We start from the raw sequence: 364,157 nt of genomic DNA on the forward strand, positions 1-364,157 counted from the left end.
TTCCGCCGGACGGCCGCGACCAGGATCTTGGTGGTGGCCAGGAACGGCAGGAACCGCTCCAGCTCCCGGTTGATCACCGCCGGGTACGCGCCGAACTCGTCGAGCACGGTGAGGAACGTCTGGAACAGCCCGTCTGCGGCGAAGAAGGCGTCCGGCAGGGCTACCCGGCGTACGACCGAGCAGGAGACGTCACCCTCGTTCCACTGGTCGCCGGCCAGTTCTCCGACCATCGACAGGTAGCCCCGGATGATCACCGCGAAACCGTTCACCCGCTCCGACGAGCGCGTGTTCATCTTGTGCGGCATCGCGCTGGAGCCGACCTGGCCGGGCTTGAAGCCCTCGGTCACCAACTCCTGGCCGACCATCAGCCGGATCGTGGTCGCCAGGGACGAGGGCGCAGCGGCCACCTGCGCGAGTGCGGAGATCACCGCCAGGTCGATCGAACGCGGATAGACCTGCCCCACGCTGTCCAGCACCCGGCTGAACCCCAGGTGCTCGGCGACCCGCCGCTCCAACTCGGCGACCTTGTCGGCGTCGCCGTCGAAGAGGTCGAGCTGGTCGGCGGCGGTACCCACCGGCCCCTTGATCCCGCGCAGCGGATACCAGGAGATCAGGTCCTCCAGCCGCTCGTACGCGATCAGCAGTTCCTCGGCAGCCGACGCGAAGCGCTTGCCGAGCGTGGTCGCCTGCGCCGCGACGTTGTGCGACCGTGCGGCCATCACCACGTCCGAGTACTCGTGGGCGTGCCGGGCGAGCCGCGCCAACGTCGCCACCACCCGGTCCCGGATCAGCTCCAGTGAGCGGCGCACCTGGAGCTGTTCGACGTTCTCGGTCAGGTCCCGGGAAGTCATCCCCTTGTGCACGTGCTCGTGCCCGGCGAGTGCGCTGAACTCCTCGATCCGGGCCTTCACGTCGTGCCGGGTGATCCGCTCCCGTGCCGCGATCGAGGCCAGGTCGACGTCGTGCAGCACCCGCTGGTACGCCTCGACCACCCCGTCCGGCACCGGCACACCCAGGTCTCGCTGCGCCCGGAGCACGGCGAGCCAAAGCTGTCGTTCCAGGCGGATCTTCTCCTCTGGCGACCAGAGGTTGACCAGCTCGGGCGAGGCGTAACGGTTGGCGAGCACGTTCGGGATCGTCGTCACCCGGCCATTCTCCGGCACCAGGGTCCAGCCCTCCGATCGGGTAGGGCCGACCGATGCGGCATGTTCTCTCACCGGTCGGGCCGTCCGTTTGCACCTCTTGGCCGCCCGACTCATGCGGATATAGCCATCTTTGCGCTGATTGTCATGACATATGTTGATCGCCCGCGGCCCGACGGACAAGTAGCGACATGTACAGCCAACGGGTAATCGAGGCCGGACAATCTTGACCGGGCGGCCATATTCAAAGAACCGTTCGGACCGGCGGAGCCAGTTGAACGCGCGACAGACGAACGGCCAGGCAAGTCGCTAGCGTTGCAGGAACGGAGATGAAGATCATCAACGGTCTGGCGAAAACACGGAGGCCGCATTGTGTTTTGTATCGAACAAGCCGACTGACCGATCTGACAACATCTACCGCCGCCAGAACGGTAGCAGTAGCGGGCAACAGCAGCGACAGCTACGTTGATGAGCCTTCGATGGATTCACCTCACTATGTGCGACGAGTCGCCCGGAATCCACAAAGGCCACCCTGCCTCACACTGAGCGGGATGCACTTAGATCGCAGCATCCAGCCCCGCCGCCACTCGCAGGAATTCGTCGACCCTCTGCCTATTCCGCCCCGGCCGAGCCAGCGCCGTCTGCGCAGGCCGAGAGGTGCACCACTGTTCGTCCCAGGGTCCTACCCGTCGCCTGCACGGACAGCGGTCTCGTTTCCAGTTCCGAGCTGACCACATGTCTGGACGGTGAACGAAAAGATGACTATGGCCAGCACGAGGTCCACCACGAACATCCTCGACGACGTGCTCGTTCCACGAGAGTCAGAGCTCTCTTCTCGCCTGATGAGGGGCCTCAGGTCCACGCTCTACGCACGGGCCGTCCCGATCCGCCGGGTCGAACTCACCGACGGCGAGACACTGCATCAGCCGGGCACTGTAGACGGCCGCGTCTATCTTATAGAAAGCGGAGCCATCTGCCTGGAGAACTATTCCCCTAATGGTCGGCGAACTATCCTCGACGTGCTGCCCAAGAACGATTACTTCGGCGAAGATTCGCTTCCTGGAATGCCGAGTCAGTACACTCCCTCCGCCATCACCCCAACCCGGCTGATAGTGATAGAGAATGCCGTTCTACACAGCCTCCTGTGCAACGGGAGCATCTTTGACGCATGGCAGTACAGCCAGGTGTTGAAAGCCCGCCGCCACCGGTCGCTCTTGCTGCAGCACGCCACCTCCGATAGTGAGGCCCGACTGGCGATGCGACTACTCGACCTGACCCAGACCTTCGGCACGGGAATCGGCCGTGCCGTTCGTATCGACCTGAAACTTCGCCACGAGGACTACGCCGCGATGATCGGCACCACCCGTTCCCGGGTAGGCATTTTTCTGCAACGCTTCACCGATCGTAAGATGATTCGAAAAGGGCCGTGCGGGGCGATCGTCGCCGATCCGCGCCGCGTCGTCGAATACATCATGGAACGTATGGGCCTACGCCCGACCGGGTGACGGGACCCTGGCCGCAGCCTCCTCGATCCCCGCCTGTGACCATGACCAGACCGGCCACAGACGGGGTCGACGAGGATCACTGCTGTCCGCTCGGCTCCACCACCGGTGCCGTGCTGCCCACGGTGGTCGCCGGTGCTGCGGGCTCTGCCGCTCGGGCCGTGGCTCGGGCCGACAGGATGGCCCGCCGACGACGCCGTTCCTGCGCGCCCCGGTAGAGGCTGCGACCCCACAGCAGTAGACCGCCACCGTCCAGGAGTACACCGATGATCGCGATGGTGGCGAAATCGACGGAGCCCATCAGGGAGTCCTGGCCGGAGGCGAACAGGATGAACTGGTACAGAAAGCCCCACAGGAGTGGGATACCGACGAAGACCAGCATCATCAGCGCTATGAAACGCCCACCGAGCCACGCCAGGGAGTACAAGCGGACGATCCGCATCTCCCGCTTCGGCACCCCCGACTGGTCCACCCGGTTTCCTCTCCGCAGCACCCGCGCCAGCACGTTGCGGAGAAAGTTCTCGGTGTCTGCCATCAGATTCCGGCAGCCGAGTGCCGTGGCGACGATGTAGTAGCCGTCGGTGCGCATGAACAGGAACGACTGCCAGATGATCCGGACCAGGTACGTGAACAACAACGCTGTCAGCAGCAGCGCCACCCACTCCGGCAGCCCGACGATTCCTTGTCGATCAGCCCACAGGGCGAGGACGAAGGACGAGGCGAGCACCCCGTCGATGAGCGTGCCGGCGATGAACGCCACGAAACGCTGCCGCTTCGGGGCCAACCAGATACCGCTCATGTCGGTCTGCACCACCAACACGTACAACTGGTTGCCGATGACGAGCCGCGACGGTACGCCGGCCGCGCGTGCCGCGACCATGTGCGCGGTTTCGTGAATCGCGACCCCGGCCAGCGTCAGAATGAACGTCGCCCAGGTCAGGGCGGCGAAGTGGATGGGGAAGAGCAGTGTCTCGCCGGGCGTCGGCAGCACGTTCGGATCGTCCACGGCCAGGTAGACACCTGCCGCGATGATCAGGACGCAGACTATGAGCACCGGGAGGCTGACCAGCCGGCGGGCCACGGTCGGACTGACCCAGTTCAGGCTGTAGCTACGCCGAGGTCGGCGAACCGGGTCGGCGGCGGCGATCGGACCGCCGACGGCAGCCGCGATGTTCTCGTCGATCTCGATGAAGCCCTCGTCACCGAGGGCATCCAGGAAGTCGGTGATGTCGGGTGTCTCGGCGTACTTCTCCTCGTACAGGCGGACCGCCTCGCCCACCGTGCTGCCGGCAGCCAGCGCCTGGAGCAGATCCAGCCCTTCGGCGGGGATCGACAGGAACACCTGCCGTTCGAGGTCGCCGATGATGACGGTATCGCCCTCCGGCCGATGGTCGAAGGGGCGTACTCGGACAAGCGTTTCTGACGGGTAGCCGGCCATGGGTCGTCCTTCTCGCTCGTTTCGCAGGCGGGTCGATGAAGGCCGGCACCCGTCCTTGTCGTCCGGGTGCCGGCCTTCAGGTTGGTCGCGTCACCGTCAGGAGACGACACACGCAGCAGCGACAGCGCTGGTCTTCACCGACTCCAGCCGGCGCACCGTGAGCTTCTTCATGAACATCACCTCCTCGCGACATCTGACAGGACAAGCATGTCTGCCACGCGAGTGATCGTCTGCTCACTTATGCGCACCGGGCGAGGGACAGGTTGGTCGTCGGCCATCACCGCCGTTCGCGGCGGCACCAGTGTCGGCGGGCTGCCGACCAACGGCGACCTGAGGGGCCAGGCCGGAGTTTCAGCGCTCCAGGATCGCGGTCACACCCTGGCCACCGGCCGCGCAGATGGAGATGAGTCCGCGCCCGCTGCCCTTGGTCGCGAGCAGCTTGGCCAGGGTGGCGACGATCCGTCCGCCGGTCGCGGCGAACGGGTGGCCGGCGGCCAGCGAGGAGCCGTTGACGTTCAGCTTGTCGGTGTCGATGGTGCCGAGCGGGGCGTCCAGGCCGAGTCGGTCCTTGCAGAACTCCGGTGACTCCCAGGCTGCCAGCGTCGCCAGCACCTGCGAGGCAAAGGCCTCGTGGATCTCGTAGTAGTCGAAGTCCTGCAGGGTGAGCCCGGTCCGGGCCAGCAGTCGGGGCACGGCGTACGCGGGCGCCATCAGCAGCCCCTCCTCGCCGTACACGAAGTCCACCGCGCCGGTCTCCGACTGCGCGAACCAGGCCAGCACCGGCAGGTTGTGCTCGCGCGCCCATTCCTCGCTGGCCAGCAGCACGGTGGAGGCACCGTCGGTGAGCGGTGACGAGTTGCCGGCGGTCATGGTGGCCCTTTCGGCGTCCGGCCCCCTAGTGCCGAAGACCGGTCGCAGCGCACCGAGCTTCTCCAGGCTGGCGTCGGGGCGCAGGTTCGCGTCGCGGGTCAGCCCCAGGTAGGGGGTCATCAGGTCGTCGAAGAACCCCGCGTTGTACGCGGCGGCGAGCCGCTGGTGCGACCGCAGCGCCAACTCGTCCTGGGCCTGCCGGTCGACGTTCCACCGCAGGGCGGTCTGCGCGGCGTGCTCACCCATGGACAGGCCGGTACGCGGCTCGGCGTTACGGGGGATCTCCGGCTTGAACGGCTGGGCCGGGCGCAACTTCGCGGCGATCCGGAGCCGTTCGCCGAGGGTCCGGGCGGAGTTGAGTTTGAGCAGCGTACGGCGCATGTCATCGTTGACGGCGAGCGGCGCGTCGGAGGTCGTGTCGACGCCACCGGCGATGCCCACGTCGAGCTGACCAAGAGCGATCTTGTTAGCGACCAGGATGGCGGCTTCCAGGCCGGTCCCGCAGGCCTGCTGGATGTCGTACGCCGGGGTGCGCGGGTCGAGCTTCGAGCCCAGCACCACTTCACGGGTGAGGTTGTAGTCCTTCGCGTGCTTGAGCACCGCACCGGCGACGACCTCGCCGACCCTGTGCCCGGCCAGACCGAACCGGGCGATCAACCCGTCCAGCGCGGCTCCGAGCATGTCGGAGTTGGCGGCGCTGGCATAGCGCGAGTTGGAGCGGGCGAAGGGGATCCGGTTACCGCCGATGACCGCGACCCGTCGAACGTTCTGCACGATCCGCCTCCTCGAAAGTGTTGCCCGCACCCTACTCGCCAGTAGGCTACGCCTATGACCGACAGGTATGCGAGCTTCGTCCAATCGGGCGCCGGGCGGGCGCTGGTCAAGCGCCTCGGGTTGCCCGATCCGCCGCGACTACGCCGGCACGTTCCCGGTGAGCCAATTCTGCCCGGGCTGGTGCTGCTCGGTGCCGCCAGCGGCGGACGGCTCACCGAACCGGTCAGCAGTGCCCTGGCCGCCGCCGGGCTCGCGCTGCGCGATCAGGCCACCGCCGTGCCCGATCCGGCGACCGGTCGTACGCCGGAGAGCGCCGCTCTCGTCTTCGACGCCACCGGCATCAGCGAGTCGTCCCACCTGCGCCAGCTCTACGACTTCTTTCATCCGCAGGCCCGGGCGGTGCAGCCCAGCGGCCGGGTGATCGTGCTGGGCACGCCCCCGGACGAGTGCGGCACGCCACGCGAGGCGACCGCCCAGCGGGCACTGGAAGGATTGACCCGCAGCATCGGCAAGGAGTTCGGCCGCGGTATCACCGCGCAGCTGGTGTACGTCACCCGGAACGCCGACGCGGGCACCTGGACCAGCCTGGAGGCGACCCTACGGTTCCTGTTGTCGGGCCGCTCCGCGTACGTCTCGGGGCAGGTGATCCGGGTCGGCGCCGGCCAGGCCACCGCACCGGCCGACTGGGACCATCCACTCGACGGACAGGTGGTGCTGGTCACCGGCGCGGCCCGAGGTATCGGCGCGGCACTGGCCCGGACACTCGCCCGCGACGGCGCGACAGTGGTGGCACTGGACATCCCCGCCGCCGGGGACGAACTGGCCGTGGTCGCCAACGAGATCGGCGGCAGTGCCGTGCAGCTCGACCTGACCGCCGCCGACGCGCCGACCCGGCTCGCCGAACACCTGGCCAGCCGGCACCGGCGGGTGGACGTGGTGGTGCACAACGCCGGCATCACCCGGGACAGGACCCTCGGTCGGATGGACGCCGACCGGTGGGCTCAGGTCATCGACGTCAACCTGTCCAGTCAGGAGCGGATCAACGACGCGCTGCTGGAACGCGAGCTGATCCCCGCCGGAGGACGGATCATCGGTGTCTCCTCGATCGCCGGGATCGCCGGTAACCGGGGCCAGACCAACTACGCCACCAGCAAGGCCGGGGTCGTCGGGTTGGTCGAATCGCTCGCTCCGACGCTGAGGAAGCGTCAGATCAGTGTCAATGCGGTCGCGCCCGGCTTCATCGAGACCCGGCTCACCGCCCGGATCCCGCTGGTGCTGCGGGAGGCGGGGCGCCGGATGAACAGCCTTTCGCAGGGTGGTTTGCCGGTGGACGTCGCGGAGACCATCGGCTGGCTGGCCTGGCCGGCGTCCGGTGCGCTGACCGGCAACGTCGTGCGGGTCTGCGGCCAGAGTCTGCTGGGGGCGTGATGGCCCGGCGCCGACGCGACGACGAGCCGGCCGACGACCTGTCGGTGGACGAGCTGATCGACGGGCCGACCGAGAACCTGACCCCCGAGATCCAGGCCGCCGTGCTCGCCGGACCGACCGGCGACGGGGACCTGGAGGCGACCCGCGACCTGTCCGGCCACGCCCCGGCCGACCCACCGGCTGTGGATTCGGTGACGCCAGCGTCCGCCGACGCGCAACGAACCGGCACCAGCGGCGGCGTTCCGCCCGTACCGACGGCACGGGCCCGGGTGGAGTTGCCCCGGCTACCGGCGGCCGGGCCGTCGTATCGGCGGGCGCTGCTGGGCGCGGTGGCGGATCTGGGTGGTCGGCGCGGTGCAACGGTGCCGGCGGTGCAGCTGGCGGTGGGTGGCGTGCCGGTGGACCAGGAGCGGCTGGCTGACTACGACCGGGTCTGCGGGTTCCGGCTCGCCGACCGGTTACCCGCGACCTTCCCGCACGTCATGGGCTTTCCACTGACGCTACGTCTGATCAGCGCCCCGGAGTTTCCGATCCCGCTGACCGGGGTGGTGCACGTGGGCAACCAGATCACGGTACGTAGGCCGGTCACCGTCACCGACCGGCTGGACTTCACCACCTGGGCAGAGAATCTGCGCCCGCACGAGCGGGGGCGGCAGGTGGATGTCGTACTCGTCGGGTCGGTCGACGGCGAGGAGGTGTGGCGCGGCGTCTCGACCTACCTCGGCCGGCAGCGCGCCCCGGACGGTGGTCAGCGGCGCGGCCACGGCGACCGACCACCGCCGCCGGCCGTCACCGCGCGCTGGTCGGTCACGCCCCGGGTGGGTACGGACTACGCGCGGGTCTCCGGCGACCACAACCCGATCCACACCTCGCGGGTGGGGGCGCGGCTGCTCGGGTTTCCCCGTCCCATTGCGCACGGGATGTGGAGCGCCGCACGGTGTCTCGCGGCGCTGGAGAGTCGGCTGCCGGAGACGTACACGGCGGACGTGGCGTTCAAGCTGCCGGTGCCGCTGCCCGGCACGGTGACCTTCAGCGCCACGGCGCTCGGCTCGGGCTGGGATTTCAGCCTGCACGACCGACGCGGCCGGCCACATCTCGTAGGCACCATTCGATGAGTGGGCCGGGCACTTGCCCGGCAGGTCGCGGAAGGGCACCCCGTTTACGCCTCGTGTGGAGGAAGGGCCCCCTCCGCACAGCTGGTGGCCTGAGCATGGACCCATGGAGGCCGCCTTCGACCTGCTCCGACACACGCTCACCTCGCCGTGGGTGTACCTGCTGCTGCTCGGGCTCACCGCGGTTGACGCGATCTTCCCGCTGGTGCCGGCCGAGGCGGCGGTCATCACGGTCACGGTGCTGGCCACCGGAGGTGAGCCGAACGTGATGCTGGTGGTCGTGGCCGCCATGTTCGGCGCCGTCATCGGCGACCACGTCTCGTACGCGATCGGGCGCGGCGGCGGGGCAGGACGGCTGGACCGGTCTCCGAGAGACAGTCGACGGCGGGCCGGCTCACAGTGGGCCCGTCGGGCGGTGGAGCGGCGGGGCGGCCTGATCCTCACCGCTGCCCGTTACGTCCCCGGTGGGCGGACGGCGGTGACCTTGGCGATGGGAGCGGTCCGCTATCCGCTACGGGCGTTCCTGCTCTACGACCTGATCGGTGCCGCCTCCTGGTCGTTGTACTGCGTGCTGTTGGGTGCCGTCGGCGGGCTGTCCTACGAAAGCGATCCGCTGCGCGGGATCCTGACCGGGATCGGCCTGTCGCTGGCAGTCACGGCGTCACTGGAGGTGGCCCGCCGGATGCGGCGCCGCGCTCGGCGCCGGGCCCCGGTGTCGTCCGATGCCGACGGGTAGCGGGCATCCCGGCCGGGCGCCAGGTCACGCCGTGCAGCAGTTGGCCGGCGCCGAGCCAGGCGACGTTCATCATCTGCGTGGCGGTCTTCTCCGGGTCGGCTTCCGGATGGTCGGCGAGCCAGTCGGCAAGTGACTCGCTCGCGCCGACGAGCGCGTACGCGACGACCTCCAGTTCGGTGTCCGCCACTTGGCGCCCTTCGGCGCGCAGCGCGTGGTTGAGCATCCCGGCGACCACCTCCACCAGCCGGGCGCGCATCACCGTCAGCTCACGTGCCAGTGACTGTTCGGCCCGGGCTTGACGGTAGAGCACTGCCCAGCCGTCCCGGTGCGCGCCGACGAAGCCGAGGAAGGCTCGCAATCCGCGCCAGAGTCGTTCGTCGGCGGGCAGGTCGGGGGCGGCGGCCCCGGCGATCGCCTCCATCATCCGGGTGCCCTCGCGGTGCAGGCAGGCGACGAATAGTTCTTCTTTGGTGCCGAGGTACGCGTACACCATGGGTTTGGATATGCCGGCCGCCTCGGCGATCTCGTCCATGCTGGCGCTGTGGTAGCCGCGTCGGGAGAAGATCCGCACTGCGGAGTCGAGCATCTGCTGCTGCCGTACGGCGCGTGGAAGGCGCTTGAAGGCGGGACCGGTGGACACCTTGCGAGCATACCTACTCGTGCGTAATGTTACGCATGAGTAGCCATTGTCCGAGAGGTGTTTTTCCATGACTGACTTCGATCCGGCCAACTTCGCCAACGTCGGCCCGAAGGAGTTCGCCCAGCTCGTCAAGAACACTCCGGAGAGCAAGCTGTCCGAGGTGATGTCGGGTGATCTGCGCGGCAAGATCCTCGACGAGGTCTTCGGGCGGATGCCGCAGCTGTTCCGTGCCGACCGGGCCGGCTCCACGAACGCGGTCATCCACTGGAACATCACCGGCGCTCCGGACGGCGGCACCGACACCTACGAGGTTGTCATCGCCGACGGCACCTGCACGGTCAACGGGACCCCGCAGCACGAGCCCCGGCTGAGCCTGACCCTGCCCCCGGTCGAGTTCCTCAAGGTCATCTCCGGCGGCACGAACCCGGTCATGATGTTCATGACCGGCAAGCTCAAGGCCAAGGGTGACCTGGGCCTGGCCGCCAACATCGCGAACCTCTTCGACATCCCCAAGGCCTGAGATGGCGAAGTTCTCGCTCGACCTGAACGAGGAACAGCGGGATCTACGCGACTGGGTGCACGGCTTCGCCCGCGAGGTCGTGCGCCCAGCCGCCGCCGAATGGGTACGGTGACGGTCGATGGCCAAGCTCAAGGCCGGCGAGGTGACCGAAACGGCGGTCCAGTCGCTCGGTGGCGCCGGTTTCCTGCGCGACCACCCGGTCGAGCACTGGAACCGCGATACCAAGATTCTCACCATCTTCGAGGGCCCCCCGGAGATGCAGCGGCTGGTCATCTCCCGGGCGGTCGCCGGGATGCAGATCCGCTGACCGCCAGGAGGTACGCGGGCATGGACCTGCCGTTCATCGTCACCACGCTGACCCGGCGTGGGCTACTCGCCCCGGGCCGCCCGATACGGGTCGCATCCCAGCTCAGCGCGCTACGCAGGTGGGGTTGGAGCATCGCCGGAGAGCTACGCCAGGCGGCGGCCAGAGACCCGGGCCGGGCCGCGATCATCGACGACCAGGGCACCGAGCTGACGTACGCCGAACTGCTCGACCGGTCCATGCGACTGGCTCGTGCGCTGCGCGCCGCGCTCGGCGTCCAGGCCGGCGACCGGGTCGCCGTACTCGGCCGAAACCACCCGGGGTTGATCGAGACCATAGTCGCCGCCACGCTGCTGGGCGCCGACGCCGTGCTCGTGAACACCGGGCTCTCCCCGGCGCAACTGGCCACGGTGGCTCAGGAGCAGCGGCTGCGGGTCCTGGTGCACGACGACGAATTCACCGAACAGACCATCGGGTTGCCGGCGGACCTGCACCGCCTCGGTGAGCAGGCCCGCAACGAACTGATCGACAACGCCCTCCCCGGCGAACTGCACCCGCCCGGGCGGGACGGCCGGATCATCGTGCTCACCTCCGGCACCACCGGTACGCCCAAGGGCGCCCGACGGCCCACACCGAACGGTTTCGGCCCGCTGGTGTCCATCATCGACCGGATTCCGCTGCACGTACGGGACCGGGTGCTGATCGCCGCCCCGATCTTCCACACCTGGGGGTTCGCCGCCCTACAGGTCTGCTTCGCCCTCCGGGCCACGATCGTGCTGCACCGACGCTTCGACCCGAGCGCCACCCTGGAAGCCCTCACCCGGCACCGGTGTCAGGCGTTGTTCGCGGTGCCGGTGATGCTGCAACGCCTGACGGAGGAGCCGGTGCCGGAGCACCGACCGCCGCTGAAGGTGGTCGCGGTGAGTGGCTCGGCGCTGCCCGGCGGCTTGCCGGCGACGTTCATGGACGCCTACGGAGACGTCCTCTACAACCTGTACGGCTCGACCGAGACGTCCTGGGCCTCCATCGCCACCCCGGCCGACCTGCGCCGGGCACCCACCACAGCGGGCAGACCACCGCACGGCACCCGGCTGGAGATCGTCGACGACGACGGTCGGCCGGTGCCCGGTGGTCGCGTCGGGCGCATCATGGTCGGCAACGAGATGCTGTTCGAGGGCTACACCTCCGGCCCTGACCGGCACGGCGACCTGCTCGACACCGGCGACCTGGGTCGGATAAACCCCGACGGGCTGCTCTTCGTGGACGGCCGCGCCGACGACATGATCGTCTCCGGTGGTGAGAACGTCTTCCCCGCCGAGGTGGAACAGTTGCTCACCCAGCTCCCCCAGGTACGCGAAGCCGCCGTCATCGGCGTACCCGATCCCGACTACGGCCAGCGGCTCGCCGCCTTCATCGCCCTGTGTCCCGGCGAGACCCTCGACGCCGAGGCGGTCCGTGAGTACGTCCGGCACTACCTGGCCCGCTTCTCGGTGCCCCGCTACGTCGTGTTCGTCAAGTACCTGCCCCGTAACGCCACCGGCAAGGTCCTCGCCCGCGAACTACGCCGCTACTACGGCTGACGCGTCATCGAGTGCCACGGCTTGCGGCTAACCGCGACGTCCCATCGGCGGGAAGGGCCTACTTGCCGCAAGCCGTGCGTCTGACCAGGGGGAATCGGCCTGGCGTACGTCCGGCCGGGCGGCGTCGCCCAGGACGGTGGCTCAGTCGAGGTTGGATCGGTGAGGGGCGTTCCGCCGGGCTCCGGTCAGACCGGGAGGGTGATCCGGCCGTCGACCGCGGCAGCGGCGATGTCCCGGCGATGGTGCGAGCCGGGCAGCGTGATGCCGCGTACCACCTGGTATGCGGCATCACGGGCGGCGGCGAGGTCCGGGCCGGTGGCCGTACCACAAAGGACCCGACCGCCCGCGGAGAGCAGGGCACCGTCGGTGGGCCGACGGACGGTACCCGCGTGGATCACGCCAGGCTGCTCCCCCCCGCTGATCACGCCGCCGGTACGCGGCCCCGCAGGGTAACCCTCGGCCGCGACCACCACCGTCACCGCGGCACCGTCACGCCACCGCAGCGGTGGATGGTTGGCAAGCGAACCGGTGGCAGCGGCGTGCAGGAGCCCACCCAGCGGAGTCTCCAGCAGCGCGAGCACCACCTGGGTTTCGGGGTCGCCGAAGCGGGCGTTGAACTCGATGACCCGGGGACCGTCGGCGGTGATCGCCAGACCGACGTAGAGCAGACCGGAGAAGGGCGTGCCCCGGCGCCGCATCTCGCTGAGCGTGGGATGCACCACGTCCCGCACGACGTCGTCCACCAGACCGGTCGGTGCCCACGGCAGCGGCGCGTACGCCCCCATGCCACCGGTGTTGGGGCCGCTGTCGCCGTCACCGACCCGCTTGAAGTCCTGCGCCGGCAGGAGCGGCACAGCCGTCTCACCGTCGGTCACCACGAACAGCGACACCTCGGGACCAGCGAGGTATTCCTCGATCACCACCCGGCCACAGTCGCGCGCGTGCGCCTCGGCGGCGGTGCGGTCGTCGGTGACCACCACCCCCTTGCCGGCGGCGAGCCCGTCGTTCTTCACCACGTACGGTGGGTCGAACAGGTCCAGTGCGGCGGCCGTGCCCGCCTCGTCGGTGCAGGTGTACGCCCGTGCGGTGGGAACACCGGCGGCAGTCATGACCTCCTTGGCGAAGGTCTTGGATCCCTCCAGCCGGGCCGCCGCGGCCGACGGCCCGAAGACCGCTATGCCCTTGGCTCGTACCGCGTCGGCCACCCCGGCGACAAGTGGCGCCTCCGGGCCGATCACGACCAGGTCGGCGGTCACCTCGACGGCGAGCCCCGCCACCGCCGCCGGATCGACCAGATCGACCGACCGCAGCTCCGCCACCCCCGCGATTCCCGGGTTACCGGGTGCCGCGATCAGCGCCTCGACCGAAGGATCATCGGCCAACCTCAGCGCGAGCGCATGCTCCCGCCCTCCACCACCAAGCAAAAGTACCCGCACGCCGAGTCATCCTACCGACCCCGCCGCGAACCTCGTTGATCATGAAGCCGTCGCGTCACGACAGGCGGCACCGCTGCCTGAACCGATCCTCTCTCGATGGGTCAGGGGAGCAGAGGCTGACGGGTCACGTTCTCCTCCCGGCCGGGGCCCACACCGACGACGCTGACGCGGGTTCCGCAGAGTTGCTCGATGCGGGCGATGTAGCGCCTGGCGTTCTCGGGTAGATCGTCCTCGGTCCTCGCCTTGGTGATGTCCTCCCACCAGCCGTCGTGCTCCTCGTAGACCGGGACGGCATGGTGGAAGTCGGTCTGGGACATCGGCATGTCGTCGACCCGCTTGCCGTTGATCTCGTAGCCGACGCAGATCGGGACGGTCGGCAGGCCAGTGAGCACGTCCAGCTTGGTGATCACCAGGTCCGTGACGCCGTTCAGGCGGCAGGCGTACCGGGCGACGACCGCGTCGAACCAGCCGCACCGGCGTTCCCGACCGGTGGTGGTGCCGTACTCGTGGCCGACCTTTCGCAGGTGCTGACCGTTGTCGTCGAACAGTTCGGTGGGGAACGGCCCAGACCCAACCCGCGTGGTGTACGCCTTACTCACCGCGATCACCCTCGTGATCGCGGTCGGCGGGATGCCGGCACCCACACACGCCCCGCCGGCCGTCGGGTTGGACGAGGTGACGAAGGGATAGGTGCCGTGGTCCATGTCGAGCATGGTCGCCTGGGCGCCCTCCAGCAGCACGGTGTCGCCGCGGTCCAGTGCGTCCCACAGCATCGCCCGGGTCTCGGCGATGTACGGCCGTAGCCGCTCGGCGTACTCGAGATACTCCTCGATCGTGGCATCGACGTCGATCGCCTTGCGGTTGTAGACCTTGAACAGCACCTGGTTCTTCTCGCGCAACGCGAGTTCCAGCTTTTTGCGTAGAATGCCCGGGTCGAGCAGATCCTGCACGCGGATGCCCATCCGGGCCACCTTGTCGCCGTAGGCGGGACCGATACCCCGGCCGGTGGTGCCGATCCGCGAGCTACCCAGGTACCGCTCGACCACCCGGTCCAGCGCCCGGTGGTGCGGCATGATCAGGTGCGCGTCGCCGGAGATCCGTAGCCGGGACACGTCGACACCCCGCTCGGCCAGGCCGTCGATCTCGGTGAGCAGTACCTTCGGGTCGACCACCACACCGTTGCCGATCACGATCACGGCGTTCGGGGAGAGCGCACCCGACGGCATCAGGTGCAGCGCGTACTTCTGGCCGTCCGGGGTGATCACCGTGTGACCGGCGTTGTTGCCGCCCGAGTAGCGGACGACGTAGTCGACCCGCTCACCCAGCTGGTCGGTAACCTTGCCCTTGCCCTCGTCGCCCCACTGAGCGCCGATGAGCACGATCGCTGGCATCTTCTCGCCTCCATAAGGCTCGGGTGCCAGGTGGCGACCGGTCAGCGAGCCCGGGGTGTCAGGCTAACAAGTAGTGACGGCACGGCCGGCAGGGGTCGCGTCGAGAACAGCAGGAGGAGCTACCCGTGTACGACGTGGTGCTGCTCACCCTCGACTCGGAGCGGGACGCACCGGGTGCCGGGTGTGGCAGCGGCGGAGCCTGCTGCGGTGGTCGCACCGAAGCCGCCAAGGATCGGAAGGAACGCTGCGAGACACCGCGCGTACCGGTGCTGGCCTGCTCTGACGCATTGACTGCCAGGGGTGCGCGAGTCGAGACGGTCACCGCCCGGTCGGACGCGGAGATCGACGAGGTGCTGGCACGACTGGACGGCCCACCACGCCCTGACGGCCTCACCTGGCCGGACCCGGACACCAAGACCCGGCTCGTGGTCGCCGTGACTGGTGACGCGCAGTTGCGCGCCGTACTCCGCCGCATGGTCCGGCGGTACGCGCCACCGCCCAGTCGTCGCCCGACGGACCTCGCCGGCAACCGCACGGTACCGGACCTGCCACCGGTCGGCGTACTGCCACTCGACCCCTCCCGGGGCCCGACGCACCGCGACCTCGCCGCGCAGCTCGGGTTGGCCCGCGATCCGGCGGCGGTGGCCGCCGTGGTGCTCGACGGCTCGCCACGCCGGCTCGATCTACTGCGCCACGACGGTGGATCGGTGACCCTAGACGGTGCGCTGATCGGTGCCGCCGACGACGACGGCATCCCGCTGCCGTGGCGCGGTCGGGTGGAGGTCGACGACATCGTGCTGTGCAACGGCGACGAACCGCTTCTCGCCTGCGCGATCGGGAATGCGGGCGGTTACGCCCGGCTCGACGACGTGACGCTGCTGGCCGGGCCCGACCCGACCGACGGGCTGGTCGAGGTGGCGGTGGCCGTACCGGTGGTCACCCGGTCGCGGCTCGGTCGGCACCGGGTCCGCCTGGAGGTCCGGCGGGCCCGAGGCCGGGCCGCGTCGGTGCTACCCCGGGACGACAGCGCGCTGCCGTACCTGGACGACGGCGTGACGGGACGGTTGACGCGTAAGCGGTCCTGGTGGACCGAGCCGGGCGCCTGGGCGGTCTGGGCGGACTGACCTGCGCCGGCCGGTGCATCGCAGGCCAGTACCGGCCGGTGGGCCTATCCTCGTCGGGAGGAATGGGGAGGACACCGTGGTGGACGACAACGCCGACCGGGTGCACGTGCCCGGCCAGCATGGCTTGCCCGAACGGGACATCGAACCACTCTGGCCACCGGAACAGATCGACGGCCTCGGTGCGCCCACCTGGGGTGCACCGCCGTCACCCGCGGACTATCCGTCGTTGACCAACGGTGCGCCGACCGCCACCGGCTGGGAGCCGCCGCCCCCGCCCGAGCCCAGCCAGGTCGACCTTGATCTGCCCTTCAGCCGGGACAATTCCACCGCACCCGCACCCACCCGTGCCGCCGGGCCGGCCGACCCGGGTCCCCAGGGTCCTGCGGACGATTCGGTGCGCCGCGCCGACACCCGTGCAGACGACGATGCGGCTTCGGCAGCAGGCCCACCACGGACGGCGCCGGTGGCCCGGTCGCAGCCGGAATCGCCGTGGGCGCACCCGCCGCAGCGGCACGGATCCGATCCGGCCCCGGCAGCCGGGACCTCGACCGGCGTGCCCCGCCGGACCTGGTCCGAACCCGCCCAACCGCTACCACCGATTCCGCAGCCGCCGACGCCCCTGCGGTCCGGCCCGCCCCCCTTCGGCGCGCCGCTGACGCCGCAGCACGGCAGCGCCCCCGTACCGCAACCTGGTAGTGCCCGGCCGGGACGGCCACCCGCTTCCGGTATGCCGCCCGCACCACCGGTGTCGTCGGCCTACCCGGAGCCGGCCTGGGACCCACGCGCCGGTGCCGCGCCCACCGCCGAGGATTTCGCCCGCCGACGACAGGTGCGCCCCGCCGACCCGGTCGCGACGACCGGGCTCCGAGCCGTGGTCAACAAGACGGGCTTGGTGAAGCTCCCTCCCGGGCGGCACGAGCTGGAACGCAAACGGGAAATCGAGATGGTGCGCCGCAACTTCGGTGGGCTGCGGCAGGTGACCGTGGTCAACCCGAAGGGTGGCGCGGGTAAGACCGTCGCCATCCTGCTGCTCGCGATGACCTTCGGCCAGAATCGCGGCGGATACGTACTGGCCTGGGACAACAACGAGACCCAGGGCACCCTCGGCATGCGGGCCCAGCAGGACTTCCATTCACGTACGGTGCGGGACCTGCTGCGGGATCTCAGCCAGTTCCAGGGAGCGCAGGGTCGGGTCGGTGACCTGTCCCAGTACGTCCGCTCGCAGGGCGAGGGGATGTTCGACGTGCTCGCCTCCGACGAGTCGGCCACCGGTGGTGAGATGCTCACCGCCGCCGCCTTCGGCGAGATCCGCGAGGTGGTCAGCCGGTTCTACAAGTTGATCTTCGTGGACACCGGGAACAACGTCCGGGCACAGAACTGGCAGGCAGCCATGGACGCCACCGACCAACTGGTGGTCACCATGTCCGCCCGCAACGACTCGGCGGAGACGGCCGCCCGGATGCTCGATCATCTTGAGCAGAGCGGACGGCACCGGCTGGTCCGGCAGGCGGTCACCGTCGTCTCCATGCCGCCGTCACGCAAGGAGATCGACCTACCTGCGATCCAGGAACACTTCGCCGCCCGTACCAGGGGTGTGCTGCTGGCGCCCTACGAGCGGCTCATCGACACCGGCGAGCCGCTGCGCTACGCGCATCTGTCGTCGGCCACCCGGGACGCGTGGCTCAGGATCGCCGCAGCGGTAGCCGAGGGCCTGTAGCGACGAAGGATCGCGGTGCCGCCGGCCCGGGCGTACCCGGGCCGGCGGCAGCACACCACATCAGTTGCTGGCCAGCGCGTCGGCGGCGGCCGGATCGCAGTCACGGAGAAACTGGGCGCAGCGAGCCGCCTCGTCCGCCTCGGCGATCGCGTCCGCTGCCCGGGACAGCACGTAGAGACAGCGCAGGAAGCCACGGTTCGGCTCGTGCGACCACGGCACCGGGCCGTGCCCCTTCCAACCGCTGCGCCTCAGCTGGTCCAGGCCCCGGTGATAGCCGGTCCGGGCGAACGCGTACGCCGACACGACCTGGCCCTGCGCGAACGCCCGGGCGGCAAGTGCCGCCCATGCCGCGCTGTGGGTCGGGAACCGGGCCGCCACCTCGGCGAACGCCTCGTCGCTGCCGGCCTGGTCGGCTGCGGCCAACGCGGAGTCGGCCTCGGTGTGCGCGGGCAGGAGCGTGGCGGGCGGCTCAGGTAGGAGGTTCTGCATCGCCTCATTCAACCCGCTTCGTGTGGTCGTTCGCGAGCGGGTCCGGCGTGCCGCTCGGCTGAACAGCCGAGAAGCCGGTCACGCCCGCGGCCCGTTGGCGTCGTCGGGGGTCGAGGTGAAAAGTGGCGGCCGGCCCCGGAGCGGGGCCGGCCGCCGTCCACACGACGTCAGAACGTCACTTGGTCATCGTGGTGCCGGTGGAGCGCAGGTGCTCGCACGCCTCGGTGACGCGGGTGGCCATGCCGGCCTCGGCGGCCTTGCCCCACACCCGAGGGTCGTACATCTTCTTGTTGCCGACCTCGCCGTCGACCTTCAGTACGCCGTCGTAGTTGCGGAGCATGTGGTCCGCCGCCGGGCGGGTGAAGGCGTACTGGGTGTCGGTGTCGATGTTCATCTTCACCACGCCGTAGTCCAGCGCCTCGCGAATCTCCGACAGCAGCGAGCCGGAACCGCCGTGGAAGACCAGGCTGAGGGGCTTCTCCTTGCCGTGCTTGGCGCCCACCGCCTCCTGGATCTGGTTGAGGATCTCCGGGCGGAGCTTGACGTTGCCCGGCTTGTAGACGCCGTGCACGTTGCCGAAGGTCAGCGCCGCCATGTAGCGGCCCTTCTCACCAAGACCGAGCGCCTCGACCATCGCCAGTCCATCCTCGACGGTGGTGTAGAGCTTGTCGTTGATGGCGTTCTCGACGCCGTCCTCCTCTCCACCGACGACACCGACCTCGATCTCCAGGACGATCTTGCCCTTGGCCGCCTCGTCGAGCAGCTGGGCCGCGATCTCCAGGTTCTCCGCCACCGGCACCGCCGAGCCGTCCCACATGTGCGACTGGTACAGCGGCTCCTGACCGGCCTTGACCCGTTCCTGAGAGATGGCCATCAGCGGCCGGACGAACTTGTCCAGCTTGTCCTTCGGGCAGTGGTCGGTGTGCAGGGCGATGTTGACCGGGTACTTCTTGGCCACCTCGTGCGCGTACGCGGCGAACGCCACCGCGCCGGTGACCATGTCCTTGACCGAGGGGCCGGAGAGGTACTCCGCACCGCCCGTGGAGACCTGGATGATGCCGTCGCTCTCCGCGTCGGCGAAGCCTTTGAGCGCCGCGTTGAGCGTCTGCGAGGACGTCACGTTGATTGCCGGGTACGCATACCGGCCGGCCTTGGCGCGGTCCAGCATCTCGGCGTAAGCCTCGGGGGAAGCGATGGGCATTCGAACGCTCCTTACTTGCCGCTGTCGGCCGTACGGCCGCTGTTCTCCGTAGGGGCCCGGCCGTGCGGCCGCCTCTTCTACCTTGGTGCGCCGGACCGCGCTGTCCTCCGCGGGCAGTATCCCGTAGCGGCACCGGACCGGCGCAACCGGGCCGGCTCACCGCCGGTCCGTCGGATCCGGTACCGCGACGCTGATCAGCCAGGTGACCACCGCCATCACGATGGCCCCCCAGAAGGCCGCCCAGAACCCGTCCACCTGGAACGGCAGTTCGAGCGCTTGGGCGATCCGGTCGGTCAACAGGAACAACAGGGCGTTGACCACGAGGGCGAACAGGCCGAGGGTGAGCAGGTAGAAGACACAACCCACGACCCTGATGACCGGTTTGAGTACCGCGTTGATCAATCCGAAGATCAACGCGACTATGAGCAGTGTGAACGCCGTGTCGTACCCGGTGCGACCGGTCACCTCGACTCCCGGCACGACCAGCGTGGTGATCCACAGCGCGATGGCGGTCGCCGCCAGCCGGATGAGGAAACCCACGGCACCATCCTGACACCGGCGACAGTCCCCGGTGGGTCGATTCGGCCGACTCGGCCGCGGCGGCGGCGTACCCTCGACGGCTCGGCGAACGGCGGTTGCCAGCATGCCGGCGGTCCAGCCCGTACGGTGGATGGGTACCCGACCGCCGACGACCCGGAGGCATCGAATGAGCCAACCCGGCGAAGACTTCGCCCCCGGCGACCACCTCAGCCCGGAGGAACGCGACCCGGAAGCCGAGCCGGCCGACGCCGTCGAGCAGGCGACCGTGGTCGATCCGAGCCAGCTGGATGTCGAGCCGCACCGCGGCCTGGAGGTCGACGACTGGGACGCCATGGAGCAGGCCCGCGTGGTCGGTGCCGACGAGGACGACTACCGCTGATCGACCTCCCGGTCGGATTCAGCCCCGGTACGGCCGGCATGTCGTCCACGCAGCCGAACGGCAGCACAGGTGCCCCGCCGACCACCGTCGGCGGGGCACCTGCCTCCGGCACGGATTGGTGTTCGTGATCCTGACCTGCGAATCGGAGGTGGCCGATGCATGGCACCGACCTGGCCGGGCCGACGACGGCGGCCCCGGTAGCCTGATCCACCGTGGCGAACGCCACAGGGGCCTGCGATCGATCGAGCGCTTCACGGAACGGAATCTTCATGGCATTGGGTGAACGGGTAGGCCATGTCCTGCGCGGCGCGGCCATCGGCGTGGCCGAGGCCGTGCCCGGGGTCAGCGGCGGGACGATCGCGCTGGTGACCGGCGTCTACGAGCGGGTCATTGCGTCCGCCGGGCATCTGGTGAACACGGTGCGGTACGCGGTGGCCGATGTCCCGCGCGGGCGCGGTTGGACGCGGGCGGGGCACCAGTTGCGGCAGGTGCACTGGGAGGTGGTGATTCCGCTGCTGGTCGGCATGCTGCCCGGCCTGCTGATCGCGGCGAAGTTGCTCGAACCGTTGCTGGCCGACCATCCGGAGCAGACCAGAGGGCTCTTCCTCGGGCTGGTCCTCGCCTCGGTGCTGGTGCCGATCTCGATGGTCGGCAAGCCGTGGCGGGGGCCGGAGGTGGTCGCCCTGGTCGTCGCCGCGGTGGCCGCGTTCGTGTTGACCGGTCTGCCCCAGGCCACCATCGAGCCACATCCACTTGTCGTGCTTGTCGCCGCGGCGGTCGCGGTCTGCGCTCTGGTGCTACCCGGGGTCTCCGGGTCGTTTCTGCTACTCACGGTCGGCCTGTACGAGCCGACGATCAGCGCCGTGAACGACCGCGACTTCGGCTACCTGGCGGTTTTCGCGACCGGCATGGTCATCGGCCTGGCGCTCTTCGTCAAGCTGCTTCAGTGGCTGCTTGAGCAGCACCGTCGGATGACTCTGGCGGTGATGGCCGGCGTCATCCTGGGCAGCCTGCGCGCCCTGTGGCCGTGGCAGTCCGACGACCGCAGCCTGCACGCGCCGGGAGACCACGTGCCGTCCATTGTGGCGCTTTTCCTGATCGGCGTCGCCGTAGTCGCGGCAATGATCATCGCCGAGCGTCGCCGGCTACGCAGGGCAGCCCGGGACCTCACCGAGGAGGCGTACGAGACGCCGCCCGTCCGCTGACAGTCAACCGCTTGGTGGCTGCCCGGCTGGCCGCCACCAAGCGGCTTGGCTCAGCGAGCCTTCTTGGTGGCCCGCTTACGCGGCGGGGTGAGCAGGTCGGCGATCGTGGCGATCGCGCTCGGGACCAACCGGTAGTAGGCCCAAACGCCACGCTTCTCCCGCTCCAGCAGACCGGCCTCGGTGAGGATCCGGAGGTGATGGCTGACGGTCGGCTGGGAGAGGCCGAGTGGCGCGGTGAGGTCACACACGCACGCTTCGCCCTCGGGGGCCGACTGGATCAGGCTGAGCAGCCGCAGCCGAGCGGGGTCGGCAAGGGCCTTGAGGACCCCCGCCAGCCGCTCAGCGTCGGCACGTTCGATCGGCTCGCCGGCAAGCGGCGAGATCTGAGGCATAGTCATTTCGGCCAACGCAGTTCCCACGTAATCCATCCTTCCACCAGCAGCATCGATCCGCCTGCATATCAGCAGATCCGAATCGGCAGACTTTTACGCCACAAGGCCGAGGTCAGCCAACGTATAGGCCGCCCGATAGGGCAATCCGGCGGCTCGCACCGCGTCGCCGGCACCACGATCAACAATAACCGCCACCCCCACGACCTCAGCCCCGGCCTCGCGAAGCGCTTCGACAGCGGTCAACACGCTTCCTCCGGTGGTGGAGGTGTCCTCCACCGCCAGCACCCGACGACCCGCCACATCGGGGCCTTCGATCCGGCGTTGCATCCCGTGCGCCTTACCCGCCTTACGGACCACGAACGCGTCCAACGGACGCCCGGCGGCGTGCAGCATCGCGAGGGCGATCGGATCGGCCCCCAGGGTCAGACCACCCACCGCGTCGTACGACCAGTCGGCGGTCAGTTCGCGCATCACCCGTCCCACGACCGGTGCCGCCCGGTGATGCAGCGTGACGCGACGCAGATCCACATACCAGTCGGCCTCCCGCCCGGAGGAGAGCACCACCCGGCCATGGACTACAGCCAGGTCGGAGATGAATTTACGCAGGTCGTCGAGGTCCCCCATGGCGATAGAGGGTACTGCGCAAGTCTGTGTGCCGCGTGTGGGGGCCACCGCGGCCAACCCTTCCGGGGGACCGACGAGCAGCGATGGACGGTCACGCTACGTCAACCATCGAGAGATATCGAGTGACATCACCCTGTTCGGCTGCCGCAGGCTCGTCCGCCAGCCGGTCAACGGTGACCGCGACGGGCACGCCGCCGGGTGTCCCGGGAGGCCACGCCCAGCAACCGACGCGGGGCGTACCGCAAGCCCGCCACGGCCAGCTTGTACCTCCACGAAGGAACACTCACCGACTTACCTTTGCGCAGGTCACGCAGGGCTTCATCGACGACATCGGTGGCTTCGAGCCAGATCCATCCCGGGGATTTCGAGATGTCGATGCCTGCCCGGTCGTGAAATTCGGTACGGGTGTAGCCCGGGCAGAGCGCCATCACGCGTACGCCGAAGGGGCGTGCCGACTGACCGACCGACTCACTGAAGTTGGTGACCCACGCCTTGCTCGCCGAGTAGGTGGATCCGGGCATCACCGCACCGAAACCCGCCACGGAAGAGACATTAATCACTGCCCCGGTGCGCCGCTCGGTCATCTCGGCCAGCGCGGCGAGGGTCAGCCGCAGCACCGCGTGCACGTTCAGCCGCAGCAGCCTGGTCTCGTCCTGGACCGACGACCGGAGGAACGGCTTGTTCAGGCTGATGCCGGCGTTGTTGACCAGCAAATCGACGGGCGGCCCGTCAGTCAGCCGTCGCTCCACCACCGCGCAGCCGTCGTCAGTGGACAGATCGGCGGTGACGGCCTCGGTCTCCACGCCGTGCTTGCCGGTCAACTCGGCGGCCTGCGCCGCCAGCCGGGTCGCGTCGCGGGCGACCAGCACCAGGTGCCATCCGTCGGAGGCGAGTCGGGTGGCGAACGCCGACCCGATGCCGGCAGTCGCCCCGGTGATCAACGCCCATCTTTCGGTCGTCCGGTCGGGCGTCACGGGCGTCGTCACCTCGGCGGGTACGGGGGCGACGGCGGCGCCCCTGGCGGCGGGAAGGGCTGGTATGGCGGCGGCGGTGGGGTCGGTGGCTGGACTGGATACACCTCCCGCCGGGGCGGCCGGCGCCGGAACCAGGCGTTGGCCGCCGGCAGCGCCAGCAACACGGCTACCACAAGGTAACCGAGCACCTGAGCGATCGAAAGGGTGGCCGTGAGCGGAATCCACCAGGACGGGTAGGCAGCCGGTACCAGGGCCAGCAACTCGGCGGTCGCCCGGTCGTCGCCGAATTCCAGCGGCGCCGCACGCTGCACGATCATGGCCGCGATCCCACCACAACCGCAGCACGTACCCAGACCGGCGACCACCCACGTCACCGTCCGGGCCGCCGGCCGGCGGGCGACCAGCCCCAACGCCAGGCCGACGAGGAGCAGACCGGCGAGAATGCCGAGCATCCCCGACCCGACGACCGAGACCCGCAGCAGAGCCACCACCGCGTCGATCTGACCTGGGTCGGCGTCGGCTGCGGCCGTCGCGCGGAACCGATCCACCGTGCCGCCGACCGACGCGAACCCCGCTACCGCTGAGGCGAGCGCGCCCAGCGCCATCACCGCAAGCGTCACCACAGCAAGCACGACTGCCGCCGGCCGGCGGACCGATGCCTGTTCGGGATGCGACACGACGAGTCCCTCCGGTAGGCGTTGCAAGCAACCTACTCGGAGGGACCATCGCAATCGGGCCTTGAGCCCGTGTCGAAATCCTGGGCGAGCCTACGAAGTCAGCGATGGCTCGCCCGGACGATCGATCACCGCACCGATCCGCGCGGAAAGTCAGCCGGGGCGATCGGTGGGCGGCTGGGTGCCGGGCTGCTCCGGGCCGTCCGAGGGCGGGGGCTGGCTGCCCGGTCCACCGGCCGGTGGTTGGCCACCGGTGACGGGATAGCCGGGCTCGGCCGGCTGCTGCGGGGTGGCCGGGTAGCCGGGAGACAGCGGGTAGCCGGGTTGGCTCGGGTAGCCGGGTTGGCTCGGGTAAGCACCGCCGGGCGTGGGGGGCTCCCACTGCTGGGTCGGCTTACGGAAGAACTCGTTGGCCTTGGGCAGTGCCAGCAGGATGAGCGCCGCCAGCAGCGAGATCAAGCTGATCACGCCGAGCAGGATGCTCACCGGGGTGGCCCACCCCGGCAGCGCCTCCTCCAGCCGACGCTGGATCTCCTCCCCACTGGGCATGTCGCCACTGGCCTCGCCGGGAGCGCTGAAGTTACCGACGAATCCGCTCAGGAGGTTGAAGCCGGAGCAGCAGAAGAGGATGCCACCCACGATCCAGGTGGCGATCCGGGAGCCGTTCCTGCCGCGCAGGTTCAGCAGCCCCAGACCGACAAGTGCGAAGGCCACCACCAGCAGGAAGATGGCGATGCCGACGCCGACGACGACGGTGATGTCGGCGATGTTCTGCGCCCCCTCGACCGTCGAGTCACGGTAGGCGTCCTCCATGACCTCACGGACGGTGCCGATGGTAGCCAGCGTGACGACCACGCTTGTCAACTGGCAGATCGCGAACAGCAACAGTAGGTAGGTGGATATCGTCACCACCCCCGGCCGCGACCGGGCCGGGGTGTTCTGAGGGTCGACCATCATTCTCCCTTCCGAAACGCGCTTACCGTATCGGCAACAGGCCACGACGGCACGGCATGACGTCGAACGGCGGTCGCGTCACAGACCGCCGACCGCCCGGATCGTTACGGTTCAGGTTCCCCGCTGCGGATGAACTGTCACCCCGTCGCTGTCCAGCCGTTCGCCACGGGCCATCTCCCAGCCCGCTTCCCCGTACGCCTCGAAGGTGAGCCTCGCCCCGCCCGGTGCCCGGTAGTCGTGGTAGCGCATGGTGCCGCTCGGGGGCAGCCCAGAGGATCCGGAAGCGGTGTACCGGGCCTGGCCCGACTCGTGCCAGTGGTAACTGCGACCGCCGGACTCCACCACCGGCGCGCCCGGCGTGACGGTGGCGTCGTGTGGTGCCGACTCCCACAACACGAGTTCGAACCCGGGACTCTCCGCCACCGAGAGTCGGCGCCGTCCACCGCGCTCGTCGAGGAGGTGCTCTGCCCACCTCCACTCGCCTTCCACCAAACGGATCGACCCCTGCACGGCGTAGGCGGCGTCACCGATCTCGACGATGTCACCGACCTCGATCCGGCGTGGGTCGCGTGGCCCGCCACCGTTTCGCCGCTGCCGCCGACCTGCTGCTGACCTGCTGCGCCACCAGCGCAACCCGCAACCGGCGCCGATCAACCCGACCAGGCGCACGGCCGCCAGGTACGCCGTCGTCCCGTCCACCCGGTCACCTCCCGAGACAGTTCGGCGGAGACGTCGACCACGATCCGGACAGGCGTCTCCTTCCGCCAACCGGACTACCGGCCACCGGTCGGCTGATCCGCTCCGCCGGAGGCGGCACCGCCCTGCTCACCGCCACCGGCCACGGGGCCACCGCCCGGGGTTGCCGGCCGGTCAGGTGGCTGCGGGACGGTCGGTGCGGCAGCCTGGTCCGGGGCGGAGCCGGCCGGGGCCGGACCGGCCACCACGTCGGGCGCGGGATAACCGGGCACCGCATACCCCGCACCCGGCACACCATGCCCGAACAGTGGTGGACAACCCGGTGCGTATCCAGGCTGCGGTGGATGGCCGGCAATGGGCTGTTCTCCGAACGGCAGTGGGTGACCCTGCGGGACGGGATAGCCGGGCCCGATCGAGGGCACCGGATAGGCCGCGAAATAGGGGTTCGGTACCCCAGGCCCCGACAACCAGGCCGATGCCGGTTCGGAGCGGGGCACGAACCAACGGTGGGCCGGCGGCAACGCCAGCAGCAGCGCCACCGCCGCCATGAGCAGGAACACCAGCAGTACGCCGAGACCCGCCAACGGAAGGAACACGTCGGAGATCATCGGCTGGTCGTACAACGCCTCGATGAAATCCGACTCCTGCCAGAACTCGTCGCCCGGCGGCGGAACCTCTTCCGGGAACGGCTCGTCGCCGTACGGTCCGTCGGACACCGCGTACGCGAGACCGAGCGGGATCAGCAACCCGCCGGCACAACCCTGGACGACACAGAGCAGCAGCTGAAGGCCACCGGCGACGAAAACGAGGACTCTGGCGGTGTTGCTGCCCCGGAGAACCCAGCGCGACGTGAGCCCCAACCAGAGCGCCAGCAGCAGCGCGGGCACACCGAACACCGTCGCCATCACGACGCTGCTGAAACGCTCGGCGCGTACCTCGTCCGGGTCAGCGTCGGGAACCTGCCGAAGTGCCTGGTCGATCGCGTCGTTCCAGTCGATCGCGGCAAACCCCAGCAGCGCTACCAGGCCGAGCAGGATCAGCGCGGTGGCCAGCTGCAACCAGAAGGCGGCAGTGACGGTGCCGGGACGCGGCGGACGTGACGGGGGCACGGCTGCCGGCGGTTCGGCGGTCTCAGTCATGCCGCGCACGGTACGTATCGATCGCAAACTCTGGCAGCGCCGTTCGGGTGGAGTCGGTCGGCTCGACAGCTCACGATCCGCCGAGCCGCTCGGCGGCGTACGCCCCGACGGTGGTGCTGCCCATGACGCAGCCGGTCATCGTGCTGATCCTGGCCGTATCACCTCGCAGCGCCACCCAGGCCGCTCTCCCGACCGCCGGGTCGAGCCGTTCCAGCAGGGTGGCGGCGTACACGCGACCTGCGGGCGTGCCTCCGGTGAGCAGCCGATCGAGCAGGTCGCGTACCTCCTCCGGGTCATCGGTCACGACCGCCGCGACGCGCTGGTACGCCTCGGTCTCGGGCAGCAGCGTGCCTGCGATCCCGACCCCACCGAACGCCAACGTGCTGGCGCGCCCGAGTTCCGCGACGGCCCTGGCCAACTCCGACGCCTTCTTGCGCCGCATCCCGAACATGTCTCCATCCTCGCCCCGGGAGCCCGCCTCCGCCCGTCGGAGGCGGGCCCGGTGCGACGGGTTCAGCTTGACGCGACCGAGAGCCCGTCCCCGCTGTCCCGCAGACCGACCCGCACCGTGTCGCCGTCCCTGACGTCGCCAGCGAGCAGTGCCCTGGCCAGTTGGTCGCCGATCGCCGCCTGGATCAGGCGACGCAGCGGACGGGCACCGTAGATCGGGTCGTACCCGTGCTCGGCGAGCCAGGCACGGGCGTCCTCGGCGACCTCCAACGTCAACCGGCGGTCCGCGAGACGCCGCCCCAGCCGCGTCAGTTGGATGTCCACGATGGCCCGCAGGTCGTCACCGTGCAGGGCGGCGAAGACCACGATGTCGTCCAGACGGTTGAGGAACTCCGGCTTGAAATGCGACCGGACCGTGGCCAGGACACCCTCACGACGCTGCTCATCGGCGAGCGTCAGGTCGCTGATCACCGCCGAACCGAGGTTCGAGGTGAGAATCAGGATGGCGTTGCGGAAGTCGACCGTACGCCCCTGACCGTCGGTGAGTCGGCCGTCGTCGAGCACCTGGAGCAGGATGTCGAAGAGGTCCGGGTGTGCCTTCTCCACCTCGTCGAGCAGGATGACCGAGTACGGCCGGCGGCGCACCGCCTCGGTGAGCTGGCCGCCCTCCTCGTAACCGACGTAGCCCGGCGGTGCTCCGACCAGGCGGGCCACCGAGTGTTTCTCGCCGTACTCGCTCATGTCTATTCGCACCATGGCCCGCTCGTCGTCGAAGAGGAACTCGGCGAGCGCCTTGGCCAGCTCGGTCTTACCGACACCGGTCGGGCCGAGGAAGAGGAAGCTGCCGGTCGGGCGGTCCGGATCGGCGACCCCGGCACGGGCCCGGCGTACCGCGTCGGAGACCGCGGCGACAGCCTCACGCTGGCCGACCACGCGCCCACGCAGCGTCTCCTCCATGCGCAGCAGTTTGGCGGTTTCCCCCTCCAACAGCCGACCTGCGGGAATACCGGTCCAGGAGGCGACGACGGCGGCGATGTCGTCCGCGCCGACCTCCTCTTTGAGCATCGCCCCGGCGGACTGCAGCCGGGCCAGTTCCTCCTCGGCGGTGGCCAACTCCGCTTTGAGCGCGGGGATCTTGCCGTAGCGCAGCTCGGCGGCACGTTCCAGCTCGCCGTCGCGCTCGGCCCGCTCGGCCTCTCCGCCGAGCCGTTCCAACTCCTCCTTGGCGGTGGAGAGCTTGGTGATGTGACTCTTCTCCAGCTGCCACCGCTCGGACAGCGCGGTGAGCTGCTCGCGCTTGTCTGCCAGCTCCTTGCGCAGTCGTTCCAGACGTTCGGCGGACGCCGCGTCCGGCTCCTTGGCCAGCGCCATCTCCTCGATCTCCAGCCGGCGTACCGCGCGCTCGATTTCGTCCACCTCGACCGGACGGGAGTCGATCTCCATCCGGAGTCGGGACGCGGACTCGTCGACCAGGTCGATCGCCTTGTCCGGCAGGAAACGGTCGGTGATGTACCGGTCGGACAGGGCGGCGGCGGCGACCAGCGCGGCGTCGGTGATGCGTACGCCGTGGTGCACCTCGTAGCGCTCCTTGAGCCCACGCAGGATGCCGATGGTGTCCTCGACGGTCGGCTCACCGACCAGCACCGGCTGGAAGCGCCGCTCCAGCGCCGGATCCTTCTCGATGTGTTCGCGGTACTCGTCGAGCGTGGTCGCGCCGACCATGCGCAGCTCGCCACGGGCCAGCATCGGCTTGAGCATGTTGCCGGCGTCCATCGAGCCCTCGCCCTTGCCGGCACCCACGACGGTGTGCAGCTCGTCGAGGAAGGTGATGACCTGCCCGTCGGAGTTCTTGATCTCCTCCAGGACGGACTTCAGGCGCTCCTCGAACTGGCCCCGGTACTGGGCACCCGCCACCATCGCACCGAGGTCCAGCGAGACCAGCTTCTTGTCGCGTAACGACTCGGGCACGTCCCCTGCCACGATCCGCTGGGCCAGTCCCTCGACGATCGCGGTCTTGCCGACGCCGGGCTCGCCGATCAGCACCGGGTTGTTCTTGGTACGCCGGGACAGCACCTGGATCACCCGGCGAATCTCGGAGTCCCGGCCGATCACCGGGTCGATCTTGCCGTCCCGGGCGCTCGCGGTCAGGTCGACGCCGTACTTCGCGAGGGCCTGGTAGGTCTGCTCGGGGTCGGCGGTGGTGACCCGTCGGTCCCCGCCGCGTACGGTCGGGAAGGCCGCGACCAGGCTCTCCTCGGTTGCCCCGGCGGCCTTGAGCGCGGTCGACACCGCGCTGCCAACCCGGGCGAGCCCGGCGAGCAGGTGCTCGGTGGAGGTGTACTCGTCGCCGAGCGGACGGGCGATCTGCTCGGCCGCGCCGATGGCGTTGACGAACTCGCGGGCCAGGGTCGGCTCGGCGATGCTGGAGCCACGGGCGGCGGGCAGCGCGTCGACGGCCCGTACGGCGACCCGGCGCAGCTCGCCGGGGTCGGCTCCGGCGGCCCGGAGCAGGCCGGCGGCGGTGGAGCCCTCGGTGTCCAGCAGGGACAGCAGCAGGTGCCAGGGCTCGACGGTGGCGTGACCGCGCTGGTTGGCCAGGGCGACGGCGCCGGTGATGGTCTCGCGGCTCTTGGTGGTGAGTCGTTCCGTGTTCATGGGCTCCCCCGGATCGGCGTGTCCACTAGGACAGACACAACCAGAGTTGAGTCTATTCCACTCAACCCTAGAGGTATGAGCTGCATCACTTTCCGCCGGATACCGACCACCAACCGTCGCCGCGCAACGGTTTCTCCGCGCCTGACGAGCGGACGCTCCGGGTCGAACTCGCCCCGGAGCGCGACTGCCTGGACACGGTGACCGTGAGCCGGGCCGGCCGCCCCTCCACCGACCTGTCGCCTCATCCAGCTCGCCTGAGTCGTGCATCAGCCGCCACGACGGCGTCACACAGGGTGGACGTGCTGCGCCAGCTCCATCCGCCCGGCACCGTGCCGGTAGCGTTACCCGGGTGCGCGTACGTATCGAACAGACCGCCTTACCAGGGATCGGTGTCCGCCACGAACTGGTGACGGAATCCGGCCGTCGGCTGGGCGTGGTCTCCCATCGCAGCGGTCGCCGAGACCTCGTTCTTTACGACCCGGACGACCCGGACGCCTGCGCTGCGGACATTCCGCTCACCGACGACGAGGCCGAGGCGCTGGCCGACATTCTCGGCGCGTCGCTCATGCTCGGCCAGCTCTCCGGGCTACGTGAGCAGGCCGCCGGGCTGCTCACCGAGCAGATCGCGATTCCGGCCTCCTCGCCGTACGTCAACCGGCCGTTGGGGGACACCAAGGCCCGGACCCGCACCGGCGCCTCGATCGTGGCCGTACTACGCGACGGCGAGGTGAACGTCTCACCGGCCCCTTCGTTCCGGTTCGCGGCCGGCGACGTGGTGGTCGTCGTCGGGACCCGACCCGGCCTCGACGGTGTGACGGCCATCCTCGCCGACGGCGACCCGGCCGGCTGAGTCGCGGATGCACGAGACCACGACCCTGCTTGTCGAAGTCGGGGCGCTGCTGTTCCTGCTCGGCCTGCTCGGGCGGCTCAGCCGCCGGATCGGCCTGTCACCGATCCCGCTGTACCTGCTCGCCGGACTCGCCTTCGGCCATGGCGGCATCGTGGAACTCAACGCCAGCGAGGAGTTCTTCGCTGTTGGCGCGGAGATCGGCGTGATCCTCCTACTGGTGATGCTCGGCCTGGAGTACTCGGCCACGGAACTGGTCGGCAACCTACGGGCTGCCGCGCCCGCCGGGCTGATCGACGCGCTGCTCAACGCGCTGCCGGGGGCGGCCTTCGCGCTGCTGCTCGGCTGGGGTTGGGTCTCCGCGGTGGTGCTCGCCGGAATCACCTGGATCTCCTCCAGCGGGGTGATCGCCAAGATCCTCGCCGACCTGGGCCGGCTCGGTAACCGCGAGACGCCCGTGATCCTCTCGGTGCTGGTGATCGAGGATCTGGCGATGGCGTTCTACCTGCCCCTGGTGACCGCCCTGCTGGCCGGCGTAGGTCTGGCCAAGGGTGGCGTCGGCCTGGGTGTCGCCGTGGTGAGCGTCATCGCGGTGCTCGTGGTCGCCGTCCGGTACGGCAAGCAGATCTCCAGGCTCATGTCGGCGAACGACCCCGAGGCGCTGCTGCTGGGTGTGCTGGGTCTGACCCTGCTGGTGGCCGGGATCGCGGCGAAGCTCCAGGTCTCGGCGGCGGTCGGCGCGTTCCTGGTCGGCATCGCGCTGTCCGGCCCCGTCGCGCACCACGCCACCGAGCTGCTGACGCCGCTGCGGGACCTGTTCGCCGCCGTGTTCTTCGTCTTCTTCGGTCTGGTCACCGACCCGCGTGGCATCCCACCGGTACTGCTGCCGGCGCTGCTGCTCGCCGTCGTGACGATGGGCACGAAGACGTTGACCGGCTACCTGGCCGCCCGACGGGCCGGGATCGCCGAGCCGGGACGCTGGCGGGCCGGGCTGACCCTCGTACCCCGGGGGGAGTTCTCCATCGTCATCGCCGGACTGGCGGTGGCTGCCGGCGGTGTCGAGCCGCGGTTGGCGGCGCTCGCCACCGCCTACGTACTGATCACGGTGGTGACCGGGCCGATGCTGGCCCGGCTGCCGGACCTGCAATGGTTCAAGCAGTGGCTACGCGCGCGGGCCAAGACCCAACGGGCGCGACCGGCACCTGTGGTCGACCAACTGTGACCGGTAACCGCCCGGTCGGGGCGTCCGGACGGCCTCCGGTGACCGACCGATGCCGAATTGCTTCCCGTAGGGGCTACCGATACTCACCGGTACCGCGTTAACGTGTCGCCCCAGCAGCCAGGGTTCGCGGCGGGCGGACGCCCCCGCGGGCGAGAGCGGAAGGTCGGCCGGTGAGCGTGCAGAAGTCACCGTTCCACGGCTTCGCCAACCCCGTCGACCCGACCCCGGCGGAGTTGCGGGCGTGGGCCTACCAACCCGATTCTGTCCCGTTGACGTCGATGCCGCCCGACTGGGACCTGCTGGTCTCCGGTGACCGGTTGGTGACGACGCTGTTCGAACTCGCCATGGACACCGACTGCCCGGCTCGCCGGTTCGCGCTGCACTGTCTCTACATCTACGCCGCCGACGGGATCCGGACGAACTTCCGGGCACACCCGAAGCGTCGCTTCCGGAAGCTCGTCGACCAGGCGGAGCGCAACGGCGACGAGTTGATGCGAACCTGGGCGCACAACAGTCGGGTGCTGCTGACCCGGCCAGAGTTGTTCGTGTACCGGGAGTGGTGCGAGGGCGGTCTGGTTCGGGAAGATCGTCGGCTCTGAGCCGGGCGTGCCGAACGGGCCGGGACCCCCCGTGGCTCCCGGCCCGCACGTCGGCGGACGGTCAGCGTGACCCGCCCCGCCCGCGACGGTGCTGGTCGCCGCGCACCTCGCCGGCACCTCGGCCGGCCCGGCCGTCCTGCGGAGCGACCCGATCGCCTCGGCCGCTTGACCTGCCGTCCCTGACCTGGTCGGAGAGGCGTCCCCTGGTGATCCGGTCGAACCGGCGCCGGACGTCCTCAGCCAGGTCGTCGAGGCGTCGCTCCGTCTCCTCGGCTACCTTTCTCGCCGCTTCCGTCACGGCTCCCCCCGCCAGATCGGAGTCCGGATTGAGATGGTTCCGCCCTTGTCTCGAAGGCTAGTCGGCGTGAGCTGCCCAGCGCACGGATTCGCCGGAACAGACACCGGTGTGCAGCCGGTCGACAACCGAAAGGGGGGTGTGGCCCGTCCAGCGGACGGGCCGCACCCCCCTTTCGGTGACAGGCGAACTCAGTGACCGGGGCTCCGACGGGGACGCCACACCACCAGGGCGGTCGAGGTCTGATTGGTGGGGACGAGGTCCCGACCAGGAAAACGGGCCAACGACTCCAGCTCGGCTATCCGCCGGTACGCGGCGTCGAGTTCGGCCTCCAGGTGAGCTACCCGCTGCTGCGCCTGCTCCAGCAGCTGCTCCAGCCCGATGATCCGCTTGATCCCGGCGAGGTTGACGCCGTCGTCCTGGCTGAGCCGCTGCACCTCGCGCAACAGCACCACGTCCCGGACGCTGTACCGCCGGCCGCCGCCGGCCGCCCGACCGGCCTGCACCAGACCGAGCCGGTCGTACTGGCGCAGCGTCTGCGGGTGCATCCCCGCCATCCGCGCCGCGACCGAAATCATCAGCACCTTGGCCTCGTACGCCGGGTCATCCGATCCGACGAACCCGTCCATCCCGCTCACCTCCGCACCGCTTCACCGATCAACCGAACCGACGCACCCGCGCGTCGAGGTGTTCCCGCGCCGCCGGCGGGGTCTGCTCGGCGAAGGTCTCCAAAGCAGCTCGGGCCTGGTCCGAGATCCGCGCCGGCACCACCACGTCGAGGGTGACCAACAGGTCACCGGTCTGTCCATCCCGGCGACTGACGCCCTTGCCCCGGGCCCGCAGGATCCGGCCGCTCGGCGTACCCGGCGGCACCCGAAGGGTCACCGGACCGTCAAGCGTCGGCACCCGCAGATCGGTGCCGAGGACCGCCTCCGCGAAGGTGATCGGCACGGTCAGGGTGAGATCGTCGCCGGTGCGTCCGAACACTTCGTCCGGGCGGACCTTCACGTGTACGAACAGGTCACCTGCCGAACCGCCGCGCTCACCCGGCTCACCCCGGCCGGCCAGCCGGATCCGCTGGCCGTCGGCCACCCCGGCGGGAAAACGGACGTTGAGCGTACGGGTCTTCGTGACCCCGCCGGTGCCGTGGCACTCCGGGCACTTCTCGTCCACCACCGTGCCCACGCCCTGACAGTTGCGGCAGGGCTCGGAGAAACTGAACGCACCCTGGTTCCGGTTGGTGGCCCCGGCACCGTGGCAGACCGGACAGGTTCGCGGCACCGTGCCGGGCTTGGCGCCGTCGCCGTGACAGGTGTCGCAGACACCGGGTGCCCGCAGCGACAGCGGCAGGGTGACGCCGTGTACCGCGTCGTCGAAGTCCAGCGCAACCTCGGTCTCGATGTCCCGGCCCCGGGCCGGACCCGGTGCGCCCCCTCCGCCACCGGAGAAGACCGAGCTGAACAGATCGGAGATGTTGCCACCGCCGAACCGGCCACCGGCCGCCTGCGCACCGCCGAACAGGTCGGAGACGTCGAACGGCACCCCGCCAGGCTGGCCGCTCTGGCGGGTGCCGCGCCGGAAGGCGCCCGAGCTGAACAGCGAGCGCATCTCGTCGTACTCGCGGCGTTTGGCATCGTCGCCGAGCACCGCGTACGCCTCGGACACCGCTTTGAAACGTTCCTCTGCCCTGGCGTCGCCGGGATTGTGGTCCGGGTGCGACTCGCGGGCCAACCTGCGGTACGCCTTCTTGATCTCGTCAGCCGGAGCGGCCTTGGGCACGCCCAGCGCCGCGTAGTAGTCCTTCTCGATCCAGTCCTTCGAACTCACCCGTACACCTCCTCCCCACCGCCGGGCCCGGTCCGCCCCGCCCGCCGGGTCTCGACGAGCGGGGCGGCCGGGTCACCGTCGCGCACTATTCCGGGTCGGCCACCGCGACCAGCGCGGGCCGCAGCAGTCGCTCACCGACCTGGTAGCCCCGACGCATCACCTGCACGCAGGTCGGCTCGGTGACGTCTGCCGACGTCTGGTGGGCCACCGCCTCGTGTCGCGTCGGGTCGAACGGATCGCCCTGCTCCCCGAACGGGGTCAGCCCGAACTTGCCGAGCGCGGCATTGAGCTGCTCGGCCACCGAACCGAACGGGCCGACCAGATCGCCGTGCTCCCGGGCCCGGTCGAGATCGTCCAGGATCGGCAGCAGCGCGGCGAGAACGGATCCGGTCGCCTGCTCGGTGACCAGGCCACGGTCACGCTCGACCCGCTTGCGGTAGTTGGCGTACTCAGCCGATACCCGCTGCACGTCGCGGGTACGCTCGTCCAACTCGGCGCGGACAGCCTCCAACTCGGCACCCGCCCCGTCGGCGGCAGGCTCGGCCGGCTCGCCGACCGGCTGCGCCGGAGCGTCCACGACCGGCGGCCCCTCGGTGGACGCGTCGCTGAGGGCGCTCGCCTCGACCTCTATCGAGTCGACCACCACCTCGGCTTCCTCGACCAGGCCCTCCGCCGGCACGTCCGGCCCGGCGTCGGCCGCGGTACCGTCGGGCTCACGGGTCTGACCGATCTTGCGGTTGTTGCGGATGACGACCCGCGGCGTGTCGCCGGTGGCCGGCTCGGACGCCGAGCCACCCGGCGCCGACCCGGTGTCATCCGGGTCGGCGGCTCGTGGCTTCTCCGTCATACGACTCCCTCATCCCTCTGCCCGAGCGCTCGGGTGGCCCGGACCCTCACTTCTTGTCCTCGTCCACGATCTCCGCGTCGACCACGTCGTCCGCACCGGGCCGTGCGCCGCCGGCCTGCGTGCCACCGGGCGCACCGGCCGTGCCGGCCCCGGTGGCACCGCCTGCCTGGGTCTGCTCGGCCTGCTGGGCGTAGAGCAGCGAGCCCGCCTCCTGGGAAACCTGCGCGAGCTGCTCGTGCGCTGACTTGATCTTATCGAGGTCGCTGCCACCGAGAGCACCGCGAAGCTCACCGAGAGCCTCGTTGAGCTTCTCGCGGTTCTCGGCCGGAAGCTTCTCGCCGTTCTCGGCGAGGAACTTCTCGGTCTGCCACTGCAGAGCCTCGGCCACGTTGCGGGTCTCGGCCTCCTCGCGACGGCGCTTGTCCTCGTCCGCGTGCTCCTCGGCGTCCCGGCGCATCCGCTCGATGTCGTCCTTGGGCAGCGAGGAGCCGCCCGTGATCGTCATCTTCTGTTCCTTGCCGGTGCCCAGGTCCTTGGCGTGCACGTTGACGATGCCATTGGCGTCGATGTCGAAGGTGACCTCGATCTGCGGTACGCCACGCGGAGCCGGCGGGAGACCGGTCAGCTCGAAGGTGCCGAGCTTCTTGTTGTACGCGGCGATCTCACGCTCGCCCTGGAAGACCTGGATCAGCACCGACGGCTGGTTGTCGTCGGCGGTGGTGAACACCTCGGAACGCTTGGTCGGGATGGTGGTGTTGCGCTCGATGAGCTTGGTGAAGATGCCGCCCTTGGTCTCGATGCCGAGGCTCAGCGGCGTCACGTCGAGCAGCAGGACGTCCTTGACCTCACCCTTGAGCACACCGGCCTGCAGGGCGGCACCCACCGCGACGACCTCGTCCGGGTTGACGCCCTTGTTGGGCTCCTTGCCGGTGAGCTGCTTGACCAGATCGGTCACAGCCGGCATCCGGGTCGAGCCACCGACGAGGATCACGTGTTCGACGTCGGAGACCTTGATCCCGGCGTCCTTCACTGCCTGCTCGAACGGGCCCTTGCAGCGGTCGAGCAGATCCTGCGTCATGCGCTGGAACTCGGCCCGGCTGAGGGTCACGTCCAGGTGCAGCGGACCGGCCGCACCGGCGGTGATGTACGGCAGGTTGATGTTGCTGGTGGTGGCGGCGGACAGCTCGATCTTCGCCTTTTCGGCGGCCTCCTTGAGCCGCTGCATCGCCATCTTGTCCTGCGACAGGTCGATGCCGTGCTCACCCCGGAAGGTCTTCACCAGGTGATCCATGATCCGCTGGTCCCAGTCGTCTCCGCCGAGGAGGTTGTCACCGCTGGTCGACTTGACCTCGATGACGCCCTCCGCCAACTCCAGCAGCGACACGTCGAAGGTGCCGCCACCGAGGTCGAAGACCAGGACGGTCTGCTCCTTGGAACCCTTGTCCAGCCCGTACGCCAGAGCCGCCGCGGTCGGCTCGTTCACGATCCGCAGCACGTTGAAGCCGGCGATCTCGCCAGCCTCCTTGGTGGCCTGACGCTGGCCGTCGTTGAAGTAGGCCGGGACGGTGATCACCGCGTCGGAGATCTGCTCGCCCAGGTAGGCCTCGGCGTCCCGCTTGAGCTTCATCAGCGTCCGGGCCGAGATCTCCTGCGGGGTGTACTTCTTGCCGTCGATGTCGACGGACCAGCTGGTGCCGATCTCCCGCTTGACCGAGCGGATGGTCCGATCCGGGTTCGTCACCGCCTGACGCTTGGCGACCTCGCCGACGAGCACCTCGCCGTTACGGGCGAACGCGACGATCGAAGGGGTCGTCCGCGAGCCCTCAGCGTTGGCGATGACGGTGGGCTCACCGCCCTCCAGAACGCTGACGCAGGAGTTCGTCGTGCCGAGGTCGATACCGACCGCACGTGCCATCTTCGCTTCCTCGCTTCGTTACGTTGAGCAGGTGACGGGACCTCCCGTCTCGCTGTGCGACGTATGCCGTCCGCAGCGACCCACCTCAAGTTGAGTGACCTTGACTCAATAGTGCCACGCTTCCGCCGATCGTCAAGTCGGGGTTGAGTCAGATCGGCGCAACTCGCCAGTCTTGTCGACCGGTTGTCTTACCTTGTGTCGGTCGGGCACGCTTTAGCGGTGACGACGCACGGCGATTCCGCCTCACCGTCCGGCGCGCCCGCCGTCGCAGCCCGCACCGGGTCCACCGGCGTCGGCGAGGACCGGCCCGCAGCCACCGGGGACGACACCCTTACGGACGCCCTGACCAACCTGCGCGCCGCGATCGGGGCGACCCGGTTTCCGCTCGCCCTGCCCTCGGCCGAAATGGCCACGCGTACCGTCGCTGCCCTCGCCGACCAACTCGACGACTACCTACTGCCCCGACTGGCCCGCCTCGACGCACCGTTGCTCGTGGTCGTCGGCGGTTCGACAGGCGCCGGCAAGTCGACACTGGTCAACAGCCTGGTGCAGGCCCGGGTCAGCGCCGCCGGGGTACTGCGACCCACCACCCGGTCCCCGGTGCTGGTCTGCAATCCGGCCGACTCGGCCTGGTTCCGCCGGGGCGAGTTGCTGCCCGGGCTCACCCGCACCAACCAGCCTGGCGACGATCCCCGCACCCTGCACCTGGTCACCGCGCCGGCACTTCCGCCGGGTCTGGCGTTCCTCGACGCCCCCGACATCGACTCCGTGGTGGACGCCAACCGGGCGCTGGCCAGCCAGCTGCTCGCCGCTGCCGACCTCTGGCTCTTCGTCACCACCGCCGCCCGGTACGCCGACGCCGTCCCGTGGGAGCTGCTGCACGGTGCCCGGGCCAGAGGTGCGGTACTCGCCCTGGTGCTCAACCGGGTGCCCGCGGAGGCGACCGACGAGGTGGCCGCCCACCTCGCCGAGATGCTGGCCGGGCAGGGCCTCGACGCCGCACCGCTGTTCGTGCTCCCGGAAACCTGGATCGACGGGCAGGGGCTGCTACCGGGCCGCAGTACCGCGCCGCTTGCCGACTGGTTCGCCCGGCTCGCCGCCGACGCGGAGGCCCGCGCGTCGGTGGTCCGGCAGACGCTGGGCGGCGCCCTGGCCCTGCTGCAACCCACCGTCGAAGGCCTGGTCCTCGCCGTCGACGAGCAGGTCACCACCGCCGACGCGCTCGACGACCGGGTACAGGCGGTGTACCGGGCAGCGAACCGGACGGTCGACCAGGGCCTGCGGGACGGCCGGCTGCTCCGGGGCGAGGTGCTCGCCCGCTGGCAGGAGTTCATCGGCACCAGCGACTTCTTCCGCACCCTCGAAGCACGTATCGGCCGACTACGGGACCGCGTCATGGCCACCCTCTCCGGCCGCCCGGCCCCGGCCGTGGAGCTACGGGACGCGATCGAGTCGCAGCTGGTCACCCTCCTGCGAGGGGTGGCCGCAGAGGCGGCCGAGCACGCGTACACCGCCTGGAAGGCACACCCCGCCGGTGCGGCGCTACTCGAACCCGACCTCGGCCGACACTCCGGCGACCTGCCGCAGCGCGCCGAGCGGCTGGTCCGCGACTGGCAGCGCGGCGTACTGGAACTGGTCCGGGCCGAAGGTGGCGACCGACGATTCGTGGCACGGACAGCGGCATACGCGGTCAACGCCACCGGGCTGGCCGTAATGATCGCGGTCTTCGCCTCCACCGCCTTCGTCCCGACCGGAATCGAGGTCGCCACCGGAGCCGGAACCACCCTCGCCGGCCAGGCGGTACTGCAAGCGATCTTCGGCGACCAGGCGGTGCGGACGCTCGCCAGAAGGGCCCGGGAGGATCTGCTGGAGCGGGTGACGGTGCTGCTCGACGACGAGGCGACCCGCTACCTCGCGCGGACCCGGCAGGCCCGACCGGCAGCCCGGACCGCGACGGCGTTGCGCCGATCAGCCGAACGGGTGGAAGCTGCCCGGCTGCGCAGTGGCTTCGCCGGCGCCGCACCGGTGCTCGACGTACCGACGACGGGCGTCGGCGCCCCAGTGACCGAGGGGGAACGGCCGTGACCGGCATGGGCGGACGCCTCCGCGAGGCGTTGCGAATCGCCGACGGGCGGGTGGACGCCGACCAGCTGATCGCCCGGCTGGAGGCGATACGGCGGTTCCTCGGCCTCGTCGACGGTCACCTGCCGGACACCCCGCTGGTGCCGGCCCGCACCCTGGTCGAACGCGCCGGGACCCGACTGACGCTCTCCCGCGACCACACCGTGGTGGCGCTGGCCGGAGCCACCGGCAGCGGCAAGTCGAGCCTGTTCAACGCGATGGCCCGGATGGAGCTGTCACCGGTCGGGGTACGCCGGCCCACCACCGGTGTCACCCACGCCTGCGTCTGGGGGCCACTCGACGGGGGTACCCGACTGCTCGACTGGCTCGGCGTGCTGCCCCGTCACCGGTTCGTCCGGGAGAGCCTGCTCGACGGCGACGACGAGTCCACGCTGCACGGGCTGATCCTGCTCGACCTGCCGGACTTCGACTCGGTCGAACACGCCCACCGGCTGGAGGTGGACCGGCTGCTCGGCCTGGTGGACCTGGTGGTCTGGGTGGTCGACCCGCAGAAGTACGCCGACCGGGTGATGCACCGCAGCTACCTCCGCGAGTTCCGCAGACACCGCGACGTGACGGTGGTCGTGCTCAACCAGAGCGACCGGCTACCTCCGGCCGAGGTGCCCCGGGTACTGGCGGACCTGCGTCGCCTGCTCGACGCGGACGGGCTGGACGGGGTACCGCTGCTGACCACCACGGTCGCCGATTCGGGGGGCCTGGAGCCGCTGCGGGCGGCATTGGAGCGCACCGTCGCCGAACGGCAGGCCGCACTGCGTCGTCTCTCCGGCGACGTCGACGCCGTCGTCGACACCCTGGACGACATGGTCGGCGAGCCCCGTACCGTGCTCGCCGCCGACGATCCCGCAGTGACGGCGTTGGACCGGGCCCTGTGCAGAGCGGCGGGAGTGCCGACCGTCGTGGCAGCGGTCGAACAGGCGTACCGGCATCGCGCCGCGGCGGCCACGGGCTGGCCGTTGCTGCGGCTGTGGCGGCGACTGCGGGCCGACCCGCTGCGTCGGCTACACCTGCCCGACCGGCGGACCGGTGACGACCCGGACGCCCTGGTCGCCGCCACCTCGGTACCCGAGCCCAGTGCGGCCGACAAGTCCGCACTGGCACTGGCCCTGCGGACAGTGGCTGATCGGGCCGGCGCCGGGCTGCCGAACGCGTGGCCGGAGGCGATGGCCACGGCGGCCCGGTCCCGCCTCGGCGACCTGCCGGACGCCCTGGATCGCGCGCTCGGCAACACCGATCTCGGCGTCGACCGTCCCCGTCTCTGGTGGCGGCTGGTCGGCGGGCTGCAGTGGCTGCTGACGCTTGCCTCGGTGGCCGGGCTGGGCTGGTTGGCCCTCGGCTACGTGGTGCAGGCACTCGGACTGCCGCAGTTGCGGCACCCGACCGTCGGTGAGGTGCCGGTACCGACCCTGCTGCTGCTCGGGGGACCACTGGTCGGGCTGGTCGTCGCGGCCGCGACCCGCCCGCTGGTGCGGTGGGCCGCCCGGCAGGCCCGTCGGCGGGCGGAGGCTCAGCTCACCCTGGCCGTGGCCGGTGTCAGTGAACAGCAGGTACTGGCCCCGGTCCGGGCCGTGATCGCCGCGCACGCCGACGCACGTACGGTCCTCGAGGTCGCCCGCCACCGCTGACCGGACGCTGAACGTTCCTGGATACCACCGATCGGCGTAGGGTCGAGTCATGGCCACGCCACAGACCCCTTACGACGCGGTGCTACACGCCGCACGCGACGTGACCAAGCTCGACTCGGCCCTCGATGCGGAAATGCTCGGTGCGGCCCTACTCGGCAGCGTCTACGAGGTCGCCGAGACGGACCGGGAGGCGGCGGTACGCGACTTCGTCGGCGGGTTCCTCGCCGCCACATCGAGACGACGGGCGGCTGCCGCGACGACGGTCCGGGCCGTCTTCGCGGCCCTCGTCCCGGACGCGGCCGGCGCGGACCGGGTACGGCCCGGCGCGACCGCACCGGCCTGGTGCGGGCAACTCGGGAAGGTGCACGTCACCGGCACCTGGGCTTACGGCGACGTGTACGGAGACCAGACCTCCTACCTGGCGACATTCGCCTACGACGACGCCACGGGAGGGCCGGAACACGCCCTGGTCGCCCTGGTCGACCACAACATCGGCATCACCAAGGACGTGTTCGTCGGCGGTCCCGCTGGGCGGATCCTGGATCAGGTGCGGCAGTTGTGCGCCGATGACGAGCTGACCTGGTTCCGGGAAGAGAGTCCGACCCGGATGCGCGATCAGGTGAGCCGTCACCTGGCCGTGACCGACCACCTGGGGCAGCTGCCGGGCGCCGCCTCACTGGCAACCGATCGGGCGCTCGTCGGGGCGCGGCTGGCGGTACTGCCGACCGCGACCGCACCGCCGCCCCGGCAGGCCGACGAACCACTACCCGACGCCGAACGAGCTGCCGAGATCCGCCGGTTCCTGAGTTCACCGGACGCCGCCCGGACCGGACTGGACTCGGTCGACGACGCCGAGCTGGCCTCACTGCACTTCTGTCTGGGGCTGCTGCTCGACCATGCGGCCACCTTCCCCGACGCCGACCCGCTGCGGTGGAGCCCCACCGTCGCCGGTCTGTTCCTGCTCGACTGGGTGCACCGCCGGGCCGTCCTCGACATGGACGACGCGGCGATGCTGCCCCGGGTGCTGCGCGCCTGGGCCGGGTACGCGGCCCACCGGCGTGGTCTGCCCGAGTCGGCGGCCATCGCCACGGACGCCGCTATCGAGGAGATGGTGCCGGAGTTCGTCCGGCTCTACGCGACAGGTGAGCGGCGCAGCCCGGCCACCGCTGCGGTGGCCCAGTTGATGGCCGACGGTATCGATCCGGACGACCCGGCGGCTCTGGACGCCTGGATCGACGCCAACCGACACCGCCTCGCCGACGACAGCTGACGTACGCCCGCACTCACCGCAGCTCCGTCCCCCCGGCAACCGGCCGGCACCGCTCCCGGAGGCGGATCCGTGCCCGCGCGCGGGCGCTGCGATTGCGCTCGGGTACGCCCGGTGGTGAGGATTCGGTGACGAGATCGGCCGGCGGAGGCGTCGGCGCGGAACCACCTCCGCTGGGGGAGACCGACGGACCTCCCGGCGCGGTGGGCTCGACACACGTCGGGGGGCCGCTCGACGCACTCGGGCCGGTCGTCGGCGTCGGCGTTGTCGGTCCGGCGGAGGCCGAAGGGGCATCCGAGGGACCCGGGTCGGCGGACGCTGACGGATCACCGGTCGGTTCGGCGGAGGCGGGTGGCGGGTCCGGGCCGGCGCTCGGCGTCGGTGAACCGCTCGTCGGGGCCGGTGACGGCGCGGGGGCCCGGGTCGGCTCGGGTGCCGGGCGAGGGGCGGGGGTGCTGGTGGGCGGCGGGATCGCCGGTGCGGCCGGCGGTGCGTCGGGGCGGCGGGCCGGCGTGTGCTCGACCGGGGTACCGACCGTCGTCAGCCGTGGCGTCGGCATCGTGGGGTCGACCGGTGCAGCCGCCGGCTCGACCGAGGGCACGGCGGTCACGGTGGACGTCGGAGCACCGGTGGGTGCCGCCGGGACCACCACCGGACCGGCCGAGGGCGTCGGGATGAACGGTGTGCCGTCATCCGGCAGTGCCGTGCTGCCGATCGTCGCGGAGCCGGTGCTGATCGCTGCGAGCAGCGGCATCGAAGCCGTGCCGACGAGCAGTGCCACCGTCAGTAGGTAACCGCGGGCGGGCCCGGTGGTTCGGACAGCGCGATGGGCACCCACCACCCGGCGATAGCCGGGTGCGCGGTGCCGGCCGAGGATCGGCGTCCCGGGGCCTTCACCTGGTTCGGACACCACGCACTCCTCGTCGTCACCTCTGGTCGAGGCCGCCCACCGGCGTCCCCGGCGGGCCTCGGAAGCTGCTCGACCCGCCGGATCAGCCTGAGACAGTGACTCTGTGTCAGCCAACCCCACACCGCGTGTCGACACGCGTATCTGGCTGAACGGTGACGAACCACCACCGGAACGGTCGTGCGTCGCTCGACCCGGCTCTCCGGTGTTTCGGGTAACGAAGCGGGCCAGACGTCGGATGCGAGGCAGGCGGGGTGTGGGGCGACTCACCTCTGATGCGAAACTGGAGTCACGGCGGCAGCGCAGCCGCGACCTCCGCGCACCCACGCGGTAGGCGCGACTGGGCACCGGCGCTCCCGAACCGGGTTCGGCCAGAATCCGGCTCATGCCGCGCGGCAACCTCTACCGGGGTCAGGCGCGGCCGCCAGGAACCGGTCCGGCACCAGCCGGGACGGGCGCACGAGTCGCGCGGCCGGGTGACCCCCCGGTGCCGACGCAGACACGACAGGGAGAGACGGATGGCAAAGGGCGACCCTGGGGCTCCGGCCCGCGGCCGGCGAGCCGCACCCCGATCCAGAAAGGCCACGACCGGCGATCCCGAGCTGGTGCAGCTGCTCACCCCTGCGGGGGAGCGGATCGAGAGCGTGACCGGCCCGGACGGCATCGAGTACCGCGTCGACTTCACCGACGAGGAGTACCGCGGCCTCTACCGCGACCTGGTGCTCGTTCGGAAGCTGGACGCCGAGGCGACGGCCCTGCAACGGCAGGGCGAGCTGGGCATCTGGGCGAGCCTGCTCGGCCAGGAGGCGGCTCAGGTCGGTTCCGGCCGGGCGCTGCGTACGCAGGACATGGCGTTCCCCACCTACCGCGAACACGGCGTCCTCTACTGCCGTGGCATCGACCCGATCATGCCTTTGGGCCTGTTCCGCGGAGTCGACCAGGGCGGCTGGGATCCGAACGAGTTCAAGTTCAACATGTACACCATCGTGATCGGGGCGCAGACCCTGCACGCGACCGGCTACGCCATGGGTGTCGCAATGGACGGCAAGACCGGTAGCGACGACGGTGAGGCGGTGATCGCCTACTTCGGCGACGGTGCCACCAGCCAGGGCGACGTCAACGAGGCGTTCGTCTGGGCCGGCGTGTTCAACTCCCCGCTGGTGTTCTTCTGCCAGAACAACCAGTACGCCATCTCCGAGCCGCTGGACCGGCAGACACGCATCCCCCTCTACCGGCGGGCCGCCGGCTTCGGCTTCCCGGGCATCCGGGTCGACGGCAACGACGTGCTGGCCACGTACGCGGTGACCCGACACGCGCTGGACAACGCCCGGCTCGGGCAGGGCCCGAGCCTGATCGAGGCGTACACGTACCGGATGGGCGCGCACACCACCTCCGACGACCCTACGCGCTACCGCATCGCCAGCGAGGTCGAGGCGTGGCAGGCGAAGGACCCGATCGCCCGGATGAAAACCTTCCTGGAACGGGAGAAGATCGCCGACGCGGCGTTCTTCACCGAGGTCGACGAGCAGGCCCGCCGCGAGGCGGTGGATCTGCGTGAGCGGGTGCTCGCGATGCCGGACCCGGAGCCCACCACCATGTTCGACCACGTCTACCCCGGAGGATCGCCGCTACTCGACAAGCAGCGTGCGCAGTTCAGCCGGTACCTGGAGTCGTTCGAGGGGAGCGTGCACTGATGGCCACGGAGACGCTCACCCTCGGTAAAGCCCTCAACGTGGGCCTGCGCAGGGCACTCGAGGACGACCCGAAGGTCGTCATCATGGGCGAGGACGTCGGCAAACTCGGCGGGGTCTTCCGGATCACCGACGGCCTGCAGAAGGACTTCGGCGACCAGCGGGTGATCGACACGCCACTTGCCGAGTCCGGCATCATCGGCACCGCGGTCGGCTTGGCCATCCGGGGCTACCGTCCGGTCTGCGAGATCCAGTTCGACGGTTTCGTCTACCCCGCCTACGACCAGATCGTGTCGCAGGTGGCGAAGATGCACTACCGCTCGCGGGGCAAGCTCAACATTCCGATGGTGATCCGGATCCCGTTCGGCGGCGGCATCGGCGCGGTCGAGCACCACTCCGAGTCGCCCGAGGCGTACTTCTCGCACACCGCCGGGTTGAAGGTGGTTTCCTGCGCCAACCCGCAGGACGCCTACGTGATGATCCAGCAGGCCGTCGCCTCGGACGACCCGATCGTGTTCCTCGAGCCGAAACGGCGTTACTGGGAGAAGGGTGCCGTCGATCTGGACGGCCCGTTGTCCGAGGCGTACCCGCTGCACGCGTCCCGGGTGGCGCGGGCCGGCACCGACGCCACGCTGCTCGCCTACGGTCCGATGGTGCGTACCTGCCTCGACGCGGCGACCGCCGCTGCTGAGGACGGCCGGGACCTGGAGGTCGTCGATCTGCGTACGCTCTCCCCGCTGGACCTCGGCGTGGTGTACGAGTCGGTGCGTCGTACCGGTCGTGCGGTGGTGGTGCACGAGGCACCGTCGAACGTCGGTCTCGGTGCGGAGATCGCGGCCCGGATCACCGAGGAGTGTTTCTACTCGCTCGAGGCGCCGGTGCTGCGGGTGGCGGGCTTCGACACGCCCTACCCGGCGGCCCGGGTGGAGGAGGAGTACCTTCCCGACCTCGACCGGGTACTCGACGCCGTCGACCGTACCTTCGGCTGGTGAGCAGCATGTCGCGGATCAAGGAGTTCAATCTGCCCGACCTGGGCGAGGGCCTGACCGAGGGTGAGATCCTCGCCTGGTTGGTCAAGGTGGGCGACACGATCGAGCTGAACCAACCCATCGTCGAGGTGGAGACGGCCAAGGCGGCCGTGGAGATCCCGGCGAAGTGGGCCGGCCAGGTCCAGGCGATCTTCCACCCGGAGGGTTCGACCGTCGAGGTCGGCAGCCCGATCATCGCGATCGACACCGACCCGGACGCTGGCCCGGTGCAGGGGTCCACCACCGGTGCGCCGGCCAGCGACCGGCCTGTCCCGTCGGCGGCGTCGTTGGCCGCTGTCGAGGTCGCGCCGGCCGAGGGTGCGGTCGAGCCGGGGCTCATCGGCGGCCCCGCTCCGGGTGGCCGTACCGCGGTTCTCGTCGGCTACGGCCCGCGCACCACCGCGGCGAAGCGTCGTCCCCGCAAAGACACGGCCCAGGTCACGTCCGTACCGGTCCAGAGCCCCCCGGCGCAGGTCGTTTCGGCACCTGTCCCGCCCACCGCCACGCCGGCCAACGGCAACGGTCGGCACAGCGGGCCGGTACTGGCCAAGCCGCCGGTACGTAAGCTCGCCCGGGACCTCGGGGTCGATCTGGGCGCGCTGACCGGAACCGGACCGTCCGGTTCGATCACCCGGGACGACGTACAGCGGGCGGCGGCCCCGGCGGTCGAGCCGTCGACGGTCACCACCTCGGTCAGCTCGGCGGCGAGCTTCGGCACGGATCGCGAACAGCGCATTCCGGTCAAGGGCGTACGCCGGCTCACCGCCGAGAACACGTCCCGTTCGGCCTTCACCGCCCCGCACGTCACCGAGTTCCTGACCGTGGACGTGACCCGGGCCATGAAGGCCCTCAACCGGCTGCGTGAGCGGCGGGAGTGGCGCGACGTGCGCGTCTCTCCGCTGCTGCTGGTCGCGAAGGCGGTGCTGCTGGCGGTCCGGCGGCATCCGATGGTCAACTCCAGTTGGGCCGGCGACGAGATCGTCGTGAAGGAGTACGTGAACCTCGGCATCGCGGCGGCCACCGAGCGCGGCCTGATCGTGCCGAACATCAAGGATGCCGGCCGGTTGACGCTGCGCGAGCTCGCCGATGCGATGACCGGCCTGGTGCAGACCGCCAAGGCGGGCCGGACCTCGCCGGCCGACATGTCGGGCGGCACTTTGACGATCACCAACGTCGGGGTGTTCGGGGTGGACACCGGTACCCCTATCCTGCCTCCGGGCGAGTCGGCGATCCTGGCCTTCGGGGCGGTACGCGAGCAGCCCTGGGTCCACAAGGGCAAGGTCAAGCCGCGTCTTGTCACCACGCTCGGCCTTTCCTTCGACCACCGGATCGTCGACGGTGAGCTGGGGTCGAAGTTCCTGCGGGACGTTGGCGATTTCCTCGCGGATCCGGAGGCGACGCTGCTCGCCTGGACCTGATACCTCGCGCGACGGCTACGGCCGGTGTGTCACGGGTTACCGCCCGGCACACCGGCCGTTGCCATTCGGTGAAGAAAGCACCGTAGGCAGCAGCCCGTGACCTAAGAATCTTAGGCTGGTGTCTCAGCTCACCTAATAATCGCTGGATAACCGAGGCGCTCTGCGCTTCAATGGAGGAGACGACGGGACGACAACCGAATAGCCAGGAGGAGAGACACCATGAGCATGATCGAGCGAATCCGCAACCGCCGCGACGCCAACCGCCGCGCCCGCGCCATCGAGCGGGCCCTGCGCTCCGCCAGTTCGCCTGCGGTCCGCGACGAGATCCTCGCCATTGCCCAGCGTCACATGCACTGACGCCACACGGCCTTATCGGCCTCCTCCAGATCGACGACCCGCCCGGGCTGACCGGGCGGGTCGTCGGCGTTACGACCGGCCACTGACACCGGGATACCGCCCCGACGCAGCGCCCGGTACGGTGGGGCTCGGTCGTCGTCCACGCTCGGGGACAGGCCGAGGTGATAGAAGCATCTCGACACCGTCTGACGACGGACAGTGACGATAGACGCTCCCCGGAAGTCCACCAGCGGGTACCGGGATACGGTGCGGGGAGCCGGCACTGCCGGTACGTCGGCACCGCCGGCTGCCCTGCCGAGATTATCGGCGACGGCGGCCGACATGTGATGGAGGAGGCGCACGCATGACGTCCGAGGGCCCGCACCGCCCCGGCCAGGAGCCGGACGAGGTGCCGCCGGGCGGCGGCGGACCGGCGCCGTACGGCGACCGACCGGCTCAACAGGACAACGGGTACGGCGCATCCGCCCCCGATCTCGGTTGGGCTCCGCCACCACCCGCCCGCCCGGACACACCCCCACCAGCCTGGGCGAACCAGCAGGGCAACGCCTGGGGTAGCGCCCAGGCGACCCGGCAGGCGGAAACCGTGCCGGGCAACTGGGAACAGGCTGCCGGCAACCAGCCGACCTGGGCACCGCAGGGGGACCAGCCACAGCAGCCGAGCCCGGGTTGGTCGCCAGCCGGACCACCACCCACATCAGACGGACCCGCCTGGGCGAACGGCGGCCAGTCCGGGCCGGCCTGGGCCGCCCAGCCCGCTACGGCGGACACCGCACAGCCGGCAGAATGGACACCGGACAAACCAGCCGCGAACCAACCCGAACGGCCTACCGGTCAGGCACCGGGGAACCAGCCGGACTGGGCCAACTCCCCCCACGTCGACGACCAGGCTCCCGGGTGGGCCTCGACCGCAGGTCAGTCCGAGTCGGCCCAACCAGCCTGGGCGCAGACCGACCAGCCCACACCCCCCCGCGAGCCGGCAGCCCGGGCCAGCGCCCAGGTGCCGGTCCCCGACGCGGGTCAGCAACAGCGACCCACCGACGGATCGTCCGGGGCCGAGACATGGCCCGCCGAGCAGCCGGAACAGCCCGGCTGGGCAGCCGGCCAACGACGAGAGCCAGGCGGCTGGGCGGCCGAGCAACCAGCGGAGGCCCGGAACCCGGGCGGTGACCGACCGGCACAGCCCGAATGGGTTACCCCCGCCCGGGAAGAGCTGACCGGCTGGACCGGAGGAAACCCCAACCCTGGACCGCAGCCGACGTGGAGCCCGTCCGCCGAGCCCCTCCCCTCCCGTACCGCCGCCGACCGGTCCGCCGTGCCGGACGTCGAGCCGTGGGCGCCCGGGGAGGCGTGGGGTCAGGCGACCGCCGCGCCCCAGACCAACGCCGAGCCCGACGTGAACCGGCCTGACGACGCGGTCTACCGGCCCGCGCCCGCCCCGGGCATCTCACCCGCCAACATGGTGCCGTTGCCGCCGCAGGAACAACGGGTGCCCGGTGCCAGCCTGGCCGCCACCCCACCCGCCGACTTCGCCCAGCCCGCACCGTTCACCGACGACCCGGCCGGATCGGCCGGCGGAACGGCATGGGGTCAGCCCGAGCCCCGACACGACGAATCACAACCCCCGGCCATCCCGTCCCCCCGGACCTCTCCGGAAGCCGAAGGCCGGTCCGGACCGCCGGCCGGTGGTGGTGTCGCGGCGAGTGCGTCCGTCCCGCTGTCCAGCCGGGTCATGCCGCCGACCGACCACCCGGTGCGCCCGGCCGGTTCACCCGCGCCCCAACCGAGGGTGTACGGCCGGCCGGCGCGCACCGAGCACACCGAGCACACCGAGGAGCCCGCCCAGGCGCACGGCGATCAGCCACCCGTACCCCGCTTCGACCAGGGGCCGGGTCGATTCGACGTCGACCCGGCCGCAGCCCGAGGCGATCAGGGGCTGGAGCGCTTCGAGCAGGTACCGCAATCCCGCTCCGCCGACCGGGAACCGCCGATGGGTGGGCTCAACGCCTTCGCCGGTCCGGTCGCTCCGGCTTCGCCGGCTGCCCCACCGGCGATGCCGTCCTTCGTCGATGCACCACCAGCCAACCGGCAGGTCAACGGCGTACGTCCGCACGCCGAGCCGGAACGGCCGGCCGACCCGTTCGGCGGCACGCCGCGTGACCAGTTCGGTGGCCCCGGCCACAACCCGTACGGCGGGCCGACCGAACGCCAGGGTGGCGCCTACGGCTCTCCCGTCCGGTCCGAGCCGGGCAGCGAACACACGACTGCGTTCCCACCGCCACCCCAGTCCGCGCCACCATGGAGCCCTGGTCCGGGCAGTGCGTCAGGCGAGGTGGAGCAGGGCCGATTCGACGCGTTCAAGCCCGTCGCCGAACCGGACGCGGAATCCCCGCCACCGAAGGTACGCAACGGACGGGTGCTCGCCGCAGTGCTTGTCGCCGCAGTGCTCATCCTGGCCGTTCCGCTCGGCCTGCTGATGCTCCTCGGCATGATCGGTGGGTCGGACGACGCGAACGCCTTCGATCCGCCGGTCGGCTCCTGCGTCAAGCGTTCCGGCACCACCGCCGTGGCTGCCGACTGCACCGAGCCGGATTCCTTCAGCGTGGTGTCGAAGGTCGAGTCGAAGGACAACTGCCCCGACCCGGCCATGCCGCATGTGGACCTCCGCAGCGCCACCGCCAACCCGGTGCTCTGCCTCAAGGCGGCGGCCGGCGGCTGAGCCCGCGTACGCGACGGCGGGGTCACGGTTCGCCCGTGGCCCCGCCGGGCAACGCTCGCACTCCGCGACAGGTCCCGCTCCCGCGGCCGTCGGGAGGGCAGGGGTGGCCGCAGACCGTGTCCGCCGCGCGGTGCCTTTTCCCGGCCTGCCGCCCCCGTCGGCCCGCCTTGCCCGGCCTGCCCCTTAGCGTCAGCCCGCCTACGTCGGTAGGGCACGATGAGGTCATGAGTGCACGTGTGCGGGCTCCCGAGCTTCGAGGTCGGGCCTGGCTGAACACCGGCGGGCGGGAGCTGACGCTCGCCGACCTGCGAGGCAAGATCGTGATTGCGGATTTCTGGACTTTCTGTTGCATCAACTGCCTGCACGTACTTGACGAGTTACGTCCCCTGGAACAGAAGTACGCCGACGTCCTCGTGGTGATCGGTGTGCACTCACCGAAGTTCGAACACGAGAAGGACGCCGACGCCTTGGCCGCCGCCGTCGAGCGGTACGGCGTGCATCACCCCGTCCTCGACGATCCTGAGCTGGACATGTGGCAGCAGTACGCGGCCCGCGCCTGGCCGACCCTCGCGGTGATCGATCCGGAGGGGTACGTGGTGGCCACCATGGCGGGCGAGGGTCATGCCGACGGGCTGACCCGGCTGGTCGACGAACTGATCGCCAGCCACGAGGCGAAGGGCACGCTGCACCGGGGCGATGGCCCGTACGTCCCGGTCGCCGAACCGGAGAGCACCCTGCGGTTTCCGGGCAAGGCGGTCGCCCTGCCCTCCGGAGGTCTGCTGGTTTCCGACTCCGCGCGGCACCGACTGGTCGAGTTGGCAGCCGACGGTGACACAGTCGTTCGTGCCATCGGCGCCGGTGAGCGGGGTCGCACCGACGGTTCCGCCGCTGCCGCGACCTTTTCCGAGCCGCAGGGGCTGTGTCTGCTGCCCCCGCAGGTGGCCGAGGTCGCCGGCTACGACCTGGTGGTCGCCGACACCGTCAACCATCTGCTGCGGGGCGTCCGGCTGGCTACCGGAGAGGTGGTGACTGTGGCCGGCACCGGCCGGCAGTGGCGGTCGACGGTCGACGACCACGCGCACGACGCCCGGTCAGTCGATCTCTCCTCACCCTGGGATCTCGCCTGGTACCAGGACAAGCTCATCGTCGCTATGGCCGGCATCCACCAGCTCTGGTGGTTCGACCCGGTCAAGCGCACCGCCGGCATGTACGCCGGTACGACCGTGGAGGCACTGCGGGACGGGCCGCTGGCGGAGGCGTGGCTAGCGCAGCCGTCCGGGCTCGCCGTCTCCACCGACGGCAGCCGGCTCTGGATCGCCGACAGCGAGACCAGCGCCGTCCGGTACGTCGAGAACGGTGTCCTGGGTACCGCTGTGGGTCAGGGTCTGTTCGACTTCGGCCACGTGGACGGGCCCGCGGCGCAGGCTCTGCTTCAGCACCCGCTTGGCGTTTGCGCCCTGCCTGACGGCTCCGTCCTCGTCGCCGACACCTACAACGGCGCGGTCCGCCGGTACGACCCGACCGCCGATCGGGTCGCCACCGTCGCGACCGGCCTGGCCGAACCGAGTGACCTGGTGCTGACCGCCGACGGTGCGGTGCTGGTGGTGGAGTCGGCGGCACACCGCATCACCCGGTTGGCGCCGGGTGCGCTCTCGGCGGCGGGTGCGGAGACCATCGACGGGCCCCGGCACCGCACCGAGCGCCGACCGACCGACCTGGCGGCGGGCGAGGTGGTGTTGGACGTCGTCTTCACCCCCGCACCCGGGCAGAAGCTGGACGACACCTTCGGTCCGTCCACCCGGCTCGTCGTCTCGGCGTCGCCGCCGGAGCTGCTGGTCGAGGGAGCGGGGGCCGGCACGGAACTGTCCCGGCGACTGGTGATCGACGGTGCCGTACCTCACGGGGTGCTTCAGGTCACCGCCCAGGCGGCCACCTGTGACGCCGACGTGGAGCACGCAGCCTGCCATCTGACCCGGCAGGACTGGGGCGTACCGGTGCGGGTGGTCGACGGCGGCGCCGGCCGGCTGCCGCTGGTCCTGCGTGGCATGGACACCGACTGACCTCCTCCGGCCGCTCCGTCAGGAGGGCACCTCAGGTGAACGGTGCGGGGGTGACCCCGGCATCGAGGAGGGCGGCACGGACGAGTTCCGCTGCCGCCACCGCGCCGGGGCTGTCGCCGTGCAGGCAGACTGACTCGACCGGGCACGGGACGGTGCCGCCGTCGACGGTCACCACGACCTGCTCGGTGGCCATCCGCACCGCCCGGCGGGCCACCTCCTGCGGGTCGGTGACCAACGCGTCCGGTGAGGTGCGCGGTACCAGGCAACCGTTCGGCAGGTAGTTGCGGTCAGCGAAACCTTCGGCCACCACCCGGACGCCGGCTCCCTGGGCGAGTTGGGCGAGAACCGACCCGGGCGGGCAGAGCACCGGCAGTTCCGGGTCGTGGTCTTCGAGTGCGGCCAGCAGAGCTGCCGCCGGCAGTTCCTCGCTCGCCGCCGCATGGTAGAGCGCCCCGTGTGGCTTGAGGTAGCGGACCCGGGTTCGGTACGCCCGACAGAACGCGTGTAACGCGCCGATCTGGTAGAGCACCTCGTCGCGCAGTGCCGCGAACTCGTACTCGATGTGGCGGCGGCCGAAGCCGGCGAGGTCCCGGTACCCCACCTGCGCTCCGATGGCGACTCCCCGTTCAGCGGCGGCGGCGCACACCCGGCGCATCGTGGCCGGGTCGCCGGCGTGGAAGCCGCAGGCGACGTTGGCGGAGGTGACCAGATCCAGTAGGGCCTGGTCGTCGCCGAGACGCCAGACGCCGAAGCCCTCGCCGAGATCAGCGTTGAGGTCCATGGAATCTCACCGTAGTGCCTGGACGGGCCTGCGCGAGCGGGGTCACGTCGTCCACCACCGCGACGACCGGGTATCCGCCGGTGGTGGGATGGTCGGCGAGGAAGACGAGTGGTTGACCGTCCGCCGGCACCTGCACCGCGCCGAGTACCAGTCCTTCGCTGGGCAGTTCCCCGGCTGCCGCGCGGGGTAGCGGCGCGCCGCTCAGACGCGCACCGACTCTGTTGCTCAACGGGCTCACCTGGTACGCCGTGCCGAGCAGCCGGTCCAGTGCTGCCGGGGTGAACCAGTCGTGCCGGGGGCCGAGCCGCACGGTGAGCCGCAGTTCCGTCGGCAATGCCATCGGCACTGTGAATTCGACGGGTGCGGGCGGTCCGGTGGGGGTGCCCAGTGGCAGCCGGTCGCCGTCGCGTAGCGGGGCCGGTCCGAGCCCGGCGAGGGTGTCGGTGGACCGGCTGCCGAGCACCGGTGCGACGGCGATACCACCGGCCATCGCGAGCCAGCAGCGCAGCCCTCGTCGGGCGGGACCTATGTGCAACACCGTCCCGCCTGGTACGGCCAGCGGGCAGCCGACGTCGCCGGGGCGTGGTCCGACCCGCACGTCAGCCTCGGCACCGACCACCGCCACGGAGGTGGCCCGGGTGGGGCGCAGGGCGCAACCGGTCAGGGTGATTTCCAGTCCGGCCGCGTGTTCCGGGTTGCCGACCAGCCGGTTGGCCAGGCGCAGGGCCATCGGGTCGAGGGCACCGGAGCGGGGTACGCCGAGATGCGCCCAGCCTGGCCGTCCGAGGTCCTGCACGGTGGTCATCGCACCGGCCCGGAGCACCTCGACGATGCCGTTCACCGGTCCACCAGTCGGACCCGAAGGCCGGGGCTGAGCAGGGCTGGCGGGTCAGCTGTCACGTCGAAGAGGGTCACCTCGGTCGTTCCGACCAGTAACCATCCGCCGGGGGAAGCGGTGGGGTAGATGCCCGCGTACCGCCCGGCCAGGGCGACCGAGCCGGCCGGTACCCGTTGCCGAGGTGTCGCCAGCCGGGGTACGGCCAGTTCGGCGGGGAGGCCGGTGAGGTACCCGAAGCCGGGGGAGAAGCCGCAGAAGGCCACCTGGAACTCGGTGCCCCGCAGGCGGCGGGTCACGCCGGGTATGTCCGTCCGCCAGAGTTCGGCGACCCTGGCGAGGTCCTGCCCGTCGTAGGACACGGGCACCTCGACGAGGCGGGCGGGCGCGACGGCGGATTCGTCCGTCCTTCCGGTGGGAGGTGCGACGGCGGTCCAGGTGGCGATCTGGGCGGCGGTGGCGGGCGGGTCCGGTACGCCGTCGAGCAGTACGGTGGCGGCGGCCGGCACGATCTCGGCGGCGACCAGTTCCCCCAGTTCGCGACGGCGCCACAGTTCTGCCCGCCATGCCTCGACGGTGGCGGCGTCGTCGGTTTCCCTTCCGTGCGCGGCGGCATCCTGCGGTGTGGCGAGGTCGAGCAGGAGGGCGTGTGTGCCGACCGGTCTGATCCGCATTCCGCCATCTTTCCGTAGTCCGGTCGCCTACGTGTCGGACGGCGTGACCAGTGGCACTACCTGAAAGTAACCTACGCTGTCGTAACCTATGGGCGTGACCACCTCAGCACGCCCCCGGCTCAAGCCGGTCGACATCGGGAAACCCCGGATGCGCGGCTGGCTGCACACGTACGCCTTCTTCGTCGCCCTGGTCTGCGGGATCGTGCTCTGTTCGATCGCCGCCGCCCGTCCGGGCTGGACCCCCCTGGTCAGCTCCGCCGTCTACAGCCTCACCGTCTGCGGTCTCTTCGGCACCAGCGCGCTGTACCACCGTCGGGTGTGGTCGGCGCGCGGCTACGCGGTCATGCGCCGGATGGACCATTCGATGATCTTCCTGTTCATCGCCGGCACGTACACACCGTTCTGTGTACTGCTGCTGGAGACCCGAGCCGCCGTCATCATGCTGTCGATCGTCTGGGGCGGCGCCCTGGGCGGCGTGGCACTGAAGTTGGTCTGGCCGCACGCCAGCCGGTGGGTCTCCGCTCCGCTGTACCTTGCCCTCGGCTGGGTGTCCGTGGCGATGCTGCCCGACATCCTCCGTCAGGGCGGCGTCACCGCACTTGTGCTGCTCGCCGTCGGCGGTGGGATCTACACGGTGGGCGCGGTCTTCTACGCGCTGCGTCGCCCCAACCCGTGGCCCACCGTCTTCGGCCACCACGAGTTCTTCCATGCCTGCACCCTGGTCGCCGCGATCTGCCACCACATCGCCATCTACTTCGCCCTGTTCGCCTGAGCTACCAGCCGAACCGGGTGTCGACGCGAGTTCCAGAAGTAGAGGGTCACGATCAGCCCGGCGACGCCGGCGAGCATCAGCGGCCACGGATGAGGTTGCGGCATCGACCGACCTACCCCGGCACGGAGATCACGTGCGGGCGGCGGGTCGCTCAGCTCGGTGGCGCGGTCGGTGGTGGCGGGTCCGGCGGCGGCGGCATCATCGCTGTCGGGTGCGAGAGGCGGTTCTCCTCCACGATCAGGGTCCGGGCCCGCTTGCGGCGGTCCTGCCAGAACCAGAGCGTGGTGAGCAGCACGGCCAGCCCGGCCAGGATGAAGACCCAACCGACCGCCCGCAGGTCGACCCACCAGACGTTGGCCCGGATGGCGAAGGTCAGGATCGCGCCGATCGCGATCAGGAAGATCCCACTACCAATGCCCATGTGCGCGGCACTCCCCCGTGCGGTTGCTCTGGGCGTACTCGAACTGGCCCGCGACGGTTACCCGTCCGCCACGGGATTACCCGTACCACGGGTTCGCTGATCGCGTCGGCTCAGGCACGGCAACAGCCGGCGGGCCTGGGGCCGCCGGCTGTTGCGTTGACACGGGCCGGGCCGGGTGCCACCACGCGTCGCGATCGGGTGCCGCCGTGGCTCAGAATGCCTCCTCCGGGAGGTCCATGATTTCCAGGTCGGCACCTTCGATGATCCGGCGGTCGGCGCCGATTCGGGGCAGGACCTCGCGGGCGAAGAACCGGGCAGCAGCCACCTTTCCGGTGTAGAACGCCTGGTCGGTCGCCGTCACCTCGCCGGCCAGAGCCGTCAACGCCACGTCGGCCTGCTTCTGCAGCAGCCAGCCGACGACCAGGTCCCCGATGGCCAGCAGGAAGCGCCTGCTGCCGAGCCCGACCTTGTACAGCGCCCGCGTGTCCCCGCCCTGCGCCTCGCCCAGCCAGCCGGTCATCACGCCAAGGATGTTCTGGATCTCGGCGAGTGCCCTGCCGAGCGCCTGACGCTCTTCCTTCAGCTGGCCGTTGCCCGCCTCGGTGGAGATGAACTCCTGAATCTCGCCGGCCACGGCCATCAGCGCCTTGCCGTTGTCCCGGACGATCTTGCGGAAGATCAGGTCGAGGCTCTGGATCGCCGTGGTGCCCTCGTACAGAGTATCGATCTTGGCATCCCGGACGTACTGCTCCAGCGGGTAGTCCTGCAGGAAGCCGGAGCCGCCGAAAGTTTGCAGCGACTCGTGCCCGAGCAGCTCGTACGCCCGCTCCGAGCCGACGCCCTTGACCAGCGGAAGGAGCAGATCGTTGACCCTCTTGGCCAGTTCGATGGCCTTCTCGTCACCGGCCGCCTCCGCCATGGCGACCTTGTCCTGCCAGGTGGCGGTGTAGAGAACCAACGCACGCAGGCCCTCGGCGTACGACTTCTGCAGCAGCAGCGAGCGACGCACGTCGGGATGGGCGGTGATGGCCACCCGCGGCGCGGTCTTGTCCGCCATCTGCGTCAGGTCGGCACCCTGTACCCGGTTCTTGGCGTACTCCAGCGCATTGAGGTAACCGGTGGAGAGGGTGGCGATGGCCTTCGTACCGACCATCATCCGAGCGTACTCGATGATCATGAACATCTGTCGGATGCCGTCGTGCTTCTCGCCCAGCAACCAGCCCTTGGCCGCCACACCGTGCTCACCGAAGGTGAGCTCGCAGGTGTTGGAGACCTTCAGACCCATCTTGTGCTCGACGTTCGTGGCGAAGACGCCATTGCGCTCGCCCAACTCGCCGGTGTTCTCGTCGAAGTGGTACTTCGGCACGACGAACAGCGACAGGCCCTTGGTGCCCGGGCCGCCCACCCCCTCGACGCCGACGGGGCGGGCGAGTACGTAGTGGACGATGTTGTCGCTCAGGTCGTGCTCACCCGAGGTGATGAAACGCTTGACGCCCTCGATGTGCCATGAGCCGTCCGGCTGCGGGATCGCCCGCGCCCGACCGGCGCCCACGTCCGAGCCGGCGTCCGGCTCGGTGAGCACCATCGTGGAGCCCCACTGACGGTCGATGAAGAGCTTGGCCCACTTCTTCTGCCGCTCGGTGCCCTCGACGTGCAGCACGTGCGCGAAGGACGGGCCGGAGGCGTACATCCAGACCGGCGCGTTGGCGCCGAGCACCAGCTCGGCGAGCGCCCACCACAGCGCCCGGGGGGCGTTGGTGCCGTCGAGTTCCGACGGCAGGTCCAGACGCCAGAACTCGGACTCCATGAAGGCCTGGTACGACCGCTTGAACGATTCCGGCAGCGGGGCGGTGTGCGTGGCCGGATCGAAGACCGGCGGGTTGCGGTCGCTGTCCTGGTAACTGGCGGCCAGGTCCTGCCGAGCCAGCCGGTCGACTTCGGCGAGGAAGCTCCGCGCGGTGTCGACGTCGAGGTCGGAGTACGGCTCCTGGCCGAACGCCCGGTCCGCTCCGAACACCTCGAACAGGTTGAACTCAAGGTCCCGAAGATTGCTCTTGTAGTGGGTCATGTGGCTGGCCCCGCTTCCGGACAGGTGTTACCGATCAGTAACCCCGACTCTATTACTCACGGGTAAGAAGCGACAACCCGTCTTCGGTAGTGACAGGAATTACACACCTGCGGTTCGGGTTCGCAGCCGCCCTCCGGTGATCACCCTTCGGCGTCACCGACCTCCCAACTCGGTACCGCGACCGTCGCCCTGCCAGGAGAGCCCGTGTACTCCATCAGAACGAGTGCGATGTCGTCGTCGAGCCGACCGTGCACCCACTCGACGAGAGCCGTCTCCAGCGAAGCGAGGCCGTCACCGACCGTTCCGTGACCGAGCAGCCGCCAGGCCCGGTCCGCAGTGGGAAAGAACTCGCCGTCCCGCCGCGCCTCGCCGAGCCCGTCGGTGAACAGCAACAACCTGTCGCCCGGCTCCAGCCGCTCGACCCTCGGCCGGACCACCGGCATGAAGCCCAGCGGAGGTGCCGGTGCCGGCGGCTCAAGAGAAAGCACCGCCCCGCGACGGAGCAGCAACGGCGCCGGATGCCCACAGTTGACGATGGTCAGCGTACCGCCACGCTCTTCCACCAGGGCAGCCGTCACGAAGTCCTCGTCGCCCACGTTGCGCGCCACAGCCCGGTCCAGATCCGTCACCACGGCCCGCAGATCGGCGCGCTCGTACGCCACGTGCCGGTACGAGCCGAGGACGATGCTCGCCAACCGGACCGCCTCCAGGCCCTTGCCGCGCACGTCGCCGATGATCATTCGAACGCCGTACGGAGTCTCGATCGCCTCGTAGAGGTCACCGCCGATCTCGGCCGTGGCGGTCGACGATATGTACCGGCCGGCCACCGAAAGAGCGCCCAGGCGAGGGCCCAGCGGACGTAGCACCGCCTGCTGGGCCACCATGGCGAGCTTCGACAGTTCGGCGATCTGCTCCGCCTGCCGCTGCCGAACCGCCGCCACCGCCACCGCGACTCCCGTACCCAGTGCGATGCCCGCCACCGCGACAGCGGTGGAGAGCGACATCGTCGGCTCGGCCAAGGCGAAGACCGCCCCCAGCACGGCGGCCGCGGCACCGACCCCGAGCACGACCCGCCAGGAAGCGAGCGCGGCGGCCATGAACGGCGCGGAGACCATCAACGCGATGTAGCTCGCCGTGGGCCCGTCCGCCACCTCGACCACCGAGACGATTGCGAGCAGCACGAGGGCCGCGCCGAGGCCGGCGCGGGATCCGGGGCTCAGCGGGCTACGGCCCGACTGGAGCAGATGCGTGCGTACATCCGACAGCATGCCCGATGTGCCTGGGGGAAAGAATGAGCCTGGCCCCTCGTACGAGACGGTTCTGGCCGCGAGGAGCCGGGGCCGGAACCGATCGCGGCGCTCCACCGGCTCAGCCGAGCACCTCGTAGCGGACCTCGATGTGACCGAGGTCGAGCGATGCGATCTCGGCGAACGCGGCCTGCGCCAGGTCCAGGCACCGCCCCTCGATGAACGGACCGCGATCGTTGATCCGCACGGTCACCGATTCACCGCTGGCCGGGTTGGTCACCCGCACCCTCGTGTCGAAGGGCAGTGTCTTGTGCGCGGCGGTCATCCCCTCCGGGTCGAACGTCTCCCCGTTGGCGGTCATCTGTCCCTGCCAGTAGAAAGAGGCGCCGCAGGATCCGGTCTCGACCACCGGACTGGCGGTGGTCTTCTTGACCGTCGGCTTCGGCGTCGGACCTACCGTGCGCTGCCTGCTACGTGACGGCGCCTGTGTGGTGCGGCTCGGCTGCGGGCTCGCCGTCGGGCTCGGCGACACACCGACGCTGGCGGTCGGCGAGGCGCTGGGCGGGTTGGTCACCGGAGCGCTCGTCCCGATGGTGGGAGTCGGGTCGATCACGACCGGTCGCACCGGCTCAGGCTCGGCGGTCAGCCGGACAGCGCCGACGGTGCTTCCGACAGCGAGCGCGACCACCACCACGGCGCTGGCCGAGAGAGCGGCCGGCGAGGTGAGTCTGCGGCTACGGGAGTGCTTACCAGCCACCTGTCGGGTCCTTTCTCGGCGGGTCGAACCGGGTCGGACCATAACGAGAAAGGCACTTCCGATGTCAACGTGATCATGTTGATTTGCCCGCAATTAGGAGGATACGTGAAGCCGATCATCCGAGACATGGTCGGCCGGGTGGGCCGCCGCTCGACCGGTGCCTGACGCAGGATGGTCACATGCCCACTGAGCTGACAAGACGCCTGGTCGAGCTGTTCGACTGGGTGGACCCCGGTCCGGGCGCGAGCCACCTGGTCAGCGACACCTCCGGATGGTGGCGGGACGCGGCGACGCTCGCCGCACTCGGACCCGCGCTGGTTGCACCGTTCCGGGCCACCCGACCCACAGTGATCCTGTCTCCCGCGGTCACCGGGCTTCTACTCGGACCGTTGGCAGCCACCGCCCTCGGAGTGGGTTTCGTGGTAGCACACAAGCCGGGTGACGGACGGCTGCCCACCGGACCCCTGACCTGGGCGAGAAGCTCCCCCGACTTTCGCGGCCGACGTGTGGACCTCGCGGTGCGGGACCGGTCTCTGGGCCCCGGCGACCGGGTGCTGGTGGTGGACGACTGGGTGGACACCGCTGCCCAGGTCCGCGCCAGCTACGAGATCTGTTCGGCCCGGGGAGCGGAACCGGTCGGCACGGCCGCCGTGGTGGCCACCTGCCCGCCGGCAGTGGCAGCCGATCTACGGATCACCGCCCTCCTGACCTCATCCGATCTCCCCTCCTGACGCCCGCCCCACCGTCCGACACCTCGCCCCGTGGAACGCGACCACCGATCAGCGGACGAAGTCCTCGACCACCGTGCAGACCCGGCCGAGCGCCTCGGCGGAGTGGGCAAGCGGACCGGGCACCATCAGCGCATGGTCGGCACCAGGAATCTCCAACACGTGCGGGGTGAGCCGCCGGGCGACCCCGCCATCCCAGGACGGGTCGGCGGTGCCGCCCACCAGAACGAACGGCGCGGTAGCCCGGCGCAGCGCGTCGACCACCTCGCCCCGGTGCAGCAACGGGGTGAGCCAGACGGCGGGCAGCCGCCGGCCGACCGCGAGCGGAGCGGCAAGGGTACCGAGCGACTTGCCGACCAGCAGATCCGTGCCCTCATCCAGGGTCGGGGAGACCTGATCGCACACCCACCTGCCGATCGTGTCGACATCGAAGTCCTCCGGCACCTGCCAGGAGATGCCGTGCAGCCCGAAACCGACCCGGCGAAGCGCCTCACCCAGGTAGAGGAAGAGAGGGTACCGGGTGTCGTACCCGCGTCCCGGGATGAGCACCGCACGTTTGTCCGTCATGGACAGCTCCTTGTCGTCGGCCACCGACCGTACCCGCATTCGCGCCCTCTCGTGACGACTCATGCAAGCTGTAGGACGGGTAGCCTCGACAGGGTGTGGCCACGCATCGGCGGTCTGTGCACACTGGCCCTCGGCGCCCCCGGTGAACTACGGTCCCGCCTCAACACGCTCGTGCTCGAAGGCGTCAAGACCGCCACCGCCGGCCTGCTCGACGACTACACCGACGAAGGCGAAGCACTCGAACACGTCGGAGAGCGGCTGGTCCTGGTGGACGACGACGATGCCTTCGTGGCCGTCGTCCAGGTGACCGGCGTCAAGGTGACCCGGTTCGCCGAGGTGCCGTCGGATTTCGGCCGTCGTCCCGGGCACCTCAGTCGACTGGCGCCGCTCAGGCTCAGCGGCGCAGCTCCGGCAGGAGGCGGGTGGCAACCTCCACCAGGACCGCCTCGTCACCGGCAAACCAGCTGCTCTCCCGTGGCCAGTGCGTGATCACATCGGTGAAGCCCAGCTTCGCCGCCCGCTCCACCTGGTCGGCGAAGAACTGGGCGCTGCGCAGCGAGAAGACCGGTGCCGAGTCCAGCGAAAGGTAGCGATCCAGGCTGGCCGGATCCCGCCCCTGCGCTGCCAGCGTCGCGTCGAGCCTGACGGTCAGCTCCGCCACTGCGGCCCACCAGTCGTCCAGCTCGTCGACGGCCGGCCCGGTGGTCACCCAACCCTGCCCGAATCGGGCCGCGATCCGCATCGACCGGGGCCCGTTGGCGGCCACCACGAACGGTGACCGAGGTTCCTGAACGCAGCCCGGACTGCTCCGCGCGTCGACCGCCGCGTACCAGTCGCCCCGCCAGGTGGTGCCGTCCCGCCGCAGAACCGTGTCGAGCAGCTCGGTGAACTCCGCGAACCGGTTCACCCGCTGCCGGGGAGTCAGCCTCTCACCGCCGAGGACCTCGGCATCGAACCCGACACCGCCCGCACCGAGGCCAAGCAGCGTCCGCCCATCGGAGACGTCGTCCAGCGCGGTAACCTGCCGGGCGAAAGCCGCCGGATGCCGGAAGTTCGGTGAGGCGACGAGCGTGCCGAGACGGATCCGGGCGGTCACCGTCGCGGCGGCGGTCAACGTGACCATCGAATCGAACCACGGCCCGTCCACCAGGTCACGCCAACCCAGGTGATCGTATGTCCAGGCGTGGTCGAAGCCCCACTCTTCGGCCCGCCGCCACCGGTGCCGAGCCACCGACCAGCGCTGGTCGGGCAGGATCACGATGCCAACCCTCATGATCACAATGGTACGGTGCGCAGCGGTCGAGGTGCGGGAAGCCGGAGAAGCGGCTCGGGACATGCACCTGCAAACGGCGGTGGAGTTGGAGCGGGTGACGGGAATCGAACCCGCACTGTCAGCTTGGGAACAACGCGACAACCGTCCCTCCTGATCTCACCCAGTCCCGGATCGTGCCGCTGACCTGCCCATAGGTCTCAGCCACATCCCAGCGCATCTCCTGCCCGGACAGCCCATCCCGGGTGGTTCCCCAACAACATCCCCAGCGCGGACACGCCCTGTGTCGTGCTGTTCCGGGGTATTTCGCACGCAACCGGGCGCCTTTTCAGCCGGCCGCCAGGCGCGTTCCGCGCCCGCCGCAAAGCGCGCATGGCAGAGGGCCGGGAACCGCATAGATACACGTGAAGCACCTACCGGATCCGGAATCGAACCGACCACCTACGCTTACCGAATCTGACGGTTCCTGACTTGTCAACGTTCACTACGAACTGCCACTGAGCTGCACAGACGCGATCGTGGAGTGGGCATCGATTGTCACCGGCAGCCGATGATCAGCAGGGGTTTTCGGGGGGTAGAACGGGGGTACAGTTGGCTGCTGCCGTGACGTCTGGCGCGGTCCTGGCTGCCTACGCAAACCGCTAACGGCAAGCACGGAGAGCGCCGAGGTAGCCGACGGCCCGGTCGGCGAACCGCCAGTTCACCACGTTGACCGCCGCGGCGGCGATGTCGCCGCCGATGGCCTGCCAGTCGCCGCGGGCCACGAAGATCCGGACCGCCACCGCGGTCGCCGCGAGCACCGCGGTCGCCGCGAGCACCGCGGTCGCCGCGAGCACCGCGGTCGCCGCGAGCACCGCGGTCGCCGCGAGCACCACCGTCGCTGCGGGCAGGATCCGCTCGGCCCGACGCGCGTAGAAATTGATCAGGGAGACGCGCCCGGTGCGCTCGATCTCGGCCACGATCTGCCCGGTGATGCGAAGCCGGAGATCACGAAGAAGACGTCGACCCCGACGAAACCGCCGGGCAGGAACGACAGCCCGGCGTGGTAGAGCAGCACCACCCGACGGCCACGGCTCGCAGCCGGGGCGACATCGCCCGGAACCGGCTCGGGCCGCGCCCGCTCGCCTCCTCGACGCGGGGAACCGTCCCGGGCAACCTGGTTCGTCAACTCCGGGGAGGTCACCGCGATCCTCGGACTCTGGGCCCGTCTGGCCAGGGAACGCTAGCGGCTCTCACAAAAGCCGGCAACGGCCGCTGTCACGCCCCTGGCAGTCGAGTCGTCTCCCTGGTAACCCTCACCGCACCGGGCCGGCCGGGTGTCCCGTGCCCGGATAGCGTTGCGAAGGAGAGTCGTGAGCGGATACAGAGCTGGCCCCCTGGTCGGTTACGAGCTGCCCGCCGGCACGGAACCGGTCGCGACGGCCCGGGCGGCCGAGGCAGCCGGGGTGGACTTCCTGGTGCTGCCCGACCGGCCCGCCGCGCCCGATGACCGGCCGGGACCGCCGGCCGCGCTGATCACCGCTTCCTGGCTGGCTACCCGAACCGAACGGATCGGGCTGGTGATCGAGATGCCGCCCGCGTACACCGAGCCGTACAACCTGGCCCGGATGCTCGCCTCGCTGGACCACGTGAGCGGGGGGCGGTCCGGGTGGCTGGCGTCGAGCGCGCCGGACCCGGCCGCCGACGCTAACCACCGTCGTGCGGGTGTCGACCCGGCGGTGAACCGGGCGGCGCGCACCGCGGAATACCTGCCGCTGCTGCGCGACCTCTGGGACACCTGGGAGGACGGCGCGTTCACCCACGACAAGGCGACCATGCAGTTCGTAGACGGCGACCGGGTGCACACGCTGAACCACGAGGGACCGCTGCTGCGGGTGGCCGGGCCGCTGAACGTGATCCGACCGCCGCAGGGGCATCCGCTCGTGCTGGCCGACGCCGGCGACCGGGGCGCGGCGGCCGACGCGGACGTGCTGATCGGCCGGTCGCCAGGCGACGACGACCGGCCGTGGTTATGGGCCGCGCGGCCGGACGACGTCCGGCGGTCGGGGCCGGACGACGCGGACGGCGCCATCGGCTGGCTAGTGCGGTTCGACAGCGCCGAGGAGTGCGTCGCGTTCACCGAGGCCGGGTTGCCGACGTGGACCGCCGACTGGCCCGCGGAACAGCCGTTCCTGCTGCGCGAACGCTTCGGTCTGAGCCGACCCGCGAACCGCCTCGCCCACTGCGTCGGCGCCCGGACCGGCCGGACGCGCTGACGCCCGCGCGAGAGCGCCGCCTCCGCGACAACGCGCCGCACCCCACGAGCGCCGACCGACAGGAGCCGACCGACGTGACCGCACGCATGATGCACCTCGGGCTGATGTTCTGGGCCACCGGCACCCACCCGGCCGGCTGGCGCCACCCGTCCGCCCGCGCCGACGCCGCCTACGACATCGCATTGATCCAGCAGGTCAGCCAGGCCGCCGAGCGGGCCCGGCTCGACTTCATCTTCCTCGGCGACCGCCTGGCCAGCGACCCGACCCTCCAGCACAGCAATCCGGCGCAGATCTCCCGGCTGGAACCTTTCGTCGCCGCCACCGCGATCGCCGCCGCCACCGAGCGGATCGGCATCGTGGTGACCGCCAACCCGACCTACTCCGACCCGTACGGCATTGCCCGGCTGCTCGCCTCCCTGGACCATGTCAGCGGCGGCCGGGCCGCCTGGAACCTGGTGACCGGCGCGGACCCGGCCGCGGCCGGCAACTTCGGCCGCACCGAGCACTGGCCGACCGATCGGCGCTACGACTGGGCGGAGGAGACCCTGGTCGTGGTCCGGGCGCTCTGGGACAGCGAACCGGGACGGCCGGTGCGGCATCGGGGCACGTATTTCTCGGTGGACGGGCCGCTCGACGTGGGCCGCCCGCCGCAGGGTCAGGTGGTGCTGCTGAACGCGGGCACCTCGGACCGCGCCCGGGAGCTCAGCGCGAGCGCGGCGGACGTGGTGTTCGCCGGCCCGCAACCGGATCTGGAGGCGCGTGCGGAGTTCTACGCGGACATCAAGGCGCGGGCTGCCCGCCACGGTCGTGCCGACGACGTGACCATCCTGCCCGGCCTGATCGTCGTGGTCGCGCCGACCACCCGGGAGGCGGTGGCCCGCTACGACGCGCTGAACGCGCTGCTGCCGCTCGATCCCGAGCGGGAACCCGGCACCCAGGTGCGGGCCGGCGGCCTCGGCGAGGGGCTACGGCACAATCGCGGTTCGGCGGCGCGGCTGTTCGGGATCGGCATACCCGACGACCTGTCCGCAGCCGTGCCCGCCGCGGAGCTGGCGGCGGTGGCACCGGAGGCCCGGCAGCGGCTGGCCGACATCACCCGGCTGACCCGACGTACCGCCACCGGACCGGACCGGATCACCTACGCGGATCTGGTGCACGCCTGCCCGACGCAGCCCGCGCACACCGTGGTCGGGAGTCCGACCGAGGTGGCGGACATGATGCAGGACTGGTTCGAGCGGGGCCTCGCGGACGGTTTCAACGTCTACCCGAGCACGGTGCCCGGTTCGGTCACCGATTTTACCGAGCTGGTGGTGCCCGAGTTGCAGCGGCGCGGCCTGTTCCGCACCGAGTACGCCGGCACCATGCTGCGTGACCACCTCGGCCTGCCGGTGCCCGCGCGCCGGCAGATCGCGGCCTGACGACACGGAAGAGGGCAGCCGATGTACGAGCAGACCGCCGAGCTGGTGCCGGTTCGGCCCGGATCCGGCACGTTCCGGCAAGCGATGTCCGCAGTGGTCGGCCCGGTCACCGTCATCACGGCGCGTGACGAGCAGGGTGAGGCGTACGGGTTCACCGCCAGTTCGGTGGTGTCGCTCTCGGAGGACCCGCCGCTGCTGCTGGTCTGTGTGGACCGCAGCGGGCGTTCGCACGACCGGCTGGTCGCCGCGCAGACGTTCTGCGTCAATGTGATCGGCGCCGACGGTCGCGATCTGGCGCTGCGGTTCGGCTCCAGGCGCGTCGACAGGTTCGCCGGGGTCGAGGTCGAGAACCTCGACTCCGGTACGCCGTCGCTGCCGGTCGCGATGGCGCGGATCCTCTGCCGGGCGTACGGGCTGCGCGACGGCGGCGACCACACGATCGTCCTGGGCCGGGTGACCGGATACGTGCGCCGCGACACCGACCCACTGGCCTGCTGGAACCACGATCTCGTGGCCGTACGGCGGGTGTGACCACTAGGCCGCCGCAGTCGTCAACACCATCGCCGGAGACAGGCCGAGGAAGCGGGTGGTGAGCCGCTCGAACGGCGCGACGTCGCCGGTGGCGAGGAATCGGTGCCGGGCCGGTTCGTCGCCGGCCGCGCGTGCCACCCGACCCTCGGCGAGCATCCGGTAGACCGTCTTGGCCGTCTCGTCGGCGCTGGACACCAGCGTGACCCCGTTGCCCATCACCAGGCTGAGCAGCCCGGCCAGGAGCGGATAGTGCGTGCAGCCGAGCACCAGCGTGTCCACGCCGCCCGCCTGCAACGGCGACAGGTAGCGCTCCGCGACGCTGCGCAACGCCGGGCCGGACGTGATGCCCCGCTCGACGAACTCGACGAACCGGGGACAGGCCACGCTGGTGACCGACAGGTCCGGGGCGGCGGCGAACGCGTCCTCGTAGGCGCCACTGGCCACGGTGGCGTGGGTGCCGATCACACCGACGTGGCCGTTGCGGGTGGCCGCCACCGCCCGCCGCACCGCCGGTCGGATCACCTCGACGACCGGCACCGCGTAGCGTTCCCGGGCGTCGTGCAGGCAGGCCGCGGCGGCGCTGTTGCAAGCGATGACGAGCAGCTTGACGCCCTCGTCGATCAGCCGGTCCAGGCAGGCCAACGAGTAGCGGCGCACGTCGGCCATCGACTTCGACCCGTACGGGACATTCACGGTGTCGCCCAGGTAGAGCAGGCTCTCGGCGGGCAGCTGATCGGCGAGGGCGCGGGCGACGGTGAGCCCGCCGACGCCGGAATCGAAAATTCCTATCGGCCTGTCGGGCACCACGCCTCCCGGTCTCAGAAGTGGTCGAGCAGCTCGGGGAACCGGGTAAGGGTGAGCACGCCCGGATCGGGGTCCAGCTCCTGGTGCTCCAGCACCCAGGTGTTCTCGTTCGGGATCAGCACCGCGCCCATGCCCACCTGGCGCGCCGGGTGGATGTCCGACTTCGGGGAGTTGCCGATCATCCAGGTGGTGGCCGGGTCGAGGCCGAGTCGGCCGAGCAACGCGCGATAGTCGGCGGTGCGCTTGTCGTCTACGATGTGCACACCGGAGAAGAACCGGGCCAGACCGGACGCATCGTATTTCTGCTGCTGCTCCGCCAGGTTTCCCTTTGTGAACACGTGGAGGTCGTGCCGGCCGACCAGCTCGCCGAGCGTGTCGGCGACCCCAGGGATGAGCTCGACCTCGCGGTCCACTAGGGCGCGTGCCAGCTCCTCGATCTGCCGCCGCTCCTCGGGGGTGCCGGGCCGTTCGCGCAGCCGCTCGAAGCAGGCGTGCAGGCTGCGCAGGAACATCGCGCTGCCGAAGCCGTGCGTGACCGCGTTGGCGCGCTCGATCTCGTCCAGCAGGGCACGGACCTCGACCCGGTCCAACGTCGGGTGGGAGAGCCATTCTATGAACACGTCGATGACATTCTCGAAGAGAACGTTGTTTTCCCACAACGTGTCGTCCGCGTCGAAGACCAGGGTCAGGCCTGGAGACCTTCTCATAACTTCCGGCTTGCCTCTCGAATGAACGTTCGCCGATTCTATCATCGCCGGACGAACACCGTGTCCCCGACCGGAAGCGTTCGGCGAGGCAGTCGGCGAGATTCCGCAGCCGGACCGAACCGGCCCGGTGCGGCACGGCCACCAGCACCGATTCGGGAACGATCAGTGGAGCGCCGACCGCGCGCAGTCCGTGCGCGGCGAGGGTCCGGCCGGAATTTACCACGTCGGCCACCGCGTCGGCGATCCCGGCGTGCACGGCGACCTCGACGGCGCCACTCATCGGCACCACCCCGGCCCGCACGCCCAGCTTGGCCAGATGCCGCCTGGTCAGGGTGGTCAGTGCAGTGACTATCCGCTTGCCGTGCCACGTCCGCGGGTCCTCGTCGGTACCGGGCGGCACGGCGAACCGGACCACCGAACGGCCGAAGCCGAGCGGCAGCAGCTCGCGCAGCTCGTGGCCGGAGTCGGCGACCAGGTCGCGGCCGGTGATGCCCGCGTCGACGTACCCTCCGGCGATCATGGCGGGAATGTCCCGGGCCCGCAGGTAGAGAATCTCGGCGGACCTGATCGGGTCGGCGCTGAACAGCCGCTCCCGGGCTGGCGCGAACGAGAACCCGGCGGCGGCGAGCAGACGGGCACTGTTCGCGGCGAGGGTGCCTTTGTTCGGCACCGCGATGCGCAATAGGGGGGTCGTTCCCGGTGCCACTCCTGCGGTTCTGCTCATGACAATTCCGCTCCGTTTCCCGGTAGGAGAAATCCGAATGCAGAGCCGTACAGGTCGAGTTCGGCGCGCAGACACTCGGCGACCACTCCGGGGTCGCGGAATCCGTGCCCCTCGTGCCGGAAACGCAGATAGCGCACGGGCACCGACGAACGGCACAGGCGTTCCACGAACCGGTCGGCGTCCCGGGGCAGGCAGATCGCGTCGCGGGCACCCTGCACGAGCAGCACCGAACCGCGGATACGGTCCGCGCAGGCCATCGGCGACCGGTCGGTGACCGCGTCGCCGATCAGCCAGTCGGCGTACCGGGACTCGAAGTCGTGGGTGGCCGCCGCCCAGGACGCCGCGTCCAGCACCGGGAAGGAGACCGCGGCGGCGCGGAACAGGCCGGGTTCGTCCACCAGCGCGCGCAGCGCGGTCCAGCCGCCGGCGCTGGTGCCGCGGAGGGCGAGCCGGTGCGGGTCGGCCCGGCCCTCGGCGATCAGCGCGCGGGCGACGGTGGCGCAGTCCCGGGCGTCGGCGATGCCCCAGCGGTGCCGCAACCGGTCCCGATACCCGCGGCCGAAGCCGGTGGAACCGCTGTACTGGACGTCGGCCACGCCGATGCCCCGGCTGGTGAAGAACGCGATGGCAGCCTCCACCCCACCGGGACGACTCCGGCTGGTCGGGCCGCCGTGCGCCTGGATCAGGTAGGGCGGGTTCTCGCCGGGTGGGCCGGTGACCCGGGGATGGCACGGCTCGTAGACGTAGGCGTGCACGCCGGCGTAGGTGCGATGCACCGGCGGCGGCAGGTGGCCGGCGGGGACGCCGGGCGTGGTCCACAACACGTCGGTGCGGCCGCCGCCGGTCAGCACGACGGCCGGCGGGCGGCCCGGTCCGGCGGCCACCGCGGCGATCCGGTTGCCCGACGCCGTCACGGACTGCCAGTCGGTCCAGCCGTTCAGATCCGGTCCCGCGGCGGTCAGGCCACCGTCGGCGCCGAGCACGCTGAGCCGGCGGGCGCCGGTGCCGTGCGCAGCGGCGAGGGTGCCGCCGGGCAGCGCGGCGACCGTGCTCGCGCCGATCCGCCACAGCGCCTCGCCGAACTCCTCGGGGCGCGGACAGATCGAGTGCCAGCGGTCGTCGTCGTCCACCCGGTACGGGTTCCACCAGCCGTTGCGGTCGCTGACCACCACGAGCGAGCGGCCGTCGACACTCCACTCGACCTGGGTCACCGACTCGTCCGGACCGGTGGCGAGGCGCCGGACGCCGGTGAGGCGGCCGTCCGTGGCGATCCCGGCGACCATCACGTCGGTGCGTACCCACGGCATGTCCGGGTGGTTCCAGCCGGTCCAGGCGACCCGGGCGCCGTCCGGGCTGACCCGGGGGCCGGTGAGGAAATCGTGGGTGCCGGCCAGGACGCGTTCCGACCGGCTGCCGTCCAGCGGCACGGCCACCAGATGGCGGCGCACGCCGCCGCTCTCGCGCAGACACCACACCTCGTCGCCGCGGATCACCGGGTCGGCGTAGCGTCGGTCGCCGCTCGCCGGTCCGAGGGCGACGACGGTGCCGTCCGGGACGTGCCGGTGCAGGCGCTGGTCGTCCCAGTGCACGAAGACCGTCTCGCCACGCGGGCCGGCGGTCCACGGGCGCCCGCCGTACTCCTGGTAGGCGGTACGGACGTCCCAGCCGGGCGGCAGCACGTCGGTGACCCGTCCCGGTGCGCTGGCGGTGAGCAGGTGGTTGCGGCCGTCCGCAGGATCGGCGGCCACCCAGCGGACCCAGCCACCGGCGAAGCCGGTCCAGTCCACGGTGCGGGGTGCCTGCGCCGCGTCCTCGGCCCGCCATCCGGACGGCCAGGAGCCGTACGGGACACGCAGGGACATGGGACTCCTCTCAGTCGACGGCGGCCCCGGCCCCGAGCAGCAGGGTGACGAACGCCGCGACGGCGTCCTCGTCGTTGCCGGGCAGCAGGTGCGCGGCTACCGCGCGTACCGCGGGTTCCGCGTTGGCGGGTGCCGCGGACACGTCGGCCGCGGCCAGCATCGGGATGTCGTTGAGCCCGTCACCGGCGGCGGCGACGAAGGTGGCACCCAGCGTCCGGGCGAGCCGGCACATCGCCGCCGCCTTGCCGGCGTGGGGCGGGTTGACCTCCACGTACCGGCCGCCGGACGCGGTGACCTCGGCACGGTCGCCGAGCACCCGCTGCACCCGGGCCACCTCGGCCGGTCCCGCCCGTTCCCCGGTTCGGACCAGGATCTTGGAGGCGGTCTCCCGGCCGGTGAAGGTGGTGACCCGGCGGACGTCGTTCCAGTGCACGGCCGCCTCGGGCGGAAAAGGGTCGCGCAGCACGGTGGCGTCCGCCAGGTCCAGCGCGTACGTCCAGGACGGGCAGTGGGCGGACAGGTCCCGCACGAGGTCGCCGACCAGGTCCGACGCGAGCCCGGCCAGCCGGACCGGCGCCTCGCCGGGCAGTTGCACGAGCGCACCGTTGCTGTACCCCCAGCACGTGGTCGCCGGGATCGCCGCCCGGACGGCGGCGGGCACGTCCCGGGCCGGCCGGGCGGTCAGGACCGCCACGGCCAGCCCGGCCGCGCACGCCTGGCGCAGCGCCGCCGCCACTCCCGGCGCCACGGTCCCGGCCGGATCGAGCAGGGTGCCGTCCAGGTCGAGGCAGAGGAGGCGGCGGCCGGCCATCAGGACACCGTGACCTTGACCCGAGACGTGTGCGCAATCCAGAAGACGGCGATCACGGCGACGCCGAGGAAGGCGAGGCCGCCGACAGTGAGCGCGGCGGCCCGGGTGCCCGCGGTGTCGCGGACCGCGCCCGCCACCGCGGCGCCGATGCCGGAGCCGACCGCGAACAGGGTGACCAACCAGGCGAAGGCCTCGACGATGGTGCCGGTCGGTGCGAGTTCGTCGGTCAGGGTGAACGCGATCACCAGTAGCGGCGGCAGGAAGAACCCGGCGACGAAGACGATGACGGCCATCATCCAGACCGGGGCGAGCGTGCCGACCAGCAGATAGGCGGTGCCGAGGCAGGCGCTGATCACGACGATCCGGGTGGCAGCCGGTGTCTTCCACGCGATCCGCCCGTTGATCAGCGCGCCGATGAACGCGCCGAACGCGGAGATGCCGAGCAGCACGCTGGCACCACCCCACACCTCGGTCTGCTCGGCGTAGGACACCAGGATGATGCTCACCGCGCCGATCGGGATGACGGTGGCGGCGATCCCGACGAGCATCAGCACGAGCAGGGGGCTGCGCAGCGGGCCGAGCAGCCCGGCGTTGGACGCCGCGCCGCGCCACTGCCGTGACGGCGGCGAGCTGGCGAACACGGCGGTGCCGGCCAGGCACAGCACTCCGGTGAGGACCAGCGCGACGACGGGCGAGGCGACCGCGACGGTCAGCGCGATCAGCAACGGCCCGGTCACGAAGATGACCTCCTGGCCGACCGAGTCCAGCGAGTACGCGCGTTGCAGGTTCTTCTCCCCCACCAGGCCCGGCCAGAGCGCGCGCAGGCAGGGTTCCAGCGGCGGGGTGGCCAGGCCGCAGAGGGCAACCCCGATCAGGACCACGGCACGGTTGTCGGGTGCCGCGGCGACCGCGATGATCGACAGCGACGACACCGGCGCCGAGACCGAGAGCACCGTGGTCTGGCCGCGCCGGTCGATCAGCCGGCTGAGCGCCGGGCCGCCGACCGCCTGCGACACGGTCAGCACGGCCAGGGCCAACCCGATAAACCGGTAGCCGATCCCGCTCTCCCGCAGGGTGAGGGTGAGTGCGAGGGCCACCATCGAGGTGGGGAGCCGGCCCACAACGGCCGCGCAGAGCAGCCGGGTCACCGCGGGCAGGCGGAGCATCGCGAGGTAGGTCAAGTGGCTTTCCGTTCGGAGAAGTGCACCGTCAGGGCGGCGAGGCCGGTGGTGTCCAGGGTGAACCGGACGTCGGCCGAACCGCTCCGGCGCCGGTGCGTGGAGTTGTCGGACAGGGGGATCCAGAGCCAGCCGTCGTCGAGCAGCGTGCGGCCGATGATGTCGACTCCGGTGAAATGCGGGATAGCGCGGGTCACGTCGGGCGAGACGTCGTGCACGTCCACGCCGCAGACCGCGCCGGCGGCATCGAAATTTACCCAACAGAGCAGGCTACGCCGGACCGACCGGGGCGGCGAGGCGTCGGTCGCCTCGTGGAGCACCACGTGCAGGGTCCGGGTCTCCTCGTCCCAGGCCACGAGCGGCGTCCGGACCGTCATGCCACTGCCTCCCCGGCTCTCATACGTACTGCAGGCGGTTTAGGCCGGTGACCGGCGGCGGGTCCAGTAGGGCGGGCCGCAGCTCGATCTCGCCGAGCACCATGTCCGGCGGGGTCGCGGCGGCCCAGGACACCACCGAGGCGACCGACTCGACGCTCATCTTGGTGTCGGCGAAGTCGTCGTCGAAGTTGCGGATGGCGCCCGGGTTCAGCAGCGTGGTGCGGACCCCGTGCGGGCGTTCCTCCATCAGTAGCACCTCGGCCACCGCACGCAGCGCCGCCTTGGTCGCGCAGTAGGCAACACCCTCCTCGAACGGGCGGACGCCCGCGTGCGAACCCATGATGACGATGTGCCCGCCGGCCGCGCGCAGCTTGGGCAGGGCCACCTGGACCACGCGTACCACCGAGGTCAGGTTGACCGCGACGGCCTCGTCCCAGTCCTTCGGGTCGAGGTCGGCGAGCCGGCCGAAGCCGCGGGTCACCGCGTTGAGGACCAGCAGGTCCAGCCGGTCGGTGTCGGACAGGACCTCGGCGGCGGCCCGGCTGACCGCCGGGCCGTCGGCCAGGTCGGCGAGGACGGGGTCGTCGTGGTCGGCGCAGGAGTTGCGGTTCAGGCAGCGGACGAGGTAGCCGTCGGCGAGCAGCCGGGTACGGATGGCCCGGCCGGTGCCGCGGTTCGTCCCGGTCACCAGTGCGATCCGCTCAGCCACGACGCACCAGCTCCATCAGCTCGCGCCAACGGGCGATGATCTCAGCGGCCGGCGCGCCGCGCCGGAACAGGTCCTTGTCGTAGGGCGTGCCGTCCGGTGCCCGCAGCCGCATGCAGTCCGGTGAGATCTCCGAGTTGATGACCAGACCGTGGTCGTCGTCCGCCGCGACCACGAGGCAGAAGTCCCACAGTTCCAGGGGTTCCAGCCGGTCGCACAGCAGGCGGTTGCAGCTCAGCGCGATCTGCCGGTACGCGGCCACGTCCACGCCGAGGTCGCGCAGGTAGTCCTCGCCGATCGGCTGGTCCTCCGGGTCGGTGCGGTAGTCGAACTTGACCACCGGCGGGTCGAACCGGTGCCCCTCCGCGTACAGGCCGGGGTACTTGCGGATGGTGGAACCGGTGGCCCGGTTCTTGACGATCACCTCGAACGGTACGGAGGGCCGATAGTCGGCCAGGTAGGTGACCGGGCCGAGCCGTTGGTGGAACACCGTGTGAACGCCGTCGGCGGCGAGCAGGCCGGACACGTGCTCGAAGAAGTCCAGCCGCAGTTCGGCCGTGCCGTCGACGAGTTCGTCGCGGTCGTACGTGAAGCTGCGCAGCGACGGGATCATCTCCACCACGCAGCGGCCAGGTTCGACGAGCCAGATCTTCTTGCTGCACCCGACGATGTCGGGGTCGCCGGTCGGCAGGGCGAGGTCGGTCACGGCGTTGCACTCCTTCAGGTTTCAGCGTTCCTGGTCGAACAACTCCCCCACCCGGGTCAGGAACTCGGTCAGGTTCGGCTCGGTCACCAGGTCGAACGCCTCGGGCAGGGTGAGCCAGCGCAGTTCGGCGGTCGGTTTCTCCGGGCGGGCCGCCTCGGGTGTGGCCGTGGCCAGGACGAAGCGCAGGTCGGCATGCTCGTGCGCGGGTTCGGTAGCGCTGGCGGGCACCGGCAGCACGGCGACCTGCCGCACCGCGCTGTCCGGCCAGGGCGTCACGTCGTCCAAGCCGGTCTCCTCGCGGGCCTCCCGCAGCACCACGTCGAGGGGGTCGCGCTCGCCCGGGTCGCCGTGCCCGCCGACCTGCAACCACGCCTGCATCCGGGCGTGCCAGCGCAGCAGGACCCGGCGGGTCGGCGGGTGGACGATCAGGGCGGACGCGGTCAGGTGCACGGGCAGGTCCCGCGACCACGGATCGCTCTGGTCGAGCAGGGCGAGCGTCCGTTCCTTGTCGGTGGTCTCGGCGGTGGTCGCGGGGTGGTAGGCGGTCAGCAACCGGACCGTCTCGTGCTGCATGGAACTCCTTATTGGAGGAGGCCTTCGTCCGCATACGGTAACCACCTGGTTACTACCCCTCACAGCAGGGCGGCGGGGCGGTATCCGGCGGCGTCCGGGTCGGCGGTCACCTCCCGGTCGATCCGTTTCACGATCCCGGCGATCTGGTCGGCCGCCGCGCCGGTGAACAGCAACCGGTTCGCCAGCAGGGCGTCCAGCTCCGTCCGGCCCAGCGGGAAGCGTTCGTCGGCGGCCAGCGCGTCCAGCAGACCGTTCTCGCCGCCGCGCGCACGCAGCAGGCCGGCGTGCCGCACGGCGTGCTCCTTGATGATCTCGTGCGCGGTTTCCCGGCCCTGCCCGGCGCGCACCGCGGCGAGCAGCATCCGGGTGCTGGCGAGAAACGGCAGGTAGCGCTGGAGTTCCAGGTCGATGACGGCCGGGAACGCCTGGAACTCGTCGAGCACCACGAGAACGGTCTCCAGCATCCCGTCCAGGGCGAAGAACGCGCTGGGCAGCGCGGTGCGGCGGACGACCGAGTCGGAGACGTCACCCTCGTTCCACTGGCCGCCGGCCAGTTGCCCGGTCATGTCGGCGAGACCACGCAGCACGACCATCAGGCCGTTGATGCGCTCGCAGGAGCGCATGTTCATCTTGTGTGGCATCGCGGACGAGCCGACCTGCCCCTCGGCGAACCCCTCGGAGGCCAGCTCGTGCCCGGCCATCAGCCGCAGCGAGGTGGCCAGCGACGACGGCCCGGCGGCCACCTGCACCAGCAGGCTGAGCACCTCCCAGTCGAGCGACCGCGGATAGACCTGGCCGACGCTGACCATCGCCCGGGTCACCCCGAGGTGGGCGGCCACCCGGTCGTTCAGCCGGCCCAGCCGATCCCGGTCGCCCCCCAGCAGGTCGAGCATGTCCTGCGCGGTGCCCACCGGCCCCTTCACCCCCCGGATCGGGTACGCGTCCAGCAGGTCGTCCAGGCGCCGCACCGCCAGCAGGATCTCCTCGGCCACCCCGGCGAACCGCTTGCCGAGGGTCGTCGGCTGGGCGGGCACGTTGTGGGTACGGGCGGCCATCACCGTGTCGGCGTACTCCGCAGCGAGCCGCCCGAGCCGCGCCAGCACCGCCACGCAGCGGCGGCGGACCAGGGTCAGGCTGTCCCGGATCTGGAGCTGCTCGACGTTCTCGGTGAGGTCACGCGAGGTCATGCCCTTGTGGATGTGCTCGTACCCGGCGAGCCGGTTGAACTCCTCGATCCGGGCCTTCACGTCGTGCCGGGTGACGCGCTCGCGCGCCTCGATGGCGGCCAGGTCCACCTGGTCGAGCACCACGCGGTAGGCCGCGACGGCCTCGGCCGGCACGTCCACGCCCAGGTCGGACTGGGCCTCCAGCACGGCGATCCAGAGGCGGCGCTCCTGCACCACCTTGCGCTCGTCGGTCCAGAGTTCCACCATCTCCGGCGACGCGTAGCGCGCGGCCAGCACGTTGGGCACGATCGGCTTCTCAGGCATGTTTCCTCATCGCTGTGGCACATGGTCGAGCGTGAGACCACGGTTGTCGGCATGGGTGACCCAGTAGTCGCGCAGCAGGCCCTTGCGAAGCAGGGACTCCGCCCACGCCTCGGCCGCCCGCGGGTCACGGGCGAACGCGAAGCAGGCGGGCCCGGTCACGCTGAGCGCGACGGCGTCGACGGCGGGCGAGGCGCGACCGGCGGCCAGCACGTCCTCGACGGGCCGGCCCTGGAACATGATCTGTTCCCGTTTGAAGTGGCTGGTGAAGGTGATCTCGTTGACCGCGTCGCAGAATCCGTCGAAGTCGTGCTCCGCGACGGCCGGGGCCAGCCCGAGGAACACCAGCTGCGCGGTGCGCCGCGCCTCCTCGGACGGGATCGGGGTGACCCGCTTGAACCAGTCCAGCTCCTGCTGGCCGCCGAGGTGCCGCCCGTGGGTGATCAGGATCAGCACCGGCCACGGCGGGAACGGCAGGCTCACCACCGGCCGGGGCACCGGTGCGGGCGGCGCGTAGCGGCTGGGCCGCAGGAACGCGGCCGGATCGGCGGCCATCTCCGGCGGGTTGCGGTGGCCGCCGTCGACCAGGAAGCCGCCGGTGGCCGCCAGCCCGGTGCTCGCACCCGAGGTGCGACCCCGGCCCAGCAGGCGGGAGAGCTCCGGCAACTCGACACTCCGGCCACAGATCTCGGCGTACGCGCGACCGACCGCGAGCAGCGTGGCCGTCTTGGACCCGAACCCGGTGTGCTGCGGCAGCGGCCTGGTCAGGCGCACGTCGACGGGCGGGCCCTCCCAGCGCTTCTCCAGCGTGGCCAGGGCGGCGAGCAGGCCGGCCGCGGTCTCCTCGGCCGCGCCGCTCACCCGGGACGCGCCGGGGACCGGCTGCACCTCGGCGATCAGGCCGGGCCGGCGGACCGCCATCGCCGCGATGCCGTTGCGGCGCAGCGACCCGGCGTCCAGGTTGATCAGGGTGAAGCTGAGGCGGGACGGCCCGGACACCCGGACCGCTCGCGGGGTCACCGTCCGCTCCCGGCACCGGCGGCGACGGCGTCGTCGTAGCGCCGGGCGGCGGCGGTGAGCCGGTTCCGGGCGGCGGCCGTCCCGGTCGTCCACAGCTCGGCGAGGGTGGCGTAGACGTCGGCGACCGCGCCGATCGTCTCCGGGTCGAGCGGCGCGGGAGGCGCCCACTCGGCGCGCGGCACCCCGTCCCGGACGTACGCCTGGACGCGGTCGCGCAGCCCGGGGTGGATCGCGCGCAGCAGCTCCTTGCAGACCGGCGTGTCGCCGAGGTAAAAGCGGTTCTCGTCCGGGGTGCCCGCGTGGTCCACGATCATCAGGCGGCGGTCGTCGTCGTACCCGAACTCGGCCTTGCCGTCGACCAGGGTGAGCCCGATCTGCTCGCAGCGTTCGCCGACGGTGGCGCAGACCCGGCGGGCGGCCGCGGTCAGCGCGGTCAAGTCGTCGGGGCCGACGCCACCGATCCGGGCCGCCTCGGCGCGGGTGAGGAACCGGTCGGTCTCCTCGAACTTGCTGGTGAACTCGACCATGTCGGCGGCGAGCCGCCCGGTCACCGGGTCGGGCGCGGGCACGTCGGCGGGGTCCAGCGCTCCGGCCGCGATCCGCCGGTGCACGGACGACTCGGGGCGCAGCTCGCGCCGGTAGACCACCTGGAGCGGGATCAGCCGGGCGGGCCCGGTCGGCCGGGTGCCGCTCAGGTCGCGGCCGAGCAGCCTGATGCGGATGGTGTCCGCGGCGACCTGCTCGACGAAGTGCGTGGCGAGCCCGGCGTCGTGCAGCAGGCCGAACGAGTGCACCGCCATCGCGCAGGAGGCGCGCCCCTTGCCCGGGATCCGGTCCGGCATCACACCGTGGTCGAACACCGAGTATCGGTCGGAGAAGGTCATCAGGGCGTCACCGGCCCGCCCCTCGGCGGGCGGCACCAGCACCCGAAGGTCCTTTGTCGACCACTGCTTCACAAGCGCCTCCGCGAGCGTCGTCACGACTACCGACAGGGGGACGGTTCACGGACGCCGGGCGTGACAGAGTGGACGGAACTTTCGCCGTCCCGGACAAGGATTCCGACGTGAGCACACTTGCCGTCGTCAACGCCGCCGCCGTCTTCTCGGGCGATCTGGCCGCACCGATGCTGACCGGTGCGGACACCGTGCTGTGCGCGGACGGCACAGTGGTCGCCGCCGGCCCGGCCGACACGCTGGCCGACGGGGTGGCGGACGCGGACGCGGTCCTGGACGCCGCGGGCGGCACGGTGGCGCCCGGCCTGATCGATTCACACGGCCACGTGACTTTCGGCGACTGGACCCCCCGACAGCAGACGGTCGGCTTCCTGGAGAGCTACGTCCACGGCGGGGTGACGCGAATGATCTCCGCGGGCGAGGTGCACGTCCCGGGCCGCCCCCGCGACCGCGAAGGCGTGAAGGCCCTGGCGGTGGCCGCGCGAGCGTCGTTCGACGCGATCCGCCCCGGTGGCATGCGGGTGCACGCCGGCAACGTCCTGCTCGAACCCACGCTGGACGAGAGCGACTTCCGGCACCTGGTGCGGTGCGGTGTCTGGCTGGCCAAGTTCGGCTTCGGCGCGTACACCGACCCGCTGGACGCGGTGCCGCAGCTGCGGGTGGCGAAGAGCTGTGGTCTGCTCGTGATGTGCCACGCGGGGGGCGTCAGCGCGGCCGGCTCGGGCGCCCTGCGCGCCGACGCGTTGCTGCGGCTGGACCCGCACGTCTGCGGGCACGCCAACGGCGGCCCGACCGCGATGCCGGACGCCGACGTGGACCTGCTGATCGCGGAGAGCGCGATGGCCCTCCAGGTGGTGCAGGCGGGCAATTTGCGGTCCACGCTGCGGCTGGTGCGGCGAGCCGCCGAGCAGGACGCGCTCGCACGGGTGGTGGTCGGCTCGGACACGCCGTCGGGGTTCGGGGTGATGCCGCTGGCCGTCCTCAAGACCGTGGTCGAACTGACCTGCCTCGTACCGCTCGACCCCGCCGTCGCGTGGGCCCTGGCGACCGGCAACGTGGGGCGGGTCTGGGGGTTGCCGGCCGGGCGGATCGCGGCGGGCGCGGCGGCGGACCTCGTCGTGTTGTCAGCGCCGCGGGGCGGGATGGCCGACGACGCGGCGGGGGCGATGCGCAACGGGGACGTCCCGGCGATCACGGCGGTGGTCACCGACGGGCAGGTCCGGGTGCTGACCAGCCGGAACACTCCCGCGCCCGCACGCCCCGCGGCGCTGACGCAGCCGGGCACGAGGCCACGCTGAACCACCACCACCTCCCGGCCAGACCGGGACGGACCCGCCCGGTCAGGCCGAAGCGAACCGACCCGGCCGGAACGCCCCGGCCAACTCGTGCTCACCACCCCCGGTGACCTCGCGCGCCGCGATCTCCCCGAGCAACGGCCCGAGCGTGAGCCCGCTGTGCGTGACGATCACGTAGAGCTTGTCCTGCCCCGGCACCGGCCCGACGATGCTGCGCCCGTCGCGCGGCATCGGGCGGACCCCTGCGAAGGCAGCCTCGACCGTGACTCCCGCCGCCGCGGGCAGGACCTCCGGCAACCGGGCCAGCACGGCCGCCGCGGCCACCCCGGTGTCCTGCGGCAGCCGCACGTCGACCTGTTGGCAACGCAGCACCAGTCGTCGTCCGTGGTGCGGCCGGATGCTCAGACCCGGCGCGTGCACCACCCGCCCCAGGCTCACCCCGGGCGGCATCGGCGACGTCTGGACCAGCAGCCCGCGGGTCAGGACGCCGGGATCGTCCGGGCCGGCCAGGGGCAGTCCGTAGCCGCGCCCGGCCAGCAGACCGGCGGTGGTCCGACCCGCGCAGCAGACCACCGCGTCGGCGGTGATCCGGTCCCCCGACACCAGCCGTACGCCGTCGCCGCCGAGCTCGGCGACGGGTGCGTCCAGGCGGACCCGCAGGCCGTGCCGCCGCCCGGCCGCACGCAGCCGTTTCAGGAAAAGGTCCGCGACGACGTAGCCGTCGTCCGGGTAGTGGACCACCGGGCCGGCGTCGTCCGGGATGCGCAGCGCCGGCTCGAGGCGGCGGGCCGCACGGGGGGTGTACTGCTCGGCGGCCCAGCCCTTGGCCCGGTACGACGCGGTGGCCTCCAGCAGCGTCTTGGCGGCCTCCGGGCTGTCGGTCCAGTGCAGGTTGCCGGCCGGATGGAAGCCGTTGCCGGGTATGTCGGCCGCGAGGCGCCGGTGCGCGGCCTGTGCCTCGTGGGTGAGAGCCCAGTAGTCCGCGTTGCCGTCGTCCACCGGGTTGACCCAGGCGAAGCTGTGCGCGGACAGGGTCCGCTCCGGCGGATCGGCACCGAGCAGCGTGACCGAGGCTCCGGTACGGGCCAGCCGGTACGCCACGCAGGTGCCGACCGCCCCCGCACCGACCACGACGATCCTCATCGGTCGCCCCGCGCGTTGTGCCGCGGGTCGGACGAGCCCGGCGTGCCGCCGGAACCGGGCGGGCCGAACGCGCGCCCGCACCGATAGCCGCCGGTCAGCGCGGCGGCCAGCGTCGCGCCGGAGCCGGGATAGCCGGGTCCCATCGGGCCGGCCGCGACATTGCCGCACGCGTACAGGCCGGGGATCGCACTGCCGTCCGCCCGCAGCACGGCACCGGTCGGGCCGGTCCGGACGCCGCCCTTGGTGCCGATCATGCCGGAGCGCACCTCGACCGCGTGGTACGGCGGCTCCTCGATCGGGCCCAGGCACGGGTTGCCGGGTTGCCGGTCGTCGCCGTAGTAGCGGTCGTGCTCGGTCTCGCCGCGCCCGAACTCCGGGTCGTGGCCGTCCCGGGCGTGGGTGTTGAACCCGGCCACCGTCCGGACCAGACCGTTCTCGTCCACGCCGCAGTTCTTGGCGAGTTCGGCGAGCGACGTGCCGTGTCGCCACCAGCCGGGCGGTGGGGCGCCGGCCGGCGTGCCGCCCACCGCGTAGCGGCGTCGGAACGCGTCGTCGAACACCAGGTAGGCGGGACTGTGCCGAAGCCGGTGCAGGGTCGGGTCGAACGCGTGCAGCGCGCGGGTGATGTCGTTGTAGTTGACCGCCTCGTTGACGAACCGGCGGCCGGTCCGGTCCACCAGGATCGAGCCGGGCAGGCAGCGTTCGGCGACCAGGTGGCGGGTCAACGGTTCACCGTCGTACGTCTCGCCCGGGTCCTGGACGATCGGCGCCCACCAGGCGTCCGACATCGCGTCCAGCGCGGCGCCGGCCGCCATCGCCATGACCAGGCCGGCGCCGCGGTTGCCGGGCGGGCTGACCGGCGCGCTGGCGGGCTCACGCAGGAACGCCCGCCGCAACACCGTGTTCCACTCGAAACCGCCGCTGGCCAGCACCACGCCGAGCGCGGCGGGCAGGTCGCCGGCGTCCGTGCGTACCCCGGTTATCCGGTTGCCGTCACTCAGCAGGCCGCGCGCCGGGGTGCCGGTGCGGAACCGGACGCCGCGGTCGTCGGCAGCGGCGACCAGGCCGGCGACCAGGCCGGCGCCGACGGCCACCACGCCGTCGCGTTCGCGGCGGGCCACCTCGGTCTCGTCGCGGGTGCCGGGCCAGCGGCTGCGCTGCCGCTCGTCGTACGTGAGGGCGGCGGTGAAGTGCGGGCCGACCCGGATCCGGTCGAGCAGGCCGGGACGGCCGGCAGTGGCGTAGGGCAGCACGTCCAGGCAGCGACCGCCGCCGGGCAACGCGCCGGGCCAGTCACTATGGTAGTCGGGCCGGTCGATGGCGGCGACCCGGACCGGCGTGTGGGACAGCAGGTAGTCGACCATCGGGCCGACGGTGTCGAGGAACAGGTCGATGTCGGCGTCGGGCACCGCGCCCTCGGTGACCCGCTTCAGATAGCGACGGGCCGCGTCGCCCGAGTCGGTGAGACCGAGGGCGCCCAGCATCGGGTTCTCCGGCGCCCAGATCATGCCACCGGAGACCGCGGTGGTGCCGCCGAGGCGGTCGGTGCTCTCCAGCACGGTGACCCGCCGCCCGGCGTCGGCCGCCAGGCAGGCGGCCAGCAGCCCGGCGCCGCCGGATCCGACCACCACGACGTCGGTGGCGTCGGAGACATTCATCGGGTACGCCAGTCGCAGCCGGCGGGTACGGTCAGCGCGGCCGAGCGAACCTGCCCGTAGTCGGCGTCGACGCCGGGGGCACGCTGTCCGAGCGCGTGTTGTTTCAGCGCCTTGAGCAGGTAGCGACGGGTGGCGATGATGCCGGTGTCGCTGCGGCCCGGGTTCTCCCGAGTGCGGTCGACGATTGGGCCCATGCTCTCCTGCACGGCGATGTCCTGCATGACCAGGCCGCGGATGCCGGAGAAGCTGCGGCCGTCACGCATCTCGCCGCGGTCCTGACCCCAGGCGTTCTCCCTGCTCCAGCCCGCGCGGATGTTGTCCGGGTCGAGGGTGGCCAGGTCGAGGCCGAACTGGCTGGCGAACACCGTCGGGTCGACGGGTCGCTCCTCGTTGTACCAGAGGTACCACATGATCGTGCGGTGGTCGTCGACCGGCACCCAGGCGTGCCAGAGCCGGTCGCCGGACGGCAGTTCGGGAACCACCGTGTAGAACGGCATGGCGAACGGCTTGACCCGGACGAGCTGCTCGCCGGTGGACAGGTGCCGGACGGCGGCGAAACGCAGCCCGTACGGCTGTTCGTCGATGTCGTCACGCGGGGCCACGTCGTCCAGCAGTTCGCGCAGGGCGCCGGCCCGGGCCTCGGTCTCGTGCAGCAGGGCGACGTGCGCGGAGTCCACGTCGGCCTCCAGGCCCTGCAACCAGTTGCACTCGACCGGGGCGATGAGGCCGAACACCTGCTCGGGCGGCAGCTTGTGGAAAGCGAAGCCGGGCAGCGGCGGCGCCTCACAGGTCGGGTTACCGGGCCAGATCCAGATGATGCCGCCGGCCTCGGCGACTGGGTAGGTGCGCATCTTGACGCGAGAGGCGAACTTGGTCAGCTCCGGCGGCTCGGACGGGGTCTCCAGCACCTCGCCGGTGACTGAGAACTTCCAGCCGTGGTAGATGCAGCGCAGCGCGCAGTCCTCGTTGCGGGCCAGGACGAGCGAGGCGCCCCGGTGCGGGCACGCCTCGGCGAAGCAGCCCAGGGTCCCGTCGGCGGCCCGGAACAGCACGAGCTTCTCGCCGAGCAGCTCGACCGGGACCGGTGCGCCGCCAGGTTCCGCGACCCGGGCCGAGCGCATGACGGGCATCCAGTACTCCCGCAGCAGGTCGCCCATCGGTGTACCGGCCCCCACCCGGGTGAGCTGGTCATTGACTGTCCTGGTGGTCATCGACGTTCTCCGTCCGTCCCGCGGGTCGGTCACTCCTCTGGTGGACGAACGGACGGGACGATGCGTGACAGCGCGATGACGTTCGGCTATGAAGTCCCTTGACGCTGACGTACTTCTATGTTGAGATTGCTTTACCCAGCCGCCGCATTCGCGAGCTGCCCAGGCTTTCCGGATAAGCCGCGCGACTCCTTCAGTGCAACCAGGAGCAGATGCTTCACGACTGCAGCCAATCGACCTTCAGCTGCCCATAGAGTGAGGCTCGATGAAAATCCGTCAGGTCCTGTTCGTCAACCTTCGGCGCATCGAAAGGGAAGGAATGGAGTCCCTGCTGGCTGCGCGCCGGCTGGGCTACGAGGTCGTGCTACTGGGCCGCTCACTGCCGGACTTCGCCGCGCCGCTGGTGACCGATTTCCACCAGGTGGACACCTACGACACCGAGTTGGCCCTGGCCGCCGCCAACGAGCTGGCCAGCAAGCACGACATCGCAGGGGTGCCCAGCTTCACCGAGATCGACGTTCAGCTCGCGGCCGCGATCGCGGCGCAGCTCGGGTTGCCGGGGATGAGCGCCACCTCCGCGCTGCGCGCCCGAAACAAATTCGAGATGAAGAATGCGTTACGAGATCTCGACGGTGTCCTGCCGGAATTTCGCCGGGTGCGGACGCTGGCCGAGCTTCGGCGGGCGGTCGAAGAAATAGGGTTTCCTGCAATCATTAAGCCGACCGGCGCCTCCGGCTCCAAGGGAGTTTTCGAACTGCGCCGGCCGGAGGACGTGGAACCGGCGCTGGAGCAGCTCGAACGAATCGCCAGCCCGCAATTCGACGCGGTGTTCCGGCAGTTCGGGGCGGAATTCATCGTCGAGGAATACCTGGACGGCACCGAGTTCAGCGTGGAGGGCATGGTCGCCGCCGGGCAGGTGCACGTGGTCGCCGTGACCGACAAGATCACCTCGGTGCCGTACCACCTGGAGGTCGACCACCGGATGCCGGCCGCGATGGGCGCCGAGACCCTCGCCGGCGTCACCGCTACCACTGGCCGCATCGTCACCGCGCTGGGCTTCGACAACTGCGCCTTCCACCTGGAGGCGAAGTGGGGCCCGAAGGGGATGCGGTTCATCGAGGTGGCCGCGCGGCCGGCCGGTGACTACATCGCCTCGCACCTGATCCCGCTCGCCACCGGCGTCGACTACTTCGCCGACCTGATCCGGATCGCGGTCGGCGAGGCACCGGTCCTCCAGCCGGACCGCGCCCTCCACGCCGGGCTTCGGTTCGTGCTGGCCGACGGGCCGGGTCGCTTCGACGGCGTGGACGGGGTGGCAGCGGTGGCCGGCGATCCGGGCTACCCGCACCTGTTCTTCGAGCACCCGCCGGGCACCGCGATCGCGTTGCCGCCGGAGAACTTCGGCCAGCAGCGGGTCGCCGCAGTCGTCGCCCGGCACGCCACCCGCGCCGGCCTGGACGCGCTGCTGGACGCGGTGCCCGGCAAGGTCACCGCCCGGATGGACGCTCCGCCGCCGCGCCGCTCCGCACCAGCACCAGCACCAGCACCAGCACCAGCACCAGCACCAGCGACGCTTCGAACCCCGACCCTGGACGGGATGTCGAATCGATGAGAGTCACCCTATTCGGGTGCGGCCGGATGGGTCTGGGCTGCGCACACTCGCTGGCCACCGATCCCGCCGTCACCCGGCTCACCCTGTTCGACACCGACCCGGACCGGGCCCACGACACGGCCCACCGGATCACGCCGTACGCGACCGGCACAGTCACCGTGGCCACCGACCCGGATGCCGCCCGGGCCGGTCAAGACGTGCTGGCCACCGCGCTGCCGTGGGCCGCCTGCCGGGACCTGATCGGCACGGCGGCCCGCACCGGCGTGCCGATCGCCGGAATCGCCCGGCCGCACCAGGACGACCTGGCCATGCTGGGCGACCTGGACCGGCCGGGCACGTCCACCGTGCTGCTGCCCATCGGCCTGGAACCGGGGCTCACCGAGCTGCTCGCCGCGGAACTCGCCGAACGCCTGGACCACACCAGGTCGGTGGAGATCTTCTGCGGTGGCATCCCGGGCACGCCGCGCGAACCGATCGGGCACGTCTCGTTCTTTGGCGGTGAGAGCGCCCACCACCTGCCGATCGCCCAGCGGGACTCGCTGGCCACCCGGCACGGCCGGCTGGTCACCGTCCCGCGCTTCTCCGGCCTGGAGGAGCGCCACTTCGACGGGATCGGCACGTTGCAGGCGTACCACGACGGGATGGTGCCCTGGCTGCGGACACACCCGGCGCTGAGCGAGGCGGACTGCACGCAGAAGACGGTGCGCTGGCCCGGGTTCGGCGAGGCGGTCACCCGGCTGGCCCAGCTCGGGCTGCTCGGCGAGGAACCGGTCGACGTGGACGGCGCCCGGGTGGTCCCGCGCCGCCTGGTGGAACGGGTGCTCGCCCCGCGCGTGATGGCCCGCCCGGCGGACACCGACCTGGTGGTGCTGGAGGTGATCGCCCACGGCACCCTCGGCGGCCGGCCGCACGGGCTGCGCGTCCGGCTCACCGACACGCACGATCCAGCGACCGGGCTGGCCGCGATGACCCGGTGCACCGGCTTCGCCCTGGCCGCCGCGAGCCTGCTGCTGGCCGGCGGCGAGGTGGGCGGCGCGGGCTGGCAGATGCCGCATCTCGCGATCCACGGCGCCGCCCGCGGGCGGCTGCTGGACACGCTACGCCGGCACGGCATCCGGATCGCCGAACTGATTCCCGCCGCGTAGGAGGCACACGATGAGCGGACCCTCGCCGACGCTCGACCTCGTCGGGATCGGGATCGGGCCTGCCAACCTGAGCCTGGCCGCACTGTTGGCCGACCGCGGCGGGCTGCGCAAGGTCTTCCTGGAACGCAAGAAGTCGTTCGAGTGGCACAGCGGGATCATGGTGCCGAACGCCCGGATGCAGGTGCACTTCCTCAAGGACCTGGTGACGCCGGTCGACCCGACCAGTCCGTACACGTTCCTGTCGTTCGCGGTCGAGGAGAAGCGGTTATACCGGCTGCTGGTCAGCGGCCGGACGCACATCCCACGCCGGGAGTTCGAGCAGTACTGCCGCTGGGCCGCGGACCGCATCGACGACCTGCGGTTCGGGGTGGCGGTCGACACGGTGGAGTTCGACGGCGACGCGTTCCTGCTGCGCAGCAACCACGGCACGATGCGGGCGAGGAACATCGTCATTGCCACCGGCTTGCAACCGTGGCTGCCGCCGTGCGCGGCCGGGCATGCCCCGGACCGGGTGCTGCACGCGGCGAACCTCCTGGACGTGCCGCGCGACCTGGCCGGCCGTCGTGTGGCCGTGGTGGGTGGCGGGCAGAGCGGTGCCGAGGTGGTGCTGCATCTGCTGCGTGCCGGCGAGCAGCGCCCGAGCCGCCTGCTCTGGGGCACCCGCCGCGGCAACCTGTTCCCGCTGGACGACAGCCCGTTCGTCGAGGAGCACTACCTGCCGAACTACAGCCGCTACTTCCATGCCCAGCCGCCGGAGCGGCGGGCTCTGCTCAACGAGCAGCAGCGGATGTCCAGCGACGGTGTCTCCGCCGGCCTGCTGCGCGAGATCTACCAGCAGCTGTACGACCTGGAGCTGGTCGAGGGCGTCGCCCGGCCGTGCGACGTGATGGTCGGCCACCAACTGCTCGGCATCGACCAGCAGCGCCACGGTCTGCTCACCACGTGGCGCTCGGCGGACGGCGAGCTGGTGCGGCGGCACGTGGACGTGGTGATCTGCGCGACCGGCTACCGGCACGGGCTGCCGCCGGTGCTGCGCGGGCTGCGCGACCGGATGCCGGACGAGCTCCCGCCGGTCCGCGCCGACTTCAGCCTCGAATGGGACGGCCCGGCGGACAACCTCATCTTCGTGCAGAACGCGGCCCGGCGCGACTTCGGCGTGGCCGACCCCAACCTGAGCCTGCTCGCCTGGCGCAGCGCGACCATCGCGAACAGCCTGCTCGGCGAGAAGCGCTTCGACACCGGCCAGGTCAGCGGCGCGGTCGACTGGGTGCACGCGGACGACCAGCTGATGACCGGCACCCGCGGCGACTGAGCCGCACACCAGGCGCGGAAAGGAAATCTCGATGATCGTCACCGGCATCCCGCGTTCGGTCGCGGACCTGAACGCCCCGGACTTCGTGCGCAGTGCCCCGCCCGGCTGGACCACGGACGCACCGCCGCCGTTCGCGGTCACCCGGGTCACGCTACGCCCCGGCGAGATCACCGCCGCGCACAGCCACCACGACACCGAGGTGTGGATCATGCTGGCCGGTCACGGCGAGGTGCGGTCGGACGGCCGGGTCGCGGCGGTGACGGCCGGGGACACCGTTACGCTGCCCCCGCTGGAACGGCACACGCTGCGCAACCTGGCGGACGACGAGCCGCTCACCTTCCTCAGCGTCTACTGGGAGGACATGCCGCGGCTGGCCGCCGCCTACGCCCCGCGCCGGGCCGCGTCGGTGGCGCGCGACGAGCGGCCCGTGCTGCTACTGCCGTCGTTCCCCACTCCGAACGGCGAACTGCATCTCGGACACATGGCCGGGCCCTACCTGGGCGCGGACTTCGCGCGGCGGGCGCTGCTCGCCGCCGGCACCCCCGCGCACCTGCTGCTGGGCACGGTCGGCCACCAGAGCCAGGTGGCCGCCGCGGCGCGCGCTGCCGGCGTGTCGTTCCACACCCTGGCGGAACGCAACACCGACGGCATCATGGCCGGGCTACGGGCGGCGGGCATCGAGTGGGACGTGTTCGTCCGACCCCGCGACGAGGTCTACCCGGCGCTGGCCCGTCAGGTGTTCGAGCGGTTGCGCGACACCGGCGTGGTCGTCCGGCGGACCGTGCCTACGAACTTCTGCCCGGCGTGCGAGGTGTTCCTGTTCGAGGCGTTCGTGGCCGGCGCCTGCCCGCACTGCGGGTCGCGGGACACCGCGGGCATCGAGTGCGAGAAGTGCGCACTGCCGTTCGCGGACGCCGACCTGGTCGACGCGTCCTGCGGCACGTGCGGCACGGCCGCCGAACACCGGCCGCTGGAGCGCTGGCTGATGCCGCTGGAACCGCTGCGGGACCGGCTCACGGCCTATCTCGCGTCGGTGCGGACCGGGCCGCGGATCGCCGCGTACGTCAGCCGCATCCTTGCCGGGCCGCTGCCGGACCTGCCGGTGAGCGTGGTCGCCGCCGACGGCATCGAACTGCCGGACAGCGGCGGGCAGCGGATGTACTCGGCGTTCGAGCTGGCCGCCCGGTTCCTCACCGCGGTCGACAGGCTGGCCCGCGATTCCGGCGCGGACGGCTGGCAGTCCTACCTGGATGAGCATCGGCCACGGACCGCGCTGTTCTTCGGCTTCGACAACGCGTACCTGCGCGCGGTGGTGTTCCCGGCGGTGCTGGGCGCGTTCACCGACCGGATCGACCTGCCGGACACGCTGATCGGCAACGAGTTCTATCTGCTCAACGGCGCAAAGTTCTCCACCGGCCGCGGGCACGTGATCTGGGGCCGGGACGCCTTCGACGACAAGACCCAGGACCGGCTGCGGCTGTTCCTGGCGGCCACCCGGCCGGAGCACCGGCGCCGCAACTTCTCCACCGTCGACCACGACGCGTTCGTGCAGCGCGAACTGGTCGGCCGGCTGGACGACTGGCTGGCCGGGGTCGGCAAGCGGGTGGCCGGGCGGTTCGCCGGTCGCGCGCCCACCGCCGGCACCTTCTTCCCGGCCGCCGAGGAGTTCGCCGGCCGGATCGCCACCCTGCACACCGAGATCACCGCCGCACTGGCCCTCGACCGGTTCTCGCCGGCCGGCGCGGTCGCCGCCCTGCTGGCCTTCCTGGAGCCGGCGCGGCGGTTCGCCGAGGACGCCGAGGACCTGCTCACCGCGCCCGCGTTGGACGGCCCGGCGCGGACCTGTGTCGCCCTCGAACTGATGGCCGTACGCAGCCTGGCCCAGGTGCTGCGACCGCTGGTGCCGGCCACCGCGGACCGACTCGCCGAGCAGATCGGCACCGTCGAGCCCACCGCCGAGCCGCGCTGGGTCACGCCCGGCACCCCCGTCCGTGTCAGCCCCCTGTTCGCCTGAGGAAGGACCCAGATGACCATCTCCGCGTACGATCTGCCCGGCGTCGCCACCGCCAGCACCGTCGCCTCGGCCGAGCTGAACCGGCGGGCCCGCGAGGTGATGCCGGGCGGGAACAGCCGCACCGCGGTCTACAGCAGCCCCTATCCGATCTACGTGCGGTACGGGCACGGCGCCCGGGTCGTCGACGTCGACGGCACCGAGCGGCTGGACTTCCTTAACAACAGCACCGCGCTGATTCACGGGCACGCGCACCCGACGATCGTGCGGGCGGTAGCCGAGGCGGCGGCCCGGGGCACGTCGTTCGGGATGCCGACCGAGACCGAGGTTGCGTTCGCCGAGGCGCTGACCGCCCGCAACGAGACGTTCGAGCACGTGCGGTTCACCAGCACCGGCACCGAGGCGGTGATGATGGCGGTGCAGGCGGCCCGCGCGCACACGCTACGGCCGAAGCTGGCGAAGATCGCCGGGGCGTACCACGGCGCGTACGACGCGACGGCCATCAACAACGACGGCTCGGGATCGCTGATCACGCACGCCACCCTGGGCATCCCAGCCGGGGTCTCCGACAACACCGTGATCATCCCGTTCAACGATCCGGAGGGCGCGCTGGAGGTCCTCGGCCGGCACGCCGGTGAGCTGGCCGCGATCCTGATCGACCCGCTGCCGTGGCGGATCGGCCTGGTGCCCGCGTCTGCGGAGTACCTGGCCGCGCTGCGCGGGTTCTGCGACGAGCACGACGTGGTGCTGATCTCCGACGAGGTCGGCTCGTTCCGGATCGGGATGGGCGGCGCGATCGCCGAGTTCGGGTACGCCGCGGACCTCACCGTGCTGGGCAAGGTGATCGCCGGTGGCATGCCGATCGGCGCGGTCACCGGCCGCCGCGACGTGATGGCCGTGTTCGACCCGAGCGCCGGATCGCCGCCACTGCCGCACTCCGGCTCGTACAACGCGAACCCGGTAAGCATGAGCGCCGGCCTCGCGTCGCTGGCGCTGCTGACGAGCGACGAGATGGACCGGATCAACGGCCTCGGCGCGGACGTGCGGGACCGGATGCGGCAGATCCTGGCCGACCACACGCCGGGCGGCTGGACGGTCAACGGCAACGGATCACTGTTCCGGGTGCTCGGCCCGAACGCGACCGGTGCCGACGGCCGCCCGGTGAACGCGGTGAACCTGTTGTCCCGCGCGCTCCTGCGGCACGGCGTGCACATCGGTGACTCGGGGCTCGGCTGCGTGTCGACGGCGATGGAGCCGGACGACGTCGACGCGTTCGCGCGGGCGTTCACCGCCGCCGCCGACGACGTCAGGGCCGGCCTCGCGCAGTAGCTGAAGTCCCGTTGGTGTTCGTCCGGCCCGGGACCGGGCGGTCGATTCCCCGAGGAGGAACAAGCCCCATGGGTGGGACAGTGCGGGAATTCGAGAGCCATCGCCGCCGGCTCCTGGCGATCGCGTATCGCTGGGTGGGTTCCACGGTCGAGGCCGAGGACATCGTGTCGGAGGCGTGGATCCGGTGGCACCGGGTCTGCGACGTACGCGATCACGGCGCGGTGCTGTCCACCATCGTCACCCGGCTGTGCAGCGACCACCTCAAGTCGGCCCGGATCCGTCGGGAGAAGTGCAGCGGCACGACCCTGCCGGAGCCGGCCGGTCCGACCCCGGCCAGCCCGCAGCACAAGCTGGAACGCGACGAGGAGATCGCCCTGGTCGCCCGGCAACTGCTGGAACGGCTGAACCCGGCGGAACGGGCGGTCGTGGTGTTGCGGCACGGCTTCGAGTACACCTATCGGGACGTCTCGGCGATCACCGGCATCCGCGAGGCGTCCTGCCGCAAGCTCTACAGCCGCGGGCGGGCCCGGCTCGCGGGTGACCGCCGGTTCCGGATCGAACCGGAGAAGCAGGCCGAGCTGGCCCACCGGCTGGTCGCGGCGAGCCGGTCCGGTGAACTGCACGCCCTGGAGCGGTTGCTGGCCGCGGACATCAAGAACTGACTTCCGAAGGGTTCTGTCGATGCGTTTGAACGTCCTGATCGTCGGTGCCATGTACCACCCCGAGGCCGAGGAGCTGCTGGAGCGGCACTTCGCGGTGACCTGGGTCGAGCCGGAGGAGCTGGCCGCGTCGCCCGCCCTGCGCACCGCGCACGGGCTGGCGGTGCGCTACCCCACGCAGATCACCGCGGAGATCTTCGACGCGGCGCCGGAGCTGGTCGCGGTACTCTCCAGCGGGCGCGGCGTCGACAACATCGACATCGCGACCGCGAGCAAGGCCGGGGTGGTGGTGGCCAACAATCCCGGCTTGGGTGGCCGACCGGTCTCCGAACACGCGCTGGGGCTGCTGCTGTCGGTCACCCGGGACCTGGGCGCGGTGGCCCGCGACGGAATGCCCGGCGCGTGGGAGAAGCGGCTCAGCACCCGGCGCGTGGAGCTCGGCGGCAAGACGCTGGGCATCGTCGGCTGCGGCAACGTGGGCGGCTGGATGGCCCGGCGCGCGTCGGCCGGTTTCCTGATGAACGTGCTCGCCTACGACCCGTACGTGTCCGCCGAGACCATCGCCGGGCACGGCGCGACCAAGGTGGACGACCTGCACGAGATGCTGGCTGAGTCCGATGTGGTCAGCTGTCATCCCGAGCTGAACGACGAGACCGAGAACATGTTCGACGACGACATGTTCGCCCGGATGAAGCGCGGCGCCTACTTCCTCAACACTTCGCGTGGTGCGGTGGTGGACACCGCCGCGCTGGTGCGGGCGCTCCGATCCGGACATCTCGCGGGCGCCGCGCTCGACGTCTACGACCAGGAGCCACCGCCGTCGGACAGCCCGTTGCTCGGCATCGACAGACTGGTCCTCAGCGCACACGTCGCCGACTTCACCGTGGAGACGAAGCACGCGCTGGCGATGTCGGCGGCCGCGCAGCTCGTCACCGCCCTGAGCGGCGAAGCCCCGCCGCACGCCCTGAACCCGGAGATCTGGGGGTCCGCTTCGGCCCGCCTTACCGGAATAATGGCATCGACATCCGCACATGCACATCGGGAGGACTCACGTTGATCTCCACGGTCGTCGGTCTCAACTGGGGTGACGAGGGCAAGGGGAGGATGGTCGACTATCTGGCCGCTGACGCGGACATCGTCGGCCGATACCACGGCGGCAGCAACGCCGGGCACACCATTCAGCTCGACGAAGGCAGGTTCACCCTGCACAGCCTGCCCAGCAGCGTCTTCCGCCCCGGGGTGCGCAACGTGCTGGGCCCCGGCATGACCGTCGATCTGGACGGGCTGCTGGCCGAGATCGACCTGGTCACCCGGCACGGTGTGGACCCGTCCGGCATCCTGCTGTCCGGCAACGCCTCGATCTGCTTCCCGTTCCACCGCGATCTGGACGCGCACGAGGAGACCCGGCTGGGCCGCAACCAGTACGGCTCCACCAAGATGGGCATCTCGCCCGCCTACGGCGACCGGGTGATGAAGAAGACCCTGTTGGTGCGGGAACTCTTCGAGACCCGCCAGCTCGCGAGCCGGCTCTCGGCGGTGGTCGAGTGGGCGAACGTCCGGCTCGAGAAGATCTACGGCGAGCCCGGTTGGGACCTCAGGGACGCCGAGCGGTGGGCGGCGGACGTGCGGGAGCGGATCGAGCCCTACCTGAGCGACACCACCGCCGTGCTGACCCAGGCCGAGCAGGCCGACGCCAGCGTGCTCGCCGAGGGGCAGTTGGGCGCGCTACGCGACATCTACTTCGGCATCTACCCGCTCTCCACGTCGTCCATCTGCCTGGCCGCGCACGCGCCGGTCGGCCTCGGGGTGCCGTGGGCCCGGGTGCGGCACACCGTCGGCGTCACCAAGGCGTTCTCCAGCTGCGTCGGCGCCGGGCCGTTCGTCACCGAGTTCGACGACGAGCGGGCCGCGTTCCTCCGCGACCGGTGGGGGGAGTTCGGCGCCACCACGAACCGGCCCCGGCGACTGGGCCACTTCGACGCGGTGGCGACCTGTTACGGCGTCGTCATGCAGGGCGCCGACGAGGTGGCGGTCACCAACCTCGACCAGTTGAGCGGCACCGGCGAGCTGAAGATCTGCACCGGCTACCGGATCGACGGCCGGGTCACGCCGGACTTCACCCCGTCGGTGGCGGCGCTGTCCGAGGCGGAACCGTGTTACGAGACCTTCGCCGGCTGGGACGCCGACATCACCGGGATCCGCACATACGACAACCTGCCGAAGCAGGCCCGCGCATATCTGGAGGCGATCGAGGCGCTGCTGCGCGTACCGGTCACCTACGTGTCGGTCGGCGCGCACCGCGACGCGCTCGTCATCCGCTGAACCCCCGCACGGAAGGAATTCGATGCTCGCAGTTCTGGCAGTAAGCGACAAACGTGACGTCGACCGGCTGGCCACGGGTCTGCTCGGGCTGGGCTGGGACGTGGTGGCCACCGAGGGCACCCGGCGGCTGCTGGCCGAACACGGCGTCGAGGTGGGGGCGGTGGCCGACCTGGCCGGCGTGCCCACGTTACTCGGCGGCCGGGTCAAGACGCTGACCGTGTCGCTGATGGGCGGCATCCTGGCCCGCGACGACCCCGCCGACCTGGCCGAGGTGGCCCAGCACGGCATCAGCCGGGTCGACCTGGTCGCCTGCAACTACTACCTCCTCCCGGCACGGGCACCCCGGATGTCGTTCGAGGAGTTCCGGGAGAAGATCGACGTGGGCGGCCCGGCGATGCTGCGGGCCGCCGCGAAGAACTGCGCGCACGTGGTGCCGCTGAGCGACCCGGACGACTATCCGGTGGTGCTGAAGGAGCTGGCGGAGGGTGGGGTGAGCCCGGAACGCCGGATCGCGCTGGCGCGTAAGGCCTTCGACATCAGCGCCGCGTACGACGCGTCGATCAGCCGCCTGTTCGCCGCGGCGGGCACGTGACCCGCCACCCGGTCCTGGTCGGCACGGTCACCCTGGACGTGCTGCACGAGGGCCAGATCGGCTCCGGCCGTGCCCCGGTCACGCTGCGCTGGGGCGGCGTGATGAACAACATGGCGTGCGCGATGGGTGCCCGGGGCGCCGGTCCCGCGCTGGTGACCGCCGACTACACGGGCGAGCTGGCGTCTGCGGTCGCCACCCATCTGGCCGGCAACGGGGTGCGGTGGACGCCACTGCCCTTCGCGGCGCCGCTGCCGCTGTTCCACGCCGAGCTGGCCGACGGCTCGGTGCGGGAGAAGTGGTTCATCGGCGGGGCGGCGATCGACGGGCTGGACCCGACCGTGCTGGCCGCCGGTCGGTCCCTGTTCGACACCGCGAGCGTGCTGATCGGCGGCACCGACGCCACGGCGCCCGCGCTGGACTGGTTGGCCGCCGAGGCAGCGAAGCGGGGCGTACCGTTCTGGCTGCTGTCCGCCGACCCGACCGAGACCGGCAAACTGCGGCCCGCCCGCCGCGACAGCGACCTGACCGCGCTGAACCTGCTCGAGCTCGGCCGCTGGGCCGGCCGTCCGCTGGACTCGATGGTCGACGTGACCGCAGCCGCCACCGAGCTCGCCGGTGCCGGGCACTGCCTGGTGACGCTGGGCGGTCAGGGCGCGCTGCTGACCGGCCCGGACGGCACGTTCCGGCAGGCGCCGCCGTCGATCGACGACCCGGCGCTCACCGTGGGAGCCGGTGACGTGCTCCTCGGCTGCCTGCTGACGGCCCACCTCGGCGGGCAGGACTGGCCAGCCGCGTTGCAGGAGGCGACCAAGCTCACCGGGGCGTTCCTGGCCGGGCCGGCATCGGCGGAACGGCCCTACCGGGTGCTGCGCGACGACGCGGGCCGGCGACCGCGCTTCACCCGCCCACGGGAGGTGCGGACCATCTGCGGACCGGCACCTCCGGCGGCGGCGCGATCGACCTCCGAAAATGGTGAAGCCCAGGTCGATGACCTGGGCTTCTGCACCGAGCCGCCTGACGGAATCGAACCGTCGACCTACGCTCCTCGACCATTGCCCTCCCCCGGCTTGTCATCAGTCGTCACGAATGATCGCTGACCTGCGAAGACGCGGCTGCCCACTGATCAACCTTTGTCGCCAATCGTCAGCCGTCGGCATGAGTTTCCGGGGGTAAACGGGGGGCAGGCGGAACGACCGGGCCACCGCCTCCCGCAACGAAACGTCAGCCCGGCCAGAATGGTGTCTACGGCGTTTGGCGGTCGGACCCGGCCGCACGGGTCGCCTGCGGCCCGGAAGGCGTCAGGGTGGGCGCCGGATGCTCAGCCTTCCGGCTCTGCCGCACGAAGGCCGCGAACGCTTGTGCCTCAACTTTGCGCAGGTCGATGGCTGCGGCTAGTACTCCAGCCCGGGATCGTTATGTAGACGGGTGTTGATGGAGTCGTCGGTGTTGACGGTGGTAGTGGCTGGTCTTGGCTCGGTACTGGTGGCGTCGTCGCCATTGACCAGGCCAGGTAGTCGTTGATCGTGGGCACAGGGTTGGCGATGAGCTTGGCGAACAGGCGGCGGACCTCCGCGACGGTCAGTGGGATCAGATCCGGCTCGTCGGATGGTGTGGCCCGCTCGCGGGCGGCGATCACGGTCAGGATCGCGTGGGCGAGCATGCCAGGGTGATGTAGCGGTACCAGGAGCCCCATCGGCGGACCTGGGGTTGGTCGAGACCAACGGTGGCCTTCGACGACTGGAAGGTTTCCTCGATCGCCCACCTGGTGGCCGCGACACGTACCAAAACCGGCAGCGGTACCGGCTTCGGCGCCCAGCAGCGGTAGAAAAGCCAGCTCACCATCGCGGATGCGTCGGCGGACCAGCAGCCAACGATGACCCGCGGTCTCGTCGTCGGGCGGGATGATCGGCAGCAACGCCCAGTCGTAGAACCGTTCGCCCTTGGCGCCGGTTCCGCCGGAGCGGCGGTTCCATGACCGTGAGGGCAGCCGATCGACGATCTGGTCGGCGCGTTGCGGGCCGATCGCCGCGACGGCCCGGATGCTCGCGCAAGGCTTCCCAGGCTCGGTGTGGCTGATCGGCCAGCAGCCCTTCCGGGAACTACGCAAGGGCCGCTACACCCCCGAGTCGATCACCCACCCAGGCAAGATGCTGCCCACCATCGCCCGATACGCCATCAACACCTACACCGACCCCGGCGATGTGGTGCTCGACCCGATGGCCGGTATCGGCACCACCGTGGTCGAGGCCATGCACCTCGGCCGTCACGGCGTCGGCGTCGGCGTCGGCGTCGGCGTCGGCGTCGAATACGAGCACCGGTGGGCGGCCCTCGCGGCGGTCAACATCGCCCTCGCTGCGAAGCAGGGCGCCACCGGACCAGGGGAGGTCTACACCGGCGACTCCCGCCGCCTCCCATCGCTACTGCCACATTCGGTGCGCGGCCGGGTTGCCCTCGTCGTCACCTCACCGCCGTACAAATCATCCACCCACGGACACGTCCGCACCCCCGGACCACGACGCGGCAAAGTCCGCAAGATCCACCACCGGTACGGGAACAGCGACAACCTCGCCTACCGAGACCACGACACCCTCGCCACCGGATTCACCGACATCCTCACCGGCTGCCGAACCGTCCTACGCCCCGGCGGACACATCGTCATCACCGCCCGCCCCTACCGACGCCACGGCGAACTCATCGACATCCCCGGCATGGCCGTCACCGACGGACAGGCCGCCAGACTGGAACTCGTCGAGGAATGCGTCGCCCTCATGGCCGGCGTCCGCGACGGCGTACTCGTGCCCCGGGCCTCGTTCTTCCAGATCAAGAACGTTGGCGACGCCATCGCCACCGGCGACCCGCAATGGATCCACCAGCACGAGGACGTGATCATCCTGCGGCTCCCGTCCGAGCCCTTGGGGATGGGCAGGTGACCGGCACCGGCAGGCTTGACGACCACGACGAGGCGGGCCGTCCATGGACGCCGCGCATGTCGATCAATCCGGCTGACCATGACGGCGGTGGGATGACGCCCGCGACCCTACGGTCCCTACCGGTCACGTTCCCGTTCGACCCGGTGGTACCCCGGGCGTTCGGGATCAGCCGCAGTGCGGCGTACCGGGCGTGGAAAGCGGGCCAGCTTCCCATCACCCCGTTGCGGATCGGGCGGAAGTTGATCGTGCGGCGCGCTGACCTGCTCGCCGCGCTCGGCATCGATGACCACGAGCCCGACGACGGCGAGTAGGCGCCCGCAGGCGACCACTGGTTGCCCCGTCGATGGAGGAACAGTGAACCGACCTTATGTACATAGGGGCCGTCCGATCCCCGGCGTGTTCCAGCGATGCGCCAAGGACTGCCCCCCGATCGGCTGCAAGAGGGGCCACAAGTGGGCGTACGACATCGAGCTTCCCGCCGACGCCACCGGCAAGCGGAAGCGAAGGACCAAGGGCGGATACCCGACCGGCAAGGACGCCCTCGACGCCCGGGACGCCGTGCTCACCGAGTACCGCAACGGCCTTCTACCGCAGGACGGCAAGATCACGGTAGCCACCTGGCTCCGTGACTGGCTCGTCAACCAGGAAGAGGTACGCGGTCTCCGAGACGGCACGGTCGTCGACTACCGCCGGCACGTCGAGAGCTACTGGATCCCGGCGATCGGTCACCTGAAGCTTACCGACCTGCACCCTCAGCACGTCACCAACACGCTGCGCACCATCCGGGCCGATCGCGACAAGGCGATCAAGGCCGCGAAGGAACTCAGGGCCCGGTACGCCGAAGAGGCGGCCATCGCCGACGAGAAGCGCAAGGCGGCAGGCAGGAAGCGGCCCGTCAAGCCGAAGAAAGTCGTCTCCTCCGGCCGTTCAGCGCGTCCACCGCCCTACGGGTTCACTCGACCTTGCGATCGGCGCTCAACGCGGCGGTGCGAGCGCAGGAAGTCTCACGCAACGTCGCCACCCTCGCCGAGCTGCCCCGGGAAACCCGTCGCCGGGTGAAGCCATGGAGCCCTGAACAGCTCGGCGCCTGGCTCGACGCGATTGGGGGTGAGCGGCTATACCCGCTGTTTCACCTCGCCGCGTTCACGGGGATGCGTCGAGGGGAGCTGTGCGGACTCAGTTGGGACGATGTTGACCTTGACGCTGGGCTGGTAACGATCGCCTGGCAGATCACGGACCTCAACTACCGCAAGGCACGAGCGGCCGAGAAGCAGAGCAAGCCGCTCCCCTACCGCGTCCGGCCCAAGACTGTGGACGGCGAGGACCGCACCATCGATGTCGATGTGGCCACCATCGCCGTCCTGCGAGCGTGGCGACGACAGCAGGTGAAGGAGAGGCTCGCGCTCGGACGCGCCTACCGCGACACCGATAACCTGGCCTTCACGAGGGAAGACGGCTCGCCCCTCGATCCGCAACTGGCGTACACCACCTTCAAACGGCTTACTCGCCGCATGGGGCTGCCCGAGGTGCCGCTCCATCACCTCCGGCACGGAGCGGCGTCGCTGCACATCGAAGCTGGTGTCGACATCGCCGTGATCTCGAAACGGCTGGGCACTCCCGGATAGGTCTGACCAGCGACACCTACGGACACCTGATCGGGACGGTGGGCAAGACGGCGGCGGAAGCGGCGGCGGCGGTCGTTCCACGCCGCCACCTTGGGTAAGCAGCCCGTTACCCAACAATCCGCCAGCAAAAACGGTCCGCCCATCGAAGGCGTTCGATGGGCGGACCGTTTCGCAGGGCTGTGAACTGCTGCGATGCACTGGAGCGGGTGACGGGAATCGAACCCGCACTGTCAGCTTGGGAAGCTGATGTTCTGCCATTGAACTACACCCGCAAGCGGGATCACTCTACCCGAGCCACCCGCGGTGACGCATCCAGGGTCCATCCGGTCGCGGGTGCGACAAGTTTCGTCGCCGCTACATATGGCCATGTTCAAATCTGTCTATATGTTGTAACGTCTGCCCCACGTTTTCCGCACGACGCGACACAACCCCGGTCGCGTCGCCAGAAAGAGGTGGGCATATGGGACTGCGTCCCGTCCTGCTGAACCGGCGCGTGGCCGGCATGGCATCGACGTCGCTCGCGCTGGCGCTCGGCGTGGCCACGATCGGCCTGCTGCCGGCCGCCACCACGACCGCTGCCCCGTCGGCGGCCGTCACCGCCGACGAGGTGTGTGACGACCAGACGGGCACCCTGGCCCGGGCCAAGGGCGGCGGCGCCGCCACACACGATCCGAACCAGTTGACCATCGCCCAGGTGCACCAGCGCGAGGCCGAGTTCGCTGACATCCTGCAGGAACGAGCCAAGCGAGTCGGCCAACGCATGCTGAACACCCAGGCTGCGGTGGCCACGGTCACCATCCCGGTGGTGGTACACGTGATCCGACGGGACACGACCCGAGCCGGCGGAAACATCCCCGACTCGATGATCCAGTCCCAGATCAGCGTGCTGAACCAGTCGTTCAGCGGTGCGACGGGTGGCGCCGCCACCGCCTTCGCGTTCCAACTGCAGAGCATCAACCGGGTGACCAACTCGTCGTGGTATCCGATCCGGCAGGGCTCGACGGCCGAGCGGCAGATGAAGACCCAGCTGCGCCAGGGCACGAAGTCGACGCTCAACGTCTACCTCGGTGCGCTCAGCAACGGCCTGCTCGGCTGGGCAACCTTCCCGCAGAGAAGCCTCAACGTGATGGACGGCGTGGTCGTGCTCAGCGAATCGCTGCCCGGCGGAACCGCCACCAACTATAACCAGGGCGACACGGGCACCCACGAGGTCGGCCACTGGCTGAACCTCTACCACACCTTCCAGGGCGGCTGCTCAGGCAGCGGTGACCAGGTCGCGGACACCCCTGCTGAGGCTTCGCCGGCCAGCGGCTGCCCCACCGGCCGGGACACCTGCTCCAGCTCCGGCCTGGACCCGATCACCAACTTCATGGACTACTCGTACGACTCCTGCATGTACCAGTTCACCTCCGGCCAGGCCACCCGCATGATCAATGCGTGGAACGCCTATCGTGCGGCGTAACTCTGCCGCAGTGCACGTACCCGCAGGTGCCAGCTCCGTGGGATGGGTGCTGGCACCTGCGACGGTCGGTCAGGCGGCGCGGCTGTGGCGCCTTCCCAGACGGGTCGGCACCGGGCGGGCGGCCTGCGGTGTGGCGCCGGCCGGGTCGAGCCACACCTGGACGGCGGGACCGGACACCAGCTCGCTCGGGCCACCCACGGACTGCTCACGGTGGGCCAGCATCGCCACGTCGACCGTGAACTCGAAAAGGCTCCAGTCGGCGTGCGGCGCGGCCCGCGCGGCCAGGGCCAGCCGCGCGACAGTGGCGTCATCCGTGACGGGCCGGGCCCGCCCGGCGACGTACGCCTCGTCGTCGCTCTCCTCCGGCGGAAACGAATGCAGTGCGTACCGGCCGTCGCGTTCGAGGTCGCGCCGCTTCGGTGAGTCGATGACGAAACAGTAGAGACCGTCATCGGTGATGACCGGGGAGACCGGGTGCACCCGGGGCCCGCCGTCGGCGCGGACCGTGGCCAGGTAACCGAAGCCCGGGCCGTACTGCTGCATGAGAAGGCGGATCCCGTCGGCGAGTCGGGGCTCGTCAGCGGCGAATTCGGACCAGGAAGCCATGTCGACATCCTATCGAACACGCGTTCGAACCGGGTAGTCCGACACGCGTGTCGCACACCGGCAGCTATGGTGTGGCGATGCTGCTCTCCGACCGCGACCTGGTCTCCGAGATCAAAGCGGGCACCCTGGCGCTCGAACCCTTCGAGCCCACCCTGGTGCAGCCCTCCAGCATCGACGTGCGTCTGGACAAGTTGTTCCGGGTCTTCAACAACCACCTCTACACCCACATCGACCCGGCCACGCGTCAGGACGACCTGACCTCCGCCGTCGAGGTCCCCGACGGTCAGGCGTTCGTGCTGCACCCGGGGGAGTTCGTGCTCGCTTCGACGCTGGAAGTCATCTCGCTCGGCGACCAGCTCGCCGGCCGCCTCGAAGGCAAGTCCAGCCTGGGACGACTCGGCCTGCTCACCCACTCCACGGCCGGCTTCATCGACCCCGGCTTCTCCGGCCACGTCACCCTGGAACTTTCCAACGTGGCCAACCTGCCGATCACCCTCTGGCCCGGCATGAAGATCGGGCAGCTCTGCATCTTCCGACTCTCCTCACCAGCCGAGCACCCGTACGGATCGGCTGTCTACGGCTCCCGCTACCAGGGTCAGCGCGGCCCGACACCGAGTCGTGCCTGGCAGAGCTGGCGCACCTGGCCCATCCGCTGAACGCCCCCGGGGTCAGCCAGGCCGGCCGAAGCTGTGCACGGGGCTGCTGTCCAGCTGCTTCATCCTGACCGGCTGACCAGCCCGGGAGGCGTGCACCACCCAGCCACCGCCGACGTACATGCCGACATGGTGCAGGTCCCGGTAGTAGAAGACCAGATCACCGGGGCGCAGCGCGCCGCGACCGACCGCCGTGGTGGCTCGACGCTGCCTCGCCGCATTGTGCGGCAGTACGACCCCGGCCCGCGACCAGGCGGCGAGCGTCAGCCCGGAACAGTCGTACGCGTTGGGCCCTTCGGCGCCCCAGGAGTAGGGCTTTCCTATCTGGGCGCAGGCGAAACTGACCGCCTCGCCGGCCGGTCCGCCCGGATAACTGGCTGGGCAGGGCGCTGGCCGCAGAGGGCCACCACCTCCCTTTCCGTACGCCCGCAGCCGGAGCCGCTGCAACCGGTCGATCTCGGCGTCGATCCGTCGCCGCTGATCCGCGAGATCGGCTTCGGTGCCGGTCAGCTGAGCGATGGCACGGTCCACCCTCACCTTGGCGGCGGCGAGTTCGTCACGTAGTTCGCTCGCGTGCCGGACATCCTGCTGCTGGACGCGGGCGTACCGGTCGAGCAGGACGAGCTGCTCGACGGCCCTGCTCGGCGACCCGCTGCCGAGCAACGTGTTGACGGCCCGCACCTGTTCGCCCTTGTAGGCGCGGACGGCCAGCTTGCCGACCCGGTCCATGGCCTCGTCCACCTGGCTCTGCAGGGGCGCGATCCGGGCGGCCAGTGCGTCCGCCTCCCGCCGCTTGCCGGCCAGATCCTGCCGGGTGGCGTTGTGCTGTTCGATGACGGGTTCGAGCCGGTTCCAGTCCTCGTCGATCTGCCGCTCGACGTCGGCGACCGTAGGGTCGGCCCGGACCGCCGTCACGCCGCCGGCAAGCAGCACGGCGGTCGCGGAGAGGGCGGCAAGGATGCAGCGGTACCAGCTGGGAGGCGGCGCAACCGTCGGTCGGCGGGGTCTACCCGACCGCGGTGACGGAGGCCGCAGGGCATGGTCTGCCACCGGACTGAGCACTCCTTCTACGGGTACCGTGCACCGGTCAGCTGACGGGTTCGGCGCGCCCTGTCGTGACCGGCACGAACTCAACCGGACCTGTTCTCCGGCTCGTCCACGAGCGATGCGGCGGTGTCGGACCGTTACCGCCCGGGCTGGGCGGAGCTGCCAGCGGTCGACGATTGCCCAGCGTAGGGACGATCGAAGTCGATACGCAACAGAGCCACGCCGTGACTGTGTGTGTCGAGATCCGACAGCAGCGAGGGCCCCCGTCGACTTGACCGGGGGCCCTCGGGTGTTCCTGCGCGACCGCTCAGCGGCGCGAGACGGATCAGCCGGGTCGGCGGAAGCCCGCTACCGGCATCGTCGTGATGGGCGAGACGTTCACCGGCTTACCGGCTCTCGGCGCATGGACCATCTGGTTGTTGCCCAAGTAGAGCCCGACGTGACTCACGTCGCTGCGGAAGAAGACGAGATCACCGGGACGCGCATCGGTGCGGGAGACCGCCTTGCCCTCGTTCCACTGGGCACCCGTGAAATGGGTGAGGTAGATGCCGGCCGCCCGGTACGCGTACTGGGTCAGACCGGAGCAGTCGAACGAGTTCGGGCCGGTGGCTCCCCACACGTAGGGCTTGCCGACCTGGGCGCAGGCCGTGCGGATGGCCGTGCGCGCGGCGTCGCTGACCACGCCGTTGATGGTCGGGCAGTTGGTGGTCCTCACCGTGGTCACCGGAAGCGACTGCTCCAGCCGCTTGATCTCCGCGTCGATCTGCTTTTTCTTCGCCGCCAGCTGCTTCTCCTTCGTCTCCTGGTCGGCGATCAGGGCGTCCAGCTTGGTCTTCTCGTCGTCGTACTTCTTGCGGATCTTCATCACGCCCTCGAGCTCGCGACGCTCCTGCGAGGCGAGCCGGTCGAGGAAGACCATCTGCTCGCCGAGTTCGTTCGGCTTCGAGTTGAGCAGTACGACACCGACCTCCTTGGACGGGCCGGTGATGTAGTACCGGGAGGCGAGATCTGCCACTCGGTTCATCGCCAGCTCGGTCTCGAGGGCCAGCGGCTGGATCTTCTTCTCCAGGGTCTTCGACTTCTCACGATTGACCCGCAGCTGGGAACGCACCTTGTTGTACTGCTCGATGGTGGGTTCCAGCTTCTGCCACTGCTTGTCGATCTGAGCTTCGATCTCGTCGACCGAGGGCTCGGCGTACGCGGGGGCGGCGAGCAGGCCGGCACCGACCGCGGCGGCGGCGACGAGGACGACCAGCCCACGGGTAGCCCTACGCAGACCACCCGGACGGGATCGTCCCGGCGCGCGACGATGGAGGGGCATGGTAGCCACCGGCAGCGTCTCCTTTGCGACCGACCGCCAGGCGTCCCGCGAGCGGAAAGGGGCGGGGACAGACGACCCATGGCGGTCGGTGCCCAACATTAGGGAACGGTAGGTGAGGAATCAAGGCGACCAACGGCTCATTCACGTCTGCGCGACGGCACGCACACAAAGGGTGTCCGCCGATTCGTTACAGTTATCTACGCCAATACAAGAGCGGACGGAGCGACACCTTTGGGGTGCCGCACCGTCCGATGCGTACGAGCTGGTCAGCCGGCGACCGGCGCACTCTCCTCGGCGCCGCCGACCCCTGCGGGTTTGACCGACCGGAGCAGGACACTTGCCACGTCGACGACCTCGACCTGCTCGCCGGCGCCCTTGCCGTTCACTCCGTCGGTGAGCATCGTCGAACAGAACGGACAGCCGACGGCGACGGTCCTCGCCCCGGTGGACATGGCCTCCTCGACCCGGTCCACGTTGATTCGCTTGCCGATGCGCTCTTCCATCCACATGCGGGCCCCACCGGCGCCACAGCAGAAAGAACGTTCGCTGTTACGTGGCATCTCGGTCAACCCGCCCTCGATCGCGCTGCCGAGCACCTCACGCGGCGGGGTGAAGACCCGGTTGTGCCGGCCCAGGTAACACGGATCGTGGTAGGTCACCCCGCCGTCGACCGGCTGGACCGGGGTGAGCCTGCCGGCGGAGACCAGGTGGGCCAGCAGTTGGGTGTGGTGCACCACCTCGAACTCACCGCCCAGTTGCCCGTACTCGTTGCCCAGGGTGTTGAAGCAGTGCGGACAGGTCGCGACGATCTTGCGTTTGGCCTTCTCCCGACCCTCGAACGCCTCGTTGAGGGTTTCGACGTTCTGCTGGGCGAGCATCTGGAACACGAACTCGTTGCCGATCCGTCGGGCCGGGTCGCCGGAGCAGGTCTCCCCCTCACCGAGGATCGCGAAGGAGACACCTGCCTCGTTGAGCAGGGTCGCGACGGCCCTAGTGGTCTTCTTTGCCCGGTCCTCGAACGCGCCCGCGCAGCCCACCCAGAAGAGGTACTCGAAGTCGGAGACCTCACCGACGCGGGGGACCTCGAATTCGAGCCCCTTGGTCCAGTCCTCGCGGGTGTTCTGCGGCGCGCCCCACGGGTTGCCCTTGTTCTCCAGGTTACGCAGCATCACGCCGGCCTCGGAGGGGAAGCTGGATTCGATCAGCACCTGGTAGCGACGCATGTCGACGATGTGGTCGACATGCTCGATGTCCACCGGGCACTGCTCCACGCAGGCGCCGCAGGTGGTGCAGGACCAGAGAACGTCAGGGTCGATGACACCGCCGGCCTCGGCGTCGCCGACAAGTGGCTTCTCCGCCTCGGCGAGGGCCAGCACGTCGACGTGGGCGAGCTGCGCGACGGTGGCCTTCTCCTCACCGGTGAGGTCCTTGCCCCCACCGGCCAGCAGGTAGGGCGCCTTGGCGTAGGCATGGTCACGCAGGCTGAGCACCAGCAGCTTCGGCGACAGCGGCTTGCCGGTGTTCCAAGCAGGGCACTGTGACTGACAGCGGCCGCACTCGGTGCAGGTGCTGAAGTCCAGCAGCCCCTTCCAGGTGAACTGCTCGACCTGGGCGACTCCGAACTGGTCCTTCTCCGGATCGGCCTCCTCGAAGTCGAGCGGCTTGCCGTCGCTCATCATCGGCCGCAGTGCGCCGAGGCCGGAGCCGGCGCCACCGGGCTTGCGCTTGAAGAAGATGTTGGGGAAGGCGAGGAAGCGGTGCCAGGCGACGCCCATCGTCACGTTCAGGGAGATGACGATGACCCAGGTCATCGAGATCGAGATCTTGACGAGCGCGGCGACGCTGACGCCGGACTCCCAGGCCGGCAGCAGGGCACCGACCGCGTGACTCAGCGGCGTAGCCCACGTGGGGTACTCGAAGTGGTCGGTGGCCACCTTGAAACCACGGATCAGAAAACCCATGACGAGTACGGCGAGGACGACCGCCTCGACGAAGTAGCCCTGCCACATGGTGGAGCCGGTGAACCGCGACCGGCGCCCTGCCCGGTTCGGCCGGTTCGCCAGCCGGATCGCGATCAGGACACCGATGCCGATCACACCCAGAATGCCGATCAACTCGGTGACCAGACCGTACAGCGTCCATCCGCCGACCAGCGGCAGCCCGCCGGTCGGTGACACCACCTCGAAGTACGCCTCGAGCACCAGTAGCGACAGCACGACGAAGCCGACCATCACGAACCAGTGCGCCGCGCCGACCACGCTCCAGCGAAGCATCCGGGTGTGCCCCGCGGTCTCCGCCAGCATGGTCCTGGTGCGGCGGGCCCGGTCACCGGACCGGGTCGGGTCGGGCTGACCCAGCCGGATGACGGCCACCATCTTCGAGACCGCGCGCACCGCAAGCCACACCGCAACGGCGGTGATGGCGGCCGCTAGGATCGTGGTGACGATCTGGACGCTGCCCATCGAGTTGGCCTCCCGGTCTGCTGCCTGTCGAGCGGCTCGGCCACCGGGGCTGTCGGTGCCGACGTCCGACCCGACGCCGCACCTGACCCGATCGGTCGATGACCTCACTCCGCTCGGTCATGCAGTGCAGCCTACGCGCAAGGTTACCCAGCAGTAACGTGAGTCATCTCGCAACCACGGGCTGCGCTGCCCTGCGCACACCTTAGGAGACCGGCGACAGCTGAACACCGTGGGGCCGCCGGCCCTGCCAGACAGACGGGCGCCGCGCTGCGGGTCAGCGCCAGCGGGAGAGCACGATCAGTGAGGCGACCATGGCGCCGAACCCGACCGCGAGATTCCAGTAACCCAGCTCCATGACCGGGTACTCCTGCTCGGAGAGGTAGTAGACCACCAGCCAACCGATGCCGAAGACGATAAGCGACACCGCCAGGACCGGCAGCCACACCGGGCTCGGCTTGTTGGTCGCCGCAGTCGTCGCCGTCGGGCGGACGTCCGTAGGCGGGGTGTACACCTTCTTCTTGCGGACCTGAGACTTGGGCACGGCGCTCTCCAGAGGGGTTACGACCTCGTCCGGCCTGACAACCGGGCGCGAGGGCGACGGTCCATGGCCAATAATGTTCGACAGCTAGCGTAGTCCGGAAGACCCGTCCGATCCACGAATGAGGTGAGACAGGTACCGGGCAGCATCGGAAAACAAGACCGCACGCCCGGGGCTACACCCCCGCACCGGGCGGCGTCGGAGCGCAACGACGAAGGGGACAGGACCGTGGAGTACACCTCCGGTGCAGCGTCGTGGCAGAAGGCGCTGCGACGACTCGTCGCCGGGTTACTTCCTCGGCGGCCACGTCAACATCGGCCGCTCTGGTCGGTCGGTGTACCGCTCATCGCCCTGGCCGCCGGTCTGCTCTTCACCACGACGGCCACCACGGCCGGGGGTACCGCGCTGCGCGAGGACCGCCGACCCCAACTGACCGAGTTGATCGAGGACCGCCGCGAGCAGGTGGCGGCGAACGAGAAGCGGGCCGCCACGCTCCGCGGCGAGTTGGAAGATCGGACGGCCGTCCTCGCCAACTCCGACGGCCCGATCCGCGAACAGCAGCAGCGGGCCGACGCCAGCCGGACCGCCGCCGGCTTCACCGCCTTGACCGGCTCCGGTCTGACCGTCGAGCTCAACGACGCACCGCAGCTCAGCAAGCTGCCCGAAGGCGCCTCGAACGACGACCTCGTCGTCCATCAGGGCGACGTACAGGCGGTGGTCAACGCGCTCTGGGCCGGCGGAGCCGAGGCGATGTCAATCATGAACGTACGTGTCCTGGCGACCAGCGCGGTACGCTGCGTGGGTAACACCCTGCTGTTGCACGGCCGGGTGTACTCCCCACCCTTCAAGATCGTGGCAATTGGCGATCCCGCCGCACTCCGGCAGGCCCTCGCCGTTTCCGAGGGAGTCCGGTGGTTCAGGGACGCGGTGAACAACTACCAGCTCGGCTACTCAGAGACCTCCGGCACCGTCACGGTGCCCGCCTTCGAGGACTCCACCACCCTGCGCTCGGCGACGGTGCCGGCGGTGCCGCGATGAGCCCACGATGAACGCGCACTCCGACGGTCGGCACCGCGACCAGGCCGACGAGCCCACCGCCCTCCTACCCAGGATCGAACGGGACGCATCGGCCGGCACCCGTGCGCCCCAAACCTGGCCGGACCCGGTGCTGCCCACCCGGTCCGGTCCCGCACAGGCACCCCCAGGCAGGTCACCAGCAGCAACTCCACGTCCCTCCGATCAGGTCGCAGCCGGCGCCCGCGCGCCGGAAAGCCAACGGCCAACCAACTCGGGCCGCTTCGACGGCACCGCGGAAACCGCCCCGCCCGCCGTCTCCGGCCGATGGGATCCACCACCGCCGGCCCTGACACCGAGCGAGCAGCAGGCTGATCCCGCCCGTGTGACGAAGCAAGGGGACTCCGCTCCGGCACATGACGCCGCCAGCCGGCAACAGGGCACCGGGAACACCGACAAGTGGCACGGCGTACCCCTCCCGTCGAGTCAACCGGACATTCCGGTGGGGCCTACGCCGTGGCACGGCGCCTTCCAGCCGACCCCGGCAACGCGACCGGCACAGGCGGACCAGGACAGGTCGACACCGAACCATCCGCGTCCCGGCCAGGCAGATCCGGGCAGAACTGCGGCGAACGGCTCGCCGTACCCGACACCCGGCAAATTCGACTGGTCCGGCGACGGGCCTACCACGTTGATACCGAAGGTCGACGACCGCGCCGGCCCGGCAAACAGCCGTCGGGGCACGGAGCCGACCAGCGTCACCCCGGCCGACACCGCCCCCGGTCAGTCGCGCCGATTGGCCGACCCGGCGGCCACCGCCATCATCCCGACGGTCACCGGAGCTGGACCGAGGGCCGTGCCCGCCCTGGACTCCACCGCCCTGATGGGTGCCGTACCCCGGCCCCCGAGGAGCGGGGCACCGTCCGGCGATTCCGATCCGCCTGCCGAGGCGCCGAAGCCACGACGCGGCGACCGGGTGGTGCAGCTTCGCCCCCACCAGACGGAGGAGGGCTACAAGAGCGTCTACTCGGAGCTGACCCGACCGTCTCTGTGGTCCCGGGTACGTACCGGTCTCCGGTTCAGCGGTGAACTTCTGATCACCTTCGGTCTGGTGGTGCTGCTCTTCGCCGGCTACGAGATCTGGGGCAAGTCGGCGATCGTCGACGCCCACCAGGGTGAGCTCAGCGAGCAACTGGCCCAGGCCTGGGCGCCGGATCCGGTGACGGATCCGACGGTGTCAGCGTCAGCGAGCCCGTCCACCAAGCCGCAACCGGCAGTGCAGGGCACACCGATCGCTGGCCTCTACATCCCCAAACTCGACAAGGAATGGGTCGTGGTCGAGGGCGTCGGGCAGCAGGACATCCGGTACGCGCCGGGGCACTACCCGGACAGCGCAGACCCGGGCCAGGTGGGCAACTTCTCCGTGGCCGGACACCGGAACCGGGCCACCTTCTGGCGACTGGACGAGCTGAGTGGGGGTGACCCGATCGTGGTCGAGGGCCGCACCGAGTGGTACGTCTACCAGGTGACCGAGAGTCTCGTCGTCAAGCCGACGCAGGTCGAGGTGGTGGCTCCGGTGCCGGGCCGACCGGGCGTGAAGCCGACCAAGCGGATGCTGACCCTGACCACCTGCAACCCGAAGTTCGACAACTACGAGCGGTTGATCATTCACGCCGAGTTGACGCGTACCCAGCCGAAGGCCGAGGGGCGCCCGGCGGAGCTGGGGACCTGACGATGTACGCCTGGATCTGGCGCAAGCTGCCCTTCGGGCTGCCCGGCAAGCTCGCCGGCAGCCTGCTGCTCGCCACCACCATGGTGGCGTTGCTGTGGTACGTGGTGTTTCCCTGGGCGGAACCGCTGCTTCCCTTCGACGACGTGCAGGTCACCCAGGACGACTCCGGCGTACCGGACGCACCGGACGGCGACTTCGGGCCCGGGGACGACGACGCGGTCGACGACGCCCCGCCGGGCGACGAGCACGACCTGCCGTACGACACCGACCGGAACAACACTCCGCCGCCGGACGAGGACGAGTGAGCCCGATGCGCGTCCTGGTGATCGACAACTACGACTCGTTCGTCTTCAACCTGGTGCAGTACCTCGGCCAGCTCGGCGTCGAGTGCGAGGTACGACGCAACGACGAGATCGAGGTGGCCGAGGTTGGCCGGGTCGGCGTGGCTGGCGTCCTGCTCTCGCCGGGTCCGGGCGCACCCGACCGCGCCGGCATCTGCCTCGACGTGATCCGCGAGTACGCCGGCAAACTGCCGATCTTCGGGGTCTGCCTGGGTCACCAGGCCATCGGCGAGGCGTTCGGTGCGACGGTCAACCGCGCTCCGGAGTTGCTGCACGGCAAGACCTCGGAGGTCCGCCACGACGGCACCGGCGTCCTCGCCGGGCTGCCTGACCCCTTCACGGCGACCCGATACCACTCGCTCGCCGTGCTGCGGGAAACTCTGCCGGCCGAGTTGGAGGTGACCGGCTGGACCGCCTCCGGGATCGTGATGGCGATGCGACACCGCACCGTGCCGATCGAGGGCGTCCAGTTCCACCCCGAGTCGGTGCTCACCGAGGGCGGTCACCTGATGCTGGCCAACTGGCTCGCCGCCTGCGGCCACCCGCAGGCGCTGGAACGCGCCCCGGAACTGGCCGCCGAGGTCGATGCCCGCCGCCGCGCCGCCTTCGCCATCACCTGAGCGTATTTGAGAAGGCCATGCCTTTTCGAACCCACTCTGGAGGGTCAGGAATCGGGATGCTCCGCTCCGCCCCGGCGTAGGTCCCGGGTGATCAGGAGCGTCCCGGCCTGGACCGTCAACGCCGTTACGCCGACGGCCTGTGCGATCCGGTCGATCCGCTTGGCGGTGCACGCTTGGAAGGCCCGATCACGGTACGGCCCGTCCGCGGAGTCCACCCAGCGGTCGAGGTCCATCGCCAGGGTGTTGCCGCAGGTGGCCCCCTCGTGGTTGCCGGCCACCCTGATCTCGATCGGGAAGAGCAGCAGAAGCACCACCACGATGGCGCCGAGCAGCGCGACTCGGGACGGCATCACCAGGGTCTCGATCCTGGATCGGTCGGTGCTGCCTCAGTCCCGATCAGGCACATGGTGCGGCAAGACTGACGTTCCGGGACCAGACCGTCATTCTCTGGAAAGCCGGAACGGCGGGGTAGGCAGAACGGAGCCGCCGCCGCCCCCACCGTCGTCGTCTCCATCCGGCGGCGGCGTGGTGGGAGCACCGGTGGTCGGCGGCGTCTGGCTCGGCGGGTCCGGGTCCTCGTCCGGCTCCGGCACCGACACGATGATCTTCACCGTGCTGCCCTTCGTCCGCTCGGTATTGGCGTTCGGGTTCTGGTCGACCACCCGCCCAGCCTGATCGGCGGGGACCTCCGGACCCAGGTCGGTGTCGACGTCGAAGCCGGCGCGTTCCAGCGTTCGCTTGGCTTCATCCTCGGACAGACCGACCACCGACGGCACCGCTACGACGTTGCCCTTCGAGACGGTCAGGATGATCTCGGTACCCTCCGCGACCTTCTCACCGGAGGGCGGGTCTACCTTCAGCACCTGCCCCTCGGATGCCGAGTTGTCGGCCTCCTCGATCTTCACCTCGAGTTTGAGGTTCTCCAGCTGCGTCTCGGCACTCTCCCGGGTGCTGCCGACAAGACCGGGTGGGATGGTCACCTCGGGCTTACCGCCACAGATGCGTACGCTCACCGTGCTATTCGGTGCGGCTCGCTCGCCGGGTGGCGGGGACTGCTTGGTGACCGTCCCCTCCTTGCAGTCCGAGGTGAACTCCGGCTCATCGCGCGCCGGAACGAAGCCGTCCTGCTCGATCCGAGCGAACGCGTCGGCCTGGCTGAGCCCGGTGACCGTCGGCACCGCGACGTCCTGCGGCTCATCACGCTCACCCAACTGCAGGGCAGCGACCAAGGCGATCACCGCGAGCACACCGAGCGCGGCGAACATGGCGATCAGCCACGACGACGCCTTCCGCTGGCGTGGATCACCCACCCGGGCGGGGATCTGCCGAGTCTGCGTCGCGCCCGTCGACGGGTAGCCCGGACCGGCCGCAGCCATCGCCACGGTCTCGTCCTCGCGCATCACCGGAGTGGCCAGCACCGGCCGGCCGGCTGCCGCGCGGAGCACGTCAGCCCGCATCTCCCCGGCGCTCTGGTAGCGGTTCAACGGGTTCTTCGACAGCGCCTTCAGCACGATCGCGTCGACCGCCGGGTTGACGTCCGGGTTCAGGTCGCTCGGGGTCGGCGGCGCTTCCCGCACGTGCTGGTACGCCACGCTGACCGGGCTGTCACCGACGAACGGCGGATGCCCGCAGAGCAGCTCGAAAAGCACACAGCCAGCGGCGTACACATCGGAGCGGGCGTCGACCGCCTCCCCGCGCGCCTGTTCCGGGGAAAGATACTGCGCCGTGCCGATGACCGCACTGGTCTGCGTCATCGTGGTGGCGCCGCTGGCCAACGCCCGGGCGATACCGAAGTCCATCACCTTGACCTGGCCGGTCTGGGTGAGCATCACGTTGCCCGGCTTGATGTCACGGTGGATGATGCCGTGCCGATGGCTGAAGTCCAACGCGGCGCAGATGTCGGCGGAGATCTCCAGCGCCCGCCGGGGTTGCAACCGGCCCTCCGCGCCGAGCACCTCCTTGAGGGTGCGTCCGTTCACGAACTCCATGACGATGAACGGAAGCGTCTCACCCGTTGGCGCCTGCTCCTCACCGGTGTCGTAGACGGCGACGATGGCCGGATGGTTGAGGGAGGCGGCGTTCTGTGCCTCCCGCCGGAAACGCATCTGGAAGGTGGCGTCCCGGGCCAGGTCGGTGCGGAGCATCTTGATCGCGACATCCCGACCGAGCCGCAGGTCACGACCACGATGCACCTCGGCCATGCCGCCGTACCCGAGCAGCTCGCCGACCTGGTACCTGCCACCGAGCAGGCGGGCCTGCGCTGTCATCGCGTCTGTCGTCCTTCGCTCGTCGTCGTCACGTCGCCGCCCGGTCGGGGCTGATCCATCCGACCGTACGCCGTATCGAACAGATCGTCTCGCCCGTCAGGCCGCAGCGCGTCGGACGTCATCGTTGGCACGGAAGCTCCGCCCGGCGTGGCTGCGCCGACGAAGTTCCGCAGTTGGTAGGAAATCACGCCGGAGCAGATGAGGACCAGTGCGCCCACCATGATGGCAAGGAAGACCATCCCGGATCGTGACCGCCGAGATACCGGGTGCGACCGCCCGGGCTGCGGAACGTACCCGGGCGGCACGGTGGCCGCACCACGCGGGTAGCCGGCGGCGGCCGGGGCGACCGACGTTGGACGGTGCTGGGCGGCCGGCGGGTGAGCCGGCGGCGGTCGGTGCACCACGGCCGGCGGGTGCGCGGAAGCCGGAGAGTGCGGGGCCGTGACCGGACGTGGCGGCTGCGGAACCTGCGCTCGGCCGGGTGCCGGCGATGCGGGCGCGGCGGAGATCGGCGCGGCCTGCCCGCCGGCCCGGGCCTGCCGGGACAGCCCCGTCTTCAGCTGCCGCGCCGCACCGGACAGCGTGGCAGCGCTCGGCCAGCGGTCCTTGGGGTCCTTCGCAAGCGCCCGCTCGACCAGCGCGCGGACCTGGGGCGGAATGTCGGAGGGCAGCGGCCGGGGGGTCTCGCGGACGTGCCGCATCGCGATGTCCAGGGGGTTGTCCCCCTCGAAGGGCCGCCGTCCGGCCAGGCACTGGTAGGCGACCACGCCGAGGGCGTAGACATCGGAGGCGGGGGTGGCGACCTGGCCGGTGGCCTGCTCCGGGGAGATGTACGACGCGGTGCCCAGCACCGACCCGGCTGCGGTCAGTTGCCCGACCAGGTCCGACCGGGCGATGCCGAAGTCGGTGAGCACCAGCGTTCCGTTGGGACGGACCAGCAGGTTGCCGGGTTTCACGTCCCGGTGCACGATGCCTTTCACGTGTGCGGCGTGCAACGCATCGGCAGCCTGGGCGACAAGCGCCATGGTCCGTGCCGGGGTGAGCCGGCCGACCCGGCCCAACGTGGCCGAGAGGGGGTCACCCTCGACGTACTCCATCACCAGGAAGGCGATGTGCTGGTCGTTGCCGAAGTCGTAGACGTCGACCACCCCCGGGTGGTTGATCGTCGCCATGGTGCGGGCCTCGCCGCGGAACCGTTCGGCGAACCCGGGCTCGTCGAGCAACGCCGGGAGCAGGCTCTTGACCGCCACCGTACGACCGAGCACCTGGTCGGTGCCGCGCCAGACGTCGCCCATGCCGCCGCTGGCGATCCGCTCGTCGAGCCGGTAGCGGTTGCCGAGCTGCACACCCGGACTGAGCATGTCAACGCCCCCCGGGGTCGGCGATGGCGGCCCGCATGATCTGACCGGCGATCCGGGCGGCCTCGGCGCTGCCGCCGTCGCCGGCCTCCTCCAGGACGACACAGACGGCGGAGATCGGCTTTCCGTCGGAGTCGAGCGCGAAGCCGATGAACCAACCGTGGTCGGGGCGGGTCGGCGCGGACTGTGCCGTACCGGTCTTGCCACCGACGGTGTAGCCGTTGATCCGGGCGTTCCGGCCGGTGCCGTTCTCGACCACGCTCACCATCATGTCCCGCAGGTCGGCAGCCACCTGACCACTCACCGGCCGTCGCAACTCGCGCGGATTGGCCGTGTCGTAGACGGTGGTGCGGTCCGGCGCCAACAGCTGACGCACCAGGTACGGCCGCATCTGGCTACCGCCGTTGGCCACCGCTGCCGCGATCATGGCGCCCTGCAACGGGGTCATCCGCACGTCACGCTGCCCGATGGAGGACTGCGCCAGCGCCGCCGGGTCGGGGCTGCCGTCCGGGTTCTCCATGCTGCCGGTCCGGCTCGCCGCCACGCTCAGGCCGCCCTCGCCGAGCCGGCCGACGGTCAGGTCCTCCTGCTCGAACCCGAACTGCCGGGCCTTCTCCTTGATCACGTCGGGACCGAGCTCTCCGCCGAGCTTGGCGAACCCGGTGTTGCAGGACTCGGTGACCGCGTTCATCAGCGTCACCTTCGACTCGGGACAGATCGACGGTGCGGCGTTGCCGATCGGCTCGCTGGAGGTCGGCGGGGTGTAGCTCGCCCCGGCCGGGATCTCGGTCTCCTTGGTGACCCCGTTCTCCAGCGCGGCAGCGGCCACCACGATCTTGAAGGTGGAGCCCGGGGGCAGCACCTCGTCGAGCGCCCGGTTGCGCAGCGGCCGTTCCGCATCCTGTTCGAGCCTGTTGTACGCGGCGGTCGCCTCGTTGGTGTTGTGGCTGGACAGCGGGTTCGGATCGAAGCTGGGGATGGAGACGAGCGCCTGCACCGCCCCGGTGGCCGGGTCGATGGCGACTGCAGCGCCCTTGGCCACTCCCCTGTTGTTGTCACGCAGCTCGTCGTACGCGGTGTCCTGGGCCCGCTTCGACAGGGTGAGCAGGACGTTGCCGCCGGCGGTGGTGTCGCCGGTGACCATGTCCCGCAGCCGGTTGACGATGAGCTGGTCGCTGGTGCCGGCGAGGAAGTCGTTCTCGGCGCGCTCCAGGGCGGTGGCCGAGCCGTTGACCGGCTCGTATCCGAGCACGTGGGCGTACTTCGCGCCGCCCGGATAGGTACGCAGGTACTTCAGCTCGCCGTCGGTCTCCTTGCTGACCGCGAGGGCGGTGCCACCGGCCTCGATGTTGCCCCTCTTGCGGTCGTACTTGGCGACCTGGACCCGACCGTTGTAGTCGCTGGTGCGGTACTCGTCGGCCTTGTATGCCTGGATCCAGTTCAGGTTGGCGAAGAGCAGACCGAACAGGACGATGACGACGACACCGACCCGACGCAAGGGCGCGTTCACGGCTTGATCACCTCCGTGGGAGCACCGTGCAGCTGCTCTGGCGGACCGGAGGGGCGGGTCACTGTGCCGCCGGAGCCACCGACCGGGCGCCGGCCGGCGTCGGAGACGCGCAGCAGCACCGCGACGAGGAGCCAGTTCGCCATCAGCGATGAGCCTCCGGCGGAGAGGAACGGGGTGGTCTGGCCGGTGAGCGGGATGAGCTTGCTGATCCCCCCGACGATCACGAAGACCTGGAGCGCGAGGGTGAAGGCCAGGCCACCGGCGAGCAGCTTGCCGAACGAGTCCCGGACCGCCAGTGCGGCCCGCAGACCCCGCTCGACGATGAGCAGGTAGATCACCAGTAGCGCGGAGAGGCCGAAGAGGCCGATCTCCTCACCGATGCCGGCGAAGATGAAGTCGTTCTGCACCTCCGGCAGCAGCAGCGGCTGGCCGCCGCCCGGGCCGGCACCGAACAACCCGCCGGAGCCGAGTGCGAGCAGCCCCTGCACCAGTTGGTACCCGTCGTCGTAGGGCTCGGCGAACGGGTCGAGCCAGATCTGTGCCCGAAGGTAGAAGTTCGCGAACGGGCCGCCGACCGTCTCACCGAGCACGTACGCGAGGTAGGCACCGCCGAAGAAGAGAATCAGGCCGATGAGCAGCCAGCTGACCCGTTCGGTGGCGATGTAGACCGTGGCCACGAACATGCCGAAGTAGAGCAGCGAGGTGCCCAGGTCCTTCTCGAAGACGAGGACCAGCAGGCTGATCGCCCAGACGACGAGTACCGGGCCGAGGTCGCGCCCGCGCGGGAAGTCGATGCCGAGGAACCGGTGACTCGCCAGTGACAGCACCTCGCGCTTACGCACCAGGTAGTAGGCGAAGAAGACGAGCAGGGCGAGCTTGGCGAACTCGCCGGGCTGGATCGAGAAGCTGCCGATGCGTACCCACAGCTTCGCGCCGTTGATCTCGGAAATGCTGGCCGGCAACACCGCCGGCAGCATGACCAGCACGATGCCCGCCAGGCCCAGGGTGTACGCGTACCGGGAGATCGATCGGTGGTCACGCATCAACGTGAGCAGGCCAGCGGCGAGGATCACCGACATCAGCGTCCAGGCGAGCTGACGACCGCCGGTGCCGGCGAAGATAGCCAGGTCAGCTCGTTCCTCAGGGGCCGCCTTGGCCAGGTCCAGCCGGCGGAGGAAACCGACCCCCAACCCGTTGAGCAGGGCCACTGCCGGTAGCAGTGCCGGGTCGGCGAAGGGTGCCAGGAAGCGGATCACCAGGTGCACGCCGAGGAACACGGCGGTGAGCGCGGCGGCCGGCACCCAGAACCCCGGGGTGATCGTGTCGAGCACCTTCGCCTCGACCATCGCCCCGTAGGCGGCTACCAGCGCCATCGCCAGCAGCAGCAGCGACAGTTCGGCGTTGCGGCGGGACCGGGCCATGCGTACGCCGGGCCGCTCGCCTGCGGTCGCGGGCGAGGGTGCCGGGGTGGCCGCTATGGTCACGATCGTCCTCGGGTGGGATCCGGCGCCTACTCGGGCGACCGGCAGGCCGCCGGATCGACCGTGGGCGTGAAGGTGTCGACCGGAGGCGCGTCGGGAGTGCTGTCCGGTGCTACGGCAGTGGCGTCGGACGGCGTACCCGTGGCTCCGGCCTGCGGTGCCGCCGAGACGCTGCCCACCTGGCTCGGCGATCCCGCCGGAACTCCCGGCGACTCCGCCGGTTCACTCGGCGTCGGGGACGGTGTGGTCACCGCCGTGGGCGTCGGGCTCGGTGTCGGCGGGCATATCGGTTTGAGGTTCACGTTGGTCGGACTGTCCATGGTCAGCTCCGCCAGTCGCCGCTCCGCGTCCGGCTCGCTCTTGGCCGGGATGCCCTGTTTCACCTGCTCCTGGGCGGCCAGCGTGAGATCGTCCAACTGGGCACCGCTCTCGGAATGCACGTTGGAGAGGTCCATCCCGGCGATCTGGCCCTGGATGCCACGGAAGACGGCCACCTGGCCGTCCTTCGTCGCGCCGACGTAGTACTGACGCTGCGTGTAGCTCCAGCCGGCGAAGGCCCCACCGCCGACGATCACCAGCAGGGCGGTCGTCATCGCGAGCGCACGCAGTGGCCGTCGGCGTGCCTCCGGCTCGTCGTCGCTGCTCGCGCTGGACTCGTCGGGCGTCGCCGGCCGGGGTGCGGAGAGCGCCGAGGCACGGGCCGCCGGGGTGGAGACGTCGGCCGAGGTGGCCATCCCCCGGTCCCGGGCCGCCGCGCCGCCGACGATCGGAGCCGCCTCGACGATGTCCCGGTCGGTGGCGTCGGCGATGATCACGGTGATGTTGTCCGGACCGCCACCGCGCAGGGCTAGCTGGACGAGCCGCTCGACACACTGCTGCGGGTCCGTGTACTCGCGCATGGTTTCGGCGATGGTCTCCGCGCTGACCACTCCGGAGAGCCCGTCGGAACAGATCAGGTACCGATCGCCGGGCAGCACCTGCCGGACGGAGTACTCCGGGTCGATGTCGCGGCCGTCCAATGCCCGGGTGAGCAGCGAGCGCTGGGGGTGACTACTCGCCTCCTCCGGGCTGATCCGGCCCTCGTCGACGAGCATCTGGACGTAGGTGTCGTCCTTGGTGATCTGCGCGAACTCTCCGTCGCGCAGCAGGTAGGCCCGCGAGTCACCGATGTGGACCATGCCCAGCTTGCTGCCGGAGAACAGGGTCGCGGTGAGCGTGGTGCCCATCCCCTCCAACTGGGGGTTGGCCTCCACCGTCTCGCGGAGTTGTTGGTTGGCGGTGCCCACGGCGGAACGGAGCGCGTCGACCAGGGCGTCGCCCGGGACGTCCTCGTCCAGTGGCGCCATGGCACCGATGACGATGTTGCTGGCGACGTCACCGGCGGCCATACCGCCCATGCCGTCGGCAACGGCGAGTAGCCGCGGCCCGGCGTAGACGGAATCCTGATTACCGTCTCGGATCAGACCGCGGTCGCTGTGGGCCGCATAGCGCAGGGTCAGAGTCATGGCCGTAATTCGAGAGAGGTGCGGCCGATCCGGATCGGCACGCCGAGGGGAACGGGGGTTGGTCCGGTGACCTTAGCGCGATCCAGGTACGTCCCGTTAGTCGAACCGAGGTCCTCGACGAACCATTGCCCGTCGCGGGGTACGAGCCGGGCGTGTCGAGCGGACGCGTAATCGTCGGTGATGACGAGGGTGGAGTCCTCGGCGCGACCGATCGTTATCTGCGCCTCACCCAGAGTGATCCGGGTGCCGGCCAACTGGCCTGCGGTCACCACCATCTGGTGTGCCGCCCGCCCCCGCTTCACCTTAGCCGGCTTGGCCGTCGCCTGGCCCGTCGACGCGCCCACCGCGCGGGGCGCGGCCACGAGCCGACCTGAGCGGGCCCCGGCGAAGAGGTCCCGGCGGATGACACCGACCACCGTGAACACGAAGATCCACAGCAGGACGAGAAAACCGAACCGGGCGACGGTGATGACGAGTTCCGGCAAGGCGGATCAGCCGTCCACGCGGAAGGTCAGGGTGGTCGTGCCGAGCTGGATCATGTCACCGGGGTTCAACGCCACGGCGGAGACCCGCTGGCCGTTGACCATGGTGCCGTTCGTCGAACCGAGATCGGTCAGGACGACCTGACCACCGTCGAAGTCCAGTCGGGCGTGTCGCCGGGAGATACCGACGTCCGGCAGGCGCAGGTTGGCCTGGTCACCACGACCGATCACGGTCGAGCCCATCTGTAGCGGATAGGTGCGGCCGTCGCCGGAGACCAGTCGGATGTTGCGTCCGCCGCCGTGTCCCTGGGGCGGACCGTAGCCGCCACCCTGTTCGTAGGACGGGTAGCCGGGGGGGCCCGCGTCGTAGCCGGACGGGCCGGCGTCGTAGCCGGACGGGCCGGCGTCGTAACCGGGCGCCGAAACCGGGGCGACGTCGCCGCCGGTGTAGACCTCCGCGGTGACGCGGAACATCCCGGTGTCCAGTCCTTCACCGCGCTCGATCTCGACGATGACGTCTCCGTAGACCGTCCAGGCCTGCTCGCCGATGAACTCCGCCTGCGACTGGGCCAGCTCCTGGGCCAGCGCGGCGGCGTACGGCGCCAGCCGGCTGTGGTCGTACGGGGAGAGATCGATCACGTAGCGGTTGGGCACCAACGTGCGCCCACCAGCGAGGATGGCCTTGTGTGCCTCGGCCTCCCGCTGCATGGCGTTGAGGATCTCCACGGGGTGAACCACCCCTTTGAAGACCTTGGCGAAGGCCCCTTCGACCAGGCCTTCCAGACGCTTCTCGAAGCGTTGCAGCACGCTCACCGGCTCCTCCTCGGGTTCCGAGGACATGATGGTATCCGTCCAGAGCGCACGCAGCTCACACGCCGCTCGGCCGGCAGGCCGCGGCCTGTTCGGACGGCCTCTGATTGTCGTGCTACTCTTTCGTCCGCCACGAACGGTAACCGCTGCGAGCAGCGAAAGCCATTCGCGGCGGTAAACAGGGTCGCGTAGCATGGCCGGGGCACACCGACGACTGGTGGTGTCCGGTTCAGATGACGCTGATCCAGGTAAGGCCACGGGGAAGTGGCGGAATGGCAGACGCGCACGGTTCAGGTCCGTGTGTCCGAAAGGACGTGGGGGTTCAACTCCCCCCTTCCCCACCACCGGTCGAGGGCCCCGCGGAATGCGGGGCCCTCGCTCTGTATCCGGGCGCGCCGACCGTCACGCTATGCTCCGATGGTTTCTGCCTCCGACGCACCAGGAGTGGCATGTGAGTGTCGCATTCGTGACCGGGTCGGGCGGGCTGATCGGCTCCGAGGCGGTCCGGCACTTCGCCGGCCTCGGTCTCGACGTCGTCGGCATCGACAACGACATGCGGCAGGAGTTCTTCGGCGAGGAGGCGTCCACCGCCTGGAACGTCCGCCGGCTGACCGACGAGCTTGGTGAGGCCTACTCACATCACAGCATCGACATTCGGGACCGGGGGGCACTCGGCACGCTTTTCGGCCGGTACGGCCGGGACGTGGCCGTGGTGATCCACACTGCGGCGCAGCCCTCGCACGACTGGGCGGTACGCGACCCGTTCACCGACTTCGACGTCAACGCCGCCGGCACCCTCAACGTCCTGCAGAGCGTCCGGGAACACTGCATCGACGCCCCGGTCATCCACTGCTCCACGAACAAGGTCTACGGCGACCGGCCGAACAGTCTTCCGTTGGTGGAGCTGGACACCCGCTGGGAGATCGAACCCGGCCACCCGTACGAGCAGGGCATCCGCGAGGACATGTCCATCGACGCCTGCCTACACTCGATCTTCGGCGCCTCGAAGGTCGCGGCGGATGTGATGGTGCAGGAGTACGGCCGCTACTTCGGCATGCGGACGGCCTGCTTCCGGGGCGGAACGCTGACCGGGCCGGCGCACTCGGCGACCGAGTTGCACGGCTTCCTCGGCTACGTGATGCGGGCCAACATGGAGCGCCGCACCTACAAGATCTTCGGCTATCAGGGTAAGCAGGTGCGGGACGCCATCCACAGCTCGGACGTGGTCTCCGCGTTCGAGGCGTTCTTTCGCGCCCCCCGTTCGGCCGCCGTCTACAACCTCGGCGGGGGTCGGCACTCGAACACCTCGAACCGGGAGGCGTTCACGCTGGCCGAGCAGATCACCGGCCAGGAGATGATCACAGAGTACGTCGAGGCCAACCGGATCGGCGACCACAAGTGGTGGATCGGCTCCAACGAGGCGTTCCAGGCCGACTACCCGGACTGGAAACAGGTGTACGACGTACCAATGATCATGCGAGAGATCTACGAGGCCAACGTGGACAAGTGGGTGCCGGGAGCATGACCAAGAAGAACGTACTCGGTGTCCTGGTCGACGCCACCGACTACGCCGGTGCCACCGAACAGGTGGTCGCCGCCGCACAGGAACGCCGACCGCTGGCACTCACCGCGCTGGCCGTGCACGGCGTGATGACCGGCGTGCTGGACCGGGCCCACAACGCCCGACTCAACTCCTTCGACGTGGTCACCCCGGACGGTCAGCCGGTGCGCTGGGCGCTCAACCTCCTGCACCGTGTTGGGCTCGCCGACCGGGTCTACGGCCCGACGCTGACCCTGCACGTGCTCTCCCGCTTCGCCGACGAGGGGCTACCTGTCTACCTGTACGGCTCGACCGAGGAGACCCTCACCCGGCTGATCCCGGCGTTGGAGCGGATGTTCCCAGCGCTGAAGATCGCAGGCGTGGAGGCGTCCAAGTTCCGTGGCGTACAGCCCGGCGAGGAGAACGAGATCGCCGACCGGATCAAGGCCAGCGGTGCCCGACTGGTCCTGGTCGGGCTCGGCTGCCCTCGGCAGGAGATCTTCACGTACGCGATGCGTCCGTTACTGGACATGCCACTGATGGCGGTCGGCGCGGCCTTCGACTACCACGCCGGGTTGCTGCGCCAGCCGCCACCGTGGATGCAGCGCGCCGGGTTGGAGTGGTTCTGGCGTCTCGGCCTGGAGCCCAAGCGGCTGTGGCGACGCTACGTGATCCTGAATCCCGCCTACCTGGGCCGCCTGTTCGCTCAGAAGGCCGGGCTGTGGAAGGCCCGGCCACCCGCTCCGGCCACCGAACGGCTCACCGAGTTCGCGGTCTGACCCGCAGAGCGACGGGCCCCGGCGTCCCGCCGGGGCCCGTTTCCCGTACCGGACTGTCAGAGGGTCAACGTCCAGGTGTTGATGTAGCCGGTGTCAGCGCCGTAGACGTCGCGGACCTGAAGGCGCCAGGTGCCGTCCGCCGCCTCGCTGGACAGGTTCACCGGGTACGTGGCGTCCACATTGTCCGCGCCGTCGAAGATGCTGCTGTTCTTCAGTCGGTAGGACGAGCCGTCCGGCGCGAGCAAGTCGATGACCAGGTCACCTCGGTAGGTGTGCACGATGTTCACCGCGACGGTCGAGCTCGACGAGGCGTTCCGGCCACAGCCGGAGATCGTGATCGAGCTGGTCACCGCCGAGCCCGCGTCCGGGATGGCCACGTCGGTGCCGTTGGTCGCGGAGCAGCCCCCGCCGCTGCCGCCGGTGACCGTCAGCGTGTACGTCGCGCTTCTGGAGCCGGAGGCCGCGGTACCGGTGACGGTCACCGGGTACGAGCCAGCCGGCGTACTGGCCGAGGTGTCGATGGTCACTGTGGACGAGCCGCCGGAGGTGACGGAGGCCGGGCTGAACGAGGCGGTGGCCCCGGACGGCAACCCGCTGGCCGAGAGGCTCACCGACTGGGCGGAGCCGTTCGTGGTCGCGGTGGTCACGGTGGCGGTCGCCGAACTGCCTGCCGTGACCGAGCCGGAGGTCGGCGAAATCGAGACCGAGAAGTCGTTGGTCGGCGGCGGAGTGCTGCCATTGACCACGTACAGCAACCGGTTCGGGGTGCCCGTGCCGACGTTCGAGATCACGTTCGGGGTGGAGTTGCCGACCAGATGGTCCCGGACCTGCTGGGGAGTCCACGACGGGTTGGCCGAGAGGACCAGCGCCGCCGCACCGGCGACGTGCGGCGAAGCCATCGAGGTGCCGCTGATGGTGTTCGTCGCGGTGTCGTTCGTGTGCCAGGCGGAGGGGATGCTCACGCCCGGGGCGAGGATGTCCACACAGGTGCCGTAGTTGGAGAAGCTCGCGGCGGTGTCGTTGCTCTGGGTGGCACCGACGGTGATCGCCGGTGCGGCCCGGGCCGGCGAGTAGTTGCAGGCGTTCTGCCGCTGACCGAGGATGTTGCCGTTGCCGGCTGCCACCGCGTACGTCACACCGGAGTCGATCGAGTTGATGACCGCGTTGTCGACTGCGGTGTTCGCCCCGCCGCCGAGGCTCATGTTGGCCACGGCCGGCTTCACCGCGTTGGCGGTGACCCAGTCGATGCCGGCGATGACACCGGCGTTGGTGCCGCTTCCGGAGCAGTTCAGCACTTTGACCGCCACCAGCCGGGTCGCTTTGGCCACGCCGTACGCCGAGCCGCCGACCGTGCCGGCCACGTGCGTGCCGTGACCGTTGCAGTCGGTGTTGTTGGAGTCGACGGTGTTGGTGCCCCAGGTCGCCCGCCCGCCGAAGTCGGAGTGGGTGGTCCGAATACCGGTGTCGATCACGTACGAGGTCACATTCGTGGCCGTGTCGGGGTAGGTGTACGAACTGTCGAGTGGAAGGTTCCGCTGGTCGATCCGGTCCAGACCCCAGGACGGGGGGTTCGTCTGGGTGTCCGCGAGGGAGACGACGTGGTTCTGCTCGACGTACGCGACGGCGGGGTCTGCCGCGATCCGGGCCGCAGCTCGTGCGCTCAACCGCAACTCGGCACCGCGGACCGCCGCGCTGTAGGTCCGCGCCGTATGCCCGCCGTGCCGGCGTAGCAGCCGGTCCACCGAGGAGTCGACGGCCGCCCGGCTGACCTCGCTGTCCTTGAACACCACGATGTAGCTGCCTTCGACGGCGGTCGCGCCGCCGGTGCCCCGGACGGTGCCGACCGGCTCGGCCGCCATGGCGGGCGTGGCTGACGCCACCATGGCCAGCGTGGCCAGGCCGACGAGCACGGATCTCTTCGGAAGAGCCATCTTCCCTTACCTCCCTCGGGTCGGCATCGGCCGTCCACCTGCTCGGGGCAGGCTGATCGATGGACGCCGATCACCGTGAGAGTAGTTGCACGTGTGCGGACAGTTGAACATGTCGGATCCCCCATAACACCGGCGAGATGGTTCCCCTACGGGGCCGGGTACGGGACGAACCGGGGGCAGGTCCGGATTCGACGCCCGGAAATCCGGGCAAGGCTGATGAACATGCAGAGCCATCTCGCCCTCCTGCTTCCGGTGGCCGCCGCCTGGTGGACCGCCGGCTATCTCGCGGACGGGCTCCCCCGCCTGAACCACGCTCGCGAGTTGCGCCAGCGCACCGGCTGGCTGCTCGCGCTGACCCTGACCGGGCTCGGCCTGACGGTGGCGCTGCCGATCGCCGGGCTGGGCACCGTCGGGCCGAGCCCGGTGGACGATGCCGCCGACGGGCTGGTGTTCGCCGCCGTGCCCGCGCTGTTGGTGGCCGGCAGCACGGTGCGCCGGTTACGGCGGCTGTGGGCCGGGGCGGGAGCCCTGTCCGTCACGGCCAGGACACCGGCACCGCACGGACTGCGTGCCGCCGCCGCCCACCCACTTGTCGGACTGCCGCTGCAGGTGACCGGCCTGGCACTGCTACCGGCGGTGATCATGGCGAGCGGTGCCGGCCGGTTCCTCGGGTCCTCGGCGACCGGGCCGGTCATCACTGTCGCGGTGCTGGCCGTGGCGGCGATCGCCGTACGCCACGCGCTGCGGCACAGCCACTTCGCCGAGCGGGCGATGCCGGAACGGGTGTCGTCACCGCGCCCGGCCGCCAGCGCCCTGCACGTATAGCAGCTCCAGGATCGCCCTGGTGGCCTCGAACCACCGGTCGAGCCAGCCAGGGGGCGGCACGCTGCCCTTCGGTGGCAACTCCAACAGCAGGCCCCGCAGCAGCGGATGGTCCACGAGGGAGCCGTCGTCCACCGTCGACCAGCCGCCGGCCGGGAAGGACGGTTCGGTGAGCGGGTTCGGGTCCAGCGACGGCAGGGTGAGCGGCGACGGTGGCTCGGTCGCCACCGGGGTCTCCCGGCCCGCGTGTTCGGTCTCCGCCGACACCACCTCGGTCAGTACGGTGTCCCGCCGGGCTCCGCGATACTTGCCGCCGAACCGCTCCGGTTTTCCCGGACCGTTCGTGAGGTTCTCCGACCCGATACTCGTCATCCGTCTCGCCTGCCTCACTCGGTTACCCGCCCTGCCGGGGGGATGTCGACCAGCGCGTACCGAGAGGTACAACGACACGGACCCGATGTGGCGACGGCAGTGGGTGGAGCACCCGCCGGCGCCTGCCGCGCCGACAGGTCACGACAGCCGGATCCCCGCCCGGCCGCTGGCCGGGCGGGGATCCGTCGTCACCGTCCCCTGGTTGTCAGGCCCGGGGGAACGCGCCGTCCCTTGTGCTGGCGACGAAAGCGTGCCAGTCGCCCGGCGCGAAGACCAGGGCCGGTCCGGCCTTGTCCTTCGAGTCACGGACGCCGACCGCCCCGGTCACGTACGCCACCTCAACGCAGTTGTCACAGTTCGGCCCGCTCTTCGAGCTCTTGAACCATGTCGCCTGCGCCAGGTTCACGGAGAATCCTTGCGTCGCCACTTCCACAACGGCTCCTCTGCCAGTCTCGCGATGTACTCCACGGACTCCTCCGGACGTCTGGCCGCTGCTCGAATGTGATCGAAGATGAAGCTGTACTTCTGTAGTTCGTCGCTCTTCTCCAGGAAAAGCCCACCCGTGGCGTTCTCCGCGTACACGACATCCGGATCACCGGGTTCGGGGAAGCTGAGGATCGTGAAGGTGCCGTCCATGCCGGCGTGCGCCCCCACCTCGAACGGCAGGACCTGAAGCGTCACGTTCGGCTGCTGTGCCACCTTCACCAACCGCTTGAGCTGTTCACGCATAACCGCGTCCCCGCCCACCGGACGGCTCAACACCGCTTCATCGAGCACCACCCACAGATCTGCCGGATCATCCTGGGTCAACAACGACTGACGGCCGAGTCGGACACGCACCCGTTGCTGCACCTGCTCCGAGCTGAAATCGGGGCGGGCGGCGCGGATCATCGCGCTGGCGTAGTCCTCGGTCTCCAGCAGCCCCGGCACCACCTGCTGCTCGTATGCACGGATCGAACTGGCCGCCGCCTCCAGGCCCACGTACGCCCCGACCAGCACCGTGCTGTAGGGATGCCACCAGCCCTTTTGCCGCGCCTCACGGGCGATCTGCACCAGCTCGTCACTTTCGGCGCCGACCACTCCGTAGATGCGGAGCATGTCCCGCACGTCCCGGGGCGTCGCGGTGGTGTGGCCCGTCTCGATACGCGAAACCTTGGAGGCCGAGCACTCCAACTGCTCCGCCACCGCCTCGATGGTGATCCCGGCGACCTCCCGCTGGCGGCGCAGTTCCGCGCCGAGCCGGCGTCGGCGGATGGTCGGGCTGCGCCGCTCGCTCACCTGTCACCTCTCCGCTTCGCGCCGCTCGACCGCCCGCCCACGGCGCGATCCTCCCGGCGAGCGTTCGCGGCGTGGGGTGGTTGCGGTCCTCGGCCGGCCGCGGCGGGCGAAACCGGCTCTCAGTGTGCCGCTCGGGTGGCGACGCATTCAAGCGCCGTTTCGTGCGAGCCCCTCACGTATAGGCAAAAGCCGACGTGCAACTTGCATGAAGCACACTCCTGATGCAGTCTGTCCGTATGACCCGGGTTACTTACCGTCTCCGATCCGTCTCCACGAGTGATCTTCACCGTGGAGAAGTGGGTCACCGGGCAGCAGTTCCGTACTGAACCGACGGATCGCGCCACCGACTCCGGCCCTCGAGACACGACCTCGTCACCGAAGTCGAACGAACCCCCATCATCCCCAGCCGGCCCTTCCCGCCGGCCGACCCTTGCAGGAGCCCATGTGCTTCCCCGCTCTGGTGACGTACTGCACGTGACACGCGCGGCGAGTGTCCAGTTCCACAGACCCATCCTGTTCCGGGTGATCCGGGTACTCGACCGGCCCACCTACGACGGCTGGCTCTGGCTCGAAGGCTACGAGTTGAACGCGGCGGGGGACGCGGTCAACCGTCGTTCAATCTTCGTCCAGCGCGCCGGTCTGCAGCAGGTCCAGGCCGCCCCGCAGCAGCGTCCACACACCGTACGATCGGCGCGCCGACCAGGCGTACGGATGCCGGTCAGAGTGCACTGAGCATCTCGAATCTCAGGTGAAAAGGATTCGGTGGGCATGCCGCCGGCATAGAATCGGTATGCCCACCCCGGCATTTCTGTAACCCCGTGCCGCCCGGACCCCAAACCTGGGATGGCCATGGTCAACGTGTCCGCGCGGGAGCCACGCCGGCCCCGCATCGCCCACACCTTCGGACTCCTGGCGCTTCTCGGCGCCGTCACCACCGTTGTGGTGCTGGGTCACGATCCCGCCCTGTCGTCCACCCGGCTGGCCGAGCCCGTACCGGCCCCGGAGATCACAGTCGTGGAGAGTGAGCCAGTCGAGCCGGACACCACATCCGACAGCGTCTGGGACGGCTTCACCCACGACGGCTTCTTCGGCCAACCGGCCGACCGCACGGCAGACTCCACCGGCGGTTCCGGGCAGCCCACGCACCCGACCGGTCAACAGGTGCCGGTCAGGGCCACGGGTCACGGCACTGCAGAGGAACTCCGCCGGTCGCTGTTCTGGTCCGGGGTGTTCGGCTTGGCGATCTCCCTCGCCGGCCTGGGGCTGGTCGGCACGAGACGCCGCATGTGGTGAGCCGGGCGATCAACTCGTTGGGCTGACCGTGGCGGTCGGCCCGGTGGTCGGCTCAACCGTCGTCGGCGATGGGCTCGGGCTGGCGGCGACCACCAGCCGGACCTCGTCGCCCTGGTCCACCAACTCGCCGCCCTCCGGGTCGGTGGCGATGACAGTCCCCTCGGGCTGGTCCGACGGCCGATACTCCACCTGATAGTCGAGGCCGAGCCCGTCCAGTGCCGCCTGTGCCGCGGCCTCCGGTAGACCCACGAGCGGCGGCACCGGCACCTCGACGGGCGCGGGACTCGTCGTCGGTGCCGGTGAGGGAGACGCGCTGGTCGGCGACGGCGAGACGGTGGTCGGTGGAGCCTGGGTGCTGGGCGAGGGTGACTCCGGTGCCGGCCCGTCGCCGTCCAGCCCTCGGCGGGCCAACCAGAACCCACCCCCGATCAGGCCGAGCAGAAGCAGCAGGAGGACGCCCCAAAGGATCGGCAGCCACCACGGGCGCCCCGGCTGCTCGTCGGCGTACCAGTCACCACCGGCCGGCTCACGGTCCACGCCCGGCCGGACCGAGGGGACCTCGGCACGCCCGGACCACGCCGCCGGACCGGAACGCTGGCTAGGGGGCAACGGCGCGGTGGCGTCCGCCGGCTCACCGACCGTACGGTCCATCGGCGCCGTCTCGTCCGGTGCACGTCCGAGTGGTGCGGTCTCGTGCGGGTCGGAGCCGGACGGCGGGATCGGTCGGGTCCGGTCGTCCGGTTGACCGTCGGTCGGCTCCTGGCGGTCGTGGCTCACGGCACGTCCTTTCCGCCGATCGGGCGGGCATCAGGCCCCTCGACGGTCAACCTAGCGGTTCTGCCGCCCATCGGTCGGCATCAGCGTGTCGGGTGCGCGTCACGGCACCGGAGCGCTCGGGTCCGTGCTCGGCGGCGTACCGCACCAGATCTGCACCACGTCGTTCCACCTGCCGACCGTCCCGCCCGGCGGTTGCTGCGACGTGACCGCACCGGAGCGCCCTGCGGGATAGCGGGGGAAGAAGCCGTCATCGACGAGTTCGTCTCCCGCGTCGTTACAAGCCGCACCGGTTAGGTCCGGTACTTCGTTGGGCGGCGCGGCTCCAGCTACGTTGATCTTGACGGTGACACCACGCCGCACCGGCGTGCCCGGGGCCGGGTCGGTGCTGCGGACGTTGGAACCACCGCCGCTTCCGAAGACGAGTTGCCAGCCCAGTCCCAGGTTCCGCAACTCCTCCCTGGCCTCCTCGAAGTCCGCGCCGACCAGGTCCGGAACGGTGAGCCCGGTCGGCCGCGCCGGGCTGGGACTGCTACTCGGCTTGGCCGGGGTGCTCGGCGCCGGTCGTTCCGCAGGCGGCGAGGTCCGGACGGCGGGTGTCGGGGTGGGGGTACCGGTCGCGACAGACGTCACCGGATCCGGTCCTGCCCGGTCGCCGGCGAGCACCCAACCACCGGCCGCTCCGACGATCGCGAGCAGTACGGCACCAGCCCCGCCGCCGACGACCAGTCTCGTCCGGTCCGGGGTGTTGTCACCACGCGCCGGCCACCCGTCCGTGGTCCCGTTCGTCATCCCGCCCACCGCCTCATCCCCCGCGACCTTAGCGAGCGGGGCCAAGCACTGTCCGTAATCATTGCCGGTCGATGCCGCGCACGACTCGCCGCACCGACCACAGGACGTTACGCTGCCCCGCATGGCCAGACAGGGCTGGGGAGGATCGATCGCCACCGCCGCCGGCGTTGCAGCCGGTGCCGGTGCCGCCCAACTGGGCTTCGGGTACGGCCTGGGCATTCTCAACTGGGTGCCTCCCGAGGCGACCGCCGGCACCGCGGCCTGGGTGGCCAGCCTCATCTGGGCGACCTGGATCGCCGCCACGTCGACGATCTTCGGTGCGGTCTGCGCACAACGACTGCACCATCGCCGTCGGGCCGCCTCCGACAGCCCGACGCCAGTCGACGGGTCGCGCACCTCCGACGCCTCGACCCCGCCGTCCGGCACCGCAGCGCCGGCCGGTCCAGCTTCGGCGACCGGGGCGACGTCGGGCGGCACAGCTGCCTCCGTCGACGAACCGCCTACCGCCACCGCCGAGCAGACCGGTGGCGGGCTGTGGGGCATCGCGCTGGCCGTGGCCGCCGGCATCGGTTCGCTGATCACCGTGTTGCTGGTCGCCGTGCCGGCCCGGGTCGCGGTGGTGCCGGACACGCCATCCCCCCGGGACATGGCCGCCGGATACGCGGCGGTCGGCGTACTGATCGGGACACTTGTCGCGATCTGGGTGCTGCGGTGCCGCGCTGCCGCCACGAACGTCATCGCCACCGCCAGCTGGCTCTGGCTGCTCGCGGTCATCGCCGTGGTCGACTCGGTGCTCGCCGGTCGCGGACTGACGACTGCGCAACTCGGCATCTGGCAACTCAGCTCGGGCAGCGACCAGTTCTGGATCCGGGACTACTTCTACTGGCCCGGTGCGGTGTTGTCGCTCGGTTCGGCACTGCTGGTCGGCGTACTGGCCGCCCGCAGCGGGGTCCGGGCAGCCGACCGGCGGGTCGGTGCCACCGTATCGGGGGCCGCGGGACCGCTGCTGGTGGCCATCGCCTACTTCCTCGCCGTGCCGAGGCTCACCTCGATCAGCCCGGAGCAGGTGTCCGCTCATCTCACCGCCCCGTACGCGGTGATCGTCGGCGTCGGCGGTTCGGCCCTGGTGGCGGCGCTCGCCCAACGATCGGCCCGGGTGGCGCGGAACCGGTCCAACGGTCCGCATACCGCCCCGGCGCTACCCCGGCAGCGGGTGGGAGACGGGGACGAACTCGCCCGCGAGTCCGAGCCGCAGGCACGTCGGGATGCGTCGAGCACCGGCCGGCCCGGTAAGGCGGCCGGCGGCGGAGCGACGCAGGTACGCACGTCGGCGGCGCCGAAATCCACCACAGCACAACCGGCGGCGGTCAAACCGGCAACGCCGAAGTCCACGGCACCGCGACCGACCGCATCGAAGTCCGCGGCGCCGAAACCTGTCGTGTCGGGGTCGGCTGAGGACGGTGAACCTGGTGCCCCGCCGTCCGTGGCGTCGACCGGAGATGACGAGACACCGGATGGCGCAAGCCGCCGCCCTCGGCAACAACGGCGTAGCCGTTAGTGCTGGTCCGGCCCGGCCGGTCGACTCAGTCGAGTGGCCAAGTGTGCACCGGCTCGTTCGTGCACTGAAGTTGCGTGTAGCGCTGGAGCATGTGGTGCAGCGCGGCCCGGCGGTCCAGACCGAGGTGCCGCTCTGCCGCCCACACGGTGGCGGTCTGCCAGACCGCGCCGTTGCGTCCGGTGCGACAGCGTTGCTCGATGATGCCGAGCAGTCGGTCCCGGTCGGCTGCGGCGACGCCGAAGCCGTCGAGGCCGGCTGCGGCGAGCGGAAGCAACGTGTCGAGCACGAGGGTGGTCACCGGCACGTCGCCCTGCCGGGGCCAGTGCACGACCGCGTCCATGCCGCGGCGGGCGGCTGCGTGGAAGTTCTCCTCGGCCGAGCTGAAGGTGAGCTGGCTCCAGATCGGCCGGTCGGCCTCGGCCATACCCCGGACAAGCCCGAAGTAGAAGGCGGCGTTGGCCAGCATGTCGACCACGGTCGGACCGGCCGGGAGCACCCGGTTCTCCACCCGTAGGTGCGGACGGCCGTTCATGATGTCGTAGACGGGCCGGTTCCACCGGTAGACGGTGCCGTTGTGCAGCCGCAACTCGGCCAGTTCGGGAACGCCGCCGGCATGGAGGACCTCCACCGGGTCCTCACTCTCGCAGATCGGCAGCAGCGGCGGAAAATAGCGGACGTTCTCCTCGAACAGGTCGAAGATCGAGGTTATCCACCGCTCGCCGAACCAGACCCGGGGCCGTACGCCCTGAGCCTTGAGCTCGTCCGGTCGGGTGTCGGTGGCCTGCTCGAACAGGGCGATACGGGTCTCCGACCAGAGCTGCCGGTCGTAGAGGAACGGCGAGTTGGCACCCACCGCCACCTGGGCGGCGGCGATCGCCTGCGAGGCGTTCCAGTAGTCGGCGAAGCTGTCCGGCGCCACCTGGAGGTGGAACTGGAGGCTGGTGCAGGCTGCTTCCGGCGCGATCGAGTCATTGTATGTGCTCAGTCGCTCGACGCCCCGGATGTCGAGCTCGATGTCTTCGCCCCGGGCTCCCACTATCTGCTCGTTGAGCACCCGGTAACGCTCGTTCGTGGAGAGGTTCTCCGCCACCAGGTGTCGCTCGTTGAGCGTGGGCAGAATGCCGACCAGAACGATCCGGGTTTCCGACCGCGCCGCGCGTCGGTTGGCCCGGTCGAGGCTGGCGGAAAGATCACGCTCGTAGTCGGCGAAGCCGTTGCCGGATATCAAGCGTGGGTTGGCGTTGAGTTCCAGGTTGAACTGCCCGAGCTCGGTCTGGAACGACGGGTCGGCGATCGCGGCGAGGATCTCCTCGTTACGCATGGCTGGTTCAGCGGCCGGGTCGACCAGGTTGAGCTCGATCTCCAGCCCGGTCATCGGCCGGTCTGCGTCGAAGCCGAAATCGTCCAGCATCAGCGCGAACACGTCCAGGCAGCGCCGGACCTTCTGCCGGTAGCGGACTCGATCCTCACGGGAGAAAGCGGCTCGATCGACGTCCCTGCCCATGCTTCCTCCCGGCGCGCGGCGCCACGGAACGGTGCCGGTCCGCAGCGCACTGTGAACCTTACTCGTTGGGAGCGCCGAGCCCGGCAGTGCGCGGATCGGTCCACCAGCGAGGTCAGCCCGGGCGTGGCTGTCCGTCGCGTCGGTCCGACCAGGTCGGTCGCCTCTGCTGGAGTATCTACCCAGCCGCGCCGTCTGTTTCCCGGTGATGTCCGACGAACAAGTTGTGACAATTTGCACCAGTGGTCGGCGGACCGCAAGTGGCACCGCCCGGACGGCCGACAGGCCCGCACGGTGCGGGCGCGCGGGCCTGTCGGAGCGTACGGATCAGGACTGCCGGATGGCTTCGCCCTCGATCTCGATCTTCACCTTCTTGCCGACCAGGACGCCGCCCGACTCCAGGGCGACGTTCCAGGTCAGGCCGAAGTCCTCACGATCGATCTCGGTGCTCGCCGAGAAGCCGAAGATGTCCTGACCGAAGGGGCTACGGCCGACGCCCTCGAACTCCACCTTGAGATCGACCGGACGGGTCACGTCCTTGATGGTCAACTCGCCGGTCAGAACGAGCTCGTTGCCTTCGTGCGACTTGACACCGGTGCTGCGGTACTCCAACGTCGCGAACTTCTCCGCGTCGAGGAACTCGGGGCTGCGCAGGTGCGCGTCCCGGTCGGCCTGCGCGGTGTTGATGCTGGCGGCCTGGATCGTGGCGGTGACCGTGGACTCCAGCGGCTCCTCGGCGATGGTGATCGTGGCACTCGCGTCCGCGAACTCGCCACGGACCTTGCTCACCATCATGTGCCGGGCTACGAAGCCGACCCGCTTGTGCGCCGCGTCCAGCAGGTAGGCACCGGCCGCCGGGATGGTGAGGCCGTCCCATTCGCGGGTAACCGGTTCGGTGCTGCTGGTCATGAGTAACTGCCCTCCGGGAGAATATCGTTAAGTAGCCCAATGGCTGCGTCGGCAACTATAGCCTCAGCAATATTCCTTCTGTCAAGTATTGGTACGATGGACCCGTGGAAGCGAACACGTTCGACGACCCTCGGATCACGGCAGTCGGCCTGCTCTTCGAGGTGCACGCCGGGCTGGCCGCCCGATTCGCCGCCCAGCTGGAGAAGCACGGTCTGTCACCTGTCGAGTTCGAGGTGCTGACCAGGCTCACGAGATCACCCGCCAACCAGCTACGGATGACCGATCTCGCCGCCCAGACCTCACTGTCCACCAGTGGCGTCACGCGGGTCGTGGACCGGATGGAACGTGACGGACTGATCACCCGTCGTGCCTGCCCCTCCGACCGGCGCAGCTCGTACGCGGTGATGACGACCGCCGGTCTACGCCGGCTCGACGAGAGCCTGCCCGGGCATCTGCAGCTCATCGAAGACTGGTTCACCGGGCAGCTCGACCCGACCGCACTGGACGCCCTGCTCGACGGCCTGCGCCGGGTACGTGATGCCGTACACCCCGGTGCGACCGCCGGCAGCCGGTCAACCGCGCCGGGTGAGGCACCGGCCGACTGCGACGAGCAGGGGGCCGAACCGCACGGATCGGGCGACCCACCGGGCCGATGACGCACCGCCGCACCGCGCCGCCACCGCCCTCGACAACTCGCGGACCCTGCGTGTGCCCGAGATCATACGAGGGTCACGACAGCGGCAGAAAGACCGGCAGAACCACCAGATCAATCGTCGGTATCTACTCAATCCGGACGGGCCGGCCGGCAGCACATCGCTAGTCTCGCAGCAACGGGGGCACCGGCGCGGGCGACGAGCGAGGGGTGTCAACAGGGGGCTTCCTCGCCCGCGCCATCCCCGCCGCCGGTGGCCGCGCGAAGCCTCACCACCCGTCCGCTGTCGAGCCGTCGCGGGACACCGACAGCGCGGAGAGTAGTTCCTCCTCGTGTCTCAGCAGCCGGACGCCGCCCTCCCGGCAGGCCACCGACAGACGATCGAGCACGCCCGCGTCGGAGCTGCTGACCGCCAGACCCACCAGAGCCTCCACCACCGTGCGTCGGTCCCGCCCGGTCTCGTCGGGCTCTGCCGCCGCCGCGAACCACTCCACCGCGGCTTCCCGGTCCCCCCGATGCACTGCCAGGTACCCCTCGACAAGAGCGCCAGTGCCGTCGAGTGGGCGCAACTCGGCGAGCACCTCGACAGCTTCAGCCGCCCGACCGTCCTGGGCGAGCGCCAGACCCAGTGTCCCCAGCACCTGACGCCGACCACGCGGGGTGCTTAGGTCACTGACAGCCGTCAACGCCCGGCGAGCCTCGTCGACCGCGTCGGAGTACCGGCCCTCCAGGCGGAACACCTCCGCCACGGTGCCCCGAGCCAGCATCCGCAGCTGCTGCTCCGCGCACTGGCCACCGAGCCGGTCCACCACGGCGAGCCGGCGACGTGCCGCGGCAAGATCGCCCTGTCTGATCTCGTGCCACGCCAGCTGATGCTGCGCGATCGCCATCTGGCAGGTCAGGCCATGCTCGGTGGCCACCGCCAGCACCGCCTCCGCCTGCTCCCGCGCAAGGGCCGGACGTCCGGTCATCGCCAGCAGGACACCCAGCACCGTCCGTGCCTCCAACTCGCCCGGCACGTCGCCGAGCTGACGGAACTCCGCCAACGCCGCGCGGGCCGTCGGCAGCTCGGTCGCGGCCGCACCATGCTCCCCGGCCAGCATCGCCACACCGATCGCGGCCCGTGCGCGCAGGCCCGCGTCGGCGTCGGCAGTACGCGGATCGGCAAGCAGGCGAAGCAGCCACTGCCGGCCGGTCACGTCCCGCCCGCGGAGCCGCCACCACCGGGGCAGACTCACCGCGAGGCGCAACGCGGTCAAGGGATCGTCGACCGCCGCGTACATCAGTGCCGAGCTGATGTCGCCGGTGACCTCGTCGAGACGGTGCGCCGCAGCGTTGGCACCGGAACCCGTCCACCCTGCTCCGCACCGCTCCACAAGCCGAGTCACCACCCGGGCGTGCCGCCGTCGGATCACCGTCGACTCACCGGCGCCTGACGCCTGCTCGACGGCGTAGTCCCGAACGGCGTCGACGAGCCGGAACCGGAGCGATCCACCACCTCGTACGCTCAGCAGCCCGAGATCCAGGAAGCGGTTCAGCAGCGGCACCGGATCGACGCCGGTACCGGCGAGCATCTCCTCTGCCAGCTCCACCGACCACCGGTTGCTGAAGGCGGCGAGCTGGCGCAGCGCCGCCCGTTCCTCGACAGCGAGCAGCCGGTAACTCGTGGCCACCGCGTCGCGCAGGGTCTCCACCACCGACGTGCGGGCCTCCTCGCCCGGTGGCCGCGCATCCCATCCGCTGTGCGCCGAGGTGTCCAGATCCAGGACCCGGTCGCCGTACCGGTCGAGCAGCTCGGTGAGGTCGAGCAGTCGACCGCGCGCCGCCATCAGCTCGATGGCCAGCGGCAACCCACCCAGCCGACGTACCAGTGCGGCAAGTGCCGGCAACTCGGCGTCAGCCGGGGGTTCCCGCCGTACCTGGGCCAGTCGCCGGGTGAACAACGTGACGGCCGGGTATCCCGAGAGGGCGGCCAGGTCCGCGTCGCCCGGCGGCGGCACCTCCAACGGTGACACCGGGCGCACCCACTCGCCTGGCAGCCCGACCGGATGTCGACCGGTGACCAGCACCCGCAGCGACGGCGCTGCGGCGACGAGCCGTCGCAGCGTACCGGCCACCGGGTCAGGTGACCGTTCCACGGCGTCCACAAGCAGCAACGCCCGACGGTCACCGAGCCGCGCGGCCAGCTCGGTGACCCGGGCCACACCGAAGACGGTCAGCACGGCGGCGAGCACGTCGGCCTCGTCCGACCCGGCACCGGTCAGCACACCGGCGACACCGCCGGGACAGGCCGGAGCGGCGGCGTGCACCGCCGCGAGCGCCAGCGCCGTCTTACCAACCCCGGCCAACCCCACCAGGCTGACCACCCGGGGACTACGCGGATCGGTCAACTGGCTGGTCAGTTCCGCGACGTCGTGTTCCCGGCCGACCAGCTCCGGTGGTGGTGGCAGTCCCAGTGGCGACTGCACCCCGGGCCGAGCCGCCGCCGGGCCGTTACCCCGGGCGGCGGCCAGGAATGTCGCGCGGGCGGGGCCGGTCAGCCCGAGCGCCCCGGCGAGCAGTTCGACAGTGGTGCGTTGCGGTCGGACGGAACGGCCACGTTCCAACTCGCGGACCGTCCGTACCCCGACTCCGGCACGGGTAGCCAGCTCAGCCTGGGTGGCGCCGGCAGCCAACCGATGTGCCCGCAACAGCTCCGAGAGACCCGCGTGCGACGGACCGAGTTGACGATCATGCCCGGGAGCCATGAGCACGGACAATACGGGCCAGCACCGACATCGGATACGGGATCGTCAGCCACCCGACGACGCCGTACCCACAGCCGCCTGTCACCGCAGTGGGCCTACGACAGTCGATGGGACCGGCAGGGCGTTCCTGGCCGGCACCGGCGGAGCCGGCCAGGAACCCGCCTCTGGCTCACATCCCCAGGTCGCGGGCAATGATCATGCGCTGCACCTCGGAGGTACCCTCACCGATCTCCAGAATCTTGGCGTCCCGCCAGAACCGGGCCACCGGGTACTCGTTCATGAAGCCGTATCCACCGTGGATCTGCGTCGCCTCTCGGGCGTTGTCCACCGCAACGGTGCTCGCGTGCAGCTTGGCGATCGCCGCCTGCCGCTTGAACGGCTCACCAGCCAGCATCCGGGCGGCGGCGTCGTAGTACGCGAGCCGAGCGGTGTACGCCTTCGTCTCCATGTCTGCGATCTTGAACTGGATCGCCTGGTAGTTGCCGATCGGCTGCCCGAAGGCATGGCGCTCCTTCGCATATTTGATCGACTCGTCGACGCAGCCCTGGGCGAGCCCCACAGCCAACGCGGCGATGGCGATCCGCCCCTCGTCGAGGATGCGGAGGAACTGGGCGAAACCCCGGCCGCGCTCACCGAGCAGATTCTCCGCCGGCACCCGACAGTCGTCGAAGGTCAGCTCGTGGGTGTCCGAGGCGGTCCAACCGACCTTGGAGTAGCCGGGCGCCACGGTGAAGCCGGGCGTCCCGCTCGGCACGATGATCGAGGACAGTTCCTTGGACCCGTCCGGCCGGGTACCGGTGACGGCGGTGACGGTGACCAGAGCGGTGATGTCGGTGCCGGAGTTCGTGATGAACGCCTTCGATCCGTTGATGACCCATTCACCGGTCGTGGCGTCCAGTACCGCCCGGGTCTCGGTGCCGCCCGCGTCCGAGCCGAACCCCGGCTCGGTCAGCCCGAACCCGGCCAGCGCCTCGCCGCTGAGCAGCCTCGGCAGCCACCGGGCCTGCTGCTCGTCCGTCCCGAACCGGTAGATCGGCATCGCGCCGAGCGACACCGCCGCCTCCAAGGTGATCGCCACACTCGAGTCGACCCGGGCCAGTTCCTCCAGCGCCAGGCAGAGAGCGAAGAAGTCGCCGCCCATGCCGCCGTGCTCCTCGGCGAAGGGCAGGCCGAACAGCCCCATCTTGCCCATCTGACGAATAATCTCGTACGGGAAGGTGTGCTGCTCGTAGTGCTCGGCGATGACCGGTGCGACCACCTCGCGGGCAAAGTCCCGCACGCTGTCCCGCAGCGCCTCGTGTTCCTCGGTGAGCCGGAAGTCCATCGGGTTCCTCCTGTGTGGACGACCCGTCGGCCGCTCGTGACGCCGGGACGGGTACGTGCTGGTGCCGGGACGGGCGACTCAGACCGGGGTGACGCCGTGCCGTCGCCGGGAGAAGTGCCGCTGTTTGCTGCGGGCGGCGCCGAACCGGCGCACCAGTTCGGCACGCAGTTCCTGCGGCTCGACGATCGCGTCGACCACCAGTTCACTGGCGAGCCGGACGATGTCGATGTCCCGCTCGTACTCCTCGCGACGGGCGGCGACGAACGCGGCCCGCTCGGTGTCGTCCTCGATCGCGGCGATCTTGTTGGCGTACACCGCATTGACGGCGGCCTCCGCGCCCATTACCGCGATCTTGGCGGTGGGCAGTGCAATCGTGGCGTCCGGCTCGAAGCCTGGCCCGGCCATGGCGTACAGGCCAGCGCCGTACGCCTTGCGAACCACCACGCAGATCTTGGGTACGGTCGCCTCCGAGACAGCGGTGATCATCTTCGCACCGTGCCGGATGATGCCCTGCTTCTCCACCGCGCTGCCGACCATGAAGCCGGGCACGTCACTGAGGAACAGCAGCGGCACGTTGAACGCGTCGCAGAGCTGCACGAAGCGGGTCGCCTTGTCGGCCGAGTCGACGAAGAGCACCCCACCCTTGAACATCGAGTTGTTGCCGATCACACCGACGACCTCGCCGTGCAGCCGCCCGAAGCCGACGGTCAGTTCCTTGGCCCACAGCGCCTGGATCTCGAAGAAGCTGTCCTCGTCGAGTAGGCCCTTGACGTACCGCCGCATGTCGAACGCCTGGCGCTCGCTCGCCGGCACCAGCGCGGCAAGGTCCACCTTGGCCGACGCTCCGACGGCGGGGGCGGTGGGTGGCTGCTGCGTCCAGTTGCCCGGCAGGTACGACAGGTAACGCTTCACCACGTCGAGCGCCTCGGTCTCGGTCCTGCAGAGGAAGTGCCCCACGCCGGACTCGGCGCAGTGCACCCGTGCCCCACCCATCGCTTCGAGGGTGGTCTTCTCACCGGTGACCATCTCGACCATCCGGTCCGAGCCGAGATACATGCTGGCGTTGCCCTCGACCATGGCGACCACGTCGCAGAACGCCGGAATGTACGCGCCGCCGGCCGCGCTGGGACCGAACAACGCGCAGACCTGGGGAATCGAGCCGGAGGCACGGACCTGGTTCCAGAAGATCTTCCCGGCGCCACGCCGCCCGGGGAACAGGTCGACCTGGTCGGTGATCCGGGCACCCGCCGAGTCGACCAGGTAGACCATCGGTACGCCGGTGTCGTAGGCCCGCTCGATGATCCGAATGATCTTCTCGACGGTACGGGCACCCCAGCTGCCGGCTTTGACCGTGGAATCGTTGGCCATCAGGCAGACCGGCCGGCCGTCGATGGTGGCCGAGCCGGTGACCACACCGTCGGCCGGTAGCCCGTCTGCGAGGGCATTGGCGTAGAGGCCGTCCTCGACGAAGCTGCCCTCGTCGACGAGTAGCGCGATCCGCTCCCGCGCGAACAGCTTGCCCTTGGCCGCGTTCGCCGCGTGGTACTTCTCCGCGCCGCCGGCACGAACTCGTTTGCGCAGCTGCTCCAGCGCCTCACCGTCGAGCGTCATCGCGGCTCCCCACTCCAAGCAACCTGAACGATCGTTAGGCTACCCCACCCCCACCCACCCCCGCACCACCCCGAATCCTCAGCGTCGATCATGAGGTTGGCGGCAGTTTCGAAGATCAACCCTGCCGCCAACATCATGATCAACCGGCTCTGGGTGGGGGGTGAGGTGGGTGGTCAGTGGGAAGTCAGTCGGGTACGGGGGCCGGCGCGGAGGACGCCGGAGGGAAGTGTGCGGGCAGTCAGGTGCTCGGCCAGCTCGGCGACCTCGATCAGGGCGTCCAGATCGATCCCGGTGTCGACACCCATGTCGTGCAGCATGTGCACCGCCTCCTCGGTGGCCAGGTTGCCGCTGGCCCCGGGCGCGTACGGACAGCCACCCAACCCGCCGACACTGGCGTCGAACTCGGTGACGCCGAGTTCCATGGCAGTCAGCAGATTGGCCAACGCGGTCCCGCGGGTGTTGTGGAAGTGCAGCAGCACCGGGACGTCGGCATCGCGGTCGCGTACGGCGGTGAGCAGGTCGCGGACCCGTCGGGGCGTACCCATCCCGGTGGTGTCACCGAACGCCACCCGGTCGGCGCCGTCGCGGACCACCCGGTCCACGATGGCGGCCACCCGCGCCGGATCGATGTCGCCTTCATACGGGCAGCCGAAACTGGTCGCGACGATCACCTCGGCGCGGGCACCGGCACCGTGCAGCAGGTCGACCAACGCGGCGATGTCGTCGAGCGACTCGTCGGTGGAACGGTTGACGTTGCGCCGGTTGTGCGTGTCGCTGGCCGAGACGACCACCTCGATCTCGGTGAAGCCGGCCGCCAGGGCACGCTGCGCGCCGCGCGTGTTCGGCACCAGCGCCGAGTACCGCACCCCGTCCACCCGCTGGGCCCGTCGCCACACCTCGTCGGCGTCGGCCATCTGCGGAACAGCCCGGGGATGCACGAACGACACCGCCTCGATCCGACGCACACCGGTGCCCGAGAGCGCGTCGAGCAGCCGCACCTTGGCGTCGGTCGGGATCGGTGTCTCGTTCTGCAAACCGTCGCGCGGCCCGACCTCACGAATGGACACGTACGTCGGCATCTCCGCCATGCGGTCACCTCGCTGTGACACTCACCTGTCGCTGACAACCCCAGCATGTCACGCGCACCATCGGAGCCGTCGATCCGGCGGTCGGGCCGAATCCGGCGTACCGGTCGGCCCGACCGCCGGATCGACGGTCAGCGCAGGCGGGACACGATCGCGGTGTCGTAATCGCCGGAGAGGAACTCCTGGTTCCCCAGCAGCTCGGCGAAGAACGGCAGATTGTTCTTCGGACCGGCCAGTTCGAAGGCAGCCACCGCCTCACGGGCTCGGAGAATAGCCTCGCTCCGGTCCCGGCCGTGCACGATCAGTTTCGCCATCAAGCTGTCGTAGAACGGGGTGACGGTGTTGCCCTGGACATAACCGGAGTCGACCCGTACTCCCTCGCCGGCCGGCTCCACCCAGGTGCTGATCGTCCCCGGGCCGGGCAGGAACCGCTTCGGATCCTCGGCGTTGACCCGTAGCTCGATGGCGTGACCGCGCGCGGTCACGCCATCCGGGTCGAAGGTCGGTGGCAGGCCGGCAGCAACCCGCAGCTGCTCCTCCACCAGGTCGATGCCGTACACCAGCTCCGTCACCGGGTGCTCGACCTGAAGCCGGGTGTTCATCTCCAGGAAGAAGAACTCGCCGGTGGCCGGATCGAGTAGGCACTCGACAGTACCGGCGTTGCGATAGTCGACCGCCTCGCCCGCGCGCACCGCAGCGGCCAGCAGGCGGGAGCGTAGTTCCGGTGAAACCGCCGGGGAGGGTGACTCCTCCACAAGCTTCTGGTTACGCCGCTGCACCGAGCACTCCCGCTCGCCCAACGCCAGCACCCGACCGTCGGCCAGGCCGAGAATCTGCACCTCGACGTGCCGCACCCGGGGGAAGAAACGTTCCAGCAGCACCGAACCGTCGCCGAACATCCGCTCCGCGAAGACCCGCACCTTGTCGTACTCGGTGCGCAACGCAGCCTCGTCGACGGCCACACCCATACCCATGCCCCCGCCACCGGCGGCAGCCTTCACCATCACCGGGTAGCCGATCTGCTCCGCCGCCGCAACCGCCGCCGCCAGGTCGGCCGCCGGCTCGGTGGTCCCGGCCGCCACCGGCACACCGGCCCCCGCCATCAGGTTCCGCGCATTGATCTTGTCGCCCATCGCGCTTATCGCCTCCGCGCCCGGACCCACCCAGATCAGCCCGCCGGCCTCGACGTCACGGGCGAAATCGGCGTTCTCCGACAGGAAGCCGTAGCCGGGGTGAACTGCCTGCGCGCCGGTCAACCGCGCCGCGGCGAGGATCGCCCCGGTGTTCCGGTAACTCTGTGCCGGGTTGGCCGGCCCGACACAGACAGCCTCGTCGGCCTCGGCGACGAACGGCAGGTCGGCGTCGGCCTCCGAGTGGACCGCGATCGCCCGCACCCCGAGCCGCCGGGCGGTACGGATGATCCGGCGGGCGATCTCGCCCCGGTTGGCGACCAGCAGCGACTCGATCATGCTTCCTCCGCGTCCAGATGGTGGGATCGCGTGCTAGCGAACCACGCCGCCCGAAAGTAAGGAAGGGTGACAGCGAGCCAGATGTGATGGAGCACCGCCAGCAGGACGGATCAGACGGCGTGGATCAGGCGGGCTGCGTGGGAGCGAGCAGCGCGGCAAGCGTTGCGGCGCGCAGCAGCTCGGCCCGACGCCTGTGATCGACCTCGCCACCGAGGAACGGGGTGGAGTTCATCAGGCCGAACGCGGCGTGCGCCAGCACCCGCGCCTCACCGTCGGGCAACCCCGGGTGCAGGGCGGTGAGCACGGTCACCCACTCCTCGACGTAGAGCCGCTGAAGTCGACGGATGTGCCGCCGGGGCTCCTCCGGCAGCCGGTCCAGCTCGTGCAGGTGCAAGGCGATGACAGCCGGGTTGGCGAGTGCGAAGTCGACGTGGAAGTCGATCAGCGACTCCAACGCGGCCCGCGGGTCGCCGGGATGGGCCGCTCGGCGTTGCCGCCCGCCATCGAGCAGACCTTCGCTGACCGGCGTCAACGCGGCGACCAACATCGCCTCCTTGCCGGCGAAGTGATGGTAGAGCGCCGGACCGGTCACCCCGGCAGCCGCGCCGATGTCGTCCATCGACACGCCGTGGTAGCCACGAGCGGCAAAAAGACCCACCGCGATCTCAAGAATCTCGTCTTTGCGGGATCGGCGTCGTCTCGCCCCTGTGGCCCGGCCGGTTGCGTCCCGGGCCTGCTGCTCCACCGTCACCGGGCCAGCGTAGACCCGAGCGTCGTCAGCACGGATCGTGGTTACCCGCCGGTCCGACTGCCGGGAAACGAACCTCACGTCAAACGTCGGCCGAGGCCGCCGAGGGCGCAGCGCGAGTCGGCGCCACACCGGCGGCAACACCGATGTCAGGCGTGGCACAGGTGCGCCCCGCGCAGGTGGCGCGCCCGACCTGGACAGGCACATCGATGCTGCAGCGCCCGTCCAGGTCAGGAGCGGGTCACCTCGGGTCAGGGCCCTGGACGACGGGAGCGCGGACCAGGTTGCCCCACTCGGTCCAGGATCCGTCGTAGTTGCGCACCTTCGGGTAGCCCAGCAGGTGCCGCAGTACAAACCAGGTGTGGCTGGACCGTTCGCCGATCCGGCAGTACGCGATCACGTCGTCCTCCGGCGTCAGCCCGAGCTGGTCGGCGTAGATGCCCCGCAGCTCGTCAGCTGACTTGAAGGTGCCGTCGTCGTTGGCGGCCGACTTCCACGGCTTGCTCACCGCGCCCGGGACGTGACCGCCGCGCAGCGCACCCTCCTGCGGGTAGTCCGGCATGTGCAGCATCTCGCCGGTGTACTCTCCCGGCGACCGCACGTCGACCAACGGCCGGCCGGCGTCGACGTGCGCCGACACCTCCTCACGGAACGCCCGCACCGGCGCGTCGTCGCGCTGCGGGACCGGATAGTCGGCCCGGGACCGGTTCGGCTTGTCACGGGTCAACTCCCGCCCCTCGGCGATCCACTTCTGCCGGCCGCCGTCGAGCAGGCGCACATCCTGGTGACCGAAAAGCGTGAAAACCCAGAGGGCGTACGCGGCCCACCAGTTGAAGTTGTCGCCGTAGAAGACGACCGTGTCGTCCCGGCCGATGCCCTTGGCGGCACACAGCTCGGCGAACCGTTCGGCGTCCAGGTAGTCCCGGGTCACCTGGTCGTTCAGCTCCAGATGCCAGTCGACCTTGACAGCTCCCGGGATGTGACCGCTGTCGTAGAGGAGCACGTCCTCGTCGGACTCGACGACCACGAGACCGTCGTCGCCCAGGTGCTCTGCCAGCCAGTCGGTGGTGACCAGTCGCTGCGGGTCCGCGTACGACTGGAGACGGGGATCGGGATCGTTCGGCACAGACATGGTCCCCAAGGTACGCCGCGCTCCGCCCACCCGAACGTGTTCCCGTCGAGCGGGAAGCATCGGTCTACCCAGCCTCCACCGTCGACGGGAAAACGTGCGGTCAACGCGTCGGGGGTGCAGGTGGGAGCGAGGTGAGGGTGGGACGTTTGGCGGTGCGGGTGTCGCCGGAGGATCGGCCGGTCAGTCGGCGCCTGATCCAGGGAGCCAGGTGTTGACCGGCCCACCGCAGATCGGCGGTGCGGGCGGAAAGCCACGGGGTGGGCGCAGGGTGCGGCGGAACGAGCAGCCACTCCTCGTCGCAACCGACACCGAGCGCGGTCAACACCTGGCCGGCGACGCGGCGGTGCCCGGCCGCAGAAAGGTGCAACCGGTCGGTGCTCCACAGCATCGGGTTCAGGTACGTATCGTCGGCGTGCAGGTCGACCAGGATGGCGCCGTGCCGCTCTGCGGTATCCCCCACAGCCTGGTTGAGCAGGGCGACCCGGGGCGCGATCAGCCGTTGGCCGGGCAGCCGCGACATCACGTCGGCGAACCGGAACAGCAGCACGTCGGCGCCGCTGCTACGCAACCGGCCGACCACCTCGTCGAAGCGGGAGACCAAGGCGTCCGGGTCGAAACTTCGCCGCAGCACATCGTTACCGCCCGCCGCAAAGCTGATCAGATCGGGCTTCATCGCCAGCGCCGCCGGCACCTGCTCGGCCACCACGCCCGGGAAGGTCCGCCCCCGGATCGCCAGATTGGCGTACGCGAAGTCGGGACCGGTGTCGGCGGCGAGCCGGGTAGCCACCAGATCGGCCCAGCCTCGGAAACTGCCGTCCGGGTAGGCGTCGTCCAGGCCCTCCGTGAAGCTGTCCCCGACCGCGACGTAGCTACGCCAGCGCAATGCTCACCCCTCCGCCGTCCGGACAGGGAAGGAACCCTGCCTACCACCGGAAGTTTTGCATCGGCCACCTGGAAGTGGTGCCCCGCGCCGGGGAACGTGGTGTACCTCATCGACGCTCCACGGGCCAGGGGACGCGGCTGAACGGCGTCGCCGGTGGCGAGCCCCACGCGTCGTGGTGGTCGGGCGACGCCTGGCCGACGGGTACGTCGAGCTACGCGACCGGGTGACCGGGGAGTGCACTGAGCTGACCGTGGCGGCCCTGGTCGAGAAACTGTCAGGTGGGGACGTGGTGTAACCGTCAGGTGACGGGGGTACCGCACTGCGATCAGCTCAACTGTCACCCTGGAGGGCTCTCATGACCGGTTACCGGGTCGCGGACGTGATGACCAGGCAGGTGATCTACCTGCCGGCGGAGACCACCCTCGATGAGGCGGCCAGGGTGATGAAGGAGGCCGACATCGGTGACGTCGTGGTCACCGACGGCGCCAACCTGGCCGGCATCCTGACCGACCGCGACATCGTGGTACGCGCCGTGGCGGAGAATGCCAGTGCGAACGCCACCACGATCGGTACGGTCGTCACCCGCGAGGTCGTCATGATCGAACAGTTCTGCACTGCGGGCGAGGCCGCGTCACTGATGCGCGAACGTGGTATTCGGCGCGTCCTCGTCTGCGACAACGAGCGGAAGCTGGTAGGCATCGTCTCCCTCGGTGACCTCGCGATGCAGCTCGACCCCACGTCGGCCCTCAGCGAGATCAGCCAGCACTCACCGACGGTGTAGGGAAGGGCACCTCCCAGACTCCTCCGGTAGAGCAAGGCGCCCACCCAACGCTCGACCCGGCCCACCGGCCGAGCCGGTAGCCTGGCGGGATGCCCGAGATGCCGAGCAAGCTGGCCGAGATCGTCGAGGAGTTCGCCGGAGCACCCCGTGACGTGGTACTGGAGATGCTGCTCGAATTCTCCGACGCCGTGCCGCCGCTGCCCGCCGGGCATCCCGGCAGTGCGGGGATGGAACAGGTCGTGGAGTGTCAGACCCCGTTCTTCCTGCGCGTCGAAGTGACGTCAGAGGGCACCGTCGACACCCTCTTCGACTGTCCGCCCGAAGCACCCACCACCCGGGCGTTCGCCGGCATCCTCGCCGAAGGGCTGGCCGGTGCCACCCCGGAGCAGGTTCTAGCCGTTCCCGACGACCTCTACCAACGGATGGGCCTGACTCAGGCGATCAGCCCGCTCCGGGTACGCGGCGGCACCGCCATCCTCGCCCGACTCAAGCGGCAGGTCCGCGAGCGGACGGGCTGACCCCGCACGACAGTCGTCGATGTTTCACGTGCAACGACATCGAAGTTGATCGACGGTTAGGCCGGCCTGGCAAGGCCCTCCACCACCCGGGCTCCGGGCAGCGCGGCCAGCGCCGCACCCGGCAACGCGAGCTTGCTGTGTCGAACACCCGAACCGACAACCACGTACGGCATGGCCACCACCCGCGTGTCGACCAGGATCGGCCACTGCAACGGCAGCCCGATCGGCGTGATCCCTCCGTACTCCATGCCGGTCAACTCGACCGCGTCGGCCATCGGCGCGAAGCTCGCCTTGCGGACGTCGAGCGCCCGCCGGGCCACCCCGTTCACGTCCGCCCTGGTGGTGGCGAGCACCAGGCAGGCCGCGTACCGGGTCACCCCCTCGCGTTTGCCGGCCACCACCACGCAGTTGGCCGACTCGTCCAACCCGACGGCGTACGCGGCACAGAACTCGGCCGTGTCGGCGAGTTGAGCGTCGATCGGTGCGACAAACACCTCGTCGACGCCCACCGGCGAGTCTGCCGGCCACTGGGCGAGCGCGGCGGCGACCGGCGGCGCCAGCAGATCGGTACGGGTAAGGGCAGGCTCGGTCTTCAGCGTTCCCATCACGCCTGTGATCGTCGCATCCGGTGCGGTCTCCGGGGACGCCGACGGTGCCTGGACGGCGTCCTGGCATCCGACCGGCGGGGCATCGGACACTCAGCCCTCGGTGGTCAGGAAGCCGTGCCGCTCCAGCATCGCCCGGTCCCGGGAGGCAGCCATCTCCTCCGCCCGGACGGCCTGGATGCGTCGCACCTCGACGTCCTCCAGGGCGTGCCGCACCGCGAGTCGGATCACCCCGTAGAGGAAGACGAACCCGCAGACGTACAGGAGGCTGGTGATGACGAACGTGAGCATGGCTCGACGGTAGGGCGGACGTGAACCCGAGCAGGTGCCATCGCGTCGCTGTTCGCTCGTACGTGTCGGACAGGTAGTCGACCCAGGTCCGCCGACCGGCGCTCCGACCCGGAGCAACCCGACGAGCTCACCGGCCGCTGAAACTGGGTGGAAAGCCCTGGTCGTGAGCGCGCCGACGGACACCGGGGCCGACCTACCTCACGCGGACTCCAGCGCCCCCCCAACCCTTTGGCCAGGCCGGACAGGTGCTGGTCGGCCAACAGATGCCCGGCCGTGATGACCAGCGCCAAGGGCCACTCGATCACCTGGAGCGCGGTCAGTACACCGATCCCGGCGTAATACGTGAGCTTGTCCGGCGGCGGAACCGCCACCTCCCCCAGCCACGGCACTTCGACCCGGCGGGTGAACGCCTGCACCGTCTCCCGGGTCCCACTGAGCTGTCGTGTCAACGAACTCATCTCGCCCTCCCCACAGCGATCACGCCCACCACGGATTCCTCCGCCGCAGCCGTCCATGCCCGGCCGAGCCGGAAACTTTTCCCAGCTCCGAGGGGCATAAGGGACGTCCGGCCGGGAAGCCAGGCCGCCGGACACGAACGGTAGGAGGCAAAATGCGGTTTGGCGCCGTCGGAGTACCTCCGGTGGTGGAAGCCGCCTCCCGCCGTGTCGGTGCCACCGCGACCCGACTCGCCCGAGCGGCCGGGCTGACCAGCCGGCGGGTGTGGTCCCGCCCCGGCCGGCACCACATCGAGGTTCACGGCGTCTGCCAGGACGGCGGCGACACCCTCGCCCGCCAGGTCGAGACCGCGCTGCAACGGATGCCCGGAGTCACCTGGGCACGGGTGAACGCGCCATCCGGTCGGGTAGTCGTGGCGGTCGACACACCGGGACCGAAGGTCCGCGAACTGGTCGCCACCATCGCCCGGGTCGAACGCACCTGCCCACACGAACCGGACCCGGAGATCCCACCGCCACACCCACCCGAGGAAGGACCACGGACCCCGCGTACCCTCGGCGCCCTGGCCTCCGACGCGCTCGGCCTGACCATCTCCGCAGCCACCCGGATCCTGCCCGTCACCCCGGTCCCCGGTGAGATCTCCGGTCTGCTCAGCGCCATCGACCTGCACCCGAAGCTGCACACCCTCGCCGGTCTGGGACTACGCCGCGATCCCCGCGCCGATCTGCTCTTCCCCCTCGCCGAGGCAGTGGTGCAAGGCCTCACCGGGGGCTGGACGGGGATAGTGCTCGACGGCGCACAGCGGATCGTGCAGTGGGGCGAAGGGCTGGCCCAGTTGCGGGCCTGGGAGAAAGCCGAACCCCGGCTCACCGGTGAAGCGGACCGTGCCGTCGCCCGTACCTCCGACCAAGAGCGACCCTGCCCGAAACCTGACGGGTCCGTCGAGCGGTACGTCAACCAGATGCTCACCGGCGGCGCTGCCGCCTTCGCGGCGGCGACGCCAGTGGTCGGCCCGAAACGTGCCGCCGCTCTCGGTCTGTCCGCGCTGCCCAAGGCCCCGGGCAGCGGGCGCGAGGGCTACGCGGCCCAACTCGGCCGGATCCTCGCCCGACGCGGCGTCATAGCGATGGACCGCAGCGTGCTCCGGGAACTCGACCGCATCGACACACTGGTCCTGGACGCCCGGATAGTCGGCTCCGAACGAGGTGTCCTCGCCGATCTCGCCCCGCTGCCCGGCGTCGACACCTCCCACGTTGCTGCCCAGGCGTTCACCCTCTTCGAACCGGCCGCGCCGAACGACGTACACCAGCTCGACGGTTGGCGGCTCGGCCCACTGGACCAGCTCGACGTAGGCGACCCCGGTGACACCGACGACAGCCGAAGACTCCGTGAACGTGGCGGCACCCTGCTCGGCTTGGCCCGGGCAGGCGCCCTCGCAGCCGTGCTGCGGGTGGAACCCGAGCCGGCACCCGGCGTAGAAGCCCTACCAGCCGTCGCCCGACAGGCCGGTCTACGACTCGTCGTGGCGGGCGGCGACCCGCTACGGCATGCCTGCGCCGACGCGTTGATGCCCGGCCAGGACCAACTCACCGATACGGTGCGCGCCCTGCAACGGGAGGGTGCGGTGGTGATGCTCGTATCAGGCGACCGCTCCGCGCTCGCCGCCGCGGACTGCGGGCTGGGCTTCGCCGACCCGGTCGATTCACCGCCGTGGGGTGCGCACCTGCTTGTCGGCACCGACCTGCGGGTCGTCGCCCTGATCATCGAAGCGGCCGGGGTAGCCCGGCGGATGGCCGCGCAGAATCTGCGGATCGGCCTGGCCGGCACCGGACTCGGCGCGCTGGGTGCCTTCACCGCCGACCCGGCCCTGCTGCCCGGCCGTACGCTCGCCTCAGTCAACGGCGCGGCGGCGCTGGCCTTCGCCCACGGTGTGTGGCGGGCCGGTCGGCTGAGCGGGGGGACCACTGCACCCGCACCTGCGATCACGGCCTGGCATCTGATGCCAGTGACCACCGTCATCGACCAGCTCGGTACGGGCCACAGCGGGTTGACCGATTTGGAGGCCCAACGGCGGCAGGCCGGCCGTCCAGGTGAGGCCGCCGGACCCGGTGGGCTGCTCCGCGCCTTCGTCGACGAACTCGCCAACCCGCTCACCCCCGTGCTCGCCGCCGGGGCGGTGCTCTCCGCCAGCTTCGGATCGCTTGTCGACGCCGCCCTGGTCGGCGGGGTCGTCGGTGCGTCCGCACTGGTCGGCGCCGTACATCAACGCAACACCGAGAGGTCACTTGCCGAGTTGCTGTCCCGATCCGCAGTGACCGCCCGGGTCCGTCGCGACGGGGTCGAACGGGTGATACCCGCCCACGAACTCGTCCCCGGCGACGTGATCGTGCTCGAATCCGGTGACGCCGTACCCGCCGACTGCCGGGTGTTGACCTCCGTCGGGCTGGAGGCCGACGAGTCCTCACTCACCGGAGAGTCGCTGCCGGTAACCAAGACCAACCAACCGGTGATCGCCGCTGCCGTGGCTGAACGCTCCTCCATGGTCTACGAGGGGACCAGTGTCGCCGCCGGCCGTGGCGATGCCGTGGTCGTGGCCACCGGCACCGACACCGAGGCGGGACGGAGCCTCGCCCTCGCCAGGCAGGCTCCACCGGACAGCGGGGTCGAGGCCCGCCTGGGGCGGCTGACCCGAACAGCGATTCCGCTGGCCGCCGGTTCGGCTGTCGCGGTGGCGGGTGCCGGGCTGCTGCGGGGCGTACCACTTGCCCAGACGGCCGCGACCGCCGCGAACCTGGCCGTCGCGTCGGTGCCGGAAGGGCTGCCGTTCCTGGTCAGCGCCGCGCAACTGGCGGCGGCCCGGCGGCTTGCCGAACACGGCGCGCTGGTCCGCAATCCGCGCACCATCGAGGCACTGGGCAGGGTCGACGTGCTCTGCTTCGACAAAACCGGCACCCTCACCGAAGGGCACCTGATGCTGGCCGGGGTGGGCGACGCCAACTCGTACGCCTCAATCAAACACCTCGACGACCGGCTGCGACGCACCCTGGCGGCGGCGTTGCGTGCCACCCCGGCGGCCGACGACCCTGAGGAACTCTCCATGCAGACCGACCGGGCGGTGCTGCGGGGCGCCCGCTCCGCCGAAGTCACCGAAGAGGACGGGGCACCCGGCTGGCGGGCTGCCGGTGGTCTGCCGTTTGAACCGTCGCGCGGGTACCACGCCAGCGTCGGGCAGACCGACGGCGGATTGCTGCTCAGTGTGAAGGGTGCACCGGAGGCAGTCCTACCCCGCTGTGCCGCGAACCGTGTCGCCGGCCGCGACGAGCCGCTCGACGACGCCGGGCGTGCCGAACTGCACCGGTTGTTGGGCGAGCGGGCTGGTGCCGGGCACCGGATCCTCGCCGTCGCCGAATGCACCGTCACCGACCCGGACCTCACCGACGAGGGCGTACGCGGCATGGTCTTCACAGGCTTCCTGGCCATCGCCGACGGGGTACGCGCCAGCGCTGCGCCGGCCGTCCACCGGATCCGTCAGGCAGGTGTACACACCATCATGATCACTGGTGACCATCCGGCGACCGCCGAGGCGATCGCCGCCACCATCAGCGACGGAGTGGCTCAGCGGGTGGTCACCGCCACCGAACTTGACCAGATCGACGACAACACCCTCGCCGAGCGGCTGGCCGGCACCGATGTGGTCGCCCGCTGCACCCCAGCGCACAAGGTACGCATCATCCAGGCGCTGCAGAAGTGCGGACGTACCGTCGCGATGACCGGTGACGGCGCCAACGACGCCCCTGCCATCCGGTTGGCCGACGTCGGAATCGCCCTCGGTCAACGGGGCACCCCGGCGGCGCGCGCCGCGGCCGACCTGGTCGTCACCGACGACCGGCTGGAAACCATCATCGCCACCCTGGTCGAAGGACGGGCGATGTGGTCCTCGGTACGCCACGCGTTGAGCATCCTCGTCGGCGGCAACCTCGGCGAGATCGCCTTCAGTGTGCTCACTGCCGCCGCCACCGGCCGGGCCGCCCTCAACGGGCGACAACTGCTACTGGTCAACCTGCTCACGGACATGGCGCCTGCGCTGGCCATCGCGGTGCGTCCGCCCAGCGGGGACCACGCCGACGGGCTGCTCCGCGAAGGTCCGGACAGCTCACTGGGCCAGACCATGACCCGGGAGATCGGGTTGCGGGCCGCAGCCACCACCCTCGGTGCGACCACGGGCTGGATGCTCGCCCGTTACACCGGCACCCGTCGACGTGCCGGAACCGTCGCCCTGGTATCCCTGGTCGGCACCCAACTCGGTCAGACGGTACTGGCCGGCGGCACCAGTGCGACGGTGCTCGTCTCCACCGCCGCGTCCTTCGGTGTGCTGGCTGCGGTGGTGCAGACCCCCGGTTTGAGTCAGTTCTTCGGCTGCACCCCGCTGGGACCGGTCGGCTGGACGATCGCCACCGGCTCCGCGCTCGGCGCAACCCTCACCAACGGTGCCCTGACCCGGCTTGTCGCACGATCCCCTCAGGACGAGGGGGATCAGCCCGAGCAGGATCAGCCCGACGATCAGCGCGTCGAAGGCGACCGGGCAGACGACCAGCACGACGAAGGCGAACAGGCGACCGTACCGGCCGACGGCGGACAAGCAGGCGCACACTCGGAGAACACACGGACCGGCGCAGGTTCGCAATGACCCCGGACTTCGACAGTGCGGCTGACGCGATCAGCTGGGCGGACGATGTGACGCTATCCGACTACGCCGCGTGACCATCGACCGGTCTGAAACCTGTCCACCGCGCATGTCCCGGTTCACAGCCCTCAGCCTTACGGCCCGGCCGGCGTGCGATATCCGTCGTCAGGAGGCGGGATGCCAGGTAGCGGCGGCGCGGCGCAGCCGGTCGTTGACGGCCCGACCCACCCCCGTGTCCGGCACCGGCTCCGCGACGATCCCGGTGACCCCGGCGGCGTCAAGGCGGTGCAGTACGTCGAAGAGGCGGGCCGCCGCCTCGGTCAGGTCACCTGAGGCGGAGAGCACCTCCACCGCCGCCCAGTCACCCGCCGGCCGGTCCCGGAACGCGAGGTACCCGCACTCCGCGCCACCGATGCCCGCCGGCTCCGCGCCGGACACCAGCCGCAACGGTGTACGCGGCGCGTAGTGTGCGGCCAGTGTGCCCGGCGCCACCGGTTGCCCCGAACTGCCGGGCCGCACCGCCACCGGGCCGGTCACCTTCTCCAACTCCTCGACCGGCAACGCGCCGAGGCGCAGCACCACCGGATGGTCCCCCCGGGCGTCCACGATCGTCGACTCGATCCCACAGCGGGTCGGCCCGCCGTCGAGCACCATCTCCACAGCTGCTCCCAGCCCGCGCACCACGTGCTCCGCACGGGTCGGACTGAGCTGGCCGAACCGGTTCGCGCTCGGTGCCGCCACCGGTACACCGGCAGCGGCGATCAACCGTCGTGCGTCCTCGTGGTCCGGCACCCGTACCGCCATGCTGTCCAGCCCGGAGGTCACGATCGGTGGAATCCCCTCCGGCCGGTCCACGATCAGCGTCAACGGCCCCGGCCAGAACCGGGTGGCCAATGCGGCCACGGCCGACGACACCGGCCCCACGAGCACCTCCAGGTCCGCCACGTCGGCGAGATGAGTGATCAGCGGATCGAAGCTCGGCCGCTGTTTCGCCTCGAAGATCCGGGCGGCCGCCCGCGCGTCCAGGGCGTTCGCCCCCACCCCGTAGACCGTCTCCGTCGGAAAGGCCACCAACCCACCCGTACGCAGCACGGCAGCCGCCTCGCCGAGGTCACCATCGGCAGGCAAGATGCGAGGAGATCCGATGCTCACGCTCCGACGCTAGCCTGCCGCCAGTTGACCGGCCCACGCTCCCCGGTGCCGAACGTCGCCGCAGCGAGCCCTGGACGTGCCATGACGGGTGATGTCGGCGGTCGTCACGTGGCCGGAGTCAGCGGTGGCCGAGCAACTTTCGTGCCATCGCCGCCGGATCTGCGAGTACAGGCACAGGAAACCCCTCACCCGTTCAAAGATGGTGGCCGGAGGTACCACCATGCGAACCACCCCGCCACCATCCCTGGTGATCCACTAACCCTGACTTCTCCAGGGCGCAGACTCGGACGGCGTCCGGCAACCCGGGCCCTGAGCAGCCAAGGCCGCTGACGTATGCGGCCAAGCAGGCTAAACTAATCGCTTAGCTAAGCGAGGAGGTCGCGCCATGTCGGCTGAGGCCGTGCACTACAACATGCACGATGCCAAGACCCACCTGTCGCGCATCATCGAAAGGGTGGAACACGGCGAGGAGATCATCATCGACCGGGCGGGCACCCCCGTAGCAAAGGTCGTACCGCTGGTCCGACGGGCCAACCGCACCGCCGTCGGTTCCCTCGCCGGCCAACTGGACCTCTCCGGCGACTGGGACTCAACACAGACCAACGCCGAGATCGCCGACGACTTCGGCATCGGCGCATGAACCTGCTGCTGGACACCCACGTCGCGCTCTGGGCAATCACCGGCGACCCGACCCTCGGCACCGAGTTGCTCGACCGACTACGCCACGACCCGGACATCTTCCTCTCCCCGGTCACCCTGTGGGAGATCACCATCAAACAGAGCACCGGGAAACTCGCCGGACCCCCTGACCTTGCAGAGCGGGTAAGAGACATGGGCTTCCAGGAACTCCCGGTGACCCACGCCCACGCCATCACCGCCGGCCGCCTGCCATCACATCACCGCGACCCCTTCGACCGCATGCTGGTGGCGCAGGCAATCACCGAAGGGCTGACCCTCGCCTCCCGCGACGCGTCGATAGCGCTGTACGACGTGGACGTCCTCAAGGTGTGATCGGGCAGCTCGGTCCACGCCCGATACCCGCGAAAGGCCCAGGCCCCACTCGCCACAGGCCGCCCACCCATTCCGAGCGGCACCGGCTACCAACCCCGGCGCAAGCCCCTGGGCGGGCCTGCAACTTCGCGGGTCTTCGCCCCTCCGTCTGGGTATGCGGTTCGGTGGGTCGGAGGTACCACCAGGCGAACAGCCCCGCGACGATCGCCGGTGACCCGCTTCCCCTCAGGATGGCCGCCCCAAGGGCATCAGGCCGACACCACGATCCGTGCGACTGCGGGAGCGTTCGCCGAGCCGACGCTCCGCAGCCTCGACGCCATCGACCTGGCCATCGCCCACGTGCTGCCCGGTGAGTCCGGCACGGCACTGATACAGAGTTCGGCCACTCGTGCGGCAGCGAGGCCACTACATCGGCCGACCTGCCTGCGTCTCCGCGACCTTGCACCCATCCCATCACCGTGTACGGGTTGAGCGGTTCATCGGTCGGCGAGCCCGGCGATCCACCACCTCAAGGGAACTCTTGGCCACGCGCTCGGTAGGCGCGCTGCCGACATGCCTGTGAGCAGTACTTACGCGGGCGTCCGGAAGCGGACCGCTGCACTGCGTTGCCACAGAGCCGGCATGTTACGTCACGCTTTTCGTAACGACGATGCTGGATCAGGGCTTCGATGCCGTCGAGCACGGTTCGCAGGCCGAACTCGAAGGAATCCTCCGGCTCGTCGAAGCCGCCCGCCTCCCAGAGCGACGAGAGCGTCGGATAGCCATCGAGTCGGGCGTAGAGCGCGTCGCGGGCACCCCACCAGTCCTGCTCCGAGACGCCGCTGCGCTGCTCGGTGTTCGCCACCTCGACCAGGCGTGTGGCCTCGGCATCGACGAACCGACTGACGAGGCCGACGACGGCGATGGTTTCAGCGGGCGCGAGGCCGGCGTCGGCGACTGCGCTGAGCAGATCTTCGTAGTGGGCCACACCGTTGGGGCCCGGTATACGCCGCGTGCCGCGCACCTGGGTCAGCCAGGGATGCCGCCGACGTAGCTCCCAGCCCGCACGAGCCAGTGCCGCCAACCGATCCCGCCACCCGCCGGCGGTCGGCACGGCGTCGGCAACCTGTCCGAGGACGGCGTCACACATGAGGTCCACGAGCTGGTCCCGGCCGGGCACGTGGCGATAGAGGGACATGCTGGTGAATCCGAGCCGCGCACCGACCTTGCGCATGGACAGCCCTTCGAGCCCGTCGGCGTCGGCCACGGCGACGGCCGCCCGCACGATGCGGTCCACGGTCAACCCGGGTCGCGGCGGCACCGGTTCCCCGGGTCGCCACAGCAGCTCGATCGCGTGGTCGGAGTCGCCCATCTCCGCGGTCGCCATTCGCATCCTCCCGCAACGCCTGACGCTGTTTACACTATAAACTTCGAGAGAAAGGGGGTACGTCATGGTGGAATTCATCGTCGCCCCATCGGGAGACGACGCCTCCGCAGGCACCGCGAAGCGACCGTTCGCCACGATGAGCCGGGCCCGAGACGCGGCCAGGCAGGTGGACGGTGACGTCGTGGTCCTGCTCCGAGCGGGCACCCACGTGCCGACCGAGCCGCTGGCGCTCACCGCGGCTGACTCCGGCATCACCTTTCAAGCGTACGGATATGGCACCGACGGTCAGGAGAAGGTCATCATCAGCGGTGGCCGCGAGGTCACCGGTTGGCGCGTCACGGACGACGTCTGGCTGGCGGAGGTGGGGGAGCTGAACGCTCGTCAACTGCACGTCGATGGCCGCAGAGCCGAACGCGCCGGCATCGACCGCCTGCCCGGCGAGGTGACGACAACCTCCACCGGGTACGTCGTGGACTCACTGGCCTGGCAGAGTCCAGCCGACGTCGAGTTCGTCTACCGGGGGGTGTACCCCTGGGCCGAGGCCCGCTGCCCGGTCGCCACGGTGACGGGCGACGGGCCCGTCAGGATCACCATGGCTCAACCCGCCTTCGCCTGGGCCAACGACCTTTACAACTCCTCGTACGAAGGGCACACCTCCCACGGACCGGGCTTGCCGACTCGGCTGGAGAACGACGCCTCGTTCCTCACCGAGCCCGGCACCTTCGTCCTGGACCGCTCCCGGGTCGGCCGCCACCTCCTGCGCTACCTGCCCCGGGAGGGCGAGCATCCACAGCACACGGCTGCGGTCGTCCCGGTCCTCGAAACGCTGCTGGTGGCCAGCGGTACGGCCGAGGTCAACCTCCGCGGCTTGACGTTCGCCGATGCGACATGGCTGCGGCCCGGCGACCAGCGGGGATTCCTGCACTACCACGGCAACGGCTTCTATGAAGGCGGCCCGATCAATAAGATCACGTTCGGCGACGGCGCGTGGGTCATGGTCCCGGCCGAATCGTCGCTCATTCCGGCCTGCCTCCAGTTCGACGACTGCGCCCGCGTGGAGATCGAAGGGTGCCGGTTCACCCGGCTGGGCGCGGCCGGTGTCGGGTTCTCGCGCGGTTCCAATCTGGCGGTGCGAGGCTGCGGCTTCGACACCCTGTCAGCCTCGGCGATCACCGTAACCGACGCCAGCACGGTCCTGATCGCGGACAACCGAGTCCACCACGTCGGACTGGAATACTCCGGTTCTCCCGGCATCTCCATCATGGGAACCCACGGCTGCACCGTCGCGCACAACGAAATCACCGACGTGCCGCACTGTGGCATCGTCGCCGGCACCGGCGAGGGCACCCGCATCCTGCACAACCACACCGCGCGCACAATGGGTGTGCTGGCGGACGGAGGAGGTGTCTACCTCTCTGGATCACAGGGCACCTCGGCCGAGAACGGCGCGGTGGTCGGCGGCAATCTCATAGTCGATACGCGTACGCCGTACAACTTCGGGCTGTATACCGACTACGGCGCGGCGTGGGTCACCGTCGAGGAGAACGTCGTGCTCCGCGCGGACAACACCGCGGTCCTGACCGTCTCGCCACCGCTGGAGCATGTCGTCTACCGCAACAACTACTGGGATGCCGATCCGGTGGGCGCCGCTGACCCACCTGCCGGGGTGACCTACGAAGGCAACGCCACTCTCCCCGACGAGGACGAACTGAACGCCGCGACGGCAACCCTCCAGGCGAAGGCCGGACCACGAAGGACGTCACCATGAGGCGGGAGGGACGCCAGCGCTAGCTATGCTGGCCCCAGCCGCACGAACCCGCTTGTCGAGGGTCAAGGGTCAGAGCCCCTCGGCCTGCGGCTTCGCCACAACAGCGGCGGGTCGCCGGACTTGACCAGGGGGCGCTACAAACGGTAGGCGTTGCGCCGATGGCGGATCGAGTGGATCTCCACGACTCGTTTTGCCTCGTTGATCCGGTAGATGATCCGGTAGGTGCCACGCCGAGCGGAGTGAAAACCGTCGAAAGGTTCGTCGAGAGGCTTGCCTACCCGATACGGGTTGATCGCGATCGCCCGCTGGATGGTTTCCGTTGCCGCGATCGCCACCTCCAACGGCAGGTCCTCGTGCAGGTTGCGGCGAGCCTGCCGGGAGAACATCACCGTGTACGGGCTGAGCGGCTCGTTGGTGTGATCGTCCACCCGCTTGCCGCCTCGAGGCATCAGTCCGCCCTGCTTCGACGCCGCTCCAACTCGGCACGCACCTCGTCCATCGAGAACGTGTCGCCAGCTGCGAAGTCCTCCCGTGACTGGCGCAGGTCTACGAGGGCTTCGTCGTCGGACAGCAGGTCGAGCGTCTCTCGCATCGACTCATACTCGGCCACCGAGATCAGCATCACGTCGGCGCGGCCGTTGCGGGTGATCGTGAAGTGGTCGTGCTCCCGTGCGACCCGGTCGGCGAGTTCGGCGATCCGAGCTTTGGCTTCGGTGATGGGGATGGTCTCCATGACGACCACAATAGCGACCGGTCATAATTATGACCAAGTGAAGTTCGTATCGCGGCTCAGCCCCTGCCCGCTCATTGGGCTCCGGTACCTGCACGGCGCTGACATCCACGAGATCATCCAGCGCGTGGTTCCCGCCAGGGGACGAGGTCGAAACCTGCCTCGCCCAAGCCCTCGAACTCCTTCGGCACCAAGCACACGACGTCTACGATCTGGCCGCACATGGCGGCGCTACGGGATCCGGTCGCCGGACCCGCCCCGGTGTGAGGGGGATCGGGTCCAGGGCGTGGTAGCACGACCAGAGTATCGGCCTTGAACTGCGGCTTTGCGGCTCGCGAACCTCTCCGTTTGGGTATCCGTTTCGGTGGGCCGGAGGTACCACCATGCGAACCGCACCGCCACGATCGCCGGCGATCCGCTGACCCTGAGTTTGCCCGGCTCGCGGACCTCAGGGCGTGCGCGATGAGTCCGAGACGACCCGCCGGACCGCCGGCCAGTCGCCATGGCCTGGAACTCGTCGACCTCCCTGGTCGGCGAACAGACAGCCCGGATCACGCCAGGAGCTAGAACCGTAGAACATTTAGTTCTACACTCGTGTCCATGGAACGCATCGGTGTCCGGGAGTTGAACCAGAACACGAGCCAGGTGTTGGCTCGGGTGAGTGGCGGCGAGACCGTCGAGATCACCGACCGCGGACACCCGATCGCCCGACTTGTTCCGGTAGGCGACGACAGGTCGATACTGGCCAAGTTGGTAGCGGCAGGGCGAGCCGTCGCCCCCACCGGCCGCGGCTCTGTGCCACTTCCACCGAAGCTCGGTGACGAAAAGGTGGACGTGGCCGCCTCGCTCGCTGCGATGCGTGACGAGGAGCGCTGGTGATCTATCTCGATTCGGCTGCCGTCGTCAAGCTGGTTCGGCAGGAGATGTGCAGTGCCGACCTTGTCTCCTGGCTCAACACGCACGACGACATACCGCTGGTCTCGTCCGCTCTCGTCGAGGTGGAAGTACCCAGAGCGCTGCGCCGATCAGCCCCGCAAGCGTTGATCGGAGTGCCGGCCGCCGTCGGACGGCTGTTCCGACTGGAGATCGACAGCACGATCCGTGCGACCGCAGCCGCGTTCGCCGAGCCGACGCTTCGCAGCCTCGACGCCATCCACCTGGCCACCGCCCAGGTGCTGACCAACGAGTCCGGCACAGCACTCACCGCCTTCGTCACCTACGACCGGCGGCTGCTTGAATGCGCCAAGGAAGCAGGACTACCTGTAGCAAGCCCCGGTCAGAACTGATCCACAAACCCAGCACCCTGGTGCAAGGTCCGGCCGCCGTCCGGCAGCGCGACCACGACATCGGCCGTGGCCTGCGTTTCCGCGACCTTGCACCCCTCCGTTTGGGTATCCGTTTCGGTGGGCCGGAGGTACCACCATGCGAACCACTACGCCACGATCGCCGGTGACCCGCTACAGCTGACTCTGCCCAGCTCACGAGGGTCCGGTGGTGCCCGATGAGCCCGACCCGCCCGTCCAACCGCCGGTGTGGTTCGCCGATGCGGAAATGATCAACCCGTTCCAGCTCCTTCTCGATCTTCATGACCATGCCGTCGCTCGGACGCCGGAATCCGGACGCGTTGCCGCACTGACGGAGCTGGCGTTGTCCGCTGCAGTGGTGTCCTGGTGGACTCGCTGGCATCCCCGCCGCGCTCGGCGACCAGCCGGACCAGCGTGCGGAACTGGGCGGGCTGCAACCCCGGCACACGGAAAGATCCACTCCGGGCGGGCTGCCGTGATCACCTGCACCCGGGCATACTGTCGCATCGTCCTTAACAGGCAGACGCCAGGGTTACGAGACGTCTATTAGCTTGATTTTTAGCCTGTGCGGCGTGGGCGGGGACTGCTCGAGGTCTTCGGTTTCTTCCTTGCGTTCGCGCTGATGTGCACGTCGTGTCGTTAAGCGGGTTGCTTGTTCGGTCGGCCTGGTGGTCGCCCTGGGCCTGGTCGGGAGGGTTTCGGCGCGCTGGCCAGGCAGGCGGTCTTCGCGCGGAGGTGCCGGAACCCTCGGCGGACGCGGGCGGGTGAGAGGCGTTCGGGCGGTGTTGGTTTCTCCCAGGGGCGGCGCAGGTCACCGGTGAGGCCGCGTGCCAGGCGCAGCTGCGCGTAGACGGCCAGAATGAGCCAGGTCCACCGGTCGGCGGCTTGTGGGGTGCGGATCTTCGGGCAGGTCCAGCCGAGGGTCTGTTTGAGCAGCCGGAAGGTGTGCTCAATGTCGAAGCGGCGCAGGAACGCCTGCCAGAGCCGATCGACGTCGGCGGGTGTGGCATCCGTCTCGGACCACCACAGCCACACCGGCTTCGGGATCGCGCCGCTGGGCAGGTGATTCACCTCCAGCCGGATCACGGTGCCTTCGATGAGCGGGAGGTCGCCGGTCTGGTCGATCCAGGCGTTGCGGTGCGTCAGCCGGGGATGCAGCCGGTCCCAGCTGCGGGCGGTGGCAGCGCCGTAGAGGCGGGTGTCGGTCACCGTGGTCACCTCGGGCGTGCCCAGCTCGCGGGGTCACCGAAGATGAACTCGCCGCCATGGCGAGGTGGTCGACCGTTCGTGCCCGGCCGTCGGGGCGGGGCCGCGCGGCGCAGCACTCGATCGGAGCGCATCCGGCCCAGCACCTGCACCGGCAGGTCGCGCAGCAGGTATGCCAATCGGGGCGTGTCGTAGCCGGCGTCGGCGACGACCAGGATGTGGGGATCACCGGTGCGCCACTGCCCAGCGGCGCCGGCGGTGGCGTTGCTGCTGGTTGTATAGATGCTGACCAGAGCGCAACCGGCCTCGGGCAACGACCATCGAGCTCCAGACACCGCCGGGCCGCCTGCCTCTGACGCTGCGTCTGCGCCACCACCGAAGTCGCTTCCGTTGAAAGTCGTGACCGGGGCGAACGAGGCGCAGCTGGTTGGGGCCGCCGACGGTCCAGCGACAAGCCAGGTGTCGGTGCCCCTCCGGCGAAACGGGCAACGCAAGCGGATGACGGGACGCGCCGAGCGGACGGCAGACGTTGTAGCCCGGCTGCGGGCCGAACGTCCCCAGGCCAGCCTGGCGGAGCTGGCTGTGGCCGCCGGCGTGTCCGAACGTCACGTCCGGCGCCTTGCGGCGGACAGGCTTGAGGACGCGACAACCAGCAGATGGCTCTTCTTGGAGTTCCTAACAAATGATCCTGGGTGATCATCGGTCTCGGCGTCTACCGCGTCGACTTCCTCGCCGCCGGACTTCCCGCCACCGCCTGGCAGCGAATGTCTGCCGGCCGGGGCGCGAAAGGCCACCGCTACTACGACTGGGCCTTCATCGCCCTGCCCCACCCCACCGACGCTTACGGCGGGCACCACTGGCTGCTGATGCGCCGCAGCCACCGCACTGGTGGGCTGGCCTTCTACCGCTGCTGGTCACCGCAGGTCGTTGCGCTCGGCACTCTCGTCGCGGTCGCCGGCCGCCGCTGGAAGATCGAGGAATCATTCCAGGCCGCGAAGACCGGCCTCGGCCTCGACCCGCACCAACACCGCCGCTGGACCTCCTGGCACCGCTGGAGCACCCTGGCGATCCTCGCCACGCGTTCCTCGCCGCCGCGACCGCCGGCCACCGCAACCGCTACCAGCCGGTCGGGCTGATCCCTCTGACCATCAACGAGCTACACCCCCTGTTCCACACCCGATCATCGAACCCGCCCGCCGCCACTGCCACCCGCTACTCTGGTCAATCCGCCGGCGCCGCCACCAAGCCGGAGCCATGACCAACCACTACACCCGACAAGCCCTTGTCGAGCCGTGATCACGATCCCCGGCTGGAGTATTAACCGCAAACGCGATAGCCGGGCTCACCTCTGATCGGCGTCACCGCCCACCGAAAGGCCAGCATGCATAATAACGAGTCCAGCCAGCAGCGCAAGAATAGCCAGCACTATGAATGCTTCCTTCAGTCCTTCATTCAGGCCGAATCCCAGTAGTGCAAGCCCACCGATGGTGGCTATAAATGCCCCCAGCCGCGTCGCGTTGTCCACCCTAAGTCTTCCTCTCGAATTCCGACCTGAAGCCGTCTCCACACCTACTTGCATTCCCGGTTAGCGCGAAAGCCTGGGTTAGCGCAATGTGCCCCCTGTACTTGTAATCCCCCAGAGAGGCGCGCGGGAATACCGCCTTCCAATCGCTCGCCCAGCGAGGACTTACGACCGTGTCTTCGTTATTTGCGAGTATGCAAACCGGTCCTCCGCTTTTGGAACCTGACCGCCATTGTGCATTGACTGTCGGATTTCCGTCACACTGACTTGCTAACGCATTGAAAAATGCGCCCACGGAGGCGCGGTCGGCATTTCGTCTGCCGGACCATCCCGTGTAACTGGAGCATATGCCAGCGACGTAGGCTCCTAGCTTGGGTGAAATTTCATTGGAATCAAACCTTTGCACTAATTGGTCAGCCAAACGGCCGATTGTGTTCCAGTCATGCTCGGCGATGTCGGGGAATCTCCCAAGAGTGGGCCATAACCAGCGCCCATTCGCCTCCAGATCATACGCTGCAGCTACCACCGCAAGCCCCACGTCTCCATTCTGCACTCGCTCGGCCCTGCCCTCAACCTGCCGAGGCATCGCCTTGGCGATCGCGGACTGAACAATGTCCGAACCCCGCTTAGAGCAATCTAGGCGCGCCCGCTTACATTCGGATGCGAAACTGGAGTCCAGAGCTGCCTTCAGAACTTGCAAGCGATCGTCCATGACCGTAGCGCCGGACGTGTTGGGAGGGGCGATAGGAGCGTGCAGTATTAACCACGCGGCCGGCGACAGATCGAATGCGGCAACGGCAGGCAACGCCCCGAAGGACTGACCAACGATGCCGACTAGCTCCTTCTTTTCGACTTCAAGAACTGCGGCCAAGGATGCCTTGTATTCGTCCTTAGTCCACATCCTGTACGAGCAGTCTTCAAGAGCAGGAGGGGCGAACTCGCCGACCATTCCCGCCGCGAGCCCTCCGACAAAACCGACGAGGCTCTGTCGGCAGTCACCCCCCGGGGGCTCGGCAGTCCACGGCTCTCGGAGCAGCAGCACATCATGCTTCATGATCTCCGACGGCAAGCCGAGTGTGTCCGCTCCACTTCTCGTAAATAGGTCGACACCCGGCCCTCCCAATTCAACCAAAACGAGCCCTTCAACCTGGGAGCCCGCCGATATAACCGCATATTCAACAGCCCTTTTCGAGCCGGTCAGGGCTGTCGCGCAACGGACAAATTCGGCGTCACACAACCGAGCGTCGAAGCTTGGCACTGACGTAGCGCTAGGAGGAACTACTTTCTGTCCTGGCCCATTGAGATCAGCGCCAATAACGGCAGCCAAGAGGGCCCCGGCGAGCAGCGTGGAAACGACAGCGATCCACCGAAATGGGGAAAGCCCCCCGACGCGACCAGCGCGTCGGGGGACAACCGCTAAATCTTTGTTCATAGATCGGATCAGTTTCTCCCGCTAGCAGGAAGCGTTGCTGTTCGTGGATGCGCAGGACTCGGTGTTCTCGTAGAATCCGCTGTAGAACGATACGCGCTGGAAGTCGTTCGCGTAAAAGCTCCCGCCCTGAGTGCGAGCAGCAATCCAGTTGAAGGCACCCTCGCGAGTGGCGCTCGGCTTCGCGGTAACGCCGGACCCCCAGTTGAAGCTCATGTCACCAGGCGACGAGTTCGCTATCGAGACGCTGTAGTTGTCGCAATCCAGGAAAGAAATGCCGGCGGATGCACCAAGGTAGCTGACGCTCAGATTCAGTGGCGTCGAGTTGCAGTCGCCTTTCCGTGAACCAGTGGCAGGTGCCCAGTCCACCCAGTGATGCAATGGAGTGGAGGTTGATGCATACGACTTGATGCCGAAGCTGGAAACACCATAGTTGGGACCGGAGATGTCGTAAGGCGTGACTCGGGCCTTGCGCTGATACGCCCAATAGTCGTAGGAGCCGTCGCTCTCTCCCGTCATCTTCGACTTCGACCAGGTCGCCAGCATCTCACCAACCCGGGCTTTTACGATGTACTGACCGCTGCCCTGAAGGGCGAAAGAAGCGAAGCCTGGGCCGTCAGGAAGCACGACGGGAGATTCGTCGAATGCTACTGTTCCTTTGACGCTTGCCTCCAGCACATCCTGGTAGCGCCCGTCCGGGCTGCGCTTGACATCCTCCCCGAGGGTCACCTCGTCAATCCGGTAATCCCTCGGTACAACGATCTCGACATCCTTGAAGGTCGAGTCGTCCGACCGTTCCAGCTTGAGATAGTCGACGTACTCGGAGTCGTAGTACAGCCCGTCTGATGCTGCACGCGCAAGGAACTGCTGGCGCAGGCCGGCGCCCTGCCTCCGGTCGCTCCTTGCCTCCTGATATTCGGCGCCGATCGTCCGTTTGACGTTTGGCGTCGTGTTCATCTTGAAGGTGACGGATGACTTGACCTTGACGTGTGGATCGCTGTCTCCAGCGGAAGCCGATCCAGAAGCCGGATAAGCGACGATGCCGAGAGCGGCAACCGTAGCGAACACAGCGGACCGATAGCCGGAGCGCCGCAGCCGCGTTACCATACTTCTTGTCCTCATGCTGCCCCTTCGTAGCGTGGACATCGTCGCGGCTGCGGGATGCCCCCCGCAGCCGCGACACACATGAACTTCCACGTCGTGGAAGTTCCATTCTGTTTCCGAGACTAGACGTTGAGTAAGCGCCCTTCAAGACCGTGTGGACAGAGTGGGGCCAATCCGGGCAGGCCAGTGCGTGTGGCGACATTCCGGCCTGTCCCGAACGTCGGCAGGCGCGTCTGCGGCGCCGCAGGTGCCGACTCACGATGTCACGCTGCCGCATGATTCGCTCGATGCACTTGCGATTGACCCGCACGCCCTGGTCGTGCAGCCGTCACGATCTGCCGGGGACCTGGGAGCGGTGGTCAGTTCGACTGACTGGGAATGAGTCGGACCAGTCGCGGCGTGGAATTCGTGGTTCGGATGATGGCGGGCAGCGGCGTCGAGGACGGCGTCACCTTCAGCGGGGTTGGTCAGCGAGGCGCTTGGCAAGGGTCACGGCACTGCTCGCGAACTCGCGGGCCACGGCTTCTCGGTGCCGGGCGGTCTGGGCCCGCCACACACCACCTCGGCGGCTGATGTCGACGAGCCGACGCCGCCGACGCCTCCGTCCAGATCGGTAGCCCGTCTGGGCGAATGATCGCTTGGATTTCGCGCCGAAGTCACGGTTCTTTATTGAGAACCAGGCGTCGATGACCTCGCCCTTCACCGACACGGTCGTCTCGGTAAGCCGATCGCAGTCGAACAGCTTCCCCGTCGAGGATCACGGCGGCGGCGCGACGCAGAGCGGTGTGCAGGTCGCTCGCCTCATCGGCGAGGACCGTGATGCCTTCGTCGCGGTAGCGGTAGGCGGTTGCCCGGGAGATACCGAACCCGGCGGCGAGGAGGGTCATGTCCTCGGCCTTGCCGAACCAGACGAGCACCATCAAGGCCTGGTAGAAGCAGGTCAACGCCGCCGTGCCACGGCCTGTGCCGTCGGCGCGGCGGTGTGCGTACAGCAGCCGGGCGAGGTGCTGCACGAGTTCCATCCGGCCGGCGGCCCAGGGGTCGGTGCCAGGTAGTGGCACACCGCGCACCACAAGCGGCTTGGGCAAGGGCGATCATTCCCCACCACGGTGTGGAGGCTTCGGTGCGCCGGGGGCAGGGGCATCGGTGTTGTTCGGAAGTATTGACCGTTTTGTCGTCAGCCTTATGGCTGAACTTGGCGGGATTATGGAATTGAGGCGTTCGGAGAATCTGACAGGGGCCGGTTTGGGTGTGTAGGGCCTCTGTGGTCGGCTTGTGGCGACGGCATCCGTGCGGGGGCGGTGGTCAGCTCGGCTGACTGCGAGGATGTCGGACCGGTCGCGGCGAGAAACTCGTGGTGCGGATGGTGGCGGGCGGCGGCGGCGAGGACGGCACCGGCTTCAGCGGGTTGGTCAGCGAGCCTTTCGGCAAGGGTGATTGCGGCGCCTGCGAACTGGCTGGCGACGGCTTGTCGGTGCCGGGTGATCCAGGGATACCCCGCGTGGGCGGCGAGGGGTCCGCGGTAGGCGGAGATCGCCAGGCGGAGGGCGGCGATGCTGGCTGCGGGGTTGCTGGCATGGTGGGCTGCGGTGATGGCGTTGCGCATGGTCCATAGGTCGACGTCGAAGGCGTCGGTGTTCAGGGTGTAGTGGTGTCGGCGTAGCCGCAGGTAGGTGTTGTCCCCGCTGATGGAGCGGAAGATCTGGCGCAGGTTGTAGGTGTAGGTGTGCAGCCGTTGTGTGGCCAGGCGGTGCGCCGGTTCGGGGAGGAGATCGCCGAGGATGTCGTGCTGGTAGGCCGATCCTCCGCACACGATCAGATAGACGAGGAACTCCATCGCCTGTGGGCGGACGTGCTGCCCGTCGGGAACGCCGAGGATGGTCGGTGTGCCGAGCACCTGAACCCGGATCCGGTTCGCTCCGACATCGGCCTGCCGGCCCAGGGGGTGAGCGGGGACGCGGCTGCTCGGCGGTTCAGCGCCTTGACCGCTTGCAGGAGTGATCGCGGGAGGGTGCTGCGGTTGCGAGTCGTTCATGGCGGGGTGCCCGTGGCCGCCCTCGACGTCGCGTGTGAGGACTCGCTGCTCATTGACACAACGGTACAGACCCGTCGGCCTATCGCGGTCCGGTCGAACGCGTACCGACTGCTCGGCGTCGGGCACCTGGCCGTCGGCTCTGCCGAGGGCTGCTACGGGAGATCGATGCCGATTGCTTGGGCGTACTCGGCGAGGATGCCGCCGGCTTCGGCGAGCAGCCATGAGCCGTCTCGGAGCTTGACGATTCCTTGGGCGTAGTTGCCCAGTGCGCGGTTGACCAGGGGGTTGGTGGCTCCGGTGGTGAGGGCGCGGAACTCGGCTCGAGCGTTCTCGGCGTCCTGGATGACGACCTTGGTCAGGTCCTGCTGTTGGCCGATGGAGACGTGCAGGTCTCGTAGCGCGGCGGCGATGTCGGGCAGGGTCACGGTTGGTACCTCCGGGTGAGCTCGGCTGCGGGATCAGGGCCGGCAGTGATGCGGCGGGCGTTGATGAGTTGCGGTCGGGTCGCGCCGGGTGTTCGTCGGGGTAGGCGGCCGTAGCGGGTGAAGGTGGCGGCGGCTTGCTCGTTGGTGGGGCAGGGGCCAATGAGCTGGCAGCGCAGGCAGTAGCCGGTGGCGCTGGACGTGACGTGCTCGTCGAGCGCTCGCTGCGCGGCCGCGAGTTGGTCGAGGGCCGCTGCGGACAGGTAGACGGTGGCGGCCATGTCAGTCCTGCGGCTGTGGGAGGGCAGCGACGCGGGCGAGGACGCGCCGGAAGCGTCCGGTTCGGCAGGGCGAGGGCATTTCGATGCCTTCGACCCACACCCACTGGCCGTCGTACCAAAGGCTGAGGTCGAGGCGGACGCAGACGATCCGCAGCCGAAGTGGGTCGCTGCCGTGCTGGTAGTCCTGTTCGCGTAGGTGCACGACGTCGCCGGGCGCGATGGCGACTACAGGTGTGACCGGCGTGGGGGTCACAGACCGCTCGTCCAACTCGTCCGGCCGGGATACGGGCGGGATCTGCGGCCTCCGCAGTCGGGGCAGTTCAGTGCCGACCCGCACCGTCGGCACCATCGGGACTTGACCTTGAACAGGAACAGTCCGGCAGCGAAGCCAAGCATCGCGACCACCACCAGGACGAGGGATGGAACCACCGCGTTGCCTCCCTGACTCGGCCTCTCGACGGGACGCAGCCCGCTTCGGGTGACGGGCTGCGTCCCGTCGAGAGGCGTCCGAGGCCGGACGAGCGGTGAGCCCCCCTGGGAGCACGAGCCCACCGTCGTACCGCGCGGCTTTCATGGGCCGCACCGGCCTGACATGCTCATGCCCATAGCGCCTATGCACTAGTGAGAATGCAAGGATTGCATTCGCATGCACGTCACTTGCCTGGCCTGCCTGAGGGTTGCATCCGCACGGCGGGCACACTCTGACTACGACAGGAGCGAAGGGACATGGAGTTGTCAGCTCGACGGCAACCGCCCACCGTGCGCCTCCGGCGGCTCGCGGCGGAGCTGCGCAGCCTGCGCACCGCAGCCGGCCTCACCCGCGACGAGGTAAGCGAGCAGACCGGCATCAATCCCGCCACCCTCTACCGCATCGAAACGGCCAAGGTCCGCCCGCAGCGGCGCACCCTGATGGCGATGCTGGACAAGTACGGCGTCACCGACGAGGACAAGCGCAGCGAGCTGATCGCCCTGTCCCGCCAGGCCGCACAGTTGGGCTGGCTCCAGGCGTACGAGTCCGAGCTTCCCGAGCTGTACACCACGTACATCAGCTTCGAAGCCGAGGCCCGATCGGTCCGCAACTACGAGTCCCTCTTCGTCCCCGGCCTCCTCCAGACCGAAAACTACGCTCGGGCGGTGATCCGCGGCGTCCTACCGTTAGCCACGGACACTGACGTTCAGGCCCGGGTAGACGCGCGGATACAGCGACAGGTTTCACTTCGCAAGACGGAGCCGCTGCGTCTCTGGGCAATCCTCGACGAAGCCGTCCTGCACCGGCAGACCGGCGGCGCTGAGGTCATGACCGAGCAACTGGAAGCCCTGGCGGCGGCAGCCGAACAGCCGCACGTGACTCTCCAAGTCATCCCATTCAAGGCCGGCGCCCACGCCGGCATGCCGGGCTCGTTCGTCGTCATGGACTTCCCCGACCCGGCCGACCCCGCCTTGGTCTACGTCGACAGCATGGCCGGCGATCTGTTCCTGGAGCGCGAGGCAGACGTACGCCGCTACGCCACCACGTTCGAACACCTCCGCGCCACCGCGCTGGACCCCACCAACTCGATCAAACTGATCAAGGCCCAAGCCGCCGTGATCGACCAACAAGGAGGTACGGGATGAACCAAGCTGACGCGTCCCGCGCCCAGTGGAAGAAGAGCAGCCGATCGAGCGGGAACGGTCAGTGCGTCGAGGTCGCCGACTTCGACACCACCGTCGCGCTGCGTGACAGCAAGGACCCCTCGGGTCCGGTACTCGTCTTCGAGCGCGCCGCATGGGCGAGTTTCTTGGCGGGCGCAAAGTGCGGCGTCCCGCGGTCGTAGCAGGGCGATCCGGGTGGCAGTAGGCGCGGCACTTGCGCCACCAAGTCGGTCGTCCGCCGCACTGACCAAGATCGCGCGTAAACCTCATGCTCCCGCTGCCATCGTCGGCTCCGCCTGAAAGTTCAGCCGACATCGACGGCCATCAGGTCGTCATCTTCTGGGGCCGTCGCGGAAGCTTCGCCCCGCCCCACAGGCAGCCCGGCTGAGCGAACCTGATGCCGTCTTGCTCATGGTCATCCGTAAACCACCACGCTGGAAGGCGGTACGGACCGGCCTCGCGCCCCTCGATGCTCTCGGACGTGAGAAGGCAGGCGATCGTCTGATCGACTAATTGGACGTAGGTGGCGAGGACGCTCCGGGCGATGCTTGTATTCAACGTCCGGCCCGACCATCGCGCCTCGCCGCTCCGCCGGCCGGGACCCGCGTCGCTGCCCATGCCTTCGTAGGACGGCGCTGCCATCTTGTTTGGTAAGACCCGGTGCGCCACGCCGTTGCGTAGCTCGATGAAGTCGTCCAAGCGCTTCGACATGTCGTCGTAATTCTCGACGGCGCTCAGCTCAACAGGGGATCCGAGCCGCTTTCCAACAGCGCCGTCGAAGAAGGTGAGGATCAACGCGCCGGGAAGTTGGAGCGGGGCAGGACACTGCGCCGTTGCCTGAGCCAAGGTTCGCGCGGCCTTCGACTGCTTGTTCCGCCAGCCCAGCCGGCCGACAGTCTCCCGCTCGCTCACGGGGAAACTGACGGCGGTGCCGACCTCGTACACCAGCCGCTCCCATGTCGATACAGCCAGCATCACCACCAGCGGGTTCAGCACCCCCCCCCCGCGGCTGATCACCACCGCCCGGACGTTCATTGTGAATCAGCACGAGATCTACTGCGTCGCCCAGCGCTCCACGAGCCCTCAGGCATGCACGCACTACTGGTGGTAGAGCGGCAACCTTCTCGTTAGTCAAGTCACCACGGATCGATCCGAACGACATCGGAGCATGATTCCAGGTCCCTGCCGATCGTGTGAGCCCGTGCTCCTGCCGGCCGTGTCCGTCCTGCTGCGTTCAGTAGACGTTGGTGGTGACTCCTTGCGGCCTCACCTGACATCACCACGACTCATTACCGGCCTGCCCTTATGCCAGCACCACGGCCGCGAAGTCTACGCCTCCGCTTCCACCCACCCTGATCTCGCTCATGGAGTACACCTTGACCACGCATCACGCCTCTTCCGCAAGAAACGCAAGCGCCCTCGCTCTCGCGAACCCCGAACCTGACGGATCCGGCCTTGACCTCCCGCTGCGGGTCCGGCCGACTCTCCCACTTGGCCTCCCGCTTCAAGAGGACCCCCGAACGGACCCTCTGGTTCGGCTCACAGCCCAGTTCAGGGCCGCTGTCAGCACCGCCTGTCGTGCTGCGACAGACCCTCCGACTGGGTCTCTCCCCCCTGGGTTGGTGGTGACGCATGCCTGACCAGCTGCTTCGGGTCCAGGCTCAGCTCACCGACCGCGACCTCGTCCTGCTCGGCTGGCTGGCCGACCACGGCGTGCTCACCTCCTTCCAGATCGCCGAAGCCCTCTACCCATCGGTCGACTACGCCCAGGAACGCCTACGCGCCCTGGCGCAGAAGTTGGAGGTGGTGGACCGGTTCCGGCCGCAGAAGCCCGACGGCGGCTCCTACCCCTACCACTACGTCCTGGCGCAGCTCGGCGTCGAGGTCGTCGCCGCGCAGCGCGGCGAGGACCTGCCGCGTAAGGATCAGGCCCGGCGTAGGCGGTGGCATCTGACGAGGCGGGCGAACCTGCCGCACCTGCTCGGGGCCAACGGCTTCTTCACCGCCCTGGCCGGGCACGCCCGCACCCATCCCGGTAGCGAGCTGGTGCGCTGGTGGCCGGCGGGACGCTGCCAGCAAATGGGCGCCTTCGCCGAACCCGACGACGACGTCACCGTGCGCATCTACCAGCCGAGGTCACGGCCGGACGGGCACGGTATCTGGGTCGACGGCCACCGCAGGGTGCCATTCTTTCTGGAACACGACCTCGGCACCGAACGGCCCCTATCCCGACTGGTCGACAAGATCGACGGATATCGGGACCTCGCGCACGTTACCGGCCGGATCTGGCCGGTGCTGTTCTGGCTGCACTCCCCAGCACGCGAGCGGCACCTGCACCAGGAACTCGCCGCCGCCGGGACCATCTACCCGGTGGCCACCGCCGTGCACACCGAGGTCACCGGCATCAACCCCGCCGAGGCGGGGTGGTGGCTGCACCGCCACCACGGGGCGCCGATGCGCCTGGCCGACCTCCCCGCCGCCGACACCCACACCGAACAGGCCACCTGACCCACAACGACAACCCGACCCTGGTGACCGGACACGCGCCCACACAGGCGGCGTCAACGGCCATCACGCCGCTGAGCCCGGCGGGCCAGCGGACGCGACGGCTGCTTCCCGAACCGCGATGACGGCGGCGGCCGGCAAAGCGCGGCCAGCGATAGCCGCAGCCACGCCTCTCCCGCCCGACGGGCGCGGACCATACCTCTGCACCCGCCGCGACAGCAACGCTTCGAAACTGTCAGCCGCTCTCTGGCGCCCCGTGTGAGTTTTCGTAAGTCGCTGACAGTCCGCATCGCTTCCCGGTGACAGCGCTCGGAGGTATCGTCCCCGCCCCTCACGGAAAGCAGAGCGACCCGTCACGAGTCGCCCTTCCGCATCAATCGGATCGATCGCGCGATTCCGCGCAGGAAAGGAAACCGCATGAACGAAGGACTCCGACTCCCGCAGCTTCACACGCTTTTCGGAGGACCGTGGCCGCCGCGCCGTATGACGACGAAAACGCCGTCCGGAGCTATCCTGACGACCCGCATCCCGGTACCGCCACCAATAACGGCGGTGCGAAACACATCCCCACCAACGAAAAGGACACGACGATTCCGATGCGTATCGCACGCGTCGACACCATTCCCATGACCGCCGAAGACCTCGACAACGCCGCCGAAGCCCTCGCCGTTCTCCTCAACCACTTCTGGCGCGAACACCCCAACCTCGCCGCCTGAACCCCCTCGCCCAACGCCGACGGCGGCCCACCACCGGGCGGGCCGCCGCCGGCCACCCCCACCGCAACCCCGCACGGAGGAACCACCTCATGGCAGGCAAGCCCACCCCCACCAGCCCACCGACGCGGCGCGGCCGACGCGCCCCCACCGCCACCCAGCCGGAAGGCTCGACCGGCCCGTGCCGGGTGTGCATCTACATCCGACGCTCCACCGACGACGAACACCAACCCTTCAGCCTCCTCGCCCAACGCACCGCCCTGCGACGCTACGTCGACAACAACCCCGGCTGGGTCATCGTCTACGAATTCGAAGACGACGCCTCCGGCGCCACCACCGACCGCCCCGGCCTCAAAAAGGCACTCGACGCGGCGAAAGCCGGCCTCTACGACGTCCTACTCGTCTACCGAGTCGACCGATTCAGCCGCAGCCTCGCCCACTTCGTCGACCTCGCCGCCACCCTCGACGCCGCCAACGTCCGAGTCGCCTCCGCCACCGAACCCGTCGACACCGGCGGCGCAGTCGGCCGCATGATGCTGCAATTCCTCGCCGTCTTCGCCGAATACGAACGCAACATGATCATCGACCGAGTGAAAAGTGGCATGGCCGCGAAAGCCGGCAAAGGCCAATGGGCCGGCGGCACCCGCCCCTACGGCTACCTCGTCAACCCTGACACCCAACGCCTCGTCCCCCACCCCGACCAAGCACCCATCCTGCGGGACATCTTCCGCCTCTACACCCGCGACCGACTCGGCACCCGCGCCATCGCCACCGACCTCAACGCCCGCGGTGTCCCCAACCGGACCGGCAAGAAGTGGTCCGGACACACCATCAACCGGATCCTGGACAACCCCGCCTACCTCGGGAACATCGCCTACCGCGACGTCTACGTCCCCGACGCCCATGAGCCGCTCATCGATCGGGACACGTTCCGCCGCGCCCAGGACATCGCCTCCGCCCGAGGCGACGCCCAAACACAGCGGGCCATGTCCGACTCGGACTACTACCTCACCGGCCTACTGACATGTCCGCGATGCGGACAGCGCTACATCGGCACGTCCGCCAAAGGCCGCACCCGCCGCTACCGCTACTACACCTGCTTCACCCGCACCCGATACGGCAAACACGCCACCTGCACCGCACCCCGGCTCCCCGCCGACGACCTCGACCACATGATTCTGAAAGCCCTACTCGACTTCTACACCACCGCCGAACCCGTCCTCACCGCCATGATCCAACGCGCCCACACCCAACACGACACCACCAACGACGACCGACGCGCCGAACTCACCGCCACCGCCCACCAGATCACCACCACCGAGAACGCAATAGACCGGTATCACACGGCGTTCGAGAACGGCACCAGGGACGACGCCACCGCCGGCCCGCGCATCCGCGAACTCCGCCAACGACTCGCCCAACTCCAAGCCCGGCACACCGAACTCAACGCCGACCTGACGGCCCAGCCCGAGCCCCCGCCGCCCGGCACCGTCGCCCGCATCCGCGACCACCTCAGCACCATCATGACCAGCGGCACCGCCACCGAACGCAAAGCCGCCATCGAGACCCTCATCGCCGAAGTCCAACTCACCGACCAGGGAGTCGTACCCGTGTTCAAGATCCCCACCGACACGACAATGCCCCCGCCCGAAACGGGCGGGGGCACCTCAGAAGAACCACCGGTTCGCACAATGGTGCGGTCGGTGGAGCCCAGGGGACTCGAACCCCTAACCCCTGCCTTGCAAAGGCAGTGCTCTGCCAGTTGAGCTAGGGCCCCGTGACGGCGTTACCGCCGCAGCTCGGGACGGATATTGTCAGCGCAGATCCGGCGAGGTGGTGGCCTCGTGCCAGAGGGCGCGCTCGTCGTTGGCTTCCTTTACCTTCTTGGTCACCACCGCAGCCAAGCCGACGACACCGGCCAGGATCAACAGCTTCTTGAACATCGGGGCTGCCCCTCACGCTCGCCGTGCCGTCGGACCATGTGCGGTGGGGCTAGCTGGAATCGAACCAGCGACCTCAGAGTTATCAGCTCTGCGCTCTAACCGACTGAGCTATAGCCCCGCGTAGCGACGAGCAAGGTTAACCCATCCGCCCAGCGCCCCCCAAATCGGGGCCGGGCCGGCAGTCAGCCTCGCTGTCGCCCCCTGAACCTACCCGAGCACCGGGGGCGGGTACACCGGGTTACCGCCCCTGACGGACCTCCCGCTCAGGCGGCATCCCGGGGCCCGAACGCCGGCCCGCACCACCGGGAAGGCTGGTGCGGGCCGGCGTGGAGATCCTGTCAGTCCCGCTCCGCGAGGGTCAGCTCGATGCCGCCCACCAGATCGGCGCAGACGTTGTAGACGAACGCTCCCAGGGTGGCCAGCGCGGTGAACAGCACGACGTTGACCAAGCCGATCAAAGCCGAACTGAAGATCACACCGCCTGCGGTGATCTGGAAGCCGTCGGTGCTCTGCCCACCACCGGCGTTGACCAGGTCACCGAGGCTGTCGTTAACGCTGGCGAACACGCCCATCGCGTCCAGTGCGAGGTAGAGCACCGAGGTCGCCACGACGATCACGATGAACAGCACCACCGAGACCGCGAAGGCGAACTTCATCACCGACCACGGGTCGATCCGCTTGAGGTTCAGTCGAGCACGACGTGGTCCGCGTGAGGCGGCTGAACTCACCGAGGTACGGGCGGCGCGTACCGCCTCGCCGACCCTCGCGGCGCCGACCGCCGTACTGACCCCTGGGGGAAGTCCGCCACCGCTGGCCGGGCGGCCGAGCCCGATCGGCCGGGTGGCGTCCGGTTTCGGACTGGTCCCTGCCACCCGTGGCTGGGTGCCGGTTGTGCTGGTGTTGATCGCCGGCAGGACCCCGGTGGCACCCGTAGCGGACTTGCCCGCTGCGGCAGCCGCCAACGGACTGGGCGAAGGCTTGACGACGGGGGTCGTGGGTGGCTCCGTGGTGCTGCCGTCCTCGATCGGTGTCGCCTCGGTGGCGTCGCTCTCGGCGGCGTCTGTCGGCTTGTCGGGCGGTGGGGCCATTCCGGGAGCCCGGGTGAATTTCGGGGCAGGCGCGTCGGCGGGGACGGTGGCCCGGCCCACGGCCGCGCGGCCGGTCGGTGGCGTGCCGCTCTTCGCGGCTTCCTCGTCGACCGGGTTGGCCGAGGTCCCCGCGTTCCCCGACTTCGCCTGTGTCTCCGTCATTCAACTAGTCCTGTTCGTCAGGCTCGTCGGCATTGCGAGCAATCGCCACGATAGTCACGCCGTCCGGAAGGTCCATCAGCTTGACCCCCATTGTGTTCCGGTCACGCGTACGGCGTACAGGCTTCACCGGAGTCCGGATGACGCCACCGTTGCTGGTGATAGCGAACAGCTCGTCGTCCGGGTCGATCACCACAGCGCCGACCAGACCACCGCGTCGCTCGGTGATCTTCGCAGTCAGCACACCCTTACCTCCCCGGCCCTGCACCGGATATTCCTCGATCGGAGTACGTTTCGCGTACCCGCCGTTCGTGGCCACCAGGACGTCCAGGCCTTCACGGACGACCTCCATGGCCAGCAGTACGTCCTCCTCGCTGAAGCGCATCCCGATCACGCCGGAGGTCGCCCGCCCCATCGGTCGCAGCGCCTCGTCCGTGGCGTTGAACCTGATCGCTTGGGCGTTCTTGGAGACCAACAGCAGGTCGTCGGTGGGGCCGACGAGTGCAGCACCGACCAACTCGTCCTCATCGCGCAGGTTGATCGCGATGATTCCGCCGGACCGGTTGGAGTCGAACTCCTCTAGCCGCGTCTTCTTCACCAGGCCGTTCTTCGTCGCCAGGACCAGGTAGGGCGCTACCTGGTAGTTCGGAATTTCGATGATCTGTGCGATCTGCTCGTCCGGTTGGAAGGCGAGCAGATTGGCCACGTGCTGACCCTTGGCCACCCTACTGGCCTCCGGGAGCTCGTACGCCTTGGCCCGGTACACCCGCCCCTGGTTGGTGAAGAACAGCATCCAGTCGTGCGTCGAGCAGACGAAGAAGTGGCTGACGATGTCGTCCTGCCGCAGCGTAGCCCCGCTGACGCCCTTGCCGCCGCGACGCTGCGAGCGATAGAGGTCGACCTTGGTCCGTTTCGCGTACCCGGTCCGGGTGATCGTAACCACCACGTCCTCGCGCGCGATGAGGTCCTCCATCGAAACCTCACCGTCGAACGGCACGATCTTGGTCCGACGGTCGTCGCCCCATTTGGCGACAATCTCACCCAGCTCCTCCGAGACGATTCGACGCTGCCGTTCCGGCTTGGCCAGAATGTCCTTGAGGTCGGCGATCTCCACTTCCAGCTTGGCGAGATCGTCGAGGATCCGCTGCCGCTCCAGCGCGGCAAGCCGACGCAACTGCATGTCCAGGATCGCGGTCGCCTGGATCTCGTCGATCTCCAACAGCCGGATCAGGCCCTGCCTGGCGTCCTCCACTGTGGGCGATCGCCGGATCAGGGCGATCACCTCGTCGAGCGCGTCCAACGCCTTGGACAGACCGCGCAGGATGTGCGCCCGTTCCTCTGCCTTCCGCAGGCGGAACGCCGTCCGCCGTCGGATCACCTCGATCTGGTGCTCGACGTAGTAACGGATGAACTGGGCCAGATTCAACGTGCGCGGCACCCCGTCGACCAGCGCCAGCATGTTGGCACCGAAGGTTTCCTGCAGCTGGGTGTGCTTGTAGAGGTTGTTCAGCACCACCTTGGCGACCGCGTCGCGCTTGAGCACGAGCACGATCCGCATACCGGTACGCCCGGAGGACTCGTCGCGGATGTCGGCGATTCCGCCGAGTTTGCCCTCCTTGATCAGTTCGGCGATCCGCTCAGCGAGATTGTCCGGGTTCACCTGGTACGGCAGTTCGCTCACGACAAGCGCCGGCCGACCCCGCTTGTCCTCCTCCACCTCGACCACGGCCCGCATCCGGATCGAGCCGCGGCCCGTGCGGTACGCATCTTGGATGCCCGACTGTCCGACGATCAGACCGTGGGTGGGGAAGTCCGGACCCTTGACGATCTCCAGCAGTGCTTCGAGGGTGTCGGCCTCGTCGGCCTCCGGGTGCTCCAGGCACCACTGCACCGCCGCGCCGATCTCACGCAGGTTGTGCGGTGGAATCTTGGTGGCCATGCCGACCGCGATGCCCTCGGAGCCGTTGATCAGCAGGTTCGGGATCCGCGACGGCAGGATCGTGGGCTCCTTGGCCCTGCCGTCGTAGTTGTCCTGCAGATCGACGGTGTCCTCGTCGATGTCCCGCAGCATCTCCATCGCCAGCGGGTCGAGTTTGCACTCTGTGTAGCGCATCGCCGCCGCCGGGTCGTTGCCGGGCGAGCCGAAGTTGCCGTTGCCGTCGACCAGGGGGTAGCGCAGCGACCAGGGCTGGGCCATTCGGACCAACGCGTCGTAGATGGCCGAGTCACCGTGCGGGTGGAACTGGCCCATCACGTCGCCGACGACCCGGGAACATTTGACGTAGCCCCGGTCCGGCCGGTACCCGGAGTCGAACATCGCGTACAGGATCTTGCGGTGGACCGGCTTGAGCCCGTCCCGGACGTCCGGCAGTGCCCGCCCGACGATGACGCTCATGGCGTAGTCGAGGTAGGAGCGCTGCATCTCCACCTCGAGCCCGACCGGCTCGATCCGGTCGTGCGAGGCGACGGCGGCCGGCGCCTCGGGGAGCTCGGACTCGTTGGGTGTGGACTCGGGGGAATCGGTCACTTTTAACCCTTATCAGACGGAATATCACTTTTGCGCTGTGGATAACGGCTGTGGATACCGGCCAAGCTGTGGATAACTCTGTGGAGGGTGCCGGGTCGGCGTGTTCCGGCCCGGCACCCGCCCGTCAGATGTCCAGGAAACGGACGTCCTTGGCATTGCGCTGAATGAACGAGCGGCGCGCCTCCACGTCCTCGCCCATCAGTACGCTGAACAGCTCGTCGGCGGTAGCCGCGTCGTCCAGGGTCACCTGGCGCAGCGTACGGGTCGCCGGGTTCATCGTGGTCTCCCACAGCTCCGGGTAGTTCATCTCGCCGAGACCCTTGAACCGTTGGATGTCGTCCGGCTTGGCGTTCGGCTTCTTCTGCTGACGCAGCGCGATCAGTCCGTCACGCTCCCGGTCGGAGTACGCGTACTGCGCATCGTCACCCTTCCGATTCCACTTGATCTTGTACAGCGGTGGTGCGGCCAGGTAGACGTGACCCAGTTCCACGAGCGGGCGCATGAAGCGGAACAACAGGGTGAGCAGCAACGTCTGAATGTGCTGGCCATCGACGTCGGCGTCGGCCATCAGCACGATCTTGTGGTACCGCAGCTTCTCGATGTCGAAGTCGTCGTGGATGCCGGTGCCGAGCGCGGTGATCAGCGCCTGCACCTCGTTGTTCTTCAGCACCCGGTCGATGCGTGCCTTCTCCACGTTGAGGATCTTGCCGCGGATCGGCAGGATCGCCTGGGTACGCGGATCGCGCCCCTGTTTGGCCGAACCGCCAGCCGAGTCACCCTCGACGATGAACACCTCGGACTCGCGTGGGTCGGTGGACTGGCAGTCGGCCAGCTTGCCCGGCATCGAGCCGGACTCCAGCAGTGACTTGCGCCGGGCCAGCTTACGGGCCTGCTGGGCGGCGATCCGGGCGCGAGCGGCCTGGGAAGCCTTGGTGATGATGATCTTTGCTTCGGCCGGGTTCCGGTCAAGCCAGTCCACCAGCCACTCGTTGCAGACCCGCTGCACGAAGCTCTTCACCGGGGTGTTACCGAGCTTGGTCTTGGTCTGCCCCTCGAACTGCGGGTTGGTCAGCTTCACCGAGATGATCGAGGCCAGGCCCTCACGGATGTCCTCGCCGGAGAGCTTCTCGTCGCCCTTGAGTAGCTTCTTGTCCGCGCCGTAGCGGTTGACGACAGTGGTCAACGCGGCCCGGAAGCCTTCCTCGTGGGTGCCACCCTCGTGCGTGTTGATGTTGTTGGCGAAGGTGTAGACGGATTCACCGTACGACTCGTTCCACTGCATGGCGATCTCCACCGCCATGCCCTCCTCCTCGGCACCGAACTCGATCACCGTCTTGTGGATCGGGGATTTCGAGGCGTTGAGGTGACGGACGAAATCGGCGATGCCGCCGTCGTACTTGAACGTGACTTCGCGAAGCTTGCCCTCCTCGCCCTCGGCGACCCGCTCGTCGAGCAGGTGGATGGTCAGTCCGCGGGTCAAAAACGCCATCTCCTGGAGCCGGCGATAGATCGTCTGCAGGTCGAAGTCGACGGTCTCGAAGACGTCCGGGTCCGGCCAGAAGGAGACCGCCGAACCAGTGCGGTCCGTGGGCTCGCCCTTCTCCAGCTCGGTCGGCTTGGAGTTGTGGTACTGCTGCCGCCAGACGAAGCCATCCTTGTGGATCTCCACGGCCATCTTGGTGGAGAGGGCGTTGACCACGCTGACGCCGACGCCGTGCAGGCCGCCGGAGACCGCGTACGCCTTACCGTCGAACTTGCCGCCCGCGTGCAGGACGGTCAGGGCGACCTCGACGCCCGGCTTCTTGAGCTTCGGATGCAGGTCGACCGGGAAGCCACGGCCGTTGTCGGTGACCCGGACGCCGCCGTCGGCGAGCAGCACCACGTCAATGGTGTCGCAGTAGCCGGCCAACGCCTCGTCCACCGCGTTGTCGACGACCTCCCACACGAGGTGATGGAGGCCGCGTTCGCCGGTGGACCCGATGTACATGCCGGGCCGCTTGCGGACCGCCTCCAAACCTTCGAGGACGGTGATCGACTCGGCGCCGTACTGCTGATTGTCCTGCGCTGCCACCCTCGGCCACTTTCTCGCGCCCGGCGTGCCCAAGGGCACGTCGAACGCGGGTTCGGCGGGCAGTCCGACGTCGGCACGCAGACCGGCACCGGGAACAATTCCGGGGTACGGGTCGAACGCGCCGGTCGCCGAGGTTACCCGCGGATCGCGATCGGCTCGACCCGAGTCGGACGGATGATCGCGGGCCCGCGCCGGACCCGTGACCCGTCACTCCGCACCGGGCCTTCGTCTCACGACAATCTTACTGTGCGCGGGCGATAGAACCACCACTCGGCACCCCTTCGCGGCGGCTCAGATCTCCGTAGCGGGCCGAATCGCGCTGTCTGCGACTCCCCCTACACGCCACGGCATGATCAACGAATCTGTCGCGTGACGGCGCTGCCGGCACCGGCAGCGAGACGTGGGCGGTTACGGTCGATACGACCCGGGACGGGCGATCCCCTGACACGCGGGTTGCCGGAGCGGCCTTGATCTTTCAGCGTTGGAACCGGACGATCGACCCGATCCACTCGCCCGTGCCTTGAGAGGTGACACCTGTGGGCCTGGACAACGTCGCGGTCCAGTGGCCGCGGACCGGCCGCTTCTACGACCCGGTCGCACCGGCCGAGTTCGTCGATTTCGGCGACATAGTCGACGTGCCGGAGATCTCGGCCCCGACAGCTGCGCTCGCCGAGTTGATCGCAAAGACAGGTACGGTTCGGGCCACCGCGTACACCGAAGTGGTCGATCTGATCCTCGGCCTCGACGGTGTGCTGTACGCCACAGACGCCGCCGCCGAGGACGAGGATCCGGTGATCGACCCCGACGGGTGCGGATGGATCGCGGGCGGCGTCGAACGGTTCGTCGCCGCGCACCGCCCGCACGGTGAGGCGGTCACCTTCGAGTCGGTGGGTACGGTGCTGCGTTCACTGCTCGCCGACGGCCGCCTCGCCGAGCAGCAGCTGCGTTGGTTGGACAGCCGGCTGGACGCGCTGCGCGACGACAGCGGTGCCGCGCCGCAGTGGACCTTCACCTGCGCGGAGCTGAGCGTACTGGCCGCCTTCTACCGGCGTTGCGCCGACAACGGCTTCGCCGTCTACGCCGAGTCGGCGGCACCCAGACGGACAGCCCAGACGTAGCCAGCCCAACCGCGCCGGATGCGACGCCACCGGACGCTCCGGCGCGGGCCTTGGGTCAGCCATAGGTGTCGCGGGGTCCCCGGCCGCGTACCCGGCGAGGGCCCCGTGACCAGGACGGAGCCGCGGGGCCGTGAATGTGCAGTTTGCGGACCACGTTGTGACCGACCTCACGGGCGATCTGCTGCAGCAGCGAACCTGCGAGCAGCCGTAACTGCGTCGCCCAGGCGGTGGAGCGAGCCTCGACGGTCAGCTCCCCGTTCTCCAGCTTCACCGGACGACTGTGCTGGGCCACATCCGCGCCGACCACGCGTTCCCAGGCGCCGAAGACCGTGGCCTCGGCGGCCGGTTGTTGCCAACCACGAGCCTTCACCAGCCGGTTCAACACCGCACCGAGGGGTTGTGGGTCCCGAGGGTCCGGGCCAGGGCCGGAATAGCCGCGCAGCCGACGATCACGGTCGCCGCCACCGGTCGCGGCACGCCGTCGGGGCCGGCCGGCGGCTTCGCGCCGTGCCTTCGCCGCATCCAGCACCGCGCGGGCCAACTGCGGCCCCGAGGCACCCGGACCGCCGCCGGAATCCACCGCTGGCACTCCGGCGGCCGAGACCCCGTTGCCCGCTGCGGGCTGTGCCGGCTCAATCGACACGGCGCACCGCCCCCTCTGTCACCTGGTACCTGGTACCGCGCAGGGCAGCCGGCACGTCGTCAGCGACCGCGCAGGTCACCAGCAGTTGACTGGCGCCGCAGACGAGTTCGGCGAGCCGGTCCCGCCGACCAGCGTCAAGTTCGGCGAAGACGTCGTCGAGGATCAACACCGGTTCGATGCCGTCGTCACGCAGCAGGTCGTAGCCAGCCAGCCGCAGCGCCAGCGCATACGACCAGGATTCGCCGTGGCTGGCGTAGCCCTTCGCCGGCAGCGGGCCGAGGGTGAGGAGCAGTTCGTCGCGGTGCGGGCCGACCAGGGTGGTGCCGCGTTCGATCTCGGCCGAGCGGGACTCCCCCAGAGCGGCGGCGAGCAGCACCGCGAGTTCCTCCCGGTCGGTGGTGGCCACGGCGAGGTCCACCGAGGGCCGGTACGTGATCCCGGCCGCGCCACGGCCGGCGGCCACCGCGTCGTACGCCTTCGTCACATGCGGTGCCAGAGCGGACACCAGTTCCAGCCGCCCGGCGAGCAGTTCGGCGCCGTGCCGGGCCAGGTGGGTGTCCCAGACGGCGAGGGTGGACAGGTCACCGCCCCGAGATCCGCCGGTCTTGCGGGCAAGGTACGCGGTGCGCAGCAGTGCGTTGCGTTGCTTCACCACCCGCTCATAGTCCGCGCGTACCCCCGCGTACCGGGGTTGGCGTAGCACCAGCAGGTCGTCGAGGTAGCGGCGGCGTTCGGCCGGGTCGCCCCGGACAAGTTCGAGATCCTCCGGTGCGAAGAGCACGAGCCGCAGCGCCCCCAGCACGTCCCTGGCCCGGCGGGCCGGAGAACGACCGAGGCGAGCCCGATTGGCCTTGCCCGGAACGATCTCCAGCTCCACCAGGAGTTCGCGGCCCTCGTGCACCACCGCGCAGCGGATCACCGCGGCGGCGGCGCCCATCCGCACCAACGGGGCGTCGGTGGCGACCCGGTGGGAGTCGAGTGTCGCGACGTAGCCGAGGGCTTCGACCAGGTTCGTCTTGCCGACGCCGTTGGCACCGATCAGGACGTTCGGGCCCGGTTCGAGGTCGACGCCGATCCGCTCGTAGGAGCGGAAGTCGACAAGTTCGAGCCGGCGAACGTACACGGGTCGCGGTGCCGGTCAGGGCTTGCGTACGGCGTGCCCGCCGAACTGCTGCCGCAGCGCGGAGACGGCCTTCAACGCCGGGGAGTCCTCCTGGCGGGAGGAGAACCGGGCGAACAGTGAGGCGGTGATGACGTTCAGCGGTACGGCGAGACGGACCGCCTCGTCCACGGTCCAGCGTCCCTCGCCGGTGTCCTCGGTGTAGTCGCTGAGCTGGGTCAGCTCGGGGTCCTCGTCGAGCGCCCGATCGAGCAGGTCCAGCAGCCAGGAACGGACCACGGTACCCTCGCGCCATGACTTGATCACGCCGGGCACGTTGGTGACCAGTTCGGAGGCGGACATCAGCTCGAAGCCCTCGGCGTAGGCGTGCATCAGGCCGTACTCGATGCCGTTGTGGACCATCTTGGCGTAGTGCCCGGCACCGACCGGACCAGCGTGCACGAAACCGTACTCGCCCTCGGGCTTGAGCGCGTCGAAGATCGGAACGAGCCGGTCGACGTGTTCCTGCGCGCCGCCGACCATCAGGCCGTAGCCGTTCTGTCGGCCCCACACCCCGCCGGAGACGCCCACGTCGACGTAGCCGATGCCGAGTTCGTGCAGCCGCTCCGCTCTCGGCGCGTCCTCGCTGAACCGGGAGTTGCCCCCGTCGATGATGAGGTCGCCCTCGCCGAGCACGGCGGCGACCTCGTCGATCGTCGCGTCAGTGGCCGTAGCCGGCACCATCACCCACACTGCCCGTGGCGCGTCCAGCTTCTCGGCGAGTTCAGCCATGCTCGCGACATCGCTGCGCTCCAGGTCGTGGTCGAGACCGACCACCTCGTGCCCGGCGGTGCGCAGTCGTTCACGCATGTTGCCGCCCATCCGGCCGAGTCCTACCAGGCCGAGCTGCATCTTGGTGCCCTTTCGTGGGTGCGGTTTGCCGTGCCGGTCAGCGGGACACGCGGATCGGCATGATGAGGTACCGGTACCCACCGATGAGCTCGCCATCCTCGCCTGCAGGTGAAATCACCGCGGGCTTGAAGGCGTCGACGAAGTGCAGCACGGCGAACTGGGTGCCGAGGTTGGACAACCCGTCGATGAGGTACTGCGGGTTGAACCCGATGGTCAGCGGCTCGCCAGTGTAGGTGGCTTCCATCGCCTCGCTGGCCCGGGCCTCCTCGGTGCCACCTGCCTCCACCACCAGCCCGTCGGCACTGAAGCTGAGCAGCACAGGGGTGGCGCGCTCGGCGACCAGGGCGACCCGCTTGACCACTTCGATGAGGGTGCTGACCGGCACCCGGGCCTCGGCGTTGTGACTGGCCGGGAAGAGCGACCGGACAGGTGGGTAGTTGGCACCGTCGAGCAACCGGCTGGTCGTACGCCTGGTGCCGCCGGAGAAGCCGATCATGCCTTCACCGGCTGCACCCTGCGACAGAGCCAGGACGACCTGGCCGCCTAGGGGGCCGAGGGTCTTGGCGGTGTCGTTGAGCGTCCGGGCGGGTACCAGAGCATTGAGGTTCATGTCCGGGTCGTCCGGGTTCCACTCCATCTCGCGCAGGGCCAGCCGGTACCGGTCGGTGGCGAGCATCGCCAGGTTTCCCCCGGAGATCTCGATGCGTACGCCGGTCATCATCGGCAGCGTCTCGTCCCGGCTGGCGGCGATGGCGACCTGGGCCACCGCTGCGGCGAACGCGGCCGCCTCGACGGTGCCGGCGCTGGCCGGCATCTCGGGCAGCGTGGGGTAGTCCTCCACCGGCATGGTCGGCAGGGTGAACCGGGCGCTGCCACAGACAAGCTCGAGATGCGCGCCGACGGCGGCGATGTCGACGGGTTTGGCCGGCAGAGCCTTCGTGATCTCGGCGAGTAGTCGCCCCGATACCAGCGCAGCGCCGTCGGCGTCGCCCTGCACCTCCACGGTGACCTGACTACTGACTTCGTAGTCGAATCCGGAGACCTGCAGGTTGCCGTCGGTGACACGCAGCAGGACCCCGGCCAGGACCGGTACCGACGGCCGGTTCGGCAGGCTCTTCGCGGTCCAGGCCACGGCCTCGGCGAGCGCGTCGCGCTCCACTCGGAACTTCATCAATGCCTCCGCGTCGACGTCGACGTCGTCAACTCTCTCATGCCGGACGCTGCCCACCGACCCGCTGGCGTGCGGGTACCCCTCGAACCTTAGGGCGCGAGCCTATCGGCTGTGTGCCCGACCCCGTGGACCGTGTCGCTGCTGACGGGCTCGTCCCGACAGCTGTCGACCGATCCACAGGAAGTCCAACGGTGATGATTGGTTTTCGTTCTCTTAGAAGAGATAACCCATCGTCTTCATCGCACCTGTGCAAACTGTGGAAAACTTGGGTTTGGGCAGGTCAGATAGGTTTTCCAGCGGTGGGTTTGCTGTGGATGAGGGTGGGTAAAACCCCGCTGGTCGTCCACAGGCGGTCCTCGGGCGTCCGGTTGTCCACCGTCGTCCACCGGTTGTCCACCGGTAATCCACCGACTTTCTCCCCAGACCTGTGGATTACCGAGGGGGGCCTGCCCGCCGTCATCCCCAGAACCTTCAACAGCTTTCCCACAGGCGGGTGGCTGTCGGTGGACAACTCCGGTGGTTATCCACCGCCGTCCACAGGAATCCACAACGTTGTCCCCAGGGTTTCTCCACAGGCTGTGGGTAACCGGGCGTCGACAGCTCGTGCTTGTCCACCGCCGGTGGACAACAAGCTGTGGACAACGAGTGGCGGACGGTACGGACACGCCTCCGATGGTGTGGCCTACACCTCGTCGAGGGTCGACCCGGTGCACCGAAGAAGGGCCAGACCGTGACCGGCCGGGCCCTCACCGTGATCGTGCGGCAGCCGCGAACTTCAGGTGTTCTGCTTGATCCGGTTGGTCAGCTCGGCGATCTGGTTGTAGAGCGAGCGACGTTCGGCCATCTGTTGGCGGATCTTACGGTCGGCGTGCATCACCGTGGTGTGGTCCCGACCGCCGAACGCCTGGCCGATCCGGGGCAGCGACAGGTCGGTCAGCTCACGGCAGAGGTACATCGCGACCTGGCGGGCGTTCACCAGTACCCGGGACCGGGAGTGTCCGCGTAGGTCCTCCAGGCTGACGCCGAAGTAGTCGGCGGTGGAAACCATGATCTGGTCAGCGGTGATCTCCGGGCCGGCACCGTCCGGGATGAAGTCCCGCAGCACCTCCTCGGCCAGCGACAGCTCCACGTTCGACCGGGTCAGGCTGGCGAACGCGGTGACCCGGATCAGGGCCCCCTCCAGTTCCCGGATCGAGTTCGACACCCGGGAGGCGATGAACTCCAGCACGTCCGGTGGGGCGAAGAGCCTCTCCTGCGCGGCCTTCTTCTGCAGGATCGCGATCCGGGTCTCCAGGTCCGGCGGCTGGATGTCGGCGAGCAGGCCCCACTCGAAGCGGGTCCGCAGCCGGTCCTCCAGGGTCGCCAGCTGCTTCGGGGAGCGGTCGGAGGTGATCACGATCTGCTTGTTGGCGTTGTGCAGCGTGTTGAAGGTGTGGAAGAACTCCTCCTGGGTCCGCTCGCGGTTCTCCAGGAACTGGATGTCGTCGATGAGCAGGATGTCGACGTCGCGGTAGCGGCGTTGAAAGGCGCTTGTCTTGTCGTCCCGAAGCGAGTTGATGAAGTCGTTCGTGAACTCCTCGGTCGAGACGTACCGGACCGAGCGGGCATTGCCGAGCGTGGTGGCGTAGTGGCCGATGGCGTGCAGCAGGTGGGTCTTGCCCAGCCCGGAGCTGCCGTAGATGAACAACGGGTTGTACGCCTTCGCCGGTGACTCTGCGACCGCCACGGACGCGGCGTGCGCGAAGCGGTTCGACGAGCCGATGACGAACGTCTCGAACATGTACTTCGGGTTGAGGCGGTTGCCGGTGCTGTCCGCGCCGGTCGGCAGCCGACGATCGTCCCGACCAACCGGTCGGTGGTGATCCGGGCCGCTGCGTCCTGGACCGCTGTCGGTGACTCCGTCGGTTGGCATCGCCCGGATCACATGCTGATCGCGAGGTGAGACACCGGAGTCGTCGCCGTAGCGGGGCGCGAAGCCGCGTGCGCCTGTGGCCGCTTGGTCCAGGTGCCCGGCCTGTTCGATGAAGCCAGACCGCTCTGACGGCCGTGGCGAGCTGCTCTGCGTAGGAGGGACGGAGTCGGCGAATCCGGTGCCGAAGAGGCTTTCCTGCCCGCCGGTGCCAGCGGTACGGGGTTCGTTATCGACGGGCGTCGGGTCCGGCGGCCGGTCGAAGCGGCCTGGGTGCGGCTGCTCGGGAATCAGCGGGAGCTGTCGGCCGTCGGGGCCGTACGACCTGTCGTCGCCCTCGGCGGAACGGGGGTCCACCGGCTCCGACTCGGGAACGCTTCGGTAGACGGTGCCGGTGGCCCGCCCGTCCTCCGGTACCCGGACGGTGACGGCGACCTGGACCGGCCGCCCCAGCCTGCGGGTGAGCGCCTCGGTGATGGCCGGGCGCAGCCGGGACTCGATGACATCGCGTGTGAAGGTGTCCGGCACGGAGAGCAGGACAGTGTCCTCGACGATCGCACGTAGCCGGGTCAGCCGCAGGTACGCCCGCTGTTGAGCGGAAATGATCTCGTCAGCGAGTTCGTCGGTCGTCGCCGTCCACACCGCGGCAAGGTCGGTCGTACCGGCCACCGTCGTGCCACCCCCTCGCCTCTGCTACCGGACGTCGCCGTTTCCCGGTGGCCCGTACCGGCGGGCGAGCTGACGCCTCCCGCCCGACCGCCACACCCGGTCGTTCTCCACAAGTTATCCACAGCCTGTGTACCGACCGATTGTGGCCGCCCGCCGGGCGCGGGTCGGACCTGCCCCCTGCCGTGGCCGGGCACTGAAGCGGGGTTCACCGTGCCGAACGATTCACTACCGTGTCCGGTCTTGCCTGCCGGCGACATCGGCGAAACTCCGACGCTGACCGCAATCGGGCACGGTAACAGCGTTGTCGGCGCGTCTTCAACCGCCGACGCGGGTCGCCCCTGTCGGCATCCGTGAAAACCACCGCTTCGGTCGTCCTCCGCCGCAGCTCACCGCCGCACTGGCCGGGTTTGACGCTGATTGCCCCCCACCCTAGGCTGGAGGGGCTGCTCTTACGCCCTCTGCTAGGGTTATGGGTGCTCGCTGCCCATGGCCGCTCATCGCTCAACCGAGGTTACGCGCCGCTGGGCAGCACCGATCGGGGCCACCAGTGGCGGCCCGGACCACCACGTCTCGGCGATTCAGTCGTCCGGGGCGTCCGACAACGGAGAGCCTGACGTGAGCAAGCGCACCTACCAGCCGAACAACCGCCGGCGCGCGAAGACCCACGGCTTCCGGCTGCGCATGCGCACCCGGGCCGGCCGCGCCATCATCTCGACCCGTCGGGCCAAGGGCCGCGCCCGCCTGTCGGCCTGAGGCCGGTCAGGTCCGCTCCGGAGGACGTGACGTCGTGCTGGCGGCCGCCCATCGACTGCGGCGCAGCAGCGACTTCGCCGCAGCGGTTCGCGGTGGCCGTCGAGCTGGTCGAGGGGCTCTGGTAGTCCACCTGACTGTGCCGGGCACAGCCGGATCCGACAACGCAGCGCCGAAGTCGGCGCGGGACGAGGCGGAGACAGACTCCGCGCTGGTATCCCGCGCCGGCTTCGTCGTTTCCAAGGCTGTCGGGCCGGCGGTGGTTCGCAACCGGGTCCGCCGTCGGTTGCGGCACCTGACCCGGGAACGCCTGATCTCGCTGCCTGCCGGGAGCACCCTCGTGGTGCGCGCCCTGCCGTCTGCGGCTGACGCCACATACCAGCGGCTCGGCACCGACCTGGACGAGGCACTTGTCGCCGCCCGGTCCGGCAGGACGAGGCGGCCACGATGAGCGCCGAGCAGACACCGTCGCGTCCGGCTACCGCGGGTGCCCGGGTGCTGACCCTACCTATCATCGCGTACCGTCGGTGGATAAGCCCGGCGTTGCCGGCCCGCTGTCGGTTCTACCCGTCGTGCAGCGCCTACGCCCTGGAGGCCGTGGTCCGGCACGGCGGCTTCCGGGGAGCCGGTCTGACGGTTCGGCGACTGTCACGCTGTCACCCATTCCATCCTGGCGGCTACGACCCGGTGCCGGAGCCGGGCAGTCGCCGACCTGCCGACGTGACTGGAGCCTGAGAATTGAGTCTCGACTGGATCTACTACGCGATCTCGTGGATCCTGCTGGCCTGGCACTCGGCCTGGGACGCCATCGGTGTTCCGGACAGCACGGTTCTCGGCACCAACTGGGCGTGGATCCTCGCCATCGTCTTCCTGGTGGTCACGGTCCGGGTGATCCTGTTCCCGGTCTTCGTCAAGCAGATCAAGTCGCAGCGGGCGATGCAGGCGCTCCAGCCGCAGGTCAAGGCTCTCCAGGAGAAGCACAAGGGTGACCGGGAGACGCTTCAGAAGGAGATGATGGAGCTCTACCGGAAGGAAAAGGCCAACCCGCTCATGGGCTGCCTTCCGATGTTCCTCCAGATTCCGGTCTTCCTCGGCCTCTTCCATGTGCTGCGCCGCCTCAATCCGGACCCGGCGAAGAACAACAAGGACATCTACGGCTGGACGGTCGACCAGTTCAACAGCGCTTCGGATGCGACTCTGTTCACCGCGCCGATCGCCAGCAAGTTCGGCTCGACCGCGGCGGAGCTGGCGCAACTCGGAGCCAACGGCACCGTCGTGAAGATCATGGCCGGTGTTCTGGTGCTGGTGATGATGGGCACCACCTACCTCACCAGCCGTCAGATGATCCTCAAGACGGGCTGGGCGGAGGATCCGCAGCAGCGCATGATCCAGCGCCTGATGCTGTATGGCATCCCGCTGTCCCTGCTGGTTTCCGGCGCCATCTTCCCGATCGGTGTGATCATCTACTGGGTGACGAACAACCTGTTCACGCTCGGCCAGCAGCAGTGGGTGTTGCGCAAGTTCCCACCGCCGGTCACCGCGACCAGCGCCAAGCCGGGCAACTCCCCACGTAATGGGGCGCAGCCGGCGAAGTCGAGCGGGCTGTTCGGCCGGAGCAAGTCAGCTGCCGCACCGCCTCCGGCAGCGCCGAAGATCGCTGGTCCGAAGCCGGGTGCCAAGCCGGTCAACCCTAAGAAGGGTCGCCCGGCCAAACGGCAGGGCTGAACCGTCCGGGCCGCCGCTGGTCTCCCGGCGGCGGCCCGCTACTCGACGTGTGACCGGCGCCAGAGTGCGAAGCGCCTCGCGTGCGGCGGCGGACGGGCGAAACTGCCCCTACAGACGTGCCCGTGGGCACCGGCGACGTCCCGCCGGCCCCGGGAAACCAGCGGACCCGAGGTCCGGCCAAGCGAGTACGGAGATGACACCGTGACCGACACCAGCACCCCCCGCGCCGAACAGCCCCTGGACGACGCGGAGCCGAATGCGGCGGCTCCGGTCCAGACCGCGTCGGAGAAGACCGATGCCGAAGCGGCACCGAGCAAGGCTGCGGGCGAAAGCGACCTGTTCCGGCAGAGCGAGATCGCGGCCGACTATGTGGAGGGGCTGCTCGACATCCTCGACTACGACGGTGACATCGACGAACTCGTGTCGGGTGGCCGGCCAGTGGTAGAGGTCGTTGGTGGACGCCTACAGAGCCTTGTCGGTCAGCGCGGCGCCACCCTTGAGGCACTTCAGGAACTGGCCCGGCTCGCGGTGTTCCGGCAGACGGGCACGCCGAGCCGGTTGTTGCTCGACGTGGGCGGTTACCGCGCGACAAGGCGTAAGGAGCTGGCCGCAGTCGCCCGTAATGCCGTCGAGAAGGTCAAGGAGCACGGGGATCCTGTGCGGCTGGAGCCGATGTCCGCCTTCGAGCGCAAATGCGTCCACGACGTGGTCAACGCGATCGACGGGGTGGAAAGCGAGTCCGAGGGAGTCGAGCCCAGTCGCCGGATCGTCGTCCGTCCCGCGGACTGACAGGTGACTAGAGACGACACCAGCGGCGGTGCCGCGTCCGGCCCGGGTGGTGCACCGCCCGGGCCGCCGGCTGTCCCACCTCCGTCCACCGTGGCCGTGCTGCCACCGGAACTGGCCGAAGCAGCTCGCCGACTCTTCGGCGTACGCGTCGATGTGGCGGCCGGCTACGCCGAACTGCTCGCCACCGATGGTGTGGTACGAGGCCTGATCGGTCCGCGCGAGGCGCCTCGGATCTGGGATCGTCACCTGCTGAACTGCGCGGTGGTAGCCGAGTTGATCCCATCCCGCGCCTCGGTGGTCGACGTGGGGTCGGGTGCGGGGCTGCCTGGTCTGGTGCTCGCCATCGCCCGGCCCGATTTGATGGTTACGCTCATCGAGCCGTTGGCTCGCCGTACCGCGTTCCTCGTCGAGGCGGTGGAGAAGCTCGGGCTCACCGCATCCGTGCGGGTGTTCCGCGGTAGAGCGGAGGAGGCGGTAGCGGTGTCGGACGCCGTACCCGCGGATGTGGTCACCGCCCGGGCGGTGGCGCCGTTGGACCGGCTGGCAGGCTGGTGTCTGCCGCTGACCGGGACCGGCGGCCGGCTCCTTGCGCTGAAGGGCGCGTCGGCTTCGGGGGAGATCGCCGAGCATGCGGAGGCGGTTCACCGCCTCGGTGGCGGTCGCGCTGTCCTGCGCCGCTGTGGCGAGGGCGTCGTGGATCAGCCGACGATCGTGGTCGAGATCGTTCGGGAGCGTCTCGTTGGTCAGGCGACCCGGTTGGCGTCCAGCAGGTCGCGGTCACGTCGGCGCTGAGCCGGAGTGTCGCTCTGCCGGGTAGGCACCCGGACGGCCGGTACACGCATGTCGTCGATGGTGGCGTGTCCCTCCCTGGGCGAGTCGACTTCTCTTCGACGTGCGCCCCAGGGCCGGTCGGTTACCAACCCGACATGGACCGGCCGCGCCTGTGCGCCGTAGGCTGGGCCGCGCGTCGATAGAGTGGAGCGGACGGCGATGGATCTCCCTCCGGGCCCCACTGCTCCCTCCGGGCGGTACCTCTGCGGAAAGCGCGAGTGGCCCGGTTGACGGGCGCGGGCCGACCATCCGAAGCGGGCAGGGATGACAGGTGCATGACGACGGCAGGTACGACGATCCTTCCGTGATCGGGTCAGCGGATGACCCTGTTTCACGTGAAACCGACTATCCGAACTGGCGGCCTTCCGAGGTTCAGCAGGCCCGACCGGAACCTGGCCGGAACGCGCCCGCGCCCGACGTTCCGTGGTCGGCAACCAGCGGCAGCCAGGATGACGTGGACGCAGGTGGCCGCCCAGTCAACGTGTCCCCCGATGCGCGGGTGATCCCAGCCCGCCGGAACGCCTCCGCGTCCGCGCGCTTCGAGGCGGCGCCAGTGCAAACCCCGACATCCGGCATAGTGCCGGATGCCCGGCCGGCAGCTGACTCGCCTGTACCCGCGGACGGGTCCTACACGTCAGCTGCGACCGAGTCCGCGTACGTTTCACGTGAAACCCCGACACGCGAAGAGGATGACCCACCGTTGGCAATGGAGGCGATGCGCGCCGTGCAGATCCTGAATCCCAGTGGCGAGGTGACCATGCCTCGGCCTGACCGGACCCGGGTCATGTGTGTCGCGAACCAGAAAGGCGGGGTAGGGAAGACCACGACAACGGTCAACCTTGCAGTGGCATTGGCCCTGCACGGCAACCGGGTGCTCGTTGTCGACCTCGACCCGCAGGGCAATGCTTCGACCGGGCTGAACGTGCCGCACCACACCGGTGTGCCCGACGTCTACGACTGTTTGATCAACAGTATGCCGTTGGAGGAAGTGACCCAGGCGGTAGAGGGCATTCCCAACCTCTGGTGTGTACCGGCCACCATCGACCTGGCCGGTGCCGAGATCGAGCTGGTGTCCGTGGTGGCCCGCGAGTCGCGGCTGGACCGCGCCATCACCGCCTACCCGGGGCACTTCGACTATGTGTTCATCGACTGCCCGCCTTCACTCGGCCTGCTGACCGTCAACGCGTTGGTGGCCGCGCAGGAGGTGCTCATCCCGATCCAGTGCGAGTACTACGCGCTCGAAGGGCTCAATCAGCTCATCAACAACATCAATCTGGTCCGTCAGCACCTCAACCCGCGGCTTGAGGTTTCCACGATCCTGCTCACGATGTACGACCGCCGTACTCGGCTCGCTGACGCGGTCGAGCAGGATGTCCGGAACCACTTCGGCGATAAGGTGCTGCACGCGGTCATTCCCCGTAACGTGCGGGTTTCCGAGGCACCCAGCTACGGCCAGTCGGTGGTGACCTACGATCCAGGCTCGCGGGGCGCCACGAGCTACTTCGAGGCCGCGCAGGAGATTGCCGAGCGGGGCGTCAAGGAGCCGGTGAGCCGAAATGCGTAGTGCGTACGAGGCGCTGGGAGGCGTGGTATGAAGAACCGTCCACGGGGCGGTCTGGGACGAGGCCTGGGGGCGCTCATTCCGACCGGACCAGCGCCGGAAACTGGTGCTGGTGTCGGTTCACTGAAGGCGGAAACGAGTGGTGCGTCGGCCGTCGCGGCACCGACATCGCCACCGTTACCGGCTTTGACGATCGAGCCGGAGCTGGATTTGAGCCCGGTGCCCGGTGCGCGCTTCGCGGAGATATCGGTCGACTCGATCGTGCCGAACCCGAAACAGCCTCGTCAGGTGTTCGACGAGGAGGCCCTGGAGGAGTTGAAGACCTCCATCCAGGAGGTCGGCTTCCTTCAGCCGATCGTGGTGCGGCAGCTCGACGGCGAGAAGTTCGAGCTTGTCATGGGGGAGCGCCGGTGGCGAGCAGCCCAAGCGGTCGGGCGGGACAACATCCCGGCGATCGTGCGCGACACCCGGGACGACGCGATGCTGCGGGACGCGCTGCTGGAGAACATCCACCGGGCGAATCTCAACCCGCTGGAGGAGGCAGCCGCCTACCAGCAGCTGCTGGAGGAGTTCGGGGCCACCCACGAGGAACTCGCCCGACGCATCGGTCGCAGCCGGCCCCAGATCTCGAACACCATTCGGCTGATGAACCTGCCAGCACCGGTACAGCGGCGTGTCGCCGCCGGCGTGCTGTCCGCCGGACATGCCCGCGCACTGCTGAGCCTGGACGATCCGCAGACCCAGGAACAGCTGGCGTTGCGAATCGTCGCCGAGGGCCTGTCCGTCCGTGCCACCGAGGAGATCGTCGCGCTCGCCCTCAACGACGGACCGGGCAAGAGGGAGTTGGCGAAACGTCGGCCGAAGCCACATGCACCGGCGCTCACCGACCTGGCCGATCGCCTCTCCGACCGGTTCGACACCCGGGTGAAGGTGGACATCGGTCGGAGCAAGGGAAAGATCACGATCGAGTTTGCGACGGTAGACGATCTGGAGCGGATCGTCGGCATCATCGGCGTGGAACGCGAGGAGTCGGAAGACTGATAGCCATCTGAAAGGGCCGCCTCGCCGCGCTTGGGCGAGGCGGCCCTTTCGTGTGCTTGCCGGGTGAGCCGAGAGGCCTTGTCGGGCCATCGCAAACCCCGTGGGGCTTGGACCGAACGAGGCCGGAGCCGCGCGGCCTTGTGGCGTCGGGGCGGGGGCTGGCGCGTCGGGACGACAACAACAGGCGGACAGGTGTGGCCGACACCGGAGTCGGCTCTGACGCCACCGACCGACGCCCACCTCGGGCGGTAAGCGTGTGCAGGGAGACGTACCCGCCCACGGCGATCCTGGCGCCGTTCTCCGTCCGTTGGCCACTCGTGGTTGGTGGTGCTCGTGCTCGTCGAGTCCACCCATCGCGCTCCGGCATACATCTCGCCTCGACCAGCGGACCGCTGGCGTTGGTGATCTGCACCCGATCCGGAGGCCGACATCCGATCCCCTGCCAGGGGCGTGAGGGCCGACGTAGGTGGAGAGCGGGCCGGACGGTTGAGGACCAGCAGGAGGGAGTAGCTCTGCCGGATGGGAAGGCGGCTGTAAGGACAGAATGAACGTGGCCCAGCGTTTCACGTGAAACACCCAGCTGCGGAGCAGGCGGATCGGCCCCGGTGCGGGCGGATCGTGGCGACAGGGATCGGCGGCCAGCTGCGGCGGCTACCCGGCCAGACGCTGGTGTGGAACGGGCAGACTCGGGGCGGCCTCTCCGGTCAGCTCGGCAGGGGCGACCGGCGGCCTCGCTCGACAGCCGGAGTGCCGCTGACTGGGTCTGGTGACGGCAGCGATCACAAGCCGTCTGCGTGCCGCTGACCAGTCGAGGTGGCTGCCGTTTCACGTGAAACGGCGACTACCTCGAGCGCGGGACGGCGACGTCATGCCGCCGATTCGACCGACCGGCGGACCAGACGCGGACCCTGACGTTATCCACATCGGTTGTCCACAGGTTCGCATCGTTTCACGTGAAACATGGGCCGAAACTCCTTGTCAAACTGGGAAAGCGGGACAGTGACGACGCCTCGGCTGCCTGTGGATAACTCTGGGGGGAACCATCCGACGGGCCCACCTCCTCAGTCGGGCGCGCCGGAAAGTCGAGGGCGGCTCGGGTAGGGACAGCGGTCCCGAACTTCAGTTAGGGTCAGCGTCGTGCACGACACCCCTCCCGCAGTTCCAGACTTCACCCAGTGGCCGTCCTTTCCGTTCGAGGGCGACCTCCGGGTCAAGCCGCTCGCCGACCCGGTCTCTGTCGAGCCGCCCCGCAAGGGTGAGGCTCACCGAGAATGCACCGCCTGCCTCGCGCCCGATGACGCCTACATCTGGGTCGGTGAACGATGGCGTGTGCGTGCCATGGACCGACCGACGGGCCTGCCCATGGTCCTCATTCTGGAGTCACGGTCCCACCTCGACCTCGGCGACCTACCGAACCTGCTCGCTGCCGAGCTGGGCGTGATGACGGTACGGCTCGAACGAGCCATCCGTTCACTCGACGGAGTAGCCCGCGTGCACGTGAACCGGTGGGGAGACGGGTCTGCTCACCTCCACATGTGGTTCCTCGCCCGGCCGTACGGTCGACTTCAACTCCGCGGCACCTTCCTCTCGCTCTGGGACTCGATCCTGCCGCCCATCTCGGAGGATCAGTGGCGGGAGAATCTCGCTCTGGTTGCGGCCTGGCTGGCAGAGTTCGGCGGACGGCCGCTCGCCGAGCCACCCCGCATCCAGTGGCAGACGCCGTCCAGTCTGACCGCGCAGTCGACCTCGCCCACCGATCCGGCGCCCGCAGAGGGAAGGTCACTGCTGGACGCCATCGGCGAGACGGCTGAACCACCCGACGCGCCAGGTGCCAGCATCAGCTCGGGCCCGCCGGACTCGGTGGAGCCGGCGAGGCGACCGGTGCCGGAAGAGGGTACCGGCGCTGCGGCGCAGCGTCCGCCAGAATCGGAGGCTGCCGGCACGACTCGACCTGCGCCAACGACGCCGCAGGTCTTCGAAGTCGCGGAGACCCACCCGGAGCCGGTGACTGCCGGGAACGACCCGCAGGTCGATACCGCGCAGACCAGACAGCAGCACACCACCGGGCCGGTGAGTGCCGAGCCTGAACCAAAGATCAGCGGCTCGCAGCGCGGGTGACGAGATGGCCGATCATTCGTCCGAAGTCGAGACCGGCAGCCTGTACCGCGAGCGGCAGGAGCGAGGTCTCGGTCATACCCGGTGAGACGTTGACCTCGAGCACGTGCGGCTGCCCGGTCGAGTCGACGATCACGTCGACTCGACTGAGATCACGCAGGCCGAGAGCGGAGTGGGCGGCCAGCGCGACGCGGGCCACCGATTCCGCGGCTGAGGGCTCCAGGCGGGCCGGGGTGTGCCAGGTCGTCCGGCCGGCGGTGTAGCGAGCCGCGTAGTCGTACACCCCGTTGCGGGGCACGATCTCCACCGCGGGTAGCGCCTGCGGGCCGTCGCCGAGGTCGACGACGGAGACCGCCACGTCCATGCCGGGAACGTACCGTTCGACGAGGGCCGTCGAGTCGTACGCGAAACAACCCACCATGGCGGCCGGCAGTGAAGCCGCGTCCCGCACCACGGCGGCGCCCAGGCCCGAGCCGCCCTGGGCGGGCTTCACCATGAGTGGCAGCCCCAACCGGTCGACGATGCGGTCAAGCACAGCGACCGCGCCGAGTTCACTGAACCGGTCGTGGGGCAGGGCGACCCAGTCGGGGGTGGCGATGCCAGCCTCCCGAAGTACGGCTTTCGCCGACGGCTTGTCCCAGGCGAGACGGGAGGCCCGTGCGTCACAGCCGACGTACGGTACGCCGCACAGGTCCAGCACGCCGCGCAACGACCCGTCCTCCCCGGTGGCGCCGTGCAGGGCGACCACCACGGCGTCGGGTGGATCGGCGGTGATCGCCGGCAGCAGGGCGACGTCAGCGTCGCGGAGTTCGGCCTGCATCCCGACGGCGCGCAGCGCGTCGAGTACCCGGCGCCCTGAGCGTAGCGACACGTCCCGCTCGTACGACAGACCACCGGCGAGCACGAGCACGTGGAGATCGGTGGTACCAGGGCCCGGCACGGCGGGTTCTTCGGCAGCGGTGACACCCATGCCGGGCATCATGCCAAGTCTGGCCCTGGCGCGTCCCAGCCGGTCCGGCTCCGCCGAGACGTGCCGGCCTCGCCCACCGCCCCGAACACCCGCCGCATGGCGATGTCCTGTTCCATCACGCTGGCCAACCGGCGTACGCCTTCCCTGATCCGCTCCGGCGCGGGGAACGAGAAGTTGAGTCGCATGTGGCAGTTACCGCTGCCGTCGGCGTAGAAACCGGTGCCGGGAACGTAGGCGACTCGCGCGGCGATGGCCCGGGGCATCATCGCCTTCGAGTCCAGTCCCTCGGGCAGCGTGGCCCAGACGAACAGCCCACCGCCAGGGACGGTCCAGCGGGTGTCGGCCGGCATCAGGTCCTCCAGCGCCGTGAGCATCGCGTCCCGCCGCTCCCGGTAGACCTCCCGGTAGACCTTCAGCTGCTCACGCCAGGGCATGGTGCCGAGGTACGTGCTGACGGCAGCCTGCGCGTACGCACTGGGGCAAAGGATCTGTGCCTCGCTGGCGATCACCAGTTTGTCCCGTACCGCGTGCGGCGCGAGGATCCAGCCGACCCGCAGCCCCGGGGCGAAGGTCTTGGAGAAGGTGCTGAGGTAGAAGACGCCGTCCCGCCGCCGCGCCCGCAGCGGGGCGGGCGCCTCGCCCTCGAAGCTCAGCTGGCCGTACGGGTCGTCCTCGACCACCAGCAGCCCGGCGCGTTCACAGATGTCGAGTACCTGCTCCCGCCGCTGCTCGGTGAGCGTCACACCGGTCGGGTTCTGGAAGGTGGGGATGGTGTAGAGGAACTTGACCCGACGCCCGGCCCGGGTCTGCTCCGCGATGGCGGTCTCCAGTGCGGCCGGGATCAGCCCGTCCTCGTCGATCGGTACGTGGACCACCTGCGCCTGGGCGGCCTGGAACACTCCGAGCGCACCGACATAGGTCGGCCCTTCGGCGAGCACCACGTCACCCGGGTCCAGGAAGAGGCGGGCCACCAGGTCGAGCGCCTGCTGCCCCCCCACGGTCACCACCACGTCCTCCGGGGAGGCGCCGCAGGCGGCGTCGATGCCGGAAAGGGCCATCACCTCGCAGATCCGCTCACGCAGCTCCAGGGTGCCCTGGCCGATGCCGTACTGCAGGGTGGTGCTGCCCTGCTCGGCAGCGAGCCGGCCGAGCATCTCACCGACGGCGTCCAGGGGCAGTGCGGCGATGTAGGGCGCACCGCCGGCGAGGGAGACGACCTCCGGTCGACTGGCGACCGCGAACAGAGCCCTGATCTCCGACGCGGTCATGCCCCGGACCCGGCGGGCGTACCGGTCGGTGTAGTCGTCGAGTGTCGTGCCGGTCATCACATCACCCCGATGGCTGCTCGGACGGCTCCGGTCCCGGTTACCCGGGACACCGGCGACCATGGCGGTACGGCGCGCCGGATGTCGATCCTAGCCGCCGTGCACCGCCCGGGGCGTCGTCGATTTCTCCTGCGTCCACATGCCGGGTCACGAGCCGACCGGGCCACTCGAGGCGGACCTTCACGCTTAGTCTCCCCTGGCGCCGACCGGCGGCGTACGATCGCTCCTCGGGGGCAGCAACACGGCGGTGCCGTTCTTTCGCTGTTGCGGCGGTGCCAGTCGGTTCGTCGCAGCGGCGGAACCGCCCGGGCCGGTCCCACCTCCGAGCCTAGTGTGGGGAAGCGCAAATGTCGCGACGTCTGGTCAGCCTGACCCTGGACACCCTGGAGGATCTGCCTCGTCCCTGCCGCCAGTGCGTGTACTGGGAGCTCGATCCGGTTTCCGCGGACCGAGCCTGCGCTGCCGGCGACCCTGGGCTGGAGAAGGAGGCGTGGGTCTCGCAGACTCTGCTCGAATGGGGTTCCTGCGGCAAGCTGATCTACGTCGACGGCATGCCTGCCGGGTTCGTGATGTATGCTCCGCCGGCCTACGTCCCCCGGTCGATGGCCTTCCCGACGTCTCCGGTTTCCGCCGACGCGGCACTGTTGATGACCGCGAACGTCGTACCGGCGTTCACCGGTGGTGGCCTCGGTCGGATGCTGGTGCAGGGGGTCGCGCGGGACCTGACCAAGCGCGGCATCAAGGCGATCGAAGCGTTCGGCGATGCGAAGTTCGGTGACTCCGCCGATCCGAATGGTGCGTGTGTGGCACCCGCCGACTTCTTTCTCTCGGTGGGTTTCAAGACGGTCCGACCTCACCCGCGGTATCCGCGGCTACGGCTGGAGCTTCGGACAGCGTTGAGCTGGAAGTCCGACGTCGAGTACGCGCTGGAGAAGCTGCTCGGCTCGATGAGCCCGGAGTCGCTGCTGCGGCCGGTCAGACCGGCACCCGCGACCCGCTCCACGGCCGGCTGAATCGCGCCCGGCGCCCTGACCGGCCGTCCCCGAGCGGACACCCGGGTTCACCACTGTGCGTCCGGCCGGGTTGTTCCTCCGCCTGACCGGACGAGGCTGCTCAGTCGACCACGGTACCGGCGGCGACAGCTGCCCGCAGTTCGCTGACGTCGATCGAACCGGTCGGTACGTCGCGTTCGATCGGCAGGTACATCCGCTGCACCGCGGCAACCATCGCCTCGACGAGGGTGTCCCGGAACCGGGGAGCGATCAGCCGTTCCCGGTCGGACGGCGAGGTGAGGTAGCCGACCTCGACGCGGACCGCCGGCATCCGGGTGATCCGGAGCAGATCCCACGCCTTCGCGTGGGTGCGGCAGTCCCGCAGTCCGGTGCGCGCCACGATCTCGCGCTGGACCAGCCCGGCGAGCCGTTCCCCGGTCGCCGAGGTCACGCCGTTGTCGGTGCCGTAGTGGTACGTGGCGACGCCCTCGGCCATCGGGTTGGGGTGGCCATCGGTGTGCAGCGAAACGAACACGTCGGCGCCGAGTGAGTTGGCCAGATGCGCCCGGTCGAGGTCAGGCAGACAGGTCGCCGGTGCCGGTCCTCGGGTGAGCTGTACCCGTACCCCGGCTGCGGCGAGGCGTCCCTCCAGCCGGCTGGCCAGATCGTGCATCAGGTCAGCCTCGGTCCAGCGCAGCGGGCCGTCCGCCACCACCACGCCCGGGTCGGTTCCGCCGTGGCCGGGGTCGATCACGACGGTTCGGCCTACGAGTGTCGGTCCGGACTGCCGGATGGCGTCGGACTCGCGCAGCCACTGCGGCCGTCCGCCGACCACCTTCCGGCCGAGGCGACGCAAAGAGTCCATGGTGTGCGGGCCGCAGGTGCCGTCCGGCACGAGCCCCACCTCGCGTTGGAACTGCGCTACCGCCCGGGACGTGCGGATGCCGTAGATGGCGTCGGCCCGACCGGTGTCGTACCCCATCTCCATCAGCCGTTCCTGGAGCGACCGGACATCCTCGCCGGTGAGTGGCACCGGCACCGCGTGGTAGAGAGTGCGGGCTCCCAGCCGCCAGCGGGCGGCGTCGAGGGCCCGCCAGGTTTCCGCACCGACGCGGCCGTCGACGCTGAGACCGCGCGACTGCTGGAATGCGCGGACCGCCCGTTCGGTCGCCGGGTCGAACTCGTCGCTGTGCGGACCGGTTGCCTTCGACAGCAGGTCGAGGCTGGTCAACACCGCTCGGATCTCGGTCACTGCGGGTCCCCGGTCACCGGGACGGATCGGACGCACGCACGACCCCCTCTGCACGGTCGGTGGCTGCCGGGCCCCGCCGACGGGTGCCGTTGGCGGGGACCAGGTGCTCACCGGCGTCCGGCGGCCCCGGTTCGAGGTTATGCGCTCGGCGATCCGCTGGGGTGGCGGGCGGCAAAAAAGCACGTCGGCCCCGTACCGGTGGGTCCGGTCACGGGGCCGACAGCGACGTCGTCGCTGGGAGAGTCAGAGCGCCGATTCGATCAGCTTCACCAGTTCGCCCTTGGGCTTGGCACCGGCGATCGACTGCACCGGCTCGCCGTTCTTGAAGACGGTGAGGGTCGGCACCGACATCACCCGGTACGTCCGGGCGGTCTCCGGATTCTCGTCGATGTTGAGCTTGACGATGCTCACCTGGTCGCCCATCTCACCGGCGATCTCCTCCAGCAGCGGCGACACCTTACGGCACGGTCCGCACCATTCAGCCCAGAAATCCACCAGGACCGGCTTGTCGGACTTCAGCACATCCACCGCGAAGCTCGCGTCGGTGACCGATTTGGTTGCTCCCACTGTTGACCCTCCTCCTCCGTTGTGTCTGGTTCAGCTCCTGGGCAGCGTGGCGATGAAACGTTCCGCGTCCAGGGCGGCCGCGCAGCCGGTCCCGGCCGCGGTGATCGCCTGCCGGTACGTGTGGTCGACCAGGTCACCGGCGGCGAAGACACCGGGGACGCTGGTCCGGGTGCTGGGGGCCTGCACCTTCACGTACCCCTCGTCGTCCATCTCCACCTGACCACGGAACAGCTCGCTGCGTGGGTCGTGGCCGATCGCCACGAACACGCCGGTGACGTCGAGCACCTTGGCCTCGCCGGTGTGGACGTTGCGTACCCGTACGCCGACGACCTTGCCGTCGGCACCGAGTACCTCCTCCACCACGGTGTTCCACTCGACCTTGATCTTTTCGTTGCCCAGTGCCCGTTCCGCCATGATCTTGCTGGCCCGGAACGAGTCACGGCGGTGCAGGATCGTCACCGAGTCGGCGAAGCGGGTCAGGAAGCTCGCCTCCTCCATCGCCGAGTCGCCACCACCGACGACGACGATGTGCTGGTTGCGGAAGAAGAAGCCGTCACAGGTGGCGCACGATGAGACACCGTGACCGAGATACTCCTGCTCACCGGGCACGCCGAGCGGTCGCCACGCGGAGCCCGTCGCGAGGATCACGGCCCGGGCCCGATACACGGTTTCACCTACCCAGACGGTGCTCACCGCGCCGGGGTGGCCGGTGTCGGCCAGCTCGACCCGGGTGACGTCGTCGGTCAGGAACTCGGCACCGAACCGCTCGGCCTGCTTACGCATGTTGTCCATCAGCTCGGGGCCGAGGATGCCGTCGGCGAAACCGGGAAAGTTCTCCACCTCGGTGGTGGTCATCAGCGCACCGCCGGACTGCACACCCTCGATCACCAGCGGCGTGAGGTTGGCACGCGCCGCGTAGACCGCCGCGGTGTAGCCGGCCGGCCCGGAGCCGATGATGACCAGGTTGCGGACCTCGTCCACTGCCGTCTCCCAATCGTGTTGACTGTCGTCACCGGCGCACGGGCCGATGCCGATCCGAGTGCCGACGCGGCGGCAACTGATGTACAGAACGCCATCGTACGAAGCGGGAATTCCCGAGCCGGTCACGCGGTGGGTCAGGTCACGTGGACGGTCAAATGTCCAAGGACCGCAGGATCACCCTACCCGCGTACGGTAACGGGCGTCCGAGCCGGACCCGGGCACACCGCACTCCGGGCCGCTCACCCATGCCCAGCTCGTGCCGGAGGCATCGGTGAACTGGACGACCAGCGCCGGTTGCCCCTGGAAGCGGGCGTACTCGACGATATCGAAGATCAGTGGTCCTGCGCTGTGCTCCGCGCCGATCTCCGCCAGGCAGGCGCTGAGCGCCGCCTGCCCGCCCAGCCGGGTCAGGTCACCCGGGCCAGCCAGACGCTCCTGGCTCTCCGCTCCGGGTCCCGGGTCAGTACCGCTGGAGAACTCCTTGATGCTCGGTGTCGTCCGGGCCAGCACCTCCGGCGTGTAGTCGACGTCGCTACGTTGCGGCGGGCCGACGACCTGGTACGGTGCGCCGGACGCTGCGGAGGAATGCTCGGATGCGGAGAGAGTCCCGGGCTGCTCGGCGGAGTCCTCGGGATACGCGTGCCGGGCCGTGGGACTGACGGCCCGGTCGTCCAGTGCGGTGTCGGTGGCGGCGTCTTCCCCCCGACCCGGCTGCAACAGCTGGAGTACGCCCAACCCGACCACGGCGGCGGTGGCGAGGGCAACCGGTCCGGAGAGGCGGGCCCAGCGGCGACGTCGGTGGCCCGGACGCGACGATGAAGTCCGATCCTGCCCCGGACGCAACGATCCCGGGGGACGACGCGACCCGCCCGGCTGGGCCGGCACAGGCGCCACCTTGCCGCCGTTCGGTGCCGATCCGTGTACGTCGCCGGTTTGATGGCGGGTCTGCCCGGTGGCCGCTGCCGCGTGTTCCGTTGCGGGTACGACGACCGGATCCGCAGCGGCGAGGGCAGCACTGATCCGGTCGGTGATCTCGGACGGAAGCGGCAGCGTCGGCTCACCCCATCCGGCGAGCTCGGCCCGGACGCTGTCGACGGCCGGAGCCAGGAGAGCGTGGGCCCGGGCCCACGCCGGGTCCTGCGCCACCCGGCGGGCGACCTCGGCGTGCTCGGCAGTGCCGTCCAGCGCGCCGCCGAGGTAGTCGGCGAGCAGGTCATCGTCGACCTCGCTGAACTCCCCGGTGCTCACGCTTCCTCCTGATGGTTGGCGGCCGGTCGGGACCGTCCCGACCTCGATCGGACGCCCGATGGTTCCTTCGGGTTCCCGCGGGTGACCTCCGGCACGTCCGAGGGCGGGTCGGCGGCCTCCGGCCCGTCGCCCGATCGCAGGTGGCCGAGTGTGACCGCGAGCCGGGCACGGGCACGGGCGCAGCGACTCTTGACCGTTCCTTCAGCGACTCCGAGGATCCGCGCGACCTCGGCGACCGGGTAGCCCTGCACGTCGACGAGGACGAGAGCGGCCCGCTGCTCCAGCGGCAACGCGGCAAGGGCGTCCCGGACGACCATCGCGGTGTCGTGGTCGTGTACCGGCGCGGCCGGTTCCACGCCGCCGGTGGCCGGACCGTCCTCGGGACCGCGCATCCCGTCGGGCAACGGCACAGTCGGGTGGGCCCGCCGTCGACGGATCCGGTCGAGGCAGGCGTTCACCACGATCCGGTGCAACCAGGTGGTGACCGCCGAGTCGCCTCGGAACCGGCTGGCCGCCCGATGGGCGGACAGCAGCGCGTCCTGCAGGGCGTCGGCGGCTTCCTCACGGTCGCCGAGGGTACGCAGGGCGACCGCCCAGAGCCGGTCCCGGTGCCGGCGGAACAGTTCGCCGAAGGCGTCCCGGTCACCGGCGACGTGGGAGTGCAGCAGATCGAGGTCGCTGACCCCGGCGTCCACCGGAGCGGCACCCGTGTGGTTGCGGCCGGCGTCGCGTACCTCCATCACCCGCCCCGGTGGCTGCCGCCGTGCCGACGTCTCATGACCCCTGGACCGTGATCTCCTGGACCCCGACCTTGAAGCCGCCGCCGTTCGGAGGCAGCTCAGTGATCCAGAACAGCAGGTAGCGGTACTTCTGGTCGGCGTCGAAGCCGTCGAAGGTCATCGTGGAGCCGTCATGCTCCTCGAAGGGCTGCCCGATCTTGTTTTTCAGGTAAGCCGTGAGGACCTGGTCGTCACCCGAACTGGACGACGGGGCGTCGATCGTGCCGGTGAGCAGTTCCGCGGAGGCACCCCGGCCGGAGAGGTTGACCTGTACCGACTTGACGGTCCGCTCGGCGCCGAGGTCGATCCAGACGCCCATGCCCCGCTTCAGGTTGCCGAAGTTGCTCCGGTTGTAAGTCTCAGTGGACCAGCCGTCGTCCTGATCGCCGTCGAAGACCTTCTCGGCGTCGCGCACCTCGGTGCGGTCGCTGCTGTCCGGATCGATGATCCGAGCAGCGCTGATCTCGAGGTTCCGGACAGCGGGCGCTGCTGGCTCCTCGCTCACCGGTGCGCTGGAGGTCGGCGCCGCGACCGGGTTGGTCTGTGGGTCCCCGTCGTCGCCGCCGAGGGTACTGATCCCGATCAGGAGCCCGATCAGGGCCACCGCCAGCAACCCGGCGATGCCCAGGGCGACCTTGCGACCGCCGGCCGCGGCCAACGGTGACGGCTCTTCACCGGTCTCACCCGAGAACCGTAGCGGGCCGCTGTTGTCGAGATAGTCGTCGTCGGGAACGTCGAGCCGGGCCAACTCTGCCGTCAGCACGTCCGATGGCGGCGGGGCGATCTCGGCGTCGAGCAGGTCCATGGTCAGGTCGTCCAGGTACGCCGGCACACCGGCCCGGACCTGACGGGGAGCCGCGACGGCCCCGTTGGCGTCGCGGACCGCGTCGGGGATGGCTGCCCGTCCGTGTCCGGCGGTGGCACCACGCAGCGGTGCCTCGGCGTGTGGCCAGTAGCCGGTCATCGCGAAGTAGAGGATGCCGCCGACGGCGCGGACGTCGCTCTCCTGGCTGTCGTCACCGTCGGTGCGGGCGTCCGCGAGTACCACCCGGCCGTCATCGCTGATCATCACCGTGCCGGGGTGCACGTTCCCGTGCACCATGCCGGTGGCGTGCACGGCGGCCAGGGCGCTGGCTACGGAGTTGCCGACGGCGGTCGCGCGGGCGGCGTCCAACACCCCACCCGCCACCAGGTCCCGCAGGGACTGACCGTCGACCCACTCGCGTACCACGTAGGCTCGCACGGCCTCGTCGATGGCGTCGTACACGCCGACGAGGTTGGGGTGGACGACCCGGCTGGCGGCGACCGCGGCCTGAAGCATCTCGGTGGCGGACTCGCCCCCGGGGTAGCGCATGACGACCGCGACGGGGCGGCGCAGCACGACATCGACCCCACGCCAGACCAGACGGCCCGCGCTGTCGTTGTTGATGTGCTCTACGAGTTCGTAACGTTCGGCGAGGATCTCACCGGCCGTCGGAGCACCGAAGGTCATGATTGGCGGAGTGGTCTCGTCCGCGTCCTGACCCTCGCCGACCTGGGTCACCCGTCCTCCTTCGGTGATCGTGTCGATCGATGGACCCGCGCTGCTGGGCATCTGCTTCCCGCTCCGCCTTCATCTGGTACCGGCCGACCGGACGCAGCACGGTCCCACGTGCCGGTGCCTGCCGTACCCGTCGAGTGCGACCTTACCCGGGATGGCCCGGTCCCCGACATGTCATCTTCCCGCCGTCCGGTGACGGCGAGGTCAGCGGAGAGCGGACTCGTCCCGTTACCACCGATGTCGACCACGTTGCTGGAACATGTACCAGCCAATCTAGAGGCTGATCACGAGCGGCTCCGGCCGGGGCGGGACCGTTCGAATCAGCGGGTTCGGTAGCTCCGGATTCCCCGTCGATCGTCCGGGCATGCTCGGCCGTACGGTTGGTTATCCACAGGCTGTTCCGTCAACTGAGCGGCGGCGCGCGGAGTTATCCACAGCCGCGTCCCCAGCCTGGTGATCGGCGGTCACGCTCGGTGCAGGTCGGACCGGCCCGGTTCAGCGGCCGAGCCGGCGGCGGACCATGCCGACCACCTCGGTGATCTCGGATATCCGCAGCACCGTCGCCAGGCCGAGGTAGGTACCACCGATGGCCGCGCCACCGACCAGCAGCTGCACCATCGCCTCCCACCACGTCGGCGTGTCGCCGCCGGGTAGGAGGATGATCACCAGCAGGCCCACCAACGCGGCGCCCACGGCGGCGACGCCCACCCGGCCGAGGGTACGCAGGATCTCTCCCAGCCCGATCCGACCCACCCTGGGGCGCAGCAGCCAGGCCGAGGCCGTGGCGGCGGCCAGGTAGGAGACGGTATTGCCGATCATCATCCCGGCACCCGTGAAGCTCGGAGCGAACAGCAGGAAGAGCGCGATCTGCACCCCGACCCGCAGCGCCACCACCGGAATGTTGATCAGCGCCGGCAGCCGGGTGTCGGGCAGCGCGTAGAAGGCGAAGGTGAAAAGTTGACTGATCGCGAACGGGACCAACCCGATCGCGGCGACCAGCAGCACCGTCGAGGTGGCGACCGCGTTGTCCGCGGAGAAGGCCCCGTAGCGGAAGACCACCACCGAGATCGGGGTGGCCAGGACCGCGTAGCAGACGGCGATCGGAGCGAGTACGGCGCTTACCGTTCGCGTACCCCGGCTCAGGTCACTTGTGAAGTCGAGGAAGCGGCCGTCGGCCGCAGCGGAACTCATCCGGGGCATCAGCGCGGTGATGATCGAGACCGCGATGATGCCGTGCGCCATCATCAGCAGCAGGAAGACGTTGTTGTAGATCAGCAGGCCGGCGTTCTCCTCGCCCGCCGCCCGGGTGAGCAGGTTGACCACCACGAAGAGGCCGAGCTGGTTGACCGCCACGTAGCAGAACATCCAACCGCCGAGCCGGGCCAGCTCGCGTAGCCCGAGTTCCCGGAAGTCGAACCGCAGTTTCCAGCGGAAACCGACCTTGCGCAGCGCCGGCAGCAGTCCGGCTGCCTGTACCGCGACACCGAGCAGCGTCCCGCCACCGATCAGCAGGACCTGGTCCAGCTCAACATCGGCGGGCTGCCGGGCCTGGGCACCGAACACGACGATGTACGTGCCGAACGTGGCGATAGCGACCAAATTGTTCAGGATGGGTGCCCACATCGGTGCCGCGAAATGGCCCCGGGTGTTCAGGATGGCGGCGATCAACGCGCTGATGCCGGTGAAGAAGAGCATCGGCAGCATCAGGTACGACAGCCGGGTGACCAGGCCCGTGTATTCGGGGTCTTTGCCGCTGGCGTAGAGGCTGGTGAGTACCGAGGCTCCGCTCACCGCGATCAGCACGGTCACGGCCAGTGCGATCACCGCCAGGGTCAACAACCGCTGCGCGTACGCCTGGCCACGGTCCGGGTCCTGCTTGCTCCGGCGGATCAGCACCGGGATGAGCACGCTGGTCAGGATGCCACCGAGCAGGAATTCGTACACCTGCTGTGGCAGGAACATGGCGGTGGTGAAGACGTTGCCGATCAGGTTGCCGAGGGCGGCACCGATCATGAGGTTGCGGAGGAAACCCGTACCGCGACTGACCAGACTGCCGATGGCCATGATCGCGCTGTTGGCGGCGACGCTGCTCTCGGCCACCTGTTCCTGAGGCGGCGCGACCGCCTCGGCTGCGGGCTGGTTGAGCGGTTCGGCGGAGATGAATGTGGCTCCGTCACCGGGCCAGCCGCCGGGCGCACCGCCCTGCTGGGCGTTCGCGCTGCGGTAGAGCCCGCCGCTCATCTGCTCCTCCAAGGGGTACGCCGGAGCCGGCACCGGCCCGCACGCCACAGAACCTTAGTCAACCCCGGCCCGTTACCCGCGCCCGGCGGAGGCAATGCCGGTCAGGACCGATAGGCTGCGGATCCGATGTCCGAAGCCGCCGCATTCCACGCCACCGACCGCCGCGATCTCACCGCCGCGCAGCGCAACGCCGTCGCCGAACTGCTCCGGGTCTCCCCGGTCGCCGATGAGTTGGGTCGCAGGTTCGCCGCCGCCGGTCACGAACTACACCTCGTGGGCGGCTCCGTACGCGACGCCCTGCTCGGCCGGCTCGGTGAGGATCTCGACTTCTGCACCGACGCCCACCCGGACCAGACCCTCGACATCGTGCGGGGCTGGGCCGAGGCGATCTGGGAGACAGGTCGCGAGTTCGGCACCATCGGCTGCCAGCGCGGCGGTCTGCGGCTGGAGATCACCACCTTCCGCGCCGAGTCGTACGACCAGGTCAGCCGCAATCCGGTGGTCGCCTACGGCACCAGCCTGGTAGAGGATCTACGACGGCGGGACTTCACCGTCAACGCGATGGCCGTGAGTGTCCCCGAGCACCGGTTCACCGACCCGTACGGCGGACTGGCCGACCTGGCTGCGAAGATCGTCCGTACCCCGGGCACGCCCGCCGAGTCGTTCGGCGACGACCCGCTGCGCATGCTGCGGGCCGCCCGCTTCGCCGCGCAGCTACGCTTCGCGGTGCACCCGGACGTTCGAGCGGCGATGACCAGGATGGCGACCGACCTGGATCGGATCACCGCCGAGCGGATCCGCGACGAATTCACCAAGCTGCTCTGTGGCGCAGATCCGATCGCCGGCCTGCGGCTGCTTGTCGACACCGGGCTTGCCGAGCGCTTCCTGCCGGAGCTGACCGGGCTGAAGCTGGAAATCGACGAGCACGCCCAGCACAAGGACGTCTACGAGCACACCCTCACCGTGGTCGGTAACGCCGTCTCGTACGAGCAGGACGGACCGGACTTCATCCTCCGGATGGCGGCTCTCATGCACGACGTGGGCAAGCCGGCGACGAAGGCGACCGGCCCGGACGGGCGGGTCAGCTTCCACCACCACGAGGTGGTCGGCGCCCGGATGACGAAGGTACGGATGAAGGCCATGCGCTACCCGAAGGACGTGACCGCCAAGGTGACTGCCCTGGTCGCGCTGCACCTGCGTTTCTACGGCTACGGTCGGGGCGAGTGGACCGACTCGGCGGTGCGCCGCTACGTCACCGATGCCGGTGACCTGCTGCCCCGGCTGCACAAGCTGACTCGCTCGGACTGCACCACCCGCAACCGGCGGAAGGCAGCCCAACTGGCGGCGGACTATGACGCCCTGGAGGAGCGGATCGCCCGGATCGCCGCCGAGGAAGATCTGGCCCAGGTCCGACCCGACCTGGACGGTAACGCGATCATGGAGCTGCTGGGGGTGCCGCCCGGTCCGGTGGTGGGACGCGCTTGGAAACACCTGAAGGACCTGCGGCTGGAGCGCGGACCGTTGGACCGCGACACGGCTGAGGCGGAGCTGCTGCGCTGGGCCCGCGAAGAGGGCGTCCGCGACTGACCTACCGGGCGGTCCCGGCTCGACGGCCGACGAGACTTCCCGGCGGGCGGTGGCGGAGCTGCGTGCGTACTTCGCTGGGGATCTGACCGACTTCGAGGTGCCGGTGACGGTGCCGCGTGGCTCCGGTTTCGAGCGGGCGGTGTGGCGGGAGATGACCCGCGTCCCGTACGGGGAGACTCTCACCTACGGTGAGGTGGCCCGGCGGACGGCGAGGGCCGGGTCCGTGCGGACCCGGCCCTCGCCGGTGCTGTTCGTGGTCGACGTGTCAGCGCTCGACCTCACCGGCGATGAACGCCTCGACGGCGGCGTGCGCGTCGTGGTCGGCGTACTGCACGGGCGGGGACTTCATGAAGTACGACGAGGCCGACAGGATCGGGCCGCCGATCTTCCGGTCCAGTGCGATCTTCGCAGCCCGGACGGCGTCGATGATGACGCCGGCCGAGTTCGGCGAGTCCCACACCTCCAGCTTCAGCTCGGCGTTGAGTGGGGTGTCGCCGAACGAGCGGCCCTCCAGGCGGATGTACGCCCACTTGCGGTCGTCCAGCCACGGCACGTGGTCGGACGGGCCGATGTGCACGTCGCTCTTGGTCATCTCGTGCGGCACCTGGGAGGTCACCGACTGGGTCTTCGAGATCTTCTTCGAGACCAGTCGGTTGCGCTCCAGCATGTTCATGAAGTCCATGTTGCCGCCGAAGTTGAGCTGGTACGTGCGCAGCAGCTCGACCCCCCGGTCCTCGAAGAGCTTCGCTAGCGCACGGTGCACGATGGTGGCGCCGACCTGGCTCTTGATGTCGTCGCCGACGATTGGCAGGCCCGCGTCGGTGAACTTCTGCGCCCACTCGGGGTCGGAGGCGATGAAGACCGGCAGTGCGTTGACGAACGCGCAGCCGGCGTCGATCGCGGCCTGGGCGTAGAACTTGTCGGCCTGCTCCGAGCCGACCGGCAGGTACGAGACGACCACATCGACCTGCGCGTCGCGTAGTGCCCTGGCCACGTCGACAGGCGTGGCGTCCGACTCCTCGACGATCTCGCGGTAGTACTGGCCGAGGCCGTCGAAGGTCGGGCCACGCTGCACGGTGACGCCGGTCGGCGGCACGTCGCAGAGTTTGATGGTGTTGTTCTCGCTGGCGACGATCGCCTCCGCGAGGTCCATGCCCACCTTCTTGGCGTCGACATCGAACGCCGCGACGAACTGCACGTCAGAGACGTGGTAGTCGCCGAAGGTGACGTGCATGAGACCCGGGACGCGGTCGTTGGGGTCGGCATTCCGGTAGTACTCGACGCCCTGTACCAGGGACGAGGCGCAGTTACCCACACCGACGATGGCGACGCGGACGGAGCCCATCGCGTGTGCCTCCTTCTTCTTTGTCACGGCCGCTCTGTCCTGGTCTCACCAGGCGGAGGCGGGCTTTTGTCTTGTCGTGGGCCGCCGGCCGTCCCGTCAACCGGGACCGTCGGGGCACGGCCGGAGCGCTCATTGGCGATGAGCTCCTCCAGCCAGCGGACCTCACGCTCACAGGCCTCCAGGCCGTGGCGCTGCAGCTCCAGGGTGTACGCGTCGAGGCGCTCGGCCGCCCGGCCCAGCATGTCGCGAAGGCCCTCGCGACGTTCCTCGATCGTGCGGCGGCGACCTTCCAGAATGCGGAGTCGGGTCGCCCGGTCGGTTCGGGAGAAGAACGCGAAGTGCACACCGAAGCCGGTGTCGCCGTATGTTTCCGGCCCGGTCTGTGCGATGAGCTGGGCGAAGCGCTCTTTTCCTTCCGCGGTGATGGTGTAGACCACCCGACCTCGTCGGCTGGTCAGCGCGGGAACCTCCTCGGCGGTGGCGGGTGTCTCGTCGGCCTCGGTGATCCATCCCGCCGCCTGCAGCCGGCGCAGGGTCGGATAGAGCGAGCCGTAACTGATGGCGGCGCGGATCGCCCCGAGCTTGGCGGTGAGCTCCTTACGTAGCTCGTAGCCGTGCATCGGTGCCTCCTGCAACAGGCCGAGGATGGCGAGTTCGAGCACCGGCCACCCTCCCTTTACCCTGTGCGTGGAGCGCCAACCACCACGATGTATCGGACCGATACATCGCACCGTAGCCTCTCGTTCCAGTCTGGGCAAACTCCCGATGCGATGTGTCCCAGTCACGGATCGTCACGGTGGTCGCCTCGCCAGAACAGACCGCGTACCCTTTCCCGCATGCGTACGCAGCGCCAGGTCGTCGACTACTCGCTTCGAAAGCGAGCGGCGCTGCGTGAACTTCTCGCCGGCCGAGCCGGCACCTATGACCTGTGCGATGCGTCGCCCTACCTGAAGAACGCGGCTCGGTTCCACGGCGAGCCCACCGAGGAGCGGTGTCCGATCTGCCGCAGCGAGAACCTCACCCGGGTCCACTACATTTACGGAGACGAACTCAAGCAGTCGGCCGGCCAAGCCCGTAGTGTGGCGGAGCTGGCCATGTTGGCGATGACGCTGCGTGAGTTCCAGGTCTTCGTGGTGGAGGTGTGCCTCGGCTGCGACTGGAACCATCTCGTCGAGCAGTACCTGCTCGGGCGGGATGGTCTGACCGGCGTCGTCGACGACGACCCGGAGCACGGTGAGGCGAGTGGCATGACCGCCGACGGAACGGGTGTGCGGCGAAGGCGAGAGGCGCGACAGTGATTCGAGCTCGATCGGCCAGCCCCGGTCGCGTGCAACGCGGATGGGGCGACCGACAGCTTGTAGGTCTGAATAGTCCGATTGATGCGGATCTGGCACTGGTGCCACGACACCCCCGTGTCGGGTGCCCAGGTGTCACAACTCACGGCAAACCGGTGGCGGCGCGACCGCGCCCCACCGCGACGGCAGGGTGTGAGGAATGAACTCGTACGGCGATCCCAGATCCTCGCGCGGCCAGGGCTGGATTCCCGGCCAGGACGACTCGGGGCAGGCGGACGACGCGTACCGCCGCCCGGATGGTGAACCGCGCGGAGTCAACTGGTCGACCGGGCCGCAGACACCCGGCCCGTCGGCCCGCGCCTCGGTCGGCGGACGCGCCTCGGTCGGCGGTTCGGCGACCGTTCCGCCGCCGACCGGCGCCGCCGGGGCGGCACCGGTCAACCGGCCCGGCTCCGGTCGCGCGTCGGTGCCGGTTTCACCGGCCGGCCCCGGCCGTGCCTCGGTGCCGGTCTCGCCAGCCGCCCCGGGCCGTGCCTCGGTGCCGGTCACACCCACACCGGGTCGCGCCGGCCGTGCGTCGGTGCCGGTTTCACCGGCCGGCCCGGGTCGCGCCTCGGTCGGTGCCGCAGCTGTGGGCGCGGCATCGGCCGGTCGGGCCAGTGTCGGCTCGGCGTCCGTAGCCGGTGTCGGCGGTCGCGCCGCAGTGGCCCGGGCAAGCGTCGGCGGACCCGGCGGACCTGGCGGACCCGGCGGACCGGCCGGGTTCGGTCGAGGTGGCCGGGACGCGGGTGCGGCAGCCCGGGCCCGTAAGCGTAAGCGAATGAACATGCTGATCGCTGGATTCGCGGTGTTCATCATGCTGGCCGGCATCGGCGTGGTCGGGTTCACCTACTACTCGACGAACGTGGTGCTGCCCAAGGAGATCCCGCTGCCGCTGTCCACCGAGGTCTACGCCAAGGACGGCAAGACCCTCGTGGCCAAGCTCGGCAACGAGAACCGCACTTTCGTCACCATCAACGACATTCCGCAGCATGTGCGCGACGCCGTCGCCGCCGCTGAGGACCGGAACTTCTACCGGCACTCGGGCGTCGACTACAAGGGCATCGCCCGGGCCGCCTGGAACAACCTCTCCGGCGGTGACAAGCAGGGTGCCTCGACGATCACCCAGCAGTACGCCCGCAACGCCTACGAGAACCTTCAGGACGACAGCTACGCGCGGAAGGTGAAGGAGGCGATCCTCGCCTCGAAGCTGAACGACAACTTCACCAAAGACCAGATCATGGAGAACTACCTCAACGTGATCTACTTCGGCCGTGGCGCGTACGGCGTCGAGGCGGCGGCCCAGACGTACTTCAACACCACCGCCAAGAAGCTGACAGTGGCGCAGGGCGCGGTGCTCGCCGCGTTGATCAAGCAGCCCGAGCCCAGCGCCACCCACCAGGGCTTCGACCCGGACGTCAACGAGGTCGACGCGAAGTCCCGGTGGGAGTACGTCATCAGCGGGATGGTCGAGGAGGGCTGGCTGAACACCCCGGACACGCCGGAGCGACCGACCGAATACCCGAAGGTCCAGAAGTCGAAGGAGAACAACGGCTTCGGCGTCGCCACTCCCAAGGGCAACGTCATCAACTATGTCCGCAAGGAGATGGCTGAGTGGGGCATCTGTACCGAGTCCGGGGAACCAGACAAGCCCACCTGCGTCAATGAACTGCGTGAGGGTGGGTACCGGATCACCACCACCATCGACCCGAAGATGCAGAAGGCGTTGGAGGAGGCGGCTCAGCCGGACCGCAAGGGCTCGGTGCTCAGCCCGCAACCCGACAACCTGATGGCGGCGGTGGTCTCCGTCGACCCGAAGACCGGGCGGGTGCTCGCCTACTACGGCGGCGACAGCGGCGCGGACTTCGACTACGCCGGCCTGAACACCAACCAGAACGGTGACCTCGTCGGCGGGCATCCGCCCGGCTCGTCGTTCAAGGTCTACACCCTGGCCGCGGCGATCGACGCCGGCATCTCGGTGAAGTCGCGCTGGGACTCGACCCCGTTCAAGCCTGAGGGCAGTGACTACGAGGTCCAGAACGCGGGCCGGAACGCCAGCTGCGGCAAGAACTGCACCCTGCAGGAGTCGACGGTGCAGTCGTACAACGTGCCGTTCTTCCACCTGACCGAAGAGATCGGTGAGGCGAAGGTCATCGACATGGCCCGCCGAGCCGGCATCCGCACCATGTGGACCGTGGACCCACCTGAGCCGTACGACCTGACCAAGCATGAGCCCGAGGACCTCGGACGCAAGAAGTTCGACCGGGTGATTGGTTACGGCCAGTACCCGATCACCGTGCTGGACCACGCCAACGGCTTGGCCACCCTCGCCAACCAGGGCAAGTACAACAAGGCGCACTTCGTCCGGACGGTGGAGAAGCAGAACAAGGCCACCGGTGAATGGGAAAAGGTGAGCGGCACCGGCGAGAAGCTCAAGCCGCAGCAGGTGATCCGACCGGAGGTGGCCGACGAGGTGACCGCCGTGCTCAAGGAGATCCCCGGCAAGAACAACGCCAACCTGGTGAGTCGCGAGGCTGCCGGCAAGACCGGAACCTGGGAGTACAACGGCACTCCGCGTAACGCCCACGCTTGGATGGTCGGCTACGACGAGAACGTGGCCACCGCCGTCTGGATCGGCAGCCGTGACCCGAAGAAACCGACGATCGTCGACAACAACGGCAAGGACATCGGTGGTGGCAGCTTCCCGGCCGCGCTGTGGAAGCGGTACATGGACGACGCACTGAAGGGCTACGACCCGTCCGACCTGCCCGACGTCAGCGGTGTTGGCGACCAGGACGCCGGCAACGGCGAGGCACCCGCGCCGCCGCCCACGTCGGACGGCGACAACCAGCAGGATTGCAACCCGCTCGACTTCTTCTGCCAGATCACCGGTGGTGGCAACAACCGCGGGGACGATGGGGGGAACGACGGCAGGAACGACGGCGACAACGATTCCAATCAATCCGAGGATGACCAACGGTCGGGTGGTGGAGGCGGCGGTTTGCCGTTGCCTAGAGCGACATTGCGGGAGTAGCTTCCGCTTCGACGATGGGCGGCCGGCGAATCTCCGGCCGCCCATCGTGCTCTCCAGTTGCGGTACGTCCATGTTTCCGGTGCTCGGCAGTACTGCGGCGTGCCGCATCTGACGAGCGACGAGCGTTGGTCAACGAGCGTCGCTCGGCGGTCCAGAGGCTGACGTGCCGACGTGACAGGCGGAAGCACCTCAGGAATCGCTGTGGTTTCGGCTTCAACGCTGTCGCCGGATACGGCAGGATGCACGGTCATGAGCACGAAGTCGACGCCAGGCATCGATGAATCGGGTGCCCCCGATCACCCGTCCCGCTCCGACGGCTTCGTCCGTGGGCTCTCCGGGCTGATCGGTGGTCCGCTGGGTGACCATGCGGTAGCCCGCGACCGCCCTGTCGGCGCGGAGAATCGGATTTGGACTGCGGTGCGGATCGTACTGGCGCTGACCTGCCTCACGCTGACCCTGCACTGGGTGCAGAAGTCGCCCTGCCAGGACGGCGCGTGGGTGGACAACGAGCAGTACACCCGCTTCTGCTACACCGACGTGCTGGCGCTCTACTACGCGGAACGGCTCAACGAGGGGGCGGTGCCCTACCGGGATCACCCGGTCGAGTATCCGGTGCTGACCGGCTACTTCATGGGTGCGCTCGGCCTGCCGGTCCACTCGGCCGGTGAAGGCAACCCCGACATGAACCAGGGCCAGTGGTTCTACAACCTGAACGCGATCGTGCTCGGCGCGCTGGCGGTGGTCACCGTCGCGGTGATCCTGGCGCTGCGCCGTCGACGCCCGTGGGATGCCGCGCTCTTCGCTCTCGCCCCTGCCCTGCTGCTCACCGCCACAGTCAACTGGGATTTCCTCGCCATCGGGCTCGGCGCGTTGGGCCTGCTGGCCTGGGCACGCTCCGGGGCGGGCCGGAACGGTACGCTGCTCGTGGCGCTTTCCGGGGTGCTGCTCGGGCTCGGCGGCGCGGCGAAGATGTGGCCACTGTTCCTCCTCGGGCCGATCCTGGTGCTGGCGATACGTGCGAACCGGATCCGAGCCGCGTTGCTGTCGATCGGCACTGCCGCGGTGACGGTGGTGCTGGTGAACGTGCCGGTGGCGATCCCGTACCGGGACAACTGGGACCGCTTCTTCGAGCTGAACACCACGCGTCCCATCGACTGGGGCACCTTCTGGTACATCGGCCGCTACCTGGACGGGAAGTTCGGCGACCCGGCCAGCATCGGACCGTTCCAGTGGCTCGACGCCAACATTCCCACGCTCAACTACGTGTCGTACGCCCTCTTCGGACTGGCCTGCCTCGGCATCGGTGTGCTGGCGCTGCTGGCGCCGCGCCGTCCCCGACTCGCCCAGCTCGCCTTCCTGGTGGTCGCCGCCTTCCTGATCTTCAGCAAGGTCTGGTCGCAGCAGTTCGTGCTCTGGCTGCTGCCGCTCGTGGTGCTCGCCCGGCCCAGGTGGGGGGCGTTCCTCATCTGGCAGGCCGCCGAGGTCTGCTACTTCATCGCCTTCTACGGTCAACTGCTCGGCGCGTCGACCGGCACGCCGGTGTTCCCGGAGGGCGTCTTCGTCTTCGCCGCGAGCCTGCGTCTGGCCGCCGTGGTCGCCCTGGTCGTCCTGGTGGTACGCGAGGTCCTCAACCCGGAGCAGGACGCGGTACGTAGCACCTACACCGACGACCCGGACGGCGGCCTGCTCGACGGTGCCCCCGACGCGCCCTGGCTGGACCGGTGGCGAAGCCGCCGCCCACCCGCCGAGCAGCCCTCATCGCCCGCCGCAACTGCCGCGTGAACCGGTGACCGGCACCCGTTCAGAGGCGGAAGACGACGACGTCGTCGATCTCCTCGCGGGTGATGCCCAGGCCGTCGACCGGTGCATCGACGCTCACCTCCCACGGGGTTCCGGCGATCTCGGAGCGGAGCACCAGGACGTTGTGTACGCCCAGGGTGCGCAGGTAGTCGACGCTGGTCTGGTCGGGGAAGGTCATGGTGATCCGACGTACGTCGTCCAGCTGACGCGGAGTGAAACCGCTGCCTCCGTTGACGATGTCCTGGAACCGCGTGGTCGACCACAGCATGACCGGCTGGTCGTGGTTCTGCCCGCTGGGCAGGACGAGCAGCGGGCCGTCGACCGAACGCATCGCTGCCGGCTGCGTCGGCACCACCGGGTGGGGTGTCATGTTGGTGCCCTCGGCGACGACCAGCAGCAGCGGCACCAGGGTCGCCAGGCGCAGCCAGGGGCTGGGCCAGGAGGGGATTCGTTCGGCGGAGATCTCCCGGACCCGCTCGGCGAACGCGCTCACCGCCCCTGCCGCGAGAAGTCCGAGCAGCAGCGTGGCCCACAGCATCAAGCGGCTCGGTGTCCGGATGCCGCTCCAGCCGGGTAGGTGGTCGAAGAGCGGAGCGTAGGTGAAGTGACCCCCGAAGAACTCGGTGCCCATCGATAGGATCATCGCGACCGTCACCCCGGCGAGTAGCAGGAGCCGTTGCCGTACCTTCCAGATGGAGAAGAAGAGGCCGCCCAGGGCCAGCGCGTAGAGCACGAAGCCGGGTAGCAGGGTCATCTCCGGAGGCCACGGCAGCATCGACCGGGCCCCTTCGTGCAGCCCGCCCCAGAGGCGGGACTCGGCAGGGGCGGTGACGAAACCGGTCGCGGGCGGCGAGAAGATGGCGATGTCACCGATCGTCCGCTCCGCATTCGGGTGCAACTGTGTGACGGTGAAGTACGGGATGGCCATCAGCACGCCCACCCCGCCGAAGACCAGCCCACCGATCAGGTCGGCGACGAACAACCGCTGGCCGAAGGGGCGTCTGAGTCGCCAGAAGATCCGTTTCGCGTACCAGAGGACGACGGAAACCAGCACCGTACCGGCGAGCACGTACGCGAACGGCAGTCCGATACCGAATCCGAGGCTCAGCTGCCAGGCGGCTACCAGCCAGCCTGCGTACACCCAGCCCACGTGCCGGCGCTCCGGTCGGTATCCGTGCCGGAGCGACCAACCATGCCCTCGGGCCAGCAGGGCAAGCGCCAACGGAATGCCGCCGTTGGAGACGACATGCAGGTGGCCGGCCTGGGACAGCAGCCACGGCGCGTAGGTGTATGCGGTACCGACCACCGCGGAACCCGTGCGGCTCGCGCCGAGCTGCCGGGCCAGCACGTACGCGCCGAAGGTGGCGAGGGCGTGCGCCAGCACGAACATGATGTTGTAACGGACCAGGGCTGCCTCGGGACCGGTACCGATCATGCCGGCTGGTGCGTACCCGAGCAGGGTGTCGGAGAAGGCGAAGCTCCACCGTTCGGGGAAGAAGGCGTTGGCGTGCCAGAGCTGGGCCGGCTCGGTCAGCAGGATGTGCCCGGACCAGGCCATCTGCCAGGCCTGGAGGCTAGGGTCCCAGTAGTCCTGCGGCAGTGTGTGTGCCGGGTAACGCAGCGTCGGCCAGGTCATCAGCACGGCCAGGGCCACCGAGGCGACGGCGGCGACCGTCCACTCGTGGATCAGCAGCCGACCGATGTGCCGGCCCAACCGCCCGTACCGGGTCAGTACCGGCTCGGGTGCGGGCCCGAAAGCGGCCCACGGGTCGGGCCTGCCCCCGGCCTCCACGGAGGTGCCGGCGGGTTTGCCAGTGTCGTCCGCCTGCTGCCGGCCCTCGGCCCTTCGCGGAGCCTCGCCTTTCGACGCCTCGTCCTCGTATCCGTCCTGGTCGTCGGCGGCACTGGCCGACTCGTCGTTCTTCAGGGCAGCCGCCGGACCCGTCCGGGTGCCGGCATTCCTGCCAGGAGCATCGTCGGTGCCGGTGCGTCGTCGCGTGGTGCGAGCCGTGTCGGCCGGATCGTTCCCGGTGAACGCACTCTGGTCGGCATCGTTGGCGACGCCCGGCGGGACGGCTTCATCCGGGACGGGCCGACTCTGCGGTTCGGCGCCGGGTGCCGGCTCGTCGGTGGCCCGGGCATCGTGGGAGGTCGGCTTGGGACCGGGGGCGGACTGGTCCGTGGTCATCGTGCTCCGGTCTTCCCGTCCAGTTGCCCGCGCAGGAAGGCGATGTCGCTGCCCTGCCCCTCGACGCCGCCGGGTGTCTCGACGATGACCGGTGCGTCCGCCGCGCGGATCACCGCGACGAGGAGTTCCGGGTCGATGGTCCCGCCCGGCAGGTTGTCGTGACGATCCCGCCCTGATCCGAACCTGTCCTTGGAGTTGTTCGCGTGCACCAGGTCGACCCGACCGGTGATCGCTTTCACCCGATCGACCAGACCGAGCAGTTCCTCCCCGCCGGCGTACGCATGGCAGGTGTCCAGGCAGAATCCGACTTCGTAGTCACCGACGGCGTCCCAGAGCCGGGCGAGCGCGTCGAGCCGTCGGGCGCAGGCGTTCTGGCCGCCGGCGGTGTTCTCGATGAGCAGCGGAAGCTCGAAACCTCCCGACTCGGTCGCGTACGACAGGGCCTTGCGCCAGTTGTCGAACCCGATGGCCGGGTCGTCGCCGGCGTTGACGTGCCCGCCGTGTACCACCAGGCCCTTGGCGCCGATCGCCGTGGCCGCCTTCGCGTGCGCGAGCAGTAGCTTGCGGCTGGGGATCCGGATGCGATTGTTGCCGGTGGCGACGTTGATGACGTACGGCGCGTGCACGTAGACGTCGACCTCGGCGTCGTTGAGCGCTGCCGCATCGGCGCGGGGCTGCGGTGCCTGCCAACCTTGCGGGTCGGCGAGAAAGAACTGCACGGCGTTCGCCGCTCGGGCGGTCGCCTCCGCCAGCGGGTCGGTCGGATCGACGTGGGCTCCGATACGCATGCAGGCGAGCCTACGTCCCGGTACCGACGACCGGGGTGACGCCTGCTTTCCGGCCGCGTCACCGGCACCGATGGCGGTCGTTGGTGTTGTTGGACCGGCTGGTCGAGTCGACCCGACCAGAGCTGCTAGGGGAATTGTCGGTAATTCCAGGATTTGCCCCCGTAAGCACGGTCCTCGCGATAACGTCGGGTAACAACGGAATAAAGCTCCGCGGGGCGTCTCCGGTCCAACCTCATCGGTGTGGTCGTTCCTCCCCAGGTCCCACCCAAGGAATGCGGACCGGGCGCCCCGCGGCCCGTGGCCGGGGGTCCGCGCCGACAGCGACGTCGGTGTGGACCCCCGGTTCGTCGTTCACGGGTCACCTCGGTGATGGTGATCGTCCGGGCCGGGTATTCTGGTCCGGTTGTCCGTACAGGCCGGGTCCTCCCGGTACCGACACGGGCCACGACGCACGACCTCCTGCCACGGAAGGACCGTGGCCGCATAGCCCACAGGAGGTGAGCACGTCTTGCGTCATTACGAGATCATGGTGATCCTCGACCCCAGCCTCGAGGAGCGCACCGTCGCCCCGTCGCTCGACACGTACCTGAACGTGATCAGGACCGCGGGTGGGTCGGTGGAGAAGACCGACGTGTGGGGCCGCCGACGCCTCGCCTACGAGATCAACAAGAAGGCCGAGGGCATCTACGCCGTCATCGACCTCCAGGCGACGCCGGAGGCGGTGGCCGAGCTGGACCGCCAGCTGCGGCTCAACGAGTCCGTGCTGCGCACGAAGGTCCTCCGGCCGGAGATGCGCTAACAAACCCACCCCGGCCCCATCCGGATCAGCCTCACCGTCACTGTCGGAGGGTTCTGCGAACCTGTACGACGGAACGGATGAGCGCGCGAGGAGTTGGTCATGGCAGGAGACACCACCATCACGGTCATCGGCAACCTGACCGACGACCCCGAGTTGCGGTTCACCCCCTCCGGTGCCGCAGTCGCCAAGTTCCGGGTCGCTTCGACGCCCCGGTTCATGGACAAGGCATCCGGTGAGTGGAAGGACGGCGAGCCGCTGTTCCTCTCGTGCACCGTGTGGCGACAGGCTGCGGAGCACGTGGCGGAGTCGCTACAGCGCGGCGCCCGCGTGATCGTCTCGGGTCGGCTGCGTCAGCGGTCGTACGAGACCCGCGAGGGTGAGAAGCGCACCGTCATCGAGCTGGAGGTCGACGAGATCGGCCCGTCACTGCGCTACGCCACGGCGAAGGTGCAGAAGATGTCCCGGTCCGGCGGCGGTGGCGGCGGCTTCGGTAGTGGTGGCGGCGGTGGCCAGGGCGGCGGAGGCAACTTCGACGACCCCTGGGCTTCGGCCGCACCGGCCCCCTCACGTTCGGGTGGCGGCAACTTCGACGAGGAGCCTCCGTTCTAATGGCGCCGAGCGCCCGTGATCGTAAACCAGGAGCAAGAGCAATGGCGAAGGCTGCGGCACTGCGCAAGCCGAAGAAGAAGGTGAACCCGCTCGACAAGGACGGGATCACCTACATCGACTACAAGGACACCGCGCTGCTGCGCAAGTTCATCTCCGATCGCGGCAAGATCCGTGCTCGGCGGGTGACCGGCGTCACTTCGCAGCAGCAGCGGCAGATCGCCCGTGCGGTCAAGAACGCCCGTGAGATGGCGCTCCTGCCGTACACCGCGACGGCCCGCTGAGAGAGGCACCGACATGAAGATCATCCTGACTCAGGAGGTGTCCGGGCTCGGTGCCCCGGGCGACATCGTGGAGGTCAAGGACGGCTACGGCCGTAACTACCTGCTCCCGCAGGGCTTCGCGATCGCCTGGACCAAGGGTGCGGAGAAGCAGGTCACCCTCATCAAGCGGGCCCGATCGGCCCGCGAGATCCGCGACCTGGACCACGCCAACGAGGTGAAGGCGCAGCTCGAGGCCCTCAAGGTCAATATGAAGGCCCGCGCCGGTGAAGGTGGCCGGCTCTTCGGCTCGGTCACCCCGGCCGAGATCGTTGACGCTGTCAAGGCGGCTGGCGGCCCGGCCCTCGACCGGCGGCGGCTGGAGGTCACCGGTCACATCAAGTCGATCGGCTCGCACCCCGTGCGAATCAAGCTGCACCCCGAGGTGACCGCCTCGTTCAGCCTCAACGTCGTGCAGGGCTGAGACCCGGCCGGCGAACGACGCGGGGCCCGCACCGACGGACGACGGACGGTGCGGGCCCCGCGTCGCTGTGCGTCAGCGACCCGGTCAACCGATGGGCTCACCGGTCACCGCGCTGATCATCACCGTCGAGAGGCCGCCCCCCACCACGGCGGCCGCGAGCGCCACAGTGGTGGGACGCCAGGTCGTACCCACCCTACGAAGCAACGTCGCGATCGCCACGCTGCTGGCCAGGGCCATGCCAAACCGTGGCATCCCGCCCACCATTGCGCCGAACGCCCGCGCCCGAGGTGACTCACACCCACCACCACTGATGTCGGTCACACAGCCCACCGGCGGCGCCCCGTCCAGGGTCAGCAGCCAGACGAAGACCACAACCGCGGGTAGGACGTAACAGGCCGCAGTGTAGAGCAGGGGCAGCCAGGGACCACCTGGATCGGGGTCGAGCAGGTCGTCTTCCAACCGGCGGTTCCAGCTCGTGTCGCCCACCGACTCGATGCGGCGGCGTACCGCTGCCATGCCGACTGGTTGAGGCTGCTGGACCGCCGCGGTACGACGCCGGGGTGCCGAGCGGGGACGCGGTGCCGTATAGCCCACCACCGGCGAGCGGGGCGCCGACGCGGACGTGTCCACCCAACGCGGATCGTCACGGGCCAACCGGGTATCCGGCCAGGAGGTGTCCGGCTCCGGCTCCGGCCGGGTGCCATACGACCGCTGTTGAGTGTCAGGCGCACCACCTGACCGTGGGCGCTCCGTACGATCCCAGTGGTCCGGCTCGGAGTAGTCCTCCCACCTGTTCCGGTCCGGCTGTCTCCGTCGATCGATTTCGGGATCACGGTCCCACTGGCCTGTGTTGTCCGCCTCCGACCACTGCTCGGAGGCCGACGATTGAAGCCACTGGCTCGTGCTGTCGGCAGCCCACGGGTCGGCCGGGCCGGCGTCGGCTCGACGATCCGGAGCGCTCCGTGGCTCCCAGGCGTACAGGCCAGAGGCGTCCCACGGATCGACCGCAGGACGTCGTGGTTCCGGCTGTGGTTCCGCTGCCCGCTCCCACGGTTCCGCTGCCCGCTGCCAGGGATCCACGGCCGGACCTGGTGCCGGCTCTGGCGCTCGCCGTCGACGTCGTGGCGTCGGATCGACGGCTGGTTCAGAATCGGAGGTCTGCTGATCCTCGTCCTCCAGGCCGGACCAGGTCACCTGGCGGCGGCGGGACTGCGCGCGGCGCGGCCGACTCTGTGGCGCCGCACCCGAGACCGGGTCGTTCTCGGCGTCCGCGCGACGGCTGCCGACGTACCCCTCCTCCTGCGGTCGGTCGGAGGTCCACTCGCGGGTGTGGTCGGACTGCGGAGCCGCTGCGGACGACGAGGCGATGGCGCGTGACGGCGGGTCACGCCAGTCAGACTCACGAGAATGTTGCCGGCGGTCACTCCGGTAGACCCCTGACGATCGCCGGCTGCCGTCGCCGTAACGCGGCCGGTGATCGTCGTCGTCCGGCGCAGCATGTCGACCGCCACCGTCGACGCTGCTGATGCCCGACTCCAGCGCCCAGCGCGGCAGATACGGCTCGGCGGGCTCCTCCTGGCCACGCTCGATCGCCCGCCGACGACTCGGGGTGCGGTAGCGATCGACTGCCGAGTCGTAACGTTCGGCCGGTGACTCCTCGACGGGCTCGGCCCACGAAGCGATCGGTCGCCGCTGGCGCGGGCCATCCTCCCCGCGTGTCCAGTCCCGGTAACTCACGGCTGGAGCGTGACCCTTCTCAACCGAACGTACAATCCGCTGTCCAGGTGTAGCCGTAGGCCACCGATCTTACGGGAGGTTCAGGACAAAGCCCTACCCGGGATTTTTTCCACAGGCTGTGGAAAGGGTTTACGCAGGTCAGGTGCTTGCAGCGCAGGGTTTTCCCTTCGATATCCACACCCTGTACACACGCTGCGCACATGGTTGTCCGCCTGAGTCCACAGGTTGTCCCGAGGCTCGTCCACCGCCTCGGTTGAGCGGCTGACCTCGGAGTCCGTATCGTTGCCACGACCTGCCGACCCGATGGCCCCCGATCGAAGCGGCCGGTCGACGTAGTCGCACCCCGGGCAGTGTGCCTGGGACCGATCCGACGCAGTGGAGGGGGGCCCGGTGTCGGTCACCGACGACAGGCGATCGGAGCCATTCCAGGGCGGCGGTCAGCAGCCCGGCAACGGGCCACGTGACGGTCAGTTCGACAAGACCCCGCCCCAGGACGTGGCCGCGGAGCAGTGCGTCCTGGGTGGCATGCTGCTGTCCAAGGACGCCATCGCCGACGTCGTCGAGATCCTCAAGACCAACGACTTCTACCGGCCCGTGCACGCCACCATCTTCGACACGATCCTGGAGATCTACGGCAGGGGCGAGCCGGCCGACGCGATCACCGTCGCGGCGGCGCTCGCCGACTCCGGAGATCTGGCCCGGGTGGGTGGTGCACCGTACCTGCACACGCTGATCGCCAGCGTGCCGACCGCTGCGAACGCCGCGTACTACGCCCGGATCGTCAGCGAACGCGCGGTGCTCCGGCGCCTGGTCGAGGCCGGTACCCGGATCGTCCAACTCGGCTACGGCACCGCGAGTGGCGGCAGCCGGGACGTCGACGACATCGTCGATCTGGCCCAGCAGGCCGTCTACGACGTCACGGAGCGTCGGGTCAGCGAGGACTTCGCGATCCTGGCCGACATGCTGCAACCGACGCTCGACGAGATCGAGGCGGTCGGTGCCCAGGGTGGCGTGATGACCGGCGTACCGACCGGCTTCACCGACCTGGACCGACTACTCAACGGACTGCACGCCGGGCAGCTGGTCATCGTGGCCGGACGGCCTGGTCTGGGAAAGGCGCTGGCACTCGACACACCACTGCCGACCCCGACCGGCTGGACCACAATGGGTGCGGTACGGGTAGGCGATCAGCTTCTCGGCGCTGACGGTGAAGCCACGACCGTCACCCACGCCTTCGAAACGCGCTACGGCAGGCCCTGCTACGAGGTCGAGTTCTCCGACGGTTCGGTCATCGTCGCCGATGCCGAGCACCTCTGGACGACGACCGCCAGAGCCTCGAACCTCCGACAGGAGGAGTTCGGGCGGCGCTACCGGGGGGATGCCTCGGCACGCACCGAGGTGGCAGCCGTACACCGGGCCGTCACCACCGGGCACATCGCTGCGACACTGCGGCATCCGGTCGACGGGCGCGCGAACCACGCAGTGACGAACGCTCGTCCGCTTTCCCTGCCCGTCCGTGCGGACCTGCCGATCTCCCCTTACACGCTTGGGGTGTGGTTGGGCGATGGGCAGCCGGTAGGCGCGCAGTCCATGTCGGCGGCTCCGGAGGTCGCACGGTACGCCGAAGGCGGCAGCGTCGACGTCGCCTCGGACGGTGCCGTTCACGGCTCGTCGTGTCGCCGGTCGCCTGACTCGTTGTCCCAGCTGCTTCGAGCCGCCGGTGTCCTGCACGACAGGCACATTCCGCAGTGCTACCTCCGCGGGTCGGAGGGGCAGCGGCGGGAGTTGCTGGCTGGTCTGCTCGACGCCGACGGTACCGTCACCCCGTCTGGGCACGTGCAGTTCACCACCGCCTCGGAGTGCATCGCCGAGGACGTGTACGAGCTTGTCGTCAGCCTGGGTTACCGATGCTCGATGAGCCGTCGGCGAGTCGACGGCGCTGCCGAGAACTCGACGGCCCTCACCGTGACCTTCTCGGCCTCGGACGAGGTGTTCCGGCTGGCCGGGAAGCGGGAGCTGCACGCGATACGCCGGCACGCGGATGCCCCGGTCCGGCACATCGTCGATGTGCGACGGGTGCCGAGCGTCCCTGTGCGGTGCGTCACGGTCGACAACGATGACCACCTCTACCTGGCCGGCCGGTCGATGATACCCACGCACAACAGCACTGCGAGCATGGACTTCGCGCGTAACGCCGCGATCCGCGCCAACCAGGCGTCCGCGATCTTCTCGCTGGAGATGAGCAAGGTCGAGATCGTCATGCGGCTGCTCTCGGCCGAGGCGCGGGTGCCGCTGCACGTGTTGCGGAGCGGGCAACTCTCCGATGACGACTGGACGAAGCTGGCCCGCTGTATGGGCGAGATCAGCGAGGCGCCGCTGTTCGTCGACGACACCCCGAGCATGAACCTGATGGAGATCCGAGCGAAGGCTCGCCGGCTCAAGCAGCGACACGACCTCAAGTTGATCGTGGTCGACTACCTCCAGCTGATGACCTCGCCGAAGCGTACCGAGAGTCGGCAGCAGGAGGTCGCGGACCTGTCCCGAGGTCTCAAGCTGCTGGCCAAGGAGGTCGAGTGCCCGGTGATCGCGGTCAGTCAGCTGAATCGTGGCCCGGAACAACGCACCGACAAGCGCCCGCAGTTGTCGGATCTGCGGGAATCTGGCTCGATTGAGCAGGATGCAGACGTTGTCATACTCCTACATCGCGACGACTACTACGACAAGGAGTCGCCGCGCGCAGGCGAGGCGGACTTCATCGTCGCCAAGCACCGGAACGGTCCTACCGACACGGTGACCGTTGCCGCTCAGCTGCACCTGTCGCGCTTCGTGGACATGGCGATCGTCTGACCGGCCAAAGTCGGATCCCTACGGCCAGCACGACCGGGATGCGGCGGGCTGACCGGGCCGACAGGTCGGGCGGCCCGGTCACCCAGAGATGTGCTGCTCAGCCGAACATGTCGTCGAGGAAGCTCTTGCGCTTCTTTCGGCGGTAGTGCCCGTGGTAGCCGTAGTGCTGCTGGCTGTGGCCGTAGGCAGGAGCCGGAGCCGGGTAGCCGTGCGGCGGTGGCGGCGGTGGTGGCACGGCGCCGTAGCCCGGCTGGTGCTGCGGCGGAGGTGGCGGCCGGTAGCCGCCCGGTTGGGGCGCGTGCTGGGCCGGCGGCGGGGCGACGGGAGCCTGCTGTGCGCTCCAGTTGGCTTCGGCCTCGAACAGCTTCTCCAACTCGCCTCGGTCGAGGAAGATCCCCCGGCACTCGCCACACTGGTCGATGACGACGCCACTGCGCTCGTACTGACGCATTTCTCCGTGACACTTGGGACAGGTCAGGCTCATGACCCGACGGTACCTGGTCGGCCTACGCGGTCGCGGTCAGCGCTTCGGTCACCTCGTCGTCGGAGACCTCGTGGAAATCGTCGTAGTACGCCCCGACAGCGGTGAAGGCAGGCGGTCGCTGGGCACAGATCACCTGGTCGGCCTCGGCGGCTAGCATCTCGTACGCCTCCTGGGCACCGACCGGTACGGCGACCACCACCCGACGGGCACCGAGACGGCGGGCCACCTGCACAGCGGCCCGGGCGGTCGCCCCGGTCGCCAGCCCGTCGTCAACGATGACGGCGGTGCAGCCGGCCAAGCTGAGGGCCGGACGCCCGGCCCGGTAGAGCTGTTCGCGCCGATCCAGTTCCGCCTGTTCCCGACGCTGCACGTCGGTGATGTCGTCGTGGCTGAGCTGGCCGGCGACCATGTCGTTTACCACGCGGACGCCAGCCGGACCGAGCGCGCCGAAGGCGACCTCGGGAGCCCACGGCATGCCGAGCTTGCGGACCACCAGCACGTCGAGTGGTGCGCCGAGGCGTTCGGCGACGACCCGGGCAACCGGCACGCCACCGCGTACCAGGCCCAACACGACGACGTCCGGTTCACCGATCAGGGCGGTGAGGCGGTCGGCGAGCGTCCGGCCTGCCTCGGTGCGGTCGCGGTAGCTGGTCATGTCCTCAGGTCTACGCCCTGCGGGCTGTCTTCGGTGGCTGGTTGGCGGATCCCGGCGATGTCGAGTGCGGCTGCCCAGGCGAGAAACGCCACCGGATAAAGCAGATACCCGAACCGTGTGCTGGGCATCAGCAGGATCGCCGCGAGCAGCCCGTACCCGCAGACGAGCGACGCCGTGCGGGCCGTGCGCGGCGGGCGGCGGACGAGCCGGACAGCGATCCCCACTGCGGCGGCGACCAGCAATGCCGCAGCCACGCCCCGACCCGCCGGCAGGGCATCCGCGATCAGGCGACCCGGGAAGGGGGACTGCGCCGGGCTGGAGACCAGGCCGAGCCCGAGGGGGAAACGCAACACGTTCTCCGCCAGGGCGGTCCGATCCACCACCAGGCTGGGCAGCAGCGCGGCGGCAGGTAGGCCGAGTGCACCGACGGCGACCCGTAGCCCAGCCCGTCGGCGGACACCCCAGATGACCAGGACGGCGGCGACCGGCCAGGCGAAGAGTTTGAGCGCACCGGCGAACCCGACCGCGAGACCCGCCGAGCCGGGGCGTCCGGTGGCGGCGAGCGCGAGGGCGAGCAGACAGAGGGCGAGTACGGGCAGGTCGTCGCCGCCGGTGGCAAGGGTCAGCGCGCAGATCGGCAGGACAGTGGCTGCCTGTACTCCGCGTAGCACGGCGGCCTGGTTCCCGGCCGTCTCGGCTGCACTGTCGGATCGGCATAGGGCGCGGACGGCGAGCAGGAGAGCGAGGGTGGTGCCGATGGCGAACCAGACCCTGGCGTCGCTCCACCACGCGTCGGTGGCTACGCGGGGCAGGCCGAACAGTGCCATCGCCGGTTGGTAGGGCGTGTAGCCGAGCAGCTGCTCGTCGGGCGGCAGCGCGGCGATGGCGTCCGGTCCCAGGTAGGGGGTGCCGGTCTCTGCCAGCCGCTGCCCGGATTCCTCGACGACGAGCACCTCCTCCTGCGCCCGGTCGGTGCGTCCCGCCGCGCGCTGGACGCTCTGCCACACCAGCGGCAGCAGGGCTACGGCGGCCCAGTTCAGGACGGTTACCAGCCAACGTGCGGGCAGCCCGGCCAGCGGTGATCCGGGCCGGTACCGCCGCAGCAGGAGTTGGCCGAGCGCCATGATCGCCGCGCCGAGGTAGCCGAGCACGGCGAGACCGCCCCAGGCCCGGTGTGGCGGGAGGGTGGAGGTGGCCGCGGTGACGGCGGCGAAGGCGGCAGAAGCAGCGTAGAGGCCGAGGTCGAGTGCGAGACCTCCGGCGGCGGTGTCGATCCGGCGCCACCACCACCCGGGACGGCGGCGGGTCGGGGTGGTGGTGCTCACCCGGGCAAGTCTGTCAGGCGGGCTGGTGGCGGCCCCGGCCGGCCTGTCGCCGCCCGTGCGGTAGCCGAACCACCGCCCCGGCGTCGTGCAGGGCGACCGCCAGGCAGCCGCTCCGGCCACCGGTACCCCGCTGGAGGGTGGAGAGCAATGTCCCGGCCGCTAGTGGGCGGGCGAAAAGATGACCCTGGCCGGCGGTACAGCCCAGTTCCCACAGCACGTGTCGCTGCGCCTCCCGTTCCACCCCCTCGGCGACCACGGTGAGATCGAGGCTGCGACCGAGATCGAGGGTGGAGCGGATGATCGCGGCGGCCTCGGCGGATGACTCCATGGCGGTGACGAAGCTCCGGTCGATCTTCAGCTGGTGCACCGCGACTCGGGAGAGCAGCGAGAGCGAGGAGTAGCCGGTGCCGAAATCGTCCAGGGCGAGTCGGACGCCGGCTTCACGCAACCGGGTGAGGACCTTGTCGACCACGTCGAACTGGCTGAGGGTGAGGGTTTCGGTCAGTTCCAGGATCAGCCGATCAGGCGCCAGGTCGTGGGCGCGCAGCCGGGCCAGGACCGAGTCGGGGAACCGGGAATCGAGCAGGCTGCGGGGAGAGACGTTCACCGTCACGGGTACGTCGAAGCCTGCGTCGCCAAAGGTGCCAGCGGCGATCAGGGCCTGGTCGAGGATCGCTTCGGCGAAGGCGGGCAGCAGGCCCGAGCGCTCCACGGTCTCCAGGAAACGCAGCGGGTCGATCATGCCGTGGGTGGGGTGGTGCCACCGGGCCAAGGCTTCGGCGGCGATGACCTCACCGGTGCCGAGGTCGACGATCGGCTGGAACCTGACGGTGAATTCGTGGTCGGCCACGGCCCGGGTCAGGTCTCCGCCGAGCGTGAGGCGACCCAGGTCGGCGGTGTCCCGGGCGGAGGCGTAGCTGGCCAGCCGTTGACCTGCCCGCTTGGCCTGGTACATGGCGACGTCCGCGCGGCGAAGCAGTTCGACCATGCCGCCGCCGACGCCAGCGACGGCGATGCCACCGCTCGCCTCCACGTTGATCCGCATGTCGTCGATGTCGAAGGGTTCATGCAGTGCCGCCAGCAGTGCCTCGGCTCGATGCGCGGCCACCGCGGGGGCGGGCAGGGCGCGTAGGAGTACGGCGAACTCGTCGCCGCCGAGCCGGGCGACCAGGTCCTCAGCGTGGGCGGCGGCGCGTAGCCGTTCGGCTACGGCGGACAGCATCCGGTCGCCTGCGGTGTGGCCGAGGGTGTCGTTCACCTCCTTGAAGTGGTTCAGGTCGACCAGCACCAGCGCGGTCACTCCGTCAGCGTGCCGTTGGGCCAGGTGGTCGTTGCCTGCGTCGAGCAGGTGGCGCCGGTTCGGCAGGCCGGTGAGCGCGTCGTGCGTCGCGTCGTGCGCGTGTGCCTGGGCCACCCGGGCGAGTTCGGCGTACGCCTGGGCGTTGCGGATGGCGGTACAGAGCGCGGAGGCGAAGGTGTGCAGTGTGTAGTGCTCGCGCTCGGACAGGTTCACTGGCCCGCGGAAACGCAGCCGCAGCACGCCCACGTCGACGATTTTGTCGTGCCCTTCCAGGCGGACGGGGATGACTGCACCCTGGATGACGGTGGGTTCGTCGGTGGATCCGTCGTAGCTGACTCCGTCGGGACCACCGCGTACCACCCGGTCGTCGTCGCGTAGCTCGACCTCCACCTCGTCGGCGGAGAAGAGTTCCGCGGCCCGGGTGACCGCGGTGGTGAGGACCTCATCCAACTCGACCACGTTGAGTGCGTCGGTGGTCTGGGCGAGACGCTGCCACACCTGCTGCTCGGTGCGGGAGCGGATCCTCGCCGAGTAGAGCAGGTGGAGGCTGAGCACCGACGGGGGCACCGCTAGGAGGAGCCGCACGTCGATGTTGATGAGTAGCACCGTGCTGATGATGACGACGAGGCGGGCGATGGCCGCGCTGATACGCATCCCCCAGTCCTCGCGGAACAGAGCACGCAGAGAGGTGCCGGTCGCCAGGGAGATGACCGGCAGGGTGACAATTTCGTCGAGCAGCACGGCAACGAGGTAGGCCACCGCGAGGGGGATCGCGGTAGCCGTGAAACCTGATCCGGTAGCGGACCATTCGAACATTTCGAGTATCAGGCCTGCGGCGGTGGCCACGAGCATGTTCTTGCCGATGCCGAACGCCTTCTTGATCGGCGAAATGCCGGCCACGGTGGTGGCGATCGCCATGCCGAAGCCGGTGGCGAGGACGACCACGGAGGCGGGTGACACCGCGAGCCCGATCACGATCGCCGTCTCGGTCCAGGCGATGTCGTGGTTGGTGGAGCGGATGCGAACCCTGACCTTGACGACGTAACCGACCGCGACGAGGGAGATCAGGGTGGCCCAGGTGACGGTTGCCGTGATCGCGTCGTAGCTGGGCAGGTGAGCGACGGAGACCGCACCGGCGAACCCAGCCAGAACGACGACGAGACCGACGAGCAGCAGGAGCCGCTGTTCGGTCCCGGTCTGTCGGGCCTGCAGAGCCAAGCATCATCCCCATTCGTCACCGGGGCGTTGCGCTCCGCAAGCGTACTCGCCGCGCCCCTGGCCGCGGCAGGAGGATCAGCTCCATTCGTGCGAGTTCATCTCGACCTCCAGCTGAATCTGACTGCTTCGTTCTGCCAGACACTAGGGGCGCTTAAGGTCGTTTAACTATAATTCATGTCTTTATGCGCATAATAGGCCAATATGGAGAGGTGGAATCACGTTCCGTCTCACCCTCTTGACTGACTGTTCAATAGCGGGCGAGACTTCCCCTGCCCGTACCTGGAATGTTGGTCGATCGAGTGTGTCCGGGAGTGTCATTCGTCCACGCCGCTTCGGTCGAGCCGAGCAGCGGCCGAGTGCAACATACCGGGTGGCGATGGCGCTGAGCTGCGCACAGTGATCTCTTGAATGCGGTCGGGCATATCTACGATGCCTCCGGGCGCATCGGCGCAGTGCAATGTCGGATGGGACAGAACGACTGTCGTACGACGGGGATAGGCTCGCGACCGTGACCGAACCAGCCCAACTCACCCACGTCGACACCGCTGGCGCGGCACGCATGGTCGACGTTTCCGCCAAACAGGTCACCGGTCGTGCGGCGACAGCCGCCGGTCGGCTGCGTACCACCCGGCAGGTCATCGATCTGCTTCGTGGTGAGGGGTTACCCAAGGGCGATGCCCTGGCGGTCGGGCGGCTGGCCGGGATCATGGGCGCCAAACGCACTCCCGACCTGATCCCGCTGTGCCATCCGATCGCCCTGCACGGCGTCACCGTCGAGCTGGTGCTGACCGACGACACGATCGAGATCACCGCCACCGCCCGCACCGCCGACCGCACCGGGGTGGAGATGGAGGCGCTGACCGCCGTCGCGGTCGCCGGGCTGGCACTGGTCGACATGGTCAAGGCCGTCGATCCAGCGGCCAGCATCGACGCGGTTCGGGTGCTGCGCAAGGAGGGCGGCAAGACCGGTCCGTGGGAACGACCCGAGGACCGCACGTGATCCGCGCCCGGGTGGTGGTTGCCTCCAACCGTGCCGCCGCCGGTGTCTACCCCGACACCAGCGGACCGCTCCTCGTCACCGGCCTGCGGAAGCTGGGCTGCACGGTCGACGAGCCGCTGATCGTGCCGGACGGCGATCCGGTCGGTCAGGCGGTCTCGGCGGCTGTGGCGGCCGGCGTCGACGTGGTGCTCACCAGCGGTGGCACCGGGGTCACCCCCACCGACCGTACGCCCGAGGTGACCCGGGTCCTCCTCGACTACGAGATCCCCGGCATCGCCGAGGCGATCCGCGCGTACAGCCGCGACAAGGTGCCCACCGCCGCGCTGTCCCGCGGGTTGTCGGGTGTGGCTGGCCGCACGCTCGTGGTCAACCTTCCCGGTTCGACCGGCGGGGCGCGGGACGGCCTCGCAGTGCTGGGACCGATCCTGGCCCACACCGTCGATCAGTTGCGCGGTGGCGACCACCGGACGGCCGGTTAGGCTCGGCCGGTGAGAACGGAAACCGCCTCCACCGACGAGATCTCCGCGTCGCCGCCGGCCCCCTGGGCGCACGCCCGATCCCTCGTGTACGCGGCCGGCCTGGCCGCCGTGCTGCCCGCCGTCGAGCTGCCACTCGCCGAGACCGACGGGCACACCCTCGCCGAACCGCTCACCCCGCGAACCGACCTGCCGGCGTTCCCGACGTCGAGTGTGGATGGCTGGGCGGTGCGTGGCACCGGCCCGTGGCGGGTCGTCGGGCGTGTCCTGGCAGGTGGTGCACCCGCCCCGTTGACCGAGGACGGGACGACGGTCGAGATCGCCACCGGGGCGATGGTGCCGGCGGGCGCCTCGGCGGTGCTCCGGGTGGAGGAGTCGACGCGTACCCCGGAAGGGTTCGTCGACGGCGTGCCACGTTCCTCACCGCAGTGGCGGCAGCCCGGTGAGGAGGCCACCGTCGGTGAGGAGCTGCTGCCGGCCGGGACACCTGTCGACCCTGCGGTGATCGGCCTGGCCGCCTCCTGTGGTCTCGACACCCTGCGGGTACGCCGGCAGCCCCGGACCGCGCTGCTGGTCTTCGGTGACGAGCTGCTCACGGCAGGCCCGCCGGGTGCCGGGCAGGTCCGGGACGCGCTGGGCCCGGCGGTGCCGGGTTGGCTACGCCGGTACGGCTGCCGTGTCGACTCGGACGACGTGGTGGGTCCGGTCGCCGACACGCTACCCGCACACGTGGCCGCGATGCGCGCAGCTCTGGAAGTTGCCGATCTGGTCTGCACCACCGGTGGCACCATGCACGGTCCGGTTGATCACCTGCATCCGGCGCTCGCGGAGCTGGGCGCGGAATACGTGGTGAACACGGTCGCGGTGCGTCCGGGCTTCCCGATGCTGCTGGCCCGGCTGGTCGGTGCCGACGGGCGGGTCCGGTTCGTGGCCGGATTGCCCGGCAATCCGCAGTCCGCAGTCATCGCGCTGGTGTCACTTGTCGTCCCGCTCCTCGCGGGGCTCGCCGGTCGGTCGTTGCCGACCCTTCCGCACGCCGTCCTCACCGGGCCAGTCGCCGGTCGAGGCGACCACACCCACCTGGCGTTGGTGCGGCTCGATCGGGTCGCCGGGACAGCCCACCCGGTCCGGCACGTCGGTTCGGCCATGTTGCGTGGGCTCGCCGCCGCCGACGGGTTCGCGGTGATCGACCCCGGCGGCACCGGTTCGGTGGGTGACCGGGTTCCGGTCGTGCCGCTGCCGCTGCTTCCCGGGGAGCGGGCATGGTGACCGTCATCAGCACCGTCACCGGCCGGCCACTTGACCTCGCCGCCCACGAGGTGGCGGTCGCCGATCCTCGGGCCGGTGCGGTGGTGTCGTTCGCCGGGGTGGTGCGCGATCACGACCACGGGCGATCGGTGGCCAGCCTGGAGTACGAAAGCCACCCGAACGCCGAGAAGGTGCTGCGGGAGGTCGCCGCCGAGATCGCCGCCGACCCTGACGTCTACGCCGTGGCGGTCTCGCACCGGATCGGCCCCCTGACCATCGGGGACGTGGCCCTGGCGGCGGCGGTCAGCACCGCGCACCGGGCTGCCGCGTTCGCCGCCTGTGCACGGCTGGTGGACGAGGCGAAGGCCCGGCTGCCGATCTGGAAGCGGCAGGTCTTCACCGACGGCACCGAAGAGTGGGTCAACTGCCCCTGAGCGGTTCGACTACCGCCGTCCGTACAGCATCGAAATGCGTACCGACCGGTCGGTGTGGAAGGCGGGTTCCGCTCCGGGTCGCCAGGGCAGTGCGGCGACGAGCAGGATCAGCGCCAGCGCCAACGAGTTTTCCATGAGAGCACCGAACAAGCCGTCCTGATAGTGGGATACCTCCGGCAGTTGGTGCTCGTACGGCCAGATCGGGGAGATCAGGAAGAGCAGGTAGAGCCCCACGGCGGCGATGCCGTGGCGGAACCCGGTCAACGTCGGGTACCAGATCGGTGGGCGGAGACTGGAGACTCCCGGCGGCCCTCCGTACGACGCGGGCGTGGACCGTACCGCCAGGCCCCGGCTGGCATCGTGTCGACGGATGGCGGCGTCGGCCAGAACGATGATCGCCGGGATCACCCAGACTAGGTGGTGCGTCCAGGAGATCGGGCTGATAACGTTCGCGGTCAGGCCGACAAGCGTGAAGGCGGTCAGTTCGTCGCCGTCGGAGTGGGCGTTCGACGCCCGGGACAGGCCGAGTGCCAGCATCAGCACGGAGAAGGCCAGCCAGAGCAGGCCGGGGGTCTCGATCGAGTCGTAGAGCCGGGCCAGCAGGCCAGCCAGGGACTGGTTGGGCGTCATGTCGGCGGCGCCCACCCGTTCGGTCTGCCACAGCACGCTGCCGAAGTAGTCGCGCGACTCCGCGCCGACGATGCCGAAGCTGCCGATGGTCACGGCGACGGTGGTGCCGATGGCAGTCCAGGCGACCCGCCACTGTCGAGTGATCATCAGATAGAAGATGAACAGGGCCGGGGTCAGCTTGACAGCGGTGGCCAGGCCGATGCCCACGCCGGCCCAGGCGCCGCCGTAGACGAACCGCAGCAGCGGGCCGTCGTCCTCGGCCTGGTGGGTGCCCCGGCGAGACCGCCAGCGCAGTGCGATCAGGTCAGCCAGGATCAGGGCGAACAGCAGCAGGTTGACCTGCCCGAATCCGATGGTTTCCCGGGTCGGTTCGATTGCGACGGCCAGCGGCGTGGCGATGGCCACCGTGTACCACAGTGGCCAGCCCAGCCGGTCCACGATCGGGCGGAGCAGTGCGGCCAGCACCACGGCGAGTGCGGCGATGCTGACCGCGGCGTTGACCAGACCGGCCAGGGTGACGGGCAGATGTGCCATCGGCAGCATGGCCAGCCCGGCGAAGGGAGGGTAGGTGAAACCCAGGGTCGTGTCGGGCGCGACGAACTCGTACAGCTCGTGACCGCTCGCCCACCAGACCACCGCGCCGTGGTAGATCTTCATGTCGAAGAAGTTGTACGGACGCCCGAAAGCACCGATGGCAAGCCATGCGGCGTAGGCGACGGCGGCGACGATGCCCGCCCGTACGACTGTCCTACGATCGATCCCACGCGTTGCGCGACGGACTGTGGCGAGGCGGTCCAGCCCTCTACCGACGATCGTCGGCATGGCGTGGCCACCCCCGTACCAAGGTTGTCCTACCCGTCCAGGTCCGGTACGGAGCCTAGAACGGCGCCTCACGTCAGTGCCTCCCGCGTTATGCGACCGTGTCCGATCCCACACATTGTCTTGATATTTCTACCGCGTTTACGCCTACCGGGCGGTTCGGGTAATTCGCGGCCTTAGCCGGGGTGGGGGTGGTTGGATCGCAGCTCAGCGGGGGCGAGGTGGACGCGTAGCGCTCAGCCCGGGAGTCGTCGAGCGGTGGCGGCGGACCGCATGGCGATCCGAGCCTCCCGGCGGGCGGTCCGGACAGCGCGGCGCACCGACCGTCGCGAGTGGCCGATCCGGTGACTGGCTCGCCAGTGTAGGCCAGGTTTGCCTTCCGTGTCCGCTGCGGCGAGCAACAGCCCACCGAAGAGACCGAGGTTCTTCAGGAAGTGGATCTGGTTGCTCTGCTTCGCCGCCGGGTCGTCGTTGCGCCAGAAGGGATGCCCGGCGAGGGTGACCGGGATCAGCGTGCCGGCCAGTACCAGGGCTGCCGGCCGGCTGAACCGCCCGGTGGCCAGCATCAGACCGGCACCCAGCTGCACGGCCGAGTTGGCGCGGATCAGGGTTTCGGTGTCCGTGGGAATTCGCGGGTGCGTCCGCTCCAACAGTGGTGTCACCCGGTCGGTGACCGGCTTCGCGGTGGGGGTCAGGCGGCCGGGGTCGGCGAAGTTGCGGGCGCCGCTGACGACGAAGATGCCGCTCAACATGGCGCGGGCGAGGGATCGTACAGGCGTCATAGAACAGTCATACCCTGTCCGGGACGTTACCAAGCCCCGCTACGGGGTAACTCGATCGGTCGAGTCCGTCGGGTCACGGCACGCCAGGCCGGAGAACCATCGCGGTTGGAAGGCCGTCCGAGGTACCCTACGCCGCGTGACGACCCTGCGGCTGCGACCCGAGGAGCCGGCTGATACCGGCGCGATCCGCCGGGTGCTGGCCGCAGCCTTCGCCCGGCCTGACGTCGCCGTCCCGCCGGAGGTACGCCTCGTCGACGAGCTGCGCAGCAGTGACGCGTGGCTGCCCGAGTTGGCGATGGTCGCCGAGTACGGCGGGGAAATAGTCGGATGTGCCCTGCTCACCAGGGTGCTGGTCCACTCGGGATCGGCCAGCACACCAGCGCTCGCGATGGGCCCGGTCGCCGTGGCACCGCACCGGCAGCGGATCGGGCTCGGCACGTCGGTGGTGCAGGCCGCCCTGGAAGCGGCGACCGAACTCGGTGAGCGGCTGGTGGTGGTGCTCGGCGACCCGGCCTACTACCGGCGCTTCGGCTTCAGCCGTGCGGACCAGTTGGGCCTGACCAGTCCCTGGTCGGGCCTTGGTGAGCCGTGGCAGGCGTTGATCCTGCCGCCGGCGACCAGCGGCGAGCCGTCACCTCTTCGGGGCGAGGTCATCTTCCCGCCGCCGTGGTCGAAGGTCTGACCTCTTTCCTCTCACCGGCAGCGATGTGGCGGGCAGCCAGGGGGTTGGCTAGCATCGAGCATCTTTCGGCTACCCGCACCCCGAATCCGGAGGCTCCGACCCGATGGCCCGTGTCCTGCTGCGCTCTGCCAAGGACCCCTTCACCCCGGTCAGCCCGGAGCATTCCCTCGCGTTGTACAAGCATGGGATATTCGGGCGAAATGTGGGGAACCTTGTCTTCACCGAGTCGGTGCACAAGCTGATCAGCGTGCCGAGGAACGAAATCGTTTCGAATTCCTTCCTGAGCGAACGTCCCGGCGTCGACCAGGCGTACGTCGACCGGATCAACGAGCAGTTCGACATGTTCGTGGTGCCGCTGGCCAATGCCTTCCGGCTGAGCTTCCTGGACAACCTCAAGCGGCTCACCTGGGTGATCGAGCGGCTGCGTATCCCGGTTGTGGTGATCGGCGTCGGCGTCGCTGGCGGCTCGGGAAGCCTCGACAACCCGTTCCCGCCACCGACCGACGAGCTGCGGGCAGCGGTGAGTCGGTTCGTGCGCGCGGTGCTCGACAAGTCGGCGACAATTGGCGTACGCGGTGAGTTCACCCACGCCTACCTCGCCGAGTTGGGCTTCGGTGACGACGTGGTCGATGTCGTGGGCTGTCCGTCGCTGTTCCGCGATGGCCCGGATCTGCAGATCACCAAGCGGGCGGCTGAGATCACGCCGGAAAGCCGCTTCACCATCAACATCTCGCCGTACGTGCAGCTGATGGACGAGGTCGCGACCCGGCACGCGAGACGCTACCCGAACATGATCTACGTACCGCAGGGTGACGAGGTACTCGAGCTGCTCCTGTGGGGGACTCAACCGGAAACTGTACGACCGGGACTGCCGCACCACACCGGCCACCAGCTCTACCGGGAGGACCGCATCCGGTTCTTCGTCGACACCTGGACCTGGATGCGCTACCTCGCCGAGCGGGACTTCTCCTTCGGCACCCGGATCCACGGCAACATCGCGGCGCTGGCTGCCGGCACGCCCGCCTACGTGCTGGCACACGACAGCCGGACCTTGGAGCTGGCCCGGTACCACGAAATCCCGCACAGCCTGCTACCCGACCTGACCCCGGAGGTCGACGCCGCAGGTCTCTACGCTCAGGCCGACTACAGCGCCTTCAACGCCGGGCAGGCGCAGCGCTGGGACCGCTTTGCCAGCTTCCTGGAGCGCAACGGTATCGAGCACATCTTCCAGCCGGGGAAGGCCAACCCCGATTACGACAAGCGGCTGGATGCCGTGGGACTGCCGCCGGCGGTGACCACGTTGATGACCACCGAGCCCGAAGCCAGGGCGCGGATCACCGCCCGGGTGGCGGAGTTGTACTCCCTGGGCGGCCTCCGCGCGCTACGCAGGGCGCACAAGCCCCAGTACCCGTTTCCGCACACTGTCGCGCTGCCGGAGCGTCTGGTGCCCGGGGAGCGGCGGCCCGCGTCGGCCGTCGTGCGGCGTCTGCCGGTACCTATGCAATCCGCGCTGCGGCAGAGCCGCGCGCTCGCCCGTCGATTCCGCCGCCAGCCCTGAGCGGATCTGGCGTGCCGACCTGAGAGCGCGACCGGGTCGCGGGGGCGACTTCAGTAGCGGACCGGTATGCATCCGTGAACTGTCGACCGGTGCGCGGTGGCGCAAGAGCGGCAACAACGTGGCGCGGCTTCGTCGAGCTGACGAAGGAGCCACCCGGCGCTCGCCGTGGGAAGCTGCCTCAGGCGGGTTGGGTACGCAGGTAGCGGCCGAAGTGCGGGACGGTGAAGGCGACCGTGCCGCGCTCCCCGGAGTAGATCAGCCCCTTCTTGATCAACGCATCCCGGGCCGGCGAGAGGCTGGCCGGTTTACGGCCGAGGGCTCGGGCGATCTCCGAGGTCGGCACCGCCGCGTCCATGTCGTCCCGGCCGCCGCCGTCGTTCTCCCCTTCGACGAGCGAGAGCGTCGCCATCGCGCGCATGTACTCCCGCTCGGCGGGAGTGGCCCGCTCGAAGCGGGAGCCGAAGAAGCCGACGGCCAGCTCTCCTTCGGCCTCAGGTGCGGCGACGCGTACGTCGGCCGGGGTGATCGGTGACCGGGGCGCATGGTCCCAGGTAGCCTTCCCGTACGCCTGCACAAAGTAGGGATACCCGCCGGACTTCTCGTAGAGCAGGTCGAGGGCCTTCGCCTCGTACTCGACGTCCTCCCGCTCGGCCGGCGCGCAGAGCGCGTGATCGGCGGCGAGCCGGTCGAGGCGGTCGATGCGTTGGTAGCGGAACAACCGTTCGGAGTACGACTTCGCCGCACTCAGCACCGCCGGCAGGTGCGGCAGGCCGGCACCGACCACGATCAGGGGCGCGCCGAGCTGCGACAGCTCGTGGCAGGCGGCGCAGAGCGCGGAGACGTCCTCCGGCCCGAGGTCCTGCATCTCGTCGATGAAGATGGCGACGCCGGTGCCGACGTCACTGGCGACGGAGGCGGCGTCGGTGAGCAGCTCCACCAGGTCGATCTCGATGTCCCCGGAGTCGGCCCGCCCGCTGGCCGCCGGTACGTCGATGCCCGGCTGCCAACGGTCGCGCAGTTTCGGAGCGGCCCCACCCCGGCCGGTCGGAGCGCCCCGGTCGGCGAAAGCCTTGAGGACCCCGAGGAAGGCGTCGATCCGCTCCGGTGCCCGGTGTCTCGGAGCCAACTCACGGACTGCCATGTGCAGCGCGGCGGCGATCGGTCGGCGCAGCGACTGATCCGGCCGTGCTTCGATCTTGCCGCTGCCCCAGAGTCGGTTGATCGCCTGGGAGCGCAACGTGTTCAGCAGGACGGTCTTGCCGACGCCACGAAGCCCGGTGAGCATCAGGCTGCGTTCCGGTCTGCCCCGTGCGATGCGTTCCAGCACGATGTCGAAGACGTCCAGCTCCCGCCCCCGCCCGGCGAGCTCGGGCGGACGCTGACCGGCGCCGGGCGCGTACGGGTTGCGGACCGGATCCACGCATCGCAGAGTATCGGGCCCTCTAGGAGAGAGGCTAGACATGGATAGACGGCGCTACCGGCGTGTTGCCCTCGACCGAAAACTAGTGCCGTCTAGCCTGCAAGCTAGACGGCACTAGTTTTGGCGATCGTTCGTCAGTCCCGCTGCCTCAGGCAGAGGACGAAGTCGAGCGAGTCCAACTCGCTGTCGTAGAAATACCAGTTGGTGTAGCCGTCGACCGCCGCACACTTCTCCTCAGCATCCCGCTCACCGCTGGTCTTACCGTCGAAACGACGCAGAACCTCGTACGACGACGGTGCACACTCACTCAGCAGCAGCCTGGGCTCGCCACCGGCTGCCGCGTCGTTTCGTACGCACTCCCCAGCCTGCACGAAGCGGGGATCCGCGGCGGCTGGATCATCGGGTCCGATCTCCTCGTCCCGCGCATCCGGCTCGGCGGCGGCCTCTGTCGGCGCGGCCACCGGAGTGGATGTCCCACCGTCCCGTCCGACCAACCCGCCGCCCCGCCCGACCAGATAGAACGCGGTCGCACCGCCCAGCGCCAACACGACAGTCGCGGTCAGGACCACAAGCAGCCGACCGCGCCCCCGCTGCGGTGGCGGTACCGGTGTGCCGGCGTACCCGGTCTCCGGATCGTGCCAGGCGGACCGCGTCCAGGACTCCTGGGCAGAAGCACCACCAGGAAACCCGTCACCGTAGGGCCGACCGGACTCGTGGATCCGGCCCGGATCATGCGACGGCGGCGCACCGGAGGACCGACCATGGCCGTACCACTGGTCGGGCTGAGGCTGGTGCCACGGCTGCGGGCCCGGTGGTCCGTAGTTCGCCATGCAAGCCCTCCCGAGCCGTCGGTTGAAGCCGTGAGTGGTCGTCCACCAACGACCCGCAACGTCACCGTAGTGCGTAGAGGAGATCCCCGGTGCCACAAGTCGTCCGGCCGGTCGGCACCCGACCGGCCGGACCTCAGATGAGACGCAGCTGGCGATCCTTGGGCCGCCGGGGGCTCTCGCTGTCGCCGAGGCGTTCGAAAAGACCCGGGTCCACCACGTCGAGGAACGGCGACGGCCGGCAGTCCCGCTCCGACCCGTGCCGTACCCGGCGCCCGGCGTGGCTGACATAGAGCCGGTCCTGGGCACGGGTCAACCCGACGAAGAAGAGGCGCCGCTCCTCGGCCACCGCCGCATCGTCGGGCGTGGTGCCGGGCCAGCGCAGCGGTAACAACCCATCCTCAGCACCGACCAGGAAGACCACCGGAAACTCCAGCCCCTTCGCGGCGTGCAGGGTCAACAGGGTGACTGCCTCGGCACGCGGGTCGAGTGCGTCCACCTCCGCCCCGGTCGAGAGCTGCGACAGGAACATCTCCAAGTTGTCACCGCACCGACGGGCCAGCGGCGTCAACAGGTCGACGGCGGTCCGGACATCCTCCGGGCGTACCCCGCCGGACCCGTCCAGGGTCGGGGCGGCGAACCGCTCCGCGAGCACCTGACCGGCGAGGCGTACCCGGGCGGGAAGGGCACCGTCGACGCCCGTGGCATGCCGCAGTTCGTGAGCGATCGCGGCGACTCCGGGGCGGTCCCGTAACCGGTCGTGTGAGCGCTTCTGCACCGGGATGTTGGCGCGAGTCAGGGCATCCACGATCGGCGCGGCCTGAGAGTCGGTGCGGTACAGCACCGCGATGTCCGAGAAGGACAGGGCCGTCGCCCGACCGTCGATCCGGCCCGAGTCCAACGATCGGTGGGACAGGCCGCCGACCAGTTCGTCCACGGTACGTACCACAAAGTCGGCCTCGTCGGCGGGGGACGCGGCAGCGTACCGGCCGACCATCGGGGCCTCCGGGTCGAGCCGGGCCGGATCCAACCGGCGGCCACGTACGAGCGACGACGGCGCGATGGCCTGCACCGCTGCGGCCAGGATCGGTGCCGAGGACCGGTAGTTGCGGTTCAGCCGCACCAGCCGGGCATCGGTGAAGTCCTGCGAGAAACGCAGAAAGTACCCGACGTCGGCGCCACGGAACGAGTAGATCGCCTGGTCCGGGTCACCGATCGCACAAAGGTTCCCGTCGGGCGGACTGAGCAGGCGCAGCAGCTCGTACTGCACCGCGTCGACGTCCTGGTACTCGTCAACGAAGATCCACCGCCACCGCTGCCGGTACCCCTCGACCAGTCGCCGGTCCTCGCGTAGCAACGCCACCGGCAGAGTGAGCAGCTCGTCCAGCTCCACCATGCCCTGCTTGCGTAGCAGCGCCATGTACCGGGCCGGATCGTCCCCGGCCTCGTTCCGGGCGGTCGCCCGGTCCGCGTCGTCGGCGATCCGGAAACCCTCCGGTAGCCCGGCTGCCTCGGCGTTCTCGCGCAGGATGGTCAGTCCGAGCGAGTGGAAGGTACCGACCGTGACCGCCTCGGCCACCGGCCCGAGCAGTCCGTCGAGGCGGTTTCGCAGCTCCTCCGCTGCCCGCCGAGTGAACGTGATGGCCAGACACTGCTCGGGAAAAACGTTCAGCTCGGCGCAGAGGTACGCGATGCGGTGGGTGAGCGTACGCGTCTTGCCGGTACCCGGACCGGCGACGATCAGCAGCGGGCCCCCGGGGGCCGAGGCGGCCACCCGCTGCATCGCGTCGAGCCGGTCGAGCAGGCCGGTGCCGACCTCCTCCATGCCGGCGAGCATCGGCTCGAACGGCTCGTGCGGAGAGGGTGCCGGCGCGATCGGCGGTGCCGGGGCGGCCGGCTTGCGCTTCGGCTCGGGTTTCGCCGAGGGGCGCTTCGCCCCGGCCGTCGGACTCGTCGCGGCGCTCATCTTCGCAGTGGACTCAGGTGCGCGTCGCGGAGCGGGCACCGGTACGTCGAACAGTGTCTCCTGCCCAGCTGACACGCCGGCAGGGCCGCCCAGCTCGGTCGGGTCGAACAGAGTGATCACGCCGTACTCGCCGTCGTAGCCCGGCACGCGGCGCACCTCACCGCGACGGAGCCGACCGATGCCCTCGGCGAGCAACCCGCCGCCGGCCCGGCCGATGTCGTCGAGCGGAACGCGGGTCAGGATCTCCAGCTCGGGGCCGAGCGCGGCAACCAGATCGGTCAGTTTTGCCTCGACCCGCTTGGAGCGTGGACCGACCCTGTTCAGCTCGCCGAGAATCTCGGCGAGCTGGATCAGGTGGGTCACCTCGGGTGCGTGCCCCGGCCGGTAGCCTTCAGGTCGGTCGGCCAGATCCTCGACCCGACTGAGGACGCCCACCGTCAGTGGCTTGCCGCACTCCGGGCACCGTCCGCCGGCCTCCCGGGTCTGCTCCGGTGCCCAGTTGACCCCGCACAGCCGGTGGCCGTCCGCGTGGTACTTGCCCTCCTCCGGGAAGAACTCGATCGTGCCTGCCAGCCCGGCACCGGTGCGCAGCGCCTCCCGGATCCCGAAATAGTCCCGGGACGAGGCGAAGACCGTGGCCTCCCGGGCGAGCGCGGGTGGCGAGTGCGCGTCCGAGTTGGAGACCAGCCGGTAGCCGTCCAGGCTACCGACCCGCCAGTTCATCTCCGGGTCGGAGGAGAGCCCGGTCTCCACCGCGAAGATGTGACCGGCCAGATCGGCGTAGCAGTCGGCGATCGCGTCGAAGCCGGACTTGGAGCCCAGGGCCGAGAACCACGGGGTCCAGATGTGCGCCGGTACGAGATAGCCGTCGGCGCTCGCCTCCAGCGTGATCTCCAGCAGATCCCGCGAGTCCAAACCGAGGATGGGCCGACCGTCGGAGCCGAGGTTGCCGATCCGGCCGAGCGCCGCGTTGAACCGACCGACCGCGTCCAGGTCCGGTAGGTAGATCAGATGGTGGACCTTACGTGTCCGGTCGTCCCGCTTGTAGATCGTGGAAATCTCCACGCTGAGCATGAACCGGACCGGATCGCTCTCGGCCTGGCTCGCCAACCGGGGTGGCAGTCGACGGGAGATGTCCCGTTCCGCTTCCGGTGACAGCCGGTACAGACCCGGTTCGGCCGGGTGCAGGGTCTCGCGCAGGTGGTCGTACCAGGCGGGGTGGGTGAAGTCGCCGGTGCCGAGGACCGCGATGCCCTTACGCCGCGCCCACCAGCCGAGGTTCGGCAGGGTCAGGTCGCGGCTACAGGCCCGCGAATATTTCGAGTGGATGTGCAGGTCCGCGACGAAAGGCGGAAGGCCACCGGAGGGTACGGGGCTGAACGGGGGCACGCCGCATCCTGCCACGCCGGTCATCCTCCCGCGCGACGCCACGCTCGGAAGGTGAGCTGCGCTATGCCGAGCGAAGCTCGACGAGGGTGACCTGAGGCTCAGCCCCGACCCGGACCGGCGGCCCCCAGAAGCCGGCCCCGTTCGTCACGTAGACCTTCGTGCCGTCCACCTCACCGAGCCCGGAGACGACCGGTTGTTCCAGGCCCACCAGCAGGTTGAAGGGGACGAGCTGGCCGCCGTGGGTGTGGCCGGACAGTTGCAGGTCGACGCCGTACCTCGCCGCTTCGAGCGCGGCCACCGGCTGGTGCGCCAGCAGCACCACCGGTCGGGACGGATCACGGTCGCCGAGCGCGGCGTCGTAGTCCGGTGGCGCGGAGACGCCGGTGCCGACGGCAGAGACGTCGTTGACGCCGGCCAGATCGATCACCCCACCACGGGCAGCTATCTCCAGACGTCGGTTCTGAAGCACCCGCAACCCGAGCCGGTCGACCTCGGTCACCCACTCCTCCACACCGGAGTAGTACTCGTGGTTGCCGGTGACGAAGTAGCTGCCGTGGCGTGACCGTAGGTCCCGCAGCGGTGCCGCGTCGTCGCCCAGCTCGGCCACCGTGCCGTCGACCAGGTCGCCGACCACGGCGACGATGTCGGCGTCCAGCCTGTTGATCGCGGCCACGATCCGTTCGGTGTGCGCCCGTCCGGTCAGCGGTCCGATGTGGATGTCCGAGACGGTGGCGATGCGCAGGCCGTCCATGCTGCGGGGCAGCTTCGCCAGCGGGATCCGTACCCGGTCCAGTCGGGGCGGGCCCAGTGCGGTGCGTACGCCGTAGCCGACCAGACCGGTCGCGGTGAGCCCAGCGAAGATCGCGGCGCTCCGGGCGAGCAGCAGGCGGCGAGCCGGGTCGTGGTCGGGGGCTACCCCACCGTCGGCCGGTCGATCCGTCGGCCGGTCCGGCGTGGACGGCCTGTCGACGTCGGTCGATTCGTCGGTCGACGGTTCGGGGACGGGCGCGGCGGACGGAGCGACAAGGACCGGCTCCGCAGCGACCAGACCTGCCCGGCGGCGCAGCACCAGCCGGGTCACGAGCAGGGGGACCTCGAACGCGACGAGTAGCACCAGCAGGTAGAACATCACCGCGAGCCAGAGGTAGCCCGGCCAGGCGAGCCAGTACATGCCAGCCCGGGTGCCGACCATGGTCGCCGGCACGAGCAGGGCCAGCACCACTGCGGTCACCGCACCGACCCGCCGCCACAGCCTGCTGGCCGTGGTGTCCTTCACCAGACGCTTCCACAGGTAGAGGTGGATCAGTCCGGTGATCACGGCAAGCGTGGTCACGAAGCCGAGTACCGCGAACACGAGTGGATCCCCCTCAGCCGCCGGCGAAGGGAGGCAGGACGTCGATCGTCGCCCCGGCCGGCAGCGGCTTCTGCCGATCATGACAGGTGACACCGTCGATCAGGAAACTCGACACCGCCAGCACCGGCACCAACCGGCTGCCGTGCCGCTCGGCCAGCTCAGCCACCAGATCGTCGAGTGAACGGCCGGCGTCAGCGGTCTCCTCGGCCCGACCGGCCGCCGCCCGAGCCCCGGCGAAGTAACGCACTGTGAGACTGGCCACGATCAGCCCCCGATGGCAGACATCGGCCGGGTCGGCTGCAGGAAGGAGGGATCGTCGATGCCGTGCCCGGCTCGCTTGGTGAACGTCGCCGCCCGCCAGCGCCGGGCCAGCTCGTCGTCGTCGGCACCCGCCCGCAACGCGCCGCGCAGGTCCGACTCCTCGGTGGCGAACAGGCAGTTGCGGATCTGCCCGTCGGCGGTGAGCCGGGTCCGGTCGCAGTCGCCGCAGAACGGCCGGGTCACCGTGCCGATCACACCGACCCGGGCCGGGCCACCGTCGACCAGCCAGGTTTCGGCGGGAGCGTTGCCGCGTTCGGCTGGATCCTGACTGAGACCGTACGCGGCACGCAGCGTGGTCAGGATCTCGTCGGCGGTGACCATGGCGGCGCGGTCCCAGCCGTGCTGTGCATCGAGTGGCATCTGCTCGATGAACCGCAGCTCGTAGCCGTGGTCGAGGGCGAAACGCAGCAGCGCCGTTGCCTCGTCGTCGTTGACGCCGCGCAGCAGAACAGCGTTGATCTTGACCGGGGTGAGCCCGGCGCTGGCCGCGCCGGCCAGGCCGGCGAGCACGTCGGCCAGCCGGTCCCGGCGGGTGAGCCGGGTGAAGCGTGCCCGGTCGAGCGTGTCGAGCGAGACGTTCACCCGGTCCAGACCGGCGTCGCGCAGGGCGGCGGCGAGCCGATGAAGGCCGATACCGTTGGTGGTCAGCGAGATGCGGGGACGCGGATCGAGTGCCGCGACGGCTTCGACGATGTCGACCAGACCGGGACGGATGAGCGGCTCACCGCCGGTGAACCGCACCTCGTCGATGCCGAGTCGGCGCACCGCGACCCGGATCAACCGGACAACTTCGTCGTCGGTGAGCAGTTCCGGCCCGGCCAGCCAGGGCAGACCCTCGGCCGGCATGCAGTAGGTGCAGCGCAGGTTGCACTTGTCGGTCAGGGACACCCGCAGATCCCGCGCGACACGGCCGTAGCTGTCGACGAGGCCGGTGGACGGGGGCAGGCTCACCCGTCGACGGTAGCGCGGCCCGCCCCACGTAGGGCGTCCCGGGCGCTCCTGGTGACCGAATCGCGGTATGCCGCGCCGAAGAGCGCGGTGTGCACGAGCAGCAGGTGCAGCTGGTGCAGTGGCAACCGGGCCCGCCACCCGTCGGCCAACGGCCAGCTCTCCTGGTACGCCGCCACGATTCGGTCGTGGTGCGGTGGACCGCCGAAAAGTGCCAACTGGGCCAGGTCGGTCTCCCGGTGCCCACCATGTGCCGCTGGGTCGACCAGCCAGACCCGGTCGTCGTGCCCCCACAGCAGATTGCCCGACCAGAGGTCACCATGGACACGGCTGGCCGGCTCGTCGCCGCCGAACTCGTCGACCCGGTCGATGACCTGCTCGACCAGGGTGGCGTCAGCCACGGTGAGTGCCCCACCGTCGACCGAGCGACGCAGGTACGGCAGCAGCCTGGCCCGCGCGAACCACTGTGTCCAGGGACCGTCGTCAGGCGTGTTGTCGGCTGGTAGCGCACCGATGAACCCCGGCCACCGGGCACCGAAGGCCGGCGCGCCCGCCCGGTGCAGCTCGGCCAACTCCCGGCCGAACCGGGCTGCTGCCTCCGGACCAGGTTCACCCGGCTCCACCCACTCCAGGACCAGCAACTCCGGCGACACGACAAGCACCTCCGGTACGGCGACGGCAGCGACCTCGCGGAGCCAGCGCAGTCCGGCCGCCTCGGTGGCGAAGAACCCCTCCGGCGCCGACGAGCCCCCGTGCTCCGGCCAGGTCTTGGCGAATACCGAGTGACCGTCGTCCAGGGTGAGCCGCGAAGCCGCGCAGATGTCACCGCCGGACACCGGCGTCTCCCGGATCCGCTGGTGGGTCAGGAAGGCGGGCAACTGCTCCGGATGCGCCCGCAGGTACGCCAGATCCATTTCCGCAACCTATCGTTCCGTTCGCCGGAGCCGGGTCAGTCGATCGAGTGTGAGCTGCGGAACTACGCTCCGTAGCTGTGGATAGGGGGCGTGTCGTCCACAGGGGCAGCGGTGCGGGACGTCCGGCTCGCAGGCTGCCTGCATGAACTCGACCGAGCTGCCCCGCCTTTCCGTACGTTCTCCCGCCGACCTCATCGCCGCCGTGCCGTACCTGCTGGGTTTCCATCCCGCCGACAGCATCGTGGTGGTGGCGCTGTCCGGTAAGCGGATCGTCTTCGCCGCACGTGGCGACCTGCCCGGCGACACCGACCCCTACGAGCCCGGTCGCCACATCGCGGCGGTGACCGCCCGGCAGGGCGCCGACGCGGCCACCGTGGTCGGGTACGGTCCGGCGGCCCGGGTGACCCCGGCGGTGGATGCCGTCCGGGCCGCGTTGGCCGAGGCAGGGCTGGCCGTGCTCGACGCACTGCGGGTCACCGACGGGCGGTGGTGGTCCTACCTCTGCGAGGAGCCGGAGTGCTGCCCGCCGGAGGGCACCCGATACGACCCGCAGGCCAGCGCCGTGCCGGCGGCGGCGGTCTTCGCCGGTCAGGTGGCCCTACCTGACCGGGCGGCGCTGGCCGCGCAGGTGGCTCCGGTCGGTGGGGAGGCGATGCGGCAGGCGGTCGAGCGGGCGGAGCGACGACTCGACGACCTGGTGGCCAGCGCGCCCGCCACCGACCTGCTCGGCGCTCGGGCCCTGCGGGCTGCCGGCACCGCGGCGTTGCGGACGACTCTGCGTCGCCACCGCAGCGGCGAACGGTTGACCGACGACGAGGTGGCCTGGCTCTGTCTGCTCCTCACGAACCTGCCGGTACGCGACCACGCCTGGGAGCACACCGACGGACGGGAGGAAGACGTCGCCTTCTGGTCCGAGGTGCTGCGCCGGGCCGCACCACAGCTGATCGCCGCTCCAGGTTCACTGCTCGCGTTCGCTGCCTGGCGGGGCGGGCAGGGCGCGCTGGCGGCGATGGCTCTGGAGCGGGTACTGACCGAACATCCGGACTACTCACTCGCCGTGTTGCTGGACGACCTGCTCCGCCGGGGAGTGGCCCCGTCCCAGCTGGACGGTTGGCCGGCTACCGGACTACCGAGAGCGCGGCGTCGGGCGAGGCGGCGCGCACGACGGCGTCCGCGGTGAGCGTGCCAGATGCTCGCCGCACCAGCATCGCCCGGGACGCCCCAGCCCGGTCGGAGCTGCCCGAGATGCTCGCCTACCGTTGGCGGCAGGCCGGGGCACAGGTCACCCGGGAATCCGGTGTCCACCGGTGTAGACGTTCATCGTCCGTCCCTGGAGGAACCCGACAAGGGTCATCCCCGCCTCGGCGGCCAGGTCGACCGCGAGAATGCTCGGCGCGGACACCGTTTCGCGTACCGCCCAGTCCGCCACCTTGTCGACCGCGTTGTGGCGGCCCACGTCCTCGCGCAGCACCACCAGTTCACCGTCGGGATAGAACAGACCGGCGGCGTGCAGCCCGCCCCAGGCACTCGTCGTGTGGAAGTGCCGGGTCGCGTCGGTGGCAGGATCCGGTACGCCGGGAGCGAGGGCCACGTCTACCACGTTGTAGGTGTTCGGGCTCTCCGTGCCGGCACACAACTGTGCGGTGGACACGTCCGCCGCGGGCTCCTCCGCAACCGTACGGGCGGCTAGCGTGACGCCATGACGGCGTACGGGGCGGTGGTGCTCGCGGGTGGCGCGGGACGTCGGATGGGTGGCCCGGACAAACCGGTGTTACCGGTCGGCGGGGTGCCGATGCGCGAGCGGGTGCTGGCCGCGGTTGCCGACGCGTCGCCCCGGATCCTGGTCGGCCCCGGACCGGCGATCATCGGTGTGCGGCTGACCCGGGAGCAACCGCCGGGCGGCGGGCCGGTGGCCGCCGTCGCGGCCGGGCTGGCCCTGCTCGACATCGAGGTGCCCGCCGTCGCGCTGCTCGCGGCCGACCTGCCCATGCTGACCCGGCTCGCCGTCGGGCGCCTGCTGGACCACCTGCACAGCACCGGCATCGACCCGCTCAGGTCGGATCGACCGGCGAGCTGGCCAGCGCCGGACGCCGAGGCGGAGAGCACCGGTACGTCGGGTACCGGTTCGCCGGGTGCGGTCACCTTCGACGGGGCCTGTTACCTGGACCGGTCGGGGCGGCGGCAAACGTTGTGTGGCGTGTGGCGGCCGGCCGCCCTGCGGGCTGCTCTGGAACGACTCTCGGCCCAGCGGAACGGCGACGTGACCGGGGCGCCGCTGCGGGATCTGCTCGCCGGACTGACGGTGCGGGAGGTGACGTGGCACGGTGCCGGTCCGGAGCCATGGTTCGACTGCGACACTGAGCGTGACCTACGCCGGGCGGAGGAGTGGACGCGATGACGGTGCTGGACGACTGGGTCACGGCAGCCTGTGCTGAGCTGGGACTCGATCCGGAGCAGGTGCCGGTGCCGACCGTGCTGGATCTGGCCCGGGACGTGGCGCACCAGGTGTTGCGGCCCGGTGCGCCGGTCTCCGCGTACCTGATCGGTCTGGCTGTCGGGCGCGGCGCGGATCCGGCTGAGGCCGTGGCCCGGCTCTCCGGGTTGGCGGCGACCTGGCCGGTCGGGCTGGGCGGCGAACCGCATGCCCAGGCTGACCCGGCCGGCCCCGACTCCCGCTGACGGCCCGGAGCGTTGTCTGATCACGGTCCGCACCGAGATCCGTCCGGCAAGCTGCTGGGTAGGGTGACCGGAACGGACGGAGGCGATCATGACGGCTGACCACCCCTCGACGCTGCCCGGCACACCGGCGCAGCACGAGTCGGTCCTGCTCGACGAACCGAGCACGGCCGACCTGCGGGCGAAAGTGACCCAGGCGTGGCGGGAGTTCGCCCGGGCGCTGGCAGAGCGACTGTCCACGCTGCCGCCGCGCGCGGAGGTGGCGTTGACCCTCGACCCGACCGCCTCCGGCACCGACGACGCCGTGTACTCCGTCCATGTCGAGGTGAAGAGCGACGGCCGGTTCGCGGCTCGGGCGGTGGGCAACACCACTCTGCCGGCGGGCTACCGGCTGGACCGCGCCGCGGTCGCCGACATGGTCGCGCTGGGCTGGTCACCGCCGGGCGTGGTGGACGGATCGGGGGACCATTTCGGCTTGGACGCCACCGCGGACGCCGCCACCCGGCTGGCCACGCTGCTCTCGCGCACCCTGCGCGACATCTACGGCGCCCCTCATCCGGCGTTTCTCGTCTATGCGATCTCCGACGGCGAGGGTGAGCCAATCCCGGGGGAGGCTCTGGGGACCGCCCGCAGCGCGGCGAACCTGGCGCGGGAGATCGGCGCCGAGTTGGAGAAGGCACTGGCCGCCACCGACGAGTCCGAGGCCGGCACGGAAGTGCTGGATCTAGCCGAGCGGGTGCGAACGGTCGTGTCGACGATGCTGAAGTCGGACTCCGACCGGCTCCAGGTGGACTCCGACGGGGACATCAACATCCGGGCAGGCTCGGCGATGGTCTTCGTCCGGGTACGGGACAATCCGCCGCTGGTCGACGTCTTCTCACCGGTGCTCACCGAGGTCGAGCCGACCGAGCGGTTGTACGTCAAGCTCTCCGAGCTGACCAACCGGATGCCGATCGGACGGCTCTACTGTGCCGACGACACCGTGTGGGCGTCGATCCCGGTCTTCGGCCGCAACTTCCAGCCGACCCACCTGATGCTGGCGGTGCAGGTGATGACCGGGCTCGCGGATGAGCTGGACGATCGCCTGCACGGCGAGTTCGGCGGCAAGCGGTTCTTCGGCGAGGGAGACAAGCCGGGCCGCGGCGAGCACCGCACCGGCATGTACCTCTGAGGGCCGGTCAGTGCCCGTCTAGCAGGTTCGCCCCGATCTCGACCGAGCTGCGGTGGAGGCGGGTGGGGCCCGGAAACCCCGAGAAACCGGACCCCACCCGCGTGGGAGGAAGGTTCAGGTGGCGGCGATCCAGGCGAGGCTCCGCTCCGAGGCCGTCGACGGTGCGGCCCTCGATCAGGTAGGTGCCGACCAGTCGTGGCTGGTCGGCAAGGTCGACAAGCAGCAGGCGGGGCGAGCCGGCAGGCCCGAACGAGCGGAGCGCGTCGGCCGGGCCCGGCGGGTCGGTCTTGACGAGGTCGGGTTCGTCCGCGTCGGCCTCGTGGTCGTTGGTCGTCGAGTGACCCGGGTCTGCCTGTGGGTCGCCGGTGGCGCCGGGCACCCCGGCGGAGGTGCGAGCCGCCGATTCGGCAGCGTCGGCCGACAGAAGATCGCCGGCGCGCCCCATGGCATCGGGTAGGCCGTGGGGGCCGACCGACGCGGTGGCGGCTGCGCGCAGTTCGGTGAGGGCGTCGGGGCACGAGTCGAAGGTGACCAGGCTGACCGGCACATCTGGTGCTCCGGTCGCGCCGGACCTGGTCGGCGTGGGCCGCGATCCGGCCGGCTGACCGGCGATCAGCGCGAGCAGGACCAGCGATCCGCCGGCGGTGACTATCCTGCTTCCCCGTTTCATGCCCGATTCGACGTGGCCGGTTCACGTCTGGTTCCGTCTGCGGCCTGAGGGTTCGGGTCAGCCGGTGGAGGGGCCCACACCGGGAGATTCGACGAGCCGGGAGAGCACGATGGTGCTGCGGCTGGACGTCACGAACGCCTCGGCCCGCAGCCGCTCCAGCGCCTCTTCGAGGTGGGCGATGTCGGCGGCGCGCAGGTGTACCAGGGCGTCGGCCTCCCCCGAGACGGTGTACGCGCCGACCACCTCGGGATGGCGACGTACGGCGGCGCTGATCTGGGCCGGGGTGGTGCGGCCGGCGCAGAACAGCTCCACGAAAGCCTCGGTGGTCCAGCCGACCGAGGCTGGGTCCACGATGGCGGTGAATCCCCTGATCACCCCGGCGGACCGCAGCCGGTCGACCCGCCGCTTCACCGCCGGGGCGGAGAGTGACACCCGGGTGCCGATGTCGGCGTAGGAGGCACGGGCGTCAGCGATCAGTAGCGCAATGATCCGCTGGTCGACGGCGTCGATCTGCAATGTTCCGCCTCTTGAAAGCAATGTTTGCGGCTGTTACCAAAGTTCTACGATACCTACCCTTGGTCATCGTGAACCAGCAGCGAGTGCCGCGAAAGCGGACATTTCTCATGTGCTCCCCCGAGCATTTCGCGGTCGAGTACGCGATCAATCCGTGGATGGACGTGACTGCGCCGGTCGACGCGGAGCTGGCAGTGAAGCAGTGGGACCGCATGCGGGAAACCCTCGTCGGCCTCGGGCACGAGGTCCACCTGTTGGTACCCGAGCCCGGCCTGCCCGACATGGTCTACGCGGCCAACGGTGCGTTCATGGTCGACGGCACGGTCTACGGGGCGCAGTTCAGGCACCAGCAACGGGCCGCCGAAGCGGCCACCCACCGGGCGTTCCACGAGTCGCAGGGCTGGCGGTTCATCGCGCCGAACCAGACGAACGAGGGCGAGGGGGACTTCGCGTACCTGCCGGAGGCCCACGGCGGGCTGATTCTGGCCGGACACGGTTTCCGCACCGAACTGCCGGCGCACGCCGAGGCGCAGGAGGCACTCGGTCGGCCGGTGGTCTCGCTGCGACTGGTCGACCCGCGCTTCTACCACCTGGACGTGGCACTCGCCTCGATCGACGACGGCAACATCGTCTACTACCCCGGTGCCTTCTCGGCTGCCAGTCAGCGGGTGCTCGCCCAGCTCTTCCCGGACGCGGTGCTCGCCGACGACGAGGATGCTCTCGCCTTCGGACTGAACCTGGTGAGCGACGGTGCCAACGTGGTGCTCAACAGCGAGGCCACCCGGCTCGCCGGCCGGCTGAAGGCGGCCGGCTACACCCCGGTGCCGGTGGAACTGGCCGAACTCAAGAAGGGCGGTGGCAGCGTGAAGTGCTGCATCGCCGAGCTGCGGCTCTGAGCTCCGACTGAGCTGCGAGGCCGTCCCGTCATGAGTGGCCTCGCAGCATCTTCCCGACTCAGCCGAGCGTGGACAACTCGTTGACCAGTACGTTCGAGATCACCTGGCCGTCGCGCTGCACCTCGCGTAGGTACCACTTCTGCTGCGGCGTACGCGGCTGGTTGAACTGCCAGGCACCACGTGGGCTGTCGATCTGCCCGATCCGACCCAGCGCGAGGTTCACCTCCTGTGCGGTGGGTGCCGTGCCGGCGAGACGGATCGCCTGGTCGAGCACCTTGGCCGCGTCGTACGAGGCCATCGCGTAGGTGGTGGGTGAGGTGTTGTGTTTCTTACGGTACGCCGAGGCGAACCGCCGGTTGGCGGCGTTGTTCAGGTCGGCGGAGTAGTTCAGCGCGGTGCGGATACCGAGCGCGTCGCTCGCCGGCCGGATGTTCTCCAGCACCGAACCTTCCGTGAGGAAGCCGGGGGCGTAGATCTGCCCCTCGAAGCCGGCGTCGCGTAGCTGCATGATGAACTCCACGGCCGCCGTGCCGGTGTAGAAGCAGAACACCACCGACGGGTCGCCGGTCAGGGCGCGGTTGATGTCCGAGACGAAGGCGGTTCTGCCGGGGCTGCTGCTGCCGGAGGTCCAGACGACCTCCGAGGCGATCCGTGGATCGGACTCGCCGAACTCCTCACGGAAGCCACGCAGCACGTCCTCCACACCGACGACCCCTTCGGGCAGGATCGTCGCGACCCGGTCGGTGTCGGTGAGCTCGTCCTTCAGGTAGCGACCGAGCGCCCGGCCCGCCTCGTCGAGCACGTACGACGTACGCCAGATGTAGACGACGCTCTGCAGGCTCGGCGGGGATGCGTTGGAACCGATCAACGGGACCCGGGCCTGTTCGACGATGTCCCGGATGCCGAACATGACCGAGGGATTGGCGACTCCGGTCAGGGCGAGGACACCCTGTTTGATCAGCTCCTCGACGGCAGCCTGTCCGGACCTGACGTTGTCACCCTCGTCGGCCGTCACCAGGTCGACCGGGTGGCCGCCGAGGCGCCTGTCGTTCAGGTCCAGGTACAGCTCGAAGCCGTTGCCGAGCTCGTCGCCGATGGCCTTGCCCGTGCCGGACTGTGGCGCGACGAGCCCGATCTTGACCGGGGTCTCGGTGCCGGTGACCTCCGGTTCGGCGTCGGAGCCGCACCCGGCGACGAGTCCGCTCGTACCGAGCGCGGCCAGCAGCTGGAGTGCGCGCCTGCGGTTCATCTGCGACACCGGGTTCCCTTCGAGTTTGTAGCCGGGCGCATCCGCCCCTTCGGCGTTCTACCTGCTACGCGACGCTGCGTCAATGGCTAGTGATCTTCGTGTAGAGACCGCAACGCGGCGGTGACCTCTGGCCACGCCGACGAGTCGGGTCCGATAAGACCAAAATGCTCGCAATCTGGCAGCTCAATCAGGTGGATTCTGCCACCCGCAGCACGGGCGGCAGCCACATAACTGCGAGAGATGTCGATGGGGACATGCTGATCCAGCGTGCCGTGAATCACTACCGTGCGTGGCCGCGGCGGGACCAGGCTCCGTGGATCCGCGGTCGCGTACCGCTCCGGCAGGTCGGCTGGTCCGCCGCCGAGCAGCGCGGCCACGGCACCACCGTCCAGGTCCAGCCGGTACGCCTCGGCCAGGTCGGCGACCGGCGCGAGAGCCAGGACCCCGGCGACCTCCCCGGGGGCGTGGGCTGCCGCGTACAACGCGAGATGCCCGCCCGCCGAGTGACCGACCAGCACCGGCGGTGCGGCAGCGACCAGCCCCGGCAGGGCGGCCTCGGCCAGCCTCGGCAGCGCCGAGACCCCCGCCAGCACGTCGGTCAGAGTGCCGGGCCAGCCACCTCCGGGCTGCCCCGTCCGCCGATACTCCAACTGGGCGACCGGGTATCCGAGCGCGGCCAGTGCGCTCGCCAGCGGCCCGGTGTGCCGCCGGTCGTACTCCGCCCGCCAGAAACCACCATGCACCACGACCACCAGCGGCCGGGGCGCCTTTGAGATGGCCGGGCGACGCAGGTCGGCGATCTGGTCCGGATGCGAACCGTACGCGACGCTCACGTCCGGTTCGGGTGCGGGGCGGGTGAGCACCGCCCGAGGATCGGAGGGCATCGGGCGACGGTAGCGCGGTCCACGGGCCTGCGTGGGACGGGTGTCCGGCCGGGCCGACGCGCGTCCACCGGTACCGCTGGGTAAAGATGGAGGGCATGACCGAAGCGCGCTCCGCTGGACAGAACGACGAGCCCGATCGGGAGGGCACCGGACACTCCGGGACGGTGGTGGTGGTCGGACCAGACGGCCGGCCTGTCGGCACCGTGCAGACCGACGAGGGGCTCGGCGAGGATCCGTCGCGTCTGGTCGAGCAGCCGGCCAAGGTGATGCGGATCGGCAGCATGATCAAACAGTTGCTGGAGGAGGTGAAGGCCGCTCCTCTCGACGATGCCAGCCGGCACCGGATGCGGGAGATCCACAAGCGGTCGATCGTCGAACTGAAGGAGGGACTCGCTCCCGAGCTGCGCGAGGAACTGGAGCGGATATCGCTGCCGTTCTCCGAGGACCAGGCACCGAGCGAAGGTGAGCTGCGCATCGCCCACGCTCAGTTGGTCGGCTGGCTGGAAGGGTTGTTCCACGGCATCCAGGCCGCCCTGGTCGCACAGCAGATGGCAGCCCGGGTACAGCTGGAGCAGATGCGCTCCGGCCGGCAGGCGCTGCCCAGCGGACCCGCCGGGGCGGCGCTGCCAGGCATGCCGGGCATGGGTCAGTCCAGTGGTGAAGGACACAGCACAGGGCAGTACCTCTGATCCCGCCGTCCGGACGCGGCGCTCGTCGCACCGCGTCCGGACGGCTCAGTCCGCCCCGAAAACCTTCTCCAGGTACGCCGCCACACCGTCGGACGAGTTCGCCGGGGCGACCTCGTCGGCGATCGCCAGCACCTCCGGATGCGCGTTGCCGACCGCCACGGCCCGCCCCGCCCAGGTGAGCATCGGCAGGTCGTTCGGCATGTCCCCGAAAGCAAGCACGTCCGCTGCGGCGATGCCGAGGCGATGGCAGTACCAGGCGAGACCGGCTGCCTTCGTCACCCCCGCCGCCGAGATTTCCACCAGCCCGGAGTACGACGAGTGGGTGGCCTCCGCGAGCCCGGTGAGGGCGGCGGCGACGAGCCGGGTGAACCGGTCCGGGTCCTGCTCGCCGGCCCGCGCGAGCAGTTTCACCGCTGGTGCCGACAACAACTCCTCGGCCGTCCGCACGGCCCGGATCGCCTCCTCGTCGGCGTCCCACCGCAACGGGTAGTGCGCCTCGTGACGCATCTCCCGGCCGTCGACTATCTCCACGGCCAGACTGACCTCCGGCACCTCGGCACGCAGGCGGCGGACCACCTCGGCGAGCAGCTCCGGAGCCAACGGATCGGCCCGCAACACGTCGTCGGTGGTCGGGTCGTAGACCACCGCGCCGTTGGCGCAGACCGCCGGCAACGGCTCGGCCAGCTGTTCGTACACCAGCCGGAGCCAACGGATCGGTCGGCCGGTGACCAGGACGACCGGCGTGCCCCGGGCGCGGATCCGGGCCAGAACGGCTGCGGTACGGGAGCTCAGGGTGCGGTCGTCGCGCAGCAACGTCCCGTCGATGTCGGTGGCGATCAGGTGTGGAGTGGGAACCATCACCGGGACAGTAGCCGGTCGAGGTAGACCGCAACCCCGTCGTCGTCGTTGCGCAGGGTGATCTCGTCGGCCGCCGCGCGCAAGCTCGGGTGAGCATTGGCAACGGCCACCCGCCCCCATCCGGCCCACTCGAACATCGGCAGGTCGTTCGGCATGTCACCGAAGACAAGCACGTCGGCGGGGTCCACGCCGAGATTCTGCGCGACGACGCTGAGCCCGGACGCCTTGTCCACCCCCGGCGGGCAGATTTCGATGAAGCCAAGACCTGCCTGGGTGAGCGTGGCGCGGTGCGGTTCGGCGATCTCCCGGGCGACGGCCAGCAACTCGTCCACGTGGTGGTCGGCGGTACGGGCGAACGCCTTGATCACATCACCGGCCAGGCACTCGGCGCGGCTGCGTACCTCGAACGCGTCCTGGTAGGGCCACGCAGGATGGTAGTCACCCCACAGCGGGGCGTCGTGCTCGTCGGACGCCTCGACCATCACCGTCAGTGGGCCCACCGCAGCCTCCAACTCAGCGAGCAGGACGGCCAACACCTCGCAGGAGAGGCGCTCGTCCCGCAGCACCACCGGCCCCTCCGGATCACTCTGGTCGACCACCCGGCCGCCACCAGCCAGCACGAGGAAGTCGGCCGCGCGGATGTCGTTGCGGGTGAGTTCGGTCAGCCGAGGGCCCCGACCGGTGGCCCCCACCACCGGGATGCCGGCCGCGCGTACCCGGTCGAGGACCTTGTGGGTGAAGGCCGACACGGTGTCGTCGCTACGGACGAGCGTCCCGTCGAGGTCGGTGGCTATCAGTTTGGGCAGGCCCGGGCGGTTCATCGCTCCTCCTTCGCCCGCCGCCGTCGCGACCAGCCGTTCACCTCGTCGAACGGCGACCCGGCGAAATGGCGGGCAGCCACCGTACCTCGCAGACCCGGTAGCAACCATGGCTTCCAGGCGAATCGGGCGCCAATGGACGACGCCCCGTAGGTGACGTTCGACCTGGTCCGCCGGATCAGCCGGGCGGTGCCTCCCGGGCGAAGGGCACCGTCGGGGTGACGGTGATGTCGGCGGGTGGACGTTCCCCCTCCGGCTCCGCGTCCCCGAGCGGCAGTCGGCTGCCCCGCCGTGACCCCTGCGGTGCCGCCGCTGATCCGACCGGCCCGGGCGCGGCGCGCAGCAGCGCCACGACGAACAGCCCGACGGCTACGAAGGCGACGGTCAGGCCGCGCCCGTACTCGACGTCGAGAGTCAGCTCCGGGTTGAACAGCATGGTCTCACCGAGCGAGTCGTCAAGTGACGTCGTGGTCGCCACCAGCAAGGCGAGCAGACCCGCGGCCAGGGCCAGACCGGCGACTCGGGCATTCGCCCGAACGGAGTCGGTGCCGCGCACCGCGAGCGCCACCGTGGCACCGAGGGCGAGCAGCCCGACCAGGTACGCGGAGCCCATACCCAGGTCGGAGACATCGCTGATCACCTGGAGCGGTGTGTTCGGATCCGGCCCTGCGTCGGGAACGGTGATCGTCGCCCATTCGCCCAGCAGCGATGCCAGGGCCGCCACCCCACCCAGCCCGGCCGACAGCAACGGCACCCGGTGGTCCCGACCGAGCCCGCCGAAGGTCCGCCGGAACCGCCCAGCCGCAGCGGTCTCGTCTCCCGCGCCCCACTCGATGACGTTCGCTTCGTCGGACCGGTCGTCCTGACGGGGGATAGGGAGGTCGTGGGTCATCAGACACCTCTACTGGTGGCCGGGACGCCGCGCGTCCACCGCGCGCCGCAGGGTCCGGTTGGCATCATGTCACAGCCGGGACGCGACGCAGAGGAACAACCACGGGACCCGGGGGGTGGTCGGTCGCCTCCCGGCCCTACGTGGGCTAGCGTCAGGTGTATGCCTATCCGTACCGCTTCCGCACGCTGGCAGGGCAACCTCACCGAGGGGTCCGGCACCATCCGCACCGGCAAAGGCGGGCTGGAGGGGAACTACTCCTTCAAGTCCCGCTTCGAGGAGGGGGAGGGCACCAACCCCGAGGAGTTGATCGGCGCTGCGCACGCCGGCTGCTTCTCGATGGCCTTCTCCAAGGCGCTCGCCGATGCCGGCACGACGCCGACCTCCGTGGAGACCACCGCCAAGGTGCACCTCGACAAGACCGACGCCGGGATGACCGTGACCAGGATCGAGCTGGACACCGTCGGTGAGGTGCCCGGCATCGACGAGGCACAGTTCGCCAAGCTGGCCGAGGCCGCCAAACAGAACTGCCCGATCTCCCGCCTGCTCTCGCCCGGCGCCGAGATCACCCTCACCGCCCGCCTCACCTCCTGACCGTCGTGCGGACCGGCACCCACGTGCCGGTCCGCCGCTCCCGGGGGTGCCGGGTCGCAGGCAGCCTGGGGGAGAATGCGGACGTGGCGGTCGAGATGGGACGTGAGCGGTTCGAGGAGCTGGTCGGGGATGCGCTCGACGAGGTTCCGGAGGAGCTGCTGGCGTTGATGAGCAACGTGGTGATCCTGGTCGAAGACGATCCGCCGCCCGGGGAGGACCTGCTCGGCCTCTACGAGGGACACGCGTTGACCGAGCGAGGCTGGGACTACGCGGGCGTACTGCCGGACCGGATCCTCATCTACCGCAACCCGATCCTGCGTATCTGCGAGAACGACGACGACGTCGTCGAGGAGGTCGCGGTGACGGTGGTGCACGAGATCGCCCACCACTTCGGCATCGACGACGCGCGTCTGCACGAGCTGGGCTGGGACTGAGGGCTCTTACGCCAGGTTGCGGGCTGGCCCTACCCTCTCGGCAGGAAACGGCGAGCAGGGAGGAAACATGCGTAGCGAGCTGTTCTCGGCAGCGAATCTGGAGCAGGAGTCGGCGCAGCCCGGGATGCGGTTGCAGAACTCCAAGATGTTGAAGATCGAACTCGACGGCGAGGCGATGGCCCGGGTCGGATCGATGGTGGCCTACCAGGGGCAGGTGCAGTTTCAGGCCCTCGGTTCCGGCGGACTGGGCAACTTTCTCAAGCAGAAGCTCACCGGTGAGGGCGTACCGCTCATGAAACTCACCGGACGCGGCGACATCTTCCTCGCCGACTTCGCCAAGGACGTGCACGTCATCGACCTGGAGCCGGGCGATGCCCTGTCCATCAACGGCTCCAGCGTGCTCGCCTTCGACGCCACCCTCCGCTACGACATCAAGATGGTCGGCGGGGCGGGAATGGCCTCGTCCGGCCTGTTCAACTGCGTCTTCACCGGGCACGGCAGGATCGCCGTCACGACCAGGGGAACCCCTGTCGTACTCAACGTCGACGCCCCCACCTACGTCGATCCGCAGGCCGCGGTCTGCTGGTCTGCTGGTCTGCAGACCGGCTACCACCGCGCCGAGCAGATCGGGCTCGGCACGCTGCTCGGTCGCTCCACAGGTGAGGCGTACACGATGAGCTTCGCCGGTCACGGCTTCGTCGTCGTGCAGCCCTCAGAGGAACCGCCGATCATGGGTAGCGGGCAGGAGGACCAGGGCGGGGTCCTCGGCAGCCTGTTCCGATAGGTCGCGCCCACCGAGACCCGCCCCGCGCCGGAACCGGCCCCCGGTGGGCCCTTCAGGTCAGCTCGCCCCCGCGTAGGCGGGCGAGCCAGGCAGCGGCGTCGGTGTAGTCCGCGTCGGAGAGGCCCACCGGCGCGGCCACCGGCCGCTCCCTGGCCGAACCCTCCCATCGGTGCCGAGGGTAGGAGCCGAGGAAGCGCACGTCGGCACAGACCCGACGCAACCCCTGCAACGCCTCGCCCATCCGTACGTCGGCGACGTGACCGGTGCAGTCGAGGAAAAAGACGTAGCGACCAAGTGCCTCACCAGTCGGTCGGGACTCGATCCGGGTCAGGTTGACGCCCCGCACCGCCAACTCCATGAGCACGGACAGCAACGCGCCCACCCGGTCGTGCGCGATGTAGATGGCGAGTGACGTGACGTCGTCGCCGGTGGCGGGCGGAGGCGGACCGGGCCGCGCCAACAGCACGAAACGGGTCACCGCGTCCGGATGATCGGCGATCTTGTCCGCCAGTACGGCGAGCCGGTGCCGGGTGGCCCCGATGGGCGCGCAGATCGCCGCGTCGTACTCGTCCCTGGCCGCCCCGGCCGCCGCCGCCCCGTTGGACAACACGTCCACCACGACCGCGTCGGGAAGATGCGTACGCAACCAGCCCCGGCACTGGGTGGACGCCTGCGGGTGGGCGGCTACGCTGCGCACCGACGGCAACACAGTTCCCGCGCGTGCCCCGAGCACGAACTCCACCGGCAGGATCACCTCCCGGGTGATGACGAGCGGTTCCCCCTCGGCCAACTCGTCGAGGGTGATCCCCACCGCGCCACCGATCGAGTTCTCCAGAGGCACCAGAGCCGCGTCGGCGTCGGCGGACCGAACGGCCTCCAGCGCCTCGCCGACGCTGCGAGCCGGCGTACGGCTGCCGCGCTCGGCGGCCGGCACGGTACGCAGTGCCTGCTCGGCGAAGGTGCCCTCGGGCCCGAGATAGACGAAACGGGTGGGCGGTGTTCCCGGCATGCGCTCAGCCTACGCACCCGGAGCCGGCGACGAGCCCGACGGCGAGGCTGAGAGCGTCGACGGCGTCAACGGGGGGACCGGCACCGGAATGCCGCCGCCATCGCTGCCGCAGGCAAGCGTCTGGATGCCGGTGGGGCTGGCGACCCGCACCTCGGCCGTGCATACGTCGGTGCCGGCGGTCACCAGGCTCAGTGTTCCGGCCCGATCCCGGGTGACCACCTGCAGCGGTTCGTACCCGGCCACATCGAGGGTGGTCAGATGCCAGTCGGCGGCACACAACGGGCCAGTTCGGACGCTGACCCGCGCACTGTCAGGCAGCAGGCCGGCACGACCACGTACCAACTCGGTGATGCTCTTCGCGGACGGCTCCCCGGCACAGGTGACCGCGTTCAGCCCCGGGTCGGCCGATGGAGCGGTCGGGACAGCCCCCGGGAGCACGCCGAACGACGGGGTGACGGGGCTGGTCGGGCTGCCCGGTGTCCGGGTGGGTGCGCGCGTCGGCAGACCACCGCCGTCGAGTACCTCTGGGGGCGCCCCGCATCCGGCGACAAGCAGCGCGGTCAGCATGGCGACACCGAGAAATGGGCCACCCGGCTTGAGGGTCCCGATGGCGCGGGCACGGGAACCGGTGGTCGACCGGGCGGGGCCGGGGTGCAACGGCGTGGTGGACGGCACGGGGTGGTCCTCACGGCGGGAGACTGGGATGGCGGGGGCCGAGCCCATGGTAGGAGGAAGTCAGACCTCGGAGAAGAAGGTGAGGGATCCGGCCACCGTGCCGTCGGCGACCACAGGGGTGGAGATGGCGTCCACGGTCGCGTCGGGTGCGTCCTTCATCGCCGCCTTGATCCGCAGCAGGCCGCGGGCCAGCCGGCCAGAGGTGAGCGCCAGCAGCGGCGGGATCTTGTCGATCTCAGGCTCGGCCAGCTCGCCCCGGTAGGCGGTGAAGTCCAGCAGTCGCAGACCGCCGTCGAGCAGCGGGAAACCGATCACGTTCTCCGGTGCGCCCAGCTGAAGCAGCTCACAACCAGCGGTGGAGACAGCCAGCACGAGGGTTTCGGCGTCGATGAGCAGACAGGGCTCATGGGCACTGGACACCGTGGCCGACCACCTGTCGATGTTGTCGCACCCAGGCTCTGTCGGTGTCCCCCCGGCGGGCGCGAACACTTCTGAGAGCGAGAGTTCGACGTGGGCCACCGAGCCTCCTATGCGCACCGACGATACGTCCACGCTAGCCGGTCGCGGGAGCGACCGCCGACCGTTTCAGACGTACGGTGCTGTCGGTGTCGATCAGTGCCCGGTCGGCGACGGAGCGGACCGGTGGGAGCCGAGCCGTTCCGGTCGCAAGACGTCGCCGCTGACGTTACCGCCGGCCGGTCGGCTTGTCAGCGGCCATTCGGCCGTCCTCGTACCACCGGTAGTCGGCTGCCGGTGGGTGGCTGCCGTTTCCCCAGGTGCCGGGGTGCGCGGCGACCCGGGACAGCTTCTCGGCGGTGGCCGGGCTGATCCGGTTGCCGCCGGCCACCAGGAGCCGGTCGAGTTCCCGATGGGTCGCCATGAGGCAGTCCTTCGGCAGGCCGTAGACGCTGATCACCCCGGAGCCCACGAAGGTGAGCACCGGGGTCACCGGGATCGGGTGGCCGACAGCCGCAGTAAGCGCCTTGCTCGCTCGCCGGGCGTCGCGTCGGGCCTCGGCCACGTAGGGCGGACGCTTGCCGTTGATCTGAACCACGTCGGCGGCGACCAGGACGCGGGCGCGGCCGTGGTCGGCGATGGTGACGGCGAAGAGTCCGCTCGGGCCGATCGCCAGGAACCCGGCCCGATCGTCCGCGTGGTCGTCGAGCAGGACGTCCGCCGGGTCGGTGCGGGGCCAGTCGATGACGTGCCAGGCCGGCCCGAGATGGTCGAGCTGACCGAGAGCGCGGGCACCGGCTGCCTCGAGCCGTCGCGCGCCCCGCTCCGCCCGACGGCGGCGGGCCCATTCCAGTGGAGACGGACGAGGAGTCGCGACCGCCCCGGAAGACTCGCCCCGGGGGTGCGGTACCGCCACTGGCGGCAGCGCCCTGGCGGACGGTACGGCTCGACGTGCGGGGAAGACAGTCATCGCGACCTCCGGAAAAAGGTCCCTCGAAGTTACGTTCTCACTACCCTACGTCGCCAGTCCCGGTGGTCGGCAAGCCGGAGCGCCGGAATGACTGCGGATGAATGCCATATTCACCCACGGTTGTTTTACCGGATGCCGCCAAACCTTGCCCTACGCTGCGAGGGTGGGCCACTACGTGGACAGTGAAGTCGGCCGGCTCGGCACAGTCCTGTTGCACCGGCCGGGGCCGGAACTCGCTCGGCTCACCCCGCGCAACAACGACTCGTTGCTCTTCGACGGCATCCCGTGGGTGGGCCGGGCCCAGGAAGAGCACGACGCCTTCGCGGCAGCCCTGCGGGAACGTGGCGTCGAGGTGCTCTATCTGACCGACCTGCTCACCGAGACGCTTGCCGTGCCGCAGGCCCGGACCGAGCTGACCGACGAAGTGCTCGACTCGCCGCGGCTCGGCGACACCCTGCGCACCCGAATCGCCGCGCACCTGGCGTACCTCGACCCGGCCGCACTGGCCGGCGTGCTGGTGGCCGGTCTGGCCCACGAGGAGTTGCGGCTCGGACGGGACCGCCGTAGTGGCCTCGTCCACACCCTGATGGACCGGCACGACTTCATCATCGACCCGCTGCCCAACCTGCTGTTCACCCGTGACTCGTCACTGTGGATCGGTGACCGGGTCGGTGTGACAAGTTTGGCGATGCCCGCCCGGCAGCGGGAAACCACGCTCACCGAAGCCATCTACCGCCACCATCCCCGGTTCGCCGGCACCGAGTTCGTCTACCAGCCGCGCCTGGAGCCGCTGGAAGGCGGTGACGTGCTGCTGTTGGCAGCCGGCGTGCTGGCCGTCGGCGTCGGCGAGCGGACGACCTCTGCCGGCGCCGAGCGCCTGGCGCGGCGGGTCTTCGCGGCCGGGTCGGCGCACACCATCCTCGTCGTACCGATCGCCCAGGAACGGGCCACCATGCACCTCGACACGATCTGCACGATGGTCGACACCGATGCGGTACTCATGTACCCGAACGTTGCCAGCACCCTGTCGGCGTACACCGTCATCGCCGGCGCCGACGGTGAGGACCTGCGGGTCGACGGGCCGGCACCGTTCCTGCGGGCCGCCGCCGCCGCGATGGACCTGGACCGGCTGCGGGTGATCGACACCGGGCTCGACCCGGTGACCGCCGAGCGGGAGCAGTGGGACGACGGCAACAACACCCTGGCGCTCGCGCCCCGGCTCTGCGTCGGGTACGAGCGAAACGTCGAGACCAACGCCCAGTTGGAGCGGGCCGGCATCGAACTCGTCCCGATCGCCGGATCGGAGCTGGGCTCCGGGCGCGGTGGCCCTCGCTGCATGTCGTGCCCGCTGCTGCGGGAGCGAGCGGGGGCACCACACGAACATGTCAGGTAGCGCGGGGGCCCTCCGGCCGGCAGCTCAACGCAGCGTGAGTTGACGGCCGAGCAGCCCCTGCCGGGACCTGCGGGCGTCGGCGTCGAGCGGTCCGGTCTCGGCCAGGGCGTCGGCGTACCGCTTCGCGAAGTCGGCGACCGGCTGTTCCCAGTCACCCGCCGGAATCTCCTCGGGCAGATCCCAGACCGGTACCAGCCGCCCGTGGGCCCGGAACATGCCGGCGAGGCGGGTCTGGCCGCCGAGGGTCAGCGAGCCGGCCGCACCGAGCCGGGCCAGCGCGTCCAGGGCGGCCTCCTCGCCCTCGGGCAGCACCCAGCGGACGTGCGCCTTGTCCGTCACCCGGCACCAGTACGCCGCCCGAGCGGCCGTCAGCCGCACCGTCGGATAGATCGCCGCGTTCGCCCGCTCCAGCGAGGCTCGCACGGTCGGATCCTCGGCTGCCTCCGGAGCCAGCCAGAACTCGAACCCCTCGTGCAGGCTGATCTCCAACGGGCCGTCGACCAGGATGTCCTGCAAGCGGGGGCCCGGTCCGGGCAGCGGCGGCACCGCGACCTGCGCGCCGGGGGCGGTACGCAGTGCGCAGAGCAGCGACTCGGCCAGGTCGCGGGAGACGTCACCGGAATGAAGATGACGCTGCAGCCCGATGAAGATGTGACCGTCGTTCCGGCACATCGCGGGAGCGGCCATCGGCAGCACGGTGGCCAGTGTGACCGGCCGGTCGCCGTGCTCGTCCACGAGCGTCGGGGCCAGCCGCAGCGGGGCGGAGGCGGCCGGGACGAGCTCTCGCAGGGCGATCCATTCGGGCTCGTCGACAAGCCCCTCGAAGGGGCGGGGAACGAAGACGTCCCGGATCCGTTCCCGCTTACCGGACGCGGCGGCGGACCTCTGGTTCTTTCGACGCTTGCTCACGGCGACACAGCCTAGAGCCATCCGGTGGGCGGTGGGGGTCGGACCCACCCATGCCCTGACAGCGGGTCGACCTACCGAACGCAGCCGGTGGCCGCCAGCGCGGGCCGGTCACCCACCGGGTCGAAGTCGGCCCAGACGCTCTGCCCGAGCCCGTCGCGTTCCACGCCCCAACTGGTAGCCAGGCCGGAGACGATGTGTAGGCCCCGTCCGTCGGCAGCGTCCGGGTCCGGTGGGCGGATCTGCGGGACACCCGCAGCCCCGCCGTCGGTGACCCGAAGCCGGAGCTGCGGACCCTCGGGTGTCTGGCGCAGCCGCCAGGCGACCCGGACCACGCCACCCGGTAGCGGGCCGGCATGCCGGACCGCGTTGCCGACCAGCTCGGCCAGGACCGCCACCAGATCAGCGAGCATCGCCGGGGAGACGGCCCCGGCCAGCTCGGCGGCGAGCCGGTGCCGGGCGATCCGCGCTCCGCTGGCATGGTGTGGCACCACCACGCACCACGACTGTTCGACAGCTCTCGTCGCCACCTCTACCTCTCTCCCGCCCGTGACCCCCACTGTCACCTGCGGGGCAGCCGCACCTCTGCGACCGTACCCCCACCGCTTCTCGGTCGAAGGAATACCCACCCATTCTGCTGTTCAACGATCCGACGGACGAGATAGAGGCCGAGACCGGTGCCGGGATACCGACGCCGGTCACCGGATTCGCCTTGCCAGAACCGGTCGAAGGCCCGTTCCACGTGCTCCGGACGTACACCGATGCCCCGGTCGGCGACCCGGAAGCAGACGGTCCGGTCGTCGGCGCCCGCGGTGACGTCGATCGGGGAGTCGGGTGGGGAGTACTTGCCGGCGTTGGTGACGAGTTCGGTGAGCACGGTGGCCAGGCTCTGACGATGCCCGATCGTCCGCGGCAACTCGGTAGGTACCTCGAGGGTCGTCCGTCGACGCAGATCCGCAGGCAGGTCGGCGAGCGCGCCCCGCAGCGTCTCGGCAAGATCGAAGGGGGCCGGCGGCCCGTCGCCAGGCCACGCCTCGGCTGCGGAGCAGAGCAGGCGGTCGAGCAGCCGGGCCAGCTCGTTGGCCCGTTGGCCGATGATCCGGGCCGCCTGCCGCCGGTCGGTCTCGCCGAGCGAGTCCCAGTGGTCGGTCAGGGTGTCCGCGAAGCCCTTGATCACAGTCACCGGGGTGCGCAGTTCATGACTGGTGACCGCCACGAAGAGATCCCGTTCGTGGTCGTGCCGCTGCTGATCGGTGATGTCATGGAAGGTGACCACCCGCAGGGCGCCGTCACCCGGCAGCGCACCCGAGGTGATCCGTAGCCAGCGCCCATTCGGTAGACGATGGTCGAGAACCTGTCCGGACGGCGGGAGGGGAAAGGGCAGCGGCTGGTTGATCGCCTCTGCGGTGGACCGACCGGTCACCTGTGCGGCGGCCGGGTTCCAGAGCCGAACGTGGGTCTCGCGGTCGATCACGGCCAGCCCGTCGGCGAGCGCCGCGACCACCGGCCCGTCGCCGTGCACCGGCAGGCCGCTCTGGTCGCCGTACATGTGGGCGATGCAGGAGCCGACGAATCCGACCACCACGCACTGCTCGTCGGTGGGTGTCTCGTCGTCGGCTCGGTAGAGCGCATGCAGACTTCCGACGGTGTGGCCGCCGATCTCGGCCCGGGAGACGACCATGCGGCACAAGCCGCGCTCGGCCAGTTCACCTGCGAGCGGGCCGGTGAACCGATCGGTTCGTACGCACTGCACCCGGGGACCGGCGAGCAGGCAACTGGTGGTGGGATCGTTCGCGGGCAGCGGTCGGCCGACGGTCCACTCGGCGGCGCCGGTGGCGGCTATCACCCGACCGCCGGTGGGGGCGAACTCCACGAACGCCATCCCGGCCGCCCCGAGTGCCGGTTGGGCGACCCGGAGCAGTTGATTCAGTACCGGCAGACCCGCGTCACCGGAATTGATCATCTCGATGACGTCGGTGTGCCCGGCGAGGAGAGCCGAGTAGTCGATGCGGTCCGGCATGAGCCGAGTGTGCCTGCCTCCCGTCTTGGGCGGCAGACCCGGCCAGGTCGTGTTCACCGACGTAGCCGGGCGATAGCCTGCGCCGGGCGGTCGGTGATCACACCCTCCACCCTGCCGCCAGCGCGAGGTCGAGGTCGGCCGGTTCGTTCACGGTCCACACGTAGATCTGGTTTCCGGCCGCCCGCAGCGCCGGCACCAGAGCGGGGCGATCAGACGCCGCTCCACGTCACCGCCGAAACGGGACGGATGTCTGGTCTCCTGGCCTGGCACGGCTCGCGGCTACAGCACCCGGCCCGGCTGCCCGTCGGAGCCGAGCACCGGCCGTCCGGCCGCCGCCCAGTCGCCCATTCCGCCGGCGACGTTGCTCACCTGTTCCCAGCCGTTGCGGAGCAGATAGGCGACGACCTGGGCGGATCGTCCGCCGGAACGGCAGATGACGGCCACGTCGCGGTCCGTCGGCACCTCGGCCAGACGGGCCGGTAGTTCCATCATCGGCAGGTGGTGGGCGTTGGGGGCGTGACCGGCGGTCCACTCGTCGTTCTCCCGGACGTCGAGCAGGTACGTCCGATCGTCGATATCTGAGACGGTCACGGTGGGTATCTGGGGTCCGATCACGGGTACCAAGCCTAGAGCCCCGGTGCGTGGCTGCCAGCAAACCGCCCCGCGGTCTCCGGCCGGGCCGCTCCAGCGGCCGGTCAGAGCCGGGTCACTTGCGAGAGGAAATCACCTCGGGGTTGTGGAAGACGAACTCGGCGAGCTCGTCCTTCCGGATGGCCTGGAACATTTCCAGGGTCTGTTCGCTGAGCGCCTCGGTGCCGTTGCCCTTGGCGTTGTAGGTGCCGCCGTTGGTCTTCAGCATGATCAGCTCGTTGCCGGTGACTCCGCGCATGGTGAACACGAAATCCTCCACCGGCACACCCCCGGTGTCCAGGATGAACGCCTTACCGGCCGCCTTGACCAGCTGGTTGAGCTTGACCGGGTTGGTCAGACTCCCGTCCTGGGTCGCCTTCTTGGCCATCGCCTTGATCAGCTGCTGCTGGTTCTGTTGGCGGTCGTAGTCGCTGTTCTTGAGGCCGTACCGTTGACGGGAGAAGTCCAGGGCCGCCCAGCCCTCCATTTCCTGGCAGCCTTTCTTGTGCACCACTGGGGTACGCGGCTTACCGGTCTTCTTGGCGTCCGCGTTCCACATCGGCTTGCCGTCGACGTACGACATGTGGATCGAGGTGACGTCCTGTTTCGGGCAGATGCGCACGGAGCCGAGGGCGTCGATCACGTTCTTGAAGCCGCCGAAGTTGATGATCGCCGCGCCGTCGAAGCTGACCCCGGTCATCGCCTTGAGGGTCTGCGCCATCAACTGGGCGCCGCCCTCCCAGCCGCCGCCGTTCTGCGCGCCGGCCTGGAACGCTGCGTTGATCTTACCGACGCCACCGGGATAACGGGTCTGCTCGAAGGCCGGAATCCGCGCCTCGGTGTCACGCGGGATCGAGATGAGGTACGCCTGGTCGTGGGTGGCCGGGATGTGCAGCACGATGATGCTGTCCGCACGCACGTCGTCAGCTGCCCACCGCTCTCGGGCATCGACGCCCAGCAGCAGCATGTCGATCGGGCCCTTGAGGTCGGATCCGCCTTCGGCGGAGGTTTTGCCGGCGCCGCCGAGCAGGTTCTGCTGGGAGATGCTGCCGGTCGCCTGACTGATCACCGCTTTGCTGCCGACGATCGCCACACCGCTGGTCATCATCAGTGCAGCGCCGAGAATCACGGTGAGCCGGGCCCAGAGCGGGTCCTTTCGCCGAGAGCGACTCTTGCCGTGGCCGTCCGCGCCGCTGGGTGGCTGGGCGACGGACGCGCGCGGCGGCTCAAGCAGGGAGGGGCTCTGAACCGGCATGCGTGCTCCAGCTCGTTACGCAGAAGGGGGCGGAAACACTTTACGTTCGCGTTCTGGTGCAGGCGAGTTCGCGTCGTGTCCAATTCACGTTCTCTACCGCGTCATCCTGCTGAAATGACCGATCGTCCACAGCTAAGTGGACGATCGGTCGTCGTCGCTCGTGCTCAGCCGTTGCCGGTGGTCGATTGCTCGTTGGCCCGCATCCAGTCACCCATGGTGTCCCCGGCCATCGCCCGGTACATGGTCAGTGCCTTCTCCCGGTCGGAGACGACCACCGATTCACCGTTGATGTTCTGGCTGCCCAGGTGCGGGCTGGTGACGAAGGTCAGGTTCTCGCCGCGCAGGTTGCGGAACTGCACCGCCATGTCGGTGAGCGAGAAACCGGCGTCGACCGTGACCGCCTCGGTCACCGACTGGAGGAAGGCGTTGAGCTTCTTCGGGTTGGTGAGCGTGCCCGTGCTCGCAGCCTTGTCCATCAGTGCCCGGAGGAATTCCTGCTGGTGGCGCATCCGGGCGAAGTCACCGTCGGGAAACTGCTTGCGCTGACGGATCCAGTCCAGGGCTTCGGCACCGTTCATGGTGTTGGTGCCCTTGGTGAACTTCCGGTACGGCTTGTGGATCGAGGTGATGGTCCGCTCCACCTCCAGGTCCACCCCGCCGAGGGCATCGGTGACCTGCTTGAATCCGGCGAAGTCGATCGCCATCACGTGATCGATGTGCACGTCGGTGAAACACTCGACCGTGCGTACCGCCAAGGGCAGTCCACCGAACGCGAACGCTGCGTTGATCTTCCGTCGTTGGCCCGTCTCACACCCCGCACCGGCGCTCTCCGGGATCGGCACGTACAGGTCCCGGGGGATGGAGACGAGGTAAGCCTGCTCGTGGTCGGCCGGGACGTGCATGACGATGATCGTGTCGGCCCGCCACTCACCGGCCCGGTCCATCGGTGCGTCCGGATCCCGCGAGTCGGTGCCCACCAGCAGGATGTTCAGCGCGCCGTTCACCGCCTTGGCCGGCCGGCCACCGGTGATCTCCGAGAACGGGTCCGTCCGGGCCATGTTGTTGTCGAGGCTACGGGCGTAGAACCAGGCACCCGCCCCGCCGACCAAGGCCAGCACCAGCACCACGACTCCGGCCACCAGCGCGACACGGCGCCACTGCGGTCGCCTTCGTGGCGCCGGACCGCCACCGGGACCGCCCGGACCGAACGGACCCCGTGGTCCTCCCGGGCCGCCCGGAGAAAGCCGCTCATCGTCGTACGCCGGCTGCCGTCGGGTGTCGCCCGGCCTGCCCGCCCGGCCTGCGCGTCCCGGGCCCGGTACGGCCGCCCGGCCGGCGCCGCGATGCAGGTGGAGGGCCGGTAGCGCGGCGGAGAAGGTCGCTGACATGTAACTCAATGTACGCAGCGCGAGCCAGTCTCGCCCCTACCGATGGTGCGCCGCCGGTGACAACTACCCCAGCCGCTTGCGGAAGTGCTCGATGGTGCGCCGCAGCCCCTCCTCGGGAGCGACGGTCGGCTGGTAGCCGAGCGTCTTCCGGGCGAGGGCGAGATCCGGACGACGCATCTCCGGATCGTCGGCGCTACGCGTGACGTAGGTCACCTCAGATTGGCTGCCGCAGAGCGAGACGACCGTTTCGGCCAGCTCCCGCATGCTCATCTCGTGCTCGGTGCCGCAGTTCACCGGCCCGCTCTCGGTCGAGTCCAGCAGCAGCAGGATGCCCCGCACCAGGTCGGCGACGTAGCAGATGGAACGGGTTTGGTCGCCGGTGCCGTGCACGGTGATCGGCTCGCCGCGCAGCGCCTGGGAGATGAAGGTCGGGATGGCCCGCCCGTCGTCCGGTCGCATCCTCGGTCCGTAGGTGTTGAAGATACGCACGATCGCGGTGTCCACGCCCCGGCTGCGGCGGTACGCCATCGTCGCGGCCTCCGAGAAGCGCTTCGCCTCGTCGTAGACGCTGCGGATGCCGACGGGGTTCACGTTGCCCCAGTACGTCTCCCGCTGCGGGTGCTCCTTCGGGTCGCCGTACGCCTCGGAGGTGGAGGCGAGCAGGAACCGGGCACCGTCGGCGGCAGCGCGTTCCAGCAGGTGCAGGGTGGCCACCGAGCCGACCCGCAGGATCTCCACCGGCAGCTTCTCGAAGTCCGTCGGGCTGGCCGGCGAGGCCATGTGCAGGATCGCGTCGAACCGCTCCGCCAAGGCCGGGTGGTTGGGCAGCCCATCGGAGATGTCGGCCTCCACCAAGGTGAAGGTCGGCTCGTCGAGCAGGTGCGCGACGTTCCCCCGGGACCCGGTGACGAAGTTGTCGAGAGCGACGACCGTGCAGCCACGCTCGATCACGGAATCCACCAGGTGCGACGGAACGAAACCGGCACCGCCGGTGACCAGGACCCGGTGACCGGGACCGAAGCGCTGCTCAACCTTCATGACTGGTCAGCCTAAAGGAGGGGGTTTACGGACCGTCGTAACGGTCACGCCAGTTCCCGGTAGCGCCCCCGATGGTGCAGCAGGGGCTCGGTGTCGTCGGTCAGCTCCACGCGCTCTACGGTCGCCTCCACCAGCAGACCCCAGCCGTACTCCCGGGCCCCGTCGAGGCGGCAACCGGCCCAGCCGCCCGCGTCGTTCGGCACCGGCCCGTAGGGCGTGTCGAGCCAGTCGCCGATGGCGAAGAGGCCGCCCGGCGAGGGAAACAGACCGGCGAATCGGTCGGCGAGCTGCCGGTGGGGCGGACCGAGCGGGGTCACGGCGAAACAGCCGGCGGCCTCGACCGCCGCCCACAGCTCCGACTCGACGTCGACCAGCCCGAGCAGCCGGCCCGGCTCGCCCTCCGCGACGAGCGTCGACGACACCGTCAGTCCTGCGGGCCCGGGCGCCGTCCAGAGGGTCACCGGCGCGGCGAGTCGGCCTCGCAGCCGGCGTACGGGCGAGCGGTTCTCGGCCGGTGCGGCGAACGGGTCGGTGTGGTGGATCCGGGCACCCGGCTCATGATTCACGTGAAACATTGTGACCCCCCGTCCGCCCGGTTCAACCGACCCGGGCCGGTCCGTCGTGAATACGGCCTGTCGCCGTATCCCCCGGATGTGATATCACGACATGTCGCATCCGGTGCGGCGTCAGCGGCGGGGTGTGACCATGGCGAGCAGCTCGGGTTGACGGCGGTCCAACACGTCGCCCGCCAGGTAGGTGCCGAGCAGCAACGCGCCGACGCCATAGGCCACGCCCAGCGGCAGGCCCAGCCAAACCCAGGTGTCGCCGAGCAGACCCGCAGCGAGCACCATCGGGACGGCGAGCACGCCCGTGACAATCATGGCCAGAATGGTGAGCAGCCCCTTGACCAGCCCGGCCCCACTGTTCATCGCGAACGGGTTACTCGTCTCCGGCAACGCGTAGGCGCCGAGTACCGAGACGAACGAGTTGACCGCCAGCCCGGCACCGTAGGTGGCGACAAGTGCACCGGCCATGAAACCGACCCACGTCGGCTCACCGAGCACGAGTGCGATCACCACGGCCACCATCGCGAGCAACGGCAGCACATAGAGCGAGAACGCCGTCGCCCGAGCGCGCAACTCCAGCCGACCCGGGACCCCGGACACCACGTTCGCCGCGTACGCGCTGCCGTCAAACCCGAACTGGTTCGCCAGGGTCACCGCGGCAAGGAGCCCGACGAAGAGCATGGAGAGACTGACCAGCACCGGTGACGACTCTCCGGCAGGGCTGAAACTTTGGTCGCTGTCGAGAGTGAAGCCCTGCCCACCGAAGTTGACCATCACCGGTACGAAGAGACCGACCACCGCAATGGTGATCAGGTTGGCGCGGCGTCGGACGTCCCGCCACCAGTAACGCGCTTCCCTGGCGACCAGGGCGCCAAAACGGTCCCGGTGAAGCCAGCCGACAGCCCGGGGGAAGAGTTGGGCCACCGAGCCGCCGGTGACTCCGGGTCTCGCGCGGGCCGGTCCGCCGCCCACCGCGCCCACCGCGCCCACCATCGCGGACTCCAGCGAGCGTGACCACCAGGCCAGCAACGCGACGATCGTCACCACGGTGATCAGCAATTTCACGGGTGCGGCCCAGGGGCGACCCTGCGCCACGTCGATACCCGCCGTCCACGGGGCGCCGAACGGGGTCCAGCCGATCACCGTCGCCACCCCGACGAGCCGATCCCAGTCGGTGTCCTCGAGGGCGGCCAACCCGGCGAGCTGCAACGGACCGAGTAGGGCGGCGAGTACCGCGAGCAGGACGGCAGCCAGGTCACGCACCCGGCGGGAGCGCAGCATGGTGGCGAATGCGCTGGTCACCGCCCGGGCGGCTGCCACGCATAGCAGCAACCCGCAGACCACCCCGACGACCGTGACAAACGCGGCCGACCAGCCGCCGAACACTGCGGCGGTGACGACCAGGCCGGAGAGGGCGAGCAGCACGGCGACCGCGGGTACGCTCACCAACGCCGCCGCGAACAGTCCCGTGACCAAGGTACGTCGGGACAGCGGCAGCAGCGCGAACCGGGCCGGGTCGAGGGTCTCGTCGACGCCGAAGAAGACAAGCGGCAGCAACAGCCAACCGAGCACCGTCAACCCGCCCGCGAAGGCGGCGACCAGCAGGGCGTACCGGTCGTCGCCGACCAGCCCGGGAGCCGCCAGACCGAAGAAGGCACCGACCGCGAACCAGAGCCCGACCAGTGAGCCGACCAGGAACAGCGCCACCCGCCAGCCCTGGCCGTGAAAATTGTTGCCCATCACGCGCAGCTTGAGCCGGACGAAGTGACGCGCCGACACCGGCCGCACCGGGCCCGCCGGTAGGGTCACCGGGACAGCCACGCCAACTCCTCACCGGTTGCGGTACGTCCGCCCACCACCTCGACGAATACCTCCTCCAGCGAGCGGTCACCGCGTACCTGCTCCAGCGTGCCGACCCGCTTGATGGTGCCTCCGGCGAGGATCGCCACATGTGAGCAGAGCCGCTGCACGACCTCCATGACGTGGCTGGAGAAGACCACCGTCCCGCCGCCGGCAACGTACCGCTGCAGGATGTCCCGGATGAGCGCCGCCGAAACCGGATCGACCGCCTCGAACGGTTCGTCGAGCACCAGCAGCCGGGGGCCGTGCAACAACGCACAGGCCAGGCCGATCTTCTTCCTCATACCGGCGGAGTAGTCGACGACGAGCGTCCGGCCGGCATCGGCGAGAGCCAGCACGTCGAGCAACTCCGCCGCCCGCCTGTCGACGACGGCCGGGTCCATGCCGCGCAGCAGACCGTGGTAGGCGAGCAGCTCGGCTCCGCTGAGCCGGTCGAAAAGGCGTACCCCGTCGGGCATGGCGCCGAGCAACTGCTTGGCGGTCACCGGGTCGACCCACACGTCGTGGCCGAGCACCCAGGCGCCGCCAGCGGTGGGGCGCAGCAGCCCCACCGCCATCGACAGGGTGGTGGTCTTGCCGGCGCCGTTGGGTCCGAGTAGCCCGTAGAACGAGCCGGCGGGAACGTCGAGATCAACGCCGGTCACCGCGACCTTGCCGTCGAAGCTCTTGACCAGGCCGCGTAGCGCCAGCGCCGGATACTCAGCAGTCATGCGCCGACCGTATCCCGTGCCGGCCAACCCGCCGCCCCGCCCGAAGGAGGAGCCGCAGCTCATCCCCGAGTCGGAGGCCGCAGTCGCGCCGGTGACCGGAAGCATCGACGCGAACCGACACCCCCAGCCGGTGACAGGGAATCGTCGCAGTGACCGCAGACGCAGGGGAAGGGCCTCTCCTCACGAGCGGAGGGCGTCGGGGGCGTGCAGGCGGAGCATGGTCCGGCCGATGTCGGCAGGGGCGCGGCGGCGGGTGGCCATCGAGACCGCGATCATCACCGTGAAAGCCAGCGGTACCGTCCAGGCGGCCGGCTGGGCGACGAGGGTTGCGGGCCAACCGGTCATGGCCGGGCCGAGGACGACGACCAGGACCGACGTCACCGCGGCACCGCCGCCGACGAGGATGCCGACGGCCGCACCCGCATCGGTAAGACCTCGCCACCAGATGCCGAGCACCAGCAGTGGGCAGAAGCTGGACGCCGCCACCGCGAACGCCAGGCCCACCACCTGCGAGACGTCCAGACCCGAAACGTTGAGGGAGAGGACCGTCGGCACCACCCCGGCGATCACTGTGGCCAGCCGGAAGCCGCGCACCGAACCCCGACCGAGCACGTCGGTGGAGATCACCCCGGCGACGCTTGTCAGCAGCCCGGACGAGGTGGACAGGAAGGCAGCGAACGCTCCTGCGGCGACCAGTGCAGCCAGTAGGCGGCCGGTGGTTCCGGCGCCGAGCGCCGCCGCGGGTAGCAGCACCACCACCGCGTCGGTCTGCCCAGTGACCAGCAGTTGCGGTGTGTAGATCCGGCCCAACACGCCGTAGATGGTGGGTAGCAGGTAGAAGACCCCGACCAGCGCCAGCACCACCAGGGTGGTCCGGCGTGCGGCGGCCCCGTCGGGGTTGGTGTAGAAGCGCACGAGCACGTGCGGCAGTCCCATGGTGCCCAGGAAAGTGGCCAGGATCAGCGAGTACGTGCCGAACAACCCCCGGTCGTCGGAACCGGCGTCGCTTGGTAGCAGCCAGTCGGCGGCCCCGTTGGCCACCCCGGAAACGTCCGGCACCGGTTCGCCTTCGGTGAAGCTCAGCTCGTCACCGGGTCGTACCTGCAGGGTCTGGCCGTCGGCGAGGGTGAGCACGGCCTGCTGCTCGACCACGACGGTGGTCGCCGTCCGGAACGTGGCCCCGTCCGGCGGGGTCACCGCCGGACGGCCGTCGGCCTGCCACTGCAGGGCCAGGAACATCGCCGGTACGGCGAGCGCGGTCAGCTTCAGCCAGTACTGGAACGCCTGCACGAAGGTGACCGCCCGCATCCCGCCCAATGCCACGTTCGCGGTCACCACGGCGGCCACCACGAGCGCGCCGACCGGGTACGGCGAGCCGGCAAGCGTGGCCAGTGTCAGGCCGGCACCCTGCAACTGAGGCACCAGGTAGAGCCAGCCGATGAAGATCACGAAGACGGTGGCGAGGGTCCGTAGCCGGCGGGACCCGAGCCGCACCTCACAGAAGTCGGGCAGGGTGAACGCGCCGGACCGGCGCAGCGGTGCGGCCACGAACAGCAGCAGGGCCAGGTAGCCGGCGGCGAACCCGACCGGGTACCAGAGCACGTCCACGCCGTACTTGAGGATCAGCCCGGCGACGCCGAGGAAGCTCGCCGCCGACAGGTACTCGCCGCCGATCGCGGCAGCGTTCCAGGTGGGGCTGACCACCCGGGAGGCGACCAGGAAATCGGAGGTGGTGCGGGCCAGCCGCAGCCCGTAGAAACCGATGGCGACGGTGACCAGGGTGACCGCCACGATCGCCGGTACGACGAGATCGTTGCCCACGTCAGCGCTCCGGCCGGTGGACCAGGTCGGTGAAATCCTGCTCGTTGCGTTCGGTCAGGCGGACGTACGTCCACCCGACGGCGACGAGGAACGGGAACGAGAGCACCCCGAGCAGCAGCCACGGCAGGTTGACGCCGAGTACGGTCATCCGGCCGACGGAGGGTGCGACGGCGAACAGCCAGGGCAGCCCGCCCAGCCCGACCATCACCACCGCCGACAGCTGCAGGGCCAGCGCCAGCTGCGCGCGGACCAGACCGCGGACGAGCGCCTCACCGACCCGGGTCTGCTGGGTCAGTTCGGTGTGGGTGCCGGCGGGCCAGCGCGACCGGCGGGACACCTCGGCCAGCACCACCCGGGTACGCGGCGGCGGCCCGGAGCCGGGCGCGGCCGGGGACGGCGCCGGCCGGCCGGATTCCGGCAGAGGATCCTCGGCGGCCATCTCGGCAGTCTCGTCCGCCGGACAGGAATGTCAAGCGGGCTGTGGATATCTTGTGGATAACGAGGTGGAGCTGTGGACAACCGCTGGCCCGGGGCGGCAGGCGCCCCCGGGCCATGCCGTCAGCTGGTCGGATGACCAGATCGGCGGTCATGGGACCCGATGCGGGCACGGTGAACCGGTCAGCGGCTCCACTCCTGCTTGGCGGCGCGGACCAGCTTGTCCTTCAACTCGCGGGTGTGCCGGCGGCTCACCGGCAGCTCGGTACCGTCGACCACCACCACGTAACCGGAGTTGACCAGGCGCAGTTCGGCGATCAGCCGCAGCCGCACCAGGTACGACCGGTGGATCCGGACGAACCCGGCGTCGGCCCACCGTTCGGCGAGCGTGGCCAGCGGCACCCGCACCAGGTGCGACCCGTCCGCTGTGTGCAGCCTGGCGTAGTCGCCCTGTGCCTCGACCCACCGGACAGCGGACCGGGGCAGCATCCGGGTGGTGCCGGCCAGCTCGACCGGGATGGTGGGATCCACCTCGGCCCGGGCCAGCGCGGCGGGATGGCTCGGCACGACCCGGGAGCCGACCACGCGGCGCAGCGCCTCGGCCAGCCGCTCCGCACGTACCGGCTTGCGCACGTAGTCGGTGGCACCCACGTCGAAGGCGTCGGCTGCGCCGTCGTCGTACGCGGTGACGAAGACGATCGCCGGAGGCCGGGCGAAACGGCGCAGCACCCGGGCCAGCTCCATGCCGTCGAGGCCGGGCATCCGGATGTCCAGGAAGACCACGTCCACGTCGTCGTCTCGGAGCACCCGCAGTGCCTCGGTGGCGTCGCCGGCAGTGTGCAACCGGGCCACCCGAGAATCGGCCCGCAGGTGGTACGCCAACTCGTCCAGCGCCGGTGGCTCGTCGTCCACCGCCAGCACCCGCAGGAAACCGGTGACGGGGGTCGGGCCGGCGCCGGTCACGAACCGGCCCGTACACCGGGGTGGAACTTCGGCACCCGCATGCTCACCTTCGTGCCCGAGCCGACACCGGTGTCGACGACCAGGCCGAAGCCGTCACCGAAGACCGAGCGCAGACGCTCGTCGACGTTCGACAGGCCGACGTGCTGTCCCGGATCGTCACCCGGGTCGCCGCTCGACCCGGCCAGTTCGGCGATCCCCGCGGTGAGCGTGGCGGGATCCATGCCCACTCCGTCGTCCTCCACCGTTATGTGGCATTCGGCGCCCGCGTCCCGGGCCTCGATGCTCACCATGCCCGTGCCCGGCTTACGCGACAACCCGTGGCGTACCGCGTTCTCGACAAGTGGTTGCAGGCACAGGAACGGCAGGGTCACCGGCAGCACCTCGGGGGCGATCTGAAGCCGCACCTGGAGCCGGTCACCGAACCTGGCCCGTTCGATGGTCAGGTAGCGGTCGATCGAACGCAGTTCCTCGGCCAGCGTGGTGAACTCCCCATGTGCCCGGAAGGAGTAGCGGGTGAACTCGGCGAACTCCAGGATCAGCTCCCGGGCCCGCTCCGGATCGGTGCGGACGAAGGAGCCGATCGCGGTCAGCGCGTTGTAGATGAAGTGAGGGCTGATCTGGGCACGCAGCGCGCGTACCTCGGCCCGGGCCAGGCGTTCCCGGGACGAGTCCAACTCGGCCAGCGCCAGCTGGCTGCCGGCCCAGTGCGCGGTCTCCAGGGTGGCCTGGACCAGACCGGGTGCCGGTGCACCGTCGGTGACGGCGACAAGCGCACCGGTGATCCGGCCCGACGCACCGCCGAGTGGTGCCACCACCGCACCGCGGACCGGGCAGTCGATCCGGTCGCAGGTCAGCTCCGCCTCCCCGAGCACGGTGGAGCGCTCGGAGGCGATCACCCGCCGGGCGGCGGCACGCAACTGCTTCCGGTGGTGCGCGCCGCGTCCGTCGAGCGCGAGCAGGTCGGCGGTGTCGGCCAACGCCAGCCCTTCCGCGCCGACCAGGGTACGCAGGTGACGGGCGGCCTTCGCCGCGCCGGCCGGGTTCAGCCCGGCCCGCAGCGGTTCGGCCGCCAGCCCGGCGGTGTGCAGCACCTCGTAGGTGGCCCGTTGCCCGGGGGTGGCGATGCCGCGCCGCCCCCGCAGCCGGCCGACCGCGTACAACGCCCCGGCCAGCACGCTGACCAGGGAGAAGACGCCGATCACGGCAGAGATGCTGCCACCCACGTCGACGATCCTGCTGGCTGCGGACGCTGCGGGGAAGGGGTGGGCGCCGGTCAGTACGCACCCTTGCGGGCGACCACCACACCGACGGTGCGCCACAGGATGCTCAGGTCGTACGCCAGCGACCAGTTGTCGACGTAGTACAGGTCCAACCGGACAGCCTCGTCCCAGGAGAGATCGGAGCGGCCGGACACCTGCCACAGCCCGGTCATACCTGGGCGCACCAGCAGCCGGCGTCGCACGTCACCGAGGAAGTCGCCGTCGTCGGCGGGCAGCGGACGGGGCCCGACCAGCGACATCTCACCCTTCAGCACGTTGATCAACTGCGGTAGCTCGTCGAGCGACGAGGCGCGCAGGAAGCGGCCTACCGGGAAGACCCGGGGGTCCTGCTTCATCTTGAACAACATGCCGTCGGTCTCGTTCTGGTCGACCAGGCTGGCCAGCCGGTCCTCCGCGTCGACGTACATGGTGCGGAACTTCCACACCCGGAAGGTGCGACCCTCGTGACCCACCCGGGGCTGACGGAAGAAGACCGGACCAGGGTCGGAGACCCGGATGGCGATGGCGATGGCGATGAAGACGGGGATCAGCGCGAGCAGCCCGAGGCCGGCGGCGACCCGGTCCATCATGCTCTTGGCCAGCAGTGCCGGCCCGGACAGGGTGGGTTCCTCGACATGCAGCAGCGGCAGGCCCTCGATCGGGCGGATGTGCACCCGGGGACCGGCGATGTCGGTCAGTTGCGGTGCCACCACCAGATCGACTCCGGAGCCCTCCAACTGCCAGGCCAGGCGGCGCAGCTCACCGGGCTCGGCGCTGGCCGAGCCACAGACCGCGATGGTGTCCGCGCCCATCTCGCGTACCAGGGCCAGCACGTCGCGGCCCGCGTACACCGGGACCGGGGTTTGTACCCCCTTGGCCGCCGCGTACCCGTCGGTGATGTGGATGGCGACCGGAACGAGCCCGGCGGCCGGGGTGCGGGTGACCGCCGTGTACACCTCCAGGCATTCCGGCAGGGTACCGACGAGCACCATCCGGTGCGCCGCCTGCTGGATGTTACGTCGGACGGTGTGCAGCACGAAACGGGCCAGAATCCGACCGAGCAGGATGAGCAGCAGCGCCAGCAGCAGCGCGGTGCCGACGGTGAACCGGGACAGGTCGGTCTTGGTGGCGAAGGCGAGGAACGACAGTGCCGCACAGACGGCCACCCCGGCCCGGATGACCCGTTTGAACTCGTCCGGCCCGAGCCCCAGATATCGTCGGTCGTAGGCGCCGTTGAACCAGAGAATGGCCAGCCAGCCGAGCGGCAACAGCAGGAAAGCGACCGTGTAGAACCAGGTCGGGTCGTTTTGGGCCTGGTGGAAACCTGCGGTGGCCTGATCGAAGGTGCGGATCGCCGTGTGGCTGGCGAAGGCCACCGCAGCGAAGTCGAGGAGCAACAGGATCGCCGTGTAGGGCCGATGCCATCGCGACACCCGCCGCCGGGCTCGGGCCCACGCCGATCGGGGTACGCCGTTCGGGGACGGCGAATTCGGCGGCTGGATCTCGAAGCTGTCGACGTGCCGCACGAGTCTGCTCCGGCCTTCGTTGGTAACCGGGCGCTGGAGGCTAGCCGTCACCTCACCCATGTCCTCCCGCATCACCCGCAGCGTTCACTCGCCGTGACCGCCCGGGTCGCCCACCGTTCCAGATTCCCACGCGAGTTCCGTTCGTCGCCGACCCTAGGGTCATTGCGCGGCGGCCACCTACCGCCTGGGATCTGGCCGGCCCCATGCCATTCGGAAGCCGGGGACCGGGCCACTATACCGATGGATGGCGGCCCGGGTAGAGCGCCGGACCGGTGGTTGCGCACCGCCCGTCCGGTTCCGCTCCGTAATCAGTGAGTGGTGTTACTCACCGTACGAGTCGGGACAACCGTCGGTCAGCGAGCGGCTTCCCGCCCGTCTGGCACGTCGGACAGTACTGAAGGCTGGAATCGGCGAACGAGACCTCCCGGACCGTGTCGCCGCAGACCGGACAGGGCAGCCCGCAGCGGGCGTGCACCTTGAGGCCGGAGCGCTTCTCGCCCTTCAGCTCCGCCGCCCGCTGCCCCAGCGACCGGGTCACCGCGTCGCCGAGCACCCGCCGGGTCGCCGCGTGCAGGGTCGCCATCTGGTCGTCGGTCAGCCGGTCGGTCAACGCGAACGGCGACAGCTTCGCGGCGTGCAGGATCTCGTCGGAGTACGCGTTGCCGACCCCGCCGAGCACCGACTGGTCGGTGAGCACGCCCTTGACCTGTCCCCGCCGCCCGCGCAGGGCGCCGGTGAAGGTGGCCAGGTCGGCGGAGAGTGCGTCCGGGCCGAGCTTGGCCACCCCGGGCACCGCCTGCGGGTCCGTCACCAGGTAGGCGGCGAGCTTCTTCTGCGTACCCGCCTCGGTCAGGTCGAAGCCGGAGCCGTCGTCGAGGCGTACCCGGATCGCGATCGGTCCCTTCCCGGGTCGCAGTGGAGCGGCCGAGGCGAACGCCTCCCGGTAGTGCAGCCAACCGGCGCGGGCCAGGTGGACCACCAGGTGCAGGCCGCCGTCGAAGACCACGTCGAGGAACTTGCCGTACCGTCGGGCATCGGTCACGGCCCGGCCCGCGACGGCGGTCGGCGCCGGATCGTAAGTCTTCAGGGCGCTGATCGCGGCTACCTCCAGGCGGTCGACCCGTCGACCCACCGCGCGTTGTCGCAGGTAACCGGCGAGCGCCTCCACCTCCGGAAGTTCGGGCATCGTCCAACGGTAGCCTTCTTTTCCGTGAGAATCGTGGTGGCGCACAACCGGTACCGGGAAGCTCAGCCCTCCGGTGAGAACACCATCGTCGACGCCGAGATCGCCCAGCTCACCGCGGCTGGGGTGGAGGTGCTGCCGTTCCTGCGCAGCTCCGACGAGATCCCTACCATGCCGAAGACGGCGAAGGCGCTGCTGCCGATCTCCCCGATCTACGCTCCCCGCGCCCAGCAGGAGCTGGCCCGGCTGCTCACCGAGCACCGGCCGGACGCGCTGCACCTGCACAACCCGTACCCGCTGCTCTCGCCCTGGGTGGTGCGGACGGCGCATAAGCACGGCGTGCCGGTGGTGCAGACGGTGCACAACTACCGGCAGGTCTGCTCGTCGGGGGTGTACTTCCGCGACGGCGCGATCTGCCAGGACTGCAAGGGCCGGGCGTTCGGCCTGCCGGCGATCAGGAACCGCTGCTACCGGGGTTCGGCCGCGCAGAGCGCCCTGATGGCGACGACCCTGGCCGTGCACCGCCCCACCTGGCGCTCGGTGGACCGGTTCATCGCGCTCACCTCACAGATCGCCACCCACCTGCGCGAGTACGGCATCCCCGACGAGCGGATCGTGGTCAAGCCGAACGGCATCCCCGACCCCGGCCGCCCCGCCCCGCTCGGCGAGGGCTTCTTCTTCCTGGGTCGGCTGTCCCCGGAGAAGGGCCTCGGCCTGCTGCTGGACGCCTGGCGGCGACACCCCGACGGCTCCCTCGGGCCGCTGCGCATCGCCGGGGACGGCGAGCTGCGTCACCTGGCGGAGGCCGCCGCCGTCGAACGCGCCGACGTGACGTACCTGGGCCCGCTGGACCGCGACGGCGTACGGGCCACCATGGCCCGGTCCGCCGTGGTGGTCGCCGCCTCGCTCTGGCACGACGTCCTGCCGACCGTGATCATCGAGGCGATGGCGAGCGGGCGGCCGGTCCTCGGCACCGACCTGGGCGGCATCCCCTACCTGGTGGGGGCCGACGACCTGGCCGGGGCGGTCGGCTGGGTGGTGCCCGCCGACCCGGCCGCGATGGCCGCCGCCCTGCCGGTCGCGGCGGCCGGTGCCGCCGCCCTGTCGGCCCCGGCCCGGTTGCGCTACGAGCGCACCTTCCACCCCGACGTGGTCACCAAACGACTGATCGACGTGTACGCCTCGCTCGCCTGAGCGTCGGTGCGGCGAGCGATTGCGCTCCGTGCGCCGCTCAGAGAGACGCCGGGTTGGTGTCGCGCGGTCAGTCGGCGCCAGGTAGCCAACTCCTGGACTGATGGGCGGCTGCCTTGACCGCCGACAGCCAGAGGACTACGCCGAGTACCGCTACTCCCGAGAGGCATGTCCATACCAGGCTCGGCGAAAACCGGATGTAGCCTTGTTGCATTTACAGGAATGGTGGCGGGTCCTGGCTGGGTCCGTCAACCTCATCTCAGGTGGCTGACCTGCGCCGATGTGGTGCGTACCGACGTCAGCGGAGGCTGGCGCGGGCGGAGAAGGCGATGCTGGCGAGCAGGAAGCCACCGTTGACGATGGTGAAGGCCACCACGACCCAGAGAACCAGGGCCGGGGCGAGGGCCAGCACCAGAGCCGCCACGAAGATCACCGCGCCGTAGTCGCGGATCAGCTTGACCAGGCGTACGGGCGGGCTGGTCGAGGTGACCATGCTGGCCGCGTTCGGACCAGCCTGCATCACCGAGGTGACGAGGTTGACCATCCAGGTGCCGGCGAACGCCGCCACCAACCAGGTCGGCGTTGCCGGCCGCTGCGCCACGGCGGTGGCGGACAGGGCGGCGACCAGGGCGATCTGGGCGGCCACGTCGCACAGCACGTCGACTCGGGCGCCCGCCGTGCTGCCCTGGCCGGTCACCCGGGCCAGCTGACCGTCGGCGCAGTCCAGGGCGTACGCGATCTGCCAGCCGAAGAGCGCGACCAGCCCGACCACCGGAGCCGGCACGTCCCCGGCGGCGACCGGGCCGGCGAGTGCGACCACGGTCACCGAGGTGGCCAGCCCGAGTAGCAGGTTGGTGATGGTCAGTGCGGTCGGCCGGAGCCCGAGACGCTGGGCGATCAGCGCGAAGACCGCGCCGATCCACTGGCTGACCGACTCGCTGAACAGGCCACCGCCCCGGTTCACCCGGTGGAAGTCGGCGACCGTGGGGCGGGACGGGTCAACCAAGGTGCTCACGAAGGGCGTCAACGTAGTCTCCCAGCCGGGTACGAAGGTCGTCGGCGGACAGCGCCAGGTGTTCGAGGATCGTGTAACGGTCGGGCCGGGTACGGGGGGCGAAGGCCACCGCGTCGACGAACTGCGTGTCGGTGAGCCCGAGATCGACCGGTCGGGTGGACAGCCCGTGCCGGTGCAAGCAGCGGGCGAGCTGGCCGAAGCGTTCCAGGTCTCCCCGCAGGAAGGTGCAGAAGAGTGCGCCGAGCCCGACCTGCTCACCGTGTGCGGCGGTGCTCGGGAAGAGGTGGTCGATGGCGTGCGAGATCTCATGGTCGCCGCCGCTCGCCGGCCGGCTCGAACCGCAGATCGACATCGAGATGCCGCCCAGGATCAGCGCCTCAGCCAGCGTGATCAGGAACCCGTCATCAGTGATCTTGCCGGGGTGGTTGACCAGGGCCTCCGCCCCGGTACGGGCCAGCGTCACGGCAAGCCCGTCGATGGGCTCACCGCGTACCTGGTGAGCCAGTTCCCAGTCGGCGCAGGCGCTGAGATTGCTCACCGCGTCGCCGATGCCGGCCTGAGTCTGCCGGTCCGGTCCGTTCTCCACGAAGTCGAGGTCGACCAGTACGGCGATCGGGATGTGTACCCCGTAGGAGCCCTTGCCGCCCTCGTGGGACAGCGACGCCACCGGAGAGGCGATTCCGTCGTTGGCGAGGCTCGTGGCCACGGTGACCATCGGGATGCCGTAGCGGGTGGCGGCGTACTTGGCGGTGTCGATCGTCTTTCCGCCGCCGATGCCGATGACGGCGTCGTAGTTGCGACGGCGCAGCTGGTCGCCGAGCTCGTTGGCGGAGTCGACGCTGCCACCGGCGACGGTGAAAACGTCGGCAGACCCGAGTGAGGGGCGGCACAGCTCGACGATCTTCTCGCCCTGACCCGGGCCGACCACCACCGCGACGTCGCCGCCGCTGGAGATCCGACGGTCGGCCAGCAGCGCGCCGAGGTCGGCCACCGCGCCCCGGCGGACCTCGATCGACAGCGGTGTCGCGACGGTACGGGCTAGTAGCGGCACGCGATCTCCCGGGCCCGGGCCAGGTCGGTGTGGTTGTCGACCTCGACCCACGCCACGTCACCGATCGGTGCGGGCCGTACCTCCCCGCCACGGTCGGCGAACTCCTGGTAGCCGTCCTCGTAGTACAGGTTCGGGTCGCGCTGCCAGGTCACCGCCAGGGCGTCGGCGAGCGCCTCGGCGATGTGCGGTTCGATCAGGGCGGCCCCGATGTACTCGCCGTACGCCTCGGCCGGGTCCATGAGTTTGGTGATCCGGGTGAGTTGCCCAGCCGCGTTGAAGGTGGTTTTCATCTCCTCCTCGGCCAGCGGCTTGATGGTGTCGATCGCCAGCAGCAGGCCGGGCCCACGCTCGCTCAGCAGGGTCTTCTCCACGCTGACCGGGTGCACGGTGTCGCCGTTGACCAGTAGAACGCCCCGGGGGAACCAGTCGCGAGCCAGCCAGAGGGAGTAGGCGTTGTTCCACTCCTCGGCCTTGTCGTTGGGTACCAGCGTGATCGTGACGCCGTACCGGTGTTCGAGGTCTGCCTGGCGTGCGCGGACGGCGTCCGCGGCGTAGCCGACCACCACCACGACCTCGGTGAGCCCCACCGCGGCCAGGTTGCGCAGCGCGATGTCGAGGATGGTGATCTCGCCGTCCACCGGCACCAGCGCTTTTGGCAGCGTGTCGGTGTACGGGCGCAGCCGACGGCCGGCGCCAGCTGCCAGCACCATTCCGACCATGCCAGCATCAGTTCCTGTTCTCGCAGCGTTCACCGAAGGAGGATAGCGCCGCCCGTGTCGGCGCTGCCGCCGGTCAACCCTGGCCACCGCTCGCTACGACCGGCGCCGGCGCCGGCGAAGGGCACACCCTTCCGGGCCGTCGCACCCGCCGTGCGGGCCCGGTCACCCGACCGGTGGCTCAGGATGCGGACATCGCCGTGCCTTGCGCGTACGTCCCACTGCCGGCCGTACGCTGAACAGCCATGACCGTCGAGCAGCTGATCTCCTTCGCCCGTGGCGCCCCGTCGCTGGACATCGTCGATGTCGAAGGGCTCAAGGCCGCCGCCGTACGCGCCTTCGACGCCGACCCCTCCGGGGTGACCGCGTACGGCACCTCCGTCGGTTACCTTCCGCTCCGGGAGTGGATCGCCGAGAAGCACGGTGTCGGGGCGGACCAGGTGCTGGTCACCAACGGCTCGTTGCAGGCCGACGCCTTCCTCTTCGACCACCTGGTCCGCCCGGGCGACGCGGTGGTGGTGGAACGTCCCACGTACGACCGCACCCTGCTCAACCTGCGGAACATGGGCGGTGAACTGCACGCCGTCACCATCCAGCCGGACGGGATGGACACCGCCGAGCTGCGCAAACTGTTGGAGTCCGGGGTGCGTCCCAAGCTGGCGCACGTCATCCCGAACTACCAGAATCCGGCGGGCGTGACGTTGTCCCTGGAGAAGCGTCGCGAACTGCTGGACCTGGCCGCCGAGTTCGGCTTCACGATCTTCGAGGACGACCCGTACGCCGACATCCGGTTCCGGGGCGAGGCGCTGCCCTCGATGCTGTCGATGGACACCCGGAACGTGGTGGTGCACGCCTCCAGCTTCACCAAGACCGTCTGCCCCGGGGTCCGGGTGGGCTACCTGGTGGGCCCGGCGGACCTGATCGGCGACATCGCGAAGAAGGCGACGAACCTCTACATCTCGCCAGGCATGGTGTCTCAGGCCATCGTGCACCAGTTCTGTGTGTCCGGGGACATCCGGCGTTCGATCGAGACGGTCCGGGCGGCCCTGGGTGAGCGTGCCTCAGTGCTCGCCGAGTCGCTGCGTCGACACATTCCGCAGGCCCGGTTCGTGCAACCCGACGGTGGCTACTTCCTCTGGGTCGAGTTGCCGGAGGACGTCGAGGTCGACCAGCTCGCGCCGGCAGCCGCCGAGCGGGGCGTCGCGGTGGTCAAGGGCAGCGACTTCGTCGTGGATGGGGGGCGGCACGCACTCCGGCTGGCCTTTTCGGCGGTCACCGTGGACCGGATCGACGAGGGTGTCCGGCGGCTGGCTGAGGCCATGGAGGCAGTACGCAGCTGAATTTCTGTCGGATTTCCGACAGAACGGCGATGTTGGCCGGCTCGGGTCTCCCGTTCAAGCAAGTCGGGGCCCACAATGCTGCGAGCGTTGTTCACCACGCGTACGCACAACCCCCGCCCCCAAGGCGCCGGGCGGGCCGGATCGCCTCCAACCCCCCGAACGCGATCCGGTCCGTCCGGCGCCGCCCGGCCATGATCGCTGCGGCGGCGTAACCTGCAAACGCAGCCGGCGGGGGAGGGCGTGATGACGGAGCGGACACAGCGCACCGAGACGACATCCCCGGCTGCCGCTGCCGACAAGTCCCCGAACGCCGACGGGGGCCGGGCCCTGCGGCCTCGGAGCTGGTCTCCCGTACGGGCGGTGACCCGGCGACGCAGCCCGGACAGGACGCGAACCAACCAGATGTCGGCCGACCGCCGTCAAAGCTCGGTGGTCGACTGCGCGCTCTACCTCGACGGTCAACGGCAGGCGGGCGACTGGGCATACGCCGACGCGCTGGCTGCGGCTCGCAGCGCCGAAACGGGTTTCGTCTGGCTCGGTCTGCATGAGCCGGAGCTGGTCGAGATGACCGAGATCGCCAGCACCTACGGGCTGCACGAACTGGCCGTGGAGGACGCGGTGAAGGCGCAGCAGCGTCCGAAGCTGGAACGTTTCGGCGAGGTCAGTTTCCTGGTGCTGCGCACCGCCCGTTACTGCGAGCACACCGAGCTTACGGAGAACTCCGAGGTGGTGGAGACCGGGCAGGTGATGCTCTTCATCGGCCCGCAGTTCGTGATCAGTGTCCGGCACGGCGACGCCTGCCGGCTCGCGCCCGTACGGGAGGAACTGGAGGCGCGGCGGGAACTGCTGCTCAACGGTCCCTGGGCCGTGGCGTACGCGATCACGGACCGGGTCGTCGACCTCTACCTGGAGGTCGCCGACAAGCTCGAAGACGACATGGACGTACTGGAGACGGAGGTGTTCGACCGTCAGACCAGTGGCCGAATCCAGCGGATCTACCAGATGAAGCGGGAACTCGTCGAGTTCAAGCGGGCGGTGATGCCGCTGCAACGACCGCTGTCGACGCTCACCGCGCAGATGAACCGGGACGTACCCAAGGAAGTACGCCGGTACTTCCGGGACGTGCAGGATCACCTCAGCCGCACCGTCGAGCAGGTCAACTCCTACGACGACCTGCTCAACTCGATCCTGCAGGCGCGGCTGGCCCAGGTGACCGTCGACCAGAACAACGACATGCGAAAGATCGCGGCTTGGGCGGCCATCGCCGCCGTGTGGACCGCGATCGCCGGCATCTACGGCATGAACTTCGACTTCATGCCGGAGTTGCGGATGACCTACGGCTACCCCGTGGTGCTGGCCCTGATGCTCAGCATCTCGCTGGCGCTCTACCGCTGGTTCCGCCGCAACGACTGGCTCTGACTGCCCTCCTTCTCCCCGACACGCTGGTGTGCCGCCCGCGCCGGCCATGAAGTTGCTGCCACGGGACACCGGTGGACGTGGCAACGACCTCATGGCCGACCCGAGCGTCGGCAAGGACGGGCGGAAAGGGTCAGGCGCGGGTGTTGGGCCTGTGGTTGGTGGCCTTGCTCAGATCGTCTGAGGGACGGCCGGCGCTGGTGCGGGCACCGTCGGCAACCGAGGGGACCTTCCCGGTGGCGGCGACGCCGGACGGCGCGGTGGAGGTGGTGGAGGTACTGTCGCCTCCGGCCACGATCGAACTACCCGCTGCGGTCGCAACCTTGCCGGCACCGGCCGGGCCGCTCGTGCGCACCTCGATGGTCTCGACCTCGTCACGCATCGGCTCGAGTGCGGCACCCGCGTCGTACTCGGCCCACTCCTGCTGCTCGCGGTGCCGGCGTAGGGCCATCGCCCCGGCCAGCCCGGCCACCGTACCGGCGGCCAGCAGGCCGATCATGGTCCCGCTGCGGCGGGACTTCTTCTTCGCCTTCATCTTCTTCGCCTTCTTGGTGACCGCGGCCTGCTTGGCGGCTGCGGCCTTCTTGCCCTTGACCGCCCGGTCGGCTGCGTCGGACTGCGCATGGCGTACTGCCACAGCGAGCGGCGCGAGGGCGGCGGCTGTCGTCGCGAGGCCGCTCGACGCGCGGTCCCGGACGACGACGGCGGTCGGTGCCACCGCGCCACGGGCCGCCTGGAATCGCGGGCCGACCGTGTCGCCGGCACCCCTCGCGGCATGTGTGGCGGCCTGCCTCAGGTGACCGATGCTGCGGTTCAACTCGGCCCGGGCCATCTGCGCCTGGCTCTTGCGCCGCCAGTTTCCAAACACGATCCCACCTCCTGGGAGTTGTTCTGTCTCATCCTCCACCTTCGGATGCCTCCGCATGTCCAGATCGGGCACATGGGAGGATCCGCATGGAACTGACCAACGAGTGAGGAGTACCCGTGGCCGAGGCTGTCTACGCCACCCTGCACACCAATGCCGGCCCGATCCGGCTGGAGCTCTTCGGCAACCACGCGCCGAAGACCGTCCGCAACTTCGTCGACTTGGCCGAGGGCACCCGTGAGTACACCGACCCGCGTACCGGCCAGCCGGGCAGCGGCCCGTACTACGACGGCACCGTCTCGCACCGGGTGATCAGCGGATTCATGATCCAGATGGGTGACCCGACCGGTACCGGCCGCGGCGGTCCCGGGTACACCTTCGCCGACGAGTTCCACCCCGAGCTGCGATTCGACCGGCCGTACCTGCTGGCGATGGCCAATGCGGGCCCCGGCACCAACGGCTCGCAGTTCTTCATCACCGTCTCGCCGACTCCGCACCTGAACAACCGGCACACCATCTTCGGGCAGGTGGCCGACGAGCAGTCCGCGAAGACCGTCGAGGCGATCGCCAACACCCCCACCGGTCCCAGCGACCGTCCGCTCCAGGACGTCGTCATCGAGCGCATCGAGATCGAACGTTCGGCCTGACCCGCGCCGGGTCCGGCCCGCCGGCCGGAGTTGGACACGGCGGGCCGGGGCCGAGCCGGGCGAAGGCGACCCGGACAGGCCGGAACACGCCTCGACCCGTACGAGTGACGGCTCGGGGTACCTTTGCTCGCATGACTGAGCGCTCGGGTGCGTGGAGCCAGCGATGAGCGAGTCCCCGCCGACCACGCCTGCCTGCTACCGCCACCCAGGCCGGGAGACGTACGTCCGCTGCACCCGGTGCGACCGGTCGATCTGCCCGGACTGTATGAACGAGGCGTCGGTCGGCTTCCAGTGCCCGGAGTGCGTGTCGGAGGGACGTCGGAGCGTGCGGCCGGCGCGCACCGTCTTCGGTGGTGGGATCGCCGGCCGGCACGGCTACGTGACCAAGACTCTGATCGCTGCCAACCTGCTGGTGATGCTGGTGTCGATCGCCTCCGACCGGGGTGGGGACGCAGCAGCCGGCGGAGGTGGCTTCGGTGGGCTGATGGGCGGCAGCACCCCGTTGACCGAGTGGGGCGCGGTGCTGGGGCGGGCGTTGTTCCTCGACGGCACCGTGGGCGGAGTCGCCGAGGGCCAGTGGTACCGCCTGGTCACCGCGATGTTCCTGCACTACGGCCTGGTGCACCTGCTGCTGAACATGTGGGCGCTCTGGGTGCTCGGTCGTTCGTTGGAAGCGGTGCTCGGGCCGCTGCGTTTCGCTGCGCTCTACTTCGTCGCCGGCTTCGGCGGCAACATCGCGGTCTACGTTTTCAGCGCCCCCAACCAGATGTCGGCGGGAGCGTCGACAGCCATCTTCGGCCTCTTCGCGGCGACCTTCGTGATCATGCGACGGCTGGGTCGGGACACCTCCGCCATCCTCCCCATCCTGGTGATCAACCTGATCTTCACCTTCACCGTGCCCCAGATCTCCATCGCAGGTCACCTGGGCGGGCTGGTGTTCGGTGCGCTCATGGCGCTGGTGCTGGCCTATGCGCCGCGGTCGCGCCGGACTGCGGTGCAGGTCGCCGGCGGTGTGATCATCGTGATGGTGCTGCTCGGGATGGCCCTGGCTCGTACCGCGCTGTTGGTCTGAACGCCGCCGCCCGACCTGATGCCGGCGGTATGGGCACCAGGGCCGGTCGCCCGCCGAGCGGAGAACATCAACAGCACGACCGCTGCGGCCGCCAGCTTGACGACCGGCCGGGCCGGTGGTATCCGCCACTGCTGTGCGAGCGTGTCGTACGCCACGGCACCAGCATCCCAGCGCCGTCCGGGCACCGGCACGCGCCCGGACGCGGGTCGGTTCGGGCGAGGCAGAGGTGCTGGCTCGGGTGGGCGTAGGATCGGAAGCACCCAAGTCACCGGGGAGTAGACATGAGTGACGCGGTTGTCGTCGGTGCGGTGCGCACCCCGGTCGGGCGACGCAAGGGCGGTCTCGCCGAGGTGCACCCGGTGGACCTGTCCGCACACGTGCTGCGGACCCTGGTCGAACGCACCGGCATCGACCCGGCCCAGGTGGACGACGTCGTCTGGGGCTGCGTCTCGCAGGTGGGCGAGCAGTCGTGGAACGTCGCCCGCAACGCCGTACTCGCCGCCGGCTGGCCCGAGTCGGTGCCCGGCACCACAGTGGACCGTCAGTGCGGCTCCAGTCAACAGGCCCTGCACTTCGCCGCAGCGGCCGTACTCTCAGGCCAGGCGGACCTGGTCGTCGCGGGCGGCGTCGAGTCGATGACCCGGGTGCCGATGGGCTCCAGCGGCACCGGTGGGAGGCCGTTCAGCGACCAGATCCTGACCCGCTACCGGGGAATCGAGGGTGTCGCCGAAGACTCACCGCTCCCCTTCAACCAGGGCGTGGGGGCGGAACTGATCGCCCAGCGTTGGCGCCTGTCCCGAGCCCAGCTCGACGAGTTCGCCCTGGCCAGCCACGAGAAGGCCGCCGCCGCGCAGGACGCGGGCGCGTTCGATGCCGAACTGGCCCCGGTGACGCTCGCCGACGGTGGCACGTTCGCCGTGGACGAGGGCATCCGGCGGGACACCTCGCGGGAGAAGCTGGGTGAGCTACCCACGCCGTTCCGCCCCGAGGGTGTGGTCACCGCCGGGTCGGCCTCGCAGATCTCCGACGGTGCCGCCGCGCTCGCGGTCACCACGAGCGAATGGGCCAGCCGGCACGGTCTGCGCCCGTTGGCCCGCGTGCACACCGCGGTGACGGCCGCCGACGACCCGGTCGCCATGCTCACCGCGCCCATCCCGGCGACCGCGAAGGCGCTGCGCCGCGCAGGGCTCGGCATCGAGGAGATCGGGGTCTACGAGGTGAACGAGGCGTTCGCCCCGGTGCCGCTGGCCTGGCTGGCGGAAACCGAGGCCGACCCGGATCGGCTCAACCCGCGAGGCGGCGCGATCGCCCTCGGGCATCCGCTCGGTGGCTCCGGTGCCCGGATCATGACCACCATGCTCGCGCACATGCGCGACAACGGCATCCGCTACGGCCTGCAGACCATGTGTGAGGGCGGTGGAATGGCGAACGCCACCGTCCTCGAACTTCTCTGACACCGCCCGACCTCGCCTCCCGCCGAGGTGATGGCCGGGTGGAAATTGCAGAAAGCAAGGTTCGGGCCCGAGTCACCGTGGGGACAGGGTCGTTGGGCAAGACATGGACGTCTTCTCCCGAACGTTCCTCCCTGCCGCCGCCGAGGCCGGGGTGGCGGTGCAGACCGCCAGCCGACACATGCCGGTGTTCCGTCGCTGCGTGGGCTCCGGCGACGCCACCGTCCTGGTCGCCCGGTGCAGCCGTCCCGACCGGCCGGTCCACGGGGAATATCTGCTGCTGCTCACCCACCGGAGGCTGGTCGTCACCCGACAGACGCGGGTGTTGCACCGGCTCCGCCTGCACCTCAACACGGAACTCCGCGAGCTGAGCCACGTCACCTGGAGCCCTGACCCACGACTGCAGTGCGTAGAACTGGCCGCCACCGCGATCGACGGCATCCGCGAACGCTTCCTGATCCGCACTCAGCGTCCGAAGCAGGTGTGGCACCTGGACGCACTGCTCAACCACGCCTTCCGCACCCGGGTACGCGTCCAACAGCCGCGGATCGTGGCCACCGTCGCCGAGACACCGACCGCCCGCCCGGCCACGTTTCAGCCCGTGCCTGCCCGCTGACCGGGTCTTCTTACCGGATCCGAACACAGCCTGACCCGGCCGGGTCCCGGTGATCGGCGATCATGGCTCAGTGACCGCCGAGAACCCGCAACGCGGGCTGGTCCTCGTGGTGGAGGACGAACCGAGCATCGCCGACCTGGTCCGGCTGTACCTCAGCCGGGACGGCTTCGGCGTACACGTCGAACGGGACGGCAACGCGGGCCTCGCGGCGGCCCGCCGGCTGCGTCCGGTGGCCTGCGTGCTCGACATCGCCCTGCCGGGACTGGCCGGCACCGAGATCTGTCGGCGGCTGCGAGAGACCGGCGACTGGACCCCGGTCATCTTCCTGACCGCCCGGGACGACGAGGTCGACCGAGTCGTCGGACTGGAACTCGGAGCCGACGACTACGTCACCAAACCGTTCAGCCCCCGGGAACTCGTCGCCCGGTTACGGGCGGTGCTACGTCGGGCAGCCGGCCCGCCGGGCAACGCCGGGCAGCCCGTGGTGCTCGGCCGGGTCGCCGTCGACCCCGAACGTAGATCGGTCACCGCCGACGGCGCCCCGGTCCAGCTGACCTCCACCGAGTTCGACCTGCTGGCCCACCTGATGAGCCGGCCCGGCCGGGTCTTCTCACGGGAGGAACTGCTGGCCGCGGTATGGGGGTACGCGGCGCACGCCGGCACCCGTACCGTCGACGTGCACGTGGCGCAGGTCCGGGCGAAACTCGGCGGAGCCAGCGTGATCAGAACCCACCGCGGAGTCGGGTACGCGGCAGATGGCTGATCGTCCCGGCCGTACGCTCACCGCTCGCGCGGTGCTGGTGACCTGCGCGGTGGCCCTGGTGTCGGTACTCGTCACCGCGCTGGTGGCGGTGCCGGTGGCGGTCCGTGCCGCCGAACAGCGTGAGCGGCAGGCTCTCGCCGCACAGGCGCAACTCGCAGCCGAGTTGCTGCGGGGACGACCCGGTCGGGTCCGTGAACTGGCCGGCGAGCGATTCATCCGTCAACTCGGCAACCAGGGCACCACCATCTACCTGATCTCGGGCGGCGAGGTCGACCGTGCCGGTCTGCCGCCTCAGGTCATCGACCGCGTGTCGGGCGGGCGGAACATTTCCGGCAAACGCCTCGTCGAGGGGCGACGGGCGCTCGTCGAGGGCCGGGCACTGGCCGGCGGCGACGGAGTGGTGCTGACCCGGCCGGTCGGGGCAGGAGTGTGGCGTCAAGTGCTTCGCGGCCTCTGGCTGCCGCTGCTGGCGGGGCTTGCCGCAGGCGCGGTCGCGGGCTCGCTGCTCGCCCGCCGACTGGCCCGGCCGATCCGCCGGGCGGCCCTCGCCGCGGCCCGGCTGCGGGCCGGTGACCGCAACGTCCGGGTGCCGGTCGAGTCGCCGGCCGAGGTGGCCGACCTGGCGTACGCGCTGAACGGGCTGGCCGGCGCGCTCGCCACGAGTGAGGGACGGCAGCGGGAGTTCCTACTTTCCGTCTCCCACGAACTGCGTACCCCCCTCACCGCAATTCGAGGCTACGCCGAGGCGTTGGCCGACGGGGTGATCGAACCGTCGGCGGTCGCCGACACCGGCCGGATCATGCTCGCTGAGGCGGAGCATCTGGACCGACTGGTCGCCGACCTGCTCGCCCTGGCCCGTCTGGAGGCTGTCGACTTTCCCCTCGAACCGGTGCCGGTGGATCTGGCCGGTCTGGCCGTTGACGCCTCCCGGACCTGGGCAGCCCGTTGCTCGTCAGTCGGTGTGGTCTTCCGCACGGAACTGCCGGGACAGCCGGTGCCGGCGTACACCGACCCGGGGCGCATCCGGCAGGTGATCGACGGACTCCTGGAGAACGCGTTGCGGGTGGTGCCGCCGGGCGCGCCCCTGGTGCTGGCGGTCCGCCCGGCCGGTGTCGACCCCACCGCCGGTGGGGTGGTCGAGGTCCGAGACGGTGGACCCGGACTGACCGACGACGACCTGACGGTCGCCTTCGAACGCGGCGCGCTGCACCAGCGCTACCAAGGGCTGCGGAAGGTCGGCAGCGGGCTCGGGCTCGCGTTGGCGGCTGGTCTGGTCCGTCGACTCGGCGGTGAGATGGCGGCTGGGCACGCCCCGGAAGGCGGGGCGGCGTTCACCATCCGGCTGCCGTCATCCCTTACCTGACTCGAACCTTGGCCTGACGGTCGGCTCATCCGGCTGATCCACGCTCAGTGGGTGGATCCGTGCCGGCCTTGTCCCGGTCGGACGGGATCCGGCACACCAGCACCGACGAGAGGATGAGGCATGGCACGCAGGGGATCCTTGACCGCCACCGGCGCACTGCTGGTGGCGGTCGCGTTGGCTACCGCCGGCTGTGGGATGGGCCGAGCCGAGCGGGACGCGGCGCAGGAGAGCGCCGTCGAGGTCGTCGCCGCGATGGGGGCGGAGGGCCTGGCGCTGGCCGCGCTCGGTCTCGACCCGGGGGATGTGGAAGCCGAGCCGGATGCGACCGCGCCGGTGGAGCCGACCCCGAACGCGGGCACGAAGCGCGAGGAGCGGGTCGAGCAGTGGCGCAAGCGGCAGGGGGCCCGGGTGCTGCTGCGCAAGAACGCACTGCACGGTGAGGCGGTGGTGCAGACCAAGGACGGCGGCACGAAGACCGTCGCGGTCCAGCGCGGCGAGGTCACCGCCCTCACCGACGACCGGATCACGGTGAGATCGACCGACGGCTTCACCCGGACCTGGACCTTCACCGAGGACCTGCGGGTGATCGAACGGCGTAAGTCGATTTCAGCCACGGACATCAAGGTCGGCACGAAGCTGGGCGTGGCCGGCGCCATGAGTGGCGACCAGGCACAGGCCCGGCTGATCGTCGTCCCCTTCGACCAGACGTGACAGTGGGACCGCCGGGTCCGATGCCATGATCAACCTCGATCGTCGCCGGGCCCGGTGGGTCCGTCCGCAGCCCGGTGCGGAGCTTCCGTGGCTGAGCGGAACGAGTGCCGCGACACCTTCGGCCTGGGTCTCAGAGCAGGGATCGCCGTTGGTGATCGTCGCCATCCTGCTAAGTTGCCGGGCTAGGCTATGGCCGACACATTGCCCGCCCTCGTGGAGATTCCCGTGAAGCTGTCGATCCTCATGCCGGTCTACAACGAGGAGGAACGCATCGCGGATGCCCTCAAGCAGGCGCTGACGGTCGAGTACCCGTGCGACATCGAGCTCGTGGTGGTCGACGACGGCAGCCGCGACGGCACCGGAGAAATCCTCGGTCGTGCCGACGACGCACGACTGCGGGTCATAACGCACCAGCGTAACGCGGGCAAAGGCGCGGCCATTCGTACGGCGGTGGCCAACGCCGACGGCGAGTACATGGTGATTCTCGACGCCGACCTGGAGTACGACCCGCAGGACATCCCCAAGCTGCTGGCTCCGGTGCTGGACGGCCGAGCGACAGTTGTCTACGGCAACCGCACCTTCGGCAGCCACAGTGCGTACAGCTTTTGGTACGTGATCGGTAACAAGGGTGTCACCATGGTCGCGAACGTGCTGTTCAACTCCTACATCGGTGACCTGGAGACCTGCTTCAAGCTGATGCCGGTGGCGCTCTACCGATCGTTGGACGTCCGTTCCCGCGGGTTCGGTATGGAGGCCGAGGTGACCGGCAAGCTGCTGCGTCGTCGCATCCGGCCGTACGAGGTGCCGATCAGTTACCGGGCCCGAGGCCGTGAGGAAGGCAAGAAGATCACCTGGCGGGACGGGGTCGAGGCACTCTGGATCCTCGGCCGCGAACGCACCCGACGCACCCCTGGCACCGCACCTCGTTGACTGTCCGTCCGGCTGCCGCAGGTCACCCGCCTCCGGGTACGTACGGCACTGCTCTGCGAGCAGAGCCCGTACGTACGCCGAGTGCTGACCACACACCACGTCTCGTAGCAAGCCCGGGAACCTCGTCCCGGTGCCCGGTGCCCGGTGCCCGGTGCCCGGTGCCCGGTGCCCGGTGCCCGGTGCCCGGGCACGTGCACCGTCCAGGTGTCCCGCACGATCACACACCGGCTTGGACGAGGGCGACGACTGCGTGCGGCCGGTGGCCGTGGTGCCCGGTCAACGCCGGGTGCAGGGCGTCCCGGTCCCGCCCGTCGACCGTCGCGGCGGTCCACCCGTTGACGGCGAACCGCGTTGCCACTCCGCCCGGCCCGCCGTGGGTGACGGAGGAGTTGTCCACCACGATCGCGGTCAGGTTGCCCAGACCGACCGAGCCCGCGTACGCGATCGCCTCGTGGTTGGATCCCTCGTCCAGTTCGGCGTCGCCGAGCAGCACGTACACCCGGGGTCCGAGCAGACCCTGGGCGCGCAACCCCAGCGCAGTGCCGACACCCAGCCCCAGCCCGTGTCCGAGAGAACCCGAGCTGATCTCCACACCGGGGATCAGGGTACGGTCCGGGTGGTCGCCGAGCCGGCTTGCCGGTCCGCCCTGGTCGTCGAGCCAGTCGGCTGGGAGGAAGCCCTTCGCGGAGAGCAGCGCGTAGTGCCGGCGACAGCGTGCCTCTCGGAGAGCAGAAACCGATCGCGTTCGGGGTCGTCGACTGTCGCTGGACTGACCCGTAGTACCCGGTCGTAGAGCACCTGGAGCACGTCGAGGGTGGATAGGACGTTCGCACCGAACTGCCGGCCTGCGCGTCCGCGCTGCAGTAGTGGTGCGAGCGGAGCGCGCCCGTCGATTGGCGCGGCGGCCTCGGCGACCCGGGCCGTGGTGGCGATTGAGGTCATACGGATAACCTGCATGTTGAAGCTAGGTTCACCTCAAGGTGCGTGATGCAGGAAGCTCTGACGATCGGCCAACTCTCCGCCCGCAGCGGGGTGGCACAGTCCGCCCTGCGCTACTACGAACGGCTGGGGCTCATCCGGGCCGAGCGGACCAGCGGCAACCAGCGCCGCTACCACCGCGGCGAGCTGCGCCGGGTGGCATTCGTCCGGATCGCTCAGCAGGTCGGCATCTCGCTTGAGGAGATCCGTGCCGCGCTCGACTCGTTGCCCGCCGCCCGCACCCCAACCGCAGAGGACTGGGCCAGGCTCTCCACCGCCTGGCGGGCCCGACTGGACGAGAAGATCCGGCTGATGAGCCGGCTCCGCGACGACCTGGACACCTGCATCGGCTGCGGCTGCCTGTCGCTGCGCCGCTGCACGCTCTACAACCCGGGGGACAATCTGGGCGGCGACGGCTCCGGAGCCCGCCTCGTGCTGCCCGACTAGCCAGGCGCCAACCGAGGCGCGGGCGCCGCCGAGGCAAAGAGGCCTGCGGCGTCGATGTCGGTTCCGCGGACCGTCAGCGGGCATGCCGCCCGGGCTCAGGCGACGGTGAGCAGCACCTTACCGACGTGTTCGTTCGCTTCGACGAGCCGATGCGCCCGCGCCGCATCGGTGATCGGCAGCCGCCGGTCGACCACTGGACGCACCCGACCCGCCTCGACCAGCGGCCAGACCTGCTCGCGTACCCCACTTACGATCGCGGCTTTCTGCGCCAACGGCCGGGACCGCAGCGCAGTGGCCGCGACCGTACCCCGCTTGGCCAACAGTGCAGCGAGGTCCAACTCACCCCGGCGACCTCCCTGCATGCCGATCACCACCAGCCGCCCGTCCGTGGCCAGGGCCGCCACGTTCCGACCCAGATAGGACGCGCCCATGATGTCCAGGACGACGTTCGCTCCCCGGCCGTCGGTGGCCCGACGGACCTCCTCGACGAAGTCCTGCTCCCGGTAGTCGACGAGCAGGTCGGCGCCCAGATCGCGCAACCGTTCGTGCTTGGTGGCCCGGGCGGTAGCGACCACCGTCGCGCCGAGCGCCGCACCGAGCTGGACCGCGAACGTGCCGATACCGCTGCCACCACCGTGCACCAGGAGCGTCTCTCCCGCCGTCAGACGGGCCACCTGCACCACGTTCGACCACACCGTGGCCGCCACCTCAGGCAACGCTGCGGCGTCGACCAGGTCGACGCCGGACGGAACCGGCAGTAGCTGCCCGGCGGGCACAGCCACCCGTTCGGCGTATCCGCCGCCGGCCAGCAGCGCGCAGACCTGGTCACCCACCCGGACGCCGACCACGCCCGACCCGATCGCGCTCACCACCCCGGAACATTCCAGCCCCGGATAGGCGGACACACCCGGCGGGGGCGGATAGAGTCCCTGTCGCTGTAACAGGTCGGCCCGGTTCACCGCGGTGGCCCGGACGTCCACGACCACCTCACCCGGCTCCGGCTGCGGGTCCGGCACCTCACTCCAGGTCAGTACGTCAGGTCCGCCAGGCTCCGTGATGGTGATCGCTCGCATGGCCCAGTCATACCCGATCCCGGGTCGGCTCCACCCCGGTGCCCCGGACCGCCCCCGACTTCAGGTGAACCGGTGTACCGGGTAGCTCCAGCGTTCATCGATGTACGCGGCGTGGCAGACTAAGGCACGGTCGCGCACCGCGTGGTCCGGGAGGGTTCGCCTAGTGGCCGATGGCGCTGGTCTTGAAAACCGGTAAGGCAGCGATGTCTTCGTGGGTTCGAATCCCACACCCTCCGCCGTCGAGTAGATCTCCTGCGATACGGATCAGCCCCGGTTGCTGTGCCGGGGCTGATCCGTACTGAGAGCGGTCCGGAGCGGTGCCGCCGGCAGCAGTTCGAGGGTGGCGCGGGCTTACTGTAGCGGTAGGCGTCGTTCGCTGGTCCCACGGCGGGGCGGAGCGCCACCCCCAGAGTCCTGTCCAGGCGAGCGCCACGAGCAGCTTTCGGCAACGCGGGTGGCCCCGTTCGTTGCTCAGGTGCTCTGCGGGGGGTGTTTCCGCTTCTCATCGTGGATCTTCTCGTCGGCGAGCCGGTCCAGTGCGCGGCGGCGTTCGTCGCGCAGGGCCGCGTCGTCACGTCGACGCAGCGCATCGACGATGGCGGTGATGAAGTCGTGCCAACGTCCGGCCAAGAGACTCCTTCGCTAGTTGTCGCAGGGTGACAACCGCTGTGAGGTGCTCTCGGTTACGGCGGACCTGGTGCCGGTTTTGTCGAATGTCGGCGCGTCACAGGGTATGAAAGGGGCGCAGAACACTACTTTTCCCGGAAGGACCTGTGCCGATGACTTTGGAACGTCCCATCGCCCCCGACCCGTACGAGCTGTTGCCGACGGTCGCCTCGTTTACGCTGACGAGTGACGATGTCAAGAACGGTGAGCCGATGGACGCGGCTCACGCGCACGGTAGTGCCGGCGGCGACAATGTCTCCCCGCATCTGGCCTGGTCGGGTTTTCCGGCCGAGACCAGAGGGTTCGTGGTGACCTGTTTCGATCCGGACGCACCGACCGGCAGTGGCTTCTGGCACTGGGCGCTCGTCAACCTGCCAGCCGCAGTCACCGAGCTGCCGCGTGGGGTGACCGACGACGACCTGAAGGGCGCGTTCAGCGTGCGCAACGATTACGGCGAGCACGGTTTCGGTGGTGCGGCACCGCCGCCCGGTGATCGTCCGCACCGGTACGTCTTCGCGGTGCACGCCATCGACGTCGAGCGGCTCGACGTGACCCCGGATGCGACTCCCGCCTACGTCGGGTTCAATCTCGCTTTCCACACGCTGGCCCGCGCCACCACCCGCCCCACTTACCACATAGCCGGCTGAACCACCCGCAATCTCAGTTGATCATGAGGTTGGCGGCGGACCCGATCTCGGGAAGTGCCGCTAACCTCATGATCAACGCGGTGGGGTCATTCGGTGGAGGTGCGGGCCACGGCGAAGACGGACTGGCCGAAGGGTGGGAGGACGAGCTGCTCGGCGGCCTTGGTGGCGGGGAGAACCAGGGTGTCGTAGACCTTCACCATCGGGCCCTCCTTCGGCATGAGGCGGAACACCTTGGTGGCCATGAAGTAACCGATCAGGCCGAGCGCGTTCGCGTAGTGGATCTTCTCCACCCGCAGGCCCGCCTCGGTCATGGCGGCGGCCAGGGTCCTCTTCGTGTATCGCCGGACGTGGCCGGTGGCGATGTCCGCCGGGCTCATCGCGAACTGGAACGCCGGCACGATGATGACCACCGCGCCGCCGGGCCTGACCAGTTGACCCATGCTGCGCAGCGCTTCGACATGGTCCTCGATGTGCTCCAGGACGTTGTAGGAGACCGCGGCGCTGTAGTCACCCCGTTCGGAGTTGGGCAGCAGCATCTGGCGGACCTCGATGGAGGGCCGGTCGGCGAGGCGCTCCTTGAGTGCGACCAGGCGATCCGGATCAGCCTCGGTGGCGGTGAACCGCGGGAAGTGTTCGCTCCACGCCAGGGCGTAGTCGCCCAGGCCGCTACCGACCTCGATCGGGTTGTCACCCAGGTAGGGCACAGCCAGCTCGACGAACCAGCGCCGGTGGTTGACCGCCGTAGCGAGGCCCTCCAGGACCTCGGACTGCACGCGCTGATCCCCAGTAATTTCTGCCATGCGTCGTTTCCTCACGATGCGACTCGACCCGCGCCGGGACCGACTGAGTGAACCATCCGCCCGGACGGCGGGGACATCGGGACCCGCGATGGCCGATTAACGGTAGGGGGTTGGCTGCACGATCGGTGGTGGCCAGCGAACCCGGCCGATACTACGCCAGCACCCGGCACACCGCACGACGCCCACACAGCCCGACTACGCTGTGAATACAGTCCCTGACGGGCTGATCGGCGGGCCGGTTCAGCTGCGGATGCAGCAGCCCTGGCAGACCTTCGGCTGGGGCAGGGTGAAGGCGAGACAACAGGTGCGGCGCTGCACGATCGGCTCCCCGTTCGGCCCGGGCACCAGCTCCACCAGATCGGCCAGGCCGAGCGTGTCGAGCAGCGTGTGGATCGCCTCGACCGCGGAGCCTGGCAGGTTGTCGGCGGCACGCAACAGCCCGTGGGCGATACCGGAGGCCGCCGAGCCGAGGAGCGTACGGGCACCGATGCGGACCTCGCGCTGGATCGCGGCGACCACCGGCGACAGGTGTCCGTCCAGCAGGGTGGCGCGCAGTGCGGTGAGCAGTTCCCGCTCGTCGGCCACCACTCGGACCTGAGGCAGCCCGGCGAGCGCCAGCGGATCGTTTGGCAGCACCGCGATCGGAATCGACTCGCGTAGTCCCACGGTAACCAGGGTGCGCCGGTCGGTGAAGTGGATCAGTGTCTCGGTGTGGTCGAGCAGCGGCACCCGTCGGGCGGCAGCCCAGCCGAGAACCACCGGCAGCATCGCCCAGTAGCTGTACGCCTTCCAGGCGAGGGCGGCGGAGGCGTGCGCGGAACCACCCCAGAGGCGGCCGGCCGAAGAGAGCAACTCAGACAGCCCGGCACCGGTCAACGACGTCGCCGGGGACCAACCGGTCTCGTCGACGACCAGGATGCCCGGGGCGAGCCCGGGGAGGACGTCGGTGCCGAACATGGCACGAAGTGTCGCGGTGACCGGAGCCAAGGGTGTGGTGGCGGGGTCCTGAACGGGCAGCACCGCTGTCACCTGCTCCACCCCCGCGTCACCTGTCCGTCCCGATCCTGAAGTGTCCATGGCCGCACTAAGGCTAGCCTAACCACACTGTCGGGCGCAGGGAAACCCGAGGATGGGTGGAAGCAAGCGAATCGGTCGCTTGTGAGGGTGAAAACTACACACGGTGTCGTTATGGGGACTCGGGGCAGAGTATCGACAAGAGTCGTCCTTCAGTCAAGATACTTGTCCACTAACTGCCAGATCGGTGTGCGAACGGCCACCCAACGTGAAACTTGGTACTCCCGGCCACGAGGAAGCTGATGACGACCTCACCGCTCGATCGGGCTGCCGACTCCTTCGCCGCCGAACTCGCCCGGCACCGTACGGAGCGGGGGCTGACCAAGAAACAACTGGCCACCAAGATGGGATTCGACCCCTCGTACGTCAGTCACGTCGAGGGCCGCCGGCACCGACCGACCGAGGACTTCGCCCGCCGGGCCGAAGCCGTCCTGGAAGCCAGCGGTGCGATCTGGCAGCGCTTCAAGGAGTACGACGACCTTCGCCACGCCCGCAGTGAACGCAACCACCGGGAAAGCATCCTGCCCGGCCAGTGGATGCCACCCGGCACCGGTCTGATCGTCGAACGCGAAACCGCAGTCCTCACCCACACCGAAGACGCCTACCGTTGCGTCATCCGCCGTGAGCTGTACAACGCAGGTGTCGAACCCGTCACCCGCTACCTCATCCGCATCGCAGTGGACCGCTACCCCAGCGACCCGGGCCGCTCCAACCGCCACCACCGGGAACACCCACTCAGCTTCGCCGAGCTGCAACTGGCCGCGAGCCGTGAGGAGTTCGGTGAGCGCGAGAGCATGCACTGGCGAGCCAAACACGACCGGGACGCATTCAAGGAGGTCTGGCTGCTCTTCGAGAACGGCGAACGGCGATTCCCGCTCTATCCCGGACACCGCGCCACCATCGAGTACGCCTACACCGTCGGGCAGGACAAATGGGGGCCGTGGTTCCAGCGTGCGGTACGCGTACCGACCCGGCACCTCGCCGTCCGCCTGGACCTGCCGGTGACACTGGACCCGCAGGTCTGGGGCGCGGAGACCTCTCTCTCAGCGGAGGAAGGCCCGCTGCGGACGGCAGTGAACCGACGCGACGTAGGCGACCGGGCGATCTTCGACTGGGCGACCGACGACCCGCCACTCAATGCCCGGTACCGGCTGCAGTGGCGGTTCCGCGCCCGATCGGAGCCCGAGGCGGAAGGCGGCCGCGTCCGGCCGTCAGACCGGATGCGCGGACTCGGCATCGTGCAGCGCGGTGCTGACCTGCTGCGTCAGCCGGCCCGACCCTTCGACCTGCCACGAGAGGAAACAGCCGCCCGGGAGACCGTCGACCGGCTGGTCACCGCGCTGGCCCGACTGGACGAACTGCATCCCTTCACCAAGGGTGTCGGGATCGCCGCACCTCAACTGGACATCGACCGAGCCGCTGCGGTGGTCCGCCCGCCGGACCGCACCGCCGAGCCAGTCGTACTGCTCAACCCCCGGGTGGTCGACGCGGCACCACACACCGACGAACAGTACGAGGGGTGCCTCTCCTTCTTCGACCATCGCGGGTTGGTGCCGCGGCCGCTGCGGCTCGATGTCGAACATGAGCGGTTCGAAGGCGGTCGGCTCATCACGTCCTTCGAGTTCGGCATGGCTCGCTTGGTCGCACACGAAATCGACCACCTCGAAGGTCGGCTCTACGTCGACCGGATGGCGCCGGGGGTGCCATTGGTGCCGATCGAGGAGTACCGCGAATCCGGCCACCCCTGGCGCTACTGAGCCCTCTACACGCGCTGACCGACGCGGGACGTGGTGCTCGGCCGCCCGATCGGGGGACCGGGGTGCGTGCCCCAGGGGGCAGGGGCACGCACCCCGGCTCGGGGGGAGTAAAGCTCTACAGGTTGCCGAACGTGTCGTAGCGGGTCCGCTGCGGCGGAACACTGTCCGCGGCGAGTACCCGCAGCGTGGCACGTACCATCGGCGCCGAACCGGAAACAAAGCAGTCGTGGGTCGTCCATGGCCCGTATCGGGCGACCACGTCGGAGATCTCGCCCTGCTCTCCGTCGAAATCCGGGTCGTCGCTGCACGCCGGAGTAACCGAAAGCCACGGATGGGCGCAGACCAGTTCCCGTAGCCGGTCGAGACCATACAGGTCAGCCTCGGTCCGGGCGCCGTAGAAGACATGCACCCAGCGCGCCCGGTTGTAACCGGCCAACTCCTCGACGAGCGCCTTGACCGGGGCCAGCCCGACGCCACCGGCGACACAGAGAATGTCCCGCTCCGAAGAACGGTCGACCGTCATCGATCCCATCGGCGCGGCGATCCGCAGCAGATCGCCCGGCCCGGTGCGGCGGACCAGGGCGCCGGAAACCCAACCCGCGGCATCGGCCGGCGTGCGGACGTGGAACTCCAGCACATTGTCGTCGTTCGGAGCGTTCGCGATCGAATACGTACGCCACACCCGCGGATGATGACGCGGCACCTCGAGGCTGACGTACTGACCCGCTTTCCACGTCAACGGATGCTGCAACGCCCGGCAGGTGAGAACCGCCGTGTCCGGGCCGTATCGCTGGTGGGTCAACACCTCGGCGTGCCAGAACGGGGGATCGTCGTCCGCTGCCGCCCCAGCCAGCATCCTCTCGGCGATCGCCGCGTACGCGTCGCGCCACGCCTGGTCGTACTCCAGGTTCCAGCCGTCGCCGGCGATACTGCGCAACGCGTCCAGCAGCGCGACGCCCATCGTGTCGTAATGGGCTGACTCGACATGATATTTTCGATGATCCCGGCCGAGCGCACGAAGGAACTCGTCGAAGCCCTCCGGATCGTCCACCGTGTGGATCGCCGCGATGATCGCCTCGAGCAGCCGATCGCCCTGGCCCGTCATCTGCACCGGGAAAAGCTTGCGCATCTCGGGGTCGAGGAGGAAAAGGCGGGCGTAGAAGTGACCGCTGAGCCGTACCCGGTCCTCTTCCACGAGAGTCCAGCTCTCCTTCAGCAGCCGCGCGAAGTTGTCCACCGGGGCGCTCCCTCTTCTGACGGCGGATCGGGTGCAGACAGAATCTCCACCGAGCGTGCACGGAGGTCGCACAGACTGTGCGATCGCATCATGAGTGCGGCTCGCCGGAGTGCGGACGGCACCGGAAGCGCCTCCGGTCGGGCAGAGTGGCCCGGTGACCGTTGAGCTCACCCGCCCGGTGTCCCGCCGGACGCTCGGCACCGAGACGATGCTGGTACTCGGCCTCTCACTCGGGCAGTCGGCCGTGTACGCCGTCGTGTCGATCATCGCGAAGTTGACCGCGGAAGGCGGCCTGTCACGGCAGACCGCAGCGTTGAACACCTCCGCCTCGGCCCGCCCCTACCTGGACCTGACCTACCAGCTGCTGGGCATCGTCTTCGCACTGCTACCGGTGCTGTTCGCCGTACACCTCCTGGCGCGGGACCCCGGCGACCCGGTACGCACCCTCGGCCTGGACGTCACACGACCCGCCTCCGACCTGGCCCGGGGCGCCGGACTGGCAGCGCTGATCGGACTCCCCGGCCTGGCGCTGTTCTGGGTGGCGGCCCAGCTCGGCATCAACGCCACCCTGGTGCCGGCCGCCCTGCCCGACCTGTGGTGGACGGTGCCGGTGTTGATCCTCGCCGCCTTCCAAAACAGCATCCTGGAAGAGGTGATCGTGGTCGGCTACCTGATGACCCGGCTGCGTCAGCTCAACTGGCGGGTGGGGGCGATCATCGCGGCCAGCGCCCTGTTGCGCGCCTCGTACCACCTCTACCAGGGGTTCGGGGCGTTCATCGGCAACGCGGTGATGGGCGTGGTGTTCAGCCTCTTCTACCTGCGTACCCGCCGGGTGATGCCACTGATCGTGGCCCACGCCCTGCTGGACATCGTCGCCTTCCTCGGCTACGCCCTGCTACCCCGAGAATGGTTCACCTGGCTCTGACGTGCGCTCCCACCCGCCGCGGCATCTTAGATGATCAATTGGTTGGTGGCGCGATTGTGCTCAACCGGAGCTTGCGGCGGTGAAGCGGGCCGGGCGGTAGAACGAGGTGGCCCGCGCGGCCAAGCGTTCGACCACCGCCGAGTTGCCGGCCGCCGCAGCCACCGCCACAGCGCCCGGCAGCAGCCGCGACGCCAGCCGCAGCGCCAGCCAACCGCCCACCTGCGCGGTCAGCGGGGCCGCCAGGCGCCGGGCCGCCTCGACCGCCCGGAACCCAACCTCGTCCTCCGTCCCCTGCGCCGCCAGCGCCACCCCGACCGCCGACCGCGCACTCGCCAGATCAGGATGCACCCCGGTCAGGGACAGCAACTCCACCGCCCGGTCCGGATGCGCCGCATCACGGCCGTACACCGCCGCCAGATGCAACACCAGATTCGCCTGCGACCAGAGCGCCGCCGCCAGTTCGACGACCGGCGCGGAAACCCCGGTCAGCGTGGCGGTTGCCCCACCGACTCCGGCCTGCCGAACAAAACGTCGAGTGGCCAGCCGGGCCAGCCCGTCCGCACCCACCCCCGGGTACAACTCCCGTAGCCGGCGGACCCACTCGGCCGCACCAGGCCCGAAGGTCTCCACCGCGGCCAGGGCCAGCAACTCCGGCGCGAAGCCCGGATGATCGAGCAACCGCGCGACGAGCACCCGCAGACTTGACCCCGGCGTACGCGCCGAAGCGACCGGATCACCCGTGGCCGCCCTGTTCCTGGTCGTGCCGCCGGCGGCCGATGCGCTGGTGGCCATCCCACGGGTCGCCTTCTTCGCGGCCTTCCGGGCCGACTTGACCGGTGCCGCCCCCGCCGCCGTCCCGGCGGTGGCTGTCACCGGAGCAGCCTCGCCCACGCCGGCCCCCGAACGCCGCGTACCCCTCCCCGACGCGCGGCCTGTCTGCTCCGGCGCCGTCCCGTCGCTCGCCTGGGCCCTTCCTCGTGCCGTTGTCATCCTGGCCGCCGCCTTCCGTGGAGCCCTGCCCGCATCGGCTACTGCGGGGCGGATCGTTCCCTGCCCGGGACCTGACTTCCCGGCGTCGACGGAAACGGTGTCGGTGGCCAGGGAGACCGAATCGCCATCGGTGCTCCCAGCGCTCGTCTCCGCGGCGTCGACGCCTCGGGTGTCGTTCGTCTGAGCATCGGTGCCAGAGTCGGTAGATCCAACCTGAGCTGGCTGCACCCCCTTGCTCCTGACAGTTCTCCGACGGGCGGTTCCACCCCCGGCCGGAGCCGTGTCCGTTCCGGCGCGGTCGACCTCCGTCGCCGCCGGCACGCCAGCACGACCACGACGACCCGACGCAGGTGCCGCCGTCACGTCCCCGGCACTCTCGGCGGTCGGCGACCCTGTCCTCCCGACATCCCCGGAGCCACTTGCGAACGGCGGCGAGGGCGTAGCGGCAGGCTCGGACGCGTCCTGGCCGGCACGGCGTGGCTGCGGCTGCTCCGCCACCGGTGGCGGCTGGAAGAGCACGCCCGGCGCCGCTTTCGACCGCCGAGGACGGGACCCGACCCGGTCCTCCTGTGCCTCGGGAGACGGCGGAACCGGCGGTGGCGTGAAAATCGCCTCCGGGGAGCGTCGACGGACTCCCTCAGCAGGCTCACGGCGGTCGTACTCGCTGGGCGGCTGCTCCTGCATGTCGATGGAGCGTAGTCCTGATCACCCGAATACACAGCGGGAGGCGTCACCGAGCCGCTGGCCGCAGCACGTTCCGGTAGTCGCTTTGCTCCCGACCGGGCGGGGCCTGTATCCTCGGGCGCGGTGGTCTGCGGGCCACCTGGGAGACTTCGCCTAGTCTGGTCTATGGCGCCGCACTGCTAATGCGGTTGGGGTCTTAAAGCCCCTCCCGGGTTCGAATCCCGGAGTCTCCGCGCGAAGGCCGGGTGTGTAGACTGGCCGAGCACCAGCGCCCGTAGCTCAACGGATAGAGCATCTGACTACGGATCAGAAGGTTAGGGGTTCGAGTCCCTTCGGGCGCACAAACGATCACGGCCGTGACCTGCGGAGACAAGGGTCACGGCCTTTTTGTTTCCCATTTTCGGCCCTGAAAATCCCATCTGTTGGGAGCGTGGTGATCGGATGGTGATCGCGTGTCGCAAGCGTGTTGCGTCCACAGTGGAATCCGGTGTTGAGCAGGACTTTGACCACGCGCATCGAGGCTGGACCCGCATCCCCTTCCGGTTACTGTCCGTGACGCTTGCGGGAGTGTTAATCGTCCCGGTCGGAGCCGCCACGGGGCTGTGTATCCCGGTGCCCGGTGCGCAGGCCAGTGGGCGGGACTCAGCGGATGACCCTCCAGCCGGGTGATCACCCGGCGGAACTCGGGCGAATCGCTACAGGTCCAGCAACGGCGACGCGTTGCTTCGGCCGGGCCTTACCCCCGGAACTTGGACACGGGGTTTATGCGGCCTGTGGATGGTAGCTGATCTTTCTTGGATCCGCTCGTAGGTGATCGGGGACTGCTGCCCGAGCCGGGAGTGACGGCGGACGGTGTTGTAGCGGTGCAGCCAGCGGAAGCTGGTGAGCCGCGCGTCGCGTTCGTCGGTGGACGCGCGGCGGCCTTGCAAGGTCTCGCGTTTGAAGGTCGCGTTGAACGACTCGGCGAGGGCGTTGTCGGCCGAGCTGCCGACCTTGCTCATCGACTGCCGGACCCCGTCCGCCGCGCAGGCGGCGGCGAAGGCCTTCGATGTGTACTGGGCTCCGTGGTCGGAGTAGAAGATCGCGCCGGCCAGACTGCCGCGGGTGCGCCGGGCGGCGTACAGGGCGTCGATGATCAAGTCGGTACGCAGGTGGTCGGCGATCGCCCAGCCGGCCAGCCGACGCGAGTGCAGGTCGATGACGGTGGTCAGGTAGAGGAACCCGCGCTCACCGACCGGCAGGTACGTGATGTCGCCGACTTAGCGCTGGTTGACCGCAGGCGCGGTGAAGTCACGGCCGATCAGGTTCGGGGCCTTGGCCGCGGCCGGATCCGGGATTGTCGTCCTGGTCCGGCGGCGCAGCCGCAGGCCCTGCACACCAATCGAGCGCATCACCCGCTCGACGCGTTTGTGGTTGACCAGGATGCCGTCGTCGCGCAGCTCGGCGGTGATCCGCGGTGCCCCGTAGGTGTTGTCGGTCGCGTGGATCGTGCGGATCTGCCGGGCCAGCACGTCATCGGCGGCCTGCCGGGCCGCTCGTGCGGGTGCGGTGGACGTCCAGTAGTAGTAACTCGACCGGGCCACCCCGAGGATCTGACACAACCGCTTCGCGCCGTAGCGCTCATGGTGGTCGGCAACGAACTGGAAGCGGTTCACCAGCGCGTCCCCCCGGCGAAATACCGGGCCGCCTTCCGCAGAATGTCCCGTTCTTCTTCAAGCTCCCGGACCCGCCGGCGCAGCTCGGCGTTCTCCGCCTCCGCCGAGCCCGGCTTGGCCGTCGCTGCCGTAGGCCGTCCGGATCCGCCGTCACGGCGCTGGTCATCGGCGCGGACCCAGTTACGCAGCGTCTCCCGGTTGATCCCGAGATCGGCGGCGATCACCGCGATCGTGCTGCCCGGCCTCGACCGGTACAACGCCACCGCGTCGGCCTTGAACTGTGCGGGATAGTGCTTGTTCGCCATGCTGTTCCAGGACTCCTGATCTACCCGGACCTCACGATCCAAGGTTCAAGTGTCCAAGATCAAGGGGGAAGGCCCAGGATCTCGGCGTCCTTTTGCCGGTCGCTCGTCGGCAACAGCCGCAACAGCGCCAGAGCGTTGGTCACACCGAGATAGGCCAGTCGCAGTAACACAACCGATCATCCTCGCGGAGCAGGACGCATCGAGCCTCACCGAGGTCCGATCGCCGAAGCCAGTCCGGATCCGTCCTGCTCACGTCGGCAGCGAGATGGCTGTGGCTAGGGTGGATGGGGTTTCGGCACGCGCAGGGTCGGCAGCCGGTACGGCAGGGTCGGTTCGAAGAGTTTCAATTGGCTTGCCAATCGCAATAGTTACATGATCCTATGTCATAGCGGATGCCGGGATCGGCCAGCGTCAGCACGGGGGGATCTACATGCTTCACACCACGACCGAGCGCACAGACCAGCCAACGACCGTCCACACGGAAGGCTGAGCTGCTTGGGTCAGCGATCAATCGCCAGTCCCTCCGCATCCCGTACCGGCGACTGGCTTGCCTTGCTGCAGCCAGCCTGCGACGGCGCGCGTTTGCGAATGGTGGTTTTCGCCCACTCCGGTTCCGGCCCCAACGCCCTGCTGCCCGCGGTGCGTCAGGTACCCGGTGACGTCGAGATCGTCGGCGTGACACTGCCGGGCCGGGAACGCCGTTTCCGGGAGCGGTTCACGGAGCCGTATCCGGACGCCGTCGCCGGCGCCATCGCCGCGGCTCTCCACGAGCTGGATCCACTGCCCACCGCGTTCCTCGGGCACAGCCTCGGCGCCCAACTCGCCATGGCAGTGGCCGGCCGGGCGCCACGGCTCTGCCAGGCCCTGCTGCTCTCGGCCTGCCCGCCGGCCACGCCGCTCACCGGGGGGCCGCTGGGCGCCGACCAGGTCGTCCGGACCGTGGAGCTGGCCGGTGGGGCCTCCCGGGAGATCCTTGACGAGCCGTCCCTGCGTGACTGGACGATCGAGGTGCTCCGCACCGATCTCGAACTCGGCCGGCGGCTGGCCGCCGAGTCCGTGTCCCTGCCGGTGCCGCCGCTGGTCGCGGGCGGTGCCGACGACGAGCTGGTCACCCCACCGGAACTGCGGAGCCTGGCCCGGCAGCGCGGCGTGTCCACCGGTCCGCGTTTCCTGCCCGGTGGCCACTTCTATCTGCTGGACGAGCGCAATCGGTCGGCGTTCCGGTTGCTGATCGATGACCTGCTGGACGCGGCACGCCGCGGCGCCGACAGCCGGCCCGCTTCCTTCGGCACGTTGCACGAGCTCCCGGGCTTCCAGCCGGGCTTCTCGACACACGTGACGCTCGAGGGGCTGAACCCGGCCGGATCGATCAAGATCCGGACGGCGCACCAACTGCTGCGCGAGGCCGAGCAGGATGGTCGACTGGGGCCGGGCGCCCGGATAATCGAGTCCACTTCGGGCAACCTTGGCGTCGCGATGGCCGCGCTCTGCGCTCGCCAGGGCTACCGTCTCACCCTCGTCATGGATCCGAACGCCAACCGGCGGTCGATCCGTGTGGCTGAGCAGTTCGGCGCCACGGTCGTGCGGGTAACCGAACGCGACGCGGCCGGGGGCTACCTGGCCACCCGAATCCGCTACATCCAGGACCGGGTGGCCGCCGATCCCGGCCTCATCTGGCTCAACCAGTACGCCAACCCGGCCAACCTCCGGGCGCACAGCCGGTGGACAGCGCCTGAGTTCCTCGACGCTTTCGGAACCCCGGACTGGCTGTTCGTCGGAGCCGGCACGACCGGGACGCTGATGGGCTGTCTGGACGCCATCGAGACGCGCGGGCTGCCGACCCGGGTGGTAGCGGTGGACTCGGTTGGCTCGCTGCTGTCCGGCGGCCCGGCACGCCCGCGCATGATCCCTGGCCTGGGAGCGTCCCGGATCCCGGAGATCTTCGACCCGGCCCGGGCGTTCACCATGGTCGCCGTCGAGGAAGCGCATGCCGTCGCGGTGTGCCGGCACGTGGCCCGGCATCACGGCCTGCTGCTCGGGGGCTCCTCCGGCAGTGTGCTCGCGGCCGTGTGTCTGCTCCGCGACGACATCCCGCCGGGCGCGCGTGTTCTGGTCGTCTCCCCCGATATGGGGGACGGCTATCTGGAGACCGTCTACGACGACGACTGGGTCCGGGAAGCGTTCGGCCCGAAGGTTCTGGACGCCGAGGACCTCAGCTACATCCGTCCGGCCGACTATGCGGGAGTAACCGGTGTCTGATCTGCAACTTCTCGGTGGCGCGGCGATCGGCCGGCTGCTGGACGGCTCGGAGGAGGCGGTGGTAGAGGCGGTACGCGTGGCGTACCTCGCACATGACCGGGGCGAGACCGTGAACCCGGACAGCCACTTCCTGCGATTCCCGCACCGGCCGGAGGCGCGGATCATCGCGCTCCCTGCATATCTGGGCGGATCCACCGATGTCGCCGGCATCAAATGGATCTCGAGCTTCCCGGCCAACCACCAGGCCGGGCTCCCGCGCGCGTCGGCCGTCCTCGTGCTCAACGACATGCGCACCGGAATTCCGTACGCGGTCCTCGAATCGGCCCGGATCAGCGCCGCACGGACCGCGGCGTCGGCGGCACTGGCCGCCTCGGTCCTGGTGGCCGGCTCGCCGGCTACCGTCGGTTTCCTCGGCGGCGGCCCGATCGCCCGCACCATCCACCGCTATCTCGGTGCGATCGAGCTGACCGGCGGCGAGATCCGATGCCATGACGCCCGCGGTGACGTCGCCGAGGCGATGGCCTCCGGGATCCCCGCGGCGCACAGCACCGACGCCGCCGCGGTATTGGATTGCGACCTGGTGGTCCTGGCCACCTCGGCCGGCAAGCCGTACATCGGGCCGGACACCGTGTTCCGGGCCGGGCAGACGATCCTCAACATCTCACTGCGCGACCTGGCGCCGGAGATCCTGCTCGGTGCGGACAACTTCTTCGACGATGTCGAGCACTGCATGAAAGCCGACACCAGCCCACACCTGGCCGAGCAGCTCACCGGTGGACGCGACTTCGTCACCGGAACGTTGGCCGACGTGCTGCTGGGAAGGCGGTCGCGTGACCCCGGCCGTCCAGCGGTCCTCTCGCCGTTCGGCCTGGGAGTGCTCGACCTCGCGGTCGGCGACTACGTCTACCACCGCGCTGCCGACGAGGGCCTGCTCACGACCGCGCCGGACTTCTTCGCATGATCGTCGACAGAAGCCGGCTCGGGTCGTACGCCGACCGGCCGCTCGCCGCGTCCGCCGCCGCGCTGCTGCTGGTGGCCCGGGTGCATGCCGACACCTCACGAGTCGCGGTGCGGCTCAACGACGTCGTCCTCGCGGCCGATCTACCGGGTGACCGCCCCCTGTCGTCGCTGCTGAACGACGCCGAAGTGCTGCTGAGTAACGCCGAGGCGGCGCTGGACGGCGCCGGCGGACCGCTGGACGCGTCCGGCGGTTCGCTGATCGTGGCGACCGCGTCGACCGGGCCGGACGGCGTGCACCTGACCGTCACCGCCGGCGGCGACCGGGTGCTCGGCCATTGGGTGCGGGCCCTCGACCTGCTGCGCACCGCCCCGTCCGGGCCGCTGGCCGAGGCTGACCTGCGCGACGACGAGGAACGGGACCGCCTACGGGCGGTGAGCGCCAACGAGACCTCGATCAGGCCCGGCACCATCACCGAACTGTTCGATCAGCAGGTCGCCGCCCGGGGCTCCGCGGTGGCGATCGTCGACGGCGACGGTCCGGTCACCTATGCGGATCTCGGCCGGGCGTCGGAGGCGATCGCCACCCGGCTCGTAGGCCTGGGCGCCGGCCCCGGGCGTCCGGTCGCGGTGCTGCTGAGCAAGGGCGCACCCATGATCACCGCGCTGCTGGGGGCGCTGCGGGCCGGAGCGGCGTACGTGCCCGTCGACCCGGCCAGTCCTCCGGCTCGGCGGGCCGCCCTGCTGCGGGACGCCGGGGCCGCGGTGCTCGTCGTCGACGACGGCTTCCACCGGCTGGACCATGAAGGTTCAGTTCCGGCCGACGCGGCGTACGTCATGTACACCTCCGGCTCCACCGGCCAGCCCAAGGGCGTCGTGGTGAGCCATCGCGCGGTGGTGAGCCGAGCGATCGGAGCAGACTACGTCACGGTGGGCCCGGACACCCGGCTGCTGCAGACCGGCTCGGTGGCCTTCGACGCCGCTACGTTCGAGATCTGGGCACCGCTGCTGAACGGCGGCACACTGGTCTTCGACGGCGACCGGGTGCCCGACCCGGATGCGCTGCGGTCCGCCGTCCGCCGGCACGGCATCACCACGGTGTTCTTCACCACCGCGCTGTTCCACCAGCTCGTCGACCTCGACCCGGGCTGCTTCGGCGATCTCGATGTCCTCATCGGCGGCGAGGCGCTGTCGGCCGCCCACGCGGCGCGCGCCGTGGCCGCCTGCCCGCGGGCCACATTCGTCAACGGTTACGGCCCCACCGAGAACACCTTCTTCTCCACCGTCCATCGCGTCAAGGCGCCGATCGCCGGAGAGATTCCCATCGGCCGCCCCATCGCAGGTTCACGAGCGGTGGTGATGAGCTTTGAGGGCCGCCCGCAGCCGGTGGGGGTGGCCGGTGAGCTGTGGCTCGGCGGCGCCGGTGTCTCTGACGGTTACCTGGGTCTGCCGGAACTGACCGCGGAACGCTTCGTCGCCGGGACGGACGGCTCGCGCTGGTACCGCACCGGTGACCGGGCTCGCTGGTCGGACGACCTGCGCCTGGAGTTCCTGGGCCGGCTCGACACCCAGGTGAAGCTGCACGGGCACCGGATCGAGCTGGGCGAGATCGAGGCCCGGCTGCGGGAGTGCCCCGGAGTGCGGGACGCGGTCGTCGTCGTCCGGGACGGCACCCTGGCCGCGTACTGCACTGCGGAAGCGCCCATCGATCCGGCCGACCTACGACGCCGGCTCGGTGAGAACCTGGCCTCCTACATGGTTCCGGTGTGGTGCGAACGCGTCACGGCATTTCCGCTGACCGCCAATCACAAAGTGGACCGCGCCACGCTCGCCCGGCGCAAGCCGGAGTCGCAGCCGGCTGACGGCCCGCTCTCCCTGGCTGACCGGGTGTCGCGTGTGTTCGCCGAGGTGCTCGGCGTGCCCGTAGTCGAGCACACGGACAACTTCTTCGACCTCGGTGGCACCTCGCTGCTCGCCATGCGGGTCTGGAGCCGCCTGCGGGCGGAACTGGGCCGCGACTTCGAGGTCCGGCACGTCATCGACGCGCCCACCGTCGCCGGCCTGGCTGCCGTGCTGGCCCACACCACCGACGGTCCACGGCGTCCCTCCCTGATCCCGCGGCCACGAACCGCCGGCCTCATCGAACAGGAGCAGCAGTGAACACCCTGTCCTCCGCCCAGCAACGCGTGTGGTTCTCCTACCGGTGGGAAGGGCCCAGCTCGACCTACAACGTTCCGGTCTCCGTCCGGATCACCGGGCTCCTCGACCGGCCCGCGCTGCTCGCAGCCCTGGACGACGTGATGCGCCGTCACGAAAGCCTGCGTACCCGGTTCGAGGAGGTGGGCGGCGAGGTGGTCCAGCTGGTGACGCCGCCGGACGCCTACCATCTCGAGGTCGTCCACACCGGCACCGAGGACGCCCTAGCCGAGGCGGCGCGACGGCCGTTCGTGCTCGAGTCGGAATCCCCGGTGCGGCTGATCCTGGCCGAGCTCTCCCCTCAGTCGCACGTGCTCGGTCTGGTGATGCACCACATCATCTGCGACGGATGGTCCCTGGACGTCCTCCTTGACGACCTGGCCACGGCGTACGCGGCCCGCACCGCGGGCCGGACGCCCGAGTGGCCGCAGGAACCAGTCGGCTACGGCGCGTACGTCGCGTGGCAGCGCGAACTCCTCGACAGCGTCGGCGCCCCGCAGCTCGCCTACTGGAAGGCGCGGCTCGCAGGGTTGCCGGCCGAGCTGCCCCTGCCGTACGACCGGCCCCGCCCGCCAGTGGCCGACACCCACGGCGATCGGGTGCGGTTCACCGTCGCGGCCGACGTGACCGCCAAGTTGTCGGCGCTGGCCCGGCAGCACAACGCCACCGTGTTCATGGTTCTCCAGGCGGCGGTGGCAGCGCTGCTGCACCGTCTCGGCGCGGGCGCCGATATCCCCCTCGGCACGCCCACTGCCGGCCGTACCGAGGAGGCGCTGGCCCGTACCGTCGGACTCTTCGTCAACTCGCAGGTGACCCGGGCGGATGTGAGTGGCGATCCGTCGTTCACCGAGTTGTTGGGCCGAGTGCGTGAGGACGTCCTCGAAGGACTGTCTCGGCAGGATGTGCCGTTCGAGCGGATCGTCGAAGCGGTCCAGCCGGCTCGCTCGACCGCTCGGCACCCGCTGTTCCAGGTGGGCGTCGAACTGGCGGCCGAGGCGCCCCGCTGTCCGTTGCCCGGACTGGACGTCACAGTCGCGCTGCCGGACATGGACGTCTCCAAGTTCGACCTGTCTCTCGTCTTCCACGTGGGGACCGAGATCGCGGGCACCGTCGAGTACGCCACCGCGCTGTTCGACCGGTCCACGGCGGAGGCGCTCGCCGAGCGTACGCATCATCTGCTGGCGGCCGTGGCCGCTGATCCGGACCGGCCCGTCTCCTCGGTGGAGATCCTGACCAGCGCCGAACTGGCCGCTTTGGAGAGCTGGGCCGGGCCCCAAGTGGAGCTGCCCTCGAAGACCGTGCTCGACATGTTCGAGGAGCGGGTACGGCTGATTCCCGGCGCTGTCGCGCTGGTCGCCGGTGAGCGCGAGTTCACCTTCGCCGGGCTCAACGCCTGGGTGAACCGGTGCGCGCACGGCCTGCTCGCGGCCGGCGCCGGCCCGGACATCCCCGTGGCATGCATGCTTCCCCGCACGGCCGAGGCGATCGCTTTCTGGCTGGCCGTTGGCAAGTCCGGCAGCGTTTACGTGCCGATCGATCCGGCGCTGCCCGAGGAGCGGATTCGGACTGTGCTCAGCGGCTCCGGGATCCGGCTGGTCGTCACGACCGCCGACTTCGCGGCGAAGGCCGACCCGGGCGACGGCACCGTGACCACGATCCTCGACCACCGCCAGGACGGCCGCAGCGAGGCCGACCCGACCGACACCGACAGGCCCGAGCCGCTACGCCTCGACCATGCGGCGTACATCATCTACACGTCCGGTTCGACCGGTGAGCCCAAGGGCGTTACGGTGCTGCACCGCGCGCTCATCAACGAGTGGATCTTCCACACCGGCGTCACGTTCCCGTCGCCGCGGCACCCGGAGGAGCGCCGCCGCGTCCTGCTCACCGCGGCACTGGCGTTCGATACCTCATGGGAGGGCGTGCTCGCGATGATCGCGGGGCACGAGCTGCACCTGGCCGCCGAGTCGATCCGTCGCGACCCCGCTCAGATCGTGAGGTACGTCGCCGATCAGGGCATCGACCAGCTCGACGTCACGCCGAGCTTCGGCCAGCAGCTGCTGGCCGAAGGGCTGCTGAACCTGCCACGCCCGCCGGCCGTGCTGATGCTCGGCGGCGAGGCGGTGCCCGACGCCCTGTGGGAAGAGTGCCTGCGGGCACCCGCCACGAAGGTGTTCAACTACTACGGGCCGAGCGAGTTCTGCATCGAGGCCAGTGGCTGCGCGCTGGATCAGCACCCGCGGAGCACGATCGGCCGGCCGCTGCCGAACACTCGCATCCTGGTCCTCGACGAGCACCTGAACCGGGTGCCGGTCGGGGTTCAGGGCGAGCTGTACCTGTCCGGGGCCAACCTCGGCCGTGGCTATGCGGGGCAGGCGGCGCGTACGGCGGAACGGTTCGTCGCCAACCCGTACGGCGCTCCGGGCGAGCGCATGTATCGCAGCGGTGACCTGGCCCGGTGGACCGCGGAGGGCTTCCTGATCTTCGGCGGCCGTTCGGACGACCAGGTCAAGCTGCGCGGTTTCCGGATCGAGCTCGGCGAGATCCAGCGACGGATCCAGGAGCACCCGCAGGTGGGTGAAGCGGCGGTGGTGCTGCGCGAGGACCAGCCGGGCGAGAAGCGGATCGTCGCGTACGTCGTCGGGGAGGCCGGGGGTGCGGAACTGCGGCCCTGGCTCGAGGCGCGGCTGCCGGAGTACATGGTGCCGTCCGCCTTCGTCACCCTGGACGCGCTGCCGCTGACCCGCAACGCCAAGCTTGACCGGGCCGCGCTGCCCGAGCCGGACTTCGCGCCGCTGGCGACCGGACGCCAGCCGGTCACCAAGGTGGAACAGCAGGTAGCCGCACTGTTCGCTGAGGTGCTCAAGGTCGACGCGATCACGCTCGACGACAACTTCTTCGATATGGGCGGCCATTCGCTGCTCGCCACCCGGCTGGTCAACCGGATCCGCGGGGTGCTGCGCAAGGACATCGACCTGATGGCCCTGTTCGACGTTCCGACCGTGTCCGGGGTCGTCGCGAACCTCACCGATCTGCCCGCCGACGAGGCGCGCCCCAGGCTCGGCGGCGCGGCCCGATGATCATCACTACCGAAGGGGTCCGCCGGTGACGCCCGAGATCGACGAGTGCTTCGACCTGCTCAAGAAGGAGCACGGTCCCGACTCGATCGCCCGCGTCGAGGAGATGCTCGAGCCGCGGCGGCGTGCCGACATCCGGCACCCGTTGCAGCAGGAGGCGAAGTGGATCCTGCCCGGCATTCCCCAGGTGCCGTGGCACGACCCCTACGCGTACCCGGACCTGCTGCCCTTCGTGACCACGCTGGAGCAGGCGCATCCGCTGATCAAGGCGGAGCACGAGCAGGCCTGGGCGGCCCGGCGGCCGAGCTTCTCCGACTACCAGCATTACAAGGTGCGCCAGGAGGACTGGCAGGCGCTATATCTCTACCGGGACGGTGCTCTGGTCACCGGTTCGGCGGCGGTCGCGCCGACCGCCTACCGGGTGGTGGAGGAGCACGCGGTACGAACCGGGATCATCTGCCCGCTGCTGGAGTCGCACTTCTCCACCCTGCTGCCGGGTGCCAGCATCGCTCCGCACTGCGATCTGTGGAACTTCAGCATCAATCTGCACCTGGCCATCGATATCCCGGAGGGCGCCGCGATCCGAGTCGCCGACGAGACCCGCAACTGGGACGAGGGGCGCTGCCTGCTGTTCGACTACTCGTTCGAGCACGAGGCGTGGAACCACGGCGACCGTACCCGGACGTGTCTGCTGGTCGACCTGTGGCATCCCGACACCACCCTTCCGGAGCGGGCCGCTCTGACCACGCTGATGACCGAGATCCAGAAGATGATGGCGACTTAGGCGTGGACATCGATCTCGCGGATCCCGCCTTCTTCGCCGAGCAGGACTTCGTCGCCTACTTCCGCCGACTGCGAGAAGAGTCGCCGCTGCACTGGAACCCGGACGGCAAGGAACCCGGCTTCTGGTCGCTGACCCGATACGACGACTGCGCTCGTGTGCAGAAGGATCCGGTGACGTTCAGCTCCGAGGTCACCAACACGCTCGGGCAGCACCGGTGGACCGGCGACCACGGGGCCGGGCGGATGCTCACGCACACCGACGGGCGGCGACACACCGAGCTGCGCGGAATCGTCGGCCGCGCGTTCACGCCACGGGCCATCTCGGCGCTGGAGCCGTACCTGCGCTCAGTGGTCCAGGACACCTTCGAGCAGGCTCTGGAGCAGCGGCAGGTGGACTTCGTCGAGACGATGGCGATGCTGCCGGTCGCCTCGATCGCGGCGCTGCTCGGGGTACCCCGCGCCGACTGGCTGATGGTCCTCAAGCTCACCACCGCCGCGTTCGGCGCCGCCGACCGCGAGCTGGGCATGTCGCGCGACGCCCGGGTCGCCGCCGCGGCGGCCCACACCCAGCTCCTGCTCTACTGCCAGGACCTGATGGAGGACCGGCGTCGTCAGCCACGTGAGGACATCGCGACGCGGCTCGTCCAGGCGCAGGAGGACGGCCGCCTCACCGAGGAGGAGGCGATGCTCTTCTTCGACTTGCTCCTCCTCGGTGGTAACGAGACCACCCGGCACGGCGCGGTGGGCGCGCTGCTGGCCCTGATCGCGCACCCGGAGCAGTGGGCAACGCTGCGCCGGGAGCCGGCGTTGCTGGACAGCGCGGTCCAGGAAGTTCTCCGGCACGTGTCGCCCAGCCGCCACGTGCTGCGCAGCGTCACCACGGACATCGAGCTGTACGGGCAGACGATACGCGCCGGCGAGCAGATCGTGATCTGGCATTCGTCGGCCAATCGGGACGCCGCGGCGTTCGACCGGCCCGATGAATTCCGGCTCGACCGTGATCCCAACCCACACTTGGGACTGGGCTCGGGCACCCATTACTGCGTCGGCGCCTCGCTCGCCACGCTCGAACTCCGGCTGACGCTCGAAGCCCTCTCGGCGATGGTCGGCTCGGCACGCGTACTGGAGCCCCCGGTTCCTCTCGCGTCTACGGTTATCAATGGATTCAAGCAAGCGATGGTGGAGCTGACGCCCTCATGATCGATCAGGCAACCGACACCGGCGCGGTGCCGGAGACAAAGCGGCGTGCGCTTCTGCGCAACCGCAACTTCATGCTGCTCTGGGGCGCCCAGACGGCCGGCGAGGTCGGCTCGCAGATCACCACCATCGCGATCCCCCTGCTGGCGCTCGGGGTGCTGGACGCCAGCGTGTTCGAGGTATCGCTGCTCACCGCCCTGGCATGGTTCCCCTATCTCGTGTTCTCCCTGCCCGCCGGGATCCTGGTCGACCGCTTCGACCCCCGCCGCCTCATGATCGGCTGCGATGTCGGCCGTCTGTCGCTGCTGGCGGTCATTCCCATCGCGTTCCAACTCAACGTGCTGAGCATCGGCCTGCTCGGCGCCCTCGCCTTCCTGTCCGGCCTGCTGACCGTGCTGTTCAACGTCTGCTATCAGACGTACCTGCCGCGGGTCGTCCCCGAGGACCAGCTGGTCGACGGCAACGGCAAGATCGCATTGAGCACCGAGGTCGCCGAGCTGGTGGGGCCGTCGACCAGTGGCCTGCTCGTCAGCCTCGTCGGCGCGGCCCGCACCTTCCTGGCCAGCGGCCTGGCTTATCTGCTCAGCGCCGTCGCCCTGCTTATGATGCGCGGCAGCGCACCGCGGGCGGTCGAGGACGAGGACGAGGACGACGCCCCGCTGCGGGTGCAGATCATGGGCGGGCTGAAGTTCATCCGCAACCACCGGATCCTGCGCAGCATCCTGGCCACTGACACGACCTCGAACTTCTTCGTGATGGCGTCCGGCGCCCTTGAGGTGACCTTCCTGGTCCGGGAGCTGGACCTGTCGTCCAAGGCGGTCGGCCTGGTTTTCACGATCAGCGCACTGGGTGGCATCACCGCGGGACTTCTCGCGGGACGGCTGTCGGCCTGGATCGGCGATGCCCGCATCATCTGGGTGGCCATGCTCGTGCCCGGCCCTCTCTATTTCCTGATGCCGTTCTCCCAGCCCGGTCCGTTAGGGCTGGTCACCTTCGGCCTGGGCCTGGCCGCGTTCTCGGCGAACGTCGTGCTCTACAACACCGCGGCGACCTCCTTCCAGCAGCGGATCACTCCGGAGCGGCTGCTGGGCCGAGTCAATGCGACAAGCATGTGGGTGTCCCTCGGTGTGGTGCCGATCGGCGCGCTCACCGGCGGCTGGCTCGGCACCCAGTTCGGGCTGCGGACCGCCTTGTTGATCTGCGTCGTCGGTACTTGGAGCGCGGCGCTGTGGGTCTTCTTCTCGCCCTTGCGGCGCATGCGTGACGCATCCGAGGCGATGGAGCCGGAGACGGCATGACTCTGCTGGACTGGTTCCGGCGCAGCACCGAGGCATACCCGGACGAGGTAGCTCTCGTCGCCGGCGGGGCGGAGTTCACCTATCGACATCTGGACGCGTGGAGCGCGACGATGGCCAGTGCGCTGGAACGCCGAGGCGCCGGCGGGCGCCCGGTCGGGCTGCCAGCGGTACGTGAGCCCTGGGTGTACGCCGCCTACCTCGCGATCCTGCGGTGTGGCCTGCCGGTGGTCCCGTTCGACCCGGCCCGGCCGTCCGCACACGTACAGCGGGCCCTCGGGCTCGCCGACGTCGGCGTGGTGCTCGACGACGGCACCTCGCTGCCCTCCGGGCCAGACGGTGTGCCGCAGGCGGACGGACCGGACGTATCCGACAACGACGTCGCGTACATCCTGTTCACGTCCGGCTCCACCGGGACGCCCAAGGGCATCCCGATCCGTCACCGGCACACCGAGGCGTTCCTGCGGCACAGCATCGATCACCACGCCGCCGGTCCCGGCGCTCGGCTGTCGCAGACCTTCGGCCTGACCTTCGACCCGTCGGTGTTCGATCTGTTCGTGGCGTGGGGAAGCGGGGCCACGCTGGTCGTGCCGGACCGGGCGCAGCTCCTCGACCCGGTGCGGTTCGTCAACGACCAGCGAATCACTCACTGGTACTCGGTTCCGTCCCTCGTGTCGGTGGCTCACCGCACCGGCAACCTGCTGCCCGGCAGCATGCCGGCGCTGGTCCGCAGCCTGTTCGCCGGTGAACAGCTCACCCTCGCCCAGGCCGCCCTGTGGGCGGATGCGGCACCGGCCTCGACGGTTGAGAACCACTATGGGCCGACCGAGCTGACGGTCACCGTGACCGGCTACCGGCTGCCCGCCGATCGGGAACGCTGGCCGAGTACCTCGAACGGCACGGTGCCCATAGGGCCGGTCTATCCGCATCTGAGCCACCGGATCGATCCGGACACCGGGGAGCTTTCGGTAGGCGGGCCGCAGCGGTTTGACGGCTACCTTGATCCGGCCGACAACACCGGCCGATTCGAACCACCGGCCGAGCTGCCGGTCCCGGCGGAACACCGGTACCGCACCGGGGACCGGGTCGCGATCGAGGACGGCGTGCTGGTCCACCTGGGACGCCTGGACAACCAGGTCAAGATCGCCGGTCAGCGGGTCGAACTGGGCGAGATCGAGGCGGCCGTACGGGAGCACTGCGGCTTCGCCGAGGTCGTGGTCGTCCCCGGCCAGGTGCTGACCGCCGTGTACGCGGGCGAGCCGGCCAGTCCGGCGCAACTCCGCGGCCGACTACGGGCCCACCTGCCTGCTCACATGATCCCGAAGCGGTTCGTCGCGTGCGTACGGCTGCCGCTCAACGCCAACGGAAAGATCGATCGCGGCGCCTGCGCCGCGATGTGACCTCGCCTGTCCCTCAACCTCAACCGAAGGAACCGTGAACCGATGGTGAACCCGTTCGACGACGACACACTCACGTTTCTGGTGCTCGCCAACGACGACAACCAGCACTCGCTCTGGCCGAGCCGGCATGCGGTTCCAGCCGGTTGGCGCGTCGTCCACGACGAAGACACCCGCGAGAACAGCCTCGCCTGGATCGAGACGCACTGGCATGACCTGCGCCCCGCCGGAGCCGCCAAGTGACCGCGGCGACCGAGACGATCTTCGTCCGCGACGGCGTCACCGCGCGGGACCAGCGCGTCTTCGTCACCAAGATGGTTTTCGCCGGAGTCCTGCTCGGTCTCGGCGTGTTCCTGGCGACCCGTGACGGGGTGCTGCCCATCGTGCTGGGCGTCTTCCTGATCGGCGCGACCTACACCCATATGGTCGAGCTTCAGCACCAGTGCCTGCACCACTCGGCCATGCTGCACCCCGCCGACCATCGGCGGTTCGGCTTTCCGCTCGGTGCGCTGATGCTCGTATCGTTCAGCCACTATCGGGTACGCCACCTGCAGCACCACCGCTACCTCGGCACCGACCAGGACACCGAGTTCTTCGGGTTCGACACCCGGCAGCCGCTCACCCCGGGCGCCCTGTTCCGTGGTCTGTTCGACTACATGCGCCTGGTGCACGCGGTCGCCGACATGGTGCGCTGCTGGCGCGGTACCTGGCGGTACACCGACGGGCAGATCTCCGAGCGGATGCACCGACATGTGATCACCGAGTACCGCGTCCTGTCCGTCCTGGTGCTGGCGGCCGGTGCGATCGCCGCGGCCGGGCACTGGCGGCTCGTGCTCCTGCTCTGGGTGGTCCCGCTGCTGCTGGTCGCCACCCCGCTGCACTTCCTGGTGGAGCTGCCCGAGCACATCGGCTGCGACAACGACAGCCAGGACGTGCTACGCAACACCCGGTCGATCACCGGCAGCCGGCTGTCGAACTGGTACACCAACGGCAACAACTTGCACATAGAGCACCACGCGGCGATGGCCGTTCCGATCAACCGGCTGCCCGAGCGGCACGCCGCCGTGCTGGCGGCGGCCGCCTACACCAATCGCACGTACTGGGAGTTCTACCGTGGGGTGCTCGCTCAGGTCGTTCGCGGCGGGCGGGGCACGGCATGAACGACGTACGCGATCGCCTCGCGCCGATGTTCGCCGAGGTGCTCCTGCTGGACGAGGTGGGTCCCGACGACAGCTTCTTCGACCTGGACGGCGACTCGCTGGCCGCGGTGGAGCTGATCCGGGCGATCGCTGGGCAATTCGGCGTCACCGTGCCGATCGGCGACTTCTTCGCGGCCCCCACCGTTAACGGGGTGGCCGCACTGCTCGACACGGCCGATCCGGAGAAGAGCATTGGCGACATCCCCCGGCCGGATCCCGTTCCGCTGTCGCCGTCCCAGGAGGGCATCTGGGTCACCGGGATGCTCACCGGGTGGGCCGGGCAGTACAACCTGCCGGTGGTGGTGGGCGCGGCGGAGGGCGTGCACCTGCCGACTCTGGAGGACGCGGTCCGGGACGTGATGCGGCGGCACGAGATCCTGCGCACCCGCTTCCCGGAGCACGACGGTGTTCCGTACCAGGACATCCTCGATGTCGATGCCGCATTCCCCGGTATCCGGCGCACCACCCGGACCGTCGCCGAGGTCTCCGGCGAGGATTTCGACGTGACCAGCGAGGCGCCGCTGCGAGTGGTGCTCGCCGACGACGGCCTGGTTCTGCTGGTGCATCACCTGGCCGCGGACGGACCCGCGCTCGTCACCCTGATGCGCGATCTCGATCTCGCCTACGGGGCACGCCGGCGCGGCACCCCGCCGGAGTGGCCCGGTCCGGCCACGCAGTACGCCGACTTCGCGGTGTGGCAGCAGCGCTCGCTGGAACGCCGTGGCGACGCGGCAACCAGCTACTGGCGGGAACGGCTGCGCGGTGCGCCGCTGGAGATCCTCCTGCCTTCGGCGCGGCCTCGGCCGTCGCTGCCGGGCGGAGGTGCCGCCACCGTGCCGCTCCGCCTGGCACCCACCCTGCGCGAGCAGACCGTGGCACTCGCCGGTGCCGCCGGCGTGACTCCGTTCCTGGTCCTGCAGACGGCTTTCGCGGCAGCGCTGGCCGAGGCCGGTGCCGGGACCGACATCGTGATTGGCACACCGTTCTCCGGGCGTACCCATCCGGATCTTGAAGAGGCGATCGGCCTGTTCGTCAACCTGGTGGCGTTGCGTACCGACCTTTCGGGGCAGCCCAGCTTCCGGGATTTGCTCGCCCAGGTGCGCGCGGCGGACCCGTTCCGGCACGCGGACGTCCCGTTCGGGAAGGTGGTCGAGGCGGTCGCCCCGCGCCGTCGCTCCACGGTGCCGCCGGTGGTGCAGGTGTCCCTGTCGCTCGACGGCGGTGGGGTTACCCGGCTCGCGTTGCCAGAGATCGGCGAACGGGCCGATCTGTCACCGCTGAGGTCCGCCAAGTTCGACCTTGGCCTGGTCCTGGACAGTGACCAGGCCGGCGGCTTTACCGGGTGGATCGAGTACGCGACGGAACTCTATGACGCGGCGGCGGTCGAGGATCTGCGGGACCGCTTCGCAGCCCGCCTCGAGAACAGCCTCACCGACCCGGACGCCCCCATCCCGGCTGGATCCTGACGCTGCCACTCGCGCGGTGTCCGGCCTTCGCCGCCGGGCACCGCGCGAGGCGTCACGCAGATCCGTCACGCAGATCCGTCACCGGTCAGCTGACCGGCGCGCGCCAGCCGGATCAGGTAGGCATCCAAGAGTTCATCACCGACCGGCGTGGGCGTCAGGCCGGCCTCGGCCAGCACAGCCGACGTTGCGCTGCAGTCGTGACTGTGCGCCACCGTTACCTCGTCGTCCCCGGCCGTCTCCAAGTACCAGGACACCGCCTTGACCGGTCCGTCCGGCCCGGCGGCGTCCCGAATCCGGTTGCGCCACTCGCCGAACGGCACTTCGTCGATCCGGTGCCCCAGACGCCGGGCCCGGTCGAGGACCTGCCCCAGGCTGGTCGGCGCGGTGCCCACCAGGTGGTAGCACTCGCCCGCCGGAACGGCGGCGAGAGCCAGATGGACGATGGCGGCCGCAACGTCGTTCACCGGGATCAGCGCATCAGCGGGCACGGGTCCGTCCTTGGGCGCCACACCGATGTGGATACACGCCTGCACGAATTGCCAAAATGCGTCGTTGCGCGGCCCCGCCCCCGTCTCGGTGCTACCGCTGATACGGCCGGGACGATGGATGGCGACCGGCACACCGCGGGCGCCGGCCGCCTCGACGAGGCGCTCGGCGACCCACTTGGTCCGCTCATAGCCACCGAAACCGACCAGCTCGGCAGGCGTCCGGGTGTGCTCGGTCACCGTCTTGCCGGGCGACGCGGGAACGAGAGTGTCGATCGTGGACACGTAGTGCACCGACTTGACGCGGACGGCGGCGGCCAGACGCAGCACCTCGACCGTGCCCTCCACGTTGGCCGACCGCAGCGCGGCGTAGTCACGCAGGAAGCTTACCGTGGCTCCGTTGTGCACGATCGTGCCCACTTCGGCGGCGAGCTGGTCGTACCGCTGCGGTGCGAGACCGAATTGTGGTCGCGCCAGGTCGCCGGCGCGCGCGACCACCCGCTCCATTCCATCATCCAGCAGCGCGAATTCCGCCATCGCGGAACGCAGACGCGCCGCGGCTGCCTCGTCCGACTCGGCGCGTACCAGGCAGTAGATCCGCGCGTCGCTGGTGTCGAGCAGTCGGCGCAGCAGGAAGGCGCCGAGGAAGCCGGTCGGGCCGGTGAGCAGAATGTCACCACCGGGACCGGCGGGTCGGGCGCCGGACGGGTCGATGTCAGCCGGGAGTACCGCGTCGCGGCGCATGCCCGGCAGCACATCACGAACGGAGACTCCCGCGCCTGCGGCGAGCAGTGCGGGTGTCGGCGCTGCGAAGACCACGGCCGGGGTCAGGTCGACACCGGTTCGCTGCTGGATCGCGCGGATCAGCCGGAGCACCAGCAGCGAGTGGCCGCCGAGATCGAAGAAGTCGTCCTCCGGTCCCACCTCCGGTAACGCCAGCACCTCGGCAAAGGCATCGCACAGCGCCCGCTCCCGGTCGTTGCGGGGCTCCCGCCCAGCCGAACTGCCCGGGGCAGGGGCGGGCAACGCGGCCCGGTCGAGCTTGCCGTTGGGGGTGAGTGGCAGAGCGGGCAGCGGCATCAGCGACGACGGGATCAGGGCTGCGGGCAGCTCGCCGGCCAGCGCACCGCGCACCTCGCCGGCGGTGGCCGGCCCGGTCCAGTAGGCGGCCAGCGACGGCGAACCGGCCACCGGCGCCACGACGACGGCAGCGGCGTTGACGCCCGGGATCGAGCGCAGCGCATGCTCGATCTCGCCCAGCTCGATCCGGCGGCCCCGGATCTTGACCTGGTGGTCGCTGCGGCCACAGAACTCGAGCTGGCCGTCGGACCGCCGGCGGACCACGTCGCCCGTGCGGTACATGCGGCTGCCCTGGCGGGGGTCGAACGGGTCGGCCACGAAGGTCGTCGCGGTACGCCGCGGGTCGCCCAGGTACCCCTTTCCCACGACGACTCCGCCGACGTAGAGCTCCCCGGGCACGCCCAGCAGCGCGGGCCGCAGAGTCTCGTCGAGGACGTACAGCCGGCTGCCCCGGGTCGCCCGGCCGATCGGGGTGCGCGGTCCGTGCACCGGGTCCTCCGACCGGATCACCGCGTGGGCGACGTCGTCGGAGCACTCCGTCGGGCCGTACATGTTGACCAGCGGGATGTCCGGATAACGCTCGGCCCATCGCCGGCACGTCGACGGCGGCAGCGCCTCGCCGGTGACCGCCAGCCTGCGCAACGCGAGCTGGGGAAGGGGATGACCGGCCTCCCAGTCGTCCAGCGCAGCATCGAGAAGGCTGGGCACCACCTGAAGCATGGTCCAGCGTTCCCGGGCGGCCAGGTCGAACAGCGCCATCGGAGCGCGGGCCACGTCGTCGGGAACCGGGCGTACGGTGCCGCCGAACAGCAGCGGCGTCATCGTCTGCCAGACGGAGATGTCGAAGGTAAGCGGCGCGGTCGAGGCCATCAGCTCCGGCCCGGTGATCGACAGGGCCTCCGCCTCGCCGAGCATATTGTTGATCATGCCGTCGGCGCGGACTAGCGCGCCCTTGGGCCGGCCGGTCGACCCCGAGGTGAAGATAACGTACGCGGTGTCGTCGGCTCGCTCCTCGTTTGCGCCCGGCGCTCCGCCGTCACGCCCGATGGTGAGTGGCTCGGGGAGGCCTGCGGCAGCCGCTAGCTCCAGGCCCGTCTCCCGGGTAGCCGGAACGGTGAGCAGCAGGCCAGCGCCGGTCTGCTCAAGCAGCTCCCGGTTCCGGCGTACCGGCGCGGCCGGATCGAGGGGCAGATAGACGCCGCCGACCTCACGGATCGCCAGCAGGGCGGTCACCACCTCGGCGCCGCGGACCGCCAGTGACGGCACGATCGTGCCGCGACCGGCGCCGGCGGCGCGGAGCCGCGCGGCGAGGTGACTCGCACGGGCCACGAGACCGGCGTAGGTCACCGCCTCGTCGTCGGTGACGATCGCTGCGCTGTCAGGCTGCCCGGCGGCGACCTCTCGGACCCGTCGCACCAGACCCGCATCGATGTCGGGATGGGCGGCACGGTGCGGTAGACCGTCGAAGTCGTCGCCGCTCAACGGCAGGTGACCGACGCGGACGCCGGGGTCGCGAGCCACGACGCCCAGGGCCTCGACAGTCCACCGGCCGAGCCGGAGGACGAAATCCCGGTCGTACGCCGTGTTGTCGTAACTGAGCTGCAAGACCGGACCGGTGCCGGGCCGCTCGCTGAAGTCCCAGCTGAGATCCAGCTTGGCCCCCGACAGGGGCATCCGGACCGGGGTTACCTCCAAGCCGGGCAGGCCTGGGACACCATCATCCGCGCGGTGGTACTCGACGCTGAGCTGGAACAGCGGGTGGCGGCTGCCGCGGGCCGGGTTCACCGCCGAGACGATCCAGTCGAACGGGATCTCCTGGTTGGCGTACGCGGTCAGGGCTGCCTGCCGCACCTCGTCGAGCAGACCGGTGAACGGCTGCGCGACGTCCACCCGAGTACGGATCAGCAGCGGGTTGTTGAAGAAGCCGACGACTTCCTCGAGGGCCTCGTCATGACGTCCGGCGACCACCGTGCCCAGCGGGAGGTCCTGACCGGCGCCGATCCGGGAGAGCACCGCGGCGACGACAGCATGCACCAGCATGTACGGTGTGGCCCGCTCGCGCCGGGCCAGCTCGCTCAGGGCCGCCCAGTCCGGGCCGGGCACCTCGAACCACGTGTCGTGCCGATCGTCCACGGCATCCGGGGCGACGGCGTCTCGTGGAATGTCGATCTCATGGGGCATCCCGTCCAGCACCGTCCGCCAGTGCTCGAGCATCCGGTCGCTGTACGCGGTCGGCGCGTCCTGCTCACCGAGCAGCTCGCGCTGCCAGGCGGCGTACTCTGCATAGGTGACCGCCGGGGCCGGCCGATCTAGCCGGCCCAGCCGGTGGGCCTCGGCGAGGTCGCGCAGCAGGATGGTGTCGGACTGCCCGTCGGTGGCGACGTGGTGCAGTAGCAATAGCAGCACATGCTCGTCCGGCCCGGAACGCACCAGATGCGCCTGGAACGGCACCTCGGCGGTCAGGTCGAACGGCGTGCGGGCTAGTTCCGCCACGTCGGTGCCGTCCGGGTGCCGCCGCAGCACGGGGCAGCGGGGGTCACCGACCGGCAGCACTTGCTGCCCGAGGTCGCTGAGCAGTGTCCGCAGCACCGCATGCCGCTCGACCACGGCAGCGACCGCCCCGGCCAGGACGGTCTCGTCCAGCCGGCCACGTAGCCGGAAGGCGAGTGGGACGTGGAACGCAGTATCGGCCGGATCGGCACGGTGCAGAAACCAGAGGCGCCGCTGAGCCGCGGAGAGCGGGTCAGTCAAGACCGATCGCATCCATGTACTTTTCGGCCTCGCCCGGCGCGGGGAGCACCTCGGTGGTACGGGCGTAGACGCCCTGCACTCGGAACATGAGCTGGTGATCGATCAGGTAGCGCCGCATGGCGACGTGGTCGACAGCGCTGCCCTCGCACCAGCGTTCGAGTACGACGTTCACTGCCTTCTCGTCGTACGTGCTCCCCGCCTCGAACGACTGCTCGACGATGTGTGCGAGAACGGCGTGCCGCCGGGAGCGTTTCGACGGAAGGCTGGACAGGCGGCCGTCCTGGACGAAGCGGTCGATGTCTTCCTGGGCGGCCGGGGCGGCCTCGGCCCGCAGGAGGTCGCGCAGCTTCTCGTAGTCGACGCGAAGGGCGCCGGCTTCGCCGGTGAGCAGTCCGAGCGATTCCAGGCGGGCGGTCGCGGCCAGTACGCCACGGACGTCCACTCCGGACCGAGCGCCGATCTCGTCCCTGTCGGAGGCCCCGAGCACCACGGCTGCCAGCACTCGGAATCGCTGTGGATCGGCGAGGGCTTTGATCACGTCGGTTGCTTCCACCGGGCGATCATATGTTATCCGGTCGGTGATTCCGAGCGCTGCGGCTGCCCGCTCGGAATCACTGTGGATGGTCAAGAACTCGATCACACCGGTCGCTTCGACCCGCAACCACCGACGGACCGACATCGACGCGAAACCCACCACTCGTACGCCTCAGGGATTCAGAACTAGGCTTGGATCATGACCGCTCACCGGCGCTCGAGCCCGCCCGGAAGCAATCCGGCGCTGTCCGGGAAGTTCGAATTCGGCTGGCCCGACTTCCACGAAGAGTCACTCCGCGCGATGCACACCGAGCCTCGCTGGCTCTCCGACTGCCTGGAGGAGGCGGACGGAGGCATGTTGCTCGGCGCGCTCCAGGTGTCATGGCCGCGTCGCGCCGGAATCCCTCGCGGTCTTCTCGGTGATCGCGTCCGGGCCGCGGTACCTGGCCCGTCCGAGCGCGTCCTTGTGGTCGGCAGCACGACGCGATATGTGGGTGGCGCACTGGTCCGGGAACGTACCGACCCGTGGGCGTCGTCGGCGGTCCTGCGCACACTCGCTCGGCGAGCCGGCGATCTAGCGGCGGAACAGAAGGCGACGCTGGTGGCGCTAGCCGTGCCGCACGGCCAGGTACCGATCCTGCAGCAGGCCTGGCCGACGGCCCGCTGCGCACCGTGCGACCTGTGGGCCACCATCGATCTCGCCGGAGCAACTACCCCGGCCGCCTTCGTCGCCACTCTTCCCCGGGAGGTCCGCTACAACTGGCGCCGGGACCGGGCCCGATTCGACGCGAGTGGCCTGACGCTGGACCGGGAGGCGTGCAGTGACGAACTGCTCGACGAAGCGGCGGGCCTCGTCGCGGACGTGGCCCGCCGCAACGGCGTCGACGACGATCCGATGCTGGTGCGCTGGCGGCTGGACCAGTGGTGCCGGCATTCCGCCGGCCGTGTCCTCTGCCTCACCGTGCGCGACGGGAAGGAACTGATCGGCGTGTGCTTCGTGCGGGTCACCGGCGACCTGGTCGACGCCTTCGAGGTCGGCCTGCACGCGGAACATCCGGCACGCCACACTGTGTATGCCACCATTGTGTTCCGCGCGACGGTGGAGTTGGCGACGGAGTGTGGTGTGGATCGCGTCGAGCTGGGCATCGGCCACCCCGAGACCAAGGCCCACCGGGGCGCCTCGCTGACCCGACTGTGGAACGTGGTCACAGGCTACCCCCGATGAGCCTTCACGGGTAACGGCCTGTGACCCTGCGTAGCGCATGTCCGCCAGACGGTTCGGTCGTGCTCGATGTGGAGGATGACCAGGGCTGCGGCGGCGGTGCCGATATTCCGGGCGCAGAGGCCGACGTGCGCATGGCTTCGAAGGTCCCGGTGTTGGGGCCGTGCGGCCGGGATCACGAGCAGACACATGCGATACCGACTCAGCCTGGAGATCCGCGTACGTCGATCATAAGGTGTACCGATGACGGACCGGACGAAGTGCTACCTTCACGGACTAGGTACCTGGATAGTCTCCGATGCGGCCAGCGCTCGGGCCGCGCTCGCAGATCCGAGGCTGTCCTCCCAGGTGTTGCAGACCAGCTTCCACCTGCCCGCCGCAGCCCGCGAGGAATATGCCGATCTGTTGAATATCCTCGGCCGCTGGTTCGTCATGCGCGACGGCACAGAACATCGGTCGGCCCGTAGCCGGGTCGGTAGCCTCTTCGCCCCCGCCCGATTAAGGAAGATCCACGGTGCCCTCGAAGACGTCATCCGGAAGTCAGTCGAGGAGTACGTGCTCGGCGGTGGGGGGGATGCCGTACGCGGTGTAGCCAACGTGGTCTCGGCCCGGACGATTGCTCTCCTGGTCGGGTTGCCGAACACGGATGTGTCCGAACTGCACCGGTGGGCCCGCGCGATTGCAGACTTCGTTGCCGCCTCCTATCGAGCGAACCTTGCCAAGGCGGCACAGGAAGCGATGCGCGAAATAGGTGAGGCCCTTGCTGGCTCAGTCACTGCACGAGATGTCTGGCAGCAGGCAGCAGACAATGACGAGGAGCGGCTGGCTACTTGTTCAATGCTTCTGTTCGGTGGTCTGGAGACGACTTCCTCGCTGATCGGAATGTCCATCTGGTACGCATTGCAGAACGGCTTGCTGCCACGGCTGGTGAAATTGGACGAGGCCGAGGACGTGGTTGAGCGGACCCTGAGTTTTCGGCCGCCGCTCGGCCATGTGGCGCGGGCCGCGGCTACCGATCTGGAAGTGGACGGTTGTCTTATCCCCGCCGGAGATCCAGTCTTGGTCTCGCTCACGGGAGTCGATCCGATGACTGTTACCTCGCCGCCGCATCTCGCGCCGGCACACGTAGTCACCGACCGGCGAATCGGGCACCTGGCTTTTGGCTTCGGCGCACACTATTGCATCGGGGCTGCCCTCACCCGGTTGGAAGCTTCGCTGACACTCAGACAGCTTGCGCTGAGCTGTCCCGAAGCCAAGCTGGGCCCATTCTCATGGAGCAAGAACCGCACCTATCGGGGCCTGAGCGAACTGACGCTCCGGGTATCCCCCCCGATCGTACGAGAAACTGCGTGAACGGAAGCCAAGCTCGCAGCGCGTGAGGAATGGGACGGTGCGGGTGAGGATAATACTGTCCGCGCTGGTCCGGCCGCATGTTCGTATTCGTGGAGGACTCCGCCGAGTCGGTCGTGGCGGCGGATGCGGAGCCGCCCGAGGGCCGCAGGTTTCGGTGATCGGGTCGGGCAGTCCAATGGCATGTGAGGTGAGGCGGTGCCAGGATACCTGCTGATCCGGACCGGGCTGCGGCACGGGGACGTCGGCTTGCGCGTCGAACTACATGCGGCCGAGCCAGTCTGGACGATGGCTGGGAGGACGTCGTCGAGGTGTCGTTCCTCGGCCGTGCCCGGTCTGTTGGTGAGAGGGCCGGACGACGTTGCTCCAGAGCCGTCACGCTACCCCTGGGGGACTACCGGGTCCGTTCTGTGGCGTCGGTATGCAGGACGGGTTCGACGACGAGTCCCATGATGGTGAGCCTCCCTTGGACCAGTACCTTCTGGCCAGTTCCGGCGGGGAAGGACCGCATTGTTCGGACCGGTACGTAGCGCCGTCGCCGCGCGCCACCACCGCACGTACCGGTAGAGCCAGCCCTGGCCAACAGCCTCAACGCCTGGTTGACGAGACGTATGTAGAACTCGGCCCCGTCGAGGAGCCGCTGGCGGTAACTCTTTGTAGTGGTCGGCGAGTAGGCGTAGGGGTGATGTGCTGTGAAGAACGGATAGATGTACGGACCCCTGCGATTGGGGTCAGGGACGTGGGTTCGGCGGAGAAAGATGTCGTCGGCTTACGCCCATCGTTCGCCGCTCTCATCATGTGAGACCCGAAGATTCGCGGACCAAACAGTGATGGATAGTTGCAAAACGGGTAACCTTGTCCGGTGACCGCAAGTCCCTGACCTCAAGCGATTGCGGCGCTAACTACGGATCAGAAGGTTAGGGGTTCGAGTCCCTTCGGGCGCACTTCACGATCAAGGCCGTGACCAGCGGAAACGCCGGTTGCGGCCTTGATCGCTTCCCAGCATGTGTCGTGATCGTCCGCGATGTGGACGTCTGGTGCTCCGCTGGTGCTCCTCTGTTTCGGCGGGGATGTTTCCCGTTCTATGCCACAACTGTCAGTAACGGCCTGCTGGTGTGCGGCGGGTCCGGGCGAGCTGTTCGGTTGGGGGCCGTGATGCGGGCGTGCGGTGCGGGGTCGACCCTTCCGAGTTGTCCGCGTGGCGAGCGTGGGTTGGAAAGGGGGACCTACGGCTGGGCACGTTTCGTTATGTGGCGCGGCCCGCTGGCTGACCCGATCGTGTTCGAGGTCAGTCTCTGCGTAGGGCCTGTGCGATCTGCCGTGCCGCCTTGGGAGCGCCGACCGTCACGACCACAGCAGCCGCGGTGATGGCGACACCGCCGATCACCATCATCTTGTTGGATAGCTTGTCGGAGAGCGAGCTGAGCAGGTTCCTGCTCTCGGTGTCCTTCGCACCTTCCATCTGCAGAAGCCGCATCAGCAGGTCGAGCACGTACCGCTGCTGCTCCCATTCCAGGTCTTGCGCGAGCACGACCCGGAAGATGTCCCGGGTGTCCTGGCAGGCGCGGTGGAACCACTCCTGACTTTGGCTGTTGGCGCCGAGCGTGGCGTGGTGATGCCGTTCTAGGACGTCGAGGGCGTCAGTGGCAAGTTCCCGGAAATTGTCCATCTTCCCGATGCGTCGGCGCACCACGTCGATGTCCGTGTGAGGCATCGTGGACGCGATGTGCAGCAGTTCGTTCCCCTCGTACGTGTCCGCGCCGGGACCGGGGATGGCCACCTCGACTTCCTCTTCGCCCTCGTCGCCCACGCAGCTCCCCCGATCTGACAGACAGCACCGATTCCACAGCAATGCGCGGGCTAGGTGATCCGGCTCCTCGCAGGACAGAGTGTACGTAGAGCAAGCCCGGACACACGACGTGAGACGCGCCCGTAGGGGTGTTGTGTCGGCTATACGGCTCGTTGACCTGTGGGCTGTTTGAGCGGCTGGGCTTGGGTGGCCGGTCAGCTCAGGAGCACGGCATCGTGGAGGATGAGGGCCGACCACGTCGTCGTGCCGGTCGTGCCGTGTTCGGGGTCGATGAGGGGTGATGTCCCGCCACCGGGTTTGGTGGAGATCACATCGAAACCTGGGAGGAACACCAGCGGTCCTTATCTGCGCTGTGCCGCGGTGCTATCCAGCACCGGCGTACCCTCTACTGTGAGATCGGCTGAGGTTGAGCTTGGGGCATTATCGAAAGTGGCCGAGCCGGCCTCCTTCCCGAGCGGCTAGCTGCAGAACCTCGTCAAGCGCATGGCGCACCTCATCGACAGCGCGGCCGGGGTATACGTCTTTCGTCAGGTTCTCGTCGGTGCGTAGCCGGTTCACCATGGGTGCGATCCGGTGCTCGTAGAGCCAGGCGAAGCTGGGGTAGAACTCGTATCTGGTTCGCTCCTGTGGTGTATCGAGCGCTGCGGCGACGCACCACAGCAGGTCCGCCTGACACACCGAATCGATCACCGGATCGCCGGGAGCAGGCGGCGTTCCGAGGGGCAGGTCGTCAACGAGGTCGCCTGGGAGGTCGGGGCGCAGCGCCGGCAACATCGAGATCAACTGTCGGGCGGCTGCTACCAGTCCGCCCCCGACAGGCTCTGTGGCTGTGTTGGTGAGAACGACGTGGCGCCTGGCCGCTTGGACTTGGGCGTGACGCAGCCAGGACACGTAGACGATGGTGTCTCCCGCGGGGCGTAGCGCAAGCTTGCGGATGACCCACCATTGGTCTAGCCGCACGGCGAGCGCTATGACCGCGAGGATCCGGGCGGCGATGGCGAGTCCGCGCTCCGCAGCAGTGTTCGTCAGTGCTTCACCATTGACATACAGCCGGTGGTAGAGGCGAGCCAGCATCGTGACGACATCGTCGACGAGCTGTTGGGTGCTGAGCGTGACCGCGATAGCGGCGACGGCGGTGGCCCGGTCGAGCAGCTGCAGCAGGTCCTCGCCAGCTGCGGCGGCGTCTTGGGTCAGCAGGCCGAGGCCGTCGCGTTGCAGACCAAGCACGAGCAGTCGCAGTGCGGAGGTGTCGTTGCGCCGGATAGCCTCGGTGACCGCGGTATCGAACTGCTCCTGCCCGACCTGCCATGTCAGCGCCGCCACCGGCCCGGACGCCAGAGCCAGCCCTTGGTACTCGCGCCGCAGGACGTCCATCAGGTCTGCGAGCCTGGCACGTTCCTCCTGCCGCACCATGGCCACGTGGGGCGCGATGAGCCCGACCAGATCCGCGGAGCGCCACTTGCGAGTCTTTGTGCCTTCGCGCACGTACACATCTCCACCGCGCAGAACTGTCGTCGGCGTGCCGCCGTCGTTGGCCACGAAGTCCGCCTTGACCACCGGGAACAAACCGTCGCCGCGCCGCCGCAGGCAGACGAGCACCACCGTGCTGCCGTCGACGGTGTGCACACCTGATGAAACCGACACCTGACCTTCGAGGTGTTTAGTCAGCATGTCGTGTAGACGGGACGCGTCGTAGTCGGCGGTCTCGATGAGGGCCCCGCTGGGTGCGCCGACGCCGTCGACACCGATGACCAGGTATCCACCATGTGGGCGGGACAGCATCGCGGCGCAGTCCTTTACGAACTCCAGTCGAGCCTTCGTTCCCTTCGCCAGCGATCGCTCCTGCTTGAAGTCGAGTCCGTCGAACTCGGTCTGCAGCGCGAGCAACTCGTCGAGCCGTTCACGGTCGACTCTCCCGTCAGCAGCGGGTACCGGGTCCATCTACGGTCGTCCTCTACTTCCATTCTCGACTGCCGAGGGTCGAGCCCTTGTTTCTATTCAGGGATCTGGTTTGTGGGGGTGTGGGCACCACTGTGCCCGACGGTGTGGGAGCCGGCGTGGACGGCGGTGGTGATGGCGTCGGGTAGCGGGGCGTGGCGGGCGAGGTCCAAGGCAAGAGAGCCGAGGAAGGCGTCGCCGGCTCCGGTGGTGTCGACGACCGGGACGGCAGGTGCCGGCACGGTGCCGGATCCGTGGGGGTGCGTGAAGGCGGCGCCATTGGGGCCTGCCGTGACGACGACGGTAGGTGGGCCGAGGCGTTGCAGCGCGGCGGCGGATTCGAGCGGGTTGCCGGCGGTGGTGCGCAGGATGGCGGCGGCTTCGTGCTGGTTGACCACGAGGACGTCGAGTTCCGCGAGCAGCCGGGGGTCGAGGCCGGGGTTAGGGACGAGATTGCCAACGAGGATCGGCGCCCGGCGGTGGCTCAGCAGCGTGGTCACGGGTTCGGGTGGTAAGTCGAGCTGCACGATCACGGCTTCCGCGGCGAGGCTGGCGGTGGCGCGGTGGATGTCGTCGGTGGTGAGTTCGGTGGCGGGTGAGAGTGCGAGGGTGATGTAGCTTTCGCCGTCTGGGGTGACCTCGATGATGGCCGCGCCGGTGGTGGCGTCGGGGACGAGCCGGACATGGCGGGTGTCGACACCGGCGTCGGTCAGTGCTGTGGTGATCTGGTATCCCCAGGTGTCTGCGCCGACGTTGGCGATCAGGGCGGCGCGCCCGCCATGGCGGGCGGCGGCGATCGCCTGGTTGAGGCTTTTGCCTCCGGCGTTGGCGGTCAGAGGCGAGCCGACGGCGGTGCGGCCGGGTCGGGCGCGGTGGGGTACATGGACGGTCAGGTCGATGTTGGCCCGGCCGACGAAGACGACATCGACCCTGTTGCCGGCACCGCTGCTGTCGGTCACGAGCTCGCCGCGGAAGCGGCCAGGGCGGCATGCAACTGCTGCACTCCGGGCTCGGTGGCAAACGCCGCGAGCTGGCGGCCTGCGATTGCGACCTCGCGTTGGATGCGTGCCGAGCGGGTGAGGTTGGCCAGGTTGAGCGCGGCGAGGGCGGCGGCAGCGGCCAGCTCGGGTTCATCGGCGGTGGCGTGGGCGACGGCGGTGCGCGCGAGATAGCGGCCCCGTTCCCGTCGGTACGTTTCCGGCCACGCGTCGAGAGCCTCGCCGAAACACCGGACGGCGGCGCCGGGGCGACCCAGCCGAAGCCAGCCCTCGCCCTCCTGCGCGCTGATGTATCCGGTGGTGCAGAACGCGCCGAGCCCACCGCCGTCTGATCCGGTGGTGGCAGCGAGGTGGCGGGCCTCGTCGATGGCGGCCCGGAACGAGCCGGTGTCACCGTCGACCGTGTGCCCGTGGGCGCGTTGCACCGCCGCGAACGCGCGCACCTGCTCCCGGGTGCTGCCGGCGCGTTCGGCGGCACGGGCGAGCCCGAGTACGCGGTCCTGGTCGGTGGCGTCGCTGGCCCGCTGTGCCATGCGGGCGAAAACGTAGGCGGTGAACTCTATGTCGCCGGCTTCTTGGGCCATGGTCAATGCTTGGGCGAGCCACCATTCGCCGGCGTCGCGGTCGCCCATATCGTCGCTGAGCCAGCCGGCGAATTCCGCCCACCGGGCCTCGGTACTCAACAGCGCATCGCGCAGGCTGCCTCGTGCGGCTCGGCGGTAGTCGGCGATGTGGCCGAGCTGTTGGCGGGCCGTGGGGAGGATCGCCGCGGCACCGACCCGGTTGTCGGACTCCACGAGCACCGACCGCAGTACCGCGAAGTGCTCCACGACAGCCGGATCAACCTGCGCCGCCCGTGTCGCCACGACCAGCGGTTCCGCACTCGCCAGAGATGCCACTACACCACCGGGGACCGCCTGTAGGAGCGCCCGGCGGCTGACCTGAACCTGCCGGCATCGCCCGTCTGCCACAGTCGTCACGATATCCGTCTCCCCTGCGGGCTGGCCGTATGCGCCGACTACCAGGGCGGTGCCGGCTGTGGTCAGGGCGGTGGTGAATGCTGCTGTTCCCCTGGCCCGACGGTACTTCTGTTCAACAGCAACGACCTGGTCATACCCGGCGGTGAGAGCGCCGCCGGTGTCGAGAGCCTCGTCGCAGCGTTTCCAGAAGGCCCGGTCTGGACGCTGGCGTCCAACTTCGGTGTTCGCGATCGTGCTGCGGCCGGTGAGGATCCTGGGCGCCAGTGAGTGCTGGGTTTGGCCGGCCGCCTTGCGGTACGCAGCCAACTGCTGGCCAAGCGCGCGCCACGCTCCGCTAACCTCGTTCGGATCTGCCACCGTCGCCTCCCCGGGGCCATCGCGCCTCGGACGGCTGAGTGAGATGACCGAGCGCCGACCAGAGGCGGTCTTCGATGTAAATGGTTACCCTACCGTGCGGTCGTGGCTGCGTAGGTCGTCTACCCGCCGTCGCTGGTAGAGGGTTCCGTCGCGGGCCGTGGCCCGCGGCTCTTTCATGTCGGGGTTTCGGAGCGACGTGTGCGGGCGCGCTTAATCAGCTGGTCGTAGCAGCGGTGGAAGGGTTGTCGGCCTTGCGGGCGCAGTGCAGGCAGCGTCGTGGGCACGCCGATTGTGGTGTGGCGCTGATGAGGCCGCTGGCCTGCAGGATCGTGGTAACCGTCTGCTCGAAGGTGTGGGGTTCGGGGATGATGGTTTCGCCGGGGACGTTGAGCAGGTCCCCGTGCGTGTACCAGCGGCGCATCTCGTCCGGGGTGACGGGGATCGGTTCGTCTCGGTTGAGGTGGCGGCGGATGGTCTCGTCGATGGAGACGTCCAGGTAGAACACGGTGGCCGGACCTGGGTGGTTGTCGAGGAGTTGGTGCAGCACGGTGGCATAGCGTTCGGTGTGCAGGATGCCTTCCAGGATGACGTGGTAGCCCAGGTCGAGGGCGGTGCGGGCGGTCGCGGTGATGAACGTCGGGGCTACCGGGTCGATGTGGGTGCTGTCGTGTTCGCGGAGCAGGGTTCGGCGGAGGTAGTCCTGCTCCAGCAGGGCGGCCCCGCGTCCGTAGCGGCGCCGGACCTCGCGGGCGGCGGTGGTCTTCCCGCTGCCGGAGTTGCCGCGGATGATCACCAGCGTTGGCGCGTTATCGGTGGCGTGCGGTTTGTTCATCCGGTGGTCCTTCAGGCGGAGGCGGGTTGGCGGGGCAGTGTCGTGGCGTGCGCGGGTGTGCTGTCGTAGCCGGCGGCTTGGAGGGTGAACAGCTCGGCGTACCGCCCGTCAGCACTCATGAGCTGGTCGTGGGTGCCGGTCTCGACGAGGCGGCCGTGGTGCAGGACGTAGATGCGGTCGGCGTGCCGGACGTTGGCCAGCCGATGGGTGATCAGAATGGTGATGCCGGTGCCCTGCCGGTCGCGGATGGCCTGGAAGAGGGCGTCCTCGGCGCGGGGGTCGAGGGCGGAGGAGGGCTCGTCCATGATGAGCACGTCGGCGTCGCGGAGGAACCCGCGGGCGGCGGTGATGCGCTGCCACTGCCCGCCGGAGAGGTCCTGCCCGCCGGCGAAGGTGCGGTCGAGCAGCGTCTCGTACCCGTGGGGCAGGTCGGTGATCATGTCGTGGGCTACCGCGCGGCCGGCGGCTGCCTCGATCCGGTCCTGCTCCGTCGTGGTGCTGATGTCGCCGATGGCGATGTTGGTGGCGGCGGTGAACGGCCACTTGTGGTACTCCTGCGTGACGACGCCGATCCGCGTCCGCAGCGCGTCGGTGCCCCAGTCGTCGCCGGGCCGTCCGTTGTAGCGGATGGTGCCGCTGGTGGGGGCGCGGAGGGTGGCGATCATGGTGGCGAGGGTGGACTTGCCGGAGCCGTTCTCCCCGACGAACGCCACGGTCTGCCCGGCGGAGATGGTCAGGGTGACCCGGTCGACGGCGGGGGTGTCGCGGTCGGGGTAGCACAGGCTCACCGTTTCGACGTCGATCTCCCGCAGGCGCTCCGCGACCGGCGCACAGGCGGACCGGTCGGTGGGTGGTGGCAGGTAGTCGGCGGCTCGGGTCATGAAGCCGGTGTAGTCGCGGAAGTGCTGCCCCTCGGTGTAGACGCGGTCGATCTGGAAGGTCACCACGGCCAGCGAGCGTTGCGCGGACTGCACGGCGATCACGCAGGTCGCGGCGGCGGCGAGGGGGATCTGACCGTCGATGAGCAACAGACCGAGCAGGACGTAGACCACGGCGGTGGCGATCCCGCCGATCATCGCGCCGACGGTGGTGGTCGTGGTGACCCGGCGGGCCAGGGCGAGTTGGATCCGTGTCTCGACGTTCATGACCCGGTCGTACTGGTCGAGCAGGAAGTCGCGGAGGCCGTAGGAGCGCAGTTCGGGGGCGGAGTCGCGTTCGGCCATCAGCCGGTGCAGCAGCCACAGCCGGCGGCGGCGTACCGACCCGGCGGCGTAGGTCTGGTAGCGCAGGTGCCCGGCGCGCAGTGCCGCCCAGCCGTTCGGGACGGTCGCCACCAGCAGGGCGAGCAGCAGCAGTGGGTGGACCACGACCACGGCGACCGCGACGGCGATGACGCCGGCGAGGGCGGCGAGGAGGTTCATCGACGCCTGGACCAGGGCGGTGGTGGAGTTCGCGCCGCGGGAGGCGCGTTCCATGTCGTCGGCGAACGCGTCGGCGTCGAAGGCCTCCAGGCGTACGGCGGTGGTCACCTCGAACAGCCCGCGTTCGACCTCCCGGTCGACCTTCGGGGTGAGGCCGTTCTGGGCGTATCCCATGGCGGTGGCCATGCCGGCGCGCAGCGCGGTGGCCGCCGCGAGCGCGGCCAGGGCGGGTAGCGCGGCGGTCACTTTGTCGGCGGTCGGGCCGCTGGCGAAGAGTTCCACGAGCACCCGCTGCGCCGCGAGGAGCCCGAACGCTGACATCACCCCGGCGACCACCGTGGTCGCCGCCACCACTGACGTGCGCACCCGGTCGGCGCGCCAACTCACCGTGAGCGCGGCCCAGACCAGGCGGGGTAGTTCGGAGAAGACGGCGAACAGGCCGGCTTGTGCTCGCGCCCGCACGCCGGTCTCCCACCACACCTCCCGCAGCTCCGGCAGCACCGAATCCCGCTGCGGTGGTGCGGGACGGGCGGGCGTGCGGTCGGGGTGGTCGGTTTTCGGCATGGCGGTACCTCCCGAAGGTGAGCACGGTGGTCGGTGGTGATGTCTCGATGCGAACGGCGGGAGCGGAGGTGTCCCGTTGGCGTTCCGGGCTGGCGCAGCTGACGCTTCGCCCTTCCGGGCGGTGGGTCTCCGGTCAGGTGACTCGGACGCCGTCTTCGAGGTAGTAGCTGCGCCCGTCCGCACGGGCGTTCAGCGCCTCGGTGATCCGGCGGGTCAGCAACGGCGGTAGCCGCTGGGCGGCCTGTGGCGGGTCGGAGAAGGCCCAGCCCTTCAACTCGCCGGGCGGCACCACGATCCGGTCTTCCATGCGGGGGTCGAGGGTGCCGCCGTCGTAGATGACCATGACGCCCTCGGTGCGCCCGGCGCGGGCCGGTACCCAGTCCACAACCAGCAACCGACCCGGTGCCAGGTCCAGGCCGAGTTCCTCCCGGCACTCCCGGATCGCAGCCTGGTACGGCGACTCGTCAGCCTCGACGCACCCGCCAGGGATCTCCCAGCCGGCCTTGTAGACCGGCTCGACCAGCAGAACCCGCTCATCCGCGTCGGTGATCAACAGCCCGGCGGCCATCCGCTTACGGGGCAGGCCAGCGGTGACGTCGCGGCGTTCGGAGGGCATGCAGGGACCGTAGGACGCCGGCCGGTCGACACGCCCGCAGCGCCGTGCGCCGACATTGTCGGCAGATGCCGACACAACTCCGACACCACCCCGACCGCGTCCGCGTCGCGGTCCCGCCCCGCTGACGCGGGCACTGTGAACTGGCCATTCACCCATCGGGGGCAGCCGCGCGGGGAGTCCGCAGGGTTCAGGAAGTGTCACCGGGAGCAGCTACGGTGTCGGCTCATCGTGACTGTGGCACCGGGGGTGGCAGCGATGGTCGACCACGACGAGATCGCCGCCGCTCGCCGCGCGCTCGGTCGCCACCTCGCCCACCTGCGTAAGGACGCCGCCCACACCCAGCACGGGTTGGCCCGGCTCGTGCAGTACGGGCGCAGTTCGGTGGCGAACACCGAGACCGGCCGCCAACATCCCGAGCGGTCCTTCTGGTCTCGCTGCGACGCGGTGTTGCGCACCGGTGGCGTGCTGACCGCCGAGTACGACCGCATCGCCGACCTGGCCCATCAACACCGCCACCGCCCGGCGCCCCCACCCGCTGGCCCCGGCGCTGCCACCGACGCGGCAGCCGTGTGGTGGGAGCACGAGGAGCGCATCGCCGCCCGCCGGTCCGCGCTGACCGTGACGGCCGATGACGACGCGCGGCTGGCGCACCTGGAGCGCGAAGTGCGGCAGGCGATCGGTGACAATGAACGGCTCCCGGCGGCCACGCTTGTGTCCCGGCTGCGTCCGCTGCGGGTCAGCGTCGACCAGCTGATGGCGGCCCGGCAGCACCCACCGCAACGCGCCCGGCTCTACACCGCCGCCGCCCACCTGTCCGGGCTCCTCGCCGCCCTCGCCCTGGACCTGCGCGCCTTCCCGGTCGCGCGCGCCTACGCCGCCGAAGCTTTCGACCTTGCCCACGCCGCTGGGCAACCCGACACGCAGGCCTGGGCCCGCGCCACCCAGAGCTTGGTCGCCTACTACACCGGCGTGCACCGCGACGCGCTCGCATTCGCCGAAGACGGCCTACGCCACGCCGGTTCCGGCCCGCATCGCCTTCGCCTCACGATCAACGGGCAGGCCCGGGCGCTCGCCCACCTCGGCGACCGCCGGGGTGTCCACCAGGCCGTGGACCGTGCGTTCGCCCTGCTGCCCGAACACCCGGCGGACGGGCAGGTCAGCACCAGCCTCACCCTCGGCCCGTACTGCCCGACCCGGGCCGCCGCCAACGCGGCGACGGCCCACCTGGTCCTCGGCGACACCACCGGCGTCATCGACCACCTCACCGCCGCTGTCGCGGCGTTCGACACGGCGCAGCTGCGCGGTCCGCAGGCGCTCAGCCGCCTCGATCTGGCCACGGCCCACGCGCGGGCGGGCGACCTCGACCACGCCGCCGGGCTGGCGCTGGAAGCACTCAGCCTCACCGCCGAGCACCGCTTCGAATCGGTCTACCAACGCACTCGCCAGTTCCTCGCCGCCGCCCACCCCTTCGGCCGTCACCCGCGACTACAGGACGTCGCGGACCTGTTCACCGAATTGACGCATCCCGGCAGCCCGCCACCACCGGGCCTACGATCGCCGACATGAGCAGCCGGGAACTGGCCAGCCTGCGGCAACGGTGGACCGCCTACCAGGACCTGACCGCACTCACCGAGCACTGGTACTGGCGTCCCGGCTGGCGCGCCGGCCGCCACTTCTACACCTGGCACCTCACCTTCCAGGAACAGCCCGACCTCCACCGCCCCGTCACCGACCTTCAACACAAGCTCCAGCTCCCCGCACTGGACGTGGTGCCGATCGACGGCCTGCACCTGACCATGCAGGGCCTCGGCTTCACCGACGAGGTGCCCGACGGCGACATCGAAGCGATCGTCACCGAAGCCCGGCAACGGTGCGCCGGCCTGCCGCCGCTGGACCTGTCCCTCGGCCCAGTCGACCCCGACGCCGAAGGAATCGGTCTGCTCGTCCGACCCTGGAGCCCCGTCGAACGGGTCCGCGCCGCGATCCGGGCCGCGATCGCCGCCGTGTGGCCAACCGTCCCCGAACCAGCTGACGGGTTCCGGCCCCACGTCACGATCGCCTACAGCGGGGCACCTGCCCCCACCGCCCCCATCCGCGCCAGGCTGGCCGAGTTGCGGGACCTGCCCGCCGTGACAGCGACGGTCAGCGAGGTGTCATTGATCGCCCTCCACCGGGAGCACCGCACCTACCGATGGTCGACCCGGGCAACCGCGCCCCTGATCGGTCAGTGCCCTCAACGCGTTGAAGCGGAGGCAGGTCGTGGCGATCAGTAGCTCGGACATCTCTAGGGTTCTCTTGGCCTACCTTGAGTGCTATCCGGACGAGGCCGTGGCGCTGTCTGAGCCGGTGAAGCTGCTGGCTGAGGGAGAGGGATTCGCCTCGCGCCGAACCTTCCCGATGCATGTGACGGTTGGCGCTCTCCTGGTCCGCGGCGGCACCGAGGTGCTGCTTGTTGATCACCTCGCCTACGGGATCCTCCTACAGCCGGGAGGACACCTGGAGCCGACCGACTCCACGTTGATCAGCGCGGCGGTGCGTGAGCTGGTAGAGGAAACCGGTATTGATCCCAGCGAACTCGTCCCAGCATCGCAGATGCCGGTCTACGTCGAGTACGGCAGAGTTCCGGCGCGGCCGGCGAAGGACGAGCCGGAACACTTCCATCTCGACTTCGGCTACTCGTTCTTGACGGCGCAGGCGGACGTGGGGCGTATCCAAGAATCGGAGGTGGGAGGTGCGACGTGGTATCCCCTCTCCGTGGCTGAGCGGCTTGTCGGCCCTCGCATCGCGCGGGCGATGACCGCATTGACATGAAGCGATGACGGCCCAGTGGCCGTCACGTTACTCATCGCCGCTCATGCTGAGGCCGGCGGTTGCCCGACCGCGACAGGCAGACCGCCGGCAGAGTCGTACGCCGTCAACTTTGCCAATAGGCCAGGACAATCAGGTCTGGGAGCGCGGGGGGATGGCGGGTGCGGTCATGGTCAGATATCGGTAGCCGATTTCGGTGAGCCTGTCGGCGTCGAGGCAGTGTCGCCCGTCGAGGACGAGCGGTGAGCGCATGGTGGGGGCGAACTTGGCCCAGTCGAGATCGCGGTAGTGCGACCACTCGGTGGCGACCACGATGGCGTCGGCGTCGTCGAACACGTCTTCGACGCGATCGGCGAGGTGCTCGGCCAGGGTGGGCTGTTCGCGGCGGAAGCGATCGGCGGCGACGGGGTCGTGCAGGGTGATCCGGGCACCGCGTTCGAGGAGCAGATTCGCGATGTCGATGGCGGGTGAGTCACGCAGGTCGTCGGTGTCCGGCTTGAACGCGAGGCCGAGAATGCCGATCTTGCGACCCTTGATGATGTGGAGTTCGTCGAGGAGCCGGTCGACGACCTTGGTGCGCTGGCGGTGGTTGACGTCGCGGGCGGCGGTGACGATCGGCATGGCGAGGTGGTACTCGCTGGCGGTGGCGATGAGCGCTGCGGTGTCTTTGCCGAAGCAGGATCCGCCCCAGCCGATGCCGGGGTTCAGGAAGCGGGGGCCGATGCGGGCGTCGAGGCCGGTGCCGCGGGCGACTTCGCGGACGTCGGCGCCGACCTTGCCAGCGATCGCGGCGATCTCGTTGATATAGCTGATCTTGAGGGCGAGGAAGGCGTTGGCCGCGTACTTGATCAGCTCGGCCGAGGCCAGGTCGGTGGAGACCAGCGGCACGGCGCTCATGCCGGCAGGGCGGGGCAGCACGGTGGGCGGGGTGAAGGACTGGTTGAGGATGGGTCGGTAGAGCTGGTTGAGGACGTCCAGGCTCTTCTGGTTGTCGGAGCCGATGACGATGCGGTCCGGGTAGAGGGTGTCAGCGAGCGCGGTGCCCTCGCGTAGGAACTCAGGGTTCGAGGCGACGGCGAATCGACCGTCGGGGCGGTGACCGTGGTGACGTTCGTAGGCCTCGCGCAGGATCGCGTCGACCCAGTTGCCGGAGCCGATCGGAACGGTGCTCTTGTTCACCACGACGGTGAAGTCGCCACGCAGGTGCTGGGCGACGCTCTCGGCGGCGGATCGCAGGTACTGCAGGTCGGGGTTGCCGTTGTCGAGTTGCGGGGTCTGCACGGCGATGAACACGACGTCGGCGTCGGGTACGCCGACGGCGTAGTCGGTGGTGAAGGTCAGGTGGGAAGAGGCCTGCTCGAGAAGCGCTTCCAGATGCGGCTCGTAGATCGGGCAGTGACCGCCGCGGAGGGTGTCGATCTTCTGCTTGTCGAGGTCGATGCAGGTGGTGTCGTGGCCCAGGAAGGCCAGGCTGACGCTGGTGGTGAGACCGACGTATCCGGTGCCGACAACACAGACCTTCATTGAGCGTTTCCTCTCGCCATGAACGATACCGACGCGTGGTGATCCGGATTGAGACGTCAGCAGTGCCGCTGACCAGCGCCTTCGGCGCGCCACCATTTTGCTGCGGTGAACAGCCGGCCTGAAGGCCGTGGCCCGCCTGCTGCCCGCCGGAATGATACCGACCGGAGGCGGGCGGCGGGTCGTGTCGAACTGGACATTCGGGTCAAGAAGCGGCGGCTCCGCTGCTGTTCAGATGTCCGAGCAGGGTGTCTTTCTGCCCGAGATAGTCCCGGTTATCGGGGGTGACGAAACCGGAGAGTGGGACACGGTCAACGGTGATCCCGGCGGTACTGAGGGCGTCGATCTTGTGAGGATTGTTGGTGGCGAGTCGGGCTGAAGCGACGCCGAGCCAGGCCAGAGCGCTTGCGGCGGGTCGGTAGTCGCGGGCATCGGTGGGTGCGCCAACGGCGGCGTTTGCAGCAATGGTGTCGTAGCCCTGGTCCATGAAGGTGTAAGCGCGGATCTTGGTAGCAAGCCCGATGCCGCGGCCTTCGTGGCACAGCATGTAGAGCAGGATCCCGTAGTCGGATGCGCCGATCATGCGCAGGGATGTGGCCAGCTGGGGGCCGCAGTCACATTTGAGGGATCCGAGCAGGTCACCCGTGGCGCAGGCGCTGTGAATCCGTACCAGCGGATTCTGTTGGCCGGCGGGCTGAGGGCGGTGGACGGCGGCGAGCACCTCCTCACGGCCGGTCTCGGGGCCGAAAGCATGCAGTTGGAATTGTCCGTACGCGGTGGGGAGGTCACAGCTGGCGAGCCGAACGGTAGTCGTCATCTCGTTTCCTTCGCAGCGGTGCTGTCGGGTGTGGGCTTGTGGGCGATGAGCAGGACGTGTTCAGACATGCCGAGGAGTGAGGGTTCTGCCTCGACCCGGCGGATCGCCCGCAGGAGGAGGTCGCGACGGTGTGGGTCGCGGAGGCGGTCGGCGAGGTCGGGCAGCAGTTTGGCGGCGCCTTCGACCGCGAGCAGGGCGTGCGGGCGCAGGCCTGCGGTGGTGGCTTCTGCAGCGAGACCATTCGGGTTGTGGAAGTAGCCGGTGGTGAACAGCCGTCGATCACCGGTCGGGTTGCGGTGTTGCCCGTCGCGAAGATGTCGGGCCAGGATCGCCTCCACCGCCGGGTCGTCGTAGAGGTTCTTGGCGAGGTATTCCCAGGTGGTGTAGTAGCGGGACGTCGCTGCGGCGGCGACCACGCCGCCTGGGACAAGTACGCGGTACGCCTCGCCCCAGGCGCGGGCGCGGTCAGCGGCGTTGGTGAGGTGATACAGCGGTCCGAGCAGAAGAACTGCGTCGCAGCTGGCGGAGCCGAGAGGCACCTGGCGCGCGTCCCCGCGCGAGATCGAGGCCAGCGGCGACTCGGCGCGGGCGCACGTGGTGGCGGCTTGCTCCAGGTGCAGCGGGACAGGGTCCACGAGGTGGACGCGGTAGCCGTCCGCGGCCAGCTGAAACGCGTACGCGCCGGGTCCTCCGCCGACGTCGGCAACCGTTCCGGCTGGGGGAAGGTGGCGGGCCAGGATGTCGCGGGTGCGCAGGTACTCGATGTGGCGGCGCGGGTCGTTCAGGCGTCCCTGCTCGGCCCCGTGGGCGTAGAAGGCGAGGACCTCCGGAGTGATGCTGGGCGCTACGGTCACGTCGGGAGGGTGGAGATTCACGCTGCTGCCTCCGGTGCGCCATGCTCCAGGTCCGCGAGGAAGCCGTCCTGGAACTGTCGACGCAGGCGGGTCTGCTGTGCCGACATGATCGGGCCGCGGAAGCGGTCGAGAATCGAGGCGACGCTGCCGCCGATCGCCGGGCTGCTGCCGATGGCGCTGAGCAGCTTGAACTGCATCACGAGGTAGACCGGCGGACATTCACCCGAGCTGCCGAGCCGCGCTGGGGACCAGAATCCGAGGTGGTAGTCCAAGCCTGCCAAGGTCAGGCACCGGTTTGCGAGATCCATGTTGGTTCGCAACAGGGCCATCTCGTGGGCGGTGATGTCCCGGAGTAACGCCCTCAGCCTGAGGAGACCTTGCCGGCCGGGTTCGGATAGCCAGGTGAGGTTGTTCAGGTTCGCCGCAACCTGGCCGGGCGGCAGCAGTCCCGGCCGAGTCCACGGAGGCAACGCCGCCGGGCTGCCGGTGAAGCACTCCCGTAGCTGTGCGTAAGCGCCGGCGGCCACCTGATGAAGTTGGACGAGGAGGCGCGCGCAGGCGGTATCGAGGAGAAAGTCCCAGTCCGGAAGAGCGATCTTGAATCCGACTGGGCCACCTGCAGCGGACAGATCTGCGTCACCCGCCAGATGGCAGCCGGCGGGCAGCGGCTGCGTACGGGGTGCGTCACGCATGAGCTGGGCGGCCAGGTGCGCGATGGGGTCCACCAGCGCCCGTCGTCGGTTGAGGTCGTCTACCTCGCCCAGCGGCACGATCGAGGCGTCGCGGTAGGCGGCGGCGGGCCAGCAGTTGAGGTGCCAGTGCATCCGCTTGTCCCACCACTGCCCGTTGTCGCGGTCGACCGTGTACGGGTCGTGGTTCGTGCCGATCATGAGCTGCGCCCCGTCGAGGTCGAACCGGCGCCGAGTCGAGGAGGCGTCGACGTAGCCGACGAACTGCCTACAGAACTTGAGCAGCGCCGTCAGCATGGCCTCGGGGACATCGCTGACCGACGACGCGACTACTCTGTCGTCGCCGACTGTGGCAAGCAGCATCATGTCGTAGACGCTGTGCGGGAATGCCTTGTCGATGACCGCGAGCCGGTCCCCGGATCGTCCGGCGGGATATTCGCGCAGGATGTTGGCGCCGTAATGGTCGCGGTAATGCTGGCTGAGGTTGCGCACGTCCGGTGGCGGCGCGGCGAATCTCGGCATGGGAAGGCTGGGAATGACCGGCAACGTCATCGCCGACTCCGGGTAGAGCGGCCCGAACCGGTCCGCGACCGGGCGACGAGTCGTGACGGCGGTCATGCCGGCATACCGGACGCGATGGCGTCGCCGGCAGCAACGCCCATCATGGCAGCCTGCACGATGCCCTGGGCGATCCCTGCGGCGTCGCCGACCACGTAGATCGGCAGGCCCCGCACCTTGCAGTCCTCGTCGACCGGGACCCGGTCCCACAAGAACTCGACCTCAGGCCCGATCACGAGAACATCGTCGACAAGGTCATCCACGGACAAGCCGGCGTCGGCGTGGTCCAGAATCGAGCCCATGACCCGGCGGAGGCTCTCGATAAGGCTGACGTGCTCGGCGCCGGTGAACAAGCTGTCAAGCCGGGCGGTAGTCAAGTCCTTTACGGACGGCTCGAACGTCACTGCCGCAGCCAACTCCGGCCAACTACGCGGCTCGGCCGTCTTGTTCATGAACGCGCGCAGACTCTGCGCCACCGGCCGGCCTCCGCTGAGCCGCCAGTAATCGGACAGGATCTCGGCCCGGACTTCGGTGCTGGTGCCGGGTCTGGCGAGCTGGCACAACAGGCCGAAGTTGGCTGCCAGTGAACGCCCCCCGGGAAGGCGTTCACTGGTTTCGTGCCCGTCGAGAGTGATCACCTCCCGCCCGAAGGAGCGCTGGTAGTTGGTGAACTTGATCCGGCCACCGTTCGGGCCGCCGCAGAAACAGAACGTCTTCGTCTTACGGTCCACCCGCTCTAACTGGGTGATCTTCAGATCGGGGTGCTCAACGCCGATCGCGGCCAGCACCTCGGCCCTCGTCTCGAGACGCACGCCGAGCGACATGTCCGGCGCGATCGTCTGCACCCCGAACGTCGTCAGGAGGTTGTGAGTGCTGGTCACCCCGTGCCGGCCCGTGGCCAGCACCAGACGTGCCGTCTCGACGGTGACGAGGCCAGCGTGGGTCGCTACCGCCAGCGTCAGGCGGTCCCCCTTCAGGGCGACGGTGACAAGTTCCGACTTCTCCCAGACGGCCAGAGCGTCGTTGCGGAAGCCGTACAGCGCCGTGAGCATGTCCCGGACCTGCGTCTCCCCCAAGACCGCGACCGGGTACTCCCGAATGGCCAGGCCGTTCCCGGCAAACGCCTTGATGACTGGCGCGCCAAGCCTCGTGCCACTCAGAATGGGTGGCTCTAGCAGTGGAGCGGTCAGGAACTGGAAAGCGCGCTCGCACAGTTCGTCGGCGCGGTCCTCACCGAAGTGATCGATCAGGCGGCGGCCGGATGGCAGCAAGCTCAACTTCACCCCGTCTCCGTAGTGCACACAGCCGCCAAAGCCACTGATCACATTGCAGATCCCGGCGCACCCCGTGCAACGCAGACCTCGGTCGACCGGGCACGGCCGATTCCGCATCCCCCGCCCGGCCTCCAACAGCAGCACCCGTAGGTCCTGGGCCTGGCGCACGACCTCGTGGGCACAAGCCAGACCACCTGGGCCAGCGCCGACGACGACGACATCGATGAACATTGCAGACATTCCTTCCAACAGTCGCAGGCGATCGGAAGCGAACAGCCATCCCCGCCACCGGACGCGCTGCATGTCTGCGGCTGGCCCAGCAGATCGGCAGCAGCCGCGGCCAGCTCGATGATCACCACGTAGGGCAGCGAAGGTGCCGTCCGGGCAGCTATGCCCGGACGATCCGCCCGGGCCTTTCGGGGAAGGCTCACTTACAGTCGCCGACGTCGGGTGTTGTCGGACAGGCATGTCATCGGACTATGACAATCCACCGACACCCGCTGCCGTGACCGCATCCCCCGCTTGGCCTTTCGGTCCGACCGCGAACCCGGAGTGCTCGGCAGGGTTAGCTGCTCGTGCCCGTGCGACGATGCATCTATGAACCACAGCAGCGCCGGCTTGGTCATCTGGGACGTTGACGGGACGCTCATCCCCGCGGACTTGCGTTGGCTGACGCGCGCGATCGCTCGTGCGTACGGCATCGCGGAGTCCGAGGTTGTCTTCCCTGACAAGAAGGTGCATGGGTATACGGACGAGTCGATCGCCGTGGACACGGCGATCGCTTCGGGCGTGGACCCGTCAGCCGTGGAGGCGGGCATACCCGCCTTCCGTCAGGCCATCGCCGCGGTCATGCAGGAGGGTCGGCAGGAGTTGGCTGAGGTCCAGCCGCCGTATCCAGGTGCTGCGGCGAGCATCGCGGAGCTGCACGAACGTGGCTTCGTCCAGACCGTGCTGACCGGCAACCTACGTTCGGCCGCCGAGGTGAAGCTCGACGTGGCGGGCTTGGACGGTTTTCTTGATCTTCGCATCGGCGGGTTCGGATCGGACGCGCGAGATCGCTTTCAGCTTCCAGAAGTCGTGGCTCAGCGCTACTCCGCGATCTACGGTGAACCGCTGGATTCCGCTCGAGTGATCGTCATCGGGGATGCGCCCAACGACATCGCTTGCGCACGTCACGCCGACTTTCGCGTCGCTGTCGTCGCTCACCGGATTGGACGCCAAGAGCTGGCGTCCTACGAACCTGACCTGGTACTCGACAGTCTCGACCCGACGACGGTGGTGGTCGCCGTCATGTCGCTACTGAGCTCGGGCGGGTCGCCTGCTGCCCGTTAGGCGGCCATCTGCTCATCGAGTTCGAGGACAACCCGCTCGTCGCGCCATCGGGCCAACCGCTGCCGGGCTCGTTGAGCTCGAGCGATGCCTCGATGGTTTCCACCTGCTTTCAGCTGATCGTACGTGTTGCCGAGCAGGGTGCAGGATTGCTCGAGTTCGCCGGCCCCGGCGTAGGCGCTGGCGAGGTCTACGGCTGCCGCCAACGCGACGTTGGCGTTGGCGTGGTCGTGTTGCAGCATCTGTACCGCACTTTCCAGCACGGTCACCGCCTGGTGGGGCTGACCGAGAAGGAGATGGCACGTGCCCGCGTAGACGTGGAGGCGAGCGCTGCTCCAGTCGCTGTAGAGGCCGACACAGTCAACGGGCGACAAGTCGTTGACGAAGCCGCTCCCATCGGCACCCATGCCGGTTGGGAGCAGCGGCTACAGGACCGGGGCTATCGGCTAGCCGGGCACCGCCTCGTCCGCATCACGACGACGACCTCCTCCACCGGCTTCCAGTGACGTAGTTCAAATCCCGGCTTGAACGCCACCAGACGCGCCCGCTACCCGCCCTCAGGAGCGAATCGCCTCAACCTCTAGATCAGCCGCCGAGACGTCGCCCTGCCGGCTCGACATCGGCGGCGTCGATCTAGAGTCTGAAGGCTCCTGGCCTGGGGACTTCGGTCGCGCTCGTTGGATGGTGTGCCGGAGCGCTGGCGCCCCGTCCTGGGCGAGGCCGCTCTCATGCGGTGCCCAGTAGTCAGTCGGGTAGAGCGATTCGGTCGAGCAGGTCAGGGCAGCTCAGCCTCGTGCAGCAGATCGAGCAACTCAGACCCATCGTCGATGACGATGTCGGGTTCGCTCTGCGCCATGGGCTAACCCGGTCGGTGGGGGACGGCTGTATCAGGACCGGCGCCCGGCCCCAGCGCCGCGGGCGCAGGCGATCTCACGGTGGCTCGTGTCGCCGATGAACCGGCACTTCCGGATCGGGGCTCCGGCCGCGTCCGTCGTTGATTGGTTGTGTTCCCGCGCCACCGGTCTCTACGCTTCCACGGTCCTTGTGGACTCTGAGGCGGAGGGTGGCTCGATGTCGCTGACCGACACCATTGGTGCCGATTTGCGGGCGATGGCGGCGGGGGCAGACCGGTCGCAGCAGGAGATCGGGGCGGTCGACCAGGCAATCGAGCAGATCGCCGCCAGGGCGGTGGCCTCAGGCTTCGTGGGCATCACGGTGGGGCTGGCTCGGGTACGGGAGGTACTCGGGCAGGCCCGGTCCCAACTGACGGAGGCAGGTGGCGCTCTGGGTGAGGCGTCGCGGTCGGTGGGCGCCGTGGCGCAGCAGCCGTCGCCGCAGGAGACGATCACCGCGCTCACACCGGTGCTGGCCGCGCTGACCACCGTGAGCGGTCATGTCACTGGGGCTGCAGCCGCCGTCGACGAGGCGCGACGGCTCGTCACGGCGGTGTTGCAGGGAGGGCAGCCCGGTCCGACACTGGCCCGGCTGCAACAGATACTGCAGATCCTGGCGACCCTTCGAAGCCGCGGGGTGGAGGCCCGGCAGCACGTCGACACGGCGTTGGCGCAGGCCCGGCAGGTCGGTGACCTGGGAAACTAGTCGCGGGCGGCGGCGAAGGCACCCGACCGCCCGCTACATTTCCCTCCGATCTCGACCAGAACGCAACCAGCTCAAACGCAGTCCTGCCCGGTGACGTCACCACCTCGCCGGCAGATACGCCCCGGCCCGTGGGTCCGGACTGGGTACCAGTCGACCCCGGTACATTGCCGGACAGCGTGCGGCCGGGTGCTGGTCGTCTGCAGGCACGGCCCGCTGGTAGCACCCGTCCCACGTTGGGGCTGTTCAACGGTGAAGAGGTTTTCTTCTCCGGCGGCGGTGACCGGTCCCTTGCCGCTGACCTTGACCACGACCCGCTACGCGGTCCTCCCGTCACCTTCTACGACCACGCGGAGTCGAAGGCCGCGGCGCGGATGCGCCGCACCGGTAGCGTCGAGGCCGATCTGGCGGTTGACAACACGGTCTGCGGCACAAACGACCGCGACCAGGCCTACCCCTGGACCTGCGACAAAGTCCTACCCGCCATCCTTCCGCAAGGAAGCCGCCTGCGCGTGTGGGTCACCCGAGACGGCGGAGCTACATGGTGGCACCGTGTCTACACCGGCACCGGAGAGAGGATCACCCGTTGATGCTGCTGCGTGACTACCACGGCCATTCCTACGAACTGACCAACCCGCAGGAGGCGGGCCGTCGTTTCGACGAGCAGATCGAAACGATCATGCCCCATGGAGGCTGTGGACAGACGATCACCATCGGGACCGGCGATCTACCCGTACTACGCGTCGACATCGACGTTGACGCCGGCCGGGCAGCGGTGCGATGGCTGCCTGACGGTGGTTACGTCGCCGACCAGGAACCTGACAAAGCGATTACGGTCTACGAGTCTCCCGACACCGGCCTGGTAGACATCTCCGCCGACCTCGTCCGTACGACGCCGGCCGCCGCCCGCGCCGCGGTCGTCGAGTACGTCGTCACCCGGCAGCGCCCCACGAACGTGAACTGGAGCGAGGCGCGGCCTTCATCCTGACCCATGGCCTTGATTCGAGTAGCAACCAGATCCTCACGCCTGTAGGCGTTTGGTTCCGTCTTAGCACCGGCCGGCGCGCGAGCGTGCCAGGTCATTCTGAGTGCGCGGGCGGCACGACGGGGCTGCCTGGCGTCGGAGGTGTCCGTGGTCTAGAGCCCAAGCTTGCCCTCCGGAGGCCCCGCGAACGAACTGCCGGACTACGGCGACGCGGCGAGGCGGAAGCGACGGCCGAACTCCGGTTCACCGACCCCGCTGGAGTCGGACCAGCCTCGCTAGCTAGCTCAGCTTCCGGATGCAATGGGCGGTTCATCGACAGGCAGAACTGCGCCGCGAGCCATGCCGGTATGCAGTGCGCTCAGAAGCCACGCACGATCGGTGTCGCTTCGCGGTCTGGTGAAGTAAACCAGCGTGGTGTCTTGTAGTAGTGATTCACCTACCTCCAGGCCGCTGGGGGTGGCAACGATGACAGGGAGTGGGTCGCGGTCGGCCGCCGTAGCTAATGCTTGCGGCGGATCCTGCATCGTCCACTCAGTTGTCCGGATTCCGTGGGCGGTCAGGTGATCCCGCACGTACTCGACCTCGGCACGCAAGGGACCAGTCACCACGATGACGGGGCCGGACTGCTTTCTGTGCAGGACCGCCTCTGTCATCGCCGCCAACCGTGGATCTGGGCCGAGGCCTTCGAGAGAGTCAACAAGGCTCCATGCCATCTTCACGCGGCCCTGGTCGTCCCGGCTCGTAACCTGCCCCTCACTGATCAACTGCATGAGTGCCGAGTGCAGGGCGGGTCGGCTACGGATGCCGTGTCGCTTGTCCAGCAATGTCGCGGCCTGCTGAAAGATCGCGCGTTCACCGTCGCCGAGCGTCACCACATAGTCTTCTGGACTGACGTGGCTCTTGCTGCTCATGGCGATTACCTCAGCCAAGGTGAGCTGAACCAGCTCGGGATGCTGGAGCCACGAGGGCGTGTCCTCTTGTGCGTTTTGGTCAACCACGATGGTCTGACGAGCCCGGTCGACGATGCCGATGACGGCGGCCAGCGTGGCACTGTCGGGCCTCGGAAGGCCATCGAGGAGGAATAGGGCCAAGGGAAGCGACTGCAGCGCGAGCCGTACAGGACCGCGCCGGACGTTTGCCGTGGTCGTGAGGAGAACCCCGTGGTCGTGGTGGGGCTGGGTCGGCGAGAGGCTGGCAAGCTCCAACGCCAGGTCAGGGTCCAGATCGCGTAGCGGTGTGGCGGCGTGGTTCCTTAGCAACACCATGGCCCACTGCGCGAGTAGCTCGCGACGCGAGGACACGACCAGGACGAGACCGGATTCAGCGGCGCGGGCAATAATGTCCGCCAGGATCCGCGTCTTACCGGAACCGGCCGGTGCGTGCAGCACTATATGACGCGCGTTGCGGACGCGGTCCAACCGCTCGGCGAGCAGGATATGAGCAGGTGTGCGAGCGGTCATTGCACCATCCTGACCCTGCGCTGCAGCCACACACGGGCATTCATGACAAGGTCAACTTCATCCGGTGTTACCGCGTCGCGGAAGTGAAAGACTTTGTTGCGGACATCCCGCACGGGTTCAAGCATGGAGAAGACCAACTCGCGACTGCTGCCGAAGGTGCGGCTGAAGTCCCGACCGAACCGCTCGGGACTGTTGATGACGGAAATCAGCTCGCCGAAGGTCAGATCCTCTAGACGCGCAGCGGCGGTGCCGTTGGCGTCTGCGGGCCGAGCTGCTGCAACAAGAGCGCGGAGCTCATCCTCGGTAGCGCACGCCCGCTGAGCCAGGTAGCGCGTCGCCAACTCGACGTCGCGTACGATCATGAACTGCCTTGTCGCGGTCCAAAGGTAGCTGTTCACGTCGGCGGCAGTGACGACCGCAAGCAGTCGCTCCTCATCACCGACCAGGACCGCCCCCTTCTGGTGGAGCGCATCCAACGCGTCTTCGACCTCAGAGCCGGATCTGACGAAGGCCAGGTCTTCAAGGAAATCGCCGACAGGGTAGGACAGAGGGCTGTCCTGCCGGCGTACGACGCCGAGGTTCAGCGCAAGTGACCGGTAGCTGAATACGCCCACCACCACGCCGTTAGATGTCACCGGCACCTGATCGAAGCCGTGATGGGCCATCATCGTGAGCGCGTCCGAGACCGACGTCGCGATCTCGAAAGTGGCCACCTCCTGATCAGTCGGCACCACCTGACCCACACGCAGGAAGTTGTGCTGCGGCGTCGTGCGGCTCAGTCGTGCCACCTCCCCAGCAACTCACTGCTTCGCGCTGAGCCTACTGGGACATGCCATTTCGTCCAGCCCCGGCCTGCCTAGCGGCTCGATGACACAACTAACTCGGAAGTAGAGCTACTTCCTCCCGATTAGGGCCGCTTCGCGTAGCCGGCCGTGACCTATCGCCAGTTCTCATAACCGAGGCGTTGACCGCGGTCGGCTGGCAACCCTCGGACTGGATGCGGGAGCGAGTACCGCGTCCGACGGGCAGGAAGGAGCCGGATCACCGATAGCATCGCGGCGACCAACCTGCCGCACGACCCGCCCGTGCCCGCACCCTCGGCGAGATGTCCGTCGGGGAAGAAGTTGTCGACGCAGGCGTGACAGGCACCGTCCCCGCCGTGCCTCTGGATCGACGGACGATACTCCGCCGGCCGCGGGGGGGCGCTGAGTCCGGTACTCGGCGAGCTGATCGCCGTCGGCCTCAGCTCCTGGGTCGTCGCGGTGGGCAGGTAGAGCGCTGCCGTCGTGCGGGGACCTGCAGACGGCTGTCGAACGACAGCCGCTGTCCCGGACGAAAACACCTTGAAAGGGCTCTCGTCTCGACCTCGCCGTCCTGTCGGTGGCCGGGCATACTATGGCCTTTCTAGCGGTCTCCCGCCAGCTCTGGAATTGCTGGAGGAAGGTTGTCGATCATGGATGCGGGTCCTGACCTGATCCCGCTGGCCGAAGGCGTGGCCACCTTCGGCGGTGGAAACGCGTATTCTTGGTACCGCAGTCAGGCGCATCGAGGCGGCACTGTGTCCATGGGCGGCCAGCGAGTGCCGGTAGTGAAGGTCTCCGGTCGATGGATGATCTCCAGGGCAGAGGTCGCGCAGGCCGTGGAAGCCGAACGGCGCGCGAGAGTCGCCTGCAGCGCCTGGACCAGCCGAAACAAAAGCCCTCCGCGTGGACGAAGGGCTTGCAAAACAGTACGAGCTATGAGACTTTGTATTCGGTGGGGAAGGTGGGTTACCCTTCCTCCTACGGATCAGAAGGTTAGGGGTTCGAGTCCCTTCGGGCGCACAAGATCAAGAAAGCCTGACCTGCGGAAACGCGGGTTAGGCTTTCTGCTTTTCCGTCCCTTGTGGACGTTTGGCTGCTCGGTGGCTGCTCGTCCGACGAGCGTGCCCTACGTCCCGCCGTTTCCCGGGTAGTCCACACGTGTCCGGGTGGGTCCGACCGGCGGCAGCGTGGAGAGCGATCGAATTGATAGACAAAGTTCGATTGCGATGTTCTGTGGGGCAGGTTGGTCGCGAGTTGCCATGACCAAATGGGGAAGGCGCGCGGAGGTGTGCGCTCGTGCCGCACGATGGTCGCCCGTGTGCCGCCGTTAGTCGCGGCCGGGACACCTGCGCCGCCCTCACGTCACCGGCGGTCAGTGGCCCGCTCGGATCGACCGCGCACCGGCGAGCTATCCTGGTGGATGCGGTGGCTCTGCGCCACCCGTTTCTCCTGTCGCCCGCGGCCCACGCCCCCTGCGCGACACCGAGGGACAAGGGCCGAAAGCTCGTCGCAGAAGATGATCACCGATGGCGGATGCCGTACCCCCTCGGTGGTGGCGTGGGCACCACGAGGGAGAGACGGACATCGTCATGAGCAAAAACTCGCAGGCCAAGAGACTCGCCCAGAGCTTCGACATCTCGTACTCGGAGGCCCTGGGCGTCATCCGGGACGAGTCGGAGCTGGCCGAGGAATTGGCCGACTACGAGAACACTTCGATCCGTGCCGCGATGGAGAAGCTGGCGGCGGACTATCCGATGGTGCGGGCGAGAGCCGCCCAGGACGGCGTGTCCTTCCGGACGGCCCTCGATCGGATCCGGGACGAGCAGGCCCGGCAGCGCCGGTTCGGCGACGCGGCAGCCTCGTTTCCCACCGTGGAGCAGCTACTGCGCAAGGCGCTGGTCGGTGCCTGCGACGACCTGACCGACGAGCCCGTTCACCGCGACGGCGAGGACGACCTCGAGGTGCACGGCCTGTACTTCGACGAAGTGGACCTGCCGGACTACGTCGACGAGATCGAGATCGACGTGGTCACCCCCGTCCTCGACACGATGATCTGGGACGAGGCCGAGGAGCTGGAGGGCGAGACCTACGTGGGCACCGTCAAGGTGCGCGCGGAGGTGAGCTTCTCCGGGTTCATGCACCGAGGCGACACCTACGCGCACGAGGGCGAAATCACGGTGATCGTGCCGGACTGGAACGAGCGGACCTCCCAGGTGTCGCTCCGCCGGCAGGTGATCCTGGAGTTCAACGCGACCGTCATCCCGGGGGCCGAGTCGGTCGAGCTGGAGTTCGTCTCCGCCATGACCGACGAGTTCCCGCCCGACCCGCACAGCATCGGCGTGTAACCGACCCGTGAGCGGCGCCGCCTCCGCCCTCGCCGGAAGGCCGGTGGAGGTCCGGCACCACCGCGAAGGACACCGAGAACCTCCGCGCCAAACTCAAACGCCTCGTCGTCCGCCAGATCCTCACCGAACCCGAAGCGGGCCTGTTCACCCTCGCAACGCCGACGACGTCCACGTAACCCCCACCACCAGGGCCTCTAACGAACCGTCAAACCCATATCGGACATAGCCTTCCGAACCACCCTCTCACTGGACGTTTGTTTCGCGTTCGGATCAGTAACGACGGATTCATGTTCCGGCCTCGGTAGCCATAATGTCCGACCCGACCAGAAATAGACGCATCCCGTCCCGCTGGATCCTGACCGG

At 69.5% G+C, this 364,157-nt stretch carries 326 protein-coding genes, 7 tRNA genes and 16 pseudogenes (1 of these 349 cut by a window edge); 150 read left to right on the top strand and 199 right to left on the bottom strand.

Annotation, left to right across the window (positions count from 1 at the left end):
- Nucleotides 1-1,145, bottom strand: the 5' portion of a protein-coding gene (purB, locus tag HCA58_RS05600) for an adenylosuccinate lyase (RefSeq protein WP_169596697.1). The gene continues 280 nt to the left of window position 1, outside the view; only the first 1,145 of its 1,425 coding nucleotides appear in the window; the start codon lies at nucleotides 1,143-1,145; the stop codon falls past the left edge of the window.
- Nucleotides 1,146-1,888: 743 nt separating this feature from the next.
- Here purB (HCA58_RS05600) and HCA58_RS05605 point away from each other — a divergent pair.
- Entirely contained in the window at nucleotides 1,889-2,647 is a 759-nt protein-coding gene (locus tag HCA58_RS05605) for a Crp/Fnr family transcriptional regulator (protein WP_169596698.1), read from the top strand.
- Nucleotides 2,648-2,723: 76 nt separating this feature from the next.
- Here HCA58_RS05605 and HCA58_RS05610 read toward each other — a convergent pair whose 3' ends face one another.
- Nucleotides 2,724-4,082 carry a hypothetical protein gene (locus HCA58_RS05610; RefSeq protein ID WP_169596699.1) on the bottom strand — a complete coding sequence of 453 codons (1,359 nt, stop codon included), beginning with the start codon at nucleotides 4,080-4,082 and terminating at the stop codon, nucleotides 2,724-2,726.
- A gap of 351 nt (nucleotides 4,083-4,433) precedes the next feature.
- The gene (locus tag HCA58_RS05615) at nucleotides 4,434-5,726 is read right to left on the bottom strand and encodes an acetyl-CoA C-acetyltransferase (protein WP_169596700.1); all 1,293 of its coding nucleotides are present in this window, start codon (nucleotides 5,724-5,726) and stop codon (nucleotides 4,434-4,436) included.
- 54 nt (nucleotides 5,727-5,780) lie between these two features.
- Between HCA58_RS05615 and HCA58_RS05620 the strand changes: the two genes are divergently transcribed.
- The 3 genes from HCA58_RS05620 to HCA58_RS05630 all read left to right on the top strand — a co-directional run bounded on the left by HCA58_RS05620 (nucleotide 5,781) and on the right by HCA58_RS05630 (nucleotide 9,002).
- Entirely contained in the window at nucleotides 5,781-7,154 is a 1,374-nt protein-coding gene (locus HCA58_RS05620; protein ID WP_169596701.1) for a 3-oxoacyl-ACP reductase, read from the top strand.
- Entirely contained in the window at nucleotides 7,154-8,269 is a 1,116-nt protein-coding gene (locus HCA58_RS05625) for a MaoC/PaaZ C-terminal domain-containing protein (protein WP_169596975.1), read from the top strand. Before HCA58_RS05620 ends, HCA58_RS05625 begins: the two co-directional genes overlap by 1 nt.
- 103 nt (nucleotides 8,270-8,372) lie before the next feature.
- Nucleotides 8,373-9,002: a VTT domain-containing protein gene (locus HCA58_RS05630; protein ID WP_169596702.1), complete on the top strand. Its 630-nt coding sequence runs from the start codon at nucleotides 8,373-8,375 to the stop codon at nucleotides 9,000-9,002.
- Here the strand turns inward: HCA58_RS05630 and HCA58_RS05635 are convergent.
- Complete coding sequence (locus tag HCA58_RS05635; protein WP_346775882.1) at nucleotides 8,920-9,642, bottom strand: TetR/AcrR family transcriptional regulator; 723 nt, start codon at nucleotides 9,640-9,642, stop codon at nucleotides 8,920-8,922. The genes HCA58_RS05630 and HCA58_RS05635 overlap by 83 nt on opposite strands.
- Before the next feature lie 67 nt (nucleotides 9,643-9,709).
- Here HCA58_RS05635 and HCA58_RS05640 point away from each other — a divergent pair, with 67 nt between their 5' ends.
- The 4 genes and pseudogenes from HCA58_RS05640 (at nucleotide 9,710) to HCA58_RS05650 (ending at nucleotide 12,046) form a co-directional block, all read left to right on the top strand.
- Nucleotides 9,710-10,162 carry an SCP2 sterol-binding domain-containing protein gene (locus HCA58_RS05640; RefSeq protein WP_169596704.1) on the top strand — a complete coding sequence of 151 codons (453 nt, stop codon included), beginning with the start codon at nucleotides 9,710-9,712 and terminating at the stop codon, nucleotides 10,160-10,162.
- 1 nt (nucleotide 10,163) lies between these two features.
- Entirely contained in the window at nucleotides 10,164-10,274 is a 111-nt protein-coding gene (locus tag HCA58_RS23345; protein WP_240955559.1) for an acyl-CoA dehydrogenase family protein, read from the top strand.
- A gap of 3 nt (nucleotides 10,275-10,277) precedes the next feature.
- A pseudogene (locus tag HCA58_RS05645) lies at nucleotides 10,278-10,469 on the top strand (acyl-CoA dehydrogenase family protein); the annotation flags it as partial.
- A gap of 20 nt (nucleotides 10,470-10,489) precedes the next feature.
- Complete coding sequence (locus HCA58_RS05650) at nucleotides 10,490-12,046, top strand: AMP-binding protein (protein ID WP_169596705.1); 1,557 nt, start codon at nucleotides 10,490-10,492, stop codon at nucleotides 12,044-12,046.
- A 185-nt stretch (nucleotides 12,047-12,231) separates the two neighbouring features.
- Here HCA58_RS05650 and purD read toward each other — a convergent pair whose 3' ends face one another.
- Both purD and HCA58_RS05660 read right to left on the bottom strand, forming a co-directional pair.
- The gene (gene purD, locus HCA58_RS05655; protein ID WP_169596706.1) at nucleotides 12,232-13,482 is read right to left on the bottom strand and encodes a phosphoribosylamine--glycine ligase; all 1,251 of its coding nucleotides are present in this window, start codon (nucleotides 13,480-13,482) and stop codon (nucleotides 12,232-12,234) included.
- Nucleotides 13,483-13,583: 101 nt separating this feature from the next.
- Nucleotides 13,584-14,873, bottom strand: coding sequence for an adenylosuccinate synthase (locus tag HCA58_RS05660; protein WP_169596707.1), 1,290 nt, complete (start codon nucleotides 14,871-14,873; stop codon nucleotides 13,584-13,586).
- A gap of 125 nt (nucleotides 14,874-14,998) precedes the next feature.
- Here HCA58_RS05660 and HCA58_RS05665 point away from each other — a divergent pair, with 125 nt between their 5' ends.
- Complete coding sequence (locus tag HCA58_RS05665; RefSeq protein WP_169596708.1) at nucleotides 14,999-15,997, top strand: hypothetical protein; 999 nt, start codon at nucleotides 14,999-15,001, stop codon at nucleotides 15,995-15,997.
- Between the two features lie 76 nt (nucleotides 15,998-16,073).
- On the top strand, nucleotides 16,074-17,714 hold the full coding sequence (locus HCA58_RS05670) for a chromosome partitioning protein (RefSeq protein WP_169596709.1): 1,641 nt from the start codon (nucleotides 16,074-16,076) through the stop codon (nucleotides 17,712-17,714).
- Between the two features lie 60 nt (nucleotides 17,715-17,774).
- Here the strand turns inward: HCA58_RS05670 and HCA58_RS05675 are convergent, their stop codons facing one another.
- The 3 genes from HCA58_RS05675 to HCA58_RS05685 all read right to left on the bottom strand — a co-directional run bounded on the left by HCA58_RS05675 (nucleotide 17,775) and on the right by HCA58_RS05685 (nucleotide 19,944).
- Complete coding sequence (locus HCA58_RS05675; RefSeq protein WP_169596710.1) at nucleotides 17,775-18,203, bottom strand: DUF3151 domain-containing protein; 429 nt, start codon at nucleotides 18,201-18,203, stop codon at nucleotides 17,775-17,777.
- A gap of 175 nt (nucleotides 18,204-18,378) precedes the next feature.
- The gene (gene fbaA, locus HCA58_RS05680; RefSeq protein ID WP_346775893.1) at nucleotides 18,379-19,524 is read right to left on the bottom strand and encodes a class II fructose-bisphosphate aldolase; all 1,146 of its coding nucleotides are present in this window, start codon (nucleotides 19,522-19,524) and stop codon (nucleotides 18,379-18,381) included.
- 36 nt (nucleotides 19,525-19,560) lie between these two features.
- The gene (locus tag HCA58_RS05685; protein WP_169596712.1) at nucleotides 19,561-19,944 is read right to left on the bottom strand and encodes a phage holin family protein; all 384 of its coding nucleotides are present in this window, start codon (nucleotides 19,942-19,944) and stop codon (nucleotides 19,561-19,563) included.
- Nucleotides 19,945-20,110: 166 nt separating this feature from the next.
- Here HCA58_RS05685 and HCA58_RS05690 point away from each other — a divergent pair, with 166 nt between their 5' ends.
- Complete coding sequence (locus HCA58_RS05690) at nucleotides 20,111-20,323, top strand: hypothetical protein (RefSeq protein WP_169596713.1); 213 nt, start codon at nucleotides 20,111-20,113, stop codon at nucleotides 20,321-20,323.
- A 269-nt stretch (nucleotides 20,324-20,592) separates the two neighbouring features.
- Complete coding sequence (locus HCA58_RS05695) at nucleotides 20,593-21,528, top strand: DUF368 domain-containing protein (RefSeq protein WP_205807731.1); 936 nt, start codon at nucleotides 20,593-20,595, stop codon at nucleotides 21,526-21,528.
- A 50-nt stretch (nucleotides 21,529-21,578) separates the two neighbouring features.
- On the opposite strand, the gene HCA58_RS05700 is transcribed toward HCA58_RS05695, so the two are convergent.
- The 9 genes from HCA58_RS05700 to clpB form a co-directional block, all read right to left on the bottom strand.
- Nucleotides 21,579-21,956 (bottom strand): metalloregulator ArsR/SmtB family transcription factor, encoded by a 378-nt coding sequence (locus HCA58_RS05700; protein ID WP_169596714.1) that lies wholly within the window; start codon nucleotides 21,954-21,956, stop codon nucleotides 21,579-21,581.
- 57 nt (nucleotides 21,957-22,013) lie between these two features.
- Nucleotides 22,014-22,544, bottom strand: coding sequence for an orotate phosphoribosyltransferase (gene pyrE, locus HCA58_RS05705; protein WP_169596715.1), 531 nt, complete (start codon nucleotides 22,542-22,544; stop codon nucleotides 22,014-22,016).
- A 167-nt stretch (nucleotides 22,545-22,711) separates the two neighbouring features.
- Complete coding sequence (locus HCA58_RS05710) at nucleotides 22,712-23,518, bottom strand: SDR family oxidoreductase (RefSeq protein WP_169596716.1); 807 nt, start codon at nucleotides 23,516-23,518, stop codon at nucleotides 22,712-22,714.
- 8 nt (nucleotides 23,519-23,526) lie between these two features.
- Nucleotides 23,527-24,195 carry a hypothetical protein gene (locus HCA58_RS05715; RefSeq protein ID WP_169596717.1) on the bottom strand — a complete coding sequence of 223 codons (669 nt, stop codon included), beginning with the start codon at nucleotides 24,193-24,195 and terminating at the stop codon, nucleotides 23,527-23,529.
- A gap of 150 nt (nucleotides 24,196-24,345) precedes the next feature.
- Nucleotides 24,346-25,146 carry a hypothetical protein gene (locus tag HCA58_RS05720; protein WP_169596718.1) on the bottom strand — a complete coding sequence of 267 codons (801 nt, stop codon included), beginning with the start codon at nucleotides 25,144-25,146 and terminating at the stop codon, nucleotides 24,346-24,348.
- A gap of 111 nt (nucleotides 25,147-25,257) precedes the next feature.
- Nucleotides 25,258-25,845 (bottom strand): DUF4178 domain-containing protein, encoded by a 588-nt coding sequence (locus tag HCA58_RS05725; protein ID WP_169596719.1) that lies wholly within the window; start codon nucleotides 25,843-25,845, stop codon nucleotides 25,258-25,260.
- A 74-nt stretch (nucleotides 25,846-25,919) separates the two neighbouring features.
- Nucleotides 25,920-26,981 carry a hypothetical protein gene (locus tag HCA58_RS05730; RefSeq protein WP_169596720.1) on the bottom strand — a complete coding sequence of 354 codons (1,062 nt, stop codon included), beginning with the start codon at nucleotides 26,979-26,981 and terminating at the stop codon, nucleotides 25,920-25,922.
- Between the two features lie 70 nt (nucleotides 26,982-27,051).
- Nucleotides 27,052-27,432: a hypothetical protein gene (locus HCA58_RS05735; protein WP_169596721.1), complete on the bottom strand. Its 381-nt coding sequence runs from the start codon at nucleotides 27,430-27,432 to the stop codon at nucleotides 27,052-27,054.
- A 62-nt stretch (nucleotides 27,433-27,494) separates the two neighbouring features.
- Nucleotides 27,495-30,086 carry an ATP-dependent chaperone ClpB gene (clpB, locus tag HCA58_RS05740; protein ID WP_169596722.1) on the bottom strand — a complete coding sequence of 864 codons (2,592 nt, stop codon included), beginning with the start codon at nucleotides 30,084-30,086 and terminating at the stop codon, nucleotides 27,495-27,497.
- Nucleotides 30,087-30,435: 349 nt separating this feature from the next.
- Between clpB and HCA58_RS05745 the strand changes: the two genes are divergently transcribed.
- The 3 genes from HCA58_RS05745 (at nucleotide 30,436) to HCA58_RS05755 (ending at nucleotide 32,754) form a co-directional block, all read left to right on the top strand.
- Nucleotides 30,436-30,936 (top strand): cation:proton antiporter regulatory subunit, encoded by a 501-nt coding sequence (locus HCA58_RS05745; RefSeq protein WP_169596723.1) that lies wholly within the window; start codon nucleotides 30,436-30,438, stop codon nucleotides 30,934-30,936.
- Nucleotides 30,937-30,943: 7 nt separating this feature from the next.
- Nucleotides 30,944-32,155 carry a cation:proton antiporter gene (locus HCA58_RS05750; protein WP_169596724.1) on the top strand — a complete coding sequence of 404 codons (1,212 nt, stop codon included), beginning with the start codon at nucleotides 30,944-30,946 and terminating at the stop codon, nucleotides 32,153-32,155.
- Nucleotides 32,156-32,325: 170 nt separating this feature from the next.
- Nucleotides 32,326-32,754, top strand: coding sequence for a hypothetical protein (locus HCA58_RS05755; protein WP_169596725.1), 429 nt, complete (start codon nucleotides 32,326-32,328; stop codon nucleotides 32,752-32,754).
- A gap of 61 nt (nucleotides 32,755-32,815) precedes the next feature.
- Here the strand turns inward: HCA58_RS05755 and HCA58_RS05760 are convergent, their stop codons facing one another.
- The 5 genes from HCA58_RS05760 to dnaK all read right to left on the bottom strand — a co-directional run bounded on the left by HCA58_RS05760 (nucleotide 32,816) and on the right by dnaK (nucleotide 37,638).
- Nucleotides 32,816-33,052: a hypothetical protein gene (locus tag HCA58_RS05760; protein ID WP_169596646.1), complete on the bottom strand. Its 237-nt coding sequence runs from the start codon at nucleotides 33,050-33,052 to the stop codon at nucleotides 32,816-32,818.
- A gap of 188 nt (nucleotides 33,053-33,240) precedes the next feature.
- Nucleotides 33,241-33,678: a MerR family transcriptional regulator gene (locus HCA58_RS05765; RefSeq protein ID WP_169596726.1), complete on the bottom strand. Its 438-nt coding sequence runs from the start codon at nucleotides 33,676-33,678 to the stop codon at nucleotides 33,241-33,243.
- A gap of 28 nt (nucleotides 33,679-33,706) precedes the next feature.
- Complete coding sequence (gene dnaJ / locus HCA58_RS05770) at nucleotides 33,707-34,876, bottom strand: molecular chaperone DnaJ (RefSeq protein ID WP_169596727.1); 1,170 nt, start codon at nucleotides 34,874-34,876, stop codon at nucleotides 33,707-33,709.
- An 85-nt stretch (nucleotides 34,877-34,961) separates the two neighbouring features.
- Nucleotides 34,962-35,723: a nucleotide exchange factor GrpE gene (gene grpE / locus HCA58_RS05775; RefSeq protein ID WP_169596728.1), complete on the bottom strand. Its 762-nt coding sequence runs from the start codon at nucleotides 35,721-35,723 to the stop codon at nucleotides 34,962-34,964.
- Nucleotides 35,724-35,769: 46 nt separating this feature from the next.
- Nucleotides 35,770-37,638 (bottom strand): molecular chaperone DnaK, encoded by a 1,869-nt coding sequence (gene dnaK, locus HCA58_RS05780; protein WP_169596729.1) that lies wholly within the window; start codon nucleotides 37,636-37,638, stop codon nucleotides 35,770-35,772.
- Between the two features lie 219 nt (nucleotides 37,639-37,857).
- Between dnaK and HCA58_RS05785 the strand changes: the two genes are divergently transcribed.
- The 8 genes from HCA58_RS05785 to HCA58_RS05820 all read left to right on the top strand — a co-directional run bounded on the left by HCA58_RS05785 (nucleotide 37,858) and on the right by HCA58_RS05820 (nucleotide 48,070).
- Nucleotides 37,858-39,723 (top strand): GTPase domain-containing protein, encoded by a 1,866-nt coding sequence (locus tag HCA58_RS05785; protein ID WP_169596730.1) that lies wholly within the window; start codon nucleotides 37,858-37,860, stop codon nucleotides 39,721-39,723.
- A gap of 5 nt (nucleotides 39,724-39,728) precedes the next feature.
- The gene (locus HCA58_RS05790) at nucleotides 39,729-41,402 is read left to right on the top strand and encodes a GTPase (RefSeq protein ID WP_169596977.1); all 1,674 of its coding nucleotides are present in this window, start codon (nucleotides 39,729-39,731) and stop codon (nucleotides 41,400-41,402) included.
- Nucleotides 41,403-41,451: 49 nt separating this feature from the next.
- Nucleotides 41,452-42,672, top strand: a complete 1,221-nt coding sequence (locus HCA58_RS05795; protein WP_169596731.1) for a hypothetical protein — start codon at nucleotides 41,452-41,454, stop codon at nucleotides 42,670-42,672.
- A 125-nt stretch (nucleotides 42,673-42,797) separates the two neighbouring features.
- Nucleotides 42,798-43,463, top strand: coding sequence for a hypothetical protein (locus tag HCA58_RS05800; protein ID WP_169596732.1), 666 nt, complete (start codon nucleotides 42,798-42,800; stop codon nucleotides 43,461-43,463).
- 631 nt (nucleotides 43,464-44,094) lie between these two features.
- Nucleotides 44,095-45,270, top strand: coding sequence for a pyruvate dehydrogenase (acetyl-transferring) E1 component subunit alpha (gene pdhA / locus HCA58_RS05805; protein WP_169596733.1), 1,176 nt, complete (start codon nucleotides 44,095-44,097; stop codon nucleotides 45,268-45,270).
- Entirely contained in the window at nucleotides 45,270-46,259 is a 990-nt protein-coding gene (locus HCA58_RS05810) for an alpha-ketoacid dehydrogenase subunit beta (RefSeq protein WP_169596734.1), read from the top strand. Before pdhA ends, HCA58_RS05810 begins: the two co-directional genes overlap by 1 nt.
- Nucleotides 46,260-46,264: 5 nt before the next feature.
- A complete protein-coding gene (locus HCA58_RS05815) occupies nucleotides 46,265-47,713 on the top strand; it encodes a dihydrolipoamide acetyltransferase family protein (RefSeq protein WP_169596978.1) in 1,449 nt (482 codons plus the stop codon).
- Nucleotides 47,714-47,932: 219 nt separating this feature from the next.
- Nucleotides 47,933-48,070 carry a hypothetical protein gene (locus tag HCA58_RS05820; protein WP_165521953.1) on the top strand — a complete coding sequence of 46 codons (138 nt, stop codon included), beginning with the start codon at nucleotides 47,933-47,935 and terminating at the stop codon, nucleotides 48,068-48,070.
- Here the strand turns inward: HCA58_RS05820 and HCA58_RS05825 are convergent.
- Nucleotides 48,058-48,411 (bottom strand): hypothetical protein, encoded by a 354-nt coding sequence (locus tag HCA58_RS05825; RefSeq protein ID WP_169596735.1) that lies wholly within the window; start codon nucleotides 48,409-48,411, stop codon nucleotides 48,058-48,060. The genes HCA58_RS05820 and HCA58_RS05825 overlap by 13 nt on opposite strands.
- A gap of 2 nt (nucleotides 48,412-48,413) precedes the next feature.
- On the opposite strand from HCA58_RS05825, the gene HCA58_RS05830 reads away from it, so the two are divergent.
- Nucleotides 48,414-50,786, top strand: a complete 2,373-nt coding sequence (locus tag HCA58_RS05830; RefSeq protein ID WP_169596736.1) for a hypothetical protein — start codon at nucleotides 48,414-48,416, stop codon at nucleotides 50,784-50,786.
- A gap of 224 nt (nucleotides 50,787-51,010) precedes the next feature.
- Nucleotides 51,011-52,846, top strand: coding sequence for an NHL domain-containing thioredoxin family protein (locus tag HCA58_RS05835; RefSeq protein WP_169596737.1), 1,836 nt, complete (start codon nucleotides 51,011-51,013; stop codon nucleotides 52,844-52,846).
- A 31-nt stretch (nucleotides 52,847-52,877) separates the two neighbouring features.
- On the opposite strand, the gene HCA58_RS05840 is transcribed toward HCA58_RS05835, so the two are convergent.
- The 3 genes from HCA58_RS05840 to HCA58_RS05850 are packed head-to-tail and all read right to left on the bottom strand — an operon-like array spanning nucleotide 52,878 to nucleotide 55,136.
- Nucleotides 52,878-53,627, bottom strand: a complete 750-nt coding sequence (locus HCA58_RS05840; protein ID WP_169596738.1) for a 5-oxoprolinase subunit PxpA — start codon at nucleotides 53,625-53,627, stop codon at nucleotides 52,878-52,880.
- Complete coding sequence (locus tag HCA58_RS05845; RefSeq protein ID WP_169596979.1) at nucleotides 53,611-54,432, bottom strand: biotin-dependent carboxyltransferase family protein; 822 nt, start codon at nucleotides 54,430-54,432, stop codon at nucleotides 53,611-53,613. The genes HCA58_RS05840 and HCA58_RS05845 overlap by 17 nt, the downstream gene beginning before the upstream one ends.
- 32 nt (nucleotides 54,433-54,464) lie before the next feature.
- On the bottom strand, nucleotides 54,465-55,136 hold the full coding sequence (locus HCA58_RS05850; protein ID WP_169596739.1) for an allophanate hydrolase subunit 1: 672 nt from the start codon (nucleotides 55,134-55,136) through the stop codon (nucleotides 54,465-54,467).
- Nucleotides 55,137-55,230: 94 nt separating this feature from the next.
- Here HCA58_RS05850 and HCA58_RS05855 point away from each other — a divergent pair, with 94 nt between their 5' ends.
- A complete protein-coding gene (locus HCA58_RS05855; RefSeq protein WP_169596740.1) occupies nucleotides 55,231-55,908 on the top strand; it encodes a hemolysin III family protein in 678 nt (225 codons plus the stop codon).
- 151 nt (nucleotides 55,909-56,059) lie between these two features.
- Here HCA58_RS05855 and HCA58_RS05860 read toward each other — a convergent pair whose 3' ends face one another.
- The 4 genes from HCA58_RS05860 to HCA58_RS05875 form a co-directional block, all read right to left on the bottom strand.
- Nucleotides 56,060-56,329: a DUF6458 family protein gene (locus HCA58_RS05860; protein ID WP_043961115.1), complete on the bottom strand. Its 270-nt coding sequence runs from the start codon at nucleotides 56,327-56,329 to the stop codon at nucleotides 56,060-56,062.
- A 211-nt stretch (nucleotides 56,330-56,540) separates the two neighbouring features.
- Nucleotides 56,541-58,397, bottom strand: a complete 1,857-nt coding sequence (locus HCA58_RS05865; RefSeq protein WP_169596741.1) for an acyl-CoA dehydrogenase — start codon at nucleotides 58,395-58,397, stop codon at nucleotides 56,541-56,543.
- Nucleotides 58,398-58,537: 140 nt separating this feature from the next.
- Nucleotides 58,538-59,665, bottom strand: coding sequence for a PP2C family protein-serine/threonine phosphatase (locus HCA58_RS05870; protein ID WP_169596742.1), 1,128 nt, complete (start codon nucleotides 59,663-59,665; stop codon nucleotides 58,538-58,540).
- A 100-nt stretch (nucleotides 59,666-59,765) separates the two neighbouring features.
- The gene (locus HCA58_RS05875) at nucleotides 59,766-60,401 is read right to left on the bottom strand and encodes a septal ring lytic transglycosylase RlpA family protein (protein ID WP_169596743.1); all 636 of its coding nucleotides are present in this window, start codon (nucleotides 60,399-60,401) and stop codon (nucleotides 59,766-59,768) included.
- 179 nt (nucleotides 60,402-60,580) lie between these two features.
- On the opposite strand from HCA58_RS05875, the gene HCA58_RS05880 reads away from it, so the two are divergent.
- Entirely contained in the window at nucleotides 60,581-61,132 is a 552-nt protein-coding gene (locus HCA58_RS05880; RefSeq protein ID WP_169596744.1) for a phosphoribosyltransferase family protein, read from the top strand.
- A 48-nt stretch (nucleotides 61,133-61,180) separates the two neighbouring features.
- Here HCA58_RS05880 and HCA58_RS05885 read toward each other — a convergent pair whose 3' ends face one another.
- Entirely contained in the window at nucleotides 61,181-61,696 is a 516-nt protein-coding gene (locus HCA58_RS05885) for an alpha/beta hydrolase (RefSeq protein ID WP_169596745.1), read from the bottom strand.
- A gap of 171 nt (nucleotides 61,697-61,867) precedes the next feature.
- On the opposite strand from HCA58_RS05885, the gene HCA58_RS05890 reads away from it, so the two are divergent.
- A complete protein-coding gene (locus HCA58_RS05890; RefSeq protein ID WP_346775894.1) occupies nucleotides 61,868-62,185 on the top strand; it encodes an ASCH domain-containing protein in 318 nt (105 codons plus the stop codon).
- Here the strand turns inward: HCA58_RS05890 and HCA58_RS05895 are convergent.
- From HCA58_RS05895 to HCA58_RS23355, 3 genes are all read right to left on the bottom strand, one after another.
- The gene (locus tag HCA58_RS05895; RefSeq protein WP_205807738.1) at nucleotides 62,091-62,969 is read right to left on the bottom strand and encodes an LLM class flavin-dependent oxidoreductase; all 879 of its coding nucleotides are present in this window, start codon (nucleotides 62,967-62,969) and stop codon (nucleotides 62,091-62,093) included. The two genes, HCA58_RS05890 and HCA58_RS05895, sit on opposite strands and share 95 nt — an antisense overlap.
- A 638-nt stretch (nucleotides 62,970-63,607) precedes the next feature.
- The gene (locus HCA58_RS23350; RefSeq protein ID WP_240955564.1) at nucleotides 63,608-63,925 is read right to left on the bottom strand and encodes a hypothetical protein; all 318 of its coding nucleotides are present in this window, start codon (nucleotides 63,923-63,925) and stop codon (nucleotides 63,608-63,610) included.
- Entirely contained in the window at nucleotides 63,889-64,149 is a 261-nt protein-coding gene (locus HCA58_RS23355; protein WP_240955566.1) for a hypothetical protein, read from the bottom strand. Before HCA58_RS23355 ends, HCA58_RS23350 begins: the two co-directional genes overlap by 37 nt.
- A gap of 169 nt (nucleotides 64,150-64,318) precedes the next feature.
- On the opposite strand from HCA58_RS23355, the gene HCA58_RS05905 reads away from it, so the two are divergent.
- From HCA58_RS05905 to HCA58_RS05915, 3 genes are all read left to right on the top strand, one after another.
- A complete protein-coding gene (locus HCA58_RS05905) occupies nucleotides 64,319-65,221 on the top strand; it encodes an LLM class flavin-dependent oxidoreductase (RefSeq protein ID WP_346775883.1) in 903 nt (300 codons plus the stop codon).
- 74 nt (nucleotides 65,222-65,295) lie between these two features.
- Nucleotides 65,296-66,639, top strand: coding sequence for an LLM class flavin-dependent oxidoreductase (locus HCA58_RS05910; RefSeq protein ID WP_346775884.1), 1,344 nt, complete (start codon nucleotides 65,296-65,298; stop codon nucleotides 66,637-66,639).
- Nucleotides 66,640-66,660: 21 nt separating this feature from the next.
- Complete coding sequence (locus HCA58_RS05915; protein WP_091075688.1) at nucleotides 66,661-67,170, top strand: flavin reductase family protein; 510 nt, start codon at nucleotides 66,661-66,663, stop codon at nucleotides 67,168-67,170.
- A 3-nt stretch (nucleotides 67,171-67,173) separates the two neighbouring features.
- Here HCA58_RS05915 and murI read toward each other — a convergent pair whose 3' ends face one another.
- From murI to HCA58_RS05980, 13 genes and pseudogenes are all read right to left on the bottom strand, one after another.
- Nucleotides 67,174-67,974, bottom strand: a complete 801-nt coding sequence (gene murI, locus HCA58_RS05920; RefSeq protein WP_169596981.1) for a glutamate racemase — start codon at nucleotides 67,972-67,974, stop codon at nucleotides 67,174-67,176.
- A 14-nt stretch (nucleotides 67,975-67,988) separates the two neighbouring features.
- Nucleotides 67,989-68,681 (bottom strand): HAD family hydrolase, encoded by a 693-nt coding sequence (locus tag HCA58_RS05925; RefSeq protein ID WP_169596749.1) that lies wholly within the window; start codon nucleotides 68,679-68,681, stop codon nucleotides 67,989-67,991.
- A gap of 181 nt (nucleotides 68,682-68,862) precedes the next feature.
- Nucleotides 68,863-69,405, bottom strand: a pseudogene (gene hisG / locus HCA58_RS05930) (ATP phosphoribosyltransferase); the annotation flags it as partial.
- The gene (locus HCA58_RS05935) at nucleotides 69,402-71,267 is read right to left on the bottom strand and encodes a prolyl oligopeptidase family serine peptidase (RefSeq protein ID WP_169596750.1); all 1,866 of its coding nucleotides are present in this window, start codon (nucleotides 71,265-71,267) and stop codon (nucleotides 69,402-69,404) included. The pseudogene hisG and the gene HCA58_RS05935, both read right to left, overlap by 4 nt.
- A 10-nt stretch (nucleotides 71,268-71,277) precedes the next feature.
- On the bottom strand, nucleotides 71,278-72,078 hold the full coding sequence (locus tag HCA58_RS05940) for an HAD family hydrolase (RefSeq protein WP_169596751.1): 801 nt from the start codon (nucleotides 72,076-72,078) through the stop codon (nucleotides 71,278-71,280).
- Nucleotides 72,078-73,259: an MFS transporter gene (locus HCA58_RS05945; RefSeq protein ID WP_169596752.1), complete on the bottom strand. Its 1,182-nt coding sequence runs from the start codon at nucleotides 73,257-73,259 to the stop codon at nucleotides 72,078-72,080. Before HCA58_RS05945 ends, HCA58_RS05940 begins: the two co-directional genes overlap by 1 nt.
- Nucleotides 73,256-73,633 (bottom strand): hypothetical protein, encoded by a 378-nt coding sequence (locus HCA58_RS05950; RefSeq protein ID WP_169596753.1) that lies wholly within the window; start codon nucleotides 73,631-73,633, stop codon nucleotides 73,256-73,258. The genes HCA58_RS05945 and HCA58_RS05950 overlap by 4 nt, the downstream gene beginning before the upstream one ends.
- Nucleotides 73,634-73,652: 19 nt before the next feature.
- Nucleotides 73,653-74,342 carry an SDR family oxidoreductase gene (locus HCA58_RS05955; RefSeq protein WP_169596754.1) on the bottom strand — a complete coding sequence of 230 codons (690 nt, stop codon included), beginning with the start codon at nucleotides 74,340-74,342 and terminating at the stop codon, nucleotides 73,653-73,655.
- On the bottom strand, nucleotides 74,335-75,045 hold the full coding sequence (locus tag HCA58_RS05960) for a phosphoribosylaminoimidazolesuccinocarboxamide synthase (RefSeq protein ID WP_169596755.1): 711 nt from the start codon (nucleotides 75,043-75,045) through the stop codon (nucleotides 74,335-74,337). The genes HCA58_RS05955 and HCA58_RS05960 overlap by 8 nt, the downstream gene beginning before the upstream one ends.
- Nucleotides 75,046-75,066: 21 nt before the next feature.
- Nucleotides 75,067-75,618 carry an NUDIX domain-containing protein gene (locus tag HCA58_RS05965; protein WP_169596756.1) on the bottom strand — a complete coding sequence of 184 codons (552 nt, stop codon included), beginning with the start codon at nucleotides 75,616-75,618 and terminating at the stop codon, nucleotides 75,067-75,069.
- Between the two features lie 59 nt (nucleotides 75,619-75,677).
- Nucleotides 75,678-77,108, bottom strand: a complete 1,431-nt coding sequence (gene purB, locus HCA58_RS05970; protein WP_169596757.1) for an adenylosuccinate lyase — start codon at nucleotides 77,106-77,108, stop codon at nucleotides 75,678-75,680.
- A gap of 6 nt (nucleotides 77,109-77,114) precedes the next feature.
- On the bottom strand, nucleotides 77,115-78,125 hold the full coding sequence (locus tag HCA58_RS05975) for a beta-ribofuranosylaminobenzene 5'-phosphate synthase family protein (protein ID WP_169596758.1): 1,011 nt from the start codon (nucleotides 78,123-78,125) through the stop codon (nucleotides 77,115-77,117).
- Nucleotides 78,122-79,105: a phosphoribosylaminoimidazolesuccinocarboxamide synthase gene (locus HCA58_RS05980; RefSeq protein WP_346775885.1), complete on the bottom strand. Its 984-nt coding sequence runs from the start codon at nucleotides 79,103-79,105 to the stop codon at nucleotides 78,122-78,124. Before HCA58_RS05980 ends, HCA58_RS05975 begins: the two co-directional genes overlap by 4 nt.
- An 83-nt stretch (nucleotides 79,106-79,188) precedes the next feature.
- On the opposite strand from HCA58_RS05980, the gene HCA58_RS05985 reads away from it, so the two are divergent.
- Nucleotides 79,189-80,376: an amidohydrolase family protein gene (locus tag HCA58_RS05985; protein WP_169596759.1), complete on the top strand. Its 1,188-nt coding sequence runs from the start codon at nucleotides 79,189-79,191 to the stop codon at nucleotides 80,374-80,376.
- 42 nt (nucleotides 80,377-80,418) lie between these two features.
- Here the strand turns inward: HCA58_RS05985 and HCA58_RS05990 are convergent, their stop codons facing one another.
- Genes HCA58_RS05990 through HCA58_RS06000 form a run of 3 tightly spaced genes read right to left on the bottom strand, consistent with a single transcriptional unit; the run spans nucleotide 80,419 to nucleotide 84,385 of the window.
- Nucleotides 80,419-81,516, bottom strand: coding sequence for an FAD-binding oxidoreductase (locus HCA58_RS05990; RefSeq protein WP_169596760.1), 1,098 nt, complete (start codon nucleotides 81,514-81,516; stop codon nucleotides 80,419-80,421).
- The gene (locus HCA58_RS05995) at nucleotides 81,513-83,174 is read right to left on the bottom strand and encodes an FAD-dependent oxidoreductase (RefSeq protein WP_240955567.1); all 1,662 of its coding nucleotides are present in this window, start codon (nucleotides 83,172-83,174) and stop codon (nucleotides 81,513-81,515) included. The genes HCA58_RS05990 and HCA58_RS05995 overlap by 4 nt, the downstream gene beginning before the upstream one ends.
- Nucleotides 83,171-84,385, bottom strand: a complete 1,215-nt coding sequence (locus HCA58_RS06000) for a Rieske 2Fe-2S domain-containing protein (RefSeq protein WP_169596761.1) — start codon at nucleotides 84,383-84,385, stop codon at nucleotides 83,171-83,173. The genes HCA58_RS05995 and HCA58_RS06000 overlap by 4 nt, the downstream gene beginning before the upstream one ends.
- A 262-nt stretch (nucleotides 84,386-84,647) precedes the next feature.
- Between HCA58_RS06000 and HCA58_RS06005 the strand changes: the two genes are divergently transcribed.
- From HCA58_RS06005 to HCA58_RS06050, 10 genes are all read left to right on the top strand, one after another.
- A complete protein-coding gene (locus HCA58_RS06005; protein ID WP_169596762.1) occupies nucleotides 84,648-85,994 on the top strand; it encodes an ATP-grasp domain-containing protein in 1,347 nt (448 codons plus the stop codon).
- A complete protein-coding gene (locus HCA58_RS06010) occupies nucleotides 85,991-87,139 on the top strand; it encodes a saccharopine dehydrogenase C-terminal domain-containing protein (RefSeq protein WP_169596763.1) in 1,149 nt (382 codons plus the stop codon). Before HCA58_RS06005 ends, HCA58_RS06010 begins: the two co-directional genes overlap by 4 nt.
- 10 nt (nucleotides 87,140-87,149) lie before the next feature.
- Entirely contained in the window at nucleotides 87,150-88,451 is a 1,302-nt protein-coding gene (locus tag HCA58_RS06015) for a SidA/IucD/PvdA family monooxygenase (RefSeq protein WP_169596764.1), read from the top strand.
- Nucleotides 88,452-88,482: 31 nt separating this feature from the next.
- Nucleotides 88,483-90,465: a class I tRNA ligase family protein gene (locus HCA58_RS06020; protein WP_169596765.1), complete on the top strand. Its 1,983-nt coding sequence runs from the start codon at nucleotides 88,483-88,485 to the stop codon at nucleotides 90,463-90,465.
- A gap of 12 nt (nucleotides 90,466-90,477) precedes the next feature.
- Nucleotides 90,478-91,791, top strand: coding sequence for an aminotransferase class III-fold pyridoxal phosphate-dependent enzyme (locus HCA58_RS06025; RefSeq protein WP_169596766.1), 1,314 nt, complete (start codon nucleotides 90,478-90,480; stop codon nucleotides 91,789-91,791).
- A gap of 68 nt (nucleotides 91,792-91,859) precedes the next feature.
- The gene (locus HCA58_RS06030) at nucleotides 91,860-92,453 is read left to right on the top strand and encodes a sigma-70 family RNA polymerase sigma factor (RefSeq protein WP_169596767.1); all 594 of its coding nucleotides are present in this window, start codon (nucleotides 91,860-91,862) and stop codon (nucleotides 92,451-92,453) included.
- A 19-nt stretch (nucleotides 92,454-92,472) separates the two neighbouring features.
- The gene (locus HCA58_RS06035; RefSeq protein ID WP_169596768.1) at nucleotides 92,473-93,507 is read left to right on the top strand and encodes a hydroxyacid dehydrogenase; all 1,035 of its coding nucleotides are present in this window, start codon (nucleotides 92,473-92,475) and stop codon (nucleotides 93,505-93,507) included.
- Complete coding sequence (locus HCA58_RS06040; protein ID WP_169596769.1) at nucleotides 93,504-94,772, top strand: adenylosuccinate synthase; 1,269 nt, start codon at nucleotides 93,504-93,506, stop codon at nucleotides 94,770-94,772. The genes HCA58_RS06035 and HCA58_RS06040 overlap by 4 nt, the downstream gene beginning before the upstream one ends.
- 22 nt (nucleotides 94,773-94,794) lie before the next feature.
- Nucleotides 94,795-95,364, top strand: coding sequence for a phosphoribosylaminoimidazolecarboxamide formyltransferase (locus HCA58_RS06045; protein WP_169596770.1), 570 nt, complete (start codon nucleotides 94,795-94,797; stop codon nucleotides 95,362-95,364).
- A complete protein-coding gene (locus HCA58_RS06050) occupies nucleotides 95,361-96,461 on the top strand; it encodes a PfkB family carbohydrate kinase (RefSeq protein WP_169596771.1) in 1,101 nt (366 codons plus the stop codon). Before HCA58_RS06045 ends, HCA58_RS06050 begins: the two co-directional genes overlap by 4 nt.
- A gap of 266 nt (nucleotides 96,462-96,727) precedes the next feature.
- On the opposite strand, the gene HCA58_RS06055 is transcribed toward HCA58_RS06050, so the two are convergent.
- On the bottom strand, nucleotides 96,728-97,279 hold the full coding sequence (locus HCA58_RS06055) for a hypothetical protein (protein ID WP_169596772.1): 552 nt from the start codon (nucleotides 97,277-97,279) through the stop codon (nucleotides 96,728-96,730).
- 124 nt (nucleotides 97,280-97,403) lie between these two features.
- Here HCA58_RS06055 and HCA58_RS06060 point away from each other — a divergent pair, with 124 nt between their 5' ends.
- The 4 genes from HCA58_RS06060 to HCA58_RS06075 all read left to right on the top strand — a co-directional run bounded on the left by HCA58_RS06060 (nucleotide 97,404) and on the right by HCA58_RS06075 (nucleotide 99,919).
- The gene (locus tag HCA58_RS06060; protein ID WP_169596984.1) at nucleotides 97,404-98,294 is read left to right on the top strand and encodes a DNA methyltransferase; all 891 of its coding nucleotides are present in this window, start codon (nucleotides 97,404-97,406) and stop codon (nucleotides 98,292-98,294) included.
- Nucleotides 98,291-98,605: a helix-turn-helix domain-containing protein gene (locus HCA58_RS06065; RefSeq protein WP_205807740.1), complete on the top strand. Its 315-nt coding sequence runs from the start codon at nucleotides 98,291-98,293 to the stop codon at nucleotides 98,603-98,605. Before HCA58_RS06060 ends, HCA58_RS06065 begins: the two co-directional genes overlap by 4 nt.
- An 85-nt stretch (nucleotides 98,606-98,690) precedes the next feature.
- Nucleotides 98,691-99,353 (top strand): Arm DNA-binding domain-containing protein, encoded by a 663-nt coding sequence (locus HCA58_RS06070; protein ID WP_169596773.1) that lies wholly within the window; start codon nucleotides 98,691-98,693, stop codon nucleotides 99,351-99,353.
- The gene (locus HCA58_RS06075; RefSeq protein WP_169596774.1) at nucleotides 99,350-99,919 is read left to right on the top strand and encodes a site-specific integrase; all 570 of its coding nucleotides are present in this window, start codon (nucleotides 99,350-99,352) and stop codon (nucleotides 99,917-99,919) included. The genes HCA58_RS06070 and HCA58_RS06075 overlap by 4 nt, the downstream gene beginning before the upstream one ends.
- Before the next feature lie 198 nt (nucleotides 99,920-100,117).
- Here the strand turns inward: HCA58_RS06075 and HCA58_RS06080 are convergent.
- Nucleotides 100,118-100,191: transfer RNA gene (locus tag HCA58_RS06080), tRNA-Gly, on the bottom strand.
- A gap of 188 nt (nucleotides 100,192-100,379) precedes the next feature.
- Here HCA58_RS06080 and HCA58_RS06085 point away from each other — a divergent pair.
- A complete protein-coding gene (locus tag HCA58_RS06085; RefSeq protein WP_169596775.1) occupies nucleotides 100,380-101,381 on the top strand; it encodes a zinc metalloprotease in 1,002 nt (333 codons plus the stop codon).
- A gap of 69 nt (nucleotides 101,382-101,450) precedes the next feature.
- On the opposite strand, the gene HCA58_RS06090 is transcribed toward HCA58_RS06085, so the two are convergent.
- Nucleotides 101,451-101,987, bottom strand: coding sequence for a pyridoxamine 5'-phosphate oxidase family protein (locus HCA58_RS06090; RefSeq protein WP_169596776.1), 537 nt, complete (start codon nucleotides 101,985-101,987; stop codon nucleotides 101,451-101,453).
- Between the two features lie 77 nt (nucleotides 101,988-102,064).
- On the opposite strand from HCA58_RS06090, the gene dcd reads away from it, so the two are divergent.
- On the top strand, nucleotides 102,065-102,643 hold the full coding sequence (gene dcd / locus HCA58_RS06095) for a dCTP deaminase (protein WP_169596777.1): 579 nt from the start codon (nucleotides 102,065-102,067) through the stop codon (nucleotides 102,641-102,643).
- 12 nt (nucleotides 102,644-102,655) lie between these two features.
- Here dcd and HCA58_RS06100 read toward each other — a convergent pair whose 3' ends face one another.
- From HCA58_RS06100 to HCA58_RS06115, 4 genes are all read right to left on the bottom strand, one after another.
- Nucleotides 102,656-103,690 carry an NlpC/P60 family protein gene (locus HCA58_RS06100; protein WP_169596778.1) on the bottom strand — a complete coding sequence of 345 codons (1,035 nt, stop codon included), beginning with the start codon at nucleotides 103,688-103,690 and terminating at the stop codon, nucleotides 102,656-102,658.
- A gap of 322 nt (nucleotides 103,691-104,012) precedes the next feature.
- Entirely contained in the window at nucleotides 104,013-105,023 is a 1,011-nt protein-coding gene (locus HCA58_RS06105; protein WP_240955626.1) for a C40 family peptidase, read from the bottom strand.
- A gap of 251 nt (nucleotides 105,024-105,274) precedes the next feature.
- On the bottom strand, nucleotides 105,275-107,470 hold the full coding sequence (locus HCA58_RS06110; protein WP_169596779.1) for a (Fe-S)-binding protein: 2,196 nt from the start codon (nucleotides 107,468-107,470) through the stop codon (nucleotides 105,275-105,277).
- Nucleotides 107,471-107,744: 274 nt separating this feature from the next.
- Nucleotides 107,745-108,011, bottom strand: coding sequence for a cell division protein CrgA (locus HCA58_RS06115; RefSeq protein WP_093409169.1), 267 nt, complete (start codon nucleotides 108,009-108,011; stop codon nucleotides 107,745-107,747).
- A gap of 225 nt (nucleotides 108,012-108,236) precedes the next feature.
- On the opposite strand from HCA58_RS06115, the gene HCA58_RS06120 reads away from it, so the two are divergent.
- Genes HCA58_RS06120 through HCA58_RS06135 form a run of 4 tightly spaced genes read left to right on the top strand, consistent with a single transcriptional unit; the run spans nucleotide 108,237 to nucleotide 111,715 of the window.
- The gene (locus HCA58_RS06120; RefSeq protein WP_169596780.1) at nucleotides 108,237-109,046 is read left to right on the top strand and encodes a DUF881 domain-containing protein; all 810 of its coding nucleotides are present in this window, start codon (nucleotides 108,237-108,239) and stop codon (nucleotides 109,044-109,046) included.
- Nucleotides 109,047-109,053: 7 nt separating this feature from the next.
- Nucleotides 109,054-110,754: a class E sortase gene (locus tag HCA58_RS06125; protein WP_169596781.1), complete on the top strand. Its 1,701-nt coding sequence runs from the start codon at nucleotides 109,054-109,056 to the stop codon at nucleotides 110,752-110,754.
- Nucleotides 110,755-110,756: 2 nt separating this feature from the next.
- The gene (locus tag HCA58_RS06130; protein ID WP_169596782.1) at nucleotides 110,757-111,059 is read left to right on the top strand and encodes a hypothetical protein; all 303 of its coding nucleotides are present in this window, start codon (nucleotides 110,757-110,759) and stop codon (nucleotides 111,057-111,059) included.
- A gap of 5 nt (nucleotides 111,060-111,064) precedes the next feature.
- Nucleotides 111,065-111,715, top strand: a complete 651-nt coding sequence (locus tag HCA58_RS06135) for an aminodeoxychorismate/anthranilate synthase component II (RefSeq protein WP_169596783.1) — start codon at nucleotides 111,065-111,067, stop codon at nucleotides 111,713-111,715.
- Between the two features lie 44 nt (nucleotides 111,716-111,759).
- Here the strand turns inward: HCA58_RS06135 and HCA58_RS06140 are convergent, their stop codons facing one another.
- The 8 genes from HCA58_RS06140 to HCA58_RS06175 form a co-directional block, all read right to left on the bottom strand.
- On the bottom strand, nucleotides 111,760-112,068 hold the full coding sequence (locus tag HCA58_RS06140; RefSeq protein ID WP_169596784.1) for a hypothetical protein: 309 nt from the start codon (nucleotides 112,066-112,068) through the stop codon (nucleotides 111,760-111,762).
- An 87-nt stretch (nucleotides 112,069-112,155) separates the two neighbouring features.
- Nucleotides 112,156-113,982: a Stk1 family PASTA domain-containing Ser/Thr kinase gene (pknB, locus tag HCA58_RS06145; protein ID WP_169596785.1), complete on the bottom strand. Its 1,827-nt coding sequence runs from the start codon at nucleotides 113,980-113,982 to the stop codon at nucleotides 112,156-112,158.
- On the bottom strand, nucleotides 113,979-115,343 hold the full coding sequence (locus tag HCA58_RS06150) for a serine/threonine-protein kinase (RefSeq protein WP_169596786.1): 1,365 nt from the start codon (nucleotides 115,341-115,343) through the stop codon (nucleotides 113,979-113,981). The genes pknB and HCA58_RS06150 overlap by 4 nt, the downstream gene beginning before the upstream one ends.
- 1 nt (nucleotide 115,344) lies before the next feature.
- The gene (locus HCA58_RS06155; RefSeq protein ID WP_169596787.1) at nucleotides 115,345-116,850 is read right to left on the bottom strand and encodes a penicillin-binding transpeptidase domain-containing protein; all 1,506 of its coding nucleotides are present in this window, start codon (nucleotides 116,848-116,850) and stop codon (nucleotides 115,345-115,347) included.
- Nucleotides 116,847-118,334 carry an FtsW/RodA/SpoVE family cell cycle protein gene (locus HCA58_RS06160; RefSeq protein WP_169596788.1) on the bottom strand — a complete coding sequence of 496 codons (1,488 nt, stop codon included), beginning with the start codon at nucleotides 118,332-118,334 and terminating at the stop codon, nucleotides 116,847-116,849. The genes HCA58_RS06155 and HCA58_RS06160 overlap by 4 nt, the downstream gene beginning before the upstream one ends.
- 26 nt (nucleotides 118,335-118,360) lie before the next feature.
- The gene (locus HCA58_RS06165; protein ID WP_169596789.1) at nucleotides 118,361-119,836 is read right to left on the bottom strand and encodes a PP2C family serine/threonine-protein phosphatase; all 1,476 of its coding nucleotides are present in this window, start codon (nucleotides 119,834-119,836) and stop codon (nucleotides 118,361-118,363) included.
- Complete coding sequence (locus HCA58_RS06170) at nucleotides 119,833-120,321, bottom strand: FHA domain-containing protein (protein WP_169596790.1); 489 nt, start codon at nucleotides 120,319-120,321, stop codon at nucleotides 119,833-119,835. The genes HCA58_RS06165 and HCA58_RS06170 overlap by 4 nt, the downstream gene beginning before the upstream one ends.
- 6 nt (nucleotides 120,322-120,327) lie before the next feature.
- Entirely contained in the window at nucleotides 120,328-121,158 is an 831-nt protein-coding gene (locus HCA58_RS06175; RefSeq protein ID WP_169596791.1) for a DUF3662 and FHA domain-containing protein, read from the bottom strand.
- Between the two features lie 228 nt (nucleotides 121,159-121,386).
- On the opposite strand from HCA58_RS06175, the gene HCA58_RS06180 reads away from it, so the two are divergent.
- The 3 genes from HCA58_RS06180 (at nucleotide 121,387) to HCA58_RS06190 (ending at nucleotide 123,447) form a co-directional block, all read left to right on the top strand.
- Nucleotides 121,387-121,472, top strand: a tRNA-Leu gene (locus tag HCA58_RS06180).
- Nucleotides 121,473-121,537: 65 nt separating this feature from the next.
- Complete coding sequence (locus HCA58_RS06185) at nucleotides 121,538-122,653, top strand: NAD-dependent epimerase/dehydratase family protein (protein WP_205807742.1); 1,116 nt, start codon at nucleotides 121,538-121,540, stop codon at nucleotides 122,651-122,653.
- Entirely contained in the window at nucleotides 122,650-123,447 is a 798-nt protein-coding gene (locus tag HCA58_RS06190) for a WecB/TagA/CpsF family glycosyltransferase (RefSeq protein ID WP_169596793.1), read from the top strand. The genes HCA58_RS06185 and HCA58_RS06190 overlap by 4 nt, the downstream gene beginning before the upstream one ends.
- Nucleotides 123,448-123,503: 56 nt before the next feature.
- On the opposite strand, the gene HCA58_RS23360 is transcribed toward HCA58_RS06190, so the two are convergent.
- On the bottom strand, nucleotides 123,504-124,058 hold the full coding sequence (locus HCA58_RS23360; protein ID WP_346775895.1) for a proprotein convertase P-domain-containing protein: 555 nt from the start codon (nucleotides 124,056-124,058) through the stop codon (nucleotides 123,504-123,506).
- Nucleotides 124,053-125,378, bottom strand: a pseudogene (locus HCA58_RS06195) (S8 family peptidase); the annotation flags it as partial. The pseudogene HCA58_RS06195 and the gene HCA58_RS23360, both read right to left, overlap by 6 nt.
- A gap of 216 nt (nucleotides 125,379-125,594) precedes the next feature.
- Between HCA58_RS06195 and HCA58_RS06200 the strand changes: the two are divergent.
- Nucleotides 125,595-126,203: a hypothetical protein gene (locus tag HCA58_RS06200; RefSeq protein WP_240955570.1), complete on the top strand. Its 609-nt coding sequence runs from the start codon at nucleotides 125,595-125,597 to the stop codon at nucleotides 126,201-126,203.
- On the opposite strand, the gene HCA58_RS06205 is transcribed toward HCA58_RS06200, so the two are convergent.
- The 3 genes from HCA58_RS06205 to HCA58_RS06215 all read right to left on the bottom strand — a co-directional run bounded on the left by HCA58_RS06205 (nucleotide 126,168) and on the right by HCA58_RS06215 (nucleotide 127,850).
- Nucleotides 126,168-126,572 (bottom strand): hypothetical protein, encoded by a 405-nt coding sequence (locus tag HCA58_RS06205; RefSeq protein ID WP_169596795.1) that lies wholly within the window; start codon nucleotides 126,570-126,572, stop codon nucleotides 126,168-126,170. The two genes, HCA58_RS06200 and HCA58_RS06205, sit on opposite strands and share 36 nt — an antisense overlap.
- Nucleotides 126,573-126,777: 205 nt before the next feature.
- Nucleotides 126,778-126,999: a DUF397 domain-containing protein gene (locus tag HCA58_RS06210; RefSeq protein ID WP_093409203.1), complete on the bottom strand. Its 222-nt coding sequence runs from the start codon at nucleotides 126,997-126,999 to the stop codon at nucleotides 126,778-126,780.
- Nucleotides 126,975-127,850 (bottom strand): Scr1 family TA system antitoxin-like transcriptional regulator, encoded by an 876-nt coding sequence (locus HCA58_RS06215; RefSeq protein ID WP_169596796.1) that lies wholly within the window; start codon nucleotides 127,848-127,850, stop codon nucleotides 126,975-126,977. The genes HCA58_RS06210 and HCA58_RS06215 overlap by 25 nt, the downstream gene beginning before the upstream one ends.
- Nucleotides 127,851-128,294: 444 nt before the next feature.
- On the opposite strand from HCA58_RS06215, the gene HCA58_RS06220 reads away from it, so the two are divergent.
- Together HCA58_RS06220 and HCA58_RS06225 are read left to right on the top strand one after the other, a co-directional pair.
- Nucleotides 128,295-128,582, top strand: a complete 288-nt coding sequence (locus HCA58_RS06220; RefSeq protein ID WP_169596797.1) for a hypothetical protein — start codon at nucleotides 128,295-128,297, stop codon at nucleotides 128,580-128,582.
- A 117-nt stretch (nucleotides 128,583-128,699) separates the two neighbouring features.
- Nucleotides 128,700-129,143 carry a hypothetical protein gene (locus tag HCA58_RS06225; protein WP_169596798.1) on the top strand — a complete coding sequence of 148 codons (444 nt, stop codon included), beginning with the start codon at nucleotides 128,700-128,702 and terminating at the stop codon, nucleotides 129,141-129,143.
- 9 nt (nucleotides 129,144-129,152) lie between these two features.
- Here the strand turns inward: HCA58_RS06225 and HCA58_RS06230 are convergent, their stop codons facing one another.
- Both HCA58_RS06230 and HCA58_RS06235 read right to left on the bottom strand, forming a co-directional pair.
- Nucleotides 129,153-129,920, bottom strand: a complete 768-nt coding sequence (locus tag HCA58_RS06230) for a PASTA domain-containing protein (RefSeq protein ID WP_169596799.1) — start codon at nucleotides 129,918-129,920, stop codon at nucleotides 129,153-129,155.
- Between the two features lie 99 nt (nucleotides 129,921-130,019).
- Nucleotides 130,020-130,709, bottom strand: a complete 690-nt coding sequence (locus tag HCA58_RS06235) for a PASTA domain-containing protein (protein WP_169596800.1) — start codon at nucleotides 130,707-130,709, stop codon at nucleotides 130,020-130,022.
- A gap of 121 nt (nucleotides 130,710-130,830) precedes the next feature.
- Here HCA58_RS06235 and HCA58_RS06240 point away from each other — a divergent pair, with 121 nt between their 5' ends.
- Nucleotides 130,831-132,267, top strand: a complete 1,437-nt coding sequence (locus HCA58_RS06240; RefSeq protein ID WP_169596801.1) for a hypothetical protein — start codon at nucleotides 130,831-130,833, stop codon at nucleotides 132,265-132,267.
- A 25-nt stretch (nucleotides 132,268-132,292) separates the two neighbouring features.
- Here the strand turns inward: HCA58_RS06240 and HCA58_RS06245 are convergent, their stop codons facing one another.
- Nucleotides 132,293-133,771 (bottom strand): glutamate--cysteine ligase, encoded by a 1,479-nt coding sequence (locus HCA58_RS06245; protein WP_169596802.1) that lies wholly within the window; start codon nucleotides 133,769-133,771, stop codon nucleotides 132,293-132,295.
- 324 nt (nucleotides 133,772-134,095) lie between these two features.
- Complete coding sequence (locus HCA58_RS06250) at nucleotides 134,096-134,677, bottom strand: YceI family protein (protein ID WP_169596803.1); 582 nt, start codon at nucleotides 134,675-134,677, stop codon at nucleotides 134,096-134,098.
- Nucleotides 134,678-134,781: 104 nt separating this feature from the next.
- Here HCA58_RS06250 and HCA58_RS06255 point away from each other — a divergent pair, with 104 nt between their 5' ends.
- On the top strand, nucleotides 134,782-135,333 hold the full coding sequence (locus HCA58_RS06255) for a MarR family transcriptional regulator (RefSeq protein ID WP_169596804.1): 552 nt from the start codon (nucleotides 134,782-134,784) through the stop codon (nucleotides 135,331-135,333).
- A gap of 265 nt (nucleotides 135,334-135,598) precedes the next feature.
- On the opposite strand, the gene HCA58_RS06260 is transcribed toward HCA58_RS06255, so the two are convergent.
- The 8 genes from HCA58_RS06260 to HCA58_RS06295 form a co-directional block, all read right to left on the bottom strand.
- Nucleotides 135,599-138,076 (bottom strand): helix-turn-helix domain-containing protein, encoded by a 2,478-nt coding sequence (locus HCA58_RS06260; protein ID WP_169596805.1) that lies wholly within the window; start codon nucleotides 138,074-138,076, stop codon nucleotides 135,599-135,601.
- Nucleotides 138,077-138,245: 169 nt separating this feature from the next.
- Nucleotides 138,246-139,400, bottom strand: coding sequence for an acyl-CoA dehydrogenase family protein (locus HCA58_RS06265; protein ID WP_169596806.1), 1,155 nt, complete (start codon nucleotides 139,398-139,400; stop codon nucleotides 138,246-138,248).
- Nucleotides 139,401-139,478: 78 nt separating this feature from the next.
- Nucleotides 139,479-141,011 (bottom strand): acyl-CoA carboxylase subunit beta, encoded by a 1,533-nt coding sequence (locus HCA58_RS06270; protein WP_169596807.1) that lies wholly within the window; start codon nucleotides 141,009-141,011, stop codon nucleotides 139,479-139,481.
- Nucleotides 141,012-141,184: 173 nt separating this feature from the next.
- Nucleotides 141,185-142,099 (bottom strand): hydroxymethylglutaryl-CoA lyase, encoded by a 915-nt coding sequence (locus tag HCA58_RS06275; RefSeq protein ID WP_169596808.1) that lies wholly within the window; start codon nucleotides 142,097-142,099, stop codon nucleotides 141,185-141,187.
- A 128-nt stretch (nucleotides 142,100-142,227) separates the two neighbouring features.
- Nucleotides 142,228-143,565, bottom strand: a complete 1,338-nt coding sequence (locus HCA58_RS06280; RefSeq protein WP_169596809.1) for a biotin carboxylase N-terminal domain-containing protein — start codon at nucleotides 143,563-143,565, stop codon at nucleotides 142,228-142,230.
- A gap of 124 nt (nucleotides 143,566-143,689) precedes the next feature.
- Nucleotides 143,690-144,316, bottom strand: a complete 627-nt coding sequence (locus tag HCA58_RS06285) for a TetR/AcrR family transcriptional regulator (RefSeq protein ID WP_169596810.1) — start codon at nucleotides 144,314-144,316, stop codon at nucleotides 143,690-143,692.
- Between the two features lie 238 nt (nucleotides 144,317-144,554).
- Nucleotides 144,555-145,445, bottom strand: coding sequence for a sulfurtransferase (locus tag HCA58_RS06290; RefSeq protein ID WP_169596811.1), 891 nt, complete (start codon nucleotides 145,443-145,445; stop codon nucleotides 144,555-144,557).
- 100 nt (nucleotides 145,446-145,545) lie between these two features.
- The gene (locus HCA58_RS06295; protein WP_169596812.1) at nucleotides 145,546-146,328 is read right to left on the bottom strand and encodes an SGNH/GDSL hydrolase family protein; all 783 of its coding nucleotides are present in this window, start codon (nucleotides 146,326-146,328) and stop codon (nucleotides 145,546-145,548) included.
- A gap of 172 nt (nucleotides 146,329-146,500) precedes the next feature.
- Between HCA58_RS06295 and HCA58_RS23815 the strand changes: the two genes are divergently transcribed.
- The 3 genes from HCA58_RS23815 (at nucleotide 146,501) to HCA58_RS06305 (ending at nucleotide 147,627) form a co-directional block, all read left to right on the top strand.
- On the top strand, nucleotides 146,501-146,623 hold the full coding sequence (locus HCA58_RS23815) for a hypothetical protein (protein ID WP_277351210.1): 123 nt from the start codon (nucleotides 146,501-146,503) through the stop codon (nucleotides 146,621-146,623).
- A 60-nt stretch (nucleotides 146,624-146,683) separates the two neighbouring features.
- Nucleotides 146,684-147,109 carry a CBS domain-containing protein gene (locus tag HCA58_RS06300; protein ID WP_169596813.1) on the top strand — a complete coding sequence of 142 codons (426 nt, stop codon included), beginning with the start codon at nucleotides 146,684-146,686 and terminating at the stop codon, nucleotides 147,107-147,109.
- An 89-nt stretch (nucleotides 147,110-147,198) separates the two neighbouring features.
- Nucleotides 147,199-147,627: a SufE family protein gene (locus HCA58_RS06305; protein ID WP_169596814.1), complete on the top strand. Its 429-nt coding sequence runs from the start codon at nucleotides 147,199-147,201 to the stop codon at nucleotides 147,625-147,627.
- Nucleotides 147,628-147,683: 56 nt separating this feature from the next.
- On the opposite strand, the gene HCA58_RS06310 is transcribed toward HCA58_RS06305, so the two are convergent.
- The 3 genes and pseudogenes from HCA58_RS06310 to HCA58_RS23365 all read right to left on the bottom strand — a co-directional run.
- The gene (locus HCA58_RS06310; RefSeq protein ID WP_169596988.1) at nucleotides 147,684-148,232 is read right to left on the bottom strand and encodes a YbaK/EbsC family protein; all 549 of its coding nucleotides are present in this window, start codon (nucleotides 148,230-148,232) and stop codon (nucleotides 147,684-147,686) included.
- 93 nt (nucleotides 148,233-148,325) lie between these two features.
- Nucleotides 148,326-148,523, bottom strand: a complete 198-nt coding sequence (locus HCA58_RS06315) for a hypothetical protein (protein WP_169596815.1) — start codon at nucleotides 148,521-148,523, stop codon at nucleotides 148,326-148,328.
- Between the two features lie 218 nt (nucleotides 148,524-148,741).
- A pseudogene (locus tag HCA58_RS23365) lies at nucleotides 148,742-149,038 on the bottom strand (hypothetical protein); the annotation flags it as partial.
- Nucleotides 149,039-149,133: 95 nt separating this feature from the next.
- On the opposite strand from HCA58_RS23365, the gene HCA58_RS06325 reads away from it, so the two are divergent.
- Nucleotides 149,134-153,666 carry a cation-translocating P-type ATPase gene (locus tag HCA58_RS06325; RefSeq protein WP_169596816.1) on the top strand — a complete coding sequence of 1,511 codons (4,533 nt, stop codon included), beginning with the start codon at nucleotides 149,134-149,136 and terminating at the stop codon, nucleotides 153,664-153,666.
- 162 nt (nucleotides 153,667-153,828) lie between these two features.
- Here the strand turns inward: HCA58_RS06325 and HCA58_RS06330 are convergent, their stop codons facing one another.
- Nucleotides 153,829-154,791 (bottom strand): L-threonylcarbamoyladenylate synthase, encoded by a 963-nt coding sequence (locus HCA58_RS06330; protein WP_169596989.1) that lies wholly within the window; start codon nucleotides 154,789-154,791, stop codon nucleotides 153,829-153,831.
- A gap of 409 nt (nucleotides 154,792-155,200) precedes the next feature.
- Between HCA58_RS06330 and HCA58_RS06335 the strand changes: the two genes are divergently transcribed.
- Nucleotides 155,201-155,455 carry a type II toxin-antitoxin system prevent-host-death family antitoxin gene (locus HCA58_RS06335; protein ID WP_169596817.1) on the top strand — a complete coding sequence of 85 codons (255 nt, stop codon included), beginning with the start codon at nucleotides 155,201-155,203 and terminating at the stop codon, nucleotides 155,453-155,455.
- Nucleotides 155,452-155,826, top strand: coding sequence for a type II toxin-antitoxin system VapC family toxin (locus tag HCA58_RS06340; RefSeq protein WP_018789214.1), 375 nt, complete (start codon nucleotides 155,452-155,454; stop codon nucleotides 155,824-155,826). The genes HCA58_RS06335 and HCA58_RS06340 overlap by 4 nt, the downstream gene beginning before the upstream one ends.
- Before the next feature lie 508 nt (nucleotides 155,827-156,334).
- Here HCA58_RS06340 and HCA58_RS06345 read toward each other — a convergent pair.
- Nucleotides 156,335-157,192, bottom strand: coding sequence for a TetR/AcrR family transcriptional regulator C-terminal domain-containing protein (locus tag HCA58_RS06345; RefSeq protein ID WP_240955572.1), 858 nt, complete (start codon nucleotides 157,190-157,192; stop codon nucleotides 156,335-156,337).
- A 64-nt stretch (nucleotides 157,193-157,256) separates the two neighbouring features.
- Between HCA58_RS06345 and HCA58_RS06350 the strand changes: the two genes are divergently transcribed.
- The gene (locus HCA58_RS06350) at nucleotides 157,257-158,960 is read left to right on the top strand and encodes a right-handed parallel beta-helix repeat-containing protein (protein WP_169596818.1); all 1,704 of its coding nucleotides are present in this window, start codon (nucleotides 157,257-157,259) and stop codon (nucleotides 158,958-158,960) included.
- Between the two features lie 134 nt (nucleotides 158,961-159,094).
- Here the strand turns inward: HCA58_RS06350 and HCA58_RS06355 are convergent, their stop codons facing one another.
- A complete protein-coding gene (locus tag HCA58_RS06355) occupies nucleotides 159,095-159,388 on the bottom strand; it encodes a type II toxin-antitoxin system RelE/ParE family toxin (protein ID WP_169596991.1) in 294 nt (97 codons plus the stop codon).
- A gap of 20 nt (nucleotides 159,389-159,408) precedes the next feature.
- Complete coding sequence (locus tag HCA58_RS06360) at nucleotides 159,409-159,693, bottom strand: type II toxin-antitoxin system Phd/YefM family antitoxin (RefSeq protein ID WP_169596819.1); 285 nt, start codon at nucleotides 159,691-159,693, stop codon at nucleotides 159,409-159,411.
- 597 nt (nucleotides 159,694-160,290) lie between these two features.
- On the opposite strand from HCA58_RS06360, the gene HCA58_RS06365 reads away from it, so the two are divergent.
- A complete protein-coding gene (locus tag HCA58_RS06365; RefSeq protein WP_169596820.1) occupies nucleotides 160,291-160,569 on the top strand; it encodes a type II toxin-antitoxin system prevent-host-death family antitoxin in 279 nt (92 codons plus the stop codon).
- Nucleotides 160,566-160,976 (top strand): type II toxin-antitoxin system VapC family toxin, encoded by a 411-nt coding sequence (locus tag HCA58_RS06370; protein WP_169596821.1) that lies wholly within the window; start codon nucleotides 160,566-160,568, stop codon nucleotides 160,974-160,976. Before HCA58_RS06365 ends, HCA58_RS06370 begins: the two co-directional genes overlap by 4 nt.
- A gap of 398 nt (nucleotides 160,977-161,374) precedes the next feature.
- Here HCA58_RS06370 and HCA58_RS23980 read toward each other — a convergent pair.
- Nucleotides 161,375-161,483 (bottom strand): annotated as a pseudogene (locus tag HCA58_RS23980) (IS5/IS1182 family transposase); the annotation flags it as partial.
- Nucleotides 161,484-161,636: 153 nt separating this feature from the next.
- Nucleotides 161,637-162,451 (bottom strand): annotated as a pseudogene (locus tag HCA58_RS23110) (transposase); the annotation flags it as partial.
- Nucleotides 162,452-162,901: 450 nt separating this feature from the next.
- On the opposite strand from HCA58_RS23110, the pseudogene HCA58_RS06385 reads away from it, so the two are divergent.
- Nucleotides 162,902-163,496: pseudogene (locus tag HCA58_RS06385) on the top strand (IS701 family transposase); the annotation flags it as partial.
- 46 nt (nucleotides 163,497-163,542) lie between these two features.
- Here HCA58_RS06385 and HCA58_RS06390 read toward each other — a convergent pair.
- The 7 genes and pseudogenes from HCA58_RS06390 to HCA58_RS06420 all read right to left on the bottom strand — a co-directional run bounded on the left by HCA58_RS06390 (nucleotide 163,543) and on the right by HCA58_RS06420 (nucleotide 169,330).
- Nucleotides 163,543-163,725: a hypothetical protein gene (locus HCA58_RS06390; RefSeq protein WP_169596822.1), complete on the bottom strand. Its 183-nt coding sequence runs from the start codon at nucleotides 163,723-163,725 to the stop codon at nucleotides 163,543-163,545.
- A gap of 1,450 nt (nucleotides 163,726-165,175) precedes the next feature.
- Entirely contained in the window at nucleotides 165,176-166,258 is a 1,083-nt protein-coding gene (locus HCA58_RS06395) for a hypothetical protein (protein WP_169596823.1), read from the bottom strand.
- Between the two features lie 743 nt (nucleotides 166,259-167,001).
- Nucleotides 167,002-167,277 (bottom strand): annotated as a pseudogene (locus tag HCA58_RS23985) (transposase family protein); the annotation flags it as partial.
- Between the two features lie 182 nt (nucleotides 167,278-167,459).
- Entirely contained in the window at nucleotides 167,460-168,152 is a 693-nt protein-coding gene (locus HCA58_RS23120; protein ID WP_205807749.1) for a BTAD domain-containing protein, read from the bottom strand.
- Between the two features lie 290 nt (nucleotides 168,153-168,442).
- On the bottom strand, nucleotides 168,443-168,715 hold the full coding sequence (locus HCA58_RS06410; protein WP_240955576.1) for a hypothetical protein: 273 nt from the start codon (nucleotides 168,713-168,715) through the stop codon (nucleotides 168,443-168,445).
- Nucleotides 168,712-168,993, bottom strand: a complete 282-nt coding sequence (locus HCA58_RS06415) for a hypothetical protein (protein WP_169596825.1) — start codon at nucleotides 168,991-168,993, stop codon at nucleotides 168,712-168,714. The genes HCA58_RS06410 and HCA58_RS06415 overlap by 4 nt, the downstream gene beginning before the upstream one ends.
- Nucleotide 168,994: 1 nt before the next feature.
- Nucleotides 168,995-169,330 carry a hypothetical protein gene (locus HCA58_RS06420; protein WP_169596826.1) on the bottom strand — a complete coding sequence of 112 codons (336 nt, stop codon included), beginning with the start codon at nucleotides 169,328-169,330 and terminating at the stop codon, nucleotides 168,995-168,997.
- 389 nt (nucleotides 169,331-169,719) lie between these two features.
- Here HCA58_RS06420 and HCA58_RS06425 point away from each other — a divergent pair, with 389 nt between their 5' ends.
- On the top strand, nucleotides 169,720-170,607 hold the full coding sequence (locus tag HCA58_RS06425) for a helix-turn-helix transcriptional regulator (RefSeq protein WP_169596827.1): 888 nt from the start codon (nucleotides 169,720-169,722) through the stop codon (nucleotides 170,605-170,607).
- Nucleotides 170,604-170,807 carry a DUF397 domain-containing protein gene (locus HCA58_RS06430; protein WP_169596828.1) on the top strand — a complete coding sequence of 68 codons (204 nt, stop codon included), beginning with the start codon at nucleotides 170,604-170,606 and terminating at the stop codon, nucleotides 170,805-170,807. Before HCA58_RS06425 ends, HCA58_RS06430 begins: the two co-directional genes overlap by 4 nt.
- Before the next feature lie 142 nt (nucleotides 170,808-170,949).
- Here the strand turns inward: HCA58_RS06430 and HCA58_RS06435 are convergent, their stop codons facing one another.
- Entirely contained in the window at nucleotides 170,950-171,660 is a 711-nt protein-coding gene (locus tag HCA58_RS06435) for a hypothetical protein (protein ID WP_169596829.1), read from the bottom strand.
- A gap of 597 nt (nucleotides 171,661-172,257) precedes the next feature.
- Between HCA58_RS06435 and HCA58_RS06440 the strand changes: the two genes are divergently transcribed.
- Nucleotides 172,258-173,133, top strand: a complete 876-nt coding sequence (locus HCA58_RS06440) for a replication-relaxation family protein (RefSeq protein WP_169596830.1) — start codon at nucleotides 172,258-172,260, stop codon at nucleotides 173,131-173,133.
- Nucleotides 173,134-173,597: 464 nt separating this feature from the next.
- Nucleotides 173,598-173,846, top strand: a complete 249-nt coding sequence (locus HCA58_RS06445) for a hypothetical protein (protein WP_169596831.1) — start codon at nucleotides 173,598-173,600, stop codon at nucleotides 173,844-173,846.
- A gap of 392 nt (nucleotides 173,847-174,238) precedes the next feature.
- On the opposite strand, the gene HCA58_RS23375 is transcribed toward HCA58_RS06445, so the two are convergent.
- The 8 genes from HCA58_RS23375 to gyrB form a co-directional block, all read right to left on the bottom strand.
- On the bottom strand, nucleotides 174,239-174,748 hold the full coding sequence (locus HCA58_RS23375; protein ID WP_240955578.1) for a hypothetical protein: 510 nt from the start codon (nucleotides 174,746-174,748) through the stop codon (nucleotides 174,239-174,241).
- A gap of 282 nt (nucleotides 174,749-175,030) precedes the next feature.
- Nucleotides 175,031-175,354, bottom strand: coding sequence for a hypothetical protein (locus HCA58_RS06460; protein WP_169596832.1), 324 nt, complete (start codon nucleotides 175,352-175,354; stop codon nucleotides 175,031-175,033).
- Nucleotides 175,355-175,547: 193 nt separating this feature from the next.
- Nucleotides 175,548-175,620 (bottom strand) — tRNA-Ala (locus HCA58_RS06465).
- A 37-nt stretch (nucleotides 175,621-175,657) separates the two neighbouring features.
- A complete protein-coding gene (locus HCA58_RS23380; protein ID WP_240955580.1) occupies nucleotides 175,658-175,786 on the bottom strand; it encodes a DLW-39 family protein in 129 nt (42 codons plus the stop codon).
- 44 nt (nucleotides 175,787-175,830) lie between these two features.
- Nucleotides 175,831-175,904, bottom strand: a tRNA-Ile gene (locus tag HCA58_RS06470).
- A 220-nt stretch (nucleotides 175,905-176,124) separates the two neighbouring features.
- The gene (locus HCA58_RS06475; RefSeq protein ID WP_169596833.1) at nucleotides 176,125-177,036 is read right to left on the bottom strand and encodes a DUF3566 domain-containing protein; all 912 of its coding nucleotides are present in this window, start codon (nucleotides 177,034-177,036) and stop codon (nucleotides 176,125-176,127) included.
- Between the two features lie 4 nt (nucleotides 177,037-177,040).
- Nucleotides 177,041-179,560: a DNA gyrase subunit A gene (gyrA, locus tag HCA58_RS06480; protein WP_169596834.1), complete on the bottom strand. Its 2,520-nt coding sequence runs from the start codon at nucleotides 179,558-179,560 to the stop codon at nucleotides 177,041-177,043.
- Nucleotides 179,561-179,684: 124 nt separating this feature from the next.
- Nucleotides 179,685-181,631, bottom strand: a complete 1,947-nt coding sequence (gyrB, locus tag HCA58_RS06485) for a DNA topoisomerase (ATP-hydrolyzing) subunit B (protein WP_169596835.1) — start codon at nucleotides 181,629-181,631, stop codon at nucleotides 179,685-179,687.
- A 536-nt stretch (nucleotides 181,632-182,167) separates the two neighbouring features.
- On the opposite strand from gyrB, the gene HCA58_RS06490 reads away from it, so the two are divergent.
- Entirely contained in the window at nucleotides 182,168-182,749 is a 582-nt protein-coding gene (locus HCA58_RS06490; RefSeq protein ID WP_169596836.1) for a hypothetical protein, read from the top strand.
- Between the two features lie 55 nt (nucleotides 182,750-182,804).
- Here HCA58_RS06490 and HCA58_RS06495 read toward each other — a convergent pair whose 3' ends face one another.
- From HCA58_RS06495 to dnaA, 5 genes are all read right to left on the bottom strand, one after another.
- Nucleotides 182,805-183,338, bottom strand: coding sequence for a DciA family protein (locus tag HCA58_RS06495; RefSeq protein WP_346775896.1), 534 nt, complete (start codon nucleotides 183,336-183,338; stop codon nucleotides 182,805-182,807).
- Nucleotides 183,339-183,381: 43 nt separating this feature from the next.
- Nucleotides 183,382-184,515: a DNA replication/repair protein RecF gene (recF, locus tag HCA58_RS06500; protein ID WP_169596837.1), complete on the bottom strand. Its 1,134-nt coding sequence runs from the start codon at nucleotides 184,513-184,515 to the stop codon at nucleotides 183,382-183,384.
- Between the two features lie 15 nt (nucleotides 184,516-184,530).
- On the bottom strand, nucleotides 184,531-185,403 hold the full coding sequence (gene gnd / locus HCA58_RS06505) for a phosphogluconate dehydrogenase (NAD(+)-dependent, decarboxylating) (protein WP_169596838.1): 873 nt from the start codon (nucleotides 185,401-185,403) through the stop codon (nucleotides 184,531-184,533).
- Nucleotides 185,404-185,440: 37 nt separating this feature from the next.
- Nucleotides 185,441-186,574, bottom strand: a complete 1,134-nt coding sequence (dnaN, locus tag HCA58_RS06510) for a DNA polymerase III subunit beta (protein WP_169596839.1) — start codon at nucleotides 186,572-186,574, stop codon at nucleotides 185,441-185,443.
- A gap of 775 nt (nucleotides 186,575-187,349) precedes the next feature.
- Nucleotides 187,350-189,152 (bottom strand): chromosomal replication initiator protein DnaA, encoded by a 1,803-nt coding sequence (gene dnaA / locus HCA58_RS06515; RefSeq protein ID WP_169596840.1) that lies wholly within the window; start codon nucleotides 189,150-189,152, stop codon nucleotides 187,350-187,352.
- Between the two features lie 615 nt (nucleotides 189,153-189,767).
- Here dnaA and rpmH point away from each other — a divergent pair.
- The 9 genes from rpmH to HCA58_RS23385 all read left to right on the top strand — a co-directional run bounded on the left by rpmH (nucleotide 189,768) and on the right by HCA58_RS23385 (nucleotide 197,967).
- Nucleotides 189,768-189,905, top strand: a complete 138-nt coding sequence (gene rpmH / locus HCA58_RS06520; protein WP_013736606.1) for a 50S ribosomal protein L34 — start codon at nucleotides 189,768-189,770, stop codon at nucleotides 189,903-189,905.
- Between the two features lie 34 nt (nucleotides 189,906-189,939).
- Nucleotides 189,940-190,353 carry a ribonuclease P protein component gene (gene rnpA / locus HCA58_RS06525; protein WP_169596841.1) on the top strand — a complete coding sequence of 138 codons (414 nt, stop codon included), beginning with the start codon at nucleotides 189,940-189,942 and terminating at the stop codon, nucleotides 190,351-190,353.
- On the top strand, nucleotides 190,350-190,637 hold the full coding sequence (gene yidD, locus HCA58_RS06530; protein ID WP_169596842.1) for a membrane protein insertion efficiency factor YidD: 288 nt from the start codon (nucleotides 190,350-190,352) through the stop codon (nucleotides 190,635-190,637). Before rnpA ends, yidD begins: the two co-directional genes overlap by 4 nt.
- A gap of 3 nt (nucleotides 190,638-190,640) precedes the next feature.
- On the top strand, nucleotides 190,641-191,627 hold the full coding sequence (gene yidC / locus HCA58_RS06535; RefSeq protein WP_169596843.1) for a membrane protein insertase YidC: 987 nt from the start codon (nucleotides 190,641-190,643) through the stop codon (nucleotides 191,625-191,627).
- Nucleotides 191,628-191,828: 201 nt separating this feature from the next.
- Nucleotides 191,829-192,416, top strand: coding sequence for a R3H domain-containing nucleic acid-binding protein (locus HCA58_RS06540; protein WP_169596844.1), 588 nt, complete (start codon nucleotides 191,829-191,831; stop codon nucleotides 192,414-192,416).
- 90 nt (nucleotides 192,417-192,506) lie between these two features.
- Entirely contained in the window at nucleotides 192,507-193,208 is a 702-nt protein-coding gene (gene rsmG / locus HCA58_RS06545) for a 16S rRNA (guanine(527)-N(7))-methyltransferase RsmG (protein WP_346775897.1), read from the top strand.
- Between the two features lie 310 nt (nucleotides 193,209-193,518).
- Nucleotides 193,519-194,811 (top strand): AAA family ATPase, encoded by a 1,293-nt coding sequence (locus HCA58_RS23820; RefSeq protein WP_346775886.1) that lies wholly within the window; start codon nucleotides 193,519-193,521, stop codon nucleotides 194,809-194,811.
- Between the two features lie 27 nt (nucleotides 194,812-194,838).
- Nucleotides 194,839-195,849 (top strand): ParB/RepB/Spo0J family partition protein, encoded by a 1,011-nt coding sequence (locus HCA58_RS06555; RefSeq protein ID WP_169596846.1) that lies wholly within the window; start codon nucleotides 194,839-194,841, stop codon nucleotides 195,847-195,849.
- 1,137 nt (nucleotides 195,850-196,986) lie between these two features.
- On the top strand, nucleotides 196,987-197,967 hold the full coding sequence (locus HCA58_RS23385; RefSeq protein WP_346775887.1) for a hypothetical protein: 981 nt from the start codon (nucleotides 196,987-196,989) through the stop codon (nucleotides 197,965-197,967).
- Here HCA58_RS23385 and HCA58_RS06565 read toward each other — a convergent pair.
- Nucleotides 197,945-198,934: a D-alanine--D-alanine ligase gene (locus HCA58_RS06565; RefSeq protein WP_169596847.1), complete on the bottom strand. Its 990-nt coding sequence runs from the start codon at nucleotides 198,932-198,934 to the stop codon at nucleotides 197,945-197,947. The genes HCA58_RS23385 and HCA58_RS06565 overlap by 23 nt on opposite strands.
- A gap of 8 nt (nucleotides 198,935-198,942) precedes the next feature.
- Nucleotides 198,943-200,259 (bottom strand): PLP-dependent aminotransferase family protein, encoded by a 1,317-nt coding sequence (locus HCA58_RS06570; RefSeq protein ID WP_169596848.1) that lies wholly within the window; start codon nucleotides 200,257-200,259, stop codon nucleotides 198,943-198,945.
- 347 nt (nucleotides 200,260-200,606) lie between these two features.
- Between HCA58_RS06570 and HCA58_RS06575 the strand changes: the two genes are divergently transcribed.
- On the top strand, nucleotides 200,607-201,272 hold the full coding sequence (locus tag HCA58_RS06575; protein WP_169596849.1) for a GNAT family N-acetyltransferase: 666 nt from the start codon (nucleotides 200,607-200,609) through the stop codon (nucleotides 201,270-201,272).
- 100 nt (nucleotides 201,273-201,372) lie between these two features.
- On the opposite strand, the gene HCA58_RS06580 is transcribed toward HCA58_RS06575, so the two are convergent.
- The 7 genes from HCA58_RS06580 to murJ form a co-directional block, all read right to left on the bottom strand.
- On the bottom strand, nucleotides 201,373-202,539 hold the full coding sequence (locus HCA58_RS06580) for an N-acetylmuramoyl-L-alanine amidase (RefSeq protein ID WP_169596850.1): 1,167 nt from the start codon (nucleotides 202,537-202,539) through the stop codon (nucleotides 201,373-201,375).
- A gap of 207 nt (nucleotides 202,540-202,746) precedes the next feature.
- Nucleotides 202,747-203,070, bottom strand: a complete 324-nt coding sequence (gene trxA, locus HCA58_RS06585; protein ID WP_169596851.1) for a thioredoxin — start codon at nucleotides 203,068-203,070, stop codon at nucleotides 202,747-202,749.
- A gap of 30 nt (nucleotides 203,071-203,100) precedes the next feature.
- On the bottom strand, nucleotides 203,101-204,051 hold the full coding sequence (gene trxB, locus HCA58_RS06590) for a thioredoxin-disulfide reductase (protein WP_169596852.1): 951 nt from the start codon (nucleotides 204,049-204,051) through the stop codon (nucleotides 203,101-203,103).
- Between the two features lie 174 nt (nucleotides 204,052-204,225).
- Nucleotides 204,226-205,299 carry a hypothetical protein gene (locus tag HCA58_RS06595; RefSeq protein WP_169596853.1) on the bottom strand — a complete coding sequence of 358 codons (1,074 nt, stop codon included), beginning with the start codon at nucleotides 205,297-205,299 and terminating at the stop codon, nucleotides 204,226-204,228.
- Entirely contained in the window at nucleotides 205,296-206,039 is a 744-nt protein-coding gene (sigM, locus tag HCA58_RS06600) for an RNA polymerase sigma factor SigM (RefSeq protein WP_169596854.1), read from the bottom strand. Before sigM ends, HCA58_RS06595 begins: the two co-directional genes overlap by 4 nt.
- A 34-nt stretch (nucleotides 206,040-206,073) precedes the next feature.
- Nucleotides 206,074-207,672 (bottom strand): protein kinase family protein, encoded by a 1,599-nt coding sequence (locus tag HCA58_RS06605; RefSeq protein ID WP_169596855.1) that lies wholly within the window; start codon nucleotides 207,670-207,672, stop codon nucleotides 206,074-206,076.
- A 441-nt stretch (nucleotides 207,673-208,113) separates the two neighbouring features.
- Nucleotides 208,114-209,859, bottom strand: coding sequence for a murein biosynthesis integral membrane protein MurJ (murJ, locus tag HCA58_RS06610; protein WP_169596856.1), 1,746 nt, complete (start codon nucleotides 209,857-209,859; stop codon nucleotides 208,114-208,116).
- Between the two features lie 126 nt (nucleotides 209,860-209,985).
- On the opposite strand from murJ, the gene HCA58_RS06615 reads away from it, so the two are divergent.
- Together HCA58_RS06615 and HCA58_RS06620 are read left to right on the top strand one after the other, a co-directional pair.
- A complete protein-coding gene (locus HCA58_RS06615; protein ID WP_169596857.1) occupies nucleotides 209,986-211,446 on the top strand; it encodes a CCA tRNA nucleotidyltransferase in 1,461 nt (486 codons plus the stop codon).
- Nucleotides 211,397-211,663 (top strand): annotated as a pseudogene (locus HCA58_RS06620) (MGMT family protein); the annotation flags it as partial. The gene HCA58_RS06615 and the pseudogene HCA58_RS06620, both read left to right, overlap by 50 nt.
- A gap of 48 nt (nucleotides 211,664-211,711) precedes the next feature.
- Here HCA58_RS06620 and HCA58_RS06625 read toward each other — a convergent pair.
- Complete coding sequence (locus HCA58_RS06625) at nucleotides 211,712-212,791, bottom strand: inositol-3-phosphate synthase (protein WP_169596993.1); 1,080 nt, start codon at nucleotides 212,789-212,791, stop codon at nucleotides 211,712-211,714.
- A 23-nt stretch (nucleotides 212,792-212,814) separates the two neighbouring features.
- Nucleotides 212,815-213,453, bottom strand: coding sequence for a PadR family transcriptional regulator (locus HCA58_RS06630; RefSeq protein WP_169596858.1), 639 nt, complete (start codon nucleotides 213,451-213,453; stop codon nucleotides 212,815-212,817).
- A 174-nt stretch (nucleotides 213,454-213,627) separates the two neighbouring features.
- Here HCA58_RS06630 and HCA58_RS06635 point away from each other — a divergent pair, with 174 nt between their 5' ends.
- The 3 genes and pseudogenes from HCA58_RS06635 (at nucleotide 213,628) to HCA58_RS06645 (ending at nucleotide 218,941) form a co-directional block, all read left to right on the top strand.
- Nucleotides 213,628-214,089, top strand: coding sequence for a DUF5318 domain-containing protein (locus tag HCA58_RS06635; protein ID WP_169596859.1), 462 nt, complete (start codon nucleotides 213,628-213,630; stop codon nucleotides 214,087-214,089).
- Between the two features lie 196 nt (nucleotides 214,090-214,285).
- Nucleotides 214,286-216,955 (top strand): annotated as a pseudogene (locus HCA58_RS06640) (transglycosylase domain-containing protein); the annotation flags it as partial.
- A gap of 453 nt (nucleotides 216,956-217,408) precedes the next feature.
- Nucleotides 217,409-218,941, top strand: a complete 1,533-nt coding sequence (locus HCA58_RS06645) for a glycosyltransferase 87 family protein (RefSeq protein ID WP_169596861.1) — start codon at nucleotides 217,409-217,411, stop codon at nucleotides 218,939-218,941.
- 19 nt (nucleotides 218,942-218,960) lie between these two features.
- Here HCA58_RS06645 and HCA58_RS06650 read toward each other — a convergent pair whose 3' ends face one another.
- Entirely contained in the window at nucleotides 218,961-221,147 is a 2,187-nt protein-coding gene (locus tag HCA58_RS06650) for a hypothetical protein (RefSeq protein WP_169596862.1), read from the bottom strand.
- Nucleotides 221,144-221,935, bottom strand: coding sequence for a deoxyribonuclease IV (locus tag HCA58_RS06655; protein WP_169596863.1), 792 nt, complete (start codon nucleotides 221,933-221,935; stop codon nucleotides 221,144-221,146). The genes HCA58_RS06650 and HCA58_RS06655 overlap by 4 nt, the downstream gene beginning before the upstream one ends.
- 508 nt (nucleotides 221,936-222,443) lie before the next feature.
- Between HCA58_RS06655 and rpsF the strand changes: the two genes are divergently transcribed.
- The 4 genes from rpsF (at nucleotide 222,444) to rplI (ending at nucleotide 224,084) form a co-directional block, all read left to right on the top strand.
- Nucleotides 222,444-222,734 carry a 30S ribosomal protein S6 gene (gene rpsF / locus HCA58_RS06660; protein ID WP_093409369.1) on the top strand — a complete coding sequence of 97 codons (291 nt, stop codon included), beginning with the start codon at nucleotides 222,444-222,446 and terminating at the stop codon, nucleotides 222,732-222,734.
- 99 nt (nucleotides 222,735-222,833) lie between these two features.
- Nucleotides 222,834-223,343 carry a single-stranded DNA-binding protein gene (locus tag HCA58_RS06665; protein ID WP_093409371.1) on the top strand — a complete coding sequence of 170 codons (510 nt, stop codon included), beginning with the start codon at nucleotides 222,834-222,836 and terminating at the stop codon, nucleotides 223,341-223,343.
- A 41-nt stretch (nucleotides 223,344-223,384) separates the two neighbouring features.
- Nucleotides 223,385-223,624 (top strand): 30S ribosomal protein S18, encoded by a 240-nt coding sequence (gene rpsR / locus HCA58_RS06670; RefSeq protein ID WP_007073789.1) that lies wholly within the window; start codon nucleotides 223,385-223,387, stop codon nucleotides 223,622-223,624.
- 13 nt (nucleotides 223,625-223,637) lie between these two features.
- Entirely contained in the window at nucleotides 223,638-224,084 is a 447-nt protein-coding gene (rplI, locus tag HCA58_RS06675; protein ID WP_169596864.1) for a 50S ribosomal protein L9, read from the top strand.
- A gap of 84 nt (nucleotides 224,085-224,168) precedes the next feature.
- Here the strand turns inward: rplI and HCA58_RS23390 are convergent, their stop codons facing one another.
- Complete coding sequence (locus HCA58_RS23390; RefSeq protein WP_240955582.1) at nucleotides 224,169-224,600, bottom strand: hypothetical protein; 432 nt, start codon at nucleotides 224,598-224,600, stop codon at nucleotides 224,169-224,171.
- Nucleotides 224,601-226,196: 1,596 nt separating this feature from the next.
- Between HCA58_RS23390 and dnaB the strand changes: the two genes are divergently transcribed.
- Nucleotides 226,197-228,668 carry a replicative DNA helicase gene (gene dnaB / locus HCA58_RS06685; protein WP_346775888.1) on the top strand — a complete coding sequence of 824 codons (2,472 nt, stop codon included), beginning with the start codon at nucleotides 226,197-226,199 and terminating at the stop codon, nucleotides 228,666-228,668.
- Between the two features lie 97 nt (nucleotides 228,669-228,765).
- Here the strand turns inward: dnaB and HCA58_RS06690 are convergent, their stop codons facing one another.
- Genes HCA58_RS06690 through HCA58_RS06705 form a run of 4 tightly spaced genes read right to left on the bottom strand, consistent with a single transcriptional unit; the run spans nucleotide 228,766 to nucleotide 233,650 of the window.
- On the bottom strand, nucleotides 228,766-229,152 hold the full coding sequence (locus tag HCA58_RS06690) for a zf-TFIIB domain-containing protein (protein WP_169596866.1): 387 nt from the start codon (nucleotides 229,150-229,152) through the stop codon (nucleotides 228,766-228,768).
- A gap of 22 nt (nucleotides 229,153-229,174) precedes the next feature.
- Entirely contained in the window at nucleotides 229,175-229,807 is a 633-nt protein-coding gene (locus HCA58_RS06695; protein ID WP_169596867.1) for a phosphoribosyltransferase family protein, read from the bottom strand.
- Nucleotides 229,804-231,132 carry a glycosyltransferase 87 family protein gene (locus HCA58_RS06700; RefSeq protein WP_169596868.1) on the bottom strand — a complete coding sequence of 443 codons (1,329 nt, stop codon included), beginning with the start codon at nucleotides 231,130-231,132 and terminating at the stop codon, nucleotides 229,804-229,806. The genes HCA58_RS06695 and HCA58_RS06700 overlap by 4 nt, the downstream gene beginning before the upstream one ends.
- A gap of 13 nt (nucleotides 231,133-231,145) precedes the next feature.
- A complete protein-coding gene (locus tag HCA58_RS06705; RefSeq protein WP_169596869.1) occupies nucleotides 231,146-233,650 on the bottom strand; it encodes a bifunctional diguanylate cyclase/phosphodiesterase in 2,505 nt (834 codons plus the stop codon).
- Nucleotides 233,651-234,158: 508 nt separating this feature from the next.
- On the opposite strand from HCA58_RS06705, the gene moaC reads away from it, so the two are divergent.
- From moaC to HCA58_RS06725, 4 genes are read left to right on the top strand one after another with little or no spacing between them, the layout of a single operon-like run.
- Nucleotides 234,159-234,650: a cyclic pyranopterin monophosphate synthase MoaC gene (moaC, locus tag HCA58_RS06710; protein WP_169596870.1), complete on the top strand. Its 492-nt coding sequence runs from the start codon at nucleotides 234,159-234,161 to the stop codon at nucleotides 234,648-234,650.
- Complete coding sequence (locus HCA58_RS06715; RefSeq protein ID WP_169596871.1) at nucleotides 234,647-235,129, top strand: molybdenum cofactor synthesis domain-containing protein; 483 nt, start codon at nucleotides 234,647-234,649, stop codon at nucleotides 235,127-235,129. The genes moaC and HCA58_RS06715 overlap by 4 nt, the downstream gene beginning before the upstream one ends.
- Before the next feature lie 39 nt (nucleotides 235,130-235,168).
- The gene (locus tag HCA58_RS06720; protein WP_346775898.1) at nucleotides 235,169-236,395 is read left to right on the top strand and encodes a molybdopterin molybdotransferase MoeA; all 1,227 of its coding nucleotides are present in this window, start codon (nucleotides 235,169-235,171) and stop codon (nucleotides 236,393-236,395) included.
- The gene (locus HCA58_RS06725) at nucleotides 236,389-236,808 is read left to right on the top strand and encodes a molybdenum cofactor biosynthesis protein MoaE (protein ID WP_169596873.1); all 420 of its coding nucleotides are present in this window, start codon (nucleotides 236,389-236,391) and stop codon (nucleotides 236,806-236,808) included. The genes HCA58_RS06720 and HCA58_RS06725 overlap by 7 nt, the downstream gene beginning before the upstream one ends.
- Nucleotides 236,809-236,817: 9 nt before the next feature.
- Here the strand turns inward: HCA58_RS06725 and HCA58_RS06730 are convergent, their stop codons facing one another.
- A complete protein-coding gene (locus tag HCA58_RS06730) occupies nucleotides 236,818-238,260 on the bottom strand; it encodes a glycosyltransferase 87 family protein (RefSeq protein WP_169596874.1) in 1,443 nt (480 codons plus the stop codon).
- Between the two features lie 233 nt (nucleotides 238,261-238,493).
- Nucleotides 238,494-239,039, bottom strand: a complete 546-nt coding sequence (locus HCA58_RS06735) for a DoxX family protein (protein ID WP_169596875.1) — start codon at nucleotides 239,037-239,039, stop codon at nucleotides 238,494-238,496.
- A 136-nt stretch (nucleotides 239,040-239,175) separates the two neighbouring features.
- Here HCA58_RS06735 and HCA58_RS06740 point away from each other — a divergent pair, with 136 nt between their 5' ends.
- Nucleotides 239,176-239,721: an N-acetyltransferase gene (locus tag HCA58_RS06740; protein WP_169596876.1), complete on the top strand. Its 546-nt coding sequence runs from the start codon at nucleotides 239,176-239,178 to the stop codon at nucleotides 239,719-239,721.
- 103 nt (nucleotides 239,722-239,824) lie between these two features.
- Entirely contained in the window at nucleotides 239,825-241,279 is a 1,455-nt protein-coding gene (locus tag HCA58_RS06745; protein WP_169596877.1) for a polysaccharide pyruvyl transferase family protein, read from the top strand.
- Between the two features lie 178 nt (nucleotides 241,280-241,457).
- On the opposite strand, the gene HCA58_RS06750 is transcribed toward HCA58_RS06745, so the two are convergent.
- The 7 genes from HCA58_RS06750 to HCA58_RS06780 all read right to left on the bottom strand — a co-directional run bounded on the left by HCA58_RS06750 (nucleotide 241,458) and on the right by HCA58_RS06780 (nucleotide 250,418).
- Entirely contained in the window at nucleotides 241,458-242,699 is a 1,242-nt protein-coding gene (locus HCA58_RS06750) for an ATP-binding protein (protein WP_169596878.1), read from the bottom strand.
- Nucleotides 242,700-242,833: 134 nt separating this feature from the next.
- The gene (locus HCA58_RS06755) at nucleotides 242,834-243,529 is read right to left on the bottom strand and encodes a hypothetical protein (RefSeq protein ID WP_169596879.1); all 696 of its coding nucleotides are present in this window, start codon (nucleotides 243,527-243,529) and stop codon (nucleotides 242,834-242,836) included.
- Between the two features lie 133 nt (nucleotides 243,530-243,662).
- Complete coding sequence (locus HCA58_RS06760) at nucleotides 243,663-246,881, bottom strand: UvrD-helicase domain-containing protein (RefSeq protein ID WP_169596880.1); 3,219 nt, start codon at nucleotides 246,879-246,881, stop codon at nucleotides 243,663-243,665.
- A gap of 61 nt (nucleotides 246,882-246,942) precedes the next feature.
- The gene (locus HCA58_RS06765) at nucleotides 246,943-248,235 is read right to left on the bottom strand and encodes a metallophosphoesterase (RefSeq protein ID WP_169596881.1); all 1,293 of its coding nucleotides are present in this window, start codon (nucleotides 248,233-248,235) and stop codon (nucleotides 246,943-246,945) included.
- A 13-nt stretch (nucleotides 248,236-248,248) separates the two neighbouring features.
- Complete coding sequence (locus tag HCA58_RS06770) at nucleotides 248,249-248,497, bottom strand: MoaD/ThiS family protein (RefSeq protein WP_169596882.1); 249 nt, start codon at nucleotides 248,495-248,497, stop codon at nucleotides 248,249-248,251.
- A gap of 2 nt (nucleotides 248,498-248,499) precedes the next feature.
- Nucleotides 248,500-249,507, bottom strand: a complete 1,008-nt coding sequence (gene moaA / locus HCA58_RS06775) for a GTP 3',8-cyclase MoaA (RefSeq protein ID WP_169596883.1) — start codon at nucleotides 249,505-249,507, stop codon at nucleotides 248,500-248,502.
- On the bottom strand, nucleotides 249,504-250,418 hold the full coding sequence (locus tag HCA58_RS06780; RefSeq protein ID WP_169596884.1) for a fructosamine kinase family protein: 915 nt from the start codon (nucleotides 250,416-250,418) through the stop codon (nucleotides 249,504-249,506). The genes moaA and HCA58_RS06780 overlap by 4 nt, the downstream gene beginning before the upstream one ends.
- A gap of 142 nt (nucleotides 250,419-250,560) precedes the next feature.
- On the opposite strand from HCA58_RS06780, the gene HCA58_RS06785 reads away from it, so the two are divergent.
- On the top strand, nucleotides 250,561-251,598 hold the full coding sequence (locus HCA58_RS06785; protein ID WP_169596885.1) for a DUF4192 domain-containing protein: 1,038 nt from the start codon (nucleotides 250,561-250,563) through the stop codon (nucleotides 251,596-251,598).
- A 102-nt stretch (nucleotides 251,599-251,700) separates the two neighbouring features.
- On the opposite strand, the pseudogene HCA58_RS06790 reads toward HCA58_RS06785, so the two are convergent.
- Nucleotides 251,701-252,078: pseudogene (locus HCA58_RS06790) on the bottom strand (formate dehydrogenase accessory sulfurtransferase FdhD); the annotation flags it as partial.
- Between the two features lie 39 nt (nucleotides 252,079-252,117).
- Here HCA58_RS06790 and HCA58_RS06795 point away from each other — a divergent pair.
- The 3 genes from HCA58_RS06795 to HCA58_RS06805 all read left to right on the top strand — a co-directional run bounded on the left by HCA58_RS06795 (nucleotide 252,118) and on the right by HCA58_RS06805 (nucleotide 254,265).
- Nucleotides 252,118-252,816: an NTP transferase domain-containing protein gene (locus HCA58_RS06795; RefSeq protein ID WP_169596886.1), complete on the top strand. Its 699-nt coding sequence runs from the start codon at nucleotides 252,118-252,120 to the stop codon at nucleotides 252,814-252,816.
- Entirely contained in the window at nucleotides 252,813-253,097 is a 285-nt protein-coding gene (locus HCA58_RS06800) for a DUF6457 domain-containing protein (protein WP_169596887.1), read from the top strand. Before HCA58_RS06795 ends, HCA58_RS06800 begins: the two co-directional genes overlap by 4 nt.
- Nucleotides 253,098-253,185: 88 nt before the next feature.
- Nucleotides 253,186-254,265: a hypothetical protein gene (locus HCA58_RS06805; RefSeq protein WP_169596888.1), complete on the top strand. Its 1,080-nt coding sequence runs from the start codon at nucleotides 253,186-253,188 to the stop codon at nucleotides 254,263-254,265.
- Between the two features lie 7 nt (nucleotides 254,266-254,272).
- On the opposite strand, the gene HCA58_RS06810 is transcribed toward HCA58_RS06805, so the two are convergent.
- A complete protein-coding gene (locus HCA58_RS06810) occupies nucleotides 254,273-254,935 on the bottom strand; it encodes a hypothetical protein (protein ID WP_169596889.1) in 663 nt (220 codons plus the stop codon).
- 57 nt (nucleotides 254,936-254,992) lie between these two features.
- Nucleotides 254,993-255,451 (bottom strand): Lrp/AsnC family transcriptional regulator, encoded by a 459-nt coding sequence (locus HCA58_RS06815; RefSeq protein ID WP_169596890.1) that lies wholly within the window; start codon nucleotides 255,449-255,451, stop codon nucleotides 254,993-254,995.
- Nucleotides 255,452-255,510: 59 nt separating this feature from the next.
- Here HCA58_RS06815 and ddaH point away from each other — a divergent pair, with 59 nt between their 5' ends.
- Nucleotides 255,511-256,344, top strand: coding sequence for a dimethylargininase (gene ddaH / locus HCA58_RS06820; protein ID WP_346775889.1), 834 nt, complete (start codon nucleotides 255,511-255,513; stop codon nucleotides 256,342-256,344).
- Nucleotides 256,345-256,402: 58 nt separating this feature from the next.
- Here the strand turns inward: ddaH and HCA58_RS06825 are convergent, their stop codons facing one another.
- Together HCA58_RS06825 and HCA58_RS06830 are read right to left on the bottom strand one after the other, a co-directional pair.
- Entirely contained in the window at nucleotides 256,403-257,602 is a 1,200-nt protein-coding gene (locus HCA58_RS06825; RefSeq protein WP_169596891.1) for an ABC transporter substrate-binding protein, read from the bottom strand.
- 77 nt (nucleotides 257,603-257,679) lie between these two features.
- Nucleotides 257,680-258,477: an alpha/beta hydrolase gene (locus tag HCA58_RS06830; RefSeq protein WP_169596892.1), complete on the bottom strand. Its 798-nt coding sequence runs from the start codon at nucleotides 258,475-258,477 to the stop codon at nucleotides 257,680-257,682.
- 86 nt (nucleotides 258,478-258,563) lie between these two features.
- Here HCA58_RS06830 and HCA58_RS06835 point away from each other — a divergent pair, with 86 nt between their 5' ends.
- Entirely contained in the window at nucleotides 258,564-259,166 is a 603-nt protein-coding gene (locus HCA58_RS06835) for a bacterial proteasome activator family protein (RefSeq protein ID WP_169596893.1), read from the top strand.
- Between the two features lie 45 nt (nucleotides 259,167-259,211).
- On the opposite strand, the gene HCA58_RS06840 is transcribed toward HCA58_RS06835, so the two are convergent.
- The 3 genes from HCA58_RS06840 to HCA58_RS06850 form a co-directional block, all read right to left on the bottom strand.
- Nucleotides 259,212-260,024, bottom strand: coding sequence for an HAD family hydrolase (locus HCA58_RS06840; RefSeq protein WP_169596894.1), 813 nt, complete (start codon nucleotides 260,022-260,024; stop codon nucleotides 259,212-259,214).
- A complete protein-coding gene (locus tag HCA58_RS06845; RefSeq protein WP_169596895.1) occupies nucleotides 260,024-260,845 on the bottom strand; it encodes an HAD-IIB family hydrolase in 822 nt (273 codons plus the stop codon). The genes HCA58_RS06840 and HCA58_RS06845 overlap by 1 nt, the downstream gene beginning before the upstream one ends.
- A gap of 175 nt (nucleotides 260,846-261,020) precedes the next feature.
- The gene (locus tag HCA58_RS06850) at nucleotides 261,021-261,734 is read right to left on the bottom strand and encodes a hypothetical protein (protein ID WP_169596896.1); all 714 of its coding nucleotides are present in this window, start codon (nucleotides 261,732-261,734) and stop codon (nucleotides 261,021-261,023) included.
- A 159-nt stretch (nucleotides 261,735-261,893) separates the two neighbouring features.
- On the opposite strand from HCA58_RS06850, the gene HCA58_RS06855 reads away from it, so the two are divergent.
- From HCA58_RS06855 to HCA58_RS06865, 3 genes are all read left to right on the top strand, one after another.
- A complete protein-coding gene (locus HCA58_RS06855) occupies nucleotides 261,894-262,325 on the top strand; it encodes an OsmC family protein (protein ID WP_169596897.1) in 432 nt (143 codons plus the stop codon).
- 95 nt (nucleotides 262,326-262,420) lie between these two features.
- Nucleotides 262,421-262,759, top strand: a complete 339-nt coding sequence (locus tag HCA58_RS06860) for a metallopeptidase family protein (RefSeq protein ID WP_169596996.1) — start codon at nucleotides 262,421-262,423, stop codon at nucleotides 262,757-262,759.
- A gap of 67 nt (nucleotides 262,760-262,826) precedes the next feature.
- Nucleotides 262,827-263,543: an AIM24 family protein gene (locus HCA58_RS06865; RefSeq protein WP_169596898.1), complete on the top strand. Its 717-nt coding sequence runs from the start codon at nucleotides 262,827-262,829 to the stop codon at nucleotides 263,541-263,543.
- 52 nt (nucleotides 263,544-263,595) lie between these two features.
- Here the strand turns inward: HCA58_RS06865 and pheA are convergent, their stop codons facing one another.
- The 4 genes and pseudogenes from pheA to HCA58_RS06885 all read right to left on the bottom strand — a co-directional run bounded on the left by pheA (nucleotide 263,596) and on the right by HCA58_RS06885 (nucleotide 266,653).
- Nucleotides 263,596-264,552: a prephenate dehydratase gene (gene pheA, locus HCA58_RS06870; protein ID WP_169596899.1), complete on the bottom strand. Its 957-nt coding sequence runs from the start codon at nucleotides 264,550-264,552 to the stop codon at nucleotides 263,596-263,598.
- Nucleotides 264,553-264,654: 102 nt separating this feature from the next.
- Nucleotides 264,655-265,119 (bottom strand): annotated as a pseudogene (locus HCA58_RS06875) (hypothetical protein); the annotation flags it as partial.
- Nucleotides 265,120-265,287: 168 nt separating this feature from the next.
- Nucleotides 265,288-265,746 carry a hypothetical protein gene (locus HCA58_RS06880; RefSeq protein ID WP_169596900.1) on the bottom strand — a complete coding sequence of 153 codons (459 nt, stop codon included), beginning with the start codon at nucleotides 265,744-265,746 and terminating at the stop codon, nucleotides 265,288-265,290.
- 166 nt (nucleotides 265,747-265,912) lie between these two features.
- Entirely contained in the window at nucleotides 265,913-266,653 is a 741-nt protein-coding gene (locus HCA58_RS06885; protein ID WP_169596901.1) for a hypothetical protein, read from the bottom strand.
- 163 nt (nucleotides 266,654-266,816) lie between these two features.
- Between HCA58_RS06885 and HCA58_RS06890 the strand changes: the two genes are divergently transcribed.
- Complete coding sequence (locus HCA58_RS06890) at nucleotides 266,817-268,046, top strand: arginine deiminase (RefSeq protein ID WP_346775890.1); 1,230 nt, start codon at nucleotides 266,817-266,819, stop codon at nucleotides 268,044-268,046.
- A 24-nt stretch (nucleotides 268,047-268,070) separates the two neighbouring features.
- On the opposite strand, the gene HCA58_RS06895 is transcribed toward HCA58_RS06890, so the two are convergent.
- The 17 genes and pseudogenes from HCA58_RS06895 to HCA58_RS06975 form a co-directional block, all read right to left on the bottom strand.
- Entirely contained in the window at nucleotides 268,071-268,955 is an 885-nt protein-coding gene (locus HCA58_RS06895) for a DUF5926 family protein (RefSeq protein WP_169596903.1), read from the bottom strand.
- A 71-nt stretch (nucleotides 268,956-269,026) separates the two neighbouring features.
- A complete protein-coding gene (locus tag HCA58_RS06900) occupies nucleotides 269,027-269,482 on the bottom strand; it encodes an ATP-binding protein (RefSeq protein ID WP_169596904.1) in 456 nt (151 codons plus the stop codon).
- Between the two features lie 32 nt (nucleotides 269,483-269,514).
- Nucleotides 269,515-270,972 (bottom strand): PAS domain-containing sensor histidine kinase, encoded by a 1,458-nt coding sequence (locus HCA58_RS06905; protein ID WP_169596905.1) that lies wholly within the window; start codon nucleotides 270,970-270,972, stop codon nucleotides 269,515-269,517.
- A gap of 53 nt (nucleotides 270,973-271,025) precedes the next feature.
- Nucleotides 271,026-271,177: pseudogene (locus tag HCA58_RS06910) on the bottom strand (glycerophosphodiester phosphodiesterase family protein); the annotation flags it as partial.
- 74 nt (nucleotides 271,178-271,251) lie between these two features.
- Nucleotides 271,252-271,587, bottom strand: coding sequence for a rhodanese-like domain-containing protein (locus HCA58_RS06915; RefSeq protein WP_169596906.1), 336 nt, complete (start codon nucleotides 271,585-271,587; stop codon nucleotides 271,252-271,254).
- A 91-nt stretch (nucleotides 271,588-271,678) separates the two neighbouring features.
- Nucleotides 271,679-272,857 carry an LCP family protein gene (locus HCA58_RS06920; protein WP_169596907.1) on the bottom strand — a complete coding sequence of 393 codons (1,179 nt, stop codon included), beginning with the start codon at nucleotides 272,855-272,857 and terminating at the stop codon, nucleotides 271,679-271,681.
- A 164-nt stretch (nucleotides 272,858-273,021) separates the two neighbouring features.
- The gene (locus tag HCA58_RS06925) at nucleotides 273,022-274,245 is read right to left on the bottom strand and encodes an LCP family protein (RefSeq protein WP_169596908.1); all 1,224 of its coding nucleotides are present in this window, start codon (nucleotides 274,243-274,245) and stop codon (nucleotides 273,022-273,024) included.
- Nucleotides 274,246-274,308: 63 nt separating this feature from the next.
- Nucleotides 274,309-275,283 (bottom strand): NAD-dependent epimerase/dehydratase family protein, encoded by a 975-nt coding sequence (locus HCA58_RS06930; protein ID WP_169596909.1) that lies wholly within the window; start codon nucleotides 275,281-275,283, stop codon nucleotides 274,309-274,311.
- A gap of 44 nt (nucleotides 275,284-275,327) precedes the next feature.
- Nucleotides 275,328-275,858 (bottom strand): flavin reductase family protein, encoded by a 531-nt coding sequence (locus HCA58_RS06935; protein ID WP_169596910.1) that lies wholly within the window; start codon nucleotides 275,856-275,858, stop codon nucleotides 275,328-275,330.
- A gap of 111 nt (nucleotides 275,859-275,969) precedes the next feature.
- On the bottom strand, nucleotides 275,970-277,670 hold the full coding sequence (locus tag HCA58_RS06940; protein WP_169596911.1) for an ABC transporter permease: 1,701 nt from the start codon (nucleotides 277,668-277,670) through the stop codon (nucleotides 275,970-275,972).
- Nucleotides 277,655-278,419, bottom strand: coding sequence for an ABC transporter ATP-binding protein (locus HCA58_RS06945; RefSeq protein WP_169596912.1), 765 nt, complete (start codon nucleotides 278,417-278,419; stop codon nucleotides 277,655-277,657). The genes HCA58_RS06940 and HCA58_RS06945 overlap by 16 nt, the downstream gene beginning before the upstream one ends.
- A 180-nt stretch (nucleotides 278,420-278,599) precedes the next feature.
- On the bottom strand, nucleotides 278,600-280,240 hold the full coding sequence (locus tag HCA58_RS06950; RefSeq protein ID WP_169596913.1) for a cation acetate symporter: 1,641 nt from the start codon (nucleotides 280,238-280,240) through the stop codon (nucleotides 278,600-278,602).
- 1 nt (nucleotide 280,241) lies between these two features.
- Nucleotides 280,242-280,679, bottom strand: a complete 438-nt coding sequence (locus HCA58_RS06955; RefSeq protein WP_240955584.1) for a hypothetical protein — start codon at nucleotides 280,677-280,679, stop codon at nucleotides 280,242-280,244.
- A 179-nt stretch (nucleotides 280,680-280,858) separates the two neighbouring features.
- Entirely contained in the window at nucleotides 280,859-281,638 is a 780-nt protein-coding gene (locus HCA58_RS06960) for a LytTR family DNA-binding domain-containing protein (protein WP_169596914.1), read from the bottom strand.
- Nucleotides 281,635-282,861 (bottom strand): histidine kinase, encoded by a 1,227-nt coding sequence (locus HCA58_RS06965; protein ID WP_169596915.1) that lies wholly within the window; start codon nucleotides 282,859-282,861, stop codon nucleotides 281,635-281,637. The genes HCA58_RS06960 and HCA58_RS06965 overlap by 4 nt, the downstream gene beginning before the upstream one ends.
- 50 nt (nucleotides 282,862-282,911) lie before the next feature.
- On the bottom strand, nucleotides 282,912-284,483 hold the full coding sequence (locus HCA58_RS06970; RefSeq protein WP_169596998.1) for a sugar transferase: 1,572 nt from the start codon (nucleotides 284,481-284,483) through the stop codon (nucleotides 282,912-282,914).
- Between the two features lie 265 nt (nucleotides 284,484-284,748).
- Nucleotides 284,749-285,609 carry an Fpg/Nei family DNA glycosylase gene (locus HCA58_RS06975; RefSeq protein WP_169596916.1) on the bottom strand — a complete coding sequence of 287 codons (861 nt, stop codon included), beginning with the start codon at nucleotides 285,607-285,609 and terminating at the stop codon, nucleotides 284,749-284,751.
- A gap of 24 nt (nucleotides 285,610-285,633) precedes the next feature.
- Here HCA58_RS06975 and HCA58_RS06980 point away from each other — a divergent pair, with 24 nt between their 5' ends.
- Complete coding sequence (locus HCA58_RS06980) at nucleotides 285,634-286,800, top strand: glycosyltransferase (RefSeq protein WP_169596917.1); 1,167 nt, start codon at nucleotides 285,634-285,636, stop codon at nucleotides 286,798-286,800.
- A 295-nt stretch (nucleotides 286,801-287,095) separates the two neighbouring features.
- On the opposite strand, the gene HCA58_RS06985 is transcribed toward HCA58_RS06980, so the two are convergent.
- Genes HCA58_RS06985 through HCA58_RS06995 form a run of 3 tightly spaced genes read right to left on the bottom strand, consistent with a single transcriptional unit; the run spans nucleotide 287,096 to nucleotide 289,582 of the window.
- The gene (locus HCA58_RS06985; protein WP_169596918.1) at nucleotides 287,096-287,812 is read right to left on the bottom strand and encodes a CDP-alcohol phosphatidyltransferase family protein; all 717 of its coding nucleotides are present in this window, start codon (nucleotides 287,810-287,812) and stop codon (nucleotides 287,096-287,098) included.
- Complete coding sequence (locus HCA58_RS06990) at nucleotides 287,796-288,863, bottom strand: iron-containing alcohol dehydrogenase family protein (RefSeq protein ID WP_169596919.1); 1,068 nt, start codon at nucleotides 288,861-288,863, stop codon at nucleotides 287,796-287,798. Before HCA58_RS06990 ends, HCA58_RS06985 begins: the two co-directional genes overlap by 17 nt.
- Nucleotides 288,851-289,582 (bottom strand): phosphocholine cytidylyltransferase family protein, encoded by a 732-nt coding sequence (locus HCA58_RS06995; RefSeq protein ID WP_169596920.1) that lies wholly within the window; start codon nucleotides 289,580-289,582, stop codon nucleotides 288,851-288,853. The genes HCA58_RS06990 and HCA58_RS06995 overlap by 13 nt, the downstream gene beginning before the upstream one ends.
- A 242-nt stretch (nucleotides 289,583-289,824) precedes the next feature.
- On the opposite strand from HCA58_RS06995, the gene HCA58_RS07000 reads away from it, so the two are divergent.
- On the top strand, nucleotides 289,825-290,919 hold the full coding sequence (locus HCA58_RS07000) for a PLP-dependent aminotransferase family protein (protein WP_169596921.1): 1,095 nt from the start codon (nucleotides 289,825-289,827) through the stop codon (nucleotides 290,917-290,919).
- Nucleotides 290,920-291,321: 402 nt separating this feature from the next.
- Nucleotides 291,322-292,338, top strand: coding sequence for a magnesium/cobalt transporter CorA (gene corA, locus HCA58_RS07005; protein ID WP_240955652.1), 1,017 nt, complete (start codon nucleotides 291,322-291,324; stop codon nucleotides 292,336-292,338).
- A gap of 130 nt (nucleotides 292,339-292,468) precedes the next feature.
- Here corA and HCA58_RS07010 read toward each other — a convergent pair whose 3' ends face one another.
- The gene (locus HCA58_RS07010; RefSeq protein WP_169596923.1) at nucleotides 292,469-293,260 is read right to left on the bottom strand and encodes a hypothetical protein; all 792 of its coding nucleotides are present in this window, start codon (nucleotides 293,258-293,260) and stop codon (nucleotides 292,469-292,471) included.
- Between the two features lie 59 nt (nucleotides 293,261-293,319).
- On the opposite strand from HCA58_RS07010, the gene HCA58_RS07015 reads away from it, so the two are divergent.
- From HCA58_RS07015 to HCA58_RS07050, 8 genes are all read left to right on the top strand, one after another.
- Nucleotides 293,320-293,847, top strand: coding sequence for a peptidylprolyl isomerase (locus HCA58_RS07015; protein ID WP_169596924.1), 528 nt, complete (start codon nucleotides 293,320-293,322; stop codon nucleotides 293,845-293,847).
- 163 nt (nucleotides 293,848-294,010) lie between these two features.
- On the top strand, nucleotides 294,011-294,919 hold the full coding sequence (locus HCA58_RS07020; protein WP_169596925.1) for a rhomboid family intramembrane serine protease: 909 nt from the start codon (nucleotides 294,011-294,013) through the stop codon (nucleotides 294,917-294,919).
- A 281-nt stretch (nucleotides 294,920-295,200) separates the two neighbouring features.
- Nucleotides 295,201-296,373: an acetyl-CoA C-acyltransferase gene (locus HCA58_RS07025; protein WP_169596926.1), complete on the top strand. Its 1,173-nt coding sequence runs from the start codon at nucleotides 295,201-295,203 to the stop codon at nucleotides 296,371-296,373.
- 103 nt (nucleotides 296,374-296,476) lie between these two features.
- Entirely contained in the window at nucleotides 296,477-296,986 is a 510-nt protein-coding gene (locus HCA58_RS07030) for a hypothetical protein (protein ID WP_169596927.1), read from the top strand.
- 70 nt (nucleotides 296,987-297,056) lie between these two features.
- Nucleotides 297,057-297,749, top strand: a complete 693-nt coding sequence (locus tag HCA58_RS07035; RefSeq protein ID WP_169596928.1) for a response regulator transcription factor — start codon at nucleotides 297,057-297,059, stop codon at nucleotides 297,747-297,749.
- Nucleotides 297,742-299,112 carry a HAMP domain-containing sensor histidine kinase gene (locus HCA58_RS07040; protein WP_169596929.1) on the top strand — a complete coding sequence of 457 codons (1,371 nt, stop codon included), beginning with the start codon at nucleotides 297,742-297,744 and terminating at the stop codon, nucleotides 299,110-299,112. Before HCA58_RS07035 ends, HCA58_RS07040 begins: the two co-directional genes overlap by 8 nt.
- A 120-nt stretch (nucleotides 299,113-299,232) precedes the next feature.
- Nucleotides 299,233-299,823, top strand: a complete 591-nt coding sequence (locus tag HCA58_RS07045; protein ID WP_169596930.1) for a hypothetical protein — start codon at nucleotides 299,233-299,235, stop codon at nucleotides 299,821-299,823.
- A 225-nt stretch (nucleotides 299,824-300,048) separates the two neighbouring features.
- On the top strand, nucleotides 300,049-300,753 hold the full coding sequence (locus tag HCA58_RS07050) for a glycosyltransferase family 2 protein (protein ID WP_169596931.1): 705 nt from the start codon (nucleotides 300,049-300,051) through the stop codon (nucleotides 300,751-300,753).
- A 217-nt stretch (nucleotides 300,754-300,970) separates the two neighbouring features.
- On the opposite strand, the pseudogene HCA58_RS07055 reads toward HCA58_RS07050, so the two are convergent.
- Nucleotides 300,971-301,695: pseudogene (locus tag HCA58_RS07055) on the bottom strand (transketolase).
- Nucleotides 301,696-301,740: 45 nt separating this feature from the next.
- On the opposite strand from HCA58_RS07055, the gene soxR reads away from it, so the two are divergent.
- The gene (gene soxR / locus HCA58_RS07060; protein WP_169596932.1) at nucleotides 301,741-302,178 is read left to right on the top strand and encodes a redox-sensitive transcriptional activator SoxR; all 438 of its coding nucleotides are present in this window, start codon (nucleotides 301,741-301,743) and stop codon (nucleotides 302,176-302,178) included.
- A gap of 95 nt (nucleotides 302,179-302,273) precedes the next feature.
- Here soxR and HCA58_RS07065 read toward each other — a convergent pair whose 3' ends face one another.
- Complete coding sequence (locus tag HCA58_RS07065) at nucleotides 302,274-303,251, bottom strand: NAD(P)H-quinone oxidoreductase (protein WP_169596933.1); 978 nt, start codon at nucleotides 303,249-303,251, stop codon at nucleotides 302,274-302,276.
- A 149-nt stretch (nucleotides 303,252-303,400) separates the two neighbouring features.
- Here HCA58_RS07065 and HCA58_RS07070 point away from each other — a divergent pair.
- Nucleotides 303,401-303,487 (top strand) — tRNA-Ser (locus HCA58_RS07070).
- Between the two features lie 235 nt (nucleotides 303,488-303,722).
- Here the strand turns inward: HCA58_RS07070 and HCA58_RS07075 are convergent.
- A complete protein-coding gene (locus HCA58_RS07075; RefSeq protein WP_169596934.1) occupies nucleotides 303,723-303,881 on the bottom strand; it encodes a hypothetical protein in 159 nt (52 codons plus the stop codon).
- A 149-nt stretch (nucleotides 303,882-304,030) separates the two neighbouring features.
- On the opposite strand from HCA58_RS07075, the gene HCA58_RS07080 reads away from it, so the two are divergent.
- A complete protein-coding gene (locus tag HCA58_RS07080; RefSeq protein ID WP_169596935.1) occupies nucleotides 304,031-304,564 on the top strand; it encodes a YbhB/YbcL family Raf kinase inhibitor-like protein in 534 nt (177 codons plus the stop codon).
- 86 nt (nucleotides 304,565-304,650) lie between these two features.
- Here the strand turns inward: HCA58_RS07080 and HCA58_RS07085 are convergent, their stop codons facing one another.
- Nucleotides 304,651-305,364, bottom strand: coding sequence for a class I SAM-dependent methyltransferase (locus HCA58_RS07085; protein WP_169596936.1), 714 nt, complete (start codon nucleotides 305,362-305,364; stop codon nucleotides 304,651-304,653).
- A gap of 240 nt (nucleotides 305,365-305,604) precedes the next feature.
- Nucleotides 305,605-306,321, bottom strand: coding sequence for an IucA/IucC family C-terminal-domain containing protein (locus tag HCA58_RS07090; protein WP_205807915.1), 717 nt, complete (start codon nucleotides 306,319-306,321; stop codon nucleotides 305,605-305,607).
- 359 nt (nucleotides 306,322-306,680) lie between these two features.
- Between HCA58_RS07090 and HCA58_RS07095 the strand changes: the two genes are divergently transcribed.
- Nucleotides 306,681-308,195 carry a peptide deformylase gene (locus HCA58_RS07095; protein WP_169596937.1) on the top strand — a complete coding sequence of 505 codons (1,515 nt, stop codon included), beginning with the start codon at nucleotides 306,681-306,683 and terminating at the stop codon, nucleotides 308,193-308,195.
- Nucleotides 308,196-308,310: 115 nt separating this feature from the next.
- On the opposite strand, the gene HCA58_RS07100 is transcribed toward HCA58_RS07095, so the two are convergent.
- Entirely contained in the window at nucleotides 308,311-309,432 is a 1,122-nt protein-coding gene (locus HCA58_RS07100; RefSeq protein ID WP_169596938.1) for a globin domain-containing protein, read from the bottom strand.
- Between the two features lie 154 nt (nucleotides 309,433-309,586).
- On the opposite strand from HCA58_RS07100, the gene HCA58_RS07105 reads away from it, so the two are divergent.
- The gene (locus HCA58_RS07105; RefSeq protein WP_169596939.1) at nucleotides 309,587-310,357 is read left to right on the top strand and encodes a CPBP family intramembrane glutamic endopeptidase; all 771 of its coding nucleotides are present in this window, start codon (nucleotides 309,587-309,589) and stop codon (nucleotides 310,355-310,357) included.
- Between the two features lie 60 nt (nucleotides 310,358-310,417).
- Here HCA58_RS07105 and HCA58_RS07110 read toward each other — a convergent pair whose 3' ends face one another.
- On the bottom strand, nucleotides 310,418-311,230 hold the full coding sequence (locus HCA58_RS07110; protein WP_169596940.1) for a hypothetical protein: 813 nt from the start codon (nucleotides 311,228-311,230) through the stop codon (nucleotides 310,418-310,420).
- A gap of 943 nt (nucleotides 311,231-312,173) precedes the next feature.
- Between HCA58_RS07110 and HCA58_RS07115 the strand changes: the two genes are divergently transcribed.
- Together HCA58_RS07115 and HCA58_RS07120 are read left to right on the top strand one after the other, a co-directional pair.
- Nucleotides 312,174-312,264, top strand: a tRNA-Ser gene (locus tag HCA58_RS07115).
- A gap of 35 nt (nucleotides 312,265-312,299) precedes the next feature.
- A tRNA-Arg gene (locus HCA58_RS07120) sits at nucleotides 312,300-312,372 on the top strand.
- Nucleotides 312,373-312,807: 435 nt separating this feature from the next.
- Here HCA58_RS07120 and HCA58_RS07125 read toward each other — a convergent pair.
- Nucleotides 312,808-313,991: pseudogene (locus HCA58_RS07125) on the bottom strand (IS3 family transposase); the annotation flags it as partial.
- 588 nt (nucleotides 313,992-314,579) lie between these two features.
- On the opposite strand from HCA58_RS07125, the gene sbnA reads away from it, so the two are divergent.
- The 11 genes from sbnA to HCA58_RS07180 are packed head-to-tail and all read left to right on the top strand — an operon-like array spanning nucleotide 314,580 to nucleotide 329,817.
- The gene (sbnA, locus tag HCA58_RS07130) at nucleotides 314,580-316,250 is read left to right on the top strand and encodes a 2,3-diaminopropionate biosynthesis protein SbnA (RefSeq protein WP_169596941.1); all 1,671 of its coding nucleotides are present in this window, start codon (nucleotides 314,580-314,582) and stop codon (nucleotides 316,248-316,250) included.
- The gene (gene sbnB / locus HCA58_RS07135; protein WP_169596942.1) at nucleotides 316,243-317,211 is read left to right on the top strand and encodes a 2,3-diaminopropionate biosynthesis protein SbnB; all 969 of its coding nucleotides are present in this window, start codon (nucleotides 316,243-316,245) and stop codon (nucleotides 317,209-317,211) included. The genes sbnA and sbnB overlap by 8 nt, the downstream gene beginning before the upstream one ends.
- Complete coding sequence (locus HCA58_RS07140) at nucleotides 317,208-319,367, top strand: non-ribosomal peptide synthetase (protein ID WP_169596943.1); 2,160 nt, start codon at nucleotides 317,208-317,210, stop codon at nucleotides 319,365-319,367. The genes sbnB and HCA58_RS07140 overlap by 4 nt, the downstream gene beginning before the upstream one ends.
- On the top strand, nucleotides 319,364-322,483 hold the full coding sequence (locus tag HCA58_RS07145; RefSeq protein WP_169596944.1) for a non-ribosomal peptide synthetase: 3,120 nt from the start codon (nucleotides 319,364-319,366) through the stop codon (nucleotides 322,481-322,483). Before HCA58_RS07140 ends, HCA58_RS07145 begins: the two co-directional genes overlap by 4 nt.
- A gap of 25 nt (nucleotides 322,484-322,508) precedes the next feature.
- On the top strand, nucleotides 322,509-323,264 hold the full coding sequence (locus tag HCA58_RS07150) for an aspartyl/asparaginyl beta-hydroxylase domain-containing protein (RefSeq protein WP_169596945.1): 756 nt from the start codon (nucleotides 322,509-322,511) through the stop codon (nucleotides 323,262-323,264).
- Nucleotides 323,265-323,266: 2 nt separating this feature from the next.
- Complete coding sequence (locus HCA58_RS23990; protein ID WP_169596946.1) at nucleotides 323,267-324,463, top strand: cytochrome P450; 1,197 nt, start codon at nucleotides 323,267-323,269, stop codon at nucleotides 324,461-324,463.
- Nucleotides 324,460-325,758, top strand: a complete 1,299-nt coding sequence (locus HCA58_RS07160) for an MFS transporter (RefSeq protein ID WP_169596947.1) — start codon at nucleotides 324,460-324,462, stop codon at nucleotides 325,756-325,758. Before HCA58_RS23990 ends, HCA58_RS07160 begins: the two co-directional genes overlap by 4 nt.
- Nucleotides 325,755-327,155: an AMP-binding protein gene (locus HCA58_RS07165; protein WP_169596948.1), complete on the top strand. Its 1,401-nt coding sequence runs from the start codon at nucleotides 325,755-325,757 to the stop codon at nucleotides 327,153-327,155. Before HCA58_RS07160 ends, HCA58_RS07165 begins: the two co-directional genes overlap by 4 nt.
- A gap of 42 nt (nucleotides 327,156-327,197) precedes the next feature.
- A complete protein-coding gene (locus HCA58_RS07170; RefSeq protein WP_169596949.1) occupies nucleotides 327,198-327,395 on the top strand; it encodes an MbtH family protein in 198 nt (65 codons plus the stop codon).
- Nucleotides 327,392-328,312, top strand: a complete 921-nt coding sequence (locus HCA58_RS07175; RefSeq protein WP_205807771.1) for a fatty acid desaturase — start codon at nucleotides 327,392-327,394, stop codon at nucleotides 328,310-328,312. Before HCA58_RS07170 ends, HCA58_RS07175 begins: the two co-directional genes overlap by 4 nt.
- On the top strand, nucleotides 328,309-329,817 hold the full coding sequence (locus HCA58_RS07180; RefSeq protein WP_169596950.1) for a condensation domain-containing protein: 1,509 nt from the start codon (nucleotides 328,309-328,311) through the stop codon (nucleotides 329,815-329,817). The genes HCA58_RS07175 and HCA58_RS07180 overlap by 4 nt, the downstream gene beginning before the upstream one ends.
- Nucleotides 329,818-329,882: 65 nt before the next feature.
- Here HCA58_RS07180 and HCA58_RS07185 read toward each other — a convergent pair whose 3' ends face one another.
- Nucleotides 329,883-334,145 (bottom strand): thioester reductase domain-containing protein, encoded by a 4,263-nt coding sequence (locus HCA58_RS07185; RefSeq protein ID WP_169596951.1) that lies wholly within the window; start codon nucleotides 334,143-334,145, stop codon nucleotides 329,883-329,885.
- Nucleotides 334,126-334,686, bottom strand: coding sequence for a DUF2087 domain-containing protein (locus HCA58_RS07190; protein ID WP_169596952.1), 561 nt, complete (start codon nucleotides 334,684-334,686; stop codon nucleotides 334,126-334,128). Before HCA58_RS07190 ends, HCA58_RS07185 begins: the two co-directional genes overlap by 20 nt.
- A 180-nt stretch (nucleotides 334,687-334,866) precedes the next feature.
- Between HCA58_RS07190 and HCA58_RS23400 the strand changes: the two genes are divergently transcribed.
- A complete protein-coding gene (locus HCA58_RS23400) occupies nucleotides 334,867-335,892 on the top strand; it encodes a GNAT family N-acetyltransferase (protein WP_240955586.1) in 1,026 nt (341 codons plus the stop codon).
- A gap of 240 nt (nucleotides 335,893-336,132) precedes the next feature.
- Nucleotides 336,133-337,242 (top strand): cytochrome P450, encoded by a 1,110-nt coding sequence (locus tag HCA58_RS07205; RefSeq protein WP_169596953.1) that lies wholly within the window; start codon nucleotides 336,133-336,135, stop codon nucleotides 337,240-337,242.
- 1,285 nt (nucleotides 337,243-338,527) lie between these two features.
- Here the strand turns inward: HCA58_RS07205 and HCA58_RS07210 are convergent.
- From HCA58_RS07210 to HCA58_RS07240, 8 genes and pseudogenes are all read right to left on the bottom strand, one after another.
- Entirely contained in the window at nucleotides 338,528-339,049 is a 522-nt protein-coding gene (locus HCA58_RS07210) for a hypothetical protein (protein ID WP_018787389.1), read from the bottom strand.
- A 420-nt stretch (nucleotides 339,050-339,469) separates the two neighbouring features.
- Nucleotides 339,470-340,990 (bottom strand): RNA-binding domain-containing protein, encoded by a 1,521-nt coding sequence (locus tag HCA58_RS07215; protein WP_169596954.1) that lies wholly within the window; start codon nucleotides 340,988-340,990, stop codon nucleotides 339,470-339,472.
- A 53-nt stretch (nucleotides 340,991-341,043) separates the two neighbouring features.
- Nucleotides 341,044-341,946 (bottom strand): PfkB family carbohydrate kinase, encoded by a 903-nt coding sequence (locus HCA58_RS07220; protein ID WP_169596955.1) that lies wholly within the window; start codon nucleotides 341,944-341,946, stop codon nucleotides 341,044-341,046.
- On the bottom strand, nucleotides 341,943-342,851 hold the full coding sequence (locus HCA58_RS07225; protein ID WP_346775899.1) for a hypothetical protein: 909 nt from the start codon (nucleotides 342,849-342,851) through the stop codon (nucleotides 341,943-341,945). Before HCA58_RS07225 ends, HCA58_RS07220 begins: the two co-directional genes overlap by 4 nt.
- A gap of 264 nt (nucleotides 342,852-343,115) precedes the next feature.
- Nucleotides 343,116-343,322, bottom strand: a pseudogene (locus HCA58_RS23995) (helix-turn-helix transcriptional regulator); the annotation flags it as partial.
- 214 nt (nucleotides 343,323-343,536) lie between these two features.
- A complete protein-coding gene (locus HCA58_RS07230; protein WP_169596957.1) occupies nucleotides 343,537-344,154 on the bottom strand; it encodes an AAA family ATPase in 618 nt (205 codons plus the stop codon).
- Between the two features lie 11 nt (nucleotides 344,155-344,165).
- Nucleotides 344,166-346,139: an ATP-binding cassette domain-containing protein gene (locus HCA58_RS07235; protein WP_169596958.1), complete on the bottom strand. Its 1,974-nt coding sequence runs from the start codon at nucleotides 346,137-346,139 to the stop codon at nucleotides 344,166-344,168.
- Between the two features lie 133 nt (nucleotides 346,140-346,272).
- On the bottom strand, nucleotides 346,273-346,755 hold the full coding sequence (locus HCA58_RS07240) for an NUDIX hydrolase (RefSeq protein WP_240955588.1): 483 nt from the start codon (nucleotides 346,753-346,755) through the stop codon (nucleotides 346,273-346,275).
- Between the two features lie 228 nt (nucleotides 346,756-346,983).
- On the opposite strand from HCA58_RS07240, the gene HCA58_RS07245 reads away from it, so the two are divergent.
- Genes HCA58_RS07245 through HCA58_RS07255 form a run of 3 tightly spaced genes read left to right on the top strand, consistent with a single transcriptional unit; the run spans nucleotide 346,984 to nucleotide 349,566 of the window.
- Nucleotides 346,984-348,321, top strand: a complete 1,338-nt coding sequence (locus HCA58_RS07245; protein ID WP_346775891.1) for a helix-turn-helix transcriptional regulator — start codon at nucleotides 346,984-346,986, stop codon at nucleotides 348,319-348,321.
- Nucleotides 348,318-349,028, top strand: a complete 711-nt coding sequence (locus HCA58_RS07250) for a 2'-5' RNA ligase family protein (protein WP_169596959.1) — start codon at nucleotides 348,318-348,320, stop codon at nucleotides 349,026-349,028. The genes HCA58_RS07245 and HCA58_RS07250 overlap by 4 nt, the downstream gene beginning before the upstream one ends.
- Nucleotides 349,015-349,566: an NUDIX domain-containing protein gene (locus HCA58_RS07255; protein WP_169596960.1), complete on the top strand. Its 552-nt coding sequence runs from the start codon at nucleotides 349,015-349,017 to the stop codon at nucleotides 349,564-349,566. Before HCA58_RS07250 ends, HCA58_RS07255 begins: the two co-directional genes overlap by 14 nt.
- Nucleotides 349,567-349,695: 129 nt before the next feature.
- On the opposite strand, the gene HCA58_RS07260 is transcribed toward HCA58_RS07255, so the two are convergent.
- The 5 genes from HCA58_RS07260 to HCA58_RS07280 all read right to left on the bottom strand — a co-directional run bounded on the left by HCA58_RS07260 (nucleotide 349,696) and on the right by HCA58_RS07280 (nucleotide 355,507).
- On the bottom strand, nucleotides 349,696-351,087 hold the full coding sequence (locus HCA58_RS07260) for a UDP-glucose/GDP-mannose dehydrogenase family protein (protein WP_169596961.1): 1,392 nt from the start codon (nucleotides 351,085-351,087) through the stop codon (nucleotides 349,696-349,698).
- Nucleotides 351,088-351,289: 202 nt separating this feature from the next.
- The gene (locus HCA58_RS07265; RefSeq protein WP_169596962.1) at nucleotides 351,290-351,901 is read right to left on the bottom strand and encodes a GTP cyclohydrolase II; all 612 of its coding nucleotides are present in this window, start codon (nucleotides 351,899-351,901) and stop codon (nucleotides 351,290-351,292) included.
- Complete coding sequence (locus HCA58_RS07270) at nucleotides 351,898-352,755, bottom strand: class I SAM-dependent methyltransferase (RefSeq protein WP_169596963.1); 858 nt, start codon at nucleotides 352,753-352,755, stop codon at nucleotides 351,898-351,900. Before HCA58_RS07270 ends, HCA58_RS07265 begins: the two co-directional genes overlap by 4 nt.
- Nucleotides 352,756-352,772: 17 nt before the next feature.
- Nucleotides 352,773-354,062 (bottom strand): hypothetical protein, encoded by a 1,290-nt coding sequence (locus tag HCA58_RS07275; RefSeq protein ID WP_169596964.1) that lies wholly within the window; start codon nucleotides 354,060-354,062, stop codon nucleotides 352,773-352,775.
- Entirely contained in the window at nucleotides 354,059-355,507 is a 1,449-nt protein-coding gene (locus tag HCA58_RS07280; RefSeq protein WP_169596965.1) for an FAD-dependent oxidoreductase, read from the bottom strand. The genes HCA58_RS07275 and HCA58_RS07280 overlap by 4 nt, the downstream gene beginning before the upstream one ends.
- A 366-nt stretch (nucleotides 355,508-355,873) precedes the next feature.
- On the opposite strand from HCA58_RS07280, the gene HCA58_RS07285 reads away from it, so the two are divergent.
- The gene (locus HCA58_RS07285) at nucleotides 355,874-356,608 is read left to right on the top strand and encodes a haloacid dehalogenase-like hydrolase (protein ID WP_169596966.1); all 735 of its coding nucleotides are present in this window, start codon (nucleotides 355,874-355,876) and stop codon (nucleotides 356,606-356,608) included.
- On the opposite strand, the gene HCA58_RS07290 is transcribed toward HCA58_RS07285, so the two are convergent.
- Nucleotides 356,605-357,012, bottom strand: a complete 408-nt coding sequence (locus HCA58_RS07290) for a hypothetical protein (protein ID WP_205807774.1) — start codon at nucleotides 357,010-357,012, stop codon at nucleotides 356,605-356,607. The genes HCA58_RS07285 and HCA58_RS07290 overlap by 4 nt on opposite strands.
- 664 nt (nucleotides 357,013-357,676) lie before the next feature.
- On the opposite strand from HCA58_RS07290, the gene HCA58_RS07295 reads away from it, so the two are divergent.
- From HCA58_RS07295 to HCA58_RS07305, 3 genes are all read left to right on the top strand, one after another.
- Nucleotides 357,677-358,204, top strand: coding sequence for a DUF6244 family protein (locus HCA58_RS07295; RefSeq protein WP_169596967.1), 528 nt, complete (start codon nucleotides 357,677-357,679; stop codon nucleotides 358,202-358,204).
- 233 nt (nucleotides 358,205-358,437) lie between these two features.
- Nucleotides 358,438-358,791: a DddA-like double-stranded DNA deaminase toxin gene (locus HCA58_RS07300; RefSeq protein WP_169596968.1), complete on the top strand. Its 354-nt coding sequence runs from the start codon at nucleotides 358,438-358,440 to the stop codon at nucleotides 358,789-358,791.
- Nucleotides 358,788-359,189, top strand: coding sequence for an Imm1 family immunity protein (locus HCA58_RS07305; protein WP_169596969.1), 402 nt, complete (start codon nucleotides 358,788-358,790; stop codon nucleotides 359,187-359,189). The genes HCA58_RS07300 and HCA58_RS07305 overlap by 4 nt, the downstream gene beginning before the upstream one ends.
- A gap of 281 nt (nucleotides 359,190-359,470) precedes the next feature.
- Here HCA58_RS07305 and HCA58_RS07310 read toward each other — a convergent pair whose 3' ends face one another.
- Nucleotides 359,471-360,646, bottom strand: a complete 1,176-nt coding sequence (locus HCA58_RS07310; RefSeq protein WP_169596970.1) for a DEAD/DEAH box helicase family protein — start codon at nucleotides 360,644-360,646, stop codon at nucleotides 359,471-359,473.
- Nucleotides 360,643-361,434 carry a CBS domain-containing protein gene (locus HCA58_RS07315; protein ID WP_169596971.1) on the bottom strand — a complete coding sequence of 264 codons (792 nt, stop codon included), beginning with the start codon at nucleotides 361,432-361,434 and terminating at the stop codon, nucleotides 360,643-360,645. Before HCA58_RS07315 ends, HCA58_RS07310 begins: the two co-directional genes overlap by 4 nt.
- A 1,604-nt stretch (nucleotides 361,435-363,038) precedes the next feature.
- Between HCA58_RS07315 and HCA58_RS07320 the strand changes: the two genes are divergently transcribed.
- A complete protein-coding gene (locus HCA58_RS07320) occupies nucleotides 363,039-363,794 on the top strand; it encodes a hypothetical protein (protein WP_169596972.1) in 756 nt (251 codons plus the stop codon).
- The last annotated feature ends 363 nt before the right edge of the window (nucleotides 363,795-364,157 follow it).

Source organism: Micromonospora sp. HNM0581, assembly GCF_012726175.1.
GTDB lineage: Bacteria > Actinomycetota > Actinomycetes > Mycobacteriales > Micromonosporaceae > Micromonospora.

Coding starts and splice junctions, on each gene's coding strand:
- HCA58_RS05610 (WP_169596699.1), bottom strand. CDS start 4,082: ATGGCCGGCTACCCGTCAGAAACGCTTGTCCGAGTACGCCCCTTCGAC.
- HCA58_RS05620 (WP_169596701.1), top strand. CDS start 5,781: ATGACCGACAGGTATGCGAGCTTCGTCCAATCGGGCGCCGGGCGGGCG.
- HCA58_RS05625 (WP_169596975.1), top strand. CDS start 7,154: ATGGCCCGGCGCCGACGCGACGACGAGCCGGCCGACGACCTGTCGGTG.
- HCA58_RS05630 (WP_169596702.1), top strand. CDS start 8,373: ATGGAGGCCGCCTTCGACCTGCTCCGACACACGCTCACCTCGCCGTGG.
- HCA58_RS05640 (WP_169596704.1), top strand. CDS start 9,710: ATGACTGACTTCGATCCGGCCAACTTCGCCAACGTCGGCCCGAAGGAG.
- HCA58_RS23345 (WP_240955559.1), top strand. CDS start 10,164: ATGGCGAAGTTCTCGCTCGACCTGAACGAGGAACAGCGGGATCTACGC.
- HCA58_RS05650 (WP_169596705.1), top strand. CDS start 10,490: ATGGACCTGCCGTTCATCGTCACCACGCTGACCCGGCGTGGGCTACTC.
- HCA58_RS05660 (WP_169596707.1), bottom strand. CDS start 14,873: ATGCCAGCGATCGTGCTCATCGGCGCTCAGTGGGGCGACGAGGGCAAG.
- HCA58_RS05675 (WP_169596710.1), bottom strand. CDS start 18,203: ATGCAGAACCTCCTACCTGAGCCGCCCGCCACGCTCCTGCCCGCGCAC.
- HCA58_RS05690 (WP_169596713.1), top strand. CDS start 20,111: ATGAGCCAACCCGGCGAAGACTTCGCCCCCGGCGACCACCTCAGCCCG.
- HCA58_RS05695 (WP_205807731.1), top strand. CDS start 20,593: ATGGCATTGGGTGAACGGGTAGGCCATGTCCTGCGCGGCGCGGCCATC.
- HCA58_RS05700 (WP_169596714.1), bottom strand. CDS start 21,956: ATGGATTACGTGGGAACTGCGTTGGCCGAAATGACTATGCCTCAGATC.
- pyrE (WP_169596715.1), bottom strand. CDS start 22,544: ATGGGGGACCTCGACGACCTGCGTAAATTCATCTCCGACCTGGCTGTA.
- HCA58_RS05720 (WP_169596718.1), bottom strand. CDS start 25,146: ATGGTCGACCCTCAGAACACCCCGGCCCGGTCGCGGCCGGGGGTGGTG.
- HCA58_RS05730 (WP_169596720.1), bottom strand. CDS start 26,981: ATGACTGAGACCGCCGAACCGCCGGCAGCCGTGCCCCCGTCACGTCCG.
- HCA58_RS05735 (WP_169596721.1), bottom strand. CDS start 27,432: ATGTTCGGGATGCGGCGCAAGAAGGCGTCGGAGTTGGCCAGGGCCGTC.
- clpB (WP_169596722.1), bottom strand. CDS start 30,086: ATGAACACGGAACGACTCACCACCAAGAGCCGCGAGACCATCACCGGC.
- HCA58_RS05750 (WP_169596724.1), top strand. CDS start 30,944: ATGCACGAGACCACGACCCTGCTTGTCGAAGTCGGGGCGCTGCTGTTC.
- HCA58_RS05765 (WP_169596726.1), bottom strand. CDS start 33,678: ATGGACGGGTTCGTCGGATCGGATGACCCGGCGTACGAGGCCAAGGTG.
- grpE (WP_169596728.1), bottom strand. CDS start 35,723: ATGACGGAGAAGCCACGAGCCGCCGACCCGGATGACACCGGGTCGGCG.
- dnaK (WP_169596729.1), bottom strand. CDS start 37,638: ATGGCACGTGCGGTCGGTATCGACCTCGGCACGACGAACTCCTGCGTC.
- HCA58_RS05790 (WP_169596977.1), top strand. CDS start 39,729: ATGGGCGGACGCCTCCGCGAGGCGTTGCGAATCGCCGACGGGCGGGTG.
- HCA58_RS05795 (WP_169596731.1), top strand. CDS start 41,452: ATGGCCACGCCACAGACCCCTTACGACGCGGTGCTACACGCCGCACGC.
- pdhA (WP_169596733.1), top strand. CDS start 44,095: ATGGCAAAGGGCGACCCTGGGGCTCCGGCCCGCGGCCGGCGAGCCGCA.
- HCA58_RS05810 (WP_169596734.1), top strand. CDS start 45,270: ATGGCCACGGAGACGCTCACCCTCGGTAAAGCCCTCAACGTGGGCCTG.
- HCA58_RS05815 (WP_169596978.1), top strand. CDS start 46,265: ATGTCGCGGATCAAGGAGTTCAATCTGCCCGACCTGGGCGAGGGCCTG.
- HCA58_RS05820 (WP_165521953.1), top strand. CDS start 47,933: ATGAGCATGATCGAGCGAATCCGCAACCGCCGCGACGCCAACCGCCGC.
- HCA58_RS05830 (WP_169596736.1), top strand. CDS start 48,414: ATGACGTCCGAGGGCCCGCACCGCCCCGGCCAGGAGCCGGACGAGGTG.
- HCA58_RS05835 (WP_169596737.1), top strand. CDS start 51,011: ATGAGTGCACGTGTGCGGGCTCCCGAGCTTCGAGGTCGGGCCTGGCTG.
- HCA58_RS05840 (WP_169596738.1), bottom strand. CDS start 53,627: ATGGACCTCAACGCTGATCTCGGCGAGGGCTTCGGCGTCTGGCGTCTC.
- HCA58_RS05845 (WP_169596979.1), bottom strand. CDS start 54,432: ATGACCACCGTGCAGGACCTCGGACGGCCAGGCTGGGCGCATCTCGGC.
- HCA58_RS05850 (WP_169596739.1), bottom strand. CDS start 55,136: ATGCGGATCAGACCGGTCGGCACACACGCCCTCCTGCTCGACCTCGCC.
- HCA58_RS05860 (WP_043961115.1), bottom strand. CDS start 56,329: ATGGGCATTGGTAGTGGGATCTTCCTGATCGCGATCGGCGCGATCCTG.
- HCA58_RS05865 (WP_169596741.1), bottom strand. CDS start 58,397: ATGACCCACTACAAGAGCAATCTTCGGGACCTTGAGTTCAACCTGTTC.
- HCA58_RS05870 (WP_169596742.1), bottom strand. CDS start 59,665: ATGCTGTCGGATGTACGCACGCATCTGCTCCAGTCGGGCCGTAGCCCG.
- HCA58_RS05880 (WP_169596744.1), top strand. CDS start 60,581: ATGCCCACTGAGCTGACAAGACGCCTGGTCGAGCTGTTCGACTGGGTG.
- HCA58_RS05885 (WP_169596745.1), bottom strand. CDS start 61,696: ATGACGGACAAACGTGCGGTGCTCATCCCGGGACGCGGGTACGACACC.
- HCA58_RS05895 (WP_205807738.1), bottom strand. CDS start 62,969: ATGAGGGTTGGCATCGTGATCCTGCCCGACCAGCGCTGGTCGGTGGCT.
- HCA58_RS05915 (WP_091075688.1), top strand. CDS start 66,661: ATGTACGAGCAGACCGCCGAGCTGGTGCCGGTTCGGCCCGGATCCGGC.
- HCA58_RS05925 (WP_169596749.1), bottom strand. CDS start 68,681: ATGAGAAGGTCTCCAGGCCTGACCCTGGTCTTCGACGCGGACGACACG.
- HCA58_RS05935 (WP_169596750.1), bottom strand. CDS start 71,267: ATGTCCCTGCGTGTCCCGTACGGCTCCTGGCCGTCCGGATGGCGGGCC.
- HCA58_RS05940 (WP_169596751.1), bottom strand. CDS start 72,078: ATGGCCGGCCGCCGCCTCCTCTGCCTCGACCTGGACGGCACCCTGCTC.
- HCA58_RS05950 (WP_169596753.1), bottom strand. CDS start 73,633: ATGACGGTCCGGACGCCGCTCGTGGCCTGGGACGAGGAGACCCGGACC.
- HCA58_RS05965 (WP_169596756.1), bottom strand. CDS start 75,618: ATGCAGCACGAGACGGTCCGGTTGCTGACCGCCTACCACCCCGCGACC.
- purB (WP_169596757.1), bottom strand. CDS start 77,108: ATGCCTGAGAAGCCGATCGTGCCCAACGTGCTGGCCGCGCGCTACGCG.
- HCA58_RS05990 (WP_169596760.1), bottom strand. CDS start 81,516: ATGAGGATCGTCGTGGTCGGTGCGGGGGCGGTCGGCACCTGCGTGGCG.
- HCA58_RS05995 (WP_240955567.1), bottom strand. CDS start 83,174: ATGAATGTCTCCGACGCCACCGACGTCGTGGTGGTCGGATCCGGCGGC.
- HCA58_RS06000 (WP_169596761.1), bottom strand. CDS start 84,385: ATGACCACCAGGACAGTCAATGACCAGCTCACCCGGGTGGGGGCCGGT.
- HCA58_RS06005 (WP_169596762.1), top strand. CDS start 84,648: ATGAAAATCCGTCAGGTCCTGTTCGTCAACCTTCGGCGCATCGAAAGG.
- HCA58_RS06010 (WP_169596763.1), top strand. CDS start 85,991: ATGAGAGTCACCCTATTCGGGTGCGGCCGGATGGGTCTGGGCTGCGCA.
- HCA58_RS06015 (WP_169596764.1), top strand. CDS start 87,150: ATGAGCGGACCCTCGCCGACGCTCGACCTCGTCGGGATCGGGATCGGG.
- HCA58_RS06020 (WP_169596765.1), top strand. CDS start 88,483: ATGATCGTCACCGGCATCCCGCGTTCGGTCGCGGACCTGAACGCCCCG.
- HCA58_RS06025 (WP_169596766.1), top strand. CDS start 90,478: ATGACCATCTCCGCGTACGATCTGCCCGGCGTCGCCACCGCCAGCACC.
- HCA58_RS06030 (WP_169596767.1), top strand. CDS start 91,860: ATGGGTGGGACAGTGCGGGAATTCGAGAGCCATCGCCGCCGGCTCCTG.
- HCA58_RS06035 (WP_169596768.1), top strand. CDS start 92,473: ATGCGTTTGAACGTCCTGATCGTCGGTGCCATGTACCACCCCGAGGCC.
- HCA58_RS06045 (WP_169596770.1), top strand. CDS start 94,795: ATGCTCGCAGTTCTGGCAGTAAGCGACAAACGTGACGTCGACCGGCTG.
- HCA58_RS06060 (WP_169596984.1), top strand. CDS start 97,404: ATGCTCGCGCAAGGCTTCCCAGGCTCGGTGTGGCTGATCGGCCAGCAG.
- HCA58_RS06085 (WP_169596775.1), top strand. CDS start 100,380: ATGGGACTGCGTCCCGTCCTGCTGAACCGGCGCGTGGCCGGCATGGCA.
- HCA58_RS06090 (WP_169596776.1), bottom strand. CDS start 101,987: ATGGCTTCCTGGTCCGAATTCGCCGCTGACGAGCCCCGACTCGCCGAC.
- dcd (WP_169596777.1), top strand. CDS start 102,065: ATGCTGCTCTCCGACCGCGACCTGGTCTCCGAGATCAAAGCGGGCACC.
- HCA58_RS06110 (WP_169596779.1), bottom strand. CDS start 107,470: ATGGGCAGCGTCCAGATCGTCACCACGATCCTAGCGGCCGCCATCACC.
- HCA58_RS06125 (WP_169596781.1), top strand. CDS start 109,054: ATGAACGCGCACTCCGACGGTCGGCACCGCGACCAGGCCGACGAGCCC.
- HCA58_RS06130 (WP_169596782.1), top strand. CDS start 110,757: ATGTACGCCTGGATCTGGCGCAAGCTGCCCTTCGGGCTGCCCGGCAAG.
- HCA58_RS06135 (WP_169596783.1), top strand. CDS start 111,065: ATGCGCGTCCTGGTGATCGACAACTACGACTCGTTCGTCTTCAACCTG.
- pknB (WP_169596785.1), bottom strand. CDS start 113,982: ATGACAGCGCAGGCCCGCCTGCTCGGTGGCAGGTACCAGGTCGGCGAG.
- HCA58_RS06150 (WP_169596786.1), bottom strand. CDS start 115,343: ATGCTCAGTCCGGGTGTGCAGCTCGGCAACCGCTACCGGCTCGACGAG.
- HCA58_RS06165 (WP_169596789.1), bottom strand. CDS start 119,836: ATGACTCTGACCCTGCGCTATGCGGCCCACAGCGACCGCGGTCTGATC.
- HCA58_RS06175 (WP_169596791.1), bottom strand. CDS start 121,158: ATGTCCTCGGAACCCGAGGAGGAGCCGGTGAGCGTGCTGCAACGCTTC.
- HCA58_RS06185 (WP_205807742.1), top strand. CDS start 121,538: ATGCTCCGATGGTTTCTGCCTCCGACGCACCAGGAGTGGCATGTGAGT.
- HCA58_RS06190 (WP_169596793.1), top strand. CDS start 122,650: ATGACCAAGAAGAACGTACTCGGTGTCCTGGTCGACGCCACCGACTAC.
- HCA58_RS06200 (WP_240955570.1), top strand. CDS start 125,595: ATGAACATGCAGAGCCATCTCGCCCTCCTGCTTCCGGTGGCCGCCGCC.
- HCA58_RS06205 (WP_169596795.1), bottom strand. CDS start 126,572: ATGACGAGTATCGGGTCGGAGAACCTCACGAACGGTCCGGGAAAACCG.
- HCA58_RS06225 (WP_169596798.1), top strand. CDS start 128,700: ATGGTCAACGTGTCCGCGCGGGAGCCACGCCGGCCCCGCATCGCCCAC.
- HCA58_RS06235 (WP_169596800.1), bottom strand. CDS start 130,709: ATGACGAACGGGACCACGGACGGGTGGCCGGCGCGTGGTGACAACACC.
- HCA58_RS06240 (WP_169596801.1), top strand. CDS start 130,831: ATGGCCAGACAGGGCTGGGGAGGATCGATCGCCACCGCCGCCGGCGTT.
- HCA58_RS06245 (WP_169596802.1), bottom strand. CDS start 133,771: ATGGGCAGGGACGTCGATCGAGCCGCTTTCTCCCGTGAGGATCGAGTC.
- HCA58_RS06250 (WP_169596803.1), bottom strand. CDS start 134,677: ATGACCAGCAGCACCGAACCGGTTACCCGCGAATGGGACGGCCTCACC.
- HCA58_RS06260 (WP_169596805.1), bottom strand. CDS start 138,076: ATGGCTCCCGGGCATGATCGTCAACTCGGTCCGTCGCACGCGGGTCTC.
- HCA58_RS06265 (WP_169596806.1), bottom strand. CDS start 139,400: ATGGACTTCCGGCTCACCGAGGAACACGAGGCGCTGCGGGACAGCGTG.
- HCA58_RS06270 (WP_169596807.1), bottom strand. CDS start 141,011: ATGACGCTCGACGGTGAGGCGCTGGAGCAGCTGCGCAAACGAGTTCGT.
- HCA58_RS06275 (WP_169596808.1), bottom strand. CDS start 142,099: ATGGCGGAGATGCCGACGTACGTGTCCATTCGTGAGGTCGGGCCGCGC.
- HCA58_RS06280 (WP_169596809.1), bottom strand. CDS start 143,565: ATGATCGAGTCGCTGCTGGTCGCCAACCGGGGCGAGATCGCCCGCCGG.
- HCA58_RS06290 (WP_169596811.1), bottom strand. CDS start 145,445: ATGTCTGTGCCGAACGATCCCGATCCCCGTCTCCAGTCGTACGCGGAC.
- HCA58_RS06300 (WP_169596813.1), top strand. CDS start 146,684: ATGACCGGTTACCGGGTCGCGGACGTGATGACCAGGCAGGTGATCTAC.
- HCA58_RS06305 (WP_169596814.1), top strand. CDS start 147,199: ATGCCCGAGATGCCGAGCAAGCTGGCCGAGATCGTCGAGGAGTTCGCC.
- HCA58_RS06310 (WP_169596988.1), bottom strand. CDS start 148,232: ATGGGAACGCTGAAGACCGAGCCTGCCCTTACCCGTACCGATCTGCTG.
- HCA58_RS06315 (WP_169596815.1), bottom strand. CDS start 148,523: ATGCTCACGTTCGTCATCACCAGCCTCCTGTACGTCTGCGGGTTCGTC.
- HCA58_RS06325 (WP_169596816.1), top strand. CDS start 149,134: ATGCGGTTTGGCGCCGTCGGAGTACCTCCGGTGGTGGAAGCCGCCTCC.
- HCA58_RS06335 (WP_169596817.1), top strand. CDS start 155,201: ATGTCGGCTGAGGCCGTGCACTACAACATGCACGATGCCAAGACCCAC.
- HCA58_RS06340 (WP_018789214.1), top strand. CDS start 155,452: ATGAACCTGCTGCTGGACACCCACGTCGCGCTCTGGGCAATCACCGGC.
- HCA58_RS06345 (WP_240955572.1), bottom strand. CDS start 157,192: ATGGCGACCGCGGAGATGGGCGACTCCGACCACGCGATCGAGCTGCTG.
- HCA58_RS06350 (WP_169596818.1), top strand. CDS start 157,257: ATGGTGGAATTCATCGTCGCCCCATCGGGAGACGACGCCTCCGCAGGC.
- HCA58_RS06360 (WP_169596819.1), bottom strand. CDS start 159,693: ATGGAGACCATCCCCATCACCGAAGCCAAAGCTCGGATCGCCGAACTC.
- HCA58_RS06365 (WP_169596820.1), top strand. CDS start 160,291: ATGGAACGCATCGGTGTCCGGGAGTTGAACCAGAACACGAGCCAGGTG.
- HCA58_RS06395 (WP_169596823.1), bottom strand. CDS start 166,258: ATGGTAACGCGGCTGCGGCGCTCCGGCTATCGGTCCGCTGTGTTCGCT.
- HCA58_RS06415 (WP_169596825.1), bottom strand. CDS start 168,993: ATGGCCGCCACCGTCTACCTGTCCGCAGCGGCCCTCGACCAACTCGCG.
- HCA58_RS06425 (WP_169596827.1), top strand. CDS start 169,720: ATGGAGTTGTCAGCTCGACGGCAACCGCCCACCGTGCGCCTCCGGCGG.
- HCA58_RS06430 (WP_169596828.1), top strand. CDS start 170,604: ATGAACCAAGCTGACGCGTCCCGCGCCCAGTGGAAGAAGAGCAGCCGA.
- HCA58_RS06435 (WP_169596829.1), bottom strand. CDS start 171,660: ATGAACGTCCGGGCGGTGGTGATCAGCCGCGGGGGGGGGGTGCTGAAC.
- HCA58_RS06440 (WP_169596830.1), top strand. CDS start 172,258: ATGCCTGACCAGCTGCTTCGGGTCCAGGCTCAGCTCACCGACCGCGAC.
- HCA58_RS23375 (WP_240955578.1), bottom strand. CDS start 174,748: ATGGGCGTCGGGGACGTAGACGTCGCGGTAGGCGATGTTCCCGAGGTA.
- HCA58_RS23380 (WP_240955580.1), bottom strand. CDS start 175,786: ATGTTCAAGAAGCTGTTGATCCTGGCCGGTGTCGTCGGCTTGGCTGCG.
- HCA58_RS06475 (WP_169596833.1), bottom strand. CDS start 177,036: ATGACGGAGACACAGGCGAAGTCGGGGAACGCGGGGACCTCGGCCAAC.
- gnd (WP_169596838.1), bottom strand. CDS start 185,403: ATGCAGCTCGGCCTGGTAGGACTCGGCCGGATGGGCGGCAACATGCGT.
- dnaN (WP_169596839.1), bottom strand. CDS start 186,574: ATGAAGTTCCGAGTGGAGCGCGACGCGCTCGCCGAGGCCGTGGCCTGG.
- yidD (WP_169596842.1), top strand. CDS start 190,350: ATGAGCGCCGAGCAGACACCGTCGCGTCCGGCTACCGCGGGTGCCCGG.
- HCA58_RS06555 (WP_169596846.1), top strand. CDS start 194,839: ATGAAGAACCGTCCACGGGGCGGTCTGGGACGAGGCCTGGGGGCGCTC.
- HCA58_RS06565 (WP_169596847.1), bottom strand. CDS start 198,934: ATGGGTGTCACCGCTGCCGAAGAACCCGCCGTGCCGGGCCCTGGTACC.
- HCA58_RS06570 (WP_169596848.1), bottom strand. CDS start 200,259: ATGACCGGCACGACACTCGACGACTACACCGACCGGTACGCCCGCCGG.
- HCA58_RS06575 (WP_169596849.1), top strand. CDS start 200,607: ATGTCGCGACGTCTGGTCAGCCTGACCCTGGACACCCTGGAGGATCTG.
- sigM (WP_169596854.1), bottom strand. CDS start 206,039: ATGGAGGTACGCGACGCCGGCCGCAACCACACGGGTGCCGCTCCGGTG.
- HCA58_RS06605 (WP_169596855.1), bottom strand. CDS start 207,672: ATGCCCAGCAGCGCGGGTCCATCGATCGACACGATCACCGAAGGAGGA.
- murJ (WP_169596856.1), bottom strand. CDS start 209,859: ATGAGCGGCGGGCTCTACCGCAGCGCGAACGCCCAGCAGGGCGGTGCG.
- HCA58_RS06615 (WP_169596857.1), top strand. CDS start 209,986: ATGTCCGAAGCCGCCGCATTCCACGCCACCGACCGCCGCGATCTCACC.
- HCA58_RS06625 (WP_169596993.1), bottom strand. CDS start 212,791: ATGGGCTCCGTCCGCGTCGCCATCGTCGGTGTGGGTAACTGCGCCTCG.
- HCA58_RS06635 (WP_169596859.1), top strand. CDS start 213,628: ATGCGTACGCAGCGCCAGGTCGTCGACTACTCGCTTCGAAAGCGAGCG.
- HCA58_RS06645 (WP_169596861.1), top strand. CDS start 217,409: ATGAGCACGAAGTCGACGCCAGGCATCGATGAATCGGGTGCCCCCGAT.
- HCA58_RS06650 (WP_169596862.1), bottom strand. CDS start 221,147: ATGACCACGGACCAGTCCGCCCCCGGTCCCAAGCCGACCTCCCACGAT.
- HCA58_RS06655 (WP_169596863.1), bottom strand. CDS start 221,935: ATGCGTATCGGAGCCCACGTCGATCCGACCGACCCGCTGGCGGAGGCG.
- HCA58_RS06665 (WP_093409371.1), top strand. CDS start 222,834: ATGGCAGGAGACACCACCATCACGGTCATCGGCAACCTGACCGACGAC.
- rpsR (WP_007073789.1), top strand. CDS start 223,385: ATGGCGAAGGCTGCGGCACTGCGCAAGCCGAAGAAGAAGGTGAACCCG.
- rplI (WP_169596864.1), top strand. CDS start 223,638: ATGAAGATCATCCTGACTCAGGAGGTGTCCGGGCTCGGTGCCCCGGGC.
- HCA58_RS23390 (WP_240955582.1), bottom strand. CDS start 224,600: ATGGCAGCGGTACGCCGCCGCATCGAGTCGGTGGGCGACACGAGCTGG.
- HCA58_RS06690 (WP_169596866.1), bottom strand. CDS start 229,152: ATGAGCCTGACCTGTCCCAAGTGTCACGGAGAAATGCGTCAGTACGAG.
- HCA58_RS06695 (WP_169596867.1), bottom strand. CDS start 229,807: ATGACCAGCTACCGCGACCGCACCGAGGCAGGCCGGACGCTCGCCGAC.
- HCA58_RS06725 (WP_169596873.1), top strand. CDS start 236,389: ATGGTGACCGTCATCAGCACCGTCACCGGCCGGCCACTTGACCTCGCC.
- HCA58_RS06730 (WP_169596874.1), bottom strand. CDS start 238,260: ATGCCGACGATCGTCGGTAGAGGGCTGGACCGCCTCGCCACAGTCCGT.
- HCA58_RS06735 (WP_169596875.1), bottom strand. CDS start 239,039: ATGACGCCTGTACGATCCCTCGCCCGCGCCATGTTGAGCGGCATCTTC.
- HCA58_RS06745 (WP_169596877.1), top strand. CDS start 239,825: ATGGCCCGTGTCCTGCTGCGCTCTGCCAAGGACCCCTTCACCCCGGTC.
- HCA58_RS06755 (WP_169596879.1), bottom strand. CDS start 243,529: ATGGCGAACTACGGACCACCGGGCCCGCAGCCGTGGCACCAGCCTCAG.
- HCA58_RS06780 (WP_169596884.1), bottom strand. CDS start 250,418: ATGGATCTGGCGTACCTGCGGGCGCATCCGGAGCAGTTGCCCGCCTTC.
- HCA58_RS06785 (WP_169596885.1), top strand. CDS start 250,561: ATGAACTCGACCGAGCTGCCCCGCCTTTCCGTACGTTCTCCCGCCGAC.
- HCA58_RS06795 (WP_169596886.1), top strand. CDS start 252,118: ATGACGGCGTACGGGGCGGTGGTGCTCGCGGGTGGCGCGGGACGTCGG.
- HCA58_RS06800 (WP_169596887.1), top strand. CDS start 252,813: ATGACGGTGCTGGACGACTGGGTCACGGCAGCCTGTGCTGAGCTGGGA.
- HCA58_RS06805 (WP_169596888.1), top strand. CDS start 253,186: ATGACGGCTGACCACCCCTCGACGCTGCCCGGCACACCGGCGCAGCAC.
- HCA58_RS06810 (WP_169596889.1), bottom strand. CDS start 254,935: ATGAAACGGGGAAGCAGGATAGTCACCGCCGGCGGATCGCTGGTCCTG.
- HCA58_RS06830 (WP_169596892.1), bottom strand. CDS start 258,477: ATGCCCTCCGATCCTCGGGCGGTGCTCACCCGCCCCGCACCCGAACCG.
- HCA58_RS06835 (WP_169596893.1), top strand. CDS start 258,564: ATGGAGGGCATGACCGAAGCGCGCTCCGCTGGACAGAACGACGAGCCC.
- HCA58_RS06840 (WP_169596894.1), bottom strand. CDS start 260,024: ATGGTTCCCACTCCACACCTGATCGCCACCGACATCGACGGGACGTTG.
- HCA58_RS06845 (WP_169596895.1), bottom strand. CDS start 260,845: ATGAACCGCCCGGGCCTGCCCAAACTGATAGCCACCGACCTCGACGGG.
- HCA58_RS06850 (WP_169596896.1), bottom strand. CDS start 261,734: ATGACCCACGACCTCCCTATCCCCCGTCAGGACGACCGGTCCGACGAA.
- HCA58_RS06855 (WP_169596897.1), top strand. CDS start 261,894: ATGCCTATCCGTACCGCTTCCGCACGCTGGCAGGGCAACCTCACCGAG.
- HCA58_RS06860 (WP_169596996.1), top strand. CDS start 262,421: ATGGGACGTGAGCGGTTCGAGGAGCTGGTCGGGGATGCGCTCGACGAG.
- HCA58_RS06865 (WP_169596898.1), top strand. CDS start 262,827: ATGCGTAGCGAGCTGTTCTCGGCAGCGAATCTGGAGCAGGAGTCGGCG.
- pheA (WP_169596899.1), bottom strand. CDS start 264,552: ATGCCGGGAACACCGCCCACCCGTTTCGTCTATCTCGGGCCCGAGGGC.
- HCA58_RS06885 (WP_169596901.1), bottom strand. CDS start 266,653: ATGACTGTCTTCCCCGCACGTCGAGCCGTACCGTCCGCCAGGGCGCTG.
- HCA58_RS06905 (WP_169596905.1), bottom strand. CDS start 270,972: ATGCCGGACCGCATCGACTACTCGGCTCTCCTCGCCGGGCACACCGAC.
- HCA58_RS06920 (WP_169596907.1), bottom strand. CDS start 272,857: ATGCCGGTTCAGAGCCCCTCCCTGCTTGAGCCGCCGCGCGCGTCCGTC.
- HCA58_RS06925 (WP_169596908.1), bottom strand. CDS start 274,245: ATGTCAGCGACCTTCTCCGCCGCGCTACCGGCCCTCCACCTGCATCGC.
- HCA58_RS06930 (WP_169596909.1), bottom strand. CDS start 275,283: ATGAAGGTTGAGCAGCGCTTCGGTCCCGGTCACCGGGTCCTGGTCACC.
- HCA58_RS06935 (WP_169596910.1), bottom strand. CDS start 275,858: ATGTTTCACGTGAATCATGAGCCGGGTGCCCGGATCCACCACACCGAC.
- HCA58_RS06945 (WP_169596912.1), bottom strand. CDS start 278,419: ATGACTGCTGAGTATCCGGCGCTGGCGCTACGCGGCCTGGTCAAGAGC.
- HCA58_RS06955 (WP_240955584.1), bottom strand. CDS start 280,679: ATGGCCGCCGAGGATCCTCTGCCGGAATCCGGCCGGCCGGCGCCGTCC.
- HCA58_RS06970 (WP_169596998.1), bottom strand. CDS start 284,483: ATGGGTGAGGTGACGGCTAGCCTCCAGCGCCCGGTTACCAACGAAGGC.
- HCA58_RS06975 (WP_169596916.1), bottom strand. CDS start 285,609: ATGCCCGAACTTCCGGAGGTGGAGGCGCTCGCCGGTTACCTGCGACAA.
- HCA58_RS06995 (WP_169596920.1), bottom strand. CDS start 289,582: ATGGTCGGAATGGTGCTGGCAGCTGGCGCCGGCCGTCGGCTGCGCCCG.
- HCA58_RS07000 (WP_169596921.1), top strand. CDS start 289,825: ATGACCGTCGAGCAGCTGATCTCCTTCGCCCGTGGCGCCCCGTCGCTG.
- corA (WP_240955652.1), top strand. CDS start 291,322: ATGTCGGCCGACCGCCGTCAAAGCTCGGTGGTCGACTGCGCGCTCTAC.
- HCA58_RS07010 (WP_169596923.1), bottom strand. CDS start 293,260: ATGCGGAGGCATCCGAAGGTGGAGGATGAGACAGAACAACTCCCAGGA.
- HCA58_RS07020 (WP_169596925.1), top strand. CDS start 294,011: ATGAGCGAGTCCCCGCCGACCACGCCTGCCTGCTACCGCCACCCAGGC.
- HCA58_RS07025 (WP_169596926.1), top strand. CDS start 295,201: ATGAGTGACGCGGTTGTCGTCGGTGCGGTGCGCACCCCGGTCGGGCGA.
- HCA58_RS07030 (WP_169596927.1), top strand. CDS start 296,477: ATGGACGTCTTCTCCCGAACGTTCCTCCCTGCCGCCGCCGAGGCCGGG.
- HCA58_RS07040 (WP_169596929.1), top strand. CDS start 297,742: ATGGCTGATCGTCCCGGCCGTACGCTCACCGCTCGCGCGGTGCTGGTG.
- HCA58_RS07045 (WP_169596930.1), top strand. CDS start 299,233: ATGGCACGCAGGGGATCCTTGACCGCCACCGGCGCACTGCTGGTGGCG.
- soxR (WP_169596932.1), top strand. CDS start 301,741: ATGCAGGAAGCTCTGACGATCGGCCAACTCTCCGCCCGCAGCGGGGTG.
- HCA58_RS07065 (WP_169596933.1), bottom strand. CDS start 303,251: ATGCGAGCGATCACCATCACGGAGCCTGGCGGACCTGACGTACTGACC.
- HCA58_RS07080 (WP_169596935.1), top strand. CDS start 304,031: ATGACTTTGGAACGTCCCATCGCCCCCGACCCGTACGAGCTGTTGCCG.
- HCA58_RS07085 (WP_169596936.1), bottom strand. CDS start 305,364: ATGGCAGAAATTACTGGGGATCAGCGCGTGCAGTCCGAGGTCCTGGAG.
- HCA58_RS07090 (WP_205807915.1), bottom strand. CDS start 306,321: ATGTTCGGCACCGACGTCCTCCCCGGGCTCGCCCCGGGCATCCTGGTC.
- HCA58_RS07095 (WP_169596937.1), top strand. CDS start 306,681: ATGACGACCTCACCGCTCGATCGGGCTGCCGACTCCTTCGCCGCCGAA.
- sbnA (WP_169596941.1), top strand. CDS start 314,580: ATGGTGGTTTTCGCCCACTCCGGTTCCGGCCCCAACGCCCTGCTGCCC.
- HCA58_RS07140 (WP_169596943.1), top strand. CDS start 317,208: ATGATCGTCGACAGAAGCCGGCTCGGGTCGTACGCCGACCGGCCGCTC.
- HCA58_RS07160 (WP_169596947.1), top strand. CDS start 324,460: ATGATCGATCAGGCAACCGACACCGGCGCGGTGCCGGAGACAAAGCGG.
- HCA58_RS07165 (WP_169596948.1), top strand. CDS start 325,755: ATGACTCTGCTGGACTGGTTCCGGCGCAGCACCGAGGCATACCCGGAC.
- HCA58_RS07170 (WP_169596949.1), top strand. CDS start 327,198: ATGGTGAACCCGTTCGACGACGACACACTCACGTTTCTGGTGCTCGCC.
- HCA58_RS07180 (WP_169596950.1), top strand. CDS start 328,309: ATGAACGACGTACGCGATCGCCTCGCGCCGATGTTCGCCGAGGTGCTC.
- HCA58_RS07185 (WP_169596951.1), bottom strand. CDS start 334,145: ATGCGATCGGTCTTGACTGACCCGCTCTCCGCGGCTCAGCGGCGCCTC.
- HCA58_RS23400 (WP_240955586.1), top strand. CDS start 334,867: ATGACCGCTCACCGGCGCTCGAGCCCGCCCGGAAGCAATCCGGCGCTG.
- HCA58_RS07205 (WP_169596953.1), top strand. CDS start 336,133: ATGACGGACCGGACGAAGTGCTACCTTCACGGACTAGGTACCTGGATA.
- HCA58_RS07215 (WP_169596954.1), bottom strand. CDS start 340,990: ATGGACCCGGTACCCGCTGCTGACGGGAGAGTCGACCGTGAACGGCTC.
- HCA58_RS07230 (WP_169596957.1), bottom strand. CDS start 344,154: ATGAACAAACCGCACGCCACCGATAACGCGCCAACGCTGGTGATCATC.
- HCA58_RS07235 (WP_169596958.1), bottom strand. CDS start 346,139: ATGCCGAAAACCGACCACCCCGACCGCACGCCCGCCCGTCCCGCACCA.
- HCA58_RS07240 (WP_240955588.1), bottom strand. CDS start 346,755: ATGCCCTCCGAACGCCGCGACGTCACCGCTGGCCTGCCCCGTAAGCGG.
- HCA58_RS07250 (WP_169596959.1), top strand. CDS start 348,318: ATGAGCAGCCGGGAACTGGCCAGCCTGCGGCAACGGTGGACCGCCTAC.
- HCA58_RS07260 (WP_169596961.1), bottom strand. CDS start 351,087: ATGAAGGTCTGTGTTGTCGGCACCGGATACGTCGGTCTCACCACCAGC.
- HCA58_RS07265 (WP_169596962.1), bottom strand. CDS start 351,901: ATGACGACTACCGTTCGGCTCGCCAGCTGTGACCTCCCCACCGCGTAC.
- HCA58_RS07275 (WP_169596964.1), bottom strand. CDS start 354,062: ATGACCGCCGTCACGACTCGTCGCCCGGTCGCGGACCGGTTCGGGCCG.
- HCA58_RS07280 (WP_169596965.1), bottom strand. CDS start 355,507: ATGTTCATCGATGTCGTCGTCGTCGGCGCTGGCCCAGGTGGTCTGGCT.
- HCA58_RS07285 (WP_169596966.1), top strand. CDS start 355,874: ATGAACCACAGCAGCGCCGGCTTGGTCATCTGGGACGTTGACGGGACG.
- HCA58_RS07290 (WP_205807774.1), bottom strand. CDS start 357,012: ATGGGTGCCGATGGGAGCGGCTTCGTCAACGACTTGTCGCCCGTTGAC.
- HCA58_RS07295 (WP_169596967.1), top strand. CDS start 357,677: ATGTCGCTGACCGACACCATTGGTGCCGATTTGCGGGCGATGGCGGCG.
- HCA58_RS07310 (WP_169596970.1), bottom strand. CDS start 360,646: ATGACCGCTCGCACACCTGCTCATATCCTGCTCGCCGAGCGGTTGGAC.
- HCA58_RS07320 (WP_169596972.1), top strand. CDS start 363,039: ATGAGCAAAAACTCGCAGGCCAAGAGACTCGCCCAGAGCTTCGACATC.